367 protein-coding genes, 4 pseudogenes and 1 riboswitch are annotated in these 405,183 nt (G+C 68.0%); of the genes and pseudogenes, 194 read left to right on the top strand and 177 right to left on the bottom strand.

Going from position 1 to position 405,183, the window contains the following annotated elements:
* Positions 1-70: 70 nt before the first annotated feature.
* The 8 genes from AC3WR5_RS19030 to AC3WR5_RS18995 form a co-directional block, all read right to left on the bottom strand.
* Entirely contained in the window at positions 71-448 is a 378-nt protein-coding gene (locus AC3WR5_RS19030; protein WP_492486292.1) for a hypothetical protein, read from the bottom strand.
* Between the two features lie 202 nt (positions 449-650).
* On the bottom strand, positions 651-1,178 hold the full coding sequence (locus AC3WR5_RS19025; RefSeq protein WP_492486291.1) for a YrhB domain-containing protein: 528 nt from the start codon (positions 1,176-1,178) through the stop codon (positions 651-653).
* A gap of 68 nt (positions 1,179-1,246) precedes the next feature.
* The gene (locus tag AC3WR5_RS19020) at positions 1,247-1,693 is read right to left on the bottom strand and encodes a GNAT family N-acetyltransferase (protein ID WP_492486289.1); all 447 of its coding nucleotides are present in this window, start codon (positions 1,691-1,693) and stop codon (positions 1,247-1,249) included.
* 62 nt (positions 1,694-1,755) lie between these two features.
* Entirely contained in the window at positions 1,756-2,316 is a 561-nt protein-coding gene (locus AC3WR5_RS19015; protein WP_492486288.1) for a DUF6891 domain-containing protein, read from the bottom strand.
* A 75-nt stretch (positions 2,317-2,391) separates the two neighbouring features.
* Entirely contained in the window at positions 2,392-3,045 is a 654-nt protein-coding gene (locus AC3WR5_RS19010; RefSeq protein ID WP_492486287.1) for a site-2 protease family protein, read from the bottom strand.
* 293 nt (positions 3,046-3,338) lie between these two features.
* Complete coding sequence (locus AC3WR5_RS19005; RefSeq protein ID WP_492486286.1) at positions 3,339-3,587, bottom strand: hypothetical protein; 249 nt, start codon at positions 3,585-3,587, stop codon at positions 3,339-3,341.
* 89 nt (positions 3,588-3,676) lie between these two features.
* Positions 3,677-3,964 (bottom strand): GNAT family N-acetyltransferase, encoded by a 288-nt coding sequence (locus AC3WR5_RS19000; RefSeq protein ID WP_492486284.1) that lies wholly within the window; start codon positions 3,962-3,964, stop codon positions 3,677-3,679.
* A gap of 556 nt (positions 3,965-4,520) precedes the next feature.
* Positions 4,521-5,252 (bottom strand): helix-turn-helix domain-containing protein, encoded by a 732-nt coding sequence (locus AC3WR5_RS18995; RefSeq protein ID WP_492486282.1) that lies wholly within the window; start codon positions 5,250-5,252, stop codon positions 4,521-4,523.
* Between the two features lie 112 nt (positions 5,253-5,364).
* On the opposite strand from AC3WR5_RS18995, the gene AC3WR5_RS18990 reads away from it, so the two are divergent.
* The 7 genes from AC3WR5_RS18990 to AC3WR5_RS18960 all read left to right on the top strand — a co-directional run bounded on the left by AC3WR5_RS18990 (position 5,365) and on the right by AC3WR5_RS18960 (position 11,710).
* Complete coding sequence (locus AC3WR5_RS18990) at positions 5,365-5,859, top strand: YiaA/YiaB family inner membrane protein (RefSeq protein ID WP_492486280.1); 495 nt, start codon at positions 5,365-5,367, stop codon at positions 5,857-5,859.
* The gene (locus AC3WR5_RS18985; RefSeq protein WP_492486278.1) at positions 5,859-6,326 is read left to right on the top strand and encodes a hypothetical protein; all 468 of its coding nucleotides are present in this window, start codon (positions 5,859-5,861) and stop codon (positions 6,324-6,326) included. The genes AC3WR5_RS18990 and AC3WR5_RS18985 overlap by 1 nt, the downstream gene beginning before the upstream one ends.
* Positions 6,323-7,117 carry a DUF2145 domain-containing protein gene (locus AC3WR5_RS18980; protein ID WP_492486277.1) on the top strand — a complete coding sequence of 265 codons (795 nt, stop codon included), beginning with the start codon at positions 6,323-6,325 and terminating at the stop codon, positions 7,115-7,117. The genes AC3WR5_RS18985 and AC3WR5_RS18980 overlap by 4 nt, the downstream gene beginning before the upstream one ends.
* 61 nt (positions 7,118-7,178) lie before the next feature.
* Positions 7,179-9,101: an MFS transporter gene (locus AC3WR5_RS18975; protein WP_492486276.1), complete on the top strand. Its 1,923-nt coding sequence runs from the start codon at positions 7,179-7,181 to the stop codon at positions 9,099-9,101.
* 4 nt (positions 9,102-9,105) lie between these two features.
* Positions 9,106-9,885 carry a prolipoprotein diacylglyceryl transferase family protein gene (locus tag AC3WR5_RS18970; protein ID WP_492486275.1) on the top strand — a complete coding sequence of 260 codons (780 nt, stop codon included), beginning with the start codon at positions 9,106-9,108 and terminating at the stop codon, positions 9,883-9,885.
* Complete coding sequence (locus AC3WR5_RS18965; protein WP_492486274.1) at positions 9,882-10,235, top strand: hypothetical protein; 354 nt, start codon at positions 9,882-9,884, stop codon at positions 10,233-10,235. Before AC3WR5_RS18970 ends, AC3WR5_RS18965 begins: the two co-directional genes overlap by 4 nt.
* Positions 10,232-11,710 (top strand): radical SAM protein, encoded by a 1,479-nt coding sequence (locus AC3WR5_RS18960; RefSeq protein WP_492486272.1) that lies wholly within the window; start codon positions 10,232-10,234, stop codon positions 11,708-11,710. Before AC3WR5_RS18965 ends, AC3WR5_RS18960 begins: the two co-directional genes overlap by 4 nt.
* Here AC3WR5_RS18960 and AC3WR5_RS18955 read toward each other — a convergent pair.
* The gene (locus AC3WR5_RS18955) at positions 11,691-12,509 is read right to left on the bottom strand and encodes a DUF4397 domain-containing protein (protein WP_492486270.1); all 819 of its coding nucleotides are present in this window, start codon (positions 12,507-12,509) and stop codon (positions 11,691-11,693) included. The two genes, AC3WR5_RS18960 and AC3WR5_RS18955, sit on opposite strands and share 20 nt — an antisense overlap.
* A gap of 173 nt (positions 12,510-12,682) precedes the next feature.
* Between AC3WR5_RS18955 and argG the strand changes: the two genes are divergently transcribed.
* From argG to AC3WR5_RS18940, 3 genes are all read left to right on the top strand, one after another.
* Complete coding sequence (gene argG / locus AC3WR5_RS18950) at positions 12,683-14,026, top strand: argininosuccinate synthase (protein ID WP_492486268.1); 1,344 nt, start codon at positions 12,683-12,685, stop codon at positions 14,024-14,026.
* A gap of 161 nt (positions 14,027-14,187) precedes the next feature.
* Entirely contained in the window at positions 14,188-15,318 is a 1,131-nt protein-coding gene (locus AC3WR5_RS18945) for a sterol desaturase family protein (protein WP_492486266.1), read from the top strand.
* 141 nt (positions 15,319-15,459) lie between these two features.
* A complete protein-coding gene (locus AC3WR5_RS18940; RefSeq protein WP_141287241.1) occupies positions 15,460-16,686 on the top strand; it encodes a hypothetical protein in 1,227 nt (408 codons plus the stop codon).
* A gap of 20 nt (positions 16,687-16,706) precedes the next feature.
* On the opposite strand, the gene AC3WR5_RS18935 is transcribed toward AC3WR5_RS18940, so the two are convergent.
* The 3 genes from AC3WR5_RS18935 to tgt form a co-directional block, all read right to left on the bottom strand.
* Entirely contained in the window at positions 16,707-17,249 is a 543-nt protein-coding gene (locus AC3WR5_RS18935; RefSeq protein WP_492486264.1) for a hypothetical protein, read from the bottom strand.
* Entirely contained in the window at positions 17,249-19,417 is a 2,169-nt protein-coding gene (locus AC3WR5_RS18930) for a hypothetical protein (RefSeq protein WP_492486263.1), read from the bottom strand. Before AC3WR5_RS18930 ends, AC3WR5_RS18935 begins: the two co-directional genes overlap by 1 nt.
* 110 nt (positions 19,418-19,527) lie before the next feature.
* Entirely contained in the window at positions 19,528-20,688 is a 1,161-nt protein-coding gene (tgt, locus tag AC3WR5_RS18925) for a tRNA guanosine(34) transglycosylase Tgt (RefSeq protein ID WP_492486261.1), read from the bottom strand.
* A 72-nt stretch (positions 20,689-20,760) separates the two neighbouring features.
* On the opposite strand from tgt, the gene AC3WR5_RS18920 reads away from it, so the two are divergent.
* Positions 20,761-21,348: an IMPACT family protein gene (locus AC3WR5_RS18920; protein WP_141290658.1), complete on the top strand. Its 588-nt coding sequence runs from the start codon at positions 20,761-20,763 to the stop codon at positions 21,346-21,348.
* 283 nt (positions 21,349-21,631) lie between these two features.
* Here the strand turns inward: AC3WR5_RS18920 and AC3WR5_RS18915 are convergent, their stop codons facing one another.
* Positions 21,632-21,970 (bottom strand): NIPSNAP family protein, encoded by a 339-nt coding sequence (locus tag AC3WR5_RS18915; protein WP_492486259.1) that lies wholly within the window; start codon positions 21,968-21,970, stop codon positions 21,632-21,634.
* 99 nt (positions 21,971-22,069) lie between these two features.
* Between AC3WR5_RS18915 and AC3WR5_RS18910 the strand changes: the two genes are divergently transcribed.
* Entirely contained in the window at positions 22,070-22,756 is a 687-nt protein-coding gene (locus AC3WR5_RS18910; RefSeq protein ID WP_492486258.1) for an ArsR/SmtB family transcription factor, read from the top strand.
* 14 nt (positions 22,757-22,770) lie between these two features.
* Here the strand turns inward: AC3WR5_RS18910 and AC3WR5_RS18905 are convergent, their stop codons facing one another.
* The 3 genes from AC3WR5_RS18905 to AC3WR5_RS18895 all read right to left on the bottom strand — a co-directional run bounded on the left by AC3WR5_RS18905 (position 22,771) and on the right by AC3WR5_RS18895 (position 24,797).
* A complete protein-coding gene (locus AC3WR5_RS18905; RefSeq protein ID WP_492486257.1) occupies positions 22,771-23,241 on the bottom strand; it encodes a c-type cytochrome in 471 nt (156 codons plus the stop codon).
* A 185-nt stretch (positions 23,242-23,426) separates the two neighbouring features.
* Entirely contained in the window at positions 23,427-24,548 is a 1,122-nt protein-coding gene (gene queA, locus AC3WR5_RS18900) for a tRNA preQ1(34) S-adenosylmethionine ribosyltransferase-isomerase QueA (protein ID WP_492486312.1), read from the bottom strand.
* A 108-nt stretch (positions 24,549-24,656) separates the two neighbouring features.
* Positions 24,657-24,797 carry a hypothetical protein gene (locus AC3WR5_RS18895; RefSeq protein ID WP_343995021.1) on the bottom strand — a complete coding sequence of 47 codons (141 nt, stop codon included), beginning with the start codon at positions 24,795-24,797 and terminating at the stop codon, positions 24,657-24,659.
* 229 nt (positions 24,798-25,026) lie between these two features.
* Here AC3WR5_RS18895 and recG point away from each other — a divergent pair, with 229 nt between their 5' ends.
* From recG to AC3WR5_RS18860, 7 genes are all read left to right on the top strand, one after another.
* Complete coding sequence (recG, locus tag AC3WR5_RS18890; RefSeq protein WP_492486255.1) at positions 25,027-27,192, top strand: ATP-dependent DNA helicase RecG; 2,166 nt, start codon at positions 25,027-25,029, stop codon at positions 27,190-27,192.
* 173 nt (positions 27,193-27,365) lie between these two features.
* Positions 27,366-28,919 (top strand): M4 family metallopeptidase, encoded by a 1,554-nt coding sequence (locus AC3WR5_RS18885; RefSeq protein WP_492486253.1) that lies wholly within the window; start codon positions 27,366-27,368, stop codon positions 28,917-28,919.
* A 258-nt stretch (positions 28,920-29,177) separates the two neighbouring features.
* Positions 29,178-30,740, top strand: coding sequence for a M4 family metallopeptidase (locus tag AC3WR5_RS18880; RefSeq protein WP_492486252.1), 1,563 nt, complete (start codon positions 29,178-29,180; stop codon positions 30,738-30,740).
* 238 nt (positions 30,741-30,978) lie between these two features.
* On the top strand, positions 30,979-32,535 hold the full coding sequence (locus tag AC3WR5_RS18875; protein ID WP_492486251.1) for a M4 family metallopeptidase: 1,557 nt from the start codon (positions 30,979-30,981) through the stop codon (positions 32,533-32,535).
* Positions 32,536-32,783: 248 nt separating this feature from the next.
* Positions 32,784-34,346, top strand: a complete 1,563-nt coding sequence (locus AC3WR5_RS18870; protein WP_492486250.1) for a M4 family metallopeptidase — start codon at positions 32,784-32,786, stop codon at positions 34,344-34,346.
* Positions 34,347-34,671: 325 nt separating this feature from the next.
* Complete coding sequence (locus AC3WR5_RS18865) at positions 34,672-36,264, top strand: M4 family metallopeptidase (protein WP_141287643.1); 1,593 nt, start codon at positions 34,672-34,674, stop codon at positions 36,262-36,264.
* A gap of 162 nt (positions 36,265-36,426) precedes the next feature.
* Positions 36,427-37,350, top strand: a complete 924-nt coding sequence (locus tag AC3WR5_RS18860) for a LysR substrate-binding domain-containing protein (RefSeq protein WP_141287644.1) — start codon at positions 36,427-36,429, stop codon at positions 37,348-37,350.
* Here the strand turns inward: AC3WR5_RS18860 and AC3WR5_RS18855 are convergent.
* The 4 genes from AC3WR5_RS18855 to AC3WR5_RS18840 form a co-directional block, all read right to left on the bottom strand.
* Positions 37,340-39,436: an alpha/beta hydrolase family protein gene (locus tag AC3WR5_RS18855; RefSeq protein WP_492486249.1), complete on the bottom strand. Its 2,097-nt coding sequence runs from the start codon at positions 39,434-39,436 to the stop codon at positions 37,340-37,342. The two genes, AC3WR5_RS18860 and AC3WR5_RS18855, sit on opposite strands and share 11 nt — an antisense overlap.
* Positions 39,437-39,508: 72 nt before the next feature.
* Entirely contained in the window at positions 39,509-41,383 is a 1,875-nt protein-coding gene (locus AC3WR5_RS18850) for a hypothetical protein (RefSeq protein ID WP_492486248.1), read from the bottom strand.
* A gap of 37 nt (positions 41,384-41,420) precedes the next feature.
* Complete coding sequence (locus tag AC3WR5_RS18845; RefSeq protein WP_492486247.1) at positions 41,421-42,359, bottom strand: ABC transporter ATP-binding protein; 939 nt, start codon at positions 42,357-42,359, stop codon at positions 41,421-41,423.
* Between the two features lie 11 nt (positions 42,360-42,370).
* The gene (locus tag AC3WR5_RS18840; protein WP_492486245.1) at positions 42,371-42,781 is read right to left on the bottom strand and encodes a GntR family transcriptional regulator; all 411 of its coding nucleotides are present in this window, start codon (positions 42,779-42,781) and stop codon (positions 42,371-42,373) included.
* Positions 42,782-43,025: 244 nt separating this feature from the next.
* Between AC3WR5_RS18840 and AC3WR5_RS18835 the strand changes: the two genes are divergently transcribed.
* The 3 genes from AC3WR5_RS18835 (at position 43,026) to AC3WR5_RS18825 (ending at position 45,924) form a co-directional block, all read left to right on the top strand.
* The gene (locus AC3WR5_RS18835; protein WP_492486310.1) at positions 43,026-44,498 is read left to right on the top strand and encodes a catalase; all 1,473 of its coding nucleotides are present in this window, start codon (positions 43,026-43,028) and stop codon (positions 44,496-44,498) included.
* Positions 44,499-44,601: 103 nt separating this feature from the next.
* Complete coding sequence (locus AC3WR5_RS18830; protein WP_492486309.1) at positions 44,602-45,345, top strand: acyltransferase; 744 nt, start codon at positions 44,602-44,604, stop codon at positions 45,343-45,345.
* Between the two features lie 48 nt (positions 45,346-45,393).
* The gene (locus AC3WR5_RS18825) at positions 45,394-45,924 is read left to right on the top strand and encodes a Dps family protein (RefSeq protein ID WP_141285094.1); all 531 of its coding nucleotides are present in this window, start codon (positions 45,394-45,396) and stop codon (positions 45,922-45,924) included.
* 38 nt (positions 45,925-45,962) lie between these two features.
* Here the strand turns inward: AC3WR5_RS18825 and AC3WR5_RS18820 are convergent, their stop codons facing one another.
* Positions 45,963-46,724: a hypothetical protein gene (locus AC3WR5_RS18820; protein ID WP_141285096.1), complete on the bottom strand. Its 762-nt coding sequence runs from the start codon at positions 46,722-46,724 to the stop codon at positions 45,963-45,965.
* Positions 46,725-47,021: 297 nt separating this feature from the next.
* Between AC3WR5_RS18820 and AC3WR5_RS18815 the strand changes: the two genes are divergently transcribed.
* Positions 47,022-48,650 carry a peptide chain release factor 3 gene (locus tag AC3WR5_RS18815; RefSeq protein WP_492486243.1) on the top strand — a complete coding sequence of 543 codons (1,629 nt, stop codon included), beginning with the start codon at positions 47,022-47,024 and terminating at the stop codon, positions 48,648-48,650.
* A 211-nt stretch (positions 48,651-48,861) separates the two neighbouring features.
* Here AC3WR5_RS18815 and AC3WR5_RS18810 read toward each other — a convergent pair whose 3' ends face one another.
* The 12 genes from AC3WR5_RS18810 to AC3WR5_RS18755 all read right to left on the bottom strand — a co-directional run bounded on the left by AC3WR5_RS18810 (position 48,862) and on the right by AC3WR5_RS18755 (position 61,247).
* Positions 48,862-50,958 (bottom strand): spermidine synthase, encoded by a 2,097-nt coding sequence (locus AC3WR5_RS18810; protein WP_492486242.1) that lies wholly within the window; start codon positions 50,956-50,958, stop codon positions 48,862-48,864.
* Positions 50,958-51,308, bottom strand: coding sequence for a DUF192 domain-containing protein (locus tag AC3WR5_RS18805; protein ID WP_492486240.1), 351 nt, complete (start codon positions 51,306-51,308; stop codon positions 50,958-50,960). Before AC3WR5_RS18805 ends, AC3WR5_RS18810 begins: the two co-directional genes overlap by 1 nt.
* Before the next feature lie 38 nt (positions 51,309-51,346).
* On the bottom strand, positions 51,347-52,213 hold the full coding sequence (locus AC3WR5_RS18800; RefSeq protein WP_492486239.1) for a type II secretion system F family protein: 867 nt from the start codon (positions 52,211-52,213) through the stop codon (positions 51,347-51,349).
* Positions 52,210-53,052 carry a type II secretion system F family protein gene (locus AC3WR5_RS18795; RefSeq protein ID WP_492486237.1) on the bottom strand — a complete coding sequence of 281 codons (843 nt, stop codon included), beginning with the start codon at positions 53,050-53,052 and terminating at the stop codon, positions 52,210-52,212. The genes AC3WR5_RS18800 and AC3WR5_RS18795 overlap by 4 nt, the downstream gene beginning before the upstream one ends.
* A 37-nt stretch (positions 53,053-53,089) precedes the next feature.
* Positions 53,090-54,928, bottom strand: coding sequence for a TadA family conjugal transfer-associated ATPase (locus AC3WR5_RS18790; RefSeq protein WP_492486235.1), 1,839 nt, complete (start codon positions 54,926-54,928; stop codon positions 53,090-53,092).
* A 3-nt stretch (positions 54,929-54,931) separates the two neighbouring features.
* On the bottom strand, positions 54,932-56,437 hold the full coding sequence (locus tag AC3WR5_RS18785) for a type II and III secretion system protein family protein (protein WP_492486234.1): 1,506 nt from the start codon (positions 56,435-56,437) through the stop codon (positions 54,932-54,934).
* A 183-nt stretch (positions 56,438-56,620) separates the two neighbouring features.
* Entirely contained in the window at positions 56,621-57,553 is a 933-nt protein-coding gene (cpaB, locus tag AC3WR5_RS18780) for a Flp pilus assembly protein CpaB (protein WP_492486232.1), read from the bottom strand.
* 76 nt (positions 57,554-57,629) lie between these two features.
* The gene (locus AC3WR5_RS18775) at positions 57,630-57,824 is read right to left on the bottom strand and encodes a hypothetical protein (protein WP_492486230.1); all 195 of its coding nucleotides are present in this window, start codon (positions 57,822-57,824) and stop codon (positions 57,630-57,632) included.
* A complete protein-coding gene (locus AC3WR5_RS18770) occupies positions 57,821-58,471 on the bottom strand; it encodes a hypothetical protein (RefSeq protein ID WP_492486229.1) in 651 nt (216 codons plus the stop codon). The genes AC3WR5_RS18775 and AC3WR5_RS18770 overlap by 4 nt, the downstream gene beginning before the upstream one ends.
* A gap of 68 nt (positions 58,472-58,539) precedes the next feature.
* Positions 58,540-59,334 (bottom strand): TadE family protein, encoded by a 795-nt coding sequence (locus tag AC3WR5_RS18765; protein WP_492486228.1) that lies wholly within the window; start codon positions 59,332-59,334, stop codon positions 58,540-58,542.
* Positions 59,335-59,365: 31 nt separating this feature from the next.
* The gene (locus AC3WR5_RS18760) at positions 59,366-60,829 is read right to left on the bottom strand and encodes a pilus assembly protein TadG-related protein (RefSeq protein WP_492486226.1); all 1,464 of its coding nucleotides are present in this window, start codon (positions 60,827-60,829) and stop codon (positions 59,366-59,368) included.
* A 136-nt stretch (positions 60,830-60,965) separates the two neighbouring features.
* Positions 60,966-61,247, bottom strand: a complete 282-nt coding sequence (locus tag AC3WR5_RS18755; RefSeq protein WP_492486224.1) for a Flp family type IVb pilin — start codon at positions 61,245-61,247, stop codon at positions 60,966-60,968.
* 1,029 nt (positions 61,248-62,276) lie between these two features.
* Between AC3WR5_RS18755 and AC3WR5_RS18750 the strand changes: the two genes are divergently transcribed.
* The 5 genes from AC3WR5_RS18750 (at position 62,277) to AC3WR5_RS18730 (ending at position 65,961) form a co-directional block, all read left to right on the top strand.
* Positions 62,277-63,293 carry a nitrilase-related carbon-nitrogen hydrolase gene (locus AC3WR5_RS18750; RefSeq protein ID WP_492486223.1) on the top strand — a complete coding sequence of 339 codons (1,017 nt, stop codon included), beginning with the start codon at positions 62,277-62,279 and terminating at the stop codon, positions 63,291-63,293.
* Positions 63,290-64,018 carry a TadE/TadG family type IV pilus assembly protein gene (locus AC3WR5_RS18745; protein ID WP_492486221.1) on the top strand — a complete coding sequence of 243 codons (729 nt, stop codon included), beginning with the start codon at positions 63,290-63,292 and terminating at the stop codon, positions 64,016-64,018. Before AC3WR5_RS18750 ends, AC3WR5_RS18745 begins: the two co-directional genes overlap by 4 nt.
* Before the next feature lie 160 nt (positions 64,019-64,178).
* On the top strand, positions 64,179-64,484 hold the full coding sequence (locus tag AC3WR5_RS18740) for a hypothetical protein (protein ID WP_492486220.1): 306 nt from the start codon (positions 64,179-64,181) through the stop codon (positions 64,482-64,484).
* A gap of 245 nt (positions 64,485-64,729) precedes the next feature.
* Complete coding sequence (locus AC3WR5_RS18735) at positions 64,730-64,924, top strand: hypothetical protein (protein ID WP_492486218.1); 195 nt, start codon at positions 64,730-64,732, stop codon at positions 64,922-64,924.
* 110 nt (positions 64,925-65,034) lie between these two features.
* Positions 65,035-65,961 (top strand): hypothetical protein, encoded by a 927-nt coding sequence (locus AC3WR5_RS18730; RefSeq protein WP_492486216.1) that lies wholly within the window; start codon positions 65,035-65,037, stop codon positions 65,959-65,961.
* Between the two features lie 35 nt (positions 65,962-65,996).
* On the opposite strand, the gene AC3WR5_RS18725 is transcribed toward AC3WR5_RS18730, so the two are convergent.
* The 4 genes from AC3WR5_RS18725 to AC3WR5_RS18710 form a co-directional block, all read right to left on the bottom strand.
* A complete protein-coding gene (locus AC3WR5_RS18725; protein WP_492486214.1) occupies positions 65,997-66,845 on the bottom strand; it encodes an OmpA family protein in 849 nt (282 codons plus the stop codon).
* Between the two features lie 215 nt (positions 66,846-67,060).
* Positions 67,061-67,801, bottom strand: coding sequence for a substrate-binding periplasmic protein (locus AC3WR5_RS18720; protein WP_492486213.1), 741 nt, complete (start codon positions 67,799-67,801; stop codon positions 67,061-67,063).
* Between the two features lie 15 nt (positions 67,802-67,816).
* Positions 67,817-69,157 carry a GGDEF domain-containing protein gene (locus AC3WR5_RS18715; protein WP_492486211.1) on the bottom strand — a complete coding sequence of 447 codons (1,341 nt, stop codon included), beginning with the start codon at positions 69,155-69,157 and terminating at the stop codon, positions 67,817-67,819.
* 76 nt (positions 69,158-69,233) lie between these two features.
* Positions 69,234-70,019 carry a substrate-binding periplasmic protein gene (locus AC3WR5_RS18710; protein ID WP_492486209.1) on the bottom strand — a complete coding sequence of 262 codons (786 nt, stop codon included), beginning with the start codon at positions 70,017-70,019 and terminating at the stop codon, positions 69,234-69,236.
* Between the two features lie 137 nt (positions 70,020-70,156).
* Between AC3WR5_RS18710 and ubiA the strand changes: the two genes are divergently transcribed.
* On the top strand, positions 70,157-71,095 hold the full coding sequence (ubiA, locus tag AC3WR5_RS18705; protein ID WP_492486208.1) for a 4-hydroxybenzoate octaprenyltransferase: 939 nt from the start codon (positions 70,157-70,159) through the stop codon (positions 71,093-71,095).
* An 84-nt stretch (positions 71,096-71,179) separates the two neighbouring features.
* Here ubiA and proC read toward each other — a convergent pair whose 3' ends face one another.
* On the bottom strand, positions 71,180-72,040 hold the full coding sequence (proC, locus tag AC3WR5_RS18700) for a pyrroline-5-carboxylate reductase (RefSeq protein WP_492486206.1): 861 nt from the start codon (positions 72,038-72,040) through the stop codon (positions 71,180-71,182).
* 229 nt (positions 72,041-72,269) lie between these two features.
* Here proC and AC3WR5_RS18695 point away from each other — a divergent pair, with 229 nt between their 5' ends.
* A complete protein-coding gene (locus tag AC3WR5_RS18695; RefSeq protein WP_492486204.1) occupies positions 72,270-73,544 on the top strand; it encodes a Glu/Leu/Phe/Val family dehydrogenase in 1,275 nt (424 codons plus the stop codon).
* Positions 73,545-73,672: 128 nt separating this feature from the next.
* A complete protein-coding gene (locus AC3WR5_RS18690) occupies positions 73,673-74,644 on the top strand; it encodes a Bug family tripartite tricarboxylate transporter substrate binding protein (RefSeq protein ID WP_492486203.1) in 972 nt (323 codons plus the stop codon).
* 168 nt (positions 74,645-74,812) lie between these two features.
* Here AC3WR5_RS18690 and AC3WR5_RS18685 read toward each other — a convergent pair whose 3' ends face one another.
* A complete protein-coding gene (locus AC3WR5_RS18685; protein ID WP_231010748.1) occupies positions 74,813-75,208 on the bottom strand; it encodes an aldehyde dehydrogenase family protein in 396 nt (131 codons plus the stop codon).
* 306 nt (positions 75,209-75,514) lie between these two features.
* Positions 75,515-78,490: pseudogene (locus tag AC3WR5_RS18680) on the bottom strand (L-glutamate gamma-semialdehyde dehydrogenase); the annotation flags it as partial.
* Between the two features lie 106 nt (positions 78,491-78,596).
* Here AC3WR5_RS18680 and AC3WR5_RS18675 point away from each other — a divergent pair.
* Both AC3WR5_RS18675 and AC3WR5_RS18670 read left to right on the top strand, forming a co-directional pair.
* Complete coding sequence (locus tag AC3WR5_RS18675) at positions 78,597-79,088, top strand: Lrp/AsnC ligand binding domain-containing protein (protein ID WP_141288129.1); 492 nt, start codon at positions 78,597-78,599, stop codon at positions 79,086-79,088.
* Positions 79,089-79,274: 186 nt separating this feature from the next.
* Positions 79,275-79,550 (top strand): hypothetical protein, encoded by a 276-nt coding sequence (locus AC3WR5_RS18670; protein ID WP_492486202.1) that lies wholly within the window; start codon positions 79,275-79,277, stop codon positions 79,548-79,550.
* Positions 79,551-79,554: 4 nt separating this feature from the next.
* On the opposite strand, the gene AC3WR5_RS18665 is transcribed toward AC3WR5_RS18670, so the two are convergent.
* Entirely contained in the window at positions 79,555-80,247 is a 693-nt protein-coding gene (locus AC3WR5_RS18665; RefSeq protein WP_492486200.1) for a YggS family pyridoxal phosphate-dependent enzyme, read from the bottom strand.
* A gap of 73 nt (positions 80,248-80,320) precedes the next feature.
* On the opposite strand from AC3WR5_RS18665, the gene AC3WR5_RS18660 reads away from it, so the two are divergent.
* The 4 genes from AC3WR5_RS18660 (at position 80,321) to AC3WR5_RS18645 (ending at position 84,148) form a co-directional block, all read left to right on the top strand.
* Positions 80,321-81,364, top strand: a complete 1,044-nt coding sequence (locus tag AC3WR5_RS18660; protein ID WP_141288132.1) for a type IV pilus twitching motility protein PilT — start codon at positions 80,321-80,323, stop codon at positions 81,362-81,364.
* 57 nt (positions 81,365-81,421) lie between these two features.
* Entirely contained in the window at positions 81,422-82,027 is a 606-nt protein-coding gene (locus AC3WR5_RS18655) for a Crp/Fnr family transcriptional regulator (RefSeq protein ID WP_170200905.1), read from the top strand.
* A gap of 67 nt (positions 82,028-82,094) precedes the next feature.
* Positions 82,095-83,231 carry a PilT/PilU family type 4a pilus ATPase gene (locus AC3WR5_RS18650; RefSeq protein ID WP_141288134.1) on the top strand — a complete coding sequence of 379 codons (1,137 nt, stop codon included), beginning with the start codon at positions 82,095-82,097 and terminating at the stop codon, positions 83,229-83,231.
* A 23-nt stretch (positions 83,232-83,254) separates the two neighbouring features.
* Positions 83,255-84,148 (top strand): NAD(P)-dependent oxidoreductase, encoded by an 894-nt coding sequence (locus AC3WR5_RS18645; protein ID WP_492486198.1) that lies wholly within the window; start codon positions 83,255-83,257, stop codon positions 84,146-84,148.
* Positions 84,149-84,180: 32 nt separating this feature from the next.
* On the opposite strand, the gene AC3WR5_RS18640 is transcribed toward AC3WR5_RS18645, so the two are convergent.
* The 3 genes from AC3WR5_RS18640 to AC3WR5_RS18630 form a co-directional block, all read right to left on the bottom strand.
* The gene (locus AC3WR5_RS18640; protein ID WP_492486196.1) at positions 84,181-84,810 is read right to left on the bottom strand and encodes a BON domain-containing protein; all 630 of its coding nucleotides are present in this window, start codon (positions 84,808-84,810) and stop codon (positions 84,181-84,183) included.
* 58 nt (positions 84,811-84,868) lie between these two features.
* On the bottom strand, positions 84,869-85,468 hold the full coding sequence (locus AC3WR5_RS18635) for an SIS domain-containing protein (RefSeq protein ID WP_231010529.1): 600 nt from the start codon (positions 85,466-85,468) through the stop codon (positions 84,869-84,871).
* Between the two features lie 99 nt (positions 85,469-85,567).
* Positions 85,568-85,990: a YraN family protein gene (locus tag AC3WR5_RS18630; RefSeq protein WP_492486194.1), complete on the bottom strand. Its 423-nt coding sequence runs from the start codon at positions 85,988-85,990 to the stop codon at positions 85,568-85,570.
* Here AC3WR5_RS18630 and rsmI point away from each other — a divergent pair.
* Positions 85,989-86,954: a 16S rRNA (cytidine(1402)-2'-O)-methyltransferase gene (rsmI, locus tag AC3WR5_RS18625; RefSeq protein ID WP_492486193.1), complete on the top strand. Its 966-nt coding sequence runs from the start codon at positions 85,989-85,991 to the stop codon at positions 86,952-86,954. The two genes, AC3WR5_RS18630 and rsmI, sit on opposite strands and share 2 nt — an antisense overlap.
* A 152-nt stretch (positions 86,955-87,106) precedes the next feature.
* Here rsmI and AC3WR5_RS18620 read toward each other — a convergent pair whose 3' ends face one another.
* On the bottom strand, positions 87,107-87,484 hold the full coding sequence (locus tag AC3WR5_RS18620; protein ID WP_141287856.1) for a hypothetical protein: 378 nt from the start codon (positions 87,482-87,484) through the stop codon (positions 87,107-87,109).
* Positions 87,485-87,653: 169 nt separating this feature from the next.
* Here AC3WR5_RS18620 and tldD point away from each other — a divergent pair, with 169 nt between their 5' ends.
* A complete protein-coding gene (tldD, locus tag AC3WR5_RS18615) occupies positions 87,654-89,117 on the top strand; it encodes a metalloprotease TldD (RefSeq protein WP_492486191.1) in 1,464 nt (487 codons plus the stop codon).
* A gap of 906 nt (positions 89,118-90,023) precedes the next feature.
* On the opposite strand, the gene AC3WR5_RS18610 is transcribed toward tldD, so the two are convergent.
* Positions 90,024-90,236: a hypothetical protein gene (locus AC3WR5_RS18610; RefSeq protein ID WP_492486189.1), complete on the bottom strand. Its 213-nt coding sequence runs from the start codon at positions 90,234-90,236 to the stop codon at positions 90,024-90,026.
* 314 nt (positions 90,237-90,550) lie between these two features.
* The gene (locus AC3WR5_RS18605) at positions 90,551-91,951 is read right to left on the bottom strand and encodes a hypothetical protein (RefSeq protein ID WP_492486188.1); all 1,401 of its coding nucleotides are present in this window, start codon (positions 91,949-91,951) and stop codon (positions 90,551-90,553) included.
* 201 nt (positions 91,952-92,152) lie between these two features.
* Here AC3WR5_RS18605 and AC3WR5_RS18600 point away from each other — a divergent pair, with 201 nt between their 5' ends.
* The 3 genes from AC3WR5_RS18600 (at position 92,153) to AC3WR5_RS18590 (ending at position 95,036) form a co-directional block, all read left to right on the top strand.
* Positions 92,153-93,049: a glycosyltransferase gene (locus tag AC3WR5_RS18600; RefSeq protein ID WP_492486186.1), complete on the top strand. Its 897-nt coding sequence runs from the start codon at positions 92,153-92,155 to the stop codon at positions 93,047-93,049.
* A gap of 4 nt (positions 93,050-93,053) precedes the next feature.
* A complete protein-coding gene (locus AC3WR5_RS18595; protein WP_492486185.1) occupies positions 93,054-93,677 on the top strand; it encodes an acyltransferase in 624 nt (207 codons plus the stop codon).
* A gap of 210 nt (positions 93,678-93,887) precedes the next feature.
* The gene (locus AC3WR5_RS18590) at positions 93,888-95,036 is read left to right on the top strand and encodes a 3-deoxy-7-phosphoheptulonate synthase (RefSeq protein WP_492486184.1); all 1,149 of its coding nucleotides are present in this window, start codon (positions 93,888-93,890) and stop codon (positions 95,034-95,036) included.
* Positions 95,037-95,063: 27 nt separating this feature from the next.
* Here the strand turns inward: AC3WR5_RS18590 and AC3WR5_RS18585 are convergent, their stop codons facing one another.
* Positions 95,064-96,449, bottom strand: coding sequence for a hypothetical protein (locus AC3WR5_RS18585; RefSeq protein ID WP_231010531.1), 1,386 nt, complete (start codon positions 96,447-96,449; stop codon positions 95,064-95,066).
* A gap of 160 nt (positions 96,450-96,609) precedes the next feature.
* Positions 96,610-97,218 carry a cob(I)yrinic acid a,c-diamide adenosyltransferase gene (locus tag AC3WR5_RS18580; protein WP_231010532.1) on the bottom strand — a complete coding sequence of 203 codons (609 nt, stop codon included), beginning with the start codon at positions 97,216-97,218 and terminating at the stop codon, positions 96,610-96,612.
* 54 nt (positions 97,219-97,272) lie between these two features.
* Here AC3WR5_RS18580 and AC3WR5_RS18575 point away from each other — a divergent pair, with 54 nt between their 5' ends.
* Together AC3WR5_RS18575 and AC3WR5_RS18570 are read left to right on the top strand one after the other, a co-directional pair.
* Positions 97,273-98,055, top strand: coding sequence for an SDR family oxidoreductase (locus tag AC3WR5_RS18575; RefSeq protein WP_141286464.1), 783 nt, complete (start codon positions 97,273-97,275; stop codon positions 98,053-98,055).
* Positions 98,056-98,087: 32 nt separating this feature from the next.
* A complete protein-coding gene (locus tag AC3WR5_RS18570) occupies positions 98,088-99,500 on the top strand; it encodes an FAD-binding oxidoreductase (protein WP_492486182.1) in 1,413 nt (470 codons plus the stop codon).
* A gap of 68 nt (positions 99,501-99,568) precedes the next feature.
* Here the strand turns inward: AC3WR5_RS18570 and AC3WR5_RS18565 are convergent, their stop codons facing one another.
* From AC3WR5_RS18565 to AC3WR5_RS18540, 6 genes are all read right to left on the bottom strand, one after another.
* Complete coding sequence (locus AC3WR5_RS18565; RefSeq protein WP_492486181.1) at positions 99,569-100,540, bottom strand: hypothetical protein; 972 nt, start codon at positions 100,538-100,540, stop codon at positions 99,569-99,571.
* A gap of 143 nt (positions 100,541-100,683) precedes the next feature.
* Complete coding sequence (locus AC3WR5_RS18560) at positions 100,684-102,216, bottom strand: SpoVR family protein (RefSeq protein WP_492486307.1); 1,533 nt, start codon at positions 102,214-102,216, stop codon at positions 100,684-100,686.
* A 95-nt stretch (positions 102,217-102,311) separates the two neighbouring features.
* On the bottom strand, positions 102,312-103,595 hold the full coding sequence (locus AC3WR5_RS18555) for a YeaH/YhbH family protein (protein ID WP_141286452.1): 1,284 nt from the start codon (positions 103,593-103,595) through the stop codon (positions 102,312-102,314).
* A gap of 251 nt (positions 103,596-103,846) precedes the next feature.
* Positions 103,847-105,769: a PrkA family serine protein kinase gene (locus tag AC3WR5_RS18550; protein WP_141286450.1), complete on the bottom strand. Its 1,923-nt coding sequence runs from the start codon at positions 105,767-105,769 to the stop codon at positions 103,847-103,849.
* 573 nt (positions 105,770-106,342) lie between these two features.
* Positions 106,343-107,248, bottom strand: a complete 906-nt coding sequence (locus tag AC3WR5_RS18545) for a ParB/RepB/Spo0J family partition protein (RefSeq protein WP_141286448.1) — start codon at positions 107,246-107,248, stop codon at positions 106,343-106,345.
* 38 nt (positions 107,249-107,286) lie between these two features.
* A complete protein-coding gene (locus tag AC3WR5_RS18540) occupies positions 107,287-107,883 on the bottom strand; it encodes an RBBP9/YdeN family alpha/beta hydrolase (RefSeq protein ID WP_492486179.1) in 597 nt (198 codons plus the stop codon).
* 85 nt (positions 107,884-107,968) lie between these two features.
* Between AC3WR5_RS18540 and argC the strand changes: the two genes are divergently transcribed.
* Positions 107,969-108,913 (top strand): N-acetyl-gamma-glutamyl-phosphate reductase, encoded by a 945-nt coding sequence (argC, locus tag AC3WR5_RS18535; protein ID WP_492486177.1) that lies wholly within the window; start codon positions 107,969-107,971, stop codon positions 108,911-108,913.
* Positions 108,914-109,075: 162 nt separating this feature from the next.
* Positions 109,076-109,813: a hypothetical protein gene (locus AC3WR5_RS18530; protein WP_492486175.1), complete on the top strand. Its 738-nt coding sequence runs from the start codon at positions 109,076-109,078 to the stop codon at positions 109,811-109,813.
* A gap of 31 nt (positions 109,814-109,844) precedes the next feature.
* Here the strand turns inward: AC3WR5_RS18530 and AC3WR5_RS18525 are convergent, their stop codons facing one another.
* The 3 genes from AC3WR5_RS18525 to mnmG form a co-directional block, all read right to left on the bottom strand.
* Positions 109,845-110,636 carry a ParA family protein gene (locus AC3WR5_RS18525; protein ID WP_492486173.1) on the bottom strand — a complete coding sequence of 264 codons (792 nt, stop codon included), beginning with the start codon at positions 110,634-110,636 and terminating at the stop codon, positions 109,845-109,847.
* 330 nt (positions 110,637-110,966) lie between these two features.
* The gene (rsmG, locus tag AC3WR5_RS18520) at positions 110,967-111,629 is read right to left on the bottom strand and encodes a 16S rRNA (guanine(527)-N(7))-methyltransferase RsmG (RefSeq protein ID WP_492486172.1); all 663 of its coding nucleotides are present in this window, start codon (positions 111,627-111,629) and stop codon (positions 110,967-110,969) included.
* 43 nt (positions 111,630-111,672) lie between these two features.
* Entirely contained in the window at positions 111,673-113,634 is a 1,962-nt protein-coding gene (gene mnmG, locus AC3WR5_RS18515) for a tRNA uridine-5-carboxymethylaminomethyl(34) synthesis enzyme MnmG (RefSeq protein ID WP_492486170.1), read from the bottom strand.
* A 206-nt stretch (positions 113,635-113,840) separates the two neighbouring features.
* Here mnmG and AC3WR5_RS18510 point away from each other — a divergent pair, with 206 nt between their 5' ends.
* Positions 113,841-114,113 carry a YkgJ family cysteine cluster protein gene (locus AC3WR5_RS18510; RefSeq protein WP_141288720.1) on the top strand — a complete coding sequence of 91 codons (273 nt, stop codon included), beginning with the start codon at positions 113,841-113,843 and terminating at the stop codon, positions 114,111-114,113.
* A gap of 8 nt (positions 114,114-114,121) precedes the next feature.
* On the opposite strand, the gene AC3WR5_RS18505 is transcribed toward AC3WR5_RS18510, so the two are convergent.
* The 4 genes from AC3WR5_RS18505 to AC3WR5_RS18490 form a co-directional block, all read right to left on the bottom strand.
* On the bottom strand, positions 114,122-116,335 hold the full coding sequence (locus AC3WR5_RS18505) for a peptidase domain-containing ABC transporter (RefSeq protein ID WP_492486168.1): 2,214 nt from the start codon (positions 116,333-116,335) through the stop codon (positions 114,122-114,124).
* 3 nt (positions 116,336-116,338) lie between these two features.
* On the bottom strand, positions 116,339-117,604 hold the full coding sequence (locus tag AC3WR5_RS18500; RefSeq protein WP_492486166.1) for a beta-barrel domain-containing protein: 1,266 nt from the start codon (positions 117,602-117,604) through the stop codon (positions 116,339-116,341).
* 330 nt (positions 117,605-117,934) lie between these two features.
* Positions 117,935-118,105: a hypothetical protein gene (locus AC3WR5_RS18495; RefSeq protein WP_170200984.1), complete on the bottom strand. Its 171-nt coding sequence runs from the start codon at positions 118,103-118,105 to the stop codon at positions 117,935-117,937.
* 128 nt (positions 118,106-118,233) lie between these two features.
* A complete protein-coding gene (locus AC3WR5_RS18490) occupies positions 118,234-118,962 on the bottom strand; it encodes an autoinducer binding domain-containing protein (RefSeq protein ID WP_141289550.1) in 729 nt (242 codons plus the stop codon).
* A gap of 95 nt (positions 118,963-119,057) precedes the next feature.
* On the opposite strand from AC3WR5_RS18490, the gene AC3WR5_RS18485 reads away from it, so the two are divergent.
* Entirely contained in the window at positions 119,058-119,474 is a 417-nt protein-coding gene (locus AC3WR5_RS18485; RefSeq protein ID WP_492486164.1) for a DUF4902 domain-containing protein, read from the top strand.
* A 108-nt stretch (positions 119,475-119,582) separates the two neighbouring features.
* On the opposite strand, the gene AC3WR5_RS18480 is transcribed toward AC3WR5_RS18485, so the two are convergent.
* From AC3WR5_RS18480 to AC3WR5_RS18450, 7 genes are all read right to left on the bottom strand, one after another.
* On the bottom strand, positions 119,583-120,746 hold the full coding sequence (locus AC3WR5_RS18480; protein WP_492486162.1) for an ABC transporter permease: 1,164 nt from the start codon (positions 120,744-120,746) through the stop codon (positions 119,583-119,585).
* Positions 120,743-121,534 carry an ABC transporter ATP-binding protein gene (locus AC3WR5_RS18475; RefSeq protein WP_492486160.1) on the bottom strand — a complete coding sequence of 264 codons (792 nt, stop codon included), beginning with the start codon at positions 121,532-121,534 and terminating at the stop codon, positions 120,743-120,745. The genes AC3WR5_RS18480 and AC3WR5_RS18475 overlap by 4 nt, the downstream gene beginning before the upstream one ends.
* A complete protein-coding gene (locus AC3WR5_RS18470; protein ID WP_492486158.1) occupies positions 121,531-123,054 on the bottom strand; it encodes an alpha/beta hydrolase in 1,524 nt (507 codons plus the stop codon). Before AC3WR5_RS18470 ends, AC3WR5_RS18475 begins: the two co-directional genes overlap by 4 nt.
* 245 nt (positions 123,055-123,299) lie before the next feature.
* Positions 123,300-125,240 carry a S9 family peptidase gene (locus AC3WR5_RS18465; RefSeq protein WP_492486306.1) on the bottom strand — a complete coding sequence of 647 codons (1,941 nt, stop codon included), beginning with the start codon at positions 125,238-125,240 and terminating at the stop codon, positions 123,300-123,302.
* A 166-nt stretch (positions 125,241-125,406) separates the two neighbouring features.
* The gene (locus AC3WR5_RS18460) at positions 125,407-127,008 is read right to left on the bottom strand and encodes a thioredoxin family protein (RefSeq protein ID WP_492486156.1); all 1,602 of its coding nucleotides are present in this window, start codon (positions 127,006-127,008) and stop codon (positions 125,407-125,409) included.
* A gap of 128 nt (positions 127,009-127,136) precedes the next feature.
* Positions 127,137-127,418, bottom strand: coding sequence for a DUF427 domain-containing protein (locus tag AC3WR5_RS18455; protein WP_231010539.1), 282 nt, complete (start codon positions 127,416-127,418; stop codon positions 127,137-127,139).
* Entirely contained in the window at positions 127,415-128,473 is a 1,059-nt protein-coding gene (locus tag AC3WR5_RS18450) for a LysR family transcriptional regulator (protein ID WP_492486154.1), read from the bottom strand. Before AC3WR5_RS18450 ends, AC3WR5_RS18455 begins: the two co-directional genes overlap by 4 nt.
* 160 nt (positions 128,474-128,633) lie before the next feature.
* Between AC3WR5_RS18450 and AC3WR5_RS18445 the strand changes: the two genes are divergently transcribed.
* Both AC3WR5_RS18445 and AC3WR5_RS18440 read left to right on the top strand, forming a co-directional pair.
* Positions 128,634-129,266: an FMN-dependent NADH-azoreductase gene (locus tag AC3WR5_RS18445; protein ID WP_492486152.1), complete on the top strand. Its 633-nt coding sequence runs from the start codon at positions 128,634-128,636 to the stop codon at positions 129,264-129,266.
* Positions 129,267-129,307: 41 nt separating this feature from the next.
* The gene (locus AC3WR5_RS18440) at positions 129,308-130,201 is read left to right on the top strand and encodes a pirin family protein (RefSeq protein WP_492486150.1); all 894 of its coding nucleotides are present in this window, start codon (positions 129,308-129,310) and stop codon (positions 130,199-130,201) included.
* 83 nt (positions 130,202-130,284) lie between these two features.
* Here AC3WR5_RS18440 and AC3WR5_RS18435 read toward each other — a convergent pair whose 3' ends face one another.
* Entirely contained in the window at positions 130,285-131,583 is a 1,299-nt protein-coding gene (locus tag AC3WR5_RS18435; RefSeq protein WP_492486149.1) for a DUF4397 domain-containing protein, read from the bottom strand.
* 401 nt (positions 131,584-131,984) lie between these two features.
* On the opposite strand from AC3WR5_RS18435, the gene AC3WR5_RS18430 reads away from it, so the two are divergent.
* The gene (locus AC3WR5_RS18430) at positions 131,985-132,485 is read left to right on the top strand and encodes a MaoC family dehydratase (RefSeq protein WP_492486147.1); all 501 of its coding nucleotides are present in this window, start codon (positions 131,985-131,987) and stop codon (positions 132,483-132,485) included.
* Entirely contained in the window at positions 132,482-133,546 is a 1,065-nt protein-coding gene (locus AC3WR5_RS18425; RefSeq protein WP_492486146.1) for a cache domain-containing protein, read from the top strand. Before AC3WR5_RS18430 ends, AC3WR5_RS18425 begins: the two co-directional genes overlap by 4 nt.
* A gap of 30 nt (positions 133,547-133,576) precedes the next feature.
* Here the strand turns inward: AC3WR5_RS18425 and AC3WR5_RS18420 are convergent, their stop codons facing one another.
* From AC3WR5_RS18420 to AC3WR5_RS18375, 10 genes are all read right to left on the bottom strand, one after another.
* Entirely contained in the window at positions 133,577-135,643 is a 2,067-nt protein-coding gene (locus AC3WR5_RS18420) for a M13 family metallopeptidase (RefSeq protein WP_492486145.1), read from the bottom strand.
* Positions 135,644-135,729: 86 nt separating this feature from the next.
* Positions 135,730-137,022, bottom strand: a complete 1,293-nt coding sequence (locus AC3WR5_RS18415; RefSeq protein WP_492486144.1) for a class I SAM-dependent methyltransferase — start codon at positions 137,020-137,022, stop codon at positions 135,730-135,732.
* Between the two features lie 42 nt (positions 137,023-137,064).
* Entirely contained in the window at positions 137,065-137,454 is a 390-nt protein-coding gene (locus tag AC3WR5_RS18410; RefSeq protein WP_492486143.1) for a nuclear transport factor 2 family protein, read from the bottom strand.
* 41 nt (positions 137,455-137,495) lie between these two features.
* The gene (locus AC3WR5_RS18405; protein ID WP_492486142.1) at positions 137,496-137,921 is read right to left on the bottom strand and encodes a VOC family protein; all 426 of its coding nucleotides are present in this window, start codon (positions 137,919-137,921) and stop codon (positions 137,496-137,498) included.
* A gap of 35 nt (positions 137,922-137,956) precedes the next feature.
* Positions 137,957-138,133, bottom strand: a complete 177-nt coding sequence (locus tag AC3WR5_RS18400) for a hypothetical protein (protein WP_492486140.1) — start codon at positions 138,131-138,133, stop codon at positions 137,957-137,959.
* Complete coding sequence (locus AC3WR5_RS18395) at positions 138,130-138,633, bottom strand: cupin domain-containing protein (RefSeq protein ID WP_141285257.1); 504 nt, start codon at positions 138,631-138,633, stop codon at positions 138,130-138,132. The genes AC3WR5_RS18400 and AC3WR5_RS18395 overlap by 4 nt, the downstream gene beginning before the upstream one ends.
* A gap of 13 nt (positions 138,634-138,646) precedes the next feature.
* Positions 138,647-139,162, bottom strand: coding sequence for a hypothetical protein (locus AC3WR5_RS18390; RefSeq protein WP_231010542.1), 516 nt, complete (start codon positions 139,160-139,162; stop codon positions 138,647-138,649).
* A gap of 188 nt (positions 139,163-139,350) precedes the next feature.
* The gene (locus AC3WR5_RS18385; protein ID WP_492486138.1) at positions 139,351-139,854 is read right to left on the bottom strand and encodes a DinB family protein; all 504 of its coding nucleotides are present in this window, start codon (positions 139,852-139,854) and stop codon (positions 139,351-139,353) included.
* Positions 139,855-139,967: 113 nt separating this feature from the next.
* The gene (locus AC3WR5_RS18380) at positions 139,968-143,048 is read right to left on the bottom strand and encodes an efflux RND transporter permease subunit (RefSeq protein WP_492486136.1); all 3,081 of its coding nucleotides are present in this window, start codon (positions 143,046-143,048) and stop codon (positions 139,968-139,970) included.
* A 2-nt stretch (positions 143,049-143,050) separates the two neighbouring features.
* On the bottom strand, positions 143,051-144,262 hold the full coding sequence (locus AC3WR5_RS18375; protein WP_492486134.1) for an efflux RND transporter periplasmic adaptor subunit: 1,212 nt from the start codon (positions 144,260-144,262) through the stop codon (positions 143,051-143,053).
* A 303-nt stretch (positions 144,263-144,565) separates the two neighbouring features.
* Here AC3WR5_RS18375 and AC3WR5_RS18370 point away from each other — a divergent pair, with 303 nt between their 5' ends.
* The 4 genes from AC3WR5_RS18370 (at position 144,566) to AC3WR5_RS18355 (ending at position 148,683) form a co-directional block, all read left to right on the top strand.
* Positions 144,566-145,732 carry a patatin-like phospholipase family protein gene (locus tag AC3WR5_RS18370; RefSeq protein WP_492486132.1) on the top strand — a complete coding sequence of 389 codons (1,167 nt, stop codon included), beginning with the start codon at positions 144,566-144,568 and terminating at the stop codon, positions 145,730-145,732.
* Positions 145,733-145,811: 79 nt separating this feature from the next.
* Positions 145,812-146,567 carry a DUF3108 domain-containing protein gene (locus AC3WR5_RS18365; protein ID WP_492486131.1) on the top strand — a complete coding sequence of 252 codons (756 nt, stop codon included), beginning with the start codon at positions 145,812-145,814 and terminating at the stop codon, positions 146,565-146,567.
* 458 nt (positions 146,568-147,025) lie between these two features.
* Positions 147,026-148,024 carry a pseudouridine synthase gene (locus AC3WR5_RS18360; protein WP_492486129.1) on the top strand — a complete coding sequence of 333 codons (999 nt, stop codon included), beginning with the start codon at positions 147,026-147,028 and terminating at the stop codon, positions 148,022-148,024.
* A 188-nt stretch (positions 148,025-148,212) separates the two neighbouring features.
* Entirely contained in the window at positions 148,213-148,683 is a 471-nt protein-coding gene (locus AC3WR5_RS18355) for a hypothetical protein (RefSeq protein WP_141285269.1), read from the top strand.
* A 22-nt stretch (positions 148,684-148,705) separates the two neighbouring features.
* On the opposite strand, the gene gntR is transcribed toward AC3WR5_RS18355, so the two are convergent.
* Positions 148,706-149,734 (bottom strand): HTH-type transcriptional regulator GntR, encoded by a 1,029-nt coding sequence (gene gntR / locus AC3WR5_RS18350; protein ID WP_141285271.1) that lies wholly within the window; start codon positions 149,732-149,734, stop codon positions 148,706-148,708.
* Between the two features lie 167 nt (positions 149,735-149,901).
* Between gntR and AC3WR5_RS18345 the strand changes: the two genes are divergently transcribed.
* From AC3WR5_RS18345 to AC3WR5_RS18330, 4 genes are read left to right on the top strand one after another with little or no spacing between them, the layout of a single operon-like run.
* Positions 149,902-150,429, top strand: a complete 528-nt coding sequence (locus AC3WR5_RS18345; protein ID WP_492486127.1) for a gluconokinase — start codon at positions 149,902-149,904, stop codon at positions 150,427-150,429.
* Positions 150,426-150,950: a TRAP transporter small permease subunit gene (locus tag AC3WR5_RS18340; RefSeq protein ID WP_492486125.1), complete on the top strand. Its 525-nt coding sequence runs from the start codon at positions 150,426-150,428 to the stop codon at positions 150,948-150,950. The genes AC3WR5_RS18345 and AC3WR5_RS18340 overlap by 4 nt, the downstream gene beginning before the upstream one ends.
* Before the next feature lie 5 nt (positions 150,951-150,955).
* Entirely contained in the window at positions 150,956-152,248 is a 1,293-nt protein-coding gene (locus tag AC3WR5_RS18335; protein WP_492486123.1) for a TRAP transporter large permease, read from the top strand.
* A 22-nt stretch (positions 152,249-152,270) separates the two neighbouring features.
* Positions 152,271-153,305, top strand: a complete 1,035-nt coding sequence (locus tag AC3WR5_RS18330; RefSeq protein ID WP_492486122.1) for a TRAP transporter substrate-binding protein — start codon at positions 152,271-152,273, stop codon at positions 153,303-153,305.
* A 25-nt stretch (positions 153,306-153,330) separates the two neighbouring features.
* On the opposite strand, the gene AC3WR5_RS18325 is transcribed toward AC3WR5_RS18330, so the two are convergent.
* Together AC3WR5_RS18325 and AC3WR5_RS18320 are read right to left on the bottom strand one after the other, a co-directional pair.
* Positions 153,331-153,867 carry a GNAT family N-acetyltransferase gene (locus tag AC3WR5_RS18325; protein ID WP_492486120.1) on the bottom strand — a complete coding sequence of 179 codons (537 nt, stop codon included), beginning with the start codon at positions 153,865-153,867 and terminating at the stop codon, positions 153,331-153,333.
* 22 nt (positions 153,868-153,889) lie between these two features.
* Positions 153,890-155,698 carry an AAA family ATPase gene (locus AC3WR5_RS18320; protein WP_492486119.1) on the bottom strand — a complete coding sequence of 603 codons (1,809 nt, stop codon included), beginning with the start codon at positions 155,696-155,698 and terminating at the stop codon, positions 153,890-153,892.
* A 73-nt stretch (positions 155,699-155,771) separates the two neighbouring features.
* On the opposite strand from AC3WR5_RS18320, the gene AC3WR5_RS18315 reads away from it, so the two are divergent.
* The 6 genes from AC3WR5_RS18315 to AC3WR5_RS18290 all read left to right on the top strand — a co-directional run bounded on the left by AC3WR5_RS18315 (position 155,772) and on the right by AC3WR5_RS18290 (position 159,656).
* On the top strand, positions 155,772-156,137 hold the full coding sequence (locus AC3WR5_RS18315; protein WP_492486118.1) for a YciI family protein: 366 nt from the start codon (positions 155,772-155,774) through the stop codon (positions 156,135-156,137).
* Between the two features lie 92 nt (positions 156,138-156,229).
* Positions 156,230-156,637, top strand: coding sequence for a YciI family protein (locus AC3WR5_RS18310; RefSeq protein WP_492486116.1), 408 nt, complete (start codon positions 156,230-156,232; stop codon positions 156,635-156,637).
* Between the two features lie 29 nt (positions 156,638-156,666).
* A complete protein-coding gene (locus AC3WR5_RS18305) occupies positions 156,667-157,197 on the top strand; it encodes an SRPBCC family protein (RefSeq protein WP_492486114.1) in 531 nt (176 codons plus the stop codon).
* A gap of 148 nt (positions 157,198-157,345) precedes the next feature.
* Entirely contained in the window at positions 157,346-157,765 is a 420-nt protein-coding gene (locus AC3WR5_RS18300; RefSeq protein ID WP_492486112.1) for a VOC family protein, read from the top strand.
* 34 nt (positions 157,766-157,799) lie between these two features.
* Positions 157,800-159,104 (top strand): RNA polymerase sigma factor, encoded by a 1,305-nt coding sequence (locus AC3WR5_RS18295; RefSeq protein ID WP_492486304.1) that lies wholly within the window; start codon positions 157,800-157,802, stop codon positions 159,102-159,104.
* 123 nt (positions 159,105-159,227) lie between these two features.
* Positions 159,228-159,656, top strand: coding sequence for a DUF805 domain-containing protein (locus AC3WR5_RS18290; protein ID WP_492486110.1), 429 nt, complete (start codon positions 159,228-159,230; stop codon positions 159,654-159,656).
* Positions 159,657-159,668: 12 nt separating this feature from the next.
* On the opposite strand, the gene AC3WR5_RS18285 is transcribed toward AC3WR5_RS18290, so the two are convergent.
* Entirely contained in the window at positions 159,669-160,028 is a 360-nt protein-coding gene (locus AC3WR5_RS18285) for a hypothetical protein (RefSeq protein WP_492486108.1), read from the bottom strand.
* A 54-nt stretch (positions 160,029-160,082) separates the two neighbouring features.
* On the bottom strand, positions 160,083-160,235 hold the full coding sequence (locus tag AC3WR5_RS18280; protein WP_492486107.1) for a hypothetical protein: 153 nt from the start codon (positions 160,233-160,235) through the stop codon (positions 160,083-160,085).
* Positions 160,236-160,556: 321 nt separating this feature from the next.
* Between AC3WR5_RS18280 and AC3WR5_RS18275 the strand changes: the two genes are divergently transcribed.
* The 7 genes from AC3WR5_RS18275 to AC3WR5_RS18245 all read left to right on the top strand — a co-directional run bounded on the left by AC3WR5_RS18275 (position 160,557) and on the right by AC3WR5_RS18245 (position 165,048).
* Complete coding sequence (locus AC3WR5_RS18275) at positions 160,557-160,724, top strand: DUF1328 domain-containing protein (RefSeq protein ID WP_141288647.1); 168 nt, start codon at positions 160,557-160,559, stop codon at positions 160,722-160,724.
* 127 nt (positions 160,725-160,851) lie between these two features.
* Positions 160,852-161,190 carry a hypothetical protein gene (locus AC3WR5_RS18270; protein WP_141288648.1) on the top strand — a complete coding sequence of 113 codons (339 nt, stop codon included), beginning with the start codon at positions 160,852-160,854 and terminating at the stop codon, positions 161,188-161,190.
* Positions 161,191-161,249: 59 nt separating this feature from the next.
* Positions 161,250-161,756, top strand: coding sequence for a hypothetical protein (locus AC3WR5_RS18265; protein ID WP_231010547.1), 507 nt, complete (start codon positions 161,250-161,252; stop codon positions 161,754-161,756).
* Positions 161,753-162,322 carry a hypothetical protein gene (locus AC3WR5_RS18260; protein WP_492486105.1) on the top strand — a complete coding sequence of 190 codons (570 nt, stop codon included), beginning with the start codon at positions 161,753-161,755 and terminating at the stop codon, positions 162,320-162,322. Before AC3WR5_RS18265 ends, AC3WR5_RS18260 begins: the two co-directional genes overlap by 4 nt.
* The gene (locus tag AC3WR5_RS18255) at positions 162,319-162,948 is read left to right on the top strand and encodes a hypothetical protein (protein WP_492486103.1); all 630 of its coding nucleotides are present in this window, start codon (positions 162,319-162,321) and stop codon (positions 162,946-162,948) included. Before AC3WR5_RS18260 ends, AC3WR5_RS18255 begins: the two co-directional genes overlap by 4 nt.
* A 79-nt stretch (positions 162,949-163,027) precedes the next feature.
* Positions 163,028-164,458, top strand: coding sequence for a phospholipase D-like domain-containing protein (locus AC3WR5_RS18250; protein WP_492486101.1), 1,431 nt, complete (start codon positions 163,028-163,030; stop codon positions 164,456-164,458).
* A gap of 155 nt (positions 164,459-164,613) precedes the next feature.
* Positions 164,614-165,048 (top strand): response regulator, encoded by a 435-nt coding sequence (locus tag AC3WR5_RS18245; protein ID WP_141288755.1) that lies wholly within the window; start codon positions 164,614-164,616, stop codon positions 165,046-165,048.
* Between the two features lie 90 nt (positions 165,049-165,138).
* On the opposite strand, the gene AC3WR5_RS18240 is transcribed toward AC3WR5_RS18245, so the two are convergent.
* Positions 165,139-165,630: a GNAT family N-acetyltransferase gene (locus tag AC3WR5_RS18240; RefSeq protein WP_141288757.1), complete on the bottom strand. Its 492-nt coding sequence runs from the start codon at positions 165,628-165,630 to the stop codon at positions 165,139-165,141.
* A gap of 492 nt (positions 165,631-166,122) precedes the next feature.
* Between AC3WR5_RS18240 and AC3WR5_RS18235 the strand changes: the two genes are divergently transcribed.
* The 4 genes from AC3WR5_RS18235 (at position 166,123) to AC3WR5_RS18220 (ending at position 168,376) form a co-directional block, all read left to right on the top strand.
* Positions 166,123-166,542, top strand: coding sequence for a DUF2177 family protein (locus tag AC3WR5_RS18235; protein WP_492486098.1), 420 nt, complete (start codon positions 166,123-166,125; stop codon positions 166,540-166,542).
* Between the two features lie 287 nt (positions 166,543-166,829).
* A complete protein-coding gene (locus tag AC3WR5_RS18230; RefSeq protein WP_141288761.1) occupies positions 166,830-167,315 on the top strand; it encodes a BON domain-containing protein in 486 nt (161 codons plus the stop codon).
* A 77-nt stretch (positions 167,316-167,392) separates the two neighbouring features.
* Positions 167,393-167,989, top strand: a complete 597-nt coding sequence (locus AC3WR5_RS18225; RefSeq protein WP_141288763.1) for a ferritin-like domain-containing protein — start codon at positions 167,393-167,395, stop codon at positions 167,987-167,989.
* 72 nt (positions 167,990-168,061) lie between these two features.
* Positions 168,062-168,376: a BON domain-containing protein gene (locus AC3WR5_RS18220; RefSeq protein WP_141288764.1), complete on the top strand. Its 315-nt coding sequence runs from the start codon at positions 168,062-168,064 to the stop codon at positions 168,374-168,376.
* Between the two features lie 103 nt (positions 168,377-168,479).
* On the opposite strand, the gene AC3WR5_RS18215 is transcribed toward AC3WR5_RS18220, so the two are convergent.
* The 9 genes from AC3WR5_RS18215 to AC3WR5_RS18175 form a co-directional block, all read right to left on the bottom strand.
* Entirely contained in the window at positions 168,480-169,127 is a 648-nt protein-coding gene (locus AC3WR5_RS18215) for a glutathione S-transferase family protein (protein ID WP_492486095.1), read from the bottom strand.
* A 67-nt stretch (positions 169,128-169,194) separates the two neighbouring features.
* The gene (locus AC3WR5_RS18210; protein ID WP_492486093.1) at positions 169,195-170,607 is read right to left on the bottom strand and encodes a DHA2 family efflux MFS transporter permease subunit; all 1,413 of its coding nucleotides are present in this window, start codon (positions 170,605-170,607) and stop codon (positions 169,195-169,197) included.
* Positions 170,608-170,639: 32 nt separating this feature from the next.
* Entirely contained in the window at positions 170,640-171,359 is a 720-nt protein-coding gene (locus tag AC3WR5_RS18205) for an SDR family oxidoreductase (RefSeq protein ID WP_492486091.1), read from the bottom strand.
* Between the two features lie 85 nt (positions 171,360-171,444).
* Positions 171,445-172,023: a TetR/AcrR family transcriptional regulator gene (locus tag AC3WR5_RS18200; protein WP_492486089.1), complete on the bottom strand. Its 579-nt coding sequence runs from the start codon at positions 172,021-172,023 to the stop codon at positions 171,445-171,447.
* 97 nt (positions 172,024-172,120) lie between these two features.
* Entirely contained in the window at positions 172,121-174,448 is a 2,328-nt protein-coding gene (locus tag AC3WR5_RS18195) for a hypothetical protein (RefSeq protein ID WP_492486087.1), read from the bottom strand.
* A gap of 98 nt (positions 174,449-174,546) precedes the next feature.
* On the bottom strand, positions 174,547-175,497 hold the full coding sequence (locus AC3WR5_RS18190; protein ID WP_492486085.1) for a YihY/virulence factor BrkB family protein: 951 nt from the start codon (positions 175,495-175,497) through the stop codon (positions 174,547-174,549).
* Between the two features lie 17 nt (positions 175,498-175,514).
* Positions 175,515-175,955 carry a hypothetical protein gene (locus AC3WR5_RS18185; RefSeq protein WP_492486084.1) on the bottom strand — a complete coding sequence of 147 codons (441 nt, stop codon included), beginning with the start codon at positions 175,953-175,955 and terminating at the stop codon, positions 175,515-175,517.
* A gap of 83 nt (positions 175,956-176,038) precedes the next feature.
* Positions 176,039-176,308 carry a hypothetical protein gene (locus AC3WR5_RS18180; protein ID WP_231010557.1) on the bottom strand — a complete coding sequence of 90 codons (270 nt, stop codon included), beginning with the start codon at positions 176,306-176,308 and terminating at the stop codon, positions 176,039-176,041.
* A 54-nt stretch (positions 176,309-176,362) separates the two neighbouring features.
* Positions 176,363-176,890, bottom strand: a complete 528-nt coding sequence (locus AC3WR5_RS18175) for a pyridoxamine 5'-phosphate oxidase family protein (protein WP_492486082.1) — start codon at positions 176,888-176,890, stop codon at positions 176,363-176,365.
* A 268-nt stretch (positions 176,891-177,158) separates the two neighbouring features.
* Between AC3WR5_RS18175 and AC3WR5_RS18170 the strand changes: the two genes are divergently transcribed.
* Positions 177,159-177,584 (top strand): response regulator, encoded by a 426-nt coding sequence (locus AC3WR5_RS18170; protein WP_492486081.1) that lies wholly within the window; start codon positions 177,159-177,161, stop codon positions 177,582-177,584.
* Positions 177,585-177,604: 20 nt separating this feature from the next.
* On the opposite strand, the gene AC3WR5_RS18165 is transcribed toward AC3WR5_RS18170, so the two are convergent.
* Positions 177,605-178,237, bottom strand: a complete 633-nt coding sequence (locus AC3WR5_RS18165; protein ID WP_141291274.1) for a response regulator — start codon at positions 178,235-178,237, stop codon at positions 177,605-177,607.
* Positions 178,238-178,287: 50 nt separating this feature from the next.
* Here AC3WR5_RS18165 and AC3WR5_RS18160 point away from each other — a divergent pair, with 50 nt between their 5' ends.
* Entirely contained in the window at positions 178,288-179,637 is a 1,350-nt protein-coding gene (locus AC3WR5_RS18160; protein WP_231010559.1) for a CHASE3 domain-containing protein, read from the top strand.
* Positions 179,638-179,665: 28 nt separating this feature from the next.
* Here the strand turns inward: AC3WR5_RS18160 and AC3WR5_RS18155 are convergent, their stop codons facing one another.
* From AC3WR5_RS18155 to AC3WR5_RS18145, 3 genes are all read right to left on the bottom strand, one after another.
* Positions 179,666-181,741: a hybrid sensor histidine kinase/response regulator gene (locus tag AC3WR5_RS18155; RefSeq protein ID WP_492486302.1), complete on the bottom strand. Its 2,076-nt coding sequence runs from the start codon at positions 181,739-181,741 to the stop codon at positions 179,666-179,668.
* Between the two features lie 221 nt (positions 181,742-181,962).
* Positions 181,963-183,465, bottom strand: a complete 1,503-nt coding sequence (locus AC3WR5_RS18150) for a GGDEF domain-containing protein (RefSeq protein ID WP_492486078.1) — start codon at positions 183,463-183,465, stop codon at positions 181,963-181,965.
* A gap of 59 nt (positions 183,466-183,524) precedes the next feature.
* A complete protein-coding gene (locus AC3WR5_RS18145; RefSeq protein WP_492486076.1) occupies positions 183,525-184,181 on the bottom strand; it encodes a pyridoxamine 5'-phosphate oxidase family protein in 657 nt (218 codons plus the stop codon).
* Positions 184,182-184,291: 110 nt separating this feature from the next.
* Here AC3WR5_RS18145 and pdxR point away from each other — a divergent pair, with 110 nt between their 5' ends.
* On the top strand, positions 184,292-185,761 hold the full coding sequence (pdxR, locus tag AC3WR5_RS18140; protein WP_492486075.1) for a MocR-like pyridoxine biosynthesis transcription factor PdxR: 1,470 nt from the start codon (positions 184,292-184,294) through the stop codon (positions 185,759-185,761).
* Here the strand turns inward: pdxR and AC3WR5_RS18135 are convergent.
* A complete protein-coding gene (locus AC3WR5_RS18135; protein WP_492486074.1) occupies positions 185,753-186,421 on the bottom strand; it encodes a TetR/AcrR family transcriptional regulator in 669 nt (222 codons plus the stop codon). The two genes, pdxR and AC3WR5_RS18135, sit on opposite strands and share 9 nt — an antisense overlap.
* Positions 186,422-186,557: 136 nt before the next feature.
* Between AC3WR5_RS18135 and AC3WR5_RS18130 the strand changes: the two genes are divergently transcribed.
* The 10 genes from AC3WR5_RS18130 (at position 186,558) to AC3WR5_RS18085 (ending at position 200,313) form a co-directional block, all read left to right on the top strand.
* A complete protein-coding gene (locus AC3WR5_RS18130; protein WP_492486073.1) occupies positions 186,558-188,318 on the top strand; it encodes a PHA/PHB synthase family protein in 1,761 nt (586 codons plus the stop codon).
* A 1-nt stretch (position 188,319) separates the two neighbouring features.
* Positions 188,320-189,087, top strand: a complete 768-nt coding sequence (fabI, locus tag AC3WR5_RS18125; RefSeq protein WP_492486071.1) for an enoyl-ACP reductase FabI — start codon at positions 188,320-188,322, stop codon at positions 189,085-189,087.
* 2 nt (positions 189,088-189,089) lie between these two features.
* Positions 189,090-190,484 carry an efflux transporter outer membrane subunit gene (locus tag AC3WR5_RS18120; RefSeq protein ID WP_492486069.1) on the top strand — a complete coding sequence of 465 codons (1,395 nt, stop codon included), beginning with the start codon at positions 189,090-189,092 and terminating at the stop codon, positions 190,482-190,484.
* Positions 190,485-190,495: 11 nt separating this feature from the next.
* Positions 190,496-191,569, top strand: a complete 1,074-nt coding sequence (locus AC3WR5_RS18115) for an HlyD family secretion protein (RefSeq protein WP_492486067.1) — start codon at positions 190,496-190,498, stop codon at positions 191,567-191,569.
* 8 nt (positions 191,570-191,577) lie between these two features.
* Positions 191,578-194,331 carry a ribosome-associated ATPase/putative transporter RbbA gene (rbbA, locus tag AC3WR5_RS18110; RefSeq protein WP_492486065.1) on the top strand — a complete coding sequence of 918 codons (2,754 nt, stop codon included), beginning with the start codon at positions 191,578-191,580 and terminating at the stop codon, positions 194,329-194,331.
* Between the two features lie 2 nt (positions 194,332-194,333).
* Positions 194,334-195,467, top strand: a complete 1,134-nt coding sequence (locus tag AC3WR5_RS18105; RefSeq protein ID WP_141291114.1) for an ABC transporter permease — start codon at positions 194,334-194,336, stop codon at positions 195,465-195,467.
* 38 nt (positions 195,468-195,505) lie between these two features.
* Positions 195,506-196,930: a bifunctional enoyl-CoA hydratase/phosphate acetyltransferase gene (locus AC3WR5_RS18100; protein ID WP_492486063.1), complete on the top strand. Its 1,425-nt coding sequence runs from the start codon at positions 195,506-195,508 to the stop codon at positions 196,928-196,930.
* An 8-nt stretch (positions 196,931-196,938) separates the two neighbouring features.
* Positions 196,939-198,126, top strand: coding sequence for an acetate/propionate family kinase (locus AC3WR5_RS18095; RefSeq protein WP_492486300.1), 1,188 nt, complete (start codon positions 196,939-196,941; stop codon positions 198,124-198,126).
* Positions 198,127-198,201: 75 nt separating this feature from the next.
* Positions 198,202-199,101: a hypothetical protein gene (locus AC3WR5_RS18090; protein WP_492486061.1), complete on the top strand. Its 900-nt coding sequence runs from the start codon at positions 198,202-198,204 to the stop codon at positions 199,099-199,101.
* Between the two features lie 99 nt (positions 199,102-199,200).
* Positions 199,201-200,313 (top strand): threonine aldolase family protein, encoded by a 1,113-nt coding sequence (locus tag AC3WR5_RS18085; protein WP_492486059.1) that lies wholly within the window; start codon positions 199,201-199,203, stop codon positions 200,311-200,313.
* Positions 200,314-200,341: 28 nt separating this feature from the next.
* Here the strand turns inward: AC3WR5_RS18085 and AC3WR5_RS18080 are convergent.
* A pseudogene (locus AC3WR5_RS18080) lies at positions 200,342-201,082 on the bottom strand (YoaK family protein); the annotation flags it as partial.
* Between the two features lie 111 nt (positions 201,083-201,193).
* Complete coding sequence (locus AC3WR5_RS18075) at positions 201,194-201,337, bottom strand: hypothetical protein (RefSeq protein ID WP_170200971.1); 144 nt, start codon at positions 201,335-201,337, stop codon at positions 201,194-201,196.
* A 217-nt stretch (positions 201,338-201,554) separates the two neighbouring features.
* Here AC3WR5_RS18075 and AC3WR5_RS18070 point away from each other — a divergent pair, with 217 nt between their 5' ends.
* From AC3WR5_RS18070 to AC3WR5_RS18060, 3 genes are all read left to right on the top strand, one after another.
* Complete coding sequence (locus tag AC3WR5_RS18070) at positions 201,555-202,598, top strand: PDDEXK nuclease domain-containing protein (RefSeq protein ID WP_492486057.1); 1,044 nt, start codon at positions 201,555-201,557, stop codon at positions 202,596-202,598.
* Between the two features lie 118 nt (positions 202,599-202,716).
* Positions 202,717-204,156 (top strand): peptide MFS transporter, encoded by a 1,440-nt coding sequence (locus tag AC3WR5_RS18065; RefSeq protein ID WP_492486055.1) that lies wholly within the window; start codon positions 202,717-202,719, stop codon positions 204,154-204,156.
* Between the two features lie 187 nt (positions 204,157-204,343).
* The gene (locus AC3WR5_RS18060) at positions 204,344-206,014 is read left to right on the top strand and encodes a DNA glycosylase AlkZ-like family protein (protein WP_492486054.1); all 1,671 of its coding nucleotides are present in this window, start codon (positions 204,344-204,346) and stop codon (positions 206,012-206,014) included.
* 162 nt (positions 206,015-206,176) lie between these two features.
* On the opposite strand, the gene AC3WR5_RS18055 is transcribed toward AC3WR5_RS18060, so the two are convergent.
* Genes AC3WR5_RS18055 through AC3WR5_RS18035 form a run of 5 tightly spaced genes read right to left on the bottom strand, consistent with a single transcriptional unit; the run spans position 206,177 to position 213,608 of the window.
* Positions 206,177-207,361, bottom strand: coding sequence for a VWA domain-containing protein (locus AC3WR5_RS18055; RefSeq protein WP_492486052.1), 1,185 nt, complete (start codon positions 207,359-207,361; stop codon positions 206,177-206,179).
* Positions 207,358-209,634 (bottom strand): DUF5682 family protein, encoded by a 2,277-nt coding sequence (locus tag AC3WR5_RS18050; RefSeq protein ID WP_492486050.1) that lies wholly within the window; start codon positions 209,632-209,634, stop codon positions 207,358-207,360. The genes AC3WR5_RS18055 and AC3WR5_RS18050 overlap by 4 nt, the downstream gene beginning before the upstream one ends.
* A gap of 10 nt (positions 209,635-209,644) precedes the next feature.
* A complete protein-coding gene (locus AC3WR5_RS18045; RefSeq protein ID WP_492486048.1) occupies positions 209,645-210,736 on the bottom strand; it encodes an ATP-binding protein in 1,092 nt (363 codons plus the stop codon).
* A gap of 2 nt (positions 210,737-210,738) precedes the next feature.
* Positions 210,739-212,274, bottom strand: a complete 1,536-nt coding sequence (locus AC3WR5_RS18040; protein WP_492486046.1) for a DUF5691 domain-containing protein — start codon at positions 212,272-212,274, stop codon at positions 210,739-210,741.
* Positions 212,271-213,608 (bottom strand): SWIM zinc finger family protein, encoded by a 1,338-nt coding sequence (locus tag AC3WR5_RS18035; RefSeq protein WP_492486044.1) that lies wholly within the window; start codon positions 213,606-213,608, stop codon positions 212,271-212,273. The genes AC3WR5_RS18040 and AC3WR5_RS18035 overlap by 4 nt, the downstream gene beginning before the upstream one ends.
* A 167-nt stretch (positions 213,609-213,775) precedes the next feature.
* Between AC3WR5_RS18035 and AC3WR5_RS18030 the strand changes: the two genes are divergently transcribed.
* From AC3WR5_RS18030 to AC3WR5_RS18015, 4 genes are read left to right on the top strand one after another with little or no spacing between them, the layout of a single operon-like run.
* Positions 213,776-214,393, top strand: a complete 618-nt coding sequence (locus AC3WR5_RS18030; RefSeq protein ID WP_492486042.1) for an RNA polymerase sigma factor — start codon at positions 213,776-213,778, stop codon at positions 214,391-214,393.
* Entirely contained in the window at positions 214,390-214,995 is a 606-nt protein-coding gene (locus AC3WR5_RS18025; protein ID WP_492486040.1) for a zf-HC2 domain-containing protein, read from the top strand. Before AC3WR5_RS18030 ends, AC3WR5_RS18025 begins: the two co-directional genes overlap by 4 nt.
* A complete protein-coding gene (locus AC3WR5_RS18020; protein ID WP_492486038.1) occupies positions 214,992-216,245 on the top strand; it encodes a S8 family peptidase in 1,254 nt (417 codons plus the stop codon). Before AC3WR5_RS18025 ends, AC3WR5_RS18020 begins: the two co-directional genes overlap by 4 nt.
* Positions 216,246-216,272: 27 nt before the next feature.
* Complete coding sequence (locus AC3WR5_RS18015; protein WP_492486037.1) at positions 216,273-216,956, top strand: TorF family putative porin; 684 nt, start codon at positions 216,273-216,275, stop codon at positions 216,954-216,956.
* Between the two features lie 43 nt (positions 216,957-216,999).
* Here AC3WR5_RS18015 and AC3WR5_RS18010 read toward each other — a convergent pair whose 3' ends face one another.
* Positions 217,000-218,067, bottom strand: a complete 1,068-nt coding sequence (locus AC3WR5_RS18010) for a TIGR03118 family protein (protein ID WP_492486035.1) — start codon at positions 218,065-218,067, stop codon at positions 217,000-217,002.
* A 138-nt stretch (positions 218,068-218,205) separates the two neighbouring features.
* Here AC3WR5_RS18010 and AC3WR5_RS18005 point away from each other — a divergent pair, with 138 nt between their 5' ends.
* The 6 genes from AC3WR5_RS18005 to AC3WR5_RS17980 all read left to right on the top strand — a co-directional run bounded on the left by AC3WR5_RS18005 (position 218,206) and on the right by AC3WR5_RS17980 (position 227,458).
* Positions 218,206-220,020 (top strand): amidase, encoded by a 1,815-nt coding sequence (locus AC3WR5_RS18005; protein WP_492486034.1) that lies wholly within the window; start codon positions 218,206-218,208, stop codon positions 220,018-220,020.
* A gap of 271 nt (positions 220,021-220,291) precedes the next feature.
* On the top strand, positions 220,292-222,880 hold the full coding sequence (locus AC3WR5_RS18000) for an ATP-binding protein (RefSeq protein ID WP_492486033.1): 2,589 nt from the start codon (positions 220,292-220,294) through the stop codon (positions 222,878-222,880).
* Between the two features lie 163 nt (positions 222,881-223,043).
* Positions 223,044-223,202, top strand: a complete 159-nt coding sequence (locus AC3WR5_RS17995; protein WP_492486032.1) for a hypothetical protein — start codon at positions 223,044-223,046, stop codon at positions 223,200-223,202.
* Positions 223,203-223,265: 63 nt separating this feature from the next.
* A complete protein-coding gene (locus AC3WR5_RS17990) occupies positions 223,266-224,297 on the top strand; it encodes an ATP-binding protein (protein WP_492486030.1) in 1,032 nt (343 codons plus the stop codon).
* 233 nt (positions 224,298-224,530) lie between these two features.
* A complete protein-coding gene (locus AC3WR5_RS17985; protein ID WP_492486028.1) occupies positions 224,531-224,686 on the top strand; it encodes a hypothetical protein in 156 nt (51 codons plus the stop codon).
* Positions 224,687-224,833: 147 nt separating this feature from the next.
* Complete coding sequence (locus tag AC3WR5_RS17980; protein WP_492486026.1) at positions 224,834-227,458, top strand: ATP-binding protein; 2,625 nt, start codon at positions 224,834-224,836, stop codon at positions 227,456-227,458.
* 15 nt (positions 227,459-227,473) lie between these two features.
* On the opposite strand, the gene AC3WR5_RS17975 is transcribed toward AC3WR5_RS17980, so the two are convergent.
* Positions 227,474-228,751 (bottom strand): DUF6445 family protein, encoded by a 1,278-nt coding sequence (locus tag AC3WR5_RS17975; protein WP_492486024.1) that lies wholly within the window; start codon positions 228,749-228,751, stop codon positions 227,474-227,476.
* A gap of 181 nt (positions 228,752-228,932) precedes the next feature.
* Here AC3WR5_RS17975 and AC3WR5_RS17970 point away from each other — a divergent pair, with 181 nt between their 5' ends.
* The 4 genes from AC3WR5_RS17970 (at position 228,933) to AC3WR5_RS17955 (ending at position 232,060) form a co-directional block, all read left to right on the top strand.
* Positions 228,933-229,403 (top strand): hypothetical protein, encoded by a 471-nt coding sequence (locus tag AC3WR5_RS17970; protein ID WP_492486023.1) that lies wholly within the window; start codon positions 228,933-228,935, stop codon positions 229,401-229,403.
* Between the two features lie 4 nt (positions 229,404-229,407).
* Entirely contained in the window at positions 229,408-230,316 is a 909-nt protein-coding gene (locus AC3WR5_RS17965; RefSeq protein ID WP_492486022.1) for a DUF2145 domain-containing protein, read from the top strand.
* Positions 230,317-230,562: 246 nt separating this feature from the next.
* A complete protein-coding gene (locus tag AC3WR5_RS17960) occupies positions 230,563-230,841 on the top strand; it encodes a helix-turn-helix domain-containing protein (protein WP_141285237.1) in 279 nt (92 codons plus the stop codon).
* Positions 230,831-232,060 (top strand): type II toxin-antitoxin system HipA family toxin, encoded by a 1,230-nt coding sequence (locus AC3WR5_RS17955; protein WP_492486020.1) that lies wholly within the window; start codon positions 230,831-230,833, stop codon positions 232,058-232,060. Before AC3WR5_RS17960 ends, AC3WR5_RS17955 begins: the two co-directional genes overlap by 11 nt.
* Positions 232,061-232,066: 6 nt before the next feature.
* Here AC3WR5_RS17955 and pepF read toward each other — a convergent pair whose 3' ends face one another.
* Positions 232,067-233,989, bottom strand: coding sequence for an oligoendopeptidase F (gene pepF / locus AC3WR5_RS17950; RefSeq protein ID WP_492486019.1), 1,923 nt, complete (start codon positions 233,987-233,989; stop codon positions 232,067-232,069).
* 394 nt (positions 233,990-234,383) lie between these two features.
* On the opposite strand from pepF, the gene AC3WR5_RS17945 reads away from it, so the two are divergent.
* Entirely contained in the window at positions 234,384-234,965 is a 582-nt protein-coding gene (locus AC3WR5_RS17945) for a rhodanese-like domain-containing protein (RefSeq protein ID WP_492486018.1), read from the top strand.
* A gap of 125 nt (positions 234,966-235,090) precedes the next feature.
* Here AC3WR5_RS17945 and AC3WR5_RS17940 read toward each other — a convergent pair whose 3' ends face one another.
* The 4 genes from AC3WR5_RS17940 to AC3WR5_RS17925 all read right to left on the bottom strand — a co-directional run bounded on the left by AC3WR5_RS17940 (position 235,091) and on the right by AC3WR5_RS17925 (position 238,254).
* Complete coding sequence (locus tag AC3WR5_RS17940) at positions 235,091-235,780, bottom strand: hypothetical protein (protein WP_492486017.1); 690 nt, start codon at positions 235,778-235,780, stop codon at positions 235,091-235,093.
* 106 nt (positions 235,781-235,886) lie between these two features.
* On the bottom strand, positions 235,887-237,200 hold the full coding sequence (locus tag AC3WR5_RS17935) for a sensor histidine kinase (RefSeq protein ID WP_492486016.1): 1,314 nt from the start codon (positions 237,198-237,200) through the stop codon (positions 235,887-235,889).
* Positions 237,197-237,862, bottom strand: a complete 666-nt coding sequence (locus AC3WR5_RS17930; RefSeq protein WP_492486015.1) for a response regulator transcription factor — start codon at positions 237,860-237,862, stop codon at positions 237,197-237,199. Before AC3WR5_RS17930 ends, AC3WR5_RS17935 begins: the two co-directional genes overlap by 4 nt.
* A gap of 128 nt (positions 237,863-237,990) precedes the next feature.
* On the bottom strand, positions 237,991-238,254 hold the full coding sequence (locus tag AC3WR5_RS17925) for a type II toxin-antitoxin system prevent-host-death family antitoxin (protein WP_492486014.1): 264 nt from the start codon (positions 238,252-238,254) through the stop codon (positions 237,991-237,993).
* A 168-nt stretch (positions 238,255-238,422) separates the two neighbouring features.
* Between AC3WR5_RS17925 and hsdR the strand changes: the two genes are divergently transcribed.
* From hsdR to AC3WR5_RS17910, 3 genes are all read left to right on the top strand, one after another.
* Entirely contained in the window at positions 238,423-240,819 is a 2,397-nt protein-coding gene (gene hsdR, locus AC3WR5_RS17920) for an EcoAI/FtnUII family type I restriction enzme subunit R (RefSeq protein WP_492486013.1), read from the top strand.
* Between the two features lie 98 nt (positions 240,820-240,917).
* Positions 240,918-242,399: a type I restriction-modification system subunit M gene (locus AC3WR5_RS17915; RefSeq protein ID WP_492486012.1), complete on the top strand. Its 1,482-nt coding sequence runs from the start codon at positions 240,918-240,920 to the stop codon at positions 242,397-242,399.
* Positions 242,396-243,991: a restriction endonuclease subunit S gene (locus AC3WR5_RS17910; protein ID WP_492486011.1), complete on the top strand. Its 1,596-nt coding sequence runs from the start codon at positions 242,396-242,398 to the stop codon at positions 243,989-243,991. Before AC3WR5_RS17915 ends, AC3WR5_RS17910 begins: the two co-directional genes overlap by 4 nt.
* Positions 243,992-244,169: 178 nt before the next feature.
* Here the strand turns inward: AC3WR5_RS17910 and AC3WR5_RS17905 are convergent.
* The 5 genes and pseudogenes from AC3WR5_RS17905 to dnaA form a co-directional block, all read right to left on the bottom strand.
* Positions 244,170-244,496: pseudogene (locus tag AC3WR5_RS17905) on the bottom strand (HepT-like ribonuclease domain-containing protein).
* A 13-nt stretch (positions 244,497-244,509) separates the two neighbouring features.
* A complete protein-coding gene (locus AC3WR5_RS17900) occupies positions 244,510-244,827 on the bottom strand; it encodes a nucleotidyltransferase family protein (RefSeq protein ID WP_492486010.1) in 318 nt (105 codons plus the stop codon).
* Positions 244,828-244,858: 31 nt separating this feature from the next.
* A complete protein-coding gene (gyrB, locus tag AC3WR5_RS17895; RefSeq protein WP_492486298.1) occupies positions 244,859-247,348 on the bottom strand; it encodes a DNA topoisomerase (ATP-hydrolyzing) subunit B in 2,490 nt (829 codons plus the stop codon).
* 202 nt (positions 247,349-247,550) lie between these two features.
* Complete coding sequence (gene dnaN, locus AC3WR5_RS17890) at positions 247,551-248,666, bottom strand: DNA polymerase III subunit beta (RefSeq protein WP_492486009.1); 1,116 nt, start codon at positions 248,664-248,666, stop codon at positions 247,551-247,553.
* Positions 248,667-248,856: 190 nt separating this feature from the next.
* Entirely contained in the window at positions 248,857-250,548 is a 1,692-nt protein-coding gene (dnaA, locus tag AC3WR5_RS17885) for a chromosomal replication initiator protein DnaA (RefSeq protein ID WP_492486008.1), read from the bottom strand.
* Between the two features lie 419 nt (positions 250,549-250,967).
* On the opposite strand from dnaA, the gene rpmH reads away from it, so the two are divergent.
* The 5 genes from rpmH (at position 250,968) to mnmE (ending at position 255,403) form a co-directional block, all read left to right on the top strand.
* Positions 250,968-251,105, top strand: coding sequence for a 50S ribosomal protein L34 (gene rpmH, locus AC3WR5_RS17880; protein ID WP_141292009.1), 138 nt, complete (start codon positions 250,968-250,970; stop codon positions 251,103-251,105).
* Positions 251,106-251,115: 10 nt separating this feature from the next.
* Positions 251,116-251,688 carry a ribonuclease P protein component gene (rnpA, locus tag AC3WR5_RS17875; RefSeq protein WP_492486007.1) on the top strand — a complete coding sequence of 191 codons (573 nt, stop codon included), beginning with the start codon at positions 251,116-251,118 and terminating at the stop codon, positions 251,686-251,688.
* A gap of 104 nt (positions 251,689-251,792) precedes the next feature.
* Entirely contained in the window at positions 251,793-252,131 is a 339-nt protein-coding gene (yidD, locus tag AC3WR5_RS17870) for a membrane protein insertion efficiency factor YidD (RefSeq protein WP_492486296.1), read from the top strand.
* On the top strand, positions 252,128-253,792 hold the full coding sequence (yidC, locus tag AC3WR5_RS17865; RefSeq protein ID WP_492486006.1) for a membrane protein insertase YidC: 1,665 nt from the start codon (positions 252,128-252,130) through the stop codon (positions 253,790-253,792). Before yidD ends, yidC begins: the two co-directional genes overlap by 4 nt.
* A 225-nt stretch (positions 253,793-254,017) precedes the next feature.
* Positions 254,018-255,403, top strand: coding sequence for a tRNA uridine-5-carboxymethylaminomethyl(34) synthesis GTPase MnmE (gene mnmE, locus AC3WR5_RS17860; protein WP_492486005.1), 1,386 nt, complete (start codon positions 254,018-254,020; stop codon positions 255,401-255,403).
* A gap of 7 nt (positions 255,404-255,410) precedes the next feature.
* Here mnmE and AC3WR5_RS17855 read toward each other — a convergent pair whose 3' ends face one another.
* Positions 255,411-256,484, bottom strand: a complete 1,074-nt coding sequence (locus AC3WR5_RS17855; RefSeq protein WP_492486004.1) for a metallophosphoesterase — start codon at positions 256,482-256,484, stop codon at positions 255,411-255,413.
* 261 nt (positions 256,485-256,745) lie between these two features.
* Here AC3WR5_RS17855 and AC3WR5_RS17850 point away from each other — a divergent pair, with 261 nt between their 5' ends.
* Positions 256,746-257,210, top strand: a complete 465-nt coding sequence (locus tag AC3WR5_RS17850) for a cyclic nucleotide-binding domain-containing protein (RefSeq protein WP_141290360.1) — start codon at positions 256,746-256,748, stop codon at positions 257,208-257,210.
* 35 nt (positions 257,211-257,245) lie between these two features.
* Here AC3WR5_RS17850 and AC3WR5_RS17845 read toward each other — a convergent pair whose 3' ends face one another.
* Positions 257,246-257,812, bottom strand: coding sequence for an adenine phosphoribosyltransferase (locus tag AC3WR5_RS17845; RefSeq protein WP_492486003.1), 567 nt, complete (start codon positions 257,810-257,812; stop codon positions 257,246-257,248).
* A 48-nt stretch (positions 257,813-257,860) separates the two neighbouring features.
* Positions 257,861-259,858: a cation:proton antiporter domain-containing protein gene (locus AC3WR5_RS17840; protein ID WP_492486002.1), complete on the bottom strand. Its 1,998-nt coding sequence runs from the start codon at positions 259,856-259,858 to the stop codon at positions 257,861-257,863.
* Between the two features lie 58 nt (positions 259,859-259,916).
* Between AC3WR5_RS17840 and AC3WR5_RS17835 the strand changes: the two genes are divergently transcribed.
* The 4 genes from AC3WR5_RS17835 to AC3WR5_RS17820 are packed head-to-tail and all read left to right on the top strand — an operon-like array spanning position 259,917 to position 262,984.
* Complete coding sequence (locus AC3WR5_RS17835) at positions 259,917-260,903, top strand: KpsF/GutQ family sugar-phosphate isomerase (RefSeq protein ID WP_492486001.1); 987 nt, start codon at positions 259,917-259,919, stop codon at positions 260,901-260,903.
* 2 nt (positions 260,904-260,905) lie between these two features.
* On the top strand, positions 260,906-261,487 hold the full coding sequence (locus AC3WR5_RS17830; RefSeq protein ID WP_492486000.1) for a KdsC family phosphatase: 582 nt from the start codon (positions 260,906-260,908) through the stop codon (positions 261,485-261,487).
* Between the two features lie 10 nt (positions 261,488-261,497).
* Complete coding sequence (gene lptC, locus AC3WR5_RS17825; RefSeq protein ID WP_141291868.1) at positions 261,498-262,202, top strand: LPS export ABC transporter periplasmic protein LptC; 705 nt, start codon at positions 261,498-261,500, stop codon at positions 262,200-262,202.
* Positions 262,203-262,207: 5 nt separating this feature from the next.
* Positions 262,208-262,984 (top strand): SDR family oxidoreductase, encoded by a 777-nt coding sequence (locus AC3WR5_RS17820; protein WP_492485999.1) that lies wholly within the window; start codon positions 262,208-262,210, stop codon positions 262,982-262,984.
* Positions 262,985-263,225: 241 nt separating this feature from the next.
* Here AC3WR5_RS17820 and rbp read toward each other — a convergent pair whose 3' ends face one another.
* On the bottom strand, positions 263,226-263,702 hold the full coding sequence (gene rbp / locus AC3WR5_RS17815; RefSeq protein ID WP_231010596.1) for an RNA-binding regulator: 477 nt from the start codon (positions 263,700-263,702) through the stop codon (positions 263,226-263,228).
* A gap of 306 nt (positions 263,703-264,008) precedes the next feature.
* Here rbp and AC3WR5_RS17810 point away from each other — a divergent pair, with 306 nt between their 5' ends.
* From AC3WR5_RS17810 to AC3WR5_RS17785, 6 genes are all read left to right on the top strand, one after another.
* Positions 264,009-264,848 (top strand): helical backbone metal receptor, encoded by an 840-nt coding sequence (locus AC3WR5_RS17810; RefSeq protein ID WP_492485998.1) that lies wholly within the window; start codon positions 264,009-264,011, stop codon positions 264,846-264,848.
* A 1-nt stretch (position 264,849) separates the two neighbouring features.
* Positions 264,850-265,491, top strand: coding sequence for a MarC family protein (locus AC3WR5_RS17805; RefSeq protein WP_492485997.1), 642 nt, complete (start codon positions 264,850-264,852; stop codon positions 265,489-265,491).
* A gap of 110 nt (positions 265,492-265,601) precedes the next feature.
* Positions 265,602-266,300: a two-component system response regulator CreB gene (creB, locus tag AC3WR5_RS17800; RefSeq protein WP_492485996.1), complete on the top strand. Its 699-nt coding sequence runs from the start codon at positions 265,602-265,604 to the stop codon at positions 266,298-266,300.
* A gap of 4 nt (positions 266,301-266,304) precedes the next feature.
* Positions 266,305-267,747 carry a two-component system sensor histidine kinase CreC gene (creC, locus tag AC3WR5_RS17795; RefSeq protein ID WP_492485995.1) on the top strand — a complete coding sequence of 481 codons (1,443 nt, stop codon included), beginning with the start codon at positions 266,305-266,307 and terminating at the stop codon, positions 267,745-267,747.
* A 96-nt stretch (positions 267,748-267,843) separates the two neighbouring features.
* Positions 267,844-269,295 (top strand): cell envelope integrity protein CreD, encoded by a 1,452-nt coding sequence (gene creD, locus AC3WR5_RS17790; protein ID WP_492485994.1) that lies wholly within the window; start codon positions 267,844-267,846, stop codon positions 269,293-269,295.
* Between the two features lie 3 nt (positions 269,296-269,298).
* A complete protein-coding gene (locus AC3WR5_RS17785) occupies positions 269,299-269,640 on the top strand; it encodes a hypothetical protein (protein WP_492485993.1) in 342 nt (113 codons plus the stop codon).
* Here AC3WR5_RS17785 and AC3WR5_RS17780 read toward each other — a convergent pair.
* A complete protein-coding gene (locus AC3WR5_RS17780; protein WP_492485992.1) occupies positions 269,631-270,581 on the bottom strand; it encodes a LysR family transcriptional regulator in 951 nt (316 codons plus the stop codon). The two genes, AC3WR5_RS17785 and AC3WR5_RS17780, sit on opposite strands and share 10 nt — an antisense overlap.
* 94 nt (positions 270,582-270,675) lie before the next feature.
* Here AC3WR5_RS17780 and AC3WR5_RS17775 point away from each other — a divergent pair, with 94 nt between their 5' ends.
* The 3 genes from AC3WR5_RS17775 (at position 270,676) to AC3WR5_RS17765 (ending at position 275,351) form a co-directional block, all read left to right on the top strand.
* A complete protein-coding gene (locus AC3WR5_RS17775) occupies positions 270,676-272,385 on the top strand; it encodes a GMC family oxidoreductase (RefSeq protein WP_492485991.1) in 1,710 nt (569 codons plus the stop codon).
* Positions 272,386-272,714: 329 nt separating this feature from the next.
* Entirely contained in the window at positions 272,715-273,476 is a 762-nt protein-coding gene (locus tag AC3WR5_RS17770) for a TSUP family transporter (protein ID WP_492485990.1), read from the top strand.
* Between the two features lie 141 nt (positions 273,477-273,617).
* Positions 273,618-275,351, top strand: a complete 1,734-nt coding sequence (locus tag AC3WR5_RS17765) for an AMP-binding protein (RefSeq protein ID WP_492485989.1) — start codon at positions 273,618-273,620, stop codon at positions 275,349-275,351.
* Positions 275,352-275,381: 30 nt separating this feature from the next.
* Here AC3WR5_RS17765 and AC3WR5_RS17760 read toward each other — a convergent pair whose 3' ends face one another.
* On the bottom strand, positions 275,382-277,616 hold the full coding sequence (locus tag AC3WR5_RS17760) for a malate synthase G (RefSeq protein WP_492485988.1): 2,235 nt from the start codon (positions 277,614-277,616) through the stop codon (positions 275,382-275,384).
* A 159-nt stretch (positions 277,617-277,775) separates the two neighbouring features.
* On the opposite strand from AC3WR5_RS17760, the gene AC3WR5_RS17755 reads away from it, so the two are divergent.
* Positions 277,776-278,696, top strand: coding sequence for a LysR family transcriptional regulator (locus tag AC3WR5_RS17755; protein ID WP_492485987.1), 921 nt, complete (start codon positions 277,776-277,778; stop codon positions 278,694-278,696).
* Positions 278,697-278,751: 55 nt separating this feature from the next.
* Here AC3WR5_RS17755 and AC3WR5_RS17750 read toward each other — a convergent pair whose 3' ends face one another.
* Together AC3WR5_RS17750 and AC3WR5_RS17745 are read right to left on the bottom strand one after the other, a co-directional pair.
* A complete protein-coding gene (locus tag AC3WR5_RS17750) occupies positions 278,752-279,114 on the bottom strand; it encodes a PsiF family protein (RefSeq protein ID WP_141287393.1) in 363 nt (120 codons plus the stop codon).
* A 126-nt stretch (positions 279,115-279,240) separates the two neighbouring features.
* Entirely contained in the window at positions 279,241-280,701 is a 1,461-nt protein-coding gene (locus AC3WR5_RS17745; RefSeq protein WP_310733315.1) for a serine/threonine-protein kinase, read from the bottom strand.
* A 180-nt stretch (positions 280,702-280,881) separates the two neighbouring features.
* On the opposite strand from AC3WR5_RS17745, the gene argS reads away from it, so the two are divergent.
* The 7 genes from argS (at position 280,882) to AC3WR5_RS17710 (ending at position 288,797) form a co-directional block, all read left to right on the top strand.
* Positions 280,882-282,594, top strand: coding sequence for an arginine--tRNA ligase (argS, locus tag AC3WR5_RS17740; RefSeq protein ID WP_492485986.1), 1,713 nt, complete (start codon positions 280,882-280,884; stop codon positions 282,592-282,594).
* A gap of 31 nt (positions 282,595-282,625) precedes the next feature.
* Positions 282,626-283,363 carry an SPOR domain-containing protein gene (locus tag AC3WR5_RS17735; protein WP_492485985.1) on the top strand — a complete coding sequence of 246 codons (738 nt, stop codon included), beginning with the start codon at positions 282,626-282,628 and terminating at the stop codon, positions 283,361-283,363.
* Between the two features lie 67 nt (positions 283,364-283,430).
* Positions 283,431-284,066 carry a thiol:disulfide interchange protein DsbA/DsbL gene (locus AC3WR5_RS17730; RefSeq protein ID WP_492485984.1) on the top strand — a complete coding sequence of 212 codons (636 nt, stop codon included), beginning with the start codon at positions 283,431-283,433 and terminating at the stop codon, positions 284,064-284,066.
* Between the two features lie 153 nt (positions 284,067-284,219).
* Positions 284,220-284,828 (top strand): lipopolysaccharide transport periplasmic protein LptA, encoded by a 609-nt coding sequence (gene lptA, locus AC3WR5_RS17725; protein WP_492485983.1) that lies wholly within the window; start codon positions 284,220-284,222, stop codon positions 284,826-284,828.
* Positions 284,829-284,931: 103 nt separating this feature from the next.
* Positions 284,932-285,690, top strand: a complete 759-nt coding sequence (lptB, locus tag AC3WR5_RS17720) for an LPS export ABC transporter ATP-binding protein (protein WP_211361523.1) — start codon at positions 284,932-284,934, stop codon at positions 285,688-285,690.
* A 237-nt stretch (positions 285,691-285,927) separates the two neighbouring features.
* Positions 285,928-287,445, top strand: a complete 1,518-nt coding sequence (locus AC3WR5_RS17715) for an RNA polymerase factor sigma-54 (RefSeq protein ID WP_231010606.1) — start codon at positions 285,928-285,930, stop codon at positions 287,443-287,445.
* Positions 287,446-287,486: 41 nt separating this feature from the next.
* On the top strand, positions 287,487-288,797 hold the full coding sequence (locus AC3WR5_RS17710) for a THUMP domain-containing class I SAM-dependent RNA methyltransferase (protein WP_492485982.1): 1,311 nt from the start codon (positions 287,487-287,489) through the stop codon (positions 288,795-288,797).
* On the opposite strand, the gene AC3WR5_RS17705 is transcribed toward AC3WR5_RS17710, so the two are convergent.
* Positions 288,794-289,531, bottom strand: a complete 738-nt coding sequence (locus tag AC3WR5_RS17705) for a 16S rRNA (uracil(1498)-N(3))-methyltransferase (protein ID WP_492485981.1) — start codon at positions 289,529-289,531, stop codon at positions 288,794-288,796. The two genes, AC3WR5_RS17710 and AC3WR5_RS17705, sit on opposite strands and share 4 nt — an antisense overlap.
* Positions 289,532-289,607: 76 nt before the next feature.
* On the opposite strand from AC3WR5_RS17705, the gene AC3WR5_RS17700 reads away from it, so the two are divergent.
* Complete coding sequence (locus AC3WR5_RS17700) at positions 289,608-290,000, top strand: VOC family protein (RefSeq protein ID WP_492485980.1); 393 nt, start codon at positions 289,608-289,610, stop codon at positions 289,998-290,000.
* A gap of 169 nt (positions 290,001-290,169) precedes the next feature.
* Here the strand turns inward: AC3WR5_RS17700 and AC3WR5_RS17695 are convergent, their stop codons facing one another.
* From AC3WR5_RS17695 to AC3WR5_RS17675, 5 genes are all read right to left on the bottom strand, one after another.
* Positions 290,170-290,724: a hypothetical protein gene (locus tag AC3WR5_RS17695; protein WP_492485979.1), complete on the bottom strand. Its 555-nt coding sequence runs from the start codon at positions 290,722-290,724 to the stop codon at positions 290,170-290,172.
* Between the two features lie 61 nt (positions 290,725-290,785).
* Positions 290,786-292,477: a long-chain-fatty-acid--CoA ligase gene (locus tag AC3WR5_RS17690; RefSeq protein ID WP_141287713.1), complete on the bottom strand. Its 1,692-nt coding sequence runs from the start codon at positions 292,475-292,477 to the stop codon at positions 290,786-290,788.
* A gap of 208 nt (positions 292,478-292,685) precedes the next feature.
* The gene (locus AC3WR5_RS17685; protein WP_492485978.1) at positions 292,686-294,137 is read right to left on the bottom strand and encodes an NAD(P)(+) transhydrogenase (Re/Si-specific) subunit beta; all 1,452 of its coding nucleotides are present in this window, start codon (positions 294,135-294,137) and stop codon (positions 292,686-292,688) included.
* Positions 294,137-294,454, bottom strand: a complete 318-nt coding sequence (locus AC3WR5_RS17680; protein WP_325649461.1) for an NAD(P) transhydrogenase subunit alpha part 2 — start codon at positions 294,452-294,454, stop codon at positions 294,137-294,139. The genes AC3WR5_RS17685 and AC3WR5_RS17680 overlap by 1 nt, the downstream gene beginning before the upstream one ends.
* Before the next feature lie 22 nt (positions 294,455-294,476).
* On the bottom strand, positions 294,477-295,619 hold the full coding sequence (locus AC3WR5_RS17675) for a Re/Si-specific NAD(P)(+) transhydrogenase subunit alpha (protein WP_492485977.1): 1,143 nt from the start codon (positions 295,617-295,619) through the stop codon (positions 294,477-294,479).
* Between the two features lie 202 nt (positions 295,620-295,821).
* Here AC3WR5_RS17675 and AC3WR5_RS17670 point away from each other — a divergent pair, with 202 nt between their 5' ends.
* The 4 genes from AC3WR5_RS17670 (at position 295,822) to AC3WR5_RS17655 (ending at position 299,320) form a co-directional block, all read left to right on the top strand.
* Positions 295,822-296,322: an NUDIX hydrolase gene (locus AC3WR5_RS17670; protein WP_492485976.1), complete on the top strand. Its 501-nt coding sequence runs from the start codon at positions 295,822-295,824 to the stop codon at positions 296,320-296,322.
* A 33-nt stretch (positions 296,323-296,355) separates the two neighbouring features.
* Positions 296,356-297,468: a tRNA 2-thiouridine(34) synthase MnmA gene (mnmA, locus tag AC3WR5_RS17665; protein ID WP_492485975.1), complete on the top strand. Its 1,113-nt coding sequence runs from the start codon at positions 296,356-296,358 to the stop codon at positions 297,466-297,468.
* Positions 297,469-297,569: 101 nt separating this feature from the next.
* Positions 297,570-297,962, top strand: coding sequence for a helix-turn-helix domain-containing protein (locus tag AC3WR5_RS17660; protein WP_492485974.1), 393 nt, complete (start codon positions 297,570-297,572; stop codon positions 297,960-297,962).
* 176 nt (positions 297,963-298,138) lie between these two features.
* Positions 298,139-299,320: a type II toxin-antitoxin system HipA family toxin gene (locus tag AC3WR5_RS17655; protein WP_492485973.1), complete on the top strand. Its 1,182-nt coding sequence runs from the start codon at positions 298,139-298,141 to the stop codon at positions 299,318-299,320.
* Between the two features lie 46 nt (positions 299,321-299,366).
* On the opposite strand, the gene AC3WR5_RS17650 is transcribed toward AC3WR5_RS17655, so the two are convergent.
* Positions 299,367-299,948 carry a thioredoxin fold domain-containing protein gene (locus AC3WR5_RS17650; RefSeq protein ID WP_141287720.1) on the bottom strand — a complete coding sequence of 194 codons (582 nt, stop codon included), beginning with the start codon at positions 299,946-299,948 and terminating at the stop codon, positions 299,367-299,369.
* Between the two features lie 230 nt (positions 299,949-300,178).
* Between AC3WR5_RS17650 and AC3WR5_RS17645 the strand changes: the two genes are divergently transcribed.
* The 4 genes from AC3WR5_RS17645 to AC3WR5_RS17630 all read left to right on the top strand — a co-directional run bounded on the left by AC3WR5_RS17645 (position 300,179) and on the right by AC3WR5_RS17630 (position 304,825).
* Positions 300,179-301,522: an efflux RND transporter periplasmic adaptor subunit gene (locus tag AC3WR5_RS17645; RefSeq protein WP_492485972.1), complete on the top strand. Its 1,344-nt coding sequence runs from the start codon at positions 300,179-300,181 to the stop codon at positions 301,520-301,522.
* 3 nt (positions 301,523-301,525) lie between these two features.
* Positions 301,526-302,248: an ABC transporter ATP-binding protein gene (locus AC3WR5_RS17640; RefSeq protein WP_492485971.1), complete on the top strand. Its 723-nt coding sequence runs from the start codon at positions 301,526-301,528 to the stop codon at positions 302,246-302,248.
* Between the two features lie 137 nt (positions 302,249-302,385).
* Positions 302,386-303,543 carry an ABC transporter permease gene (locus AC3WR5_RS17635; RefSeq protein ID WP_141288235.1) on the top strand — a complete coding sequence of 386 codons (1,158 nt, stop codon included), beginning with the start codon at positions 302,386-302,388 and terminating at the stop codon, positions 303,541-303,543.
* Between the two features lie 109 nt (positions 303,544-303,652).
* Positions 303,653-304,825, top strand: coding sequence for an ABC transporter permease (locus tag AC3WR5_RS17630; RefSeq protein WP_492485970.1), 1,173 nt, complete (start codon positions 303,653-303,655; stop codon positions 304,823-304,825).
* Between the two features lie 75 nt (positions 304,826-304,900).
* Here the strand turns inward: AC3WR5_RS17630 and AC3WR5_RS17625 are convergent, their stop codons facing one another.
* On the bottom strand, positions 304,901-306,493 hold the full coding sequence (locus AC3WR5_RS17625; protein WP_492485969.1) for a beta propeller repeat protein: 1,593 nt from the start codon (positions 306,491-306,493) through the stop codon (positions 304,901-304,903).
* Between the two features lie 207 nt (positions 306,494-306,700).
* On the opposite strand from AC3WR5_RS17625, the gene AC3WR5_RS17620 reads away from it, so the two are divergent.
* The 6 genes from AC3WR5_RS17620 to AC3WR5_RS17595 all read left to right on the top strand — a co-directional run bounded on the left by AC3WR5_RS17620 (position 306,701) and on the right by AC3WR5_RS17595 (position 312,425).
* Entirely contained in the window at positions 306,701-306,955 is a 255-nt protein-coding gene (locus AC3WR5_RS17620; RefSeq protein WP_492485968.1) for a FitA-like ribbon-helix-helix domain-containing protein, read from the top strand.
* Entirely contained in the window at positions 306,952-307,371 is a 420-nt protein-coding gene (locus AC3WR5_RS17615; RefSeq protein ID WP_141288239.1) for a type II toxin-antitoxin system VapC family toxin, read from the top strand. Before AC3WR5_RS17620 ends, AC3WR5_RS17615 begins: the two co-directional genes overlap by 4 nt.
* Before the next feature lie 345 nt (positions 307,372-307,716).
* Positions 307,717-310,044: a putative bifunctional diguanylate cyclase/phosphodiesterase gene (locus AC3WR5_RS17610; RefSeq protein ID WP_492485967.1), complete on the top strand. Its 2,328-nt coding sequence runs from the start codon at positions 307,717-307,719 to the stop codon at positions 310,042-310,044.
* Between the two features lie 96 nt (positions 310,045-310,140).
* Positions 310,141-310,914: a molybdate ABC transporter substrate-binding protein gene (locus AC3WR5_RS17605; RefSeq protein WP_492485966.1), complete on the top strand. Its 774-nt coding sequence runs from the start codon at positions 310,141-310,143 to the stop codon at positions 310,912-310,914.
* Positions 310,911-311,408 carry an Rrf2 family transcriptional regulator gene (locus AC3WR5_RS17600; RefSeq protein ID WP_231010614.1) on the top strand — a complete coding sequence of 166 codons (498 nt, stop codon included), beginning with the start codon at positions 310,911-310,913 and terminating at the stop codon, positions 311,406-311,408. The genes AC3WR5_RS17605 and AC3WR5_RS17600 overlap by 4 nt, the downstream gene beginning before the upstream one ends.
* Before the next feature lie 126 nt (positions 311,409-311,534).
* Positions 311,535-312,425: an NAD(P)/FAD-dependent oxidoreductase gene (locus AC3WR5_RS17595; RefSeq protein WP_231010615.1), complete on the top strand. Its 891-nt coding sequence runs from the start codon at positions 311,535-311,537 to the stop codon at positions 312,423-312,425.
* A 4-nt stretch (positions 312,426-312,429) separates the two neighbouring features.
* On the opposite strand, the gene AC3WR5_RS17590 is transcribed toward AC3WR5_RS17595, so the two are convergent.
* Positions 312,430-313,842, bottom strand: coding sequence for an MFS transporter (locus AC3WR5_RS17590; RefSeq protein ID WP_492485965.1), 1,413 nt, complete (start codon positions 313,840-313,842; stop codon positions 312,430-312,432).
* Between the two features lie 108 nt (positions 313,843-313,950).
* On the opposite strand from AC3WR5_RS17590, the gene AC3WR5_RS17585 reads away from it, so the two are divergent.
* The gene (locus tag AC3WR5_RS17585) at positions 313,951-314,886 is read left to right on the top strand and encodes a LysR family transcriptional regulator (RefSeq protein ID WP_492485964.1); all 936 of its coding nucleotides are present in this window, start codon (positions 313,951-313,953) and stop codon (positions 314,884-314,886) included.
* 4 nt (positions 314,887-314,890) lie between these two features.
* Here the strand turns inward: AC3WR5_RS17585 and AC3WR5_RS17580 are convergent, their stop codons facing one another.
* From AC3WR5_RS17580 to AC3WR5_RS17565, 4 genes are all read right to left on the bottom strand, one after another.
* Complete coding sequence (locus AC3WR5_RS17580; RefSeq protein ID WP_492485963.1) at positions 314,891-316,225, bottom strand: PQQ-dependent sugar dehydrogenase; 1,335 nt, start codon at positions 316,223-316,225, stop codon at positions 314,891-314,893.
* A gap of 135 nt (positions 316,226-316,360) precedes the next feature.
* The gene (gene chrA, locus AC3WR5_RS17575) at positions 316,361-317,587 is read right to left on the bottom strand and encodes a chromate efflux transporter (protein WP_141289064.1); all 1,227 of its coding nucleotides are present in this window, start codon (positions 317,585-317,587) and stop codon (positions 316,361-316,363) included.
* Positions 317,588-317,600: 13 nt separating this feature from the next.
* Positions 317,601-318,611 (bottom strand): sulfotransferase family protein, encoded by a 1,011-nt coding sequence (locus AC3WR5_RS17570; RefSeq protein ID WP_492485962.1) that lies wholly within the window; start codon positions 318,609-318,611, stop codon positions 317,601-317,603.
* Between the two features lie 320 nt (positions 318,612-318,931).
* Positions 318,932-319,942 carry a sulfotransferase family protein gene (locus AC3WR5_RS17565; protein ID WP_141289060.1) on the bottom strand — a complete coding sequence of 337 codons (1,011 nt, stop codon included), beginning with the start codon at positions 319,940-319,942 and terminating at the stop codon, positions 318,932-318,934.
* A 334-nt stretch (positions 319,943-320,276) separates the two neighbouring features.
* On the opposite strand from AC3WR5_RS17565, the gene AC3WR5_RS17560 reads away from it, so the two are divergent.
* Positions 320,277-321,830 carry a methyl-accepting chemotaxis protein gene (locus AC3WR5_RS17560; RefSeq protein WP_492485961.1) on the top strand — a complete coding sequence of 518 codons (1,554 nt, stop codon included), beginning with the start codon at positions 320,277-320,279 and terminating at the stop codon, positions 321,828-321,830.
* Between the two features lie 14 nt (positions 321,831-321,844).
* Here AC3WR5_RS17560 and AC3WR5_RS17555 read toward each other — a convergent pair whose 3' ends face one another.
* From AC3WR5_RS17555 to soxR, 3 genes are all read right to left on the bottom strand, one after another.
* Positions 321,845-322,984 (bottom strand): carbohydrate-binding protein, encoded by a 1,140-nt coding sequence (locus AC3WR5_RS17555; protein ID WP_492485960.1) that lies wholly within the window; start codon positions 322,982-322,984, stop codon positions 321,845-321,847.
* Positions 322,985-323,175: 191 nt separating this feature from the next.
* Positions 323,176-325,542, bottom strand: coding sequence for a fatty acid cis/trans isomerase (locus AC3WR5_RS17550; RefSeq protein WP_492485959.1), 2,367 nt, complete (start codon positions 325,540-325,542; stop codon positions 323,176-323,178).
* A gap of 60 nt (positions 325,543-325,602) precedes the next feature.
* Positions 325,603-326,094: a redox-sensitive transcriptional activator SoxR gene (soxR, locus tag AC3WR5_RS17545; protein ID WP_492485958.1), complete on the bottom strand. Its 492-nt coding sequence runs from the start codon at positions 326,092-326,094 to the stop codon at positions 325,603-325,605.
* A 91-nt stretch (positions 326,095-326,185) separates the two neighbouring features.
* Between soxR and AC3WR5_RS17540 the strand changes: the two genes are divergently transcribed.
* Positions 326,186-327,346: a questin oxidase family protein gene (locus AC3WR5_RS17540; RefSeq protein WP_492485957.1), complete on the top strand. Its 1,161-nt coding sequence runs from the start codon at positions 326,186-326,188 to the stop codon at positions 327,344-327,346.
* Between the two features lie 18 nt (positions 327,347-327,364).
* Here the strand turns inward: AC3WR5_RS17540 and AC3WR5_RS17535 are convergent, their stop codons facing one another.
* Entirely contained in the window at positions 327,365-328,078 is a 714-nt protein-coding gene (locus AC3WR5_RS17535) for a DNA helicase (protein WP_492485956.1), read from the bottom strand.
* A gap of 194 nt (positions 328,079-328,272) precedes the next feature.
* Here AC3WR5_RS17535 and AC3WR5_RS17530 point away from each other — a divergent pair, with 194 nt between their 5' ends.
* Both AC3WR5_RS17530 and AC3WR5_RS17525 read left to right on the top strand, forming a co-directional pair.
* Positions 328,273-329,001 carry a type 1 glutamine amidotransferase gene (locus AC3WR5_RS17530; protein WP_492485955.1) on the top strand — a complete coding sequence of 243 codons (729 nt, stop codon included), beginning with the start codon at positions 328,273-328,275 and terminating at the stop codon, positions 328,999-329,001.
* A gap of 131 nt (positions 329,002-329,132) precedes the next feature.
* Positions 329,133-329,507: a PspC domain-containing protein gene (locus AC3WR5_RS17525; RefSeq protein ID WP_492485954.1), complete on the top strand. Its 375-nt coding sequence runs from the start codon at positions 329,133-329,135 to the stop codon at positions 329,505-329,507.
* A 246-nt stretch (positions 329,508-329,753) separates the two neighbouring features.
* Here the strand turns inward: AC3WR5_RS17525 and AC3WR5_RS17520 are convergent, their stop codons facing one another.
* The 9 genes and pseudogenes from AC3WR5_RS17520 to AC3WR5_RS17480 form a co-directional block, all read right to left on the bottom strand.
* On the bottom strand, positions 329,754-330,533 hold the full coding sequence (locus AC3WR5_RS17520) for an amino acid ABC transporter ATP-binding protein (RefSeq protein WP_492485953.1): 780 nt from the start codon (positions 330,531-330,533) through the stop codon (positions 329,754-329,756).
* Positions 330,517-331,170 carry an amino acid ABC transporter permease gene (locus AC3WR5_RS17515; protein ID WP_492485952.1) on the bottom strand — a complete coding sequence of 218 codons (654 nt, stop codon included), beginning with the start codon at positions 331,168-331,170 and terminating at the stop codon, positions 330,517-330,519. Before AC3WR5_RS17515 ends, AC3WR5_RS17520 begins: the two co-directional genes overlap by 17 nt.
* 16 nt (positions 331,171-331,186) lie before the next feature.
* Entirely contained in the window at positions 331,187-331,843 is a 657-nt protein-coding gene (locus tag AC3WR5_RS17510) for an amino acid ABC transporter permease (RefSeq protein ID WP_492485951.1), read from the bottom strand.
* A 54-nt stretch (positions 331,844-331,897) separates the two neighbouring features.
* Positions 331,898-332,698, bottom strand: coding sequence for a transporter substrate-binding domain-containing protein (locus AC3WR5_RS17505; RefSeq protein WP_492485950.1), 801 nt, complete (start codon positions 332,696-332,698; stop codon positions 331,898-331,900).
* Complete coding sequence (locus tag AC3WR5_RS17500; protein ID WP_231010627.1) at positions 332,695-333,480, bottom strand: GntR family transcriptional regulator; 786 nt, start codon at positions 333,478-333,480, stop codon at positions 332,695-332,697. Before AC3WR5_RS17500 ends, AC3WR5_RS17505 begins: the two co-directional genes overlap by 4 nt.
* A gap of 123 nt (positions 333,481-333,603) precedes the next feature.
* Positions 333,604-335,712 carry a hybrid sensor histidine kinase/response regulator gene (locus AC3WR5_RS17495; RefSeq protein ID WP_492485949.1) on the bottom strand — a complete coding sequence of 703 codons (2,109 nt, stop codon included), beginning with the start codon at positions 335,710-335,712 and terminating at the stop codon, positions 333,604-333,606.
* A 123-nt stretch (positions 335,713-335,835) separates the two neighbouring features.
* Positions 335,836-336,066 carry an ATP-binding protein gene (locus tag AC3WR5_RS17490; protein WP_231010639.1) on the bottom strand — a complete coding sequence of 77 codons (231 nt, stop codon included), beginning with the start codon at positions 336,064-336,066 and terminating at the stop codon, positions 335,836-335,838.
* 47 nt (positions 336,067-336,113) lie between these two features.
* A complete protein-coding gene (locus AC3WR5_RS17485; RefSeq protein WP_492485948.1) occupies positions 336,114-336,860 on the bottom strand; it encodes an MFS transporter in 747 nt (248 codons plus the stop codon).
* 205 nt (positions 336,861-337,065) lie between these two features.
* Positions 337,066-337,554: pseudogene (locus AC3WR5_RS17480) on the bottom strand (MFS transporter); the annotation flags it as partial.
* Between the two features lie 223 nt (positions 337,555-337,777).
* Between AC3WR5_RS17480 and AC3WR5_RS17475 the strand changes: the two are divergent.
* Complete coding sequence (locus AC3WR5_RS17475) at positions 337,778-338,668, top strand: LysR family transcriptional regulator (protein WP_492485947.1); 891 nt, start codon at positions 337,778-337,780, stop codon at positions 338,666-338,668.
* A 6-nt stretch (positions 338,669-338,674) separates the two neighbouring features.
* Here AC3WR5_RS17475 and AC3WR5_RS17470 read toward each other — a convergent pair whose 3' ends face one another.
* A complete protein-coding gene (locus AC3WR5_RS17470; protein ID WP_492485946.1) occupies positions 338,675-339,502 on the bottom strand; it encodes an AraC family transcriptional regulator in 828 nt (275 codons plus the stop codon).
* A gap of 78 nt (positions 339,503-339,580) precedes the next feature.
* On the opposite strand from AC3WR5_RS17470, the gene AC3WR5_RS17465 reads away from it, so the two are divergent.
* From AC3WR5_RS17465 to AC3WR5_RS17450, 4 genes are all read left to right on the top strand, one after another.
* The gene (locus AC3WR5_RS17465) at positions 339,581-340,654 is read left to right on the top strand and encodes a bile acid:sodium symporter family protein (protein WP_492485945.1); all 1,074 of its coding nucleotides are present in this window, start codon (positions 339,581-339,583) and stop codon (positions 340,652-340,654) included.
* 245 nt (positions 340,655-340,899) lie between these two features.
* Positions 340,900-341,589, top strand: a complete 690-nt coding sequence (locus AC3WR5_RS17460) for a DUF1294 domain-containing protein (protein ID WP_492485944.1) — start codon at positions 340,900-340,902, stop codon at positions 341,587-341,589.
* Positions 341,590-341,644: 55 nt separating this feature from the next.
* Entirely contained in the window at positions 341,645-342,016 is a 372-nt protein-coding gene (locus tag AC3WR5_RS17455) for a VOC family protein (RefSeq protein WP_141292074.1), read from the top strand.
* Positions 342,013-342,885, top strand: a complete 873-nt coding sequence (locus AC3WR5_RS17450; RefSeq protein WP_492485943.1) for an alpha/beta hydrolase — start codon at positions 342,013-342,015, stop codon at positions 342,883-342,885. Before AC3WR5_RS17455 ends, AC3WR5_RS17450 begins: the two co-directional genes overlap by 4 nt.
* A gap of 18 nt (positions 342,886-342,903) precedes the next feature.
* Here the strand turns inward: AC3WR5_RS17450 and AC3WR5_RS17445 are convergent, their stop codons facing one another.
* From AC3WR5_RS17445 to AC3WR5_RS17435, 3 genes are all read right to left on the bottom strand, one after another.
* Positions 342,904-343,965 carry an alpha/beta hydrolase family protein gene (locus AC3WR5_RS17445; RefSeq protein ID WP_492485942.1) on the bottom strand — a complete coding sequence of 354 codons (1,062 nt, stop codon included), beginning with the start codon at positions 343,963-343,965 and terminating at the stop codon, positions 342,904-342,906.
* A gap of 127 nt (positions 343,966-344,092) precedes the next feature.
* Positions 344,093-345,193: a helix-turn-helix domain-containing protein gene (locus tag AC3WR5_RS17440; RefSeq protein WP_492485941.1), complete on the bottom strand. Its 1,101-nt coding sequence runs from the start codon at positions 345,191-345,193 to the stop codon at positions 344,093-344,095.
* A gap of 31 nt (positions 345,194-345,224) precedes the next feature.
* Complete coding sequence (locus AC3WR5_RS17435; RefSeq protein WP_141291232.1) at positions 345,225-345,683, bottom strand: thioredoxin family protein; 459 nt, start codon at positions 345,681-345,683, stop codon at positions 345,225-345,227.
* Between the two features lie 128 nt (positions 345,684-345,811).
* On the opposite strand from AC3WR5_RS17435, the gene AC3WR5_RS17430 reads away from it, so the two are divergent.
* Entirely contained in the window at positions 345,812-346,249 is a 438-nt protein-coding gene (locus AC3WR5_RS17430; protein WP_492485940.1) for a hypothetical protein, read from the top strand.
* A gap of 25 nt (positions 346,250-346,274) precedes the next feature.
* Here AC3WR5_RS17430 and AC3WR5_RS17425 read toward each other — a convergent pair whose 3' ends face one another.
* A complete protein-coding gene (locus tag AC3WR5_RS17425; protein WP_492485939.1) occupies positions 346,275-347,738 on the bottom strand; it encodes a patatin-like phospholipase family protein in 1,464 nt (487 codons plus the stop codon).
* 11 nt (positions 347,739-347,749) lie between these two features.
* Positions 347,750-349,066: a leucine-rich repeat-containing protein kinase family protein gene (locus AC3WR5_RS17420; RefSeq protein WP_492485938.1), complete on the bottom strand. Its 1,317-nt coding sequence runs from the start codon at positions 349,064-349,066 to the stop codon at positions 347,750-347,752.
* 222 nt (positions 349,067-349,288) lie between these two features.
* Here AC3WR5_RS17420 and AC3WR5_RS17415 point away from each other — a divergent pair, with 222 nt between their 5' ends.
* The 5 genes from AC3WR5_RS17415 to AC3WR5_RS17395 all read left to right on the top strand — a co-directional run bounded on the left by AC3WR5_RS17415 (position 349,289) and on the right by AC3WR5_RS17395 (position 354,107).
* Complete coding sequence (locus tag AC3WR5_RS17415; RefSeq protein ID WP_492485937.1) at positions 349,289-351,193, top strand: TonB-dependent receptor plug domain-containing protein; 1,905 nt, start codon at positions 349,289-349,291, stop codon at positions 351,191-351,193.
* Positions 351,193-351,714, top strand: coding sequence for a YfiR family protein (locus tag AC3WR5_RS17410; protein WP_492485936.1), 522 nt, complete (start codon positions 351,193-351,195; stop codon positions 351,712-351,714). Before AC3WR5_RS17415 ends, AC3WR5_RS17410 begins: the two co-directional genes overlap by 1 nt.
* 50 nt (positions 351,715-351,764) lie before the next feature.
* Positions 351,765-353,123: a diguanylate cyclase domain-containing protein gene (locus tag AC3WR5_RS17405; RefSeq protein WP_492485935.1), complete on the top strand. Its 1,359-nt coding sequence runs from the start codon at positions 351,765-351,767 to the stop codon at positions 353,121-353,123.
* Positions 353,124-353,196: 73 nt separating this feature from the next.
* A complete protein-coding gene (locus AC3WR5_RS17400) occupies positions 353,197-353,511 on the top strand; it encodes a hypothetical protein (protein WP_492485934.1) in 315 nt (104 codons plus the stop codon).
* 5 nt (positions 353,512-353,516) lie between these two features.
* Positions 353,517-354,107: a DUF6036 family nucleotidyltransferase gene (locus tag AC3WR5_RS17395; protein WP_492485933.1), complete on the top strand. Its 591-nt coding sequence runs from the start codon at positions 353,517-353,519 to the stop codon at positions 354,105-354,107.
* A 6-nt stretch (positions 354,108-354,113) separates the two neighbouring features.
* Here AC3WR5_RS17395 and glpK read toward each other — a convergent pair whose 3' ends face one another.
* Both glpK and AC3WR5_RS17385 read right to left on the bottom strand, forming a co-directional pair.
* Positions 354,114-355,625, bottom strand: a complete 1,512-nt coding sequence (gene glpK / locus AC3WR5_RS17390) for a glycerol kinase GlpK (RefSeq protein WP_492485932.1) — start codon at positions 355,623-355,625, stop codon at positions 354,114-354,116.
* A gap of 60 nt (positions 355,626-355,685) precedes the next feature.
* Positions 355,686-356,453 (bottom strand): DeoR/GlpR family DNA-binding transcription regulator, encoded by a 768-nt coding sequence (locus tag AC3WR5_RS17385; protein WP_141289388.1) that lies wholly within the window; start codon positions 356,451-356,453, stop codon positions 355,686-355,688.
* A gap of 167 nt (positions 356,454-356,620) precedes the next feature.
* Between AC3WR5_RS17385 and glpD the strand changes: the two genes are divergently transcribed.
* The 7 genes from glpD to AC3WR5_RS17350 are packed head-to-tail and all read left to right on the top strand — an operon-like array spanning position 356,621 to position 364,166.
* On the top strand, positions 356,621-358,237 hold the full coding sequence (glpD, locus tag AC3WR5_RS17380; protein ID WP_492486294.1) for a glycerol-3-phosphate dehydrogenase: 1,617 nt from the start codon (positions 356,621-356,623) through the stop codon (positions 358,235-358,237).
* Positions 358,228-359,304 carry an ABC transporter ATP-binding protein gene (locus tag AC3WR5_RS17375; RefSeq protein ID WP_492485931.1) on the top strand — a complete coding sequence of 359 codons (1,077 nt, stop codon included), beginning with the start codon at positions 358,228-358,230 and terminating at the stop codon, positions 359,302-359,304. Before glpD ends, AC3WR5_RS17375 begins: the two co-directional genes overlap by 10 nt.
* 1 nt (position 359,305) lies before the next feature.
* Positions 359,306-360,376, top strand: a complete 1,071-nt coding sequence (locus tag AC3WR5_RS17370) for an ABC transporter ATP-binding protein (RefSeq protein ID WP_492485930.1) — start codon at positions 359,306-359,308, stop codon at positions 360,374-360,376.
* Positions 360,373-361,266: a carbohydrate ABC transporter permease gene (locus AC3WR5_RS17365; RefSeq protein ID WP_141289543.1), complete on the top strand. Its 894-nt coding sequence runs from the start codon at positions 360,373-360,375 to the stop codon at positions 361,264-361,266. The genes AC3WR5_RS17370 and AC3WR5_RS17365 overlap by 4 nt, the downstream gene beginning before the upstream one ends.
* Complete coding sequence (locus tag AC3WR5_RS17360; RefSeq protein ID WP_141289542.1) at positions 361,259-362,071, top strand: carbohydrate ABC transporter permease; 813 nt, start codon at positions 361,259-361,261, stop codon at positions 362,069-362,071. The genes AC3WR5_RS17365 and AC3WR5_RS17360 overlap by 8 nt, the downstream gene beginning before the upstream one ends.
* 1 nt (position 362,072) lies before the next feature.
* Positions 362,073-362,381, top strand: coding sequence for a DUF2160 domain-containing protein (locus AC3WR5_RS17355; RefSeq protein ID WP_492485929.1), 309 nt, complete (start codon positions 362,073-362,075; stop codon positions 362,379-362,381).
* 48 nt (positions 362,382-362,429) lie between these two features.
* Positions 362,430-364,166, top strand: coding sequence for an ABC transporter substrate-binding protein (locus AC3WR5_RS17350; RefSeq protein WP_492485928.1), 1,737 nt, complete (start codon positions 362,430-362,432; stop codon positions 364,164-364,166).
* A 78-nt stretch (positions 364,167-364,244) separates the two neighbouring features.
* On the opposite strand, the gene AC3WR5_RS17345 is transcribed toward AC3WR5_RS17350, so the two are convergent.
* Entirely contained in the window at positions 364,245-364,772 is a 528-nt protein-coding gene (locus AC3WR5_RS17345) for a hypothetical protein (protein ID WP_492485927.1), read from the bottom strand.
* A 112-nt stretch (positions 364,773-364,884) separates the two neighbouring features.
* Between AC3WR5_RS17345 and AC3WR5_RS17340 the strand changes: the two genes are divergently transcribed.
* A complete protein-coding gene (locus tag AC3WR5_RS17340; RefSeq protein ID WP_492485926.1) occupies positions 364,885-368,586 on the top strand; it encodes a CHAT domain-containing protein in 3,702 nt (1,233 codons plus the stop codon).
* Here AC3WR5_RS17340 and trhA read toward each other — a convergent pair.
* The gene (gene trhA / locus AC3WR5_RS17335; protein WP_141289685.1) at positions 368,583-369,266 is read right to left on the bottom strand and encodes a PAQR family membrane homeostasis protein TrhA; all 684 of its coding nucleotides are present in this window, start codon (positions 369,264-369,266) and stop codon (positions 368,583-368,585) included. The two genes, AC3WR5_RS17340 and trhA, sit on opposite strands and share 4 nt — an antisense overlap.
* Before the next feature lie 122 nt (positions 369,267-369,388).
* Complete coding sequence (locus AC3WR5_RS17330) at positions 369,389-370,072, bottom strand: class I SAM-dependent methyltransferase (RefSeq protein ID WP_141289684.1); 684 nt, start codon at positions 370,070-370,072, stop codon at positions 369,389-369,391.
* A gap of 154 nt (positions 370,073-370,226) precedes the next feature.
* Between AC3WR5_RS17330 and AC3WR5_RS17325 the strand changes: the two genes are divergently transcribed.
* Positions 370,227-370,721 carry a CreA family protein gene (locus tag AC3WR5_RS17325; protein WP_141289686.1) on the top strand — a complete coding sequence of 165 codons (495 nt, stop codon included), beginning with the start codon at positions 370,227-370,229 and terminating at the stop codon, positions 370,719-370,721.
* A gap of 91 nt (positions 370,722-370,812) precedes the next feature.
* On the opposite strand, the gene AC3WR5_RS17320 is transcribed toward AC3WR5_RS17325, so the two are convergent.
* Complete coding sequence (locus AC3WR5_RS17320) at positions 370,813-372,333, bottom strand: CoA-acylating methylmalonate-semialdehyde dehydrogenase (RefSeq protein WP_492485925.1); 1,521 nt, start codon at positions 372,331-372,333, stop codon at positions 370,813-370,815.
* Between the two features lie 106 nt (positions 372,334-372,439).
* On the opposite strand from AC3WR5_RS17320, the gene AC3WR5_RS17315 reads away from it, so the two are divergent.
* The gene (locus AC3WR5_RS17315; protein WP_231012891.1) at positions 372,440-373,372 is read left to right on the top strand and encodes a LysR family transcriptional regulator; all 933 of its coding nucleotides are present in this window, start codon (positions 372,440-372,442) and stop codon (positions 373,370-373,372) included.
* 639 nt (positions 373,373-374,011) lie between these two features.
* Positions 374,012-374,734: a YecA/YgfB family protein gene (locus AC3WR5_RS17310; protein ID WP_231012892.1), complete on the top strand. Its 723-nt coding sequence runs from the start codon at positions 374,012-374,014 to the stop codon at positions 374,732-374,734.
* 271 nt (positions 374,735-375,005) lie between these two features.
* Here AC3WR5_RS17310 and AC3WR5_RS17305 read toward each other — a convergent pair whose 3' ends face one another.
* Positions 375,006-376,337, bottom strand: coding sequence for an Hsp70 family protein (locus tag AC3WR5_RS17305; RefSeq protein ID WP_492485924.1), 1,332 nt, complete (start codon positions 376,335-376,337; stop codon positions 375,006-375,008).
* A gap of 47 nt (positions 376,338-376,384) precedes the next feature.
* Entirely contained in the window at positions 376,385-377,692 is a 1,308-nt protein-coding gene (locus tag AC3WR5_RS17300) for a D-amino acid dehydrogenase (RefSeq protein ID WP_492485923.1), read from the bottom strand.
* A gap of 285 nt (positions 377,693-377,977) precedes the next feature.
* Here AC3WR5_RS17300 and AC3WR5_RS17295 point away from each other — a divergent pair, with 285 nt between their 5' ends.
* A complete protein-coding gene (locus AC3WR5_RS17295; protein WP_141287987.1) occupies positions 377,978-378,187 on the top strand; it encodes a hypothetical protein in 210 nt (69 codons plus the stop codon).
* A 25-nt stretch (positions 378,188-378,212) separates the two neighbouring features.
* Here the strand turns inward: AC3WR5_RS17295 and AC3WR5_RS17290 are convergent, their stop codons facing one another.
* Entirely contained in the window at positions 378,213-379,055 is an 843-nt protein-coding gene (locus tag AC3WR5_RS17290; protein ID WP_492485922.1) for a metallophosphoesterase, read from the bottom strand.
* 41 nt (positions 379,056-379,096) lie between these two features.
* Positions 379,097-379,284, top strand: a riboswitch (yybP-ykoY riboswitch).
* Between the two features lie 24 nt (positions 379,285-379,308).
* On the opposite strand from AC3WR5_RS17290, the gene AC3WR5_RS17285 reads away from it, so the two are divergent.
* Positions 379,309-379,881 carry a TMEM165/GDT1 family protein gene (locus AC3WR5_RS17285; protein ID WP_141287989.1) on the top strand — a complete coding sequence of 191 codons (573 nt, stop codon included), beginning with the start codon at positions 379,309-379,311 and terminating at the stop codon, positions 379,879-379,881.
* A 51-nt stretch (positions 379,882-379,932) separates the two neighbouring features.
* On the opposite strand, the gene AC3WR5_RS17280 is transcribed toward AC3WR5_RS17285, so the two are convergent.
* The gene (locus AC3WR5_RS17280; protein ID WP_492485921.1) at positions 379,933-381,795 is read right to left on the bottom strand and encodes a phosphoenolpyruvate carboxykinase (GTP); all 1,863 of its coding nucleotides are present in this window, start codon (positions 381,793-381,795) and stop codon (positions 379,933-379,935) included.
* A gap of 442 nt (positions 381,796-382,237) precedes the next feature.
* Here AC3WR5_RS17280 and AC3WR5_RS17275 point away from each other — a divergent pair, with 442 nt between their 5' ends.
* The 5 genes from AC3WR5_RS17275 (at position 382,238) to AC3WR5_RS17255 (ending at position 388,514) form a co-directional block, all read left to right on the top strand.
* Positions 382,238-382,510, top strand: a complete 273-nt coding sequence (locus AC3WR5_RS17275; protein ID WP_141287991.1) for a FeoA family protein — start codon at positions 382,238-382,240, stop codon at positions 382,508-382,510.
* A complete protein-coding gene (feoB, locus tag AC3WR5_RS17270) occupies positions 382,507-384,423 on the top strand; it encodes a ferrous iron transport protein B (RefSeq protein WP_492485920.1) in 1,917 nt (638 codons plus the stop codon). Before AC3WR5_RS17275 ends, feoB begins: the two co-directional genes overlap by 4 nt.
* 4 nt (positions 384,424-384,427) lie before the next feature.
* The gene (locus tag AC3WR5_RS17265) at positions 384,428-384,676 is read left to right on the top strand and encodes a DUF6587 family protein (RefSeq protein WP_231012895.1); all 249 of its coding nucleotides are present in this window, start codon (positions 384,428-384,430) and stop codon (positions 384,674-384,676) included.
* A 111-nt stretch (positions 384,677-384,787) separates the two neighbouring features.
* Positions 384,788-385,357, top strand: a complete 570-nt coding sequence (locus tag AC3WR5_RS17260; protein ID WP_492485919.1) for an MOSC domain-containing protein — start codon at positions 384,788-384,790, stop codon at positions 385,355-385,357.
* Between the two features lie 247 nt (positions 385,358-385,604).
* A complete protein-coding gene (locus AC3WR5_RS17255; RefSeq protein ID WP_492485918.1) occupies positions 385,605-388,514 on the top strand; it encodes a ligand-binding sensor domain-containing diguanylate cyclase in 2,910 nt (969 codons plus the stop codon).
* Here the strand turns inward: AC3WR5_RS17255 and AC3WR5_RS17250 are convergent.
* Entirely contained in the window at positions 388,496-389,599 is a 1,104-nt protein-coding gene (locus tag AC3WR5_RS17250; RefSeq protein WP_492485917.1) for an alkene reductase, read from the bottom strand. The two genes, AC3WR5_RS17255 and AC3WR5_RS17250, sit on opposite strands and share 19 nt — an antisense overlap.
* 59 nt (positions 389,600-389,658) lie before the next feature.
* On the opposite strand from AC3WR5_RS17250, the gene AC3WR5_RS17245 reads away from it, so the two are divergent.
* Positions 389,659-390,546 (top strand): 23S rRNA (adenine(2030)-N(6))-methyltransferase RlmJ, encoded by an 888-nt coding sequence (locus AC3WR5_RS17245; RefSeq protein WP_141287320.1) that lies wholly within the window; start codon positions 389,659-389,661, stop codon positions 390,544-390,546.
* Between the two features lie 83 nt (positions 390,547-390,629).
* Entirely contained in the window at positions 390,630-393,131 is a 2,502-nt protein-coding gene (locus tag AC3WR5_RS17240; RefSeq protein ID WP_492485916.1) for a S9 family peptidase, read from the top strand.
* Positions 393,132-393,147: 16 nt separating this feature from the next.
* On the opposite strand, the gene AC3WR5_RS17235 is transcribed toward AC3WR5_RS17240, so the two are convergent.
* The 6 genes from AC3WR5_RS17235 to AC3WR5_RS17210 form a co-directional block, all read right to left on the bottom strand.
* Positions 393,148-393,948, bottom strand: a complete 801-nt coding sequence (locus AC3WR5_RS17235) for a hypothetical protein (RefSeq protein WP_492485915.1) — start codon at positions 393,946-393,948, stop codon at positions 393,148-393,150.
* A gap of 202 nt (positions 393,949-394,150) precedes the next feature.
* Positions 394,151-394,510 carry a hypothetical protein gene (locus tag AC3WR5_RS17230; protein WP_141287323.1) on the bottom strand — a complete coding sequence of 120 codons (360 nt, stop codon included), beginning with the start codon at positions 394,508-394,510 and terminating at the stop codon, positions 394,151-394,153.
* Between the two features lie 78 nt (positions 394,511-394,588).
* Positions 394,589-394,963 carry a hypothetical protein gene (locus AC3WR5_RS17225; RefSeq protein WP_141287324.1) on the bottom strand — a complete coding sequence of 125 codons (375 nt, stop codon included), beginning with the start codon at positions 394,961-394,963 and terminating at the stop codon, positions 394,589-394,591.
* A 2-nt stretch (positions 394,964-394,965) separates the two neighbouring features.
* Positions 394,966-395,349: a roadblock/LC7 domain-containing protein gene (locus AC3WR5_RS17220; protein WP_170200833.1), complete on the bottom strand. Its 384-nt coding sequence runs from the start codon at positions 395,347-395,349 to the stop codon at positions 394,966-394,968.
* Positions 395,346-395,891 (bottom strand): GTP-binding protein, encoded by a 546-nt coding sequence (locus AC3WR5_RS17215; protein WP_141287326.1) that lies wholly within the window; start codon positions 395,889-395,891, stop codon positions 395,346-395,348. Before AC3WR5_RS17215 ends, AC3WR5_RS17220 begins: the two co-directional genes overlap by 4 nt.
* A gap of 13 nt (positions 395,892-395,904) precedes the next feature.
* Complete coding sequence (locus AC3WR5_RS17210; protein WP_492485914.1) at positions 395,905-396,753, bottom strand: hypothetical protein; 849 nt, start codon at positions 396,751-396,753, stop codon at positions 395,905-395,907.
* 265 nt (positions 396,754-397,018) lie between these two features.
* Here AC3WR5_RS17210 and AC3WR5_RS17205 point away from each other — a divergent pair, with 265 nt between their 5' ends.
* Positions 397,019-399,073, top strand: coding sequence for a M61 family metallopeptidase (locus AC3WR5_RS17205; protein ID WP_492485913.1), 2,055 nt, complete (start codon positions 397,019-397,021; stop codon positions 399,071-399,073).
* Positions 399,074-399,077: 4 nt separating this feature from the next.
* Here AC3WR5_RS17205 and AC3WR5_RS17200 read toward each other — a convergent pair whose 3' ends face one another.
* Positions 399,078-400,259, bottom strand: coding sequence for a glycosyltransferase (locus AC3WR5_RS17200; RefSeq protein WP_492485912.1), 1,182 nt, complete (start codon positions 400,257-400,259; stop codon positions 399,078-399,080).
* Between the two features lie 85 nt (positions 400,260-400,344).
* Between AC3WR5_RS17200 and dbpA the strand changes: the two genes are divergently transcribed.
* The 4 genes from dbpA to AC3WR5_RS17180 all read left to right on the top strand — a co-directional run bounded on the left by dbpA (position 400,345) and on the right by AC3WR5_RS17180 (position 405,109).
* Positions 400,345-401,799, top strand: a complete 1,455-nt coding sequence (gene dbpA / locus AC3WR5_RS17195; RefSeq protein ID WP_492485911.1) for an ATP-dependent RNA helicase DbpA — start codon at positions 400,345-400,347, stop codon at positions 401,797-401,799.
* Positions 401,800-402,012: 213 nt separating this feature from the next.
* Positions 402,013-402,198 (top strand): hypothetical protein, encoded by a 186-nt coding sequence (locus AC3WR5_RS17190; RefSeq protein WP_492485910.1) that lies wholly within the window; start codon positions 402,013-402,015, stop codon positions 402,196-402,198.
* 108 nt (positions 402,199-402,306) lie between these two features.
* Positions 402,307-403,281, top strand: a complete 975-nt coding sequence (locus tag AC3WR5_RS17185; protein ID WP_492485909.1) for a hypothetical protein — start codon at positions 402,307-402,309, stop codon at positions 403,279-403,281.
* A gap of 16 nt (positions 403,282-403,297) precedes the next feature.
* A complete protein-coding gene (locus tag AC3WR5_RS17180; protein WP_492485908.1) occupies positions 403,298-405,109 on the top strand; it encodes a hypothetical protein in 1,812 nt (603 codons plus the stop codon).
* Positions 405,110-405,183: the final 74 nt, after the last annotated feature.

The raw sequence follows: 405,183 nt of genomic DNA, 5'->3' as shown, positions 1-405,183 counted from the left end.
CGTGACCGCTGCGGCTCAAGGAATCAAATGACTGCTGTCGCTGCGCTTGAAATGGATTTTGCAGGGCCGACTACTTACTTAAAATTGTATTGACGACGCATGGTGTTGTGGCAAAACCAGGGCATTGGTTTAGTGTACTAGAGTCCTCATAATACAAAATAATTTTACCCATCGTTGCCTTGTTTAGTAGCGCGGCGGCAATCAATTGCTTGTTGTTGTTGAGGATTGCAACAAAGCCACCTTGACACGTTGCAGATACAGCGGAAGTAACCTGAATACAGCTTGTTCCAGGATTGGTACTGTCTGCCCCTCCGTTCACTGCGACCGTTAAAATATTTGTCTCATATAAGATTTGCCCTGCAGCGAAAGACACTGACGTCTGTGCGCCTAAAATTAATGCCAACATGGAATAGGCCAACGCGAAGTTACTCTTACGAACGGACAACATTTAGTTTCCTTTGTTGATCAAAAAATTGACGAGCGGCGAATACTTAAATTCAAGCTAATAATCTGCGATTTATGCGATACTTGACATGTCCAGGTATCTGCGTTTACTTAATGAATGGCCTATAACATTATTCTCTCAATTTGTAGCAGCCTAACGTTTGACTTAAGCGGACCGCTGAAGGCGGGTCCACTTGAAGGAAGGATTAGGCGCCATACGTTACCTCAGCGACAAAGCCTGTCTTGGCGAGCGACGACACCAACTCACGTGCTGATGTGACCGTCAGGGTATTTATCAGCACCGAGTTTCCGGCCAAGCAACTTTCAACAGCTTCCTTTGCAGCGGCTAACCCAAATGATGAATGTTGACGAAGAGCTTGGATTGCCGAAACCGCTAAAGCGCCTGGCTTCCACCCGGAAAGTCGAACCTGGGCATTCGCCTGTGCACTCGCATTGCCCGATAGGCGGAAGGCTTCCATCGACTCTGCCAAGGGACGGTGATAGCTGACGAAAGATGGAGGTGCGTCGTTCCGCGGAACGAAGAGAGGCGCGTTGCCCACTAGGCTTTCGTTGATATCTCCCGTCTCGACGAAACCAACTGACTGATAGTAGTAGATCCAGCCTTCATTGAACTCTTGGACTTTCGACTCAAGAAGTACCGCGCTGGCCTCGGCAAACGGACCTTCAGAAAGAATGGCAAGAGCAATCGTCTTGGCGGACTCGGCGGTTCTCATATGGCGCCTAACGTTTGACATGAGAGGCGGCGCCCGGCTTGCCGGGTGACGTCCTCTCGATGGAAGGGTTAGAGCGATTGGCGGTAAACATCGGGTTTGAGGATTTCCATCATGAGCGACGGATTGGCCAGTGCGTTGAACTCGAACTGCTTGTACAAGCCATGTGCATCCTTGGTTGCGAGAATGAAGCGCCTAAGACCTTGCAGGTCTTTGTGCTCCGTGATGACTTGCATTAGCCACTTCGATAAGCCTTTGCCTCGATGTGCATTGAGAATGAATACGTCTGCGAGATAGGCGAAAGTGGCTTTGTCAGTGACCACACGAGCGAACCCTACCTGCTCGGCCCGGCGATACAGGCCGAAGCACAGGGAGTTCCTGATGGCGCGCTCGACTACAGAGCGCGGAATGCCGGGCGACCAGTAGCTTTGTGTGAGAAACGCATGAATGAATGTGACGTCAAGCCGCTCCGGATCAGTGGAGATTTCGTACTCGTCGTGCTGAATGTGGTCTGACATATGAAGCGCTCTAACGTTTAACTTAAGCGGCTGGCCAAAGGCCAGTCCGCTTGAAGGAAGGGTTAGGCATTTGTTCGCTTCTGCCACAAGAATCTTGGAAGGTTGATGCGTGTTTCAAGCGAACCGTTCCACTCGACTTCAAATCCCTCCCGTCGGAGGCGTTCGCAAACCATCTTGCCGACAGCGACGCTTTCGACGGGATCGTCATTCAGAGCTCCGAACGCAAGCATGATGCCTCCACCTTCCAGGGCGCGCTCAACGTCCTGGCCATGATAGAAGCAGTAGGACTTGTAGTGACCAGACGGCCCGTTTGCCGTGGCCTCACTGACCTCAGAGTAACCATCGGACATGGTGTAGCCGGCGTTGCCGAGAGCACAGATTCCTTGTTCATGTAGCTCGTAGAACGCTCGGTCGAGCCTGTCGCAGTCGGTAGTAGCCGGCCAGCCAGCCTCAGCCGACAGCTTCAGTTTAATCTCCGGGGCGATGCAGTTCCGGAGCATTTGCGCATCGCAATCGTGCTCAAGAACATCGTCGATCATGGATTCAATCTGCGCAGGCGAATAAAACCCTGACCACACCCAACGCTTGATGCAATCCAGAACGTAGTTTTCACTTTCGGTCACTGCATGCTCCTGGGGAATGCCTAACGTTCGACGTAAGGGGCGGCCCGCTTGCGGGACGTCCCCTTGGCGGAGGGGTTAGGTCTCGGTGGCATACAGACAAACTGCAAAGAGCCACGAACCCAGAACGCCCAGCCAAAGGAAGAGCAGGAGGCGTGTGGCCGCTGCTGGCCACCAGCGCGAGAGGCCTGCGCGTTTGGCGAGCAACGCAACGGTTGCTCCACCGTTGAGGGCTGGCAACGGAAAGAGATTAAGGGCTGCGAACTTGGCTGCCACAAGCGCCAATGTGCTAGTGAAGGTAGTCGAATGGAGGACGGCAGCAGCGCCATGGAGGAGCGACTGCGCTTCGCCTAAGGGCGATGCGGCCCCGGCAAGAATTTGACCAGGGAATCGCAGGAACGCCTCGAACGCGGTGGTGCCCTTGAGGCCGACCGCGAGGAGAAGAAGCGCGAAGCAGCCCGACAGAGTGACGGACAATTGTTCGATCGTCGATCGACGATCGATTGCAGTTCTCAATTCAGAGTCGGGGACTATGTCATCGACTGTGTGGAGAAACCTGACGTAGCCGCCCGTAGGAAGGGCCCCAAGGCGATAGCCATTTGCCTGAAATAGCGTGGGACCGTAACCCAGCGATACCAGCACCACCTTCACTCCGATGGCGCGAGCTGCGATCGTCATCGCAGCGATATGAACAATCACCGCCACGAGAACGGCAAGGAGTAGGTAGAGCATGGTATTTGAGAGACCTAACGTCAAATGGACAACCGCCGCCCGACGCGGCCGGTTGGTCTAAGGTCTTTGGAGGCATTGCGCATGACCGCAGTTTCGCCTCTGAAAACCATAGCTGTCATCTGCTTTCGAGGGATGGGCCGGCGCATTGGCACGCCTAAAAGTTTGCGGATGCGCTCGCCCGCTTCGGCGGCCTCCATGATTGCCTCGGGGTTCAACGTGGGGACACCTTGGCGGAATTTCGTGTCACGGCGCGTGAAGTTGGCGGTGCGGTGAGCGAGGGGTGGGCTTGCCCGTCAGGTGGGCCGGAACGGACTCGTTTTCCGGGGTCTCGACTGCGACGCCCGAAACTGCGCCGGATCGAAACTCTGACGCTGGCGCAACAGTTCGTCGCCATCGACGCGCTCGGCCAGGCTCTCGATGTCCCGGCTCGCCACGCCAGCCTGGGCGAAGTGCGTTCGCCACTCGTTCACCACCGCAATGACGGCGACCACTTCGGCGGCCGCCTCGTCCGGGCGCAGGCCAAAGGCCTCGCACTGTGACATCGCGTTGGCCAGCGTCGAGTCCCGGCCCTCGGCGCCGCAAATCTCGGTATGCGCGCGAGTTCCTAGCCGATGGATGTCACAAGCGAGCCTTAGACGAGCACGTCACGGATCGCAGCGTCTTTCCCGAACTGTGCCTTCGCGAACGGACACAGCGGGACGACCTTGATGCCGGCGCTCCGGACCCAACTGACAAGTGCATCGAGCAATTTGCGCCCAACGCCCTGACCGCTGAATGAAGGGTCGACTTCGGTGTGGTCAATGATGATCAGTGATGCGTTGGTGCGGCTGTAGGTCATCTCGGCGACGCGCTGGCCATCCTTCAGCACAAAGAAGGCACCCTTTGATTGTTCGTCTTCGTGTTCGACCAAGTGTTCCATGGCGTAGCGGTTGCAATTTGGATCTGTGGTGCTGCCTCACGAATGAAACGAGCTTTCGCGTCTCGTGCGGTTTGTCGTCAACTCATTCGGCAGGGTAAGTCCATGGTGATTTTGACCGGAGGATTTGGGTCTCACCAAGAATGTTTTTGCCATGCACGGCCTCAACGAGGCAGGCCGTCCTGAGAGTGACGCGTTGGCGGCGGGTCGAGCGGTGACGGGCGGACTTCGGCGAGCTCAGCCTGAACGGCGGCGGACATGGCCAGCAGGCTTCGACAAGCTCAGCCCGAACGGGAATATCTCAAGCTTCGTTGGCGTGTGACCGGCGGCCCTGGCTAGACGCGGGCGACAGGAAAATGAAGTCCGCCTTGCGTACTCAAACCGTTCGCCTGTCGAAGAGTCTTCCGGCCGTTGGTCCCAAGCCCTGGGTGGCGTCGCAGCAAATATGGCACTCAAGTTGCCCAGGACGCTGAAGAGTCGTCGTCCGGGGAGTTTCGGCGTGCCAATAGATTGCAACAGAACGACCTGTTTTGTACCCATCTATCAGCACAAATACAAGCTACCGCTTCATGTCCCGGAACGCCCCGAACAGCCACGCCCGCATGCCGATCAGCAGCGTCATCGGCCGCTTCTGGTCGGCCGGCAGAGCCCTGTCCGACAGGTGCTGCTGCGCGAAGTCCTGCGCCAGGCGCTGCAGCCGCTCCTGGAAGGCGATGGCGTGGCGCGGGGCCACCTGGCCGTGCACCAGCGCCAGCAGTTCGGCCTCGCCGTCGAAGCCGCCGCTGTAGAAGTCCTGCACCACGTCTTCGCGGAAGAACTGCATCACCGGGCCGTGTGGGCGCCAGCGGAAGCCTTTGGCGAGCTGCAGGCGGTAGCGGTTCAGCGGGCGCAGCGCGATGATGCCCAAGCGGTCCAGCTGCGCCAGGTGGCGAATGACCTCGGGCTCGGTGATCCGGTAATGGCCGACCATCTGCTCCAGCGACCACTGGCTCATGCAGCAGATGGCCACCAGCAGCAGCTTGCGGTCCGCCACCACGGCGCGCTCCTGCTCCAGCGTGAGCTCGCGGCGCTCGGGCTGGGCTTCGGCGACCTGGCGTGAGAGCGCGGCGAAATCGGTCTTCAGCACGCGGCAGATCTCGTCCACGCGCGACAGCGGCATCTCGCCGCGCGACAACATGCGCTTGACGCTGGACTCGGCCATCTGCAGTTCTTCGGCCAGCGCGGCGTAGGTCAGGCCAGCCGCCTTCAGCTCGTTCTTGATGACCTGGATCAGGGCCTGAGTGCTGGCCATGCGGGCTCCTGTGGAAGGGTGGCGTATCGAATTACGATACCATACGTGCCATTCAGCGCCACACGGCATAGAGCCAGGCCACTTCGTCCGCTGGCCCGCGAACATCGCGTCCATGTTCAACGCTCCCGTCACCGACATGGACCCCTCCGCCGTCTCGTCCCTCGCCGTCCGCCGCGACACCGCGGCCTGGCGGCTGCAGGTCTGGCTGTCGTTCGGCATCGCCGTTTCGCTGTGCGCCATCGGCCTGGCCTGGCTGCCGGGCGACGACATTGACCGTGCCTTCATGGTCATGGGCTATGTGTTCTGCCTGTCCAGCGCGTTCGGCCTGGCCAAGTTCGTGCGCGACAACCAGCGCCGCACGGTCGACACGCCGATGTGGCGTCTGGTGGTGTGGGGCGGCTTTTTGCTGTCGATGGGGCTGACGGGCTGGGGCCTGTGGCGAATGGGCATACAGCCGGTGTGGAAGGCCTTCCTGCTGGTGTCGTGGCTGTTCCTGATCTCCAGCGTGTTCACGCTGGCCAAGACCCTGCGCGACGCACATGACGCCGACCTGCTGGAAGCCCGCCTGGCCGGCCGCCGCGAAGCCCTGCGTGAGGAGACTCGCTGATGTGCACGACCCCTGTTCTCAAGCCGGCCACGAAGACCGTGCGCAAGACCACCCGCGGCGCCGTCTCGGTCAGCCTCGGCATGGTGCTGGTCCTGGCCAGCTGGCCGCACACGGTGCTCGCGCACCAGGGCCCATCGGAAGCCAGCGAAGCCTCGGCGCTGTCGATCGCCATCTCGGTGGCCACGCCGCTGGCGGTGCCGGCCGCCGCGCTGTCGGCCGGCGCGGTGCTGACCGTGGTCTCGGTGCAAGCCGTGGCCGCCGGCACCGTGTGGGTGCTGGCCCGTGCCTCGGACGGCGCGCGCATCAGCCTGACGATGGCCGGGGCCTCGCTGGTCGCCGCCGGCACTGCGGTCACCGTGGTCGTCACCGGCACCGGCTGGGTGCTGTCCCAGGCGGGCAAGGCGCTGTGCTTCATCCCCAACGAGATCGGCGCCTCGCTGCTCTACAACGAGCCGGTGACGCGATGAAGGCGCTCCGAGTGCTCGTGGCCGGCCTGGCGCTGGCCTTGGCCGCGAATGCACACGCCGGCCAGGCTTGCGAAGCGCCACAACCGCCCAGCGTCGACGCGGTGAACCAGGGCATGGCCATGGCCCAGCGCACCTCGCAGGCGCTGGACGCCAGCGGCGCGCAAGTCGTGCTGCTGGCGCGCGCCGGGCAGGACCTGCGGCGCTACGGGCTGCAGTGGTCGCACCTGGGCTTTGCCTACCGCAGCACCGACGCGCAAGGCCGGCCCGCGTGGCGCGTGGTGCACAAGCTCAACCGCTGCGGCACCGACCGCGCCGGCCTGTATCGCCAAGGCCTGGGCGACTTCTTCCTCGACCAGCCCTGGCGCTACGAAGCCGCCTTCGCCGTGCCCACGGCCGAAGTGCAAGCCAAACTGCGTCCCTGGCTGGACGACAACCGCCGGCTGCCGCTGATGCACACCGCTGCCTATTCGATGCTGGCCTACCCCTGGTCCGAGCGCTACCAGCAGAGCAACCAGTGGGCCCTCGAAACCCTGGCCGCTGCGCTGGACGACAGCGCCACCGACCGCCACCGCGCCCAGGCCTGGCTGCAGCTGCGCGGCTACCAGCCCACCGTGCTGAACATCGACGCCTTCACCCGCCTGGGCGCCCGCGCCACGCGCGCCAACATCGCCTTCGACGACCACCCCAACAGCAAGCGCTTCGCCGACCACATCGAAACCGTGACCGCCGACTCGATGTTCAGCTGGCTCGCCCGCAGCCAGCTCGCCGGCGCACCGCAGCTGGTGCGTTGAACCGCTACATTGCTACCCGGCACCCGCCGCGCCAAAACCAAAGCCCCCGAGGAGACCTTCGATGTCCGCACCTTCGTCCAGCGAACACCCCAGCCAGTTCGCGCTGCTGGGCCAGCGCCGGTTCGCGCCGTTTTTCTGGGTGCAGTTCCTGGGGGCGATGAACGACAACGTCTTCAAGTTCGCGTTCACGGTGCTGGTGACCTACCGACTGTCAGTCGGCTGGTTGCCGTCCGCCATGGCGGGCTTGGTGATCGGCGCGGTGTTCATCGCACCGTTCCTGCTGTTCTCGGCCACCGCCGGCCAGCTGGCCGACAAGTACGACAAGGCGCGCATGACCCGCTGGGTCAAGAACCTGGAGCTGGCGATCATGGTGCTGGCCACGATCGGGCTGGTGACGCACCAGGTGCCGCTGCTGCTCGCCTGCATCTTCCTGATGGGGCTGCACAGCACGCTGTTCGGCCCGGTGAAGTTCGCCTACCTGCCGCAGCATCTGAACGAGCGTGAGCTGACCGGTGGCAACGGCATGATCGAGATGGGGACCTTCGTGTCAATCCTGCTGGGCAACGTGGCCGGTGGCATCTTGATCGCACTGCCCGAGAGCGGCGCCATCAGCGGCGCGCAGGCCGTGGCCATCGCCTGCCTGGCGCTGGCCGCGCTGGGCCGGCTGGCGGCGCAGTTCGTGCCGGCCACGCCGGCCACCGAGCCGGGGCTGAAGGTCAACTGGAACCCCATCACCGAAACCTGGGCCAACCTGAAGCTGGCGCACGGCCACCTGGCGGTGTTCCGCTCGCTGCTGGGCATCTCGTGGCTGTGGTTCTTCGGCGCGGTGTTCCTGTCGCAGTTCCCGGTCTTCGCGAAAGACGTGCTGCATGGCGACGAGCACGTGGCCTCGCTGCTGCTGGTGGTGTTCTCGGTGGGCGTGGGCATGGGCTCGCTGCTGTGCGAGACGCTGAGCCGCGAGCATGTGGAGATCGGCCTGGTGCCGCTGGGCGCCATCGGCATGACGGTGTTCGCGGGCGACCTGTGGTGGTCCTCTTCTGCGCTGGTGGCACCGGCGCTGCAGTACGGGCTGGGCAGCTTCATTGCCGAGCCGGCGCACTGGCGCGTGCTGGCGGACCTGTTCCTGCTGTCGCTGTTCGCGGGCCTTTACAGCGTGCCGATGTATGCGCTGATCCAGCTGCGCTCGCCGGCCAGCCACCGGGCCCGCATCATCGCGGCCAACAACATCCTGAACGCCTTGTTCATGATCGCCAGCAGCCTGATCGTCGGTGCGCTGCTCGCGGCCGGGTTCACGGTGCCGCAGGTCTTCGGCCTGCTGGCGGTGGCCAACGCGGTGGTCGCGTTGTGGATCTTCCTGGTCGTGCCCGAATACCTGCTGCGCTTCATCGCCTGGGTGCTGTCGCACCTGGTCTACCGCTTCCGGCTGCAGGGCACGCGCCACATTCCGGCCAGCGGCGCCGCGGTGCTGGTCTGCAACCACGTGAGCTTCATCGACCCGGTGCTGCTGATGGCCGCCAGCCCGCGCCCGATCCGCTTCCTGATGGACCACCGCATCTTCAAGATCCCGGTGCTGGGCTGGCTGTTCAAGCTGGCCAAGGCCATCCCCATCGCCCCGCGCGCCGAGGACCCGGCCGCCTACGAGGCCGCGTTTGACGCTGCGGATGCCGTGCTGGCCGACGGCGAACTGCTGGGCATCTTCCCCGAAGGCGGCATCACCCGGGACGGCACGCTGCAGCCCTTCAAGAGTGGTCTGATGAAGATCCTGGAGCGCCGCCCGGTGCCGGTCGTGCCGATGGCGCTGACCAACCTCTGGGGCTCGTTCTTCTCACGTGCCGAGGGCGGCACCGCAATGGTCAAGCCCTTCCGCCGCGGGCTGTTCAGCCCGGTGGGGCTGGTGGCGGCACCGGCGCTGGCGCCCGAAGCGGTGACCACCGAAGGACTGCACGGCCAGGTGGGCGGCCTGCTGGCCACGACTTCTTCGTGACACCGTGATCGCGCTGGACGCCAGCACCGCGGCCTGGCTGCACGGCCTGCTGGAGTACCTGGGCATTGGCGTGGGCATGGCGCTTTACCGACGCGCTTTGCGGGCCGATGCGACAGCGCCGCCCGGCGCGGGCAGCCTGCTGGCGCCCGGCCGCTTCTCGGTGATGGTCGGCCTGCTGGCCGGCGCGGCGCTGGGCAACAAGGCGGTCTACCTGGTCGAGCGGCCGGAGGTGGCTACCGCCTGGCTGGCGGGGCAGCCGGCACCGCTGGGGCAGTCCATCGTCGGCGGACTGCTGGGCGGCTTGATCGGTGTGGAGCTGGCCAAGGCCTGGACCGGGCAGAAGGCTTCGACCGGGGACGCGATGGTCTTGCCGCTGGCTGTGGGCCTGATCATCGGCCGCGTGGGCTGCTTCCTCGCCGGGCTGCATGACGACACCTACGGCCTGCCGACTGCGCTGCCCTGGGGCCTGGACCAGGGCGATGGCGTGGCGCGGCATCCGGTGGCGTTGTACGAGATGGCGTTTGTTGCATTGCTGGCTGCTGCACTGCAGCACCGGCGCGCCTCGCTGGCGCGTGTGGCCGGCCTGCGCTTCAAGCTGTTCCTCGCGGCCTACCTGCTGTGGCGGCTGCTGGTGGACGGGCTCAAGCCGGTGCCGGTCGCTTATCCGCTGGGTTGGTCCGGCATCCAGTGGACCTGTGCGCTGGCGCTGTTGCTGTACCTGCCTTGGGTGTGGCGCGCATGGCGGCAGCCCACGGCGGCGTTGCCGAACAAGGAGTTCGCATGATCGATCTGCTGTCTTTCGTGGTGGTGCTGTTCTTCAACCCGCTGACGCTGCTCGCGGTGTTCGCCTGGGCGGTGTGGATGTTGCGTGGCACCGCGGGGCTGCCCGGCTCGCTGAGCGAGGGCCAACGCCGCGGCCGCGTGCTGGCCCTGGTGGCGCTGGTGGTGCTGGTCGCCGGCTTTGGGTTGTGTGGTGGCGCTGGCACGGTGATGGGCCTGGTCGGGCTGCGCGAAACAAGCGCGGAAGCGCGCGCCTATGCGCCGCTGTTCCTGGTACCGGGCCTGCTGGGCCTGGCCGTTGCCTCGCTGTGCCTGTGGCTGATGCGCCGCTACCGCCGGCAGGACACGCCATGACCCGCAAGACCCGCCCCTGGCTGTTCTACGACACCACGCAATCGGTCTGCACCACCTGCCTGCGCCAGGTCGAGGCCAAGATCCTGATCAAGGACGATCAGGTGTTCATGGACAAGTGGTGCCCGGTGCATGGCACCGAACGCGTACTGGTGGCCGACGATGCGGCCTACTACCGCCAGTGCCGCGAGGTCTATGTGAAGGCGCCGGAGATGCCGCAGCGCTTTGCCACCGAGATGCGCCACGGCTGCCCGTACGACTGCGGGCTGTGCCCGGACCACATGCAGCACAGCTGCCTGTCGGTGGTGGAGATCACCGACCACTGCAACCTGCGCTGCCCGACCTGCTACGCCGGCTCCGGCCCGGAGCGGCTGACGCACCGCTCGATGGCCGAAGTGAACGCGATGCTGGACGCGGTGATCGCCAGCGAAGGCGAGGCCGACGTGGTGCAGATCAGCGGCGGCGAGCCCACGCTGCACCCGCAGTTCTTCGAGGTGCTGGACGCGGCGCGGGCGCGGCCGATCCGCCACCTGATGCTCAACACCAACGGCATCCGCATCGCAGAAGAGCCGGGCTTTGCTGAGCGGCTGGCGAGCTACGCGCCGGCCTTCGAGGTCTACCTGCAGTTCGACTCGCTGCAGCGCGCGCCGCTGCTGGATCTGCGCGGCGCCGACCTGCGGCGCATCCGCACGCAGGCGCTGGCGCGGCTCAACGAAGTGGGCCTGTCCACCACGCTGGTGATGACGGTCAAGCGCGGCGTGAACGACGAGGAGATTGGCGAGGTGATCCGCTTCGCGGCGGCGCAGCCCTGCGTGCGCGGCGTGACGCTGCAGCCGGTGCAGGACGCCGGCCGGGTCGAAGGCTATGACGCGGCCCGGCACCGGCTGACGGTGAGCGAGATCCGCCGCCGCATTGCCGAGCAGTCCGGCCTGTTCACGCTGGAAGACGTGCTGCCGGTGCCGTGCAACCCGGACACGCTTGCAATGGCCTACGCTCTGCGCGCGACACCCGGCGGGGAGCTGCAGCCACTCACGCGTTTCCTGGACCCGGCCGCGCTGGTGGAGGCCGCCAGCAACACCATCGTCTTCGAGCGCGACCCGGCGCTGAAGGACCAGGTCTTCCGGCTGTTCTCGACCAACCATTCGCCGCAGTCGCAGGCCAGTTGCCTGTCGGAGCTGATGTGCTGCCTGCCGCAGATCAGCGCGCCGCAGGGGCTGGACTACCGGCACGTGTTCCGGGTGCTGATCGTGCAGTTCATGGACGCGCGCGGGCTGGACATTCGCGCGCTGAAGAAAAGCTGCATCCACATGGCGCTGCCTGACGGCCGCATGGTGCCGTTCGAGAGCCACAACCTGTTCTACCGCGAGCCGGCCCAACAGGCGATGCTGGCCACGCTGCGCGGTGAGCTGGACGTGCTGCATGCGCAGCGCCGGGATGCGCCACGCGGTGCGCTGTCCATCAAGCCAGCGAGTTGCTGAGCACGCCGGCGGCCAGCTTCTCGGGCAGCGCGGTGATGTCCGGCAGCGAGCCGCTGCTGCGCGGCACGATGGCCAGCGTGACGATGAGCTCGCTGCTGAAGGTGATGCGGGACGAAGTGTCAGAGCCGGAGTCGAACAGCACGGTGCTGTGGTCGCCGGTGGGGGTCAGGCGCACGCGGTAGGTGCCGGCCTCGACGGTGACGAAATCGCCCAGGTTGCCGATGGCGGAGATGGTCGCGGTGGGCGTCAGGTCGGCCAGGCTGCTGGTGTTGCTGATGTACAGGTCCAGCCCGTCCAGCAGCGGCGCGGCGTGCAGCAGGCGCACATTGAAGTAGCCGCTGGACGGGGCCGAGTTGGACTCCTCGATGCGCCGAAAGGCCATGCCGGCGCTCAGCGTGCCGTAGGCGATCACGGTGTTGTAGGTGTCGGCATTGAAGCTGTAGGCGGTCGACGGGCCCGTGGTGCCGCTGGTCGAAAACAGCGCGAGCGCGCGGCTGCCGCTGTCGATGCTGACGTAGTCGCTGGTCGTTCCGCCATAGGCGAGCGACGAGATCACGGTGCTGCCATCGACCTGCAGCTTGGCCGTCTCGAAGTCGATCGTGGCATTGACCAGGCGCAGCGAGGCGGTGTCGCTGTCGTCAGAACCGCCGCAGGCCTGCAGCGCCAGCAGGCTGCCACCGGTGGCCAGGCCGACGGCGGCCTGCAACAAGCGGCGACGTGCGAGGTGATGCGATTCAAGCGCCTCGGGCGCCTCAGCGGAGGAAACGAGGCTGGAACGGAGACGGGACGGCAGGCGCATGGACAACTCTTTGGGCAACAGAAGAATGGGTGGGGGCCACTGTCGCCAGGCCATGTCGCTGCCAATCGTTGCGGCTGGTGAAGTTGTGTGAAACAGGGAACTCTGGGCGGCGCGCGATGGGCGCCTTAAAATCTTGGGTTCCGCCTTTTGGTCTGCCTGGAAAGAGCCCTGCCGTGTCCGCCACCATCCTGCAAAAACTCCCCTCTGGCGAGCGCGTCGGCATCGCCTTCTCCGGTGGCCTGGACACCAGCGCCGCGGTGCACTGGATGCGCGCCAAGGGCGCCATTCCCTGCGCCTACACGGCCAACCTGGGCCAGCCCGACGAGAGCGACTACGACGAGATCCCGCGCAAGGCGCTGGCCTACGGTGCCGACATCGCCCGCCTGATCGACTGCCGCACGCAGCTGGTCAACGAAGGCATTGCGGCGATCCAGTCCGGCGCCTTCCACATCTCCACCGGCGGCGCGACCTACTTCAACACCACGCCGCTGGGCCGCGCCGTCACCGGCACGATGCTGGTGGCGGCGATGAAGGAAGACGGCGTCAACCTCTGGGGCGACGGCTCGACCTACAAGGGCAACGACATCGAGCGCTTCTACCGCTACGGCCTCCTGGTCAACCCCGCGCTGAAGATCTACAAGCCCTGGCTGGACCAGACCTTCATCGACGAACTGGGCGGCCGCAAGGAGATGAGCGAATACCTCATTGCCAACGGCTTCGACTACAAGATGAGCGTGGAGAAGGCCTACAGCACCGACTCCAACATGCTGGGCGCCACGCACGAGGCCAAGGACCTGGAGTTCCTGAGCGCCGGCATGCACATCGTCAAGCCCATCATGGGCGTGGCCTTCTGGCGCGAGGACGTGGCGGTCAAGGCCGAGCAGGTCACTGTGCGCTTCGAGGAAGGCGTGCCGGTGGCGCTCAACGGCCAGCAGTTCGCCAGCGCCGTCGCGCTGTTCGAGGAGGCCAACCGCATTGGCGGGCGCCACGGGCTGGGCATGTGCGACCAGATCGAGAACCGCATCATCGAGGCCAAGAGCCGCGGCATCTACGAAGCCCCGGGCATGGCGCTGCTGCACATCGCCTACGAGCGCCTGGTGACCGGCATCCACAACGAGGACACGATCGAGCAGTACCGCATGAACGGCCGCAAGCTCGGCCGCCTGCTGTACCAGGGCCGCTGGTTCGACCCGCAGTGCATGATGATGCGCGAGTCGGCCCAGCGCTGGGTGGCGCGCGCGGTGACCGGCGAAGTGACGCTGGAACTGCGCCGCGGCAACGACTACTCGATCATGAACACCGACAGCCCGAACCTGACCTACGCGCCCGAGCGGCTGTCGATGGAAAAGGTCGAGGACGCACCTTTCACCCCGGCCGACCGCATCGGCCAGCTGACCATGCGCAACCTGGACATCTCCGACACCCGCGCCAAGCTGGGCATCTACAGCCGCGTCGGCCTGCTGGGCACGGCCGAGAGCAGCATCGGGCTGATCAGCGCGCCGGCCAAGGGCGAGTGACACCGGCATTCACCTGGTTCAATCAAGGCCCTTCGGGGCCTTTTTTCATGGCCGCGGCCGGCACGCCTGAAAGTGGGATTGCCACCTGCCAGCGCCGCTGGCAGCATGCCGCGCTGACACGACAACACAGGCGCCGATTCGCGCCGCCAAGGGAGTTTGCATTGGAAGATCTCGACAAGCTGAACCGGCTGGCCGCCTCGCATGGCGCGCTGCAGCGCGGCACCGGCATGGTCTCGGGCGTGATTGCGCTGAGCCTGGCCATCCTGTGTTTCCTGGGCGTGTTGGCCTTCCACTTCCCGCAGTACCTGACGACGCCGCAGTTGCGCCAGTCGTACGACGTGGCGGTGATCCGGCAGATCATGCTGGGGGCGCTGGCGGTGTCGGGCGGCATTGCGCTGTTCAACATCCTGTTCGGCCGCGCACGCTGGCTGGCTTTCAGCGCGTTTGCGCTGGTCGGCCTGTGCCTGCTGCTGGGCGGGCACAAGGTGCCGGTCAACGACTTCCCCGACCACACGCCCTACATCGGGCTGGACTGGTTCATCCTGGACCTGCTGGGCTCGACGCTGATCTTCGTCTTCATCGAAAAGCTGTTTGCACTGCGGCGCGATCAGCCGGTCTTCCGCGCCGAGTGGCAGACGGACTTCCACCACTTCATCGTCAACCACCTGGTGGTCGGCTTTGTGCTGCTGGCGACCAACCTGCTGGTGCACAAGCTGTTCGGCTGGGCGGCAAAAGACGGCATCCGTGGCTGGGTCGAATCGCTGCCCTTCCCGGTGGCGCTGTTCCTGATCATCCTGGTGGCCGACCTGGTGCAGTACTGGACCCACCGCGCGTACCACGAGGTGCCACTGCTGTGGCGGCTGCATGCAGTGCACCACAGCGTGAAAAGCATGGACTGGCTGGCCGGCTCGCGCCAGCACATCCTGGAGCTGCTGATCACGCGCACGCTGGTGCTGGCGCCGATCTATGTGCTGGGTTTCAGCAAGGAAGTGATCGACGCCTACATCGTCGTGGTCGGCTTCCAGGCGGTGTTCAACCATGCCAACGTGAGCGTGCGGCTGGGGCCGCTGCGCTACCTGATCGTCACGCCGAATTTCCACCACTGGCACCACAGCCAGGACGACGAGGCGATCGACAAGAACTACGCGGCGCACTTCGCGTTCCTGGACCACATCTTCGGCACTGCCGTGAAGTCTGACCGGCCGTGGCCCGGCCAGTACGGCGTGTTGGGCGACTACGTGCCAGACGGCTTCTGGAAGCAGGTCGCCTTCCCGTTCCGCTGGAAGGGCTGAGGTGGCCCTCTACAGGTAGCGCATGCCGCGCCGGCCGGTGGCGCGCGGCGATACCACGCCGATTCCCGTCGGCGCCCGCCAGCGCCGCACCTAGATTGGCGAGGTGTTCCACTCCCGCACGCCTTGCTGGCGTGACTCCGCGTGAAGAAATCCATCCTGGCCGCCGCATTGCTCGCTGCCACCACGGCCTTTGCTGCAGCCCCATCGGCGCCGGACCTCACGACGCCCGCCGGTTTCCAGCGCAGCTGCGCCGAGATGCCTGTGAGCGCCCCCAGACCTGCCGCTGCGCGTCAGGCCCCCCAAGGGGGCCAAGAAAACTCGGGAGCGGCCCTTCGTTTCCTTGAGAGCGCCGACAGCCTGCCCAATGACGACGCCCGCCTGGCCTGGGTGATCTGCCGCGACGTGGACCAGGTGCGCGACCTGATCACCTGGGGCACGCAAGGCATGGCGATGCTGGACAAGGCGCATCCGAGCAAGGAACAGGTGGTGGCGGAGGTCACGCGCAAGGTCGACGAGCTGCGCGAGCAGCTGCGGCGCTCGCGCCTGCAACTGCAGCGGGTGCAGTTGGGCAAACGCACGTCCTTGCTGATCGCGCCTGGCCAGTGGCAACTGGACCTGAACGGCAACGGCCAGCAGGAGGCCTGGGAGACCTGGTTCTTCGCGCTGCCGCGGCCGCATGACGGCGCTTCGCAACCGCGGCTGCCGGACAACGACGAGGACCGCTACCGGCGCGAGTTCGACGCCAACGCGCTGATCCGCCTGGACCAGAGCGACGTGCTGTGGGCGCTGTCGTACCACCAGTTCCTCGAAGGCCTGCTGACAACCGTGCGCGCGTTTGACTTCGACACCGACCACGGCGAGCTGGTGCTGAGTCGCCCGGCCTTGCTGCGCAGCGCGCACGGCCTGATCGCCGCCGGCCTGGCGACCTCCGAGCAACTGCGCCGCAGCGTGCTGGCCGAGACCGACGACGAGCACGAATGGGTGGCCAACCCACGGCAGAAGAGCAGCGTGTTTCCCATCCCGATCACCGCCGCCGATTTCGAGACCTGGCGCGCGCTGCTGCAGGAACTGGACGCCGTGTGGCAGGGCCGGCACCTGCTGCCAACCACGCGCGGCGGCCGCGGCCTGCTGGCCAGCACCGCGCCGGTGTGCCCGGCGGGCCAGGGGCTGGACGTGGCACGGCTGTTCAAGTCACCGCCACCAGTGGGCACACGCGTGGGATTCGACCGGATGCCGGCGCTCAACAACCAATCCTGCCGCACTGTGGACGCCACGCACCCGCTGAGCAATCTGTCCACGCGCCTGGACCGCACGGCCAGCGAGGCCGGCGGCATGGCCGCATTGCGCTACCTCTATTGGGTCAACTGAGGCGCCCGATCAAGGCCTGCTCAGTCGCGGCTCAGCCAGCGCTTGAGCAGCCGCACCCAACGGCCCATTCGGCGCTTGACGACCCGCGCCGCGCGCCACGGGCGCGAGGCGCGCACCTGGGCCAACAGGCGCTCCTTGAACACGGTCCAGCGTGCGTAGTTGCGGGCGAACCAGCCCAGGCGCATCAGCGCCGGCTGGGTCAAGGTGAACAGGCGCGCGACGATGGCGGTGCCGGCCACCTTGGCGGCCACGATGACCAGCGTGCCCAGCAGCGCATGGCCGCGGCTGATCGCGAACAGCGCCAGCAGCTTGACCGGCAGCAGCGCCAGCGTGGGCAAGGCAAACAGCGCCAGCGCACCATACGGCGGCAACGACTCGATCCAGCGGCCGATCCAGCGAAAGCCCGGCCACTGGCCGATGCGCGCCATCGCGCGCTGCAGCGGCTCCCAGCCCCATTCCTCGAACAGGATCAGCGCCGCCAGCGGCCACTCCCACAGGCCGCGCACAAAGCGGCGCCAGAACGGCTTGCGGTGGGGTGGACGCGGCGGGGGGCTGCTTTGCATCAGCCGGAGTGTGCCTCGGCTTCGAGTGGGGCCGCCGCGGGTGCGAGGCAAGCCAGCAGTTCGGCCAGCCAGGCCTGCAGCGCGGCGCCGCGGCGCAGGCCGGTGACCGGCTCGGCACTGGCGGCCTTGTCAGCCTGCGCCTCGCGGCGGCTGGCCAGGCTGTCGGCCGGCATCAGTTGCCAGACCGGCAGGCTGCGCTGGGTGCGCAGCGCACGCACGCGCTGCAGGCGGCGCTCGCGCACCGCGTCGTTCCACGGGCGGTCGAGCAGGATGACCAGTGGGCGCTGCGGCTGCACCGCGATGCGTGGTTCGTCGGCAGGCACACCATCGGCCACCAGCAGCACCTGCGCCTCGGGCGCGTCGCGGAACTGGCGCAGCAAGGCTTCGCGTTCGTTCATCGTGCCCGCCAGCGCAAAGGCCGGCAAGCCAGCTTCGCCCATACGTTCGGCCAATTCGGGCAGCGTCTCGGCGTCTTCGGCGAACACCACCACACGGCGCACACCGTCGGCCATGGCCTGCTGCAGCAGCGCCGGCAGCGCCGCTTCGCCGGCTTCGCGGCAGGCCTGTTGTTGCGCTTGCAGTTGACGCTGCAGCGCGAGCTGATCGCTGTCGGACAGGAAACCGCTGCGCTGCCAGCGCGACAGCAACTGCAGTGCGGCGGCCTGCGCCTTGTCATGGGTCTCACGCTGCAACGCGGGCAGTGGGCACGCCAGGGTCTGCGACGCCCAGGCCGGCCATTGCTGTGCCACATCGGCAAAGCGGCGTTGCAGCAGCAGCGGTGCGAGCACCGCGTCGCCTTCGCCGTCCAGCCAGTCGGCCAGCGCGCCGCTGCGCTGGCGGTCAATGCGTCGCAGCCAGGCTTCGGCGCCAGCGCGGTCGGCCTGCAGCAGGTCGGCCGGGCAGAGCACCCAGCACCAGGTCGGTTGATCGGCCAGCACGGGCAGCGGCGCGCGCAAACCGTCGCGCTGGTCGACGATCAGCACGCTGCCGGCTTGCAGCGCGGCCAGGTCGAGTTCGTCGGTCCATGCCAGCAGGCGCGGCGGCGCGGCTTCATCCGCGGCCGGGCTCTCAAGAAATCGAAGGGCCGTTCCCGAGTTTTCTTGACCCCCTTGGGGGGCCTGGCGCGAGGCGGCAGGTCTGGGGGCGCTCAGCAAAGCCTGCCATTCGGCCAGGCGCTCGGCGGGGGCCAGCACAGTCACCGTGTCGGCGCCGAAGTGGCGGCGGACCAGTTGCCAGGCCAGCGCAGCTTCGCGCGCCGGTTCGAGTTCGGCATCGTCAGCCACCAGGCAGGTGCCGACGCAGGCGAGGAAAAACGCGCCTTCGAGCTGGGCGGGGCGAGGCGTGAGGGCCTGAGGCGACTCGGGCAGGGCCACGCCGTCCAGTCCTTGCGGGTACAGGGCTTCGAGGTGATCGATGCGGCCGTGCAGGTCGCCCTGGGCGGCAAGGTGCTGCCACACGGCGTCATCCACCACCAGCTTGTGCCCGGCGTGCCTGGCCTCGGCCACCAGGGCCGCCAGCGCGTCGGTGCTGCTCAGCGCCAGCACGCCGCCGGCCTGCTGCAGCGGGGCCACTGCGTCCAGCAGGCTGTTGGGGCAGCGGCTGCCGCTTTGCCAGCGCAAGGTGCAACGAAGGCCGTCGTCCTGCAGCGTGAGCTGGCTGTGAGCGGGGCGCGGCGGGAGGGGTGGGAGCGGCGGGGCGACGGGCGCGCTGGGCGCCTCCACCGGCACGGCTTCTTCGGCGATGGGCAACGGCACTTCGGGCTCGACAGCGGGCGCCGGCTCGACATCGACTGGCAGCGCAACGACGAGCTCGGCTTCGACTGCGACCTCCTCGACCACCGGCGAAGCCTTGGCAGGGCGCGCCGTCTTCGAAGCGGGCTTCTTGGCGCGGGCACGCGGTGCGGGCGCTGCTGCCTCGGTCTCAACGACCTCGACAACCTCCGCCACAGGCGCTGCCACCGGTTCAGCCGGCTTGGCGCGCGAGCGCTTGCGCGGCGCGGAGGCCGGCGCCTCGGCGGCCTCGACCACCGGCGCAGCGACTTCTGCCGCAGCCTTCGGCGGCTTGCGCGTGCGGGCGGGTTTGGCGGCGGGTGTCGGGGTGTCGACGATGAGGTCGGCAGCGGGTTCAGCCGGCGCGGAAGCCGCGCGGCGCTTGGCAGAGGTCGCCATGGGGCGAGTTCATCCGTGGTGAAGAAGGGGAGGTGCCCGGCCGCCAGCGACGGTGCACTGCACAAGGGCGGCGCACGGCCAGCGGTGGGCTGTGAGGAGGTCTCTGTTCGCTAGACGCCGCGTGCCCGGTCGGCCGCGAACTGGCGGCGGAATTCGGCGAAGGTGCCGGCGTCCAGGGATGCGCGCACTTCGCGCATCAGGTTCAGGTAGTAATGCAGGTTGTGAACCGTGGCCAGCATGGGCCCCAGCATTTCGCCGCAGCGGTCCAGGTGGTGCAGGTAGGCGCGGCTGAAGCCGCCGGCGCCCATCCCGGCAACATTCGCGTCGCCCGCGCAGGCATAGCAGCTGCAGCTTTCGTCGATCGGCCGGTGGTCGCTTTTGTGGCGCGCGTTGCGGATCTTCAAATCGCCGAAGCGGGTGAAGAGGTGACCGTTGCGGGCGTTGCGGGTGGGCATCACGCAGTCGAACATGTCCACGCCGCAGACCACGCCTTCGACCAGGTCTTCCGGCGTGCCCACGCCCATCAGGTAGCGCGGCTTGTGGGCCGGCAGCAAATGCGGCGTGTGCGCCATGATGCGCAGCATCTCGTCCTTGGGCTCGCCGACGCTGACACCGCCAATCGCATAGCCCGGCAGGTCCAGTTCGACCAGCGCATTCAGCGAGGCTTCACGCAGGTTTTCGAACATGCCGCCCTGCACGATGCCGAACAGCGCGTTCGGGTTCTGCAGCTTGGCAAACTCGGCCTGCGAGCGCTTGGCCCAGCGCAGGCTCAGCTCCATCGAGACCTGCGCTTCCTTCTCGGTCGTGCGGTGGCCCTTGGTTTCGTAAGGCGTGCACTCGTCGAACTGCATGACGATGTCGGAGTTCAGCACCGTCTGGATCTGCATCGAGACTTCCGGCGTGAGGAACAGCTTGTCGCCATTGACCGGTGACGCGAACTTCACGCCTTCCTCGGTGATCTTGCGCATCTCGCCGAGCGACCAGACCTGGAAGCCGCCGGAGTCGGTCAGGATCGGCTTGTGCCAGTTCTCGAAGCCATGCAGGCCGCCGAAGCTGGCCATCACGTCCAGCCCGGGCCGCATCCACAGGTGGAAGGTGTTGCCCAGGATGATCTGCGCGCCCATGTCGTGCAGCGAGCGTGGCAGCACGCCCTTGACGGTGCCGTAAGTGCCCACCGGCATGAAGATCGGCGTCTCGACCACGCCGTGGTTGAGCGTCAGCCGGCCGCGGCGGGCATGGCCGTCGGTCTTGAGCAGTTCGAACTGGAGCATCCGGGGATTGTCGCGCAGTGGGGCACCCGGTCTCGCGGGTGGGCGCTGGCCTGCTGGCGGGACAATGCACCCATGCCCTTCAGCCTGAACCAGCCGGTGCATCACGAGCTGGTGATCAAGAAAAGCCGCTTCATCGCCTGCGTGGAACCGATGGCCGACCGCGCCGCAGCGGTCGCCCGCGTGGCGGAACTGCGTGCCCAGCATCCCGGTGCCAACCACGTCTGCTGGGCCCTGATGGCCGGCGGCCAGTCAGCCGCCAATGATGATGGCGAACCCGGTGGCACCGCCGGTCGGCCGATGCTGGACGTGCTGCGCCACCAGGACCTGGAAGGCGTGATGGCCAGCGTGGTGCGCTATTTCGGCGGCGTGAAGCTGGGCGCTGGCGGCCTGGTGCGCGCCTACACCGACGCGGTGGCGCAAGCCTTGTTGGGCGCCGAGAAGACGCCGCTGCAAAAGCGCATCGAATGGCGCTGCGAGGTGCCGTACGCACTGGAGGGGCGCTTTCGGCGGGAGCTGGACCTGGCCGGTGCTTCTTTGCTCGACGCAGGGCACGGTGACGGCGTGGTGCTGCACTTCTCGGTACTGGCGTCTGCTTCGGAGGCCTTGAAGCTTCGATTGGAAGAAGCGGGTCAGGGAAAGTTGTGCTGGCTGACTGACTGACTAGGTTTCAGTGGCCAAGGCCAACGGGTGGCCGGCTCCGTTCATGTCCCCCGGCCTTCGGCCTCCTCCTTTACTTCACTGCGCCGGCCACCCGCCGTCCTTGGAACTCCACGGTCTTGGGGTTTCACGGTCGAACAGCCAAAACACCGCGCCAGATCAGGGTGGTGGGATGCTGTGCAGCGAAGTAAAGGAGGAAACTTCGGCGCAGCCGAAGTTGGGGGACATGAGCGGAACAGCGTCCCGCCGGCCTGATCCCATGCCGACCCCAGGTCGTGAACGGCCATCACGAAGTCATTTCCGCAGACCGATTCAACGTCCCCGGCACACCTTCGCAAAACGTCCGCCACTCACGCAGGATGAAGCGCCCACGCTGGGCCGACTCGAAGTTGGCGCGGCCTTCGGGGTCGGCTTTCAGGCGGGTGCGGTAGCGCTCGTAAGCGGCCAGGTCTTCGAACGAGATCAGGCCCCAGGCCTCGTGGTTGCTACCTTCGCAGGGCAGGAAGTAGCCGACCAGCTGCCCGCCGCAACGGGGAATGATGCGGCCCCAGGCCTGGGCGTAAGCGGTGAAGGCTTCGCGCTGGAACGGGTCGATTTCGTAGCGGATGAAACAGGTCACGGCCATGGAGGCTCCTCGGGGTCAATCAGACGGTGACGCCACTGTGCGTGCTTTTCAGTCGGGCACGATTCGCCTACGATCGAACCATGAGCGCAATCCATTGCCATGGCTGACGGGCCACCGATTGCCCGTGTGGCCGCCTTGATCGGCGACCCGACACGTGCCGAGATGCTGGCCACGCTGATGGCCGGGCAGGCGTTGACCGCCACCGAGCTGGCGCAGCGCGCGGGCGTTGGCAAGGCGACGGCGAGCGCGCACCTGGCGCGCTTGGTCGAAGCGCAGTTGCTGGTCGTCAGCGCGCAAGGCCGGCACCGCTATTTCCGCTTGGCCGACCCCGACGTGGCCCAGCTGCTCGAAAGCCTGATGGGCGTGGCCACGCGCAGTGGTGCGAAGCGGCTGCGGCCAGGACCGAAGGAGCCGGCGCTGCGCGAAGCGCGGGTCTGTTATGACCATCTGGCCGGCGAGCGCGGCGTGCAGCTGATGCTGGGCTTGCGCCAGCGCGGGCTGCTGCCGGAGGGGAACGGGGTGTTGCCACTAGCGCCCGGAGCGACTGCCTTGTTCGGCCGGCTCGGGCTGGCGCTTTCAGCACTTCAGGCGCAGCGCCGGCCGCTGTGCCGCAGCTGCATGGATTGGAGCGAACGGCGGCATCACCTGGGTGGCGCGCTCGGCGCGGCCGTGCTGGACCGGGTGCTGTCGCTGGGCTGGGCGCGGCGCGAGGCGAACTCGCGGGTGCTGAAGTTCACCGGGGCCGGTGAGGCGAACTGGACGGCGTGGATCCACAGCGAGGGATGAACGCCATCGCCGCGCTACGGCTCCGGCGGGGTTTCGGGCAGGGCCAGGATCCAGCGGACCAGTTGCTGCACCTCCTCGCTGGAGGCCAGCGGGCGGTTGGGCGGCATCGACAAGCCGGCCACGTCGCGCCAGTGCGGCGCCTGGGGACGCGAGCCACCTGACACGCTGGCGCTCAGGCGCTGCAAAGCCGACGGCTGGTCGCGGTAACGGTTGGCCACGTCGCGCCAGAAAGGTCCGACCGGCGGCCGGGGCGCCGGAACCGCTTCCTCTTCATCCGGCACAGGACGGTCCACCTGATGGCAGGCGGTGCAGCCGCTGCGCTCGGCGAGTCGCAGCATCGCCAGGTCGAGATTGGCCTCCGGGGCTGGTGCCGCGACAACTGGCGCGACCGCGGCAGGTTGCACCGGCCCGGCCGGTGGCAGGGTGCAGGCGGCGAGCGCCATTGCAGCAGCGGCGCAGGAGAGAACGGCAAGACGGGAAGGCATGCGGCACCTTAGGGGCTGGCCGGCCGCAGCGGCTTGCGCTGGGTCAAGCCGGCCGCAACGCCGCAGGCGACTGTGCGCACCCGCCGAACCGGGTGCCCACTCGGTCGGCGCCGGGCCGCCCCAAGGCGACCGCGCAACCCGCTCGGCGGGTGGCTTTGCGTACCCGCAAAGCCGGGTGCCCCAATCTACCGACGATCCAAAAGCATCGCGTCGCCGTAGCTGAAGAAGCGGTAGCGCGCTTCGACGGCGTGGCGGTAGAGCGCCATGATGTGTTCGTGGCCGGCAAAGGCGCTGACCAGCATCATCAGCGTGCTCTTGGGCAGGTGGAAGTTGGTGACCAGGCGGTCCACCACGCGGAACTGGAAGCCGGGCGTGATGAAGATGTCGGTGTCGCCGCTGCAGGCGTGGTCGATGCCGCGCTGGCTGCCGGTCTGCCGCGCGGCAGATTCGAGCGCGCGCAGCGTGGTGGTGCCCGCCGAAACGATGCGGCCACCAGCGGCGCGGGTGCGGGCAATCGCGTCCACCGTGGTTTGCGGCACCTCGAACCACTCGCTGTGCATCTTGTGCTCGGCCAGGTTCTCGGTGCGCACCGGCTGGAAAGTGCCGGCGCCAACGTGCAGCGTGACCTCGGTGGTCGCCACGCCGCGGGCGGCCAGCGCGGCCAGCACGGCGGCGTCGAAATGCAGCGCGGCGGTGGGTGCGGCGACGGCGCCGGGCTTGTTGGCGAACACGGTCTGGTAGCGCTCGGCATCTTCGGCTGCGTCCTCGTGCGTGATGTAGGGCGGCAGCGGCACGTGACCGTGGCGCTCCAGCAGCGCCAGCGGGTCGCCCGGCCAGCGCAGGTGGAACAACGAGCCGTCCGGCCCGCCGCGGCCCAGCACCTCGGCTTCGAAGCCCTCGCTGCGGTCGGTGCCCAGGCGCACGGTGCTGCCGGGCTTGGGTGACTTGCTGGCGCGCAGGTGGGCCAGCACTTCACCGGGGCCAGCGGCCGCGTGGTCGTAAGGCAGCACCCGCTCGACCAGCGCCTCGACGCTGCCGCCGGTGGCCTTCTCGCCATGCAGGCGGGCCTTGAGCACGCGGGTGTTGTTGAAGACCAGCAGGTCGCCCGGCGAAAGCAGCGCGGGCAGCTCGCGGAAGATGCGGTCGACCGGCGTGTCGCCGCGACCGTCGAGCAGGCGCGAGGCACTGCGCTCGGCCGCCGGATGCTGTGCCACCAGCTCGGGTGGCAGCGGGAAGTCGAAGTCGGCCAGCGTGAACTGGCGGGGCGCCGGGGCGCCGGCAAGGGAAGAGGCTTCGATCAGGGGCATGGCTTGCAGGCTTGACTGGCCTTCAAAGCTGGACATGGGCCGATTGTCCCATCCGATGCCCGGGCGGCGATGCGGAGATGTTCGCAAGGCCCGCCACGGCGTGAAGTCTCAGCGCGAAGCGCTGTTGGGGTCGGCGCTGGCAGCGACTGCCGCGGCACTGTCCGAATGGTCCCAGGACCAGGCCAGGCCCACGGCCACGCTCAGCACCAGCGCCAGGCCCAACAGCAAGCGACCTACCAAACGACCCATCACACGCAAGGCAACCATACCTGTCCAGTTTGTTCGAGCAGCGCCTGACGGCCCCCGCGATTTGCGGGCGAAACCTTGTCTTGGCGCTGGCGTAATTGTCGCTGCCGGCGGCCGCGGTTTGCAGGCGGGAACTGCAAGTGGGTGCCTCTTTTTTGTGTCAGAAAAGAGAACCCCAGGGGGAACCCGAGCCCGGACGGGCGGACCTGCGCGGGCGCGATGTCACGCGAGAATGCCGGCCATGCCGCGTTCACCAGCCGCCAGCCCTGCCACCGATGCCCCGAACGGCGCTGCCTCGGGGGACGCCAAGCCGGCCTCGAAGGCCGACCTGCGCAGCGCGCCGGCCAAGGCGCTGGACCGCATGGGGCTGGACACTCCGCTGGCGCTGGCGCTGCACCTGCCGCTGCGCTACGAGGACGAAACCAGGCTGAGCGCGATTGCCGCGCTGCAGCCGGGGCAGACAGCGCAGGTCGAGGGGCAGATCGTCGAATGCCGCGTTGACTTCCGGCCGCGGCGGCAGCTGGTGGCACGGCTGCATGACGACGCGGGCGACGAGCTGGTGCTGCGCTTCGTCAACTTCTACCCCTCGCACCAGAAGACGCTGGCGACGGGCCAGCGGGTGCGCGTGCGTGGCGAATTGCGTGGCGGCTTCTTCGGCCGCGAGATGGTGCACCCGACCTTCAAGGCGGTGGACGAACACACGCCGCTGGCGGCCGCGCTGACCCCTGTGTACCCGGCCGGCGCGCAGCTGCCGCAAGCCTACCTGCGCAAGGCGGTGGCGGCCGGTCTCTCACGCGCGCCGCTGGACGAGCTGCTGCCCGCCAGCGTGCTGCCGCCCGGCCTGCCTTCGCTGCGCGCGGCGCTACAGTTCCTGCACCACCCGCCAGACTCGGCCAGCCTGGCCACGCTGGAGGACCACAGCCACCCGGCCTGGCAGCGGCTGAAGTTCGAGGAACTGCTGGCGCAGCAGCTCTCGCAGATGCAGTCGCGCCGCGAACGCGCACGGCTGGCGGCGCCGGTGATGCAGGCGCTGCCCGGCGGCCTGCACGAGCGGCTGCTGGCGGTGTTGCCCTGGGGGCTGACCGACGCGCAGCAGCGTGTCAGCCAGGAGATTGCCGCCGACCTGGCCAAGCCGCAGCCGATGCACCGCCTGCTGCAGGGTGACGTGGGTTCGGGCAAGACAGTGGTGGCCGCACTCGCCGCCGCGGTCGCGATGGACGCTGGCTGGCAATGCGCGCTGATGGCACCCACCGAGATCCTGGCCGAGCAGCATTTCGTCAAGCTGGTGCAGTGGCTGCAGCCGCTGGGCATCACCGTCGCCTGGCTGACCGGCAGCCGCAAGGGCAAGGGCCGGCGCGAAATGCTGGAACGGGTGGCCAGCGGCGAGGCGAAGCTGATCGTCGGCACGCATGCGGTGATCCAGGACGACGTGCAGTTCGCGCGGCTGGGGCTGGCCATCGTCGACGAACAGCACCGCTTCGGCGTGGCCCAGCGGCTGGCGCTGCGGCGCAAGCTGCGCACCGAGCGCGGTCCGGGCAGCCCAGCGCTGGAGCCACACCTGCTGATGATGAGCGCCACGCCCATCCCGCGCACGCTGGCGATGACTTACTTCGCCGACCTGGAGGTCTCGACCATCGACGCGCTGCCGCCCGGCCGCACGCCCATCCTGACCAAGGTCTTCGGCGAAGGCCGGCGCGACGAGGTGATGGCGCGCATTGCCGAGGAGGTGGCGCGCGGCCGGCAGGTGTACTGGGTCTGCCCGCTGATCGAGGAATCCGAAGCCGAGGGCGACGGGCGCGGCAAGCCGCTCTCGGAACTGGCCAATGCGACCGACACGCACCAGGAACTGAGCGATGCGCTGCCAGGCGTGGCGGTCGGCCTGATCCACGGCCGGCTGGCGCCCACCGAGAAGGCCGAAGTGATGGCCCGCTTCGCCAGTGGGCAGACCGCCGTGCTGGTGGCGACCACGGTGATCGAGGTTGGCGTGGACGTGCCGAACGCCAGCCTGATGGTGATCGAGCATGCCGAGCGCTTCGGCCTGGCGCAGCTGCACCAGCTGCGTGGCCGCGTGGGTCGTGGCGAAGTGGCCAGCATCTGCGTGCTGCTGTACAGCTCGCCGCTGTCCGAGACCGGCAAGCAGCGGCTCAAGGCGATGGTGGAAACCGGGGACGGTTTCGAGATCGCGCGGCGCGACCTGGAGATCCGCGGGCCGGGCGAGTTCATGGGCGCGCGCCAATCGGGCGATGCCTTGTTGCGTTTTGCCGACTTGGCGGAGGACGCACCGCTGCTGGCAAGGGCCCGCCAGGCGGCGCCTTGGCTGCTGGATCACCACCCTGCCGCCGCCCGGGCGCAAGTGGCCCGCTGGCTGGGCAGCAAGGCCGATTTCCTGAAGGCCTGAGGGTCAACCGCTCCCCCGCAAGAGGGGTTGACCCGACCTGTCAGTTCTGACACCTCCCCCTGTTCAAGGGATGTCATCGCGCTGAAACAGAGCCCGACACTGCGTCGCGGCCCGAAGTCGACGATCCGCCGACTTCGGGCCGCAAAAAAACTACCCACAAGGAAATCGGACTCATGAAGACTTTCGCGTTCAATGCCATTGCCATGGCTGTCGTGGCCTTCTCGATGGCTGCGCCCGCCCAGGCCGCGGCCCCTGCCGCCGACCACCCCGCCGTGCAGCGTGCACTGGCCCACCTGAGCGGCACCGGCTTTGCCGCCGCACACGCCTCGGGTTCGGACAGCTACGTTGCCCGTGACCTGATCGTCGACGAAGACGGCGCCGAGCACGTGCGCTTCGACCGCAGCCACAACGGCCTGCGCGTGATCGGCGGCGACCTGGTGGTGCACGGCGGTGCCGACGGCAGCTTCCGCAGCATCAGTCAGACGCTGAGCCGCATGGTCCAGGTCGACCTGGTGCCCAAGGTCGCCAGCGAGCACGCCGGCAAGGCCGCGCTGGCGCTGTTCCCGCACCGGGACGGCGCTGTGCAAAGCAAGGAACTGGTGGTCTACGCCCGCAGCGGCAAGCCGCAACTGGCCTGGGACGTGCTCGTCAGCGGCACCCAGGCAGACGGCACGCCCAGCGAGGCGCACCTGATCCTCAGCGCGTCGAGCAAGAAGCTGCTGGACAAGTGGGACGACATCCACACCGCCGACAACGTCGGCTCCGGCAAAACGCTGTACTCGGGCAACGTCACGCTGCATGACGACCTGTCCGGCAGCACCTATACCCTGCGCGACCTGACCCGCGGCAGCCATTACGTCGTCTCGATGAACAACGGCACCCGCCGCGAGACGCTGATGACCGCCACCGACAACGTCTGGGGCAACAACGCCGAGTCCGACACGCAGACGGTGGCCGCAGACGCGGCCTACGGTCAGAACATGACCTGGGACTATTACAAGAACACCTTCGGCCGCAACGGCATTGCCAACGACGGCAAGGGCGCCTACTCGCGGGTGCACTACAGCCGCAACTACGACAATGCCTACTGGAGCGACAGCTGCTTCTGCATGACCTATGGCGACGGCAACAGCTTCACGCCGCTGGTCTCGCTGGACGTGGCCGGCCACGAGATGACGCACGGCGTGACCTCGCGCACCGCCAACCTGACCTACTCGGGTGAATCCGGCGGCCTGAACGAAGGCACGTCCGACGTGATGGGCACGATGGTCGAGTACTACGCTGCCAACAGCAACGATCCGGGCGACTACACCATCGGCGAAGAGCTGAGCAGCACCCCGCTGCGCTACATGTACCAGCCGAGCAAGGACGGCGCCTCGGCCGACTGCTGGTACTCCGGCGTGGGCAACCTGGACGTGCACTACTCGTCCGGTGTGACCAACCACTTCTACTTCCTGCTGGCCGAAGGCACGACCGCCGGTTCGCCGTCCAAGACCTGCGTCTCGGGCAACACCAGGACGGCCACCGGCACCGGTACGCTCACCGGTATCGGCCGCGACAAGGCTGCGAAGATCTGGTACCGCGCGCTGACGGTCTACATGACCGCCAGCACCAACTACGCCGGCGCCCGCACCGCGACCATCAGCGCGGCAACCGACCTGTACGGTGCAAGCTCGGCCGAAGTGGCCGCCGTCAAGGCCGCCTGGACCGCCGTCAACCGCAGCTGAGCGCCTGCGCGCAGCTGGTCATTGGCAGCGCGGCTCGCGCGCTGCCAACACTGAGCCGTCACAAGGCCAGACCCGAAAGGGCCTGGCCTTTTTCTTGCTACATATGCATTGCATATCTTCAAAGCAGAGACGGATGTCAATCCCATGAACTGTTTTGGGGCGCGTGCAAGCCTTTTCGGGGCTCACCGGCCCTCTCGTCATGCGGCGCCGCCGCACCCGGCCATCCGCCGGCTCGTCAGCAAGAAAGTCACCCACTTCATGAAGCTCGTCTCTCTTCGCCTGGTCGCTGCTGCGGCCATGGCTGTCTGCCTCGGTCAGTCCGCCTTTGCCGCCAAGCCCACGGGCGACAACCCGGCCGTGCAACGCGCGCTGGCGCACCTGGGCGGTGCCGCTTTCGCAGCCGCCCATTCGTCCGGCGCAGACGCCTTTGTCGCCCGTGACCTGATCGTCGACGCCGACGGCGCCGAGCATGTGCGCTTCGACCGCAGCCACAACGGCCTGCGTGTGATCGGTGGCGACCTGGTCGTGCACAGCGCTGGCGACGGCAGCTTCCGCGGCGTGAGCCAGATGCAGAGCCGCATGATCCAGATCGACCTGTCACCCAAGGTCGATGCCAAGCTGGCGGCCAAGGCTGCGCAAGCCGAATTCGGCGCTGGCGGCACGGTGAAGAACAAGGAACTGGTGGTCTTCGCGCGTGACGCGAAGCCGACGCTGGCCTGGGACGTGAAGGTCAGCGGCGTGCGTGCCGACGGCACCCCGAGCGAAGCCCACCTGATCATCAGCGCCACCAGCAAGAAGCTGCTGGACCGCTGGGACGACATCCACACCGCGGACGCGGTGGGCAACGGCAAGACGCTGTACTCCGGCAAGGTCAAGCTGCATGCCGACCTGAGCGGCAGCACCTACACGCTGAAGGACGCGACCCGGGGCAACCATTACGTGGTCAGCATGGGCAACGGCACCTCGACCGAGACCATCTTCACCGGCAGCGACAACGTCTGGGGCGACAGCACCGAAGCCAGCACCGAGACCGCCGCCGCCGACGCGGCCTACGGTCAGAACATGACCTGGGACTTCTACAAGACGACTTTCGGCCGCAACGGCATCGCCGACGACGGCGCCGGCGCCCGTTCGCGCGTGCACTACAGCAGCAACTACGACAACGCCTTCTGGGACGACAGCTGCTTCTGCATGACCTACGGCGACGGCAACACCTTCACGCCGCTGGTCTCGCTGGACGTGGCCGGCCACGAAATGACCCACGGCGTGACTTCGCGCACCGCCGGCCTGGTCTATTCGCGCCAGTCGGGCGGCCTGAACGAAGGCACGTCGGACATCATGGGCACGATGGTCGAGTACTACGCCAACAATGCCAATGACGTCGGCGACTACCTGATCGGCGAAGAGCTCTACCCGGCAGGCAGCGGCAAGGCCTTGCGCTACATGTACCAGCCGAGCAAGGACGGCGCCTCGGCTGACTGCTTCTACGCGACGGTCGGCCTGATCGACGTGCATTACTCGTCCGGCGTGGCCAACCACTTCTACTTCCTGCTGGCCGAAGGCACGACCGCCGGCTCGCCGTCCAAGACCTGCGTCAAGGGCGACAAGAAGGTCGCTTCCGGCAGCGCCACCTTGACCGGCATCGGCCGCGACAAGGCCTCGAAGATCTGGTACCGCGCGCTGACCGTCTACATGACCTCCAGCACCGACTACGCCGATGCGCGCGTGGCCACCGTCAGCGCCGCGACCGACCTGTATGGCGCGAACTCGGCCGAAGTGGCCGCCGTCAAGGCCGCCTGGACCGCCGTTAACCGCAGCTGAACCGACGCGCCCTGACGGGCGCCTTGTCCCCTGAAAAGGGCCGGGCTCGAAAGGGCCCGGCCCTTTTCTTGCTGTGGAGCTGCCGCCCCCGGGCAGACCCTGCCCCTTACCTGAGGGATGGTCTGTTCAGGTGCCTCCTCACACACTGTTTTTCCCTTGGGCCTACAGGCCCGTCCCAATACGCGGCACCGCCGCACCGGCCACCAGCCGGCTAGTCAGCAAGAAAGTAACTCACGTCATGAAGCTCGCCTCTCTTCGCCTGGTCGCCGCTGCCGCCATGGCCGTGTGCCTGGGCCAATCCGCCATCGCCGCCAAGCCCACCGCCGACAACCCGGCCGTGCAACGCGCACTCTCGCACCTGAGTGGCACCGGCTTCGCCGCCGCGCACTCGTCGGGCTCGGACGCCTTCGTCGCCCGTGACCTGATCGTCGACGCCGACGGCGCCGAGCATGTGCGCTTCGACCGCAGCCACAACGGCCTGCGCGTGATCGGTGGCGACCTGGTCGTGCACAGCGCCGGCGACGGCAGCTTCCGCGGCGTCAGCCAGACGCTGGCGCAAATGGTTCAGATCGACCTGTCGCCCAAGGTCGATGCCAAGCTGGCGGCCAAGGCTGCGCAAGCCGAATTCGGCGCTGGCGGCACGGTGAAGAACAAGGAACTGGTGGTCTTCGCGCGTGACACGAAGCCGACGCTGGCCTGGGACGTGAAGGTCAGCGGCGTGCGTGCCGACGGCACCCCGAGCGAAGCCCACCTGATCATCAGCGCCACCAGCAAGAAGCTGCTGGACCGCTGGGACGACATCCACACCGCCGACAACACCGGCAGCGGCAAGACCCTGTACTCGGGCAACGTGACGCTGCATGACGACCTGAGCGGCAGCACCTACACGCTGCGTGACCTGACCCGTGGCAGCCACTACGTGGTCAGCATGAACAACGGCACGTCGACCGAGACGATCTACACCGCGACCGACAACGTCTGGGGCAACAACGCCGAGTCCGACGGCCAGACCGTGGCCGCCGACGCCGCCTACGGTCAGAACATGACCTGGGATTACTACAAGACGACCTTCGGCCGCAACGGCATTGCCGACGACGGCGCCGGTGCCCGTTCGCGCGTGCACTACAGCAGCAATTACGACAACGCCTTCTGGGACGACAGCTGCTTCTGCATGACCTACGGTGACGGCAACTCCTTCACGCCACTGGTCTCGCTGGACGTGGCCGGCCACGAAATGACCCACGGTGTGACCTCGCGCACCGCCGGCCTAGTCTATTCTCGCCAGTCGGGTGGCTTGAACGAAGCGACCTCCGACATCATGGGCAGCATGGTCGAGTACTACGCCAACAACGCCAATGACGTCGGCGACTACCTGATCGGCGAAGAGCTGTACCCGGCCGGCAGCGGCCAGGCCCTGCGCTACATGTACCAGCCGAACAAGGATGGCGCGTCCTCTGACTGCTTCTACCCGGCAGTCGGTCTGATCGACGTGCACTACTCGTCCGGTGTGGCCAACCACTTCTTCTTCCTGCTGGCTGAAGGCACCACCGCCGGCGTGCCGTCCAAGACCTGCGTTTCGGGCAACAAGAAGACCGCCACCGGCACCGGCACGCTGACCGGCATCGGCCGCGACAAGGCCGCCAAGATCTGGTACCGCGCGCTGACCGTGTACATGACCTCGACCACCAACTTCGCCGGTGCTCGCGCTGCCACCATCAGCGCCGCGACCGACCTGTACGGCGCGACCGAAATCGCCGCCGTCAAGGCCGCCTGGACCGCCGTCAACCGCAACTGATCCCCTGGGATTGCAAGCGCAGGCCTGGTGGCCTGCGCTTCATCGCCGCCCGGTTGGGGCGCTGCGAACTGCAGCGCCCCAACCGGGCGGCTTCTTTTTGTGCATTCGTTCCGCCCGTGCACCAGGCCAACCCCGCGTTCGTGGGATACACCAAAGCGGTGCATCTGCTGACACTGAGTTCATGGGGGCCCTGTCTGGGCCTTTTTTGCGGCCCGAATTCCGCGTCGGAACAGAAAGCAGTTTGTTTCATGAAGTCTCACTCTCTTCGCCTGGTGGCTGCGGCCGCACTCGCCGTTTGCCTGGGTCAAGCTGCCCTGGCTGCCCAACCGGCTGCGGACCATGCCGCCGTGCAGCGTGCGCTGGCCCACCTGGGCGGTGCCACGAGCCTGGCCGCCAGCCAGGACGAATTTGTCGCGCGTGACCTGATCGTCGACGCCGATGGCACCGAGCACGTGCGCTTCGACCGCAAGTTCCGCGGCCTGCGCGTGATCGGTGGCGACCTGGTGGTGCACAGCGATGCCCAAGGCGCGCTGCGCGGCATGAGCCAGCCGCTGGCCGGCGCGCTGCACCTGGACACCACGCCAACGCTGGCCGGCAATGCCGCCAGCGAGTTCGCCAAGGGCCGCTTCGAGCACAAGAACGGCGCCGTCGCCAGCAAGCAGCTGGTGGTTTTCGCCCGCAACGGCAAGCCGCAACTGGCCTGGGAAGTGCTGGTCACCGGCAACCGCGCCGACGCAACCCCCAGCCGCACGCACCTGATCGTCAGCGCCCATGGCAAGCAGTTGCTGGACCAGTGGGACGAGATCGAAACCGCCGACGCCACCGTCACCGGCAAGACCTTGTTCAGCGGCAGCGTGCCGCTGCACGCCGACAAGAACGCCCGCGGCGTCTACACGCTGACCGACGCGACCCGCGGTGGCCACAGCACCGTCTCGATGGGCAACGGCAAGCGCAAGGAAACGGCCGTCAAGAGCAGCACCGCCACCTTTGGCGACGGCACCTTGGCCAATGCCGCCACCGCTGCGGCCGATGCCGCCTACGGTCAGAACATGACCTGGGACTATTACAAGGCCACCTTCGGCCGCAATGGCATTGCCGACGACGGCGCCGGCGCGCGTTCGCGGGTTCACTACAGCAAGAACTACGTCAACGCCTTCTGGAGCGATGACTGCTTCTGCATGACCTATGGCGACGGCGACGGTGGCAAGAGCTACTACCCGCTGACCGCGCTGGACGTGGCCGGCCACGAGATGACGCACGGCGTGACCTCGCGCACCGCCGGCCTGATCTACTCCGGCGAATCCGGCGGCCTGAACGAAGGCACCTCGGACATCTTCGGCACGATGGTGGAGTTCTTCGCCAACAACCCGAACGACACGCCGGACTACACCATCGGCGAAGAAATCTTCGTCAAGGGCGGCGTGATCCGCTACATGGACAAGCCGAGCAAGGATGGCGCCTCGGCCGACTGCTGGTACAGCGGCGTCGGCACCCTGGACGTGCACTATTCGTCCGGCGTGGCCAACCACTTCTTCTACCTGCTGGCCGAAGGCACCAGCGCCGGCTCGCCGTCGCCGACCTGCAAGTCGACCGACACGCGAGTTGCCAGCGGCACGGGCAGCCTGACCGGCATCGGCCGCGACAAGGCCGCCAAGATCTGGTACCGCGCGCTGACCGTCTACATGACCTCCAGCACCGACTACGCTGCGGCCCGTGTTGCGTCCATCAGCGCCGCAACCGACCTGTACGGCGCGAGCTCGGCCGAAGTGACCGCAGTGAAGGCCGCCTGGGCGGCCGTCAACCGCTCGTGATGAATTGATTTGCCGGCGTGTGCGGCGGCCCAAGGTCGCCGTGTGCCCCGTGAATCTGAACAAAACCTGACAGCCGCCGCTGGCCCTTCGCCACGGCGGCTTTTCTTTGTCACACCCCACGTTTGAAGATATTCTCAAAATACTATTAACACTACATTCACAACCACGGCACATTGATCTGTCTGGTTTGCTCTGTGCCGCTGTGTGCCGCTGCACGCCGGGCTTTTCGAGGTCCGCAGTGTCCGGCAATGCCTTTGTGCCCATGGTCCCCGGCCGGGGAAGTTGCCCACACTGCAGCGCCGGCCTCCTCTGGAAAGCTTGTTCGATGAAACCCACCGCCCCTTCCAGCGCCATCCTGCGCGCCACCGTCGCTGGCGTCGCCGCGCTGCTGTCCGCCCAGATGGCCCAGGCCGCAATGCCGCAGCCTGACCACCCCGCCGTGCAGCGCGCGCTGGCCCATCTGAACGGCAGCGCCTTTGCTGCCGTGCGCGCCACCGGCAACGACGACTACCAGGCCACCGACCTGATCGTCGACGCCGACGGCAGCGAGCACGTGCGCTTCAAGCGCGCCTTCCGCCACCTCTCGGTCATTGGCGGCGACCTGGTCGTGCACAGCGGCCCCGGCGGCGAGTTCAGCGGCCTGTCGCAGGCGCCGCAGCGCCGGCTGGACCTGGCGGTCGAGCCCACCCTGTCCGGCACCGCGGCCGAAGCCCTGGCGCTGAAAACCTCGGGCGTGGCAGACAGCGCTGTCCGCTCGCGCCAGCTGGTGGTCTATGCCCGCAATGGCCAGCCCAAGCTGGCCTGGGACGTGACGGTGCTGGGTCATGACGAAGCCGGCGGCCCGGCCCGCATGCGGGTGATCATCGATGCGCACCAGGCGAGCCTGCTGGAACGCTGGAACGAGATCCACAGCGCCGACGACAAGGGCACCGGCAAGGCCTTGTACTACGGCACCGTGCCGCTGCACGACACGGTCAACAAGAAGGGCACCAAGTACACGCTGCAGGACAACACCCGCGGCAACCACTACATGGTGGACATGAATGGCACGCAGGACACCGAGACGGTGTTCACGGCCACCGACAACGTCTGGGGCGACAGCACCAAGACCGACCGCCAGACCGTGGCCGCCGATGCCGCCTACGGCCAGAACATGACCTGGGACTTCTACAAGAAGGTCATGGGCCGCAACGGCATTGCCGACGACGGCAACGGCGCCCACTCGCGCGTGCACTTCGGCACGCGCGTGGACAACGCCTACTGGGACGACGAGTGCTTCTGCATGATGTACGGCGACGGCTTCATCCAGTTCAAGCCGCTGGTGGCCCTGGACGTGGCCGGCCATGAGATGACGCACGGCGTGACCTCGCGCACCGCGGACCTGATCTACGGCGACGAATCCGGCGGCCTGAACGAGAGCAGCTCGGACATCCTGGGCACCATGGTCGAGTTCTACGCGAACAATGCCGGCGACCCGGGCGACTACACGCTGGGCGAGATGATCATGAAGAAGCCCGGCACGGTGCTGCGCTACCTCTACCAGCCGAGCAAGGACAACATTTCCGCCGACTGCTGGTACCAGGGCGTGGGTAACCTGAACCCGCACTACTCGTCCGGCGTCAGCAACCACTTCTTCTTCCTGCTGGCCGAAGGCACGGCATCGGCCACCTTCCCGGCTTCCAAGACCTGCACCACCGGTGACACGGTGAAGGCCACCGGCAACGGCAGCCTGACCGGCATCGGCCGCGACAAGGCCGCCAAGATCTGGTACCGCGCGCTGACCGTCTACATGGTCTCGACCGAAACCCATGCCATGGCCCGCGCCGACACCATCAAGGCCGCCGAGGACCTGTACGGCGCCGGCTCGCCCGAGTCGCTGGCCGTTGCCGCCGCCTGGACGGCCGTGAACCGTCCCTGAACGACGAGGCGCTTCGCACCGCTTGAGTCCGTTGGCGCGTGGTCGGGGCAGACCTCTTCGGAGGCCTGCCCGCGCGCCAGCCTTGTGCCGCCGAGGCCAGCCTGGCCCGGCGGCTTTTTTGCGTGCGCGTGGCAACAGCGCATTCCTCGTCACAATCCGGGCATGACCCTGACCGAGCTGCGCTACATCGTCGCCGTTGCCCGCGAGCGCCATTTCGGCCGCGCCGCAGAGGCCTGCCATGTCTCGCAACCCACGCTGTCGGTGGCGATCAAGAAGCTCGAAGAAGAGCTGGACGTGAAGATCTTCGAGCGCGGCAGCAGCGAGGTCAGCCTGACGCCACTGGGCGAATCCATCGTGCGCCAGGCGCAGAGCGTGATCGAGCAGGCGCAAGGCATCCGCGAGATCGCCAAGCGCGGCAAGGACCCGCTGGCCGGCCCGCTGCGCCTGGGCATCATCTACACCATCGGGCCCTACCTGCTGCCCGAGCTGGTGCGCAACGCGATCGAGCAGACGCCGCAGATGCCGCTGATGCTGCAGGAGAACTTCACCGTCAAGCTGCTGGACATGCTGCGCACCGGCGAGCTCGATTGCGCAGTGATGGCCGAGCCCTTCCCCGACACTGGCCTGGCCGTGGCCCCGCTGTACGACGAGCCTTTTGTCGTCGCGGTGCCGGCCAACCATGCACTGGCCCAGCGCGAGCACATCAGCCCCGAGGAGCTCAAGCGCGAGACCATGCTGCTGCTGGGCACCGGCCACTGCTTTCGCGACCATGTGCTGGAGGTCTGCCCGGAATACGCCCGCTTCTCCAGCGACACCGAGGGCATCAAGAAAAGCTTCGAAGGCTCATCGCTGGAAACCATCAAGCACATGGTCGCCTCGGGCATGGGTGTGACGGTGGTGCCCGGCCTGTCCGTGCCCAAGGAGCCCACCGCGCACCTGGCGTACGTGCCCTTCACCGAACCGGTGCCGACGCGCCGGGTGGTGCTGGCCTGGCGCCGCAGCTTCACGCGCTACGAGGCCATTGCCGCGCTGCGCAATGCCGTCTATGCCTGTGAACTGCCGGGCGTGACACGGCTCACGGCCTGAGCCTGGGCATCTCCGCGCCCAGCCGTGTGTTGCGCGCCAGGTAGGCCTGCAGCACCGCATCCGGCGGTGCGGGCTGCGGGCCACCCAGGCTTTGCTGCAGCTGGCGCTCCATCAGGTACAGAGCGGCCTCGCGGCCCAGCGGGTCGTCATTGCGGTGGCCGGCCTGCGGGTCGACCAGCAGCGTGACCGGCTTGTCCAGCGCCTTCAGGCGCGCCGCATAGTCGATGACACCGCTCAGGTCCACGCGCCGGTCTTCGCCACCGGCGATCAGCAGCACGGGGCGGCGCAAGCTCGCGGCCTGCGCCAGCGGCGACTGCGCGCCGAGCCTGGCCATCGCCGCAGCGTCGCGCGGGTCCAGCTGCAGCAGCGAAAGCCAGTGCTCGAACGGCATGTAGCCGGAGACCACATCGGCCTCGGCGCTGCGGGCGATCGAACGCAATGCCCAGCTGAAATCCGGCGGCGGCACCGAGGCCACGCCGACCTTGAAGAGATCCGGCGAGAAAGTGACGCCGGCCAGCGCCGCGTAGCCGCCAAACGACGCGCCGAGGATGCCGACGCGCTGCGCGTCGCCCACGCCCTGCGCCAGCAGCCAGCGCACGCCGTCGCCAATGTCCTGCAGCACGCGGCCGGTGCCGCCGTAGTCGCCGCGCGCCGCCAGCACATGGTCGCGCCCCAGTCCGGTGGAACCGCGGTAGTTGGGCTCGAAGACGGCATAGCCGCGGTTAGCGAGAAATTGGGCGGTGGCGCTGTAGTCCGCACTGGCATGGCTCCAGGGGCCGCCGTGCACCAGCGCGAGCAAGGGCAGCTTCGCTGCATCGGCACCGGACGGCAGGCTGAGGAAGCCGCGCACCGTCAGGCCGTCACTGGCGCGGTAGCGGATCGACAGGCGGTGCGCGAGCGCGACTTCGGGCACAGCGGTGGCCGGCATGCCGCTGCGCCGGCTGATGGGCGGAAGATCCAGCACCTGCCTGAGCCGGCCGCTGGTGGGGTCGTAGCACTGCCAGCGCGGCACCTGCAAGCTGTCGCCACGTTCGCTGACCAGCCAGCGCGCGCCGGGGCCACGGCCCACCTGCACACGCAGCACGCGGCCCGGCAGGGCGCGTCGCAGCGCGGCGGCGTGGCGCTGCATCTCGGCGCCCAGCCCGCTCAGCAGCGGCGCCGTGCTGCGGTGGTCGGCGAACACCGGCTGGGCAGACAGCGGGTCCAGCGCCAGCTCATCGATGTCGGCCTCGCCGCGAGGGTCTTGGTAGATCGGGTGCAGGCGTCCTGCCGCGTCCAGCCGCTGCAGCCCGCGCAGCGAACCTGGCAGGTCGCTGCGCAGCAGCAGGTCGCCCGCGTCGGTGGTGCGCGGCAGCAGGCCGCAGCGATGCAGTTCGGCGCAGCGCAGCGTTTCGATCAGCGCGCCGCTTCGGTCCACACGGTGGATCACCGAGGCGTCGCCCTCGATGCGCTGCAGCCAGGCGAGCCGGCCGTCCGGCGCCAGCGCAAAGCCAACCAGGCGCTGCGCGTCCTGCCTCAGCACCTCGCGCTGGCCATGCATGTCCGCGCGCACCAGCTGCCAGCTGACAGGCTCGGTGCTGGCCTGCACCACCAGCAGCACGGCCGCTGGCCGCGTCGGGTCCACCGCGGCCCAGCGCTGTTGCAGGCGCCCGCCCAGCGGGCTCACCAGGCCCGAGCCGGGCTGGCCCGCCATGGCCTGCGCAAAAAGCTGTGTCGGCGAGGCCAGCAGCAGCCAGCGGCCGTCCTGCGACCAGCCGAGTTCACTCGCCTCGGTGCGCTGCAGCCAGCGCCGGGGCGCGCCGCCATCGACCGGCTGGGACCACAGCTCGCGCTGGCCGGGCACCAGCTCGCGCAGGTAGGCGATGGTGCGGCCGTCCGGCGACAGCGCGGCTTCGCTGATGGCGGGTTGCAGCAGGAAGTCGGCCCGCGCATGCAGCGGCGCAGCGGGGCGTGCGCGCTCGGCGGCAATGGCGGTGCGCAAGGGCGCATCGGTGCCGGCATGCGCCAGCGTGACCAGCACGAGGCTGGCCGCAGCCAGGCCCAGAACACGGGCCAGCGCCACGCGCCAGAGGCAGATCGAAGACATGCGCATCTCCCTCGGCCCGCCGATGGCAGCCGATGTAAGCGAATCGGAAAGAGGCCTGGGCCTGGCGGAAAATCAGGCGACGAGGGCGCGCGGCGGCGCAGGCCGTGGCGTGGGCTCGGGCGCGGCATCAACGCCCTCTTCCGGCGGCACCAGCAGCCACAGGCTGACCAGCGCCGGCCAGCCGATCAGCACGCCAGCGGCGACCCAGGTGGCACGGGCCGGCCAGCGCAGCGGCAGTTGCCGCACGCGCCACGCAGCGACCAGCGCTGCCAGCAGGCTCATGGCTGCGGCCAGCAGCTTGATGTCGCGCGGCACCGGCGCGGGATGGGTGGCGCGCAAGGCATCGGGCGGCGCCAGCAGCGCGCGGGCCCGGTCAAGCGCCTCCGACATCACCGGCGAGCTCCACCAGGCGCGGTAGCGGAAAAAGGCCGGGTAGTCGAAGCCCACTGCGCGGCGCGCCACTTCCTGCACCTGGCCGGCATCGTCGGTGCGCAGCAACACCTGGTACGGCGGCACGCCTCGCGGGTCATGCGCAAAGCGGGTGAAGCTGTAGGAGAACAGGTGGCCATCGACCAGCTCAATCAGCGTCAGGTCGCTCAGGTCGCCGAAGCGGCCGGGGCCGGGCAGTGGCACACGCTGGCGCGGCTGCAGCAGGCCCTGGCCGGGGTTTCGCAGCAGCCGGCCGTCGATGATGTAGGCCGCCTTGTCGCTCAGCGCGCCCAGGTGGGCGCCGAGCATCGAGACGCCCAGCAGCAGCTCGCCGGCCGGCAGCTGCAGGCGCGGCATCACGCGGCCGGCCAGGCTGTCGTACTGGTAGAGCGTGTTGCCGCCCGCCAGCAGCTCGTCGCCCTGCGCCAGGAAAGGCTGGCGGCCGATGGGCAGCACCGGCACCGGGAAGGCGGCGTTTGCCGCGCCTACGCCCAACGTGCCCGCCGCGCGGCCATCGACCAGGCTGAGGCCTTGCAGGCGCATGCTGTCGTGGCTGAAGGTCCAGCGCACGCGGCGCTGCGTGTCGTCGAACGCCATCGGTTTCACGTTCGTCAGCTCGCCGGTGTGCGGCAGCAGGCGCAGCTGCTGCGCGATGCCCATGGGCTCGGACAGGGCCACCTGCTCACGCAGGCGCTGCGCATCGGGCGAGGCACTGGCGGCCAGGCCGGCGAGCAGGCGCGCGCGGTCGTCCATGCGCTCCAGCTCGTTGTGGCCACCGGGCGCGGGCACGGCCCGGTTGTTCGGATGCGAGCCCTGCATGATCCACAGCATCTCCACGCCAAACCACAGCAGCAGCAGCACCAGGTACACGCCCATCTGCAGCGGCAGTGCGGTCAGCAGCACGGCGCCCCAGCGGCGCGGCGGCGCACCCAGGTCCGGCTGGAAGGCCAGCATCACCAGCGCCAGCAGCCACAGCAGCGCCACCATCTGCAAGGCCAGTGCGGCCAGGCCGATGGCATTCATCGCCGGCAGCCAGGCGAGGAAGACCAGGCCGGCCGCGGCATGGCGACGGTTCGCCAGCATCGCGTAAGCACCGGCGAGGTAACCGCAGCCGGCGATCTGCAGGCCAGCCAGCGCCAGCAGCAGGTGGCGCGCATCGACCACGCGCGCCGTCATGCCCGCCTGCCAGCCGGCGACGACCAGCACGGGCAGCGCCGCCGCGAAGGCCAGCAGCACGGCACCGGCGGCCAGCAGCGCGGCCGCCGTGCGCGCGGGCGCCAGCGGCCGGTGCAGCAGGTTCAGCCAGGTGCCGGGGCGGCGGTACACGCCCATCTGGTACAGGCCCAGCAGGCCCCCGACCGCGCCGTAGGCGATGCCGAAGGCCAGGTGCACCAGCCAGGGTTGCTGCCCCAGGTCGACCACGCGGGTCAGGAAGCCCAGCACCAGCAGGTGCAGGCCGGCAATGCCGATCGCCCAGCCGCGAAAACGCAGCAGCTCGGCCTTGAACAGGTCCCACATGATCTGTGTCCTCGAAATGCGCTGAAGGGGGCGGCGCTCAGGCTGCGATGGGCGCAGCATGGTGCTGCGCGAGGAAGCTGTTGACGGCCCGATCCAGGCTCACCGGCATGCTTTGCACGCTGCGCGCGCCGCTGGCGCGCAGGAAGCGGCCGAAGCTGTCGTCCTGGTCCAGCACCAGGTAGTGGTGCAGGCCGTCGAGCTGCTGCTGCTCCAGCAGGCCGGGCACCTGGGCCGGGTCGGGCGCCTTGAACGGGATGTCGGCCACCCAGTGGGTGACACGGGCGCGGAAGTCGTCCGGCGCGGACATGTGCTTGAGCCGGCCGCGCTCCAGGATGATGAGGTTGTCGGCCACACGCTCGATCTCTTCCATCTGGTGCGAGCAGTAGATGACGGTGCAGGCGCCACGCCCGTCGGTGGCCGCGTTCGAATACAGCAGCGATTCGAGGAAGGCGCGCTTGGCCACCACGTCCAGGCCCAGTGTGGGTTCATCCAGCACCAGCAACTCGGGCGTCTGCGCCAGGGCGAGCGCGAGGTTGAAGCCGGCACGCTCGCCGCGCGAGAGCTGGCCCACCTTCTGAGCCGGCTGCACATGGTAGTGGCCGATCACCTCGTCGAACACCGGCTGGCGCCAGCCGGGGTACTGGTGGCGCTGCATCGTGGTGACGGCCGCCACCGTCATCCAGCCGGGCAGCGTGTGCTCCTCATTGACAAAGCCGATGCGGGCGCGGTCCTGCGGGCGCAGCCGGGCACTGTCTCTGCCGAGGATGGTGGCGCTGCCGGCGCTGAGCGGCAGGAAGCCCAGCAGCACGCGGAACAGCGTGGACTTGCCGGCGCCGTTCGCGCCGACGATGGCATGCACGCCGCCGCGTGGAATCTGCAGGTCCAGGTGATCGAGCGCGAGCTTGCGGCCGTAGCGCTTGCACAGGCCGGCGGTGTGGATCACCGGCGCCTCAGGCGTGAACAGGCTGTCGTTCATGGCGGTGGACCTCAGGCCAGTTTCTTCGGCGCGAGCACGCGCAGCGCGTCGTCCAGCCGGGCCAGCGCATGCTGCGGCGGGTAGTCCAGCGCGGCCACTTCATGCACGAAGCGCTGGATGGCGTCGTCCAGCCGACGCTCGCGTTCGCCCTCGCTCAGGCGCTGGCGCGGCGTGGCCACGTACAGGCCCAGGCCCTGGCGCGCGTCCAGCCAGCCTTCGGCCGTGAGCTCGGCATAGGCCTTGGCGACGGTGTTGGGGTTGACGGTGAGCTGCTGGGCCAGGCCACGCACGCTGGGCAGCTGCGCGCCGGCGAGCAGCTCGCCAGTGGCGATCTTCAGGCGCACCGCATCGACGATTTGCTTGACGATGGGGCGGGCGTCGCCGGTGGCGATCTGGATCATCAAGGGCTGGGGGCGGCTCATGCGGTCTCCAAAGACAAGGCTCAACTGTACTACTTGAATTAGTACAGTGCAAACACTTGGCTGCCGGCCACTGCCAAAAGGCCCACCCCCTGCCCCCGCTTCAGGCCATCTCCGACATGGCTCTATTGGGTTGGACGAATTCATAGCTCATTCCTAAGATCAACGCTTCCTGACCCACCTTCCGGAAGCCGCCATGAGCCAATCGTCCGATCCGAAATCCTCCCTCGCCGCCGGCTGCCCGGTGATGCATGGCACCACGCTGACGACCAGCGCTGGCGCGCCGGTGGCCGACAACCAGAACAGCCTGTCCGCCGGCCCGCGAGGCCCGCTGCTGATGCAGGACCTGCACCTGCTGGAGAAGCTGGCGCACCAGAACCGCGAGCGCATTCCCGAGCGCGTGGTGCATGCCAAGGGCTGGGGCGCGTTCGGCAGCTTTGTCGTCACGCATGACATCAGCCGCTACACGCGCGCCAAGCTGTTCGGCACGGTCGGCAAGAAGACCGACGTGCTGACGCGCTTCTCCACCGTGGCCGGCGAGCTCGGCGCGGCCGACGCCGAGCGCGACGTGCGCGGCTTCTCGGTCAAGTTCTACACCGAGGAAGGCAACTGGGACCTGGTAGGCAACAACACGCCGGTCTTCTTCATCCGCGACCCGCTGAAGTTCCCCGACTTCATCCACACCCAGAAGCGCCATCCGCGCACGCATTTACGCAGCAACACCGCCGCATGGGACTTCTGGAGCCTGTCGCCCGAGAGCCTGCACCAAGTCACCATCCTGATGAGCGACCGCGGCATCCCGGTGAGCCCTCGCTTCATGGACGGCTTCGGCTCGCACACCTACAGCTTCATCAGTGCCACCGGCGAGCGCCACTGGGTCAAGTTCCACTTCAAGAACCAGCAAGGCCACCGCACGCTGACGAATGCCGAAGCGGCGCAGGTCATCGGCCAGAGCCGCGAGAGCTACCAGGAAGACCTGTACGGCGCGATCGCCCAGGGCGAGTTCCCGCAGTGGACGCTGTTCATCCAGGTCATGAGCGAGCAGCAAGCCGGGCAGACGAGCTACAACCCCTTCGACCTGACCAAGGTCTGGCCACATGCCGAGTTCCCGCTGATCGAGGTCGGCACGCTGACGCTGAACCGCAACCCGCAGCACTACTTCACGCAGATCGAGCAGGCCGCGTTTTCGCCCAGCAACGTGGTGCCCGGCATCGGCCACAGTCCCGACAAGGTGTTACAGGCCCGCATCTTCAGCTACGCCGACGCGCACCGCTACCGCCTGGGCACCCACTACGAAGCCCTGCCGGTCAATGCGCCCAAGTGCCCGGTGCACCACTACCACCAGGACGGCTCGATGAACTTCTTTGCCCACGACGGAGAACACGGCTCCGGCAGCGAAGACGCGTATTACGAGCCCAACTCCTTCGGCGGCGCCCAGCAGACGCCCGCCTACCGCGAGCCGCCGCTGCCGCTCAGCGGCGATGCCGACCACTACAACCACCGCGAAGGCAACGACGACTACGCCCAGCCCGGCGCGCTCTACCGGCTGTTCGACGAAGGTCAGCGGCGCCGCCTGGCCGAGAACATTGCCGCGGCGATGAGCGGCGTGCCGGCCTTCATCATCGATCGCCAGCTGACCCATTTCGACTTGGCCGACCCGGAGTACGGGCTGCGTGTGCGAGGGGCGCTGCGCGAGCGGGGCATTGCTTTCGGCGCCTGAGCCTTCGCAAGCGTTGACGACGCGGGTTGCCAAACCAGCAAGCGCTCGGGTAGCCTCGGCCGTCTGGCGGCAACTTGCCGGCAACAAAGGACGGTTCATCTTGGTGGAGTACAAGCTGGCGGCGACCCCGCCCTGGGTCAAGCGCAAGGGCGAGTTTGCCGACAGCTGCGTGCTGCAACTTGCGCCGGAGACCGCCGCGGCCGGCGAGCGCGGCAAATTCCACCTGACCCTCGTGCACAAGGGCGGCAAGCGTGCGCTGCACGGCATCAAGATCCGGCTGGCGGCCCAGTCGGGCCACATCTCGATCTCGCTGGGCGGCGACCGCCACACCGTCGATTTCGCCGAGGCCACGACCGGCCACTACGACCTGCGCATGTGGCGCAGCTCCAGCATCACCATCGGCCGCGAAACCAGCTCCAACGGTGCCCGCATCATCTGCGACCATGCCGACGTGTTGGTCGGCGAGGACTGCATGTTTTCCGACGATATCCTCGTCCAGGCCGCGGACCAGCACCCGCTGATCGACCTGAAGACCGGCGAGATCCTGAACAACGAGCGCCGCCGCACCGTGCTCGCCGAGCATGTGTGGATCGGCCGCGGCGCGACGCTGATGCCGGACGTCAGCATTGGCCGCGGCGCGATCGTCGGCACGGGCGCACTGGTGACACGCGACGTGCCGGCCACCTCGGTTGCCGTTGGCGTGCCGGCCCGGGTGCTGCGCAGCGACACGACCTGGAGCCGCCAGTTCGGCCACATGGACCGCCATGCCCAGGCACTGCTGCGCGAGCACGGCATCGGCGATGACGCCGCGGCAGGTGCCGACGCCAACGAAGCTTCCGACGACTGAACATCAGCCGCCGATCACCCCCAACCATTGTCCGATCAAGGAGTTCCCATGGCCAAGACAAAGACCAAGACCAGCACTGACGTGCTCGCCACCAACACCAGCGCGCCGCCGATCAACATCGGCATCAGCGACAAGGACCGCGCCGCGATTGCCGGCGGCCTGGGCAAGCTGCTGGCAGACACCTACACGCTCTACCTGACCACGCACAACTTCCACTGGAACGTGACCGGGCCCATGTTCAACACGCTGCACACCATGTTCATGACGCAGTACACAGAGCTGTGGAATGCGGTCGACCCGGTCGCCGAGCGCATGCGCTCGCTGGGCCACGCCGCCCCCGGCAGCTACGCCCAGTTCAGCGAGCTCAGCTCCATCCCGGACGTGCCGACCACGCCGCCCAAGGCGCTGGAAATGGTGCGCATCCTGGTCCAGGGCCACGAAGCCGTGGCCCGCACCGCCCGCAGCATCTTCCCGTTGGCCGACAAGGCCGGCGACGAACCCACCGCCGACCTGCTGACCCAGCGCCTGACGGTGCATGAGCAATCCGCCTGGATGCTGCGCTCGTTGCTGGAAGAGTGAATCAGCCGCCCGCGTGCCAATCGCGGGCTTTTTTCCGATCAACGCGCAGGTTTGCAGAACCAGCGCGCCTCACCCTCGGCAAACGCGAAGCTGGCCACGCCGCCCCCGCCTTCGCCAAATGCGCGTTCGATGTGCAGGTTGGCGCCGTCGGCCCACTCGATGTCGCCATTGAGCGTGCCATCGGCAAAGCGGCTGCCGATGCCGGCTTCCGCCAACTTCGCGCCTCCCTTGAGCGCCAGCGCCTTGCCGTTGAGGGTCACGGTGCTGGCACTCACCGAGTAGCTGGCCTGCCGGGACTCACCTCCCTCCCGTTTGCCGCCGCGCTTGCGCCCGAGGTTCTTGCAGTCACCCGTGATGGTCTGGCCGCCGGTGTCGTACACCGCCGCCAGGAAGTCGATCAGCGGCTCGGTCGCGCTCAGCAGGCGGGAGCCGCGCATGTCGGCGTCGGCGCACATCTGGCCCTCCGACACGTTCCCGCCGTCCTCGGTCCGGCCAATGTCCACAAAGGTCTCGCCACCTGGCTTGTCGTTGGTCATGCCCACCCGGCGACCGCCAACAGAGAGCTCGTAGCCAAAGCCAGCTGATGCAAAGTGGCGGCTCAGCGCGAACTGCGCCGCCGGATCGAACATGGAAAGGCTGAGCGAACCGATCGAGATCACGCCGGCGGGCGAGACCGTCACGCTGCCGGGACGATTGCCCTTGCCCTGCCGATCAGGAATCTCGCCGCAAGCCTTGGCGTTGTAATGGCCCGCCAGCAGGCTGGCGAAACCGCGCTGCAAGGCCGGAACGTCATTGATCAAGGGCCCGGCTTGGGCCGGCGCAGCAATTGCGGCGAAAATCAATGCACAAGCGCCGCCAAGCGTGGCGCGCGAGAAGCCCTGGTTCTTCATTTCTGCTCAATCCTCCAATGTGACGGATCCCTTTGAACGCGCGGGCTGGCCGGTCGACGACCGATAATCCCCCAGTCCACACACGTCGTTGCAACAGCGTTCGCCGTGAGGCGGGCCTGTTGCATCCCATTGCGCCGGTGGCAGCCAGCTGCTTGCTCACCGGCACCAGGGCCCTGGGGGCCCACTGACGGCCGAGGGCCGCATCCTATGACCTCTGAACTCGCCCAACAGGTGCGGCAACGCCGCACCTTCGCCATCATTTCCCACCCTGACGCGGGCAAGACCACGCTGACGGAAAAGCTGCTGCTGTTCTCCGGCGCAATCCAGATCGCCGGCTCGGTGAAGGCCCGCAAGGCCTCGCGCCATGCCACGTCCGACTGGATGGAGATCGAAAAGCAGCGCGGCATCTCGGTGGCCTCGTCGGTCATGCAGATGGAATACCGCGACTGCACCATCAACCTGCTGGACACCCCCGGCCACCAGGACTTCTCGGAAGACACCTACCGCGTGCTGACCGCCGTGGACGCGGCGCTGATGGTGATCGACGCGGCCAACGGCGTCGAGCCGCAGACCCGCCGCCTGCTGCAGGTCTGCCGGGCCCGCCACACGCCCATCCTGACCTTCGTCAACAAGATGGACCGCGAGGTGCAGGACCCGCTGGCGCTGATGGACGAGATCGAGCGCGAGCTGGGCATGACGGTCGTGCCCTTCACCTGGCCGGTCGGCATGGGCAAGTTCTTCCACGGCGTGATGGACCTGCGCAAGCAGCAGATGCGCGTCTTCAGCCCTGGCGAAGACCGCGTGGCCGGCACCGAGGAGGTGCTGGAAGGGCTGGACAACCCGGCCTATGCCGATCGCTTCGGCATGCAGTACGAGCAGGCCCAGGGCGAGATCGAGCTGGTGCGCGAAGCCGCACCCGAGTTCGTGCTGGAAGACTTCCTGGCCGGCAAGCAGACGCCGATGTTCTTCGGCTCGGCCGTCAACAACTTCGGCGTGCAGGAGGTGCTGGACGCGCTGGTCGGCCTGGCCCCGTCGCCCGGCCCGCGCCCGGCGATCCAGCGCACGGTGCACCCGGAAGAGCCCAAGTTCACCGGCGTAGTCTTCAAGATCCAGGCCAACATGGACCCGTCCCACCGCGACCGCATCGCCTTCCTGCGCGTGGCCTCCGGCCGCTTCGAGCGCGGCATGCGGCTGAAGGTGGTGCGCTCGGGCAAGGAACTGCGGCCCAACACCGTGGTCACCTTCATGAGCCAGAAGCGCGAGCTGCTGGACGAGGCCTTCGCCGGCGACATCATCGGCATCCCGAACCACGGCGTGCTGCAGCTGGGCGACACGCTGACCGAAGGCGAAAGCCTGCAGTTCACCGGCCTGCCCTTCTTCGCACCCGAGCTGTTCCGCTCGGTCGAAGTGGCCGACCCGCTGAAAACCAAGCAGCTGCGCGCCGGCCTGACCCAGCTCGGTGAAGAAGGGGCGATCCAGGTCTTCCGCCCGATGCTCGGCTCGGTGCTGCTGCTGGGCGCCGTGGGCCAGCTGCAGTTCGAAGTCGTGGCGCACCGGCTGGAACACGAATACGGCGTCAAGGCCCGCATCATGCCGGCGCGCTACAACGTGGCCCGCTGGATCACCTGCGAAGAAGCCGACGGCGGCGAGAAGGAACTCAAGCGCTTCGTCGACGGCAACAGCCACCGCCTGGCACTCGACGCCGTCGACGCGCCGACGCTGCTGCTCGAATACGCTGGAGAGTTGCGCGCCATCCAGGAGAACTGGCCGAAGATCAAGTTCCACGCGCTGCGCGAACATGCCGGGCTGGTGTTTCAGCAGCGCATGGGGGATTGAGGCGGGAGAGGGGACGGACCATCTCAGCCACAGCTCGCCGAAGCCGGGCCTGCTGCAGGATTGGGTCCCGCGCGGTGGCGCCCGGCGTGCGCGGTCGTTCCTGTCGCCAACCGACCCAGGGGTCTGCCACACAGCGTCTTTGGTGGAAAGGTGGTGCCAGGCGCACACGCCAGATGCAGGGGTGCGCCAACGCGGCTGTGCAGCGTAGCCCTCATTTCAGGACCTCGACCAGGTTGTTGTGCGCATCGGTCCAGACCGGCAAGGGCTGCCGGGACGGGATTGCCACCAGGCGCTGGCGCAGCGCCGGCAGCGCGAGGAATCCCTTGTCGGTCGTTGCCATCACCCAGGTCGAGGGAAATTCGGGTGCATCTGCCTGGCCATCCACGCGCACGGCCTGCATCCCGGCATCTTCTGCCAGCTGGCGGACCAGCGGCGCCAGCTCCAGGTACAGGTTGGACACATGGAATGCAATGATGCCGTCTGGCGCGAGATGCTGGCGGTAAATGGCCAAAGCCTCGCGGGTCAGCAGATGCACGGGGATGGCGTCGCCCGAAAACGCATCCACCACCAGCACGTCGAAGCGGCCAGGCTGGCCCTTGGCCAGTTCGGACGCCATCATCAGGCGCGCATCCCCGAGCACCACTTCGTGACTCGCACCTGAATCTTTCAGGTAGCTGAAATCGCGATCCGCGATCTGCACGCTGTGCGGATTGATCTCGTAAAAGCGGAATGCGTCGCCGGCACGTCCCCAGGCTGCCATGGTGCCAACCCCCAGGCCGATCACCCCCACCCTGCGGCCCGCGCGACCCGCGGTGTAGTCCATCGGATAGGCCACGCCGCTGTGACTGCCGTAGTAGGTGGTCGGTATGCGCTGGCTCGCCGCCGAACGCAACTGGGTGCCGTGCACGATGCTGCCGTTGAACAGCACCCGCGCGACCCCACCGGCGCCGTCACCGAACTCGGTGACCCGGGAGGACGCATAGAAGTTGCGCTGCATGGAAACATTGCCTTCGACCTGCCGCTGATGGAAAACCCAACCCATCAGCCCCGTCAGCGCACAGCTTGCCAGCGCCAGCAGCAGCACCGGCCAGGCTGCCGGGCGCGCGGTGAGGTAATGCCGCAGCAGCCACAACATCACCAGGCTGGTGGCCAGCAGCATCAGCGGCAGCTCGTAGTAGTTGTTCAGCAGCCATGGCGCCAGCGCGGACACCGCCAGGCCGCCCAGCGCGCCCCCCAGGCTGAGGAACAGATAGAAGCGCGTCAGGTGGCGTGGTTCAGGGCGGCGCTGGCTCAGCTCGCCATGGAAGAACATGCAGCAGACGAAACATCCCACCGCATACAGCGACAAAGCCGCTGATACCGACACGTCTCGCATCGGCACATTGACCACCCAGGCCATGGCGGCCAGCAGGAGGATCAAGGGGGCCGTGAAGATCGAGCGCCGGTACCAGCTCCGTCCCTCGAAGCACAGGATGAAGGTCAGCAGATACAGCGACAGCGGCAGCAACCACAGCAAGGGCACCGGCGCAATGTTCTGGGTCAGGTGGTGTGTGACGGCCAGCAGCAGCGCTGAGCCCATGCCGGACAGCAGCAACCAAAGCGCCTGGTCGGCCCGCGTGGGCGCTCTCGCGGCCGGCGCCTGCGTGCGTTCGGCCTCGACCGGCGCGGCGAGTTCGGGTGCAGACGGCGATCTCAGCGAGGTCCAGGCACAGGCAGCACACAGGATGGTGAACAGGCCAAAACCCCAGCTCCAGCCGCGGGACTGCAGCCCGATCTCAGCCACGGGTTCGATCGCAAAAGGGTAAGCCAGCAGGCCGACAAGCGATGCCAGGTTGGACAGCGCAAAGAGCCGATAGACCTTCTGCCCGGGAAACAGGCGGCTGTACCAGGCCTGCAGCAGTGGGCTGGTCGTGGCCAGGCAGAAATAAGGCAGGCCGACGGAGACCAGCAGCACCAGCAGCACTTGGCCGATCGGTGCGCTCTGGGGGTCTGGCCGCAGCATTTGCCCCGGCACGATCGGCAGGGTCATTGCGGCCAGCACGAGTAGCGCCACGTGCAGCCAGGCATGTGTGCGGGGCCGCAACCGCCGCGTGGCAAGGTCGGTGTAGACATAGCCCGCGAGCAGCACCAACTGGAAGAACATCAGCGCCGTGGTCCAGACGGCCGAGCTGCCGCCAAACCACGGCATGATCTGCTTGGCAATGATGGGCTGGACCAGGAACAGCAGGAAGGCCGAAAGGAAGATGCAGGTGACAAACAAGGCCTGCAAGGGCGCGGACGGCGCCACCCCGTGTGAAGCGCTGGCCATCAAGCCAGCAGGTCCAGCGCCATGCCTGGCTTCAGGCCAAGGCGACGCGCCAGACCGGCTCGCAATTCCAGGGTCGAGGCTGCGGCACCGCAGCGTGCAAAGCGCCAGGGCTTGAGCTTTGGCACGATCTTCAGCACCACGCCGTCCTCCCGCAAGAAGAGCACGTCGATGGCATAGCGCATGCCGATCGTGTGCACGCCATTGCAAGGCCGAAGCCACAAGCCGCACGGATGCTGCAGCTCTTTGGTCGCCAGCAGGCCGATGGCACGCTGCCACCAGGTGCTGGCGTTGCGGATCACACGCTGGGTGGGCACCCCGTCGATGTTCAGGGTCAGCAGTGCAGCGGGCATGGCGGTGGTGGTCTCAAGGCAAAAAGGAGAGCCCGGGTTTACATGCCCGAGGACAGGAACTTCATGACGATTGGGAAGCCCAGCACGATGAAGGTGCAGGGGAAGATGAACATGATCAACGGCCCCAGCATCTTCACGGGCGCTTCCATGGCCAGCTTTTCGGCGCGCTGGAACCGCTCAGTGCGGCGCTGGTCGCTTTGCGCGCGCAGGATGGGCGCGAGGCTGGAGCCCATCAGCTCGCCCTGGACCAGCGCACTGACCAGGCTCGACATGGGCGCGTAGTCCAGCCGATCGGCCATGTCGCGAAGCGCATCCACGCGCGGTTTGCCGGCACGCACGTCGCGCAAGACACGGTTGATCTCCACCATCAACGGGCCAGGCTTGCACTTGTCGACCGCCTTCTGCAGCGCGCCGGTGAGGTTCAGCCCGGATTCGATCGACAAGGTGACGATGTCCAGGAAAAACGGCAGCGCCTTCAGGATGGCCAGGTTGCGCTTTTTGGTGTGGTCGCTCAGCCAGATATTGGGATACATGAACCCTAGCAGGCCGCCCATCAACACGCCAGCCAGCAGCATGCCTTCACCGGCGAGTACGGCGCCCACGCCGGCGCCGCATACGGCGGCCACCAATTTGCCGCCGAAAAACTGCAGCGGCGTCAAAGCGTATTCTTGGCCCGCACGCCGCAGCTTTGCAAGGTAACCCTGCTGCCGCTCGTTGCTCAGCGCAAAGCTGAAGGTGTTTGCCAGGATGTTGACCAACGGCCAGAACAGGCGAAAGCCCGAAGGCGGTCGGTCGCGGTAGGTCGCATCGGCACCACCGAGTTCGACCACCAATCGCCAGCAGGCAAAGACCGCCAGCAGCAGCGCTGCGCCCACCATCAATCCAACCAGCGCGGTGTTGCTCATACGTCGATGGTCACAATCTTCTTGATGAAAAAGCCGCCCAGCAGCAGCAGCACAAACACGGCCGCCATGACGGCCCAGCCGTAGTAGGTGTTGAACAAGGGCATCATTGCCTCAGGGTCCATCACGTACAGCACACCTGCGAGGAAAATCGGCAGCAGGCCAACGATGATGCCCTGCAGCTTTCCCTGCGAGGTGAGCGACCTGATCTTGCCCTCCATCACGGCCTTGGCACGCAACGTCGAAGACAAGCGGTCAAGGATCTCGGAAAGGTTGCCGCCGACCTCCTTGGCAATGGTCAGCGCAGAGACAAACAAGTCAATGTCCTCGATTTTCAGGCGCTGGCCCATGCCGCGCAGCGAGTCCTCCAGCGCCAGCCCCAGGCGCTGCTCACGCAGCAGCAGCGAGAACTCCTGAGACAGCGGCGCGGGGTTCTCCTGCACCACCATGTCCAGCGCGCCCTGCAGACTCGCGCCCGCGCGCAGCGAGCCGGCCATCATGGTCAAGCCGTCCGGCAGTTGCAGCACCAGCTTGCGCGCTCGCCGGTTGCGCATGACCACCCAGGCGACGCGAGGAAAAACCGCGCCGGCAATCCCCGCCAGCGCCGCCAGCACCGGGGCACCCGTCACCAGCCACACCAGCATCGGCAGCAGCAGGAACATGGCCACGTTGATGCGGAACAGCGCGCGTGGATCGATGAACAGGAACATGTCCTGCAGCGACAGACGCGCACTCTCGGTGAAGCGCTCCCGCCAGCCTTCGAAGGCAATGCGGGTGGTCCAGGCCAGCGCCAGCACGGCACCGAAAATCATCAGCGCGATCAGCGTCAGCTCGACGGCCATGCCCTGCTCCGGATCGGTTGGTGGTTGGCGTGCCGCATCAGCTGCGGGCCCGCATGCGGGCGTCCGCGTCCGGCGCTTCCGGCACCATGCCATCGCGGAAGATGCCGATGTCCAGCGGGATGCCGATGCGGGTCAGCTCTTCGTAGAACTCCGGCACGAAGCCGCGACCCGTGAAATAGCCTTGCGTCTTGCGCTGCTCGTTGAGCCCGGTCTGCACAAAGGAAAACACCTCCGCAAGCTGGATCTTGCCGCTCTCGACACCGGTCACCTCGACGATGTTGGTGACCTTGCGGGTGCCGCAGGCAAACCGGGTTTGCTGCACGATGATGTCAATCGCAGAGGCAACCTGCTCGCGGATCGCAGTGACTGGCAGGTCCATGCCTGCCATCAGCACCATCACCTCCAGGCGGGCAAGCATGTCGCGCGGGCTGTTGGCGTGCGCGGTTGTCAGCGAACCGTCGTGGCCAGTGTTCATGGCCTGCAGCATGTCCAGCGCCTCGCCGCCCCGGCATTCGCCGATCACGACACGATCGGGCCGCATGCGCAGCGAGTTCTTCACCAGCTCCCGAATCGAGATCTGGCCCTTGCCTTCGATATTCGCGGGACGCGCTTCGAGGGTGACCAGATTGGAGTGGTGCAACTGCAGCTCGGCCGCATCCTCGATCGTCACGATGCGCTCGTCGGCCGGAATGAAGTTGGACAGGATGTTCAGCAAGGTCGTCTTGCCTGAACCGGTGCCGCCAGAGATCAACATGTTCTTGCGCTGCTCCACGCACACCCGCAGGAATTCGATCATCGCCGGGCTGGCCGAGCCGAATTTCAGCAGGTCGTCCGAGCCCAGCTTGCGCTTGGAGAACTTGCGGATGGTGATCGACGGCCCCTTGAGCGCCAGCGGCGGAATCACTGCATTGACCCGAGAGCCGTCCTTGAGCCGCGCATCCACCATCGGTGAACTTTCGTCGATGCGGCGGCCAATCGGCGCCACGATGCGCTCGATGATGCCTTGCACCGCGCGGTCGCTGGTGAAGGCGACCGGCCAGCGCTGCAGCTGCCCGGCCCGTTCCACGAACACCTCGTCGGCACGGTTGACCATGATTTCCGTGATGCTGGGGTCGGCCAGCATCGGCTCCAACGGACCCAGGCCGATCGCCTCGTCCCGCACCTCCTCCAGCAGCTTGACCCGGTCTACGTGCGGCGGCAGATCGCTGGACATGCGGGCGATCAGGTCGCGGATTAGCTTTTCCGTCAGCTCGCGCAGTTCGTCGTCGGCCATGCGGTGCGCATCGGTGCGGCGCATGTCGAACGCCTCCAGCAGCTTCTCGTGCAGGATGCTGCGGAAGCGGAAGGTGTCGTCCACCGGCACGTCGGCCGTGGGCAGCACGTCGGGTTTGGGCGGCCTGGCCGCGGGAACCTGGGACACCGGTGGCACACGGGCCGGCGCCCCGGCCTCACGCGGCTTGGCGGCGCTGATCGCTGCCGCCGCCTGCGCCGCCGCTTCGGCGGCCTTGCTGGTAGTCGCGGAGCTGGCCGCGTCCGTGCCCGTGCCCGTCGCGGCTCCGGCGAAGTCGGCAGCGCTGCCATCGCGCGGGCGCCAGGAAACCTTCAGCGCATGCGAGCCGATGCGCACTTCGTCTTCGGCTTCCAGCGGCCTTGCCTGATCGACTTTCTGCTCGTTGACCAGGGTGCCGAACGTGGATTCCAGATCGCGCACGAAGACCCGGTCGTTGGAGACGAACACCTCGGCATGTCTGCGGCTGACGCGCCAGCCCGGCAGCGTCAGCTCACAGTCAAGGTCCTTGCCGATCACGCAGCGCTGACCCAGGATCCGCACAGGCCCGGCGCCTGTGGGGGCGCCTTTCACTTCAATCGTCAGCATGGCTCATGGCTCCAGGTCATAGCTGCCCTTGACGGCAGAAGGATTGACGCGCCCGTCGGTGCGTTCGTGGGTCTGCGCTGCGCGATCCGCCGCCTGGTCGACGTTCTGCCTGTTGACCGCGCTCTCCGGCGTGATGACCCGCGGCGTGGCGATGACAAACAGCTCTGTCTGCTCCGTGGTGTGCTCCTTGGAGCCAAACAGGTAGCCGATCAGCGGGAGGCGGCCCAGGCCAGGAATCGCATCGTTGGCACGCTCGGCCTTCTGGCGCAGCAGCCCCGCGATCACAAACGGCTCGCCCTGCTTCAAGGCAACCCGCGTGTCGGTGCGGTTGGTGGTGAAGGCGATGAAACCCGCGTTGGAGTTGCGCGTGTCGGGTTCGCTCACCTCCACCATCAGCTGCGAATCGATGTTGCCCTCGGCATCGGCCAGGGGCTTGAACTCGATGCGCACCCCGTATTCCTTGTACTCGACCGAAACCGCGCCGAATCCGGTGGACACCGGGATGGGGATCTCGCCACCCGCCAGGAAGGTGGCCTCGCCGCCGCTACGGCAGCTCAAGCGGGGCTCGGCCAGCGTCCAGGCGTCTCCCGACTGTTCCAGGAAGTTGAGCGCCGACGTGATCTGCGTGGCCAGGCCAAAGTAGGTCAAGGCCGGGTTGGAGGTCGTGACCGTAGGGAAGCCGGAGGTGGTCGGCGGCCGCCAGGGCGTGTTGGCATAGCCGAGGATGTTGGTCGCGAAAGTGGGACCGGTCGCCGGGCTGCTCCACTTGATGCCCAGTTGGTCCAGCGAGCGGCGTTTGACTTCCATGACCCGCAGATCGATGTAGACCATGCGCTCAAGCATCAGCGGGTCGGCATCGGCCGGCTTGTCATGCACCAGGTTGAGCACCTGCGGGAAACTCTCCGCCAGCTTCTTCAAGCGCGTTGCGGCCTCCTGGTTGGGATAGCGCCCGTCCATCACGATGCGGTCACCGACCTGCCGCGCACTGATGCCAGGCACCTCCTGCATCACCGCGCGCAAATCCTCCAGCACCCGGTCCGGCCGAGCCTCCAGCACCTTCAGGTCGTAGCTCAGCTGCCGGCCAGACTTCAGCCATACGTGCATGGTGGTTTCGCCGGTGGCTTCCGCCAGAAGCACGATCTGCCGGTCGTCCACCACCGTGGCCTTGACCAGGGCGCCGTTGCCGATGGCAATGCGGGCCACACCTTGCAGCCCGATGGTGGTGACCTCCCCGACGATCAGTTGCCTCCGCGGGCCGCTCTCGATGACGAGGTTGGCGTTGCCCTTCACGGCCAGCGCGCCGGCAGGCACGACGCGGGTTTCGATCATGGCGCCGCTGACTGGTGAGGTGGTGGCCCCTTCGGCCAGCCCGCGTCGCCTTGCCAAGGCCGCAGCTGCAGCGGGCGACACGGTCGGCGACGGGCTGCTGGCCGCCAGGGCCGGTGCAACCGCTGCCGGAGCGGCGCCACCGCGCACGGCTGGCGGAGCATTTTCAGCAGCCGAACTCATCGCAACAGGCAAGGCAGCCAGCCAGGCGGCAGCAAGACGGGCGACCAGAGGCCGGACGGATCCTGGAGAGGGGACAACGGCAAACGACAAGGTGAGATCCTCAGAACAACCAGTGGGGGCGAAAAACGCTTGCGCGCGGGCGGCCTTGCGCCACATGCGAGGCATTGCCCGCAGCGGCGACAGTCATGGCTTGGCGGGCACGGCGCTCGCCGCGCTCGCCGCCTTCGCAGCAGAAGCCTTGGATGGCTCGGCGCGGTCGGCCAGTTTGGCAAGGCTGCCGAACAAGGCCGCCATCTGAGCTTGCTGCACGTCGGCGCGTCCGCCACCGGAACCCCCGACGATGTACTCGATCATCGGCCCGCTCTGCGCGCCGTGCACGTTGCCCAGCAGGTTGGCCGCTGTCAGCATGCGGGTGCCGTTCGGGCTCTCGTCATCGGGATGTCGCAGCACGGCAGTCAGCTGTCCGGCGCTCTTGGCCACGATGATGCGGTCGGCATCCAGCGGGCTGACCTCCAGCGTGATGGTGGTGAAAGGCCGATCCTTGCCGGTGAGCTCGTCGCGCTTGGTCACGCTCTGGTCCGTGGCCAGCACCGTCACGCCGGACAGCAGTGGCATCGTGACTTCGGTTTCATTGGCCCGCGAGGTGTAGATCAGATCGATGCGGTCGCCAGGGCGCAGCATGCCGGAGATGGAGTTCACCGAGTCCACCTCGAATGTCAGCGCACGCTTGCCCTTGGACAACCGGGCCGAAAAAACCGTGCCACCGTTGCCTTCCGAGTAGGCCGGCAACAGCACTTCGCCTCGCTGCAACGGCACCGACAGACGTTGACTTTCCATCTCGGCAAAGTTGTCTGGCGTGACCGCCGCAGCGTGCACATATTCGCGCGGCACTTCCCGGACTGCCACCACCGCAGAGCTGATGGTGTCTCCGGCCTGCAGGTCCTGGCTGGCCACCACCACCTTGACCATTTCCTGGCCCCGCTTGGCCTCGGCCTCCAGCTCCGCGAGCTTGCGCTGGATCAGGGTGTTGCTCAGGTACACGGCACCGATGCCGAGCAGCAACGCCGCGCCCAGCAGCAGCCAGTTGGTGTTGACCTTGATTTTGGGGAGAGCCATCGGAGTACCACGGGTAAAACAAAGACATCATCCGGCCAGCGCTGGATCACAGCCGGGCCGGACATCGCAACGCCCCTCAGGGCAGGGAAAGGAAATAGGTCAGGCTCTTAAAGAAGGTTCGGAACATGTCCGCCATGAATTGGGCGCTGGTCTTGCCCTTCACCTCGATGAAGAACATGCCGAGTACCATGGCCGTGGCCACCACCAGGTACTCGACCATCGACTGGCCTCGCTGCAAGCGGCGCTGCCAAGTCTGTTGAGCCGCCTTCATCGCCCCCTCCCGCTGGCCGCACTGCGATTGGCCAAGATGGCCACCTTGCCGCTGCCAGGCAACTCGGTGATGGTCACATCCATGGTCTGCTCGCCGTTGTCGAAGAATGCCATCCAGCCGCGCTGGCCGGCACTCGCAGGCAACTCTGTCTCGCGTGTCAGCGCATAGCCCCGGCGCTGCCATTCCTGGCGCCAACGCTGCACGTTGACACCATAGCTGGAGCGGCTCATCGAACTCATCAGCAGGCTTTGCCGCGGGCCATCCTGGCTCTCGGTCACCTGCATTACCTGGGTGTCGTTGAACCTCGGCCAGTCCTTGGGCACATAGTCCGACTTCAGATCCTTCAGGTTGGCCGCACTCAACAGCCCCTCTGTGCGTCCTCCATCGATCTTGCGTGCCTGCACACTCAGCTGGTAAGGCCCCTGCAGCACATTCACGCTGCGCCACTCATTCAGTGAGACAGCCTGCGGCGCGGGGGTGCCAGCCTTACTCCAGCGGCGTTGGTAGTGCGCCAGTACCTCGTCTACCGTCAGCTCGGACTCGAATCTCATGATGCGGCTGGGCATGCCATTGACCCGCATCTGCTGCGCCACCCACTCGCTGGCGGCGCGTGGAGGCGCCTCCAGCGCCGGCCACTCGTCAGCCAACGCCGCCGACGCGGCCAGACAGAGACCGACCGGTCCGATCAGGCGAAGGACCCGCCTCGCCACCAGCGTCACATGCAGCTCCCGGTGCTCGAATAGCCTTTGAGTCGATGGGCGGGGAGCTCGTCAGGCTTCACGCAACCGAGCTCGAAGTCATGCCCGCTGCCTTCGAAGAACCAGGTACCAAAGCTCAGGATCGGGTTCAGGAATTCCAGTGCAGAAGTCACCAATGTCTTCTGCACGTTGTCCACCGTGTCGGCATTGCCCCCGCTCGTCCAGCGATTGCCCACCGCCGCAGTGGCTGCCGCAAGCCGAAGCTGGGCCGGGTTCTTGTTGAGCTGGTCCATCTTGTTGACAAGAGGCACCTCCACCATGGCCGTACGCGGACCTGTGAAGGTTTGCTTGGTGGTGGTCTTGGCCAGCGGGCTGATCAACGCGCCGCCGCGCATGGCCTGCTCGCCGGAAAATGTGACGCTCACCTTGTCGGCTCCGGCCAACAGCTTGTTGTAGCGATCGTCGTGCCAAAGCGCCGGGGTGCCCTGACCCTTCTTCAGCTTGGACACGCTGTCGTCCGACTGCAGCTTGCCGTTGTTCAAGGTCTTGCCGGCCACGAAGAACCGGACCTTGGTTTGGTCGATGATCTTGGCGTCGCTCAGGCGAGCCTGCTGAGGTTCGATTGCGCGTTGCATCGCCGCATAGCGGCTGGCCTGAATGGCGGTCTGCTGCACATCGGCGTACTTGCCTGCATAGGTGACCGCGAAGAACAGCGGCACCAGCACCGCCAGCGACACCAGGAACTCGGTCATCGATTGGCCGCGTTGCGCGCTACGCGGCCAATCCCGCAGCGATACGGTCGCGTTCAGCATTGATTGCCTCCTTGAATCCCCGTCATGGTGATCACTGACCGCCGGGCGTGACCTTGGACAGCACAGCAGCGCTGGCCGGATTCATGCCCAGTGCGCTCATGTAGGCCGTCTTCTCGGTCGCCGACACGTCGGCCAGCCGCACCTGCCAGTACGGGCTGAACAGCGAACCGTACTCCTTGGCGCCGTCGTGCCGAAACAAGGCATTGGCGGTGTTGTCGCCGATGCCGGACTGCGGCCGCTCAAAAAACACCCTCGCCTTGCCGATGGCCGACAGTTGGTTGCCCAGCAGTTTCTCGTCCATTTCCGGTGAGCCTGCCATCGAGCTGGTGGCAACGCCGACCTTTAACGTCTTGGTGGTGAGCGAAGCATTCTGATCGCGCTTGACGGCAACCAAATAGTCGACGCCCAGCGTTTCGCGATGAGCGACCTGCTTGTCGGCGATGTCGTAAACGCTGGGCACACCGCTCCAGCCGCCGTGCCGAGCGCTGTCGTTGCGAGCATTGCTTTGCGCCCCCCGGCCTGGCGACCAGGTGGCGCCTTTGCTGGTGTTATTCGCCAGATCGGCCCGTCCCCAGCCAATGGACTGGTAGCACTTCTTCCAGCTCTTGCAGAAGCCGTACTCCCAGAATTCATGGGTATCTTCGGATTCCCATCGATCAAAGCCCTTCAACTGGGTGTCCCCCAGCTTCTCGAAGCCAATCAGGCCCAAGCTGAAGTCGTTCCACCAGGTGCCAGGACGAGGGCCGCCGGTGAACTGGTCACGCGACGCCATCAGCACGGTCTTGGCATCGGTGCGGTCATTGCCGCCGTAGCGCTTGGTGAAGGCTTTCCACGTGGCCCAGTTCTTAGCCGTGGTCATGGTCTTCACCGTTCCTCGCTCGTCGACCTGCATCCCCAGGTCCTGGTGCGAACCGAACTGTGCTTTGTTCAGGGTCACGACATCCGCCGCTGCCTGATCCGCCATGATGCTGGTGCTCAAGGCCATCGCACCATGAAGCCCGCCGTAGGTGGTCTTCATGAGCTCCAGCAACTTCACCTGGACTGGGATGAACTTGTTCAATACCTTCTCAGCCATCTCGGCGGCTTCTGAAAAGGCTGTCAGCACCCGGCTGATATAGGGACCTGCGTAGGGAATCCAGCGCAGGTAGTCCTCCATATTGTCCGCATCCGTCTTCAGGTACTGAAACCAGCCTTCCATCGCGACGGTCTGCACCATGAACACCTCGTTGGCGATCATGGCGCGGTTGTTGTAGGCCATCAGGTTCAAGGCACGTGCCTCGACCGTGGCACCGGCCAACGCAGCTGCATCGGCCGCGTTGATCACCTTCTGCTTCTGAGAGGTGATCTGACCAACGTTATATACCCCATAGAGTACAGCAGCGCTCGCCGCCAGCGTGCCCAGCAGCCAAACAATGGCCTGCCCACGCTGCCTTCGCCCAGGCTTGGCCGGAGCCATCGTGGCCCTCGCGCGCAAGAGGTGACGTCGAGTGTTCATCAATGCTGCTCCGGGCAACAGTCAGTTGTTCGCCGTGTCACGGCACGGCGAACCGAAAAAGGGAAGGAGAGCGGCACAGCCCTCCTGAAGGCGATCATGCAAGGCCGGCCTCCTGCGGAAGGCCGGCCTGCGCCGATCACTTCTTGCCGGTATCCTTCGTGAAGGTGCTCAGGTTGCCGGTCTTGTTGGCCAGGGTCGAGGCATTGGTGGCCGAGGTACCCGCGTTCGTCACCGAGTTGTTGGCGGTGTTGGTGTCGCCAGCCAGAGCGGCAGCCATGCCGGCGGTCTGGTTGCGGACGGTCTTGCCGAACATGTTGTAGACGCCGATCGCGGCCACGGCGATCAGGGCGACGATGATGATGTATTCGGTCATGCCTTGGCCGCGCACGTGGCGCAGGGATGCGTTAAGACGCTTCATGGTGGATTCCTCGCTAGCTGATGAAGAGCGACCTGGCGGTTGCCCGGTCAAGAGAGGAGGCTTCTGCCTGCAGCGCTGCGAGCCCTGCCGATAAATGCCTCTTTTTCAAGATACGGCGAGACGGTCGCTTACACCCCAATACCCTTACCCCCAAGGCTAGGGGGAAAGTGTGTGATTCAGTAAAAGTGGCTACATCGTCCGAGTTAGGGATTCATGCGCCGCTGCTCGGGCCCATAGAGTGCTGGCGATCACATCACCGGCCAGGATATTTGTCACCTGATTGACACATGGCTCATGTCATGAGCTTGGCCAAGATTCGCCATAGCCGATGCATGACGCCATCATCGCTTGGCCCCGTCCCTAATCGAAAGCTGGATGGCTCTCTCGCTCGTCATGTCGGCGCCTGCCGCTGCACATCCGCTGTCCCGCCTGATCCCCTGGGCAGGCGCCGTTGCGTCTGGCACAGCCATGGGCATGGGCCTGCAGATGCCTCATGGTTGGCTTTGGACGTTTGCGGGTCTGATCGGCTTGCAGGTTGCCCTGGCGGGCAAGCCTCGCGGGGCAACTCACGATCGCTCGCCTCTGTGGCACGACGCGGGCATGATCGGCCTGGCGGTAGCGGCAACGACCTGCGTCGGCATGGGCTGGGTGGTGCTGGCGGTGAGGGACACCGAGTCGCAATGGCTTTGGCGCGGGCTCACGTTGTTGATTGTCACGGGCTGGCATATCTTTCTCACCCTCGTTGGATGGCTGCCCCTTCGACTGGCCTTGCAGATTCGCGGCTGGCTGCCGGTGGAGGCCAACGCCCTGGCGCTGGGTGTGGCCCTGTGCGGGGCCGACGCCCTTAAACAGATAGGCTGGCAAGGCCATGGCTATGCCTTGATTGCCAACAGCTTGGTGGACCTGCCTGGCGCAGCTTCGTGGCTGCCATGGACAGGCAGTCAGGGCCTGGCAACGTGGATCTGCGCAGTCATCGCTGGCGGGACCTTGCTGGCCCTTCGGACCGGCCGAAGGGCATGCGCAGGCGCAGTGACGACCAAGACCCTTCAATGGCCGCCCGCCATCGGCCTGTGTGCCTCGCTACTGTTGTACGCCAGCCTGGCCTTGGGGGTCGTCAGCCGCGGGCTGCCAGCGGCTGGCGACGCATTGGAGATCGTGGTGGTGCATCCTCCGACCAACCCGATAGAAGGCTGGGATGCACAGCGCCGGGATGCAGGGCTGGCCCTGGTGCGGCAGGCCTTGCAAGCCACGCCGCCCGGAGGGTTGCTGGTGACCACCGAAGACTTTTTCGGTGAGCCGCCCCCCGTCGATCCACAAGGCGACTGGGCCGACTTGCTCGCGCTGCGCGACGCGCGGGAAGCTCACCTGCTGATCGGCATGCCCTTGTGGGCCATGCAAGGTGGCGAAGCCGCGGTCATGAATGCCGTGTGGCAGCTTTCTCCTGGGCGCAATGATGTATTCGCCAAGCAGCGCTTGGTGCCTGGCGCAGAGTACCTGCCGTGGTCTGATGCGCTGGCATTGGTCTACCGCCACGTGTTCCCAACGGCAGGCAAAAGGACACAGCCGGCACCGTCTTCGCTGGCACGGCAGCTCCAGGTGTCCGGCAGCGCAGTCGCGCTGGCGCTGTGCCACGAAGTGAGCTTCGCGCTCACGATGGCGCAGCGCGCGGACGGTGCGCAGTGGCTGTTGAATGTGGCCGACGACAGCTGGCTGGACAGTGGTCCCTATCGTCACCAGGCCCAGAACATTGCCAGGCTCAGGGCGATGGAACTTGGCAAGCCGCTGCTGCGAGTGGTCAATGGTTCGCGCAGCGTGCTGGTGTCTCCCGATGGGAGCGTGTCGAGCGGTGTCAGCGAGCCGGGAGCGGCGTATGCGCGCTTTCAGTTGGGTCCCGTCGAAGGCAGCACCTTCTACCAACGCTGGGCTGGGGCCTGGGCTTGGGCGCCGTTCGCGCTGGCAGCTGCCCTGCTGAGCTGGCGTGCCAGCCCGTCTCCTCGCACCGCACCAGTTGCACGAGCCACCACCGACCAGGAGCCGAGCCCATGAGCCCGCAATACCGCCGCCATCCCGCCCGCCTGCGCGTACGCGGCGTCAGCATGGTGGAATTCACGATCGTGTTCCCGATCGCGGTCTTGTTCGTGATGGGGCTGATCCAGACCGGCTTCATCTACATGGCCAAGAACACGGTGAACCATGCGACGTTCCTGGCGGCGCGCGCCGGTTCGATGCACAACGCCAGCGAGAAGGTCATGACCAATGAACTGGTGCGCGCACTGACTCCCTTTTATCAGGACAGCACCAATGCCAATGACATGACGCGCATTGGCAAGGCCTACATGCTGGCCGTCGCGGAGCAGAAGGTCGCGCCGTGGGGCGTGAAGCTGGAACGCCTGAGCCCTGACGCCAACACCTTCAAGGACTTCGGGGTGAAGGACCCGGTGTCCAAGGTGACCTACATCCCCAACGACAACCTGGAGTGGCGCAGCCTGGGCGTGGGTGGCAGCTCGAAGGTCAACATCCGCGACGCCAACCTGCTGAAGATCCGGGTGGTCTATGGCTACGAGCTGAAGATCCCGCTGATGGCCGGCGTGGTGAAACGCATCATGTGCAGCGGCAGCTCGGCGATCAAGGCCTTCGGCGATGTGAGTGTGATCGACTCGGCGTATGCCTTGAGCAAGCCCGAACTGTGCCTGCGTTATTACATGAACGGCCGCATTCCGATCGAGAGTTTCGCGATCGTGGAGATGCAGTCGCGAGCCGAGAAATCGTGAGCGCCTGTAGCGCGCACTCGACCTGTTTCCCTTTCCCGTGAACCGAGGTTTTACCGTGAAGTCCGTTTTCAGAACCGCTCTGCCACGCCCTTTGTCTCTGAGCTGCTTCGTCGCCGCACTGACCTCCGCAGGCTGCGGTGGCGGCGGAAACGAGCTTGGCATGTCCGAAGAGCAGCTGATTGCCTCGCCCGCCGGGGTGGAAATCGAAGGCCCTCCCGGCGCTTGTTCCGTCGGCCAGGGGCCGACGATCTTTCTGTACGGCGGCCAGCCGCCCTACAAACTGAAGAACTCTGTGCCTTTGGGTGTGTCCCTGGACACTACCGTCGTCACAGGTAGCGGCCGCGGCTTCACCGTCACCTTCATCAACGGTGCCTGTTTCACCAATGCGCCCATCGTTGTGGAGGACGACATGGGGCGCATCCTCAACGTGCCGCTGACCAACACGCCCGGCCCCAAAGTGGACTGAACAGGGCCATGCGCCGCCACTCAAGTGCGCATGTGCTGCGCCTCCTACCGACGACAATCTGCCTGGCTTGGCTGCTGCTGCTCTTGCCTGCGGCAAGCCGGGCCGGTGCGGGCGTTCCGTCCATCTGCCACAGTGACAAGGTGGAGTTCATCATCGGCGGAACGGCGCAGATGGTTTGTTCGGACACAGCACGCCCTCGGGCCACGGGCGCTCGCGCCGTGGCAAGTGGCGGCATCGGAACGCGCATGACCATCTCCGCGGCCGACCAGCAGCAGCGCGACCAAGACCGCCGGGCCATCCTGGAGCAAGAGCTGCAGCAGGAACAACAGCAGCTTGCGGCCCAACTGCGAGCCGGCAGCGGTGCCGACAGCGCAGCGCTCAGTCGCACCCGCAGCAACGTGCTGGCACTGCAGCGTGAGCTCGGCCGCGGGGCGCCTTGACGGACTGGCTCACTGAGGTGAGCCCCCAAGCGCCTCGACATGCGGGTGCCGTGCCCGGCTCGCCGCTGCATGGGCACCACTTGTTGTGGCTCTATCTGCCGGCAGCACCAATGCTGCTGTGGCTGGTGTGGTGCCTGATGCAACCCGGTGCGCCGGGTGATGCCGACGCCGTCAACCGACCGCCGGTGCTTTATGCACTTGTTTTCGGCGTTCCGCATGTGGTGGCCAGCTTCTTTGCCTTTGGCAATCGCCGGTTGGCCCAAGCCTGCTGGCGTCCGTTGGCCCTTGGTTTTTTCAGTGCGGCCACCGTTGTGGCGCTGATGTCCCTGTGGTTGGACGACCAACTGCAATTCGGATTGATGATTGTGCTGACGCTGCTGCATGTGGTGGGCCAGCAAACCGGGTTGGCGATCGGCCAGGCCGGCCTCGCCCGAGCCGGAGGCCGACGCTGGCTCAGGGCCGCCGCAGCGCTGTGGAAGGTCTTGCTGGGGCTATTGGCCTGCGCCACTGCGCTGGCCGTGGGTGGGGAGAGCCTGTCTGGTCCGGTGATTCCAGCAGCGCCAGCATTGCAGGTCGCCGGCTGGGCCTTGTGCGCGAGCACCCCGCTGGCCGGCGCGCTGGGCTGGGCGGCAAGGCGCCAGGGCGGCGATGTGCGAGCGATGCTCGCGATGCAGGCCACCGTGACGGTGGCTTACGGGCTTGTGATGGCGGGCCAGGCTTGGCTGGGCGTGCTGCTGCTGCGCTGGACCCACGACGGCACCGCTTTCGTGCTGTACGGCGCGTTGGCAGTCGCCGAGGACCGGCGATGCCCTTCGGCCAACCCGCTGTGGGCATGGCTCCATCGCTGCGGCTGGCGGGCGTCCACTCGCGCGGCCCTCATCCTGACATGCATCTGGCCGCTCGCCATCGCGCTGACTCTGGTGCTGTTGCTGCTGCCACCGTGGTTGGGCACCACGCTGGTCCTCGCCCATTATTTTGCCGAGCCGGCCCTGTGGCGAAAAGGATCGGCGCTGCGCCAAGCGTTGCCGCTGCGCTGACCGCGTTGCGCAAGGACTTGGCAATTGAGCGGCCTTCAGCGCTGTTTGACCAGTTCCACACGCCGGTTCTTCGCCCTGCCCTCTTCGGTGCGGTTGTCGGCCACCGGCACTTCTTGGCCATGGCCCACAGCTTTCAGCCGGCCGGCAGCAATGCCTTGGGCGACTACGGCCTTCAACACAGCGTCGGCTCGGGCCTGAGACAACTTCTTGTTGTCGGCAGCCTGCCCGACATTGTCGGTGTGGCCCTCAATCGAAAGCTTCAGCGCAGGGTCAGCCTTGAGCAGCTTGACGATCTCGGTCACCGCTGCTGAACCATCGGCCTTCAGTTCAGCCTTGTTGGTGTCGAACTGGATGTACAGCGTGGCAAACCCGCCAGCCTTGATCTGCTCGGCCATCTGGCCGGCGCTCAGTGCGGATGCGTCCGCACTGACGCCCTGCTGCAAGCCCTTGGGCTCCACGATGGTCAGCGCGTAGCTGTAGCCGGTGTTTTGCAGGTCCAGCGCGAACCAGGTGGTAGCACCGGTCTTCGTGACCTTGAACAGGAATCGCCCGCCCTGCGCCACGTCCTCATTAGAGACAGTGTTCACGGCCTCACCGCCCAACCCCTTGATTGCATTCAGGTAGTTGCGATAGATGGCCAGCGGTGAGGTCCGCTCTTTGTCATCCATATACTCGATTTCAGTGACCTTGCCTTCCACGGTGGTCTTGCCGTTTGGCAGATTGGACTTGCCCCGCACGATGTGACCCAGATCGCTGGCGCTGAAGGTGCGCGAGCCAAAATCCTCCTCCTGCTTGTCGTTGACCACATAACCTGGCATGCGCGAGAGCAGCGGATGGTCGGTTGGCGCGGCAGCATGCGCAGCCGCGGCGGGCAGCAGCGCCAATGACACGCAGGGCAACGAACACCAAAGCATGGCGGCCAGAGGCGCCGTGCCACACCAGGCAGCGAGTCGGGGCAGACGAGCGACCGAATTCATCAAGCTGGAACTCCGTTTCAACGAAGCGGCCAGCTTACGCGGCTTGGCATGACAACCTTGCGCGGAGCGCCGCGCAAAGTGCGTGGTTTTGTAAACAGGCCATGCTGGCCAGTTGGCCGCAATCAGTGCCTGGTGTTCATCAAGCGCCCCACCGTCCCATCCGCCTTCAGCTTGTCAAACGCCGCCTTGGTGCGCGCCACGGTCTCGTCCGGCGTGGCCTTGCTGTAGGCCATGTAGATGCCGGTGGTCAGCGCGTCCAGCGTCAGCACTTTTTCGAGTTTTGCAAAGGGAATGCCAGCTTCGGTGCAGAAGGCCTGCGCGTCGCTTTCGGGCAGGGGCACGAGCTCGACCTGGCCGCTGAGCAGCTTGCGAAAGTTGTCGACGTTCTGGGATGAGGTGATCAGGCGCTCGAAGCCCTGGTCCTTCAGGTACTGCTGGCGCAGGTCGTCGCGCATCACGCCGATGCTGTAGCGCCTGGCGTCTTCGAGCTTGCGCACGGCAATGTCCTGGCGCTCACGCAGCTTGTAGAGGTGGTACTCGAGGCGCATGAATTCGCCGGCCCACTTGAACTGGGTCTCGCGGGCCGGCGTTCGCGCGATCAGGTAGATCAGCACGTTGGGCTCCTGCAGCGCCATGTCGTAGGCGCGGGCCCAGGGGTAGATGCCGATGCGGTGGTCGGTCAGGCCGGCGTTCTGCAGGCTGGCTTCGACGATCTCGCTGGCCGGGCCGGCGACCTTGCCGTCCTTCTGCACCACGTAGGACGAGGCTTCGGCAACAACCTTCAAGGTCTGGGCATGCAGGCTCGTGACGAGCAGCGAAGCGGCCAGCGCCAGCAGGCGAAACAGCGGGATGGAATGCTTCATCGAAAGCTCCTGGGACTAGTTCGAGACGCGGTTGCGGCCCCGGTTCTTGGCGCGGTAGAGGGCTTCATCGGCACGCTGCATCAGCTCATCGAAGCGGTGCATGGTCTCTTCGTCGAACTGCGCGACGCCAATGCTCAGCGTGACGTGCAGCGCCACCAGCGAACCGGTGTGCGGCAGGCCCATCTGCAGCAGCCGTGCGCGCAGCCGCTCGGCCGCGGCAACCGCCTGCTCGGCATCGAGCGCCGGCAGCAGCACGGCAAATTCCTCGCCACCGATGCGGGCGCAGAAGTCGCCCGAGCGGGTGAAGGTCTGCTTCAGCGCATCGGCCACGGCCTGCAGGCACTGGTCGCCGTGCGCGTGGCCGTAGGTGTCGTTGTAGCGCTTGAAGTAGTCGACGTCGCAGACCAGCAGCGACAGCGGCAACTGCTGGCGCCGCGCACGGCGCAGCTCGGTTTCCTTGACCTCGTCGAAGTGGCGGCGGTTGGCCAGGTCGGTCAGCGGGTCGGCGCGTGACAGCCGCTCCAGCCGGGTGTTGACCGCGCGCAGCTCGGTGGTCTTGGCGTCCACCAGGTCGGCCAGGCGGTCCCGGTGCGCGGCCAGTTCGCGTTCGTCGCGGTGCTGGCGCGCCAGGTAGTCCGACAGGTTGCCCTGCAGGTGGTTGACACCGGCTTCGAGCAGGGTGAGCTCGTCGCGATGGGCGGCAGCGCGCTGCAGTTGCAGCCGCCGGCCCAGGGTCTCGGGCGTCAACGTGGCCAGGTGGCGGGCGATGCGCCGCACGTGCACCGTGACCGAACGATGGAACAGCCACATGATGAGGCCTGCCAGCAGCACCGACTGCAGCACCTGCGTCAGCACGATCTCCAGCAACTCGCCGCGCAACCGCAGCCACAGCAGGCGCTCGTCGCCCTGCAGCGTGAAGTCGCCGATCACCTCGACCGCGCCCGGATACGGGCTGTAGCTCAGCTCTCGCTGCAGTGTCGGGGCGCTGCCGCCCTCGGGCGCGCCGGGCTTGCGCTGCTGCAGCACCTCCGGCGAGCGGCCGGACTGGCGCAGCCTCAGCTCGATGCGGCCGACCGACTGCACCTGCGCCATGCTCGCCATGTGGGCCAGCAAGTCCTCGCGGTCCATCTCCCAGATGGCCTTGGCCAGCGCGCGCTGGAACACGTCGCCAATCAAGGCCAGCTCGGTGTTCATCGTCGCCACATTGGCCTGCCAGGCCAGCCAGGTGCGTGCAGCCACGCTGAGCCCGGTGAACAAGAGGCTGAACACCAGCGTGGCCAGCACCAGTTTGCGGCCCAGCGAATGGCCGAGCACGGTGTCGGACGGATGGTCGGGCGCAGCGGACTGAGCATCCACCGCTGGCTCGCCCGCGGGCACCACAGGCTCAGCCGATGATGCTGGGCTCACGCCGTGATCGGCCGCGGCGCGGGCCTCACAGCCAGCGCTTCTGGATGCGCTCATAGCTGCCGTTTTTCTTGATCGTCTCCAGGCCCTTGCGGAAGCGCTCGACCACCGCGTCCGGCGTGCCCAGGCTGAACGCCATGTTCAGGCCTTCTTCGCTGCCCACATCGGGCAGGTGCAGCGCACGCACCAGCAGCTTGGCGGGATCGTCGCCAGTGCGGCGCACCAGGTACAGCGCGTTCAGCTCGTTGGAGATCCACAGGTCGACCCGGCCCTGCTTGAGCTTTTCGTAGTTCAGTTCGTACTTGCTGCTGGACTGCAGGTTCTGCCCCAGCAACAGGCCTTTGCTCGCCAGGTACTGCTCGCCGGCGTCTTCATGCACGGTGGCGATCTGGTACTTGCGCGCATCCTCCAGCCGCGTGAGCTTGACGGGCCGGGCGGCCAGCGCAAACAGGTACCAGCGCGTGGGCGCGACCACGCCCACCCACTTGAACAGCTTCTCGCGCTGCGCCGTGCGAGAGATCGAATAGATCAACACGTTCGGTTCGTTCAGCGCGGTGTTGTAGGCCCGCGCCCACGGCATCACCTGGATCGCCGTCGGCTGGCCAAGCGTTTCCAGCACCGCCCGCACGATCTCCGTGCTCAGGCCGGTGACCTTGTCGTCCTGCGTCATGTTGTAGGGCGGCAGCTCCTCGGTGAGGATGCGCAGTTCGGCCGGCGCCGCAGCAAGGCTCAGCCCCGGGCAGGCCAGCGCACCCATCGCGCCCAACAGGCAGGTGACGGCGTCTCGGCGGTTGGGCGGCGCAGCAGCTGGCATGGCAGGCGTAGGAGCGGACAACGGGGGCAGCAGGAGGCGGCGGCGGAAAGTTCCGCCATCGTCTGTGCTATCGGCTGGAACACCAAGGACTTGAGCCAGCTGAGGCTGGCCAGACCGAAGCGGATAATCCCACGCCGATGAACGCCTCTTCAGCCCCCGCCACGCCCAAGCCAGACGCACCACCGCCGCGCAGCCGTTTGTCGCTCTACCTGGACCTGATCCGCTGGAACCGGCCTGCCGGCTGGTTGCTGCTTTTGTGGCCTACGCTGGCCGCGCTGTGGATGGCGGCGGACGGTTTCCCGGGCTGGCATTTGCTGACGGTCTTCACGCTGGGCACGGTGCTGATGCGCAGCGCCGGCTGTTGCGTCAACGACGTGGCAGATGCCGAGTTCGACAAGCATGTGAAGCGAACCGCACAGCGGCCAGTGACCAGCGGCGCGGTGAGCAAGCAGGAGGCGCTGGCTGTGGGCGCGGTGCTGGCACTGCTCGCCTTCGGGCTGGTGCTGACGACCAATCCGCCGACGATCTGGCTGTCCGTCGTGGCGCTGGCGGTCACGCTGCTGTACCCGTATGCGAAGCGCGTGGTGTCGATGCCGCAGGCCGTCCTTGGCGTGGCCTTCAGCTTCGGCATTCCGATGGCCTTCAGTGCAGTGCAAGGTGGGCAGGACTGGGCACTGGCGGCCATTCCGGCGGCCGTGCCGGCATTGGCCTGGTGGCTGCTGGTGGGCAACCTGTTCTGGGTGCTGGCCTACGACACCGAATACGCGATGGTCGACCGCGACGACGACCTGAAGATCGGCATCAAGACATCGGCCATCACGCTGGGCCGCTTCGACGTGGCCGGCGTGATGCTGTTCTACGGCACCTATCTGATCAGCTGGGGCGCGCTGGGCCACGGGCTGGGCCTGCTGAAGACCTACCTGATCGGCATCGCCGCCGCGGCGCTGCAGGTCGGCTGGCACTTCACGATGATCCGCCACCGCTCGCGCGATGGCTGCTTCCGCGCGTTCCGGCTCAACCACTGGGTGGGATTTGCGGTGTTCGCCGGGACTGTGATCTCGTACTTGCCAAGCTGACGCGGGTCGAGCGCCGGGCCGCCCCAAGCCGGCCCGCATCCCCTCGGGGGGCCGCTTGGCGTGCCCGCCAAGCGAGAGGCGCCATCAAGCCCCAAACTCGTCGCCCAGTTCCTTGGCCCGGTTCTTCGCGGCCAGCATCGCGAACATGAAATGCTGCTTCACGCCATGCGCTTCCAGCACGTTGAGCGCGGCGAAGGTGGTGCCGCCCTTGGACGTGACGCGCTCGCGCAGCACTTCGGGCGAGTCGCTGGATTGGCGGGCCAGCTCGGTTGCGCCGGCGAAGGTGGCCAGCGCCAGCTCGCGGCCGGCTTCGGCGCTCAGGCCCATCTGTTCGGCAGCCTGGACCATGGCTTCGATGAAGTAGAAGACATAGGCCGGGCCGGAGCCTGACAGCGCGGTCACCACGTCCAGCTGCTCCTCGCGTTCGACCCACAGGCTGCGGCCGGTGGGCGCCAACAGCTGCTCGATCTGCAGCCGCTCGTCCAGCGTGACCTGGGCCATGGCGAACAGCCCGGCAATGCCTTGGCCGATCAACGCTGGCGTGTTGGGCATGCTGCGCACCACGCGTTCGCTGCCGGTGGCGCGGGCAATCGCCTGCACGCGGATGCCGGCCATCACCGACAGGTGCAGCGCCTGGCCGACATGGCCGGCGCAGGGCGCCGCGGCGTCGGCAAACAGCTGCGGCTTGACGGCCCACACCACCAGCCCAGCCTGCGCCAGCGCCGGGCCAGCCATCGGCAGCACCCGCACGCCGAACTGGGCAATCAACCGGTCCGCCTGCTCGGCCGAAGGCTCGACCACGGTGATGGATTCGGCCGCATGGCCGGATTTCAGCAGCCCGCCGATCAACGCACTGGCCATGTTGCCCCCGCCGATGAAGGCGACGCGGGAAAGGGCTGGCGCGGTGGCCGGCGACGGGGCGTGAAAGGGCGTGGCAGTGCTCATGCCGGCGAGTGTAGAGAAATGCCGTGTTCAGCGGCCGGACCGTCCCCTGTAGAGGGCATTCCGCCGATACAGATGCAGGCCAACCCGGGGACTTCATGCAAAACTTGCATAGCCCTCGGTGACAAATTCGGCGGCTCCGGGCCTAGAGTGCGGCCAGCGTCACGGCGGCCCCCATGAGACGGCCTGCCGCAGGCGCGCACACCCGAGAATTCCCTGGAGATTTCGCGTCATGTCTTCGCCGCTTTCCTTTGTTCACCCCACGCCGGACAGCCCCTGGGGCACCTACCTGTCGCAGGTCGACCGCGTCGTCCCCTATCTGGGCAACCTGGCCCGCTGGGCCGAGACGCTCAAGCGCCCCAAGCGCACGCTGATCGTCGACGTGCCCATCGAGCTGGACAACGGCACCGTGGCGCACTTCGAGGGCTACCGGGTGCAGCACAACCTGTCGCGCGGCCCGGGCAAGGGCGGCGTGCGCTACCACCCGGACGTCACGCTGGAAGAAGTGATGGCGCTGTCGGCCTGGATGACCGTCAAGACCGCTGCGGTGAACCTGCCGTTCGGCGGCGCCAAGGGCGGCATCCGCGTCGATCCGAAGCAGCTGTCGATCAAGGAACTGGAGCGCATGACGCGCCGCTACACCAGCGAGATCGGCCTGATCATCGGCCCGCAGAAGGACATCCCGGCGCCGGACGTGAACACCAACGGCCAGATCATGGCCTGGATGATGGACACGTACTCGATGAACACCGGCTCCACCGCCACCGGCGTGGTCACCGGCAAGCCGTTGCACCTGGGCGGCTCGGCCGGCCGCATCAAGGCCACCGGCCGCGGCGTGTTCGTCACCGGCCGTGAAGCGGCCCGCCGCATCGGCATGGACCTGAACGGCGCACGTGTCGCGGTGCAGGGCTTCGGCAACGTGGGTGGCTCGGCGGCCGAGCTGTTCGCGCAGGCGGGTGGCAAGATCGTCGCCGCGCAGGACCACACCGGCACCATCTACAACGCCAACGGCTTCGACCTCGGCGACCTGATCCCGCACGTCACCCACACCGGCGGCGTGGCCGGCTTCAAGGGCGCCGACGTGATGAAGTCCGAGGAGTTCTGGGACGTCGATTGCGACATCCTGATCCCGGCCGCGCTCGAAGGCCAGATCACCGAGGACCGCGCCCGCCGCATCAAGGCCAGGCTGGTGCTCGAAGGCGCCAACGGTCCGACGGTGCCCAAGGCCGACGACATGCTGTTCGAGCGCAACATCCTGGTCGTGCCCGACGTGATCTGCAACGCCGGTGGCGTGACCGTCTCGTACTTCGAATGGGTGCAGGACTTCTCCAGCTTCTTCTGGAGCGAGGACGAGATCAACGTGCGCCTGGACAAGATCATGGTCGACGCGCTGAAGAAGATCTGGGACACCGCCGACCGCCACAAGATCACGCTGCGCACGGCGACCTTCGCTGTGGCCTGCGAGCGCATCCTGATCGCCCGCGAGGAGCGTGGCCTGTACCCGTAAACCGACGGACATGCCCCTGAGTGGGGCTGCTTCGCCTCACGCGCACGACATGGCCACCTCCCGAGGTGGCCTTTTTCATGGCCGGCCATTGACGACAATGGACACCCGTTGACTGCCACCTGCCTGCCATGCGCCGCCGCCTCGCCTTGCTGCTCCTGCCTGTTGTCGCCTTGCTGAGCAGCGCCACCGCCTGGGCGCAGGCCTGGCCCGCGCGAGCGGTGCACATCGTCGTGCCGGCACCTGCCGGCAGCTCGGTGGACGTGACAGCGCGGCTGTTGGCCGACAAGCTGAAGGATCGCTGGGGCCAGCCGGTGGTGGTGGACAACAAGCCAGGCGCCGGCGGCATGCTGGGCGTGGACGCGGCCGCCAAGGCCGCGCCGGACGGCTACACGATCGCGGTCGGCTTCAACGGCCCGGTCGCCTTTGCGCCCTTCATGTACCGCAAGCTGCCGTACGACCCGGCCAAGGATTTGGTCCCGGTGGTGATGACCACGCTGCAGCCCAATGTGCTGGCGGTCAGCGCTTCGCTGCCGGTGAAAAACGTCAAGGACTTCATCGCGCTGGGCAAGGCCAAGGCCGGCAAGATGAACTACGCCTCGGTCGGACTGGGCAGTTCCTCGCACCTGACGATGGAACTGCTGCTGGCCGAGGCCGGCTTCGAGGCCACGCACGTGCCGTACAACGGCTCGCCACCGGCCGCGATGTCGGTCGCCAGCGGCGAGACCGATGCGGTATTTGCCGCGGCACCCGCGCTGCTGCCGCTGGCCAGGACCGGCAAGCTGCGGCTGATCGCCGTCAGCGGCCGGCAGCGGCTGGCCTCGATGAAGGATTTGCCGACGCTGGTCGAAAGCGGGTTGCCGAATGTCGAATCGATGATCTGGAACGGCCTGTTCGTCGCCGCGCGCACGCCGGACGCTGTCGTGCAAAAGCTCAATGCCGACGTCAACGCCGTGCTGCAGGACCCGGCCGTGATCGCCAGCTTCGAGGTCCAGGGCCTGCTGCCCGGCAGTGGCTCGGTGGCCGATTTCCGCCAGACGGTGGCCAGCGACACGCAGCGCTGGGGCGCGATCATCCGCAAGATCGGCTTGCAGCTGGATTGAGGGCCCTTTGCCTCCAGCGTAGTTCAAATAAATGGGGTCAGAGTCAATTTATCTGAGCACAGCCGCAGCGCTGCTGTGAGGTACCTTAAGATAAATTGACTCTGACCCCATTTATTTGTGCGCCGACCGTCCCCGGCTTTCACCACGCGGGTCGGTCCGGCCTGCGTGTCAAAGGCCTGCGAGCAAAGCCGCATTCCCACCCGCTGCAGCGGTATTGACCGTCAGCGTCTGCTCCGCACAGAAGCGGTACAGCTGACGCGGACTGGTGGCTTCGGTGAGGGACAGCAGCGGCAGGATCGCGCCGGGCTGCGCGGCGAGCTGGTGCGCCAGGCGTGGCAACACCGCAGCAGACGTGGCGCAGACGCCCGCTACACGCGCGTCTGCCACCAGCGCGGTACCCAGCGAGTCGAAACTGCCGGGCAGCGGCTGCAGCACGGCCGCCGGCAGGCCGGCCTGGCGCAGCGCTTGCAGCCAAGGCTTGGCGGCGTCGATGGCCGTCTCGCTGCCGGCCCAGGCGACCGTGTTGCCCGTGACCAGCGCGGCGCCGACTGCGGCGGCCAACACGTCCTGCGCTGCGTCTTCGCCGACAAACGCGAACAGGCCGCGACCGTGCAGGCGAAGCTCGTTTCGCTCGCCGGTCGGGCCGGGCAGTTCGAGCTTTGCCAGCGTGGTTTCGGCCGCCGTAGCCAGCGCGCGCCACCGGGTGGCGATGGCCGGGCGGCTGGCGGCAAGGGCATCGGCCGCGCGACGCAGCAGCGCACTGCGCTGGTCCAGCGGCGTGGCACGCCACGCGGGCAGCGCCTGCAGCGGCGGGTTCAGTGCAGCGTGGGCGGTGGTGGCGACCAGTGACAGGCCGGGTGTCACGACGGGCGCTGGCGCGAGGCTGGGCACCGCGCCGGGTTCGGCCGCGAAGCGCAGCAGGTAGTGCGGGCCGCCGGCCTTGGGGCCGGTGCCGCTCATGCCTTCGCCACCAAAGGGCTGCACGCCGACGACCGCGCCGATCATGTTGCGGTTGACGTAGACATTGCCGATCTGCGCGAGCGCCGCCAAGCGCTCGGCGCGGCTGTCGATGCGGGTCTGGATGCCGAAGGTCAGGCCGTAGCCGAGGGCGTTGATCTCGCGCACCAGGGCTTCGGGTTCGCCGCGCCAGCGCACCACGTGCAGCACCGGGCCGAAGATCTCGCTCTGCAGCGCACTCACGGCCGGCAGCTCGAAGGCCACCGGCGGCACTAGGCGCGGGAAGGCGGCGGCATCCACCACTGTTTCGCCGAGCAGTTTGGCCTCGCGCTTCAGGCGCTGGACCTGGGCCGAGATGCCGCCGAAGGCTTCGTCGTCGATCACCGGGCCAACGTCGGTGCGCAACTCGGCCGGGTCACCCACGCGCAACTCGGCCATCGCGCCGCGGATCATCTCGATCACGCCATCGGCAATCGCTTCGTGCACGCACAACAGGCGCAGCGCCGAGCAGCGCTGGCCGGCGGAGCGGAAGGCGCTTTGCACGACCGCGTCGACCACCTGCTCGGGCAGCGCGGTCGAGTCGACCACCATCGCGTTCAAGCCGCCGGTTTCGGCAATCAGCGGCACGGGCGCACCGTCCGTCATCGCCGATTTTTCGGCGAGACTGCGCTGGATGATGCGGGCGACCTGCGTGGAGCCGGTGAAGCACACGCCTGCGGTGCGCGCATCGGCCACCAGGCCCGCGCCCACGGTTTCGCCCGGGCCGTGCAGCAGCGCCAGCGCGTCGGCCGGCACGCCGGCTTCGTGCAGCAGTGCGACCATGGCCGCGGCAATCGCCGGTGTCTGCTCGGCCGGCTTGGCGGCCACGGTGTTGCCTGCCACCAGCGCGGCGACGACCTGGCCGGCGAAGATCGCCAGCGGGAAATTCCACGGGCTGATGCAGACGAACACGCCGCGGCCCTGCATCGGCGTGGGGCCAGCCAGCGCGGCCTCGGCCTGGTCGGCGTAGTAGCGGCAGAAGTCCACCGCCTCGCGCACCTCGGCCACGCAGTCGCCCAGGGTCTTGTGGGCTTCCTTGACCAGCAGGCCGCAGTAGCTGGCCAGGCGTGCGTCCAGCAGGTCCCCGGCGCGGCGCACGATGGCGGCGCGCTCGGCCACGGGGCGGGCGGACCAGGCGGCAAAGCCGGTGGCCAGGCGGGTCATCGCGGCGTCGATGTCGGCGGCACCGGCTTCGGGCACGGCGGGCACGACGGTCGACGCGATCGCTTCGCTGAGCGGGGCGCGCTGGGGCAGGCTGGTGATGTCGGCGCCGGTCGAGTTGCGGCGGGTCGCGCCGTAGAGGTCCGCCGGCAGCGGCAGGCCTTCGGCAACGCCGGCTTCCGGCGCGGCGGGATGGGCCAGTTGCAGCGGCGAGGCCAGCAGTTCGGCGGGCGAGACCTCGGCGTCGGCCAGCAAATGCACGAATGACGAGTTGGCGCCGTTTTCCAGCAGACGGCGCACGAGATAGGCCAGCAGGTCGCGGTGTTCACCCACCGGCGCGTAGACGCGGCAGGCGGCCTTGGCATCTTTCAGCACCTCGCGGTAGATGCCGTCGCCCATGCCGTGCAGACGCTGCATCTCGTAGTCGGCGCCGGGCTGGGCACCGGCGTCGATGGCCATCTGCTGGATCGCGGCAATGGTGCCGGCGTTGTGCGTGGCGAACTGGGGGTAGATGACTTCGCGATGCCCCAGCAGCGCCTGGGCACAGGCGAGGTAGGACACATCGGTGTGCGGCTTGCGGGTGTAGACAGGATAGGCTGGTAGTCCCATTTCCTGCGCGCGCTTGACCTCGCCGTCCCAGTACGCGCCCTTGACCAGGCGCACCATGAAACGCAGCCCATGCGCGCGCGCGATGCGGGCCACCTCATCGACCACCGCCAGCGCGCGCGTCTGATAGGCCTGCACCGCGAGGCCGAAGCCACGCCACTGCGGGTAATGCAGCGCGATGCGTTCGGCCAGCGCGTCCAGCAATTCCAGCGACAGCTCCAGCCGGTCGACCTCCTCGGCGTCGATGGTCAGGTTCAGCTGGGCCGGCGCGGCGCGCTCGACCAGCGCCCAGACGCGCGGCAGCAGCTCGGCGAACACGCGCTCGCGCTGCGCGTCTTCATAGCGCGAGAACAGCGCCGAGAGCTTGATCGAGATGCCGTCGCTGCTCTCCGGGCCGCGGCCGCCGGCGGTGGCGGCGATCGCGGCTATCGCCTTCAGGTAGGCCGCCTGGTAGCGCTCGGCGTCGTGTTCGGTGCGGGCACCTTCACCCAGCATGTCGTACGAAAAACGCAGCATCGGTTGCGCCTTGCGCTGGCTGGCGGCCTCGGCCATGGCTTCCTGGATGTGGCGGCCCAGCACGAACTGGCGGCCCAGCAGCTGGATGGCGCGCACGGTCGCGGCGACGACAGTGCGCGCGCCCAGGCGCTTGATCAGCCCGCTGTCCTGCTCGGCCTCGGGCAGGAATTTCTTCGACAGCGCGATGGCGCTGGCCGACAGGTTGGCCAGCAGGCCGCCGCTGCTGTCACTGCTGTCGAAGTCGGCTCGACCGAGCTGGTCGGCGGTCAGCGCAATCGCGGTTTCCACGTCCGGCACACGCAGCAGCGCTTCGGCCAGCCGCATCAGCGCCAGGCCTTCGGCGCTGGAGATCGGGTATTCCTTCAGAAGCGACTCCATGGCCCAGAAAGGCGCCGGCTTGTCGCGCACAGCCAACACCCAGGGCGTGGCGCGTGCGGTCACCGCACCCCAATCCAACCCCGCATCGACTCGCGCACGCGCTGCGGCCAGCACCTGCGCCTCGGGCTGGTACGGAAATGGCAAGCGCTGGCGCTGGGCCGGCAAGGGGAACGGCGTGGGGGTGTGCATGGCAGTGAAAGGCAGTAGAAAACCTGACTGGATAGATGCGCAGCTTATGCGGACAATTCCCGGTAAAGATTCGGAGTTTTGACCGTATGACGGAGTTTTCTCAAGAATGAAGCCCACCCTCGAACCGATCGATCTCGAGCGAGGGCTGGACAAGATCGATTTGCGCATCTTGCGCGTGCTGCAGAAAGATGGGCGCATCAGCAACCTGAAACTCGCCGAAGAGGTGCATCTGTCGCCCACGGCCGTGCTGGAGAGGGTCAAGCGGCTGACGCGCGAGAACTTCATCCTGGGCTACGAGGCGCGGCTGAACCCGGTCAAGCTGGGCGCCGGGCTGATGGTCTTCGTCGAGGTGCTGCTGGACCGCACGGTGCACGACGTGATGGACAGCTTCCGCGCCGCGGTGCAGGTGCGGCCCGAGATCCTCGAATGCCACCTGGTGGCGGGCGGCTTCGACTACCTGCTGAAGACGCGGGTGTCGGACATGGCGGCCTACCGCTCGTTTGTCGGCGACGTGATCTGGTCGCTGCCGGGGGTGCGCGAGACGCGCACTTATGCGGTCATGGAAGAAGTGAAAAATACCACTTCGCTGAGCTTCTGACCGGATTTCTGGCGGCAATGCAGGCATCCACCCACCAGACCGCCTGAAAACACCCCCTTTCGAGGGGACCTCGGAAAACCTTCTCCCCCCCACCAGGGCGATTGAGCGCGAGAGCTGCATGCCGGACGATGCCGTCCCATGCAGTACCCGCCATCACCACCCAACGAAAGCCAGGAGGAGGATCCCATGTTCAGCGCCCTCAACACGCCGCGCGCAGCAGTTCAACGCTTGTCGCCGCTGCTGCCCATGCTGAGGGTGCCGCCCCTGGGGCCCGTGCGCCAACCGGCCAGCGTGCCACCGCCGGCGGGCCTGAAGCTGCCGGCGGAAGATCCGTTGCGCGGCGGCTGGCACGACTCCAGCCTCGATCTGCAGCGCGGGCTGCTGGTGCAGGACCTGTACGTCGAAGCGCCAAACACCGACTGGCTGGCGCTGTTCGACGAAGACGACCTGCCCAAGCGCTGATCACTCACGCGCGTGCGCCGAAGATCGCGGTGCCGATGCGCACCAGCGTGGCGCCTTCGAGCACCGCCGCTTCCAGGTCAGCGCTCATGCCCATGGACAGCGTGTCCAGCCCGGCCAGCCCCTGGGTCCGCAGCGCAGCCAAGGCCTGGGCCAGCGCGCGGTGCGGCAGCCGCTGGGCCGCAAGGTCTGCAGCAGGCTCGGGAATCGCCATCAGGCCGCGCAGCCGCAGCCGCGGCAAGGCGGCCACCTGCGGCGCCAGCACCGTCAACTCGTCCAGCGCGATGCCGCTCTTGCTGGCCTCGCCGCTGATGTTGACCTGCAGGCAGACGTTCAGCGGCGGCAGCTGCGCCGGCCGCTGGGCCGACAGGCGCTCGGCGATCTTCAGCCGGTCCACCGTGTGCACCCAGTCGAACTGCTCGGCCACCACACGCGTCTTGTTGGACTGCAGCGGGCCGATCAGGTGCCATTGCAGCTCGCCGCGCAGGTCGGCCAGCGCGGCGATCTTGTCCAGCGCCTCCTGCACGTAGTTTTCGCCGAATTCGCGTGCACCGGCCGCGTGGGCCGCGCGCACCGCTTCGGCGGCGCAAGTCTTGCTCACCGCCAGCAAACGGACATCGTTCACGTCGCGCCCTGCGGCAGCGGCGGCCTGGGCCAGGCGGCCCCGGACTTGTAGTATGTTCTCAGCGATACTGGCCATGGTCGTTCCAGGATAAACCAGGCCGGTCCCAGCCCACCGCAACCGGCATTCCAAGGCTGCACGCCACACACCCATGGACATCACCCAACTGCTGGCTTTTTCTGTCAAGAACAAGGCCTCCGACCTGCACCTGTCCGCCGGCCTGCCGCCGATGATCCGGGTGCACGGCGACGTGCGGCGCATCAATGTGGAGCCGCTGGGCCACAAGCAGGTCCACGCCATGGTGTACGACATCATGAACGACACCCAGCGCAAGCAGTACGAAGACACGCTGGAGTGCGACTTCAGCTTCGAGGTGCAAGGGCTGGCGCGCTTCCGGGTCAACGCCTTCCACCAGAACCGCGGCTCCAGCGCGGTGTTCCGGACCATTCCGTCGAAGATCCTGACGCTGCAGCAGTTGAACTGCCCGCCGATCTTCGCCGAGCTGGCGCTCAAGCCGCGTGGCCTGGTGCTGGTGACCGGGCCGACCGGCTCGGGCAAGTCGACCACGCTGGCGGCCATCATCGACCACCTCAACGAGAGCCACTACGGCCACATCCTGACGCTGGAAGACCCGATCGAATTCGTGCACGAATCGAAGAAGTGCCTGATCAACCAGCGCGAGGTCGGCCCGCACACGCTGAGCTTCTCGAACGCGCTGCGCGCCGCGCTGCGCGAAGACCCGGACGCGATCCTGGTGGGCGAATTGCGCGACCTGGAAACCATCCGCCTGGCGCTGACGGCCGCTGAAACCGGCCACTTGGTGTTCGGCACGCTGCACACCTCCAGCGCTGCCAAGACCATCGACCGGGTGGTCGACGTGTTCCCGGCGGCCGAGAAGGACATGGTGCGGGCGATGCTGTCGGAATCCGTGGTCGCGATCATTGCGCAGACGCTGTGCAAGACCAAGGACGGCCAGGGCCGCGTGGCGGCGCACGAGATCATGCTGGGCACCTCGGCCATCCGCAACCTGATCCGCGAGAACAAGATCGCGCAGATGTATTCGTCGATCCAGACCGGCAACAACGTTGGCATGCAGACGCTGGACCAATGCCTGGCCGACCTGGTACGACGCAACCTGGTGTCTGGCAGCGAGGCCCGCGTGAAGGCCAAGTTCCCCGAGAACTTCCCCGGCTGAGCCGGGAAAGCGGCGGCAGTGAAGCGGCTTCTTGCCTTTTTCCGTGCGCGCCAGCCCGTGGCTGCGCCGAGGGAGGACGACTCCGGCTTCTACGCCACGCAGTTTGTCGACCGCCACCAGGACACGCAGCTGTTCGTGCCCTGGACGCTGCGCGCCCCTGACCTGAACGCCAAGCCCTACGACGGCTCGCTGGGCGTGCTGTCGCTGGTCAAGCTGCTGGGCCAGGACCGTGCGCTGGCGCTGCTGGGCGCCGAGCAGCTGGCGGTGCTGGGCGGCTACTTCGAATACGTGCAGCTGGACAGCGGCAAGCAGATCATCGGCCAGGACGAGCAGGGCGACTTCCTCGTCGTGGTGCTGCAAGGCGTGGTGGCCGAGGACCGCATGCAGCCCTCCGGCGCACGCGCACGCATCGGCGAGTCGCGTGCAGGCGACCTGCTGGGCGAGATGTCGATGCTGGACGGCGGCACGCGTTTTTGCGCCTGCACCGCCTTGACGCCGGTGACACTGGCTGTGCTGGCCAGCCAGGCGCTGGAGCGCATGATGATAGAAGAGCCGCGGCTGGCCGCCTCGCTGCTGGCCTGGATTGCCAAGCGGCTGTCGCTGCGGCTGCGCCAGGTCAGCGCGCGGCTGTCGGTGCAGCTGACACGCAGCACCCATGATTGACGCGCATCGCCTTCACGCGGACTGAAGCGCACTCGACTTTTCCTCTTGCCTCGAAAGACCCCGCCCCATGGAACGCGATCAGGCCTCGAAATTCGTCAGCGACCTGCTGCGCCTGCTGGTCACCCGCAATGGCTCGGACTTGTTCCTGACCGCCGACTTCCCGCCGGCGATCAAGGTCGACGGCAAGGTCACCAAGGTCTCGCCGCAACCGCTGACCGGCTCGCACACGCTGGCGCTGGCGCGCGCCATCATGAACGACAAGCAGGCGGCGGACTTCGAGCGCGACAAGGAGTGCAACTTCGCGATCTCGCCGCAAGGCATTGGCCGATTCCGGGTCAACACCTTCCTGCAGCAAGGCCATGTGGGCATGGTGCTGCGGACGATTCCGGCGCATTTGCCGACCATCGACGAGCTGAGCCTGCCGCGGGTGCTGAAGGAAGTTTCGATGACCAAGCGCGGGCTGGTCATCATGGTCGGCGCCACCGGCTCGGGCAAGAGCACCTCGCTGGCGGCGATGGTGGACTGGCGCAATGAAAATGCCTACGACCACATCATCACCATCGAAGACCCGGTCGAGTTCGTGCACCCGCACAAGAACTGCATCATCACGCAGCGCGAGGTCGGCATCGACACCAACGACTGGGAAGTCGCGCTGAAGAACTGCCTGCGCCAGGCGCCGGACGTGATCCTGATGGGCGAAATCCGCGACCGCAAGACCATGGAGCTGGCGGTCGCCTTCTCCGAAACCGGCCACCTGTGCATGGCCACGCTGCACGCCAACAGCGCCAACCAGGCGCTGGACCGCATCATCAACTTCTTCCCCGAAGAGCGGCGCGACCAGTTGCTGATGGACCTGTCGCTGAACCTGAAGGCCATGGTCTCGCAGCGGCTGATCCCGCGCCAGGAAGGCAAGGGCCGGGTCGCCGCGGTCGAGATCATGCTGAACACGCCGCTGATGGCCGACCTGATCTTCAAGGGCCAGGTGGGCGAGCTGAAGGAGCTGATGAAGCGCTCGCGCGAGCTGGGCATGCAGACCTTCGACCAGGCGCTGTTCGACCTGTACGAGGCCCACGCGGTGAACTACGAAGACGCGCTGCGCAACGCCGACTCGGTCAACGACCTGCGGCTGAACATCAAGCTCAACAGCAGCCGCGCACGGGTCAGTGACCTGTCTGCCGGCACCGAACATTTGACGATTGTTTGATCCCGTCTTTCTTTGATTCGCCCATGACCAAGACCTACGAAGCCACCCCGTCGCAAACCGTCGCCTTCATCGGCCTGGGCGTGATGGGCCACCCGATGGCCGGCCACCTGCAGCGCGCCGGCCACCAGGTCACGGTCTACAACCGCAGTGCCGCCAAGGCGGCTGCATGGGTGGCGGAATACGGCGGTCGCAGCGCGCCGACGCCACGCGAGGCCGCCGTTGGCGCGAAGTTCGTGTTCTGCTGCGTGGGCAATGACGACGACCTGCGCTCGGTCACGCTGGGCGCGCACGGCGCATTCGCCGGCATGGCCGAAGGCGCGGTGTTCGTGGATCACACGACCGCCTCGGCCGAGGTGGCGCGCGAGCTGCACCGAGCGGCGCGCGGGCTGGGCCTGCAGTTTGTCGACGCGCCGGTCTCTGGCGGCCAGGCGGGCGCGGTCAATGGCATGCTGACGGTGATGTGCGGAGGCGATGCCGGGCCGTTCGATGCGATGCAGCCGGTCGCAATGGCCTACTCGCGCGCGGTGACCCGTGTTGGCGAAGTCGGTGCCGGTCAGCTGGCCAAGATGGTCAACCAGATCTGCATCGCCGGCGTGGTGCAAGGCTTGTCCGAGGCGATTGCCTTCGGCCAGCAGGCCGGGTTGGACATGAAGCAGGTGCTGGACGTGATCGGCAAGGGTGCGGCGCAGAGCTGGCAGATGGACAACCGCGGCAAGACCATGGTCGACGGCCAGTTCGAGTTCGGCTTTGCGGTCGACTGGATGCGCAAGGACCTGGGCCTGGTGCTGGACGAAGCCCGGCGCAACGGCGCCAAGCTGCCGGTGACGGCGCTGGTGGACCAGTTCTATGCCGACGTGCAGGCGCTGGGTGGCAACCGCTGGGACACTTCCAGCCTAATCCGCCGGCTGCGCGGCTGAGCGATTCCCAGCCGCTGCAGCGGCGGCAGCACTCAGCGCGCCTGCAGCGCTTTGCGTTCTTCTTCGGTGATGGTCTCGGTGACCTTCACGACTTTTTGCACGCCATTGATCGCGCGCGCCAGGTTGGCCGCGCGGTCGCTTTCCTCGGTGGTGACGCGGCCCATCAGGTAGACGATGCCGCGCTCGGTGACGACCTTGAAGGCATTCGCCTGCACGTCGCCCGCGTCGACGAAGGTCGCCTTGACCTTGCTGGTGACAATCAAGTCGTTCGAGCGCGAGGTCAGCGAGCTGCTGCCCATCACCGCGGTCTCGTTCGTCACCGAGCGCACGTTCTCGATGCCGGCCACCGCCTGCTCCAGCGCAGCACGATCGGCCTCGTTCGGCACTTCGCCGGTCAACAGCACCCAGCGGTTGTAGCTGACCACACCCACGTGGCCGCGGTCGCCCAGCACCGCGCTGACCTTGCGCGCGGCCTTGGACTCGATGGCGGCGTCTTCCACTTGCGCGCCGGAGGTGCGGCGGTCGGTGTACAGCAGCACGCCGCCAGCGGCGCCGCCCAGCATCAGCGGCACGCAGGCGCTGAGGCCGGTACCGGCCAGCGTGGTGGCGGCCAGCAGCGTGGCAAGGGAAGCGAGGCGGCGAGGAGTGAAAACAGCAGGCATGTGAACTCGGTTTCTGACAGGCCGAAGCAGGCCCGGGATCAGGCGACGGGGGCGCGGCTCAGGCCGGCCCGTCCTCGCCCAGCAGTTGGATGTCGATCGCGTCGCACAGTGCGTGCAGCGCCATCAGGTGCAGTTCGCGCACCCGCGGCGCGCGAGGGCTGGCCACCGGAATCCAGACGTCGGTCTCGGCCAGCCGGTCCGGCCAGGGGCCAGGGTCGCCGCCGGTCAGCAGCAGCACGCTCATGTCCTTGTCATGCGCGGCCTGCACGGCTGCGTGCAGGGCAGGGTCGGTGGACAGCAGGCCGGCGAACACCACCAGCAGGTCGCCGGGTTGGCCCAAGGCACTGATCTGCGTGGCCAGCAGCAGCTCCGGCGCCGGACCGGCCTGGCCGCCCAGCGGCCTGGCCAGCGCCGGGCCCAGGGCCACGGCCGCCAGCGAGGGCCGCTCGCGCTCGAAGCGCAGCATCAGCGCGGCGCACAGCCACTGGGCCAGGTCGGCGTCGGCCCCTTGGCCGCAGGCCAGCAGCTTGCCGCCAGCGGTGAGGCAGCCGACTGCAGCTTGCGCAGCCTCCGAAATGGGGCGGGAGAGGGCTTCGGCAACCTGGTTGAGCAGGTCGGCGGTCTCGAAGAAATGGTGCTGGATGCGAGCTTCAAGCATGGGCGCCGATGATAAGCCGCGGCTGTGACGCAATCCGGGCTACCGCTTGGGTGCTGGCCGGCGCCAGGAGTTCCGTGCGGATGACGGCGAGCTGGCGATTCACGCGGCGTCGAAGGCGGCTTTCAGCCACTCGATGCGGCCATCGTCGATCGCCACCACATCGAAACGGCACGGTGGCAGCGTGGCGAACTGCATCAGGTAGGCGCGCGCGGCATAGATGAGCTTTTGCTGCTTGGTGCGCGTGACGCTGGCCGCCGCGCCGCCATGCGCACTGCCGCGGCGCGCCCGCACCTCGACGAAGACCAGCGTGCCGTCGCGGTCGCGCAGGATCAGGTCGATCTCGCCAGCCCGGCGCGACGGGCCACGGGCCAGCCGATAATTGCGCTCGACCAGCTTCAGGCCATGGCGCTGCAAATGCGCCAGGGCCTGGTCCTCGGCTTGCACGCCGGCGGGCACTTCGCCCTCGGTGCCCGCGGCCGCGGCTGCAGGCACCGCCACCGCAGCGCGTTTCCAGAGACCCATGTCCGCCCCCTCCTCTTCCGCCCATTTGCTGCAAGCCGCAGCCGCCGCCGCCGGCAGCCAGAGCTTTCCGGCCAGCACGCTGTACGTGGTGGCCACGCCCATTGGCAACCTGGCCGACTTCAGCCTGCGCGCGGTACACACGCTGGCGCTGGCAGACGCCGTGGCCTGCGAGGATACGCGGGTCAGCGGCGGGCTGTTGCGCCACCTCGGGCTGGACAAGCCGCTGATCGCGCTGCATGAGCACAACGAACAGAGCGCCGCGGCCAAGGTCCTGGAACGGCTGGCGCGCGGCGAGCGGGTGGCCTATGTCAGCGACGCCGGCACGCCAGCCGTGTCCGACCCTGGCGCGGTGCTGGTGGCGCAGGCGCAGGCCGCCGGCTACCGCGTGATGCCGCTGCCGGGCGCCAGCAGCGTGGTGACCGCCTTGAGCGCCGCCGGTTGCCTGGCGGGTCACAGCGGCGCAGTGGGATTTCACTTCACCGGCTTCCTGCCGGCCAAGGGCGGCGAGCGCCAGGTGGCGCTGGAAGCGCTGCTGCAGCAAACAGGCGCGACGGTGCTGTTCGAAGCACCGCACCGCATCGAAAACCTGGTGGCGGCGCTGGCTGAGCGCTGCGCGGAGCGCAAGGTCACCTTGTGCCGCGAGCTGACCAAGCAGTTCGAGCAGGTTCACAGCGCACCCGCAGCCGCGTTGCCGGCCTGGCTCGCGGCGGACGCGCAGCGCCTCAAGGGCGAGTTTGCGTTGGTGCTGCATCCGTTGCCGCCGGCCGTGCAGCAAGACGGCGACGATGGCCTGCCCAGCGATGCCAAGCGCCAACTGAAGGTGCTGCTGAGAGAGTTGCCACTGAAACAGGCAGTGGCGCTGGCCGCCGAGCTGAGCGGTGCGCCACGCAATGCGCTCTACACGCTGGCGCTGCAGCTTCGCAGCGCCGGTGGCGATGAAGAAGCCGCGTCCGGGCAAGACTGAAAACCTGTCGTCGGAAAAAGAAAGCCCGCCGGGGCACAAGGCCAGGGCGGGCTGCAGCGTGATCAACCGGGGGCTCCAGGCCTGACCTGCGGGCCGCGCGCTGGGGCTCAGTCAGCGCGCGCCGGCAGGTGACCTGCACACACCTTGGACGATCACTGTTGCGGGGTGGTCGTCGGCGCAGTGGTCTGGCCGTCATGCGCCTGACGGGCAATGTGGCGGTTGGTGCGGCGCTCGGCCGAACGCACGCGGCTGCGCTCCTTGGCGGTCACCGTGCCATCGGCAGCAGCCTTGTCTTGCAGGTTGCTGATGTGCGTTTCCTGCTTGTCCAGGCGGTTGGTTTCGGCAGCATTCAGGCCACCGCTGGCGGCGGCTTTGTCGATGCGCTGTTGTTGGCGGTCCTGCTTTTGCGCAATGTGCGGCGTGCTGGCGCCGCGCTCGACCGGGGTCGCGGTTTGCGCGGAGGCCGCCACGCTGGCCAGGGACAGGATGCTGGCCAGGGCCAGTGCAGAGGTGGTTTGCAGCTTGAACATGGGATCGCTCCTTCGATTTGGGTGAGACAAACAGGCCGGCGCCGGTGGGTGGGGTTGCTTGTGTCGCCGGATGTGAAGCACAACGCATCCCATGCTGCGTGAGATGACATCGAATGGTCAATGCATGTAACGCCCCACAGGCTGCAGGCGCACTCCTACAATCAAAAACATGATCTCGCGCGAACCCACCCTCGAACGGCTTGCCGTGGCCCAAAGCCTGCTGCTGGACCCTTACCAGCTGACGGAAGCCAGCCTGTCCCGCGCCCTGGCCACCATCGGTGAACACCGGGTGGACGACGCGGATCTCTATTTCCAGTACACCCGCCACGAAGGCTGGAGCCTGGAAGAAGGCATCGTCAAGAGCGGCAGCTTCTCGATCGACCAGGGCGTGGGCGTGCGCGCCATCGCCGGCGAGAAAACTGCGTTCGCCTATTCGGACGACATTTCCGAGGCCGCGCTGCTGGATGCCGCGCGCACCGTGCGCAGCATCGCTGCAGCCGGCCAGAGCCGCCGCGTCAAGCTGGACCGCAAGCCGCAAATCGCAAAGAGCCGTTTGCTCTACGCGCCGCTGGACCCGATCGCCACGCTGGACAGCACGCAGAAGGTCGCGCTGCTGGAGCGCGTCGAGAAGATGGCCCGCGCCCGCGACCCGCGCGTGGTACAGGTCATGGCCGGCCTGGCCGCTGAATACGACGTGGTGATGGTGGCACGCGCCGACGGCACCCGCGCCGCCGACGTGCGCCCGCTGGTGCGCCTGTCGGTCACCGTCATTGCCGAGCAGAACGGCCGCCGCGAAGTCGGCTCCGGCGGCGGCGGCGGCCGCTTCGGCCTGGGCTACTTTCAGGAATCCCAGCTCAACGAATACGTGGACCAGGCCGTCAACGCGGCACTGACCAACCTGGACTCCCGCCCCGCACCGGCCGGCATGATGACCGTCGTGCTGGGGTCCGGCTGGCCCGGCGTGATGCTGCACGAAGCCGTTGGCCACGGACTGGAAGGTGACTTCAACCGCAAGGGCGCGTCCACCTTCTCCGGCCGCATCGGCGAACGCGTCGCCTCCAAGGGCGTCACCGTACTGGACGACGGCACGCTGACCGACCGCCGCGGCTCGCTGAACGTCGACGACGAAGGCAACCCGACCCAGCGCAACGTGCTGATCGAAGACGGCATCCTGCGCGGCTACATCCAGGACAGCATGAACGCCAGGCTGTCCGGTGTGAAGCCCACCGGCAACGGCCGCCGTGAAAGCTACGCCCACGTGCCGATGCCGCGCATGACCAACACCTACATGCTGGCGGGCGACAAGCCCAAGGAAGAGATCATCGCCAGCATCAAGCGCGGCCTCTACGCCACCAACTTCGGCGGCGGCCAAGTCGACATCACCAGCGGCAAGTTCGTCTTCTCCGCCTCTGAAGCCTTCTGGGTCGAAAACGGCAAGATCCTCTACCCCGTCAAGGGTGCCACCCTGATCGGCAACGGCCCCGACGCCATGACCCGAATCAGCATGATCGGCAACGACCTCGAACTCGACACCGGCGTCGGCACCTGCGGCAAGGAGGGCCAGAGCGTGCCTGTGGGCGTGGGGCAGCCGACCTTGCGGATCGATGGGTTGACGGTGGGTGGGACGGCTTGAGTTTCGCGGACCCCGATACTCTGATCGGATGGATCGGAACTGTGGTTATTTCGATGGGCCTGCGTAGATTTCGCTGAAGCCCCCCCGATCCAGGTCGTGCGCTTCTCAAACTCGCTGTTGTGCACTTCCTGACCAAAAGTCGTCGAAACCAAGGTCCATTTTTCTGAGTTGTTCCAGTCGGGCCCCCAGCGAGTTTGCATCTGGACATCGGTGACGGCAGCGGGCGCCAAATCGCCCAACTTGTGCCCTGTGATCAGGCGCAATGCGGTAAGAAACTCGTCGAAACTGGTGCGAATGTCGAACGGCAGTTCCTTGAAGGGTTGGTGCTGGGACGCGCTACCTTCTGATCTGTAGAGTTGCTGCGCATGTGCAGTTTCTTTCACACCCATGCCTGCTGACGGAATTTGGCCCGCAGTGATGGGCAGGGCGCCCTGGTCGGTATCAAACCAAATGTGTGCGCTTGTCGAAGGCGAGTAGCGCTCCCAGTCGGTGATGCCAGCCTGAGCAGCCGCCATGTTGAACACATACTGCAAGTGGCACATCGCGCCATCACGGCCCAACTTGGCTTGGCAGCTGGTGTTCATCACGGTGAACATCATGTGCTGCTTCACTTGAGACACCGCTCGCTCGGCAGGACGTCCGACCTCCATCGAACCCACGCTTTGCTTGGCAAACACACGCGCGTCGACCGTCGCGCCCGATGTGCTGCGCCAAGGTCTGATCGCAGTTGGAGAGTTCCATGCTTGGCGAAACGCGACGTATGTTGCAATGCCATTGGCGTTGTAGCCTTGCCATCCGTGCCAGCCTGGCCGGTGGGTAACAGAAATGGACGCTTGCCAAAATTGTCCGGGCCTGTGGTGGTGTAGAGCCCCACGCCCCCACCGGCATCACTTGGGTTGAAAAGACTCAATTCGGCCCGGTCTGCTTGGCCGCCCCGGCAACTTCGCCTCCAGCGACATTCGAACCGGCCGTCCAGCGACTGCTGCTGTCGGTGGCATTCGTGGCGATGCCTGTCCTACCAGCCGCAAGGGAAAAGTCGGCGTCAGATCCTCCGGTCACCGGTCCGTCAGAAATCTTGCGGGTGCAGTCCGTGGATCGACCGAACAGAGCGATCTTCATGCCCGGCGTCATTGCCCGCTGAGGGCCGGTCATGTTCCACGCCGCCTCGACGCCTCCCCCAGTCTGGGCCTTCACCACAGAGGTATCCGACCATGAACGATCCACCTTGACGTGTAGAGCGTGTGTGGCAGTGGGCAGCGATCAATGGCCACCGCGTCATCCTGTGGGTTGGGTGTACCTTCCTGAGAACAAAGAGGAACGCTTTCAGTTCCGTCTTCTGCCCAGGCCCAGGCAACCGCCCAGCCTAACGACAAACGCGAATGCGGGATGCTCGCTTGCGCACCCCGCATGGCCGTCCATCAATCAATCAGCCGTCATTGCGCAGGGCCGACATAGAGCGTATTGAAGCCGCCACCAATGTGGGAGTGTCGCGTTGCCGCCGTGTCGTTGTAAATCTCATGCCCGAACGTCGACGAGACCAGAGTCCAGTAGGCCGGGTTGTTCCATTGCACAGACCACAAGGTGCTCATCTGTTCATCCGTGACCTGGGCGGCTGGAATGTTCAACCGTGCAGCGGCGATGATGCGAGCAGCGTTCAACAATTCGTTGAAGCTGATTCGCAGATCAAAGGGCTGATTGGAAAAAACGCCATGTTGGGTGGCCGCACCGGCAGAACGATAGAGCGCAAGACCCGTGTCCCGATCTGCCACGGCCCCCCCCTTGCTCGGCACCATGCCCGCCACGATCGGCAGTCCAGATTGCGCGGCGTCAAACCAAATCCACCCTTCCCCAGAAGGCGAACGCGACTCCCAGTCGGTGACGCCTGTGCGCACGGCCGCCGTGTTGAACAGATATTGGATCTGGCAGGGGCGCTGCACACCCTTTTGGCACTCGGTATTGATCAGCGACACCATCACTTGTTGTTTGACCTGGACCGTCGGGCCATTGTTGGCGCCAACATCCGCCGACCCCATGGTCTGCACCGACAAAACGCGGGCCTCTGCAGGCTGGCTGGCCACGTTCCCCCACGGGCGAATGGCTGCGGTCGAGTTCCATGCCTGCCGGAAAGCAATGAAATTTGCCAGGCCGTTGGCGTTGTAGCCGTCCCCGTCAATGCCAGACGACGAGGTTGCCTGAAGAAAGGATTGCTGACCATTGCTGCCAGGGCCCACCTGGGTGTATATGCCCATCCCGCCATTGCTTGCACTGGGATTCAGGAATGCCCAATTCGGACCTGTCAGGCTTTGTGCGGCAGCATTGCAGGCCGTCGTCGCGCCGGATGGCGTCCATCGCGAAAGCGTCTCGGCAGGTCCTGCTTCGATGCCAGTCAAGGCGCGGGCGGCGGCAAATTCGGTGTCCCCTCCTTGGGCAACTGGTCCATTGGCTGCCTTGGCATCACACTCTTCGGACACGCCGAAGAACGCGACTTTCATGCCCGGCACCATTGCGAGCTGTGGATCCCGGATGTTCCAGCCTGCGACGGTGGCGCCGCCGAACAAGCTGCGCTGCTGGTCGGCGGTTGCCATGGAATCGTTCACCAGGACACGCAACGCAGCCGTACCCGCTGGCAAAGCATCGATGGCAACGGGGGACCCGCCGCTGTCCTGTGGCGTCTCGCTCCCAGAGCCGGAACTGCCTGACGGCACGGATCCACCAGAGCTGCCGCCACCACCACCGCACGCTGCAAGTGCCGCGCTGGCTGCCACAGCCAGCAGCCAGCGGGTTGCTGCGCCAGACACATTGGATTGGTTGAACTCTGCCTTGTGCGTGCCCATGCCCGCGCTCCTCGTAACGCGCGGTCGCCGGGACGGCTTCCGCATGAGGAGTACTTCGGCCTGCGGGGCGTGGCACTTGTGCGGGAACAAAGCGAGAGATCGTGGCCACCTCCGGCTAAAGCTCGGCACGTGGTGGCCGAGAGGGACGCTTACACTGGCGCGGCCCGCCAGTTGCCTGGCACTTTGGCGAACGAGGGATGAATGGAAGCTTTGTTGACACTCGACGCCAGCTGCAAATTCTTGAGCGAGCGGCGAGAAATACTGACCCAGAATTCAGTGAGCGAAATCCCCGCGCGCGTGATGCAGTTCTGGGACAAGAATCCCCCAGACCAGATCCAGACGCTGCTGGAAAGAAATCAATTCCTTTGCCAGCGGGCCGGCATTGAATACATCATTTTCAATGAAAACACCGCTCGAGAATATTTGCTGTCCAACTGCGATAGCGAGACTTCCTCAGCCTATGACATTGCCGTTCATCCGGCAATGAAATGCGATGTTTTCAGGCTAGCGTTTCTGTACTGCACCGGTGGACACTACATCGATGCTGACATCGTTTTCCGCCCCAACCTCCCGGACTTGATTGCAATGAAAGGCGATCTGCTGGTTTATCAATGGGATTCAAACAATCTCTCAAACCTTTGCAACTGGCTGATTGGATCCCGTTCTCGCAATGCCGCCATGGGCGAGGCCATGCTGCGCACCGCGAGAAATGTCATCTCGGCCTGCGAGCGGGATCCGCAAGCCGCGCTGCGCAATATACTGGGAGTCTCTGGCCCGGGCATATTCACCCGCGCAATTGCAACTTCACTTGCTGCAAGGCCTGAAGTTGCAACCAACTCGAACATTCAGACAGTTTCCACAGCGCATCGATTCATCCAACTGGGCCCGGCCTATCTGAAGAGCAGCCTTTCTTATAAAACAGATGCCAGGCACTGGTTGGCGGCAGGTGAAAAATTGCCACCAGTGATTTCTGAAGCCGTGGTGGAGGCAGGCGAACCTCCCGCTCGATCCATCGAACCGCAAGGTGCTGGCGACCCGCCATCCACAGGCTGGTTTTCTCGGGTCATTCAACAAATTTCACGTGGCAGGAGGCATTAGGACAATGAACGTGATTGACCATGGGCAAGGTAACTCAATCAAAATTTCACCGGACCTCCAAGGAAAGTTATCTGTCGAAGTGCATGGCGATGGCAACGTATTGACGATAGGCTCGAGTTGTCGCATGCCAAGTTTTAAAATTGACATCAGAGCGAACAACAGTTCAATCTCAATTGACGATCAATGTGTTTTGATAGGCGAGGTCGCCATTCGCAGCGCAAACGCGCATCTGCAAATCGGTGCAAAAACCACCACGATGGGCGTCAAAATCACCATGCATGAAGCCGGCACGATTCGCATCGGCAAGGACTGCATGTTTGCTGGTGACGTTCGGATGGACACGAGCGACATGCACAGCATTCTGGATGCCGCCACTGGCGATCGCCTCAACCCACCGGGTGACATATCGATCGCAGATCATGTGTGGCTGGGATATGGCGTCTATGTGATGAAAGGCGTCCAGATTGGCGCCAACAGCGTAGTCGGAACGGGTGCGATCGTCACATCCGACTTGGGCGAACACACCCTGTCGGCGGGAGTGCCTGCCAGGGTCATCAAGCAAGGCATCACCTGGGATCGACGTCGACTGCCAATGAAGAACCCATCACTGGCGGGAACCAAGTTTTGATGGCGTCTGGATCGCTCGTGCTAGGATGGAGATGTGATGCGTACCCCGCGATTCTTTGCCTACTTTTGGTTCTCGCCCCGTTTGGCGGCTGGAGAGGCAATCGCGCGCGACTGAAGCATCAAGCGAACATCCCCAGAAAACCGCCGGCCCCACCGGCGGTTTTTTTTCGCCGGTGCCCAAGGGCCACCACTGTCCCCAGGAGAAGCCCAGATGAATGCCAAGGCGACCGCGCCCCAGCCCCTTTCCGCCCCGTCGAGCAGTGAAGCCCGCAGCGGGCTGGTGCTGAGCGAGCGCACCAGTGAGACCGACGATCAGCGCATCCAGGAGGTGACGCCCTTGCCGCCACCTGAGCACCTGATCCGCTTCTTCCCCATTGCTGGCACGCCGACCGAGCGGCTGATCCAGTCGACCCGGCAGGCGGTGCGGCGCATCATGAAGGGTCAGGACGACCGGCTGCTGGTGGTGATCGGGCCCTGCTCGATCCATGACCCGGCTGCCGCGCTCGAGTACGCGCGCAAGCTGCAGCCGCTGCGCCAGCAGTACACCGATACGCTCGAGGTCGTGATGCGGGTCTACTTCGAAAAGCCGCGTACCACCGTTGGCTGGAAGGGGCTGATCAACGACCCCTACCTGGACGAGAGCTACCGCATCGACGAAGGGCTGCGCATGGCGCGCCAGTTGCTGGTCGAGATCAACCGGCTGGGCATGCCGGCAGGCAGCGAGTTCCTTGACACGATCAGCCCGCAGTACATCGGCGACCTGATCTCGTGGGGCGCCATCGGCGCGCGCACGACCGAAAGCCAGGTGCACCGCGAGCTGGCCTCGGGCCTGTCCGCACCGATCGGCTTCAAGAACGGCACCGACGGCAACATCAAGATCGCAACCGATGCGATCCAGGCCGCCGCCCGGCCTCACCATTTTCTGTCGGTGCACAAGAACGGCCAGGTCGCGATTGTCGAGACCAAGGGCAACCAGGATTGCCACGTCATCCTGCGCGGCGGCAAGGCGCCGAACTATGACGCGCAAAGCGTGATGTCGGCCTGCAGCGAGCTGGAAGCGGCCAAGCTGACGCCTTCGCTGATGGTGGACTGCAGCCACGCGAATTCGAGCAAGCAGTACCAGCGCCAGCTGGACGTGGCACGCGACATCGGCGCGCAGCTGAGCGCCGGCAGCCGGCAGATCTTCGGTGTGATGGTCGAGAGCCACCTGGTGGCCGGCGCGCAGAAGTTCACGCCGGGCAAGGACGACGCGGGCCAGCTCTGCTACGGCCAAAGCATCACGGACGCCTGTCTTGGCTGGGACGACTCGGCCGAGGTGCTGCGTGTGCTCAGCGAAGCGGTGAAGGCACGCCGGGGCTGAGGCGGCGCATTAAAAAGAGGAATCTCTTCATCGAAGCGCCTGCGAGCCGGCATACAGGTCCAGCACGCCGCCGGCGATCTCGACCCGGCCGGCATCGTCCGGGTTGTAGACCTCCTGGCCGACTTCGGCCGACTGCAGCACCCAGGCGTCGCGTGCGTCCCAGCGGTTGCCCCATCGCTGGCTCATCTGTTCGCTGCTGAGCTGGCTGGGCGCCACGCCCAGCTGCTGCGCAGCGACCATGCGGGCGGCGTTGAGCAGCTGGTCCAGGCTGACGGTCGCGTCAAAGGTGCGAGGCGCGAAGGTGCCATGCTGGGTGGCCGAGCCCTGCGAGGTGAACAGGGCCAGGCCACTGTGTGGCTCGCGCGTGGTTTCGCCGGGCGCACCCAGCCCGCCGCGCACCACCGCCGCGCCACCGCGCGCCGGTTCCAACGTGACGTGGCCGTTCAGCTCGAAGGCATCCTGGGCGGTGCTGCCGTTGACTTCCGAGCGTGCGAGCACGGTGTCGAGTTCGTACTGCAGCTGGCAGGCGGCGGGCCGCTTGTCCTTGACGCAATCGGCATTGACGAAGGTCGCGCGCAGCAACTGGCGGACCTGCACCGTGGCTTGCGTGCCACGGCGCAGCGTCAGCGAGGCGACCTGCTGGCGGGTGCGCAGGCGTGCGGCGGCGCCGGTGGCAGACCAGGGCAGCGTGCCGCCGGCCTGGCGCTGCGGTGGCCGGAAAGTCATCGCGCTGCCGGCGGTACCGGCGTTGGCACCCGAGCCGTCCTCGCCATTGGCGTCCAAGGGACGCAGCGCAGCGCGCTTGCCATCGGCCTGGAAGCCGGTGGTCGTGACCATGCCGATGCCGCCGATGCCCTCTTGGGTGTCGACGTAGATGGCGGTCGCGCCGGACTCGCTGGCCTTCTCGGCGCCACAGTCGTGGTTCGCAGGCTCGGAGCTCCAGCGGGTGGCGGCGGGCGTGCGCTGCGACGGCAGGCCGGTCAGCCTGGAGAGGGTTTGCAGCTTGGCGTCGCTCGGCGCGGCGACACCTGCGGCCCCGCCTTCGGTGCCGCCACAGGCCATCGGCCGGCCCCACAGCAGCACGCCCACCTCGCTGGCGGACGGATCAGCGGCAGCGCGCCGTTGCGCCTTGCCAGCGCTGGCGACGACATGCGCGCTGGCTCTTTCCAGCTGGCGCAGTGTCGCCACATCCGACGGGCGGAAATACACCGCATCCGGGCTGACCTGGACCGCCGGGCCAACGCTGACGCCGCTGTCCGGCAATGCGGTGCGCCAATCCAGCGCACTGCCACGCGCCACCTCGCTACCGCCACCACCACAGGCGCTGAGCATCGCCACTGCGGCGGCTGTCCACATGCCTGCAGCGCCCGTTCGCCAGCCGCCCTGCCCTTGCCGGGCCTTGTCCTTTGCCATCGCCATCCCTTTTGTTCACAAGGAACGGCAAAGCCAGATGCCCGCTCCAGTCCGGGACTTCGGACAAGAGGGGGACCGGATTAACGCCTGCGGTCCACACAGGTCGGTCAAACGTGAAAGTCAGCACACGCTCTCAGTTGTGTGCGAAGGATTTGGCAGATCAGCCGGTGGGCGCGTCGTCTTCCGGCAACGCATCGGCCTGCTGGCGCGCCAGGCGCTCGCTGCGCCAATAGACGTCGTCACCGCCAAGGCCGTCGAGGTTGGCACGGTTCAGCACACGGGCCAGCACGAACATCAGGTCAGACAGGCGGTTCAGGTACTGGCGCGGCGCGTCGTTGACGGCCTCGTGGGCGGTCAGCGCCACCACCGCGCGCTCGGCGCGGCGCGCGATGGTGCGTGCCACATGGGCCAGCGCCGCGCTGCGGGTGCCCGCGGGCAGGATGAACTCGGCCAGCCTCGGCAGGGCCGCGTTGTAGTGCGCCAGGGCGGCGTCCAGCCCGGCCAGCGCCTCGGCTTTCAGCAAGGTGTAGCCGGGAATGGACAGCTCGCCGCCGAGGTTGAACAGCTCGTGCTGGACGACGACCAGCAGCTCGCGCACGTCGTCCGGCAGCGGTTCGGCCAGCAGCACGCCGATCTGCGAGTTGAGCTCGTCCACGTCGCCCATGGCGGCAATGCGCAGGTGGTGCTTGGGCACGCGCTGGCCGTCGCCCAGCCCGGTGGTGCCGTCGTCGCCAGTGCGGGTGGCGATTTGTGAGAGTCGATTGGCCATGCGGCGATGTTAAGCGGCGCCGCCTTCACAAGCGTTTTGGGCTAGATTGCCAGCATGCCCAGTTCGCTTGCGCCCTCGCCCGCTTCCATCCCACCTCCTGTTTTGCTGGTCACCGGCGGTGGCCGTGGCATCGGTGCTGCGGTGGCCCTCGCCGCTGCTGCAGCCGGCCATGCCGTGGCGGTGAACTATCACCGTGACGAGGACTCGGCGCAAAAGGTGGTCGAGCGCATCGCGGCAGCGGGCGGCAAGGCCATCGCGCTGCAGGCGGACGTGTCGCAGGAAGAGCAGGTGCTGCGCATGTTCGCGGCGGTGGATGAAACCCTGGGCCGGCTGAACGGCCTCGTCAACAACGCCGGCATGCTGGCGCCGCAGATGCGTGTGGAACACATGACGGCGGCGCGGCTGCAGCAGGTGCTGGCGACCAATGTGATCGGCAGTTTCCTTTGCGCGCGCGAAGCGGTGCGCCGCATGGCGCGCAGCCACGGCGGCGCGGGCGGCGCCATCGTCAACCTGTCCTCGATGGCGGCCAAACTGGGCGCGCCCGGTGAATACGTGGACTACGCGGCATCAAAGGGCGCGGTCGAAGCGTTGACCATCGGCCTGGCCAAGGAAATCGCGGCCGAGGGCATTCGCGTCAATGGCGTGCGCCCGGGGTTGATCCACACCGACATCCACGCCAGCGGCGGTGAGCCCGGCCGCGTGCAGCGGCTGGAAGCCAGCGTGCCGATGGGCCGAGGCGGACAGCCCGAAGAGGTCGCGGCCGCGGTGCTGTGGCTGCTGTCTGACGCAGCCTCGTATTGCACCGGCACCTTCATTGATGTGTCTGGCGGTCGCTGAAGACCGCGACCGGACCGCACAGGAATCACGACATGAACGCCCCTCAACTGATGCCAAACCAGGTTGCTCGACCGGTGCCGGCCGAGCTGCTGTCGCAATTGCGCGCACATTTCGGCGAGCGCTGCAGCACCGCATTGGCGGTCCGCGAACAGCACGGCCGCGACGAGTCGCCGTTCGACGTGCTGCCGCCCGAGGCCGTGCTGTTCTGCGAAAGCACTTCGGACGTGGCGCTGGCCGTGCGCCTGGCGGCCGCGCACCGTGTACCGGTGATCGCCTACGGCGCCGGATCGTCTCTGGAGGGCCACCTGCTGGCCGTGCAAGGCGGCATCAGCCTGGACCTGTCGCGCATGAACCAGGTGCTGCGCGTGCACGCCGAAGACTTGACGGCCACCGTGCAGCCCGGCGTGCTGCGCAGCCAGCTGAACCACGAGATCAAGGACCAGGGGCTGTTCTTCCCGATCGACCCGGGCGCGGACGCTTCCATCGGCGGCATGAGTGCGACGCGCGCGTCCGGTACCAACGCTGTGCGCTATGGCACGATGCGCGAGAACGTGCTGGCGCTCGAGGTGGTGACCGCCAGCGGCGAGGTCATCCGCACCGGCACTCGCGCGCGCAAGAGCAGCGCCGGCTACGACCTGACGCGGCTGATGGTCGGCAGCGAAGGCACGCTGGGCATCATCACCGAGGTCACGCTGAAGCTGCATCCGCTGCCCGAATGCGTGGCCGCGGCCATCTGCTTCTTTGAGGACGTGGGCGCGGCCGTCAACACCACCATCCAGCTGATCCAGCTCGGCGTGCCAATCGCCCGTTGCGAACTGCTCGACACGCACGCAGTGCGGGCGGTCAACCACAACGACCATCTCGGCCTGAAGGAAGCGCCGATGCTGCTGATGGAGTTCCACGGCAGCGACGCGAGTGTCAAGGAACAGGCCGCCACGGTGCAGGAACTGGCGCGCGACTGGGGTGGTCAGGACTTCCAGTGGGCGACCACGCCGGAAGAGCGCACCCGGCTCTGGACTGCGCGTCATCACGCCTACCTGTCAGCGCTGCAGATGAAACCCGGTTGCCGCGCTGTCACAACAGACACCTGCGTCCCGATCTCGCGCCTGGCGGAGATGGTGACCAGTGCACTCGCCGAAGCTGAAGCCGCCGGCCTGCCGCATTTCGTCGTCGGCCACGTCGGCGACGGCAACTTCCACATCGCCTACCTGATCGACCCGGCGCTGCCGGCCGAGCGCGAGCTGGCCGAAGACCTGAATCGCCGCGTCGTCGAACGTGCCATCGCCGCGCAAGGCACCTGCACAGGCGAGCACGGCATCGGCCTGCACAAGCAGGGCTTCCTGATCGACGAGACCGGCGAAGGCGCCGTGGCAATGATGCGCGCGGTCAAGCAGGCGCTGGACCCGCACAACATCCTGAATCCGGGGAAGATCTTTCAGCTGTGAATTCAGGCGCCTGAATTGAGAAGGGCCGGCGTGTGCCGGCCCCAATGGTCACATCAACGTGCAGACAATCAAGGCACCAGCGTGATCGTAGTCGACGGGAACATGGTGCTGAAGTCGGTGTCGCCACCGTCCTCGATGCTGGTCATCGTACGGCTGTTACCAGCGAAGTCGGTTACGCTGAGCGTCGTCAGCTTGTAGTCGCCCGTCGGTTGATAGTAGTAATAAGGCGTAGTGGCCATGCGAATCTCGGCCTTGCCGAGGCCGCGTGCGGATTCGGCGTTGGTGAAGCTAAGGCAATCGTAGGCGCTGGGTGAGCAGAAGGTGGCACTGGCCATGCGGACACCGGACACCTTGTCTTCGGCCGTGTCTTGCACAGTGACACTGAATCCAGCCATGGCTTGGTTGTAGTACGAGCCCTTCTGCAGGGCCGACAAGCTCACAGTAGGCGTGAGCACTTTGCCGGAGACCACCGTTGGAGCCTGCGTGTCACCAGAAGCACCAACGACGGTGAAGCTGGTCGATCCACCAAACTGAGCCAGCGCTGCAGCATCGTAGACCCTCCCGTTTCCCGCCGCGTCAGAGACCTGAAGGGAGGTGATCGACCAAATGCCGGTGCTCAGGTTGGACGCATCGATGGCAAGCTTGCCCTTGATGGTCTTGTCGGGATATCCCACCGCAAAAGTGGCGAAGTTCGAGCTGTAGTTGGTCGCGTTCTGCACAGACAGGGTGACTTGGCTGACGCCGGCAAAATCATCGCTGGCCGTGAAATTGACCAACAATTGTGCCGCTCCCTTGCTGGAATCCAGATCGGTCTTGCCGGTCGAGAAAGCCGTCAGCGTGGGGGCAACGTTGTCCACCTTGATATAGCTGGCCTGCACAGCGCGCGAAGGTGACTGAAGATGCAGGCGTTCAACGCGCTTGTCCAGGAATGCCCGCGCCTGCGGGGTCAGGTCGAAGTTGCCGGAGAAGTCTGAAGCCTGGGCCACAGAAGCAAGGGCGGTGCAAGCCGCCGCCAATACCTGGCGAGAATCGAATTTCATGACGGTGGAAATGGAGTGTTATCTGCGGCGGGCGTCTTTGCCCTCCGCAAATCGCCCCGCGCGCGCACGTTAATCCAACCCGTCATGCAGGTCATCCCCACATTCGGGGGTGTTCGTACGTTCCTTGAAGATGAATCCCCGGCTCAAGGCGCCGGCACGTTCCAGCGCCGAGTCACGTCTCCTGCGCCATTCACGCTTTCCAGGTGCACGCCAAAGCCCCAGAGGCGGGCAACGTGCTTGAGCACTTCGTTGGCGCCGTCGTCCAGCGGTCTGTCGTTGTGCTGGGTGTGGCGCAGCGTGAGCGAACGGTCGCCGCGCAGGTTGACGTTCCAGACCTGGATGTTGGGTTCGCGGGTGCCCAGGTCGTACTGGCGTGACAGCGCTTCGCGCACACGGCGGTAGCCTGTGTCGTCATGGATGGCGCTGACCTCCAGCTCGCTCTGCTTCTCGTCGTCGCTGATGGCGAACAGGCGGAAGTCGCGGATCAGCTTGGGGCTGAGGTACTGGCCAATGAAGCTCTCGTCCTTGTAGTTGCGCATGGCCTGGTCCAGCACCGGCAGCCAGGGCTTGCCGGCAATGTCCGGGAACCACTGCTGGTCTTCCTCGGTGGGCTTGTCGCAGATGCGCTTGATGTCGGTGTACATCGCAAAGCCCAGCGCATACGGGTTCAGGCCGGAGTAGCCGCGGTCGCCCACGCGCGGCTGGTAGACCACGTTGGTGTGCGACTTCAGCCACTCGATCATCACGCCGTCGGTCAGGAAACCGTCGTCGTACATGGTGTTGAGCAGCTTGTGGTGCCAGAAAGTGGCCCAGCCTTCGTTCATGACCTGGGTCTGTCGCTGCGGGTAGAAATACTGCGCGACCTTGCGCACAATGCGCACGACCTCACGCTGCCAGGGCTCCAGCAGCGGCGCATTCTTCTCGATGAAATACAGCAGGTTCTCTTCCGGGTCGACCGGGAAGCGCTTGGCCTGCTTTTCCTCTTCGGCCACTTCGGCCTTGCGCGGCAGCGTGCGCCAGATGTCGTTGACCTGCTGCTGCGCGTGGTGCTCGCGGTCCTTGCGCATGGCCAGCTCTTCGGCGAGCGACTTCTTGCTGGGCCGGCGGTAGCGGTCCACGCCGTGGTTCTGCAGCGCATGGCAGGAGTCGAGGAACAGCTCGACCGTCTCCACGCCGTGGCGCTCTTCGCACTCGGCAACGTAGTTCTTCGCATAGACCAGGTAGTCGATGATGGACGCGGCGTCGGTCCACATGCGGAACAGGTAGTTGCCCTTAAAGAAGCTGTTGTGGCCATACGCAGCGTGGGCGATCACCAGCGCCTGCATCGCCATCGTGTTTTCCTCCATCAGGTAGCTGATGCAGGGGTTGGAGTTGATGACGATCTCGTAGGCCAGGCCCATGTGGCCACGGCGGTAGTTCTTCTCGGTGGAGATGAACTCCTTGCCGTAGCTCCAATGCCGATAGTTCACCGGCATGCCCACACTGGCGTAGGCATCCATCATCTGCTCGGCGGTGATGATCTCGAGCTGGTTCGGATAGGTGTCCAGGCCGAAGCGCCTGGCGGTCGACCGGATCACGTCGTGGTACTGCTCGATCAGCTCGAACGACCAGTCACTGGGATCTGACAAGGGCCGCTCGGGCCGCTGGGGTGAAGGCAAGGGGGACTCCAAGGACATGCGAGGCTTGCGACGGTCACCGTCGGTAGGGATCTTGGCCGGTTTGTCGGCGAAACGGCGGTCCTGGGAGAACTCGCGTTGCGTGGTGGCAGTGTTCATGCAGTCGCCCCTTCCTTCTTGAAGAGATCACGGAAGACTGGGTAGATCTGCGAGGCTTCTACAGCCTTGCGCATCGCAAAGTTCTTGTGGGACGCCGTGAGGCGGTTGTACTCCTCCCACAGGTTTTGTTCTTCTTCCGCGACCTGCACGTACGCGTAATAGCGGCAGGCCGGCAGCAGCTTTTCGGTCAGCAACTCTCGGCAGCGGCCGGAGTCGTGGTGCCAGTTGTCACCGTCACTGGCCTGGGCACCATAGATGTTCCATTCGGTCGGGTTGTAGCGTTGCGCAATGATCTGGCTCATCAGCTCCAGTGCGCTGGACACCACCGTGCCGCCGGTCTCGCGCGCGTGGAAAAAGTCGTCTTCACTGACCTCTTGTGCCTGCGTGTGGTGGCGGATGAAGACCAGGTCGATCTTCTCGTAGTGCTTGGTCAGGAACAGGTACAGCAGGATGAAGAAGCGCTTGGACAGCTCCTTGCGCTGCTCGTCCATCGAGCCGGAAACGTCCATCAGGCAGAACATCACCGCCTTGCTGGTGGGCACCGGTGTGCGCACGCGGCTGCGGAACTTCAGGTCGATCGGGTCCAGGAAAGGGATCATGCCCAGCCGGGCCTTGAGCGCGGCAATGCGTTCCTCGGTTTCGCGCAGCTCCTTCTGGATGACCTCGTCATCGCTCGGGTTGCGCTTCAGGAAGGCGACCCGCTCTTCAAGCCGATGCAGTTCGCGGCGCGACTCGCCGCCCAGGGCAATGCGGCGGCCCAAGGCGCCACGCATCGAGCGCACCACGTGCAGGTTGTTCGGCGTGCCATCGCTGGAATAGCCTGCGCGGTGCGACTTCCATTCAGGCACCTCTGCGAGCTGGGTTCGGATCAGGTGCGGAAGCGCCAGGTCTTCGAAAAAGACCTGCATGAACTCCTCGCGTGACAGCGAGAACACGAAATCATCGTCGCCCTCACCAGAGTCGCTGGCTTGACCCTTGCCACTGCCCTTGCCGCCACCGCCCTTGGGGCGCTCGATGCGGTCGCCAGTGACGTACTCCTGGTTGCCAGGGTGCACCATTTCGCGCTGGCCACCCTGGCCATGGTGGAACATCGGCTCGGTCAGGTCCTTCTTCGGGATGCGCACCTCTTCACCGCGCTCCAGGTCGCGAATGCCGCGCCCGTCGACCGCGCGACGCACCGCGTCGCGGATCTGGTCCTTGTGGCGCCGCAAGAATCGCTCGCGGTTGCCAATCGACTTGTTCTTGCCCGCCAGCCGCCGGTCAATGATCTGCTGGAGCATGAGGGCCTTTCCTGGATTGCCTGATTCGCTCAGGTCAGTTCAAAAACGCAGTGACAACAAACCATGCCCGTGGCCGGAGGAGACGCGGGCCGAGCGCCGGGCCGCGCTCAAGAAGCCGACGGGCCGCCCCTAGGCTTCTTGCCCCCCCCGGGGGGCCTGCCGCAACGCGGCAGATCTGGGGGCTTCATTCCACCGGGCCCGCGGCCCCCTCGGGGGGCGGGCAGGCGTACCCGCCTGCCCGGGGGCCCCATCTAGCTCGACTTGCGTACGCGCAGGTACCACTCGCAGAGCAAGCGCACCTGCTTGGGCGTGTAGCCCTTGCGCACCATGCGCTCAACGAAGTCCTCGTGCTTCTTGGCCTCGTCGGCGCTGGCCTTGGCGTTGAAGCTGATGACAGGCAGCAGTTCCTCGGTGTTCGAGAACATCTTCTTCTCGATCACCGAACGCAGCTTCTCATAGCTGGTCCACAGCGGGTTCTTGCCGGCGTTGTTGGCGCGGGCGCGCAGCACGAAGTTGACGATCTCGTTGCGGAAATCCTTCGGGTTGGCAATGCCGGCCGGCTTCTCGATCTTCTCCAGTTCGCCGTTCAACGAGGCGCGGTCGAAGACCTCGCCGGTGTCGGTGTCGCGGAACTCCTGGTCCTGGATCCAGTAGTCAGCGTAGGTGACGTAGCGGTCGAAGATGTTCTGGCCGTACTCGCTGTAGCTCTCCAGGTAGGCCGTCTGGATTTCCTTGCCGATGAACTCGGCATAGCGCGGCGACAGCTGCTCCTTAATGAAGGCGGTGTACTTCTGCTCGAGATCGGCCGGGAACTGCTCGCGCTCGATCTGCTGCTCCAGCACATACATCAGATGCACCGGGTTGGCCGCGACCTCCTGCGAGTCGAAATTGAAGACCTTGGAGATGATCTTGTAGGCAAAGCGGGTCGAGATGCCGCTCATGCCTTCGTCCACGCCTGCGTAGTCGCGGTACTCCTGGTAGCTCTTGGCGCGCGGGTCGGTGTCCTTCAGGTTCTCGCCGTCATAGATCTGCATCTTCGAGAACAGCGACGAGTTCTCCGGCTCCTTCAGCCGCGTGAGGATGGCGAACTGGCTCATCATCTTCAAGGTGCCGGGCGCGCAGGTGGCGCCAGCCAGCGAAGAGCCCTTGAGCAGCTTCTCGTAGATCTTCACTTCCTCGGACACGCGCAGGCAGTAAGGCACCTTGACGATGTAGATCCGGTCCAGGAAAGCTTCGTTGTTCTTGTTGTTGCGGAAGGCCTTCCACTCGCTTTCATTCGAGTGGGCCAGCACCACGCCGTCGAACGGAATGGCGCCAAAGCCTTCGGTGCCCTTGAAGTTGCCTTCCTGCGTGGCGGTCAGCAGCGGGTGCAGCACCTTGATGGGCGCCTTGAACATTTCGACGAATTCCAGCAGGCCCTGGTTGGCCAGGCACAGGCCGCCGGAGTAGCTGTAGGCGTCCGGATCGTCCTGCGCGTAGCTTTCGAGCTTGCGGATGTCGACCTTGCCCACCAGCGAAGAGATGTCCTGGTTGTTCTCGTCCCCTGGCTCGGTCTTCGCAATGCCGACCTGCTTGAGGATGCTGGGGTGGCGCTTGATGACCTTGAACTGCCGGATGTCGCCGCCGTATTCCTCCAACCGCTTGACGGCCCACGGACTCATCACGCGGTTCAGGTAGCGGCGGGGAATGCCGTATTCGCTCTCGAGAATCGGGCCGTCCTCGATCAGGTCGAACAAGCCCAACGGCGACTCGTTGACCGGTGAGCCCTTGATTGCATAAAAAGGCACCTCTTGCATCAGTGCCTTCAGGCGCTCGGCGATGGAGCTCTTGCCGCCGCCGACGGGGCCGAGCAAATAGAGGATCTGCTTCTTTTCTTCCAGGCCTTGAGCGGCATGTCGGAAATACGACACGACCTGCTCGATCGCGTCTTCCATGCCGTAGAACTCGGCGAAGGCAGGATAGATCTTGATGACCTTGTTCGCGAACAGCCGCGACAGGCGCTGGTCGTTTCGCGTGTCGACCATCTGCGGCTCACCAATCGCCTTGAGCATGCGCTCGGCGGCGGTGGCGTAGGCCAGAGGATTGCGTTTGCACTCGTTGAGATAGTCCTCGAGGGATATCTCCTCTTCACGGGTACGTTCGAACCGGGCTGCGAAGCTGCTGATCACGTCCATGGGACCTCCTGTGCAGGGAAGGCGCTGCCGGTTGCAAGACCGATCAGCGGCTGGAAAGTTTTGATGAAGTCCCGGCTTGACTGAGCCCGGGCGCCATCAGAGCGTTCCGATCAGAGACGTGTGATTCGTGTGCTTTGCGAGGCTTTAGATTGCGACTGAAGTGAGTGTGTCAAACGCGTGAAAAGACGGTGCTTTCAAGGGCTTTCCACCATCACTGCCTGATCGCCACAACTTGCATAAGGTGTGCCAGACAAGCAGCTTGGCGCGGTCTGAACCTGCTGGACGCGGCGCCTTTGTGTCATCGTTGTGAAACCATCTTCGCGCCGTTTGCGGCAAGGTGCAAGAGGGTGAGGACAGGGAGCGCCTTGGCAACACAGGTCGAAGGCCATGACGTGACAAACGCCACAACCCGTGCAGCGGACGACAGGGCTGCCACCAATACGGCGACCCATACGGCGCTTCGTATGCCGACAGGGGCCCCGCGCACGGCGCGGGGCCGAGTTGGTGCACCGGGCCCGCCCCAGGGCAGGGGGTCCCCTGCCAAACGCCCGGAAATGCCCCGGGCGCCGCGGCTCAGCGCTCGGTCACACCCAGCTTGTCGAGCAGGCCGGCCAGTTCGTCCAGCGAGCCGAAACGGATCACGACCTCGCCCTGCTCGCCGCGGCGCGTCTTGCGCTGCACGCGGATCTCGACATCGGCCGTCAGCTTGTCGGCCAGCTGTTCTTCCAGGCGCACGATGTCGCGCGACTTTTCGCCGGCCACCCGCAGCAGCGGCGTCTGCCGGCCCGGGTTCAGCGCCTTGGTGGCCAGCTTCTCGGCCTCGCGAACCGAGAGTTTCTTGGCAACAATCTCGTTGGCCGTGAGGATTTGCTGGGCTGCCGGCAGCGGCAGCAGGGCCCGTGCATGGCCCATGTCCACGTCACCCGCCATCAGCATCTTCTGCACCGGCTCGCTGAGCTGCAAAAGGCGCAGCAGGTTGCTGGCGGCGCTGCGCGAGCGGCCCACGCTTTGCGCCGCCTGCTCGTGCGTCAGGCCGAATTCATCGACCAGTCGTTTCAGCCCTTGTGCTTCTTCCAGCGGGTTCAGGTCCTCACGCTGGATGTTCTCGATCAGCGCCATCACCGCGGCGGCTTCGTCCGGCACCGGCTTGACCAGCACCGGCACCTCGGTCAGCCCGGCAAACTGCGCGGCCCGGAAGCGGCGCTCGCCGGCAATGATCTCGTAATGGCCCGGCGTGTCCAGCGGACGCACCAGGATGGGCTGCATGATGCCCTGGCTCTTGATGCTCTCGGCCAACTCGTAGAGCGAGCCTTCGTCCATGCGCGTGCGCGGCTGGTACTTGCCAGCCTGGAGCTGGGCGATCTTCAACACCGAGGGGTGACCGTCACGCGCCGCGGCCGCGGCAGGGGCGTCGCTGACCTTGGGGCCCAGCAAGGCCTCCAGCCCCATCCCGAGGCCCTTGGGTTTTTTTGTTGCCATGCGGCGATTGTCGGCGATGGCCGGGATTCAGCCCGGGCTCATGACACTTTGTCTTCGCCGCCGTGATCTTCCCCCGCGTCATCCGGGTCCGCCATCAGCTGCTGCAGCACCGCCCTGCCCTCCGGCCAGTCACCCAGGCCGGAGTCGCCGTTCAGGTGACCGAGCGGCCCGAGCGCCAGGCAGGCCACGCCCCAGTCGGCAGCCATCTGCATGGCCCGCGGCAGGCTGCAGAACGGGTCGTCACTGCTGACCAGGGCCACGGCCGGGAACGGCAGCGGCTTGCGCACGATGGGCTGCCAGTTGTGCAGCTGCGGTGGCATGTCCTCCCGCTCGGTGTCCGGCGGCGCGACCAGCAGTGCGGCACCGACCCGCGCGGTGTGCTTGGAATGCGCAGCCCATGCGGCCACCAGCTGGCAGCCCAGGCTGTGCGCGACCAGCACCGCCGGCCGTGCGTCGGCCAGCAGCACCTCGTCCAGCCGCGCCATCCAGTCGCCCCGGCGCGGCCAGTCCCAGTCGGCCTGCAGCACCCGCTCGTCGCCGTAGAGGGCTTCCCAGCGGCTCTGCCAATGGGCGGGGCCGGAGTTCTGCCAGCCCGGCAGCAGCAGCACCCTGGGCTCGGTCAAAAGCTTGGTCATGCAAATCGCCGGGTCAATGCCGTATGCTGTGAAGTTGACCTTGATTCTGGCGCAAGCCATTCCAAGACGACCGAATGAGGATCGCATGAGCTACAAAGTCTTTGTCGACGGCCAGGAAGGCACCACCGGTCTACGCATCCATGAATACCTGGCGCGCCGGCCGGACATCGAAGTCCTGCGCATTGACGCCGAGAAGCGCAAGGACAACGCCGAGCGCGCCCGGCTGCTGAATGCCGCCGACGTGGCCTTCCTCTGCCTGCCGGACGCGGCCTCGCGCGAAGCCGTCTCGCTGGTCGACAACCCCAACACCTGCCTGATCGACGCCAGCACCGCGCACCGCACGGTGCCCGGCTGGACCTTCGGCATGCCCGAACTGGCGCCGGGCCAGCGCGACGCGATCCGCGCCAGCAAGCGCATTGCCAATCCCGGCTGCCACGCCAGCGCCTTCATCCTGGCGCTGCGGCCACTGGTGGACGCTGGCCTCGTGCCGGCGGATGCCGCCGTGTCAGCGACCTCGCTGACCGGCTACTCCGGCGGCGGCAAGAAGATGATCGAGCAATACCAGGAAGGCGGTGACGTCCGTCTGGACGCGCCGCGCCCTTATGCGCTGGGCCTGGCCCACAAGCACCTGCCCGAAATGGCCGCGCACACGGGGCTGCAGCAACCGCCGGTGTTCCTGCCGGTGGTCGCCAACTTCTACAAAGGCCTGGCCGTCAGCGTGCCGCTGCACCTCTCGCAACTCAAGCCCGGCACCGACGCCGCCACACTGCAGCATGCGCTGGCCGAACGTTATGCCGGCGAAGCCTTCATCCGCGTGATGCCGCTGGGCGGCGACCCGGCCACGGTCGAAGAAGGCTTCTTCGACGTACAGGCCTGCAACGACACCAATCGGGTCGACATCTTCGTGTTCGCCAATGCCCACCAGGCCCTGCTGCTGACCCGCTTGGATAACCTGGGCAAGGGCGCCAGCGGCGCCGCGGTGCAGGCCATGAACGTGCACCTGGGGGTCGAGGAGTCGCTGGGGCTGTGACCCCCTAAGCTGCAGTTCATCACCCCACGGGGGGACAGACGCAGACAACCGACTGGGGCATGCTCAGCATGGGCAGTTGTCCTACGCTGTATTTGCTTGCAATTGCCCATACTCGGTTCCATCCGTCACCGTGGGGGGCACATGCCCCGGGAGGCATGTTTGTTGTTGGTCACTTCTCGTTTCCGGCCCGCTCAGCGCGGTGCCGATTCATTGCTGCCGCCATCGGTGCAGCGTTCCAGCCTTCGCGCCGCCTCGAGCGGCGTGCCGTGGCACTTGCTGGCATGCGCGGCAGCGCTGGCCGCAGGCTTGCCGGCCGCGGCGTCCGCTGCTGAACCGCGTGCCGGCGACGGCACCTGGTCCATCGGCCTGTACGGCGGCAAGCTGATCAAGGACAACCTGCTGGACATCATCCCGCATGCCTTCGAAGGCAAGATCACCGGCCAGAACACCGTCATCGAGGGCGTGCTGGTGCGGCGCAGCCTGCAGGACTTCGGCTGGATGAAAAGCTGGAGCGACTGGGGCGGCATCCCGGTGTTCAACGGCCTTGAATTCGGCGCCTTCCACCATCACGGCGGGCTGGACACCGACGAGCTGATCGCCGCCTGGCGCGTCGGTGCCACCGGCGCCAGCTTCGGCGGGCTGAACATCGACCTGGCCGGCAGCTTTGGCGTTTCACACGCTTTTGGCGGCGAGCCCTACGACAACCCGGACCACCACAAGAGCAGCGACAACTACGCGACGCTGTTCTACATGGCGCCCGAAGTGGTGCTGCACCACGACGCCCTGCCCGGCTGGCAACTGGGCTTTCGCATCCACCATCGCTCCGGCATCTATGGTCTGGTCGCGCCGTCCAAGGTGGGCTCGAACCATGTCGGCATGTACCTGATGCGGGACTTCTGAGCCAGGCCTGCCCGGCGGGACAACCAGGGGATCACGCCATCAGGCGCCGATCGCCCTTCCCGCCAACCCGCTCCACCATCTCCGCGGCGAACTGCACAAAGGCCAGCGCGCCACGCGAGGCGGGGTCGAACACCACGCCCGGCAAGCCGTAGCTGGGTGCTTCGGCCAGGCGGACGTTGCGAGGGATCACGCTGTCGAACACCTTGTCGCCGAAGTGCGTCTTCAGCTGCTCGCTGACCTGGGTTTGCAGCGTGATGCGCGGATCGAACATCACCCGCAGCAAGCCGATCAGTTCCAGGTCGCGGTTCAGGTTGGCATGCACCTGCTTGATGGTATTGACCAGGTCCGTCAGCCCCTCCAGCGCAAAGTATTCGCACTGCATCGGCACAATCACGCCGTGTGCGCTGCACAGGCCGTTGAGGGTCAGCAGACTTAGCGACGGCGGGCAGTCGATGAGCACGAAGTCGTAGTCCGCAGCCGCGGCCTTCAGCGCGCCCCGCAGGCGCTCGTTGCGCCGCTCCAGCGCCACCAGCTCGACCTCGGCCCCGGCCAGTTCGCGGTTGGCGCCCAGCACGTCATAACCGGCCCTCTCGGCCCGGACCTTGGCCTCGGCAACGGTGGCCGTCTCCAGCAACACGTCATAGACATTGGTCTCCAGCGTGCGCTTGTCCACGCCCGAACCCATGGTCGCATTGCCTTGCGGATCGAGGTCCACCAGCAGCACGCGCTGGCCCACCTTGGCCAGGCCGGCGGCAAGGTTCACGCAGGTGGTCGTCTTGCCGACGCCGCCTTTTTGGTTGGCAATGCAGAAGATGCGGAACATGGACAGACAGTTGGCAACCGGGCCGGGCAACCCGGCGAAGCGGGCATTGTCACCTGCGCAGACCAGCTCCCGGTGGGCGAGGCTGTGGCTGCGCGCGAAACGCCACAGGCCCGCTGCGTTTTGCCATCGAACTGCGCAGCGCGCCTTGCAGCTCGCAGCCCCACGCCTGTGGACAGACTTGTGGAAATGTCTTGTACAGCCGGTGGGTGAACTGGGGGCTGTAAGTTGAAAAAGTACCGAATTCGTGTGGACAAGCCTGTGGGCAGGAAGCCGACAAGGCTGGGATGGACCTGGGGATGACCTGGGGACCCAGCTACGGGCAGACGCAGATCAGCGCGGCACCAGCCAGACCAGGCAGCGCTCGGCCGCCAGGCCCGGCACCTGCAGGGGCTGCACGCGCCGGATCGCCACGTCCGCCGGCACCTCGGCCTGCTCGGCATCCTGCAGCTTGGCCTTCATCGCCACCCATTGGCCGCCGGGCGCCAGGCGCGCCCGGCTCAGCGTCACGAAGTCCACCAACGAGGCAAACGCGCGCGAGGTGATCAGCTCAAACGGCGGCTCGGTCATCGCCTCCACGCGCTGGTGCGTGGCATTGAGATTGGCCAGCCCCAGCTCCGCGCCCACTTGCCGGATGAAGCCGGCCTTCTTGGCAACGGTGTCCACGCAGGTGACCGACCAGGTCGGCCGGCAGATCGCCAGCACCACGCCGGGCAGCCCTGCCCCGCTGCCCACGTCCAGCAGCCGCCATGGCGCTGCATCGGCCAGTCGCTGCCCGGCGGCTGCATCCAGTGGACCCACCAGCGCCAGGCAGTCCAGCAGATGCTGGCTGAGCATTTCCCGCGGATCGCGGATGGCCGTCAGGTTGTAGACCTTGTTCCAGCGCGAGATCAGGTCCAGGTAGGCCAGCAACTGGATCGGTGCCTGTGGCGGCAGCGTCAGGTGCAGCGCCTGCAGGCCGGCGTCCAGTGCGGACGAAAGAGGATGGGAGCTCATGCAGCGAAGGCAACTTTTCGATGTGAAAACATGGCGCGAGATTTCAAGCTGCTGCCTGCGCGTCGTCCGGCAAGGCAAAACTGCTCAGGCGCTTCTTCTTCAAGTGGACCAGCAGCAGCGAGATGGCCGCAGGCGTCACGCCCGAGATGCGCGCCGCCTGGCCCAGGGTCTCGGGCCGATGGCGGCTGAGCTTCTGGCGCACCTCGTAGCTCAGCGCAGTGACCTGGCCATAGTCCAGCTCAACCGGCAGCCTCAGCGTTTCGTAAGCCTGGGCGCGGCCAACTTCCTCGACCTGCTTGTCAATGTAGCCGGCGTACTTGGTGGCAATCTCGATTTGCTCGATCACCGCATCCGCCAGTTCGGCGCCCAATTCGGCTCGCAAGGTTTCACGTGAAACACCTGCCTCGGGTCGCGCCGTCGCTGCAATGCTGGCGACGGTGTCGTAGTTCACACCCGGCCGGCGCAACAAGTCGGTCAGGCTGTATTCATGTTCGAGCGCCTTGCCGAGCACAACTTCGGCATCGGCCGCCGGGAAGTTGCGTGGATGCACCCAGGTCGACTTGAGCCGCTCTGTTTCACGTGAAACAGCGTCGCGCTTGCGGTTGAACTGACCCCAGCGGGCATCGTCCACCAGCCCGATCTCGCGGCCCAGTTCGGTCAGGCGCGCATCGGCGTTGTCTTCCCGCAGCTGCAGCCGGAACTCAGCGCGGCTGGTGAACATGCGGTACGGCTCTGTCACGCCCTTGGTGATCAGGTCGTCAGCCAGCACGCCCAGGTAAGCCTGGTCGCGCCGCAGTGTCACCGGCGCCTTGCCCTGCACCTGCAGTGCGGCCTGCATGCCCGCGTACAAGCCTTGCGCCGCCGCCTCTTCGTAGCCCGTCGTGCCGTTGATCTGGCCGGCGAAGAACAGGCCGTTGACCTGCTTGGTCTCGAAGGTGGTGCGCAGCTCGCGCGGGTCGAAGTAGTCGTATTCAATCGCGTAGCCCGGCCGCAGGATGTGGGCGTTTTCAAGGCCAAGCATCGAGCGCACGGCCGCCAGTTGCACGTCGAACGGCAGCGAGGTGGACACACCGTTCGGGTAGAACTCATGCGTGGTCAGACCTTCCGGTTCCAGGAAGATCTGGTGCGCGTCCTTGTCGGCAAAGCGGTTGACCTTGTCTTCGATGCTGGGGCAATAGCGCGGCCCCACGCCTTCGATCACCCCAGTGAACATGGGGCTGCGGTCGAAGCCGCTGCGAATGATCTCGTGCGTGCGTGCGTTGGTGTGCGTGACCCAGCACGGCACCTGGCGCGGGTGCATGCGGGTGCTGCCCATGAAGCTGAACACCGGCACCGGGTCCAGGTCACCGGGCTGTTCGGCCAGCTTGGAGAAGTCGATGCTGCGCCCGTCCAGCCGCGGCGGCGTGCCAGTCTTCAGCCGGCCCTGAGGCAGCTTCAGTTCCTTCAAACGGGCCGACAGGCTGATCGCCGGCGGGTCGCCCGCCCGGCCGCCAGCGTGGTTCTGCAGACCCACGTGAATCTTGCCGTCCAGGAAGGTGCCGGCGGTGAGCACCACCGCCCTGCCCCGGAAGCGAATGCCGACCTGCGTCACCGCCCCGACCACGCGGTCGCCTTCCAGCATCAGGTCATCCACCGCCTGCTGGAACAGCGTCAGCCTGGGCTGGTTTTCCAGCTTGTGGCGGATCGCCGCCTTGTACAGCAACCGGTCCGCCTGGGCGCGGGTCGCGCGCACGGCCGGGCCCTTGCTGCCGTTCAGGATCCGGAACTGAATGCCGGCTTCATCGGTGGCCAGCGCCATCGCGCCGCCCAGCGCATCCACTTCCTTGACGAGGTGGCCTTTGCCGATGCCGCCGATCGACGGGTTGCAGCTCATCTGCCCCAGCGTCTCGATGTTGTGCGTCAGCAGCAGCGTGTCGCAACCCATTCGGGCAGCCGCCAGCGCGGCTTCGGTGCCGGCGTGGCCGCCACCGACGACGATGACATCAAACTCTTTGGGATACAGCACGGCGTGCTCCTGGAAAGCGCAGGCGGCGTGGGCGCAAGCCCGGCGACGCTGGTTGCGCAAATGGTGCGCAAGTTGGACAGGCCGACGGTTCGGCCAACCTTTGATTTTAGGGAATGCCGGCACATCCGTCACGCTGGCAGGGTCGCCGCCGAAGCCGCCAAAGCCGCACGTGGCAGCGCCCTGGTTTCACGTGAAACAATGCCGCGATGGAGTGCCGCCCCCATTGCGCAGCCTGCTGCATCGCCCCGTCCATCTCCAGCGCCATCCCCGGCATGCCGCAAGGCAAACCGGCAGGAGAGCGCTGCGTACAGTTGGACGACCAGGGCCGCTGCCAACTGTTTGGTGACCCCCGCCGGCCTTCAGTCTGCGGCTCGCTGCAACCGTCGCCCGACATGTGCGGCGAGCACCGTGAACACGCGATGCTGTGGATCGGACAGCTGGAGCGGCTCACACGCCCGGCTCACACCCCCTCGGGCTGAAGCCGAACTCAGGCCTCCTGGCCGCCGCCCACGCCGCCCACCGTGCGCAGCGTCTGCACCACCCTGCCCGCCTGCAACACGATCACCCGCTGCGCGCTGGCAATCGTCTCGGGCCGGTGGGCCACGATGATGCGCGTCAGCTGCAGCTGCTGCACTGCGCGGTTGACCAGACGCTCTCGGTCAACGTCCAGTGCGCTGGTGGCCTCGTCCAGCAGCAGGATGCGCGGGCGCTTGTACAGCGCGCGGGCCAGCAGCACACGCTGCTTCTGCCCGCCCGAGAGCGTCGTGCCCATGTCGCCGACCAGCGTGGCGTAGCCCATGGGCATCGCCGCGATGTCTTCGTGCACCGAGGCCAGCCTGGCGCATTCGACGACCCACAGCGGGTCGGCATCCGGCGCGAAAAATGCAATGTTGTCGGCAATCGAGCCGGCGAACAGCGGCTCGTCCTGCATCACGGTCCCGATCAGCGAGCGCCAGCGCTGGCGGCCTATGCGCGCCATCGGCAGGCCATTGATCAGCACCTCGCCGGCCTGCGCCTCGTGAATGCCCAGCAACAGCTTCAGCAACGTCGTTTTGCCACAGCCGGACGGTCCGACGATGGCCACCGACTCGCCGGCCGCGATCTCGAAGCTCAGGCCACTCAGCACCTCGGGCTCGGTGTCTGCATAACGGAAATGCAGGCCCTGCACCGTGAGCCGGCCGGTGATGGTCGGCAGGTTGCCTCGCTGGCCAGGCAAGGCCGCTTCCGGAGGGGTGAGCACGATGTCGGCCAGGCGCTCGCCCTGCAGCCGCAGCAGCCGCAGCTCACCCGCCTTGTCGACCAGTGCGCTGGCGCGGGTCGCAAACTGCTCCTGGTAGGCCAGGAACGCGAACAGCATGCCGGCGCTGAACTGCTGGTCCAGCACCGCCAGTGCCCCCAGCCAGATCACGGCCACGCGCTCCAGCCCGAAGATCAGCCGCTGGCCCACCGACATCACCAGCTCGTGCCGGCGCAGCGCCAGCGCGGCATTCATCGAATCGACCACCAGGTTCATGAAGCGCGACTGGCGGCCCGCCTCGCCGTTGAACAACTTGATCGCGCCGACGCCGCGCAGCGACTCCAGGAAGTGGCTGGCCTTCTTCGCCTCGTGCACCAGCGCCTCCTCAGAAGCCTCGCGCATCGCGCCGTCCAGGCTCCAGCGCAGCAGCGTGTACAGCAGCACCGCGCCAATCGCCACGGCCGCCAGCAATGGGCTGTAGAGCCCCATCAACGCCAGCGTCAACAGCACCATCAGCCCGTCGATCAGGGCCTCGGCGAACTTGGTGCTCAAAGTGTCCTGGATCTGCTGCACCGCGCTGAAGCGGGACCAGATGTCGCCGGTATGGCGGCGCTCGAACCAGTCCATTGGCAAACGCAGCAGGTGGGCAAACACATTGCCCAGCCACTGGAACTTCAGCATCGCGGAGAGATGCAGCACCGCCCACGAGCGCGCTGCCGCCGTCAGCACCTGCAGCAGCACCAGGCCGGCAAAGCCCATGCCCAGCGTGGTCAGAAGGTCGCGCTCGCCACTGACCAGCACGCCGTCCACCACCCACTGCAGGAAAAACGGTGTCAGCAGCAGCCACAGCTCCAGCGCCACCGCCAGTAGCAGCACCTGGCCCAATGCGCGCTTGAGCCCGCTGACGCGGCCCAGCAGCTGGCGCCAGCGCAGTGGCCGCCGCGCCTCGCCCACGTGAAACCCGGCCCCTGGCGTGAACTCCAGCGCCACGCCGCTGAAATGCGGCGACAGCGCTGGAAGGCGCATGCGGCGCACGCCGCGCGCGGGGTCGTGCACCGTCGCCACGCCGCGCTTGAACTCGGCCAGCACCACGAAGTGGTTCAGGTCCCAATGCAGGATGCAAGGCAGCGCCAGCTGGCCAAACTGCTCGGGCTCGGCGCGCAGCGCGCGCGGGGTCAGGCCCATCGCCGCACCTATGTCGGCCACGTCGGCCGCGGTCGCACCTTTCATCGAGATCTGGAAGCGCTCGCGCAGGCTGGGCAGGTCGGTGTGCATGCCGTGCGCGCCGGCAATCATCGCCAGACAGGCCAGGCCACACTCGGCGGCTTCGGTCTGCAGGATCAGCGGCACCTTGGGCCGCAACCAGCCAAAGCGCAGGCGGGGTTCGGCGGGTTGCGCCGCCTCTGCCGCCAAGCTGCTGTCGTCGACCGGCCCATCCTCGGCGCCCGTGCCCTGCCCTCGCATGCCTCAAATCCTCTTGCGCCAGCCCAGCAAGGGCTCGAACAACCACTCCGCCAGCCGGCGCCGCTCCAGCAGCACGTCGGCCTCCAGCTGCATGCCCGGCAGCAGCGGGCGCGCCTGGCCGTCGGCGCTCATGGACTGCATGGCCAGTGCCACGGTGATGCGGTACATCGGCTCACTGCCCGCGCCCTGCTTGACCGTCAATGGCACGCTGGCCAGCTCCCCCGCCTGCACCGGTGCCAGTGCCACCTGGATGACGTCCCCGTTCAGCCAGCCATAACGCTGGTACGGATAGGCCTGCAGCCGCAGCTGCACCGTCTGGCCAACCGCCACGAAACCCAGCGCGCTGGACGGGGCATACAGCTGGGCCTGCAGCTTGGCGCCGGCTGGCAACAGCGTGGCCAACGCAGCATCTGCATTCACAGGTTGGCCAGCACTCACATTCACGCTGCTCAGCGTGCCGTCAGATGGCGCACGCAGCAGCAGCGTGCGTTGGGTCGCCGCCTCGTTCGCCCGGGCGGCCGTCTCGGCAATCTCGTCGCGTTGGCGCAGCAGGTCGCTGACCTGCTGCGCCGACTGCAGCGGCAACTCACGCTGCTCCGCCTGCAACTGGGTCAGCTCGCGCGCCAGCGTCTGGCGCTGGCGTTGCAACGCAGCGGCCTCGGCGCGCAGGCCCAGCACGTCCTCGGCCCTCGCCTGCACCTGCGCCGAAGACACGAACTGCGATTTCTCCAGCGCCTCCAGCCGGGCCTGGGCCTTTTCCGCCAGCGCCAGCCGTTGCGCCTGCAGCTTGGCCTGATCGTCGAGTTGCGCCAGCTCTCGCTGCAAGCCTTCGGCCCGATCGGCCTGGCCATGCGCCTGCTCGCCCTGCAAGCGGCTTGCACGCTGCGCAGCTTCTTCCAGGCTGCGAATGCGGGCATCGAAGGTCTGCTGCAACTGGGCCTGGGAGCTTTCATTCAGGCGCGCACCGTCCACCCTCAGAGTGAACAGCAGGTCACCAGCATGCACCTGCTGGCCTTCGGCCACCGACACCTGCTGCACCGTGGCCGCCAGCGGCGGCACGATGCGCACCAGGCCCTGGTCGGGCATCAGCACGCCGCTCAAATGCGCCCGCCGACTGGCCTGGCCCAGCACCAGGAAGGCGCCCACCAGCAGCAAGCTGAGCAGCACGCCTGTCGTGATCCAGCGCAAGCCCAGCGGCCGCGACAACTGGATCGCGCCCAGCCATTCCTGCTGACGGTGCTGCACCGCCTCTGGCCTGAACAAGCTCATGGCAGCCCAGCCCCGGGCCATGCTGGGTTGGCAATGCGCATCGGCAGATAAGGCCTGGGGCTGCTCATGGCCACATGATAGGAGGCCGACCCCCTCGGTTGATGGCGATGGGCCACCCGCAGTGCACGCGACGGGCCCCAAAAAAGCAAAGGGCGACCGGACACGAAGTCCGGTCGCCCATGCAGTTTTCGCTTCTTATATTCCCAAGACGTCCGTCCTGGCCTTCCCTTTTTTCCTTCTGGAGACCGAGTGACAGCGAGAAAAATGGCCTGCGCTTACCGCAGGCAGCAACCGGATGCTTTGCCCGGTCGCGAGTGAATCAGTGGGGGCTTACCAGGTGCCCTTGGGCAGGTCGCCACCGTCGGTGCCACCGGACACGGCGCGCAAGGCCTGCCGATCCAGCGTGCGCAGCGGTGCAGCAGCTTGCGGGGCGCGCCGGGCGACGGCACCACGCGAGGCACCGAAGGCTTGGCGGACGAAAGATTTCAGGGCTTGCTTCATGGGGTCACTCCGGTGGGGTTGCGCGCATCGATTGCGCATGGCCTCATTGAAGCAAGTCTCGCCATTTGCCGACACTGTCAACTCTGACAGGGTCCCCGCGTCCGGCCCGCGTGCTGGCGGGCGGCTCACTAGTGGATCAAACCCAGGCGCAAGGCCTTCAGTACCGCCTGGTGCTTGTTGATCGAGCCAAGCTTGTGCATCGCGTTCTGCAAATGCAGCACCGCGGTGCGTTCGCTGATGCCGAGGATGGAACCGACTTCCCAGGCGGTCTTGCCTTCCATGGTCCAGCGCAGGGCTTCCAGCTCGCGCGGCGTCAGCTTGGGCCGCTCGAGCTGGCGCCCGGGCGGCACGAACAAGCGCATCGCGGCATCCTGCGCGTGCACCGCAAACAACTGCAGATCGGCCACGATGCGGCTCAGCGAACCCGGCTCGGTTGGCAAGGCCTCGTCGCGATCCACGCCCAGCGTGAAGTGACGGCCGTCAGGGAAATGCATGGCCAGCGCAACGCCGGTGCGGTAGCCGAAAGCAGCTTGCTCTTCCCAGAGCTCGCCGGCATCTTGGCTGACGTAGGTGTCCTGGTTCCAGATGATCGGCAGCGTGCCACGCCTGCAGTGCTGCATGACCGGGTCGCGCCGGCCATCGGTGTTGTTGGTGAACACGTCGCGGAAAGCCTGCGGCGTGTTGTCGACGGTGATGAACTCGGACTGCGTCAACGACAGGTCGATCACCGTCATCGCCGACACATAGGTGAAGCCGAGCTCGTTGGCAAAACGCACGATCTCACTGCGGAAATCGTCCCGCGATTGAGCCTGCATCACCGACAGGAAACTGCCGCCCAGCATGGGGGAACTGGTCATGCCAACGCCCCCATCGCGGCGCCAGGGCTTGTTGTCCAAGCCCTGACAGGTCTTACATCTAGCAAGCGCAAGACGTGCACTCCAGACTACCGGTCATGCTCTCGCCACAGAACGCTCCAACGCCCCACAGCCAGCGCAGCACCATGCCACCCCCCTGGTCCATCTATTTGTGGCCCACGGTATTTTGTCAGGCAAACACGCAACGCAGGCTGCAATTCGTGCACTTAGGTACACGCATCACACGCGGTGGCCCTCATGGCGAACGCCTTGCGGGTCAGACCATGTGGTGCGAGCGTACCCGAAAGCGAGAGGCCGGGTTGCTGTGGGACTGGGCAGAAATCCAGCACGGGGTCGTCGCGATGGTCGACCCGATGGGCGTGTTGACCAATCTGCGCCTGGTCAGCGATGCCGGTGACGTGCTGAGCGCGCCGGAATCGGCGCTGCACCTGAGCCAGCTGGTTCGGCAATTGCCGTGGCAGGACGAGGTCTGGCGCGCCGTCTGCCAGGCTTGAATGGGGCACCCGGCTCCGCGAGTACGCGAAGCCACCCGCCAAGCGGGTTGCGCAGGCCGCTTGGGGCGGCCCGGCGCGGCCTGCGCTGGGCGGTGATCCAGCCTCGCTTCAGCGCACCGCAGCGCGCTTGAACTGCCGAGCCACGAAGGCCAGGCACAGCACGGTCAGTCCCGCGCAGGCCAGCAGCGGCTCGGCCCACTCGATGGGCGTGATGGCCTCGCCGCGCAGCACGCGGTTCATCAGCGTGGACTGCGCGAGTGCCGGCAGCCACAGGTGCCAGGGCTTTTCGCCGTCCTGGTTGATCATGTTCATCATCGGCAGCAGCGAGACCACCAACACGATCACCGTGGCGCTGGCCTGCGCCTCCTTGAAGGTCTTGCAGCGGATCGCGATCGCCATCAGCAGCGCCGACAAGGCACCGGCCAACGGCGCCAGCAGCGCCAGGAAGGCCAGCGCCTCGGGCAAGCCGTACTGGAAGGTCGCCGCCAGCGTCTCGCTGCGCAACAACCATTGCCCCGGCAGGAAGCTGAAGCTCGACAGCAACGCGATCAGCATCGCCACTGCGGCCACCGCGCCCCACTTGCCCAGCACCAGCGCGCCGCGGCTGGCCGGGTTCATCAGCAAGGGCTCCAGCGAGCCCCGCTCACGCTCGCCGGCCGTGCTGTCCAGCGCCGCATTCAGCGCACCGTAGAGCACGGCCATCAGCACGAAAAACGGCAGCATCGCGGTCAATCGCGCCGCGCGTGCGGCCGGATTGGCCAGGTCGCGTTGCTCCACCTGCGTGGCCTGCAGCAAGCCCATCGAAACGCCGCGCAGCGACAGCCGCAGCGCCGCCTGCTCGCGGTTGAAGCCCTGCAGCAGGTTCATGATGCGGTTCACGCTGCCTTCGGCGCGCTGGTTGGCGCTGGAGCTCACCAGCTCGACCAGCGGCATCTCGCCCTTGGCCAGGTCCGCCTCGAAGTCCTTCGGTATCACCACCACCGGGTCGCCCAGCTTGCTGGTGTCCAGTTGCCGTTCGTAGTCGGCCGGCGCTTCACTCACCGTGTAGGTCTGGCGCAGCAGGTAGTTGTGCAGCGTCGGCGCATTCGCCAGCCCGGCCACCACCACCTCGCGCGCCTCGGCCCGCTTTTCGATGCTGGAGACCAGCGTGGAGATCAGCACCAGCACCAGCGGCCCCATCGCGACCGAGCTGAGCAGCACGGTCAACAGCGTGCGCCGGTCGCGCAGCGCATCGACCAGCTCCTTCCAGAACACACTCCACGCGGCATTCATGACAAGCCCCTGCTCGCGGCCAGCGCCTGGCTGGTCCGCTCTTCTTCACTGAACGCCAGGCTCACGAAGGCCTCCTCGAAGTCCTTTTCGCCGGTGCGCGCCAGCAGCGCCGGCACGGTGCCCTCGGCCACCGTGCGGCCGTGGGCGATCACCACCACCTCGTCGCACAAGCGCTCGACCTCCTGCATGATGTGCGTGGAGAAGACGATGCACTTGCCCTCGTCGTCGCGCAGCCGGCGCAGCGCCTCGCGCAGGCTGCGCGTGGCCAGCACGTCCAGCCCGTTGGTCGGCTCGTCGAGGATGATGTTGGGCGGGTTGTGCACCAGCGCGCGGGCGAGTGCCGTCTTCATGCGCTCGCCCTGGCTGAAGCCGTCGGTGCGGCGCTCCAGCAGCGGCGCCATGTCCAGCACCTTGGCCAGCGTGTCGGCCCGCGCGCTGGCGGCAGCGCGGCTCATGCCATGCAGCCTGCCGTAGTAGACGATGTTCTCGCGCGCCGTGAGCCGCGGGTACAGCCCGCGCGCGTCGCTCAGCACGCCCAGCCGGGCCAGCGCCTGCATCGGCTGCTGCGCCACGTCGATGCCGTCGACCGTGATGCGCCCGGTGTCCGGTGGCAGCAGCGCCGCGACCATGCGCAGCGTGGTCGTCTTGCCAGCGCCGTTGGGCCCCAGCAGCCCGGTGATGCGGCCGTCCCGCGCCTGCCAGCTCACGCCGTCCACCGCCAGCACCGTGCGCGCCTGCCTGCCTCGGCCCTGCTGGAAGCGCTTGGCCAAATCCTGTACCTCAATCATGACGCGGCTCCTGAGGCGGCGAGGGAAGTTGCCGGTGCCTGCTGCAGCGGCAGCAAGGCGGGCGGGCGCGGCAGCAGCTTGGTGCAACCGGCATCCTTGGGCGCGTCGGCCAGCGCCTTGGCTGCGTCGTCCTGGTTGATGAAGCGGTACACCACGTCGCGCATGCAGCCCTGGGCCATCACGCCGTGGCCGCTGTTGGGCACCACCACGTGCACCGCCTGCGGGCCCAGCGCCTTGGCGACACGCGCCGCATGCCGCGGCGGCGTCACCGGGTCGAACGCGCCCGACAGCAGCAGCACAGGCGCCGTGGACGGGTGAATCTCGTAGAAGGCCGGCGGCAGCTCGCCGCGTGGCCAGTCGGTGCAGGCGCGCTGGTACATGCGCGCCTGGCCGTCGCCAAAGTCGGCGCCGGGCTTGTCGGTGCCCAACGGCATGCGCGGCACGTCCTCGGCGCAGACGACAGAGAAATGCATGCCGCTCGCGATGCCCAGACCGCGGCCACCGCCTGCGGCCCCCAGGCCCAGGCCAACCAGCCCGGCAAAGCGCCCTTCGCTCGCCTCCTGCACCGCCAGCGGCAGGCCGGCGGCCAGCCAGGGCGCGTACAGCGGCAAGCGCACCACGCCGGTCAGCATGTCGCGCGTCAAGGTGACCTTCTCCTCGCGGCCGGTCATCGGCTGCGGCAGCGTCACCTCGCGCGGCAGGCTGGCCAGAATCTGTTGCCACTGGCTGCGCAGCGCGGGGTATTGGGCGTGACAGGCGGCGTTGCGCTCGCAGTCGCCGAACAAGGCGTCGAGCGCGGCCTGCGCGTCGGTCGAGAAAGACAGCGGCAGCACCATGTCCGGCGGCGCCACGCCGTCCAACACCAGGCGGCGCACCTGCTGCGGGAACTGACGCAGGTAGTCCAGGCCGGCGCGGGTGCCGTAGGAGCCACCCATCAGGTTGATCTGGCCGTAGCCCAGCGCCTTGCGCACGGCTTCGAGGTCGGCCATCGCGATCGGGGTAGTGAACTGGCGCAGGTCACCGTAAGGCAGCTTCTGCAGCCGCTCGCGGCAGCGCACCAGCAGCGCGGCTTCCTGGGCCGGATCGGCGCTGTCGCGCAGCGAGCGCGTCGGTGCCTGGTCGTCGCAGCGCAGCGGTGCGCTGTCGCCGGTGCCGCGCTGGTCGACCAGCACGATGTCGCGCCGGTTCAGCAAACGGGCCGTGATGCGCTGCACCGTGCCAGCCAGCTCGATGGCGCTCTGGCCGGGGCCACCGGCCAGGAAAAACACCGGGTCGGGTTTCGGGTTGCGCGCCACCGCCGGCAGCACGGCGACATGCAGGTCGATCTGCACGCCGTCAGGCTTGCTCGGGTCCAGCGGCCGCTTCAGCACGCCGCAGCGCGCACCGACCTCCACGCCCTTGAGCCGGCAAGGCTGCAAGGTCAGGCCCGGCAGCGTGGCCGCGCCCGCAGCTTCAGCTGGTGCCGGCAAACAGGCGAGCAAAGGCACGGCCAAGGCCAGCGCGGTGGCGCTGTTGCACAACAGGCGAACTGCCGACCTGGGATCTGGCGAAGGCCGGCGCCCGCGGCTTCGCGGGGCGGGCCAGAGGGGAAGGATGAATTGCATGCGGCGCATTCTCGCCAGCGCTCGCAGTCGCCAGGCACCGCCCCCCATGAATGGCGGATCGGCCGACACGAGCGGTGGCCTTTCGCGCACGAACTGCGGCCGCAGGGTGTCAAAACAAGGAGGGGCCCGCAGGCCCTCTCGTGGGATCGAACGCCGAAAGCTCAGGGTTTGAGGTGCTGGCCGAAGAAGCTTTCCATCGCGCCGTAGAACTCGAACTGGTTCTCCTCGTTGTGGAAGCCGTGGCCCTCGTTGTCTTTCACCAGGTACTGCACCGTGACACCCCGCTTCTTCAGCGCCTCCACCACCTGGTCGCTCTCGGCCTTGTTGACACGTGGATCCTTGGCGCCCTGGGCGATCAGCAGCGGGGTCTGGATGCGATCCACGTGCAGCGCGGGCGAGGTGGCGGCCAGGCGGGCGTTGTCCTTCGGATCATCCGGGTTGCCGACCATCGCGTACATCTGCTGGCGGAACGGCTCCCAGTACGGCGGGATCGTCTTCATGAAGGTGAACAAGTTGGACACGCCGACGTAATCCACCGCGGCCGCATAGAGCTTGGGCGTGAAGGTCACGCCGGCCAGCGTGGCATAACCGCCGTAGCTGCCGCCGTACAGGCCAATGCGCTTCGGATCGGCAATGCCCTGGCCGACCAGCCAGGCCACGCCGTCGCTGATGTCGTCCTGCATCGACAGGCCCCACTGGCCGAAGCTGGCTTCCCAGAACTTGCGGCCGAAGCCGGTGGAGCCGCGGAAGTTCATCTGCAGCACGCAGTAGCCTCGGTTGGCGAGGAACTGCACCTCCGGGTTGAAGCCCCACTGGTCGCGCGCCCACGGGCCGCCGTGCGGGTTGATCACGCAGGCCAGGTTCTTCGGCGCGCGGCCGACCGGCAGCGTCAGGTAGGCGGGGATCTCCAGCCCGTCGCGGGCGCGGTAGCGCACCGGCTGCATCGTCGCCATCTGCGCCTCGGGCAGCCTGGGGTTGATGTCGGCCAGCTTGCTCAAGGTGTCGGCCTTGGCGTCGTACAGGTAGCGCGTGCCAGGCGTGCGGTCGCTGGCGGCGGCGACCACGAACTTGTCCTCGGCCCGCGTGCTGGCCTGCAGCATCAGCTCGTAACCCGGCAGCTTCTGCGCCAGCCTAGCGTAGAGCTGCGTGGTCGCCGCGTCGAAGCTGTGGCGGCCCTGCTTGTCCTCGGTGAACTCGGCCACCGTCAGCACCTTGCGCAGCCGCGAGTAGCTGGCGCCGGAGAGGTCCACCGTCGGGTGTTCGTAGACCACCTGCTCCAGGTCGGGCTTGCCGGGGTCCAGCTTGACCAGCGCCTTGCGGTCCCGCCCGCGGTTGGACAGCAGGTACAGGCCCTGGTTGTCGAAGTCGAAGAACTGCGGGCTGACCTCGGTGCGGAAATCGGTCGCGATGATGGCCTTGAACTCGTCGGCCTCGGTGGCGCGGTACAGCAGCTGGTTGTTGACGCCGTCCGACGCCACCGCCACGCGCAGCTTGCCGGCATGGTCCGGCAGCCAGGCGACGATGTTGCCGGGATTGCGTGCCACCAGCGTCTCGGCGCCGGTCTTCACGTTGACGCGGTAGACGTCCATCGCCTGCTTGTCGCGCCTGTTGTGCTGCAGGAGGATGTTGTCCGGGTCTTCGTCCAGCGTGTCGATGATCTCGGCCCGCGCACCTTCGTACGGGCTCAGGTCGCGCACCTGGCCGCTCACGGCGTCCACCGCCACGACGTGGAAGTTCTCGTCGCCGCCAAAGTCCTTCTGGAACAGCAGCGTGCCGTCGCCTTTCCAGAAGTAGTTGGCGATGTCGCGTGCGCTTTCGCGCGTCAGCTGGCGCGGCTGGCCGGTCGGCTTGCTGCCGTCCAGGGTCTGCACGAACAGGTTGCGGCGCGGCGTGGGGCCGCCATCGCCCACGGCAGGCTGCATCCAGGACAGCCAGCGCCCGCCATCGCTGATGCGGAAGAAGCCTTGTGGCGGGCTGGCGAAGAAGTCGCGCAGCGGGAATTGCGGCGCTGGCGTGGCGGCAGGCGCCTCTGCAGCCCAGGTCTGAAGCGACGCGGTGGCCAGCAGGCCGGTCAGCAGCGCCGGGGCCAGCAGGGGCAGCATGGTCTTGGCATCAAATGGCATGAGCAATGACTCCCGAAATTTCTGGAATCCTGATGCTCGCTCGCCACGGCCACTGCGGGTAGCCGGCTGCGACCGGCGCGCGTTTACGCCGCATGAAGCGCAGGCCGGCAGGATGAGCGGCGCAGGCCGCCCATCGTCCTCGCGCTCAGGCGCGGGTCTTGATCAGACCTTCGCAGGTCGTCTTCTGGCCATCGGCCGCCGGCAGCTTGCCGCAGACCGGTGCCAGCTGTGCGCGCAGCCGGTCCAGCGTGGCCTGATGCGCGCCCTTGGCGTTCCACTTGCCGAGTTCCACACCGACCTTCTGCAGCGAACGGGCGCTGCGCTCGTAGAACGCACCCTCCTGGCCGGCAGCTTCGGTGAACAGCTGGGCCGCGACCTTCTCGATCTTGGCCGAGTCCTGCGGCGCCATGTCGACCAGCGCCGTCAGGTAGCTGGAGCCCCATTGCAGCCGCGTGGCCGGGCCTTCGCTGGTGTTGAAGGCCTTTTCGTACCAGCCCAGTGCCTCGGCCTTCTTGCCCTGCTTCTTGGCATTGCCGCCCAGGTGGCTCATCAGGTAGTACGGCGAGTGGCTCTTGCTCAGGTTGCTCTTCAGCAGCGCATCGCTTTCGGTCCACAGGCCGGCTTCACCCAGCGCGTAGGCCGCCGAGCTGATGACCGCCTGGCGCTCGTAGCCATCGGTGATCTCCTTGTCCATGGCCGCGGCCATGTCACGCACTTCCTTCAACAGCGGCGCCGGCAGCTTGGGGCGCAGCGCTTCCTTGGGCTGGTCCAGCCGGGCCACGCCGACGCGGGCGATCAGCGCCGAGACGCGGTCGCTGCGCGACAGGCTGGCGTCGGCCTGCAGGCGCTGCAGCGCGCTGTCCATCGCGCCGGCCAGGGCCGTGCGGTCCGGTCCGGCGGCCGGCGCCAGCGCGTTGACCACGTCGGGTGCCGCATTGACCAGCACGTCCATCAGCGTGCGGCTGGCCACCGGGTCAGCCAGCAGTTTCTTGACGCGTTCGCGCGTCGCAGCGTCCGGCTTGATGCCCTTGCCTTCGTCGCTCTCGGCCAGGGCCTTCAGCAGCAAGCGCGTGCTGGCTTCGGCCTCGCTGGCGGGTGCGGCCGCAGACAGCTGGGCCAGCAGGCCCGGGCGGTCGTTGGGCGAAACCAGCTGGGTTTCGTCGGTGTCCCAGGAGTAGAAAGACAGCATGCGCCATTCGTTGGCGCTGACGGGCTTGCCGGCGCGGGCTTCGTCCAGCACGGTCTTGATCGGCCGGCCGCCGGCCAGGCCCATCTGCAGCACGTTCATGACCTGCGGCGCGTCGACCTCGCCGGGCAGGCGAGTGATTTCCTGGCCGTCCGGGCTGAACAGGATCATGGTCGGGTAACCGCGCACCTTGAAGCGGGCGCCCAGCTTCTGCGCGCCGGGCAGGTCACCGTCGATGTGCACCGCGACAAAGCTCTTCGAGCGCTCAGCGAAGTCCTGGCGGTTGAACAGCGTGGCCTTGAGCTGGTTGCACGGCGGGCACCACTTGGCGCCCCAGTACACCAGCACCGGCTTCTTCTCGGCCTTGCCTTGCGCGAAGGCCTTGTCCACGTCGGCATCCGCGCCGGCAGGCAGCCAGGCCACGTTGCTAGACGGCGGGCTGTAGGCCGCCTGGGCGGCCGGCAGGCCGGCGGTCACCAGCAGCGCGGCGGTGGCCATCGCGGCGCACAGCGCGCGGGTGCGGAAAACAAAAGCGGGGGAAGACAAAGGCCGGTTCAGCACGTCGGGCTCCGAGAAAGCTGCCGTCGGTGCCGGGCCGGCTCGTGGCCGGCAAGGCGCTTGGCGGCCAGCCGTTGAAGGGTGGGGAAAATCCAGCCGCCGATTGTGCGCCAAGCTGCTTCAGTCCGTCTTCAGTCCGTGACCTGCACGCCCTTCCAGAACGCGACCCTGCCCTTGATCTCGGCCGCCGCCTCGCTGGGCTCGGGATAGAACCACACGGCATCCGGGTTCATCTCGCCGTTGACGAACAGGCTGAGGTAATGCGCCTGGCCTTTCCAGACGCAGCTGGTGCGGTGGTTGCTGAAGGTCGTGAACTCGCGCTTGAGCGAAGTTTCCGGGAAGTAGTGGTTGCCTTCGAGGGTGACGATGTCGTCGCTCTCGGCGATCACGGTGTGGTTCCAGATGGCTTTCATGGGGTCTGCTCCAGTTGAGGGGCCGCTGCCATCGCAGTGGCGGCGGCCGGGGGTGGCAAGGGTTCAGCGACGGGCCGCAGCGCCGGCAACGCGTGCCGCAGGCTGGCCGCCGCCTCGTGTTCGCGGCAAGGCGCCAGCGCGTTGACCAGCGTGTCGATGAAGGCCCGCGTCTTGGCAGGCATCAGGCGGCGCTCGGGGAACACCGCCCAGGCCGGCACCGGCGGCAGCGTCCAGCCCGGCAGGACCTGGACCAGCGTGCCGTTGCGCAGGTAAGGGTAGGCGAAAAAGTCGGCCACCGCCGTCACACCCAGGCCGGCCGCGGCCAGTTGCAGCAGCATGGCCGGTGAATTGGCCAGCGTGCGGCGGGTCGGCATCCCCGTCCACACCTCCAACCCGCCCTGCGCATCGCGCCAGCTCAGCGACCACGGCGGCGGCTCGCCAGCGCGAGCGCCCAGCACCAATGCATGCAGTGCACAGCGCTCGCCCACCAACTCGGAAGGATGCGTCAGCTGCGCATGCGCCTTGGCCCAGGCCGGCGACGCGTACAGCGCACCATGGAAGGTCACCAGCCGGCGCGCGCCCAGGTGGGCATCGTCCGCCAGCTCGCCCATGCGCACGGCGAGGTCCACGTTCTCGGCCATCAGGTCGACCTTGCGCGGCGACAGGTCCAGCTCCAGCGTGACCTTGGGGTGGCGCAGCGCGAAATCGGCGATCGCGTCACCCAGCACCAGCATCGCCACGTCGCCCGGCAGCGAAACCCTCAGCACGCCGCTGGGCTCGGCCTGGCGGTGCTGGGCCAGCGCCAGCGTGCTGTCGACCTCGGCCACGACCTGGCGCGCGTGCTCCAGCACCGCGGCGCCGAACTCGGTCACCGTCAACCGGCGCGTGGTGCGCAGCATCAGCCGCTCGCCGAGCAGGCTTTCCAGCGCAGAGAGCCGGCGCGAGACGGTGGACTTCGGCAGGTTCAGCCGATCAGCCGCCTTGCTGAAGCTGCCGGCGTCCGCCACGTGGGCAAACAAGGCCAGGTCACTCGGGTCCACGGTGGGGGTGCTCATCGCAAAAGCTCCAGAAAGCATGGGCTGCCAGGGCTTGATTGTTCCACCAACAGAACAAAGAAAGCCAGTAAACCGGCTTTATCGCCAAAGCGCCGATCAATACAGTTCATCCCATCGACTCTCTCTCCTGCCCTGCCACCCCACTCACCGGAGCCACACCATGAACAGCCTGCAAATCAACTCCAGCGCCCGTGCCTTCGAAAACGGCACCGGCTCGCATTCCACCCGCCTGGCCAACGAGCTCAGCGCCGCACTGCTGACACAAGCCCCGCAGGCCAAGCTGGTCGTGCGCGATCTGGCCCGAGAGCCGCACCCGGTGCTGGACGAAACCGCGCTGGGCGCGCTGTTCACGCCAGCCGAGGCCCGCAACGAAGCGCAGAACGCCCGCGTGGCGCTGGACGACGCGCTGATCGCGCAGCTGCAAGCCGCCGACGTCGTCGTGCTGGGCGTGCCGATGTACAACTTCGGCATCAGCAGCCAGCTGAAGAACTGGATCGACGCGATTGCCCGCGCCAAGGTCACCTTCGAATACACCGCCAACGGCCCGCGCGGCCTGCTGACCGGCAAGACCGTCTATGCCGTGCTGACCCGTGGCGGCATCTACCGCGACCAGCCGCATGACAGCCAGGTGCCCTACCTGCGCGCCGTGCTGGGCTTCCTGGGCATGACCGACGTGCGCTTTGTCTACGCCGAAGGCCTGGCCATGGGCCCGGACGCCGAAGCCGCCGCGCTGGCCAACGCCCGCGCCGAGATCGCCGCTCACGTCGACCAGGACAAGACCGTCACGGCCTGATCGGCCACCGCAGGTCCCACATCACTTTCAAGGAGCTGTCCATGAACACCCCCGTCCTCTCCCCTGCCACCGCCCCGGCTGGCGCTGCGCTGAAGCTGCCGCGCCGCGTCGAACGGCTGGTGGCCGGCCAGGCCACCAGCGATGGCGCCGGCGTCAAGCTGACGCGGGTGCTGACGCAGGACCTGCAGTACCGGCTGGACCCGTTCCTGATGCTGGACGCCTTCGGCTCGGACAGCGCCGACGACTACATCGCCGGTTTTCCGGACCACCCGCACCGCGGCTTCGAAACCGTCACCTACATGATTGCCGGCCGCATGCGCCACCGCGACTCGGTCGGCCATGAAGGCCTGCTGCAGAACGGCGGCGTGCAGTGGATGACCGCCGGCCGCGGCCTGGTGCACAGCGAGCTGCCGGAGCAGGAGTCCGGCCGCATGGAAGGCTTCCAGCTGTGGCTCAACCTGTCCGCCAAGGACAAGATGGTGCCGGCCTGGTACCGCGACATCCCGAGCAGCGAGATCCCGGAGTTCAAGTCCGAAGGCGTGACGGTGCGCGTGATCGCCGGCGAAGCGGCCGGCGTGAAGGGTGCCATCCAGCGCCAGCACACCGAGCCGCTGTACCTGGACATCCACCTCGCCCCGGGCGCCAGCTTCGCGCAGGCCCTGCCGCCGGAATTTCACGCCTTCAGCTATGTGTACCGCGGCGAAGCGCAGATCGGCGACAAGCCGGTGCCGGTGCAGCGCATGGCCATCCTGGCGCAGGACCCGGGCAGCGACGGCGTTGCGGTTCGCAACGCCGGCAGCGAAGAACTGCGCCTGCTGCTGATCGCCGGCCGCCCGCTGCGCGAGCCCATCGCCCAATACGGCCCGTTCGTGATGAACACCAACGAGCAGGTGTTCCAGGCTGTGGAGGACTTCCGGGCGGGGCGGCTGGGCTAAGCACCCTTCGCGCTGGAATGCAAAAGGCCACCCAGGGGTGGCCTTCTTGTCACTGGATCAAAAGGGGCTGCTGCCCCTAGCGATCAACGTTCCTGCAGGAACAGGCCTTGCGGCGTGCCGTCCAGCTTGTCCAGGATGAACATCGTGTAGACCGACTTGGCCGTCAGCGACAGCGCGTCACTGCCCGACTTTTCATAGACGGTCGAGCCGTCCGAGTTGGACGAGACGACCACGTCGGCAGCGGTGCTGGACGTGCGACTCACGTACGACGAACCGGTGCCATACGTCAGGTTGCTGACCACCGGCGACAGGGTGACCGTCAGGTTCAGGCTGCCAGCAGCCAGCGTGTTCGACACGTGCACCATGCGGATCTTGTACTTCGTCGTCGTGGTCGGCAGGCGGTTGTCGTCAGCCAGCGCCGTCACCGTGGCGGCGGCCGCACTCGCACCAGTCACCAGCAGCGTGGTGTCGGAGCCCGCACCCACCGTCAGCGTCAGTGGCGACAGCGTGGTGCTGCCTGCCGAAGCGTTGACCGTGACGCTGCCGGCATCGACCAGCACATACGGGTTCTGGATGCCAGGCGAAGGCAGTCCTGCAACCAGCGTGGTGTCACCCACGCCGGCTGTCACCTTGGCACCGCCGGCCACCGCTGCCACCACGCGCATGCGCGCCTTGGTCGTGAACTGCTGGGTCACGTCGCCGCCTTGTTGCAGCGTCATGCCGTTGACCAGCAGGCCGCCGCTGGTGGGCGTCAGGATCAGCGTCATCACACCTTTGCTGGGCAGCACGACATTCGAGACATCCAGGCGCACGTCGTCGGTGTCGCCAGCTGCGGTCACGCGCAGGCGGTAGGTGCCCGAGGTGACGGTGCTGAACGAAGAGCGGGTGCCCCCATCCACCGCCGCACGGACTGCGGTCGACGAGGCCAGTTCATCGTCCTCGGCCGTCAGGTAGACGTCCAAGCTGCCCGCGTCGCTCGACGTGTTCAGCACGCTGTACTTGGTCTTGCCGCTGTCGGCCTCGTCTTCGTCTTCGGTGATGGCCGCCGACTTCAACGCACCGTCCCAGCCGTAGGCCACGATGGAGTACTTGTCTGAACCCGAGAAAGTGCGGGTCTGGGTCAACAGTTCGGTGGCCGAGCCGGAGACGGTCAGGGCCGTCGTGACATCGCCGCTGTCCACATCATGGAAGCTGCTGGCGGTGCCGAAGCCCACGCCAGACACCTTCAACGAGTCCTCGACATACAGGTCCAGCGAGCTGTAGCCCGGGCTGGCATTGATCAGGCGTGCGGAGGTACTGCCGCCGCTGTCGCTGCTTCCGCAAGCGGTCAGCAGGCTCAACGGCAGCACGGCCAGCAGGCCAAGCAGGGTTCTCTTCTTCATGCGAACGGTCCAGTCTCTTGCAGACAAAAATTGGGGGACGTGAAAGGAATTGTGAAGCGGGCTTCGTTGCTGGCCTGTTGCCAGGCACCGAACACTTTCGTCCAACCTGCGTCAGGCCACGGCAGCAAGCCGCCGCAACCCCCAGCCTGGCCACCGCGCGGTTGGCCTGCACCCAAGGCACATCACCCCCACGCCGCGGCCCGGCACACGAGCCCAGGACGCGGATCATAGTCGCAAGTTCGACGCTTGCCCGGCGGCAGCCCTGCACCGCGCTGGGATGCACGACAGGCTGGCAGCCCGCCAAGGCTGCAATCGCCTTGCATTTCTGGCTATGCTGCGCCTTTCGTCTCACGTCTCGCGCCTGGCTGTTGGCCAGGCTGCCTGCCCGCCCCCAGCGACCGATGTTCCCACCCGCTGCTCCGCCGCCTTCCGAAACCCCCAGCGCCGACGCCTCGACGCTGTACTGGGACGACTTCCACCCCGGTGACCGCCACGCCTACGGCCCGATGACGGTCACCCGCGAGGCCATCATCGATTTCGCCAGCCAGTGGGACCCACAGCCCTTCCACCTGGACGACGCTGCCGCCGAAGCCTCGCTGTTCGGCCGTCTGGCCGCCAGCGGCTGGCACACCGCGGCGATGTCGATGCGCATGGTGTGCGACACGCTGCTGCTGCGCGCCACCAGCCTGGGCAGCCCCGGCGTGGAACAGCTGCGCTGGCACCAGCCGGTCTACGTGGGCGATGTGTTGCGCGGCCACTTCGTGGTGCTGGACCGCCGGCGCAGCGCCAGCCGGCCCGGTGTGGGTTTGATGAAGTCGCGCTGGGAAACCGTGCAGCAGGACGGGGCGCTGGTGCTCACGCTGGAAAGCTGGGCCATGTTCCGCTGCCGGCCCGCCGCATGACGCGCCGCCCCCGCACCAGCACTGCCGTCGCCTGGGGCTTTGGCCTGCTGCTCGTGCTGGCCTGGGCCGCCGGCCTGCTGCTGCTGGCGCACCAGCGCGACCAGGCCCTGCAGGCCGAACAGCAGCACAACGCCCAACTGGCCGCACAGCTGCAGGCCCGTACCGGCCAGGTCATCGCCGGCGCGGACCAGGCGCTGCGACAGATCCGTGACGCGCTGAGAGCCGGCACGCCGCCGGACCTGGTGCGGCTCGCCGCCGCCAGCGGCCTGGGCAAGGCACTGGTGCAGCTTTCGCTGGTCGGGCCGGACGGCCACTTCGTCGGCAGCAGCCTGGATCCGGGCGGCCAGCAGACCGGCCCGATCGACCTCAACGAACGCGAGCACATCCAGGCTGTGCTGCATCCACCCGCAGGCGGCAATGCCGATGCGATCTTCATCGGCAAGCCGGTGCTGGGCAAGGTCTCGCAGCGCTGGACCATCCAGCTCTCGCGCCGCCTGGTCGCAGAAGACGGCCGCGCGCTGGGCGTGGGCGTGGCCTCGCTGGACCCGACCCACTTCGAGTCGCTTTATCGCACGGTGCCGCTGGGTCAGCTTGGCAGCGTGGCGCTGGTCGGGCCGGACTTGCGCGTCCGGGCCCGCGTGCTCGGCGGTGTCAGCCAGGGCATGGGCAGTGACCTGCCGGCCAACCACCCGCTGGTCACCGCAGGCTGGCCGCCCAGCGGCAGCGGCGTGGAAGCCCACGAAGGTGCGGACGACGCAACGGATGCCCACATCGTCGCCTTCGCGCAGGTGGGCAGCTACCCGCTGCACGTGGTCGTCTCCACCGCCTCGACTGAAGCCTTTGCCGAGTGGCACAGCCTGCGCAACCTGCTGCTGCTGGGCGGCACACTGGGCACGCTGATGCTGCTGCTCGCCGCCAGCATCACGACGCGCCGGCTGCGCGAGCGCGAACAGGTCAACGACGAAGACGCCGGGGTGGCCTACCCGGTGACCGAGGTTGCCACCGAAATCAACACCGAGCCGACGCCGGGCGACGCCGAAGTGCCTTCGGCGAAAGACTGAAAGCCAGGGCTTGCGCCCCGGCCTGCCATCTCACCAGATGCGGATGCGCTGGTCCACCGGCTTGAACATCCTGTCGCCCGGCTTGGTGCCGAAGGCCGAGTGGAAGCCGTCGTGGTTGGCCACGGTGCCGTTGGCGCGGAATTCGTCCGGCGAGTGCGGGTCGGCCGTCAAGAGGCGCAGCGCCAGTTCCTCGCGGCGCTGCGCGCGCCAGGCGTGGGCAAAGGCATAAAAGAAGCGCTGCTCGCCGGTCAGACCGGCGATCACCGGTGCCGGCTGGCCGTTCAGCGAGGTCTTCCAGGCCTTGAAGGCGATCTGCAGGCCCGAGAGGTCGGCAATGTTCTCGCCCAGCGTCAGCTGGCCATTGACCTTGTGGCCCGGCAGGCCCTCGTAGCCGCTGTACTGCGCCACCAGCCTGGCGCCCAGCGCGGCAAAGGCCTTGCTGTCTGCCGGTGTCCACCAGTTGCGCAGCCGGCCGTCGCCGTCGTACTGCGCGCCCTGGTCGTCGAAGCCGTGGCTGATCTCGTGGCCGATGATGGCGCCGATCGCGCCGTAGTTGGCTGCGTCGTCGGCGGCCATGTCGAAGAACGGCGGCTCCAGGATCGCAGCTGGGAAGACGATCTCGTTCAGGCTGGGGTTGTAGTAAGCGTTGACGGTCTGCGGCGTCAGGCCCCACTCGCCCCGGTCCACCGGCTGGCCCAGCTTGGCAGCCACGCGCTCATGCTCGAAGCGGCCCGCGCGCAGCGAATTGCCCAGTGCGTCGCCATCCTTCACTTCGAGCTTGGCGTAGTCGCGCCAGCGGTCCGGGTAGCCGATCTTGGTCGTGTACTTGCTGAGTTTCTCGCGCGCCTTCTGGCGCGTGGTCGGGCTCATCCACTGCAGCCCGTCGATGGAACGGCCGAACTCCGCCAGCAGGTTGTTGACCAGTTGCTGCATGCGGGCCTTGTGATCGGCCGGGAAAAAGTGCGCCACGTAGACCTGGCCCACGGCTTCGCCGAGCGCGCCGTCCAGCGCGTCGGTCGCCTGCTGCCAGCGCGGCGGCTCGCTCTGGCGGCCCTGCAGCGCCTTGTAGCGGAAGTCGAAACGCGCCTCGCGCCAGGGCTGGCTCAGCAGGTTGCCCTGGCTGTCCATCAGCCTGGCCTGCAGGTAAAGCTTCCAGGTCGCCACCGGCACGTCGTGCACCGCCTTGGCCAAGTCGCGCGCATAGCTGGGCTGCGACACGTTCAGCCGCATCAGGCCAGGCATCGCTGCGGCCTTGAAGTAGCCAGCCCAGTCCAGCCCCGGCGCGCTCTTGGCCAGCGCGGCCAGCGTCATCGGGTTCCAGGTCTTTTGCGGGTCGCGGTTGGCCACCTCGGTCCATTGCGCCTTGGCCAGCCGGGTTTCCAGGCCCATCACCAGCGCCGCATTGCGCGAGGCCTGGGTTTCATTCGTGCCAGCCAGCGTGAACAGCTTGACCAGGTAGGCCATGTAGGCACCGCGCGCCTTCAGCATGCGCGGGTCGCTGGCGATGTAGTACTCGCGGTTGGGCAAGCCCAGGCCGGACTGCCAGGCCAGCGCCAGGTTCACGTCGGGCGCCTGCTGGTCCGGCTGCACGTCCAGCGCCAGCGGCAGCGTGGTCAGGCCGTGCAGGCTGCCCATCAACACCGCCACATCGCCGCCGCTGCGCGCCGCGGCAATCTTGTCCAGCCAGGGCTGCAGCGGCGCGAGGCCGGCCTTGTCCATCGCCGCAGTGTCGAGGAAGCCGCGGTAGTAGTCGCCGATCTTCTGCTCGACGCTGCCGGCCGGGTGACTGCCCTTGGCCAGTTCCTCCACCACCTCGCGCACCCGCGCATCGGCCCGGTCACCCACGATGTCGAAGTTGCCGTAGGTGGACTTGTCGGCGGGGATCTGCGTGGTCTTCAGCCATTCGCCGTTGGCGGCGCGGAACAGGTCGTCCTGCACGCGCACCGACAGGTCTTCGCCACTGCGGTCGAAGCCCGGTGCAGAAGCCGAAACCGCGGGCGGCGCGGCAGTCTGAGCAGCGGTCTGGGCGATGGCCGTCAGGCCCGAGAAAGACAGCGTGGCCGCGGCGGCCAGCGCAAGTGCGGAGTACTTCAGCAAGATCGTGATTCCTGAACGGGATGGGTTCGTCGGACGGCCCCCGGGCGGGGTATCCCGGCGCCGGGCCGCAGGCTATCACGCGCGGGTCAGCCCGCTGTAAACGGCTCCGGCGGTGCCTCTGCCGTTGTCGCCAGCATGGTCTCCAGGCAATGCTCGCGCACGCCATAAAAGGCCTTCAGCTCGGCCACCTGCTGGCGCGCGGCAGCGCGCCGTGCGTCTTCGGCCGGGCCGCTGTCCTGGCGCCGTGCGGCCAGGATCATCTTGTTCTTGCTGGTGTGCTCCAGCGCCACGAACTCGAACACCTGCGCGTCATAGCCTTCGGCTTCCAACAGCAGTGCGCGCAGGCTGTCGGTCACCATCTCGGCCTGCTGGCCCAGGTGGATGCCGTGCTGCAGCATGGGCCTGAGCAACGGCGGCAGCGTCATCTGCGGACGGATCTGCTTGTGGCAGCAGGGCGAGCTGAGGATCAGCGCGGCGCCGGCGCGGATGCCGGTGTGCAGCGCGAAGTCGGTCGCGGTGTCGCAGGCATGCAGCGCGATCATCACGTCCAGTTGCTCGGGCACGTGGCTGCGCACGTCGCCGCAGAGAAACTGCAGGCCGTGCATCTCGCGGCGCCATGCCGCGGCGTTGCACAGGTCCACCATGTCCGGCCGCAACTCCACGCCAGTCACCTCGGCCTGCAGCCCGCGGCCATGGGCCAGGTGCTGGTGCGTCGCGAAGGTCAGGTAGCCCTTGCCGGCACCGAAGTCCACCACACGGATGCGGCCCGGCTGGTGCAGCGCCACGCCGTCCAGCGCATGGTCCAGCACCTCGACGAACTTGTTGATCTGTTTCCACTTGCGCGCCATTGCCGGCACCAGCCGGGCCTGCGCATCGGTCACGCCCAGGTCCTGCAGAAAGGGCAGGTCCAGCGCCAGGTAGCGCTGCTTCTCGCGCGCATGGCCGGTCGCCTCGGCGGCTTCGGTGGGCGCGGCCGAGGCTCGGCGCGTCAAGCCCATCTTGCCGCGCTTGCTGACCATCAGCTGCCACTCATCGGTGGTCGTGAACAGCAGCGCGTGGAAGAAGCGGTTGCCCAGCAGTTCGTCGACCTGCTTCAGGCCTTCGGCGACGGTCGGGTTCTTGGTGATGTCCTTGGTCTGGTGGTGCCACAGCAGGCTCAGGCAGGCCTCGCCGCGCAGCGCCAGCGGGCGGGCGGTGACGCGCTGCAGGTCGCCCGCGTTGCGTGGCTTGCTCAGCACCAGCTTGGTCAGTGTCTGCTGCGACAGGCTGTCGGCCAGCAGTTGCAGGAAGCGCTCGCGCCGGGCGAGGTCGGCCAGCGCCGCAGGTTCGTCGCGCAATGTCTCGGCGGCGGTTTCAGCGGCTTCGGGAATCGGATTCATCCCTGGATTGTCCGCCGGCTGCCGAAATCCGGGCGGGCGGGGTCAATACCGTGTCACGTGCACCGATGCGCGCGGCGGCGGCTCGTAGGGCTCCGGCCAGTGGTCGGTCACGCGGGTGATCCTGCCGTCCTGCACCTCGAAAAAGGTGATGCCGGTCATCTGCGCAGCCTGCGGGTTGTCGCGCTCGGTGAGGAAGTTCAGCACCGTGACGGCCTGGCCTTCGTCGGCAATGACCTGCTGCACGTCCGCCCGCCAGTCGCCCGGCCAGGTGCGGAAGAAATCCAGGTAGCCAGCCGCGCCGCGCACCTGCTCGCGCGTCTGCGGCACCTGGTAGACGAGGTCGTCGGCCAGCAGTTCGGCAAACGCGGTCCAGTCGCGGTCGTTGGCAGCTTGCCAGTGGCGCAGCACCAGCGCCTTGCAGCTCGAAGTCAATGCGGTCTCCTGTGAGCGTGAGGATGAAGCGAGCGCGACATTCAGGGCACCACTGCGCTAACCACCACGGAAGGCGCCGAACGCACATTGGGCCCGTGGAACACCGCCTCGATGTTGTTGCCGTCCGGGTCCAGCACAAAGGCCGCGTAGTAGCCCGGGTGGTAATGGCGCTCGCCCGGGCCGCCGTGGTCGGTGCCGCCAGCGGCCAGCGCCGCCTGGTGAAAGGCTTGCACCATCGCCGGGTCCGCGGCCTGGAAGGCCAGGTGGACGTGCGAGACAGGGCCGCCGGGGTCGCGCTGGTCCACCCACAGCTCGTCCAACGCAAAGTGCGTGGGGTCTTCCCGCATCGCCTCGGCCCGGCCCAGCGCCGTGAACACCGCGCGGTAGAAGCGCTTGCTGGCGTCCAGGTCGGCCACGCGCAGGTGCAGATGGTCAATCAATCGGCCCACGTGGAATTGCTGCGGCATGGCGGTCTCCTTGGCTGGCATGCAGGGCTGAAAGTTCAGTTTGACCCTGGATCGGCCGGCAGTTCCTCAAGGCCCTGGCCCCAACTCACCCGATGGCTGAAAAACGCATTCGACTCGGGCTCGCGGTCCACCGGCGTGGTGAACAGCGCACGGGCAATGTGCAGCTCACCTGGGTAGGCCGGCGACATGAAAAACAGCGGCAGGCCGCTCATTCCTGCGTGGCCGGCCGGTCCGGCAGACCGTCGTGCGGGCCCAGTTCGCGCTGCGGCACGTCGCTCCACCAGGCCTCGGGCTTCAGGTCCACCTTGCGGGTGGGGTTGAGCGGATAGTGGATGCGGCTGCCCGGCCGCTGCGTCTCGCCGCCCACCAGCAGCAGCGCTTCCTTGTCACCGTTGTTGAGGAAGCAGTGGCTGATGCCGGTGCCGACGGGAAACGCCGCCAGGTCGCCGGCCACCATGCGGTGCAGGTGCCCGTCGATCCAGGCGTCCACCTCGCCCGAGATCACATAGACGAACTCCTCCTCGTTTTCTTCCGCGTGCGGCCACGAAGAGCGCGTGCCCGGCGGCAAACGCTGCAGGTTCACGCCAACGCGCTGCAGCCCGGCGGCTTTGCCCAGGCTGCGCACGGGGCCCAGGGCCTCGGTGCTCTGCGGGTAGACGTGGGTGTACTCAGCAATGTCGGCAGCTGAGACGATGAAGGCGGGTCGTTCCATGCAGCATCTCCGTTCAGCCGGCGACGATTGCCGGTGCGCAGGCCCTGGCCGCCATCAAGCCTTTCAGGAAAGCCCGGCGCACGGTGCCGGCGGCAATCGCCGCCTCGACCTGTTTCGAGTAGCGCTCGGCGCCCGAGAGCTTGCGCACCCAGCCGCGAAAGGGCACCAGGCCTTCGGTGGTGCTGCGCAGGGCGCCGAAAGCGGCGCCCTTGACCTCGTCGGTGCCGCGTGCAACCAGGCCAGTGTCGGCCACGCTGGGGGGCGCATCCAGGTCCGGGCCCAGCACATCGTCCAGTTCCTTCACCTCGAATGCCAGCGAGCCGCAGCTGTGGCCGGGCGGCACGAGGTAGGGCTGCTTCTGAACCGCCAGCAGCTTGGGCGGGATGTCGGCTTGCACCAGATTCAGGTCATTCAGCGGCGCGGTCACCGCGTCGGTGGTGCGCGTCGAATCGGTGCTGGCGCAGCCGGCCAGCAGCGCGTTGGCCAGCATCAGTGCGGCGCATGCGGCGCGGGTTTTCTGGGGGTTCAAGTCCTGGCCCTCCCTGGGCGAAAGCAAAGTGCCTGCCTGCGGGTTTGCTGGCATGGCCTTCACTTCGGGTTGGATTCTGACAGCGCAGTTTCAGCGTCCAATTGGGTGCAAACCAGGGCTGGTGGTCCGGCCTCGTACGCCGATTGCAACGTTCAGACGGCCACGCGCATCGCGGGCTCGCCTTTGGCCTATGCCTGCCTGCGGGACGGCTCGCGGACGTGGAGAAACTTGGTCAGCAGGTCCCGCGGCGGTGAGACCGAAATCGACTTGAGCACCTGGCCCACGTTGCCGCGGTGGTAGGAACCGTGCGTGATGACGTGCAGCAGTATCTCTTCGCGGGTCATCGTGCCGGTGTCGCCATCCGTGAACCGGAACGAGATGCGCTCGGCAAGCGGTTCGGCCGAAATGGCAGCCACGTAATGCTCGAACCAGGCATCCGTCTCGGCAACGGCAAACTGAAGCTCGCCGAGTTCAGGCGTGGCTTCGGTGTTGGTCGCCGTGAAGCCGTGCGACTCGCCCAGCAGGTGGGCGCGGAAGATCTGGTCCACCACGTGGATGTGGTTCAGCGTGCGAGTGGCCGTGTGCAAGGCCTCGGCATGCTGCGCAGTGTCGACCGTCGACAGCAGGTTGAACAACTCGTTGTTCGCCCAGGACTTCTGCGCGAACAGGGACTGGAGAGCTGCGTTGGGCATGGTGCGGCGCAAAGCGGTGCTGGCGGGAAATCGATCATATATGCCGTGTCTGCGACCTGGGCGCACGGCGCGTCGACAACATGCAGCGGCGGTCAGGCCGGCAAGGTCATGGCTCAGACCAGCGAGTTCTCCACCTTCACCTCGGTCGTGATCGGGCCCTTGCCGGCCCAGCGGTCCAGCGCCAGGTAGATCACCGGTGTGATGTAGAGCGTCACCGCCTGGCTGAGGATCAGGCCGCCGACCACCGCCAGGCCCAGCGGCTGGCGCAGCTCGGCACCAGCGCCCCAGCCCAGCGCGATGGGCAGCGCGCCCATGATGGCGGCCAGCGTGGTCATCATGATGGGCCGCAGCCGCAGGTGCGCGGCCTGGCGGATGGCCTCGGGCGGCGTCAAGCCCTGGTGGCGCTGCGCGTCGAGCGCGAAGTCGATCATCATGATCGCGTTCTTCTTGACGATGCCGATCAGCATCAGGATGCCGATGGTGGCGATCAGCGTCAGGTCCTGGCCGAAGAACTGCAGCGTGAGCAGCGCGCCGATGGCGGCCGACGGCAGGCCGGCAAGGATGGTCAGCGGGTGGATGTAGCTCTCGTACAGCACGCCCAGCAGCACGTAGATCACCAGCAGCGCGGCAATGATCAGGATGGCCTGGCCACCCTGCGAGCTCTGGAACACCGCGGCGTCGCCGCCGTAGGTGCCGATCAGCGTCGGCGGCAGGTGCAGCTCCTGCGTGACCTGGGTGATGCGCTTGGTCGCATCCCCCAGCGGCATGCCGGGCGCCAGGTTGAACGAGATCGTCACCGCCTGCAGCTGGCCCTGGTGGTTCACGGCCGTGGGTCCCAGGTCTCGCTTGACGGTGGCCACGGCCGACAGCGGCACCAAGCCACCGGCCTTGCTGCGCAGCCGGATCTTGTCGAACGCATCCTCGAAACGCCGGTCGTGTTCCTCGGCTTCCATGATCACGTAGAAGCTGTTGGACGGGCCATACATGGTCGAGACCTGGCGCTCGCCAAAAGCGCTGTAGAGCGCGCTGCGCACATCGGCGATCTGCACGCCCAGCAGGTTGGCCTTGTCGCGGTCGATGTCCAGCGAAGCCTGCAGGCCGCGGTTCTGCGCATCGGAGGTCACGTCACGGAAGCCTTCCTCGTTGCGCAGGCTGGCCTCCAGCTTGCCGGCCCATTCGGTCAACGCGTCGGCACTGACGCTTTGCAGCGTGTACTGGTAACGCGCCTTGCTCTGCCTGCCACCCAGCTGCAGGTTCTGCACCGGCCGCATGAAGACCTGGATGCCGGCCACGCCGCGCAGCTTCTTGCGCAGGCCTTCGACCACCTGGCCCATCGCAGGGCGCTCGTTGCGCGGCTTCAGGTTGATGAACATGCGGCCCGAGTTGCCGCCGCTGAGGAAGGACGAGACGGTGGCGACGGAAGGGTCGGCCCGGAAGATCGCCACCGCCTGCAGCTGCAAGGCCTTCATCGCCTCGAAGGAAATGTCTTCCGAAGCTTCGGTGCTGACCTGCATCTGGCCAATGTCTTCCTCGGGGAAAAAGCCTTTGGGCATGACCGCGAACATGTACAGCGTCAGCAGCAGCGAACCGAGCGCCACGCCGCCCATCAGCCAGCTGTGGCCCAGTGCCCAGTCCAGCGTACGGGCGTAGAAGTTCTGCAGCGCGGTGAAGCCGCGCTCGAAGGTGCGGCCCAGCGCGCCTTCCTCGTGATGCTCCTCGTGCTTCAGGTAACGGCTGCACAGCATCGGCACCAGCGTCAGCGAGACACCCGCCGAGACCAGGATGGACAGCCCGACCACGACCGCGAATTCGTGGAACAACAGGCCGATCACGCCCGGCATGAAGAAGATGGGGATCAGCACCGCGACCAGCGACACCGAGATCGACAGGATGGTGAAGCTCATCTCGCGCGCACCGCGAATCGCCGCGTCAAACGGCGCCATGCCGTCTTCGACGTGGCGCACGATGTTCTCCAGCATCACGATCGCATCGTCCACCACCAGGCCCACGGCCAGCGTGATGCCCAGCAGCGAGATGTTGTCCAGGCTGTAGCCCAGCGCCTGCAGCAGGCCCACCGCGCCCACCAGCGAGACCGGCAGCGACAGGGCCGGAATGACGGTGGCTGAGAGCCGGCGCAGGAACAGGAAGATCACCAGCACCACCAGCACCACGGTGAGCGCCAGCGTCAGGAACACGTCGTGCAGGGCCTCGCGCACCGAGCGGGAGCGGTCGTTGACCGGCGTCATCTTCACCGAGGCCGGCAGCTGCTGCTCGAAGCGCGGCAGCATCGCCCGCACACGGTCCACCACCTCCACGGTATTGGCATCCGGCTGGCGTTGCACGGCCAGCGTGATGGACGGCTCGCCATTCAGCTCGGCATAGGTCTTCACCGTTTCGAAACTGTCCTCGACCCGCGCCACGTCGCTCAGCCGCACCGGCAGGCTGGACTTGGTCGCGACGATCACGTTGCGCCAGGCCGCGGCGTTCATCAGCTGCTTGTTGGCCTGCACCGTCAGCGTCTGGCGCGGGCCTTCCAGCGTGCCGACCGGCGTGTTGGCGTTGGCTGAAGCCAGCGCGGTGCGCAACTCTTCCAGCGTCAGGTCACGCTCGGCCAGCTTGTCCAGGTCCACCTCCAGGCGCACGGCGTAGCGCCGCTGGCCGAAGATCGAGACCTGGGCCACGCCTTCGATGGTCGACAGGCTGGGCGAGATCAGGTTCTCGGCGTAGTCGTTCAGGTCGCTCAGTGAGATCGACGGCGAGGTCAGCGCCACCAGCAGCACCGGCGCATCCGCCGGGTTCACCTTGCGGTAGCTGGGCGGCGTGGTCATCTCGGTCGGCAGGCTGCGCTGCGCACGGAACAGCGCGGCCTGCACGTCCAGCGCGGCCGCATCGATCGGCCGCGAGGCGTCGAATTCCAGTGTCAGCGAGGTGCTGCCCAGCGAACTGGACGAACTGATCACCGACAGGCCGGCAATCGTCGAAAACTGCTTTTCCAGCGGCAGCGCGACCGAGCTGGCCATGGTCTCGGGCGCAGCGCCCGGCAGCGAAGCACTGACATTGATCACCGGCGTGTCGTAGCTGGGCAGCGCCGCGACAGGGATCTTGTTCAGCGCGATCACACCGCCCAGCACCACGGCCAGGTTCAGCAGCACCGCCATCACCGGGCGGCGGATGAAAGTCTCGGCGAAGGTCATGTTCAGGCGCCGGAAGCGGGGGCTGACAAGGGAGCAGCACCGGAAGCCGCGTCAGACGCAGCCCCCGCCTTGGCCGGCGCAGACACCTTCACCGGCGTGCCAGGCCGCAGGTTCTGCTTGCCTTCCATCACCACCTTCTCGCCGGGCTTGATGCCTTCGACCACCGCGAACTCGCCGCTGGCGTAGCGCAGCTTCAGGTCGCGCAGCTGGGCCTTGCCTTCGGGATCGACCACATAGGCCCTGCGGTCCGCGCCACTGAGGATCAGCGCAGACTGCGGCACCACCGTCACGCCCTTCAGCGTGGCCAGCGTCAGCTGCACCGACACATACTGGCCGGGCCAGAGCAGCTGCCTGGCGTTCGCCACCTCGGCCTTCAGCTTGATCGTGCCGCTGGTCGGGTCCACCGTGTTGTCGATGAAGGCCACCTTGCCGTCGATCAGCTCGCGCTGCGCGGTCACGGTTGCCGGCCGGGCCACCTTCAGCGAGGCGCCAATCACGCCGGCACTGCCTTCGGCCAGCAGCGCCGGCAACTGGGCCTCGGGCACCGTGAAGCTCACGCCAATCGGGTCCAGCTGGCTGATGGTGACCAGTGCATCGCCGGTCGGCGACACCAGGCTGCCCGGGTGCACCGCAATCGCGCCGGTGCGGCCGGCCATCGGCGCGCGCAGGCTGCCGTAGCCGGCGCTGACCTGGGCGCCGCGCACGGCGGCTTCGTCGGACGCCAGCAGCGCCTTCTGCGCGTCGTACTGGGACTGCAGCGTATCCAGCGCGCCTTGCGAGATGAAGTTCTGCGCCTTCAGTTCCTGGTTGCGCTTGAGCTGCCGTGCCAGGTCGGCCAGCGTCGCCCGGTCGTGCAGCACGGTGGCCTGGGCCTTGTCGACATTGGCCTGGTCGCTGCGGTCGTCGAAGGTGAACAGCAGGTCGCCCTGCTTGACGAACTGGCCTTCCTTGATCGCCACGCGGCTGACCGTGCTCGAGAGCTGCGGCCGGACTTCCACCGTGGTCAGCGGCACCACGGTGCCCGAAGCATCGAGCGTGACAGGCATGTCGCGCTGCTGCGCGGTGAACACCGTGACCGCCTGAGGCGCCGGGCCGCGGCTGGCCTGCGCTTCCGCGGCCTTGGCAGCGGCCGCCGAATGGGACCGCCACCAGAAAAAACCGCCGGCTCCCACCGCCACGGCCACCAGCCACCAGACCACGCTTGCTTTTTTCATGCTGCCTGCTTCAAAAACACATCAGGCCGGCCTCCTTGTGAGGAGCCGGCCTTGATCGAGAACTGCTTCAAAACCCAGGGAAGGAGCCAAAACCGGCCCGCCAGTTCCGCGCCACTGCCGCTGCGCCTCACGCAGGCGATCTGCTTTACAAAACTTGACCGCGCAGGCTGGGGTCCAACACCGGGGTCTGCATCTTACAAACTTGGATGACAAACAATCGGTGCCGATCCAATTTTGCAGTGGCGAGGTCTTGCCGCCATACTGGCCCGCAACCTCCTTGCCTGCTTGCCAAAGCACCTTCGCATGAGCTTGCCTGAACCGGTCCGCCCCCTCGCCGCCCTGGGCGACATGTCTGCCGAGCCTGCTGCGCCCGCGCGGAAATCGCCGCCAAAGCCACGCGCCAGCCACCGCAAGGCCCCACCCGGCCAGACCGCCCGCAAGATCGACCTGGCGCTGCAAGGCGGCGGTTCCCACGGCGCCTTCACCTGGGGCGTGCTGGACGCCCTGCTGGAAGACGGCCGCCTGGTGCCGGACGGCATCTCCGGCACCAGCGCCGGTGCCATGAATGCCGCCGTGCTGGCCACCGGCTACGCCCATGGCGGCGCCAACGGCGCGCGCGAAGCCTTGCGAAGCTTCTGGCAGGCCGTCAGCGGCAACCCGGGTTGCATGGGCGCCAGCACGCTGCCCGGCAGCTTCCAGTGGCCAGCGTGGATGTTCAACCCGGCGCAGTGGCCAGGCTTTGCCGGCGCCCAGGCCTTTTTGCACCTGTGGAGCCCCGCCCAGCTGAACCCGTTAGGGCTGGACCCGCTGCGCGACATCGTCGCCCGCCATGTGGACTTCCCCGCCATCCAGCGCGGCCCGGTGCGGGTCTACATCACCGCCACTTCGGTGCGCACCGGCCAGCCGCGCATCTTCAAGGGGGACGAACTGAGCATCGAGGCCTTGATGGCCTCGGCCTGCCTGCCGCAGACCAGCCGCACCGTGCTGGTCGATGGCGAGCCCTACTGGGATGGCGGCTTTGCCGGCAACCCCAGCCTGTGGCCGCTGATCTACGGCACCGTCACCAGCGACCTGCTGCTGGTGCAGATCAACCCGCTGGTGCGCGAAGGCATTCCCGGCACCGCGCTGGAGATCCAGGACCGGCTCAACGAGATCACCTTCAACGCCAGCCTGGTCGCCGAAATGCGCGCCATCGCCTTCGTGCAGCGCCTGGTCGACGAACGCCGGGTGGACCTGGGCCGCTACAAGGCCTTGCGGCTGCACCGAGTGTCCGACGAAGCAGGCCTCGCCCAGTTCGGCGCGTCCAGCAAGCTCAACAGCGACCCGCGGCTGTTGAACCTGCTGTGCGAACTGGGCCGCAAGGCCGCCACCGGCTGGCTGGAAAACCACCTGCAGGACATCGGCAAGCGCAGCTCGCTGGACCCGCACACCGCCTACCTGGACAAGCGCAACACCCGCGAACCGGGCTGAGCCCCGGAACACGGCAGCCCGGCCGGCGGTCAACAAGCCGGCGCGCACTGCCGTTGTGCTCGGAACGATTGGAGACCTCGTGTCACTGCTTCTGCCCTCTTCTGCTTTTTCTTCCCGGCCCACCGCGTCCCGCCGCCAGGTGCTGGGCTGGCTGGCCGCGCTGGCCGGCACAGCCGGCAGCCTGCCCAGCATGGCCGCCACAGGCTCGTCCAGCCCTTCCTCACTGCCGCAAAGCGCCGACCTGCTCTACCAGGTGAGCTGGGGCCCGCTGACGCTGGACGCCGAACAGCACTGGCGGCTGGACGGCAAGCGCTACACGCTGAGCACCGAGCTGAAGCTGCCGCTGGCCTTCAAGAACCGCCGCTATGTCAGCCACGGCACCGTCGGCGAAGCCGGGCTGGTGCCGGAACTGTACGAAGACCTGGAGGTCGGCGACCCCAAGCCGCGCAACGTCGCCCAGTTCGACCGGGCCGCCGGCCTGCTGCACTACGGCCGGCTCGACAAGCTCAAGACCGCAGCGCTGGAGCCCGGCATGCAGGACATGAACGTGCTGTCCTTCCAGCTGGCCTTCCTGGGCCTGCAGGCGGTTGGCAAGCCCATGCCCGTCACCAACGGCAAAAGTGTCGTCCAGCACCGTTTCAGCCAGGCTGTGGCCACTCCGGTGCAGGTCAATGGCAAGTCGGTCGAGACGGTGCGGCTTCAAAGCACTGCGGTGGACGGCGACATCGAGGTCTGGCTGGCGCCCAGCCTGGGCAACCTGCCGGTGACCGTGGTGCGTGGCCAGGACGGCAAGTCGCTGCGCTTTGTTGCCAGCTCGATCAGCTTCAAACCCTGAGCTGAAAGCCACCGGCTTTTTCATCCCAAGCGCATTCAGCCCGGCTTGACCGGGCACCAGCCGCCGGATCTTCGGATTCAGGCGGCTTTTTTTCGTCTTGAGCGAGCGTACCGGGTGGTCTGATGCCTCAAGGCCTTCTCCAAGCGGCTGTTCGGAACCCAGGGAGGGGGCCGGCCCGTGGAAAAAGGGAGGGGCCTGTTATTCCTCTTGTCTTTCAATCTTTAAATCTGGAAGTCATAGTAGAGGGCGACTGTTTCTGTGGACAAGCCTGTTTTTCCTTTTTTAATCAATGGCTTGCAAAGGCCATAACCCTGTGTGGGGGACCCGGTATTGGCCAATGGCTCCTCTACAACAAGATGGGTCTTGCGCCCTGGTCGGTGGATAACCGGGTGCTTGTTCAAAACTTGTCCACACACCTGTGCCTTGACGGACCACGTTAGTTCGGACAATGGCATGACATGACCCGCCCAAAGCCCTCCTGGCGACCCTTGCCGCGTGCCGGTGTGCCGGCCAGTTGCGTGGCCCTGCCGCATGGCGGCCGCTGGCCCAGCCTGCTGGCTTTCCTGGCCGAGCGCCTGCCGGTGCTCAGCGAAGCCGACTGGGCGCGCCGCATGGACCAGGGCCTGGTGCTGGATGGCCAGGGCCAGCCGCTTGCGCCAGCGGCACCGTACACACCGTCCCGCCACGGCCCGGCGGCGCTGGTCTGGTACTGGCGCGAGGTGGCAGACGAGGTCGAGATCCCGTTCGAAGCCGAGCTGCTGTACCGCGACCAGCACCTGGTGGTGGTCGACAAGCCGCACTTCCTGCCGATGTCACCGGTCGGCCGCTACGCCAGACACACCTTGCTGGCCCGGCTGCAGCAGTCGCTGGGGCTGGACAGCCTCACGCCCATCCACCGGCTGGACCGCGAGACGGCAGGCGTGGTGGTCTTTTGCATCGAGCCGGCCACGCGCGCCGCCTACCAGGCGCTGTTTCGCGAGCGCGCGGTCCACAAGGTCTACGAGGCGGTCGCGCCAGCGTCAGAGAGCTTGCGTTTTCCGTTGCAGCGCCGCAGCCGCATCGCCCCGGCCGCGCACCACATGCTGATGCAGGAAACCGGGGGCGAGCCCAATGCCGAGACGTGCATCGAATGCCTGGGCAGCCTGGCGGGCGATGCCGCGTTGGCCCACTACCGTTTGCGGCCGCTCACCGGCCGCACCCACCAGCTGCGAGTGCACATGAACGCGCTCGGCCTGCCGCTGTTGCATGACACGCTTTACCCGGTGCTGCATGCCGAACCAGCCCCCGGCGAGGCGCCGGACTTCAGCCGGCCTTTGCAATTGCTGGCCCGCGAGCTGGCTTTTGTCGACCCGGTGACCGGCCTGTCGCACCACTTTTCCAGCACCAGGACGCTGGCTGCGGTGGCAGGGCCTGCGGCGCAGCGGAACTGGGCGCAAGCCCCTGGGTCTGCTGTTTAAGCACCTTGCCGGTGCAAAAAGCCGGATTTCATTGATCAAACGTCGTGATTTGTCATGTCGTCTCCACAGTAGCCCCACTGACAAACTAGGGCTTGCGGAACAAAATCACATTCCCGATAGGTGCTGGCTCAAGCTTGTTGTCTCTTGTGCCGAACAACTTCTAGGGACCACCGGGGAAGGAGACATCCATGAGCATGCCCGACAACTCGACCTGGCCCACCACTGCGCTCGCCGTTGCCCAACCGGTGCGCTGGCGCGCCTTGGCCATGAAGCTGTGTGACCACGCGCCGGTCTCGGCGCGGCGCCGTGCCGCTTTTGACCCCGCGTTTGACCCGGTGGCGCCGCAGTGGGCTTACTTCCTGTGGGCCGACCCTGTGGGTGACCTGCACGATCTCGCGCCGACCGAATGGGGTGTCGTTTCCGCCGGCTCGCCCATTGCCGAAATCCGCGCGTTGATCGGTGACCAGACGCCGCTGCACTTTGTCAGCCCCGGCCGGGCCCAGATCAGCACCTTGCTGCGCATGCTGCACGACATTGGCGACGTGCCGGCCTGCCTGCAACCGGTGCTGGAACGCCGCATTGCCGCCGCGCTCGCGGCCGAACAACCGCCGCGCCACATCGACGCTGCGTTTCACCGCTTCCTGCGCAAGCTGACCTGAACGCTGAACGCGTGCGTCAGCTTCAGGTGCTGGACCGCGGCACCAGCGTGAAACCCAGGTCGATGGCCGGCCGCGCCACCGGCTGGCCGCGCATCAAGGCCAGCAGCATGGCCGCTGCCGCCTCGCCGATCTCGCCGCGTGGCGTGCGCACGCTGGTCAAGGGAGGCAGCATCTGGTCGCTGCCGGTCAGGTCGTTGAAACCGGCCACGGCCACCTGCTCCGGCACTTTCACACCCAGCCGCAAGGCCGCCAGCAAGGCGCCCTGGGCCAGGTCGTCGTTGCAGAAGAAGATCGCATCGACCGCCGGCCGCTGGCCAATGATCTGCTCGAACATGCGCCCGCCCAAAGCAATGGACGACGGCGCCGGGTTCAGCCATTCCAGCGTGGGTTCGTAAAGCCCGGCCTCGGTCAGGGCGTCGCGCCAGCCGGCCAGGCGCTGCAGCGTGCGCGCGTCCAGCTGGGCCGCGGCAAAGGCAATGCGGCGCCGGCCGCGGCCCAGCAAATGCCGGGTCATCGCCATGCCGGCCGCATGCTGTGAAAAGCCCACGCAATGCAGCCCTGGGGCCTGCGCAGTCTCCATCAGGTGCACACATGGCACGCCACTGCTGGCGATCAGGGCGCGTGTGCCGGCCCGGCGCTCCAGCCCGGTCACCAACACGCCGGCTGGGCGGTGCAGCAACTGCTCGCGCAGCAGCTGCTCCTCTTCGGCCTCGTCGTAGTGCGTCACGCCGATCAGCACCTGGTAGCCGGCCGGGCGCAGCGTGCGCTGCACGGCCTCCAGCAGGTCGACGAACAAGGCGTTGCTCAGCAGCGGGATCAGCACCGCCACATGCGTGCTGTGGCGCGAGGCCAGCGCGCGGGCAGCCGGGTCCGGCATGTAGCCCAGCTTGTCGGCCGCTTCGCGCACCCTGGCCACCAGCTCGGGGTCGACCGCGCGTTCCCCGCGCAAGGCCCGCGAAACGGTGATCGGGCTGACACCGGCGGCCAGCGCCACGTCGTTCAGCGTGACACGGCCGGTGGCGCGGCGACGTTTGGCAGCAGGCAGGTTCATGAAGAGTGGGCAGACCGTGGGCAAAAGGGAGAAGTCACTGACGGTACCGCGCCACGGGAAAACACGGAGGCGAGACGCGGTGCCGCAGTTTTAGGATAGCGCTGTCCATCAGCAAGCAGCAATCTACATTTTCCCAGGCGAATGCCTTCACCTTCCTCCTCATTCCAATGGACAGCGCTATCTCTTCAACAAGCCTGCCCAGCGTGGTCGTGATGGGCGTCGCCGGCTGCGGCAAGTCCAGCGTCGGTGCTGCGCTGGCGCAGGCCGAAGGACTGCCGCTGATCGAGGGCGACGATTTCCACGGCGAGGCCAACCGGGCCAAGATGGCACAAGGCATTGCCTTGACCGATGCCGATCGCCAGGGCTGGCTGGACCGGCTGGCCGCGCTGTTGCAACAACATCCGCAAGGCGTGGTGCTGACCTGTTCGGCGTTGAAAATGGCCTACCGCGAGCGCTTGCGCGCAGCCTGCCCGGGTCTGGCCTTCCTGTATCTGCAGATTGACCGCGACGCTGCGCTGGCCCGTGTCGCCAACCGCAGCGCGCATTTCTTCTCGGCCAGCCTGGTCGACAGCCAGTTCGCCACGCTGGAACCCCCGGTCGGCGAGCCGCGTGTGCTGACCTTGGACGCCACCGCGAAGCTGGCCGAGCTTCAGCAGCAGGCCAGTGCGTGGCTGCATGCCGGAATCACTGAATGAACACTTCTTCTTCTTCGCCGCCCGTTTCATCGCCTCCCACCTCCGCGTTCCAGCGCCTGCTGCAGGGCGCGATGGCTGCCTGCCTGGCCGTGATGGCGCTGTCGGTCTTTGTCAACGTGGTGCTGCGCTATGGCTTTGGCAACGGCATTGCCGCCAGCGAAGAGCTGTCGCGCCTGCTGTTCGTCTGGCTGGTCTTCATCGGTGCCACGGCCGCCTACCCGCGCGGCGAGCACATGGCCTTCACCAGCCTGCTGGGCTTGCTGCAACAGCGGCCGCGCGCACTGGCGCTGATGGCCGCGCTGATACGGCTGCTGGTCGTCTTCGCCTGCGTGCTGCTGGGCTGGGGCGCGTGGCAGCAGGTCAGCGTCGGCTGGGCCAGCCGCTCGGTCGTGCTGGGCTACCCGAATGCCTTGCTGCCGCTGCCGGCCCTGCTGTGCGCACTGGCCATTGGCGTGATGGCGCTGGCCGAGCTGCTGCGCAATGCGCCGCTGGCGCTGGGCCATGACGCGGAAGTGGAGTGAGCACCATGACACCTGAAGTCCAGGCCCTGGCCGTCTTCTGCGGCGGCATGCTGCTGCTGATGGGCATCGGCATGAACATGGCGCTGGCGCTGGTGCTCACCGGTGCCGGCATGGCCTGGGTGCTGGGCTTCTGGGACACCCAGTTGCTGGCCCAGAACCTGGTCGCGGGCGTGGACAGCTTCCCGCTGCTGGCGGTGCCGTTTTTCATCCTCGCGGGCGAACTGATGAACAGCGGCGGCATCAGCCGGCGCATCATCGACATGGCGCAGGCCTGGGTCGGTCACATCCGCGGCGGGCTGGGTTTTGTCGCCATCGGCGCCGCGGTGCTGATGGCCAGCATGAGCGGCTCGGCGCTGGCCGACACTGCCGCGCTGGCCACCATCCTGCTGCCGATGATGCGCGAGCGCGGCTACCCGCTGCCCGTCTCGGCCGGGCTGATCGCCTCGGGCGGCATCATCGCGCCCATCATCCCGCCGTCCATGCCTTTCGTGATCTACGGCGTGACGACCAACACCTCGATCTCGGCGCTGTTCGTCTCCGGCATCGTGCCTGGGCTGGTGATGGGCACCGGGCTGATCCTGGCATGGAAATGGGTGCTGCGCCGCACGCCGCTGCCGGCCGACCCTGCCCTGCCGATGGCCGAGCGTGTCAAGGCCACGGTGCGGGCCTTCTGGGCCATGCTGATGCCGGTCATCATCATCGGCGGCATGAAGAGCGGTGTCTTCACGCCGACCGAAGCGGCCGTGGTCGCCGCCTTCTACGCGCTGGTGGTCGCCTTCCTCGTGCACCGCGAGATGAAGCTGGCCGAGCTGTACGGGGTGCTGGTTCGGGCCGCGCGCACCACTGCCATCGTGATGTTCCTGTGCGCCGGTGCGCAGGTAGCCAGCTACATGATCACGCTGGCCGACCTGCCCAGCGTGCTCACGGCCAGCCTGGGCACGCTGGTCGACAGCCCGCGCCTGCTGATGGCGGTGATGATGGTCGCGCTGGTCGTCATCGGCACCGCGCTGGACCTGACGCCCACCATCCTGATCTTCGCGCCGGTGATGCTGCCCATTGCCGTCAAGGCCGGCATCGATCCGGTGTATTTCGGGCTGATGTTCGTGCTCAACGGCGCCATCGGGCTGATCACGCCGCCGGTCGGCACGGTGTTGAACGTGGTGGCCGGCGTCGGCCGGCTGTCGCTGCACCAGGTCATCAAGGGCGTGAACCCGTTCCTGTTCACCTACCTGGTGATTCTGACGCTGTTCGTCGTTTTCCCGCAGCTGGTCATCGCGCCGATGCATTGGCTGCGCTGACCTTCCTTCTGGAGAAATTCGCATGCATGCAGTTCGCTGTTCTGTTCGCCGCTCGGTGCTCGCCGCCGGCATCGCCGCCAGCTTGGGTCTGGCTTCGTTCGCCGCGATGGCGCAAGACGTCAAGCCGCGGCTGATCCGCTTCGGCTACGGGCTCAACGAGCAGAGCAACCAGGGCCGGGCAGCCAAGTTTTTTGCCGAACAGGTCGACAAGGCCTCCGGCGGCAAGCTCAAGGTGCGCGCCATCGGCGCTGCCGCGCTGGGGCCTGACACGCAGATGCAGCAGGCGCTGATCGGCGGCGCGCAGGAAATGATGGTCGGCTCCACCGCCACGCTGGTGGGCACGGCCAAGGAAATGGCGCTGTGGGACACGCCCTTCCTGTTCAACGACGCGAAGGAGGCCGACGCGGTGCTGGACGGCCCGGTCGGCAAGCAGGTGATGGACAAGCTGGCCGACAAGGGCCTGGTCGGCCTGGCCTACTGGGAAAACGGCTTCCGCAACTTGACCAACAGCAAGCGCCCGGTGCAGAAGCTCGAAGACCTGGACGGCATCAAGCTGCGCGTGATGCAGAACAACGTCTACCTCGACAGCTTCAAGCTGCTGGGTGCCAATGCCGTGCCGCTGCCGTTCTCCGAGCTGTTCGGCGCGCTGGAAACCAAGGCCGTGGACGGGCAGGAGAATCCGTTCAACACCATCCTGTCGAGCAAGTTCTTCGAGGTGCAGAAGTACCTCAGCATCACCAACCACGTCTACAGCCCGTGGATCGTCACCGTCAGCCGCAAGTGGTGGGACACGCTGTCGCCGGCCGAGCAGAAGATCCTGCGCGATGCGGCCATCGCCAGCCGCGACTTCGAGCGCCAGGACACCCGCGCCGAGGCCAGCCGTGCATTGAGTGACCTGAAAGCCAAGGGCATGGCGATCAACGAGTTGAGTGCCACCGAAGCTGCCCGCATGCGCGACAAGCTCACGCGGGTGAACGCCGGCATTGCCACCACCGTCGGCATGGAACTCTGGCAGCAGACCCAGGCCGAGCTGGGCAAGCTGCGCGCGAAGAAGTAAGGGAAGTAAGGGGGGCAGGACCCGCTCAGGCCAGCGACTCGAACAGGCGCAGCGGCGGTGCGTCGGGCGGATCGTTCGGCAGCCGCACGTTGCCGATCTCTTGCATGCCGATGTGCGCCAGCACCCGAGCCGAGGCCAGGTTCTCCGGCGAGGTGATGGCCAGGATGCGTGGCATCTTCAGCACCTGGTGGCCGTGCACCAGGCAGGCCGCGGCGGCTTCGCGCGCAAAGCCCTGGCCCTCTTGTTCCGGCAGCAGCGCGTAGCCCAGGTCCGGCACCGGCAGGCCTTCGCGGTGGATCAGGCCGCACAGTCCCACCGGCGCGCCATCGTCCAGCCGCTCCACGGCCCAGAAGCCGTGGCCGGTCTCGGCGTAGTGGTTCAGCAGCCGGCAGGCCATCCAGTCACGCGCCTGGGCAATGTCCCGCACCCCCCGGTCACCGATGTAGCGCAGCCAGCCTGGGCTGTTCAACAAGGCAACCACCAGGCCGGCATCGACGGGGGTGAACTGGCGCAGGCGCAGGCGGCGGGTGCGCAGGATTTCGATCGGTTCGGCAGCTTGCATGCAGGGCGGGAGAAAGTGCGGCTCAGCGTGCGGCGACGCTGGCGGAAGCGGGCGTGGCCGCGGGTGTGGCGGTGGGTGCGGCCAGCGCCGCGGGCGGGCGGAAAGGCAGCCGCGGTTCGGCAATGCCGCTGGCCCGGTTCAGCAGCATCAGCGTCATCGGGCCGACCTGGCCGTCCGGCTTGATGCCTTGTACCTTCTGGAAGGCCGACACGCGGTTGCGCAGCATCTCGCCGTCACTGAAATGCGGTGGGCCGCCGTCCACCTGGGCCAGCTGCTGGGCCAGCCAGTCGGCCTGCGGGCCGTCGGTGCCCATGGGCTGGCCGGCGTCGTAGCTGGGCGGGGCGCGCCAGAAGGTCGCGAAGTCGCCGCGCCACAGCCAGGCCAGCCGGGCCAGCGGCACGCGCAGCGGCCTGGCGCCGGGTGTGGCGGCCTGCAGCGTGGCGGCGTCGTCGTCCAGCGCGCTGAGCAGCACGTGGGCGTTGCGGCCGCGCTCATCGGTGAGCGTCAGCAGGCCGGGGCGGGCCAGCTGGCGGATCGGCGCCAAGCCGCGGCGCGCGTTGTAGCAAACCAGGCCACGCGCGCGCGCCGCGCTGCAGGCCTCGCCGCTGGCCAGCGTCACGCCCCACCAGCTGGCCAGCTGGCGCAGGGCCTGGTCGTCGCTGACATCGCCGGCCGCCAGCAGGCGCTCCAGTGCCTCGGCGTCGTCTGTCATGACGGGCGTGGCTGGCGCGATGGGCGCAGGCGCACTGGCTGCATTCAGCGCGGCCAACGCGGTAGCGCCCATGTCCAGCACGGCCGAAGCGCGGGGCGAGATCGTCTGCGCAACGCTGGCCACCGCCGGTGGTGCTGCGCTCGCAGCCGGGGCGCTGGCGGCAGCGACCGCCTCGGCCAGCGCGCTGGCCTTGGGCAGGCTGCCCGGCAGCCGTGGCACCACCCACAGCGAACCGGCCAGCACCGCGCCGGCCGCCGCACCGCCGGCCAGCCAGGCCGGCCAGTTCAGGCGCGACAGCGGCACGGTGCCCTGCAGGTTCTGGCCAAACACGTCGGCCGCGGCCCGGTCCACCAGCGCGCGGTCGACCCGCTTCTCTCCGGCCTGGAAGGCCAGCAGCAGCGCCCGGTCGCACAGCACGTTGATGCGCCGCGGCGTGCCGCGGCACAGCCGGTGCAGCCGGCGGATCGCGTCGTCCTCGAACAGGCCAGGCCCCTGGTAACCGGCCACTTCGAGCCGGTGCGCCAGGTAGCGCCGCACCTCGTCCAGCGAAAGCGCCGGCAGGTGGAAACGCGCCACCACGCGCTGCGAGACCGATTCCATCTCGGTCATCGCCAGCATGTTGCGCAGTTCGGGCTGGCCGATCAGCAGCACCTGCACCAGCTTGCTCTCGTTGGTCACCAGGTTGGTCAGGAGGCGCAGCTGTTCCAGCACGTCGAACGACAGCGCCTGCGCCTCGTCCACCGCGATCAGCGTGCGCCGGCCGCTGGCGTGGGCCAGCAGCAGGTGGCCGTGCAGCGCGTCGATCAGGTCGGCCTGGTCGTCGGCCAGCTCGATGCGCAACTCCTCGCACAGCCGCCGCAGCAGCGCCGTCACACCGAGCTTGGGATTGGCCACGTAGGCCACGTCCACATGCCCGGGCAGCTGCTCCAGGAAGGCGCGCCAGACGGTGGTCTTGCCGGCGCCGATCTCGCCGGTCAGCAAGACAAAGCCGCCGGCCCGGCGCAGCCCGTACATCAGGTAGCCCAGCGCTTCGCGGTGCTTGTCGCTGAGGTAGAGGAAACGCGGGTCCGGCGCCACCGAAAACGGCTCGCGGGCCAGGCCGAAATACGACTCGTACATGGGCTAGCAGCATAACGGCGCGGCTGGCTAAGATCCGCGCATTGCCATCTTCTGGCCCCACAGGACTTGCCCGATGCCTTACATGCTGCTGATCAACGAACCCACGGGCCAGCGCGAGGCGCGCGGCCGCGCCGAAGGCGAAAAGGTCTACGCCCGCATGCTGGACTTTGCCGCCACGCTGCAGGCGCGCGGCGTGCTGCAGGCCGCCCAGTCGCTGGCCGGGCTGGAGCAGGCGACGAAAGTCCAGGTGCGCGACGGCCAGCCGCGCTGGGTCGACGGGCCGTTTGCCGAGGTCAAGGAAATGGTCGGCGGCTATTTCCTGGTCGACGTGCCCACGCGCGAGGAAGCGCTGGCGATTGCCGCCGCCTGCCCGGCCGCGGAATGGGCGACCATCGAAGTGCGCAACCTTGGCCCGTGTTTCCACGACCTGCCCGCCTGAACCAGATTTTTAGGTATTAACCCTCGGCCCCTGTCGATCCGGCCCGGTCTGCCTCGTCGTCAAGACATGAGCGCAGACACAAGGAGAGCCCGATGCGATTCATGATCATCGTCAAGGCCACCGCCGAGACCGAAGCCGAGGCGCCGATGGGCGACGCGGCGCTGATGGCCGAGATGAGTGCCTACCACCAGCAGCTGAGCCAGGCCGGCGCGCTGCTGGATGCCAACGGCCTGAAGCCCAGCCGCGAAGGCTGGCGCATCCGCCACGGCAGCGACGCGGCCGGCAAACCCACGCGCCAGGTGACCGACGGCCCGTTTGCCGAGACCAAGGAACTGATCGCCGGCTACACGCTGATCCAGGTCCGCTCGCGCGAAGAGGCGATGGAGTGGGCCCGCCGTTTCCCGGCGCCGATGGGCGCGGGCCGGCCGGCCGAGATCGAGGTGCGCTTGCTGTACGAGCCGCATGAGCTGGACGATTTCCCCCGTGCCGTGGCCGACTGAACTGCATCCCAACCCCCAGGAACCCTCCCATGTTGAAAGCCCTGAGCTACGGCGGCCTCGCGCTGCTGGCCGTGATTGTGCTGGTGCTGATCGCCGCGACCTTCCGGCCCGACACCTTCCGCGTCGAGCGCCACATCACCATCGCCGCATCACCCGAAAAGCTGTACCCCTTTGTCAGCGACATGCACCAGTTCAACCGCTGGAACCCCTACCTGCGCAAGGACCCGGCGTCCAAGCAGCGCTACGGCGAGATCACTGCCGGCCCCGGCGGTTTCTACGCCTGGGAGAGCGAGTCGCTGGGCGTGGGCAGCATGCGCATCGAGCAGGTGCAGCCGCCGCGCGAGGTGCACATGGCGCTGGAATTCGTCAAGCCCTTCGAGGCCCACAACCAGGCCGACTTCACGCTCACACCCCAAGGCCAGCAGACCGTGGTCACCTGGGCCATGCACGGTCCGGCCAACTACATGAGCAAGCTGATGGACCTCCTGACCCTGATGGACCGCATGGTCGGCCGCGACTTCGAGGACGGCCTTCAAAACCTCAAGGCCCTGGCTGAATGAAGCACCCGGTAGGCCGGGTACGGCCCACCACCCGCCGGGCGGGTGCCTGGCCACCTTGGGGCGGCCCGGCGGCGGCCAGGCGTACCGCGTCCACCGGCCCTGCGCCAGCGACCCTTCCTCTTCTTCCGTGATCAATTCTGGAGTCCTCATGCACAAGCAAATCTTCGTCAACCTGCCCACCCGCAACCTGCCTGCGGCCCGCGCCTTCTTCGAGGCCATGGGGTATTCGTTCAACCCGCAGTTCAGCAACGACGCCGGCGCCTGCCTGGTGCTGGGTGACAACCTGTTCGCGATGATCCTGAGCGAGCCGTTTTTCCAGGGCTTCGCGCGCAAGCCGATTGCCGATGCACGGGAGGTTACCGAGGTGCTGGTCTGCCTGTCCTGCGAAAGCCGGGCCGAGGTCGATGAACTGGTCGCCAAGGCGGTGGCGGCCGGCGGCAGCGCCCCGCGCCCGCCGGTGGACCACGGCTTCATGTACGGCCATGGTTTCGAGGACCTGGATGGCCACGTCTGGGAACTGGCCTACATGGATGCTTCCGCCGCCGGCAATCCCACAAAGGACGCCTGACGTGACGAAGGCGTCGGCTGCGCAAGATGACGCGATCGACCGCACCCAGCGCACCATCGCCGCCGTCTGGCGCATCGAGTCGGCGCGCATCGTCGCCAGCGTTGCGCGCATGGTGCGCGACGTCGGCCGCGCGGAAGAACTGGCGCAGGACGCACTGGTCACCGCGCTGGAGCACTGGCCCAGGGAAGGCCTTCCCGACAACCCCGGCGCCTGGCTGATGACGGTGGCCAAGCGCCGCGCGCTCGACGCGATCCGCCAGCACGCGATGCAGCAACGCCACCACGAAGTCATCGGCGAAGAGCAGGAGGCGCTGGGCACCGGCGTCGTGCCGGACTTCACCGACGCGCTGGACGCCGCGCGCCAGGACGTGATCGGTGACGACCTGCTGCGACTGATCTTCACCGCCTGCCACCCGGTGCTTTCGCCCGAGGCCCGCGTCGCGCTGACGCTGCGCCTGCTGGGCGGCCTCAGCACCGGCGAGATCGCCCGCGCCTTCCTGCAGAGCGAGGCCACGGTCGCCCAGCGCATCGTGCGCGCCAAGCGCACGCTCAGCGCCGCCCAGGTGCCCTTCGAGCTGCCGCGACCCGAGGCGCTGGGCGAGCGCCTGGCCACCGTGCTGGCCGTCGTCTACCTGATCTTCAACGAAGGCTACGCGGCCACCAGCGGCGGCGACTGGATGCGCCCCGCGCTGTGCGACGAGGCGCTGCGCCTGGGCCGCATGCTGGCCGGCCTTGCGTCCGATGAACCGGAAGTCCACGGCCTGGTCGCGCTGATGGAGCTGCAAGCCTCGCGCACGCCGGCGCGCACCGACGACCAGGGCCGCCCCGTGCTGTTGCTGGTGCAGGACCGCGGCCGCTGGGACCATTTGCTGATCCGCCGCGGCCTGGCCGCCCTCGAACGCGCAGAAGCCTTGAGCGCGGGCGCACAAGGCCTGGGCCCCTACGCGCTGCAAGCCGCCATCGCCGCCTGCCACGCCCGCGCGTTGATGGCAGACGCCACCGACTGGCCGCAGATCGCCGCCCTCTACGACGCGCTGGCGCAGGTCGCGCCGTCGCCGGTCGTCGAGCTCAACCGCGCCGTCGCCATCGGCATGGCCTTCGGCCCCGCGGCCGGCCTGGCCCTGGTCGACACGCTGGCCCAGGACCCCGCCCTCACCCGCTACCACTGGCTGGCCAGCGTGCGCGGCGACCTGCTGGCCAAGCTCGGCCGCCACACCGAAGCCGAGCAGGCCTTCACCGAGGCCGCAGCGCTGACGCAGAACGAGCGGGAACGGGCGCTGCTGCGGGAGCGGGCACAGGAAAGCCAGGCGGCTGGCACGCAGCGGGCGCCTCACGCCTGAACCGGTGGGCAGTGGCCGCTGGCAGTCCCTAGCTTGCAGCCCTGCCGGCTGGCCCATTCCCTCGGATACTTGCCGCGCGGCGATTTGAGCGCCGCGCAAAGCATCCACCGAGGGAGTACCACCATGACCGAAGCCGTCAACCCGTTCCAGCCGCCCAACGCCGAGCTGATCCTGCCCGCCAGTGGCGAAAAGCCCGACCTGAAGACCCTGTACTTCAGCTTCCAGGGGCGCATCTCGCGCAAAGTCTTCTGGCTTTACGGCGTGCTGTTCTTCTTCCTGGCGATGCTGGTGCTCGGCGGCCTGGTCGGTGCCGTCGCCCTGGTGTCTGAAACACTGAGCTGGATCCTTGCCGTGCCTCTCTACATCGCCGGGACCTGGATCGGCCTGGCGATGCAGGTCAAGCGCTGGCATGACCGCGACAAGTCCGGCTGGTGGATCCTGATCGGCCTCATCCCGGTCATCGGCAGCATCTGGGCCTTCATCGAAACCGGCTGCCTGCGCGGCACCGTCGGCCCGAACCGTTTCGGCGACGATCTGACAGACCAATACTGAAGTTGCCGATCCTCACCAAAACCGCCACCAGGGTTTGGCAGCGGCCGTCGGTACGGCGGTCGCGGGCGGCGGCGCTTCGCCCGCGCCCAACAGGTGCGCGCGGGCCAGGCCCATGCATTCCTCGTCCAGCGCCAGACCTGACGCCGAGCCGATCACCACGCTGGCCAGGCTGCAACGCGGACAACACGCCGTCGTGCCCTCGTCCCACCAGCGCACGATCTCGGCCGGCGCAAACATCGCCCCGCAGCCAATGCACCCGCAGACCTCGCTGCCCAGGACCTCATCCCGGTTGTCGCTGGCCGCCATCTGGTAGGCGTACGGGTCGGTGCCGGGGTCCCAGCTGCGGCCGCTGGGAAGCCTCACTTCGGTCATGTGAGGCTCAAGCGCTGGGGCGCAGACGGCTCACCGCCGGCACCAGCGGCTTGATCATGAATTGCGCCCGGGCCTCGAAGCCCAGTGGACGTCGGCCAGCGCTGCCCGCCACTGGCGCGCCAGCGTGTCGAGATCGATCTGGTCCGGGCTGGTGAAGATGATGCCGCGCCGCGCCGCGTGGTGGTTGAGGTAGACCTCCTGCTCCATCGCGCACAGCGCACGGGCGGCGAGGCGGGCAGGTTGAGCGGCGGCGAGGGCATGCAGCCAGTTTAGGCGGCGGCGTTGACGGGCGTCACGGCAACCCCCATCAGGCGCTGGACAAGCGAACGGACAAGCGCTGCAATGCAACATCGGGCTCTGGCGAGGCGCCGTGAGGGGCTTGTTGTGGGCTTGGTCCTACAGGCCCATGCAATGCCCACCGACGGCGGCTCGCGCCAACAGCCCACGCCCTGCAGCAGAGGGGGCTTTTAACCTTCGTCCATCGCCTTCCATCCACCGCGGCCGGCAACGGTCTCACAGGAGAAACTCATGCTGCATTACGCCGTTGTCTTTTTCATCATTGCGCTGATTGCAGCGCTTTTCGGCTTCGGCGGCATTGCCGCTGGAGCAGCAGGCATCGCGAAGATCCTGTTTTTCGTGTTCCTGGTGCTGGCCGTGGCCGGCCTGATCGTGAACCTGCTGCGCGGACGCGGTTGACGGCAGTCGCCTGAATGGCCTGGCGTGCTACATGCATGCCATGGCTTTTTTCTGGGCGTCTGCCGCCACCCTTTTCCGCTTTCTGACCTTGTTCCCCCGCTGTTTCAATCCACCCTAGGAGATCCCCATGAGCACCACTCCCAACACCACCCCCACTTCTTCTTCCACCATTTCCGGCGCCGCCAGCGCAGCTGCCGACAAGGCCGCCTCCGTTGTGCAGCCGGTGGCTGAAGCCGTGGCCAAGGAAGCCGCCCGCTTCGGCGAAATGGCCGAAAGCTGGTGGACCCGCAATGCGCAGATGGCCAAGAGCGCCGCCGTGCATGTGAAGGACGAAGCCGCTGCGCTGAACGACCGCACCCAGCGCTATGTGCGCGACGAGCCGGTCAAGTCGATGCTGGTGGCAGCCGCCGTCGGCGCCGCGCTGACCGGCCTGATCGTGCTGCTGGCCAAGCAGCGCGACCGCTGATCGTCCTGCGCCTGCCGCCCCGTTTCGCCCCACCTCTTGCCGCCCTCCCGGAGATCCGCATGCTGCCGCCTCTTGTCTCCCGACTGGTCTCCGACCCGTCGCTGGCGATCGAGCATGCGCGGCGCTATGCGGCGCTGACCGAGGCCGAGCTGGCCTATGCCGGCCAGTACTGGCAGCGCCGGGCGGTGGCAGCGGTGGCGGCGGCGGTGCTGCTGGGCGTTGGCCTGATGCTGGGCGGCGTGGCGCTGCTGGTGGCCCAAGGCCCTGGCGCGCAAGCCGGCTGGCAGGCCAGCTGGTTGTTCTGGGCGGTGCCGCTGGTGCCGCTTGCGCTGGGCGTGCTGGCTGCCTTCATCGCCGCCGGCAGCGTCCAGCCCACCCCTTTTGCCACGCTGCGCGCGCAGCTGGCGCAGGACGCAGCGCTGCTGCTGCCGGCCACCGCGCAAACCGCGGCCCAGGCCATGGCCAACAGCGCGGTCGCCCAATCGCCTGAGCCTGTCGGCGAACCGGCGTTCAGCCCCCCGTCTTCTGCTTCGTCAGCGCCGGCCCGGGAGGCCGAACCATCATGAGCACGTTGCCACCGGATGCAGAGGCAGCGATGGCGCTTGCTGCGGAAAGCGCGCCCAAGGGCAGTGCCGCTGCGGTCAGCCTCGCGGCGTCCCGACTGGTGATGCACCGCAGCCAGATCCTGGACGGCATGGCGGCCGAGCAAGGCCCTGCGCAGGCCGGCTCGCGTCGCCGCGGCCCATCCTGGGGCCGCTGGCTGGGCCGCTTCAGCTTCCTGGCGCCCCTGCTGGGCCTGAGCAGGCTCAGCGGCCTGCTGGAGGCCGAGCAGCTGCTGCAAGGCCAGCTCAGGCCGCTGGCCCTGCGTCACCCGAAAACCCTGCTGCTGGCCTCTGCGGCGACCGGCAGCTTCGTCTACCTGCTGCTGCCCCGCGTCTGGCGCTTCCTGCTCTGGCCCACGCTGCTGGCCGAAGGCCAGATGCTGGCCCAGCGCACCGTTCGTGATGTGTTGATGGGCGCGGTCGCCAGTGCGACCCAAGCCGTCAGCCCAGGCCCCGCCTCATCCGATGCCACTGAATTTCCATCCCCCACCGAAACCCCTCTAAATCCGACTCCTGGGAGCACCTCATGATCAGCGTCAGCGTGTCAGCCGGCAGTTTGCCTGGCGTGTGTGGCTGCGGCTTGGCCGCGGTGATCGCGCTGTGCAGCGCCGCACCGGCGCTTGCGCAGGACGGACCGGCAGGCGATGCCGAGCCGGTGGCCGCCGTGAAGCAGCTGCCAGCCAGCGTGCCGGCGAGTGCCCTGGCTTCCGGCGAGGTGTCGACCGCCACGCCCATCACCGGCCAGCCGACGCCGCTGCCCGCCTACGACGGCTACTCGTCGGCCGCCGCCGCCGAGATGGCCGCGCGCTACCGTGCCCCCAGCCTGGGCGGTGGCCGCACGCTCAACACCTCGCAGCGCTCCACGCTGTCGCTCTGGCGGGACACCGGCGCGCCGACCCGCTCCATCTGGCGCGTGGGCCTGGCGCCCAGCCTGCCGGCGCCGCAGATGGTGGGCGGCCCGCCGCCGGCCTCGCCGCATGTCGAGCTGGCCTTCACCGCGCGCGTCGAGCGTTTCGACCGCGGCTTCAAGCCCCGCTCCGACGCCGATGCCTGGAAGGAACTCGGCACCTTCCGCATGCAGCTGGGCGGTACCAACGAAATGGCACTCAAGCCGCGCCGCGGCGGCCTGTCGCTGAGCTGGCAGTCCAAGTTCTAAATCCGCAAGTTCCGACGCCGGACGCCCCGGCGCCTTCGCCGCAGCCCGCGCTGCGCGCTTCATCCAAAGCAGTACCTCTATGGCTACGCCTGCAATGAGCCGGCGCGGTGCGCTGTGCGCGCTCGCGCTGAGCTGGGTCTGTTTGAGCAATGTGTCCTGCAGCGCCACGCTGCCGCCCAGAGAGGCGGTTGCCATGCCGGTGGCGGCCAGCGTGGGCGCGCTGGGCCGTGACCTGAAGGTGGCCGACTCCAAGGGCGAGGTGTCTGACGCCGCCACCCGCAACATCGTCGCCGGCGTGGCCGCCGAGGGCCACGCCAAGCTGGCGCTGCACCACCTGCAGGTGATGGCCGACGGCATGCCCGACGTGCCGCTGTACCGCGGCAACACCGCCAGGCTGCTGATCGACGGGCCCCAGGCCCTGGGCGCGATGCGCGCGGCCATTGCCGGCGCGACCCGGCGCGTGCTGCTGGAAAGCTACATCTTCGAGGACGAAGGCCTGGCCCGCCAGATGGCCGACCTGCTGCGCAGCAAGGCCGCGCAAGGCGTGCAGATCGCGGTGATCTACGACAGCGTCGGCTCGCTGGGCTCGGAGAAAACCTTCTTCGAGGAACTGCGCGCCGGCGGCGTGGCCGTCTGCGGCTACAACCCGGTCAGCCCGTTCGAGCGCGCCGGCTTCTGGAACATCACCCAGCGCGATCACCGCAAACTGCTGGTGGTCGATGACCGCATCGGCTACACCGGCGGCATCAACATCAGCCAGGTCTATGCCTCCGGCTCCTTCAGCCTGCGCCGCCGCGCGCCGCAGGTTGACCCGCTGAAGAACGGCTGGCGCGACACCCAGATCGAGGTCCAGGGCCCCATCGTGCCGGCGCTGGCCGAATCCTTCGAGCACCAGTGGAACGGCCAGGGCTGCGAGGGCAAGCTGCCGCCGCCGCCCACCACGCCCACGCCGGTGCAGGGTGAGCGCGTGCTGCAGCTGCTGCTCAGCCAGCCCGGCCAGAAGGCCAACCCGATCTACCGCTCGGTGCTGCGCGCGATCGACGCGGCCCAGCAGAGCGTGCACCTGACCATGGCCTACTTCGCGCCCGGCGAGGACATGCTCAAGGCCTTGTGCGACGCCTCGCGGCGTGGCGTGCAGGTCGTGCTGGTGCTGCCGTCGAAAAGCGACTTCGGCCTGATGCTGGCCGCTGGCCGCGGCTACTACCAGCAGCTGCTGGAAGCCGGCGTGCAGGTGCACGAGCTGCAGGACGCGATGCTGCACGCCAAGACCGCGGTGGTCGATGGCGTGTGGTCCACCGTCGGCTCCAGCAACCTGGACTGGCGCAGCTTTGCCGACAACGCCGAGATCAACCTGGTCGTCGTCGGCGACGACTTTGCGCAGGTGCTGGAGGCCCAGTTCCAGCGCGACCTGCAGGCCTCGGCCGCCATCACGCCTGCTGCCTGGGCCCAGCGTGGTCTGGGCGCCAGGCTCAAGGAGTGGACGGGCCGCCTGTTCGAGCGCTGGCTCTGATCTGAGGCAGACGCGAAGCAGACCGGCGAGCCGCGCCAAGGGCATGTTCTCGGGCGCCCATTCAGCCGGCCGTCCTACAGGCCGCGGCGCCGGTGCTGCCTAAACTGGAATCCCGCAACGCAGCAAAACCGTGCGCTGCCGTTCAGGTGCAAGACATGCCGGTACTCAAGACCTTTCTTGTCGAAGACAGCCCCGTGATCCGCGAGAACCTTGCGGCCGCCCTCGAGGAGATGGTGCCGCTGCAGGTCGTGGGCCATGCCGAAGACGAGCCCGGCGCGCTGCAGTGGCTGCAAAACCCGCCGGCCCCTTGCGACATCATCATCCTGGACCTGTTCCTGCGCCAGGGCTCCGGCCTGAACGTGCTGCGCCGGCTCAGCGATGCGAGGCAAAGGCAGGACGGCGCGCGCAAGCGGCCGGCGCCGCGCTGCGTCGTGCTGACCAACTACGCCACCGACGAAATGCGCCGCCAGTGCCTGCAGCTCGGCGCCAGCCGGGTGTTCGACAAGTCCGGCGAGATAGAAGACCTGATCGACTACTGCCTCGCGCTGGCCGACGAAGCCGGCCCACGCGAAGGCCGGCTCGACGCCTGAGCACCAGGCTCTCAAGAAAACGAAGGGCCGCTCCCGAGTTTTCTTGACCCCCTCGGGGGGCCTGACGCGAAGCGGCAGGTCTGGGGGCGCTCACGACGCCGCGCCGCTGGCCGACACGTCGTGCACGCGCAGCCATTTCTCCAGCCGCACGCCGTCCACCTGGCCGTTGTACATGGCCTTGCTGATCATGCGCTCGTGGTAACCGAGCTCGTTGTAGAAGATCCTGGCGGCGAGGTTTTCGCGCCGCGCTTCAACCCGGATGCGCTCGGCCCCGGCCACCCGGGCCGCAGCCTCCAGCCAGTCCAGCAGCGCCTTGCCCAGGCCCTGCCGCTGGCGTGCCGGTTGCACCGCGAACAGCACCAAGTGCGCATCGTCATCGTGGTACGCCATGATGCCGAAACCCACAGGCGCGCCGCGCGGTCCCGTCACCGCCACGTTGATGTGCGGCGCCAGAATGGCCTGCGCCACGCGCTGCCCGTCCCAGCCCCAGGGCAGGCCATGCTCGATCAGATGGCGTGACATCAGGGCAATGGCCGCGGCATCCGCGGCAACGGCCAGGCGAATGGCATTGGAAGTGATCATCGGCGCCCATCTTCCCCCAGCGGCAGGCGCTTGCCTGGGGCAAGGCAAGAAAACCTTGCCGAGGCTTTGTCCTACAGCCCGTCCCGGGAGGCGACTACACCGCGGGCGGTTTGCGCTGCCTACAGTAGCGTCCATGGTCAGCAGCACTGCAGCAGTCCAGCCAAGCTGCTGACCGACCCCGAACAAGGCACCCGACAAACAGCGTGCAGGCCGAGGTGAATCGGCAGACCACCAGTGTGGCTCTGTCCAGCTTGCCGGTAGACGATGGCTCCGAACAATGGCCATAACCCAGCCATCGTTTACCGGCACCTTCACTAAAGCCTGCACCCTTTTTGTCGTCGCCTTCCGCCGGCCTGTTTCTTGCGGCGCACAGGGGCCCCGTGGCGCGTCTTTGCACGCCTGCCGCCCGCCCCTCTTTTCCGCCCCAAGCCGCGCCATGCCTGCCTTGCCCCGCCCCGCCGTCCAGCCCTCTGCTGCCCTGCGGGGCGCGCCATGAGGCCGGTGGGCCTGGGCGGCTGGTTCACCGCCTACCTGGGCGCGCTGCTGGCCATCGGCCTGCTGGACGCCGCCTGGCTGCTGGGCATTGCCCGGGGCTTCTACCAGCGCGAGATCGGCGAGTTGATGCGCCCGGCGCCCTCGCTGCTGCCCACTGCCCTGTTCTACTTCGGCTACCCCGCCGGCCTGCTCGCGCTGGCCTGGGGCCCGCAGGTCGACAGCGCCTTCACTGCGCTGTGGCGCGGCGCGTTGGTCGGGCTGGTGGCCTACGGCACCTACGACCTCACCAACTGGGCCACCTTGCGCGGCTGGAGCGTGCAGCTGAGCCTGGTGGACGGCGTGTGGGGCATGTGCGTCTCCGCCGCCGGCATGCTGACCGCCTGGTGGGCCGTTCTGCGCTTTGGCAACCACAGCTGAACCACGGCGGGGCGGCCGGTGATGCCGCGTCAACCCTCGCGTTGGTTCGCACGGCGGTGTGGCGCCGTCTCGCACTGACCCGCCGCGGCGCGAGCTTGCGCAAGCCTGGTTTCGCAGGCGGCCTTGCGTGGCGAGCCGAGCCCCTTGGGGCAATTGCCGGTCCTGCCGCTGACACCGATGTCGGTGCTCTCCGACACGCGGAAGAGTCCACAGCCGACCACGCAGAGGACGGGGTTTGTCTATCGTTGCATCAACGCCGGACATCGGCACCTCATCAGGAGCCCCGCATGACCACTGACCACTTTCCCCCCCTCGGCCGAATGACCGCATTGACCGCCATCGTGGCGGCTGCAGTCCTCGGCGCTTGCGACCGCAGCGAAGATTCCCGCACCGCAGGCCAGCGCCTGGATGCGGCCGTCGCCAAGGTCGAGCAGAAGAGCGATGAAGCCCAGGCCAAGATGCGCCAGGACACGGCCGAGTTCAAGGCCGACGCCAAGCAGGCGGGTGCCGAACTGAAGGCCGATGCCAAGCAGGCCGGCGCCGAAGCCAAGGGCGCCGTGGGCGACGCGACCATCACCGCGTCCATCAATGCCGAGCTGGCCAAGGACAAGGAGCTGAGTGCGCTGCGCATCAACGTCGACACGGTCAACGGCCGCGTGGCACTGCACGGCACCGCGCCGACCGACAGCGCCCGCGAACGCGCCACCCGGCTGGCGATGGGCGTGGACGGCGTGCAGAGCGTCGACAACCAGCTGGCCGTCAAGAACGGCTGAGTGTCAGTCTGCCGCTGACCTTCGCATCGCCTCGCATTTCCATCAGCCATCCCAACGCGTCCCGCAGGAGAGCCAACATGTCCACCCCCTTCCCCACCGCCGCAGCCAAGCAGGCCGCCAAGTCTGGCCAACCCGGCCAGGCCGCCGCCGAACATGGCCGGCTGCAGCTCGACGAAGCGGGGCTGAAGGCTGCCAAGCGCGACATCACGGATGGCGCCGTCACGCCAGCCTACGGGCCTTGGCGTGACGACGTGGTCAAGCTGCTGAACGACGCGCTAGCGACCGAGCTGGTCTGCGTGCTGCGCTACCGCCGCCACCACTTCACCGCGGTGGGCGTGGCCTCGCCGGCCATCGCCGACGAATTCCTGGTGCATGCCAACGAAGAGCTGGGCCATGCCGACCGGCTGGCCCGCCGCATCGTCGAGCTGGGTGGTGAGCCGGACCTGAATCCCGCGCATTTGCTGCAGTCCAGCCATGCCGACTATGACGAGTCCAAGGACCTGCAATCGATGATTCGCGCCAACCTGGTGGCCGAGCGTGTGGCGGTGGAAAGCTACCGCCAGATGATCGAGCTGATCGGCCCCAAGGACCCCACCACCCGCCGCCTGCTCGAAGACGTGCTTGCCGATGAAGAAAAGCACGCCGACGAACTCAGCGACTGGCTGGAGCGCTGAAGGCCTCGGCCTGCGCTTCGCTTCCCGCTTATTTTTTCCCGTTCACAACTCACAACCCCACTGGAGATCCCCATGAATGCACGTTTCATCCTTGCCGCTGTCATCTCGGCCACCGCTGTCCTCGCCACCACCGGCTGCGCGGTCACGCGCGAGCAGGAATCGGTGGGTGCCTACATCGACGACTCGGCGCTGACCGCCCGCGTCAAGTCCGCCTTTGCCAGCGACCCTACCGTCAGCGCGATGTCGATCAGCGTTGAAACCATGAAGGGCGTGGTGCAACTGTCCGGCTTCGCCAAGAGCACGGCCGAGCGCTCGCAGGCCGACGCCATCGCGCGCGGCACCGGCGGCGTGAAGGCCGTGCGCAACGACATCGTCGTTCGCCCTTGAGCTTCCGACAGGCCCTGACCGGGCCCGTCGACGACTGAGTTTTTCCTGAGCCCTGACCTTCTGCCCGACCCGGGTCTCCCGGCTCGGGCATTTTTTCGTCTGCTCATGCCTCGTCGAAACGCTCGCGCCACAGCGCCTGCAGGCGCGGGTGCGCGTCCACGCGGGCCATTGCTTGCGCCATGCGTGGGGCGGCTTCGCAGAAGCGTTCGCGCCATGGGCCGAAGCGGGAGACCACCGCGACATAGAGGTCCAGCACGGTGAGCGTGTCGCCCAGCAGGTACTGGCCGGGGGCGAGCTGGCTGTCCATGTGCTGCCAGCAGAAGGCGATGCGCTCATGCACGGCGTTGACGACCTGTTCACGGGCGCTGGCCGGTGCGCCAATGCGCTGCACATCGGGCTTGATCCAGTGCAGCGCGTAGATGGCGGATGAGACGTAGAGCATCCAGCGCAGGAACTGGGGGCGCAGCGGGTCGGCAGGCGTCGGGGCCAGGCCGGCGGCAGGGTGCAGGTCTGCCAGGTAGATCAGGATCGCGGCGCTTTCGGTCATGACCTGGCCGCCGGGCAATACCAGCGTAGGAATCTGCCGCATGGCGTTGACGGGCGCCACGCGCTCGCGCGCTTCGGGCTCGGCCCAGGTGGCACCTTCGATGAGCTGGTAAGGCAGCGTCAGCAAGGTCAGCGCCGCTTCGACGGCGACCGCGCCAGAGGCCTTGGCGCCATAGAGGGTGAAGGTGGGTGCGTCAAGGGCCACGGCGGCTTCCGGCAATGAGACCGGCGCATTCTGCGACCGGGCCTGCCGGCCGTCCACACTGCGCTGCCTAGGTCTTCGCGGCAGCGGCCACCGGCCGGGTGCGCACGCCCAGGCACAACGCGGCCGTCAGCAGCGCCAGGCCGATGTGCAGTGCGTAGACCGCATCGAAGTCGTGCCGCTGCAGCGCGCCGTGGCCCAGCAGCAGCACGGTGATGGCCACGCCGATCACAGCGCCGATCTGGCGCACCGCCTGGTTGACCGCGCTGCCCACCGCGTAGTGCGCCGCCGGCAGCTTGCTGACCGCGGCACCCGACAGCGAAGGCATCACCAGCCCGACGCCGGCCCCGCTGAGGAACAGGCCGGGCAGCCAGTGCGTCAGGTACGCCGGTTCCAGCCCGGGCACCCGCATGAACCACAGCCCGGCCGCCGCATACAGCAACGCACCGCCGACCAGGAAGGGCCGGTGGCCGTAGCGGCCGGCGAGGCGGCCGGTGAGGATGGCCACCGGCATCACCGTCAATGGGCCCGGCACGATGGCCAGGCCGGCGAGCGCCTGGCTGTAGTGCCAGACCTCGCTCATGTAGAAGAAAAACGCGAAGAACATCATCGCAAACGCAATGCCGAAGCTCAGCGTGGCCAGGTTCACCAGGCTGTAGGTGCGGTGGCGGAACAGTCCCAGGTCCACCAGCGGTTCGCGCACATGGCGCGCCCAGATCACAAACGCCACCAGCGCGATCAAGCCGGTGGCGGCCACCGCGCCAAGCTGGCTGCGCGACCAGCTCGGCGCGTCCGCCTGGACGATGGCCAGGGCCAGCGCGCCGACAGCCGTGACCAGCAGCGCCATGCCCACCGCGTCGATCTTGCGGCGGGTGCTGGCGCGCGGCGTTTCAGCCAGCAGCGCAGCACCGCGCCACAGCGAGATCGCGCCAATCGGCAGGTTGATGAAAAACGCCCACGGCCAACCCACGCTCTGCACCACCAGCGAACCCAGGCTGGGCCCGACGGCCGCCGCGAAGCCGCCCACCGCGCCCCACAGGCTCACCGTCAGCGCCCGCCGCTCCTGAGGGAAGGCGGCCAGCACGATGGACAGCGAAGCCGGCGTCAGCAGCGCCGCGCCCACCGCCTGCAGCACCCGCGCTGCGATCAGCCAGCCCACGCTGCCGGCCAGCCCGCAGGCGGCAGAGGCGGCAATGAACAGCGTGACGCCGAACAGGAACACGCGCTTGCGGCCATGTGTGTCGGCCAGCCCTCCTGCCGGGATCAGCATTGCCGCATAGACCACGGTATAGGCATTCAGCACCCACGACATCTCGGCCGCCGTTGCGCCCGGGAAACCGCTGCGCAGCGCGCCGAACGCGGCGTACAGCAGCGTGCTGTCCAGCGAGACCAGGAAGGCCGCGACGCTGGCCACCCAGAACACCGGCCAGGAGGACGCCGCGCGGGCGGTGGGCAGAGGCGCGGTGGCGGTGGCGAGGGTCATGGCGGGCTTCCCGGTGGACGTGTGTTTCAGGCTCAGGCGGCTTGCGGCAGGTAGCTCGGCCGGGCGGCGACCAGGCCCAGCTTGGTGAGCTGGGTACGCTCGTCGGCCAGCACTTCATCGAGGCCGGCTTCCAGGCCGTCGAGTGCGCGGGCGACGATCAGCTCGGGGCTGGTCTTCGGGCCGTCCACCGCACGCACCAGGTCGGTGTCGACGAAGGCCATGTGCAGGCCCAGCACCTGGGTGCGCTGCGCAGCCAGTTCGTGGCGCAGCGCGTTGGTCAGGGACCAGGCGGCGGACTTGCTCGCGGCATAGCCGGCCAGCTCGCCACCGTTGATCCACGAGACGATGGACAGCACGTTCAGCAGTGCGCCGCCGCCCTCCCCGCCACCATTCGCGGCCAGCACCGGCGCGAAGGCCTTGCTCATGCGCAACATGCCGAAGAAGTTGACCTCCAGCATCTGCCGCGCGACCTCCTCACTGTCGGCGGCCAGGAAGCCGCCGAACTGACCGACGCCGGCGTTGTTGACCAGCAGGTTCACGTCGCCGGCGCGGGCCACCGCGGCGGCCACCTGGTCAGGTTTGGTGACATCCAGCTGGATCGCTTCGACGCCCGGCAGCGCCGGCACGCTGGCCGGGTCGCGCGCGGCGGCGTAGACCTTGCGCGCGCCGCGCGCCAGCAAGGCCTTGGTGAAGGCCAGGCCGATGCCGCGATTGGCGCCGGTGACGAGGGCGATGGTGTTGTCGATCTTCATGATGAGGAACTCCTGAGGCAGGGATGAAAATATGACACTCGTCATATTGCTGGGCAAAAAAAGGGGCACGACGGCCGGCGCAGGTTCAGCCGTCGTGCTGAAGCAGCAAGGCCTTTCGGGTGGTGGCCAGCAGGCTGCGGCCCTCGTCGTTGTCGCCCAGCGCGCGGGCCAGCTGCAGCGTGCCCACCAGCGTGGCGGCGATGACGCTGGCGCCGGCTTGCGAGGCGGCGGGCAAGGTGTTGCGTATGCCTGCGATCAGCCGCTGCACGCGCAGCGCCGAAGCTTCGCGCACCGGCGCGGACTGGCGCGGCATGTCGCAGCCCAGCGCCGCCACCGGGCAGCCGGCGTCCAGCGACTTCAGCAGGTTGTCCGCCAGGTAGCTCTCGACCAGCGAGCGAAAGGCGCTGTGGCCCTTCCCTGCATGCCGCTCGGCGGCCTTGCCGAGGTTTTCCACGCTCTCGCGCCCGGCACGTTCCAGTGCGGCCACCAGCAAGGCGTCGCGCGAGTCGAAGTGGGCGTAGAAGCCGCCGTGGGTCAGGCCGGCTTCCTTCATGACCTCGGCCACGCCGACGCCGGCATAGCCGCGCAGGCGGATGGCCCGCGCTGCGGCTGCGACGATGCGATCGTGGCTTTCGGCCTTGCGGCTCTGGGGCGTGCGACTCATGAGGGGATTCAGAAAAATATGACGAGCATCATATTTAACCTGCGAACCCCCGTCAAGCGGGATGGCAGCCGGCGCCGTGAAGGGCCGGCTGCGTGGCTCAGCGCTTGCCGGTGATGCGCTCGGCCACGTTGCGGCAGGCCAGGTCGGCCTCCTGCGCGGCCTTCTCGTCACCGGTGTCGATCAGCGGGATGATCGCGGCCAGCGGGTTCACGAAGGCCAGCAGCACGCTGGGCACGATTTTCTCGAGCAGCGGGCCCTTCTCGATCGAGAAGCCCGGCGAGGCCAGCGTGCCGGTCAGGCGCACGGGGCTGCGCAGGCTGATGGGCGTGCCGTCCTTGGGCGAGACCAGCGCGCGCAGGCCCAGCTGTTCGGTCTTCAGCGACAGCTCGCCGTCCACCCACAGCGTCGAGTCATGCGTGTCGATCACCAGCGGCATGGGCTTGACCACGCCGTTGTTGAAGGCCAGCGAGCCGGCGCCGCAGCGCACCTGCAGCGGCTCGTCACCCGAGATCAGCCGGCCCAGCGACTGCGCAAGGTCCAGCCCCGCGGCTTCGACCAGCAGATGCGAAACGGTGCCGCGGGTCCACAGCACCTGGGCCTGGCCGGTGGCGCTGCCGAGGATCTGTGCGGTCGAGCGGCCGGTCCCGTCCAGCTTGATGCGGCCGGCCAGGCGGCCGCTGGCATAGGGTGCGGCCGGGCCCTTGGTGCCGGCCTTGACCGGCTCGCCGCCCTTGATGGCGCGCAGCACCTTGTCCTTGGTCGTGGGATCCTCGCCTGGCTTGGCGGTGGTGCTGGAACCGGGTGTCGGAACGACCTGCTCGATGGCGATGCCGGTCCAGCGCAGGTCGGTCGACCAGTGCGCGTCGCTGACGGCTTCGGGCCGCGCGGCCTGCATGCCCAGCGGGTCGGACGCGGTGGGCGCGCGCAGGGGGGCGGCCGCCAGCGCCTGCGCGGCCTCGCCCATCACCGCGCTGGCATCGGCGGCGGCTTCGGACGCCGCAGCCTCGCGCGCCGCGGCGAGCGTGGACGGATCGGCCTTGCGGGGCGCGCTGCCGGGCTTGTCGCTCACCGCCAGGCCGATGCGGCCGCGGATCTGGCCGTCGCCCAGCTGTGCCTTGTCGATGTCCAGCTGCAGGTTGCCGTTGTCCAGCGTGAGCTTGGCGTTCAGCGGCGTGATGCTGGTGCTGCCGTCCTTGTTCAGCGGCATGCGCAGGATGTGCAGGTCCACCGAGGCGTCCATCGCCTTCAGCGACGGCAGGTCGAATTCGCGCTGCGGCAGCACCTTGTCGTCGGCCTGGCGGCGCGCGGTGGCGGCATCGTTCGGCGCGCCGACTGCCGGGGCCAGGTCCGAGGGCCACAGCACACCGGCGTTCAGCGCGCCGGTCAGCACATTGCGCTTGCCGCTGGTGTCGAACAGGAAGTCGCCGGACATCTGGCTGCGGCCCACGCGCGCCGCAGCCACGTGGGTGCGGAAACGCGGGCCCTCGCGGACCAGGTCGCCGTGCATCGTGAAGTCCTCGGTGGTCGGCAGCGTCAGCCCCAGCGGCTGGCCCACGGCGGCCAGCGATGGGCCGGAGAGCTGGTACTTGCCGCGCAGGTTGCGCGCGCCCAGCATGTCCGACACGCTGCCGTCGAAGTCCAGCTTGACCTGGCCGGTGGACAGCTTGAAGACGACCGCGACCGGCGGCGCCTGCCCGCCTTCGGTGAGCATGGGCAGCGGCGATTCGGAGCTGAGCCGCGCATGCAGCTCGGCCTTGCGGTAGTGGCCATCGGCCTGGGCCCGCAGCCCGCCGGTGCCGTTTTGCTCGCCGGCCGTCAAGGCGCCGCTGAAGGTCGCGTCGGCCATCAGGAAGGCGTCCTTGTACTGGCCGGAGAAGCTGTCGACCAGCAGTTCGTCCATCACCAGCCGGGAGGGTTTGTTCGGCGTGGCGGCCGGTTCCTTGGCGGCCAGCGGGCCCAGCGCCCAGTTGGCCTCGCCGTCGGCGCGGCGCGCCAGGTTGGCGCTCAGCGTGTGGGCCGTCAGCGAGCGCACGCGCAGCCCCTGTCCGCGGCCGGCGGCAAACAGGTCGCGGTAGCGCAGCTGCAGCTTCAGGTCCTGCACGTCCAGCATCGCCGGGCTGCCGGTCCAGTCGGCATCGGCCACGCGCATGTGGTCCACGTCCAGCTTCACGCCGCCCAGCAGGTGCAGGCTGGACTTGCCTTCCAGCGTGACAGGGCGCTGCAGCGCATTTTCGACGCGGCCGCGCAGCGGCTCGATCAGGAAGGGCCAGCCGGCCCATTCGCAAATGGCCACGCCGGCCACCAGGGCCAGCAGCACGCCGCCGGCCACCAGCGGGCCACGACGGCGGGGGCGCCCGGCCTTGTCAGGCGCAGCGGCTGGCGACGGGCCGGCGCTGGCCGACAAGGGGTGCAACAGGGATGGCATGTCTTGCACTGTGGCCGCGTCGGCCTCCCGGCTGTTTCAGACCAGCGCTTCAAGCCCTGTAGGACGATGGCCCGTGTGGCCGGGCCAATCGCAAGCGTTCAGGCGCGCAGCCGGTGCTTGTGCTGCACCGGCTGCGGCCCGGCGGCGACGGGCGAAGCGGCGCGCCGCAAGCCTTGCCGTTGCTGTGCATGGATCCAGGTGAATTCGGCGCCGAGCAGGAAGATCTGCGCCGAGTAATAGACCCAGATCAACACCACCACAAACGAGCCGGCCGCGCCGAAGCCCGAGGCCACGCTGCTGGTGCCGATGTACCAGCCGATCAAGCCCTTGCCGATGGTGAACAGCAGCGCGGTGAACAGCGCGCCGGTGCCAACGTCGGCCCAGCGCACCTTGGCACTCGGCAGGATCTTGTAGATCAGCGCGAAGACCACCGCCATCAGCCCGACCGACAGCAGCTGGTTCACCGCCTCGACCAGCAGCGCCCATTCGCCGAACCAGCGCGACCACCAGCGCATCGTGGCCGCGATGCCGGCCGAAAGCACCAGCGACACTGCCAGCAGGAAGCCCAGGCAGAGGATCAGCCCCAGGCCAAGCAGGCGCGCGCGCACCAGCGACCATGGGCCCGAGCTGGGTGGCGTGGGCACGCACCAGATCTGGTCCAGCGAGCGCTGCAGTTCGGCCAGCACGCTGGTGGCGCCGATCAGGGTCAGCACAATGCCCAACGCCGTGGCGCCCAGGCTTTCGTGGGGTTGGTTGACGCTTTCCAGCAGCGCCTGGATCGCGGCCGCGCCGGTGGGGCCCATCAGCCCGCGCAGCTGCTCGAAGATCTCGCCGCGCGCGGCGTCGGGCCCGAAGACCAGGCCGGCCACGCCAATCACGATCAACAGCAGTGGCGCGGCGGAAAACAGCGTGTAGTACGCCAGTTCCGCGCCACGGCTGCTGCCGTCATCGTCGATGAAGGCCTGCAGCGTGCCCTTGAGCAGGTGCCACACGCCGCCGTCACCCGGCGGTGCCGGGCAAGGGCGGGAGGGCGGGGGCGGCGGGCTCATCGGTGAGCCTGCGTCGCTCAGCGCGGGGCCGGGGCCGGAGCGGGCGGCGGCAGCTGCCCGGGGGCACGCACCACCAGCTCGCGCATCACGCCGCCCTGCTGCACGCTGCCGGTCGTCGCGCCCTCGCCTTCGATGCGGCGCAGGCAGGCTTCGCGCTGGTCATTGGGCAGTGGCGCGCAGCGCGCCACTGCGTTGGTGTGCAGCTGCTCGGGGCTGGGGCTGGTCAGCTGGCCGCGGCGCGCTGCGTCCTGCGCGGCGCCGGCTTCGCGCAGGCAGGCTGCGCGGTCGGTGTCGGGCTTGGTCGCGCAGGCCTGGCGCTCGGCCTGGTAGCTCGACACCGTGGGCGTGGCCGCATGGCCGGCGGCGGCCAGCGCCAGGCTGGCAACGGCCAGCAGCGCGGCACGTGCGCCACGGTGCATGGGCTGCGGGGTGGAGGATGGGGCAATCAAACGGGTCATGGCAGTCTCCTGGGCCGGCTGGCAAGCAGGGCGGCCTTCTGTTGATGAACAAGAAAATCGGCGCGGGCGGCGCGGCTCTGTGCTCAGAGCGCGGCCGCTGGCGTGCCTTGGGCGGGACTGGAAGGGCCGCGCGGTGCATTGGCCTGGGCCTGGGCGCTCTGGGTCGGCACCGGCAGCGCGGGTGTCACCACCGCACCGCCTTCGTCCTCCCAGCGCGCCACGTCCTGCTTTTGCGCGGCCTTGTGGGCCAGGTGCTTGCGTTCGTCGGCGCGCTGCACCGCGCGCTCGACCACCCGGCGGACAAACTCGGTGGTCAGCGCAGTCAACACGATCAGGGACAGTTTCTTCAGCATGGTGTTCACTCCTGGCGGGCAAAGAATGCGGGTTGGACGGGGGGCGCTCACGGCTCAGTCACGCCGCAGGATCACGGCGTGGCGCTTGAGCGGATCGGGTGAGGGCGGGGTCAGGCCGGCTGCCGCGGCCAGCAGGCGGGCGTATTGGCCCAGGCGGGTGCCGTCCTGGGCCCACAGTTCGGCGCGCTGCGGCCGCACGCACAGCAGGCGCAGCGCGGGGTCGGCCGGGCCGCCGTGGAAATAGGCCTGGTCCATCGGCGCCCACATGTCGCGCGCCAGCGCCTCGTCGCGCAGCACCACGCCGCCGCCTTCGACGCTCACGTAGCGCTGGGCGCCGGGGTCGGCATAGGTCAGCAGCAGGCGATGCTCACCCGGCAGTGCGCGCACCAGCTCGCTGGCGGCGGGGGCGAAGAACCACAACCTGTCCTCGTCGTCCAGGCGCTGGGTGAGCATCGGGCGCGGCACCACGCGGGCACCGGGGATCGAGACCATCGCGAAGCGGATGTCGAAGGCCATGTCCAGCGCCTGTCGCAGCGCCTGCGTGCTGCGGTCGGGATCGGGCGCGTTGGAATGGGAGGTCATGCAAGCTTCCTGGCGGGCCGCTCAAAGGCGGCATGTCGGGGCGGCGTGCAGGACGATCAGATGACGATGGAAGATGCGCGCCGATGAGCCCTGATGGTGGGCCGTGAGCGGGTTCGCGGGGGTCGGTGTGGGCCGCGAGCCCCTGTGGGATCAGGCCGACGCAGCCGGCAAAATAAGACTCTTCCTACAAGTCCAGTCAGACCCCACCTCTACACTCGGTCCTTTACTGCGTGCTCGTCGCCGACGACAGCGTCGGGCGCATCCGCTGATGCCCAAACTCAAGATCTTTGTCGTCGAGGACAGCCCCATCATTCGCGGCAACCTGGTTGCCGCGCTGGAGGAAATGGCGCCGGTGACGGTCGTGGGTGCGGCGGAAGATGCGCAATCGGCCACGCAGTGGCTGGTGCGGGAGGTGCACGATTGCGATCTGGTGATCGTCGACATCTTCCTGAAAAAGGGCTCAGGGATGGATGTGCTGCGGGCGCTGAAGGAAGACGAGCACCTGGCGGCGCGCGTGGTGCTGACGAATTTCGCCACGCCCAGCGTGCGCAGCCAATGCGCCTCGCTGGGCGCAGACCGGGTGTTCGACAAGTCCAGCGAGATCGAACTGCTGATCGACTACTGCATCGAACTCGCCGGCCAGGGTGCCGGGGGCGATCCAACCGGCGGCCAGAGCGCCGCGGGCTTGCAATGAGGTTGTCGCGGGCGGCGACCTTATTGAATGAGGCCGTTTTTCAGTGCGTAGTAGGTCAGCTCGCTGTTGGTCGACAGCGAAAGCTTTTCCATGACCCGCGCGCGGTAGGTGCTGACGGTCTTGACGCTGAGGAACATGCTGTCGGCAATGTGGCTCACCGTCTCGCCTTTGGCCAGACGCAGGAAGACCTGCAGCTCGCGCTCGCTGAGCGCTTCGTGCGGCAGCCGGTCGAGGTTGCCGGTGATGTTGTCGGCCAGCATCTCGGCCACGCTGGGCGTGATGTAGCGCCGGCCACGCGAGACGGTGCGGATCGCGGTGGCGATCTCCTCCGGGTCGCATTCCTTGTTCAGGTAGCCGCTGGCGCCCTGGCGCAGCAGCGTGGTGGCGTAGTGGGCTTCGGGGAAGCCGCTGAGGATCAGCACCGGCAGCTCGGGGCGGCGGGCCTTGATGGCGACCAGCGCATCGACGCCGCTCTGGTCGGGCATCGAGATGTCCATCAGCAGCACGTCGACCTCGTCGCCGCGGGCGATCTCCAGCGCTTCCTTGCCGTTGACCGCCTCGGCCGTCACGCGGAAGTCCACTTGCTCGGTGAGGAACTGGCGCAGCCCCGCCCGAACAATGGCGTGATCGTCAACGATGCCAATGCGAATCATGTTTTTCTCCGGCGGGCCAAGATACCCAGCTTGCAGTGTAAGGGGTTGCGATGCGCAGCGTGACAAGGGGATTGACCAGCATCCCGTTCGCCAGCTTGATCGGCCCGCTCGCGGTGGCCCTGGCGCTGCTGGTGCTGCTGGTCAACGAGATGGGCGTGCACAGCGTGGCCTCGTACAACGCCGAGCGCGAGAAGGCGCTGGAGACGCGCAATGTGGTGGGCCGGCTGCGCCGCCTGCTGCTGGTCGTCGAGTCCTCGCAGCGCGGCTACCTGCTGACCGGCCGCACCGCCTACCGCCAGCCGTATGACAGCACGCTGGACGACCTGAACGGCGCCATCACCGACGTGCGCACGCTGGCCGACAAGCGCCCGGCGCAGCGCGACACGCTGCTGAAGGTGGCCGACGTGGCCGCGCGCAAGGTCTCAGAGACGCAGGAAGTCGTGCGGCTGTTCGACACCGGCGACCGCAGCAATGCGATGGCCTTGTTCATGACCGACATCGGCCGCGACTACATGGAGCAGGTCACGCGCCAGGCCGACGAGATCAACCTCACCGAGGCCCAGGCCTTCGACGCCGCCGGCCGCCAGCGCGACCGCATGCAGGTCTGGGCCAGGCTGGGCCTGGCGGCGATGGTGGCGCTGTGCCTGGCCGCGGTGTTCGCGATGCAGCGGCTCTCGCGCGACCGCGAGCGCGAGCGGGTGCAGCACCTGCTCGCGCTGCAGGCCGAGCGCGACAAGCTGGAAACCGAGGTCGACCGCCGCACCCACGAGCTGGTGGACCTGGCCAAGCACCTGCAAAGCGTGCGCGAGGACGAGCGCCACCGCCTGGCCCGCGAGCTGCACGACGAACTCGGCGGGCTGCTGACGGCCGCCAAGCTGGACGTGGCCCGCATGCGCAAGCGCCTGGTCGAGGCCAAGCCCGAGGTCAACGAGCGCATCGTGCACCTGGCCAAGACGCTGGACGAAGGCATTGCGCTGAAGCGCCGCATCATCGAGGACCTGCACCCTTCGTCGCTGAACAACCTCGGGCTGCAGCGCACGCTGGAGATCCTGTGCGTGGAGTTCGCCCAGCGCAGCGAGATCGCGGTGCACACCGAGATCGACGATGTGCAGATGGAATCCGACCGCGCGCTGGCCATCTACCGGCTGGTGCAGGAGGCGCTGACCAACATCGCCAAGTACGCCTCGGCGCACAACGTGCACGTCACGCTGCGCCGTGAGGGCGAACGGGTGCGGGTGCAGGTGAAGGATGACGGGCTGGGCTTCGACCCGGCCCACATCCGCCAGGGCGCCCACGGCCTGGCCGGCATGCGGTTCCGGGTGCGCTCGTGCCAGGGCGACCTGACACTGCATTCCAGCCCCGGCGAGGGCACCACGGTGCAGGCGACGATGCCGGTGTGAACCGGTGCCGCGGCCGCGCTGGCCGTGCTCAGCGGTGTGGCGCCGCCTGGTCGTCGAGGTAGCGGGTCAGCGCCTGCATGACACGCGCATGCTGCAGCGCCAGCGTGGCCTGCAAGGCCGCCCAGCGGGTCGCCTCGCCGGCATTCAGCGCCTGCTCCAGCGCCCGTGCGGTCTGCGACAGGCCTTCGGCGCCGATGGTGCCGGCGGTCGAGACCAGGTCATGGGCCAGGGCGGCGGCCTCGCGCCAGGCTTCCCGCGCCAGTGCCGCCGCCAACTGCGCCGGCTGTTCGGCATGCACGCTGACGAAGCGCTGCACCACCTTGCGGTACAGGTCGCGCTGGCTCAGGCAGCGCTGCAGGCCGAGTGCAAAAGACACGGCCTCTTCGGTGTTGTCGCCGTCCGCAGGCAGGGTTGCGCCGCTGGCGCGCGGGCTGGCTGCGGCCTGGCCGAGCAGGGCCGGCGGCGGGCGCGCGGCGGGCGCACTCGCCACGACCGGCCGTGGCGCCAGCCAGCGCACCAGCACCTGGAACAGCTGCGCCGGGTCGAAGGGCTTGGTCACGTAGTCGTTCATGCCCACGGCCAGGCTCTTGTGGCGGTCCGAAGGCAGGGCGTGCGCGGTCATCGCGATGATGGGCAGCGCCTGGTGCCGGGCCTCGCGGCGGATCAGCGCGGTGGCCTGGTAGCCATCCATCACCGGCATCTGCACGTCCATCAGCACCAGGTCGAAATGATGGTCGCGCAGGCAGGCCAGCGCCTCCTTGCCGTCGCGCGCGAGCTGCACCTCCATGCCGGCGTATTCCCGCAGCAGGTCGCCCGCGACGATCTGGTTGGACTCGTTGTCCTCGACCAGCAGCACCCGCTTGCCGCGCAGCATCGCCGGCACCGCCGCCGGGTCGGCCGACTGGCTGGCCGCGGTGGCCTCGCGCTGCTGCACCAGCACGCTGGCATGCTCGGCCGTGCCCACCTGCAGCCGCGCATCGAAACTGAATTCGCTGCCTTCGCCGGGCTTGCTCTGCACGCCGATCTTGCCGCCCATCAGCGCCACCAGCTGCTTGCAGATCGCCAGCCCGAGGCCGGTCCCGCCGTGCTGGCGCGTGCTCGATGGGTCCAGCTGGTCGAAGGGCTGGAACAGCCGCTCGGCCTGCGCCGGCTGGATGCCGACCCCCGTATCGTGCACCGCGAAGACCAGCGTGCAGTTCGGCACTTCGCCGCTGCTGTCCTGCTGCGTGCAGCGCACGGCAACCCGGACCTCGCCGCGGGCGGTGAACTTGACCGCGTTGGCGCAGAGGTTGACCAGCACCTGCTCCAGCCGCAGCGCATCGCCCACCAGCACCGGTGGCAGGTCTTCGGGCACGTCCATCTTCAGCGTCAGGCCCTTGTCCTGCGCGCTGGCACCGATGGCGGCCTGCAGCTTGTCCAGCACCTGCACCAGCAGGAAGGGCCGGTGCTCCAGCACCAGCTTGCCGGCCTCGATCTTCGAGAAGTCCAGGATGTCGTTGATGATCAGCAGCAGCGTGTCGGCCGCGGCCCGGGCCCGGTTCAGGTAGCCGCGCTGGCGCGAGTCCAGCCGGCTGCGCAGCGCCAGGTTGATCAGGCCCTGCATTGCATTCATCGGCGTGCGGATCTCGTGGCTCATGTTGGCCAGGAACTCGCTCTTGGCGCGCGATGCCACCTGGGCCTGCTCACGTGCCTCGGCCAGCGCCTTCTGGGCTTCCTGCCATTGCGCCTGGCGCTGCTGCAGCTGTTGGGTCAGCTCGGCCAGGCGGGCCTCGCTGGCGCGGGCCTGGGCCATGGCCTGCTCGGCCACGCTGCGTTGCTGCGAGAGTTGCCAGCTCAGCTGGCGCTGGGCGCGCAGCAGCCGGCTGCCCAGTGTGGCAATGCCCAGTACCGTCACCGGCATCCAGCAGGCGGCGGCCAGCAGCCCGGGTGGCGAGCCGGCCAACCCGAAGACCATGGCCAGCTGCACCAGGGCCCAGAGCCCGAACCCGGCCGCGACGTAGGCCGCCTCGCGCATTTGCGAGCGGCGCGCCAGGGACAGGAACAGCAGTGCCAGCGTCGCCTGAAAGAAGACGCCCGCGACTGCCAGAAATTCGCTGGGATTCATGGTGGCCACGGCCTGCTGCTTGTCCAGGAGCTGGGGTTGAATTCAGACTAGCACCAAGCTTCGCGCGGCGCCATGCGGGCATTGCCGTGTCTGCGCTGCAGCTTGCACGAACGGTCACAAAACCGCACGCACTGGCAGTCTGCAGCAGTCCTGTGACAGCGCTTGTTCAGCGGCTGTTCAGGTGCCTGAAAACCCCTGAGACCTCGTTGGCGCCGATGGGATCAGGCGGCCGGGCCGCCCTTCATCGCGTGATGCTGTACGCGGTTGCGGCCGGCGCGCTTGGCCTGGAACAGCGCCTGGTCGGCCGCGCGGATCAGCCGGGCGCTGTCGCTGGCCGCATGCAGCGGCGCGCAGGCCAGACCGATGCTGATGGTCACCACCTGCTGCGGGCTGGCCGGGTGCGGCAGCTGCAGTGCCTGCACCGCCGCGCGCAGCCGCTCGGCGACCACCGGGGCGCCGTCGGCGTCCACCTCCTGCAGCAGCGCGATGAATTCCTCGCCGCCGTAGCGCGCCAGGATGTCGCCCGGCCGCACCAAGGCGCTCTGCAGTGCCTGCGCGACCTGGCGCAGGCATTCGTCACCACGCGCGTGGCCAAGCTCGTCGTTGAGCAGCTTGAAGTGGTCGATGTCCATCATCAGCACCGCCACCGACGGGGTGCCGCGCTGCTCGCGCCACCAGGCGCCGGCCAGCGCATGGTCAAGGAAGCGGCGGTTGCCCACGCCCGTCAGCGCGTCGGTCCAGGCCAGCGATCGCAGCGCGGTGTGCTCGCGCTGCAAGGCTTCGCCGCGGGCGATCTGGCTGACCTGCAAAACGACACTGCGCAGCGCATAGCCCAGCACTGCGCTGACCACGCCTGCCGTGCCCCAGGCGTAGTCCACGCGGATCAGGAACAGCGAGACCACCAGCAGCGCGCCCGGCACCACCAGCGGCCCGGCCGCGTGCACGCTGCGCACCAGCACCGCCGGAGGCCGCGGCAGCGCCAGCTCGGCCTGCGGTGGCCGCAATGCCAGCGAGGCCAGCAGCGCAAATGCAACCGTGACCACTGCGCCGTATTCCGGCCCATAGGCCGGATCGCCGGCAATGAAGTGGTTGTTCCAGCCGGCCACGCCCATGTAGAGCAGCGCGTGCACCAGCAGCACGCCAAACAGCGTGCGCTCGTCGGCTTCCTCGGCCGCGCTCCAGCGCACCAGCGCGCCCAGCACGATGAACAGGTTCTGCGCGTCGAACAGCCACATCATCGTGTGCACGCCGGGCTGGTCCTGCGCGCCGTGCACCGTCAGCACATGCCAGGTGATCAGGAAGTAGCCGAAGCCCAGCGCCAGCGCCAGCAGCGCGTCGATGCCTCGCACCCATTTTTGGCCAGCGGGTTGCCAGCTGCTGGCCAGCAGAAAGGTCAGCGGCACGGCAGCCAGGTGGAAGGCCAGCATCGCGCCGCGGTACATCTCGTTGGCCAGGCCCAGCACCCATTCGTGCCAGAGGTTGCCGAAGCCGCCAACCGTCCAGACCAGCAGGCTGGCCGTCACCAGCCACCAGCCGGTGCGCGCCGCGGCCTGCGGTTCCCGCCAGCCGCGCCAGGCGGTGGCCAGCCCCGTCAGCAGGGGCGCCACCACCATCGCCAGATAGGCCACGCCGCCCGCAGCCTCGGGCCAGGCGAGCGGGAGGCCGATTTGCAGCAGCAGGAAGCCCAGCGGCAGCGAGATACAAGGAGTTACAACATGGCGCACGGCGCGATTTTGGCCCAAGCCGCGGCCGGCCTTGCGCGCTGCAGCATCAAAGGCAATCTTTACCCGGGCAAGGGCGAGCGGCCATGCCAGCCGGTGACATACGCAGGCGCCGGCACCGTGCTGTACGGCGCCGCCACGGGGGCCTGCGGCTGCAGCAGCAGCGGCAGCACGCCGGCCCAGACCGGCAGGTCCAGGTCCTCGGCATCGTCCTGCGGGCCGCCGGTGCGCACCTTCGCAGCGGCCTCGTTCAGCGGCAGGGCCAGCAGCGTGGTCGCGGCAAATTCCTTGTCGTTGCCAGGGCGCGCATCGTGCTCGCGGCCCGGTGCGATCTTGTGCATGAACACGTCCATCAGCCGGCGCTTCTCGGCTTCGCCTGCCACCGCCTCGAAGCTGCCGTAGATCACGGCCGAGCGGTAGTTCATCGAATGGTTGAAGGCCGACTTGGCCAGCACCAGCCCGTCCATCAGCGTGATGGCCACGCTGACCTGCCGGCCACTGCCCAGCAGCTTGACCAGCCGGCCGCCGTTGGAGCCATGCACATACAGCCGCTCGCCATCGCGCCAGCAGGCGGTGGGAATGCAGTGGCTGCTGCTGCCGTCATGGAAGGCGATGTGGCAGAGGTAGCTGGCGTCGACGATGGCATGCAGCGTGGCCGCATCGTAGCGGGCCAGCTCGGCCAGGCGTTTGACACGGGTGCGGGCACTGGGCGGGGACATGGGGCAACTCCTGGGATGGGAAAACGGCGAAGCGGCGCAGCATAGGCAACAATTGGCCCCTCACCTAGAGCCATTGCCGGCAAGTTTTTAGAGCCAGTTTCCGCAGCACCATGGACTACGCCCTGCTGCTGCGCAGCGTCGATCAAGCCTACCCGACCCTCGGCTCGCGCCAGGCCAGGTTGCACCAGGGCCTGCGTCTGGCCATCCTGGACGGCCAGCTTGCTGCAGGCGCCGCGCTGCCTCCCAGCCGCCAGCTCGCGGCCGACCTCGGCGTGGCCCGCAACATGGTGCTGTACGCCTACGAGCAACTGGCCGCCGAAGCGCTGGTGCGAACCGAAGGCCGGCGCACACGCGTGGCGCCGCTGCCGGTGCAGCCGCGGGCCGAGGAAACACTCGCGCTGCCGTTGTCCCGCCGCGCGCTGTCGCTGAGCGAGCCGCTGGACGGGGTGGACGGTTCGCACTTCGTCACCCCCGGCCCGGACCGTGCCTTCGTGCCCGGCCTGCCGGACCTGCCCTCGTTCCCGCTGGCACTGTGGCGCCGCCTGCTGGACCGAGCCTGGCGCGACGCCAGCCCGCCCGACCTGGGCTACGCCGGCGTGCAGGGCGACGCCTCGCTGCGTGACGCGCTGGCCCAGCACCTGCGCGCCAACCGCGGCTTGCGCTGCAGCGCCGCGCAGCTGTTCATCACCGACGGCACCCAGCAAAGCCTGCAGCTCTGCGCCAGCGTGCTGGCCGATGCCGGCGACACCGCCTGGCTGGAAGACCCCGGCTACGGCGGTGCGCTCACGGCCTGCCAGTCCGCGCTGCTGAAGGTGGTCGGCAAGCCGGTCGACGGCGAAGGCCTGCGCCTCACCGACGCCGACTGGCGCCATCCGCCGAAGCTGGTCTACGTTACGCCCTCGCACCAATACCCGCTGGGCTCGGTGCTCAGCCTGCCGCGCCGGCTCGCGCTGATCGCCAATGCCCGGCGCCATGGCAGCTGGATCCTGGAAGACGACTACGACAGCGAGTTCCGCCACACCGAGGCGCCGCTGCACGCGCTGCAAGGCCTGGAGCCGGCCGCGCCGGTGTTTTACCTCGGCACCTTAAGCAAGACGCTGTTGCCGGCGCTGCGCACCGGCTACATCGTCGTGCCGGCCGGCATGGTGGCGCCGTTTGCCGAGGCCATGAGCCGGCTGCAGCCGCGCGGCCGCATGCCCGAGCAGCGCGCGCTGGCCGCCCTGCTTCACAGCGGCGCCTACCTGGCCCACCTGCGCCGCATGCGCCGCCTCTACCGCGAGCGCCGCGAGGCGCTGCTGGCCGCGCTGCAGCAGGAATTCGGCGAGAGCGTCGTGCCGGTCGGCCACGGCGCGGGCCTGCACCTGTGCATCACGCTGCCGCAGGGCGTGGTCGACGTGCAGGCCAGCGCACGTGCCGCTGTCCTTGGCGTGGTGGCTCGGCCCCTGAGCCAGCACCAGGTCCCCGGCTGCCCGCACGGGCCGCTGAACGGCCTGGTGCTCGGCTACGGCCATGTCAGGGCGCAGGCCATGGACCGCCAGGTCCGGCTGCTGGCACGGGCCGTGCGCGAAACCTCAGGCTGATGCGGGCGCCAGCCACTCGCACAGCATGTTCACGTGGGCGCTGCGCATGCGCTCGGCGTCTGCCGCATCGTGCTCGCCGAAAATCAGCTGCGTCAGCATCAGCAACACGGCGGGCGCGAGGATCAGCCGCGGTTCGCGTACCAGCACTTCGGTCCGCACGCCGGACGGTGCACCGCTGTGCGCCGCCGCCTCGGCCAGGATCGCACTGAGCGACTGCCAATGGGGCTCCAGCACCTGGGAGCGCCAGCGCGCTACCAATTCGGGCACGCGCCGGCCTTCGGCGATCAGCAGGCGCAGCATCGCCGTGGTGCCGGGATCGCCCATGCGCTGGTACATGCGGCCGACCAACCACTCTACCAGTGGCCGCAGCGCGGTGGGCGGCGGCTGCTCTGCTGAGCCCGGATCGGGGACTTGCAGGTGGCGGCCGATCAGTGCTTCGAACAGCTCGTCCTTGCCCTTGAAGTGGCCGTAGAGCCCGCCCTTGGACAGCCCGCACAGCGCGGCGATGTCGTCCATGCGCGTGGCCGCGAAACCGCGCTCGGCAAAGGCCAGCAGCGCCGCATCGAGGATCTGCTGCACCCGCACCTCGGGCGGCTCGCGGCGCCGCTGGGGCGCGGGGGCAGGCGCCACGCAGGCCTGCAAGGGAATGGGGGCTGGCATGCGCATGTCTCCTGGTGTTGTGTCCTGCCACGGCATTGGAGACTGACCAGTCGGTCACTTGCTTGATCTGCCTCAAGAGGGGTGGGGCCGCGGCTTCCTACATTGGCGCCATCCCGGTCCCCCGCAGGACATCGCCATGCCGACGCCCGCTCTCCTCACCCGCCCCGAACTCCCCAGCCTTGCCGAGCGCATCGACCCGCTGGTGCACGCCGCGCTGGCCCGTGGCAGCGCTTCGCTGTCGCTGGCCTCGCCGCTGCTGGCCTGGCTGGACTGGTCGCTGCACCTGGCCGCCTCGCCCGGCAAGCGTGCCGACCTGGGCAGCCTGGCCTGGCAGCAGGCCCAGCAATGGACCCACTACGCGCTGGCCTGTGGCGCTGCCGCCGGCCGCGCGCCGGCCGAGGGCTGCTGCGTGGCTCCGCCGGCGCACGACCGCCGCTTCGAGGCCCCCGAGTGGCAGCGCTGGCCGTTCAACCTGCTGCACCAGTCCTTCCTGCTGACCGAGCAGTGGTGGGCCGCGGCCACGCAAGGCGTGTGGGGCGTGGAAAAGCACCACCAGGACCTGGTGGCCTTTGGCGCGCGCCAGCTGCTGGACCTGGCCTCGCCCGGCAACCAGTTGCTCACCAACCCGGTGGTGCTCGAGCGCACCCAGGCCCAGCTGGGCGCCAACCTCGCACGCGGTTTCCTCAACGCCGTGGAGGACCTGCAGCGCGAGGCGGTGCACGCGCCGCCGGCCGGCACCGAACCCTTCCAGGTCGGCCGCAACCTGGCCGTCACCCCCGGCAAGGTGGTGCTGAAGACCGCGCTGATGGAGCTGATCCAGTACGCCCCCAGCACGCCCACGGTGCATCCGGAGCCGGTGCTGATCGTGCCGGCCTGGATCATGAAGTACTACATCCTGGACCTGTCGCCGCACAACTCGCTGATCAAGTTCCTGGTCGACCAGGGCCACACGGTGTTCTGCATCTCGTGGAAGAACCCGCAGGCCGAGGACCGCGAACTCGGCATGGACGACTACCTCTCGCTGGGCGTAGCCGCCGCGCTGGCCGCCGTGCGGGACATCGTGCCCAAGCAGCCGGTGCATGCCGTGGGCTACTGCCTGGGCGGCACGCTGCTGAGCATGGCCGCCGCCGCACTCGCGCGCACCGAGCCGGAGGCGCTGGCTTCGATGACGCTGTTCGCCGCCCAGACCGATTTCCACGAACCCGGCGAGCTGGGCCTGTTCATCGACGAGAACCAGGTCAGCCTGCTGGAAGCGCAGATGGCGCGCACCGGCTACCTCAAGGCCAGCCAGATGGCTGGCGCCTTCCAGATGCTGCGCTCCAACGACCTGCTGTGGTCGCGCATGGTCAACGAATACCTGCTGGGCCAGCGCGCACCGATGAACGACCTGATGGCCTGGAACGCCGACGCCACCCGCATGCCGGCCCGCATGCATTCGCAGTACCTGCGCCAGCTGTTCCTGAAGAACGACCTGGCCGAAGGCCGCTTCATGGTCGACGGCCACCCCGTCTCGCTGGCCGACCTGCGGCTGCCGGTGTTCATGGTGGGCACGCTGACCGACCACGTCGCACCGTGGCGCTCGGTCTACAAGCTGCACCACCTGTGCCCGGCCGAGATCACTTTCGCGCTGACCAGCGGCGGCCACAACGCGGGCATCGTCAACCCACCCGGTGCCGGCCATCGCCACCATCAGTTGCTGACCCGTCCTGCCGAAGGCCCGAGCTTGACGGCGGACGACTGGCTGGCGGCGGCGCCGCAGCACGAAGGCTCGTGGTGGCCGGCCTGGCAGGCTTGGCTGGCGGCGCATTCCGGCGCCCCGGTCAAGCCGCCGCACATGGGTGGCCGCCACAAGGGCGCGCTGGCCGATGCGCCCGGCAGCTACGTGATGGTGCGCTGACATGGTCATCGACCTGAGCGGCAAGAAAGGCCTGGTGGTGGGCATCGCCAACGCACAGAGCATTGCCTGGGGCTGCGCGCAGGCCTTCCAGGCGGCCGGCGCCGAACTGGCGCTGACCTGGCTCAACGACAAGGCCCGTCCGCACGTCGAACCGCTGGCCCAGGCGCTGAACGCGGCGCTGATGTTGCCGCTGGACGTGCAGCAGCCCGGCCAGCTGGAAGCGGTGTTCGAGGCCATCACCCAGCGCTGGGGCAGGCTCGACTTCGTGCTGCACTCCATCGCCTTCGCGCCCGGTGCGGATCTGCACGGCCGAGTGGTCGACAGTTCTCCCGAGGGCTTTGCGCAGGCCATGGACGTCTCCTGCCACTCGCTGCTGCGCATGGCCCGGCTCGCCGAGCCGCTGATGGCGGACGGCGGTTGTTTGCTGACCATGAGCTACCAGGGTGCCGACGAGGTGATTGCCAACTACGGCGTGATGGGGCCGGTCAAGGCCGCGCTGGAAGCCAGCGTGCGCTACCTTGCCACCGAGCTCGGGCAGCGCGGCATTCGCGTGAACGCGGTGTCGCCTGGCCCGCTGGCCACACGCGCCGCCTCCGGCATCGCCCATTTCGATGCACTGCTGCAGGACAGCGCCGCCCGCGCCCCGCTGCGCCGGCTGGTCACGCAGCAGGAGATCGGCGAGCTCTGCAGTTTTTTGGTCAGCGACCTGGCGCGCGCCATCACCGGCGACACGCTCTACATCGACGCCGGCATGCACATCCTGGGCTAGCCATGCATTTATCTCGACGCTTCCTTGCTTTCGTTTGGTCTGGCGGCCTGCTGCTGGCTGGCTGCGCCTCGCTGGCGCCGCCGTACACCCGGCCAGAGCCGCCGGTCCCGGCGCAGTTCGAGCTGGGCGCGCCGCCGCTGGCGCGCCAGGCTGCCTCGCTGCCCTGGCAGGACTATTTCGCCGACGCCCGCCTGCAGGCCCTGATCGCGCAGGCGCTGGACCACAACCGCGACCTGCGCCAGGCTGCGGCCCGCGTGGCGCAGGCCCGCGCCGCGCTGGGCATCCAGCAGGCCGAGGCCCTGCCCACGCTGGCCGCCCAGGCCGGCGGCCAGCGCCAGCGGGTGCCGGGCGACCTGAACCTCACCGGTCGGCCGGTGGTGGGCAATGACTTCCAGGTCGGCCTGGGCCTGGCCAGCTGGGAGCTGGACTTCTGGGGCCGGGTGCGCAGCCTCGAAGGCGCGGCGCGAGAAAGCTTCCTGGCCAGCGAAGCGGCGCAGGCCGCCGCCCGTCTCAGCCTCATCACCCAGGTGGCCCAGGCCGACCTGGCGCTGCGCGAGTTGGACGAGCGCCTGGCGCTGGCCAATCTCACCGTCAGCAGCCGCAGCGAAAGCTTGCGCATCTTCACCCGCAGGGTGGAGGTGGGCGCCACCTCGCGGCTGGCGCTGACCCAGGTGCAGACGCTGCTGACCCAGGCCCAGGCGCTGAGCGCCCAGCTCGACCTCGCGCGGGCCAACCAGGCCCATGCGCTGATGCTGCTGGTCGGCGGCCCGCTGGACAGCCGCACCGTGCCGCTGCTGGCCGCCACCCGGCTGGCCGAGCTGCAGCCGGGGCTGCCCGCTGAGCTGCTGGACCACAGGCCGGACCTGCTGGCCGCCGAGCACCAGCTCAAGGCGGCCAATGCCAACATCGGCGCCGCCCGCGCCGCCTTTTTCCCCCGCATTGCGCTGACCGGCCAGGCCGGTACCGCCAGCGCCGAGTTGAACGGGCTGTTTGCCACCGGCAGCGCGGCCTGGAGCTTTGCCCCGCAGATCACGCTGCCGCTGTTCGACGGCGGCCGCCGCGAGGCCAACCTGGCCGGCGCCCAGGCGCGCCGGGATGAAGCGCTGGCCCGTTACGAAGCCACCGTGCAGGGCGCCTTCCGCGATGTCAACGACGCGCTGGCCGCACGCCAGGGCCTGGCCCGCCAGCTGGCGATCGCCCAGCAGGCGCTGGCGGCCCAGCGCGAACGCGCCCGCCTGTCCACGCTGCGCTACGACGCCGGCTCCGCCGCCTTCCTCGAAGTGCTGGACGCCCAGCGCGACCTGCTGGCCGCCGAGCAGCAGCAGGTGCAGGCCCAGCGCGCGCTGCTGAGCAGCCAGGTCAGCCTCTATGCCGCGCTCGGCGGCGACGCACTTTGACGAACACCACCATGCCCATCACCAAACAACACCTGATCCTGGGCGCCGGCCTGCTGGCCGTGGCCGCCGGCGCCGGGGCCTATGCCTGGAGCGCGCTGCGCCCGCACGGGCCTGGCGAAGGCTTTGTCAGTGGCAACGGCCGCATCGAGGCGACCGAGGTCGACGTGGCCACCAAGCTGGGTGGCCGGGTGCAGGACATCCTGGTCGACGAAGGCGACTTCGTCAGCGCCGGCCAGCCGCTGGCCCACATGCAGGTGCAGACGCTGGAAGCCCAGCGCGACGAGGGCCGCGCGCGGCGCGAGCAGGCCGTCAGCGGCGTGGCCAGCGCCCAGGCCCAGGTGACGGTGCGCGAGAGCGATGTGCAGACCGCGCTGGCCCAGGTTGCGCAGCGCGAGAGCGAGCTGGACGCCGCCCGCCGCCGCCAGGCCCGCTCCGAGACCTTGACCAAGGAAGGCGCGTCGTCCGACCAGGAGCTGGACGACGACCGCGCCCGCGTGCGCAGCGCCCAGGCTGGGTTGAATGCCGCGCAGGCCCAGGTCGCCGCGGCCCGGGCCGGCGTGGTCGCCGCGCGCACCCAGGTCAGCAGCGCCCAGGCCGCGCAGCTTGCCGCAGACGCCACGCTGGCCCGCATCCAGGCCGACATCGACGACAGCGCCCTCACCGCGCCGCGCGCCGGCCGGGTGCAGTACCGCATCGCCCAGGCCGGCGAGGTGCTGGGCGGCGGCGGCAAGCTGCTGAACCTGGTGGACCTGTCGGACGTCTACATGACCTTCTTCGTGCCCGAACAGGTGGCCGGCCGGCTGGCGCTGGGCAGCGAGGTGCACATCGTGCTGGACGCCGCGCCGCAGTACGTGATCCCGGCCAAGGTGGCCTTTGTCGCCAGCACCGCGCAGTTCACGCCCAAGACGGTGGAGACGGCCAGCGAGCGGCAGAAGCTGATGTTCCGCGTCAAGGCGCAGATCGGCCGCGAGCTGTTGCAGAAGCACCTGAAGCAGGTCAAGACCGGCCTGCCCGGCGTGGCCTGGCTCAAGCTGGACCCGCAGGCCGCCTGGCCCGCCGAGCTGGCGGTGCAGGTGCCTCGGTGAGCCCTCCAGTGAGTCCTGCCGCGGCACCGGTCGCGAGCTTCAGCGGCGTGACCCTGCGCCACGGCAAGACCGTGGCGCTGGACGACGTGACGCTGGCGCTGCCGGCCGGCTGCATGGTCGGCCTGATCGGACCGGACGGCGTGGGCAAGTCCAGCCTGCTGTCGCTGCTGGCTGGTGCGCGCGCGGTGCAGGCCGGCACGGTGCTGGCGCTGGGCGGCGACATGGCCAGCCGCGCCCACCGCGAGGCCGTCTGCCCGCGCATTGCCTACATGCCGCAAGGCCTGGGCAAGAACCTCTACCCCACGCTGTCGGTCGAGGAGAACCTGCAGTTCTTCGGCCGCCTGTTCGGCCACCGCAGCGCCGAGCGGCGCAGCCGCATCGACACGCTGACCGCCAGCACCGGCCTGCGGCCCTTTCTGCAGCGCCCCGCGGGCAAGCTCTCGGGCGGCATGAAGCAGAAGCTGGGCCTGTGCTGCGCGCTGATCCACGACCCGGACCTGCTGATCCTCGACGAACCCACCACCGGCGTGGACCCGCTCTCCCGGGCCCAGTTCTGGGAGCTGATCGGCCGCATCCGGGCCGAGCGGCCCGGCATGAGCGTGGTGGTCGCCACCGCCTACATGGAAGAGGCCGAGCGCTTCGACTGGCTGGTGGCGATGGACGCCGGCCGCGTGCTGGCCACCGGCAGCCCGGCCGAGCTGCGCCAGCGCAGCGGCTGCGCCAGCCTGGAGGCCGCCTTCATCGCGCTCTTGCCAGAGGAACGGCGGCGCGGCCACCACGAAGTCGTGGTGCCACCGCTGCAGGCCGACGAGGGGGGCGCAGAGGCCATTGCCATCGAGGCGCGCGGACTGACGATGCGCTTTGGCGATTTCGTCGCCGTTGACCATGTGGACTTCCGCATCCGCCGCGGCGAGATCTTCGGCTTCCTCGGCTCGAACGGCTGCGGCAAGTCCACCACCATGAAGATGCTGACTGGCCTGCTGCCGGCCAGCGAGGGCGAGGCCCGGCTGTTCGGCCAGCCGATTGCCAGCGGCGACATCGCCACCCGCGCCCGCGTGGGCTACATGTCGCAAGCCTTCTCGCTGTACGGCGAACTCAGCGTGCAGCAGAACCTGGTGCTGCACGCGCAGCTGTTCAAGGTGGCGCCGGAACAGGTGGCCGCGCGGGTGGACGAGATGGCCACGCGCTTTGGCCTGCAGGACGTGCTGGGCAGCCTGCCCGAAAGCCTGCCGCTGGGCATGCGCCAGCGCCTGTCGCTGGCGGTGGCCATGGTGCACAAGCCCGAGCTGCTGATCCTCGACGAGCCCACCTCCGGCGTGGACCCGGTGGCGCGCGACCTGTTCTGGGAGCTGATGATCGAGCTGGCCCGCCGCGATGGCGTGACCATCTTCATCTCCACCCACTTCATGAACGAGGCCGAGCGCTGCGACCGCATCTCGCTGATGCACGCCGGCCGGGTGCTGGTGACCGACGCGCCGCAGGCCCTGGTGGCCAAGCGTGGCGCCGCCAGCCTGGAGGCCGCCTTCATCAGTTACCTGAAAGAGGCCGCGGGGCCGGAGGCTGCCACGCTCGCGCCTGCCGAAGCGCCGGCCGCCGATGCCGCAGTGCGGGCCGCCGCCGCGCCGGCCGCGCGCCGCGGCTTCAGCCTGGCCCGCCTGCTCAGCTACAGCCAGCGCGAGGCGCTGGAGCTGCGGCGCGACCCGGTGCGCGCCACGCTGGCGCTGCTGGGCACGGCCATCCTGATGTTCATCATCGGCTACGGCATCAGCCTGGACGTGGAGAACCTCAGCTACGCGGTGTTGGACCAGGACCAGACGGGCCTGAGCCAGAGCTACGCGCTGAACCTTTCGGGCTCGCGCTACTTCATCGAACATGCGCCCATCGCCGACCACGCCGAGCTGGACCGCCGCATGCGCAGCGGCGAGCTGGCGCTGGCCATCGAGATCCCGCCGGGCTTCGCGCGCGACGTGGCGCGCGGCAAGGTGGCCACCATCGGCGCCTGGGCCGACGGCGCGATGCCCACGCGCGCCGAGACCGTGCGCGGCTATGTGCAGGCCATGCACGCCATGTGGCTGGCCGACATGGCGCAGCACCGCCTGGGCGTGACGCTGGCCGCGCCCAGCGCGCTGGAGGTGCGCTACCGCTACAACCCCGATGTGAAGAGCCTGCCGGCCATGGTGCCTGCCGTCATCCCGCTGCTGCTGATGATGATCCCGGCGATGCTGGCGGCCCTGTCGGTGGTGCGCGAGAAGGAGCTGGGTTCCATCCTGAACCTTTATGTCACGCCGGTCACCCGCACAGAGTTCCTGCTCGGCAAGCAGCTGCCCTATGTGCTGCTGGCGATGTTCAATTTCCTGCTGATGTCGGCGCTGGCCGTCAGCGTGTTCGGCGTGCCCATCAAGGGCAGCTTTGCCACCCTGAGCCTGGCGGCGCTGATCTTCGTCGTGGCTTCGACCGGCTTCGGCCTGCTGGCTTCCACCTTCACCAAGAGCCAGATCGCCGCGATCTTCGTGACCATGATCGGCACCATGATCCCCTGCGTGCAGTTCGCCGGCCTGCTGAACCCGGTGTCGTCGCTGGAAGGCATGGGCGCCTTCATCGGCCGCATCTATCCCGCCTCGCACTTCCTCACCATCAGCCGCGGCGTGTTCAGCAAGGCGCTGGACGTGAGCGGCCTGGCACCGTCGTTCTGGCCGCTGCTGGCCTCGGTGCCGGTGATCCTGGGGCTGGCCATCGTGTTGCTGAAGAAGCAGGAAAGCTGAGCATGGCCAAGACCGCTTCCGTCGCGAACATCTACCGCCTGGGCGTCAAGGAGCTGTGGAGCCTGGTGCGCGACCCGATGATGCTGGTGCTCATCGCCTACACCTTCACGCTGTCCATCTACGTGGCCGCCACCGCAATGCCCGAGAGCCTGCACAACGCGGCCATCGCCATCGTCGACGAGGACGCCTCGCCGCTGTCCGCGCGCATCGTCTCCGGCTTCTACCCACCGCACTTCAAGGCGCCCGAGCTGGTCAGCCGCCAGGCCATGGACGCCGGCATGGACGACGGCCGCTTCACCTTTGTGCTGGACATCCCGGCCGGCTTCCAGCGTGACGTGCTGGCCGGCCGCGCGCCCACCGCCCAGCTCAACGTGGACGCCACCCGCATGAGCCAGGCCTTCACCGGCAGCGGCTACATCCAGCAGATCGCCAGCGACGAGGTGGGGGACTACCTGCGCCGCGCCCAGCCTGCCGCCGCGATGCCGGTGGCGCTGGACCTGCGCATGCGCTTCAACCCCAACCTGGAGCAGGCCTGGTTCGGCTCGCTGATGGAGATCATCAACAACGTGACCATGCTGTCCATCATCCTGACCGGCGCCGCGCTGATCCGCGAGCGCGAGCACGGCACCATCGAGCACTTGCTGGTGATGCCCGTCACGCCCACCGAGATCATGCTGGCCAAGGTCTGGGCCATGGGCCTGGTGGTGGCACTGGCGGCGCTCGCGGCGCTGGTCTTCGTGGTGCAGGGCGCACTGCAGGTGCCGGTTGCGGGCTCAGTGGCGCTGTTCATGGCGGTGGCCGTGCTGCACCTGTTTGCGACCACCTCGCTGGGCATCTTCATGGCCACGCTGGCGCGCAGCATGCCGCAGTTCGGCATGCTGCTGGTGCTGGTGCTGATCCCGCTGCAGCTGCTCTCGGGCGGCGCCACGCCGCGCGAAAGCATGCCGCACCTGGTGCAGGACGTGATGCTGGCCGCACCGACCACCCACTTCGTGATCGCCGCGCAAGGCATCCTGTACCGTGGTGCCGGCCTGTCTGTCGTGTGGCCGCAGATGCTGGCGATTGCCGGCATTGGTGCGGCGCTGTTCAGTGTGTCGCTGGCGCGCTTTCGGCGCACCATCGGCCAGATGGCTTGATGGCCTGACCCCTCTTGGTCTTGGAGGAAATACCCAACATGCCTGCTCCCGTGATGCCTGCCGGCGAAGTCGGCCTGGTGCGCAACCGCCTGTTCAGCGAGATCGCCATCGGCGACCATGCCGAGATCGAGCGCCGCCTCACTGCGGAAGACATCCAGCTCTTCGCGGTGCTCTCTGGCGACGTCAACCCCGCGCACCTGGACGCCGACTACGCCGCTGCCACCCGCTTCCACGGCGTCATCGCCCACGGCATGCTGGGCGGCGCGCTGATCTCGGCCGTGCTCGGCACCCGATTGCCCGGCCCCGGCACCATCTACCTGGGCCAGACGCTGAAGTTCCTGGCCCCCGTGCGCATTGGCGACCTGCTGCGCATCTCCGTCACCGTCAGCACCCGCGACGAAGCCCATCACCGGCTCACGCTGGCCTGCGCCTGCGTGAACCAGGACGGCGTGACGGTGATCAGTGGCGAGGCCCAGGTCATCGCACCCACCGAGCGGGTCGAGCGCGCCCGCACCACCTTGCCCGAGGTGCGGCTGGAGACGCACAGCGACGGCCCGCAGCGCCTGATGGACCACGCCCGCACGCTGGGCGCCATCCGCGTCGCGGTGGCGCATCCCTGCGACGCGACCAGCCTCTCGGCCGCGCTGGATGCGCGGGCTGCCGGCCTGATCACGCCGGTGCTGGTGGCGCCACGCGCCCGCCTGGAGGCACTGGCCGCCGAGCTCGGGCTGGACCTGGCCGGCATTGCCATCGAAGACGTGCCGCACAGCCACGCCGCGGCGGAGCGCGCGGTGCAGCTGGCCGCCAGCGGCCTGGTCGAAGCCCTGATGAAAGGCAGCCTGCACACCGACGAGCTGATGGCCGCGGTCGTCAACGGCGCCACCGGCCTGCGCACCGCGCGCCGCATCAGCCACTGCTTCCTGATGCAGACGCCGGCCTACCCGCGGCCTTTCATCATCACCGACGCGGCGATCAACATCGCGCCCACGCTGGAAGAGAAGGCCGACATCATCCGCAACGCCATCGACCTGGCGCATGCCATCGGCGTGGCCTCGCCGCGCGTGGCCATCCTGGCCGCGGTCGAAACCGTCAACCCGCACATGCCGGCCACGCTGGACGCGGCCGCACTGTGCAAGATGGCCGACCGCGGACAGATCAGCGGCGGTCTGCTGGACGGCCCGCTGGCCTTCGACAACGCCGTCTCGGTCGCAGCGGCCACCATCAAGGGCATCCGCTCCGAGGTCGCAGGCCGGGCCGACGTGCTGGTCGTACCGGACCTGGAGAGCGGCAACATGCTGGCCAAGCAGCTGGAATACCTGGGCGGCGCGCACAGCGCCGGCATCGTCATGGGCGCGCGCGTGCCCATCGTGCTGACCAGCCGCGCCGACAGCCGCGAAGCCCGCATCGCCTCCTGCGCGCTGGCCGTGCTGCTGGCCCACGGCTACCGGGCCACGCCGCCGTGAAGACCGAGATGTATCTGGTGCTGAACTGCGGTTCGTCGAGCATCAAATTTGCGCTATTCCAGGGTGACGAGAAACCCCTGCCGCGCGAGCCCGAATGGGGCGGCAAGGTCGAAGGCATCACCAGCGCGAAGCCGCGCCTGTCCAGCGCTGCAGCCGGCCAGCCCGCGGTGGCCGAAAAGGTGGCGCTGGGGGCTGAAGCGCCCTACCACGATGCACTGGCCATCATCGAGGCGCGGGTGCTCACGCAACTCGCTGGCCGGCCGCTGTCCGCCGTGGCCCACCGCGTGGTGCATGGCGGCGCCAAGTATTCGGCCCCGGTGCGGGTGGACGCGCACGTGCTGGCCGACCTGAAGGGCTACATCCCGCTGGCCCCGCTGCACCAGCCGTTTGCGCTGGAGGCCATCGAGGTGCTGCTTCAGACGCGGCCCGGCCTGCCGCAGGTCGCCTGCTTCGACACCGCCTTCCACCACACGCTGGCCCAAGTCGAGCAGATGCTGCCGCTGCCCTACGCCGCCTGGGAACGCGGCCTGCGCCGCTACGGCTTCCACGGCCTGTCCTACGAATACCTCGGCATTGCGCTGGCCGAGCGCCATGGCGAGGCCGCGCGCGGCCGCACCCTCGTGGCCCACCTGGGCAGCGGCGCCAGCCTGTGCGCCATGCAGGGCCTGCAAAGCGTCGCCACCACCATGGGCTTCTCGGCGCTGGACGGCCTGATGATGGGCACCCGCTGCGGTTCGCTGGACCCAGGCGCCGTGCTCTACCTGATGGAGATCGAAAAACTCAGCCTGCAACAGGTTGGCCACCTGCTGTACCACGAGTCCGGCCTGCTGGGCATCTCCGGCATTTCGGCTGACCCGCGCGAGCTGCTGCCGCTGGAAGCCGGCTCGCCGCGCGTGCAGGCCGCGCTGGCGCTCTACGTGCGCCGCATCTTGCGCGAGATCGGCGCGCTGGTGGCCGTGCTCGGCGGCCTGGACCTGCTGGTCTTCAGCGCCGGCATCGGCGAACACAACGCCGAGATCCGCGCCCGCGTCTGCGCCGGCCTGGGCTACCTCGGCCTGGCACTGGATCCTGCGGCCAATGCCGTCCACGCCCCGCTGATCTCCACCCCCGAGAGCCGCGTGCGGGTCGCGGTCGAGCCCACCAACGAGGAATGGATCGCCGCGCGCCATGCGCAGGCGCTGCTGGCCGGCGGCTGAGGGCGAGCGCCCCGGCCTCCACCCTTCCCCCGGATGCGGGATGGCGGCGGCCACTTCGCTGCCGACAATGCCGGCATGGCACTGACCGACGAACAGCGACAGGCAATCCGCGAGGAAGAGCAGTTCAGGCTGCAGCTTCGCCAGGAACTGGCTGTCAGCTCGCCACGCTCGGCGCCCGGCCCGCTGGAGCGGCTGGCCGCCTTCTTCGACACCAAGGCCGGCTTCTGGCTGCTCACCACCGTGCTGGCCAGCGTCACCGCCACCGGCTTTGGCACCCTGCAGCGCTACCTGGACCGCAACGAGATCCGAGAGCGCGAGGTGGCCGAAGCGACCCGCCGCGATACCGAAACCCTGCTCAAGCTGGGCCCCATGCTCACCTCGGACAAGCGCAGCCAGGTCGACATGGCCATCGTGCTGCTGGATGGCCTGACGGCCCGCAAGGGCGTTGACGACGTGGTGGCCGGCCAGGTGCGCCGCCTGTTCCAGGCCACGCTGACCGCAGGCCTGAAGTCCGACGCAACCGACCCTGAGAAAACCCAGGCCCAGGCCATCATCGCTTTTGCCGACAGCGCCCGCACCGCGGCCATCCAGCGCCCCGGCGCCGCTGCCTCCGAGCCCGCCACCACGCAAGCCAGTGTCAGCGCGGCGATCGACCAGCTCACGTTGCCGGTGCGGGTCTACCTGCAGATCGGCAGCGACGACGACCGGCCGCGTGCCACCGCCGCCCTCGAAGCGCTGCGCCAGGCCGGGCTGATCGCGCCGGGGGTCGAGCGGGTGCCGCCCAGCAGCGCACCGCGCAGCAACGAGCTGCGCTACTGCGGCGACAAGATCGACCCCGGCGCGCTGCAGCGGGTTCGCGAAGCCGTGGCCGCCGCCGTCTCGCCGCCGCCCACCGAGAAAGTGCTGCAGCCTTCGCAGTGCGGCAAGGTGCGCGCCAACCACTTCGAGGTCTGGTACGCCCGCGCTGCATCCTGAGGGTCCGAGCTGCCGTCAGGCGCTGGCAAAGCGCTGGCTCGTCGCGCGCAGGGAGTCCTGCCCTTCCCCAAGGCCTGGCATTTGGGCTCCAATCGGCACATGCCTCTGCTCACCCCCGCTGAACGCCGCGCCCTGCGCCGGCAATGCCCGCACATCGTCACCGGCTTCACGACGCTGACGCCCGCCGAGGAGTTTGCCGCGATGGCGGCCTGGTGCGAGGCGCGGCAGGCCGAGCACGACATGTATGGCGAGGGTGCGCTGGTCGAGGATTTCGAGGCCAGGGTGGCGGGCTTGCTGGGCAAGCCGGCGGCGGTGTTCATGCCCAGCGGGGTGATGGCGCAGCTGGCGGCGGTGCGCATCTGGACCGAGCAGGCGCGGCTACCGCGTTTTGGCCTGCATGCCACTTCGCACCTGGCGCAGCACGAGGAGCAGGCCTTCGAGGCCTTGTTGCGATGCCATGGCGTGGTGCTGGGCCATGCGCTGCGGCCGCTGGTGGCGGGTGACCTGGCGGCTTGCAGGCAGCCGCTGGCCTGCCTGCTGGTGGAACTGCCCATCCGCGAGGCCGGGGGCCAGTTGCCGGGCTGGGACGAGCTGACCGAACTGTCTGCTGCGGCGCGCGAAAGAGGCATCGCGCTGCACATGGATGGCGCGCGGCTGTGGGAGAGCGTGGCTTTCTATGGTCGGTCGCATGCCGAGGTGGCGGCGTTGTTCGACTCGGTCTACGTGTCCGTCTACAAAGGCATTGGCGGCGTGGCCGGCGCGGTGCTGGCCGGCAGCGAGGACTTTGTCGCCCAGGCCCGGCTGTGGCGGCGCCGCTTTGGCGGCACGCCGCATCACCTGAGCCCGATGGTGGTGTCCGCCGCGATGCGCTTCGACGAACGCCTGGCGTTGATGCCCGCGCTCTACGCCCGCACCGTGGCCTTCGCCGAAATGCTGAACGCCGTGCCCGGCCTGCGCGTGAACCCGGGCGTGCCGCACACCAACATGTTCCACCTCTATGTGGACGCGCCGATGGACGCGCTGATGGCCGCCCGCGACGCGCTGGGCGCAGAGACCGGCCACTGGCTGCTGGACCACATCCGCGCGGCCGAGGTGCCTGGCTGGAGCCTCAGCGAGCTGTACCTGGGCGACCGGCTGCTGTCGCTGGACGACGCGGTGCTGGCGCCGCTGTATGCGCGGCTGCTGTCAGACGCGCGGCAGGTGCCGCGCTGAGCGCCCCGGCATCGGTTCAGGAAGGGGCCCGCCAGCGCTCGCGCAGGTCGTCCAGCGCGGGCACGCAGGCCATCACCACCAGCACCAGCGCGAGCGGCACGGTGCACAGGTAGCCAAAGCCCTTGAAGCCCCAGGCGCCCAGCAGACCGCCGAGGAAGAAGCTGGCGGCCAGCGCGAGCAGCATGCGCAGCCGCTCGCTGTTGGCCCGCACCGGCGGCGCGCTGCTGCGGCTGTCGTTCCAGTAGACCAGCTTGCCCAGCTCGATGCCGATGTCGGTGATGGTGCCGGTGATGTGGGTGGTGCGGATTTCCGAATGCGTGATCTTGGACATCACCGCGTTCTGCAGGCCCATGATGAAACACAGCAGCATCACCGTGCCCGGCACGAACAGGCCGCGCAGCCCTTCGAGCTGCGCGCCGGCCAGGCCAAAGCACAGCAGCAGCCCGGCCTCCAGCAGCAGCGGCCAGGCATATTCGGCGAACAGCTGGCGCCGCCGCGCATGGTTGACCAGCACCGCCGAGGCCATCGCACCCAGCACGAAGCTGACCAGCCCGCCCAGGCCCGACAGCACCACGTCGCTGACGCCCAGCACCAGGTTGTCGGCCATGGCCGAGACGATGCCCGTCATGTGCGAGGTGTACTGGTGCACCGCCAGAAAGCCGCCGGCATTGGTCGCTCCGGCCACGAAGGCGAGCGTGTAGCCCAGGTGGCGGTTGGCCTGCGCAGTGCGCGTGCGGCCGGTCAGGCGTCTGGCGTAGTTCAGCGGCATGAGAGAGGGCTCCGTGCAGGCCGGCTCGTGCGGCCTGTACCGAGTGTGCCCTCAAACGAACCGCTGCCATGCCCCTTCCCGCGGGGCTGGCTGCTCAGCCGGTCAGGTCGATCAGCGCTTGCGGCCGGGTGCCGGCGCGGCCAGGCTGGCCATCGCCGGCTTGGAGGACGAGGTGGCGACGACCACCGCCTCGGGCTTTGGCGCCTGCTTGGGCTTCTTCGCTTCCTTGTTGCCTTGCTTGTGTGACTTGGTCATGGTTTTCCTTGGGGTGGTGCCGGCGCGAGCGCGGGTGCAGGGGGCTCCGCTCGCCTTGGCGATGAACCACCATGAGGCCGCGCGTGCCGGCCGTCTGTGTGGCAGCGCACATGCCGCGCGGTGCATGGGCTCAGGGCCCAGGCGGCGGCGATGCCTGGGCTTCGCCTACCATTCGTTGCATCGAGCGAATCACACTGGAACCCGAGGGGTCGAGCGCATGAGCACAAGTGATCAGTCAAGTGAAGGCGGCGTTGGCCCGATCTACGACGAAGCAGGCTTCGATGCGGTGGTGAACCTGATTGCCGCGGCCCGCCAGCGCGCGGTGCAGGCCGTCAACACGCAGCTGATCGACTTGTACTGGCAGGTGGGCGGCGTGATCAGCCGCAAGATTGCTGCGGCCGAGTGGGGCGAAGGCGTGGTGAGCGAACTCGCGCGCCACATTGCCCGCAGCCAGCCGGGACTGCGCGGTTTCACCCGGCCAAACCTGTACCGCATGCGGCAGTTCTACGAGGCCTACCAGGGCGATGAAATCGTCTCGCCGCTGGTGAGACAACTGCCCTGGACGCACAACCTCATCATCCTGAGCCAGAGCAATCGTCCGGAAGAGCGCGAGTTCTATCTCCAGATGGCTGTTCGTGAGCAGTGGAGCAAGCGTGAGCTGGAGCGCCAGTTCAAGTCCGCACTGTTCGAGCGCAGCGTGTTGCAGCCAACCCATGTTTCTGCCGCGCTGAAACAGATGCAGCCCGGGGCCGCAGCCGTCTTCAAGGACAGCTACGTCGTTGAGTTCCTCGACCTGCCCGAAAGCCACAGCGAAGCCGATCTGCATGCGGGTCTGCTGGCCCAGCTGAAGAAGTTCCTGGTCGAGCTTGGGCGGGACTTCTGCTTCATCGGTTCCGAGGTGCCGCTGCAGGTGGGCCGGCGCGACTTTGCGCTAGACCTGCTGTTCTTCCACCGGGGCTTGAATTGCCTGGTGGCGATCGAATTGAAGGTGGGCCGCTTCGAGCCCGAATACGTGGGCAAGCTGGCGTTCTACCTGGAAGCGCTGGACCGCGACCTGAAGAAGCCGCACGAGAACCCTGCCATCGGCGTGCTGCTTTGCGCCAGCAAGGACGACGAGGTCGTGGAGTACGCCCTCAGCCGCACAGCCTCGCCCGCGCTGATTGCCGAGTACCGCGCACAGCTGCCCGACAAGGCGCTGCTGCAGGCCAAGCTGCATGAGTTCTACCAGCTGAACCTGGCGAAGCAGGCGCCGGACGAATGAACTTGCCGAGGCCCCGACGCCTCGCCGCAGTGGGATAGGCCCCCCCCGGGCCAATGCCCTGGCGCGGTCCCTGCTTTTGGGCAACAGTCGCGGCGACGCCGCTCCACTTCTGCTGTTTGTGACCACTCTTGCGCCCTCCGCCGCCGATCCGGCCGCGACGAATCCCTCCGACCCGCGCAGCCGCGCGAACCGCGCCTTCTTCGGCCACCCGGCTGGCCTGGGCTGGCTGGCCTTTTGCGAGCTGTGGGAGCGTTTCTCCTATTACGGCATGCAGGCGCTGCTGGTGATCTACCTCAGCAACTACCTGTTCCTGCCCGAGCACATCGGCCAGGTGGCAGGCATCGATGCACTGCGCGCTGCCATCGAGAGCGTGACCGGGCCGCGCAGCACGCAGCAGCTGGCCTCGGTGGTGTTCGGCCTGTACGCCGGGCTGGTCTACCTGACGCCGATCTTCGGCGGGCTGGTGGCCGACCGCTGGCTGGGCCGCACCCGCACCATCGTCATCGGCGCCACGCTGATGGCGCTGGGCCATTTCCTGATGGCCTTCGAGGCCAGCTTCCTGCTGGCGCTGGCCTGCCTGCTGCTGGGCGTGGGTTGCTTCAAGGGCAATATCGCGGCGCAGGTGGGCTCGCTCTACGCGCCCGGCGACCAGCGCCGCGCCAGCGCGTTCCAGATCTTCATGCTGGCGGTGCAGATCGCGGTGATCCTGGCGCCGCTGGTCTGCGGCACGCTGGGCGAGAAGGTGGCCTGGCACTGGGGCTTTGGGGCCGCCGGCGTGGGCATGGTGATCGGCCTGTTCGTCTACCTGGCTGGCCGGCGCTGGCTGCCGCCGGAGGACTTGCGCGGGGGCGCGAAGGCCGCGGCTGCCGCACCGCGCACCCGCATGGCCGCGGCCGAGAAGGCCAGGCTGGTGCTGCTGGTCGCGATGATCCCGGTGCTGATGCTGTCCATCGTCGGCAACCAGCAATACAACAACGCCTTCCCGCTGTGGTCCCAGGCGCACATGGACCTGCTGCTGTTCGGCTGGCAGATCCCGGTCACCTGGCTGCAGGCGGTGGACGCCATCATCAGCACCGCAACGATGGTGCTGTCCATCGCTTTCTGGCGCTGGTGGGCCACGCACCGCACCGAGCCGGACGAGCTGGTCAAGATGGCGCTGGGCTCGCTGCTGGCGGCCGGCGGGCCTGCGCTGATCGCCGTGGCGGCCATGTTGATCGAAGGCACCGGCGAGAAGGTCAGCCTGGTCTGGACGCTGGGCTACACCTTCGTCAACGACCTGGGCTTCGCCAACATCCTGCCGGTCGGCCTGGCGCTGTATTCGCGCACCGCACCGCGCCGCTTCGAGGGCCTGATGATCGGCGTGTACTACCTGCACCTGTTCCTGGGCAACACCTTCGTCGGCTGGCTGGCCGGGCTGCTGGAAGTCATGCCCGGGCGGGACTTCTGGGCCCTGCACGCCGCGCTGGTGGCCTCGGCCGGCGTGCTGCTGCTGGCATTGCGCTTCTTCTTCGGCAAGCTGTTGTTGCCCGAGGAAGACGCAGCTGCCTCCAAGGCCTGAGCGGCACTCAACTGTTGCCAGCGGGTGCCGTCATCACCCGCACCGCATCGCCCACCCGCAGCTCGCCGCCGCGCAGCACGCGGGGGGTGATGGCGGGGGATCCTGATCGGGCGGTACACGCTTGTGCCTGCGCCAAAGCGAGCGATGATTCGGCGTCAACACCGTGTTGATTCCTGCCTGTTTCGTCATGAGCTTGCCACCGTTGCCTCCCCGCGAGACCTTGACCATTGAATTCAAGAGCGACCGCGCGCGCTTGTCGGACAAAGACCTCGTTGAAGCCATCGTCTGCATGGCCAATTCGGAAGGTGGCCAGCTGTGGCTGGGCGTCGAGGACGATGGGACGCCCACCGGCGTGCACCTTGAGCACTCGAGCGCCGCCAATCTCGCCGGGATGGTGGCATCCCGCACGTCACCTTCATTGGCCGTGGAAGTCGAACATGTGCGCCTGGGTGAAATCGCCACGCTGTGCATCGGGGTGCCAAAAGCACAAGGCGAAGTCTCGACCACGGCCGGCGTCTATCTGCGCCGACGCCTGAAGGCCGATGGGCAACCGGAATGCGTGGCCATGCTGCCGCACGACCGATCCAGCCGAGCCAGCAGCTTCGGACTGATGGATGCATCAGCGCAAGTCGTCAGCGGGGCGACGTTGGCGGACCTCGACCCCTTGGAGCGAGAGCGGCTGCGGCAGAGCGTGCAACGGTATGGCGGTGATCGCGTGCTGCTGGAGCTCGATGACGAAGCGCTGGACGGTGCGCTGGGGCTGACGCGGCGCATGCCGGGCGGCGAGCGAGCGCCCACGCTGACGGGGCTGCTGTTGGTCGGGCGGGAACTGGCGCTGCGCGAGTTCGTGCCGACGCACGAGTTTGCCTTCCAGGTGCTCGCGCGCGAAGCCGTCGGGTTCAACGAGTTCCAGCGCTTTCCGCTGCTGAAAGCCTTGGACTGGCTGGAGACCAATTTCCGGCCTTACAACCCTGAGCTGGAAATCCAGATGCGCCTGTTCCGCGTGCCCGTGCCGCGGGTTGATCTGGGGGCGTTCCGAGAAGCCGTCGCCAACGCACTGGTGCACCGTGACTATCACCGGTTGGGCGCGGTCCATGTCCGCATGGACGACCAGGGTCTGACCATCAGCAACCCGGGCGGCTTGGTCGATGGCGTGACCTTGGCCAACTTGCTGACCACCGAGCCACGGCCTCGCAATCGGGCGCTGGCCGATGCGATGAAACGCATTGGCGTCGTCGAGCGCTCCGGGCGAGGCGTGGACAAGATCTACCGAGGCATGCTCCGGTTCGGCCGACCGGAGCCGGACTACCGCCGCACCGATGCCAACAACGTGGTGCTGCAACTGGCCACGGTGGATGCAGATCAGGCGTTCCTGAAATTGGTCGTGGACCAGGAAGACAAGCAGGGCAGTGAATTGCCCATCGACAGCTTGATCGCGCTAGCCGCCCTGCGTGACCTCAAACGACTGAGCACCGAAGAACTGGCACGGCACATCCAGCGCGATCCTTCGCAGGCAAAACGCACCCTGGAAGGGCTGGTCGAGGCTGGCTTGGCGCAGGCGCATGGCCAAGCGCGTGGACGGACTTATACGTTGGCTCTGGGGGTCTATCAGGCCGATGGCAAGCAAGCTGACTACATCCGGCAATTGGGCTTTAGTCACCTGCAACAGGAGCAGATGGTGCTGAGCTACGCCCAGGAACATGGTGCGGTGCGTCGCAGCGACGTGGCGGAGTTGTGTCGGCTGTCGCCTCAACAGGCCAAGGATCTTTTGAAAAGGCTGCGCGACGACGGCCGGCTGGTACTTCGAGGTGAACGCCGAGGCGCCTATTACGTCCCTGCAAATCCGCTGCAGAAGTGAAGTGGTTAGTCAGGGCGCCCTGACCAAGTCCATGGGGTTTTTTTGGCTTGGGTGGGGTTTTATGGGGGGTTATGGTTTTCAAATTCCATATGACTCCCAGTCAAATCAATGACTTAGCCAAATCCTCTGTGGCACATATGGCGCGCCGAGCTGCGGTATGGGTCACCTCTTAGCACTCGTCACCAAGCCCTGCCCCGCAGCCCAGGCCGACACGTCATCCCGCCGAATCGCTGCGGCCATCAGCCCCGGAAACGCGTCCGGCGTGCAGGCGAATGAAGGCACGCCGAGGGCGGCAAGTTTGGCGGCCAGGGCGTGGTCGTAGGCGGGGGCGCCTTCGTCGCTGAGGGCCAGCAGGGTGATGAACTGCACGCCGCTTTCGACCAGTTCCATCGCGCGGCGCAGCAGGCCGGATTCGACGCCGCCTTCATAGAGGTCGGAGATCAGCACCAGGATGGTGTTGCGCGGTTCGCGGATGACGGACTGGCAGTAGCCGACCGCGCCGTTGATGTCGGTGCCGCCGCCCAGCTGCACGCCGAACAGCAGCTCCACCGGGTCGTCCAGCTGCTCGCTCATGTCGACGACCTTGGTGTCGAACACCACCAGCTTGGTGGCGACTGCGGGCAGCGTGGCCATCACCGCGCCGAAGATGCTGGCGTAGACGACGGAGTTGGCCATCGAGCCGCTCTGGTCGATGCACAGCACCACCTCGCGCTGCGGCTTGCGCGCCTTGCGGCCGTAGCCCAGCAGGGTCTCGGGCACGACGGTGCGGTAGTCCGGCTGCCAGTGCTTCAGGTTGGCCTTGATGGTGCGGTGCCAGTCTATCTCGGCATGGCGCGGGCGGCGGTTGCGCTGGCTGCGGTCCAGCGCGCCGGTGATGGCCGAGCGCAGCGGCTCTTCCAGGCGCTTCATCAGTTCGTCCACCACCGCACGCACCACCAGCCGCGCGGTTTCCTTGGTGCCAGCCGGGATCACGCTGGAAAGCGCCATCAGGCTGGCGACCAGGTGCACATCGGGCTGCACGCTGCGCAGCATCTCGGGCTGCAGCAGCATGTCACGCATGTTCAGGCGTTCCAGCGCGTCGTGCTGCATCACCTGCACGACCGAGCTGGGGAAGTATTTGCGGATGTCGCCCAGCCAGCGCGCGACGCTGGGCGCCGAGCCGCCGCGCCCGCCGCGCCGGCCCTGGCTCTGCAGGCCGCCGGGGCCTTGCGGCTCGTACAGCGCAGCCAGCGCCTGGTCCATCTCGGCGACCGGGCCTTGCAGCGCGCCGCAGCTGGCCTCGGCCTCGCTGCCCAGCACCAGGCGCCAGCGCTGGCGGCGCGCTTCGCGTTCGTCCAGGGTCGTCATGCGCTCACTCCCAACAGCTGACGTAGCAAAGGCAAGGGCAGCACCGCGCGCGCCTCGTCCCAGGTGGCCTCGGCCATCACGGCCGTCGTCACCGTCGCGCCCTGGCTCGCGCGCTGGCCCAGGTCGCGCCGCTCGGCGGCTTCGAACAGCGAGAAGGTGCGGCGCACCAGCGGCAGCACGCGCACGAAGTGTTCTTCGCCGAGGCTGGCCAGCCAGTCGTCCACCAGCTGCCAGACGGCCGCGTCGTGCAGCAGCACCACCGCGTTGCGGTTCAGGAAACCGTCCAGCCACGCCGCGGCCTTGGCTGGCTCGGCCCCGGCCGAGAGCTGCAGCGACAGCGCCTGTGTCGCCTGCGGCGTGTCCCAGCGCCCGGCGTCCAGCAGCAAGCGGGTGGCCACGCCTTGCAGCAAGGCATGGGCGCCGTGCTGCGCCGCCAACTGCTGCAGCGCCTGCTGCCAGGCCTCGGTCTGCGCCTCGCTTTGGCGCAGGCCCACGGCGGCATGGCCGGCGAGCAGTTGGTCGCGCAGCGTGTCGGCTGCGGCGTCGTCCAGCGCGGAGCCGGCCAGCGGCAGGCTGATGGCGGCGCGCAGGATCAGCCCGTCCAGCACCTGCGCGACCAGCGTCGCGTCGGTCTGCCGTACATTGCCGTAGCGGAACACATTGGCCAGCGCGGGCAGCGCGGCCAGCAGCTGCTGCGCGTCGCCGGTGAGTGCGGCGCGGTCTTGCAGCGCCTGGGTGGCGGCGGCCACCGCGTCGTCCAGGTCGGCCAGCAGCACGGCGTCCACCAGCCTGGCCAGTTCGGCCAGGCTTTGCACCTCGGCGCAGCGCTCGGCCACGCGCGCGGTGGCGGCCTGCGGCAGCGTCTGGCCCCAGCGGCTGGCCTCGATCAGGCGCAGCGCAAATTCGGGCTGCCATTGCAGCGTCCAGATTTCGTGGAAGGTGCCGCGCGCCGAGCGGCCAATCCTGGCCAGCGTGCCCCACGGAATGTCCAGCAGGTTCAGGCGGTGCAGCAGGTGGCTGCGCGCCAGGTCATTGGGCTGGCGCAGGTCCAGGTCCAGCGTCTTCTGCGTGGCCTCGGGCTTCAGGCGCAAGCTTTTCTGCTGCTGTTCCAGGTCGCGCTGCAGCGGCACCGTGGGCACGTCCGGCGGCACGCTGCCGAAACGGTCGCCCACCACCAGTGCGTCGTCGATGAAGCGCAGCACCGTGTCGTCGCCCATGGTCAGCACGGTGCGCGTGGCCTCGTGCAACTCATCCAGCCCTGGCGCGGGACGGTCGCGCAGCGCGGCCAAGGTGTCGGCTAGGCGCGTCGCCTCGATCAGGTGGGCGGATGAGCAGTCCAGGTCGCGCTCGCGCATCAGCCGCGCCACGCGGGCTAGCCAGCCCACGGCGCGCGGCTGGGTGCTGTCATGGCTGCGCCAGAGGTGCTCGTACCAGCCGGGCGACGCGATGCCGGCGCCATAGCCGCTGGCGCGCGCGAGGTGGCGGTAGGTCCAGGGCACCCAGGTGGTGTTGACCTTCAGCTTGGGCAAGCCTTTGAGCAGCGCCGCGTCGGCCTTGGCCGTGACCTCGGCCTGCAGCCCGCCCAGGTGCCAGGCGCCGCAGACCACCGCGATGCGCTCGAAGCCTTCCTTCTGCGCCGTGCGGATGCACTGGCGCATGTGCGCCTCGCGCAAGGCTTCGCGGCGCGCGTCGGCTTCGCTACGGTGGCGCTCAGGCGTCTCGGCGCGCAGCGTGGTCATGGCTTCGCTGATGGCCGCGAACAGCTGCTCGCCGTCGCCACGTTCCTCGACCATGTGGTTCCACCAGCTTTCGCCGTCCGCATAACCTGCCGCGTGCGCCAGCCAGGTCAGTGGATCACCCGGCTCCGGCGCATCGCCTGATTCAGGTGTCTCAATGTCCACGGTGGGTTCGGTCGTATCCTGCTCAGCCGCTTCTTGTTCGGCTTTTTCCAGCGCCAGCCCGTGCACCAGCGGCAGGTCAATGAAGCGCGCCGGCACCCCGGCCGTGAGCGCCCAGTGCAGCGCCTGCCACTCGGGCGAAAACTCGGCGAATGGGTGGTAGACGGCCAGGCGCGGCGTGTCCGGGCAGTAGCTCAGCAGCGCCACGGGCGGCTGCATGCCCTCGGCCAGGACTGCTGCCAGGACAGGTTGGGCTTCCGGCGGGCCTTCGACCAGCACGCAGTCCGGCTGCAGCGCCTCGAACGCGCGCAGCAAACTGCGGGCGCTGCCCGGCCCGTGGTGGCGAATGCCGAAGTAGTGCGGGCTCGCGCTCATTGGCTTGGATTCAGGAAACGTCCCGGAACGCGCGGTACAGGTCCTTCCAGTCCGCCCGTTCCTTCATCACCGTCTCCAGGTACTCGTTCCACACCACGCTGTCCTGCACCGGGTCTTTCACCACCGCGCCGATCAGGCCGGCGGCCATGTCGTGCGGCCGCAGCACGCCGTCGCCGAAATGGCCGGCCAGCGCCAGGCCGCTGTTGATCACCGAGATCGCCTCGGCGGTGGACAGCGTGGACGTGGGCGACTTGATCTGCGTCTTGCCGTCCTCGGTCTTGCCATTGCGCAGCTCGCGGAAGATCTGCACGATGCGGCGCACTTCCTTCAGCGCCGGCGGCTCGGCCGGCAGCTGCAGCGCGCGGCCCATCTCGGCCACGCGCTTGACGACGATGGCCACCTCGTCTTCCTCGCTGGCCGGCACCGGCAGCACGACGGTGTTGAAGCGCCGCTTCAGCGCCGCCGAGAGTTCGTTCACGCCCTTGTCGCGGTTGTTCGCGGTGGCGATCACGCTGAAGCCGCGCACCGCCTGCACTTCGCTGCCCAGCTCGGGGATGGGCAGCGTCTTTTCCGACAGCACGGTGATCAGGCTGTCCTGCACGTCGGCCGGAATGCGGGTGAGCTCTTCGACGCGGGCGATCTTGCCTAGGCGCATGGCCTGCATCATCGGGCTGGGCACCAGCGCTTTTTCCGACGGGCCGTTGGCCAGCAGTTGCGCGTAGTTCCAGCCGTAGCGCAGCTGCTCCTCGCTGGTGCCGGCGGTGCCCTGGATCAGCAGCGTGGAGTCGCCGCTGATGGCCGCGGCCAGGTGCTCCGAGACCCAGGACTTGGCGGTGCCCGGCACGCCGTAGAGCAGCAACGCGCGGTCGGTGGCCAGCGTGGCCACGGCAATCTCCATCAGCCGCGGGCTGCCGATGTACTTGGGGCTGACGGCAAAGCCGTTGTCCAGCGTGCCGCCCATCAGGTAGCGCACGACGGCCCAGGGCGACAGCGCCCAGTTCTCGGGCCGGGCGCGGTCGTCGGCCTTGGCCAGCTCGGCCAGCTCTTCGGCGAACTGCTGTTCGGCGTGCTGGCGCATCACCTGTGCGGTCGTGGCGGTCATGTTCAGGTCCGGGTCAAGGAATGGAAGGCCTGGCGCGCGGCGATGACTTGCATCATGGTCTGCAGCGCCTGGAGGATCGACGGTGTCTCGTCGGGCTGGCGCGGCAGGTTCGCCAGCGCGGGCAAGGCTTCAAGGTGCAGCGCGCAGCACAGCTCGGGCAGCAGGGCGCGCAGCGCGTAGTCGTCACGCAGCGCCTGGCCTTGCAGGCGCGGCAGCAGCGCAGCGACGAGGGCGGCGGACAGCGTGGGCGAAAGCGACTGGCCCGGCGGGTTCGCCGCCAGCACCTGTTGCACGACCGTCAACAAGCCGCCCAGTTCATTGGCCTGCAGGCGCCTGAGCCAATGGCGCTCGCGTGCGGCCAGCGGCAGCAGGGCCAGCACGCTGGCCGGGTCGTCGCGCAGCGAGACGGCTGGCCAGCGGTCCAGCAAGGCTTCGCACCAGGCGGCTTCGGGCGCGGCGAACAGCACGTCGCGCCAGCCGCGCAGCAGCGCTTCGGCCCAGTCGGTGCCGCCGGCCCAAGCCAGCAGCTCGGCGGCGTCCAGGCCGGTGTGCGTGGTCCACCACGTGAGCGGCACCTGGCGCACCAGTTGGTACAGCCACCAGGCGCGCTCGCCCAGCGTCTCGTTTTTCGGCTGTGGCGTGTCGAGGTTGTCGGCCTTCGCGTCGGCCGGCAGTTCGGTCGGCGCGTCGATGGTCCATCGCTTGCTCAGCAGCACAGGTTCATGCTTCAGCAGCACGGCCATTCGCGCGGCGGCACGGGTGGGATGGGCGGCAGCAGGAAGACGCAGCAGCAGCGCGAGCGCGGCCTGGCGCACCTCTCGGCTGCGGTCGGCGCGCAGGCTGTCCAGCAGCGGCTCGTCGTCGGCGTCGAGACCATCGGCGAGCACCGTCAGCAGATCGGCGCGCTCCTGGGCCGGCAACTCGGTCAGCGCGGCTTGCAGTCGTTCGCGTGCCGCGGCGGGATCGGCCATGCGTTCCTGGCGCAGGAAGGCGCGGCGCTGCTCGATGCTGCCTTCCTGCCAGCGCGCCTCGTCTGCCGCCTCGGCGCTGACGCCGCCCACATGCCGCCATTCCTCGTTCTGCGCCGCCAGCCACAGCCCGCGTTCGCCCAGCACCGGCAGCAGCAGCGGCCGCAGCGCCAGCGAGCGCCGGCCCAGCGTGAGCGCCTGCGGCAACAGGCCGGTCGGCAGCCGCAACCCCGCCTGTGCCAGCGCGGCGAAGGCCTGTTGCTGCAGCGAGGCCGGGCCTTCCTGCAGCGTCCAGACCAGCGCGCTTTGCACAGGGCCGGGTGGCAGCGTGGGCAATTGGTCTTCTGGTGCCGAGGCCGGCAGCGGCTGGGTCCGTGTCGCACCTTGTGCGCCCGCCAGGCTGCAGACCGCAAGCACCGCGGCCGCACGCAGCAGGTCGGTCGCGGGCTGGCCTGAGGTGGCCGATTCGGCTACCAGCGCGCCGACCTCGCCGGGCCACGTTGGCAAAGGCGGCGCCTGCCGGTCCGTGCCGACCATGGCCTGCGGCAGCAAGGGCGTCCAGACACTCATGCCGCACCCCGCTGCCAGCACGGCGCCGCAGCGCCTTCGGTCCAGGCCGTGAGCGGCGCCAGCAGGTGGCCGTCCCATTCGCCCATCAGCTGCAGCGGCCGGCCGCCGCTGGCTGCGAGCAGCAGCCAGGCATCGGCCGCGCCGAGCTGCAGCGGCAATGCGCGACCATCGCCTACCGCCAGCCACTGCTCGCCCTGGCGCAGCAGCACCGCACTCGGCAGCACCAGTGGCTGCAGGCCGACCCACGGGCAGGCCGAGATGCGCTGGGCGATGCGCTGCCACTCGTCGGCCAGCGTCACCTGCGGCCAGACCGGCGCAGCGGCGGCAGTGGGCGCCTCGGCGCTCAGCGCGCGCAGCCCGCTGGCGCCGGGGAAGAAGCGCAGCGTCGCTTGCATGCTGCAGCCGCCCAGCCAGGCCTGCTCGAAGCCTCGTCCGCCAAACGCGTGGTCCAGCAGCCAGGCGCGCCGGCCGCTTTGTTGGCCGTGCAGCCAGACGCGGCGCTCGCTGAGCTTGTCTTCGCGTTCTTCGATCACCATGCCCAGCACCGTCCAGCGGTCGCTCACCGCTTCGCCTTGCGCCAGCACCTCGGCCTTGTCCTGCGGCCAGCCAATGGCGCTGCGCAGGTCGGCCTGCACGGGTTCGGGCAAGATCTCCCGGCGCTGCAGCGCTTCGCAGAGCAGCTGCAGCAGACCGAAACGCTGCAGCGTGCGCTCGGGCCAGTCGGCGCCATCGCGCACGCCGGCCGCGGCCTCCCGCACCCGCAAGCCCAGGCCGGGCGCCTGCGCGTCCACCATGCGCGCGGCCATGGTCTGCCAGCCGCGCAGGCGTTCGTCGTTCAGCGCGCCCAGGCCGGCGGCCAGCTGGTCGGCCAGCCAGCGCTGCAGCTCCTGGCCGGCCGCGGTGATGCGCTGCCAGCGCTGGTCTTCGCGCCTGGCGGCGGCTTGCGGGTCGGCCGGCGCAGCGGTGGCCGCCTTCTCCTGCTGGCGCTCTTCCTTCTTCTGCGCCTTCTCGCCGCGCGAGGCCAGCCATTCGCTGACCCAGGTGGGTGGCTCGGTGGCCGTGAAGCGCGAAGCGTCCTGCGCGCGCAGCAGCAGCAGCGCCAGGCCGTGCTTGCAGGGGAACTTGCGGCTGGGGCAGCTGCAGCGAAAAGCCGGGCCGCTGAGGTCCACCTGGGTCTGGTACGGCTTGCTGCCGCTGCCCTGGCACTCGCCCCAGGCCGCGGCGTCGTTGGCGCCCAGCAGCGGCCACTTGGCCGGCAGCACCAGGCCACGCGCGGCCTTGGCCGAAGCGTCATCTGGCGCCAATGCCAGCACCCCTTCCGTGCTCAGCTGCATGCCAGCCGCTCTCCCTCAGGTATGTTCTTGGGCGGCGAGTCTATGCGAGGCCCGTGGCCGTCCGGCCGCGCCGCGCCGGGCCTGTCCATCCCCTGAAACATCGCCGCACGGTTTGAACCTTTGGCCATTGGCCCGGGATACACCGGGAACCAAAAGGAAACCCGACCTTGAGCCTGCTCGACAGCGTGGCCCGGCAAGCGCGCAGCCTGCTGGGTGGCAACACCTCTCCCGACAGCCTGGAAGCGCGCGAGCGCCGGCTGGTGGCGCGCATCGCGGCCGGGGAGCAGCGTGCGCTGGAAGACCTGTACCGCGCCTATCACCCACGGCTGCAGCGCTTCCTGGGCCGCATGACGCACCAGCCTGGGCTGGTGGACGAGGCGCTGAACGACACCTTCCTGGTGGTGTGGCACCGGGCGGACAGCTACAACGGGCTCAGCAAGGTCTCGACCTGGATCTTCGGCATTGCCTACCGCAAGGGGCTCAAGGCGCTGCAGCGCTTCGACGAGCTGCAGCCGGACGACGCGCAGGACACGCGGGTCGAGCCGGGCGACGGGCCGGAGCAGCAGCTCGCCTCGTCGCAGTTGCAGCGCGACCTGCAGCGCGCGCTGGCCGAGCTGTCGCCCGAGCACCGCGCGGTGGTGGACCTGACGTATTTCCACGGCCTGGGCTACCGCGAGATCGCAGACATCGCGGATTGCCCGGTTGACACGGTGAAGACCCGCATGTTCTATGCACGCAGACGGCTGCGTGCGCTGTTGCCTGGTGGCAAGGAGGATTGGCTGTGAAGGTGGTACCCCTGGATCCCGGCGGCCATGCCGACGTGCTGGTGCTGCTGCCGTGGTACCTCGGCGGCAGCCTGGACGCGGTTGAGCGTGCGCAGATCGACGCGCACCTGGCCGGCTGCGCACGCTGCCGCGCCGCGCTGGCCGAGGAGCGGCAGCTTGCCGCGCTGCAGGCCGGAGCCGGCGCGCCGACCGGCAACGTCAACCAGGGTCTGGCGGCACTGCGCCAGCAGCTCGCCGCAAACCCGCCGCGTCGGCCGCAAGCCACTCGCGGGCGTTGGGCGGCCTGGGGTTCGCTAGCGGCGGTGCTGGCCGGCGTGGCCGTGCTGCCGGTGCTGTGGCAGCACGAGACCGAGCCGAGCTACCGCGGCCTGGGCAGCGCCGGTGTGGCGGCCAACGCGGTCGTGAAGTTCCGGGCCGACACCACCGAGGCGCAGATCCGCGCCGCCTTGAGCGACAGCGGCGCGAAGCTGGTCGGCGGGCCGACCGCGACGCAGCTCTACCTGCTGGCGCTGCCGGTGGCCGATGCCGACGCGCTGGCCCGGCTGCGCCAGCTGCCCGGCGTGACACTGGCCGAATCGCTGGATGCCGGCGGTGCGCCATGAACACCGCCCGGCTGCTGACGCTGCTGGCCGGCCTGCTGATGTGCCTGCTGGCACTGGCTCGGGACGAGCCCGCCGCAGAGGGCGACGAGGCCGCGCCGCAGGTGCTGGTGATGCTGCAACAGCCGCCGCCGCACTACCGGCCCGATGGGGCCTATGCCGGCGGCTACAGCGGCGGCAATGGCAGCCTGGCGCGGCACCGGCTGGCAGACGAACTGGCACATGCGCACGGCCTGCGGGTCCTCACCCAATGGCCGATGCCGGCCGTGGGGCTGGACTGCTTCGTGCTCGCCGTGCCGGCCCCGGCCACGCCTGAGCAGGTGGCCGACGAACTCTCGCGTGACACCCGCGTGGCCTGGGCCCAGCCCATGCACCTCTACCGCGGCCAGCAGGGCACCGCCAGCCTCGCGCCGCACGCCGCGTTGCAACACGATGATCCGCTCTACACCGCGCAGCCCGCCGCCGCGGCCTGGCGCCTGGCCGAGCTGCACGAGCTGGCGACCGGGCGGCAGGTGCGCGTGGCGGTGGTGGACAGCGCGGTCGACACCACGCACCCGGACTTGGTGGGCCAGGTGGTGCAGAGCGAGAACTTCGTCGACGGCCATGCCGCGACCGCCGAGCGCCACGGCACCGCGGTGGCCGGCATCATCGCGGCGCTGGCGGACAACCACCTGGGCATGGCCGGCGTTGCGCCGCAGGCTCAGCTCTTGAGCTTGCGTGCCTGCTGGCAGGCACGCGACGGCGCCACGTTGTGCAACAGCCTGGGGCTGGCGCGGGCGCTGTACGCCGCGCTGGGCCAGAAGGTGGCGGTGATCAACATGAGCCTGGGTGGTCCGCCGGACCGGCTGCTGGCGCTGCTGCTGGACACGGCGCTGCAGCAAGGCATTGCCGTGGTCGCCGCCATCGATCCGGCCCTGCCCGGCGGCGGTTTTCCGGCCTCGCATGCCGGCGTGTTGGCAGTGGCGGATTTGCCGACCGCGGGCGCGCTGAGCGCGCCGGGCCGCGACGTGATGGTGCCGCTGCCTGGCGCGCGCTGGGCGCTGGCCTCGGGCAGCTCGTATGCGTCGGCCCATGTGGCCGGGCTGGTCGCGCTGCTGCGGGAACTGAAGGCCAGTGGCCCTGTGCCGGGGCTGGTGCGAGACGCCGCAGGCGGCATCGACACCTGCGCCACGCTGCTGCACGCGGCCGGTCCGCGGCGCTGTGCCTGCGCACTGCCGCTTGGCGCGACGGCGGTCACCGCCTTGCAACGCTGAAGCGTGCGGGCCGGATTCCCAGCCGCCTTGCTGCGCGCCCTGGTCGGCGCAGCGGCGCTGTGGCTGTGTGCCGCTGCGAGCGCGCAGCAGCTGGGCGGCAGCATCGAGCTGATGTCGGACTATCGCTTTCGCGGCGTCTCGCTGAGCCGCGAGCGGCCGGGGGCGCGGCTCTCGCTGTCGCTGGACGACGCCAGCGGCGCCTATGCCGGCCTCAGCCTGACCAGCATCGAGCTGCAGCCGGGGCAGCGCCAGGCCGGGCTGCAGGGCTACGCAGGTTTCAGCCATGCGCTGAACGACGCGCTGCGCTGGGAAGCCGGTGGCAGCTACAGCCGGGCCGTGCTGGCCTCTCCCGGCGCAGACCGCTACAACTACGGCGAAGCCTTTGCCGGCCTGCTGGCGCCGTCCTGGAGCCTGCGGCTGTATTTCTCACCGGACTACTTCGGCTGGCGCGAGCGCACGCTGTATGCCGAGCTGGACGCGCACACGCCGCTGTCGCCATCGCTGGAACTGGTTGGCCACCTTGGCGCGCTCCAGCAACTTGGCCGCGATGACGCACGTCGCCTGGACGGCCGGCTCGGCGTCGTGTTGCACACCGAGACAGGCCTGGCCTGGCAACTGGCCTGGCTGGCGACCGGGAAAGGCGGACCTTTCCCGGCGCCATACGACCAGCGCCGCAGCATGCTGTGGCTGGGCGCGTCGTACGCCTTTTGAAGGGAAGTTGCCCCCGGCCGCCCCAAGCCAATTTGCTCCCCGACTATTTCACCGTGATGGCGCCGTACACACCATCCGCCTCATCGTTCGGGCCAGCCGAGAAGAACAGCGTGTTGGTCGGCTGGCTTTGCAGGCCGTTGCCGAACTGGATGCCCCACAGGCCGGGGATCTTCAGCGGCTGGCCGCTGGAGGCGCTGAGCTGGCCCACGAAGGCGCCTGTGGCGATGTCGTAGGCGGAGATCGTGCCGTCGCCGAAGTTGGCCACCAGCAGGCGGTTGCTCAGCTCGCCGAAGTTGGCCGGTGCCATGGCCATGCCCCAGGGCGCGTTCAGGCCTTCCTTGGCCACCAGGTGGCGCAGCAGCTTGCCGTCGGTGTTGAAGACGTTGACAAAGCCCTTGCCTTTGCCGGCCACGTCGTCCTCGGCGTCGGCATCCTGGCGGGCGTAGCTGACGTAGAGGTTGCCATTGATGTTCTGGATGCCAAACGGCGCGTAGTGCTTGGGCAGCGCCGGGTCGACAAAGCCCCCGCTGGTCGTGACCGGCGCGAAGGCCTTGTCGTAGACGTCGACGCGGTTGTTGTGGAAGTCGGTGGCGTAGAGCTGGTTGGCGGTGCCGGTGGCGGCCTGGGCAATGCCCTTGTAGATCGCGCCGGGCTTGGTGACGGCGATCAGCGCGTGGGCCTGGTCGACATTGGGCGCCCAGCCGGTGATCGCGCCGTCTTCGCTGGCGAAAAGGAAGCGGCTGGCGCCACTCAGCGTGCCGTTGCCGACGATGAAGTCGCTGGAGCCGTTGTAGATGATGCCGGTGGGCGAGCCGACGCCGCTGCCGCTGGCCGCCGGCACGCTGACCACCAGGCTTTGCGGCACGCCGTTGCCGTCGTACAGCGTGGAGCTGCCGTCATGGTTGTTGGCCACCCAGACGTAGCCGAACGGATTGAAGGCCACGCCCCAGGTGTTCTTCAGGTGCGCGTCGGTTTGCGGGGTGGACACGGCCCCGTCGGACACCAGCTTGTGCACCGCGTAGCCGGCGGCCTGAGCGGTGCCGGCAAACGCGCAGGCGCACAGCGCGGCGGCTGCGATCATCGCGACGGGGCGCAGTGAGGGCAAGGACATGGCTCATCTCCTGATGTGTGTGAGGAGCCGGTGAATGCCTTGCTGCGCGGCAATGGTTCAAAGGCCGCGCCACATTTCTTTGTCGCCGGAGGTTGCCGCCACCGTATGATTTTTGGCTTCATCACCTGCAGGATCCCGATGAGCTCACGCCGCAACTTCCTGATCCAGGCGCCTGCCGGCGTGCTGGGCGCCGCCGCCGCAGTTGGCGCGCAAGCTGCCGAGCCGGCGCCCGCCGAGGCAGCGCCGCCGGGCGCGCCGCCAGCTTTCGGCACCGCGCCGCCGGTCGGGCCCGAGGTCTCGGCAACGACCTTCGCAGAAGCCGAGAAGCTGATGCGCGTGAGCCTCAGCGCAGCCGAGCGCGAGATGGCCGCACGCAGCTGGCGCAGCACCATGCCGACCATGATGGAGCGCCGCGCCGGCCCGAACACGCTGGCCATCCCCGACAGCGTGGCGCCCGCCTCGCGCTGGCACCCGGCCCACATCCGCGCGGGTGCACAGCCTGCGGGCCCCGCGCACGACCGTTTCGTGCGTTCGAAGGCCGGCGCGGTGCCGCTGCCGGCCCGTGATGCCGACATCGCGTTCGCGCCGGTCAGCCAGCTCTCGCGCTGGGTCGAGCACAAGCAGCTCAGCTCGGAGCGGCTGACGCGCATCTACCTGGCCCGCATCCAGCGGCTGGACCCGAAGCTGCGCGCCGTCATCACCTTGACCGCCGAGCACGCGCTGGCCCAGGCCAAGGCGGCGGACCGCGAGATCGCCGCCGGCCACTACCGCGGCCCGCTGCACGGCATCCCGTTTGGTGTGAAGGACCTGCTGGACACCGCCGGCATTGCCACCACCTGGGGCGCGGAGCCCTTCAAGGACCGCGTGCCCGCGCAGGACTCGGCCGTCGTGCGCCACCTCTACGCGGCCGGCGCGGTGCTGCTGGCCAAGCTCAGCCTGGGCGCGCTGGCGCTGAACGACATCTGGTTCGGCGGCCAGACCATGAACCCGTGGCTGCTGGAGGAAGGCGCTTCCGGCTCCAGCGCCGGCCCGGGCTCGGCGATGGCCGCCGGCCTGGTGGCCTTTGCCATCGGCAGCGAAACAGGGGGCAGCATCGTCAGCCCCAGCATGCGCTGCGGCGTGACGGGGCTGCGACCGACCTATGGCCGCGTGCCGCGCAGCGGCGCGATGACGCTGTGCTGGTCGCTGGACAAGTTGGGCCCGATGACGCGCACAGTGGAGGACGCGATGCTGGTGCTGCAGACCATCTCGGCGCCGGACCCGGGCGACGTGGCCAGCGTGCCGGTGAAGCTGGACTTTTCGGCCGCCGCGCCGGTCAAGGGCCTGAAGGTCGGCTACATCGCCAAGTGGATGGACGAGCCGCCGGCCATCGACGTGGACCGCAAGGCGCTTGCCACGCTGCAGTCGCTGGGCCTGCAGGCCGTGCCGGTCACGCTGCCGGACTGGCCGTATGCGGCGCTGAACACCATCCTGTTCGCCGAAGGCGCCGCGGCCTTCGAGGAACTGGTGCTGAGCCACCGCATTGACCAGCTCAAGGTGCAGCTGCCGGATGCCTGGCCCAACATCTTCCGCCAGTCGCGCTTCCTCTCCGCGGTGGACTTCGTGCAGGCCGACCGGCTGCGCCGCATGGTGGCGCAGGAAATGGCGCGGCTGTTCGCCGAGGTGGACCTGCTGCTGGTGCCTTCGCTGCGCGAGGAGATGCTGACCATCTCCAACCACACCGGCCATCCGTCGCTGACGCTGCGCACCGGCTTCACCGAGGTCAGCGAAGCCCGCAGCGACTGGGCGCCGGACCCGGCGCACCCGCTGCCGAAGTTCAACCCGCCGCGCCGCGTGCCGCACGGCGTCACCTTGATCGGCCGGCTGTTCGAGGAAGGCCGGCTGGCCGAGGTGGGCATGGCGCTGGAGCAGGCGGCGGGGGTGGCCGCGCAACGGCCGGCGGGTTTCGAGTGAGCCTCCGTGGGCTGGGCTGGGTTGGGGGCGGGCTGCGGCCAGCCCGCCCCCGAGGGGGATGAGAAAACTTGGGGCGGCCCGGCGTTTTCTCATGAGGAACTGGGACGCAGGGTCAAGCCGGCGCTTCGCCAGCGTGTAAAACCGGCCGCCGGGCTGCATTTGTCATCGCGATTGCAGAGGCGCGGCTGCCGGCCAGCCGGCACAATTCGGCGAGCCGCCAGCGCGGGGTGCACCGACCCTTCGGATGAGCGCCACGCCCACCTTCCCGCCCATGTCCGCCCTGCCTGCTTCCCCCACCGCATCGCTGAGCTTCACCCGTTTCGAGATCCGGCCCGCTGAGCGCCTGTTGCTGAAGGACGGCCAGCCGGCCGAGCTGGGCGCACGCGCCTTCGACCTGCTGCTGGCGCTGGCCGAGCGGCGCGAACGCGTGGTCAGCAAGCACGAGCTGCTGGAACTGGTGTGGCCCGGGCTGGTGGTCGAAGAGAACAACATCGCGGTGCAGGTCAATGCGCTGCGCAAGCTGCTGGGCAGCGACGTGGTGGCCACCATCCCGGGCCGTGGCTACCGCTTCACTGCGGCGCCGCTGGGCGAATCCGCCGCCCCCTCGCGGCCTGCCGAGGCTGTCACAGCGGAGGTCGGGCCATGCGTCCCCGCGCTTGCCCGCCTGCCCACCAACCTGCCGCGTGTACTGCAGGCCTTGCGTGGCCGCACCGAGGACCTGGCCGCCCTGGGCGCGCTGCTGGACCAGCACGAGCTGGTCAGCGTCATCGGCGCCGGCGGCATGGGCAAGACGCTGCTGGCCCAGCACCTGCTGGCCGGCCGGCGCGAGGCCTATGCGCATGGCGTGTGCTGGGTCGAGCTGGCCACCTTGACGGACGGCAACGCGCTGCCGGGCGCCATCGCCCACGCCGCCGGCCTGCGCCTGGGTGCAGGCCAGCCGCAGGCCGCGCTGGCGGCCAGCCTGGCGCCGCTGCAACTGCTGATTGCACTGGACAACGCCGAGCACCTGCTGGACGAGGTGGCCCGGGTCTGCCAGGCGCTGGCGGACGCGGCCCCCGGGCTCAAGTTGCTGGTCACCAGCCAGGCGCCGCTGAAGCTGCCGCTGGAGCGGGTCTACCGCATCGGCCCGCTGGCCGTGCCGCAAGGCCCGCTGCCGGCGGCCCAGGCGCTGGAGTTCAGCGCTGTGGCGCTGTTCGCCGAGCGTGCTGCCACGGCGGATGCGCGCTTCCAGCTGAACGATGCCAACGCCGCGGCGGTGATCGAGCTCTGCCGCGCGCTGGACGGCCAGGCGCTGGCCATCGAGCTGGCCGCCGCGCGCGCGTCCACGCTGGGCGTGCAGCGCCTGGCCAGCGCCATGCAGGACCGGCTGCGCCTGCTCACCGGCGGCCGCAACCGCGCCGCGCCGCCGCGCCAGCAGACCCTGCAGGCCGCGCTGGCCTGGAGCCACGGCCTGCTGGCGCCGCGTGAGCAGACGGTGTTCCGCCGCCTGGCGGTGTTCCACGGCAGCTTCTCGCTGGAGCTGGCGCAGCAGGTGGTGGCGGAAGGTGCGGATCTGGACGAATGGGACGTGGTCGAGGCGCTGGGCGAGCTGGTCGAACGCTCGCTGGTGGCCGTCATCGAAGACGAGCACGACAACGGCCAGGGCCTGCCGCGCTACCGCCTGCTGGATTCGCCGCAGGTCTACGCCCGCGAGTTGTTGCAGGCCGCCGGCGAGCTCGAGGCGCTGCGCCAGCGCCATGCCTTCGCGCTGGCCGCGCGCTTTGCGCTGGAATGGGACCGCGCGTTCAGCGGCGAGCTGGGCCTGCAGGCCTGGGCGCGCCAGCTGCTGCAGGACAGCGGCAATGCGCAGGACGCCCTGGCCTGGCTGCTGCAGGCCGGCGACGCGGAGCGCGCGTTGCAGGTCGGCATCAGCTGGCTGTTGGCCCTGCCCAACATGCGCCATGCCGAGCGGCAGGCGCTGGCGGCCAGCTGCGAGACGCTGCTGCCGCAGATCGACGACCTGGCGCTGCAGGTGCGGGGCTGGTTCACCTTGTCGCGGGCCGCCGGCCTGCTGAGCAGCCGCGACGTGCTGGCGAAGTCCGGGCAGGCCCTGGCGCTGGCGCGCCGCCTGGCCGCCGAGATGGGTAGCGAAGCCACCCGCTGGTTGCTGTATGCCGCGCTGGGTAACCTGCTGGTGCGACGGATGATGGCCGACGACGAAGCGGGCACCGTGACGCCCGAGCTGCTGGCCGAGCTGCGCACGCTGGAAGACCCCCGCTGGCCGGCCGCGCGGCGCATCTTCCAGGGCGTTCCGCGCGACCTCATGCCGCAGCGCCTGGCGTTCAGGGCCGTGCTGCGGCAGCAGTGGCGGCTGCAGGACGAGGCCGGGGCCGACACCTTGCTGCTGCGCTCCAACCTGGTCGACGCCGAACTGCTGGCCGGTGACACCGAAGCGGCGCTGCAGCTGGGCGAAGCCTTGCTGGCCGACGTGCAAGGTTCGCGCGACGACTACCTGCTGATGGCCGTGCGCATGAACCATGCGGTGGCGCTGCTGCGCTCGGGCCGGCTGGCCGAGGCGCGGGAGTTGCTGGCGCTGGGCTGGCCCTCCGCGTTGCGCCTGACGTGGTACCCCTCCTATGCCGATCATCTTGCGCTGCTGCTGGCGCTGGAAGGCCGCTTCGAGCCGGCGGCGCAGCTGGTGGGCTATGCCGACGCAGCCGTGAGCCGCGAGGACCAGTTCCGCCAGGGCAACGAGAGCGATGCCGTCGAACGCGCGATGGCACTGGCGTTGGCCGCGCTGGGTGAAGCGCAGTGCCAGCGCCTGCGCGACGAGGGCCGCAGCCTGGGCGACGAACAGGCCGCGGCGCTGGCAGGCATCTGAGAGCCGCCACGGCGCGCGTTTAAGAAGGCTTAAGGCCAGGCTTCAGGCCGCTGAAGGACGGCGGGGGCCCCGGCGGGCGACAGTCGAGTCCATGCTGAAACGCGTCGAGATCGACGGGTTTCACCGGACCGACTCACCCACCCAACCGCCCCTGGAGCCCGCCATGAACGCCAACCGCAACACCACCCGCCTGTTCTCCGCCGTCGCTTCGCTGGCCATGACCTTCACGCTGCTCAGCAGCATGTTGGGCCTGGCGTCGCACGAGCAGGCGGCCTCGGCCGGCCTGCTGGCCCAGGCGCCCGCCGCGGCCCGGCTCGCCTGAGCCGCTCCGTCGTGGAAGTTCCTGCCGAGGCCGGCGGCTGTTGCCGCTGGCGGCCCGCGGTGCATGGCTGACAGCCCCGCGGCCCTGTGCCTGCCACAGGCGCTGAAGCCGCCGCGGGGGCCGCTGCATGGCCGCAGCGAGGACCTGGCCGCGCTGGCCGCGCTGCTGGACCAGCACGCGCTGGTCAGCGTGGTGGCCGCCGGCGGCATGGGCAAGACACGGCTTGCCCGGCATTTGCTCGCCAGGCTCGCGCCGCGCCATGCCGATGGTGCGTGCTGGATCGCGCTGGCCGCGCAGGGCGACGTGGTGCAGGCCATCGCCGGCGCGGTCGGCCTGCCGTTGTCAGCGGGCGACCCGCTGGCGCAGCTCTGCGCCGCGCTGGCCCCGCTGTCGCTGCTGATCGCGCTGGACGCAGCCGAGCACCGGCTGGAGGCCACCGCGCGTACCTGCCAAGCGCTGTTGGCCGCGGCGCCGGGGCTGCGCATCGTCGTCACCAGCCAGGCGCCGCTGATGCTGCCGCTGGAGCGCCTTTACCGCCTGGGCCCGCTGGCGGCGCCGCAAGGGCCGTTGCCGGCGGCGCGCGCGCAGGGTTTTGCCGCGGTGGCGCTGTTTGCCGAGCGCGCCGCGCAGGCCGACCCTCGCTTCAGCCTGACCGACGCCAACGCCGCGGACGTGATCGCTTTGTGCCGCGCGCTGGACGGCCAGGTGCTGGCGCTGGAACTGGCCGCCGCCTGCCTGCCGGAGCACGGTGTGGCCGAGCTGGCCGCCTCGCTGCAGCAGCGGCTGCGCCTGCTGATCGCCACGCGCAACCGCATCGCGCCCGCGGCGCGCCAGCAGACGCTGCGCGCGATCTTCGACATTGGCCATGCATTGCTGGCGCCGCAGCAGGCCGCGGTGTTGCGCCGCCTGGCCGGGTTGACGGGCCACTTTGACCTCACGCATGTAGCGCTGGCAGCCGTGCCGAACCTGCCCGCAGTGCTGGCCGCGCTGGCCCGCCGGGCGATGCTGACGCTGGACAGCGCGCCTGGCGAGCCGCTGCAGTACCGGCTGCCCGATGCGCTGCACAGCATCGCGCTGGCGCTGCAACCCGCTTGAGAAAACGAAGGGCCGCTCCCGAGTTTTCTCAAGCCCCTCGGGGGGCCTGACGCACAGCGGCAGGTCTTGGGGGCGCCCTTTAACGCGCCGCTTCAAAACGCTTAAGCGCCTGTTTCAGCGCGCTTCAGGCCGCTGAAGGACGCAGACCGGCCCCGGCGGCGACAGTGAGGCCATGTTGAAAGCAGCCGCGAAACGGTTGCCACCCGCCACCCCACAGTTCCGAGGAATCCACCATGAACACCCAAGCCACCACCCGCCTGTTCTCCGCCGCTGCTTCGCTGGCCGTCACCTTCGTGCTGCTGACCAGCATGCTGGGCATTGCCGGCCACGAGCAGGCTGCTGCGCAAGGCCTGCTGTCCGCTGCGGCGCCAGTGGCCCACCTTGGCTGAGCCGCGCCTGCCCGCGGTGTGTGAATCTGCCCACTGCCGTGCACCGTCCCTGGCTTTGACGAAGCCGCCTGCGTGCCGGACCGGCAGAATGCCGCACGCCGTCGGTGAGGGACACCCTGTCTCTCGGATGTGCTGGTCGCTGTGACGATGTCGCCTACGCCCCCTGATTCTTTGCCGCCAGGCGCGCCGCTGCGCTTTGCCAGCTTCGAGATTCGCCCGGCCGAGCGCCAGTTGCTGAAGGCCGGCCGGCCGGCCGAGTTGGGCACGCGGGCCTTCGACCTGCTGCTGGCGCTGGCCGAGCGGCGCGAACGCGTGGTCAGCAAGCACGAGCTGCTGGAACTGGTGTGGCCCGGGCTGGTGGTCGAAGAGAACAACATCGCGGTGCAGGTCAATGCGCTGCGCAAGCTGCTGGGCAGCGACGTGGTGGCCACGATCCCCGGCCGCGGCTACCGCTTCACCGCGCCAGCCGACGCACCTGCGGCCACAGCCGCCGCACCCGCGCCGGTGGCAGCGCCGCAGCCCGCCGAGGCCCAGCCCAAGGCACTGCCGACCAACCTGCCGCGCGTGCTGCAAACCCTGCGTGGCCGCACCGAAGACCTGGCCGCACTCGGCGCAATGCTGGACCAGCACGAGCTGGTCAGCATCGTCGGCGCCGGCGGCATGGGCAAGACGCTGCTGGCCCAGCACCTGCTGGCGCGCCACAGCGAGGCCTATGCGCATGGCGTCTGCTGGGTCGAGCTGGCCACGCTGGACGACGGTGCGGCGCTGCCCGGTGCCATCGCCCACGCCGCCGGCCTGCAGCCTGGCCCTGGCGAGCCGCTGGCCGCGCTGGCCGCCGCGCTGGCGCCGCTGTCGTTGTTGATCGCGCTGGACAACGCCGAGCACCTGCTGGAAGCCGTGGCCGAGGTCTGCGCGGCGCTGGTCCACGCAGCACCTGGCCTGAAGCTGGTGGTGACCAGCCAGGCGCCGCTGAAGCTGCCGCTGGAGCGCGTCTACCGCATTGGCCCGCTGGCGGTGCCGCAAGGGCCGCTGCCAGCCGCGCAGGCGCTGGGCTTCAGCGCGGTGGCGCTGTTCGCCGAACGCGCGGCGAATGCCGACGCCCGCTTCACGCTGACCGACGCCAACGCCGCCGACGTGATCGACATCTGCCGCGCACTGGACGGGCAGGCGCTGGCCATCGAGCTGGCTGCCGCGCGTGCACCCACGCTCAGCGTGCAGCGCCTGGCCAGCGCCATGAAGGACCGGCTGCGCCTGCTCACCGCCAGCCGCAACCGCAGCGCCCCGCCGCGCCAGCAGACGCTGCGCGCCGCGCTGGCCTGGAGCCACGGCCTGCTGGCCCAGCGCGAGGCCGTGGTGTTTCGCCGCCTGGCGGTCTTCAACGGCAGCTTCTCGCTGGAGCTGGCGCAGGCCGTGGTGGCCGAGGCCGGCGCGGAAGCCGAGGCCGCGGGTCTCGATGAATGGGGCGTGGTGGACGCCTTGAGCGAGCTGGTGGACCGCTCGCTGGTGGCGCTGGCCGAAGCCCAGCACGACATGTCCGACCTGCCGCGCTACCGGCTGCTGGATTCGCCGCGCGCCTATGCGCAGGAGCAGCTGCAGGCTTCAGGCGAGGCCGCGGCGATGAAGCAGCACCATGCCGAGGCGGTGGCTGCGCATTTCGAGGCCGAATGGACGCGCAGCCACAGCGGCGAGCTGGGCCTGCAGGCCTGGGAGCGCCAGCTGCTGCAGGACGCTGGCAACGCGCACGATGCGCTGGCCTGGCTGGACGCCGCCGGCGACGCACGCCGCGCCTTGCAGATCGCCAGCACCTGGCTGCTGACGATGTCGGTGGTGATGGAGGCGGAGCGGCTGGCGTTGGTCACGCGCTGTCATGGCTGGCTGGCCCGGCTGGGCGACGACGAGGCATTGGCGCTGCAGGCCCGCTGCCGGCTGATGATCGGCCGCCGCGGTGCCAACGACCTGGCAGAGGCCGAGCTGGCGCTGGCCACCGCGCGGCGGGCCCATGCGCAGCAACCCGACCGCTGGCTGCTGTACGCCACCTTGTCGCATTACGTGCTGCGCCGCGCGCTGATCCTGTCGGCCGAGGCCGTGGTGCCGGAAATGCTGGCCGAGCTGGCCGCACTGGAAGACCCGGCCTGGCCGCCGCACCGCCGGCTCTGGCGCACCGAGCCCTTGGGCCTGCTGGGCCTGGTGCAGGGCGGTGCAGCGGCGGCGCAAGGCCTGCGCCTGCTGCGCGAGCACCTGGTGCTGGTGCAGGCGGCTGGTGGCAACGCGACGATGGTGCTGTTCAACCTGGTCGATGGCGAAATGGCCAACGGCGACGCCGAAGCGGCGGTGCGCACCGGCCAAGGTTTGCTGGACAGCCTGGAAGGCCAGCGTGACGCGCACCGCTTCAAGATGATGGTGCAGATGAACCTGGCTGCCGCGCTGCTGCGACTGGACCGGCGTGCTGAGGCGCGCGCGCTGCTGCACAGCGGCTGGCCGGTGGCGCTGCGCTTCGAGTGGTATCCCTCGTATGCGGACCACCTCTCGCTGCTGCTGGCGATGGAAGGCCAGCACGCGCTGGCGGCCCGCATGCTGGGCTATGCGGACGCGGCAGTGACCCGCGAATCGCAGATCCGCCATGTCAGCGAGATCGACTCGGTGAGCCAGGCCACGGCGCTGGCCAGCGCGGCGCTGGGCGAAGCGGTGTTCCAGCAGCTGCGCAAGGAAGGCCAGGCGCTGGCCGACGAGCAGGTCGCGGCGCTGGCCTTCAGCGCCTCGCCTGGCACCTGAACAAGCCACCTGAATTCAGCGCTGCCCTTCGAAGTGGAACAGCTGGACCAGCCGGCCATTCGCCAGTGAGTCCCCGAACAGGCCGCTGATCGCGTGGAAGAAGTCGCTGCGAAAGACGATCAGGCGGTTGAAGCGCATCGGAATCTCGAACAGCCACTCCCAGATCGCGTCGCGCTGGCGTTCCCAGTCGGCGAAGGACTGCTTGCGGTTGGGCGGCAGGTGGCGCTTCTGGAAGTCCAGGAACGAGCCGTAGCCGCCGGCTTTCAGCGTGGCGGCGTCCGGCCGGCCGACCCAGCCGGTGGCGCGGTGGAGGTAGAAGCTGGTGCCGCCCTGGCAGTGCTCGGGCAGGCTGAGGTAGAGCACGCCGCCGTAGATGTGCGGCTGCGTCGGGCTGTCGACATGCACGTCGGCGCGTGCGGCGTCCGAGGCCAGGCTGGCGCGCAAGGCGCCGGTGTCCGGCGAGTCCCATTTCAGCGGCTGGCCCAGCCAGTCGGCAATGCGCTGCATTGCGTCCATGCAGGGCTGCGGCGGGGTCTGAACGCCGGGGAAGTTTGCGCCTTGCTGGTAGCTTGCGGCTTGTTCGCACAGCGCCAGCGCCTGGGCGCGGAAGGCCAGCGGGTCGGGCAGGAAATCGTCGATGACCAGCAGGTCGCGTTCGGTGGCGGCTTGTTCGAGCGCGGCCAGGTCCAGCCCGGGCGAGGCGCGCAGCAGGCCGGCGGCGGACGGGCGTGGCGTGGCGGCGTTGGGTTGCACAAAGCCCAGCGTGAGTCGCTGGCGCGCGGTGTCTGAAAGTGCGTAGGCGCTTTCGGCGCTGGCCAGTGCTTCGTTTGCCGCCCAGCGCTGGTACTGCAGACGGGCCAGTGCTTCGTGCCATTCGGCGCGGGCCGGGCCGGTGTTGATCGCCTGTTGGTAGCTGGCTTCGGCTTCGGCGACTTGGCCCAGCGCCTGCTGCATGCCGGCGAGTTCGGCGCGGGCTTCGGCGTCTTCCGGGCGCAGCGTGCAGGCTTGCGCAAGCTCAGCCGCGGCGTCGGCCAGCTGACCCTGGCGGGCCAGCGCGGAGGCCAGGTTGACGCGGTAGTCGGCGGCGTCCGGGCGCTTGGCGATGGCGTCGCGCAGGAAGGCAACGCCGATGTCGGCCATGCCCAGGCCCAGGTAGCAGACGCCGGCGAGGTGCAGCGCTTCGGCATGCGCCGGCTCGGCGGCCAGGATGGCCTGGTAGCGCGAAAACGCGTCCTTCAGCCGGCCCTGCGCATGCAGCTCGCGGCCCTGGGCCAGCAGGCGTTCAACGTCCACCGCGGGGCGGGCTGGGGCGACACGGCCGGGGGGGCGCGGGGGGCGGAAGGGCAGCATGGCGGCGGAACCGGGTGGCGAAGACGGGACGCGTGATTGTCACGGACGGTCACCAGCGCGTGCTGTGCGTGGTCAAGCGTTCACTGGAACCGCTATGCTTGCGGCCTTCTTCCCGGAGAGCCGAATGACGATGTTTGCCCGAACCCTTGCCGCGCTGTCGGCCGCCACCCTGGTCGCCACCTTGGCCGCATTGGTGCCAGCGCACGCGGGCAGCTTCACGTCTTCCGCGTCGTCGGCGGCGTCCGACTCGGTGGGCAGCGTGTCCGACTCTTTCCGCGGTTCGAGCAACTCCTCGTCCAACGACCGCCAGGCCGCCAACGGCCACTACGAGATCCAGCAGGTGCTGGCGGTGGCCGGCCAGCCGGGCCGCGTGCAGCTGGCGCTGAAGTCGCTGGACCGTGACGGCGAGACGCTGACGCTGGAGCTGCCGCAGTTGACGCTGGCGCGCGCCCAGCTCGGCTCGGGCGACGTCATCACCGCCACGCCGCGGCCCTACGGCACGCAGTTCGCGGTGGCTGCCAGCAACGAAGCGTTTTTCCTGGTCGTCGAAGACGCCTGGCTGAACGAGCTGCCGAGCCGCCCGGTCACGCTTTGACGCCTTGACGCGCGGTTCCTGGCGCGCACTGCCTGGCGCGTGCCTGATCCTGCTGGCGGGCACGGCCAGCGCCAGTTCGCTGCAGTTCTGCGACCTGCCGGCCGACCTGAACGGCGCGCAGCAGGACCGCATGTTCCGCTTCGCCGCGGTGGTGCGGCAGGTGTTGCAGCAGTCCGGCAGCAGCGCGGCCATCATCGCCCGCTCCGGCCAGAACCTGGAGCGCTTCGGCCAGCGCTATTCGCACACCGGCGTGGCGCTGGCCGACAGCGCCAACGGCCCGTGGTCCGTGCGCCAGCTGTACTACGCCTGCGACGAGAAGATGCCGCGCCTGTTCGACCAGGGCGTGGCCGGCTTCATCTCCGGCACCGACAAGCCCGATGAAGGCTATGTCTCGCTGCTGCTGCCCACGCCCGAACAGGCCGAAGTGCTTGCGCGCCTGGCGCTGAGCAACGCCGAGGCCTTGCGCCTGCTGGGCGCCGACTACAGCGCCAACGCCTTCCCCTTCAGCACCCGCTACCAGAACTGCAACCAGTGGGTGGCCGAGCTGCTGGCCGCCGCCTGGGGCCCGGTCGCACTGCAGCCCGAGCAGCCGCGCGAACGTGCCCAGGCCTGGCTGTCCGGCCACGGCTACACGCCCACGCTGATGGACGCCAGCGCGCCCTGGCTGGCGCTGGTCAAACCCTTCATTCCGTTTGTGCACGACGACGACCATCCGACCGAAGAAGCGGAGAGCCGCATCTACCGCGTCAGCATGCCGGCTTCCATCGAAGGCCTGGTGCGCGACAACGCGCCGCAGGTCCAGCGCGTGGAGCTGTGTCATGCCGGCACGCGCGTGGTGGTGCACCGCGGCTGGTCGCCGCTGGGCGCGGCCTGTGAACCCGGTGAGGGCGACGAGGTGCTGGCGCTGGACTAAGCCAGGACTTTGACGGGCTTGGGTTGCGCAGTCCCGACCGTGGTTCAAATAAATGGGGTCAGAGTCAATTTATCCAGGAGATGACGGCCGCGCCACCCAAGGGTCGTAAGGATAAATTGACTCTGACCCCATTTATTTGCGCTGCGACGGTTGCGGCGCAGGATTCGGGCGACGAGGCGCGGGATTGAGGAGTGCAGTGTCAGTCATGGCGTGCACACTCAGTCATTTCGTGCCAATATGCCAGCCATGACTGACACGATTCGCCTGCCGGACGAACTGGGCCGCCTGCTCAAGGCCCGGCGCGAGGCTGCCGGCCTGAGCAAGAAGGATCTGGCCCAACGCGCTGGCAAGGTGCGCGAGGTGATCTATCGGCTGGAAGACGGCGAGGACGTCACCGTGTCTTCGCTGCTGGCCGTGCTCTCTGCGCTGGGGCTGGCGTTGCGCGTCGAGAAGGTGGGCATGCCGTCGGCCCAGGAGGTGGCGGCGCGCTTCAACGACGACGAGGACAGCAGCGATGCTGCCTGAAAAGGTCCGGGAGCTGGCGGTGGCCATCAATGGCACGGCCGCTGGCCAATTGATCAAGCGCTCGGTCTACGAATACCGCTACCTGGACCCGCGGCCGGACCAACCCGTCGTGGCGCTGCTGATGCCCGCCAGCGAGCAAGCCACCTGGCAGGATGGCGACCTGTTCGCGGTGATGGACCAGAACCTGCCCGAGGGCGATCTGTTCATGCGGCTGCGGGCCTTGTTCCCGAAGCAGCCGATGACGCCGATGCATTTGCTGGCGCTGGTCGGTGCCAACGGCATTGGCCGCCTGGGTTTCACCTTGCCCGACGCCGAACCCGCGCCACCGGCGCCGGCCATGGACCGTGCCACGCTGCTGAAGACGGCTTACACGCCCGAGGTGTTCGACGAGCTGGTGCGCGCCTACCTCAGCACCGGCGCCGGCATTGCCGGCATGCAGCCCAAGATCATGGTGCCCGAGCGGCCCACGGTGCCGGTACCGTCCTTGATCGTCAAGGCGGCCAGTCCTGCCTACCCAGGCCTCGCTGCCAACGAATACCTGTGTCTCAAGGCCGCGCAGCGGGCGGGCATTGCCACCCCCACTTTCGAGCTGTCGGACGATGGCCAGATGCTGGTGCTGGACCGTTTCGACCTCGTGGCCCAGCCCGACGGGCGCATCGAGCGTCTGGGTTTCGAGGACATCGCCGCATTGGCCGGGCTGCGGGTGCGTGACGTGCTGTCGGACCGCAAGTACCAGGGCAGCTACCAGCGCGTGGCCGAGCTGCTGAAGCAGTTGCAGCTGCCACGCGATAGCTTGCACCGCTTCTTCGAGCAGGTCGCCTTCACGGTGATGGTGCGCAATGGCGACGGGCACCTGAAGAACTTCGGCGTGCTCTACCGCTCGACGCGAGAGGCCTGGCTGGCGCCGATGTTCGACGTGGTGACCACCGCCATCTACCGCTACACCCGCTACGAGGGCGGCCCCGAGCTGGAGGACCGCACGCTGGCACTGAAGCTGTTCGCAGGCCGGCACCGCGGCAAGGCCTATCCGACGACCGAAGAGCTGATCCAGTTCGGCCGCAAGGTCTGCGAGGTGAGCCAACCGGCGCAGGTGCTGCAGCGCATTGCTGCCGCAATGGCCGAGGTGCTGGCCGAAGCCCGCGGCGACACGCGGGTGCCGCCGGGGCTGCTGGGCGAGATGGCCGTCGCCTGGGAAGACGGCATGGCCTACGCGCGCTGACCCCGCTCAGCGCGGAATCTTCGCCGCTTCCACTTCCATCTGCGAGACCAGTGCGTCCAGCTGGTCCACCACGGCCTGCACCGTGGCGCGCTGGGTCAGGTCCACGCCGGCCTGCTTGAGTTCGGCCATCGGGTGGTCGCTGCCGCCCGCCTTGAGCATGTTCAGGTAGCGGGCGGTGGCGGCCTTCCTGGCTTCTTCGCTGCCGGTCGTCATGCCCTTGAACAGCTGGGCCGAGGAGGCGAAGCAGGTGGCGTACTGGTAGACGTAGTAGGGCGTGTGGAAGAAGTGCGGGATGCGGGCCCAGGTCCACTGGTAGAAGTCGTCCACCGTCACGGCGTCGCCGTAGTAGGTCTTCAGCAGGCCGGCGTAGAGCTTGTTCAGCACCTCGGTGGTGACCGGCTCGCCCTTCTCGACCAACTGGTGCGCCTGCAGCTCGAAGTCGGCGAACAGCACCTGGGTGTAGAAGGTGCCGATGATGCTGTCCACCGCGTGCTGCAGCAGCAGGAAGCGCTCCTTGGGGTCGGTGGTCTTCTTCAGCAGGGTTTCGAGCAGGAAGCGCTCGTTGGTGGTGGATGCCACCTCGGCGACGAAGATGGTGTATTCGGCGGTGCTGTAAGGCTGGGTCTCGTAGGCCAGCACGGTGTGCATCGCGTGGCCGCCCTCGTGGGCCAGCACGAAGGCCGCGTCCATGGTGTCGTTGTAGTTCAGCAGCTGGAACGGGCCCACGCCGTACACGCCGGCGCTGTAGGCACCGCTGCGCTTGCCGTCGTTTTCATAGACGTCGATGCGGCCACCGGTCATGAACTTCTTGTAGCGCTGCACATAGTCCTCGCCCAGCGGCGCGACCGACTCCAGCACCAGGCCCAGCGCCTTCTTGTATGGATAGCTCTCGCTGCTGGCGAACAGCGGGCGCGAGCTGTCGTACAGGTGGTATTCGCCCAGGCCCATCAGCTGCTTGCGCAGCCTGGCGTAGCGCTGCAGCGGCGCGGTGCCGGCGCGGGTGGTTGCCACCAGCGTCTCGACCACGCTGCGCGGCACGTTGTTGTCGCTCAGGGCAGCGTCCAGCGTGGTGGGGAACTTGCGCGCCTGGGCGTTGAACCAGTCGCGCTGCAGGATGCCGGCGTAGATCGCGGCATAGGTGTTGGCTTGGGCGCCATAGGTGCCCACGTGGGCCGCGGCGGCCTTGGCGCGGTCGGCCTGGTTGGCGTTTTTCGACAGCAGGCCCTGGTAGTTGCCCGGGCTCAGCAGCACGCTCTGGCCGTCGCTGGTGGTGATGGTCGGGAACTTGATGTCGGACGTGCTCAGCTCGTCATAGGCGTTCATGCTGGCGCGGCCGACTGGGCCGGCCAGCGAGAGCAGCTGCTCGCCCTTGGCGTCCAGCACATGCGCCTGCTTGCGGAAGCTGTCGGTGATGCCGAAGGCATAGGGCTTGAGCGCCGGCGTGGCGGCCAGCCAGGCCTTCACCTTGGCCTGTGGCAGCGTCAGCAGTTCCGGCTGGAACCAGGCCGAAGCCGCGTCGAACCTGGCGAACACCGCCAGCGCGCGCTGGAAGCGGCCGGCCACTTCCTGGTCCCGCCCGTCGGCATCCTTCTGCAACTGCGGGTAGGCGTACAGCTTGGTCTGCAGCTTGCCGATCTCGTCCATCGTCTGGTAGGCCTTGAGCAAGGCGGCCGGGCCCTTTTTCAGGCTGCCCTGCAGCTTGCCGAAGTCCGCCATCAAGGCTTCCATGCGCTGCATGTCGGCGTCCCATGCGGCCCAGTTGGCGTAGATGGCCGTGAAATCCCAGCGGTATTCGGCAGGAATCTCGCCACGCACCCGAGTGGCGGGCTTGTCGCCTTCGGCGGCGAGGCCGGGGAAGGCGGCGGCGGACAGGGCCAGGACGGCAGCGGTGGCGCACAGGGTGCGCAGCAGAGGGGGACGACGGGGCATGAAGTGGCGGCGTCCCTCGTGAGGACGCGCGGCTGGGAAATGAAGGCGGCAGTCTCGCCGGGCGCGGAGGCCGGCGTCAAGCAAGGGCCGCTGTGTCAGGCAGATGAGGTGAGCCGCCAAGGCGCTCCGGACTTGCCCCAGCTGTTGCGACCGGCCCACTGTCACACCGGGGCGCTCGCTCACCTTGGGCCCCGGGCGCTATCGTCGCTGCACATCTTGTTGGCGCCCAGCAGTATGGGCGGAGAGGCTCGTCGGGACCTCTTTCGGGCGGCGTTCACGCGAGGCCCGGCGACGCGGATGGCTCTCTCACCTGCGGCCAGGCGCCAAGGCGCTCGGCGCCGCGAACATCAACCAAGAGGATGCTTCGATCCGTCGGAGCGTGGGAAGAAAGCACATGAAGAAAGCGATCCTTTGCCTGGCCGCGGCCCTGTCCGTGGCCTCCGCCTTTGCGGGCGGCTACCAGCCGGTGGACGTCAGCAAGCTGCCCGAAGCCAAGCAGAGCAAGCTCGGCCTCTACCTCTCCGCGCCCGAGGCCTACAAGATGAAGACCGAGGGCGGCGCGCACGTGCTGTTCATCGACATCCGCACCAAGGGCGAGTTCCAGTTCCTCGGCACCCCGTTGGTCACCGACCAGAACATTCCCTACATGGAGCTGGACGACCCGGTCAGCTGGGACAAGAAGAACAACCGCTACGCGATGTCGCCCAACTCCGACTTCGTCAGCGCCGTGGCCGCGCTCGCCGCCCGCATGAACGACAGCAAGACCGACGCCGTCATCCTCATCTGCCGCTCCGGCGACCGCTCCTCCCGCGCCGCCAACCTGCTGCAGGAGGCGGGCTACACCAAGGTGTATTCGGTGGTGGACGGCTTTGAGGGCGACATGGGGCCGACTGGCCGGCGGGATGTGAACGGCTGGAAGAACGCGGATCTGCCGTGGTCGTACAAGGTCACCGAAGGGCAGGCGTACACGCGCTGAGCTGCCGGTAACTCCGGCCGGCCGCCCAGGGGGCCGTGGCGCAAGCGTTGCAGCGGCTCGAAGGCATGACGCAGTCGCAGAGGCACTGCGCGAACGCCTCGATGCGAGGCAGGCGCAGCTTGGGTTCAGAGCGCGCATTGGCCGTTGCCACCGTCACGAATGTAGTAGTCGGTGGACAGGCTGCCGTTGGCCGCAGAGATGACGTTAACGCCCGCTCTGAGGAAAACCGGCGTGTGGGGCCTCTGGGCGCTCAGCTGCGTCAGCGGGATGTTGTTGACCGACACGTTGAGCAGGTAGCCGCCGTTGTCGAACAAGTTCACGTACGGCTGCAGCTGGCCGGTGCCAGGATTCTGAGCACACCCTGGCGTCACGGTCGCGTACGACTTGCCGCTGGCGGCGTATTCGAGCGTGCCGTCAGCGCTGAAGGTGTTGTCCGAGGTGTCTGGCAGGCTGCACTGCCCCGGGGTCACCGCGAAGGCATACGTGTCCGCCAGCCTCTTGTTGAGTGCGACGACGACGGTGTTGTTGCCATCGGCGAGCCAGACGTCGGCAACGGGGTCGGTGGCCACCACCGTCTTGACCCGGGTCCCGTTGAGCGCCACGGTGGCGCTCGCGCTGGCTTTGGGGTTGTAAAGGCCGGCCTGCACCATCGGCACCGTCACGCCGGTGTCCGGGTGGGCGCTGCACTGGACCGCGCTGGAGGTGAATGTCTTGCCGCTCTTGCCGACTTGAATGGAGGCGGCGAAGGCCGATGTGGCCGTCCCGGCCGCGATGAACGCGGCCACGGCGGTGAGCAGGAGCTGTCTGGATTGCATGTGCGATGCCTCGTGTTGAATGCCCGGGCGTCCGCAGAAGGGGACGTCATGCCGCGTTTGTAGAGGGCAAGGCTAAGTTCAAGCTGAACGGGCGGCGCCGGCTTCGTCAACGGGGCAGCCGGACCTCCACCTCCAGCCCGCCCAGCGATGCCGAGGGGCGAAACAGCAGGCCGCCACCGGCCGCATCGGCAATGTCTCGCACGATGGCCAGGCCGATGCCGTGGCCCGGCCGGGTTTCGTCGGCGCGCAGGCCGCGTGCCCCCAGCGTGTCGAGCAGGTCCGGTGCGCAACCCGGGCCGTCGTCGGCAACGACGATGCGCAGCCCATCGCCTTCCTCGATCTCGATGCGCACCCGTGATGCGGCCCACTTGCAGGCGTTGTCCGCGAGGTTGCCGATCACCTCGAGCAGGTCCTCGCGATCGAAGGGCAGCACCCGCTCGGGGGCCTGCCAGCGGATGTCGAGCGTCTTGCCGTGGTGGATGCGCGCCAGCATCTGCACGAGGGCCGGCAGTTCGGCGCGGGCATCGAAGCCCGGGCCTGAGCGCCGGTCGCCGGCGATGCGTGCGCGCGTCAGCTCGCGCTCGATGCGTACGCGGATGGCCTCGATCTGCTCGTGCAGCGCCTGCCGCAGATCGGGGTGCGCATCGAACAGCGGATCCTCCGTCAGCCTCAGCAGCCCGGCCAGCGGCGTTTTCACGGCGTGCGAGAGGTTGCCGATGGCGGTGCGCGATTCGTGCAGGCGTCGCTCGACGAAGCCCATGAGCCGATCAATTTCCTCCAGCAGCGGCCGGATCTCCTCGGGCGCATCCGTGGTGTCAACCGGCGCGATGCCCTTCGGCAGCCGGAGGATGGCGTCGCGCGCCTGTTCCACGGAGTGCAGCGCGCGCCGGATCTCCAGGCGCTGGATGGCCGCCGATGCCAACAGGATGGCAACCGACGCGGCGAGGAACAGCAGGCGAAACGCCAGCAGCTGCGCCTGCAGCGCGCTGAGGTCCTCGCCCACGGCCATGTCGATCACCGCATCGCCCAGCTGCAGGCGGCGCACCAGCACCAGCAGCGGCTGCCCGAACGGCCCTTCCACACGCGTGACCGATTCGCTCGCGGCGGCCGGCAAGGCGAAGGGCCGCGCGTCGCCGAAGGACGGCGAAACGAGCGCCGTGCGTGCGGAGCGCAGCACGAAGTAGTGGCCGGAGCCCGGGCGCCCGTAGATCTGGCCGACCCGCGAGAAGTCCACGCTGACGCCCCGGTCCGGACGGACGGTGATCGCCGACGCCAGCGAATCGGCGTCGTGTTGCAGCCGGGTGGCCATTTCGCTCTCGTCGACATGGACGATCATCCGGTCGGCGATGAGCCACTGGCTGAGCAAACCAATGACCAGCACGATCACGACCCGGTGCAGCCGCCGGCGCAGCGAGGTCATGGCGTTCCGTCGAACACGTAGCCCTGGCCGCGCCGCGTGCGGATCAGGTCCTTGCCGATCTTGCGGCGCAGCCGGTTGATGTAGACCTCAATGACGTTGCTGTCGGGGTCCATGTCGCGCTCGTAGACGTGGTCGCCTAGCGTCGACTTGGACACCACCTGGCCGCTGTGGACCATCAGGTAGCGCAGCAACCGGAACTCCAGCGCCGTCAGCGGCTCGGTCCGCACGCCATCGACGATCGCCGCCTGGTGTTCCTGGTCGAGCTCCACGCCCTCCCGGCTCAGCCGAGGGGGATGCCCGGCACCGCCGCGCCTGAGCAGCGCCTGCAGGCGAGCAAGCAGCTCCTCGAGATGAAAAGGCTTGCCGAGGTAGTCGTCCGCCCCGGCCTTGAGTCCGGCCACGCGCTCGTGCCATTGGTCGCGCGCGGTCAGCACAATGACCGGCATGAGGTGCCCAGCGCTGCGCCAGCGCCGCAGCACCTCCAGCCCGGGCAGTCGTGGCAAGCCGAGATCGAGCACCACCGCGTCGTACGTCTCGCTGGCGCCGAGGAACTCGCCGTCCACGCCGTCAGCCGCGACGTCAACGGCGAAGCCGCTGCGCTCCAGATCGCGCTTGAGCGTGTCGCGCAGCAGCGCGTCATCCTCGACCACCAGCACGCGCACGGATCCTCCTTGCGCCAGCGCGCCAATTGCGGCACACCCGCTGGCGGCAGTGGACACCCTGCGGGGCAACCAGGGCTTGCTGGCGATCAAGCATTCATCATGAGCACTCCCAGGCATGCCGCTTCACATCAGGCCCGAGGAGTTCGAGAAGACGCGCGAGCGGCCGGTGCTACCTTGCCTGTCGCCACGTCCTGCTTGCCCAGGGCGAGGATATCCAGCCGCGCCAAGGTCTCCTGGGTCTCCTCGAACGGGGCGACATCCTGCAGCATGCCCGTGGCCTCACCGTTTTGCGTGATGACCAAGGGTTCTCGCTGCTCCGCCGGTCGCGCCAACACTTCGGCGGCATTGGCCTTGAGGTCGCCGATGGGCTTGGCTTGAGATGAGCAGCGCATGGCGGTGCTCCCTGAAATTCCGGCAGGACCAAATGGGGTCTTGATGGTTCTATTGCGAAATGGGTTGAGCGACACATTGCGCCATCGCGGCCTTCGCCTCACCAAAGGAACCGATGGGCCCTGCAACTGGATGTAAATGCATTCAGAATGCATCCAGGGGGACGAAGGGTGGACAAGAAATCGTTATCCGAACGGGACATCTGCACCAAGTTCATTGCGCCTGCCATTGCGCAGGCCGGGTGGGACATTCAGCGGCAGGTGCGTGAGGAGGTCACCTTCACCAAGGGCCGTGTCATCGTGCGTGGCAAGCTGCACACACGGGGCCAGGCCCGGCGGGCCGACTTCGTGCTGTACCACCAGGCCAACCTGCCCATCGCCGTCATCGAGGCCAAGGACAACACCCACGGCCCGGGCGAAGGCATGCAGCAGGCACTGGACTATGCCGAGTCACTGGACTTGCCCTTTGCGTTCACCAGCAACGGCGATGGCTTTGTTTTCCATGACCGAAGCGGCACGAGTTCACAGGTTGAAACCCACCTGACGCTGGACCAGTTCCCCAGCCCGGCAGAACTTTGGCAACGCTTTTGCGCCTGGCGCGGGCTGGACGCCACCTCGGCGCCCAAGGCCCAGGTGCCTTACTACGACGATGGCAGCGGCCGTGCGCCGCGCTACTACCAGGTCAACGCCATCAACCGCACGGTAGAAGCCGTGGCGCGCGGGCAGGACCGCGTGCTGCTGGTGATGGCCACCGGCACCGGCAAGACCTACACCGCATTCCAGATCATCTGGCGGCTTTGGAAGAGTCGGCAGGCCAAGCGCATCCTGTTCCTGGCCGACCGCAACATCCTGGTCGACCAGACCAAGAACAACGACTTCAAACCCTTTGGCGCGGCGATGACCAAGATCACCGGCCGCAAGATCGACACCAGCTACGAGATCTATCTTTCGCTTTACCAGGCCGTCACTGGCGCCGAGGAAGACAGGAACATCTACAAGCAGTTCTCGCCCGAGTTCTTCGACCTGATCGTGGTGGACGAATGCCACCGCGGCAGCGCGGCTGACGACTCGGCCTGGCGCGACATCCTGAGCTACTTCAGCAGCGCGACCCAGGTGGGCCTGACCGCCACGCCCAAGGAAACCAAGGACGTTTCCAGCACTTTCTACTTTGGCGAGCCGGTCTACACCTACAGCCTGCGCCAGGGCATTGAAGACGGCTTCCTGGCGCCGTACAAGGTGGTGCGCATCGATTTCGACCGTGACCTGCAAGGCTGGCGCCCGCCCAAGGGCATGCTGGACAAGCACGGCCAGCCCATCGAAGACCGCATCTACAACCTCAAGGACATGGACCGTGGGCTGGTGCTGGAGATGCGCACCCAGGCCGTGGCCGCCAAGGTGACCGAGTTCCTGAAGGCCAGCGATCCGTTCCAGAAGACCATCATCTTCTGCGACGACATCGACCACGCCGAGCGCATGCGCCAGGCGCTGGTGAACCTGAACCCCGAGCGGGTGCGCGAGAGCCGCAAGTACGTGATGCGCATCACCGGTGACGACCCCGAAGGCAAGGCCGAGCTGGACAACTTCATCGACCCCGAGAGCCGCTACCCCGTCATCGCCACCACCAGCAAGCTGATGACCACCGGCGTGGACGCGCAGACCTGCAAGCTCATCGTGCTGGACCAGCACATCCGGTCCATGACCGAGTTCAAGCAGATCATCGGCCGCGGCACCCGCATCAACGAGGACTTCGGCAAGTTCTGGTTCACGATCATGGACTTCAAGAAGGCCACCGAACTGTTTGCCGACCCCGCCTTTGATGGCGACCCGGTGCAGATCTACGAGCCCAAGGCAGACGAAACACCGGTGCCGACCGATGAGTTGACCGATGGCCCTGGCGGCGAAGGCGTGCCCGGCGGGCAGGGGGACGGCGGCGGCGGCGGTGATGGTGACGCGGGCGGTGACGGCGGCGGTGGTGGTGAAGGCCGCAAGCGCTACGTCATCGGCGGCGATGTGAACGTGCACATCGTGGCTGAGCGGGTGCAGTACTACGGTGCAGACGGCAAGCTCATCACCGAATCGCTGCGCGACTACACCCGCGGCTGCGTGAACAAGCAGTTCGCCACCATGGATGCCTTCCTGCGCCGCTGGAACAGCGCCGAGCAGAAGAGGGCGGTGATCGACGAGCTGGCCGCGCAAGGCGTGCTGTGGGAGGCACTGCAGGAAGAGGTGGAGGCCAAGCTTGGCAAGCCGCTGGACGCCTTCGACCTGATCTGCCACGTTGCCTTTGACCAGCCGCCGCTGTCCCGCCGCGAGCGCGCCGAGAACGTCAAGAAGCGCAACTACTTCGCCAAGTACCAGGGCGCCGCGCGCCAGGTGCTGGAAGCCCTGCTCGACAAATATGCCGACACCGGCATCGAGCCCATCGAAGACCTGAAAATCCTGCGTTTGCCGCCGTTCAGCCAGATGGGCGCGCCGATGGAGCTGGTGCAGGCCTTTGGCAGCAAGGCCGGCTACACGCAGGCCGTCGCCGAGCTGGAAGCGCAGCTGTACGAGCTGCGCAAAGCCTGAAGCGTTCCGCTGGTTAGCATGGCGCCGCCACGCTGCGGCGCGGCACGGGCATTGCCGCCCGCTTCTTGAAATCCGACCCCGATCCCCACCCCGATCCCATGTCCATCAGCAGTTCGATCAAATCCATCCAAGACATCATGCGCAAGGACGTGGGCGTCGACGGTGACGCCCAGCGCATTGGCCAGCTCGTCTGGATGCTGTTCCTGAAAATCCTGGATGACCGGGAGCAGGAATGGGAGCTGATGAGCGACAGCTACAGCTCGCCCTTGCCCGAGGCCTACCGCTGGCGCAACTGGGCGGCCAACCCTGAAGGCATGACCGGCGAGGAGCTGAAGAGCTTCATCGACAACGAGCTGTTCCCCGGTCTGCAGAACCTGACTGACCCGGTGAAAGGCCACAGCCAGACGCCGGTGGCCTATGTCGTGCGCAACGTCTTCGAGGACGCCTACAACTACATGAAGAGCGGGCAGCTGATCCGCCAGGTGCTCAACAAGATCCAGGAGGCGGTGGACTTCAACAAGGCCCAGGAGCGCCACGCCTTCGGCGACATGTACGAGCAGCTGCTGCGCGACCTGCAGACGGCCGGCAACGCTGGCGAGTTCTACACGCCACGGCCAGTCACCGAGTTCATGGTGCGCATGGTGGATCCGAAGCTGGGCGAGAAGGTGATGGACCCGGCCTGCGGCACCGGCGGCTTCCTCACCTGCACGATCGAGCACAAGCGCAGCCGCTACGTGAAGACGCCCGAGGACGAACGCGTGCTGCAGGCCAGCATCAGCGGCGTGGAGAAAAAGCCGCTGCCGCACTTGCTGGCCACCACCAACATGATCCTGCACGGCATCGAGGTGCCCAGCAACATCCGGCATGACAACACACTGGCCAAGCCGCTGATCAGCTGGGGCCCGAAGGACCGGGTGGACTGCATCGTCGCCAACCCGCCGTTTGGCGGCATGGAAGAAGACGGCATCGAAACCAACTTCCCGGCCACCTGGCGCACGCGCGAAACGGCGGATCTGTTCCTGGTGCTGATCATGCATTTGCTCAAGGACGGCGGGCGCGCGGCGGTGGTGCTGCCCGATGGTTTCCTGTTCGGCGAAGGCATCAAGAGCCGCATCAAGGAAAAGCTGCTGACCGAGTGCGACCTGCACACCATCGTGCGGCTGCCCAACGGCGTGTTCAACCCCTACACCGGCATCAAGACCAACCTGCTGTTCTTCACCAAGGGCAGGCCGACGAAGGACGTGTGGTTCTACGAACACCCCTACCCGCCTGGCGTGAAGAACTACAGCAAGACGCGGCCAATGCGCGTGGAAGAGTTCGCCGCCGAGGAAGCCTGGTGGGGCAGCGAGGCCGATGGCTTTGCCGCGCGGCAGGGCAATGAACTCGCCTGGAAAGTAAGCGCGGCCGACATCACCGCCCGCGGCTGGAACCTGGACATCAAGAACCCGCACCAGGGCGAGCAGGTGAACCACGACCCCGAAGTGCTGCTGGCGGAATATGCGCAGATGCAGGCGGAGATTGCCGGGCTGCGGGAGCAGTTGAAGGCGGTGCTGGCCGAGGCGCTGGAGCGGGGCGAATGACGGCGTTGCTGACAGAGAGCTTTGCACTGCTGGCCGATGCGCCATCGGGCATTGCGCGATTGCGCGGCCTGATCATCGAACTTGCCGTGGGTGGCCGACTGGTGCCGCAAGACCCTGAGGATGAGCCCGCATCACAGCTCGGGGCCCGACTGACCGCGGCTAAGGTGGAGACCACTGCCGGCGGCACGCGAAAGCAAAGAGCACTGGAACCAACAGTCGCGACAGACCCCCCGTTCGAAATCCCGTCGTCCTGGACATGGCAGGCGCTGGACGCGCTGCTGCACATCACCGGTGGCGTGACGCTAGGCCGTAAGCTGGGGGCACGCAAGTTGGTCGCCTTGCCCTATTTGCGAGTGGCGAATGTCCAGCGCGGGTTCCTGTCTCTGGAAGATGTCAAGCGCATTGAGATACCGGAAGACGAAGCACCGAAGTACGAGCTACAGGCAGGCGACCTGCTCATCACTGAAGGTGGTGACTGGGACAAGGTCGGGCGCACGGCGATCTGGAAGGGGCAGATCGCGCATTGCTTGCATCAGAATCACGTATTCCGCGCTCGGCCTTGCAGTTACGAATTCGAACCAAGATGGGCCGAGTTGTACCTGAACAGTGTCCCAGCTCGAACCTACTTCGCAGGTTCGTCCAAGCAAACCACGAACCTCGCGTCGATCAACATGACCCAGCTGAGGTCATGCGCGTTCCCCCTGCCGCCGCTCGCCGAACAACACCGCATCGTCGCCAAGGTCGATGAACTGATGGCCCTGTGCGACCGGCTGGAGGCGCGGCAGCAAGACGCCGAGGCCGCGCACGCTCGGCTGGTGCAGGTGCTGCTTGACAGTCTGACCCAGGCTCGGGATGCGGATGAGTTTCAGGCGTGTTGGCAGCGGTTGGCGGGGCAGTTTGATGCGGTGTTCACGTCGGACTTCAGTATCGAGAGCTTGAAGCAAGCGCTGCGCAGGTTGGGATTTCGTGGCGTGCTGACGCAGCAGCCGGCTGGCAACTGGAACAAGGTTCGTCTCGGCGACGCCGTGAAATTCCTGAATGGCTATGCCTTCAAGAGCGAGTGGTTTGTTCCTAGTGGCGTTCGGCTCGTGCGCAATGTGAACATTGGCCATGGATCCGTCGACTGGCAAGAATGTGCTTGCATTGAAGGGGATCGACTTGACGAGTTTGCGAACTTCACGCTGGCGGCTGGCGACGTGCTGCTGTCACTGGACCGTCCCATCATTTCAACGGGCCTCAAGGTTGCGGTAGTAAGGGAGCAAGACCTTCCTTGCCTGCTGTTGCAACGAGTTGCGAAGCTCGCGCCTATGCCCGATTTGGTTCGACCCGAGTACTTGCTGCATTGGCTGCGTTCACCGCTGTTTGTTGAGGTGATCGATCCTGGCCGTAGCAATGGCGTGCCGCACATCTCGACCAAACAGGTGGCTGGCATGACGTTGCCGTTGCCTAGCTTGGCGGATCAGGATCGCGTCGTTGCCAAATTGGACGAACTCCTCGCCCTCTGCGACCAGCTCAAAGCCCGCATCGCTGCCGCCCGCGCCAAGCATGCGCAGTTGGCCGAGGCGCTGGTGGCGCAGGCTGTGGCGGGCTGATCGTCTGACGAACCGATGCCCGCACAGCGCATCTACATCAGCGACACCAACATCTGGATCGACTTCGGTCATGCTGGATTGCTGGATGCGCTGTTTGCGCTGCCCTTCACCTTCGTCAGCACCGATTTCGTGGTCCATGCGCTGAGTCACCCCGTGCCGGCTGGCTTGAGTCTCGCTGCTACGGGTTTGCCGCCGGCCGCTGCATCGCCCGCAGCCGCACCGCCAAGGTTGGCAGATGGGCCGAAACCACATCCCAGACCAGCCGGTTGTCCACGGAGGCGTAGCCGTGGATCAAGACGTTGCGCGGGCCAATTGCTGCCAGAAGTTCGGGCAGTTGTTCAGCGGTGGCCGGTTCCAGCTCTCACAAGTGGTTCAAGGCCTCGCCGACGATTTCAAGCTGGCGCTCGACGGCGGAACGAAGCAATTCGTCCTGCATATAGCTTTCGAAGTCACGCCCGTTGGCGAAGCGCATGGCGCGTTCGGCCGCCTGGAGCGCATCCCACAAGTACGTGCGGGCGTCACTCGCCATACAGGGGCAGTCGCTCCGAATCGACCTGCTGGCGCAGGTAAGGATTGGCGATGGACTCGTTGGTGAGCAGGTCCACCGGTCGGGCGAACAGAATTTCCAGATCCTGTTTCAGACCGAAGAAGGACGCCGCATAGCCGCCGGGCGGAAAGTCGTCAGGCCACTCGACGAGGAAATCCAGGTCGCTGCGTTCGGGCTGGAAGTCCGCTCGCGTGGCAGAGCCGAACAGTTCCAGCTTGCGAGCGCGATGACGTTCGCAAAGCGCGGCGACTTCGCCGCGGCGTTCCTGGATGAAGCGTGGGATGCCCATGCCGGGATTCAAGCCGCAGCGGCGGCTGCCGTCAAGCGTCGATGTTCGCCGCCCTCAGCGCATTCGTCTCAATGAAATCCCGCCGCGGCTCGACTTCGTCGCCCATCAGCATCGTGAACACCTTGTCGGCTTCGATGGCGTCTTCGATCTGGACGCGCAGCAGGCGGCGGACGGTTGGGTCCATCGTGGTTTCCCAGAGCTGGCTGGGGTTCATTTCGCCCAGGCCCTTGTAGCGCTGGCGGCCAACGGCGCTTTCGGCTTGCGTCATCAGCCAGGCCATGGCCTGGCGGAAATCGCCGGCCTTGGTTTCCTTCTGGCGTTCGCCTTCGCCGCGCTTGACGAGCGCGTCTGCGGTGAGCAGGCCCTTGAAGGTGCGGCCTGCGGTGGCCAGGGCTTCGTAGTCGGCGCCGTGCACGAAGTCCGGGCTGATGATGCTGGACTTGATGTTGCCGTGGTGGCGGCGGCTGATGCGCAGCAGGTGCTTGTCGCTGCGTTCGTCGAAGACGGCTTCGACTTCGGCGTCGTGCAGCGCGGCCTTGAGCGCCATCGCGCTGGTCTCGGCGGCTTCGAGGTTGTCCAGGTCCAGTACCAGGCCGTCGGAGATGGCGCGCAGGGCTTCGACGTCCATCCAGGCGGACAGGCGGTTGATCACGTTGGTGGCGGTGACGTACTGGTTGGCCAGGTCGTTCAGCTGCTCGCCGTTGATAGCGGGCTGGCCGTTGGCGGGGTCGACCGCAGCGCCGTCCAGCGCGACCTTGAGCAGGTAGGCGTCCAGCTCGTGGGCGTCCTTCAGGTACTGCTCGTGCTTGCCTTGCTTGACCTTGTAGAGCGGCGGCTGGGCGATGTAGATGTGGCCGCGCTCGACCAGCTCGGGCATCTGGCGGTAGAAGAAGGTCAGCAGCAGCGTGCGGATGTGGGCGCCGTCCACGTCCGCGTCGGTCATGATGATGATGCGGTGGTAGCGCAGCTTGTCGGGGTTGAAGTCGTCCCCGCCCATGCCCTTGCCGATGCCGGTGCCGAGTGCGGTGATCAGCGTCAGGATTTCCTGGCTGGACAGCAGCTTCTCGTAGCGGGCCTTCTCGACGTTCAGGATCTTGCCGCGCAGCGGCAGGATGGCCTGGAACTTCCGGTCGCGGCCCTGCTTGGCGGAGCCGCCGGCGGAGTCGCCCTCGACGATGTAGATCTCGCACATCGCCGGGTCTTTTTCCTGGCAGTCGGCCAGCTTGCCGGGCAGGCCCATGCCGTCCAGCACGCCCTTGCGGCGGGTCATTTCGCGGGCCTTGCGGGCGGCTTCGCGGGCGCGCGCGGCGTCCACGATCTTGCCGCAGATGGTCTTGGCGTCGTTCGGGTTCTCGAGCAGCCAGTCGGTCAAGAGGCGGCTGACGATGTCTTCCACCGGCGCGCGCACTTCGCTGGAGACCAGCTTGTCCTTGGTCTGGCTGGAGAACTTGGGCTCGGGCACCTTGACCGAGACCACGCAGGCCAGGCCTTCGCGCATGTCGTCACCGCTGACTTCGACCTTGGCCTTCTTGGCCAGCTCGTTGTCGACGATGTACTTGTTCAGCACGCGCGTCATTGCGGCGCGCAGGCCGGTCAGGTGGGTGCCGCCGTCGCGCTGCGGGATGTTGTTGGTGAAGCAGAGCACGTTCTCGCTGAACGAGTCGTTCCACTGCATGGCCACTTCCACGCCGACGTTGGTGCCCTGGTCGCTGGTCTTGTCACCCACCGCGTGGAAGATGTTCGGATGCAGGGTCTTCTTGCCCTTGTTGACGAACTCGACGAAGCCCTTGACGCCGCCGGCGTAGGCGAAGTTGTCTTCCTTGTTGTTGCGCTCGTCGACCAGGCGGATCTTCACGCCGTTGTTCAGGAACGAGAGCTCGCGCAGGCGCTTGGCCAGGATCTCGTAGTGGAACTCGTTGTTCTGCTGGAAGATCTCGGTGTCCGGCAGAAAGTGCACCTCGGTGCCGCGCTTCTCGGTGTCGCCGGTGATGCGCATCGGGCTGGTCGCCATGCCATCGCGCATCTCGATCAGTGGATCCTGCGGCACGCCCTGCTTGAACTCGATGAAGTGCATCTTGCCGTCACGGCGCACGGTCAGGCGCAGCCACTTGGACAGGCCGTTGACGCAGGACACCCCAACGCCGTGCAGGCCGCCGGAGACCTTGTACGAGTTCTGGTTGAACTTGCCGCCGGCGTGCAGCTCGGTCAGCGCAATCTCGGCGGCCGAGCGCTTGGGCTCGTGCTTGTCGTCCATCTTGACGCCGGTCGGGATGCCGCGGCCGTTGTCGACCACGGAGATCGAGTTGTCGGTGTGGATGGTGACGACGATGTCGTCGCAGTAGCCGGCCAGCGCTTCGTCGATGGAGTTGTCCACCACCTCGAACACCAGGTGGTGCAGGCCGGTGCCGTCGGAGGTGTCGCCGATGTACATGCCGGGGCGCTTGCGCACGGCTTCCAGGCCTTCGAGGATCTGGATCGAATCGGAGCCATAGCCACCCGAATCCATCGCGCCGGTGGCCATGGCCTGGCCTTCGGCCGACGGCACGATGCCCTGCCTCACGCCGTCGTCGGCGGGCTTGTCCTGGGGGGCTTTTTTCGGGTCGCTCATGGCATTTTTCTCTACGCGGAGGGCTGCCAGGCTAGGTGCCTGCGACCCCCTCAGAAACAGGTTGCGGGCCGAAGGGCCCGCGGGTGTCGAATCGGTTCGGCGCCGTGCGGCGGCCTCAGATCCTCATCGGCATCACGACGTACTTGAAGCCTTCCTGCTCAGGCACGGTGATCAGTGCTGCGGAGCTGCCGTCATGCATCTCCAGCCGAACCATCTCCTGGCCCATGTTGGACAGCGCGTCCATCAGGTAGGTGACGTTGAAGCCGACCTCGATGGTCGGGCCGTCGTAGTCGATCTCCAGCTCTTCCTTGGCCTCTTCCTGCTCGGCATTGCTGGAGGCGATCTTCAGCGCACCGGGCTCGATGTTCAGGCGCACGCCCTTGAACTTCTCGCTGGTCAGGATGGCGGCGCGCTGCAGGCTGGACAACAGCGGCTGGCGACCCAGCGTGATGATGTTCTTGTGGTTCTTCGGGATCACGCGGTTGTAGTCCGGGTACTTGCCCTCGACCAGCTTGGTGACGAACTCCATGCCCGAGAACGAGAACTTGGCCTGGTTGCCGGCAAAGCGCATCTCGATCGAGGCGTCACTGTCCTTGTCGTCCTTCAGCAGGCGCATCAGCTCCAGCACCGTCTTGCGCGGCAGGATGACCTCCTGCTTGGGCAGGTCGACTTCCAGCTGCGCGGCGGCCAGCGCCAGGCGGCTGCCGTCGGTGGCCACCAGGGTCAAGGCCTTGCCTTCGGCAACGAACAGGATGCCGTTCAGGTAGTAGCGGATGTCATGCACCGCCATCGCGAAGTGCACCTGGTCGATCAGGCCCTTGAGCACCTTCTGCGGCACGCTGAAGGCCGGGCCGAAGTCGGCTGCCTCGTTGACCAGCGGGAAATCTTCGGCCGGCAGGCTTTGCAGCGTGAAGCGGCTTTTGCCGCCCTGCAGCGTGAGCTTGCTGCCGCTGGCGCTCAGCGAGACGATCTGGTCGCCGGGCATGGAGCGCAGGATGTCGATCAGCTTGCGCGCGCCGACGGTGGTGCTGAAATTGCCAGCGTCGCCGCCCAGCGTGGCCGTGGTGCGCACCTGGATCTCCAGGTCGCTGGTGGTCAGCTCGATCTGATCCCCGGTCTTGCGCACCAGCACGTTGGCCAGGATGGGCAAGGTGTGCCGCCGCTCGACGATGCCGGCCACCGCCTGCAATGCGCCCAGCAGTTGTTGTTGTGCGGCTTTCAGAACAATCATTGGATCCCCGTGTGAACGCGCTGACCGCGCATTTTCGCTTGTTTTTTCAACGATTTAGCCGGACAGCTACTGAGACGCTTCATAACACCGCCACACAGGCCCCATGAGGCCGGCGCCGGGCCGTCCCAAGGTGGCCGAGCCAGCCGCCCGGCGGGTGGGCTTGCGTGTTTCGCAAGACCGGGTGCCCCATTCATCCCTTGAGGGTTTGCTCCAGCACGTGCAGCTGCTGGTTCAATTCGGTGTTCTTCTGGCGTTCGCCGCCGATCTTGCGCACCGCGTGCAGCACGGTGGTGTGGTCGCGGCCGCCGAAGAGCTCGCCAATCTCGGGCAGGCTCTTCTGGGTCAGTTCCTTGGCCAGGTACATCGCGATCTGGCGCGGCCGGGCGATGCTGGCCGGGCGCTTCTTCGAGTACATGTCGGCGATCTTGATCTTGTAGAAGTCGGCAACCGTCTTCTGGATGTTCTCCACCGAGATCTGCCGGTTCTGGATCGACAGCAGGTCCTTCAGCGCCTCGCGCGCCAGGTGGATGGTGATGTCCTTGTGCGAGAACTTGGCATAGGCCAGCACCTTGCGCAGCGCGCCTTCGAGCTCGCGCACATTGGCCCGCACGTTCTTGGCAACGAAAAATGCCACGTCTTCCGGCATCGGCGCGCCTTCCTGGCGCGACTTGGCCAGCAGGATGGCCACGCGCATTTCCAGCTCCGGCGGCTCGATGGCCACGGTCAGCCCGGAGTCGAAGCGGCTGGTCAGGCGCTCGTCGATGTCCACCAGTCCCTTGGGATAGGTGTCGCTGGTCATGATGATGTGCGCGCGCTTGGCCAGCAGCGCCTCGAAGGCGTTGAAGAACTCCTCCTGGGTGCGCTCCTTGCCGGCGAAGAACTGCACATCGTCGATCAGCAGCAGGTCCAGCTGGTGGTACTTGGCCTTCAGGTCGTCGAAGGTCTTGCGCTGGTAGTTCTTCACCACGTCGGAGATGAACTGCTCGGCGTGCAGGTACAAAACGCGCGCATTCGGGTTGTCGCGCAGCAACGCGTTGCCCACCGAGTGCACCAGGTGGGTCTTGCCCAGGCCCACGCCACCGTAGATGAACAACGGGTTGTACATCGCGCCCGGCGCGCCGGCCACGTGCAGTGCGGCGGTCCGAGCCATCTGGTTGGCCCGGCCGGCGACCAGCGTGTCGAAAGTCAGCACCGGGTTCAGCCGGCTGCGGCTGGCGGCCGGCGGCGGCTGCAGCGTGCCAGGGCGCGGCGGCAGCGGTGCGGCGCCGCTGGTGTCGCCGGACATGCGCAGGGCGGCGGTGCTGCCATTGGTCAGGCCGGGCTGGCCTTGTTGCCCGACCTGCCCGGCCTGCATCTGCGCCTGCTGATCGGACTCCGCGTTGGCCTGGGCCTGGGCCAACGCAGCCTGGGCCAGGCGCACGGCGGCTGCGGCATCGCTGACGGCATGGCTGTGGAAGCTGTGGCTGGCACTGGCCGAGCTGCCTGAAGCGAAGGTGGCGCCTGTCGCAACCGAGGCCGCCACAGGCGCACCGCCGCCGCCAATCAGCGCGCGGTGCAACACCTCGGCGGCGCTGTGCGGTCGGCTGGGCAGTGGGCGGGGAATGGTGCCGGCGGGTGCGGCTTCGCGCGGCGCGAGCGAAAGCTCCAGCCGCACCGGCTTGCCGGCCAGCTCGCTCAGAACGCTCTCGATCCGGGCGCTGTATTGCGAGCGGATCCAGTCCAGCTTGAAGCGGTTCGGGACACGCAGCGAAGCCACAGCCCCCGCTTCGCCGGCATCGCTGATGTCGGCGGGCGGCAAAGGCCGGATCCAGGTGGAAAACTGTTGTTCGGGCAGTTCGATCGCGAGTCGGTCGCAACCGCGCTGCCAGAGGTCAATGCTCATGTGGACAAGTTCTTATCGAGCGGCTGGATTCTACGCATTCCCTGCCAGTCGCCAAGCGCGGTTATCCACAGTTTTTCGCGCCAGGTCAATCCCCGTCGATGCGCGGCCAGGGTGGTCGCGCTGGCGGGGCTTGGCGCCAGCCTGTTTGACGGCCGGCCCAGCTTTTGATTTAATGCTAGGTTTCCCGAACGACAGGACTGCGCTTGCAGGGCTGCTTGCTGGGTGGGGAGCGTGGGTGAGGAGCGGGGCTTTTTGGAGCGCCGATTTTCCACCGCGTCCACCGCGAGCCAGCTTGCATGAGCCGCTGAAAGTGTCGGGGGGTGTGTCTGATGTGTAGGCTTGTTGCCTGCAGCTCGGGCCACCCGGCAGCGCCAGACAGTCCGCCCCTCCGACCGCCTTCCAACCTAGGTAGAACACCCATGAAGCGCACTTATCAGCCTTCCAAGGTCCGCCGTGCCCGCACGCACGGTTTCCTCGTCCGCATGAAGACCCGTGGCGGTCGCGCCGTGGTCAACGCGCGCCGCGCCAAGGGCCGCAAGAAGCTGTCGCAGGTCTAAGCCGCGCGCCATGATCGGCCGCATCTTGCGCTCGGCCGATTTTCAGCGTGTGCTGGCTGCGCCGCAGCGTTCGCGAAGTGCTCACTTCGCCGTTCACTACGTCGCCAGCGGGCCTTCAACCGCGCGACGGCCGGCCGGAAAAGCTGCGCCGCTCGCTTGCGAACCGGTTGTCCCGCAGTTGTCACCAGAGTTATCCACAGGCGGGCCGCCCGAAAGCCAGTTGCTTGTGGATGAGTCCTCGCCAGCTGCGGCTGACCCGCTTCCCGAGGGCCATTGGCTGGGCTTGGTCGTGCCCAAGCGGCATGCCAAGCGGGCGGTGACACGCAACCTGATCAAGCGCCAGCTGCGCGCAGCCATGCTGCATCACATGGCCAGCCTGCCGGCCGGCCTGTGGGTGGTGCGTTTGCGCGCGCCGTTTGATCGGCACCAGTTCCTCAGCCCGGCTTCAGAGAACCTGCGCGAGTGCGCACACGACGAAATCGCCGTGTTGCTGACCCGCGCAGCGCGCTCGCCGCTGCCGGCCACGCCGCGCCCGCCTTCGCAGCCGGGCGCGCGGGGCCGTGGCCGCGCTGCGGCCGGCTGAGCGGCCCGCGCATGGCCAGCGGCGAACCCGGGCTTGTTTTGTCGCGACCGGACACCATCTGTGCGGCCGTGACCCAGCCTGTTGCCGATGCCGCACCGCCTTCGCTGTCCCCTGTTCGGGGCTGGCGGGCTTGGCCGCGCCGTGTGCTGGCCGGGCCCGTGCACGCCTATCGCTTGCTGCTGAGCCCCTGGCTGGGCAGCAGCTGCCGCTTCGAGCCGACCTGCTCGCGCTACGCGCTGGACGCGTTGGCGCAACACGGCGCCGCAGCCGGCAGCTACCTGACCGCCGCGCGCCTGTTGCGCTGCCATCCGGCCTGTGCCGGTGGCTGCGACCCGGTGCCCGTTGAGCGGCCGCGCCTGTTCCGCCATCTGTTCGCCGAGGCCAGCGGGCCTGGCGCCTATCCTTCTCCTGTCGCAAAGACATCTTCCGGGCCTTCCTCATGACCGATATGCGCCGAACCCTTTTGTGGGTGGTGTTCACGATGTCGCTCGTCCTGCTTTGGGACGGGTGGAACAAGCACAACGGCCATCCCACGCTGTTCGGCGCCCCGGTGGCCGAGTCCGGTGCGGCGGCCTCGGCTGCTGGCGCGGCGACTTCCGCTGCAGGCGTGCCTGCGGTGGCTGGCACGGCTGGCGTGCCCGGCACGACCAGCCCGGCCGCACCGGCGGTCAGCGAGCAGTTCACCGTCAAGACCGACGTGCTGAACGTGACGCTGGACACCCGCGGTGGCGACATCGTGCGGGTCGAGCTGCCGAAGTACAAGGACGATGCCGATCCGACCAAGCCGGTCGCGGTGCTGGACAGCGCCGGCCACCATTACCTGGCCCAGACCGGCGTGATCGGCCCGAACGGCGCGCAATTGCCGACGCACCTGACGCTGATGAGCGTGGCGCCGGGCGAGCGCACGCTGAAGGACGGGCAGGACAGCCTGTCGGTGCGCTTCGAGTCGCCTGATGTGGGCGGCCTGAAGCTGGTCAAGACCTACACCTTCCGCCGTGGCGAATACACGATGGGCGTGAAGCACGAGCTGGTCAATGTCGGCAGCACCCCGCTGCAGCCGCAGCTCTACCTGCAGCTGCAGCGCGACAGCGTGGCGCCCGCAGGTGGCTCGTCCTTCTACAGCACCTTCACCGGCCCGGCCGTCTACACCGCCGAGAAGAAGTTCCAGAAGATCGACTTCAAGTCGCTGGACAAGCACGAGGCTGGCGATTCGCCGCTGCACATCCAGCACGCTGACGACGGCTGGGTCGGCATGGTGCAGCATTATTTCGCCAGCGCCTGGCTGGTGAAGGACGGCAGCCCGCGTGACTTCCGCAGCGCCAAGCTGCCGAACGGCCTGTACACGGTGTCGATGCTGCAGCCGGTGGGCGAGCTGGCACCTGGCGCCACCAAGACCAGCGACGCCACGCTGTTTGTCGGCCCGCAGGAAGAAAACAAGCTCGAAGCGCTCGCGCCCGGCCTGGAACTGGTCAAGGACTATGGCTGGCTGACGGTGCTGTCCAAGCCGCTGTTCTGGGTGCTGGTCAACCTGCACAAGATGATCGGCAACTGGGGCTGGTCCATCATCGGCCTGGTGGTGCTGCTGAAGATCGCCTTCTTCTGGCTGAATGCCAAGGCCTATGCCTCGATGGCCAAGATGAAGGCCGTCAACCCGCGGATCCAGGAAATGCGCGAGCGCATGAAGGACAAGCCGCAGGAAATGCAGCAGGAGATGATGCGCATCTACCGCGAGGAGAAGATCAACCCGCTGGGCGGCTGCCTGCCGATCTTCATCCAGATGCCGTTCTTCATCGCGCTGTACTGGGTGCTGCTGTCGTCGGTGGAAATGCGCGGCGCGCCGTGGCTGGGCTGGATCCATGACTTGTCGGCCAAGGATCCGTTCTACATCCTGCCGCTGCTGATGACCGCGTCCAGCCTGCTGCAGGTGGCGCTGAACCCGGCGCCGGCCGATCCGATGCAGGCCAAGATGATGTGGATCATGCCGCTGGCCTTCAGCTTCATGTTCTTCTTCTTCCCGGCCGGACTGGTGCTGTACTGGGTGACGAACAACCTGCTGTCGATTGCCCAGCAGTACGTGATCAACAAGCGGCTGGGTGTCGCCTGACGGCCATTCCCTGAGCCCTTGCACGACGCCCCGGCGAGCCTCTGGCTGCCGGGGCGTCGTGGTTTTCACTGATCGAAATCCGCTTGCGGCGTGCCGATATGCCAGTTGCGGGGCGGGTTTGCGGCTTGCTGCAACCTGGGACCGACCGAGGCGCCGTTTGCGCGTCCCGGCCGGTCCCCTCCGCGCCAACCCTTGCCGCCTGCGGGCATCGCCGACAATCCGGCCATGTCATCGCTAGGCCGCCATCACGACCCCATCGTCGCCATTGCCACCGCGCCCGGCCGCGGCGCGGTGGGCATCGTGCGCGCGTCGGGCAAGCAGCTGCAGCCATTGGTTGACGCGCTGATCGGCGCGCCGCTGAAGCCACGCCAGGCGCATTACGGCCCGTTCCGGGACGCCACCGGCCAGCCCATCGATCACGGCCTGGCGCTGTTTTTCCCCGCGCCGAACAGCTACACCGGCGAAGCCGTGCTGGAGCTGCAGGCGCATGGCGGCCCGGTGGTGCTGCAACTGCTGCTGGCGCGCTGCCTGGAGGCCGGCGCCGGCATCGGCCTGCGCCTGGCCGAGCCGGGTGAATTCACCGAACGTGCCTTCCTGAACGACAAGCTGGATCTGGCGCAAGCCGAGGCCGTGGCCGACCTGATCGACGCCAGCACCGAGGCGGCGGCGCGCTCGGCCAGCCGCTCGCTGGGCGGCGCGTTTTCGGCCGAGGTCGAGCAGCTGGCCGAGCGCATCGTCAACCTGCGCATGCTGGTCGAGGCGACGCTGGACTTCCCGGAAGAAGAAATCGATTTCCTGGAGAAGGCCGACGCCCGCGGCAAGCTGGCCGCGATCCGCGCCGCGGTGGACGCCGTGACGGCCCGCGCGCGCCAGGGCGCGCTGCTGCGCGAAGGCCTGCGCGTGGTGCTGGCCGGTCAGCCCAACGTCGGAAAAAGCTCGCTGCTGAATGCGCTGGCCGGCGCCGAGCTGGCCATCGTGACGCCGATTGCCGGCACCACGCGCGACCGTGTCAGCGAGACCATCCAGATCGAAGGCGTGCCGCTGCACATCACCGACACGGCCGGCCTGCGGGACGACGCCGAAGCGGGCGACGAGGTCGAGCGCATCGGCATGGCGCGCAGCTGGGAATCCATCCACAGCGCGGACGCCATCGTTTTCCTGCACGACCTGACCCGGCTGGCCGATGCCGACTACCAGGCGGCCGACGCCCGCATCGCGCAACGCCTCGCGACGGCCGACCCGGCGCGCCTGCTGCAGGTGTTCAACAAGGCCGACACAGGCGTGGCAGCCGGCAGCGACGGCCGCCTGCTGATCTCTGCCCGCACCGGCGCCGGCCTGGAGGCGCTGCGCCAGGAGCTTCTGAAACGCGCCGGCTGGCAAGCCGCACCGGAAGGCGTGTTCATCGCCCGCAGCCGCCATGTGCAGGCACTCAGGCAGACGGCCGAGCACCTGGCCGGGGCGGCCGCGCATGCCAGCCAGGCCGATCAGGCCTTGGACCTGTTCGCCGAAGAGTTGCGGCTGGCCCACCTGGCGCTGCAAAGCATCACCGGCCGCTTCAGTGCAGACGATTTGCTAGGCGAGATCTTCAGCCGCTTCTGCATCGGCAAGTAGGCCAGATTCAGCTCGGCGTTGGCTTGCCGAAGCCGCTGGTCGGCAGCTCGCCACCGTGGTCGAACACCAGCGTGCGCTCGGGCCAGCGCAGTGCCGTCAGCGGCGTGGTGTGGCCGACAGCCTGGCCGTGGCGGCGTTCGTGGAAGCGGCCGCCGGCCGAGAAGTCGACGCAGAACACATTGCCTTTCGCGCCGTGCCAGGCATGGGGTGCGATGCCGGCGAACAGCTGCGGCTCGGCCTTGGCGTGGGGCGACGAAGCCGGGGTTTGCACCCGGCGCCAGAAGTGCCCGAAGACGACGGGCACCGGCTCCTGGTAGTGGTCCCACCAGGCCACGCGTTCGACGAAACGCCACTGCCCACCGGCGAAGAAGGTGGCCTTGCCGGGCTGCTCCAGGCCCGAGGTCAGCACCCGCAGCGGGTTGCCCATCTGCCGGCCCACTTCGTAACCCGCCACACCCGGCAGCAGCGGCACGCTGCTGCGCGGGTTGACCAGCGCCGCGGCCCAACTGCTGCGTTCGGCTTGGCTGGCTGCAAACTGTCCACTGTCGGCCAGCTGGCGCTCGGTGGTGGCTTCCCAGTGGTCGAACAACTCGTGCAGCGGCGGCGCAGGCGTGGGCAGCTGGCGCAGCGCCTGGATGGAGGGCGCGTGCCAGGCTGCGTGCACCACGCGCAGGTCCGGCCGCTCCAGTGCAAACGGCTGCCGCATCAGAAAGCGCAGCAGCGCCTGGCGCTGGTCGCCGGGCAGGCGCATGTAGGGCTCGTACTTGCGGTCGCGGTCCGAGTCCTGGCCCCAGAACCAGTCGTTGCCGTCCTTGCGCTCGCCGCGCAGCAGGTTCAGCTCGTGATTGCCCAGCACCAGCTGGCCGTGGCCCGCTTCGATGATGCCGCGCACCCGTGCGAAGACCCGTGGCGTGTCCGGCCCGCGGTCGCAGAGGTCGCCAACGAACACCAGCCGCCTCCCTTGCGCGTGCCGGCCCAGGGTGTCGTAACCCAGCCGCGCCAGCAACTGGTCCAGCGCGTCGGCTTCACCGTGCACGTCGCCAATGATGTCCAGCGGGCCCTGGGCCAGTGCTTGCAGCATGACGGTTCGTCGGCTCCTGGGTAAGGCGGCGCAAGAGGCGCGCTGCGGCCATGCAGAACTGCGAAAATCGTGCCCGCAAGTTAGGTCATTTTGCCGCCACGTTCCGTGCCTGCTGAGGACGAACGGCGCCAGCGCGGCGATGAATGCCCAGTTTGGGGGATTGTTACAGCCATCGCCCCGATCCAATAATCCGGCATTGCCAATCAATGGGTTGCTGCGCTTGGGCGCGGGCCCGTGGCAAGCAGTTCCAGGAGAAGAACAATGTCGAGCGTGCTGGTCCAGGCCATTCAGTCCTTGAATGCAGACGATGCATTCAGGCCGCGCTTTGACGACAAGCAGTGGGCGCTGTTCGAGAGTTACCTGCAGCAGCACAAGCTGCGCGCCGGTGACCTGTTGATCCGCCACCGCGACATGGACCGCAACATGTACCTGCTGGAAAGCGGCACGCTGCAGGTCTACGTGCCCGACGCCGGCCCCGCCCGCCGTGCCGTCGCGATCCTGCGCTCCGGTGCGGTGGTCGGCGAGCCCAGCATGTTCGGCGAAACCCCGCGCATGGCCCAGGTCGAGGCCATGTCGCCTGCGGTGGTGTGGGTGTTGACCCGCCCGCGCTTCGAAGAGCTGCTGACCCGCCAAGGCGACATGGGCATCGAGCTGCTGCGCTCCATCGGCGCGGTGATGTCCGAACGCATGCGTGCCAACCTGGACCGTGGGCTGCCGCTCGCCTGAGTGGTTTGCCGTACCCGGCGAACCGGGTGCCCCATTCAAGGGCCTGAAAAATCGACGAGGGTGAACAGCGGCAGGCCAGCCTCGCGCAGCTTGTCAGACCCACCCAGCTCCGGCAGGTCGACGATGGCCGCACCTTCGATCACCGTTGCGCCCAGTCGCTCCAGCAGCCGCTTGCCGGCCATCATCGTGCCGCCGGTGGCGATCAGGTCGTCGATCAGCAGCACGCGGTCGCCAGGCTTGACGGCATCGGTGTGCACCTCGACCGTCGCGCTGCCGTATTCCAGCTCGTAGGTCTCCTCGACCGTGGTGAAAGGCAGCTTGCCCTTCTTGCGGATCGGCACGAAGCCGACGTTCAGCTCGTAGGCCAGCACCGAACCGATGATGAAGCCGCGCGCATCCAGCCCGGCGATGACGTCCGGCCGGGTGTCGAAATAGCGGTGCACGAACTGGTCGATCAGCACCCGGAAGACCCGCGGGTTCTGTAGCAGCGGCGTGATGTCGCGGAACTGCACGCCCGGCACCGGCCAGTCCGGCACGGTGCGGATGTGCTCGCGGATGTAGTCGCTCGGGCGGTCGGTGAGCAGGGCGGGGGCGATGGTCATGAGGCGGTTCGGGCTGCTTGCGCGGCCCGAGATTTTGCGCTCAACCCATCAGCCTTCCAGCAGCTTGGCCTCTGCCAGCGCCAGCGCCTCGCTCAGGCCGGACAGCACCAGCGTGTCGCCCGGCGCCAGTAGCAACGTGTCGGCTGGCGCCATCACGTGGCCGTTGGCCCGCCGCACCGAGACCACCTGCACCTCCAGCTCGGCCAGCGCCTGCGCGTGCAGCGTCTGGCCGACACAGGCCGCACCGGCGGGCAGGCTGACCGAGCGCAGCCGCGCGGCCTGGTTCTCCGGCCCGGCGTTGTCGTCGGCGCCGTGGAAGTAGCCGCGCAGCAGGCTGTAGCGCGCGTCCCGTGCGTCCCGCGCCAGGCGGATCACGCGGCGCATCGGCACGCCCACCAGCACCAGCGCATGGCTGGCCAGCATCAGTGAACCTTCCACCGCCTCGGGCACGACCTCGGTCGCACCGGCAGCGCGCAGCTTTTCCAGGTCCGTGTCATCGATGGTGCGCACGACCACCGGCACCTGCGGTGCATGCCGGCCCACCAGGCCCAGGATCTTCAATGCCGACGGCGTGTCCGGGTAGCTGATGACCACCGCCGCCGCGCGCGACAGGCCGGCCGCCATCAGGCTTTGCAAGCGCGCAGCGTCGCCAAAGACCACGCTCTGCCCGGCCGCAGCCGCCTGGCGCACGCGGTCGGGGTCCAGGTCCAGCGCCATGTACGGGATCTCTTCCTGCTCCAGCAGGCGCGAGAGGTTCTGCCCGCTGCGGCCAAAGCCGCAGATGATCACGTGCTGCTCGTTTCGGATCGCCTTCTTGGCGATGGTCGTCAGCTGCACCGACTGCATCAGCCAGTCGCTGGCCGCCAGCCGCATCACGATGCGGTTGCTGTACATCACGATGAAGGGCGTGGCCAGCATCGACAGCACCATCGAGGCCAGCACCGGGCTGATCCAGCGCGGATTGATCAGGTGCTGCTCGGCGCCCAGGCTCAGCAGCACAAAGCCGAACTCGCCGGCCTGCGCCAGGTACAGCCCGGTGCGGATGGCCACGCCAGGCGCTGCGCGAAACGCCCAGGCCAGGCCCGCCACCAGCGCGGCCTTGGCGATCACCGGCATCATCGTCAGCAGCAGCACCAGGAACCATTCGTCCCACACCGGCCGCCAGTCCAGCTTCATGCCGATGGTGATGAAGAACAGGCCCAGCAGCACGTCGTGGAAGGGCCGGATGTCGGTCTCGACCTGGTGCTTGTATTCGGTCTCCGCCACCAGCATGCCGGCGACAAACGCGCCCAGCGCCAGCGACAGCCCGGCGTGTTCGGTCATCCAGGCCAGGCCCAGCGTGACCAGCAGCAGGTTCAGCACGAACAGCTCTTCACTCTTCTGCCGCGCCACCAGCGTCAGCCACCAGCGCATGAAGCGTTGGCCGCCGACCAGCAGCACCGTCAGCAGTGCAATCGCCTTCAGCAGTGCAATGCCCAGCGCCATGGCCATCTCGCCGCCCGGCGAGCCCAGCGCCGGGATCAGCACCAGCAGCGGCACGACGGCCAGGTCCTGGAACAGCAGCACGCCCATCACGCGCCGGCCGTGTTCGCTTTCCAGCTCCAGCCGCTCGGCCAGCAGTTTCACGACAATGGCGGTCGACGACATCGCCATCGCACCGCCCAGTGCAATGGCGCCGGCCCAACCCAGCTCCCAGCCCATGCGGGTGAACGAGAACAGCCAGGCCAGCACCAGGTTGCCGGCCACCGCGCCGAGGATGGTCAGCATCACCTGGCTGAGGCCGAGTCCGAAGACCAGCGTGCGCATGCTGCGCAGCTTGGGCAGGTTGAATTCCAGCCCGATCACGAACATCAGGAACACCACGCCGAACTCGGCCAGGTACTTCACAGCGGCCGAATCCTTGGCCAGCGACAGGGCATTCGGCCCGATCAGCACGCCCACCGCCAGGTAGCCCAACATGGGTGGCAGCTTGACCAGCCGGCAGGCGACCACGCCGACCACCGCGGCCAGGAGATAAAGCAGAACCAGCTCGAGGGTGGATGCCATGCAGCGGGGGGACCGTTCGTCGACCTAAAATCGCCCCATTCTGAACCAGACCACCGCTTTGAACCCCACCTCACCCTTCGATGCCGAGCGCGCGCTCTCCCTGGCCCGCGAGACCCTGACGATCGAGGCCGACGCCTTGCTGGCGCTGCGCGGGCAGATTGATGGCGCCTTCGTGCAGGCCATGCGGGCCATGCTGGACACCCGCCACCGGGTGATCGTGATGGGCATGGGCAAGAGCGGGCACGTGGGCCGCAAGATCGCCGCCACGCTGGCGTCTACCGGCACGCCGGCGTTTTTCGTGCACCCGGGCGAAGCCAGCCATGGCGACCTGGGCATGGTCACGCCGGGCGACGTGGTGATCGCGATCTCCAATTCCGGCGAGAGCGACGAGCTCAACGCCATCCTGCCGCCGATGCGCCGGCTCGGCATTACGCTGGTCGCGATGACAGGCCGGACGGACTCTTCGCTGGCCCGGCATGCCGATTTCGTGCTGAACACGGCCGTGCAGAAGGAAGCCTGCCCGCTGAACCTCGCGCCCACCGCCAGCACCATCGCGCAGATGGCGATGGGCGATGCGCTGGCCGTGGCGCTGCTGGACGCACGCGGCTTCCGCGAACACGACTTCGCCCGCTCGCACCCGGGCGGCGCGCTGGGCCGCAAGCTGCTGATGCACGTGCGCGACCTGATGCGCGGCGGCGAGCAGGTACCGCGCGTGCCGGCCGATGCCAGCTTCAGCGCGACCATGCGCGAGATGACCAGCAAGGGACTGGGCGCGACCGCGGTGGTCGACGGCGACAAGGTGCTGGGCATCTTCACCGACGGCGACCTGCGCCGCATGATCGAGACCGGGGCCGACCTGCGCGCAATGAAGGCGCACCAGGTCATGCACCCGCATCCCAAGCTGGTCCGCGACGACGCCCTGGCGGTCGAAGCGGCCGACCTGATGGAGCAGCACCGCATCACCAGCGTGCTGGTCGTGGACGCCGCCGGCCACTTGGTCGGCGCGCTGAACACCAACGACCTGCTGCGCGCGAAGGTGATCTGACGATGGCGATGCCTGCTGCCGCGCTGTCCTTCCCGCCCGAACTGCTGCTGCGCGCCCAGGGCAGCGGCCTGGGCCTGAAGGCCGCGATCTTCGACGTCGATGGCTGCCTGACCGATGGCCGCATCTACATCGGCGAAAGCGGCGAACAGTTCAAGGCCTTCTCCACGCTGGATGGCCAGGGCCTGAAACTGCTGGTGCAAGGCGGCATCACGCCGCTGGTCATCACCGGGCGAGATTCCCCGGCCGTGCGCCGCCGCGTGGCCGACCTGGGCCTGCAGCATGCGATCTACGGCGTGCACGACAAACTCGCCGCTGCCGGCCCGCTGCTGGCCTCGCTGGGCCTGGACTGGGCCGACGTGGCTGCGATGGGCGACGACTGGCCGGACCTGCCGCTGATGCAGCGTGCCGCCTTCGCCTGCGCGCCGGCCAACGCCCACGCCGAGGCCAAGGCGCTGGCCCAGCACGTCACCGCCGCCGCCGGCGGCCACGGCGCCGCGCGCGAATTCTGCGACCTGATGCTGATGGCCAATGGCCGCTACGCCAGCCTGCTGCACGGGCACCTGACGACGCTGGACGGCGCCTGAGCCCGCGCGCATGAGTCCACAGCTGCATTTGCCTGACCTGCCCGAGGTGCCCGTGGCATTGGGGCACGAGAAAACGCCGCCGCCCGACCAGGCGAGCGCCGCCGACATCCGCGCCAGCTGGCGCCAGCGCATTGGCAGCCTGCTGGGCACCGCCATTCCGTTGCTGATCATGACCTTGCTGGCCCTGGGCTCCTGGTGGCTGGTGAAGAATTCGCCGCAGCCGCCAAGCGAGCGGCTGCGCTCGGCCCCGGCCCATGTGCCGGACTACCGGCTGGAGCGCTTCACGCTGCAGCGCTACGACCCCAGCGGCCGGCTCAAGGTGCAGATCCAGGGCGAACACCTGCGCCACTTTCCCGACACCGACGAGGTCGAGATCGACACGGTGCACGTCGAAGGCTACGACCCTGACGGCCGGGTGACCCGTGCCACCGCGCGCGAGGCGATTGCCGCCGGCGACGGCTCGGTCGTGCAGCTGATTGGGGGCGCGCACGTCATCAGCACCGGCAACACCGGCGAAACCGTCGACTTCGTCGGCGAGCACCTGCTGGCCGATTTCAGGGCCCACGTGGTGCGCTCCGAGCGGCCGGTGCAGGTGCGCCAGGGCCGCAGCGAATTCACCGCCGATGCGATGGTCTACGACGAAGCCAGCAGCATCTTGACGCTGACCGGCCCGGCCCGCGCGGTGATGACGCCGGACCGGAGCGGCAAACGGTGAGCGCCGTGAAACCGCTGGTTTTCATCACCGGTGCCTCCAGCGGCATTGGCCAGGCGCTGGCCCTGCGTTATCACGCGGCTGGCTGGCGCGTGGCGCTGGTAGCGCGCCGGGCCGAGGTGCTGCAGGCCTGGGCGGTGCAGCAAGGCTGGGCGGCAGGGGACTTTCACGTCTACGCGGCCGACGTGCAGCAGGTCGACAGCATTGTCGCCGCCGGCCAGCGCTGCATGGCCGAAGCTGGTTTGCCGGATGTGGTGATTGCCAACGCCGGCATCAGCGTCGGCATGGACAGCACGGTGCGCGAGGACCTGGCGGTGATGCAGGAGACCTTCGCGACCAACAACGTGGGCCTGGCGGCCACCTTTCATCCCTTCCTCGCGGCCATGCAGGCCCAGCGCCGCGGCACGCTGGTCGGCATTGCCAGCGTCACGGCGATCCGGGGTTTGCCTGGGCATGGGGCCTATTGCGCCAGCAAAGCCGCAGTGGTGGCTTATTGCGAGAGTTTGCGCGGGGAATGCCGGCCTTACGGCGTGCGCGTCGTGACGCTGTTGCCAGGCTATATCCAAACTCCGCTGACGGCGTCGAATACCTATCCGATGCCGTTTCTGCTGACACCCGAGACATTTGCCGACAGGGCTTTCCGGGCCATTGCGGCGGGCACCAGCTACCGCGTGATCCCCTGGCAAATGGGGGTGGTGGCCAAGCTGCTGCGGCTGCTGCCCAACCCGGTGTTCGACCGTTTGTTGGCAGGCCGCGGCCGCAAGAAGCGGCGCGGCGACAGCTGAGCCGGGCGCTGGTTAGCGTCGGTGGGCCCCGCGCTTGGCGCTTGCGGGTGGCGTGGGCGCTTGGCGTCATTGTTCAGACGTTCGCAAGGACGCCACCGTGCGCCGCCCGAGCGCTTTTGCCGCGAGGACGAAAAAAAACGCAGCGGTGAACGCTGCGTTTTTCTTGGTGCGCGAAGCTCGCGCAACTTTGGTTTCAAACCCGCCGGCTCAAATCACCGGCAGGGTTTGGCTGAGCTTTGGCTCAGTAGCCGCCGCGGCCACCGCCGCCGCCACCACCACTGCGGCCACCGCCGCCGTAGGGGCTGCGACCACCACCGCCGCCACCACCGCCGTAGCCGCCACCACCACCGCCGCCACCGCCGTAGGGGCTGCGGCCACCGCCGCCACCACCTGCGCCGCCGCCGTAGCCGCCGCCACCGCTGCGGCTACCACCGCCGCCGCCACCACCACCGAAGCCACCCGGACGCTCTTCACGCGGACGTGCTTCGTTCACGACGATGGCGCGGCCTTCCAGAGGCTGGCCGTTCATGCCGTTCACAGCGGCTTGGGCTTCGGCATCCGAGCCCATTTCCACGAAGCCGAAGCCCTTGGAACGGCCGGTTTCGCGGTCCATCATGACCTTGGCGGACGTGACGGTACCAAATTCACCAAACGCTTGTTGCAGAGAGTCGTCGCGCACGCTGTAAGCGAGGTTGCCGACATAAAGCTTGTTTCCCATGGGGAACGCTCCTATCAATCACAAAAAGACCATGTGGAGCTTCAACCCAGCGTGAACCATCAAGCGAAGGTGCCGCGTCCATACACAGCAAACACGAGGCAGCAAAAGCAAGCTGCCCCAGCCCATTATGAGACTATTTTTGCGTTCGCGGCAAAAGCTTGCTTGTCAATTTGTCGTTTTTCTGCGCTGCATCTGCAGCCAGACCAGGGAACCACCAATTGATGCCGGCTGCACAGGCCTTGATGGCCGATGTAGCGGGTTGCCAAGCATGCGAGACTCGGCCGGTGTTTTCCATGGATCGCGGCCATGCCTGACGAATTGCAGCCTGCCAGCGCTTGCCGCATTGCCTGCCTGGTGCCCAGCCTGACGCTGCTGCTGGTGCGCTTGGGCCTGGGGCCCTGGCTGGTCGCGAGAACTGGATTCTGCATCCATCCGGCCCAAGCCGTGCGGGAAGTTTCGAAAGTCGGTGGTACCAAGGACGTGAACATGGCCAAGCTGCAGCGGCTCGCACCGACCCACGTGCTGGTCAATGTCGACGAAAACCGGCTCGACACCGTCCAGGCGCTGCGCGAATGGCGCACTGCAAATGGTGCGCCGCTGCAGCTCATCGTCACGCATCCCTGCGGCCCGGGCGATCATCCCGCCCTGCTGGACCAGCTGGCCGCCGCGTTTGGCGAGCTGCCCGGCGTGGCGCAGGCGCTGGCCGCCGAGCGGGCTGCTTTTGCTGCGGCCTGGCAGGCCAGCCTGGCACCGCCTGTGGCACGCGAGGAGATCCTTTGCCTGGTCTGGCGCGCGCCGTGGATGTCGGTGGCACGCGACACTTACATCAGCCGCCTGCTGGCGCACGCCGGTTTGATGACGCTGCCGGACACACAAGGCGGTGCCAGCGGCGCCGCACGCTACCCCGTGCTGCGCGGCGACGAGCCGTGGCTGGCCGATGTGCGCTGGGTGCTTCTGCCGAGTGAGCCCTACCGCTTCGAAGAGGCCGACGTGCAGGCCGTGCAACAACTCTGCCCGCGCGCCGAATGCCTGGCGGTGGACGGCGAGGCGCTGTCCTGGCATGGCGGCATGGCGATCGAAGGCTTGCAACTGGTGCGGCAACTGGCCGGTCGCATCCTGAACCGACTGGCCCTGGAAAACACCTGAGATGGACCTGCTCAAACCGCTGATCGCGCTGCTGGCGATCGTCAACCCGATCGGCGTCGTGCCGTTTTTCATCCACTTCACCCAGGGCATGACCCCCGAGGAGCGGCGCAGGACGCTGCGCACCACCTCGCTGACCGGCTTCCTGGTGGTTTCCATCAGCAGCCTGGCCGGGCTGAAGATCATCGAGTTCTTCGGCATCTCGGTGCCCTCGTTCCAGGTGGGCGGTGGCGTGCTGCTGCTGATCTCCTCGATCAACATGCTCAATGCCCAGCCCGGCGACACCCGGCCCAGGGACGTGCAGGAAGGCCGCGCCAAGGCCGAAGCAGGCGCGTCCATCGCCGTCGTGCCGCTGGGCGTGCCGCTGCTGACCGGCCCGGCGACGATCTCGACCATGGTGATCTATGCCGAGAAGACCCGCACCTTCTGGGAGCACGCGGTGCTGGTGGGCTACGGCGTGGTGGTCGGCGTGGCGACCTTCCTGGTCTTCTCGGCCGCAGGCCGCATCGCCCGCGTGCTCGGCCAGACCGGCATCGACGTGATGACCCGGCTGATGGGCCTGATCCTCGCGGCGATGGCGGTGGAACTGCTGGCCGACGGGCTGTTGAAGCTGTTCCCGGTGCTGGGTGCGACCAGTTTCAGCTGACCTCAATCCATGACCACACCTTCAAAGCGGGCCGAGCGCCGGGCCGCTCCCAAGCCGGCCCGCGTTCCCTCGGGGGACCGGCCGACGTACACGTCGGACGAGGGGCTGTCATGATCTTGTTGCTGGAGGATGACCCGGCAATTGCCGCCACTGTCGTCTTTGCGCTGCAACGCGAAGGCTTCGAGGTGCAGCACCACCTGCTGCTCGGCGAAGCGCGCCAGGCTGCGGTGCGCCAGCCACCGCAGGCCGCGGTGCTGGACCTGGGCCTGCCCGACGGCCACGGCATGGACCTCTGCCGCGCCTGGCGCCAGGGCCAGGACGCCGCGCTGCGCGTGTTGCCTGTGCTGATGCTGACCGCTCGCGCAGAGGAGATGGACCGCGTGCTGGCGCTGGAGACCGGTGCCGACGACTACCTCACCAAGCCGTTCAGCCCGCGCGAGCTGGTCGCACGGCTGCGCGCGCTGCTGCGCCGCGCCAGTTTCGCGGCACCGGCGCCGCAGGCTGGCGGCCTGTTCGAGCTGGACGAAGCTGGCCAGCGCGTGCGCTACGCCGGCCAGCCCTTGCCGTTGACGCGCCTGGAATACCGGCTGCTGGTTGCGCTGCTGCAGGCGCCCGGCCGCATCCTGTCGCGTGAATGGCTGCTGGACGCCGCCTGGGGCCAGCAGAGCGAGGCCACCGACCGCACCGTGGACACCCACGTCAAGACCCTGCGCGCCAAGCTGCGCGACTGCCGGCCGGACCTGGAGCCCATCACCACGCACCGTGGCCTGGGCTATGCGCTGGAGCTGCCGCCACCTGCGGCGCGCTGAGCCCATGCGCCTCGGCCTGCGCCTGCTCGGTGGCTTCCTGCTGATCAGTGGCCTGGCCGCATTTTTCGTGCTGCGCGTCTTCCTGGCCGAGATCAAGCCCAGCGTGCGCGAGGTGATGGAAGACATCCTGGTCGACAGCGCGAACCTGCTGGCCGAGTCCGCGGCCGACGACCTGGCCGTGCTGCCGCCCGGCGGCACGCTGGCGGGCAGCGCCTTTGCGCGCCAGGTGCAGGCCTATGCCAGCCGGCCGGTGGACGCGAAGATCTGGGGCCTGGACAAGCGCAGCCTGGACTTCCGCGTCTACGTGACCGACGCCGCCGGCCGTGTGGTGTTCGACTCCGCGCCCACGCCGGCCACCGGCGCCGATTACTCGCGCTGGCGCGACGTCTCGCGCACGCTGCGCGGCGAATACGGTGCACGCGCCACGCGCGAAGTGCAGGCCGACGACCGCACCTCCGTGATGTACGTGGCCGCACCCGTCCAGCGCGGTGGCAAGCTGCTGGGCGTGCTGACGGTCGGCAAGCCCATGGCCACGGTGCAGCCCTTCATCGACCGCGCCGAGCAAAAGATCTTCTGGGCCGGCGTGTGGCTGCTTGGCTTGTCGCTGGCCATCGGTCTGCTGGTCACATGGTGGGCGGTGCATTCGGTGCGGCGGCTGCGCGGCTATGCGCTGTCGGTCGGCACGCACGACACGGCCACCGCGCCGCGCCCACCGGACCTGCCGGGCGAGCTCGGCGAGCTGGCCCAAGCCATGGACCGCATGCGCCTGCGGCTGGAAGGCCGCGAGCAGCTGGCGCACGACGTGCGCGCGCTGACGCACGAGCTGAAAAGCCCGCTGACGGCGATCCAGGGCGCTGCCGAGCTGCTGGGCGACGAGTTGCCCGCGCCGGACCGCCAACGCTTTGCACTGCAGATCGACGACCAGGTCGACCGGCTGCGAGACCTTGTGGACAGCGCGCTGGAACTCTCCAAGCTCGAAAGCCGGCAGGCGCCGGCGCGCCGCGAGGCCGTGGACCTGGTCGCACTCAGCGAACAGGTGCTGGCCCAGCACCAGGCCAGCCTGAGCCAGGCCGGCTTGCAGGTTCAATGGCTGAGCCAGGAGCGAGTGACTTTGCAGGGCGACGCCGAGGCGCTGTCGCTGGCGCTGTCCAACCTCGTGGCCAACGCCTGCCGACACGGCGCCGCGGGTGGTCTGCTGGAACTGAGCGTGCGGCGCGAAGGCCGCGAGCTGCTATGGACATTGCGCGACCACGGCCCCGGTGCGCCGGCCTACGCGCTGCCGCAGCTGGGCCAACGCTTCTTCGCCACTGTCAGCCCGCGCGACGGCCGCAAGGGCAGCGGGCTGGGTCTGGCCATCGTCGGCCAGGTCATGGCCTTGCACGGCGGCAGCTGGCAGGCCGAGAACTGCCAGCCGGGCTTGCGCGTCACGCTGCGCTTTCCTTTGTAGCCCCACTTCACCTTCGCTTCACACAGCCCTCGCTGGCTTCACCGGCCTGCGGGAAGCTGCCGCCCATCGCATTCAAACGAACGAGAGGGCAGGCAGATGAAATACCAATTGCTGGGCAAGGGGCTGGCCGTGGGCGGCTTTGCCGTGATGTTGTCGCTGGTGCTCACGCGCATCAGCTTCCTGGTCGACGAACGCGCCGCGCGCCAGCAGGACGCCGTGCGCAGCGTGCAGCAGTCCCAGGCCGGGGCGCAGACGCTGGTCGGCCCGCTGCTGCAGCGCGCCTGCAGCGAAGAGTGGGACAGCGAGGTCGGCGAGGGCAAGGAGCGCAAGCGCGTCGTCGAGCGGCGCGACTTCACGCTGCAGGCCGCGCCCGCCGAGCTGACGGTCGACAGCACTCTGCGCAGCGAGCCGCGCTACCGCGGCCTGTTCAAGGTCAACGGCTATGCCGGCCACTTCAAGCTGGACGCTTCCTGGGCGTCGGCAGATGCGATGAAGCCGCGCGCCGAACACGCGGACGGACGGCTGCAGTGCCGGCCCTCGGTGCTGTGGCTGGGCCTGAGCGACGTGCGCGGCGTGCGCGAGGCCAGCGCCACCGTGGCCGGTAAGACGCGGGCGGTCAAGCCGGGCACGCCAAGTGGCGAGCTGGCCCAGGGCTTCCATGTCGAGCTGCCCGAGGGTTGGCCAACCGCGGCGGACAGCGCCGCGCTGGCCGTACACGTCGAGCTGGAACTGGTGGGCACCGCGCGCCTGGCGCTAGTGCCGGTCGGTGAGGCCACGCGCTGGGTCACGAAGTCCGACTGGCCGCACCCGTCGTTCGGCGGGCGCTTCCTGCCGACCGCGCGCGACATCACCGACCAGGGTTTCGATGCGACCTGGCAGGTCTCGGCACTCGCCTCGGCCGCGCCGCGGCAGGTGCTGTCCGGTGCGAAGCTGTGTGAACCTGCCGCGGCTTTGGCCGAGCCGGGCGATGAAACGGCCTATCCCACCGCGGTTGCCGCCGCCGCGTCCGACTGCCTGGACACGCTGGCCGTCTCGTTCATCGACCCGGTCAACCCGTATGTGCTGAGCGACCGGGCGACCAAATACGGCCTGCTGTTCGTCGGTCTGACCTTCATTGCGGTGGCGCTGGTCGAGGTGCTGGGCCGCGGCCGGGTGCGGCGCGTGCACCCGATCCAGTACGCGCTGGTCGGCCTGGCGCTGACGCTGTTCTTCCTGCTGCTGCTCAGCCTGTCCGAGCACCTGGCGTTTGGCATTGCCTACGGCATTGCGAGCGCGGCCTGCGTTTCGCTGCTGGGCGTGTACACCGCGCACATGCTGGGCCGCCGGCGCGATGGCATCACCTTCGGTGGCGCGATGGCGCTGCTCTACGGGCTGATGTACGTGCTGCTGCAGCGCGAGCAGACCGCGCTGGTCATCGGCTCGGTGGGCCTGTTTGCCGCAGTGGCGGCGGTGATGTGGCTGACCCGTGGTGTCGACTGGTACCGGATGTTCGACGAGGCCCTGGCGACTGCGCCGACCCAAGCCGTGCCTCGTGCCGCTGCGGAGTGAGTCATGCCAGGCGTGTTCTTCGACATGTTCTTTGCGCTGCTGGCGGTCTGCCTGATTGCCTGCCCGCTGATGATGACCTTGGCCCTGGCGGGCTTGTGCCTGCGCATGACCCGCGACTGGGCCGCGCGGGTGCTGTACCGCGGTGCCTGGGGCACGATGCTGTGGGTGCTGGCGGCGCGTTGTGTCGCCGCGGCGTGGCCGGAGTGGCGGGTTGGCAGCTGGTGGGTGGCGCTGCCGGCGGGCATGGTCGGCTTCGGTGCCTGGTCGCTTGCCGGCAGCCTGCTGGACCTGCTGCGTCGCGAATGGCGCGAGCAGCACCGGCTGTCGGTCGAAGTTCAGTCCTGAACCGCTTCACTGGCCGCGGCGCCCGGCTGCCAGATGCGCGCGGCGACCTCGAACAGCAATGCGATGGCCGCTGCGCGCTCGGCTGGCAGTTCCGGGTTCGCGGCCGGCGGCCGGGCGATCAGCGTCAGTGAGGTGTCCAGCGCATGTGAGCGCGAGACAGCCAGGCCGGCCTGGTCTGCCTCGCGCAGCGCCACCGCCTCGCGCGCCAGGCTGAGGCCGAAACCGGCCTTCACCAGGTCCACCATCGATGCTTCCTGGTCAACGCGGGCGACGCTGCGTGGCCGCTGCTGCAGGCGCTTGAACAGCGGCTGCAGCAGCCGGTGGTGCACAGAGTCTCGTGGCGTGTGGATCCACGGCAGCTCGGCCAGGGCCTCCCAGCTGCGGCCCTGCAGCCGCGCTTGCCAGCCGCGCGGCGCGATCACCACGTAGCGCACCGGGGCCAGCGGCAGCACCTGTAGCCGCCTGCCGTCCGGCTCGCCGAGGCAGAACGCCAGATCCAGCCGGCCGGCCAGCACCTCGGCCATCACGCTGCCGGAAATGCCGTGGCGCAGTTCCGGATGCAACTGCGGCCCGCGCTGGCGCACCGCACGCAGGAATTCTCCCAGGCGGATGGCGGCGGGATCAAGGATGGTGCCCAGCGTGATGGGCACGTTGGCTGGCATGGCGGCTTCGGTGCCGCGCCCGCCTTCGGCCAGCCGTGTGAGCCGTTGCACCGCGTCCACTGCGTCGCGCGCCGCCGGCAGCAACTGCTCGCCTTGGGCTGTCAACGCCAGGCCGCGGCCGGTGCGACGCAGTAGCGTCAGGCCGAGGCGCTGCTGCAGGCCGGCCAGCTGCATCGAGACGGCGGTTGGGCTGCAGGCCAGGGTGTCGGCGGCACGGGCCAGCGTGCCGTGCGTGGCCACGGCGACCAGCGCCTGCAATTGCCGCAGGTCAGGGCGCATGTGAGTTCAAGTGGATTGGAATCAGAGCGGGTTCACGAGTGTGCCCGCCGCCGAACGCGGGGTCTACAGTCGGCGCAGGAGACAGATCACATTCATGAGCGAAGCGACTTACGACGTCATCGTGCTGGGCGCCGGCACCGCCGGCTGCCTGCTGGCCAACCGGCTCTCGGCCGACCCCGATTGCCGGGTCTTGCTGATCGAGGCTGGTGGGCATGACGACTACCTGTGGATCCACATTCCCGTGGGCTACCTGTACTGCATCGGCAACCCGCGCACCGACTGGCTGTACCAGACCGACGCCGACCCCGGCCTGAACGGCCGCCAGCTGCGCTACCCGCGTGGCAAGGTGCTGGGCGGCTGCTCCAGCATCAACGGCATGATCTACATGCGCGGCCAGGCGCGGGACTACGATGGCTGGGCCGAACTGACCGGCGACCCAGCCTGGCGCTGGGACGAATGCCTGCCGCACTTCCTGCGCCATGAGGACCACTGGCGCGGCGAGGTGCCCGGCCTGCATGCCGCGCCTGGTTTCGACCCGCGCGGCCAGCGCAGCGGCGGCGAGTGGCGGGTCGAGAAGCAGCGCCTGTCCTGGGAGATCCTGGACGCATTTGCCAAGGCTGCCGAAGAGGCCGGCATTCCGGCCACGACGGACTTCAACCGCGGCGACAACGAAGGCGTGGGCTATTTCGAGGTCAACCAGCGCAGCGGCATCCGCTGGAATGCGGCCAAGGCCTTTTTGCGGCCGGTGGTGGGCCGGCCCAACCTGCAGGTGTGGACCGGCGCCACGGTGCAGCGCCTGCTGTTCACGCATGACGCGGACGGCGCCTTGCGCGCCAGCGGCGTCGAGATCCTGCCGGTGAATGGCGGCGCGCCGGTGCAGGCGCACTGCCGCGGCGAGGTCGTGCTGGCCTGTGGCGCGGTGGGCTCGCCAGCGGTGCTGCAGCGTTCGGGGCTGGGGCCGGCGGATTTGCTGCAGCGCCTGGGCATCGAGGTGCGCCAGCCGCTGGCGGGTGTGGGCGCCAACCTGCAGGACCATTTGCAGATCCGCGCCGTCTTCGGCGTGAACGGCGTTCGCACGCTCAACACCATGGCCAGTTCGCACTGGGGCAAGGCGCGCATCGGGCTGGAATACCTGCTGCGCCGCAGTGGGCCGATGAGCATGGCGCCGTCGCAGCTCGGCGCCTTCACCCGCTCGGACCCGGGCAAGCGCTGGGCCAACCTGGAGTACCACGTGCAGCCGCTGTCGCTGGACGCCTTCGGCGAGCCGCTGCACCGCCACAACGCCTTCACAGCCAGCGTCTGCAACTTGAACCCGGCCTCGCGCGGGCGGGTGCAGATCACCTCCAGGGACCCGGCTGCTGCGCCGTCCATCCTGGCCAACTACCTGTCGGCCGAAGAGGACAGGCGCGTGGCGGCCGATTCGCTGCGCGTGACCCGTCGCATCGTGCAGATGCCGGCGCTGGCGCGTTACCAGCCGAAGGAGCTCAAGCCCGGCCTGCAGTTCCAGACCGACGATGAGCTGGCCCGGCTGGCGGGCGACATCGGCACGACGATCTTCCATCCGGTCGGCACCTGCCAGATGGGCCGCGCCGACGATTCCGCTGCGGTACTGGACAGCCGGCTGCGCGTGCGCGGCGTGCGCGGGCTGCGCGTGGCAGATGCCAGTGTGATGCCGCGCATCACCAGCGGCAACACCAATTCGCCAACGCTGATGATTGCCGAACGTGCGGCGGCCTGGATCATTGCCGAGCGGCAGGCTGCGCAACGCGAAGGTGCACCGGTGGCCCATGCATCAGTTGTCTGATGACGGAAAGGGTAGGTAAAGATCCGTATTTTGACCGGGAAAGCCCTGATGCGAAAAACGTGCTTGCTCCATTACAGTGCAGGCACTTTCAGCGCAATGCCCTTCTGTGGTGCGCTGCTGAAGGGGGTCCCGAGGAGACAAACCGGGCCAATAACCAGAACTCATGCCGCCCGCAAGGCCTGTAGATCGCGAGATCGGTACAGGCCGAGCAGAAATGAAAATGTGAAAATGCAAGGGCGCCAACGCTAGTTGGCGCCCTTGCGCCATTCTGGGGCCAGGTTTTGCAGCGCTGTTGCGGCGCCCGGGCACTTTCCAATTTTTACCGACCGATGCTGGACCTGCTGGTGGTTGCGGCCGCCTCCGGGCTGGCTGGTTTTGTCGATGCAATCGTCGGTGGCGGCGGCCTGGTACTGGTCCCCGCGCTGTTTGCCACCTACCCCGGCGCGCCACCTGCCTCGCTGATGGGCACGAACAAGGGTGGCGCGATCTGGGGCACCGCGTGGGCGGCGCGGCAGTTCGCGCGCCGCGTCAGCCTGAACTGGCGCGGCTTGATGCCGGCCGTGGCCATGGCGCTGCTGGGCAGCTGGGCGGGCGCCTGGACGCTCACCCAGGTCAGTGCCGACGGCCTGCGCAAGGCCTTGCCGCTGGTGCTGCTGGCCATCCTGGTCTACACGCTGGCCCGCAAGGACCTTGGCCGCGAACACGCGCCGCGCCTCGCGGCCACCCGTGAAAGCCTGGCAGCCGGCGTGATCGGCCTGTGCATCGGCTTCTACGACGGCTTCTTCGGCCCCGGTACCGGCAGCTTTTTCGTCTTCCTGTTCGTGCGCATCCTGGGCTACGACTTCCTGCACGCTTCCGCCGCGGCCAAGCTCCTGAACACGGCGACCAACGGCGCCGCGCTGCTGCTGTTCGCCTGGAAGGGCCATGTCTGGTGGCAGGTGGCTGCGGTGCTGGCGGTCACCAACGTGGCCGGCAGCTTGCTGGGCACCCGCATGGCGCTGCGCCACGGCGCCGGCTTCGTGCGAGGCGTGTTCATCCTGGTGGTCAGCGCGCTGATCCTGAAGACCGGCTACGACGCTTTCCTTCGGTGAATGGTCCGCGGCACAAGCCTGCCGCGCTGTCCGCAACGGTGTCTTCCCTGAGCGCCGCCGCAAACGCGGGTTCCCGCGGATGGCGGTCGTTTGCCTGGCGCTTAGCCTGCGGTGACGTTTGTTCATCCACAGGGCCGGCCCATGAATGCACCCCTCGCTCCCGAATCGGTGATGTCCGTGCACACCCAGTTCGTCGAGGCCCCGCCCGAGGCGCTGGCACTGCAGCGGCTGTACCACTGGGAACGCACGCAGCCGCAGCGCGTGGCCTTCGTGCAACCCATCGGCAATGGCGAGGTGCGCGAGTTCACCTGGGCCGAGGTGCTTCAGCAGACCCGGCGCATCGCCACCCACCTGCAGCAGCGAGGTTTCGAGCCTGGCTCGAAGATCGCCATCCTGGCCAAGAACTGCGCCTGGTGGCTGATGGCCGACTACGCGATCTGGATGGCCGGCCACGTCTCGGTGCCGCTCTACCCCACGCTGGCGGCCGACACCATAGGCCAGGTCCTGAGCCACAGCGAGGCCAGGCTGCTGTTCATCGGCAAGCTGGACAACTTCGACGCGATGGCGCCCGGCATTCCCGCCGGCCTGCCCTGCGTGAGCATGCCGCTGGCACCCGAACGCGCACGCGGTGAACGCTGGGACGCGCTGCTGGCGGCTTGCGCGCCGCTGGCCGGCGAGCCACTGCGAGAGCCGGGCGAGCTCTGCACGCTGATGTACACCTCCGGCACCACCGGCGCGCCCAAGGGCGTGATGCACAGCTTCGGCAACTTCGCCTGGGCCATCAGTTCCGGCCTGCGCCGCCTGGAGATCGACCACCGCGCCCGCATGCTGAGTTACCTGCCGCTGTCGCACGTGGCCGAGCGCACGCTGCTGGAACATGGCCAACTGGCCACCGGCATGCGCGTCTATTTCGCCGAACGCCTGGAAACCTTCACCGCCGACCTGCAGCGCGCCCGGCCCACCTGCTTCTTCTCGGTGCCGCGGCTGTGGGTCAAGTTCCAGCAAGGCGTCTTGGCGCGCATGCCGCAGGCCAAGCTGGACCGCTTGCTGCGCATCCCGCTGGTCGGCCAGCTGGTGCGCAAGAAAGTGCTGGCCGCGCTGGGGCTGGACAAGTGCCGCGTGGCCGCCGGTGGCGCCGCGCCCATGCCACCCGAGCTGCTGCGCTGGTACGAGCGCCTGGGCCTGTCCATCGTCGAGGTCTACGGCATGACGGAGAACTGCGGCGTCAGCCACGCCACGGTGGTCGGCCTGCCGCAGCCGGGCACGGTGGGCATTCCGTATGAAGGCGTCGAAAGCCGGCTGGACCCGCTGGACGGCGAGATCCAGATGCGCAGCCCGGCCGTCATGCAGGGCTACTTCAAGGAACCCGAGCTGACCCGCGAGGCCTTCACCGAAGATGGCTGGCTGCACACCGGGGACAAGGGCCAGTACGACGAGCAGGGCAACCTGCGCATCACCGGCCGCGTGAAGGACTTGTTCAAGACCAGCAAGGGCAAGTACGTTGCGCCCGCGCCCATCGAGGACAAGCTGGTGATGCACCCGGCGGTAGAGGCCTGTTGCGTCAGCGGCGCCAGCCTGGGCCAGCCGCTGGCGCTGCTGATGCTCAATGCCGACGCGGTCGCCAAATGTGCCGACACCGCCTTGCGCATGGAACTCGCCGCCTCACTCGCCGAACATCTGCAAGCCATCAACCAGCGCCTGGACCCGCACGAACAACTCGCCTGCCTGGTCATCGTCACCGAAGCCTGGACGGTGGACAACGGCCTCATCACCCCCACCTTCAAGATCAAGCGCAACCGCGTCGAGACGCTGTATGCGCACCACTACGAAAGCTGGACCGCGCGCGGTCAGGCGGTGGTCTGGGCGCAGGACTGAAAATTTTCCCAGCGACTGCGCCGAGGTCGTTCAGGCCCCAGCCTTTACTTTCAGCCGCCATGCGTGCAGCAGCGGCTCGGTATAGCCGCTCGGCTGCTCCTTGCCCTTGAACACCAGGTCCAGCGCCGCCTGGTAGGCCGCGCCGGTGGGGTTTTTGGCCAGGCTTTGGTAGAGCGGGTCGCTGGCGTTTTGCTGGTCCACCACCTGGGCCATGCGGGCGAAGGTGTCGCGCACCTGGGCTTCGCCGACCACGCCGTGTTGCAGCCAGTTGGCAATGTGCTGGCTGGAGATGCGCAGCGTGGCGCGGTCCTCCATCAGGCCGATGTTGTGGATGTCGGGCACCTTGGAGCAGCCCACGCCCTGGTCCACCCAGCGCACCACGTAACCCAGGATGCCCTGCGCGTTGTTGTCCAGCTCCTGCTGGCGCTCGACCTCGCTCCAGTTGGCATCCTTGGCCACCGGCACGGTCAGCAGGTTCGCCAGGATGGCTTCGCGCTCGCCGTTGCTGTCCATGGCCAGCGCCTGCTGCTCCAGCTCCTTTTGGACCTGGGCCACGCTGACCTGGTGGTAGTGCAGCGCGTGCAGCGTGGCGGCGGTGGGGCTGGGCACCCAGGCGGTGTTGGCGCCGGCCTTGGGGTGGCCGATCTTCTGCTTGAGCATCTCGGCCATCAGGTCCGGCATGGCCCACATGCCCTTGCCGATCTGAGCCCGGCCGCGCAGGCCGCATTGCAGGCCGACCAGCACGTTGCTCTTCTCATAGGCCTGGATCCAGGCGCTGGTCTTCATGTCGCCCTTGCGCAGCATGGGGCCGGCGTACATGGCGGTGTGCATCTCGTCGCCGGTGCGGTCCAGGAAGCCGGTGTTGATGAAGGCGACGCGGCTGCCGGCCGCGGCAATGCAGGCCTTCAGGTTCACGCTGGTGCGGCGCTCTTCGTCCATGATGCCCAGCTTCACGGTGCTGGGCGCCAGGCCCAGCAGCTGCTCGACGCGGCCGAACAGCTCGGCAGCAAACGCCACCTCGGCTGGACCGTGCATCTTGGGCTTGACGATGTAGACCGAGCCCTGGCGCGAGTTGGTGATGGCCGAGGTACCTCCGGTGCCGTTTGCCGATCCTTCGCCATGGCGCTTTCGCAGGTCGTGCAGCGCGATGGTGGTGGTCACCACCGCGTCCATGATGCCCTCAGGCACCTCTTTGCCGTCGCCCCACAGGATGGCCGGATTGGTCATCAGGTGGCCGACATTGCGCACGAACATCAGCGAGCGGCCGTGCAGCACGACCTGGCCCTGGCCGCTGGGGGCCGTGTAGACGCGGTCGGCGTTCAGGCGGCGGGTGAAGGTCTTGCCGCCCTTGCTGACTTCCTCGGTGAGCGTGCCCAGCTGGATGCCCAGCCAGTTGCGGTAGGCCAGCACCTTGTCCTCGGCGTCTACCGCGGCGACCGAGTCTTCCAGGTCCAGGATGGTGGACAGCGCGGATTCGACGATCAGGTCGCTGACGCCTGCCGCGTCGGTCTTGCCGATGGCCGTCGTCGGGTCGATCTGCAGGTCCAGGTGCAGGCCGTTGTGCACCAGCAGGACCGAAGACGGCGCGGCCGCGTCGCCCTGGTAGCCGGCGAGCTGCTTCGGGTCGGCCAGTCCGGTCAGCGTGCCGCCCTTCAGGTGCACCACCAGCTGGCCGGCTTCGATCGCGTACTTCGTCGCGTCCACATGGCTGGCCGAGACCAGCGGCGCGGCTTGGTCCAGCACCTGGCGGGCGTAGGCGATGACCTTGGCGCCGCGCACTGGGTTGTAGCCCTTGCCCTTCTCCGCGCCGTCGGCCTCGGGGATCACGTCAGTGCCATAGAGCGCGTCGTACAGGCTGCCCCACCGCGCGTTCGCGGCGTTCAGCGCATAGCGAGCGTTCAGGATGGGCACGACCAGCTGCGGCCCGGCTTGCGTGGCCAGCTCGGCGTCCACGTTGGCGGTTGTCGCCTTGACGTCCGCCGGCACCGGCACGGTGTAGCCGATCCTGGCCAGGAAGGCTTGGTAGGCCGGCATGTCGGTGATGGGGCCGGGATGGGCCTTGTGCCAGCCGTCCATCTCGGTCTGGATGCGGTCCCGCTCGGCCAGCAGCGCGGCGTTCTTGGGCGCCAGGTCGTGCACGATGGCGTCGAAGCCGGCCCAGAAGGTGGCCGCCGAGACACCGGTGTTGGGCAGCACCTGTTCATTGATGAACTGGTGCAGCACCGGGGCGATCTGCAGGCGGTGTTCGGTGATGCGGGTGCTCATGGGGATGTCCTTTGCAGGGCTGGAGTCAGGAAGCGTCAATGAGTCTGGATGCGGGCGGGCCGCCATGCCGGGGAATTTATTTGATACTCTGACAAAGATTAAGTCCCGAGTCTGCGATTGATTTGTGACTTTAAGTTTGGAATCGCGCCGGGAGCACGCATGGACCGCCTGAAGCAGATGGAAACCTTCGTGGCGGTGGCCACCCGGGGCAGCCTGACGGCCGCTGCCCAGGCCGAAGGTGTGGCACCGGCGCTGATCGGCCGGCGCATGGATGCGCTGGAGGCGCGGTTGGGCGTCAAGCTGCTGCAGCGCACGACGCGCCGCATCAGTCTGACGCACGAAGGCAGCGCTTTCCTCGAAGATTGCCAGCGCTTGCTGGCCGAGGTCAACAACGCCGAGGCCAGCGTGTCGGCCGGTGGGGTCAGGGCCAGCGGGCATTTGCGCATCACCGCACCGGCGGGATTCGGCCGCCGGCACGTCGCGCCAATGGTGCCCAGCTTTCTGGCCCAGCACCCGGAGGTCAGCCTGTCGCTGAACCTGTCGGACCGGCTGGTCGACATCGTCAACGAAGGCGTGGACTGCGCGGTGCGCGTGGGCGACCTGCCCGATTCCAGCCTGATCAGCGTGCGCCTGGCCGACAACCGTCGCCAGTGCGTGGCCACACCCGCCTACCTGGCCCGTGCCGGCACACCCAGGCACCCTTCCGAGCTGAACCGCTTCGCCTGCCTCACGCTCAGCTCAGAAGCCAGCCAGAGCCGCGGCTGGGCGTTTCGGGTCGACGGGCAGGTCACTTACCTGCGCCCGGCCGGCCGGCTGGACTGCAGCGACGGCCAGGTGCTGCACGAATGGTGCAAGCGCGACCTGGGCATCGCCTGGCGCAGCACCTGGGAGGTCCGGGCCGATCTCGAAGCCGGGCGGCTGGCCAGCCTGCTGGATGAATTCGCCGCGCCGCCCAACGGCATCTACGCCGTCTTCCCCAGCGCCCGGCTGCTGCCGCTGCGCGTGCGCTTGTGGATCGATTTCCTCAAGCAGACCTATGGCGACGCCGCCTACTGGCGCGGCAACGCGGTCCAGACGTGACAACGGCGCCGGCTGCGGGTGGCAGCGGGCGCCGTCCAATGGCGAGCCTGGCGGTTTACTTCGCGCTCAGGCAGTCCTTCATGAAGGCCTTGCGGGCATCGCCGGTGAGGGCCTTGGTCTTCGCGTCGGCATTGCAGGTCTTCATCTTCGACTGCTGCGCCGTGGCGCTCGCCGCCGCTTCCGGCGCCGCCGCCGCGCCCGCCGCGCTCAGGCACTGCTTCATGAAGTCCTTGCGCGCATCGCCGGTCAGCGCCTTGGTCTTCGCATCGGCATTGCAGGTCTTCATCTTGTTCTGCTGGGCCGCAGCAGAAGCGGAGGGCGCCGGTGCAGCGGCCGACGCAGCGGGCGCGGCAGGCGTTGCGGCAGCGGCAAGACCGACCAGGCTGGTCAAAGACAGGGCAAGGATGAGCTTCTTCATGGCGTGGGTCCTTTGTGAATCGATGGGGCGACGTGCCCGAACAGCCAGGGCCTCCTCGCCCTGACGTCGCGATTCAACGCCAACTCTGCGCGGCGGTGCACAGCGGCCGGAAAAATATTCGTCAACTCAGAGGATGCGCCGCGGATGGTCCAGTGCCTCGTGCGCGGCGTGCAGCCGCCGCACCAGCACGCGGATGAAGCCACGGTCGAAGCGGTGGCGGGTGGGCGGGCTGAGCTGGTCCAGCGATTCGGGCGTGAACGAGACGGTGGTGCAGGCCTGGGTGGTGACGATGTCGGCACTGCGCTGGCGCAGCTCGGAGCTGGGGGCGAGGTAGGCCATTTCGCCGACAGAGGTGCCGGGGCCCAGTGTGGCGACGACCTGGCTGTTGCGGCGTATCTCGACTTCGCCCTGCGCAATGATGTGGAAGCGGCGGCCTTCCTGGCCGGCGCGGCCGATGTGGTGGCCCAGCGGGAAGCGCTGCCAGCGGGCCCGGTGCACGACTTCCCACAGCTCGGCGTCGCCAAAGTCGGTGAAGAAATCCAGCGTGCGCAGCAGGTTGAAGCGTTCGGAATCAAGCACACGCTGCAGGGGGCCGCGCGGCACTTCGTTGTGGGTGATCAGGCCGGACAGCGCCTCGGCGAATGCTTCCCAGGTGGCGGGGCGGTCCGCGGGCTTTTTCTGCAGCGCGCCACGGATCACCTGGTCCAACGCTTCGGTCACGCCGTCGCGGCAGCCCATCAGCGAAGGCGGCTCGGCCTTCCAGATCTGTTGCAGCAGCGCGCCCTGGTGCTCGGCCTCGAATGGCGGGCGGCCGGCTACCAGGTGATAGAGCAGTGCGGCCAGCGAATACATGTCGGCGCGGCAGTCCAGCTCGGCGCCGTCCAGCTGTTCGGGCGACATGTAGGCCAGCGAGCCGACACGGTGCACCTGCGTCTCGTCGGCCGTCATGTTCAGCGCGCTGCCGAAGTCGGTGACCTTCAGGTCGATGATGTCGTTGCCGTCCACCACCACCAGGATGTTGGCCGGCTTCACGTCGCGGTGGATCACGCCCTGGCGGTAGACGTAGTTCAGCGCCATCGCGCACTTGAAGCCGACTTCCACCACCTGCTCCAGCGACAGCAGGCGCTCGGGCGAGCAGAAGTGCTTCAGCGTCAGGCCGGGCACGTAGTCCATCACCAGGTAGGGCGCGACCGGATCGTCGACCGCGTCGAGGATGCGCACCACGTTCGGATGGTTCAGCCTGCCCACCAGCGCGGCCTCGGCGGCGAAGAAGCGCTCTGAGAAGCGCCGCTCCAGCGCGGTCGCCTGAGGGCCGGGGCGCACGCGCTTGACGGCCACCTCGCGCTTGTGGAACAGGTCCTGCGCGAGAAAGACTTCGCTGGTCGCACCAGTGCCCAGCCTGGCCAGCACCGGGTACTTGCCGATGGCCTCGGGCAGGTCGCGGGGCGGCATCGCCAGCGTGATGTCGGGCTGCGAAGGCGAGGACGAGGTGCTCGCCGAGCCGCCGCCACGCGCGCTGGTCCGGGACGAGGTGCGGGTGGCCGAGGTCGACGAAGCGCGTGGCGAGGATCGCGAAGAGGTGCTCAAGACGGGCAGGCGAGAAAGGGTGGGGGGGGCGGCCTTGGCGCACAGCACCACCCGAGCCTGCACTGTGCACCTTCGCGCCAACGCCAATCCGTCGATCAGCCCGCTGCCAGCCGGGCTTTTCGCTGCCGCCCCGGGGGCCGGTGCCGGGCGCGGCAGGCCCCGAACCGTAGAATCCCGCCCATGATCCAAGCCAAGGCAGAGCTCCAGTCCGCGCTGGCCGCTGCGGTCGCGCAACTGGCGCCCGACACCGCCCTCGTCCCCCAATTCGAATCGCCCAAGCAGGCCGCCCATGGCGACCTGGCGATCACCGCCGCAATGCAGCTGGCCAAGCCGATGCGCGCCAACCCGCGCGCCGTGGCCGAACAGCTGATTGCGCTGCTGAACCAGCAGCCGGCCTTCCAGCGCTGGGTCAGCGCACTGGAAATCGCCGGCCCCGGCTTCATCAACCTGCGCCTGGCGCCGGCTGCCAAGCAGGCCGTGGTGGCCGAGGTGCTGGCCGCGGGTGGCCAGTTCGGTGACCGCGCCGCCACCGGCAAGCACGTGATGGTGGAGTTCGTCTCCGCCAACCCGACCGGCCCGCTGCACGTGGGCCATGCCCGCCAAGCCGCGCTCGGTGACGCGCTGTGCTCGCTGTTCAAGACCCAGGGCCACGACGTGACCCGGGAGTTCTACTACAACGATGCCGGCGTGCAGATCGCCACCCTGGCCCATTCCACGCAACTGCGCCTGAAGGGCTTCAAGCCGGGTGACGACTGCTGGCCGACCGACCCGGACAACCCGGAGAGCAAGAAGTTCTACAACGGCGACTACATCCAGGACATTGCCGACGCCTTCCTTCGCAAGGAGACCGTCAAGGCCGACGACCGCGAGTTCACAGCGTCAGGCGACACCGACGACCTGGACAGCATCCGCCAGTTCGCCGTGGCCTATCTGCGCCACGAGCAGGACCTGGACCTGCAGGCCTTTGGCCTCAAGTTCGACAACTACTTCCTCGAGAGCAGCGTCTACGCCGGCGGCCAGCTCGACGCTGCCGTGCAGCGCATGGTGGCCAGCGGCAAGACCTACGAGAAGGACGGCGCGCTGTGGTTCAAGTCCACCGACTACGGGGACGACCAGGACCGCGTGATGCGCAAGTCCGGCGGCGGCTTCACCTATTTCGTGCCTGACGTGGCCTATCACGTCAACAAGTTCGAGCGCGGCTACACGCAGTGCATCAACATCCAGGGCACCGACCACCACGGCACCATCGCCCGCGTGCGCGGCGGCCTGCAGGCGCAGAACCTGGGCATCCCGCAGGGCTTCCCGGACTACGTGCTGCACAAGATGGTCACGGTGATGAAGGGTGGCGAGGAGGTCAAGATCAGCAAACGCGCCGGCTCCTACGTGACGTTGCGCGACCTGATCGACTGGACCAGCCGTGACGCGGTGCGCTTCTTCCTGATCAGCCGCAAGGCGGACACCGAGTTCACCTTCGACGTCGACCTTGCGCTCAAGCAGAACGACGAGAACCCGGTGTTCTACGTGCAGTACGCCCATGCCCGCATCAGCAAGGTGCTGCGCGACTGGGTGGGCGAGCACGGCGGCGACCTGGCCGCGCTGCCGCAGGCCGACCTGTCGCTGCTGACGGCGCCCTCGGAAGCCTCGCTGATGCTGAAGCTCGCCGAATACCCCCAGATGCTGACCGGCGCCGCGGCGGACCTGGCGCCGCACGACGTGGCCTTCTACCTGCGCGACCTGGCCTCGGCCTTCCACAGCTACTATGCGGCCGAGCGATTTTTCGTCGACGGGAATGCGGCGCTGACCCAGGCCCGGCTGGCGCTGCTGGCCGCGACCCGCCAGGTGCTGCGCAATGCGCTGGCCTTGCTCGGCGTGAGCGCGCCGGAGTCGATGTGACATGGACGTTGCGCGAGCAGCAGGAGTTGGCATGAATCGAGTTGGCGGCGTCCGTCGGGCGCAGCGCGGTGGCTTTTTGCTGGGCCTGATCATCGGCCTGCTGGTGGGCCTGGCGGTGGCGCTGGGCGTGGCGCTCTACATCGCCAAGGTGCCGGTGCCCTTTGTCGACAAGGTCGGCCACCGCAGCGCCGAGCAGGACGCGGCCGAAAACGAAAAGCTCAAGAGCTGGGACCCGAATGCCGGCCTGGTCGGCAAGCAGGTGCCGCGCCCGGCGATGGCGCCTTCGGCCGCTGCTGCGGGCAATGCCGACAACGGCAGCGATCCCGCCGCGCCCGCCTTGCGCCCGGCCACGCCAGCGCAGTTGCCAGCCGTGGCGGCCTCACGCCCGCAGGCAGTCACCGGCACCGCCCCGACACCCGGGGCCACCACGCCAGCGCCCGCCGCAGCCACCAAACCGGCGCGTGACCCGGCCGCCATCCTGGCTGGCGAGCCCTCGCCGGCCCCGGCGGCCACCGGGCCGGAGGCCTTCACCTACTTCGTGCAGGCCGGCGCCTTCTCCAGCGCCAACGACGCTGAGCAGCAGCGCGCCAAGCTGGCGATCCAGGGCCTGGTCGCCAAGGTCAGCGAGCGCGAGCAGTCCGGCCGCACGGTGTATCGCGTGCGCCTGGGCCCGTATGCCAACCGCGACGAGGCCGAGCGCGTTCAGGAGCGGCTGACGGCCGTCGGCGCCGAATCGGCGCTGGTGCGTGTGGAGCGCAGCAAGCAGTGAGGCTGCTGGCTGTGGTCGCGTTAAACCCTTCCCCTTTTTCATCTTCTCCTCTGCGAGGACTGTTGGCATGAGCTTGAATCGGCGAGATTTTTCGGTGGCGGTCGCTGGCCTGGCCACGCTGGGTGCTGCCCATGCACAGGGCGCCCCGGTCGAAGGCAAGGACTACCAGAAGCTGTCGCCGCCGGTGCCGGTGGCGAGTTCCGGCAAGGTCGAGGTGGTGGAGTTCTTCTGGTACGGCTGCCCGCACTGCAATGCGCTGGAGCCTTACCTCAACCAGTGGCTGGCCAAGCTGCCGCCGGACGTCTCGTTCCATCGCATCCATGTCGGCTTCACGCCGGTCCATGCGTATCACCTGAAACTCTTCTACGCGCTGGAAGCCATGGGCGTGGAGGAGCAGTACCACAGCAAGGTGTTCGCGGCGATGCACGTCGCCCACCAGCGCCTGGGCCAGGACAGCGAGATCCTGACCTGGGCCAGCAGCGTCGGCCTGGATGGCGCCAAGCTGGTGTCCTTCATGAACTCGTTTTCGGTGGCCGGCAAGCTGCCGCAGGCCAAACAACTGACTGCCGCCTATCATGTGGAAGGCGTGCCGACCTTCGGCGTGCAGGGCCGCTACATCACCTCGCCAGCGATGGTGGGCAGCGAGACCGGCGTGTTCAACGTGCTGAACTCACTGATCGCAACGGCCCGCAAACAAGGCTGAGGCAGGCCCCGGGGCGCGCCGCGTCCATGCGCGTAGCGCGGCCGGCGCGGGGTTGCAAGCCGGGTGCGCAAGTCCGCACGAAATGATGGGATGAAGCCAGTTTCGGCGCGCAACTGAGGCATAGAATGGCCTGCAAGTTTCATGCCGAAATCCATGCCAGTTCGCATTTCGCCATCCCCTGTTCACCTGTTCCGCCGTCTGCTGCCCACATTGGCGCTGGCCGCTGGCATGCTTCCCTGGCAAGCCGCGCAGGCTGAGAAGGCCGACCGCAACAAGCCCATGGTGGTCGAGAGTGACGGCAAGCAGGCCGCTTCGGTGGACCTGGCAAAGAAGCTCACCGTCATTGTCGGCAACGTCACCATCACCCAGGGCACGCTGCTGATCAAGGCCGAACGGGTCGAGGTGCGCGAGCCGCAGCCCGGCATCTTCACCGCGATGGCCTTTGCCCCGGCGGGTGGCGCGGCCAGCTTCCGCCAGAAGCGCGATGTGGCGGACCAGTACGTTGAAGGCCAGGCCGAGCGCATCGAATACGACGGTGTGGCCGAGAAAGTGCACTTCATTGGCAATGCCCAGCTGCGCAGCCTGCGCGGCGCTGAAGTGGCCGACCGCGCCAACGCCTCCACCATCGTCTACGACCAGCGCGCCGACACTGTGGTGCTGGCCGGCGGCGGCACCGCCACGCCTGGCCTGGAGCAAGGCCGCGTGCGCATGATCTTCACGCCGCAGCCGGCTTCGGCGCCGGCCAGCGGGGCTGCGCCATGAGCCCGCTGTGCCGTCCCAAGGTCGAAACCGGAGCATGCAGTGCGGAGGCAGTCCAGTGAGCGAGATCGCCACCCCTGAGACGACCACGCCGCCAGCGCCACCTCTGACGCCGCCCGTCGCCGCCTGCCGCCTGGTTGCCTCCGGCCTGCGCAAGACCTACGGCGCGCGCACCGTCGTGAAAAACGTGCACCTGTCGGTCGCGGCTGGCGAAGTCGTCGGCCTGCTGGGCCCCAATGGCGCTGGCAAGACCACGACCTTCTACATGGTGGTCGGCCTGGTGCGCTGCGACGCAGGCCGCATCCTGATCGACGACGTGCCGATCGAGCGCCTGCCCATCCACCACCGCGCGCGGCTGGGCCTGTCCTACCTGCCGCAGGAAGCCTCGATCTTCCGCAAGCTGACGGTGGACGAGAACATCCGCGCGGTGCTGGAGTTGCAGGTCGATGCCAAGGGCAAGGCGCTGAAGGCCGATGTGATCCAGCAGCAGCTCGACACCTTGCTGGCCGACCTGAGCCTGACCAGCCTGCGCGAATCGCCGGCCCCGGCGCTGTCCGGCGGCGAGCGGCGGCGCGTGGAGATTGCCCGTGCGCTGGCCACCCAGCCACGCTTCATCCTGTTGGACGAGCCGTTTGCCGGCGTCGACCCGATCGCGGTGATCGAGATCCAGCGCATCATCAGTTTCCTGAAGGCGCGTGGCATTGGGGTGTTGATCACCGACCACAACGTGCGCGAGACGCTGGGCATCTGCGACCGCGCCTACATCATCAGCCAGGGTGACGTGCTTGCCGAAGGCACGCCCGCCCAGATCATCGAGAACCCGGACGTGCGCCGGGTCTACCTCGGCGAACACTTCCGGATGTGAGATGTCGGCCCCCCGGTTCACCTTCGGTGCCCCGGCCCCCCGAGGGGGCCGCGAGGCCGCTTGGGAGCGGCCCGGCACGGCCTCGCGTTGTGTGTCGGCCCCCCGGTTCACCTTCGGTTCCCCGGCCTCCCGAGGGGGCCGCGGGGCCGCTTGGGAGCGGCCCGGCACGGCCTCGCCGGAATTCAGCTCTTTGTTCACCCGCCGTGCCCTGCGTGCGCTTCCCGAGGTTGTTGTCAGATGAAGCCCACCCTACAGGTCCGCCTGTCGCAGCACCTGGCGCTCACGCCGCAGCTGCAGCAGTCCATTCGCCTGTTGCAGCTCTCCACGCTGGAGCTGCACCAGGAAGTCGAGCAGATGCTCGAACAGAACCCTTTCCTCGAACCCGAGGAAGACGCCAACCCGTTTGAATTCGGCCCGGCCGAGCGCGCCACCAGCTCGCAGAAGGAAGAGAGCGACTCGGCTGGTGCCACCGTGGGCGAAGGCGGCGACGAGCCCGCGGCGATGGACGGCGCTGCCGACTTCGGCACCACCGAGCGCGACGACTGGGAAAACGGCACCGAGCGCGATGACTTCGACGGCATCCGCGAGACGCCCTCGGCCGGCACCTCCGGCAGCGGCGGCGACGAAGACTTCGAGCCGCAGGAGCGTGGCGGCAGCGGCCCGTCGCTGCAGGACCATTTGCGCGTTCAGCTCTCGGGCATGCGCCTGTCGCCGACCGACGCTGCCGCGGTGATGGTGCTGATCGAGTCGCTGGACGAAGACGGCTACCTCGACGGCACGCTGGAAGACATCGCCGAACGCCTGGCCGATTCGCTGGAGATGGGCGATGAGGAACAGCGCGAGAACCTGCTGGACCAGCTGCGCTGCGGCCTGCACTGGCTGCAGAGCATGGAGCCCACGGGCGTGGGCGCGCGCAACCTGTCCGAATGCCTGGCGCTGCAGCTGCGCCACCGCCCGGCCTGCGCCGCGCGGGACTGCGCGCTGGCCATCTGCCGGGACCAGCTGGAGCTGCTGGCCCGGCGCGACATGAAGAAGCTGGCCGCCGCGACCGGGTTCGACGAAGCCACGGTCAAGCTGGCGCAAGGCCTGATCGTCGCCTGCGAGCCCAAGCCCGGCCGGCCGTTTGCCAAGGCCGAGGCGCTGATCGTGATCCCGGACGTCATCGTCGTGAAGTCCGGCCGCAACTGGAAGGCCTCGCTGAACCCGGACGTGATGCCCAAGCTGCGCGTGTCCGACCTCTACGCCCAGGCCATCCGCGGCCAGCGTGGCGGTGGCAACCTGTCGGCCCGGCTGCAGGAAGCGCGCTGGTTCATCCGCAACATCCAGCAGCGCTTCGACACCATCCTGCGTGTCAGCCAGGCCATCGTCGAGCGGCAGAAGAACTTCTTCACCCATGGCGAGATCGCGATGAAGCCGCTGGTGCTGCGCGAGATCGCCGACGAACTCGGCCTGCACGAGTCCACCATCTCGCGCGTGACCACCGCCAAGTACATGTCCACGCCCTCGGGCACCTTCGAGCTGAAGTACTTCTTCGGCTCGTCGCTGAACACCGATGCGGGCGGCAATGCCTCCAGCACGGCGGTGCGCGCGCTGATCAAGCAGTTCGTCGCCGCCGAAAGCACCGTCAAGCCCTTGTCGGACAGCCAGATTGCCGACATGCTGGAAGAGCAGGGCATCCAGGTTGCGCGGCGTACCGTCGCCAAGTACCGCGAAGCGCTGAAGATCGCACCCGCCAACCTGCGCAAGGCGCTATGAATTCGAATCCACCTTCCGCGGCATCTGGCGCTCCCCGCCGCGTGCCGCGCGCTGGCGCTGGCGCGCCGCGTCCGGCCGCACCCACGCTGGCCCAGCTGTTCCTGCCCTGCTCCGCCGGCACCGAGCCCTGGCTGGTCGAAGAGTGCCAACGGCTGCTGCCGGCCGGCACCGTGGTCGAAGCCGGCCGCGGTGGTGTCTATGTGGACGGCGGGCCCGAGCACGCGATGCGGCTCAACATCGGCAGCCGGCTCGCGCAGCGCGTGCTGTGGCAGGTGGCCGCCGGCCCCTATCGGGACGAGCACGACCTCTACGACCTGGCGCGCAGCGTGCGGTGGGATGCCTGGATCACGCCGCGCGAAACCCTGCGGGTGGACGCCTCGGCCTGGCGCTCACCGCTGCAAAGCCTGAATTTCGCGTCGCTGCGCATCAAGGACGCCGTCTGCGACCAGCTGCGCGAGCTGACCGGCGAGCGCCCGAGTGTCGACACCCGCTTTCCGGACCTCGCGCTGGTGCTGCACGTCGGCCCCGAGCAGGCCAGCTTGAGCGTGGACCTTTCGGGCGAAGCGCTGTTCAAGCGCGGCTGGCGCGAAGCCAAGGGCGAAGCGCCGCTGAAGGAAACGCTGGCCGCGTCCATGTTGGCCGCTGCCGGCTGGCAGGGCCGCGAAGAAGACGGTGGCCTGCTGGACCCGTGCTGCGGCGCTGGCACCATCGCCATCGAAGCCGCGCAGATTGCCTGCGGCATCGCGCCCGGCATGCTGCGCCGCTTCGCGTTCGAGAAGCTGCTGCCGTTCCGCGAGCACCTGAACACGCTGCGCCACCTGCGCGAAGAAGCCCAGTCCCTGGTGCACGCGCCGAGCGTGCCGATCTGGACCGGCGACGTTTCCTTCCGCATGACCGACTTCGCCACCCGCAATGCCGAGCGCGCCGGCGTGGCCCACGCGATCGAATTCAAGACGGCCGACGCACTGCAGCGCCCGGCCCCGGCCGACCACGGCACGCTGCTGATGAACCCGCCCTACGGCGAGCGCATCGCACCCAAGGGCGCAGGCCAGCGCCACGTCTACCAAGCCGGCCCGAACAGTCGCGCCGAGCCGGAGACGATCCAGGGCGAAGCCTTCGAAGGCGCGGCCGACGCCAGCGACTTCTACCGCCGCCTGGCCGCCCACTGGAAAGGCCACTACAGCGGCTGGACCGCCTGGGTGCTCACGCCCGAAGCCAAGCTGCCCAGCCTGCTGCGCCTGAAGGAAAGCCGCCGCGTGCCGATGTGGAATGGCCCGATCGAGTGCCGCATGTTCCGCTTCGACATGGTGGCCGGCTCGGCGCGGCAGGACGCGCCGCCGCCAGAGGCTTAAAGCCCCAGCAAGCTCAGCGCCGCCAGCGGCGCTGTGTCTGCCCGCAGCACGCGGGCGCCCAGGCTTTGCGTGATGAATCCTCGTGTGCGGGCCAGAGCTTCCTCGCGCTCGTCCAGTCCGCCTTCGGGGCCGCTGAGCAGGCAGAGCGACTGGATGGCCGTTGCGGTTTCGGCCAGCATGCGTGGCGTGCGGGCGTCTTCGGCAAAGCTCAGCAGCAGGCGTTGTGAATCGTCTGCCAAGGTGGCGGGCAGGGTGCCCAGCCAGTTGTCCAGCGTACGGATGGGTTCGACCTGCGGCACGACGGTGCGGCCGCTTTGTTCGGCTGCCGCCACCGCCACGCCTTGCCAGTGCGCGCGGCGCTTGTCGGCCCGTTCGCCGCTGAGCTTGAGCACCGAGCGGGCGCATTGCAGCGGCTGGATCGCCGCCGCGCCCAGTTCGGTGGCTTTTTCGATCAGCGCGTCCATGCGCTCGTTGGCCGGCATGCCGATGGCCAGCGTCACGCGGCGCGCCAATTCGCGCTGCGCCGGGTCGTGCGCACCCACGCGCAGGTCCACGTCGTGCCGGCCCATGCGCGTGACTTCGGCGGCCCATTCGCCGCCCTGGCCGTTGAAGACGACCAGCGGGTCACCCGGCTGCAGCCGCAGCACCTGCACGTGGCGCGAAGCTTCGGGTGGCAAGGTCAGCTCGGCACTTTCGGCGAGCGGGGCATCGAGGTAGAGACGGAGAACGGCCATGCCGCCAGTGTGCCGCAGCGGCGCAGCGTTTCACCTCGTGTAGGCTTGGCCTGCTCACGGCGCTCAAGGAAACCGCATGTCCCTCATGACAAAGCCAGGTGCTGTCATCTTTGCCAAGCAGCTCGAACGCATGGCGAGCTTCTATTCGGAGGTCCTGCTGTTGCCGGTCACGCATGCAGAAGGCGACCACGTGGTGCTGGAATCCGATGTGTTCCAGCTGGTGATGCACGCGATCCCCAGGCAGATTGCCGACACCATTGCCATCAGCGATCCGCCCGCCATTCGGGAAGAGACGCCGATCAAGCTGTTCTTCCCGGTGGCCAGCCTGGCGGATGCGCGGGCCAGGGCCGCCTTGCGAGGCGGGCAGCTGAACCCGAGCAGCCATGAGTGGACAGCGCGCGGCTTTCGGGCCTGCGACGGCCACGACCCCGAGGGCAATGTGCTGCAGCTGCGCGAGCCGGCGCCTTGACCGGCGCGGCTCAGTGCCCGAAGTACGCCGGCCGGTCCACGCGCTGGCAGTGCGCGCGGGGGACACGCTGCTGAACACCGGCGGGGCGACCAGCAGGCCAGCGGCCTGACGCCGTTTTCGTCCCAGCCGCGACAGCAATCTGCTTTGGTGCTCGCCTGAGCCGCCCGGTTCAGGCGCTGCGCAAGGCGCCGTAGAAGCGCTTGACGGCCGCCATGCCGTGGTCGTCGCGCAACTGTTCGGCAAAGCGCAGCGCCAGGGTTTGCAGCTCCGGCAGCCCGCTGCACTTTTCGACTTCCAGCACGAAGCGGTAGCCGCGCATCAGGCCCAGCTGGGTCTTGCCCTGCGAAGTCAGCACGTCATAGAGACCGGTGTAGGTGGCATCCCGGATGGCTTGCTGCACACGGGCCCAGAAGGCGCTGGCGTTGTCGTCATCAGCGGCCGCTTCGGCAACCGCTGCCGGCCCGGGGGCTGCAGCGCCAGCCTTGGCGGGCGGCGGCGCCACCGCGGCTGCACCGCCGGTCTGGCCCGCCAAAGCAATGAAGCCTGCGGCCAGCAGCTGCGCCAGGTCGGCTTCGCTCACGCCGTTGACGGCCTGCAGCCAGTAGCTGTCAGGCTTGCTGTCGTTGATCACCAGCAGCAGGTTGCGCACCGGCCGGCTGAGGCTGGCCGCCTTGGTCTGGATCTCTGCCAGGCCGGCAGGGGTCTTCACATAGTGAATGCTCATCACGGGACCTGCTGCGGGCCCCTGGCCCGCCCAACGACGTTATGGACAGCCTTGCCCGTCTTCAGCGGGCTGTGGCTGGCGTGGGCTTGTCGCGCAATTCGCGGCGCAGCACCTTGCCTACCGGAGTCTTCGGCAGGTCTGTGCGGAATTCAATCACACGTGGCCGTTTGTAACCGGTCAAATTCGCTTCGCACCAGTGGCGCACGTCGGCTTCGGTCAATGCCGGGTCTTTTTTCACGATCACGACCTTCACCGCCTCGCCGGCTTTTTCGTCCGCCACGCCCACCGCCGCGCATTCCAGCACGCCAGCCATCTGGGTGATCACGTCTTCGATCTCGTTCGGGTACACGTTGAAACCCGAAACCAGGATCATGTCCTTCTTGCGGTCGACGATGCGGAAGTAGCCGCGCTCGTCCATCACGCCCACGTCGCCGGTGCGGAAGAAGCCGTCGGCCGTCATGACCTTGGCGGTTTCGTCCGGCCGCTGCCAGTAGCCGGCCATCACCTGCGGGCCACGGATGGCGATCTCGCCGGCCTGGCCATTCGGCACAGTGTTGCCGTCATCGTCCAGCAGCGCCAGCTCGGTGTTGGGCACCGGCAGGCCGATGGTGCCGGTGTAGGCCGCCACGTCCACCGGGTTGCACGAGGCCACCGGCGAGGTTTCCGAAAGGCCGTAGCCCTCGCAGATCGGGCAGCCGGTCTTCTCCAGCCACAGCCGCGCCGTTGCCTGCTGTACCGCCATGCCGCCGCCCACCGAGATCTTCAGGTGGCTCCAGTCCACCTTGTCGAAGTCCGGGTGGTTGGCCAGCGCGTTGAAGAGGGTGTTGACCGCCGGGAAGCTATGGAAACGCTCGTTCGACAGCTCCTTGAGCACGCTGGGCAGGTCGCGCGGGTTGGCCAGCAGGATGCCGCAGCCGCCCATGCGCAGGCCCAGCATCATGTTCGTGTTGAAGCCGAAGATGTGATAGAGCGGCAGCGCGCAGATGGTGACCAGCTGCTCGCCGGCCGGCACCTTGCCGAGCGCCGGCTGGTACCAGGCTTCGGACTGCAGCACGTTGGCCACCAGGTTGCGGTGCAGCAGCACCGCGCCCTTGCTCACGCCGGTGGTGCCACCGGTGTACTGCAGCACCGCGATGTCGTCCGGCCCGACGGCGGGCGCGGTGAAGGTCTTGTTGCGGCCGGCGGCAATCGCGTCATTGAAGCGCAGTGCCTTGGGCAGCTCGAACGGCGGCACCAGCTTCTTGGCCTTGCGCACCACGTAGTTGACGATGGCGCCCTTCAGGAAGCCCAGCGTGTCGCCCATCGCGGCCAGGATCACGTGCTGGATCGGCGCGGCGGCCTGCACCGCCTGGTAGGTGTGGGCGAAGTTCTCCAGGATGATCAGGCCCTTGGCGCCCGAGTCCTTCAGCTGGTGCTCCAGCTCGCGTGGCGTGTAGAGCGGGTTGACGTTGACCACCACCATGCCGGCCCGCAGGATGCCGGCCACTGCGACCGGGTACTGCGGCACGTTGGGCATCATCACCGCGATGCGGTCGCCACGCTGCAGGCCGCTGGCCTGCAGGTAGGCCGCGAAGGCACGCGAAAGCTCGTCGATCTGGGAGAAGCTGTAGCTCTTGCCCATGAACTTGTAGGCGGGCAAGCGGCTGTATTTCTGGAAGCTCTCTTCCAGCAGCGCCACCAGCGAAGGATAGACATCCGTCTTGACCTCGGCCGGCACGCCTGCGGGATATTGCTTCAACCAGACTTTTTCCATCCAGAACTCCATGTCCAACCCCCTATTTTGTCCTGCGCCGCTGCGCTGCAGCATCGGTGGATTCGATAGCGCAGGAGAACACGCGGGCCGGGGCTTGCCCGCGGGTCTTGGCAAATGCCTGTCCTGGGCCTGCAAGTGCTGTGCGCACTGCGCGGCCCGGTCAGCAAAAAGCCGGGCAATGCCCGGCCGTTGAGGTGAGCGGCCGGGTCTACTCGATGGCCTTCACCATGTCTTCGACGACCTTCTTCGCATCGCCGAACACCATCATCGTCTTGTCCATGTAGAACAGCTCATTGTCCAGCCCGGCGTAGCCGGCCGCCATCGAGCGCTTGTTGACGATGATGGTCTTGGCCTTGTAGGCCTCCAGGATGGGCATGCCGTAGATCGGCGAGCCCTTGGTCAGCGCCGCAGGGTTCACCACGTCGTTGGCGCCCAGGATGATGGCCACGTCGGCTTGGCCGAACTCGCCGTTGATGTCTTCCATCTCGAAGACCTGGTCGTAGGGCACCTCGGCCTCGGCCAGCAGCACGTTCATGTGGCCCGGCATGCGCCCGGCAACAGGGTGGATGGCGTACTTCACCGTGATGCCCTTCTCGGTCAGCTTCGCGGCCAGTTCCTTCACCGCATGCTGCGCGCGCGCCACCGCCAGGCCGTAGCCCGGCACGATGACCACCGTCTCGGCATTGCCCAGTACGAAGGCCGCGTCGTCGGCGCTGCCGCTCTTCACGCTGCGCTGCACGGCGCTGCCGGCTGCGGCCGCAGTGGCGTCGCCCCCGAAGCCGCCCAGGATCACGTTGAAGAACGAGCGGTTCATCGCCTTGCACATGATGTAGCTCAGGATCGCGCCCGAGCTGCCCACCAGCGAGCCGGCAATGATCAGCATGCTGTTGTCCAGCGAGAAGCCGATGCCGGCCGCCGCCCAGCCCGAGTAGCTGTTGAGCATCGAGACGACCACCGGCATGTCGGCGCCGCCGATCGGGATGATGATCAGCACGCCCATCGCGAAGCCCAGCGCGCAGATCAGCGCGAAGTCCAGCGTGCTCTGCGAGTGCCAGAAGCCGAACATGAAGAACAGCGAGGCCAGGCCCAGCGCCAGGTTCAGCCAGTGCTGGCCAGCAAAGGTCACCGGCGCGCCCTGGAACAGGCGGAACTTGTACTTGCCGCTGAGCTTGCCGAACGCGATCACCGAGCCGGAGAAGGTCACCGCGCCGATGAAGGCGCCCAGCGCCAGCTCGATGCGGTTGCCGCCAGGGATCGGCGGCACGGTGCCGTCGGCCGCCTTCGCGACGATGCGGAAGGCATACGGCTCGGCGACGACGGTGGCTGCGATGAACACTGCCGCCAGGCCGATCATGCTGTGCATGAAGGCCACCAGCTCCGGCATCTTGGTCATCTCGACCCGCTTGGCCATGATGGACCCGGCGCTGCCGCCGACCACCAGGCCCAGCAGCACCCAGCCCAGGCCGGCCGTGGCCGACAGCCCGGCATCGCCCGCCAGCTTGAAGATCAGCGCCGCCGTGGTCAGCACCGCGATCGTCATGCCGGTCATGCCGAACAGGTTGCCGCGGATCGACGTGGTGGGATGGCTCAGGCCCTTCAAGGCCTGGATGAAGCAGACGCTCGCAATGAGGTACAGCAATGTCACCAAGTTCATGCTCATCACGCACCCTCCTTCGCCGGCGTCTTGCGCTCTTTCTTCTTGAACATCTCCAGCATGCGCCGCGTGACCAGGAAGCCGCCGAAGACGTTGACCGCTGCCAGCGTCACCGCCAGCACGCCCATGGCCTTGCCGGCCGGCGTTTCAGTGAGGGCCGCTGCCAGCATCGCGCCGACGATGACGATGGCCGAGATCGCGTTGGTCACCGCCATCAGCGGCGTGTGCAGCGCAGGGGTCACGGTCCAGACCACGTGGTAGCCGACATAGATGGCCAGCACGAAGATGATCAGGTTGGTGAGGGTGGGGGAAATGACGTCCATGGGTGTTCTCCTCGCAGGCCGCTCAGGCTTTTTTGACTTCGCCGTTCTGGGTCATCAGGCACGCGGCCACGATGTCGTCGTCCAGCGGCACCTGGAAGCCCGCTTCCTTGGTCAGCACCAGCTTCAGGAAGTCCAGCACGTTGCGGGCGTACAGCGCGCTCGCATCGGCCGCCACCAGCGCCGGCAGGTTGGTCTCGCCGATGAGGGTCACGCCGTGTTTCATCACGGTCTTGCCGGCTTCGGTCAGCGGGCAGTTGCCGCCCGCTTCACCATTCGGGCCGTTGGGGCCCTTGCCGGCTGCGATGTCGACGATCACCGAGCCCGGCTTCATCGCCTTGACCATCTCCTCGGTGATCAGCACCGGCGCGGCGCGGCCGGGGATCAGCGCGGTCGAGATCACCACATCGGCCGCGGCCACGCGCTTGGCCACTTCGACCTGCTGGCGCGCGAGCCACGAAGGCGGCATCGGCCTGGCATAACCGCCCACGCCGACCGCGGCTTCCTTCTCCTCGGCCGTCTCGTAGGCCACGTCGATGAACTTGGCGCCCAGCGACTCGACCTGCTCCTTCACCGAAGGCCGCACGTCCGAAGCCTCGATCACCGCGCCTAGCCGCTTGGCCGTGGCAATCGCCTGCAGCCCGGCCACGCCCACGCCCAGGATCACGACACGCGCGGCCTTCACGGTGCCGGCTGCCGTCATCAGCATCGGGAAGAAGCGTTGGTACTGGTTGGCGGCCATCATCACGGCCTTGTAGCCGGCGATGTTGGCCTGCGAGGACAGCACGTCCATGCTTTGCGCACGTGTCGTGCGCGGCGCGGCTTCCAGCGCGAAGCTGGTCACGCCCGCGGCGGCGATCTGCGCCAGGCCGGCCTTGTCGAAGGGGTTCAGCATGCCAACCAGTGCGGCGCCGGGCTTCATCAGCCCCAGTTCTTCCTGCGAGGGCCGCTGCACCTTGAGCACCAGCTCGGCACCAAAGGCGGCATTGCGGTCGACGATGGTGGCGCCGGCCGCCTCGTAGGCTGTGTCCGTCACGCTGGCCGCCAGGCCCGCGCCGGACTGCACGTTCACCGCATGGCCCTGGGCCACGAACTTCTTCGTCGTCTCGGGCGTCACGGCGACGCGCGTCTCCCCCGCTGCTGTCTCAAGCGGTACACCAATCAGCATGGATCTCTCCTCTCCAACGCCTGGAATCTGTGCAGCGGCCGAAGTGGGTTCCTTGCCTGCCTGCTGCTTGCTCTGACATTCAGCTTACAGGAGATAAGGAGAGGCGCCGGCATGCGAAAGACGTGGGTGTCGCGCGCTCGCCGCGAGGCCCCCTAGAACCCGTTGCCGCACGTGTCGCGGAGCCGCCGGATACCATCGCGCAATGCCTGAAGACCGCTGGAAACCAAGCGTCACCGTGGCCGCCATCATCGAGCGTGAAGGCCGCTACCTGCTGGTCGAGGAACACACCTCGCAAGGCCTGCAACTGAACAACCCCGCCGGCCACCTGGAGCCCGGCGAATCGCTGCCCGAAGCGGTCGCCCGCGAAGCCCTGGAAGAGACCGCCTGCCCCTTCGTGCCAGAGGCATTGGTGGGCGTCTACCTGGCCCGTCTGGTGCATGCGCGCACCGGCGAAGACATCCACTACCTGCGCTTCGCTTTTTGCGGCGCGGTGGGCGAGCCCGAGCCTGGCCGCGCGCTGGACGTACCGGTCGTGCGCACCCTCTGGTTGACGCTAGAAGAGGTGCGCGAAAGCGCCACCCGCCACCGCAGCCCGCTGGTGCTGCAGTGCATCGAAGAACATGCCGCTGGCCGGCGCTTTTCGATGGACACGCTGGTCACCGATGAAAGCGTGCGGCGGCTGGGGCCATTGCTGCACAAATAAGCACGACCGTTCGATCTTTTTACAATGCGAAATATGACGCCACAACGTGTGGTCGTCGGCCTGTCCGGCGGCGTCGATTCCGCGGTCTCCGCCTGGCTCCTGAAACAGCAGGGCCACGAGGTCGTCGGCATCTTCATGAAAAACTGGGAAGACGATGACGACAGCGAATACTGTTCGTCCAACATCGACTTCGTCGACGCCGCCGCCGTGGCCGACGTGCTCGGCATCGAGATCGAGCATGTCAACTTCGCCGCCGACTACAAGGACCGCGTCTTCGCCGAATTCCTGCGCGAATACCAGGCCGGCCGCACGCCCAACCCGGACGTGCTCTGCAACGCCGAGATCAAGTTCAAGGCCTTCCTGGACCACGCGATGCGGCTCGGGGCGGAAAAGATTGCGACGGGGCACTACGCCCGTGTGCGTGACCTGAACGGTCAGCATCAACTCCTGAAAGGCCTGGACCCGCTGAAGGACCAGAGCTACTTCCTGCACCGCCTGAACCAGGCCCAGCTCGCCAAGACGCTGTTCCCGGTCGGCGAGCTGCCCAAGACCGAGGTGCGCCGCCTGGCCGAGGAAATCGGCCTGCCCAACGCGAAGAAGAAGGACTCCACCGGCATCTGCTTCATCGGCGAACGCCCGTTCCGCGAGTTCCTGAACCGCTACCTCAGCCATGCCCCCGGCCCCATCCTGGACGACCGCGGCCGCCAGCTCGGCGAACACGTGGGCCTGAGCTTCTACACGCTGGGCCAGCGCCAGGGCCTGGGCATTGGCGGGGTCAAGGATGGAAGGAGGCCCGCCACCAGCGAGCACCTGCCCTGGTACGTCGCCCGCAAGGACCTCGAGCGCAACACGCTCTACGTCGTGCAAGGCCACGAACACCCCTGGCTGCAGTACCGCAGCCTGGTGGCCGCCGATACCAGCTGGGTCGCCGGCGCTGCGCCCACCGCCGGCCAGCTAGGCGCCAAGGCCCGCTACCGCCAGGCCGATGCCGCCTGCACCCTGGCCGAAGGCGCCGGCACCGGTTTCGCGCTGAACTTCACCGATCCCCAATGGGCCGTCACCCCGGGCCAGTCCGCCGTGCTGTACGACGGCGAGGTTTGCCTGGGGGGCGGGGTGATTGCGAGTGCGGAGTTGATGGCGGGCTGATCCGGTTTGGGGCGTAGCTTGACGAATGCTCGTTAAATCGAGCATTAATGACGTGCGGCTCGATTTAACGAGCAATCTGGTGGAAAAGTCGCCAGCTCGCTATGATGTTCGTCAAATCGAGGATTGATCTCTTAATGCTCGATTTAACGAGCATGAAAGTCGCCCAATCCACTGTTTTATCCGAAAGCCAGTTGGCCCAAAGTGCCGAACTCGGGCAGCGTTTGGCCCGGCTGCGGCTGGCACGTAAGGTCAAGCAGACCGACGCCGCATTGCGCGCTGGTTTGTCTCGCAACACCGTCTACCGGCTCGAAAAAGGCGATCCAGGCCTGGCCATTGGCCAGGTGCTTCGTTACCTGGAAGCCATTGCCCCCGGCAGCACGCTGGCCGATCTGATGACCGAGGCCGATCCCGCGCTGGCTGCGCTGCAGGTGCGCGAACGCTCCAGGCGCGTGCGCGGCCTGAGCGCTGCCGAACTGGAAGCGCTGAACTTCTGAACTCTCAGACGATGGCCGCCCGCGAATCCAGACTCACGGCCTTCATGCACCTGGATACCGCTTGGGCGCCGTGCGGTCAACTGCTGTTGACCGAGGAGGGCGACCGTCTGCTTGCGTCCCGCTTTGCTTACGGCTTGAACTACCTCAGACGCAACGATGCCCAGGAAGTTGACCCCGTGAGCCTCGGCATCTCGGACCGGGCGGCGGTGCAGGGCAAGCAGTTGTTGCCGGTCCGGAACCTGCCATTTTTCGGCGGCATCCGGGATGCGGCACCCGACGCATGGGGCCGGCGCGTGATCGAGGCCAAGCTCAAGGTGCCGGCCAACAGCCTGCCCGAGTCGCAGTACCTGCTGCATGCTGGCAGCGAGCGGGTCGGTGCGCTGGACATTCGCAGTGGCCTCGACCAGGGCCCGGCCGCAGGGGTTGGCGGATGGCACACGCTGGCGCACTTGCTGGAGGCGGCTGATCGCATCGAGGAAGGGCAGCCCGTGCCCGCAAACTTGGAAGCCATCTTCATGGCCGGTACAGCGCTCGGCGGCGCGCGGCCCAAGGCTTCCGTGCGAGACGAAGCGGGTGTGCTCTGGCTGGCCAAATTCGCCAGCACGCACGACAGCTTCGACGTGCCCGGCATCGAATGCGCCGCCCTGCAATTGGCAGGTGTCGCAGGGCTGAATGTGCCCCCGGTGCGGACGCTGATGCTGGGCCAGCGCCGCGTCATGCTGATCCGTCGCTTCGACCGCTTCTGGGCCGCGCCGGGTACTGCCGTGGATGCCAAAGACGACCTCCTGGCAACGACTCCCGGCGAAGACCGAGCCGAACATCGCATGGCCTTCGTCAGCGGGCTCACCATGCTGGCCTGCGACGAAACAGAGTCACGCACCAAGGCCTATGCCGACCTGGCCGAGGCGGTGCGGCGCCACTGCCACCCCAGCGTGATTCGCCAGGACAACGAAGAACTGTTCAAGCGCATGGTCTACAACATCCTCGTCAGCAACGACGACGATCATCTGCGCAACCATGGCTTTGTCTGGGACGCACGGCTGCCGGGCTGGCGGCTCAGTCCGCTGTACGACGTGCTGCCACGCGCCAGCCTCTCGACCGAGCGCTTCCTGCACCTCGGCGTTGGCCCGCAAGGCCGCCTTGCCACGCTGGACAACGCGCTCGCTTCGCATCCCAGGTTCACGCTGTCACAGGCCCGGGCAAGTGAATTGATGGCCCAGGTGTGGCGCGCAACCCGCGAGTGGCGCGTCGCCTTCGAGTCCTCGGGCGTCTCGGACCTGGAGCAGAACAAGATCGCCCCGGCCTTTCGCCACATCGACGACGTCTCCGCGCCAGGCTTGCGCAAGCTGCTGCCTTGACCCACGAAACGCGGGCCGATTTCAGCAAGCGTCAGCCCTTGCCGCTTTACAGCCCCACCATGCCTGCCAGCTGTGCCGTCTCCAGCGCCCCCGTCTGGCTGCCGTATTCGCCCGTCTTGCTGTTGCGGAAGACGATCAGCGGGACACTGTCCACGCCCATTTGATCGAACAAGGCCATGTTGGCCTTGACCTTGGCGAGCACGGCGTCGCCTGCGTTGGGGTTCACTTCGATGCCGCCCTGGCGCGCCATCAGCCGGGTTTCGTTCAGCTCCATCGCGGCGACCGGGTCGGTGGCGGCGAGGATGGTGGCGCCCTGGGTGAGCGACTGCGGGCGCAGGTAGGGCACCGGCACCCAGACCATCTTCAGCTTGCCGTGCAGCGGCTTGGACTGTTCCCACAGGTGGCCGCAGTGCGGGCAGGTGGTGTCGAAGTAGACGTAGACGGTGTTGGCCGCCATCACCGGGCCGACGGTGAAGCCCTGGGCCTTGGCCGACAGCTCGTAGGCCTGCTGCGGGTTGAGCTTGGTGGCCGAAGGCGCTGCGGCCTGGGCCGGCTTCTCGCTACAGGCGGCCAGGCCGGCGGCCAGCAGCATGCTCGAGGTCTTGAGGGCGAAGTGTCGACGGTTCACTGCGATGTCCTTGGGAAAACGGATGGAAATGGCGCGCTGCCGCGGCTGTGACTGCCGCTGCTAGATTTGGTTTCAACGATTATCCGCAGGCTTTGGCCGACCCGCCGCCGGGCGGCTGCCTCGGGCCGACGAACGGCGCGCATGACGGCGGCGTGACTTTCGCGCTCCCGCTCCCATGGCATGCTCGCAGTTCCGCCTTCGTGGCTGACGCAGCGCATGCTGCCCGTTCCATGGCCGATGCTCAAGCCCCGCTGACGAACGACCCCACGGCTGCCAACACGCCGACATCCGCGCCCGCCGCGGCACGGCTTGCCGGGCTGAAGATCCAGCGTGGCGGCCCGCAAGGCGGCCGTCGCAGGCGGCGGCGCTGGCCCGCAGCGGTGGCGGTGATCGTTGCGGCCGGCGTGTTCTGGCTGGTGCTGGTGCCGCGCCGGGCCGAAGTGCAGGTCACGCCGGTGCAGACGGCCTATGCCTCGCAGCAATACCAGCAGCTGGCCGCCTCCGGCTACGTGGTGGCGCAGCGCAGGGCCGCGGTCGCCTCCAAGGCCACGGGCCGGCTGATGGAGCTGACGGTGCGCGAAGGCAGCGTGCTGAAGAAGGGCGACCTGATCGCCAGGGTCGACGCCAGCGACGTGGCGGCCAACCTCGTCGTCAGCCAGGCCGGTGCGCGCCAAGCCGAGGCCGCACACAAGCAGGCCGAGGCCGCGCTCACGCTGGCCCAGGTCCAGCAGGCCAATGCCGACGATGACCTGAGGCGCGTGCAGGGCCTGGCCGCGCAGAGCTTCGTCTCGGCCCAGGCGGTGGACGCTTCGCTGACCAAATCCCGCGCCGCCCAGGCCAACACCGCCGCCGCCCGCGCCGCGGTGGAAACCGCCCGCGCCGCCATTGGCCAGGCCCGCGCGCAAGTCCAGGTGCAGCAGGTCAACCGCGACTCCACCGACATCCGCGCCCCGTTCGACGGCGTGGTGCTGGTCAAGAACGCCAACGTCGGCGACCTGATCACGCCCTTCTCCAATGCCTCCGGCACCTCGGCCGCGGTGGTCACCATGGCCGACATGGGCACGCTGGAGGTCGAGGCCGATGTGTCCGAATCCAGCGTCGCCAAGGTCAAGCCGGAACAGCCGGTCGAGATCACGCTGGACGCCATTCCCGACACCCGCTTCCGCGGCAGCGTCGCCCGCATCGTGCCCACGGTGGACCGTGCCAAGGCCACGGTGATGACCAAGATCCGCTTCGAGCAGCTGGACCCGCGCGTGCTGCCCGAGATGAGCGCCAAGGTCACCTTCCTGTCGCAGGCCGTCAGCGCCGAGCAGCAAAAGCCGCTGCAGGCGGTCAACCCCAAGGCCATTGCCGAGCGCAACGGCAAGCAGGTCGTCTTCCGCATTGGCGAGGGCGACCAGGTCGAGGCCGTGCCCGTCACACCCGGCCGCCAGCTCGGCGAGCTGCGCGAGGTGGGCGGCAGTGGCGGCGCCAGCGGCTTGAAAACCGGCGACAAGCTGGTGCTCTCGCCGCCCGAGAAGCTGCAGGCCGGCCAGAAGGTCAAGCTGGTCACCGCGGCGCCGGGCGCGAAATAAGCCATGAGCGATCCGTCACCAGACAACGCAGGCCATGCCGCCGCGCCGCTGATCCGCATCCGCTCGCTGTCCAAGGCCTACCGGCGCGCCGGCCAGGCCATTCCGGTGCTGCTGGACATCCACCTGGACGTGATGGCCGGCGAATTCGTCGCGCTGATGGGCCCTTCGGGCTCGGGCAAGAGCACCTTGCTGAACCTGATCGCCGGCATCGACCAGCCCAGCAGCGGCACCATCGAAATTGGTGGCGTGGACATCGCCACCCTCAGCGAGGGCGAGCTGGCCGACTGGCGCGCCGCCAACGTCGGCTTCATCTTCCAGTTCTACAACCTGCTGCCGGTGCTCACCGCGTTCGAGAACGTCGAGCTGCCGCTGCTGCTCACCTCGCTCTCGGCCCGCGAGCGCGGCGAGCGGGTGGACGCGGTGCTGGACATGGTCGGCCTGACCGACCGCGCCGACCACTACCCCAACGAACTCTCCGGCGGCCAGCAGCAGCGCGTGGCGATTGCCCGCGCGCTGGTGACCGACCCGGCGCTGATCGTCGCCGACGAACCCACCGGTGACCTGGACCGCACGACAGGCGGCGAAGTGCTGGCGCTGATGGACGCGCTGGTGCGCGACCTCGGCAAGACCATCGTGATGGTCACGCACGACCCGAAGGCCGCCGCGCGTGCGCAGCGCATGGTGCACCTTGAAAAGGGTGTGCTGGTCGATGAGGTGACTGAATGACCCACCCCCGAGCGCCTGCGGCGCTCCCCCTCAAGGGGGCGCAACCAGCGGCCCGGCAAAGCCGGATCCGCGGCTGCCGCTGGGTTGAGTCTTCGCATCGCCTGCCGGGCGTCGGCATGCCGCGTGGGACGCATTGAATGTTCTTGCTCAAGCTCCTGTTGCGCAACGCCTTCCGCCACAAGCTGCGAACGGCGCTGACCATCGTCGGCCTGGTCGTCGCCGTCAGCGCGTTCGGCCTGCTGCGCACGCTGATCGGCGCCTGGTATGCCGGCGTGGAGGCCAGCTCCAGCACGCGGCTGGTCTCGCGCAGCGCCATCTCGCTGACCTTCTCGCTGCCCATCAGCTACGCCCAGCGCATGAAGGCCATTGACGGCGTGACGACCATCAGCTGGGCCAACTGGTTCGGCGGCATCTACCAGAGCGAGCGCAACTTCTTCCCGCAGTTCGCGGTGCATGCCGAAACCTACCTGAAGCTCTACCCCGAATACGTGCTCAAGGAAGAAGAGAAGATCGCCTTCCTGAAGGACAGGCAGGGCGCCATCGTCGGCCGCAAGCTGGCCGAGACCTACGGCTGGAAGATCGGCGACCAGATTCCCCTGCGCGGCACCATCTACCCCGGCACCTGGACCTTCACGCTGCGCGGCATCTGGGACGGCGCCGAGAAGAAGACCGACGAAGGCCAGATGCTGTTCCACTACGAGACCATCAACGAGTTCATCCGCAAGCGCGCGCCGCTGCGGGCTGACAACACAGGCGCCTTCATCCTCGGCATCGACCAGCCGCAGAACGCCGCGCTCATCGCCCGCGCGGTCGACGCCGAGTTCAAGAACTCGCTGGCCGAAACCCTCACCGAAACCGAAGCCGCCTTCCAGCTCAGCTTCGTCTCGATGAGCGAAACCATCCTCGCCGCGATCCAGGCCGTCAGCTACATCATCGTCGTCATCATCATGGCGGTGATGGCCAACACCATGACCATGACCGCCCGCGAGCGCCTGGCCGAATACGCCACGCTCAAGGCCCTGGGCTTCTCGCCCGGTTTTGTCGTCAAGCTGCTGTTCGGCGAAAGCCTGGTCATCTGCCTGATCGGCGGCCTGCTGGGCGTGCTCGTCACCTTCCCCGCGGTGCATGCCATTGCCAAGGTGCTCGGCTCCTTCCTGCCCGCCTTCGAGATCACCGCGCTGACCATGGGCCAGCAAATGCTCGCCGCACTGATCGTCGGCGTGGTCGCCGCCGCCTGGCCCGCCTGGCGCATGAGCCGGATCGACATCGTGCAGGGCCTGCGCCATGTGGGGTGACGGCACACCCGGCCGCGGCGTACCGCGTCCACCCTCCGAGAGGGTGCTCAGGCCGCTTGGGAGCGGCCCGGCGCCGGCCTGAGCCCGCCGCCTCCACGGTCGCGATCAAATGAAACAGATACCTCTGAGCTACATTGCCCGGAACCTGTGGGTGCGGCGCGTGACCACGCTGCTCACTGCCGGCGGCATGGCGCTGGTCGTCTACACCTTCGCCACCGTGCTGATGATGAGCGAAGGCATCCGCGCCACGCTGGTCGCCACCGGCCGGCCGGACAACGTCATTGCGCTGCGCCGCGGCGCCGGTGCCGAGATCAACAGCGGCGTGGACCGGGCCCAGGCCAACCTGCTGGCCACGCTGCCGGACCTGGCCATCGGCCTGGACGGCCTGCCCATGATCAGCAAGGAAATGGTGGTGCTCAACTCGCTGCCCAAGCGCGGCAGCGGCACGCCCAGCAACGTCAGCATGCGCGGCACCGGGCCCACTGGCCTCGCGCTGCGCCCGCAGGTCAAGCTGACGGCCGGCCGCTTCTTCCGTCCCGGCACGGCGGAGATCGTCGTCGGCAAGGCCGTCGCCACGGGCTTCGAAGGCACGCAGCTCGGCCAGCGCCTGCGCTTTGGTGGGCGCGACTGGGAGATCGTCGGCGTGATGGACGGCGCCCACACCGCCTTCGACAGCGAGATCTGGGGCGATGCCGAACTGATGATGCAGGCCTTCCGCCGCAACGCCTTCTCCATCGTGCTGTTCCGCCTGTCAGACCCGGCCGGCGGCCTGGCCCATGTGCAGTCCCAGCTCACTGGCGACCCCCGTGTCACCGTCGAGCTCAAGCCAGAGATCCGCTTCTACGAGGAGCAGAGCGAAGCCCTGGTCAAGTTCATCACCATCCTCGGCACGGCGCTGTCCATCATCTTCAGCATCGGCGCCATCGTCGGCGCCATGATCACCATGTTCGCTGCCGTCGCCCAGCGCACCGGCGAGATCGGCACCCTGCGCGCACTCGGTTTCCGCCGCGGTGCCGTGCTCATCGCCTTCCTGGCCGAGAGCCTGCTGCTCAGCCTGGTCGGCGGCCTCCTCGGCTTGGCCGGCGCCAGCCTGATGCAAACCGTCAACATCAGCACCACGAACTTCCAGACCTTCGCCGAGTTGGCTTTCACCTTCCGCCTCACCCCCGGCATCGCCATCCAGACGCTGGTCTTCGCTCTCTTCATGGGCTTCATCGGCGGCTTCATTCCGGCTTGGCGGGCAGCGCGGCTGAAGATTGTGGATTGCCTGCGGGCAGCTTGATGGAAATCGCCTTAGCCGCCCGTACATGCACCGGCAAACCCGTTTCGACGTTCATTCAGCTGTGTCGCCGCCAGGTCATTGTGGTCGCGGCCACTCCACTTGCCATGTGTTTCCTTCGTCGTTGGTGGATTGAAGTCGAGAGCCTGTATACACAAAGACCCTGCCTGCCGAAAAATTGATGCTCAGTGGCAAGGTGACTTCAAAAGGCTTGCCAGTCTTGATCCAGGACTTGCCGCCATCGGTAGTGCGTGAGAGCGCCATGGCGACGGAACTCCAACCTGTGCTCACGTTTTCGATGCTGTAGCCGGACTGCGCATCCACAAACCTCGTGACGGCGCCTGCAGAATGTTCGCCGCGTCGCCAAGATTTACCGTTGTCATTGGAGAAGTCTGCATAGACGCTCAGGCCATTCATTCGCTCTCGGACCAACATGTTCCCGGATGTGCGGTAGATTGCCCGCCCCCAGAAATCAAGTTCCTCTTTGCGGATTGCCAGCGTTGCCGGGTCGATGACATACAAATCCGCGGTGCGCGAGATGCCTGCGTGGTTGACCCACGCAAGCAGCGCATTTCCGTCGAAAAAGAACGCTGGCGCTGTGTCCCCACCCACGGGGGCTGGCGTTGCCGAAACTGCCCGCGCGGTGCGCAGCTGCGAAGCTTCATCGGTGAGCAGGATCTGTTGCTCGGCCGCGGCGGCAAAGACCACTGGCGACACGCCGCCGCGAAACTTCTGAGCCAGCACTGCCAAGCCATGCTCTCCAACAGGCTCTACGGCTGTGATTTGGGCTCCGCTTGGCAACGCGTCCGGTGTCCAATGCCCCTCCTTGTCTCGGATGTAGTACCTCGCGCTGTCTGTCGCTGCGAACAAGCGGCCATCCGACAGCAGGCGAACGGCCGTGATGTTGTCCGCGCTACCGGTGGACGAGGTGGTCCAGCGACCGTCTTGGCCTCGTTCGTGCACCAAGCCCAATGGCGTCCCCAGGAAGACCCGCCCGTCTTGCGGGAAGTCCAACGCAATTCGGGTGCTCTTTGTGCGCACCAGCGATTCCGCAGACTTGCGTTCGGCTTCGCTGGAGGCACGGTCCCAACTGCGGCTCGGCATGGCGTTCAAACGCCGCTGAGAGTCGGAATCGAGGTCGGCAATGGTCGTGGCGAGCGCAGTTTGATCTGCGATCACGGCGTTGACTGGCTTGTCGCCAGAAGACGAGAGGATCACGCCAAGATTGGTGAGCTCTCCTGCGCCAACCGTGAAAGTATCTGCTTCGCTGCCTTGCCGATCGTCAGACGACATGGCATTGATGACAGCGCCGGCCAGCCAGCCGAAGTTGGTGACGTTGGCACCATCCGCAGCCAAGCCATCGAACTTGTATGTGCCCGCGGGTATTGCGCCGGTGAAGATCGAGTATTGGGTGCCTGACGAGGCTTGATCGACAAGGGTCAGAGCTTTGCCCGTGGTGATGTTTTTGATTCGCATCACCGTCCACTTTGCGTTTGTGAAACTGACACGTTGCAAATTCGTGATCTTCACCAATACGATGCCGTGGCCGCTTGCCACTTCGGTTGGAAGCTTGGCTGCGGTAATTGGCGGCGGCGGCGTGGCGCAGCCGGCAGCAACCAGACTGACCAACAATGGAATCGCGGCTCGGCGGGCAAATGAAAGAACGGACATGGGCGTCTGAGAAGTTTGATTTCACCCAAAGTTGGGCGCAGGAACCATAACAGTTCTTTACAAAGTGTCCCGGCGATTGAAAAACAAGCGGGCGGATGTGGACCTTCAAATGTGTCAGCCGCAGCGAGGTCTCGGCTTGAGGGGAGGCGGATGTGCATGCATTTTGATAGGATGCATGCGTCCCCTTGCTCTCCTGAAAGGTCTTTTATGGCGATGCTGACCGTCCGCAACATCTCCGACGAACTGCATCGCGCGCTGCGCGCGCGCGCCTCTCTGCACGGCAACAGCATGGAAGCCGAGGTGCGCGAGATCCTGGAGTCCGCCGTCAGCCCGGAAGGCCGGGTCAAGTTGGGCTCCCTGCTCGTTGACATTGGTCGGCAGGCGAAGCTGACCGACGAAGAATTTGCAGTCTTCGATCAGGTGCGCAACAAGGCGCCGGCCAATCCGCCGAGCTTCGAATGATCCTGCTGGACACCAACGTGGTGTCGGAGCCCATGCGCCCGGCACCCGAGGCCCGCGTGATCGAGTGGATCAACGCCCAGTCGCTGGACACCCTGTTTCTGTCCGCCATCACGGTCGCCGAGTTGCGCGCCGGGTTGGCGCTCCTGCCCGCAGGCAAGCGCCGCACCGGCCTGCAGGGAAACCTGGAGACACGAGTGTTGCCGCTCTTCGCTGGCCGCGTGCTGCCCTTCGATCTGGCTTGCACCCAGGCCTACGCGGCGCTGATGGCCAAGGCGCGCGCGGCGGGGCTGGCCATTGCCAGCGCAGACGGGTACATCGCAGCCATCGCCGCGGCCAACAACTTGGCGGTCGCCACCCGTGACACCCGTCCCTTCGAGGCAGCGGGCGTGGCGGTCATTAACCCTTGGACTGCTTGAAGGCCGGACCATGATGAGCGTGGGCTGGATCGACGACCTCGATTTCGATGCGCCGGCCCAGCGGCAAGGTGGCAGGCCGGCCCCTTTCTACGAGCCGGCAATGGGTTCAAGGGTTCGTCGTCGATCCAGCGCTGGTAGATATCTTCAGTAACGGCGTCTCACCCGGCATGCCCGCGCTGGATTCGAATCAACCTGGTGGATCCTGGCGGGCGGCGTCCCCTCGAAAGGGGTCAACCCCGGGGTCTCATCCCACGATGTCGTGATGGAATTGGCTGAGCGACCTGACCGGGGTGCTGGTGGCATCCGCAGCCTGCCGCGTTGCACCCACACTCCGGCACCCGTGCCATGACCAGCCCCCGCCCCTTCACCCCCCGCAGCGTGCGCGACGGCATGGCCGCGCTGTATGGCGCCGCTGGCGCCGAAGCGGCGCGCCTGCGCGGTGCGCAGCTCAATGCGGTGGTGCGGCTCACGCCGTTCACGATGGTGGCCAACGTGGGCAGTGCGTCGGTGGTGCTGTGGGTCTTCCGTGGCGCCATCCCGCCTGGCATGTGGCTGTGGTGGCTGGTCATCCTGGCAATGTCGGGGCTGGCCACCTTCCGGTGGTGGCGCATGCGGGGCCAGGTGCTGGAACGGGCGTCGCGGCGGGCGCTGCACCATGCCACCCTGCAGGCGGCCTTGCTGTCGGGCGCCTGGGCGTTCATGCTGATCTGGTTCCCATCCGCCAGCACGGCGCAGCAGCTCGCGCTGGCCACGCTGGTCACCGGCATGCTGGGCGCCGGCACCTTCGTGCTGGCCAGCCTGCCCTGGGCCTGCATGGCCTACGCCGCGATCTACATGTTCGCCTCGACCTCGGCCCTGTGGCTGGCGGGTGATCCGCTGTATGCCGGCGTGGCGGTGCTGCTGATGCTGTACACGCCGACCGTGGTGCTGGGCGCGCTGTTCAGCTGGCACAAGGGCACGGCACAGTTCCATGCCGAGGCCCAGGCAGTGCAGCGCGAGCGGCTGCTGGCGGTGTTGCTGCAGGACTTCGAGCAGCATGCCGGCGAGGCCCTGTGGGAGTTCGGGCGCGATGGCTGCATCAGCCATCCGTCGTCGCGCCTGGCAGAACTGCTGGAGACGGCCGAGACCGAGTTCCGTGCGCAGCCGCTGGTCAGCCTGATCGCCCGGCGCAGCCCGGCAGCAGCCGTGGCGCTCCAGCGGGCCCTCGACGCCGGCCGGCCGTTTCGCGACCTGCAGCTCACGCTCGACTGTCCCAGCGGGCCGCGCCACCTCAGGCTCAACGGCAAGTGCCTGCTGGACGAAGAAGGCCGGCTGCAGGGCTGGCGCGGTGTGATGGCCGACGCCACCGACTCGGTGGAGGGCGAGCGCCGCCTGCGCGAGCTGGCCAGCACCGACTCGCTGACCGGCCTGGCCAACCGGCTCACGCTGCGCCAGGCCTTGTCCGAGCAGTTGCGCGAGGGCCGCCGCGGCGCCTTGCTGAGCATTGACCTGGACCGCTTCAAGGCCGTCAACGACAGCCTGGGCCACAGCGCGGGTGACGAATTGCTGAAGCTGGTGGCCGAGCGGCTGCGCGCCTGCCTGCGCCCCGGCGACCTGATCGCCCGGCTGGGCGGCGACGAATTCGCGGTGCTGATGGGCCACGCCGAACCGGGCCCGGATGCGGGCGCCCTGGCCGAGCGGCTGATCAAGGCGCTGGCCAGGCCCTTCGACCTGCAGGAGCGGCACCAGCAGGTGGGCGCGAGCGTGGGCGTGGCGCTGCTGGATGGCTCGGTGGCCGGCGTGGACGAACTGCTGGTGCAGGCCGACACGGCGCTCTACGACGCCAAGGCCGCCGGCCGCGGCCGCCACACCGTCTATTCCGACGCGCTGGGCGAGCGCAGCCGGCGCCGCCTGGCCATCGAACACGGGCTGCGCCATGCCATTGCCCAGGGCGAGCTGGCGCTGCACTGGCAGCCCAAGGTGCACATCCGGGACTGGCAGATCGTCGGCGCCGAAGCCCTGATGCGCTGGCAGCATCCGACGCTGGGCCCGATCTCGCCGCTGGAGTTCATTCCGGTGGCCGAGCAATGTGGGCTGATCGGCGCGCTGGGCCAGTGGGGCCTGCGCGAGGCCTGCCGGGCCGCGGCCGGGCCGCTGGCGGGGCTGCGGGTGTCGGTCAATGTCTCGGCGCTGCAGCTCAAGGAAGAGCGCTTCGTGGACTGTGTGCGCGAGGTGTTGGCAAGCTGCGCGCTGCCGGCCACCATGCTGGAGCTGGAGATCACCGAATCGGTGTTCATCGACAACGCCCAGGGCGCGCTGAGCCAGCTGCACGCGCTGCATGCGCTGGGGGTGCAGATCGCGCTGGACGACTTCGGCACCGGCTACTCCTCGCTGGCCTATCTGCGCCGCTTCCCGTTCGACACGCTGAAGATCGACCGCGCCTTTGTCAACGAGGTGCTGCTGCGCGAGGACGCCCGCATCATCGTGCGCACCATCGCCCAGATGGCCACCGCGCTGGGCATGAGCACCGTCTGCGAAGGCGTCGAATCGGCCCAGCAACTGGCTGCGGTGAGCCAGGCCGGCTGCGAGCAGATCCAGGGCTACCTGGTCTCCAAGCCCCGCACGCTGGCCGAGTTCGTGCAGCTGCGCCAGGACTGGCACCGCCTGCCGCCAATCACTGCACAGCTGCACTGAGCCGCCGGGTTCGGGCAAACGCAGCGCACGGGCCGGCGGCCTGCCTACACTGCTGGCCACCGCCTGCTAGAAGGCGATGACCCCACAGGAGCCTGAATGAACCCGCGTGCCGTGATCGCCTTCCTTGTTGCCGCGGCGGCCTGTGCCTCCGCAGCCCATGCGGCAGAGCTGAAGATCCTGTCGGCCGGCGCCTTCAAGCCCGTGCTGCTGGCGCTGAAGCCGGGCTTCGAACAGCAGACCGGCCACACGCTGAAGATCGAGAACGACACCGCGGGCGCGCTGCAGAAGCGGGTGTTGGCGGGCGAGGCGTTTGACCTGCTGTTCTCCAGCCCGGCGTCGATGCAGCCGCTGCAGGCAGCCGGCAAACTCGCCAGCGAACAGCCCACGCCGGTCGCGCGCGTGGCCATTGGCGTGGCGGTGCCACGCGGCGCGCCGCTGCCGGACATCGGCACGGTCGAGGCCTTCCGCCAGCTGCTGCTGTCGGCCCGGCACGTGGCCTACATCGACCCGGCTTCGGGCGGCTCCAGCGGCATCTACCTGGACCAGCTGTTCCAGCGGCTGGCCGTGGCACCGCAGGTGCGGGCCAAGGCGGTGCTGGTCAATGGCGGGCTGGTGGCGGCCAAGCTGGTGGACGGCTCGGCCGATGTGGCGATCCACCAGATCAGCGAGATCCTGGCGGTGCCCGAAGCAGTGCTGGTCGGCCCGCTGCCGGCCGAGATCCAGAACTACACGGTGTATGCCGCGGCACTGCCGCCGGCCGCTGCGGCCAGCGCTGCGCACAGCGAGGCCGTCAGGGCCTTGCTCGCGGCGCTGCAGTCGCCCGGCACGGATGCGATCCTCGCGGCCAAAGGCATGGAGCGCGCGCCTTGAGGACCGACAGCCGCCTGTCGCGCATGCTGCACGTGCTGCTGCACATGGCGCGGGACGACCAGCCGATGACCTCGGAGCGCATCGCGCAGATGCTGGGCACCAACGCGGCTGTCGTGCGGCGCACACTGGCCGGCCTGCGCCAGGCCGGTTTCGTCCGCTCGGAGAAGGGCCACCAGGGCGGCTGGATGCTGGCGGCGAACCTGAAGGACATCACGCTGCTGGACGTGCACAACGCGGTGGGTGGCCCCAGGCTGTTCGCCATCGGCGCGGACCACGCCAACCCCAGTTGCGCGGTGGAGCGGGTGGTCAATGGCGCGGTGGCCGGCGCGCTGCAGCAGGCGGAGGCGCTGCTCGTCGAGCGCCTGGGCGCGGTGACGCTGGCCGACCTGGCCGGCGAGTTCGACACGCTGTGCCGCGGCCAACCCGCGCCGCACGGCGAGCACGCGGCCAAGGCCACGCCCGCAGCGCCGGCCCGCGCCCGCCGCAAGGCCTGAGACGGTGTGAGCGGCCGGGCCGCCGCCCCGGTCTTCTTTCCGCCAAGCCCTCACGCATCACTTGCTGCGCATCATCAAGTAACATTAAAAGTATCGTGACTTGGCCTCATGGCCCGGAAGGCGCACATGGACTGCGACGTGATCATCATTGGCGGCAGCTATGCCGGCCTGTCTGCCGGGCTGCCACTGGCCCGCGCGCGGCGCTCGGTGCTGGTGGTCGACGCCGGCGAGCGTCGCAACCGCTTTGCACCGCACGCGCACGGCTTCCTGACGCAGGACGGCGTGCCGCCGGCGGACATCGCCGCCGAAGGCCGCGCGCAGCTGATGGACTACACCACGGTGGACTGGCTCAACACCGAGGTGAGCGCGGTGCGCACCCTGCCCGAAGGCTTCGAGGTGGCGCTGCGCCACGGCGCCCCGCGCCGCGCGCGCCGGCTGATCCTCGCGGCGGGCGTGCGCGACGAACTGCCAGCTTTGCCCGGTCTCGCCGAGCGCTGGGGCCTGCAGGTCTTCCACTGCCCGTATTGCCACGGCTACGAGCTGCACGAGGGGGCGGTGGGCGTGCTGGCCGTCTCCGAGCTGTCGCTGCACCAGGCGCTGATGCTGCCGGATTGGGGCGCCACCTGCCTGTTCCTGAACGACAGCTTCGAGCCCACGGCCGAGCAGCTGGCACAGCTGCAGGCGCGCCGCGTGGACCTGGTGCGCGGGCCGGTGGCCCGCCTGGCCGGCGAGCGGCTGACGGTGGTGATGCGGGACGGCCGCAGCTTCGCGCTGGACGGCCTGTTCATTGCCACGCGCACGCACCCTTCGCCGCTGGCCGCGCAGCTCGGCTGTGAGATGGCCGAAGGCCCGATGGGCCGCTTCGTGAAGACCGACGAGATGAAGGCCACTTCGGTGCCCGGCGTGTTCGCCTGCGGCGACCTCGCGCGGCCCACCGGTTCGCTGCCGCTGGCCGTGGGCGACGGCGCGATGGCCGGCGTGGCGGCGCACCGCTCGCTGATGTTCGGGCTGGGCTGACGGATCAGGCGCTGGCCTGCCTGCGCAGCGACAGCGCCAGCCCTGCGGCCACCAGCCCGGCGGCGACCGCGAACGTGACCCGCATGCCATGCGCCACGGCGTCGGGCGTGGCCGTGCCCAGGTCCTCCGCGCCCGCGGCCCACGCGAACACCGCGCCCATCAGAGAAGCGCCGGTGATCAGGCCCAGGTTGCGCGCCAGGTTCAGCAGGCCGGAAATCACGCCGCGCTGGTCGGCGGCGACCTGGGCCATGACGGCGGTGTTGTTGGCGGCCTGGAACAGCGCGTAGCCGACGGTGAGCAAGGCCAGCGGCGCGACGTAGCCGGCCACGCCGAAGGCAGCCGGCGCCAGGCACAGCGCGAGGCAGCCGGCCACCATCGCAGCCAGGCCGACACTGCACATGCGCGCAGCGCCGAAGCGGTCCACGCTGCGGCCGGCCGGCACGCCGGTGAAAGCGGAGACGACCGGGCCGGCTGCCAGCACCAGGCCGACCAGGGCGGCGCCCAGGTGCATGCTGCGGGTCAGGTAGAACGGGCCGACGACAAAGGTCGTCATCATCACGGTCGACACCAGCGCACTCATCGCCAGGCTGGCACGCAGCGCCGGCTCGCGGAACTTCGCGAGGCGGATCAGCGGCGACGCGGCACGGCGCTCGGCCGCGACGAACAGTGCAGCGCCGAGTGCAGCGGCCAGCAGCAGCGCCAGGTTCAGCGCGCCGAAATGGCCGCGGCCCAGCGTCATCGCCAGCGCATAGGCGGCCAATGTGAGTGCCAGCAGCAGCGTGCCAGCGTGGTCAAAACCCGGGCGGTTCGTGGCCGGCCGGTCCGCCGGCAGGTGGCGCTGCACCAGCCACAGCGCCAGTGCGCCCAGCGGCAGGTTGACGAAGAAGATGGCCTGCCAACCGAAGTGTGCGATCAGCACGCCGCCCAGCGACGGGCCCAGCGCGGTGCCCACGGCGGACATCGTGCCCAGCAGCCCCATCGCCGCGCCGGTGCGCGACTTGGGCACGGCTTCGCCGACGAGGGCCATCGTCAGCGCCAGCATCACCGCCGCACCCAGCCCTTGCGCGGCGCGCGCGGCCAGCAGCTGCCCCAGGCCTTGCGCCAGGCCGCACAGGCCCGAGGCCACGGTAAACAGCGCGATGCCGGCCATCAGCAGCCGGCGCCGGCCCAGCAGGTCGCCCAGCCGGCCCACGCTGACCAGCAGCGTGGTGCTGGCCAGCAGGTAGGCCAGCACGACCCACTGCACCTGCTGGAACGCCGCGTGGAAGGCCTCGGCGAGCGTGGGCAGCGCGACGCTGGCGATGCTGGTGCCCAGCGAGGGCAGCAGCATGCCCAGCGCGAGGCTGGCCAGCACCCAGCGCAGGGAAGCGGGCAGCGCAGCTTGAGGGGTTGCGACGGTGGGGGTGGACAGGTTCATCGGCATGTCCTGAAGATAGGCCGGTCGCTGGCATGGCGGAAGGCGCAGCAGTTGCACTTCATTGATGCACGACGCGCCCTATCATGGCTGGCACGCTGCGAACCTCCCATGGCCCGACCCGACCTGAACCTGCTCGTCACGCTGGACGTGCTGCTCACCGAAGGCAGCGTGGCCGCCGCCGCGCGCCGGCTGCGGCTCAGTCCTTCGGCAATGAGCCGGGCGCTGGCGCGGCTGCGCGAAGCCACCGGCGACCCGCTGCTGGTGCGCGCCGGGCGGGGGCTGGTGGCCTCGCCGCGGGCGCTCGAGCTGCGCGAGCAGCTGGGCCCGCTGGTGCAGGCGGCCGAGGCCGCGCTGCGGCCGCAGAAGCCGCTGCAACTGGACCAACTGCAGAAGACCTTCACGCTGCGCAGCCGCGAGGGCTTTGTCGAGGGCTTCGGCCCTGCGCTGCTGGCCCGCATCGCCCGCGAGGCGCCCGGCGTGCACCTGCATTTCCTGCCCAAGCCGGACAAGGACAGCGCGCCGCTGCGCGACGGCAGTGTGGACCTGGAGGCTGGCGTGGTGGGCGACAGCACCGGCCCGGAGGTGCGTGCGCAGGCGCTGTTCCGGGACCGCTTCGTTGGCGTGGTGCGCGCCGGACATGCGCTGGCCCAAGGTGGCGAGGTCACGCTGGCGCGTTACCTGGCTTGCCGGCACATCGAGGTCGCTCGCCGCGCCGGCCCGGTCGGCCGGCATGGGCCGGTGGACGAGGCACTGGCCGCGTCAGGCCAGGCGCGCGACATCGCCACCACGGTGGCCGGCTTCTCAGCCGCGCTGGCGCTGGCCCAGGCCACCGAGCTGGTGGCCAGCGTGCCCGAGCGCCACGCCGCAGGGCTGCACGGCGGCATGCACCGCTTCGCGCTGCCGTTCACCGTGCCGCCGCTGACGGTCTCGCTGCTCTGGCATCCGCGCCTGGAGGCCGACCCGGCACAGCGGTGGCTGCGCGGCTGCGTGCGGGAAGTGGTGGCCGAGGTGCTGGGCGGCGACCCGCTCAGCTTTCCCGGTTGAACCTTCAGCGCGCTGCGCTGGTCCGCCAGATCACGTTGCCCACGTCGTCGGCCACCAGCAGCGCACCCTTGCTGTCGATGGCCACGCCCACCGGCCGGCCGTGCGCGTCGCCCTGGTCGTCGACGAAGCGGGTCAGCACATCGATGGGCTGGCCCGAAGGCTTGCCATCCGTGAACGGCACGAACACCACCTTGTAGCCCACCGGCGGCTTGCGGTTCCACGAGCCGTGTTCGCCAATGAACATGCCGCCGGCAAACGGCGCCGGCAGCGCAGTCTTGTCGGCCGCGGCCAGGCCCAGCGCGGCGACGTGCGCGCCCAGCGCGTAGTCCGGTGGGATGGCCTTGGCGACCAGCGCCGGGTTCTGCGGCTTGGCGCGCTCGTCCACGTGCTGGCCGTAGTAGCTGAAGGGCCAGCCGTAGAAGGCGCCCTGCTTGACGGAGGTCAGGTAGTCGGGCACCAGGTCGTTGCCGAGCTCGTCGCGCTCATTGGCCACGGTCCACAGCACCTTGCCCTGCCAGGCCATGCCGTTGGGGTTGCGCAGGCCGGTGGCGAACAGGCGCTTGCTGCCGCTGGCGCGGTCCACTTCCCAGATCGCCGCGCGGCCCTCTTCGGCGGCCAGGCCGTTCTCGGCCACGTTGCTGTTCGAGCCCACGGTCGCGTAGAGCTTGGTGCCATCTGCCGAGGCGATGATGTTCTTGGTCCAGTGGTGGTTGATCGTGCCGGCGGGCAGGTCGGTCAGCTTCTGGCCTTTTTCGCTGATGCCGGTGGCCCCTGGCGTGTACGGGAAACGCACGATGGCATCGGTGTCGGCGATGTAGAGCTCGTTGCCCACCAGCGCCATGCCAAACGGCGAATTCAGGCCCTGCAGGAACACCGTCCTGGTCTCGGCCACGCCGTCGCCATCGGCGTCGCGCAGCAGCGTGATGCGGTTGGGCGACTGCACGCCGGCGCCGGCCTTGGCCTGCACCTTTTTCTGCACCGCGCCCCGGATGCCCTTGCCGTCGTCCGGCTTGGGTGGCGCGTTGGTCTCGGCCACCAGCACGTCGCCGTTGGGCAGCACGTACAGCCAGCGCGGATGGTCCAGCCCGGTGGCGTAGGCGTTCACCGCCAGGCCGGCGGCGGCCGTGGGCTTTTCGCCTGCGGCCCAGCCCTTGGCCGGCGCGATCTGCATGGTCGGCAGCAGGCTTTTGTCGACCGGCTTGATGACCGGATTCGGGCCAACCGTGTCCGCCGGCGAAGGCACCGGGCCGCGGCCCGCTTCGACGATGCCGGCGCAGGCGGCAACGCCTGCCAGCGAAGCCGCGAGGGCCGAGAGTTTGAGGAGTGTGGAACGGAGCATGGGTGGTGCGTCGCATCGGGTGCGGCAAAGCCGCGATCCCCAATGCTTGCCCCCGGCCCGCGCCGTGGCTGTCAGCCGGCCGACCCATCCCGTGTGGGACTGGGCCTGCACAGCTTCTCAGCTCACAACCTCAGGTCACAACAACAGCCACGCCAGCAGCACGCCCACCGGCAGCGTCAGGTAGGGCGGCTGCTTCAGCCGCCAGACCAGCAGCCAGGCCACCGCCACCATCAGCCCGCCCTGCCACGACAGGCCGTGCCCCGGCAGCTTCAGCAGCAGCGAGATTGCGCCGCCGGCGATCAGGCCGACCACCGCGCTGCGCACACCCAGCATGGCGTGCTGGAAGCGGCGCGAGCCTTTGAGCTGCTCGGTCATGCTGTTCACGCCCACGGAAATCACCGCGGTGGGCAGGTAGATGCCCAGCGTGGCGATCAGCGCGCCACCCAGGCCGGCCACCTGCATGCCGGTGAAGGTGGCGATGCTGAGGATGGGGCCCGGCGTGACCTGGCTGGCCGCGAGGCCGGCGCTGAAGCTGGCATGGTCCAGCCAGCCCAGGTGGTCCACGATCAGGCCTTCGAGCATCGGCACCATGACCAGCCCGCCGCCGAAGAGCGTGGTACTCAGCCCGCCAAAGACCAGGCCGACCTTGGCCAGCAGCACCTCGGGCAGCAGCGCCGGCACCACCTGGAACAGCGCCAGGCCCGCAGGGGCGATGCACAAGGCCAGTGCCAGAGGATGCAGGCGGCGCTGCGCGGCCTCGGGTGCCACCACCTTGGGCGCAGGCCAGGTGAACAGCGCCACCAGCGCCGCCATGGCCAGCACGTAGATGGCCGCGCCCCAGTACGGCACCGCCAGCAGCAACACGCCGCAGACAACCGCCAGCCCCCGCTCCTTCAGGCCTGGCGTGGCCTTCTTGGCCTGGTTGAAGGCGGCCTGCCCCAGGATCATGGCCAGCGGTGGCAGCACGCCCGCCATCAGCGCGCGCTGCAGGTCGGGATGCTGCGCCAGCAGCGCGTAGCCGCCCCACAGCATCAACGTGATCACGAAGCCCGGCAGCACGATGCCGGCCAGCGCCGCGGCAAAGCCGCCCCAGCCGGCCAGTCGGTAGCCCATCACCGCCAGCGCGTTGACGGCCTGGGGGCCCGGTAGCATCACGACCAGGGCGATCAGGTCACCGAAGTCCTGCTCGGACAGCCATTGGCGCTGCTTGACGAAGCGTGTCTGCGCCTGCGCCAGCAGCGCCATGAAGCCGCCCCAGGCGGTCAGCCCCAGCACCACGCAGTCGGCGAAGAGCAGGGCCTTGCGGGGGCCCGGCAATGCTTCATCGGGAGGCGAGGGCGGGGTCAACGTGGTGGTGTTCATGGCGGCGCCTCGTTCAGGCCGCCACGCCACGGGCGCGGATGGCGGCCAGCAGGTCTTCCTGCGGCTTGCGGGCAGCGGCGTCTTCGGGGGAGAGTTCCTCCCGCACCGCGGACTTGCGGCGGCGGTTTTCTGCACCCAGGGCCATCATCATGGCCTCATCGTAGCTGCGCGGCAGTTCCTGCGTGCCGACCAGTTCCAGCTCGTAGTCCAGCGCCACCAGTGCGTCGCCGGCCACCGACTCGAAGTCGATGATCTCGTCGCGGGTCAGGCCTTTGAGCCACTTCTTGCTGTTGCCGGCCATCACCGGTTGCTTCACGTTGGCCCACATCTGGCCCGAGGCTGCGGTCTTGCTGGCTTCTTCGGACTGGTGGAAGTCCAGCATCGCCGGATGGAAGTCGATGCCCAGCCAGCGACACAGCAGCTGCAGCGTGGACTCCGAGTTGCGGGTCAGTTCCTCGTAGGACAGCGCCAGGTACTGGGTGGCCGGCACGCGGCGGCCGCATTCCAGCGCCAGCATCTGCTCGCGCTGCCACTGCTGGGCCACGTGGAAGGCGGTCTTCTCGCCGACCACCGCCTTCAGGAAGGACAGGCAGACATCGCGTCCGTCGCGGTACAGGTACAGGTAGCGGGCTTCGCTGCCGAAGTAGCGCTCGATCTCGGGCAGGAAGTGCACGTTGGCCAGCGACTTGCACATCCAGTGCGGCTTGCCGTTGGCCTCGGCCATGCAGTCCATCACCGCGCCGAAGATGGCCACCAGGCTGTTCTCCCTGCAGCGAGCGCGGATCTCGGCGCGGTCGAACGCCACGCCCCAGGGCACTGGGTTACGCTCGATCATCGTCACGGCGTCGTCGATCAGCTGCTCGAAGTTCGCCTCGTCCCGCAGATCGCCGTAGGCCGGCAGCAGCGGGGTGAAGCGCTCAAGCAGGTGAGGCGGGTGCGGCGCCGCAATGGACTCGGCCTGGTTGACCATCAGGCGCAGAAGGTTGGAACCCGAACGCTGGGTTCCGATCATGAAGACTTTCACTGGAAACACTCCTTGAGTGGGGCCATCGAAGGCCTCTTCTTGTGGGGCTGGGGGGGGTGGATGGCAAGCAGGTGCTGATTTCTGCCCTATGCGGAAGAAACCTTCCTTAAGAGGCATCCAAGCACTGTTTGCGCATAAGAAGTGTCCGAAACTGCACCCTGAATCAATTCGATGAACTGCCCGCGGAAAGCCCCCGCTTTTCCGCGGATTGCGACTCTTGACAGGAGGGCGTGCCGCGTGCTCGAGTCGGCCGCCCTTCTGGGTGACTTTCTGCGCGACCTTCCGTGTGACCTTCCGCTTGAGGCTGCCCAGCCCGGCCGTCAGGCCGCGACCTTGCGGGCGCGGATGGCGGCCAGCAGGTCTTCCTGGGGCTTGCGGGCGGCCGCGTCTTCCGGCGACAGCTCTTCCTTGACGGCGGCCTTGCGGCGGCGGTTTTCGGCGTCCAGCGCGTCCAGCGCCGAGGCGTCGTAGCTGCGCACCGGTTCTTGCTTGCCGGCCACTTCGAGGTCGTAGCCCAGCTCGGTCAGCGAGCGGCCGGCGACCGACTCGAAGTCGATGATCTCGTCGCGCGACATGCTCTTGAGCCACTTCTTGGTATTGCTGGCCATCACCGGCTTGCGCACGTTGGCCCACATCTGGCCGGAGGCGGCCGTCTTGCTGGCTTCTTCGGACTGGTGGAAGTCCAGCATGCCGGGGTGGAACTCGATGCCCAGCCAGCGGCACAGCAGCTTCAACGTCGATTCCGAGTTGCTGGTCAGCTCTTCATATGAAAGCGCCAAATACTGCGAGGCCGGCACGCGGCGGCCACATTCCAGTGCCAGCTGCTGCTCCAGGTCCCACTGCCTGGCGACGTGGAAGGCGGTCTTCTCGCCGACCACAGCCTTCAGGAACGACAGGCACACATCGCGCCCGTCGCGGTACAGGTAGAGGTAACGGGCTTCGGCGCCGAAGTAGCGCTCGATCTCGGGCAGGAAGTGCACATTGGCCAGCGACTTGCACATCCAGTGCGGCTTGCCATTGGCCTCGGCCATGCGGTCCATCACCGCGCCGAAGATGGCGACCAGGCTGTTGTCGCGGCAGCGCGCGCGGATCTCGGTGCGGTCGAAGCTCACGCCCCAGGGCACCGGGTTGCGCTCGACCATGGTCACTGCATCGTCCACCAGGCGCGCGAAATTGGCCTCGTCGCGCAGGTCGCCGTAGGCCGGCAGCAGCGGCGTGAAACGCTCCATGAAATGCGGCGGGTGCGGGGCGGCGATCGAGGGCGCCTGGTTGACCATCAGGCGCAGCAGGTTGGAACCCGAACGCTGGGTGCCAATCATGAAAATCTTCATCGAGAAACTCCTTTGGGGGACGGTCCGTACCGTGTGTTCGGTATGCAGTGGGGGTGAGACGGTGCCGGGGCGATGACAGCCGGCGGCGTGAGGACTCCCCCGCTATCGGCCGCGCCAACGGCCCGTTGAGCGCAGGGGCGGCTGATGCGCGTGAAAAAACGCAAACGCTGCGGTGTGGCGTGAAGGACCGCCCCAGCTCTGCGGCGTGGCGGTCATGAAGGGTCGGAATCCCGACACATTCGCCAAATGCGGGCTTCACATCCGCCGCGCGGGACCGAAGACCCGGACAAGGCGCCGCATCAGGGGGCGCAAACGTTCTTCACCACCGCCCGCCATGAACCGCACCACTCTTGCTACCCGGCTCTATGCCGCCTTCGGCCTGCTGGCCGCGCTCCTCCTGCTGTGCGCCGGGCTGTCCTGGCGGCTGGCGTCCACCGCGTCGACCGCGCTGGCGGTCGAGCAGGAAGCCACGCTGGGCACCACGGCCATTGCCGACGCGCAGGCCGCCATCTGGGCCATGCGTCATGGCGTGGCGTACTACATGTCGCCCATCGACGCCGAGACCCGCGCCAAGGTGGCTGCGGTCAGTCCCAAGCTGCGCACTGATTTCGAGCAGGCGATGGACGCGTTTGCCAGCAAGCCGCACAGCCCCGCGGTGCAGGCCAAGGTCAGCGAGCTGCGCGAGGCCTTCCCGCGTTATGCCGAGGCCCGCGTGGACCTGTTCAAGCTGCTGGAAGCTGACAAGATCGACGAGGCCACCGAGCTGCGCAAGACCCGCGCAAACCCGGCCGGCACGGCGGTCACCAAGGCCTTTGCCGAATTGATCGACCTGCAGCGCGAGGAGGTGAAAGACCGCAGCGGCGAAGGCGCAGGTGCGCTGGCCGCCGCGCGCACGCTGGCGCTGGCGCTTTGCGCGGCCGGCCTGGTGGCGGCGGTCATCGCCTCGTGGTGGGTGGTGCGCAGCACCATGCGCCAGCTGGGCGGCGACCCGGGCGACGTGACGCGCATCGTGCGCCGCATTGCCGACGGTGACCTGGACTCGCCAATGCCCGCCAATGTGCAGGCCGACAGCCTGCTGGGCGCGATGGGCGACATGCAGACGCGCCTGCGCCAGCTGGTCGGCCAAATCGAGCAGGCCAGCTCGTCCATCGCCACCGGCTCATCCGAGATTGCCAGCGGCAATGCGGACCTCAGCCAGCGCACCGAAGCCCAGGCCGGCCATGTGCAGCAGACGGCCAGCGCCATGTCGCAGCTGACCACCTCGGTGCAGACCAATGCCGACGCCGCGCGCCAGGCCACCGAGCTGGCCGGCGATGCCCGCGCCGTGGCAGAGCGCGGCGGCACCGCGGTCAACCAGGTCGTTGCGACCATGGGCGAGATCAGCAGCGCCAGCAAGCGCATTGCCGACATCACCGGCGTGATCGACGGCATTGCCTTCCAGACCAACATCCTGGCGCTGAACGCAGCCGTCGAAGCAGCGCGGGCCGGCGAGCAAGGCCGCGGCTTTGCGGTCGTCGCCACCGAGGTGCGCAGCCTGGCGCAGCGCAGCGCGGCGGCGGCCAAGGAGATCAAGAGCCTGATCGGCGCCAGCGTCGAACGCGTCGAGGCCGGCTCGGCCCAGGTCGACGCGGCCGGCCGGACGATGCAGGAAATCGTCACCCGCATTCAGCGCGTCAACGACCTGGCTTCGGAGATCAGCCACGCCACGTCCGAACAGCGCCACGACATTGAACGGGTCAGCAGCGCCATGATCCAGATCGACCAGACGACGCAGCAGAACAGCGCGCTGGTCGAGCAGTCCGCCGCGGCGGCCGAGAGCCTGAGGTCCCAGACCGAATCATTGGTCGGCGCACTGGCTGGGTTCAAGAGGCAGCCAGCGCTGGCCTGAGGCTCACTTGCCGGTCACTGCACGATCTTCAGCCAGTTCAGGTTGAAGCCACCGGCCAGCGCCTTCACGGCGATCTGCTGCTGGCCCGCAGGCAGCTGCACCTGATGCTGCACCGTGGTCCAGCTCTGCCAGCCGCCGGTGGCCGGCACCGCCACGCTGCCATAGACCGGCGCGCCGCCGGCCTTCTCCAGCTGGATCACGCCGCCGCCGCCGGGGCTGGCCACGCGGTACTGCAGCGTGTAGGTCCCGGCGCTGGGCACATTGACGTTCCAGACCATCCAGTCGTTGGCATCGATCCAGCCCACGTTCTGGCCGCCTTCCGAGCAGGCTTCGGTCTGCACCCCCGCCATGTTGGCGAAGTTCTCGGCTTCGACCTGCTGGCTGAAGCCGCCGGCCCCGGCCTGGTAGACGCGCACATAGTCCACGTACATCCTGGCCGGCATCGCGCCCTCGTCGATGTTGAAGCCCGGCCAGTTGCCGCCCACAGCGAGGTTCAGCAGCAGGAAGAAATCCTTCTGGAATTCCTCGGTGCCGTTCACCCCGTTGGTGATGTCGATCACGTGGTACTGCGTGCCGTCGACGAACCACTTGATGGTCTTCGCGTCCCACTCCACTGCGTAGACGTGATACCCCGTCACGTTCGCGCCGGTGTGGCCGCCGTACTGCGCGTGCCCGCCGCTCAGGTCCTGCCAGTGCACCGTGCCGTAGACGTCCGACTCGGCGTTGACGTGCTCCATGATGTCGATCTCGCCCGAGGCCGGCCAACCCACCGTGTTGATGTTGCTGCCCAGCGCCCAGAAGGCCGGCCACATGCCCAGCGACGAAGGCGCCTTGATGCGCGCCTCGATGCGCCCGAACTTGAAGCTCTTCTTGCCCTGCGTCTTCATGCGCGCCGAGGTGTAGCGGTAACCGCCGTAGTCCTCGCGCTTGGCGGTGATGACCAAATTGCCGTTCTCGATCGTGGCGTTTTCCTTGCGGTAGTACTCCAGCTCGTTGTTGCCCCAGCCCCCGCCACCGGTCTCGAACACCCAGTCCGGCCCGATGCTGCCGTTGAACTCGTCCTGCCATACCAGTTGCCAGTTCTGCGCCCAGGCCGCCTGGCCCAGCAACAGCCCCAACGCCAAACCCGCGACGCCTCGAAAGCTTTTGTTCATGTCTCGCCCCTCTGGTTTCAGCCCGCCGAAAAGCGGCCCGGCCCTGGGGACGTGAGCGGTGTCGCCCCGCCACCAGCAGCTGCCGGCGATGCTATGCACTCAGGCGCCGTCAAGGGTTGATTCAGGATGCAAGAGCTGTCAGCTGGTCTGCAAAAGGTATTCAATTGGTTTTATTGGGCTGCTACCGGTGTTCACCAGGTCCCCAGCCGGTTGTAGTCCAGCATGCCGGCACCCAGCGGGTCGTCGTGGGCGTAGCGGCGGTGCAGGGTGTCGCTGAAGGCCCAGAAGTCGGGGTGGGTGCGGCGCACGGCCCAGCGGCGGGCGAGGCTGTCGAAGTCGGCCTTGGCGCGCAGTTGCTGCAGCGCGGTGGTCAGCGCGGGCAGGTCCGCGGCCTTCACGCGCAGCAAGACGTTGGGGTAGCTGCCGATCACGCCGGGGGCCAGGGTCAGCGTGTTCTCGGCCGGCAGCAGTTCCTTCTGCTCGCCCAGCAGGTGCGAGACGCTGGCGTGCGCGGTGTTGCGCAGCAGGGTCCAGGTGCTGGCGCTGCCATCGGGCTGGTCGATCTGCAGCAGCGTCATCTCGGGCAGCCATTGCAGTGACGCGCCTTGCAGCGTGGCCAGCGCCTGCAGCGGGGCGTGCAGCGTGGCGGGGCTGTGGCGGGTCCAGTCGAAGCGGTGGTCCAGCACCGGTGCGAGGCGTTTTTTCAGCAGGTCGTAGAGCTCCTGCTGCGGGTTGGCGCTGGTGTAGTGGATGCCGCTTTCGAGCGGCAGCGTGGTGCCGGGCCCGCCGTAGACCTGCTCGCGCCCGCCTTCGCCCACGCCGCGGTACCAGTGGTTGCGCGTGGGGATGCGCTGGGCCTGGGGCAGCAGCGCGAGGAAGTTGAACTCGCCCTCGGCGCGCAGGTAGTCCATGTAGAGCCGCGAGTTCAGCTGGTGGCCCAGGTTGCCGTAAACGTCGTAGTTGGCCACCAGCAGGTAGTGGATGCGCTCCAGCAGCGGGTAGCCGATGACCCAGGCGGTCTTGGGCGATTCGCCGACGAAACCCTTGACCACGCTGGCGCTGTCGAAGTGGCGGAAGACGGTCAGCGCGGCGTTGTCGTTGTGGCCCTCACCGTCCCAGATCAGCCGCTCAGTGAGGTTCTCGGGCTTTTGCAGGGCCTCGGTGTATTGCGCGGTGCGGGCCTTCAGGTAGCCGCTTTCCAGCCGGCCATAGGCCAGCCAGGCGACCAGCACATCGGTGTTGCTGCGGCCGGTGGGCAGGCTCATCAGTTTGACCTCCTGCTGCAGCAGCTTGGCCATCGCGTTGTCGTAGGCCTCGGACGGCGCCAGGAAGCTGACCCAGAACTGGTCCTCGATCACGTCCAGCGCGATCTGGCCGCGGCACACCGGGCCCTTGATGAAGCCCATGATCGTGAACTCGGCCTCGTCCAGCATGAAGCGGTAGCGCGCGCCCACCGGCAGCGCGGCGAAGGTGGCAAACGGGTTGGCCGCGGTGTCGGCGCTGTAGCCCGGCAACCGGTCCACCGTGTAGGGGGCGTCCAGGAACAGCGCGCGCCAGCGGGCCATGCGTTGCGCGTCCAGCCGGTACGGCATGTGGGTCTTCGCGACGATGGTCTCGCGCTCCAGGTCCAGCCGGTAGTAGACGCGCCCGACAGCCGGGTCGTCCACCGGCCGCGCCGTGGGGATCACCTTCAACGGTTGGCCCGGCGGCGTGGCCGAGCGCACCAGCTTGAAGAAGCGCTGCGGCGCTGCGCCATCGCCGTCGAAATACAGGTGGGCCAGGAACAGGTGCTCGTAGGCATAACGCGCGAAAAGCTGGGTCTTCAGCGCGTCGCCGTTGAAGAACTGCTCCCAGCGGGCGACCTGCTGCTGCGTGGCCGCGGGCAGCGGCGCCGGCGCTTCGGCTGGCGCGCCCTGTTCGATCCAGCGGGTCAGCACCCGGTGCTCGGCCGGCGGTAGGCCGGGCAGGCCATACGGCATGCCGCCTTGCGGCAGGCTGCGTTCGTAGCCGTCCATCTCGGAGCCGGCGGGGCACATTGCGGCCCGGTCGGCCGACACGTCCAGCGCCGCCTGCTGGGCGGTTTCATCGGCTGATTCGGCCGGCCACGGGTGCTGCTGCTTGAGCATCAGCATGCGGTGCACCAGGCCCACGCTGCGATTGGCCTCGGGCGTGCGGTCCTGCTCGTTGAGCACCGGGAAAAAGCCGCGCGTGCGCCACTCGGAGCTGAGCTGCGCGTCCACGTACAGGCGCGAAGGTGGCGCGGCGAGCAGCCGGGTCGCGTCGTACACCGGCGTCTTGTTCGCGCCGCGCGCCATGCCCTCCCAGCTCGTCGTCTTCAGCTGGCAAGGTGCGTCGTAGCAGGCATGGCAGACCACGCAGCGCCGGTCCAGGATGGGCTGGATGGTCTGCGAATAGGACTCGCCGGCGGGCGGCGGCGCCGGATGGTCGAAGCGGGTCGGGTCGGCGGGTCCGAAGCGCGGGTCCAGTGCCGGGGCGACCAGGGTGGCGCAGGCGGCGAGCAGGCTGATGGCGACCAGCAGGAAGACAAAACGGCGCATCGGGACCACAAGGCAAGGAGAAGGACGACGGGCCGCATCGTACAAAGCCCGGCGGCGGCTTCAGCGCCTGGGGTTGCGGGCTGGCGGCGGCCTGTCGCCAAGCAAATAGCGCGCCCCCTGGCCCTTGGCCGCAGCCTGGTCGCCTTGGTTGTACAGCCCGCAGGTCTTCAGCGACAGGCAGCCGCAGCCGATGCAGGAGGTGAGCTGGTCGCGCAGCCGGGTCATTTCGGCAATGCGCGCGTCCAGCAGCGTGCGCCAGTCGCGGCTGAGCTTTTCCCAGTCGGCCTTGGTGGGCGTGCGGTGCTCGGGCAGCGTGGCCAGCGCGGCGCGGATCTGCTCCAGCGTCAGGCCGATGCTTTGCGCCGCGCGGATGAAGGCAATGCGGCGCAGCTCGCTGCGCGGGTAACGCCGGTGGCCGGCGGCGCTGCGCTGGCTGCGCATCAAGCCCTCGGCCTCGTAGAAGCGCACCGCGCTGGGAGCGACGCCGGCGCGTTGCGCCAGCTCGCCAATGGTCAGCGGCGAACTGGCGCTGAGGCGAATCGATTCGGACATGCACGTCATCCTCCGGATCAAAAAAGCTGTTGACTTCAAGTTCACTTTAATTCCGAGCATGGCGACCATCGCATCAACAGGACGCCTCGCCATGCCGCTGCTCTCCTTCGCCGACCTGCCCGCCCGCCAAGCCCTGGCCACGCCCGCGCCTGTTCGCCGCCAGCGCCGCCCAGCCTTGCGCGAGCTGCTGGACCAAAGCCTGGCGTTGCCGCCCGAAACCCGCAACGAGCTGAGCAGCCACATGCCGATGGCGCTGCATGCGCTCAGCGAGCTTGGCGCCAGCGACGCGCGCCTGCACGCCTTCTACGCGCACTACCTGCGTCGCTTCGAAGGTGCGCCGCCCGCACAGGCCTGGGCGCCCGCACCAGCGGACTGGCCCGTCAGGCTGGGCGACTTCAGCGCCTTCGCCGGCCTGCGCACCGCGTTCACCGAGGCGCTGGCCGAGCAGGGGCGGGACGCGGTACTGAAGGCCGTGCTGCCGCGGCTGTGGCCTGGCGTTGCGGCGGCGGCCTTCCATGGGCCCATCCGCGTGGCGCACGCGGTCGAAGCTGCGCACGAAGGCGAGCTGGCCGCGGCGCTGGCGTATTGGGCCGCGCGCTGGCAGCCGCTGGCGCCGCCGGAGCCAGCGCCGCTGCACCTGCCGCTGCGCGACTGGTCGCGCCAACTGGCCGAGTCCGCGGCCGACTGGCGCAGCAGCGCGCCGCTGATCTCGCTGCGCATGGGCGCGGCCAGCGCCACGCCCACCTACCGCCGCCTGGCCGGCGCATTGGCACCGGCCGGTTCATTGACGGCGCGCTGGCAGCAGCTGGTGACGCTGGCGCTGAACACCTATGCCGACAGCGGCAACTTCACCGTGCTGCACATGGTCACCGGGCTGCGCGCGGTGCATGTGCTGTCGCCCTGGCTGGCGGGCGCGGCCTCCGGGCGCCCCCACGGCCGGGCGATGCCCAGCCCGCCCCCCGAGGGGGTCAAGGAAACTTGGGACGGCCCTGCGTTGCCTTGCGACGAAGCGGTGCTGGACCGCGCCTTCACCGCCGCCTGGATGGCCGCGCGCCTGCCGGCGATGGACCCGCTGGGCTCGCGCAGCGTCCCCCGGCCGGCGGCCGAGTGGCCGGCACTGGTCGCGGCGGCCATCGCGTCGGACGACGACCATGTGATCAAGCTGGTGCATGCCTGCGTGCGCCTGTCGCCGCTGGTGGGCGACGACCGGCTGTGCCGCGAGGCGGCCACGCGGGCGACGCGTGCGGCCTGACCCGGGTTCAACTGCCGCTCAACTTCCCATCAGCAGTTGCATCTTGCCGTTGTGCAGGAAGCAGGCCTTGCTGAACAGCGACAGGTCCACCGGGTTGGGCAGGCGCACGTCGTCCAGGTCCGGGCAAGGCCGGCCGGCGGCTTCGTAGTCGCGGCGGATCTGCGACAGGCAAACGACGATGGCCTGGCGCGCCTGCGCAAAGGCCTTCAGCGTGCGCACCTGCTGGTCCAGCGGCGGATGCTCGCGCGGCTGGTCCAGCAACTGCAGGTAGTCGATCACCGCCAGCGTGCGCGGTGGTGCGTCGGCCAGGCGCGTGGCGATGTGCCCGGCCGAAATCCGCTCGGACAGGTCGAGCACGAAGCGCGCGCCGAAGTCGGCCAGGTCATGGCCCAGTTGGCCGAAGCAGCGGGCCACGTCTGCCGCGGTGAATTCCATGGTGAACAGCGCCGCGTGTTGCCGCTGCTGCATGGCCTCTATCGCCAGGCCGATGGCCAGCAGCGTCTTGCCCTGGCCGGGGCGGGAGCCGACCAGCACCAGGTCGCCGGGCTGCAGCTGCGCGAACAGCGCGGCACCGGGCGACTCGGGTTGCCAGCGCGCCGCCAGGTGGCTCCAGGCCTTGAAACCTTCGCGCGCCGCGATGCGGTCCAGCGCGGCATGCAGGCGGATGTTTTCCTGGCGAGACAAGGCCTTGGCCTGCTGCTTCAGGACATGGATGGGGGCTGAGAGCTTCATGAGGGATCACCTTCGATGGGCGGCCGTCTTCGCGTCCCTCCTTGCGCGACCGGCCGGATCAAAGGCCATGGGTGTGCGCCAGCCCTGCATGTGAAATGCTGCCCCGTCTGGAGGGTGGGAGGCACGGGCGGTGTGCCTGGGGCGGGATGGTAGCGCGCGTAGCATCGGGCCCCCGAATTGCTACCGCAGTCCCCATGTCGTCGCCGTCCCGCCCTCGCCTGCTCATCGTGCAACCCATGGCCGACGACGGACCTGCCTACCTCGCCCATTGGCTGCAGCAGGCTGGCCTGTCGTTTGACCTGGCCAGCGTGGCTGCGGGCGACGAAGTGCCGGCCTCGGCCGAACCGTATGACGCGATCGCGATGCTGGGCGGCGCGATGAGCGTCAACGATGACATGCCATTCCTCGCGCGCGCCGAAGCGCTGCTGCGCGACGCCGTGGCGCGCGGCCGGCCGGTGCTGGGCCATTGCCTGGGCGGCCAGATGCTGGCCAAGGCGCTGGGTGCGCCAACGACCGACAACCCGGTGCCCGAGTTCGGCTGGACGCACATCACGCCAACCGGGACGCCGCTGGCTCAGGGCTGGTTCGGCCGCAGCACGCCGCTGCCGGTCTACCAGTGGCACTTCCAGACCTTTGCCCTGCCCGCAGGCGCCACGCTGCTGGCCGGCAATGCCGCCTGCCCGCACCAGGCCTTCGGCTTCGGCCCCCACCTGGGCATGCAGTTCCACATCGAGGTGGACGCCGAGAAGCTGAACCGCTGGTGCAGCGAAGCGCCGAAAGATGGCGACCCGCTGCGGCAGCACGCGACGGTGCAGGGCGAAGCGGCGATGCGGGTCGACACCACGCGCTTCCTGGCCGACAGCCAGGCTACCGCCGCGCACCTCTATGCACGCTGGCTGGCGCTGGCGGGTCTGTCGAGCTGAGCCCGGCGCCGCTTCGTCGCGCGCACCGGCCAGTCCGTCGGACCCTGCCGCCATCGGTCACATCCGGCAGACACCGGTAGCGCCGAAGCCTAAGCTTCAGTCATTCCCTCTCCACGGCCCAGGAGGCTGACATGACTGAAAGCGAACAACTGAACCAGCTTGGCGAACTGCACCGCAGCGGGGTGCTGAGCGACGAGGAATTTGCCCGCGCCAAGGCCCGTGTGCTGGCCGGCAACGCGCAGCACACGCCCAGTGGCTCGCCCATCGTCGACGCGGTCAACGGCCTGCGCCGCAGCCGCGATGACCGCTGGGTTGGTGGCGTCTGCGGTGGCCTGGCGATGTCCACCGGCCTGGCCGCCTGGGCCTGGCGCCTGCTGTTCGTGCTGCTGTTCGTCTGCGGCGGCACCGGCCTGCTGGTCTACCTGCTGATGTGGTGGCTGGTGCCGCTGGCGCCGTCCATGTACATGAGCTCAGGCAGCGGCGGCAAGTTCACGATGCGGAGTTGAGTGGGCGGGGAAAAAGAGGTTTCTCTTTTCCCATTCGCCCTGAGCACCCCCAACCCGTTCGCCCTGAGCCTGTCGAAGGGCCTGCGCGGCGCCAGGTTGGATGCCAATCAAAGAAGGCTTCGACAGGCTCAGCCCGAACGGGGAGAGGTGTCGTGTTTTCCGTTCACCCTGAGCTTGTCGAAGGGCCAGGGCTTCGACAAGCTCAGCCCGAACGGTGTAGATGCTCAGCCCGAACGGCAAATCGGTTCAATCGTGCAACGAAGACAGGAACTGCTGCAGTTCCGGCGTCTTCGGGCTGCCGAACAGCTCCGCCGGCGGGCCCATCTCGTGCACCCGGCCCTGGTGCATGAAGATCACGCGGTCGCTGACCTTGCGGGCGAAGCTCATTTCGTGCGTGACCATCAAGAGCGTCATGCCCTCGTCGGCCAGGCTCTCCACCACGCGCAGCACCTCGCCCACCAGTTCCGGGTCCAGCGCCGAGGTGATCTCGTCGCACAGCAGCACGGCCGGCTCCATCGCCAGCGCGCGGGCAATCGCCACGCGCTGTTGCTGGCCACCTGAGAGCTGCTCGGGCATCGCGTCGAACTTCTCGGCCAGGCCGACGCGGGTCAGCAGCTTCTTCGCCTGCGCCTCGGCGTCCGCGCCGCTGCGCTTTTTCACCAGCGTGGGCGCCAGCATCACGTTGCGGCCCACGCTGAGGTGCGGGAACAGGTTGAAGCCCTGGAAGATCATGCCCACGCGCTGGCGCAGCGCGCGCATGGCCATCGCGCTTTCGTGCAGCAGCGGCTTGCCGTCCACCGTCAGCGAGCCGTCCTGGAATTCCTCCAGGCCATTGATGCACCTCAAGAGCGTGCTCTTGCCCGAGCCGCTCTTGCCGATGATGCAGACCACCTCGCCGCGCAGCACGTCCAGGTCGATGCCCTTGAGCACCTCGTTCGTGCCGAAGGACTTGCGCAGCGCGGTGATGCGCACCACGGGCGCGCCCACGGCGGTCGTGGTTTCGGTTGGCTCAAGCACGGCTGACATTCGTCTTCCTTTCGAGGTTTTTCGCGAACAGGCTGATCGGGAAGCACAGCGCGAAATAGAACAGCGCCACGCAGGCAAACACGGTGAACGGGCGGAAGGTGACGTTGGCGATCATCGAGCCGGCCTTGGTCAGTTCCACGAAGCCGATCACCGAGGCCAGCGCCGTGCCCTTGATGACCTGCACCAGGAAACCGACGGTGGGCGCGGTGGCGATCTTCACGGCCTGCGGCAGGATCACGTGGCGCATCTGCTCGCCAAACGACAAGGCCAGGCTGGTCGACGCTTCCCACTGGCCCTTGGGAATGGACGCTACGCAGCCGCGCCAGATCTCCGTCAGGTAGGCGCTGGTGTAGAGCGTGAGCGCCAAGGCCGCAGCGGTCCAGGGCGACACGTCCAGCCCCAGCAGCCCGAGGCCGAAGTAGCCGAGGAAGAGCTGCATCAGCAGCGGCGTGCCCTGGAAGACCTGCACATAGCCGCCGATGCAGCGCTGCGCGACCTTGCCGCCGCGCAGCCGCAGCGCCAGCAGCGCCGCGCCGACCACGCTGCCGCCGACAAACGCGATCAGCGACAGCACCACGGTCCAGCGCACCGCCAGCAGCAGGTTGCGCACGATGTCCCAGGAAGTGAATTCGGTCATGGTGATGTCCTCGGTTTCACTTGCCGAACAGGAAGCGAGGACCTGCCCAGTTGAACAGCCGCCGCGCCAGGATGGCCAGCGCCAGGTAGGCCAGCGTGGCGATGATGTAGGCCTCGAAGGCGCGGAAGTTGCGACTCTGGATCAGGTTGGCCGCGTAGCTCAGCTCCTCGACCGAGATCTGCCCGCAGACGGCCGAGCCCAGCATCACGATGATGATCTGGCTCACCATCGCCGGCCAGACCTTCTTCAGCGCCGGCGGCAGCACCACGCGCCAGAAGACCTGGGCGGGGCTGAGCGCCAGGCTCACCGCAGCCTCCATCTGCCCGCGCGGCGTGGCCTGCAGCCCGGCGCGGATGATCTCGGTCGCATAGGCGCCCAGGTTCAGCACCATTGCGATCAGCGAGGCGGTGATGGGCGTCAGCATCACCCCCGCGGCCGGCAGGCCGAAGAAGATGAAGAACAGCTGCACGATGAAGGGCGTGTTGCGGATCAGCTCCACGTACACGCCCACGGCCCAGCGCAGCGGCGCCGGCCCCCAGGCGCGGGCCCACGCGCCGCCAATGCCCACCGCCATGCCGACGACGGTGGCGATGACGGTGAGGCCCAGCGTCCAGGCCAGGCCCTTGAGCAGCAGCGGCCATTCGGCCAGCACGGCCCAGAAGTCGAAGGTCATGCGAAAACTCCGGTGAAGGAACGCAGGGCCGGAAGGTGAGAAAGAAGTGCCTGTTTACAGAGGCAAGTCACCCGCGGTCTTGCCCAGCCACTTCTTGGACATGGCGTCCAGCGTGCCGTCCTTCTTCGCGGCGGCGATGATCTCGTTGACCTTGGCCTTCAGTGCGTCTTCACCCTTGGCGATGCCGACGAAGCACGGGCTGTCCTTGAGCAGCAGCTTGAACTCGGCGCCGGCCTGCGGGTTGCGGCGGATCATCTCGGCGGCCACGGCGCCGCTCATTGCGATGGTCTGCGTCTGGCCGGCGATGAAGGCGGCCATGGTGGCGTTGTTGTCCTCGAAGCGGCGGAAGTCCACGTTGGACGGCGCGACCTTGTTCAGCTCCTGGTCCTCCATCGCGCCGCGGGTCACGGCCACGGTCTTGCCCGAGAGGTCGGCGAAGGAGGTGAGCTTGAGCTTCTTCGGTGCAAACACGCCCTGGAAGAACGGCGCGTAGGCGGCGGTGAAGTCGATCACCTTCTCGCGCTCGGCGTTCTTGCCCAGCGTGGAGATCACCAGGTCGGCCTTCTTGGTCTGCAGGTAGGGGATGCGGTTGGCGCTGGTCACCGGCACCAGCTCGACCTTCACGCCCAGCTTGGTGGCGATCAGCCGTGCCATGTCCACGTCCAGGCCCTGCGGCGCCATGTCGGGGCCGACAAAGCCGTAGGGCGGGTAGTCGGTCGGGATCGCGACCTTCAGCGTCTTGGACTTCTGGATGTTCTCCAGCGCGCTCTGGGCCTGGGCGGCACCGGCGGCGGCCAGCAGGGTGGCGGCCGTCAGGGCGGTGGTGAACAGGCGTTTGGACAGCGAATGAGTCATAACAGGGCTCCGAGGTAAGGGGAGGGATCGTCGGTGGGGGTGTCGGTTGATGCGTTCGCTGCGGGCTTGGCCTTGCGACGGCGCGGGGCCGGGGCGGGCTGGGTCTGCTGCAGTGGGGCCAGGGCCTGGCGCAGCTGGGCCAGCGGGTCGTGTTCGTCGTCGCTGGCGCGCAAGGCGTCCTGCACGGTGCCGATGTGCGCGGCCATCAGGGTTTCGGCCTCGGCGGCGTCGCCGCGCGCCAGCGCCTCGACGATGCGCACATGGTCCTCGCAGGACTCGGCCGCGTCGTGCTGCGACTGGTAGAGCATCGCGATCAGCGTGGTGCGGGCGGTGAAGTCGCGCAGCGTGTCGGCCAGCAGCGAGTTGCCCAGGCATTCGGCCAGGCAGACGTGGAAGTCGCCCAGCAGGAAGCTGCGCGCACCGACGTCGTCGCCCTTCAGCGCGGCCTTCTCGCGCTGCACGTGGGCGCGCAGCTTGCGCAGCGCCGCGGCGTCCATGCGGCCGGTGCTGCTGCGGATCAGGCCGACCTCGATCACCCGCCGCGCCTCGAAGGCCTCACGTGCCTCGTCCTGCGAAGGCTCGATGACGTACCAGCCGCGCCGCGCGCTGACCGTCACGATGCCGCGTGCGGCCAGCCGCGTCAGCGCCTCGCGCACCACGGTGCGGCTGCAGTCGAACAGCAGGGCCAGCTGCTGCTCGCCCAGCCGCGAGCCGGGCGCCAGCTTCTGGGCCATCACCGCTTCGACGATGCGTGCACTGATTTCGGACGGGGAGATGGCCATGCCAGCCTTGTATGCACACCCCGTGCCAACTTGTATGCAAGCTTTGCGCACGGGTTTGGTGTGGCCGGCGCCACCTCGGCGTGCGCAGGCCCGGCGACGGTGCGCTGCGGCGGGCCGGGCGGATCAGGCAGCGCTGGGGGCAGTGCGCAGCGGGCGCAGCAGCCGAAGCACGTCGGCGGTGAAGCGCAGGAAGTCCAGCGGCTTGGTCCAGTAGTCCGTTGCGCCGCCCGCCAGCGCCGCGGCCACTTCGTCGGGCATGGCGCTGGCGGACAGCGCCACCACCGGCAGCTGGCAGGTCTCGGCGCTGCTGCGCAGCGTGTGCAGCAGTGCCAGGCCGTCCATGTCGGGCAGGTGCATGTCCAGCAGCACCAGGTCCGGCTGCAGCGTGCGTGCCATGGCCAGGCCGCTGGCACCGTCTTCGGCCTGCACCAGCCGCACCTGGGGCCAGCGGGCCAGCATCTGCTCGACGAGCTGGCCGTTGACCGGGTTGTCCTCGATGTAAAGCACCACGCCGGCTGGCTGGTGGGCGCTTGCGGGCTGCTCCGCAACCGCGTCTTCGACGCGGCCAGGCTCGGCTTCGGGGCCGGCGGCGGCGGCAGGCCGCCAGGGCAGCGTCAGGCAGGCGCGGGTGCCCACGCCGGCCTCGCTGTCCAGCGACAGCTGCCCCTGCATCAGCTGCACGAGCTGGCGCGTCAGGGCCAGGCCGATGCCGGCGCCTTCGATGCCGCCGCGCTCGCGGCCCAGGCGATTGAAAGGCTCGTAGAGGTGGGCCAGCTGGTCGCGCGTCATGCCCAGCCCGGTGTCGATGACCTCGACGATCACCTGGCCGTCCTCGGCCCTTGCGCTGAGCTGCACCGTGCCGGCGGGGCGGTTGTACTTGAAGGCATTGGACAGCAGGTTGATCAGCACCTGGCGCAGCCGGATCGGGTCGGCCTGCACCCACAGCGGGGCCTGGTCCTTGTACGGCGTGGCGATGCTCACGGCCAGCGTGCCGGCCTGCGGCGAGGTCATGCGCAGGGCGTCGTCGAGCAAGGGCTGCAGCGCCGTCGGCCGGGCGTCCACGCGCAAGTGGCCGGTCTCGATGCGGGAGACGTCCAGCACGTCGTTGATCAGCGCCAGCAAGTGCCAGCCGGCGTCACAGATGTGGGACACCTGCGTTTGCTGGCGCGGCGAGAGCTGCTCGGGCGCGTCGGCCTGCAGCAGCTGGGCGAAGCCGAGCACCGCGTGCAGCGGCGTGCGCAGCTCGTGGCTCATGCGCGAGAGGAATTCGGTCTTGGCGCGGCTGGCGGCCCTGGCCTGGTCGAGTGCGTCGCGTGCCTGCTCGGCCTCGCGCAGGGCGCTCAGGTCCAGGCTCATCGTGATGTGGCAGGGCTCGCCCATGAACTCGATGGCCTCGGCATTGATCAGTTCCGGCAGCACCGTTCCGGCGCGGTCCAGCGAGGTGGTGATCAGGTTGCGCACACGGCCCTGCTGGCGCATCTCTTCGTAGAAGCGCGCGCGGCCCTCGGCCACCACGCCAATGCCGAGCGAGGAAAAGGTGCGCCCCATCAGCTCTTCGCGCGTCACACCGTAGCGCTGGAAACAAGCCTCGTTGGCGTCCATCACCCGCCGGTCGATCATCGAGAGGATGGCGCCCGGCAGCGGTGCCAGGTGGAACAGCCGGCTGAAACGCTCGAAGCCTTCCTCGGCCTGGCGCAGCGCCGCCACCAGCGCGGCTTCGCGGTCGATGTGCTCCAGCGCAAACGCCACGCCGCCGACCATCTCGGTCAGCAGCTGCATCAAGGCCTCGGTGAAAAAACCGGTCTCGTCGGCCGACAGCATCAGCACGCCAATCACCTTGCCGCCGCGCTGAACCGGCACCCAGGCCATCGCCCGCACGCCATGGCGCAGTGCCAGCTCGCGCCATGCGGCGGCACGCGGGTCGTTGGCATAGTCATGGCTGACCAGCGGCAGGCCGTCGCGCATGGCCGCAACCGTGTACGACTGTTGCGCCGCCGGGGTGCTCATGTCCCAGGGCTGCGGCACATCGGCCAGGAATTCGTCGGCCGGGCCGGCCGAGGCGGCACGCACGGCATGGTGGCCTTCGCGCAGGTACAGGCAGGCCATCTGCGCATGGCCGGTGTCCACGCAGGCACGGCACATCTCGGTGAACAGCGTCTGCGCATCCCGCTCGCGCACCATCAGCTGGCTGATGCGAGACAGCGCAAGGTAGAAGCGGTACAGGCGTTCCATGCAGGCTCGAAGAGGCCCGGCCAAGGCTCGTGCCGGGCCGGGGCCGGGGCCGCGGCGCTGTGCCATCTTGCCCCAGCGGCGGGTGGGCCGCAATGCGGAAAGAGCGCCCCCCAGCCGTGCCGGTCAGCCCTTGGCGCTGGCCATGCGGATCGCATCAAACGGACAGCGCCGCTGGCAGATTGCGCAGCCGGTGCAGCCGGCTGCGTCGTGCAGCACCGCATGCTTCGGGCCGAAGCCGCGTGGGTCGGGTGTGTCCAGCCACAGCACCTTGGGCGGGCAGGCGGCAATGCAGCGGCCGCAGCCGGTGCAGGCGGTGGGGTCGATGGCGGGCAGGGGCGGGGCTGGGCGTGGCATGGGCGGCGGCATGGCCTCTTGCGTGGCCTCTTTGTACCGCGTTCGGCTCAGGGCAGTGAGGCGGGCCCGCGCAGCGGGCGGGCCTGGTCTGCGCGGCAGCCATGCCGCAGCGAGAGGAAGACGACCGCTGCCGTCAGCAGCGTGATGCTTGAGAGCCCCAGCAGCAGCCAGAAAAAGGCCTGCTCGTAGGCCCGGGCCAGCGCCTGGGCGGACAGGCCCGGCGCGAGCGCGGCGGCGGCCTGCAGCCGACCCCCGGCGAGCTGCTGGGCGACCGCAGCCATGGGTTCGCCTGCCGGCAACTGCATGCGGACCAGCCCGGCCAGCGCCGTGCCCACCAGCGCCAGCGCCACGCCTTCGCCGGCCACCCGCGTGGTGCTGAAGATGCCGGCCGCCATGCCGGCCCGCTCGCGCGGCACCACGCTGAGGGCCAGCCCGTCCATCAGGCCCCAGGGCAGGCTGATGCCGGTGCCGATCAACGCCATCGCGACCAGGGCCTGTGCGCCTGTCACATGCGCCAGCCAGAACAGCCCGCCGGCCGTGCCGAGCAGGCCGGCGCCGCACAGCGTGGCCGGCGCGAACCACCGCGTTAGGAGCCCGGCGGCGACGGGCAGCACCATCAGCGGAGCCGACAGCACGGCCATGCGCCAGCCGGCTACGGCGGGCGAGGTGCCTTCGATGCCGGCAAAGCGCGCCGGCAACAGCACCAGCAGCACCACGTAGGCATAGGCCGGCGCGGCGGCCAGGCACTGCACGCCGATGAAACGCCGGTAGCGCAGCAGCGACAGGTCCAGCATCGGCTGCGGGGCGCGGGGCGCGGAGCTCGGTGCGCACGAACGCGGCGAACAGCAGCGCCGCAGTGAGCAGCCCGAGGGCGACCGGCGCATTGGCCCAGCCCCGTGCGGCGGCCTGCAGCACGGCGCAGGTCAGCGCCGTGAGCGCCAGTGTGAAGCTGGTGGCACCGCGCCAGTCGAAGGCACCGGCCTGCGGCGTGCGCGACTCGCGCAAGGTGCCGGCACCCAGCCCGGCGGCCAGCGCGGCCATCGCGATCACCAGCGCGAAAATGGCACGCCAGCCGAAGGCCGTAGCCAGTTGGCCTGCCGCCACCGGGCCCAGCACCAGGCCCAGGCCGAAGCTGGTGCCCAGCCAGCTGAAGGCGCGGGTGTGCGCAGGCCCGTCGAAGGCCTGTGCCAGCAGCGCGGCGCCGCCAGCGAAGATCGCCGCGCTGGCCAGCCCCTGCAGCGCGCGCAGCAGATCGAAGCACCACAGCGACGGCGCTGCGGCCAGCGCAGCCGAACTGCCGACGAACAGTGCCAGCCCGGCGCGGAAGACCCGCCGCCGGCCGAGCCGGTCGGCCAGCGCACCGGCCGCCATCAGGCTGCTGCCGAAGGCCAGCATGAAGGCATTCGTGACCCAGGCCAGTGCGATGGGGCTGGCGGCAAAGCTGTCGGCAATGTCGCCAAGCGCCACGGCCGGGCCGGTGAACGTCATCGGCATGGCCGCGCAGGCCAGGCACACGGCGACCAGCGTGCGGGCCTGGCGGCGGGGCTCGGCGCGGGCGTCGGGATGAGCGGCGGTGCAAGCATGGGAGGGCGACATGGGAATGGGGTGAAACGAAGTTCAGGCTGGTTTCACGATAGAACTTCACGCCCAGCCGATAAACAGGCCGAAAATCCATTCATTCAGGAAAAATTGGCCGCAATCGGCTGCCCGCATGGACAAACTCACCGGCCTGATCGCCTTCGTCCGCACCGCCGATCTCGGCAGCTTCGTTGCCGCCGGCAGGGCGCTGGAGGTGTCCGCCTCGGCGGTCGGCAAGGCGGTGGTCCGGCTGGAGCAGGAGCTGGGCGTCCGGCTCCTGCAGCGCAGCACCCGTCGCGTGTCGCTGACCGAGGAGGGTCGGCTGTTCCACGAGCGCTGCCGCCGCATCCTGGACGACCTGGAAGACGCGCAGGCCATGCTGTCGGCCGCCATGCAGAAGCCGCGGGGCCGCCTGCGCGTCAGCGCACCGGTGGTCACCTACCACTTGCTGCTGCCCTTGTTGCCCGAGTTCCTGGCGCAGCATCCGGCGGTGGAGCTGGAGGTGGACTTCAACGACCGCTTGGTGGACCTGATCGATGACGGCGTGGACGTGGCGTTGCGCAGCGGCGTGCTGCCCGATTCGCGGCTGGTCAGCCGGCCGTTGCGGCCCTACCGCCCGCTGCTGTGCGCATCGCCGGCCTACCTGGCACAGCGCGGCATGCCAGGCAGCGTGCAGGCGCTGGCCGAGCACGACGGCATCCGTTTTCGCGAGCCGAACGCCGGCAAGCTGCAGGAGTGGACGCTGGGGGATGGCACGGCGGACGCTGGCGTGCATCTGCGCCGCACCCTGGTGTTCAACAACATGGAAGCGGTGCGCGGCGCGGCGCTGGGCGGCCTGGGCATTGGCCACATGCCGGACTTCCTGGTCCGCGAGCCGCTGGCGCGTGGCGCGCTGCTCACCGTGCTTGAACACGAGACGCCACCCGGCGGTCGCTTCCATGCCGTGTGGCCCAGCAGCCGCCACCTGTCGCCCAAGGTCCGTGCCTTCGTGGATTTCCTGGGTCAGCGGCTGGCGGGCGACTGAGCCGCTTCAGCGGGCCGCGAACATCTGCGCCGGCGTCACGCCGAATTCGGCGCTGAAGGCGGTGATGAAGGCCGAGGCCGAGGCGTAGCCGCTGTCCAGCGCCACGCCGGCCACCTTGTCGCCTGCGGCCAGCGGCGAGAGCGACAGCAGCAGGCGCAGCCGGCGGCGCCAGGCGCCGGGCGCAAGCCCGGTCTGCTGCTGGAACAGCCGCACCAGCGAGCGCTCGCTGATGCCGATCTCCTGCGCCCATCCGGCCCAGGTGCGCAGGTCGGCCGGCTGGGCCTGCAGCGCGGCGCACAGGCGCAAGAGGCGCTTGTCGGTCGGCAGCGGCAAGGCCATCACCGCCGGGCGGGCCTGGGCCAGCTGGTCCAGCAGCACCTGCACCAGCCGGCCCGCGGCGCCGGCTTCGTCGTACAGCTCGGGCAGCGCGCAGACCGCCAGGATCAGCTCGCGCAGCAGCGGGTCGATCTCCAGCACGCTGCAGTCGCCAGGCATCCAGCCTTGCGGGCTGGCGACGTACAGGCTGCGCATCTCGGCCGGGCCGGTGTTGACGACGGTGTGCGGCAGGCCGGCCGGCACCCACACCGCGCGCTCCGGCGGCGCGATGAAGTGGCCCGCCGCGGTGTGCACCTGCAGCACGCCCTGGCTGGCATATGAAAGCTGGCCCCAGGGGTGGCTGTGCTCGGCCGACCAGGCGCCGGCCGGCAGCGTCTCGACACGCGCCAGCACCGCGCGCGGCAGCCTGGGCAGGCGCGGCACGCTGCGCTCGGCCTGCGGGCGGCCGGTGGGCAGTGTGGCGGAGAAAGAGGGGGCAGTTTGGCGGTTCGGCGGCATGGCTTGGCGGAGGAGCGGCAGTTGCCCGCGCCTTTGGCGCTTAGCCTAACCGGTCTCGCAGACCGACTGTTCCACCGCATGACCGCTTCCCGCCCGCTTCCCCGCCGCCCTCGTTTCGCCGCCCAGCGCGGCAAGGTCGATGGCTTCATGCTCGGCATGCTGGCCGCCGTGCTGCTGGCTTCGGCCTGGCCGGACCTGGGCCGCAGCGGCGGGCTCGTGCATGCCGATCAACTGGGCAACATCGGCATCTTCGTGATCTTCTTCCTGCACGGCACCGGCCTGTCCAGCGAGAGCCTGCTGCATGGCGCCTCGCGCTGGCGGCTGCACCTGCTGGTGCAGCTCTGCACCTTTGCGCTGTTCCCGCTGTGGTGGCTGCTGCTGAAGACGCTGCTGGGCAGCATGGTGCCGCCCGAACTGGTGCTGGGCTTTTTCTACCTTGCGGTGCTGCCGTCCACCGTGTCCTCGTCGGTGGCGATGACCGCGCTGGCGCGGGGCAACGTCGCCGCGGCGGTGCTGAACGCCAGCCTGTCCACCTTGATCGGCGCGGTGCTCACGCCGCTGCTGGCCAGCCTGGTGTTCACCGGTGCCAACGGGCAGAGCATGGAGGTGGGCCACACGATGCTGAAGATCGCCCAGATGCTGCTGCTGCCGTTTGCGCTGGGCCAGATCGCGCGGCTGTTCGCCGCGGCCTTCTTCAAGAAGATCAAACCCATCACCACGCTGGTGGACCGCGGCGTGATCCTGCTCTTGGTCTGGTGCTCGTTCAGCGACTCGGTCGCCGATGGCCTGTGGCGCAACCACGGCTGGGGCCTGCTGGCGATGACGCTGGCCGGCGCTGCGCTGTTCCTGTTCCCCATGCTGTGGTTCACCCGGCGCGTGGCCCGGGCCATGGGCTTTCCGGTGGCCGACGAGATCGTCGCCGTCTTCTGCGGCTCGAAGAAGACGCTGGCTTCGGGCGTGCCCATGGCCCGGCTGCTGTTCGCCGGCAGCCCCACGCTGGGCATTGTCGTGCTGCCCATCATGGCCTACCACCAGCTGCAGCTCTTCGTCTGCTCGTGGCTGGCCCGGCGTTATGCGGCGCGGCCGCAGCCCAGCGAACTGCCCAGCGAGCTGGCCGCCGAGACCCGGCCCGGGGCGGCGCAGCCGGGCTGACCCGGCCCGGTGCCGCCACCGCCTCGCCGGGGAGGCGGCCAAACTCGGCGCTGCCGGGTGCGACATCCTCAAGCTTGAGGAGATGCGATGCGCTTCGCAGCAACAATCGGCCCGCAATCGCCTTGCAGGCCAGCGCGCCGCTGGCAGGATGGCGATGGGCGAGGCAACTCGCGGCCCCCGGTGGCCCGCAGCAGCTTGCTGCGCCCAGGCCAGTTTGTGCGGTTGTTGTTTGTCCGGAAGGTGCCGTGTCGCAGTTGGGTCACATCGAGCACTGGGAAACCGAGGGCGGCTACGGCTTCGTCCTGGCCGAGCAGACGCGCTATTTCTTCCACATCACCGACTTCGAGCCGGCCACGCCCGGTGCGGTGCCGGCCATCGGCCAGGCGGTGTGTTTCGAGCTCTCACACGACAGCGGCCCCGGACGGCGCGCAGTGCTGGTGCGGCCGGTGGCCGGTGCCACGTGGCGCTCGCCCTCGCGCCGTCCGCGCTGGGGTGACGCGCCGCCCACCGCTGCCGACGAAGTCAGCCGCGCCTGGTCCAACGCGCCGCCCGCCGGCCGCCGCGTCAGGCCGCATGCAGGGCGCGCCGCGCCGGCCAGCATGCTGCTGCTGGCGTTCACCGTGGTCTGGCTGCTGCTGCTGGCCCGCGGCATTTCCCAGGGCCGGCTGCCCGGCGCCACCTGGCCGGCGCTGGCCGCGCTGAACCTGCTGACCTTCCTGGTCTACGCCTGGGACAAGCAGGCCGCGCGCAAGGGCCGCTGGCGCATCCCGGAGAAGCTGCTGCACACGCTGGCCTTGCTGGGCGGCTGGCCTGCCGGCTGGGCGGCCCGCCTGCTGCTGCACCACAAGACGCTGAAGCCCGGTTTCCGCGAAGCCTACTGGGGCACGGTGCTGCTGCATTGCGGCACGGTTGCCGTGATGGTCTTGCACGGCTGAAGCGCCGCTGCGACCATCGGGCTGCCCCGGCGTTCGGTGGCGAAGGAGTGTTGCGATGCAGCTCGGTGCGTTTTCGATCAGCCTGGCCGTCAAGGACCTGGTGGCCTCGCGGGCCTTTTACGAAGCCCTGGGCTTTCGCGAGTTCGGCGGCAACGCCGGCCAGGGCTGGCTGATCCTGAAGAACGGCGAGCACCTCGTCGGCCTGTTCCAGGGCATGTTCGAGAAGAACATGCTGACTTTCAACCCCGGCTGGGACCAGCACGCCAAGCCGCTGGCCGAGTTCACAGATGTGCGCGAACTGCAGCGCCAGCTGAAGGCCCAAGGCATCACGCTGGCCACCGAGGCCGACGAAACCACCGTCGGCCCGGCCAGCTTTGTCGCCATCGACCCGGACGGCAATCCGGTGCTGGTGGACCAGCACCGATGAAACTGCGCCGCCTGATCCTCAGCCTGGCGACCAGCGTGGTGCTGGTGACGCTGACCTGCCTGGGCGCCGGCGAGGCCTTGAGCCGTCCCGCTTCGCGACTGATCGGCGAGGCACCACCGGACCTGCAGGCGCGGGCTGTGACCTTGCCGCTGGCCGGTGGTGGGCAGGTGGTGGGCTGGGCGGTGCAGGGGCAGCCCGGACACGGGACGCTGCTGCTGCTGCACGGCGTGCGTTCGGACCGGCGGCAGATGATGGAGCGGGCGCGGCTGTTGCGCCGCGAAGGCTATTCGACGCTGCTGATCGACCTGCCGGCGCATGGCGAGAGCAGCGGTGAGCGCATCTCGTTTGGCCTGCGTGAGGCCGAAGGCGTGAAAGCCGCGCTGGCCTGGTTGCGGCGCGCGCGGCCGGGCGAGCCGGTGGGCGTGATCGGTGTGTCATTGGGCGCGGCCTCGCTGGTGCTGGCCCATGCCGAGCCCGCGCCCGACGCGGTGGTGCTGGAGTCCATGTACCCGACGATTGCCGATGCGGTGACCGACCGGCTGGCGCGCCAGCTCGGCGCCACCTCGGCCCAGGCGTTGGCGCCGATGCTGCTGTGGCAGTTGCCGCTGCGGCTGGGCATCAGCGCCGACGAGCTGCGCCCGGTCGAGGCCATTCGTTCGCTGCACTCGCCGGTGTTGATCGCCGCGGGCACGCAGGACCTGCACACCACGCTGGCCGAGAGCCGCCGCATCTTCGACGCCGCGCCCGAACCGAAGCGCTTCTGGCCGGTCGAAGGCGCAGCGCATGTGGACCTCTACGTCCACGCGCCCAAGGCCTACGAGGCCCAGCTGCTGCCCTTCCTGGCGCAGTACATGGCGCCGCGCAGCTGAACCCAGGCTTGTCCGCTGTCATTTCAGCAACCATTGCTGGAACCAGCCGACGATCTGCTGGTCGACCGCGCGCATCTGCCCGCGGTCGAAGCCCGGCGGGTCGTTCAGGAGCGAGCCTTCCAGGCCGGTGAGCCCAGGCGGCAATGGCGAGAGCAGCGAGCCGTGGCCGGCGCCGGGCGGGTTGGCCAGGTGCACGCAGGCACCGGCACAGGCCTGCAGCACGCGGTCGCTGTGGAAGCGCGGATGCAGCCATTGGTCGCCCGGCGCGGTGACCAGCGCCAGCGGCACCACCGGGTGCACCAGCGTGGCCATGTCGAAATCTGCCGCAGCCGGCACGCCTGCGACGATGGCGGCGATGCGCGGATCGGTGTGGCCGTACCAGGCGGTGTCGCTGCCGAAGTACCGGCGCAGCACGGCCTGGGCCACCCAGCGCTTCAGGCCGTCCAGCCAGTTGCCCTGCAGCGTGGTGATCAGGCCGACGCAGGACTGGAAGTCCTGGTCCAGGTGGGCGGCGCACTGGCGCTGGAACTCGGCCGGTGACCAGCGGCCGCCGGCCAGCGTGAGCGCGGTGTGGCCGCCGGCGGACATGCCATAGACGCCGACCCGGTCCAGCTGCAGCAGCGGCCCGAAGCGCGCATCGGCGGCCACCGCGTCGATCGCGCGGGACACTTCTTCCGGCCGCCGCTTCCAGCTCTCGGGCCCGGCGTCGCTGGTGTCGCCGTAGTGGTCGCCCCGGTGTTCGGGCAGGGCCACGACGAAGCCCGCCTGCACCAGCGCCCGCGCAAGGTCCGAATGCACCACCGGCGAGCCGCCGGAGCCGTGCGAGATCACCACCAGCCGGCCGTTGCCGGGCTGCGGCGGCGCGTCCGGCGCCAGCGCCAGCGTGAACGCGCCCAGCTGGAGCGGCCGCTCCGGCGCGGCACTCGGGTAGTAGAGCGTGACCGGCCCGTCTTCTCCTCGCGGCGGCAACTCAGTCATGCCGACGGCCGCGTGGGCCCCGCAGGCGGCCAGCAGGCCGAACACCAGGGCACCGGCGGCCTTGTGCCAGCCGGACTTTTTCTTCGCAAGGTCAATGTGCATCGTGAACCCTTTTCGGCGGCCCCCAGGCCACCAGGGCTTGCACGATGCGGTGTTCGGTTGCGGGCGTCTCGCCGCGAGTTGGAATGCCCATCCGGCGGCAGCTTTCGGCTGGCCGGAAGCTGCGATTTCAGGTTTCGGCCAGTCGCTGGCGGCGGAATTCGCTGGGCGTGAGGCCTTGTGCCGCCTTGAAGGCCCGATTGAACGGGCCGATGGACTGGAAACCCGCGGCCATTGCGATGTGCAGCACCGACTGCTCGCGGCAGGCCGGGTCGGCCAGCGCCTGGCTGGCCGCCTGCAACCGCCAGCTGTTGACGAAGGCCGTGAAGTGCCTGTGGCCGAGCTGGCCGTGGATGGCGCGGCGCAACCGGTATTCGGGCACCGCCAGGCGTGCGGCCAGCGCCGCGATGGTCAGGCCTTCGTCGAGGTAGAGCGCCTCGTCGCGCATCAGTTGTTGCAGCCGCTCGGCCAGTTGCAGGTCGGCTGCGTCGGCTTGCGGGGAAGGCTCGGCGGCCAGCGGCGCATCAACCGGCGCCGCCGCGGGTGCTTCGGCCACCACCGGGAGCGCTGCGGCCAGGCCAGCACCGCCGCGCAGCATCAGGCCGATCAGCAGCGCCAGGCCCGCGAGGTCGACCAGCGCCGCGGCAGTCGAGAGCCGGCCGCCGTCGCCAGCCAGCCGCAGCGCCAGCTGGGCGGCGGTGTACAGCACGCCGCCGGCCACCACCAGCAGGCGCAGGCGCCGGCGCGGCTCGACCAGGTCGCCCCGCCAGTGGGCCAGCGTGGCCTGCAGCGCTGCCAGTGCAAAACCCAGCGGCATCAGGCGCAGGACGACATGGGCCACCTGCTCTGTGGCGCTGGCACCCGGCCGGGCCAGCCAGCTGCAGTTCAGCGCCGCGAGCAGCACGACGGCCAGCCAGGCCAGCAGGTGCCGCGGCCCGAGTCGCGCGTCATCATCGAACAGCGCCTGCGCAAAGGCCCAGAACAGCACGCTGTTGGCCGTGGCCACCGCGATGCAGGGCACTTGCCACAGCAGCGGCACCCTGGCCTCGAAGCTGGGCGCGGAGCTGACGAGCTGCACCACCAGCCCAGCCGCGAGCCAGCCGCCGGTGGTGGCCAGCGCACTGCCGCGGCGGGCTCGCCACAGGCGGCCGGCCAGCACGGCCAGCAGCGCGATCAAGCCGCCGCGCCAGGCGGCGTCCAGCAAGGCGGCGAGCAGGTCGGCGTCGGACATCAAAGGAAGTGCAGCCCGGCCCGGGAGGCGTTCACTGGTGTTTGGCGTGGGCCGAGAAGAAGTCGTAGATGCCGGTTTCGCTCATGTGACGCGCATCGGCCAGTTCGCCGCCGCGGGTGGCGTAGATCAGCTGGTTGTCCGGCGACAGCACCACCGCGGCCGGGATGCCCTTCTTGATCGGGTTGCCGTAGCTGTTGGCCAGGTCCAGGTTGCGGTTGAAGTTGCCCACGTCCACCTTCACCACCTTGAAGGACTTGGCCATCAGCTCGGCGTTCTTGCCGCTCTTCAGCGCCGCGTCCAGCGCCCGGCAGTCTTCGCACCAGTTGGCGCCAAAGATCACCAGCACCGGCAGCTTGGACTGCCCCGCCTGCGCCAGCGCGTCGCGCAGCTCGGCCTTGGCGTCGGCGGTTTCGTTGTAGGGCAGCGTTGCGGCCAGTGCCGCGGTGGTGGCCAGGGTGGCCAGCAGGGCCAGAAGGGGTCGCCTGAGCATCGGGATCTCCAAAGCGTGAAGGAACAGGGCCGCGCTGGATGGGCGCGGTGGCATCGGCAGGAATGTACCGAAACCCCGGCGCCCCGAAAGCACCTCAAAATCCGGTCCTTCCCATCTGCTGCCTTTCCATGCTCACCGACCTCATCGCCGCCAAACCCCAGGAAGCCGAAGCCATCCTGAACACCCAGGGCCACGCCAACGTCTGGCCGACGCTGGAAAGCCACAGCTTGGACAGCCTCAAGCTCGCCACGCTGGCGTTCATCCTGCAGGGCAAGCCGATGGACGCGCAGGCCGTGGTCGCGTTTTCCGAATCCTTCCAGCGCCTCGTGGACGGTGGCGAAGACGGCCCCTGGATCGATTTGGTCCCGGAAACCCTGGTGGACGACCTGGCCCATCTCAGCGACGAGCAGGTCGACACGGTGGCCCTCGCCTGGGCCCGGACGGAGCAAGCGGAGCTGGATCGCTGGGACACGCAGGATGTGACCGTTTACCTGCGGGAACTCTCGGCGTTCGCCGCCTCGGCCCACGCCCAGCATCAGTCGCTGCTGCTCTGGGCCTGCCTTTGAGGTTGGGGGCGCTGCGCCTGACCCGCTACCGCCGGGCCTCGCTACCGACGTCCTTCAGCAGGCGCTGCAATTCAGGCGACTGCCGGAACAGCGTGTGACCCGCATCCAGCACCTGGTCCACCGCGGCGGGTGGCAGGCTCAGCGCGGTGGGCAGGGTGCGCAGGCTCAGCGAGTTGGACAGGCCGGCCAGTGGTGAGCTGCCGACGGATTCGCCGCTGGCGGCTTCCAGGGCTTCGAGGCTGACTTCGATCAGGTAGGTCTTCAGCGGTGGCGGCGCGTTCGGGTCGGCGTTCGGGCCGGCAGCTTCCTGGGGCCAGCGGGCGACGGCTTCGCGCAGCAGTTCCAGTGAGTCGTTGGAGTGGCGGCCGAGCGGGATGTCGGCCACGGCCTGGGTGACGCGCAGCACCGATGGCACGAGCTCGGACTGATCGGCCTCCAGGCCGGCGTGGCCTTCGGCATTGACGACGATGCAGACCAGCCAGCGCACGCCGAGGATGCCGGCCTGCGCCATCACGGCGCGCAGCCCGCCGGCAGCCATCGTGGCTTCCAGCATGGCGCGGATCGCGAGGTTGTCGGCCAGGCCGCCGTCCAGCAGGTGGATGTAAGGCCTGGCCTTGCCGTCCTGGTAGCTGGTGGACTGCTGGTAATACTGGGCGCGGCGGCGTTCGCCGAACAGGCCGTAGAGGTCCAGCTGCGGCGGCTGCGGGCAGTGGCCGGCGTAGTTGCGCAGCGTGATGGGCGACAGCGCGATCGGCACTGCCGACGACGCGGCGACCGCGGTGGCAAGCTTCACGCTGCCCAGGTCCGAGCACATCAGGTCGAACTGCTCCTGTTTGAATTCGAAGCGTGCGCCCAGCGACATGTCGGTCGCATTCAGCGTGATCCAGGGTCGCTGCCTGCGGGCCAGCACGTCGGCATAGGTGGCGCCGTGGAAGACCTCGCGGTCCATGAACTCGGCGAACAGGTCGCCGCGGCCGTAGGTGGGCGAGAACAGCCAGCCCCATTGCGCGGGGGCCAGCAGTTCGTGCACGAAGTCGCCCTGCAGGTCGCGCCGCAGCACCTGCTGCTCGAAGGCCGGGAACATCGCGTCGCCATGCTGGGCCAGGTAGGCGGCCGGCCAACTGCCGCCGGAGACGGCGCTGATGACGTCCAGCTCGTCGAACAGGCTGCGCGGGCCGCGGCCATCGCCGAGGTCGATGGGCACCTGGCGCATCGCGTCCAGCACCGCGTAGGCCAGCGTGGCCGCGCGGGCGCCGCCACCGGAAAAGGATGCGACGACCAGCAGCTCGTTGCTGTTGCGCCCGCTGGCCGGCACGTTGCTGAGCCGGTAGCCGCCTTCGGCAGTCTCGGCCGCGGCCTTGGCCGGCAGCGGCTGGTTGTAGACCGGCCGGGTGGCCGAACAGCCGGCCAGCCCCGCCGTGCCGAGGACCAGCGCCAGCGCAAGGCAGCGGCGGCGAACGAACCGGGCGGTGGCGAACAAGGCGGGCATCAGCGCCAAGCCTAGCCGACCGCGCGGTCGCCCGCCATCACCCGGATGGCCTGCAGCATCGTCGGCCGTTCTCGGGGCGACAGCGCCAGGCAGGCATCGCGCAGCGCGGGCAGCGGCGAGCTGGCGGGCAGCGCCGAAGTGAGCGCCAGCAGTTCGTCCAGCAACACGCCGAAGGCCCGCACTTCGAGCGACTGCAGCGCGGCGGCCAGCGCCGGCTCGTCGGCCGGCAGGCGGGTTGCGGCACCGAAGTCGCCCAGGCGCACGCTGCCGCCCTGGCCGGGCAGCCAGTGCAGGTTGTGCGCATACAGGTCGCCGTGCAGCAGGCCACGCGCATGCAGCTGGCCGACCGCCCGGGCCACGCCCAGCGCCAGCGCATGCGTGTCGGCCGCGGTCAGCTGCAGGCCGGGCGGGTAGACGTCCCGCGTGCAGCTGGCCAGGCTGGGCGGGCCGGCCAGCACCTGGTGACCCGCTGCGAGCAGCGGCATCAGCAGGCCGTGCGTGCCCAGCGGGTGGCCTTGCAGCCGCGCCAGCACGCCGACCAGGTTCGCATGGTCGCCGGCTGCCAGCGTGGCTGCCATCTCGTGTTCGGGCAGGCCGTCGCTGGTGACTTCGCCCTTGAACAGCTTCAGCGCCACGTCGACCGGCTGGCCCTGGGCAGGCGACCAGCGGGCACGGTGGATCAGGCCCGAAGCGCCTTCGCCCAGCAGTTCGCCGACCGCAAGCTCGGCCCATTCGGCCACCGGCAGCGGTGCTGGCGCAGCCTGTTGCCAACCCAGGTCGTGACCCGCCAGCGCCAGCCAGCTCAGGCGTGGCAGCTCGGTCAGCCACGCGGGCAGCGCCTGCAGCGGGTTGGCGGCCAGGCGCAGCAGTTCCAGTGTCGCGTGGCCGGCAAAACTGTCTGGCAGGCGGCTCAGCCGGTTGCCGGCCAGCATCAGCTTCTGCAGCGGGCGGCGGCCGAGCTCGTCGGGCAACTCGGCGAGTGCGTTGTCGGTCAGCGTGAGCCAGCGCAGCCGCGGCGGCAGCGCTTGCGCCGGCAGCTCGGCAATGCGGTTGGCCTTGAAGCCGACCTGCAGCAGGCCCTCGCAGCGGCCCACGGCTTCGGGCACGCGGGTGAAGCGGTTGCCCGAGGCGAACAGCACCTGCAGCCGGTGCAGGCGGTGCAGGTCGGGTGGCAGGTCGCTGAGCTGGTTGTCGCTGAGGTCCAGCACCTCCAGCGTGTCGGCCAGGTCGAACAGCTCGCGCGGAAACTCGGTCAGCCCGCCGCGCAGGTTGACCCGGCGCTGGCCGGCCAGCGCGCCGCTGCGCAGGAAGTCGAGGGTGTGGTGCATGGGGGCAGGCAAACAAGCAAGACAGGCGAGGCAAAGCGTGCCTCGGCGTCCCAAAGCGTGAATTTGGCAGGAACCTGAGGGATTGTCCCAGCGCAGGCCGGCCCGCCGCGGTGCCCGGCTCAAGAAGTGCCGCCGCGGGACGAAATGAAGCTGTGCCCCGCTTGGTTGCCCGAACCTGGGGATTGGCCCCTGCCTGCCTGCCTGCCTGCCCGCGTGCTGTCCATGTTGTTTCGAAAATCCTGTCGGTGCGCCTGGGGCGCAGGTCTGCTGAGCCTGGCGCTGCTGGGCGCAGCCCGCGCCGATGACCTGACCGAGCTGCCGCTGGAGCAGCTGATGAACACCGAGGTGCTGAGCGCCGCGCGCTTCGCCCGCCAGGTGACCGACGCGGCCTCCGCCGTCTCGCTGCTGACGGCGCAGGACATCCAGGCGCTGGGCCTGCGCACGCTGGGCGAGGTGCTGGACCAGATGCGCGGCCTGCAGGTGAGCGCCGACACCAGCTACCTCTACCTGGGCGCCCGCGGCTTCGGTGGCCCCGGTGCCTACGCCGGCCGGGTGCTGATGCTGGTCGACGGCGTGCCGGCCAGCGACAACCTGTTCGACCAGATCTTCCTCGGCCATGACGCGCTGATCGACGTGGCGATGATCGACCGCATCGAATACGCGCCTGGCGCCGGCTCCGCCATGTACGGCAACAACGCCTTCCTGGGCGTGATCAACATCGTGACCCGCCGCGGCCGCGACCTGAACGGCCTGGAAGCGGCCGTGTCGGGCGGCCGCAATGGCGACGGCAAGCTGCGCCTGAGCTGGGGCCAGCGGGCCGACAACGGCGCCGAATGGCTGGCCTCGCTGACGCTGCATGCCAACGATGGCACGCCCAGCTCCGACCTGGGCAAGATGCCTTACCAGGAAGGCGATGCCGAAGCCTGGCAGCTGCTGCTCAAGGGCCAGTGGCAGGCGTTCAGCCTGCAGCTGCTGAGCTCGGCCCGCACCGTGCGCTCGCAATACCCCAGCGTGCCGGCCACCACCAGCCAGCAGGACGGCGGCCATGTGGTCTCGCTGGGCCACGACCACAGCTTCGACGACGGCGCGCTGGCCGGCTGGCGCAGCTCCGTGCGGGCGCAGCTGGGTGGTCAGCGCTACAACTACGACGTGGACCTGCAGGGCTACCACGGCAGCATCCGTGCCGAAGGCGCTTGGTGGAGCCTGGACACCCAGGCCAGCTACGAGGGCTGGCAGCGCCAGCGGGTGGTGCTGGGCCTGCGCCTGCGCGAGGACCCGAAACTGCACTACGACCAGGTCGACTCCGGCTACCCGGACGAGAACCTGGCCATGCACCGGCGCAGCCTGGGACTTTCGGTGGAAGACGAGCTGCGCCTGAGCGAGCAGCTCGTTGCCACGCTGGGCCTGCGCGCCGACCGCCGCACCAACGTCGACTGGACCTACAGCCCACGCGCCGCGATGGTCTGGACGCCGCTGCCGGATTGGCAGTTCAAGGGCTCGCTGGGCCGCGCCACGCGTTTTGCCTCGGCCGCGGAGGAGTCCTTCGGCCTGTCGCCGCAGGACCATGGCGAGCACGTGCTGCACCGCGAACTGGCCACCGAGTACCGGCACGACACGCTGCGCTGGCTGGCCACGGTGTACGACTACCGCGTCAGCGAAATGATCTGGCCCGACCAGGACATCACGGCGCTGCGCGGCCACGGCCTGGAGCTGGAGGCCGAGTGGCAATGGCAGGGCCTGCGCCTGCGCGCCAGCCAGGCCTTCCAGCGCAGCCACAACAACCTCGGCAACGAACTGGCCTATTCGCCGCATCACATCAGCAAGCTGCAGCTGTCCGTGCCGCTGGATGGCGAGCGCTGGCGCCTGAGCGCTGCCGTGCGCCGCACCAGCAGCTACCTGCCCACGTGGGACGGCTACACGCCCAAGGACCTGGTGCCGGTGCCGTCCAGCACCCGCATTGACCTGACGCTGCAGGCGCTCAAGCTGATCGGCCCGCTGGACCTGACCATCGGCCTGCGCAATGCCGGCAACACGCCCGAGCACGGGCTGGACCCGTACATGGGCACTCCAGCCGAAATGGGCCGCAAGGTGCGCTACGGCTGGATCGAACTGCGGGGGCATTTCTGATGCGAACCCTGCTGCGCCATGGCCTGGCGGCACTGCTGTTCGCCAGCACCGCCGCATACGCCCAGGTCGACGAGCGCGCGATGAAGGCGGCCTACCTCTACAACTTCATCCAGTTCGCCCAGTGGCCGGTGCCGCCGGACGAGCCCTTTCGCCTGTGCGTGCTGGGCCGCACGCCGATGGACGAGCCGCTGGCCAGGCTGGAAGGCAAGCGCGTGCTCAATGACGTGCACATCAAGGTCGTGCACGTGAGCCTGCAGGACCCGCTGGCGCCCTGCCACGCCCTCTACCTCGACGACAGCCAGCGCAAGCTGGCGCCTGAGCTGCTGGCCAGGCTGGACAGCGCGCCCATCCTCACCATCACCGACGGCGACGGCCTGGCCGACCAGGGCCTGATGATCGAGATCCAGAAGCGCGACCTGAAGCTGGGCTTCGAAGTGAACCTGGCGATGGCCAGGAAGGTCCGCATCAGCTTCAACGCCCGCATGCTGAAGATGGCCAACTATGTGGCGGGCGCCAAGTGAAAAACCTGCGCCCGCGCCGCAGCCCCGTCGCCCCGCAGGATGCGGCGCCCATGGACCTGGCCGCCGCCCTGCTGCCACCTGCGCCGGACGCCGCGCATCCCCCCATCCGCCGGCTGATCGCCACCTTCGGCCTGTGGCTGACCGGCGCACTGCTGGCCGGCTTCACGCTGGTGATGACGCTGCACGAGCTCAACAACCGCCACCACGAATTGAAGGACAGCCTGCGCACGGTGGCCGGCATCATCGCCACCAACAGCGAAGCCGCCGTGATGTTCGCCAGCGACCGCGAGGCCAACGACATCCTGGCCTCGCTGCGTGCTTCGCCCGACGTGCTGCAGGCCCGGCTCTTCACGCCCGACGGCCTGACCCTGGGCGCCTACAACCGCGACACGCCCGAGCAGCGCCCCGACACCTGCCACACGCTGCAGCCCGACGGCCAGGGCTGGCTCACGCGCTGGTGCGGCGTGGCGTTCTACCTGCCGGTGCAGCGCCACGGCGAGCGGGTCGGCACGCTGGCGCTGGAAGCCGAGCTGCGGCCGATGTACCTGGCCCTGGCGCGCAGTGTGGGCTTCAGCATGCTGGTGGCGCTGCTGGCCTTCGGCCTGTCGGTGCTGCTGTGGCGCCGCGTGGCGGCGCGCATCGCAGACCCGTTGGCCGAGCTGGTGGACGCGGCATTGCACGTCTGGCGCCATGAGGACTTCGAGCGCCGCGCCAGTGCGGCCGGCGCTGCCGAGGTGGTGGCCCTGTCCAGCGCCTTCAACCGCATGATGGAGCAGCTGCAGCAGCGCGACGTGCGCCTGCACCACGAGCTCGGCCAGCGCCGCCAGGCCGAGGCCAGGCTCAACGACCTGGCCTACTTCGACAACGTGACCGGGCTGCACAACCGCCACTACTTCATGGAGCGCATCAGCCAGGCCCTGGCCCGCGCCGGGACACAGGACAGCGGCAGCGCGCTGATCTACATCGACCTGGACGGTTTCAAGCGCGTCAACGACACCCTTGGCCATGACCAGGGCGACGCGCTGCTGCGCATGGTCGGCGAGCGGCTGCGGCAGACGCTGCGCGGCAGCGACGTGATCTGCCGCCTGGGCGGTGACGAGTTCGCGGTGATCCTGGAGCAGACCGGCAGCCGCGCGCAGCTGGAAGCCGTCGCCGGCCTGCTGGTCGACGTGCTCTCGCAGCCCTATGCGCTGGCCGGCGGCGTGGACCATGTCTCGGCCAGCCTCGGCGTGTGCACCTTTCCTGAACAAGCCAGCGAACGCGAGCCGCTGCTGCGCCGCGCCGACCAGGCCATGTACCAGGCCAAGCAAGCCGGCAAACGGCGCTACCACTTCTACAGCGCCGACGATGCGCGCGGCGCCGCTGAACGCGAGCGCCACCGCAACGAACCGCCGGTCACGAGCTGGTGAGGCGGGCGCCTCGCGGCGCAGGCGAGTCGCAAGGCAGGCCGCAGATGACGGCTGCCGTGTAGAGTACGACCACATGGACCCGCTGCTGCATCCACCGCCATCCGCCCGCGAAGCCGAGGCCGTGATGCTGGACCGCTGCGCCGCGGCTGCGCAGGACGGGAATCTGCTCGCGCGGGACCAGCGCGAGGCCAACGTGTTCCGCCTGGCGGCGATGGTGTTGCAGTCGCGGCAGGCACAGGCGGCACAGTCCCTGCGCAAGGTCAGCGAGCATTACTTCGCTTCGCATCCGGATGAGCTGCTGCCGGCAGAGCAAGTGCTGCGGCGTGCCTGGGTGCACAGCTTGCCTCGCCTCCGGGACATGCTGACCCAGCGCCTGCTGCGCGCCTGACCGCGATGTCTGTCGCCCCGCGCTTTCGCACCGGCACTGCCCTGGCGCAGGGCCTGCGGGAATTGCTGGCGCGACTGGAGACCGAGTTGGCACTGGACCGGCCGCTGAACGTCTACCTGGCAGGTGGCATGGCGGTGCACCTCTACACCGCCAGCCGCGTGACCACCGATGTGGATGCCGAATTCGGCGCCCGGGTGCAGTTGCCGCGCGACCTGGTCGTGGAGAAAACGCTGGAAGACGGCTCGACCCAGGTCATCTACCTGGACACGAACTACAACTCGACCTTTGCGCTGATGCACGAGGACTATCTGCACGATGCCGTGCCGGTCCCGCTGGGCCTGGCGCAGATCCGGCTGTTCGTGCTGTGCCCGGTGGATCTCGCGGTGAGCAAGATTGCCAGGCTGGCCGACAACGATCGCGAGGACATCCAGTCGCTGGTACGGGAAGGTTTGACAACGGCCGATGCGATCGAGGCCCGGGCACTCGACGCCATCGGCGGCTACGTCGGCTCGACGCAGATGCTGCGGCTCAACATCCGCGACGCGGTGGCACTGGCCAGGCAGGCGCAAGCCAATGGCGGAGCGCCATCGGCCTGAGGCACCTCAGCCGGCAACCGCCTGCCTGACCGCTCGCTCCCAGCGCATCATCAGCTCCTCCGCCCGCTCGCGCGGCAGCGTGGGGTGGAAGACGCGTTCGGCTTTCCATTGGCTGGACAGTTCGTCCAGCGTGCGCCAGACGCCGCTGGACAGGCCGGCGAGGTAGGCGGCGCCGAGGGCTGTCGTCTCGATGACTTTCGGGCGCAGCACCGGGATGCCGAGCAGGTCGGCCTGGAACTGCATCAAGAGGTCGTTCACGCAGGCGCCGCCGTCCACGCGCAGCTCGGTGACCGGGTGGCCGCCGGCAGCCACCGCGTCGCGGCTCATGGCCTGCAGCAGCGCGGCGCTCTGGAAGGCGATGCTCTCCAATGCGGCGCGGGCAATATGGGCCACCGTGCTGCCGCGCGTGAGGCCGACGATGGCGCCGCGGGCCTCGGCGTTCCAGTAAGGCGCGCCCAGGCCGGTGAAGGCGGGCACGAACATCACGCCGCCGGCGTCCGGCACGCTTTCGGCGAGGCCTTGCACCTCGGAGCTGGCTGAGATGGCCTGGAGGCCGTCGCGCAGCCATTGCACCACCGCGCCACCGATGAACACGCTGCCTTCGAGCGCGAACTCGGGCACCCACGCCGCTGAAGCGTCGACACGCGCTTGCGCGGCCGAGGTGGTGATCAGGCCGTTGCCGCTCACCTGGAAGCGCTCGCCGGTGTGCATCAGCATGAAGCAGCCGGTGCCGTAGGTGTTCTTGGCCATGCCGGCCTTGAAGCAGGCCTGGCCAAAGAGGGCACTTTGCTGGTCACCGGCCATGCCACCGACCGGCAGCGAGGCGCCGAGCAGCGCCGCGTCCGTCTCGCCGAACAAGTGGCTGCTGGGGTGGACTTCGGGCAGCAGGCTGGCGGGGATCTTCAGCAGGTCCAGCAGGCTTTCGTCCCAGCGGTTCTCGCGCACGTTGAACAGCATGGTGCGGGCGGCATTGCTCACATCGGTCGCGTGCACACGGCCACCGGTGAGCTGCCACAGCAGCCAGCTGTCCACGGTGCCGAAGGCCAGCTCGCCGCGCTCGGCGGCGGCGCGTGCGCCGGCCACGTTGTCCAGGATCCAGCGGATCTTGGTGCCGGAGAAGTACGCGTCGATGATCAGCCCTGTCGCCGCCTGCACGGCCTGCGCATGGCCTTGCTCGCGCAGCTCGGCGCACAGCGGCTCGGCGCGGCGGTCCTGCCAGACGATGGCGTTGTAGACGGGCTGGCCGGTGCGGCGGTTCCAGACCAGCGTGGTCTCGCGCTGGTTGGTGATGCCGATGGCCTTCATGTCGGCCGCCTGCAGCCGTGCCTTGGCCAGCGCCTCGCGCGCGGTGGCCAGCTGGCTCTGCCAGAGCTCCAGCGGGTCGTGCTCGACCCAGCCGGGCTGCGGGAAGTGCTGCGTGAACTCGCGCTGCGCCTGCGCGACGATGCGGCCGCTGTCGTCGAAGACGATGCTGCGCGAACTTGAGGTACCTTGATCCAGGGCGAGGATGAAACTCATTTTTCTTGTCTCCTTTGACGACGGCTTGAGTCCGTCGTCACTTCGCATTGCACGCCAACCTTAACCCGGCGCCACTTCGCATTGCACGCCGGCCTCGGCCAGCAGCGCGGGGAAGGGCGCGGGCGGCTCGGCGTCGGTGAACAGCCGGTCGAGCTGGGCGAAGCGCGCCAGTTCGACCATGGCCGGGCGGTTGAACTTGCTGTGGTCGGCCGCCATCCAGACCTCGCGCGACTGCTCCATGATGACCCGCGAGACCTTGACCTCGCGGTAGTCGAAGTCGCGCAGCGAGCCATCCGGCTCGATGCCCGAGATGCCGATCAACCCGATGTCCACGCGGAACTGGCGGATGAAGTCCAGCGTGGCTTCGCCGACGATGCCGCGGTCGCGGTGCCGCACCAGCCCGCCCGCGACGATGACCTCGCAGTCCGGGTTGTCGGCCAGGATGCTTGCCACGTTCAGGTTGTTGGTGATGACGCGCAAGCCCTGGTGCTTGAGCAGCGCACGGGCCACGGCCTCGGTCGTGGTGCCGAGGTTGATCAGCAGCGAGCAGCCGTTGGGCACCTGGGCCGCGATGGCGCGGGCAATGCGCTGCTTGCCGTCCGCATGCAGGGCCTCGCGCTGGCGGTAGGCGATGTTCTCGGTGGTGGAGCCGGGCAGGCGCACGCCGCCATGGAAGCGCGCCAGCAACCCGGCCTCGGCCAGCAGCTTCACGTCCCTCCGCACGGTCTGCAACGTCACGCCAAAGCGCTCGGCCAGCGCCTCGACCGACACGCTGCCGCGCGCCTTCACCTCGGACAGCAGCTCGGATTGGCGGGGGTTGGGCGTCATGCGGAAGATTGTCGGCGGCGGCGTGGCGCCTGAAGCAGGCGTTCGGGGCGCAGCGTAATCGAACCCAAACGAAAACAAACCAACGAAACCTCTCTTGCAAACGAACATCGAATTCGGGTAAAACGAAAAAGGACGAACAAAACGAACCGAGGAGACAAAGCTTGCCCATTGCCCCGCCCGCATCGCCAGGCCACAGCGCCAGCACTTCGCAGAGCTGCGACGTGCTGGTCGTTGGCGGCGGCATCAATGGCTGCGGCATTGCACGCGATCTGGCCGGCCGCGGCTGGCGGGTGCTGCTGGCCGAGCAGGACGACCTGGCCGCGCACACTTCGTCGGCCTCGACCAAGCTGATCCACGGCGGGCTGCGCTACCTCGAATACCGCGAATTCGCGCTGGTGAGGAAGGCGCTGCAGGAGCGCGAGGTGCTGCTGAAAAGCGCGCCGCACATCATGTGGCCGCTGCGCTTCGTGATGCCGCACGACCCCAAGGCCAACTTCCTGCGCCCGGTGTGGATGATCCGCCTGGGCCTGTTCCTCTACGACCACCTGGCCAAGCGCGAAGTGCTGCCCGGCTCGCGCGGTGTGGACCTGCGCCAGCACCCGACCGGCGCGCCGCTGCAGCCCGGCTTCACGCGTGGCTTCATCTATTCCGACGGCTGGGTGGACGATGCGCGCCTGGTGGTGCTCAACGCGCTGGACGCGCAGGCCCGCGGCGCGCAAGTCCTCACCCGCACCCGCGTCGTTGCAGCGAAGCGCAGCGCCGATGGCTGGCTTGCCACGCTGCGCGGCCCCGATGGCAGCGAACGCCAAGTGCAGGCCCGCGCGCTGGTCAACGCCGCCGGCCCCTGGGCCGAACGCTTCCTGCGCGACACCGCCACGCCCGCCGCCGGCGAGGCGCTGGCGACCAAGCACCTGCGGCTGGTCAAGGGCAGCCACATCGTCGTGCCGCGCTGCTTCGAGCACGACCATGCCTACATCTTCCAGAACCCCGACAAGCGCATCATCTTCGCCATCCCCTACGAGCGCGACTTCACGCTGATCGGCACCACCGACCAGGAACTGCACGGCGATCCGCGCGGCGCGAAGATCGCCCCTGACGAGATCGCCTACCTGTGCGAGCAGGCCAGCCGCTACTTCACGCGGCCGGTGCGGCCCGAGGAAGTGGTGTGGACCTACTCCGGCGTGCGGCCGCTGCTGGACGATGCGGCGGGCGATCCGTCTGCCGTCACGCGCGATTACCTGCTGGAAACGCAGACCGGCGCGGCGCCGCTGCTTTCAGTCTGGGGCGGCAAGATCACCACCTTCCGCAAGCTTGCCGAAGAGGCGGCGGACGAGGTCGGCGACATGCTGGGCGAGCGCCGCAAGCCGTGGACCGAAGGTGCCTTTTTGCCCGGCGGCGACCTGCGCGAATGGATAGGCCCACCGCAGCGGCCGGACACCGATTTCGAGCGCCTGGTGCAGACCATCGGCCAGCGCCACCCGTGGTTGCCACGTGAGCTGACGCGCCGGCTGGCGCGCGCCTACGGCAGCCGCATCGGCCTGCTGCTGGGCAAGGCCGAGTCGTTGGCGGACCTGGGCGCCGAAGTGGCGCCTGGCCTGCACGAGGCCGAGCTGCGCTACCTGGCCGAACACGAATGGGCCTGCAGCGGTGAAGACGTGCTGTGGCGGCGCAGCAAGCTGGGCCTGCACCTGAACGATGACGCACGCCAACGCGTGCTGGACTGGATGACGAAGTACATGAACGAACAGCCGCAAGCCAGCAGCGCGGGGGTCACATGCAGCTGACGCTGGACAAGATCAGCCAGCGGGTCGGCCCGCAGACCTGGCTTTACGAAATGAGCATCGCGCCCAAGCCCGGCGCGGTCACCGTGCTGCTGGGCGCGACGCAAGCCGGCAAGACTACGCTGATGCGGCTGATGGCCGGGCTGGACAAGCCCACCACCGGCCGCGTGCGGGTGGACGGCGCCGACGTGACCGGCAAACCGGTGCGCGAGCGCGACGTGGCCATGGTCTACCAGCAGTTCATCAACTACCCTTCGATGACGGTCTACGACAACATCGCCTCGCCGCTGAAATTGAGCGGCAAGCCCAAGGCCGAGATCGACCGCCGGGTGCGCGAGCTGGCCGCCAAGCTGCACATCGAGGTCTTCCTGGACCGCCTGCCCGCCGCGCTTTCCGGCGGCCAGCAGCAGCGCGTGGCACTGGCCCGCGCACTGGCCAAGAACGCCCCGCTGATGCTGCTGGACGAACCGCTGGTGAACCTGGACTACAAGCTGCGCGAAGAGCTGCGCGAGGAGCTGACGCAGCTGTTCGCCGCGGGCGATTCGACCGTGGTCTACGCCACCACCGAGCCGGCCGAAGCGCTGCTGCTGGGGGGCTACACCGCGGTGATGGATGCCGGCGAACTGCTGCAATACGGCCCCACCGCCGAGGTCTTCCACCGCCCGGCTTCGCTGCGCGTGGCACGGGCCTTCTCGGACCCGCCGATGAACCTGCTGGACGCTGTGCCGGCCGAAGGTGGCGTGCGCGTGGGCGGCAAGGAAGTCTGGCCGCTGACCTTGCCCGCAGGCACTTCGAGCAGCTTCACGCTGGGCCTGCGTGCCAGCGCGGTGCGCGTCACCGCACGCCCCGGCGACCTTGCGTTGCCGGGCCGTGTCGAACTCGCCGAGCTGTCCGGCTCGGACACCTTTGTGCACGTGCACACCGCCGTGGGCGAGCTGGTCGCGCAGCTGACCGGCGTGCACGACTTCGAGCTGGGTGCCAACGTGACGCTGCACCTCTCGCCAGCACAGCTCTACTGGTTCGGTGCCGATGGCGCGCTGCTGCAGGCCCCCGCGGCCCGGGGGATCTGACATGGCCAAGATCGAACTCGACCTGGCGCACGCCTACCGGCCCAACCCCAAGCAGGACAGCGACTATGCGCTGCTGCCGCTGAAGATGCGGTTCGACGACGGCGGCGCCTATGCGCTGCTGGGCCCTTCGGGCTGCGGCAAGACGACGATGCTCAACATCATGTCCGGCCTGCTGGTGCCTTCGCAGGGCACGGTGAAGTTCGACGGGCAAGACATGACGCGCGCGACGCCGCAGCAGCGCAACATCGCCCAGGTCTTCCAGTTCCCGGTGATCTACGACACGATGACCGTGGCCGAGAACCTGGCCTTCCCGCTGAAGAACCGCAAGGTGCCGGCGGCGCAGATCCAGCAGCGTGTCGGCCAGATCGCCGAGATGCTGGAGATGAGCCACCAGCTGAACATGCGCGCGGCTGGCCTGAGCGCCGACCAAAAGCAGAAGATTTCGCTGGGCCGCGGCCTGGTGCGGCCGGACGTGGCGGCGGTGCTGTTCGACGAGCCGCTGACCGTGATCGACCCGCACCTGAAATGGCAGCTGCGCCGCAAGCTCAAGCAGATCCACCACGAGCTGAAACTCACGCTGATCTATGTCACGCACGACCAGGTCGAGGCGCTGACCTTTGCGGACCAGGTGGTCGTGATGTCGCGCGGCATGGTGATGCAGCAGGGCACGCCCGAGGCCTTGTTCGAGCGGCCGGCGCACACCTTCGTGGGCCACTTCATCGGCTCGCCGGGCATGAACTTCCTGGCCGTCGAATCGCAAGGTGCGCAGCTGCAGATTGCCGGCCAGTCGCTGGCAGCGCCGCGGCCCTTGCCGGCTGGCGCGCTGAAGCTTGGCATCCGGCCGGAGTACCTGGGGCTGGACGTGGTGGGTGCACCGGGCACGCTGCCCGCCAAGGTCAAACAGGTACAGGATATCGGGACGTATGTGCTGGTGACGATTGAAGCGGCCGGCCAGTCGCTGAAGGCGCGGCTGTCACCCGACGCCGTGCGGCCCGAGGTCGGCAACGCGCTGGGCATCCAAGTGGTGGGCGCACATACCTGCTTCTATCAAAACGAGGAGTTGGTGGCATGAGCGCGACCACAAAACCGGTGAACCAGAAAGCCTGGTTCCTGATCCTGCCGGTCTTCATCTGCGTGGCCTTCTCGGCCATCCTGCCGCTGATGACGGTGGTGAACTACTCGGTGCAGGACATCATCTCGCCCGAGCGGCGGGTGTTCGTCGGCACCGAATGGTTTGCCTCGGTGATGCGGGACGAGGACCTGCACGCCGCGCTGTGGAACCAGCTGCGCTTTTCGCTGGCCGTGCTGGCGGTGGAGCTGCCGCTGGGCATTGGCCTGGCGCTGGCGATGCCGGCGCAGGGCTGGAAGTCCTCGGCCACGCTGGTCATCGTCGCGTTGTCGCTGCTGATCCCTTGGAACGTCGTCGGCACCATCTGGCAGATCTTCGGCCGCGCCGACATCGGGCTGATGGGCTACGGCCTGGCGCAACTGGGCATCGACTACAACTACACCGGCAACGCCACGCACGCCTGGCTCACGGTGCTGTTGATGGACGTGTGGCACTGGACGCCGCTGGTCGCGCTGCTGGCCTTCGCTGGCCTGCGCAGCATCCCGGATGCGTATTACCAGGCCGCGCGCATCGACGGCGCGAGCAAGCTGGCGGTGTTCCGCTACATCCAGCTGCCGAAGATGCGCGGCGTTTTGATGATCGCGGTGCTGCTGCGTTTCATGGACAGCTTCATGATCTACACCGAGCCCTTTGTGCTCACCGGCGGCGGCCCTGGCAATGCCACCACCTTCCTCAGCCAGTACCTGACGCAGAAGGCGGTCGGCCAGTTCGACCTGGGCCCGGCGGCAGCCTTCTCGCTGATCTATTTCCTGATCATCCTGCTGTTCTGCTTCGTGCTCTACAACTGGATGCAGCGCGTGGGCCAGGCGCAAGAGGAGACCGGCCATGAATGAATCTCGCTTTCAAAAGCGCACGCTGCTGCTGATCGCCTACCTGGTGTTTGCGCTGCTGCCCATCTACTGGATGGTCAACATGAGCTTCAAGACCAACCAGGAAATCCTGGCCAGCTTCAGCCTGTGGCCGCAGCACTTCACCTGGGACAACTACAAGCTGATCCTGACCGACGAGAGCTGGTACTCGGGCTACGTGAACAGCATGATTTACGTGGCGATGAACACCGCCATTTCGCTGACGGTGGCGCTGCCCGCCGCCTACGCCTTCAGCCGCTACAGCTTCCTGGGCGACAAGCATGTGTTCTTCTGGCTGCTGACCAACCGCATGACGCCGCCTGCGGTGTTCCTGCTGCCGTTCTTCCAGCTCTACACCACCGTGGGCCTGATGGACACGCACATCGCCGTGGCGCTGGCCCACCTGCTGTTCAACGTGCCGCTGGCGGTGTGGATCCTGGAAGGTTTCATGTCGGGCATCCCGCGCGAGATCGACGAGACCGCCTACATCGACGGCTACAGCTTCCCGCGCTTTTTCCTGACCATCTTCCTGCCGCTGATCAAGGCGGGGGTGGGCGTGGCCGCCTTCTTCTGCTTCATGTTCTCGTGGGTGGAACTGCTGCTGGCGCGCACGCTGACCAGCGTCAACGCCAAGCCCATCGTGGCGACGATGACGCGCACCGTGAGCGCCAGCGGCATGGACTGGGCGACGCTGGCCGCCGCCGGTGTGTTGACCATCGTGCCGGGCGCGATCGTGATCTGGTTCGTGCGCCACTACATCGCCAAGGGCTTTGCCATGGGGAGAGTCTGAAATGCTGGATTGGATGGTTTGGACGACACCGGTTGCGGTGTTTTTCTGCTGCATCGCGCTGATGCTGGTCGGCATGACGCTGTGGGAGATCAAGTCGCCCACCGTGATGCGAAAGGGCTTCCTGCCGATTGCCACCACGCGAGGCGACCGGCTGTTCATCGGGCTGCTGACGGCGGCCTACATCAACCTGGCGTTCGTGGGCAGCGCAGGCTGGTTGGCAGAGGTGCTGAAGCTCGACAGCGAGCCCAGCGTGTGGATCAGTCTTGTGCTGTCGATGGGCGCGCTCGCGCTGATCATGCGGCGCGGCTGAAGAGTTTCGTGTGTGAGTGACCCGTTCTACAAGAGGAGACAAATGATGATGAGCAAGTTGCGCATTTCGACCCTGGCGCTCGCTGCGCTGGCTGCCCTGGGCAGCCATGGCGCCTGGGCAGGCGAGGCCGAGGCGAAGAAGTGGATTGACGGCGAATTCCAGCCGTCCACGCTGAACAAGGACCAGCAGCTGGCCGAGATGAAGTGGTTCATCGAGGCGGCAGCCAAACTCAAGGCCAAGGGCGTCAAGGAAGTCTCGGTGGTCTCGGAGACGCTGACCACGCACGAGTACGAATCCAAGACCCTGGCCAAGGCCTTCGAGGAAATCACCGGCATCAAGGTCAAGCACGACATCATCCAGGAGGGTGACGTCGTCGAGAAGCTGCAGACCTCGATGCAATCGGGCAAGTCCATCTACGACGGCTGGATCTCGGACAGCGACCTGATCGGCACCCACTACCGCTACGGCAAGATCATGGCGCTGTCGGACTACATGACCGGCGCCGGCAAGGAATTCACCAACCCCGGGCTGGACCTGAAGGACTTCATCGGCACCAGCTTCACCACCGCACCCGACGGCAAGCTCTACCAACTGCCCGACCAGCAGTTCGCCAACCTGTACTGGTTCCGCGCCGACCTGTTCGCGCGCGAAGACCTGAAGACCAAGTTCAAGGCCAAGTACGGCTACGACCTGGGCGTGCCGCTGAACTGGTCGGCCTACGAAGACATCGCCGCCTTCTTCAGCGAAGACGTGAAGACCATCGACGGCAAGCCCATCTACGGCCACATGGACTACGGCAAGAAGGACCCGAGCCTGGGCTGGCGCTTCACCGACGCCTGGCTGTCCATGGCCGGCACGGCCGACATCGGCATCCCGAACGGGCTGCCGGTCGACGAATGGGGCATCCGCGTGGCGGCCGACAAGTGCACCCCCGTGGGCGCCTCGGTCGAACGCGGTGGCGCCACCAACTCGCCCGCTGCCGTCTACGCGCTGACCAAGTACATCGACTGGATGAAGAAATACGCGCCCAAGGAAGCCATGGGCATGACCTTCGGCGAAGCCGGCCCGGTGCCGGCGCAGGGCCAGATCGCGCAGCAGATCTTCTGGTACACCGCCTTCACCGCGGACATGACCAAGAAGGGCCTGCCGGTCGTCAACGACGACGGCTCGCCGAAGTGGCGCATGGCCCCGGGCCCGAACGGCCCGTACTGGAAGCAGGGCATGCAGAACGGCTACCAGGACGTGGGCAGCTGGACCTTCTTCAAGGACGGCGACCCGAACCGCACCGCGGCGGCCTGGCTGTACGCGCAGTTCATCACCGCCAAGACCACCTCGCTGAAGAAGTCCATCACCGGCCTGACCTTCATCCGCGACTCAGACATCCGCTCGGACTACTTCACCAAGAACGCGGCCAAGTACGGTGGCCTGATCGAGTTCTACCGCAGCCCAGCGCGTGTGGCCTGGACGCCCACCGGCACCAACGTGCCCGACTACCCGAAGCTGGCCCAGCTGTGGTGGAAGAACGTGGCCCAGGCGGTCACGGGAGAGAAGACCCCGCAAGGCGCGATGGACAACCTGGCCAAGGAAATGGACGACGTGATGGCCCGACTGGAGCGCGCTGGCATGGCCCACTGCGCGCCCAAGCTGAACCCCAAGGGCGATCCGGCCAAGTACCTCAGCGACAAGGGGGCACCGTGGGCCAAGCTGGCCAACGAGAAGCCCAAGGGTGAAACCATTGCCTACGACACGCTGTTGAATGCGTGGAAGGCCGGCAAGGTGCGCTGAGCAAGCGCTTCACTCACTGTCTGTCCTTTGCAGCGGCCTTCGGGCCGCTTTTTTGTGCGCAGAACTCGATGCCTTGCGTCAGTCCCGCCAGGCCCGCTCGACCAACTCGGCCGTGTCCATCGGCTTGCCAGCCTTGGCTGTGGCGGCTTTCCATTCGGGCGGTGACGGCGCCATGCGCTGGGGTGGGATGCCTTCGGCAAAGCCCAGCTTGATGGCGAAGACCAATGGGCCGCCCTGGACTTCGAGTGGCGGGACCTTGCGGATGTCGGCGACCAGCGCGGCGGCGACTCCGGGCGGCAACGCGGGCTCGAAATCCAGCCAGGCGTTGCTGCGCTTGCCGGGGCGCACGGCGACGACTATGAAGCCGCCGGCCGAGGGCAGGGAGTCGTTGGCCGCGGCGACGTTGCGGATGGCCGCCTGCACCGCGGCGGAATAGGCGGACAAGGCCTGCACGCTGGGCATGCGGCCCTGCAGTTCGTCCTCGGACTGCATCATCACCAGGTTGAAGACCTTCACCGGTGCCGCACTGGCAAGCGATGTGAAGAGGACGAGCAGGCCCGCGGCGGCCAACCGCTGGGGGACGCTCGCGCCAAAGCGGCTTTGCATGCGCTGATACTCCGTGTGCTGGGTGAAACCCGCGCAGCGTAACTGGGCTGGCCCCCGCTTCGCAAGCGCGCCGTGTCGCCCCCTTGTGCCACTTGCAGACCGCTCATCGCCAATGCCCATCCGCCGCCCGCCTTCCCCCTCACTCAACCCGCCCGCGCTGAGGCTGCAACTGCCAGGTCATGCCGCGCCGGCCCGCTCGCTGCCGGTGCAGCGGGTGGCAGTGCAAAGCGCCAGGCGCGTCGAACTGGATGGTGGCGCCGCGCGACGCGGCGGTGGCGCTGACGTGGTGGTCGGTGCGGCGCCGGACGAACTGCTGCGGCTGACGTTGGAAGACGGGCTGGTGCTGTGGTCGCGGGTGGACGATTTCCTGCAGGAACACGGCCAGGCGCCAAGCACGCGGGGCAAGGCAGCGGGCACCTGGACCGTGCCGCAGCGCTTGGTGCCCCAACAGCTCAGTGCAGGCCCCAAGCGCGGCGCTGTGGGAGTCGCACTGCAGGCGCTGGAGCTGTTCGGCGTGGACGTGGCCGGCCACACCGCGGCGGCGCTGGGCGCGAAGCTGGAAGCACGGCAACTGGGCGGCCGGGCGCCGGGCCTGTACCGCGTGACGCTGGACGATGGGCCGCCGGTGCTGCAGTCGATGGCAACGGGTGAGCTGCCCGCCGATGCGCCGCTGCTGGTCTTCCTGCACGGCACGATGTCCAGCTTCGCCGGCAGCTTTGGCGACCTGTGGCGCGACGATGCGCAGGCCCAAGCCGCGCGTGCCATGCTGCATCAAAGCTACGGCGGGCAGGTCTTCGCCTTCGAGCATCGCAGCCTGACCGAAAGCCCGGTGGCCAATGCGCTGGCGCTGGCCAGGGCACTGCCGGCGGGCGCCAGGCTGCACCTGGTGTCTCACTCGCGCGGCGGGTTGGTGGGCGAGCTGCTGTGCCTGGCGCAGCGCACGCCCGCAAGCACCGTTGCGATCCTGAAGGCCGGCCTGTTTGACGGCATGCCCAAGGACCAGGCGGACCTGGCCGAGCTGCTGCAGGTGCTGGATGCCAAGCGCCTGAGCGTTGCGCGTTTCGTGCGCGTGGCCTGCCCGGCCCGCGGCACCACGCTGGCCTCCGGCCGGCTGGACCGCTGGCTGTCGGTGCTGGGCATGCTGGCAGGCGATGGCTGGCTGGGCGACGCGACCGACTTCCTGCTGAAGGTCGTCAAGGAACGCACCGACCCGCGCACGCTGCCAGGGCTGGAAGCGATGATGCCCGGCTCGGCGCTGACCCGGCTGCTGCGCCTGCCGGGGCTGCAGACCGCGGCCGACCTGAGCGCGATCACCGGTGACCTGGCACCCGAAGGCCACTGGGGCAAGCTGAAGCTGCTAGCGGTGGACTGGTTCTACGTCGCCGACAACGACCTGGTGGTCAACACCGGCTCGATGGCCGGCGGGCTGGCTCGGCCGGTGGGCGGCGCGCGTTTCCGCTTCGCGCAAGGGCCGGCGGTCCACCATTTCAGTTACTTCAATCAAGCCGAATCGGTCCGCTGGTTGCTCGACGGGCTGACCCGGGCCGACGATGGGGACGGCGGCTTCCTGCCGCTGGACGACGCGCAGCAGACAGAGCCCAAGGCGCGCGCGGCGATGGCAGAAGCCGCCGCGGCAAACCTGCATCCGGAACCGGAGCTCGCCGGCACCGCCGCACCGCTGCAGGTCAGCGTGCTGCACGGCAACCTGCGCTACGTGCCGCACGCGCTGCTGATCGGCCATTACGCAGCCAGCCGGCTGACCGGCACCGAGGCGGCGGTGGACCGGCTGATCGGTGGCGCGATGCAGCAGTCGCTCTCGGCCGGGCTGTACCCCGAGGCGCCGGGCACGCAGCAGCTGTTCAGGCATGCGGGCGGTGACACGGCGCTGCTGCCGCTGGTGATCGTGGCCGGGCTGGGCGAAGAAGGCCAGCTGCGGCTGCCGGAGCTGGTGCACACCGTGCAGCAGGCGGTGATCGGCTTTGTGCAGCAGCAGCACGGCGCTGGCGGGGCCCAAGGCCTGACGCTGGCCGCCACGCTGCTGGGCAGCGGCGGCGTGGGCATGACGGCCGGCAGCGCGGCGCAGGCCATTGTGATGGGCGTGCGCGAGGCCGGGCAGCGGCTGCGCCAGAGCGGCTGGGCAGGCGTGGCGCAGCTGCAGCTGGTGGAGCTGTACCTGGACCGCGCGACCGAGGCCTGGCAGGGCCTGTCCATCCTCTGCGGCAGTCGGCCAGGCGAGATGGCGCTGGTGCCCGAGGTGCTGAGCGGCACCGGCGGCATGCGCCGGCCGGCTGAATCCGGCTACCGCGGCACCGGCTACGACTGTTTTTCAGCGCTGACCGTGCCGGACCGCGGCGACGAGCCCGGAGGCGAGACAGGGGCCGATGCGCATGTGCCCTCGGCGGAGGGCGCGCCGCGGGCCAGCGCCATCGCCTACACGCTGGACACCCACCGTGCGCGCTACGAGGTGCGCGCGCTGCGCACCCAGCCGCGGCTGCTGCGTTCGCTGGTGCAGGCGGCTTCGACCCAGGCGCGGCACGACCCGGCGCTCGGCCGCGCGCTGTTCAAGCTGCTGATTCCGGCCGAGATCGAGGCCTACCTGGGCGGCAGCGACAGCGGGCCGGCGGCCAACGAACTGGTGATCCAGCTCGATCCCGGCACCGCCGGCATTCCGTGGGAGCTGCTGGATGCTTCCGCCGAAGACGGCGAGACCCGCCACCGGCCGTGGGCGCTGCGCACGCGGCTGTTGCGCCGGCTGGCACTGGCGACCGGCAGCCCGACCGCGCCGGCCATGCCGCACGACGCGCGGGCCGACGATGCGGTGCTGGTGATCGGCGAGCCGCAGGTGGACCTGAGCCGCTACGGCGCACTGCCGGGCGCGCGCGCCGAGGCGCGGGCGGTGCTCAAGGCCTTGCAGCCCGGTGCCGCGCAGGTGCTGGCCTGCGTGCCCGAGGGCGACGGCCCCAGCCCGTCGGCGCACGAGGTGATCACGACGCTGCTGGCGCGCGACTACCGGCTGCTGCATGTGGCCGGCCATGGCGAGCCCGGGGCCGATGGCGGCGTGGTGCTGTCAGACGGCAATGTGCTCGGGCCGCGCGAGGTTGCCGCGATGCGGCGCGTGCCTGAGCTGGTCTTCCTGAACTGCTGCCACCTGGCGCAGCAGCCGGCCGGCGCGCTGCTCGCCAGCACCGCGCTGGACTGGCCGCGCTGGGCGGCGGGGTTGGCCGGCACGCTGGTCGGCATGGGCGTGCGCTGCGTGGTCGCGGCCGGCTGGGCGGTGGACGACGCGCCGGCCGCGCTGTTTGCCGAGACCTTCTATGCCAGCCTGCTGCGCGGCCACCGCTTCATTGACGCGGTGGGCGAGGCGCGGGAGGCCGCATGGGCGCAGCATCCGCAGAGCAACACCTGGGCCGCCTACCAGTGCTACGGCGACCCGGACTGGCGCTGGCGGACGGCGGTGGGCGACGCGCAGTCCGCACCCGCGGCGCAGCAGCGCTTCGAGGGCATTGTCTCGGCGCCTGCACTGGCGCTGCAGTTGGAGAACCTGCTGCTGGGCCTGCGGCACAGCGGGCTGCCGCGGGTTCAAGCCAGGGCGCAGATCACGGAACTGGTGGCGCGTTTTGGTGCACGCTGGGGCGGCTGCGGCGCGGTGGCCGAGGCCTTTGGCCTGGCACTGGCCGAGTGTGAAGACTGGCCGGCGGCCGCGGAATGGCTGCAGCGCGCGGTGGCTGCGGAAGATGCCAGCGCCAGCATGGCGACGCCGGCACACCTGGCGCGGGTCAGGAAGAAACTGCGCGGGAAGCGCCCAGCCGCTTAGGCCAGCGGCGCGGCGATGGCCGGGCCGTGGGAATGCCACAGTGCGGCGAAGAAATGGCAGGTGCTGCCGCCCAGCACGAACAGGTGCCAGACGAAGTGGGCGTAGCGCACCTTGTTGTCCAGCATGAAGACCAGCGCGCCCAGCGTGTAGCTGAGGCCGCCGGCCACCAGCCAGCCCAGCCCGGCTGGCGCCATGCGCTCGACCATGGGCACGACGGCGATCAGCGCCATCCAGCCCATGGCGATGTAAAGCCCGGTGGACAGCCACGGGTGCTGCAGCCGGTTCAGCAATTTGACGACGATGCCGACCAGCGCCGCGCCCCAGACCAGGCCGAACAGCGTCCAGCCCCAGCCGCCGCGCAGCACGCCCAGCGCAAACGGCGTGTAGCTGCCGGCGATGAACAGGTAGATGGCGGCATGGTCCAGCCGGTTCATCCAGACCTTGGCGCGGCCCAGCGGCAGCGCGTGGTAGATGGTCGAGACCATGTACAGCACCATCATCGTGATGGCGAAGACGCAGGCAGCGACGACGCTCAGCGTGCCACCCTGCTTCAGGGCCTGCATCACCAGGATGGGCAGCGAGGCCACGGCAAGCAGGAAGCCCAGGCCATGGCTGATGGCGTTGGCAATTTCCTCGCCCAGGGTCTGCGGGCGGTCTTCGGCGAAGCTGGCGCGGGTCATGGCCTATTGTGCAGGTGCAGCAAATTCCGTGGAAACCCTCATTGGCGGGGTGGGAACGCAATGTGTCGCCAGATGTGCAGCCGGCGGGCAGCTTGTTGCGCCAGATCAACGCCTGGCCGGGTTCAGGACGGCACTTGCCCCTGGGCCATGAACACGGTGCCGAACCAGCAGGGCTGGACCTGCAGGCCGGGCAGCGCGTCGGCCAGCAGTTGCCACGGTGCGTGCAGGCGGGCCAGCGTGGTCGTGGAGTACAGCGCAGCGCCCAGCACCCAGGCATTGCAGCCCCAGGCCCACCACGGCGCCCACTGCAGGCCGCAGGCGACCACCCTGGCGCCGGGCTTCAGGTGGGCCAGCACATGGGCCAGCGCCTCGGGCTGCTGCAGCACGTCGTGGGTGAAATGGAAGAGCGCGGCGTCGGCCAGCGGCGCCAGTGCCAGCGGCGCCTGGGCCGCTTCGCTTTCCAGCAGCGCCACCTGACGCAACTGCAGCGCGTCAACCCGCTGGCGGGCCAGGGCCATCATCTGCGGGCAGGGTTCGACGCCCAGCACCTTGCCGCGCGGACCCACCGCCTGGGCCAGCAAGGGCAGGCTGAGCCCCGTGCCGCAGCCCAGGTCCAGCACTGTCTCCCCAGGCTGCAGCGCCAGCGCCGAGACGGCTTGCCGGCGCAGGGGTTCGAAGACGGACAGCTCGACGTCATAGTGCGCGGCGCGGCGCTGGTAAAGCGCCTGGGCTGCCGCCAGGTCGGGTGCCGCAGCCCCCGGGGAGCCGGCAGGCGGGGCCTGGGACGGGTGAAGTGTGGGCGTCATGCGCAATCCTCCTTGAGGCTGGAGCATCAGGGCCCATGTCCGGCTTGTCCAGCGGAACTCTTGTCCAACGCGGCATCGGCCTGCTGGCGCTGCGACGGACAATGTCCCGGCCAATCGGCCGCCACATGAGGGGAATGAGCAGATGACGGAAACAATGCAGCGCCGCCGGACCCGTCCGGGCTGGCGGCTGGTCGCGGGGCTGGGCTTGCTGGCCGTGGCGGCCTGTGGTGCCAGCGCCGAGCCGGTCGGCGAGGTCGACACGGTGTTCAAGTGGATCGGCCCGGACCACAAGATCGTGGTGGACGCTTACGACGACCCGCTGGTGGCCGGCGTGACCTGCTATGTCTCGCGCGCCAAGACCGGCGGCATCAAGGGCGCACTGGGCTTGGCGGAGGACAAGTCCGAAGCGTCCATCGCCTGCCGGCAGGTCGGCCCGGTGTCGTTTGCCAAGCCGCTGCGCCAGCAGGACGAGGTGTTCAGCGAACGCATCTCGCTGGTCTTCAAGCGGCTGCGCGTGGTGCGCATGGTGGACGCCAAGCGCAACACGCTGGTCTACATGACCTACTCGGACCGGGTGATCGAAGGCTCGCCGCAGAACAGCGTGACCGCCGTGCCGGTGGACCGGGCCACGCCGATTCCGCTGCGCTGATTGGACAGACTCAAGGCAACGCAGGGCCGCCCCAAGCTGCCTTGATCCCCCCGGGGGCGGACCGGGCGCAGCCCGGGCCTTGGGGCGCCATTTACTTCGCGGTCGGCATCACGAACTCGGCGCCCTTGGCGATGCTGGCCGGCCAGCGCTGCATCACGCTTTTCTGCTTGGTGTAGAAGCGCACGCCTTCTTCGCCATAGGCGTGCGTGTCGCCGAACAGGCTCTTCTTCCAGCCGCCGAAGCCGTGCCAGGCCATCGGCACCGGGATGGGCACGTTGATGCCGACCATGCCGACCTGCACGCGGCGGCTGAACTCGCGCGCCACGTTGCCGTCGCTGGTGAAGCAGGCCACGCCGTTGCCGAACTCATGCGCATTGACCAGCGCCAGCGCCTCGGCGAAGTCCTTCACGCGCACGCAGGCCAGCACCGGGCCGAAGATCTCTTCCTTGTAGATGCGCATCTCGGGCGTGACGTGGTCGAACAGCGTGCCGCCGGTGAAGAACCCGTTCTCCAGGCCGGCCACGCTGTGGCCACGGCCGTCCACCACCAGCGTCGCGCCTTCCTCGACGCCCACGCCGATGTAGCCCTCGATGCGGTCGCGCGCCTCGCGGGTCACGATGGGGCCCATCTCGGCGTCCAGCGCCATGCCGTTCTTGATCTTCAGCGTGCGTGCGCGTTCGGCCAGCTTGGGCACGAGCTTGTCGGCCACATCACCCACCAGCACCGCGACCGAGATCGCCATGCAGCGCTCGCCGGCCGAGCCGTAGCCGGCGCCAACCAGCGCGTCCACCGCCTGCTCCACGTTCGCGTCCGGCATCACCACCATGTGGTTCTTCGCGCCGCCCAGCGCCTGCACGCGCTTGCCGTGGTGCGCGCCGGTCTCGTAGATGTACTGGGCAATGGGGGTGGAGCCGACGAAGCTGATGGCCCTCACGTCCGGGTGCTTGAGCAGCGTGTCGACCGCCAGCTTGTCGCCCTGCACGACGTTGAAGACACCGTCCGGCAGGCCGGCTTGCTTCAGCAGCTCGGCCATGAACAGGCTGGCCGACGGGTCGCGTTCGCTGGGCTTCAGGATGAAGGTGTTGCCGCAAGCCAGTGCCACAGGGAACATCCACATCGGGACCATGCACGGGAAGTTGAACGGCGTGATGCCGGCCACCACGCCCAGCGGCTGGCGCAGCGTCCAGTTGTCGATGCCGGTGGAGACCTGGTCGGTGAAGTCGCTCTTGAGCAGCTGCGGTGCACCGCAGGCGAATTCGAGGATGTCGATGCCGCGGCTGACCTCGCCCTGCGCGTCGGTGAAGACCTTGCCGTGTTCGGCGGTGATCATCGCGGCCAGCGTGTCGCGGTGCTGGTTCATCAGCGCGAGGAACTGGTTCAGCACCCGCGCCCGGCGGATCGGCGGCGTGTCGGCCCAGGCGGGGAAGGCAGCTTGCGCGGCAGCGACCGCAGCATTCACGTCGGCCTCGGCTGCCAGCTGCACCTGGCGCGCCACCGCGCCGGTGGCCGGGTTGTAGACCGCCTGGCTGCGGCCGCTGCTTGCCGGCACGCGCTGGCCGGCAATGAAATGGCCGACATCGGCGGTGTGAGTGAAGGCTTCAGGGGCGCCCATGGCGGTCTCCAGTGGTTCGGCGGAAGCTTTGAGTCTAGGCAGCGCCCGCCTTGCTGCCAATGCCAAAAACCTGGATTCATTGTTCAGTTTGGCGAACAATCCCGCGATGAGCTCGAACAACAGCATGCCGCCCTGGGGCCACCTGCACGCCCTCACCACGCTGGCCGAAGCCGGCAGCTACACCGCCGCCGCACGCCGCCTGGGCCTGAGCAAGGCGGCGATGAGCCAGCGCATCAGCGAGCTGGAAAGCGCTGCTGGTGTGCCGCTGGTGCGACGAACCACCCGCAGCGTGCGGCTCACGGAAGCCGGGCAGCTGCTGGCCGAGCGCACCCGGCCCGCGTTCGAAACCCTGCAGGACGCTTTCAGCGGCGTGCGCGACCTGGCTGGTGCACCTCGCGGGCTGCTGCGGGTGACGGCGCCCGTCGCACTGGCGCGCCAGCAACTGGTGCCGCGGCTGCCGGCCTTTCTGGCGCAGTACCCGGAAGTGCGGCTGGAGCTGGAGCTGTCCGACCGGCTCAGCGCGCTGGCGCAGGACGGCTTCGACCTGGCGCTGCGCCACACCAGCTCACCGCCGGAAACGCATGTCGCCTGGCAGTTGTGCGAGACCCATTCGGTGCTGGTGGCCAGCCCGGACTACCTGGCGCGCCACCCGGCGCCAGCGCACCCGCAGGCGTTGGCCCTGCATCAATGCCTGTTCTACCCGCGGGCGGGTGACGCGCCGGGCTGGAGCTTCGAGCCGCGCGGTGGCGGTGAGCGCCTCAGCGTCGGTGTGGCCGGGCGATTGGCGGCCAACAACAGCGAAGCCTTGCGCGACGCCGCGCTGGGGGGGCTGGGCATCACCTTGCTGCCTGACTTCAGCGCGCAGGCCGCGCTGCGCGACGGCAGCCTGCGGCAACTGCTGCCGGACTGGCGCCCGGTGGGCAGCTTCGGTACGCACTTGTGGGCCATCCGGCCCCGCACGGCCCAGGTGCCGCGCACGGTTCAGGCACTGGTGAGCTTTTTGCTTGTAGGTTTCAACTCAGGCTTCCAGTTGCCATGAAGCAGCAACAAAAGCCTGCTCGAATGCCGCCGGGCACGGTGTACCCAGGCCGCCGGCCAAAAAAAAACGACCCAGCCCTTGCGAGCTGAGTCGGATAAGTCCTCCAAGAGGACGTCGTTGGGACCGTTGGCGGCAATGCGCTTGCCAGGGCGCCAGGTGCAAAAAGCAACCGACAACTGGGCGAAAGCATTGCCAGATGGGGTGAGCCGCGAGCGCGTGCCTGCAACCTGATTCACCGTCCGAGCCGTGGCATCAGAATGCGCCGACTTGAACACAAGCTGATGCCGTTACCTTCTCAACACGCCCCGAAATCGACCGAATAAGCGATGACGGGAGGGTCGCTTCAAGTTTTGCTGTGGCGCGACCGTGAACAAGGACAGAACATCTGGTGAACGCATCGGCTTGTCGAAACAAGGCAATGCACGGATAGGTTTGCAAGCGCTCTTCGCTGCTCATTCCATCGACCGTGAAGTGGAATGTACGGCGATGCTTAGGCCCGTGACATCCCCCTGACGGGGGATTGGGTAAAAGGTCACACATGAGGGACAAGCGGTTTGCGCCGGCGCCACACTCCTGGCGCATGGCGCTTGCATTTGGGGCGGGCGATGCCCCGGTCCGGCGCGCGAGGGACAATTGAGCATGGCCACCTCTTCCGCAGCCCCTTCCCCGCAATCCCTTGCCCCGCTGAACGATGCCGACATGGAACGGCTGGAGCAGCTGCTCGACACCGTGCCGGCGCCGCTGGAGCCGCTGGACCTGATGATGCTGGACGGTTACCTCTGTGGCGTGCTGCTGCAGCCGGCACAGGTCCCTGAGGCGCGCTGGTTCCCGCATGTGATCGATGCCGACGGCCGCGCCGCACCGGCCAGCTTTCCAAGCGCGCCCTTGCAAGCCTTGGTGCGCCGCCGCCATGCCGAGCTGAACCGCGCCATCCACGGCCGCCAATGGTTCGACCCCTGGGTCTTCGAGCTGGACGACGAGGACGATCCGCTGCAAACCGTGATGCCCTGGGTCGCTGGCTTTGCGCTGGCGATGGAGTGTTTCCCGCAGCTGATGCGCAATGACGCGCGCGAGGTGCTGGAGCCGCTGGCCGTGCTCTATCGCGTGTTCGATCCCGAGGACCTGGAAGACGCGGACGACCTGCTGGAAATGATAGAGATGATCGAGCCGCCGGCCGACCTGTCCGACGCCGTCGAAGGCCTGGTCACCAGTACCTTGCTGCTGGCCGACGTCAGCCGCCCGCAATCGGGCCGACCGGCCGGGGCCGCCGCCAAGGCGCGCAAGCCGGCTTCACAGCGCGGTGCAGCTGCCCGCCCCGCGGGACGGGCTGCGCCTGCCAAGAAGACCGGCCCGAAGCACTGACCGGCTCGTGCGCCCGCAGGCCAGCGCCGGCCGCCCCAAGCGGCCTGCGCCACCCGCCCGGCGGGTGGTTCGCGGTACGCCCGCGAACCGGGTGCACCAGCCCGCAGCCGGCGCCGAGCCGCCTCAAGGTGGCTGCGCAACCCGCCCGGCGGGTGGCTCCGCGTACCCGCGGGACCGGGTGCCCCACGCAGCCGGCGCCGGGCCGCCCCAAGGCGGCTGCGCAACCCGCTTGGCGGGTGGTCCCGCGTACCCGCGGGACCGGGTGCCCCATCTATCTGAACACACGCTGGGCGTGCAGGCCCAGGCCTTGTGCCACGCTGGCCAAGCGGTCGCCGCGCACGGTGCGGGCATTGGCAAATGGCGCGGCAATGCGCGTGGCCAGTGGTGCCAGGCCGGTCGAGCCGCCGGTCAGGTAGACCGCCTCGATGCGTTCGGGCGTGACGCCGGCCAGCCGCACCGTTTCGACGCCCGCCTTGACGATGCGCGCCAGGTCCGCTTCCAGCGCCGCCATGGCCTGCGCTTCGCCCAGCGTGGTGCTCAAACGGGGCTCCACGGCGTCCAGGTCGATGTGGGCCGGGCGGCCTTCGGCCACCGCGATCTTCGCGCCTTCGGCCTCGCCCATCAGCGCATGGCCCAGGCGCTCGTCGACCACGGCCATCAGCCGCGTGTGCAGCTGCGGGTCGGCATAAAAAGTCTTCATACGCCGCAGCTCCATGACCCGCTGCGGCGTGTAGACGGTGTTGATCAGATGCCAGGTGGCGAGGTCGAAATAGACCTTGCTGGGCACCTCGCGGGCTGACGGCGGCGGGCCCAGCGCCTTGAAGCCGGCCAGCGGCAGGATGGCGCTGAGCTCGACCTGGCGGTCGAAGTCGGTGCCGGCGACGTGCACGCCGTGGCTGGCCAGGATGTCGCCAGCACGCTCGATCTGCGTGGCGCGCTGCGGGCCGACGCGCACGACCGAAAAGTCCGAGGTGCCGCCGCCGATGTCGGCCACCAGCACCAATTGCTCGTGGTCGGTGGTCGATTCATAGTCCAGTGCCGCGGCAATCGGCTCGAACTGGAAGCTGATCTCGTCGAAGCCGACCAGGCGCGCGGCGGCTTCCAGTGCGGCCTGCGCTTGCGCGTCGCGCACCGGGTCGTCGTCGACAAAAAACACCGGCCGGCCCAGCACCGCGCGCCGCAGCGGCCCGCCGGCTTCGGCCTCGGCGAGCGACTTCAGGTGCTTCAGGTAGCCGGCGATCACGTCCAGGAAACGAACCGAACGGCCGGCGCCGACATCGGTGCCCTGCTCGATCAGCGGCGAGCCGAGCACGCTTTTCATCGAGCGCATCAGCCGGCCTTCGACGCCGTCCACATAGGCGGCCAGCGCGGCGCGACCGTAGAGGCGGCGCGGGTCGGCATGCGGCGGCTGGCCTTCCATCGTGTAGAAGACGGAGGTCGGCATGGTGCGCTGGCCGGGCTCGACCTCGACCAGGCGCACGCCGCCAGCGTCAGGCAATGCGATGGCCGAGTTCGAGGTGCCGAAGTCGATGGCGCAGAAGGCGGCGGTTTGAGCGGCGGGCTGGCGCGCCGAGCTGGGGTGTGAGGAAGCGGCGTCTGGCATGGGGGCGGGATTGTGTCACGCCCGCCCGTCACGCTGCAGACGGCGCTTCAGGCGACCTGGACCATGGGCTGGCGCGCGAGCGCTGTCTCGCCGCAGAAGCCGAACTGCAGCTGCGGCTGGCGGCCACACATCAGCTCGGCCAGCGCCCGGCCGGAGCCGGCGCCGTGGGTCCAGCCCAGCGTGCCGTGGCCGGCGTTGAGCCACAGGTTGCCGATCTTGCTGCGGCCGATGTAGGGGATGTTGGTGGGCGTGCTGGGGCGCAGGCCGGTCCAGAAGTTCGGCTCGGAGGTATCGGCCACGCCCGGGAACAGCTCTTCGTAGCGCTGCACCAGCGAGGCGCAGCGCACCTTGGCGGTGTTGGTGTCCAGCCGGGTGTCGTAGCCGGCCATCTCGGCCGTGCCGGCGATGCGGATGCTGTCGCCCAGGCGCGAGATCGCGATCTTGCGGCCATCGTCCAGCAGGCTCACGGTGCTGGCGGCTTCGGGGCGCTTGAGCTTCATCGTCGCCGAATAGCCCTTGGCCGGGTAGATGTCCAGGTCCACGCCGATGGGGCGCAGCATGGGCGCGGTGTACGAACCCATCGCGGCCACCAGTTGGTCAACCACCAGCGTGCGAGCCTGGCCGGTGAGCTGGTCCTTGATGCGCACGCCGCTGATGCTGTCGCCGCTGCGCTCGAAGCCCAGCACGTCGTGTTGCCAGAGGAACTTCACGCCGCGCTCGGCGCAGCGGCGGGCGAGTTCCTGCGTGAAGACACGGGCGTCGCCGGATTCATCGCTGGCGGTGTAGGTGCCGCCGTGGATCTGGCTGCCAAAGGCCGCCAGCGCCGGCTCGACCTTCAGCACTTCCTCGCGGCTCAGCACGCGGCGGTCCACGCCGTATTCGCGCATCAGGCCGGCCGCCTGCGCGCCGGCCTCGAAGTCGGCCTGCGACGAGAAGAAATGCATGATGCCGCGCTCAAGGCGGTTGTAGGCAATGCCCGTTTCGTTGACCAGGGCCTTCAGCGATTCATGGCTGTAGGCGCCCAGCGCAACCAGTTGCTGCACGTTGCGTGCAAATGCGGCATCGGTGCACTGGGTCAGGAACTTGGCGCCCCAGCGCCACTGGTACGGATCCATGCGCGGGCGGAACAGCAGCGGCGCATCGTCGCGCAGCAGCCATTTGGCGACCTTCAGCGGCGCGCCAGCGTTGGCCCAGGGTTCGCAGAAGCAGACGGAGATCTGCGCGCCATTGGCGAAGCTGGTTTCCAGCGCCGCGTCGGGCTGGCGGTCCACCACCGTGACTTCATGGCCTTCGGCTGCCAGGTACCAGGCGGTGCTGATGCCGATGATGCCGGCGCCGAGAACAATGACCTTCATGCCGCAGCCTCGCAAAAGATGCGGGCCGCGTCCTGCGGCCCATGGGGCGAATTGTCAACGGCGGCGCCCAAATCGAAAAGGTGGATTACTGAAATTCGACATTCATAAGAATAATGAATGTCCCAACCCGGTGCACGGGCGCCGTCCTCTGCAGAAGGTGCAAAGCGTGTGCCGAGGCGAGCCAAGATAAAGCCCTGAATAGCGTGTGGTTCTTGGCGTCATTCAACTTATCTCGAGGTGTGACGCGGCCGAAACTTTCCTTAACACTTTTGAGGAGAGGTCCACATGAATTCCCGGCCCAACAGCTTGCTTCGCCGCTTGATCGGCCTGCCTGCAGGTTCCGCCAGCCACCAACAAGACCCGGCCGACATGGGCACGGCCATTGGCATGGAATACACGCTGGACCAGCCACCGCTGCCGCATCACACCGAGCCTGGTGGCGCCCGTGGACAAACACCGTCCCGCGGCTGGTTTGCCCGCCGCCACAACAACTGAGCGCGCGGAGCGCCCACATCGGGACTCAGTCAGGCAGCTCGATCAGCAGCCCGGGCCGGTAAGCCGCCTGCTCGCCCTTGTTGGCATAGCCCAGCGGGTTGGCGACGACACGGCAGACCCAGGGCAGCCCTTCGGTGCTGCTGCCTTGCACCGTGTAGTCGTTGAAACAATGCAGGTGACCATGCATCCAGACCTGGGCCTGGGGCAGCAGGTCGTCCATCGCATTGCAGAACCCTGCGGTGCCGGGGTTCACGCCATAGCGCGGGTCCGCACTGCGCAGCGATGGCGCGAAATGCGTCACCACCACCGTGTTGCCGTCGAACGGCTGGGCCAGTTGCTCGCGCAACCAGGCCTGGCTGGCGAGTGACAGCGCGCGCACGGCTTCGGCCAGCATTGGCTGGCCATCCTGCAGGCTGGTGTTCTTGCGCAGGTAGAAATTCGCCGCGCGGAAAGCTTTTTCGCGCAGCCGCAATTGTTCGGTGACGCTGGCGTCGGCCGGCGCGAGCGCATCGAAGTCGCTCCACAAGGTGCTGCCGATGAAGCGCACGCGCCCTCGCACCAGCACCTCGCCTTCCAGCCAGCCGATGCCCAGCTGCTCGCACAGGCTGCGCAGCCTGTCGTAGGTCGCCCGGTATTCGAGGTGGTCGAACTCGTGGTTGCCCGGCAGGAACATCACCTCGGGCCAAGCCGCGCCGGCGCCCTTGGGCGAGAAGCGCGCGAGGCCGAAATCGTCGCCCTTCAGACGCGAGCCGGCCTGGTAGGAGCCGATGTCGCCGGCCAGCACCAGCAGGTCGGCGCCGGGCAGCGGCACGGGCACAAAACCTGGATCACGCTCCAGGTGCAGGTCGGACATCAGTTGGATCTTCATGGCGGGTGCAGTCTATCCAGGCTCGCTGGCTATACTGGCGGCTACTCGTCATTGGGGAGTAGCCGCCCTGTACCCACAGGGGTCCGCGTCAACACACTTGGCCCTCACGGCCATGGCGCGCACAGCAACCACCAAGCGCCGCTGGTCCTCAGCGCCGCTGGGCCTGGCAAGACCTTTGACTGCATCGCCTCCGGTTGGGCCGGGGTTGCGCGTGCAGTCCTGGTTTCTTGGTACCGGCCCCGGAGTTGTTCAGATGGAAGCTTTCCTCGTGTCCACCGGCGTCGTCGCGCTGGGTGAAATGGGCGACAAGACGCAGTTGCTGGCCGTTTTGCTGGCCGCGCGGTTCCGCAAGCCCTGGCCCATCATTGCCGGCGTGCTGGTCGCCACGCTGATCAACCATGCCTTTGCCGGCGCCATCGGTGGCGCAGTCGCTGCGTTGCTGGGGCCGGACCTGTTGCGCTGGGTGATTGGCGGCTCCTTCCTGGCCATGGCCGCCTGGATGATGGTGCCGGACAAGCTGGACGACGCCCCAGCGGGCAACAGCAGCCGCTTTGGCGTGTTCGGCACCACGGTGATCGCGTTTTTCATTGCCGAGATGGGCGACAAGACGCAGATCGCCACGGTGGCGTTGGCCGCCCGCTATGCCGACCTGTTCGCGGTGGTCGCAGGCACCACGCTGGGCATGATGCTGGCCAATGTGCCCGCGGTCTTCCTGGGCGACCAGATCGCCCGCAAGGTCTCGATGACGCTGGTGCACGGCATTGCCGCCGCGGTGTTCGCGGTGCTGGGCCTGCTGACGCTGTTCAACGTCGGCCACCTGTTCTGAGCATCAAAAAAGCGCCCCGCGGGGCGCTGCTGGTGGTGAGCTGACTGCGCCTCAAGCGCCCAGCGCCTTCTCCAGCTTGGCCTTGGTGGCGCTCAGTTTGGCCGGCAGGTGGTAGGCCAGCTGACTGAAAAGCTCGTCATGCAGCTTCAGCTCGGCGGTCCAGGCGGCCGGGTCGGCGCTGATGATGCTGGTGAACTGTTCGCGGCTGAAGTCCAGGCCTTCCCAGCTCAGGTCTTCGTAGCGCGGGCTCAGGCCGAAGAAATGTTCGGTCGCCTGCGCCTGGCCTTCCAGGCGCTCGACCATCCACTTCAGCACGCGCATGTTGTCGCCGTAGCCCGGCCAGACGAACTTGCCATCCGCGCCCTTGCGGAACCAGTTGACGCAGAAGATCGCCGGCAGCGTCGCACCTTCGGCCTGCAGCTTGGCGCCCAGGTCCAGCCAGTGCTGGAAGTAGTCGCTCATGTTGTAGCCGGTGAACGGCAGCATCGCGAACGGGTCGCGCCGCACCACGCCTTGCTGGCCGGCTGCTGCGGCGGTGGTTTCCGAGCCCATGGTCGCGGCCATGTAGACACCTTCGGTCCAGTCGCGTGCCTCGGTCACCAAGGGCACGGTGGTGGAGCGACGGCCGCCGAAGATGAACGCGTCGATGGCCACGCCGGCGGCGTCGTCCCAGGCCGGGTCCAGCGCCGGGTTGTTGGTGGCGGGAACGGTGAAGCGGGCGTTCGGGTGCGCGGCCTTGGCGCCCGTTTCCTTGCCAATCTGCGGCGTCCAGTCCTTGCCCTGCCAGTCGATGGCGTGCGCGGGCGCCGGGCCCATGCCTTCCCACCAGACGTCGCCGTCGTCGGTCAGCGCCACGTTCGTGAAGATCACGTCGCGGTCCAGGCTGTGCATGCAGTTCGGGTTGGTTTCGAAATTGGTGCCCGGGGCCACGCCGAAGTAGCCGGCCTCGGGGTTGATCGCGTAGAGCTTGCCGTCGGCGCGCGGCTTGATCCAGGCGATGTCGTCGCCGATGGTGGTGACCTTCCAGTCGCCCAGCGCGGCCGGCGGGATCAGCATCGCGAGGTTGGTCTTGCCGCAGGCGCTGGGGAAGGCAGCGGCCACGTGGTACTTCTTGCCGGCCGGACTCGTGACACCCAGGATCAGCATGTGCTCGGCCAGCCAGCCTTCGTCACGGCCCATGGTCGAGGCGATGCGCAGCGCGAAGCACTTCTTGCCCAGCAGCGCGTTGCCGCCGTAGCCGGAGCCGTAGGACCAGATCTCGCGCGTCTCGGGATAGTGCACGATGTACTTGGTCTTGTTGCAGGGCCATGAGACGTCCGCCTCGCCGGCCTGCAGTGGCGCACCCACGGTGTGCACGCAGGGCACGAAGTCGCCTTCCACGCCCAGCAGCTCGACCGCTGCGCGGCCCATGCGGGTCATCACGCGCATGTTGACCGCCACGTACGGCGAGTCCGACAGTTCGACGCCGATGTGGGCGATCGGCGAGCCCAGCGGGCCCATCGAAAACGGCACGACATACATCGTGCGGCCCTTCATGCTGCCCTTGAACAGCGGCTGCTCACCGGTCTGCAGCAGCGCGCGCATCTCGGCGGGCGCCATCCAGTTGTTGGTCGGGCCGGCGTCTTCCTTGCGCTGGGCGCAGATGAAGGTGCGGTCTTCGACCCGCGCCACATCGGAAGGATCGGAGCAGGCCAGGTAGCTGCCGGGGCGCTTGACGGGGTTCAGCTGCTTGAAGGTGCCGGCAGCCACCAGTAGCTGGCAGAGGCGGTCGTACTCCTGCTGGGAGCCATCACACCAGTAGATGTCGCTGGGCTCGGTGAGCGCGGCGACCTCGGCCACCCAGGCCAGCAGGCGGGCGTTCTTCACATAGGCGGGCGCGTTCAAACGCACACCTTCCTCGACGGGGCGGTTCATGGCAAGGCTCCAATCATCAAAGTCAAAAGACGGGATTGGGCGAACCTCGCCGATGTCACCGGAGCGGCGGCCAAACGGCCTGCCGGCACATGCGGGGCTCGCCCAATGCCGCGAGCGAGCGGGTGCCTGACGGCGGCGACAGTGCTGCAGCGGTTACATCGCAATTCCAGAAATGTCGCCCAGCCGCAGCCTGGTCCCATGGGTAGGCATCCGTCGCTTCAATGTAACTTCGAGGTAATCGTGCGCCAAGCGTGACCGATCCGTCATGCAAATCCGGCATGGACTGATGCCTGAGGCCGCAGCGGGATGGGCGACGGGGAAAAGCCGAGCAAAACCCGTGGATGCAGCGCCGGGAGTGCAAATGAGACATACTCTCATTTGTATGCGAAGCCGCGCCGGCATCCCGCCGCACGCTCACCCGCCGATCCTTCCCATCTGCTCCATGCTGTTGTCCGAACTCCCCACCGGTGCGCTCGCGCACGTGGCGCAGCTGCAAACGCGCAGCGCTGATCTCGATGAAGCCGCGCTGCAGCGTCTGGCCGAACTGGGCTTCCTGCCGGGCGAGCCGGTGCAAGTGGTGCAGCGTGGGCCGGGTGGGCGCGAGCCGCTGGCGGTGATGGTCGGCGATGCGCTGTTCGCGCTGCGGCTGGCCGAAGCCGTCTGCATCGAGGTGGCCCTGGATGGCGCGGCAAAGCTGGCCGAGGGGCAGGCATGAGCGCGGCAAACGCAGCGACCTTGGGCGAGCTCGGTGACCGCGCACCCAGCGTCGCGCTGGTCGGCAACCCGAACTGCGGCAAGACCGCGCTGTTCAACCTGCTGACCGGCGCGCGCCAGAAGGTCGCCAACTACGCCGGCGTCACCGTCGAGCGCAAGGTCGGCACGGCCCGCCTGGCCAGCGGCCGCACGGTCTCGGTGATCGACCTGCCGGGCGTCTACAGCCTGCGGCCAGTCACGCTGGACGAGCAGGTCACGCTGGAGGTCATCGAAGGCCGGCGTGCCGGGGAAGACGTGCCGGACCTGATCGTCGCGGTGGTCGACGCGACCAACCTGCGCATGAACCTGCGCCTGGTGCTGGAGCTGCGCGAGCTGGGCCGGCCGATGGTCGTGGCGCTGAACATGGCAGACGTGGCCCGCGCGCGCGGCCTGGCGATCGACAGCAAGATCCTCGCGGCCGAACTTGGCTGCCCGGTGGTCGAGACCGTGGCCGTGAAAAACGACGGCCACACCGGACTTCTGCAGCAGCTCGGCGAGGCCATCGGCCGCCTGCCAGCCGCTCCGGCCGCCGTCACCGAACACGGCCATGCCGCGCGGCCGGCGGTCGGTCTGAACGAAGTCATCGTGCTGCAGCGCGAGGTCACCCGCATCCTGGCACTGGCCGCCCCACAACCCATGCGCAAGCCGCGGCTGGACGCCCGGCTGGACGCGCTGGTGATGCATCCGTGGATCGGCCCGCTGATCCTTGCCGCGCTGCTGTTCATCATCTTCCAGGCCGTGTTCTCGTGGGCCAACTGGCCGATGGACCTGATCAAGGACAGCATGGCTGCATTGGGCGAGTGGACCAGCGCCCACATGCCCGATGGCCCGCTGCGCAGCCTGCTGGTCGACGGCGTGATCGCCGGCGTCGGCGGCGTGATCGTCTTCCTGCCGCAGATCCTGATCCTGTTCTTCTTCATCCTGATCCTGGAAGACTCCGGCTACCTGCCGCGCGCCGCCTTCCTGCTCGACAAGTTGATGGGCAAGGTTGGGCTGTCGGGCCGCGCCTTCATCCCACTGCTGTCCAGCTTCGCCTGCGCCATCCCGGGCGTGATGGCCACGCGCACCATCGCCAACTGGCGCGACCGGCTGGCCACCATCATGGTCGCGCCGCTGATGACCTGCTCGGCGCGGCTGCCGGTCTACGCGCTGCTGATCGGCGCCTTCGTGCCGGACCGCGCCGTCGGCCCGTTCAACCTGCGCGGCCTGACGCTGTTTGCGCTGTACCTGGCCGGCGTGCTGTCGGCCTGCGCGGTGGCCTGGGTCTTCAAGCGCGTGTGGCACAAGAGCCGCTACCAGCCGCTGATGCTGGAACTGCCGCCGTACCGCGTGCCCAGCCTGCGCAGCCTGGCAATGGGCCTGTGGGAGCGCGCACACATCTTCATGCGCCGTGTCGGCACCATCATCTTCTCGCTGACGGTGCTGCTGTGGTTCCTCTCCAGCTACCCGGCCGCACCGGATGGCGCCACCGGCGCGCCCATCCAGTACAGCTTCGCCGGCCAACTCGGCAAGCTGCTGGAACACGTGTTCGCGCCCATCGGCTTCAACTGGCAGATCTCGATCGCGCTGGTGCCCGGCATGGCGGCGCGCGAGGTCGTGGTCGGTGCGCTCGGTACGGTGTATTCGCTGTCCGCGGCAGACGACCAGGTTGCCGAAAGCCTGGCCCCTGTCATCGCGCAAGGCTGGTCGCTGGCCACCGCCTACGCGCTGCTGGCCTGGTTCATCTTCGCGCCGCAGTGCATTTCCACGCTGGCCGCCGTGCGGCGCGAGACCAACAGCTGGCGCTATCCGTTCTGGATGGCGACCTACCTGTTCGCGCTGGCCTACGCGGCAGCGTTCGTGACCTATCACGTGACCCTTTGGCTGGGAGGCTGACGCCATGCTGATGCAGAACCTGATCGTCCTTTCACTGGTGGCCGGCAGCCTGGCCTATGCGCTGTGGACGCTGATGCCCGCCGCGCTGCGCCAGGGCCTGGCGCGCAAGCTGCTGCCGCTGGCGCCGAACCAGGCCTGGCTGCAAAAGGCGGCGCGGCAGGCCGGCGGCTGTGGCGGCGGGGACGGCGGCTGCAGTGCCTGCGGCGACGGCGGCACACCCAAGGTCCAGACCATCAAGATCCACCGCAGGTAAATGGGCACCCGCCCCCGCGAGTACGCGGGGTCACCCGCCGGGCGGGTAGGCGGGGCCGCTTGGGGCGGCCCGGCGCTGGCCCCGCTCCCCATCCCCGGCGAAAATGGCGCCATGAAGATCCTCAGCGTCAACGTGGCCCGCGCCCAGCGGGTGCAGATCAACGGCCGCGAGGTCATGACCGCCATTGGCAAGCGCCCTTGCAGCGGCCCTGTGATGATCCATCCGCTGGGGCTCGAAGGCGATGAGCAGGCGGACCCCACGGTGCACGGCGGCATTCAAAAGGCCGTCTACGCCTACCCCAGCGAACACCTGCCGTTCTGGCGCACCGTGCGCGCCCAGGCCCGCGCCGGCGCCTGGGACGAAGACGTGCCGCCCGGCCTCGTCGGCGAGAACCTCACGCTGCAAGGCGTGACGGAACGTGAGCTGTGGATTGGCGACCGCCTGTGCCTGCCCAGCGGCGCGGTGCTGGTCGTCAGCGAACCCCGCCAACCCTGCTTCAAGTTCAATGCCGCGATGGGCTTCAACCAGGCCTCGAAGCTGATGGTGCAGTCCGGCTACTGCGGCAGCTACCTGGCGGTGCTGGTGCCGGGCGAGGTGCAGGCGGGCGATGAGTTCACGCTGGAACCCGGCGCCCGCGAGCTCAGTCTGACCGAGTGGTTCCGCGCCAAGATGGCCCGCTGACCCGTTGGGGCCCCTTGCCAGTGCCCAATGCCCGGGTGAATGGCGGGTCGCAGGCCCGCTTCTTCGCGCTTGTTGCCGTGATGCGCGGCGCTACGCTCCCGGTGGGATGACACGATCTTCCATGAGGGGCAGCAGGCCCGGCCACAGTCTGAAATTGTTGAGCGCACTGACCCGCTGGCCGCTGGCGTGGCGGTGCCTGTGCGCAGTGCTCGCCAGTTGGCTGGCGGGGATGGCAGGGCCCGCAGCCATGGCGCAGGCCCTGCCGCTGCAGTACATGCAGTCGGCGTCCGGCCTGGACAATCTCGTGATCACCGCCCTGGCACAAGACGGCAAAGGCCGACTCTGGATCGGCACCGAGAACGGTCTGTACCTGCATGACGGTTCGCGCATTGCGCGCGCCGACCCTGAAGCGCTGCCACTGGCAGATCGGCAGATCACAAAGCTCATGCCGGCAACCAGGGGCGGGCTCTGGGTGGGCACCGCGGAGGCCCTGTGGCTGCGCCAGGACGGACGGTTCACCGAGGTCACGGATCAGGGCCGACCGCTGCCAGTCGGCCTGGGGCAGACATTGGCGCTCACCGCCACGGGCGACCTGCTGGTGCTCTCCAGGGGGCGGGTCAAGCTGGTGCGGGCTGCAATGGTCGCCAGCGCAGCCACCACGCCAGCGCCCGTGAGTCTTCAAGCCGAACCTGCGCTGCCATCCGAGGTGGAAGCCGAGCTGACGAACCTGGGGCTGCAGTCCATCCTGATGGGCCGCGAAGGCACCTTGTGGATGGGTTGTGGCGAGGCCCTGTGCCAATGGCAGCAGGGCCGGCTGGCGCAATGGAAGGCGAAGCAGGGTCTGCCGCCGACGCTCTGGTCCAGCCTGCTGCAGGCGCGCGACGGCAGCATCTGGGCACGCTCGCGCGCCCGCATCATGCGGCTGCCGCCGGGCGGGCAGCATTTCGAAGCCCTCACGCCTGCGGAACTGAGCCTGGGCACCGTGCATCCGCAAATGCCCATGGCGGAAGACGGCCTTGGCCGCATCCTGACCTTGGAAGACGGCGGCCTGCTGCGCTGGGATGGCAGCCGCTGGGAGCGCTTTGGCCGCAGCAACGGCCTGGAAGTCGCCGGCGGCGTGCACGCCCTCCTGGTCGACCGCGACCGTGAGGTCTGGCTCGGCACGGCCGGTCGCGGCCTGGCGCGCTGGTCAGGCTACGACCACTGGTCGAACTGGACCATGAGCCAGGGCCTGCCAGACGCAGAAGTCTGGCGCTTCATGCGCGACAGCAGCGGCCGCTTCTGGTTGGGCACAGGCTCAGGCCTTGCACAGACCTCAGGGGGCGCAGGGACCGGGGACCGTCTGCAGATGCATCCGATCGCCGGCACCGCCCACCAGGTTGGCAGCGTGGTGGAAGACGATCAGCACCAGCTGTGGATGGCGACCTTCAAGGGCGAGGTGCTGCGGCGCGACGAACGCAGCGGCCAATGGCGCCGCGTCGTGGCGGGCCTGCCGGTGATCTACCAGTTGCTGCCCCGCCCGGATGGCACGCTGTGGGCGGCCACCCATGGCGGCCTGTACGAGATTCGGCGCGACCGCGCAGGCCGGGCGGTGGCCCAGCGGATCGAGGCTGAACGCTCAGTGCTGGGGGGAGATGCCGCCATTTCCAACATGTGTCACGACGACACGGGCCGCCTCTGGCTGGCGACCAGCGCAGGCCTGTTGCTGCAACTGCCCGGCCAAGGCTTCACAAGGCCCCGGGTGCACGGCCTGCCCAGCGAAGCCGCGGCTGTCTGGCCCCTGGCCTGCGGAAGGCACCAGCGCGTGTACTTCGCCACCCGTGACGGCGGCCTGTGGCGCATGGCGCCGGATGCCACAGGCGACTGGTACGCGGAGCGCGTGCGTGCCCAGGCGCTGGGCAGGCGCAACATCCAGAGCCTGCTGGAGGATCGCCGTGGCTGGTTGTGGGTGGCCACCGATGGGGGCTTGCTGGTTACCGACGGCGAACGCTGGCGCCGCTTCGATCCATCCGAGGGGCTGGTCTGGGGGGATTGCAACCAGAACGCACTCCATGAAGACCAGGACGGTGACATCTGGGTGGGCACCAGCCAGGGTGCCAGCAGGATTTCGCAACCCGAGGAGTTGCTGGCTCCGGCCAATCTGGCGCTTCACATCGCCAGCGTCCGGCGCGCCCAGGAAACGCCAGACCCTGCCCTGCCCTGGCAGGCGAACTGGTCGGAGCTGCCACTGGCGATCCACTGGCGGGTGCCCGTCTTTGCCAACCGGGAAGGCTTGCGCGTGTGGTACCGGTTGCGTGGGCAAAGCGACGAGTGGGCAGTCACCTCGAACCAGGAGGTGAGCTTTGCGGCCCTGCCCGAAGGCGAATACAGCTTCGAGGCCTGGGCAGAAAACCTGGACCTGGGCCAGCGCTCGGCCACGGTCAGCTTTTCATTTCAGATCCTGCCACCCTGGTGGCGCAGCCAGTGGGCTCGCCTGGGCTATGCGGCTTTGATGGCATGCCTGGTCATTGCGGCGCACCGATGGCGCGTGCGCCGCCTGATGCACCGGCAGACCGAGCTGGAGCGGCTGGTGCGTGAACGAACGCAGGCGCTGGAGGCCTCCCATGAGCAGATGCGGCAACTGGCACTCACCGACGGACTGACCGGCGCGCTCAACCGGCGAGCCATCATGGCCACGGCCGAGCGGGAACTGGCCAGGGCCAGGCGAAGCGGGCCGCCGGTGATGCTGGTGCTGCTTGACATCGACCACTTCAAGCGCGTGAACGACCGCCATGGCCACCCGGCAGGCGATGCCGTGCTGCAAGCCGTCGTGACCTGCCTGCAGGCCGACATCCGGGAGTACGACGCCCTGGGCCGCTACGGCGGCGAAGAGTTCCTGCTGGTGCTGCCCGGCCTGTCCTGTGCCACTGCGGCCGGCCGGCAGCGCGTCGAGCACCTGTGCTGCCTGATGGCGCAGCACCCGTTCGCGCTGGAGGACGGCACGCAACTGACCGTGACTTGCAGCATGGGCGCGGTCGACAGCACGCAGGCAGAGGGCTCTGCCGAGCTCAAGCCTTTGATCGACCTGGCCGACCAAGCCCTCTACCGTGCCAAGCAGCAAGGGCGCAATCGCGTGGTGTTCGTGAGCGCCGCGGAAGCTCAGCCCAGGCTCGGATAGTCCGTGTAGCCCTCCGGCCCGCTGCCGCCATAAAGGCGCTTCATGTCCGGCACGGCCAGTTCGGCGCCCTTTTCGAGGCGGTACGTCAGGTCCGGGTTGGCGATGGCGGGTTTGCCGAAGGCGACCAGGTCGGCCTTGCCGGTTTCGATGGCATCCATGGCCATTGCGCGGTCGTAGCCGTTGTTGACCATCCAGGCGCCGGGGAAGAGTTTCTTCAGCGCCGGGAAGTCGAAGGTGATGCCCTGGTCGCTCAGGTCGCGTGGACCGCCGGTGGCGCCTTCGACCACGTGCACGTAGGCCAGGCCGAGCCTGGCCAGGCCCTTGACGACGTATTCGAACAGCGCCTGCGGATTGCTGTCCTGGCCGATGTCGTTGGCCGGGGTGATGGGCGACAGGCGAATGCCGGTGCGGCCAGCGCCGATTTCTTCGACGATGACGGTGGCCACTTCCAGCGTCAGCCGGGCGCGGTTTTCCATCGAGCCGCCGTAGGCATCGGTCCGGTCGTTGCAGCTGTCGCGCAGGAACTGTTCGAGCAGGTAGCCGTTGGCGGCGTGGATCTCGACGCCATCGAAGCCGGCCTCGATCGCGTTGCGAGCGGCCTTGCGGTAGTCCTCGATCGTCTCGGCGATCTCGGGCAGCGTCAGCGCACGCGGGGCGGACACCGGTGCGAAACCTTCGGCAATGTAGGTCTTGGTGTTGGCCGCCTTCTCGGTCGACGAGACCGGCTGCGCGCCCTCGGGCAGCAGCGAGCTGTGCGAGATGCGGCCCACGTGCCAGAGCTGGATCACGATCTTGCCGCCTTCGGCGTGCACCGCGTCCGTCACCTTCTTCCAGCCTGCCACCTGCTCGGGGCTGTAGATGCCCGGTGTGTCCAGGTAGCCCTGGCCCATTGGGCTGATCTGGCTGGCCTCGGTGATGATCAGGCCCATGCCGGTGGCCGGCTTGGCGCGCTGGCGGTAGTACTCGACCATCAGGTCATTGGGCACGCGGCCGGCGCTGGCGCGGTTGCGGGTCAGCGGCGCCATCACGACGCGGTTTTCAAGTGCGATCTGGCCGACTTGAAGAGGGGAGAAGAGGTTGCTCATGCCGCAAGCCTAGTCGGCCCGGTACAGTCCGGTGTTGACCTGAGAGAAAGACCCCCGAGATGCTGGCCTATCGACACGCCTTCCATGCAGGCAACCACGCCGATGTGCTAAAGCACCTGGTGCTGGTCCAGGTGTTGCGCTACATGGCGGAAAAGGACAAGCCTTACCGCTACGTCGACACCCACGCCGGCGCCGGCGGCTACCTGCTCAAAGGCCAGCAGGCGCAGAAGACGGCAGAGTACCGCGAGGGCATCAACCGCCTGTGGAGCCGGCCCGACCTGCCGCCGCTGGTGGCCGACTACGTGCGGCTGGTGCAGGAGTTCAACCTGCAGCCCGGCGAGGATGGCGTGCAGCCGGTGCTGGAAAAAGGCATGACGCCGCCGCTGGCGCTCTACCCCGGCTCGCCGTCCATCGCCCGCCAGCTGCTGCGCCGCACCGACCAGATGCGCATGTTCGAGCTGCACCCGACCGACGCGCGCACGCTGGCCGCCCACTTCGGCGGCAACAAGCATGTGCAGATCTTCAACGAGGACGGTTTTGCCGGCCTCAAGGGCCAGGTGCCGCCGAACCCGCGCCGCGGCCTGGTGCTGATGGACCCTTCCTACGAGCTGGTGGGCGACTACGGCAAGGTCATTGCCGCGCTGCGCGAGGCGGTGGTGCGCTTTGCCGAAGGCGTCTACATGGTCTGGTATCCGCAGGTCAGCCGGGTCGAATCGGCGCAGCTGCCCAAGCGGCTGATGGCGCTGTCGCCCAAGGGCTGGCTGCATGTGCGGCTGACCGTGAGCCAGCCCGGCGAGCGCGGCTTCGGCCTGACCGGCTCGGGCATGTTCATCATCAACCCGCCGTGGACGCTGCACGCGCAGCTCAAGGAAGTGATGCCTTTCCTGGTCGAGACGCTGGCGCAGTTCGACGGCGCGAGCTACGTGATCGAAGAACAGCCGGCGTGAGCGCCAAGCCCAAGAATCCCCTGTGGCCACGTTCAACCGACGTGGCCACTTTTCCATCCGCATCCCACAAGGAGCTTGTGTCCGTGTCTGTTTCGCTTGCCCGTCTCCTGGCGGCCGCACTGAGCGTGGCCGTGCTGCCCGCCGCGCTGGCTGCATCCGCTGCGCCCTCCGGCTACAGCCAGCCGCCGAAGAACATCCTCGACGTGCTGCACGCCCCGTCGCCGCCGGTGCCCTTCGTGAGCCCGACGCGCCAGGCCATGTTGCTGGTCTCGTGGACCGAGTACCCGGCAATGTCGCGCGTGGCCACGCCCTTCCTGAAGCTGGCCGGCGCGCGGGTCGAGATCGCCAACCACAGCAAGCACGACACCCCCGGCGGCTACGGCATCGCGCCCTGCGCGCAGGCCATCAGCCTCGTCCGCCTGCCTGACGGCGCGAGTACGCCGCTCGCCCTGCCGGCCGGCGCTTGCCCGGGTGAGCCGGTGTGGGCGGCCGACGGCCAGCACTTCGCGTTTGCCAACACCACGCATGACGCGGTGGAGCTGTGGATCGGCAATGCCGCCACCGGCGCGCTGCGCCGCATGCCGGGCGTGCGCCTGAACCCGATGCTGGACAACGGCCTGCAGTGGCTGCCGGACCAGAAGACGTTGCTGGTACTGACCGTGCCGGCCGGCCTGGGCGCGCCGCCGCCCGAACCCGTGGTGCCCAGCGGCCCGAGCATCCAGCAGACCACCGGCGCACAGGGCGAGAGCAGCACCTACGAAAACCGCGACACGCTGAACAGCCCGCACGACGAGGACTTGTTCGACTACTACGCCAGCTCGCAGGTCACGCTGGTCAACACCGCCAGCGGCAGCGTCGTGCCGGTCGGCAAGCCGGCCAACCACGAATCGCTGGACGCTGCGCCCGACGGCCGGCATGTGCTGGTGACGCGCATCCACAAGCCGTATTCCTATGTCACGACCCACGAGCGCTTCCCGCGCGAGGTCGAGGTCTGGGACATCGCCAACCCGGCCAAGGTCGGCATCGCCAAGATCGCCTCCATCCCGCTGACCGACCGGGTGCCGGTGGCCGGCGTGCCAGTCGGCCCGCGCGAGTTCTCGTGGCGCCAGACCGAGCCGGCCACGCTGGTCTGGGCCGAGGCGCTGGACGGCGGCGACTGGAAGGTCGACGCGCCGCAGCGCGACAAGGTGATGCTGCTGAAAGCGCCGTTCACCGCCGCGCCGACCGAGGTCGTGCGGCTGGCGCAGCGCTACGTGGGCGTGCTGTGGGGCGAAAGGGCCGACACCGCGGTGATCGACGAATTCGACGAGAACCGCCACTGGCGGCGCGGCCTGCGGGTCGACTTCGACCAGGCCAAGCCTGAGGCCAAGGTGGTGTGGGACCTCTCCAGCGACGAGAAATACGCCAACCCCGGCCGCCCGGTGTTCCGCCGGCTGGCCAATGGTGCGCTGGTGATGCGCCAGGACGGCGATGCGATCTTCCTGTCCGGCCTGGGCTCGTCACCCGACGGCGACCGGCCCTTCCTCGACAGGCTGGACCTGAACACGCTGCAGAGCCAGCGCCTGTTTCGCAGTGACAAGACCGCCTTCGAGCGCTTCCTGGCTTTCACCGGCCCGGACAACACGCGCTTCCTGACCTGGCACCAGACGCCGGCCAGCCCGCCCAACGCCTTGCTGCGCACGCTGGGCGCGACTGTGGACGCGGCCACGGGCGAAGCGAAGTTCGCCACCAGCGCCGCCGCCATCACCCACCTGCCGGACCCGACGCCCGAGGTGCGGGCAATCCAGAAGCGGCTCGTGAAGTACAAGCGCGCCGACGGGCTGGACCTGTCGTTCACGCTCTACACGCCGCCCGGCTACGTCGAAGGCACGCGCGTGCCGACCATCCTCTACGCCTACCCGCTGGACTATGCCGACCCGGCCAAGGCTGGCCAGGTGACAGGCTCGCAGGCCACCTTCACGCGGCTGCGCCAGTACCGGCTGCTGCTGCTGGCCGGCTACGCGATCATCGACAACGCCTCGTTCCCCATCGTCGGCGACCCCAAGCGCGCGTACGACAGCTACATGGACCAGCTGGTGGCCGATGCCAAGGCCGCGGTCGACGAAGCCGTGCGCCTGGGCGTGGCCGACCCCGAACGCGTGGGCGTGACCGGCCACAGCCACGGCGCGCTGATGACGGTGAACCTGCTGGCGCACTCGGACCTGTTCCGCGCCGGCGTGGCCACCAGCGGCTCGTACAACAAGACCCTGACGCCGTTCGGCTTCCAGAGCGAACGCCGCTCGGTGTGGGACGCGCCGGACGTGTACATGAAGGTCTCGCCGTTCTTCTATGCCGACAAGCTCAAGACCCCGGTGCTGATCGTGCACGGCGCGGACGATGCCAACCCCGGCACCACACCGCTGCAGGCCAGCAAGCTCTACGAGGCCTTGCGCGGCAACGGCGGCACCGCCAGGCTGGTGATGCTGCCGCACGAGCCGCACTGGTACGCGGCAATGGAGTCGAACGAGCAGCTGATCGCCGAAATGGTCAGCTGGTTCGACCAGTACGTGAAGAACGCGCCGCCACACAAGCTGGCGGCGAAGTGAAGGACTGAAGGCCGGGTCAGTTGAGGCGCAGCATCGAGCGCAGCTGGCCCACCAGCCCGGGCGCAGCGGGCGCGCTGGCCGGCCGCGCAGGCGTTTCCTCGTCGAAACCGGACGGCAACTCGGATGGCAGCTCGGACGGCAGTTCCGACGGGAACTGCGTGTCCAGGATGCCTTCGGAGGCCATGTCCTCCAGGAAGGCCGAGCACTCGTCTTCGGCCACATTGCTCAGGCGGGACAGCTCGAACACGCTGAGGCTGCGCGTCGTCAGCAGGCTGGCCAACCGGGGCAGGTAGCGGTGCGTGGCCAGGCTGGTGGCGCTGGGCCAGCGGTTGAGCCGGAAGATCACCGCGGCATCGGTCGGATCCGATGCCAAGGACCGCATCGCAGCGGTGGCAGGCAAGGGCCTGGGTTCTGGCTGCGGCTCGTGCCGCGGCAACGGTTGGGTCAGGCTGGCATCGGCGATCAAATGGCCCGGGTCGGCCACCACGTCGGCGAAACCGGCCTCTTCCTGCCGCTCGATGCCCACCAGCAGCGCCAGCACCTGGTCCAGCTGCAGCGGGCGGGCCAGCGCATAGCGGCTGCCGGCCGGCACGCCGGCCTGCATCTCGCCCAGCCAGACGATGGTGACCGGCATGGCCAGCACCGGCAGCGGCTCGCCCAGCGGCTGCAGCAACAGGTCGGCCTCGCCCAGCGTGCCGAGCGACCATGCGTCGCGTGTGCTGTGCAGCGAGAAACTCAGGAAGATCTGCAGGGCCGAGAGGTCCACCTCGGTCAATCCGTGGCAGGCCACGACCCTGGTTCGGCGATTCGCGTTCATGCGCCCTCTTGTTGGGGGACGCTCACGCCGCACGGGGCCTTGCCCCCTGCCCGGCTGGGCGTCAATTTGCAGATGATGATGGCAGACAGCATGCAAACGCCGCGTCCCATGGATGTGTCAGTTGTCATCAATGGAAAGGGTAAAACATGCCACGGGCGCGGCGGGTGTGACGTATTCACGTAAGCCAGCACCCGCGGCCGGGTCAGAACACCAGGTTCTTGTCCACGTCCTGCAGCTTGCGGCGGGCCAGCGCCAGGTTGGAGCGCGCCTTGTCCAGCACGAAGTAGATGAACACGCCTTCCTTGCGGGCCGAGGGGCGGATCAGGTGGTACTGCTTGCCCAGCGTGATCAGGATGTCCTCGATCACGTCGTTCAGGCCCAGCTGTCGCATGGCCTTCATCTTCGCGCGCACCACCTCGGTATTGGCCGCCGCGGCGATTTCCAGGTCCAGGCCGCTGCCGGCCGAGCCCAGCATCATGCCGCTGTCGGTGTCGACGACGGCCGCGCACAGCGCGCCGTCGACGGCGAGGAGTTCATCCAGGGATTGTTTGATCGAGGCCATGGCAGTACTACCTTTCGGAGGTGAAAAATGCCCTCGGCACCCGCCGCTGGCACAGGGAAGAACCGACGCGCTGCCGCGTCAGATCAGGTCTTCGATCTCGAGCGCGAGCTTGCGCACGCGCCGCTGCCAGCCGCGCCAGTCCACCGCCTGGTGCTCGGCGCGGCAGACCATCAGCAGCTCGGTTTCATGCCGGCAGGGCAGCACCGCGAGCACGCCATGCTGGTGGTACATCACCGCCGCGCCCAGCTCGCCCAGCACCTCGAAGTGCCCACGCTGGCGGCCATAGAGCCGCCAGTAGTCGATGGCGGCCTCCCACAGGGTTTCGTCACCCGCGGACTCGGGGCCGCAGCGGTGCCAGACCAGGCCGCTGGTGGCATCGACCAGCGCACAGGCGACCACGCCTTCGGTGCTGTCCAGCATGCGCTGCAGGTGTTCGGCAATCCGGTGGGGCATCTTCAGAGTTCCAGCTCGCGGGCGGCCGCGTTGACCACGTGCATCGCCATGCCCAGCAAGGCCTGGCGCGTGGTCATGACATTGATGACCACGGCCGTGCCGCGGTACTGCGCGGAGCGCACCAGCAAAAAGCCGCGGCTGGCGTCCACGACCACGCACTGCGGCTCGCCCAGGTCCGAGGTCTGGCTGACCACCTGGCTGATGGCGGCGATGGCGCTGGTCATCGCAGCAAGCTGCGGCGTGTCGCGCGGCTCGCCTGCGCTGGCCAGCGCAAAGCCGTCGGCCGTGGCCAGCAGCACCGCGCGGGCGCCGTCGATGCGGGCCAGCAACTCGTCGGCCACCGTCTGGGCGCGCAGGCGCAGGGTCTCGTCCACTTCGGGGTTCATGATTGCGTGTCCTGCCATTGGCGGGCTTCCAGCTGCGCCAGCGCGGTGTCGACGAGCAGCAGCACGTCTTCGCGCTGCCGCACGTCCACCGCCAGCAGCGGAAAGACCCAGCCCAGTTGTTCGAGTTCATCGGCCAGCGCGTCCAGCGAGGGCTCGGGATGGGTGTCCAGCCGGCCCACGCCGATCACGCAAGGCGTGTCGCGCAGCAGTTCGCCAAAAGCCTGCAGGTACAGCCGCAGGTCGGCCCGCGGGTCGGCGCGCGAGTTGTCCAGCAGCAGCACCAGGCCCATCGCGTTGCGCGCCAGGATGCGCCACATGAAGGCAAAGCGCTCCTGCCCCGGCGTGCCGAACAGGCGCACCCGTTCGTCGCCAGCCAGCTTCACCTCGCCGTAGTCCATGCCCACGGTGGTGTGCGTCTTGGCCAGGCTGGCGTCGGAGTTGCGCACGTCGGTGACGATGGGCGGGATGTCGCTCAAGGCGGCGATGGCGGTGGTCTTGCCGGCGCCGGGCGGGCCGGTGAAGACGAGCTTGGGTTCTGTCATCTGGTGGCCTTGTTCACGACAGGCCCAGGCGGCTGCGCAGCCGCTGCATCAGTCCGCCCAGCGCGGTTTCGCGAGGGGCAGCCTGGGGTGGGCGTTCGGGCACGGTGTCGGCGCCGAAGTCGGATGGCGGCAAGGTCGAAGGCGGCAAGGTGGACGCATGCGTGGCAGGTGGTGGCGCCGGCGGCAGCACCAGCCCCGGGCTGCCAATGCGGTGCTCCAGGATGCCTTGCGCGGCCATGTCGTCCAGGAAGGCCTGGCACTCCTGGGCACTCACGTTGCTCAGCGCCGCCAGCTCCAGCACGCTGAGGTGGCGTGCCGACAGGAAACTGGCCAGGCGCGGCAGGTAGCGGTGGCGTGCCAGGCTGCGCGCGCTGGGCCAGCGCTTGAGGCGGAAGCGGGCACGCGGGTCGCGCGCTTGGCGCGGCGTGGGCACGGTCGGAGCCGCCGGTTTGGCCATGGGCGCCGACGCCGCGGTGGCCGGCAAGGCGGCAGGAGGAGGCGGCGCCGTCTTGCCGGCAACAGGTGCAGCGGGTGGGTCCGCACGTTCCACCTGCCGCAGCACCTCGATGAAGGCTTCCAGCTGCAGCGGTTGTGCCAGCCGTTTCACGGGCTCGAACTCGGCCGGCATCGTGCGCACATGCTCGGGCACGGGGCCGACCCACACGCCAATGGCAGCAACTGCCTCGGTTGGCACCGGCTCGCCCGCCGGCACGAACACCAGCTCTGCCGCAGGCAACTCGCCCAGCTGCCAGCTGTCGCGGGTCTGCTGGCTGGCGAAGTCCAGGAACAGGCGGATGGTCGAAGCATCGATGCTTCTCAACCCGTGGCTGGCCACGTGCCTTGTACGACGGGGGGGCGACATTGCCAGGGGTTCCTGTCCGCGCGCTGCCCTGGAGCCGGCGGCGGCAGTCTTCTCGAAGTGGAGCGGTGGATGATAGGCAGCGGCCTTCGTTGGGCGCTGCCTGTGGTTCGACCACGATGCCCAATACCGTGATTGAGTTGACGTTGTCGTGGCCCGAACGAAACGTGAACGGATTGTGTATTCCCGTGCTGCGCAACGCGCAGTAGGCAGCCCCTGCGGCATAGGGCTTGACGGATCGCTCCGCCGCAGCGTGGATACTTCGACGATGCAGCTACCGAAGACCTTGTCCGCAGACATGCGGGCCGCGCGGGCACCCATTCGCGGGTGGCTCGTGACCGGCCTGTGCCTGGGCGCCATCAGTGCCTTGATGACCTCGCCGGCCATGGGGGCCCCGCCACCGCCACCGCCCTCGCTTCCAGCCACCGCGCTTGCGCCAGCTGCGCCAGACGCCCAGACCTGGCCCGGCACCATCGCGCTGGAGGTGGACGCCACCGACCTTGCGCACCGCCTGCTGAAGGTGAGCCAGCGCCTGCCCATCGCGCCCGCCGCCCAAGGCGGCCCGCTGACGCTCTACTACGCCCGCTTCCTGCCCGGCGCGCATGGGCCTTATGGCGACGTGGCCCGCCTGGCCGGCCTCACGGTGCTGGCCGGCGACCGGCGCCTGCCCTGGCAGCGCGACGTGACCGACCCGTTTGCCTTCCACCTGAACGTGCCGGCGGGCGTCAGCGAGTTGCAGCTGGCGTTCCAGTACACCGCGCCGGTCAAGCACGGCGGCGACCGCATCAGCATCACCCGCGAGATGCTGGGCGTGGAATGGGAAACCGTGCTGCTGTACCCGGCCGGGCCGGCGGCTGCGGCCATCCGCGTCAAGCCGCGGCTGCGCCTGCCGGTGGGCTGGCAGCCGGCCACCGCGCTGCGCTCGCCCGCCGGCCAGCCCGCACGTGCTGGTGAGGACGGCTGGGTGGACTACGCCGAGGTTGGCCTGGAAACCCTGGTCGATTCACCGCTGTTCGCCGGCCGCTACACCAAACGAATCGAGCTGGACCCGCCCGGCACGCCGCACGCCGTGGTGCTGAACCTGCTGGCCGACGAGCCCGGCCAGCTCGTCGCCACGCCGGCGCAGATCGCCGCCCACAAGGCCCTGGTGCAGCAGGCCGACAAGCTGTTCGGCCACCGCCCGTACCGGCAATACGACTTCCTGCTGGCGCTGTCCGACGAGTTCGGCGGCATCGGCCTGGAGCACCACGAGTCCAGCGAAAACGGCCTGGAGGCCGACTACTTCAGCGACTGGGACAAGGCCATCCGCGGCCGCGAGCTGCTGCCGCACGAATACGTGCACGCCTGGAACGGCAAGTTCCGCCGCCCGGCCGACCTCTGGACGCCGCACTACAACACCCCCATGCGCAACTCGCTGCTGTGGGTCTACGAAGGGCTCACGCAGTACTGGGGCCACGTGCTGGCCGCGCGCAGCGGGCTGTCCACGCCCGAGCAGGCGCGCGACCGGCTGGCTGCGGTTGCGGCCGACGCGCAGGCCCGCAGCGGCCGGGTCTGGCGCAACCTGCAGGACACCACCAACGAAGCCACGCTGGGCCCCGGCCACACGGCCGAATGGGAAGACTGGCAGCGCAGCAGCGACTACTACGACGAAGGCCTGCTGCTGTGGCTGGACGCCGACACGCTGATCCGCGAGAAAAGCGGCGGCAAGAAGTCGCTGGACGACTTCGCGCGCAGCTTCTTCGGCCGCACACCGCAGCAGCGCGCAGATGGCTCGATCCAGCCGCTGACCTACACCTTCGACGAGCTGGTCACGGCACTGAACGCCTTGCAACCGCACGACTGGGCCGGTTTCTGGCGCGAGCGCCTGAACCGCACCGGCACCGTCGCCCCGCTGGACGGCGTGAGCCATGCCGGCTGGCAGCTGCGCTGGCGCACCGAAGAAAGCCGGTTCTCGGCCCAGGAACGTGGCTGGAGCGGCCCTGAAGGCGACGAGCGCCCGCAGGACATGGCCTATTCACTCGGCCTGCGCGTGACCAGCGACGGCAAGCTGGACCAGGTCTACTGGGACAGCCCGGCCTTCCAGGCGGGACTTGCCGCGGGCATGCAGGTGCTGGCCGTCAACGAACGCAGCTACCGGCCCGACCGGCTGACGGCCGCCGTCACCGCCAACATCGACGGCAAGGCGCCGATCCAGCTGCTGGTCAAGGACGGCGACCATTTCTTCAGCGCCCGCATCGACTGGCGCGGCGGCCTGCGCTACCCGTCGCTGGAGCGTGTCAGCGCCACGCCGGACCGGCTGGATGCGATTTACAAGGCGAAGTAGGTCTTCAGTCCACTGCCAGCGCCGGCTCGACGGCGGCCGCCGTCGAAATGCCGGCCAGCTCGCGCAGCAGCGCCGCCACTTCGAACACCGCCCGGTTGCGCACCTGCAGCACCCGTGAGCGGCGCTGCGGCAGCTGGTCCAGCAAACGCGCCACACCTTCGGGCACGGCCTTGACCGAGTCCACCACTTCGCCCAGGCCTTCGTTGCGCACCCAGTGCGCGTTGTAGCGCTCCTGCGGCATGGTCCAGCGGTTTTCGAAGGTGACCACCGGCAGGCCCATCTGCACCGCCTCGCTGAGGCTGCCGGGGCCGGGCTTGCCGATGAAAAAGTCGGCCAGCTGCATCAGCCCGGCCATGTCGGGCACAAAGCCCAGCACCGCGTGCGGACCACCGGGCGCGGCCGTGGCCAGCGCGCGCAGCCGCGTCGCCAGCCGGGCGTTGTGGCCGCAGACCAGCACCAGCTGCACCTCGGGCAGGCCACGCGCAATGCGCAGCATCTGCATCGAGCCCTGGCCGCCGAACATCACCAGGCCGATGGGCCGGCCGGACTGCAGGCCCAGCGCCTGCTGGCGCTCGGCGCGCTCGTCCGCAGCCAGCGGTGCCAGCCCATGAAACGCAGGCCGCAACACCATGCCCGAAACCCGCTTCACCTGCGCCGGCGCGTGGCCGGCGGCCAGCGCCTGCGCCGCCGCGCGAGGCGTGCCACACACCAGCACCTGCGCCGGCTGGCCGGGCTCGATCCAGAAGTGCGGCGGGTGGTCCGCCAGGTCCGTCATCACCGTCGCGCAGCGCCTGCCGGGCGAGGCCATCACCGACTCGTACAGCGCCCGGTTGAAGTTCGGGATCAGCGAGACCACCAGGTCCGGCGCGGTCGCGTCCCAGTGCGCGCGCAGCGTGCGCAGCAGCCATGGATGGGCCATGCGGATCATGCCCTGCAGCAGCTTCAGCTCCTGCGCCAGCCCCATGGTCCAGCCGCGCGCCAGGCGCAGGTTGTACAGGTCTTCCGGCGCCAGCCCGGTGGCACGCTTGAAGCGCTGCGGCGGGTCCAGCAGCTCGATCAGGTTGACCAGCCGGACCTCGCAGGGCGGCTGCTCCGGCGCCTGCAGCACCTGCTGCAAAGCCATGGCTGCCGCCCGGTGCCCGCCCCCGGCGTTGAAGTAGACCAACGCAATCGTCTTGATGCTCATGCAGGCCGGCAGCTTGCAGCCCACGCGTGACAGGCTTGTGAACCGCGGGTGCGCGCGTCCCGGCCAGCGCGGCGGACAATGCGCCATGTCTGCCGCTTCTTCCGCCCCCGTCTTCCCGGCCCCCGTGGCCGCCTTCGATCAACTGCCGCTGCCCGAAGCCCTGAAGGCCGGCGTGGCCGCGCTGGGCTTCACGCAGATGACGCCGGTGCAGGCCGCCAGCCTGCCCGCCGCGCTGGCCGGCGAGGATCTGATCGTGCAGGCGCCCACCGGCAGCGGCAAGACGGCGGCCTTCGGGCTGGCGCTGCTGGCCGCACTGGACAGCAGCCTCTGGCAGGTCCAGGCGCTGGTGCTGTGCCCCACGCGCGAGCTGGCCGACCAGGTCGCAGAAGAGCTGCGCCGGCTGGCACGCGCCGCCGGCAACGTGAAGATCCTCAGCCTGTGCGGCGGCACGCCGATGCGCCCGCAGCGCGAAAGCCTGGCGCATGGCGCGCACGTCGTCGTCGGCACGCCGGGCCGGCTGATGGACCTGCTGGACGTGGGCGCTCTGCAGCTCGGCGGCCTGCAGACGCTGGTTTTCGACGAAGCCGACCGCATGCTGGACATGGGCTTCATCGACGACATGGTCACTGTCGCCAGCCAGTGCCCGGCCGAGCGGCAAACCTTGCTGTTCTCCGCCACCTACCCCGAAGGCATTGCCAAGCTGGCCTCGCGTTTCTTGCGCAAGCCACGCCAGCTGACCGTCAGCGCGCCCACCGCCAAGACCGGTGGCCCCGCCACCGCACCCGCCGGCCAGATCCGTCAACTCGCGTTCGAAGTGGCCGACAGCGACCGGCTGCACGTCGTCGGCCAACTGCTGCGCCACTACCGGCCGGCCAGCACCATCGCCTTCTGCAACACCAAGCAGCAGTGCCGCGACCTGGTCGACGTGCTGGTGGCCGAAGGCTTCGTCGCGCTGGCGCTGCATGGTGACCTGGACCAGCGCGAGCGCGACCAGGTGCTGATCCGCTTCTCGCAGCGCAGCGTCTCGGTGCTGGTGGCCACCGACGTGGCCGCGCGCGGGCTGGACATCGAGCAGCTCGAAGCGGTGATCAATGTCGACGTCACGCAGGACATCGAGCAGCACGTGCACCGCATCGGCCGCACCGGCCGCGCCGGGCACGACGGCCTGGCGCTGAGCCTGGTCAGCATGGACGAGATGGGCCGCATCGGCCGCATCGAGCTGGCCCAGGGCAAGCCCTTCGACTGGGAAAAACTCAGTGCACTGAAAGACGCCCCCGGCGGTCCGCTGCGCCCGGCCATGGCCACGCTGCAGATCCTCGGCGGCAAGAAGGAAAAGATCCGCCCCGGCGACGTGCTGGGCGCGCTGACCGGCGACGCCGGCTTCGCCGGCAGCCAGATCGGCAAGATCAAGGTCGGCGACTTCCACACCTACGTGGCCGTCGAAGCCAGCATCGCCGACCAGGTCGTCGCCAAACTCTCCAGCGGCACCCTCAAAGGCCGCAAGGCCAAGCTCAGGAGGCTGGACGAGGTGATTCGCTGAGACGGTGGGTTCGTCCCATCACGCAGATTGCCTCCGCAACTCGTGGGCAGCCACCCGTTTCGGCCCTCGCCGAATGCCGTGCGCAATCCGAGAGCGTCCCCGCGCGCCACGTGCGCAAGGTTGCCACCCAGGCACATCCCACGTGGTTTGGACCGGTGTTTGAAGGCATGACATGAACCGCCAGCACCACCGCGCTCCTGCAGTAGCAGGAACTTGGCAATCGCCCAGCCCTGGTTCTCCTCGCTGATCGGCCCGCTCGCCGGCACGCGCACGTCGTCGAAGAACACCTGGTTCAGCTCCTGGTCGCCTGAGATGCTGATGATGGGCCGCACCGTGATGCCCGGCCGCTTCAGGTCCAGGCACAGGAAGCTGGGCGATGTTGTTGGAGTCATCGACTGATTGGACGAATATGGTGGCTCTGATCGCTGTTCGTCATATCCTAAATTTGTGGGGCGTTTTGGGCCTCAGGTCAGTCATCCAAGAGCCACATTCCAGTAAGCTGTAGCAATGAACCAAATCGAAGCAGAGAAGGAAATTCGCGGTCGTATCGAGGTTTCACCTCAACGGGTTGTAATAGCGAAGGCCATCATCCTGGAGGCCGCGAAAACCAAAACACGAACATCAGATTTGATCGACGCTGTTTTGCTTGCTAACGAGGCGCCACTTCCTAAGCAGGTCGTCTTGCACCCATCTGTCGACTCAATGGCGGGCATTGTTGCGACAGCAAAGGCGCTGAGTTGGGAGGCGTCCGCAAGGGAGGCCATTTGGTCTCTGATTCACTCAGGGCTGCTGTTTTCGTTGAGTCAAACTATCTCCGGTGATGCGATATCGATCGACTGGACGACTGTAGTTCCTGGCGGTGGCGGAGAATCATCGGGATGGCGCTTCGAAGAGACTAAATTGCCTATTCCTTCGGAGGTTCGACTTGCGCTTTCTAAAATCCGTGCGGGAAATCAATTCCTTAGCGAGCCTGATCTCTATCTACACTCGTTTGGCGTGACAAACATGCATTCGGACGTTGGTCAAGCCTTCACGGAGTCTGTGAAATGCTTTAGAGCGGAGCTGTTTACAGCTGCCTTCACGATGCTAGGAAAAGCTTCTGAAGGCGCTTGGCTTGAACTTGGCATGGCATTAATAAATCGAACGCCGCCAATTCAGGCTAAACGCATTGCGAAGCAACAGGCAACCTTGGAGGACTCTAACGCCGGTCCAATGAAGAAGGTAGAGGCTGTGATCACTATTTATGAGCACCACGACCTTTTTGGTGATGTTGTTGAAGCCAGTCGAATTCGCCCGCAGCGTCTAAAGGAAGTGGCCGTATGGAGTGATGCTGTTCGGGATTCGCGCAACACTATTCACTTCGGGGTGGATGCTGCAATTCCCAATACCTATGAGAAGCTTGCGGCGCTACTTATAGGTGCCGTGCCAAATATAAGAACCCTCTATGGAATTAAGGCGATCACGGAAATGATGCCAAAATAGCCTAAGGCGCTTGCGGATGGGCATGCATCCCAAGATGCTCAACGCGAATGACTTATTGAGCCACTTTGGATGCTGCAACGTCGGGGAAGAGCACGTGCTTCAAATTGCTACCGGTAAGTTATTCCATGGAAATATTCTTTTGGAGAATAGGCTCCGGGGGGTTCTATATTCCAATCTCTCACATTTACCAAAAGGAGGTCTTTCTACTAAAGCCGCCAAGGTGATTGCTGCAGATACTTTGGGACAAGCGCCAAGTCTCATCTTCGAGATGATTGAGAGAATCGAGGGGGACGAAGTTGCTCCGGGTGTAATTGTGTCCTATGGAGTAGATCGATATCAGGCCCAATTCGGGGCGCTAATGTCATTTTTCCTTGGCCTTACATGTGGTGCTGATCGAGATTTGGTACTGCGTCTCACCGGTGGGCGAAGCGGACTCGGCGTTCGTACTGCTCCAAACGCATTGCTTCGCCGTGTGTTTGATACTGAGGTATCAATTAACACACAGCAGGCCAATGATTTCTCCGATTTTATAGACGTGCTTTTGGCGCTTGAGCGGAAGTCCTTCCTGGGTGCCGTTAGAGCCATACAGACTTTTGTGACAGGTTTTCATCGCTTAGGCGACGATTTGGAGACTGCGTATACGTTGATGGTCGCCTCTCTTGAAGCACTCGCTATGGAATTCGATGGCCATGAGACAAGATGGGAAGATGTCGAGGATCGAAAACGACTGCCGGTGGAGGCGGCGTTGGAAAACGCCGCTCCGGAGATCATTGAAGGCGTAAAGGCGGCGATTGTCACTAGCGAGCATGTGCTTCTTAGAAGGCGATTTAAGGAATTCACGTTAGCGCATTTGCCGCCTGACTATTTCTTGGGAGGCGCGTTAGGGCAGGTTTCGCCATTGGGTCGACTGGACCTATCGGATGCGCTGGATTTCGCCTACGAGACACGCTCGAAGTACGTGCATGAGTTGCGCCAACTTCCGCACGAAATAGCCGACTCCCAAGGGTACGCCGAGCGCGTAACTACGGTAGATCGTCGAACCGCGATGACCTTCCAAGGGCTATATCGTGTGGCTCGTTCCGTGATTCTTGAATTCATTCGGCGGCAGCCGACCAAAGACAAGGAGCCATATCAATACATTCGTGAAACCGGGAGCGTGAGCCAAGTGCGGCTTGCTGCAAGCGCTTGGATGTGCCCTGCTGCAATAAGTCAGGACGGTGGAAGGCGCTGGTTTGAAGGGTTTGCTGAGACATTTTGCGACATGTTTACTACTGCGGGTCCACTAACGATGCCGGACCTGAAGGCCGCATTGGATAAGATCGCACCGTCTCTACCGAGCTTGGATGCGCACAATCGTCGAGCATATGTCGCTCTCGTCGCCGCCGTTAGCGTAACACTGCCTAAGATATTTCACGCATCCGATCAAGAAGATATTTTGAGGAAGTGGCATCATTTGCTGGACCCACCCAGTCCGGAATCCCTATTGGTTCACATGCTGTTCGGAATCCTCCCTACGTGGCCGATTGAAAGACACAAGGCGGCGCTCATTCAGCATTTGCGGCGCCGTTCGAAGCCGAGTGGTTTCGAGTTTCCCAGGCGTTTCGATGCGATGCTGATGATTCATCTTGCAGAGAGATATCGGCAGGAATGTCAATGGGAGCAGGCATTCGCCACGCTTGTCGAAGCGTGCGAGAATTTCCCGGAGTTTGAGGAGTTGCGGAATTTAGCGCTTCGCGCCAACTCAAGTACTGACCTGAGAGTTGGTGGAATTTTGCTTTCATCGCGAGGTACGGCCCCGAGTTCTTCGAATAGCTTGCTGGCAAACTAAGTAGTCGGCCCTGCAAAATCCATTTCAAGCGCAGCGACAGCAGTCATTTGATTCCTTGAGCCGCAGCGGTCACG

Source organism: Ideonella sp. FW305-24, from assembly GCF_058788035.1.
The sequence above is the reverse complement of the archived record's forward strand: the minus strand, read 5'-3'. Positions and strand labels throughout refer to the sequence as shown.

Coding starts and splice junctions, on each gene's coding strand:
- AC3WR5_RS19030 (WP_492486292.1), bottom strand. CDS start 448: ATGTTGTCCGTTCGTAAGAGTAACTTCGCGTTGGCCTATTCCATGTTG.
- AC3WR5_RS19025 (WP_492486291.1), bottom strand. CDS start 1,178: ATGAGAACCGCCGAGTCCGCCAAGACGATTGCTCTTGCCATTCTTTCT.
- AC3WR5_RS19020 (WP_492486289.1), bottom strand. CDS start 1,693: ATGTCAGACCACATTCAGCACGACGAGTACGAAATCTCCACTGATCCG.
- AC3WR5_RS19010 (WP_492486287.1), bottom strand. CDS start 3,045: ATGCTCTACCTACTCCTTGCCGTTCTCGTGGCGGTGATTGTTCATATC.
- AC3WR5_RS19005 (WP_492486286.1), bottom strand. CDS start 3,587: ATGTCACAGTGCGAGGCCTTTGGCCTGCGCCCGGACGAGGCGGCCGCC.
- AC3WR5_RS19000 (WP_492486284.1), bottom strand. CDS start 3,964: ATGGAACACTTGGTCGAACACGAAGACGAACAATCAAAGGGTGCCTTC.
- AC3WR5_RS18995 (WP_492486282.1), bottom strand. CDS start 5,252: ATGGCCAGCACTCAGGCCCTGATCCAGGTCATCAAGAACGAGCTGAAG.
- AC3WR5_RS18990 (WP_492486280.1), top strand. CDS start 5,365: ATGTTCAACGCTCCCGTCACCGACATGGACCCCTCCGCCGTCTCGTCC.
- AC3WR5_RS18985 (WP_492486278.1), top strand. CDS start 5,859: ATGTGCACGACCCCTGTTCTCAAGCCGGCCACGAAGACCGTGCGCAAG.
- AC3WR5_RS18980 (WP_492486277.1), top strand. CDS start 6,323: ATGAAGGCGCTCCGAGTGCTCGTGGCCGGCCTGGCGCTGGCCTTGGCC.
- AC3WR5_RS18975 (WP_492486276.1), top strand. CDS start 7,179: ATGTCCGCACCTTCGTCCAGCGAACACCCCAGCCAGTTCGCGCTGCTG.
- AC3WR5_RS18965 (WP_492486274.1), top strand. CDS start 9,882: ATGATCGATCTGCTGTCTTTCGTGGTGGTGCTGTTCTTCAACCCGCTG.
- AC3WR5_RS18960 (WP_492486272.1), top strand. CDS start 10,232: ATGACCCGCAAGACCCGCCCCTGGCTGTTCTACGACACCACGCAATCG.
- AC3WR5_RS18955 (WP_492486270.1), bottom strand. CDS start 12,509: ATGCGCCTGCCGTCCCGTCTCCGTTCCAGCCTCGTTTCCTCCGCTGAG.
- AC3WR5_RS18935 (WP_492486264.1), bottom strand. CDS start 17,249: ATGCAAAGCAGCCCCCCGCCGCGTCCACCCCACCGCAAGCCGTTCTGG.
- AC3WR5_RS18930 (WP_492486263.1), bottom strand. CDS start 19,417: ATGGCGACCTCTGCCAAGCGCCGCGCGGCTTCCGCGCCGGCTGAACCC.
- tgt (WP_492486261.1), bottom strand. CDS start 20,688: ATGCTCCAGTTCGAACTGCTCAAGACCGACGGCCATGCCCGCCGCGGC.
- AC3WR5_RS18920 (WP_141290658.1), top strand. CDS start 20,761: ATGCCCTTCAGCCTGAACCAGCCGGTGCATCACGAGCTGGTGATCAAG.
- AC3WR5_RS18915 (WP_492486259.1), bottom strand. CDS start 21,970: ATGGCCGTGACCTGTTTCATCCGCTACGAAATCGACCCGTTCCAGCGC.
- AC3WR5_RS18910 (WP_492486258.1), top strand. CDS start 22,070: ATGGCTGACGGGCCACCGATTGCCCGTGTGGCCGCCTTGATCGGCGAC.
- AC3WR5_RS18905 (WP_492486257.1), bottom strand. CDS start 23,241: ATGCCTTCCCGTCTTGCCGTTCTCTCCTGCGCCGCTGCTGCAATGGCG.
- queA (WP_492486312.1), bottom strand. CDS start 24,548: ATGCCCCTGATCGAAGCCTCTTCCCTTGCCGGCGCCCCGGCGCCCCGC.
- AC3WR5_RS18895 (WP_343995021.1), bottom strand. CDS start 24,797: ATGGGTCGTTTGGTAGGTCGCTTGCTGTTGGGCCTGGCGCTGGTGCTG.
- recG (WP_492486255.1), top strand. CDS start 25,027: ATGCCGGCCATGCCGCGTTCACCAGCCGCCAGCCCTGCCACCGATGCC.
- AC3WR5_RS18885 (WP_492486253.1), top strand. CDS start 27,366: ATGAAGACTTTCGCGTTCAATGCCATTGCCATGGCTGTCGTGGCCTTC.
- AC3WR5_RS18880 (WP_492486252.1), top strand. CDS start 29,178: ATGAAGCTCGTCTCTCTTCGCCTGGTCGCTGCTGCGGCCATGGCTGTC.
- AC3WR5_RS18875 (WP_492486251.1), top strand. CDS start 30,979: ATGAAGCTCGCCTCTCTTCGCCTGGTCGCCGCTGCCGCCATGGCCGTG.
- AC3WR5_RS18870 (WP_492486250.1), top strand. CDS start 32,784: ATGAAGTCTCACTCTCTTCGCCTGGTGGCTGCGGCCGCACTCGCCGTT.
- AC3WR5_RS18865 (WP_141287643.1), top strand. CDS start 34,672: ATGAAACCCACCGCCCCTTCCAGCGCCATCCTGCGCGCCACCGTCGCT.
- AC3WR5_RS18860 (WP_141287644.1), top strand. CDS start 36,427: ATGACCCTGACCGAGCTGCGCTACATCGTCGCCGTTGCCCGCGAGCGC.
- AC3WR5_RS18855 (WP_492486249.1), bottom strand. CDS start 39,436: ATGTCTTCGATCTGCCTCTGGCGCGTGGCGCTGGCCCGTGTTCTGGGC.
- AC3WR5_RS18850 (WP_492486248.1), bottom strand. CDS start 41,383: ATGTGGGACCTGTTCAAGGCCGAGCTGCTGCGTTTTCGCGGCTGGGCG.
- AC3WR5_RS18845 (WP_492486247.1), bottom strand. CDS start 42,359: ATGAACGACAGCCTGTTCACGCCTGAGGCGCCGGTGATCCACACCGCC.
- AC3WR5_RS18840 (WP_492486245.1), bottom strand. CDS start 42,781: ATGAGCCGCCCCCAGCCCTTGATGATCCAGATCGCCACCGGCGACGCC.
- AC3WR5_RS18835 (WP_492486310.1), top strand. CDS start 43,026: ATGCATGGCACCACGCTGACGACCAGCGCTGGCGCGCCGGTGGCCGAC.
- AC3WR5_RS18825 (WP_141285094.1), top strand. CDS start 45,394: ATGGCCAAGACAAAGACCAAGACCAGCACTGACGTGCTCGCCACCAAC.
- AC3WR5_RS18815 (WP_492486243.1), top strand. CDS start 47,022: ATGACCTCTGAACTCGCCCAACAGGTGCGGCAACGCCGCACCTTCGCC.
- AC3WR5_RS18810 (WP_492486242.1), bottom strand. CDS start 50,958: ATGGCCAGCGCTTCACACGGGGTGGCGCCGTCCGCGCCCTTGCAGGCC.
- AC3WR5_RS18805 (WP_492486240.1), bottom strand. CDS start 51,308: ATGCCCGCTGCACTGCTGACCCTGAACATCGACGGGGTGCCCACCCAG.
- AC3WR5_RS18800 (WP_492486239.1), bottom strand. CDS start 52,213: ATGAGCAACACCGCGCTGGTTGGATTGATGGTGGGCGCAGCGCTGCTG.
- AC3WR5_RS18795 (WP_492486237.1), bottom strand. CDS start 53,052: ATGGCCGTCGAGCTGACGCTGATCGCGCTGATGATTTTCGGTGCCGTG.
- AC3WR5_RS18790 (WP_492486235.1), bottom strand. CDS start 54,928: ATGCTGACGATTGAAGTGAAAGGCGCCCCCACAGGCGCCGGGCCTGTG.
- AC3WR5_RS18785 (WP_492486234.1), bottom strand. CDS start 56,437: ATGAGTTCGGCTGCTGAAAATGCTCCGCCAGCCGTGCGCGGTGGCGCC.
- cpaB (WP_492486232.1), bottom strand. CDS start 57,553: ATGGCTCTCCCCAAAATCAAGGTCAACACCAACTGGCTGCTGCTGGGC.
- AC3WR5_RS18775 (WP_492486230.1), bottom strand. CDS start 57,824: ATGAAGGCGGCTCAACAGACTTGGCAGCGCCGCTTGCAGCGAGGCCAG.
- AC3WR5_RS18765 (WP_492486228.1), bottom strand. CDS start 59,334: ATGCTGAACGCGACCGTATCGCTGCGGGATTGGCCGCGTAGCGCGCAA.
- AC3WR5_RS18760 (WP_492486226.1), bottom strand. CDS start 60,829: ATGAACACTCGACGTCACCTCTTGCGCGCGAGGGCCACGATGGCTCCG.
- AC3WR5_RS18755 (WP_492486224.1), bottom strand. CDS start 61,247: ATGAAGCGTCTTAACGCATCCCTGCGCCACGTGCGCGGCCAAGGCATG.
- AC3WR5_RS18745 (WP_492486221.1), top strand. CDS start 63,290: ATGAGCCCGCAATACCGCCGCCATCCCGCCCGCCTGCGCGTACGCGGC.
- AC3WR5_RS18740 (WP_492486220.1), top strand. CDS start 64,179: ATGTCCGAAGAGCAGCTGATTGCCTCGCCCGCCGGGGTGGAAATCGAA.
- AC3WR5_RS18735 (WP_492486218.1), top strand. CDS start 64,730: ATGACCATCTCCGCGGCCGACCAGCAGCAGCGCGACCAAGACCGCCGG.
- AC3WR5_RS18730 (WP_492486216.1), top strand. CDS start 65,035: ATGCTGCTGTGGCTGGTGTGGTGCCTGATGCAACCCGGTGCGCCGGGT.
- AC3WR5_RS18720 (WP_492486213.1), bottom strand. CDS start 67,801: ATGAAGCATTCCATCCCGCTGTTTCGCCTGCTGGCGCTGGCCGCTTCG.
- AC3WR5_RS18710 (WP_492486209.1), bottom strand. CDS start 70,019: ATGCCAGCTGCTGCGCCGCCCAACCGCCGAGACGCCGTCACCTGCCTG.
- ubiA (WP_492486208.1), top strand. CDS start 70,157: ATGAACGCCTCTTCAGCCCCCGCCACGCCCAAGCCAGACGCACCACCG.
- proC (WP_492486206.1), bottom strand. CDS start 72,040: ATGAGCACTGCCACGCCCTTTCACGCCCCGTCGCCGGCCACCGCGCCA.
- AC3WR5_RS18695 (WP_492486204.1), top strand. CDS start 72,270: ATGTCTTCGCCGCTTTCCTTTGTTCACCCCACGCCGGACAGCCCCTGG.
- AC3WR5_RS18690 (WP_492486203.1), top strand. CDS start 73,673: ATGCGCCGCCGCCTCGCCTTGCTGCTCCTGCCTGTTGTCGCCTTGCTG.
- AC3WR5_RS18675 (WP_141288129.1), top strand. CDS start 78,597: ATGAAGCCCACCCTCGAACCGATCGATCTCGAGCGAGGGCTGGACAAG.
- AC3WR5_RS18670 (WP_492486202.1), top strand. CDS start 79,275: ATGTTCAGCGCCCTCAACACGCCGCGCGCAGCAGTTCAACGCTTGTCG.
- AC3WR5_RS18665 (WP_492486200.1), bottom strand. CDS start 80,247: ATGGCCAGTATCGCTGAGAACATACTACAAGTCCGGGGCCGCCTGGCC.
- AC3WR5_RS18660 (WP_141288132.1), top strand. CDS start 80,321: ATGGACATCACCCAACTGCTGGCTTTTTCTGTCAAGAACAAGGCCTCC.
- AC3WR5_RS18650 (WP_141288134.1), top strand. CDS start 82,095: ATGGAACGCGATCAGGCCTCGAAATTCGTCAGCGACCTGCTGCGCCTG.
- AC3WR5_RS18645 (WP_492486198.1), top strand. CDS start 83,255: ATGACCAAGACCTACGAAGCCACCCCGTCGCAAACCGTCGCCTTCATC.
- AC3WR5_RS18640 (WP_492486196.1), bottom strand. CDS start 84,810: ATGCCTGCTGTTTTCACTCCTCGCCGCCTCGCTTCCCTTGCCACGCTG.
- AC3WR5_RS18635 (WP_231010529.1), bottom strand. CDS start 85,468: ATGCTTGAAGCTCGCATCCAGCACCATTTCTTCGAGACCGCCGACCTG.
- rsmI (WP_492486193.1), top strand. CDS start 85,989: ATGTCCGCCCCCTCCTCTTCCGCCCATTTGCTGCAAGCCGCAGCCGCC.
- AC3WR5_RS18630 (WP_492486194.1), bottom strand. CDS start 85,990: ATGGGTCTCTGGAAACGCGCTGCGGTGGCGGTGCCTGCAGCCGCGGCC.
- AC3WR5_RS18620 (WP_141287856.1), bottom strand. CDS start 87,484: ATGTTCAAGCTGCAAACCACCTCTGCACTGGCCCTGGCCAGCATCCTG.
- tldD (WP_492486191.1), top strand. CDS start 87,654: ATGATCTCGCGCGAACCCACCCTCGAACGGCTTGCCGTGGCCCAAAGC.
- AC3WR5_RS18610 (WP_492486189.1), bottom strand. CDS start 90,236: ATGAAGATCGCTCTGTTCGGTCGATCCACGGACTGCACCCGCAAGATT.
- AC3WR5_RS18605 (WP_492486188.1), bottom strand. CDS start 91,951: ATGGGCACGCACAAGGCAGAGTTCAACCAATCCAATGTGTCTGGCGCA.
- AC3WR5_RS18600 (WP_492486186.1), top strand. CDS start 92,153: ATGGAAGCTTTGTTGACACTCGACGCCAGCTGCAAATTCTTGAGCGAG.
- AC3WR5_RS18595 (WP_492486185.1), top strand. CDS start 93,054: ATGAACGTGATTGACCATGGGCAAGGTAACTCAATCAAAATTTCACCG.
- AC3WR5_RS18590 (WP_492486184.1), top strand. CDS start 93,888: ATGAATGCCAAGGCGACCGCGCCCCAGCCCCTTTCCGCCCCGTCGAGC.
- AC3WR5_RS18585 (WP_231010531.1), bottom strand. CDS start 96,449: ATGGCAAAGGACAAGGCCCGGCAAGGGCAGGGCGGCTGGCGAACGGGC.
- AC3WR5_RS18580 (WP_231010532.1), bottom strand. CDS start 97,218: ATGGCCAATCGACTCTCACAAATCGCCACCCGCACTGGCGACGACGGC.
- AC3WR5_RS18575 (WP_141286464.1), top strand. CDS start 97,273: ATGCCCAGTTCGCTTGCGCCCTCGCCCGCTTCCATCCCACCTCCTGTT.
- AC3WR5_RS18570 (WP_492486182.1), top strand. CDS start 98,088: ATGAACGCCCCTCAACTGATGCCAAACCAGGTTGCTCGACCGGTGCCG.
- AC3WR5_RS18565 (WP_492486181.1), bottom strand. CDS start 100,540: ATGAAATTCGATTCTCGCCAGGTATTGGCGGCGGCTTGCACCGCCCTT.
- AC3WR5_RS18560 (WP_492486307.1), bottom strand. CDS start 102,216: ATGTCCTTGGAGTCCCCCTTGCCTTCACCCCAGCGGCCCGAGCGGCCC.
- AC3WR5_RS18555 (WP_141286452.1), bottom strand. CDS start 103,595: ATGCTCCAGCAGATCATTGACCGGCGGCTGGCGGGCAAGAACAAGTCG.
- AC3WR5_RS18550 (WP_141286450.1), bottom strand. CDS start 105,769: ATGGACGTGATCAGCAGCTTCGCAGCCCGGTTCGAACGTACCCGTGAA.
- AC3WR5_RS18545 (WP_141286448.1), bottom strand. CDS start 107,248: ATGGCAACAAAAAAACCCAAGGGCCTCGGGATGGGGCTGGAGGCCTTG.
- AC3WR5_RS18540 (WP_492486179.1), bottom strand. CDS start 107,883: ATGACCAAGCTTTTGACCGAGCCCAGGGTGCTGCTGCTGCCGGGCTGG.
- argC (WP_492486177.1), top strand. CDS start 107,969: ATGAGCTACAAAGTCTTTGTCGACGGCCAGGAAGGCACCACCGGTCTA.
- AC3WR5_RS18525 (WP_492486173.1), bottom strand. CDS start 110,636: ATGTTCCGCATCTTCTGCATTGCCAACCAAAAAGGCGGCGTCGGCAAG.
- rsmG (WP_492486172.1), bottom strand. CDS start 111,629: ATGAGCTCCCATCCTCTTTCGTCCGCACTGGACGCCGGCCTGCAGGCG.
- AC3WR5_RS18510 (WP_141288720.1), top strand. CDS start 113,841: ATGGAGTGCCGCCCCCATTGCGCAGCCTGCTGCATCGCCCCGTCCATC.
- AC3WR5_RS18505 (WP_492486168.1), bottom strand. CDS start 116,335: ATGCGAGGGCAGGGCACGGGCGCCGAGGATGGGCCGGTCGACGACAGC.
- AC3WR5_RS18500 (WP_492486166.1), bottom strand. CDS start 117,604: ATGAGCTTGTTCAGGCCAGAGGCGGTGCAGCACCGTCAGCAGGAATGG.
- AC3WR5_RS18495 (WP_170200984.1), bottom strand. CDS start 118,105: ATGAAGCAAGCCCTGAAATCTTTCGTCCGCCAAGCCTTCGGTGCCTCG.
- AC3WR5_RS18490 (WP_141289550.1), bottom strand. CDS start 118,962: ATGACCAGTTCCCCCATGCTGGGCGGCAGTTTCCTGTCGGTGATGCAG.
- AC3WR5_RS18485 (WP_492486164.1), top strand. CDS start 119,058: ATGCTCTCGCCACAGAACGCTCCAACGCCCCACAGCCAGCGCAGCACC.
- AC3WR5_RS18480 (WP_492486162.1), bottom strand. CDS start 120,746: ATGAATGCCGCGTGGAGTGTGTTCTGGAAGGAGCTGGTCGATGCGCTG.
- AC3WR5_RS18475 (WP_492486160.1), bottom strand. CDS start 121,534: ATGATTGAGGTACAGGATTTGGCCAAGCGCTTCCAGCAGGGCCGAGGC.
- AC3WR5_RS18465 (WP_492486306.1), bottom strand. CDS start 125,240: ATGCTGCCCCTGCTGGCCCCGGCGCTGCTGACCGGCCTGCTGGCCACC.
- AC3WR5_RS18455 (WP_231010539.1), bottom strand. CDS start 127,418: ATGAAAGCCATCTGGAACCACACCGTGATCGCCGAGAGCGACGACATC.
- AC3WR5_RS18450 (WP_492486154.1), bottom strand. CDS start 128,473: ATGAGCACCCCCACCGTGGACCCGAGTGACCTGGCCTTGTTTGCCCAC.
- AC3WR5_RS18445 (WP_492486152.1), top strand. CDS start 128,634: ATGAACAGCCTGCAAATCAACTCCAGCGCCCGTGCCTTCGAAAACGGC.
- AC3WR5_RS18440 (WP_492486150.1), top strand. CDS start 129,308: ATGAACACCCCCGTCCTCTCCCCTGCCACCGCCCCGGCTGGCGCTGCG.
- AC3WR5_RS18435 (WP_492486149.1), bottom strand. CDS start 131,583: ATGAAGAAGAGAACCCTGCTTGGCCTGCTGGCCGTGCTGCCGTTGAGC.
- AC3WR5_RS18430 (WP_492486147.1), top strand. CDS start 131,985: ATGTTCCCACCCGCTGCTCCGCCGCCTTCCGAAACCCCCAGCGCCGAC.
- AC3WR5_RS18425 (WP_492486146.1), top strand. CDS start 132,482: ATGACGCGCCGCCCCCGCACCAGCACTGCCGTCGCCTGGGGCTTTGGC.
- AC3WR5_RS18415 (WP_492486144.1), bottom strand. CDS start 137,022: ATGAATCCGATTCCCGAAGCCGCTGAAACCGCCGCCGAGACATTGCGC.
- AC3WR5_RS18405 (WP_492486142.1), bottom strand. CDS start 137,921: ATGCCGCAGCAATTCCACGTGGGCCGATTGATTGACCATCTGCACCTG.
- AC3WR5_RS18400 (WP_492486140.1), bottom strand. CDS start 138,133: ATGAGCGGCCTGCCGCTGTTTTTCATGTCGCCGGCCTACCCAGGTGAG.
- AC3WR5_RS18395 (WP_141285257.1), bottom strand. CDS start 138,633: ATGGAACGACCCGCCTTCATCGTCTCAGCTGCCGACATTGCTGAGTAC.
- AC3WR5_RS18385 (WP_492486138.1), bottom strand. CDS start 139,854: ATGCCCAACGCAGCTCTCCAGTCCCTGTTCGCGCAGAAGTCCTGGGCG.
- AC3WR5_RS18380 (WP_492486136.1), bottom strand. CDS start 143,048: ATGACCTTCGCCGAGACTTTCATCCGCCGCCCGGTGATGGCGGTGCTG.
- AC3WR5_RS18375 (WP_492486134.1), bottom strand. CDS start 144,262: ATGAAAAAAGCAAGCGTGGTCTGGTGGCTGGTGGCCGTGGCGGTGGGA.
- AC3WR5_RS18370 (WP_492486132.1), top strand. CDS start 144,566: ATGAGCTTGCCTGAACCGGTCCGCCCCCTCGCCGCCCTGGGCGACATG.
- AC3WR5_RS18360 (WP_492486129.1), top strand. CDS start 147,026: ATGACCCGCCCAAAGCCCTCCTGGCGACCCTTGCCGCGTGCCGGTGTG.
- AC3WR5_RS18355 (WP_141285269.1), top strand. CDS start 148,213: ATGAGCATGCCCGACAACTCGACCTGGCCCACCACTGCGCTCGCCGTT.
- gntR (WP_141285271.1), bottom strand. CDS start 149,734: ATGAACCTGCCTGCTGCCAAACGTCGCCGCGCCACCGGCCGTGTCACG.
- AC3WR5_RS18345 (WP_492486127.1), top strand. CDS start 149,902: ATGGACAGCGCTATCTCTTCAACAAGCCTGCCCAGCGTGGTCGTGATG.
- AC3WR5_RS18340 (WP_492486125.1), top strand. CDS start 150,426: ATGAACACTTCTTCTTCTTCGCCGCCCGTTTCATCGCCTCCCACCTCC.
- AC3WR5_RS18335 (WP_492486123.1), top strand. CDS start 150,956: ATGACACCTGAAGTCCAGGCCCTGGCCGTCTTCTGCGGCGGCATGCTG.
- AC3WR5_RS18330 (WP_492486122.1), top strand. CDS start 152,271: ATGCATGCAGTTCGCTGTTCTGTTCGCCGCTCGGTGCTCGCCGCCGGC.
- AC3WR5_RS18325 (WP_492486120.1), bottom strand. CDS start 153,867: ATGCAAGCTGCCGAACCGATCGAAATCCTGCGCACCCGCCGCCTGCGC.
- AC3WR5_RS18320 (WP_492486119.1), bottom strand. CDS start 155,698: ATGTACGAGTCGTATTTCGGCCTGGCCCGCGAGCCGTTTTCGGTGGCG.
- AC3WR5_RS18315 (WP_492486118.1), top strand. CDS start 155,772: ATGCCTTACATGCTGCTGATCAACGAACCCACGGGCCAGCGCGAGGCG.
- AC3WR5_RS18310 (WP_492486116.1), top strand. CDS start 156,230: ATGCGATTCATGATCATCGTCAAGGCCACCGCCGAGACCGAAGCCGAG.
- AC3WR5_RS18305 (WP_492486114.1), top strand. CDS start 156,667: ATGTTGAAAGCCCTGAGCTACGGCGGCCTCGCGCTGCTGGCCGTGATT.
- AC3WR5_RS18300 (WP_492486112.1), top strand. CDS start 157,346: ATGCACAAGCAAATCTTCGTCAACCTGCCCACCCGCAACCTGCCTGCG.
- AC3WR5_RS18290 (WP_492486110.1), top strand. CDS start 159,228: ATGACCGAAGCCGTCAACCCGTTCCAGCCGCCCAACGCCGAGCTGATC.
- AC3WR5_RS18285 (WP_492486108.1), bottom strand. CDS start 160,028: ATGACCGAAGTGAGGCTTCCCAGCGGCCGCAGCTGGGACCCCGGCACC.
- AC3WR5_RS18280 (WP_492486107.1), bottom strand. CDS start 160,235: ATGGAGCAGGAGGTCTACCTCAACCACCACGCGGCGCGGCGCGGCATC.
- AC3WR5_RS18275 (WP_141288647.1), top strand. CDS start 160,557: ATGCTGCATTACGCCGTTGTCTTTTTCATCATTGCGCTGATTGCAGCG.
- AC3WR5_RS18270 (WP_141288648.1), top strand. CDS start 160,852: ATGAGCACCACTCCCAACACCACCCCCACTTCTTCTTCCACCATTTCC.
- AC3WR5_RS18265 (WP_231010547.1), top strand. CDS start 161,250: ATGCTGCCGCCTCTTGTCTCCCGACTGGTCTCCGACCCGTCGCTGGCG.
- AC3WR5_RS18260 (WP_492486105.1), top strand. CDS start 161,753: ATGAGCACGTTGCCACCGGATGCAGAGGCAGCGATGGCGCTTGCTGCG.
- AC3WR5_RS18255 (WP_492486103.1), top strand. CDS start 162,319: ATGATCAGCGTCAGCGTGTCAGCCGGCAGTTTGCCTGGCGTGTGTGGC.
- AC3WR5_RS18250 (WP_492486101.1), top strand. CDS start 163,028: ATGGCTACGCCTGCAATGAGCCGGCGCGGTGCGCTGTGCGCGCTCGCG.
- AC3WR5_RS18245 (WP_141288755.1), top strand. CDS start 164,614: ATGCCGGTACTCAAGACCTTTCTTGTCGAAGACAGCCCCGTGATCCGC.
- AC3WR5_RS18240 (WP_141288757.1), bottom strand. CDS start 165,630: ATGATCACTTCCAATGCCATTCGCCTGGCCGTTGCCGCGGATGCCGCG.
- AC3WR5_RS18235 (WP_492486098.1), top strand. CDS start 166,123: ATGAGGCCGGTGGGCCTGGGCGGCTGGTTCACCGCCTACCTGGGCGCG.
- AC3WR5_RS18230 (WP_141288761.1), top strand. CDS start 166,830: ATGACCACTGACCACTTTCCCCCCCTCGGCCGAATGACCGCATTGACC.
- AC3WR5_RS18225 (WP_141288763.1), top strand. CDS start 167,393: ATGTCCACCCCCTTCCCCACCGCCGCAGCCAAGCAGGCCGCCAAGTCT.
- AC3WR5_RS18220 (WP_141288764.1), top strand. CDS start 168,062: ATGAATGCACGTTTCATCCTTGCCGCTGTCATCTCGGCCACCGCTGTC.
- AC3WR5_RS18210 (WP_492486093.1), bottom strand. CDS start 170,607: ATGACCCTCGCCACCGCCACCGCGCCTCTGCCCACCGCCCGCGCGGCG.
- AC3WR5_RS18205 (WP_492486091.1), bottom strand. CDS start 171,359: ATGAAGATCGACAACACCATCGCCCTCGTCACCGGCGCCAATCGCGGC.
- AC3WR5_RS18200 (WP_492486089.1), bottom strand. CDS start 172,023: ATGAGTCGCACGCCCCAGAGCCGCAAGGCCGAAAGCCACGATCGCATC.
- AC3WR5_RS18195 (WP_492486087.1), bottom strand. CDS start 174,448: ATGCCATCCCTGTTGCACCCCTTGTCGGCCAGCGCCGGCCCGTCGCCA.
- AC3WR5_RS18190 (WP_492486085.1), bottom strand. CDS start 175,497: ATGAGCCCGCCGCCCCCGCCCTCCCGCCCTTGCCCGGCACCGCCGGGT.
- AC3WR5_RS18185 (WP_492486084.1), bottom strand. CDS start 175,955: ATGACCCGTTTGATTGCCCCATCCTCCACCCCGCAGCCCATGCACCGT.
- AC3WR5_RS18180 (WP_231010557.1), bottom strand. CDS start 176,308: ATGCTGAAGAAACTGTCCCTGATCGTGTTGACTGCGCTGACCACCGAG.
- AC3WR5_RS18175 (WP_492486082.1), bottom strand. CDS start 176,890: ATGACCTCCCATTCCAACGCGCCCGATCCCGACCGCAGCACGCAGGCG.
- AC3WR5_RS18170 (WP_492486081.1), top strand. CDS start 177,159: ATGCCCAAACTCAAGATCTTTGTCGTCGAGGACAGCCCCATCATTCGC.
- AC3WR5_RS18165 (WP_141291274.1), bottom strand. CDS start 178,237: ATGATTCGCATTGGCATCGTTGACGATCACGCCATTGTTCGGGCGGGG.
- AC3WR5_RS18160 (WP_231010559.1), top strand. CDS start 178,288: ATGCGCAGCGTGACAAGGGGATTGACCAGCATCCCGTTCGCCAGCTTG.
- AC3WR5_RS18155 (WP_492486302.1), bottom strand. CDS start 181,741: ATGAATCCCAGCGAATTTCTGGCAGTCGCGGGCGTCTTCTTTCAGGCG.
- AC3WR5_RS18145 (WP_492486076.1), bottom strand. CDS start 184,181: ATGTCCCCGCCCAGTGCCCGCACCCGTGTCAAACGCCTGGCCGAGCTG.
- pdxR (WP_492486075.1), top strand. CDS start 184,292: ATGGACTACGCCCTGCTGCTGCGCAGCGTCGATCAAGCCTACCCGACC.
- AC3WR5_RS18135 (WP_492486074.1), bottom strand. CDS start 186,421: ATGCCAGCCCCCATTCCCTTGCAGGCCTGCGTGGCGCCTGCCCCCGCG.
- AC3WR5_RS18130 (WP_492486073.1), top strand. CDS start 186,558: ATGCCGACGCCCGCTCTCCTCACCCGCCCCGAACTCCCCAGCCTTGCC.
- fabI (WP_492486071.1), top strand. CDS start 188,320: ATGGTCATCGACCTGAGCGGCAAGAAAGGCCTGGTGGTGGGCATCGCC.
- AC3WR5_RS18120 (WP_492486069.1), top strand. CDS start 189,090: ATGCATTTATCTCGACGCTTCCTTGCTTTCGTTTGGTCTGGCGGCCTG.
- AC3WR5_RS18115 (WP_492486067.1), top strand. CDS start 190,496: ATGCCCATCACCAAACAACACCTGATCCTGGGCGCCGGCCTGCTGGCC.
- AC3WR5_RS18105 (WP_141291114.1), top strand. CDS start 194,334: ATGGCCAAGACCGCTTCCGTCGCGAACATCTACCGCCTGGGCGTCAAG.
- AC3WR5_RS18100 (WP_492486063.1), top strand. CDS start 195,506: ATGCCTGCTCCCGTGATGCCTGCCGGCGAAGTCGGCCTGGTGCGCAAC.
- AC3WR5_RS18095 (WP_492486300.1), top strand. CDS start 196,939: ATGTATCTGGTGCTGAACTGCGGTTCGTCGAGCATCAAATTTGCGCTA.
- AC3WR5_RS18090 (WP_492486061.1), top strand. CDS start 198,202: ATGGCACTGACCGACGAACAGCGACAGGCAATCCGCGAGGAAGAGCAG.
- AC3WR5_RS18085 (WP_492486059.1), top strand. CDS start 199,201: ATGCCTCTGCTCACCCCCGCTGAACGCCGCGCCCTGCGCCGGCAATGC.
- AC3WR5_RS18075 (WP_170200971.1), bottom strand. CDS start 201,337: ATGACCAAGTCACACAAGCAAGGCAACAAGGAAGCGAAGAAGCCCAAG.
- AC3WR5_RS18070 (WP_492486057.1), top strand. CDS start 201,555: ATGAGCACAAGTGATCAGTCAAGTGAAGGCGGCGTTGGCCCGATCTAC.
- AC3WR5_RS18060 (WP_492486054.1), top strand. CDS start 204,344: ATGAGCTTGCCACCGTTGCCTCCCCGCGAGACCTTGACCATTGAATTC.
- AC3WR5_RS18055 (WP_492486052.1), bottom strand. CDS start 207,361: ATGACGACCCTGGACGAACGCGAAGCGCGCCGCCAGCGCTGGCGCCTG.
- AC3WR5_RS18050 (WP_492486050.1), bottom strand. CDS start 209,634: ATGAGCGCGAGCCCGCACTACTTCGGCATTCGCCACCACGGGCCGGGC.
- AC3WR5_RS18045 (WP_492486048.1), bottom strand. CDS start 210,736: ATGACCGCCACGACCGCACAGGTGATGCGCCAGCACGCCGAACAGCAG.
- AC3WR5_RS18040 (WP_492486046.1), bottom strand. CDS start 212,274: ATGAGTGTCTGGACGCCCTTGCTGCCGCAGGCCATGGTCGGCACGGAC.
- AC3WR5_RS18035 (WP_492486044.1), bottom strand. CDS start 213,608: ATGCAGCTGAGCACGGAAGGGGTGCTGGCATTGGCGCCAGATGACGCT.
- AC3WR5_RS18020 (WP_492486038.1), top strand. CDS start 214,992: ATGAACACCGCCCGGCTGCTGACGCTGCTGGCCGGCCTGCTGATGTGC.
- AC3WR5_RS18010 (WP_492486035.1), bottom strand. CDS start 218,067: ATGTCCTTGCCCTCACTGCGCCCCGTCGCGATGATCGCAGCCGCCGCG.
- AC3WR5_RS18005 (WP_492486034.1), top strand. CDS start 218,206: ATGAGCTCACGCCGCAACTTCCTGATCCAGGCGCCTGCCGGCGTGCTG.
- AC3WR5_RS18000 (WP_492486033.1), top strand. CDS start 220,292: ATGTCCGCCCTGCCTGCTTCCCCCACCGCATCGCTGAGCTTCACCCGT.
- AC3WR5_RS17995 (WP_492486032.1), top strand. CDS start 223,044: ATGAACGCCAACCGCAACACCACCCGCCTGTTCTCCGCCGTCGCTTCG.
- AC3WR5_RS17990 (WP_492486030.1), top strand. CDS start 223,266: ATGGCTGACAGCCCCGCGGCCCTGTGCCTGCCACAGGCGCTGAAGCCG.
- AC3WR5_RS17985 (WP_492486028.1), top strand. CDS start 224,531: ATGAACACCCAAGCCACCACCCGCCTGTTCTCCGCCGCTGCTTCGCTG.
- AC3WR5_RS17980 (WP_492486026.1), top strand. CDS start 224,834: ATGTCGCCTACGCCCCCTGATTCTTTGCCGCCAGGCGCGCCGCTGCGC.
- AC3WR5_RS17970 (WP_492486023.1), top strand. CDS start 228,933: ATGACGATGTTTGCCCGAACCCTTGCCGCGCTGTCGGCCGCCACCCTG.
- AC3WR5_RS17960 (WP_141285237.1), top strand. CDS start 230,563: ATGACTGACACGATTCGCCTGCCGGACGAACTGGGCCGCCTGCTCAAG.
- AC3WR5_RS17955 (WP_492486020.1), top strand. CDS start 230,831: ATGCTGCCTGAAAAGGTCCGGGAGCTGGCGGTGGCCATCAATGGCACG.
- pepF (WP_492486019.1), bottom strand. CDS start 233,989: ATGCCCCGTCGTCCCCCTCTGCTGCGCACCCTGTGCGCCACCGCTGCC.
- AC3WR5_RS17945 (WP_492486018.1), top strand. CDS start 234,384: ATGAAGAAAGCGATCCTTTGCCTGGCCGCGGCCCTGTCCGTGGCCTCC.
- AC3WR5_RS17940 (WP_492486017.1), bottom strand. CDS start 235,780: ATGCAATCCAGACAGCTCCTGCTCACCGCCGTGGCCGCGTTCATCGCG.
- AC3WR5_RS17935 (WP_492486016.1), bottom strand. CDS start 237,200: ATGACCTCGCTGCGCCGGCGGCTGCACCGGGTCGTGATCGTGCTGGTC.
- AC3WR5_RS17925 (WP_492486014.1), bottom strand. CDS start 238,254: ATGCGCTGCTCATCTCAAGCCAAGCCCATCGGCGACCTCAAGGCCAAT.
- AC3WR5_RS17915 (WP_492486012.1), top strand. CDS start 240,918: ATGTCCATCAGCAGTTCGATCAAATCCATCCAAGACATCATGCGCAAG.
- AC3WR5_RS17910 (WP_492486011.1), top strand. CDS start 242,396: ATGACGGCGTTGCTGACAGAGAGCTTTGCACTGCTGGCCGATGCGCCA.
- AC3WR5_RS17900 (WP_492486010.1), bottom strand. CDS start 244,827: ATGGGCATCCCACGCTTCATCCAGGAACGCCGCGGCGAAGTCGCCGCG.
- gyrB (WP_492486298.1), bottom strand. CDS start 247,348: ATGGCCACCGGCGCGATGGATTCGGGTGGCTATGGCTCCGATTCGATC.
- dnaN (WP_492486009.1), bottom strand. CDS start 248,666: ATGATTGTTCTGAAAGCCGCACAACAACAACTGCTGGGCGCATTGCAG.
- dnaA (WP_492486008.1), bottom strand. CDS start 250,548: ATGAGCATTGACCTCTGGCAGCGCGGTTGCGACCGACTCGCGATCGAA.
- rpmH (WP_141292009.1), top strand. CDS start 250,968: ATGAAGCGCACTTATCAGCCTTCCAAGGTCCGCCGTGCCCGCACGCAC.
- rnpA (WP_492486007.1), top strand. CDS start 251,116: ATGATCGGCCGCATCTTGCGCTCGGCCGATTTTCAGCGTGTGCTGGCT.
- yidC (WP_492486006.1), top strand. CDS start 252,128: ATGACCGATATGCGCCGAACCCTTTTGTGGGTGGTGTTCACGATGTCG.
- mnmE (WP_492486005.1), top strand. CDS start 254,018: ATGTCATCGCTAGGCCGCCATCACGACCCCATCGTCGCCATTGCCACC.
- AC3WR5_RS17855 (WP_492486004.1), bottom strand. CDS start 256,484: ATGCTGCAAGCACTGGCCCAGGGCCCGCTGGACATCATTGGCGACGTG.
- AC3WR5_RS17850 (WP_141290360.1), top strand. CDS start 256,746: ATGTCGAGCGTGCTGGTCCAGGCCATTCAGTCCTTGAATGCAGACGAT.
- AC3WR5_RS17845 (WP_492486003.1), bottom strand. CDS start 257,812: ATGACCATCGCCCCCGCCCTGCTCACCGACCGCCCGAGCGACTACATC.
- AC3WR5_RS17840 (WP_492486002.1), bottom strand. CDS start 259,858: ATGGCATCCACCCTCGAGCTGGTTCTGCTTTATCTCCTGGCCGCGGTG.
- AC3WR5_RS17830 (WP_492486000.1), top strand. CDS start 260,906: ATGGCGATGCCTGCTGCCGCGCTGTCCTTCCCGCCCGAACTGCTGCTG.
- lptC (WP_141291868.1), top strand. CDS start 261,498: ATGAGTCCACAGCTGCATTTGCCTGACCTGCCCGAGGTGCCCGTGGCA.
- rbp (WP_231010596.1), bottom strand. CDS start 263,702: ATGGGAAACAAGCTTTATGTCGGCAACCTCGCTTACAGCGTGCGCGAC.
- AC3WR5_RS17810 (WP_492485998.1), top strand. CDS start 264,009: ATGCCTGACGAATTGCAGCCTGCCAGCGCTTGCCGCATTGCCTGCCTG.
- AC3WR5_RS17805 (WP_492485997.1), top strand. CDS start 264,850: ATGGACCTGCTCAAACCGCTGATCGCGCTGCTGGCGATCGTCAACCCG.
- creB (WP_492485996.1), top strand. CDS start 265,602: ATGATCTTGTTGCTGGAGGATGACCCGGCAATTGCCGCCACTGTCGTC.
- creC (WP_492485995.1), top strand. CDS start 266,305: ATGCGCCTCGGCCTGCGCCTGCTCGGTGGCTTCCTGCTGATCAGTGGC.
- creD (WP_492485994.1), top strand. CDS start 267,844: ATGAAATACCAATTGCTGGGCAAGGGGCTGGCCGTGGGCGGCTTTGCC.
- AC3WR5_RS17785 (WP_492485993.1), top strand. CDS start 269,299: ATGCCAGGCGTGTTCTTCGACATGTTCTTTGCGCTGCTGGCGGTCTGC.
- AC3WR5_RS17780 (WP_492485992.1), bottom strand. CDS start 270,581: ATGCGCCCTGACCTGCGGCAATTGCAGGCGCTGGTCGCCGTGGCCACG.
- AC3WR5_RS17775 (WP_492485991.1), top strand. CDS start 270,676: ATGAGCGAAGCGACTTACGACGTCATCGTGCTGGGCGCCGGCACCGCC.
- AC3WR5_RS17770 (WP_492485990.1), top strand. CDS start 272,715: ATGCTGGACCTGCTGGTGGTTGCGGCCGCCTCCGGGCTGGCTGGTTTT.
- AC3WR5_RS17765 (WP_492485989.1), top strand. CDS start 273,618: ATGAATGCACCCCTCGCTCCCGAATCGGTGATGTCCGTGCACACCCAG.
- AC3WR5_RS17760 (WP_492485988.1), bottom strand. CDS start 277,616: ATGAGCACCCGCATCACCGAACACCGCCTGCAGATCGCCCCGGTGCTG.
- AC3WR5_RS17755 (WP_492485987.1), top strand. CDS start 277,776: ATGGACCGCCTGAAGCAGATGGAAACCTTCGTGGCGGTGGCCACCCGG.
- AC3WR5_RS17750 (WP_141287393.1), bottom strand. CDS start 279,114: ATGAAGAAGCTCATCCTTGCCCTGTCTTTGACCAGCCTGGTCGGTCTT.
- argS (WP_492485986.1), top strand. CDS start 280,882: ATGATCCAAGCCAAGGCAGAGCTCCAGTCCGCGCTGGCCGCTGCGGTC.
- AC3WR5_RS17735 (WP_492485985.1), top strand. CDS start 282,626: ATGAATCGAGTTGGCGGCGTCCGTCGGGCGCAGCGCGGTGGCTTTTTG.
- AC3WR5_RS17730 (WP_492485984.1), top strand. CDS start 283,431: ATGAGCTTGAATCGGCGAGATTTTTCGGTGGCGGTCGCTGGCCTGGCC.
- lptA (WP_492485983.1), top strand. CDS start 284,220: ATGCCAGTTCGCATTTCGCCATCCCCTGTTCACCTGTTCCGCCGTCTG.
- AC3WR5_RS17715 (WP_231010606.1), top strand. CDS start 285,928: ATGAAGCCCACCCTACAGGTCCGCCTGTCGCAGCACCTGGCGCTCACG.
- AC3WR5_RS17705 (WP_492485981.1), bottom strand. CDS start 289,531: ATGGCCGTTCTCCGTCTCTACCTCGATGCCCCGCTCGCCGAAAGTGCC.
- AC3WR5_RS17700 (WP_492485980.1), top strand. CDS start 289,608: ATGTCCCTCATGACAAAGCCAGGTGCTGTCATCTTTGCCAAGCAGCTC.
- AC3WR5_RS17695 (WP_492485979.1), bottom strand. CDS start 290,724: ATGAGCATTCACTATGTGAAGACCCCTGCCGGCCTGGCAGAGATCCAG.
- AC3WR5_RS17690 (WP_141287713.1), bottom strand. CDS start 292,477: ATGGAAAAAGTCTGGTTGAAGCAATATCCCGCAGGCGTGCCGGCCGAG.
- AC3WR5_RS17685 (WP_492485978.1), bottom strand. CDS start 294,137: ATGAGCATGAACTTGGTGACATTGCTGTACCTCATTGCGAGCGTCTGC.
- AC3WR5_RS17680 (WP_325649461.1), bottom strand. CDS start 294,454: ATGGACGTCATTTCCCCCACCCTCACCAACCTGATCATCTTCGTGCTG.
- AC3WR5_RS17675 (WP_492485977.1), bottom strand. CDS start 295,619: ATGCTGATTGGTGTACCGCTTGAGACAGCAGCGGGGGAGACGCGCGTC.
- AC3WR5_RS17670 (WP_492485976.1), top strand. CDS start 295,822: ATGCCTGAAGACCGCTGGAAACCAAGCGTCACCGTGGCCGCCATCATC.
- mnmA (WP_492485975.1), top strand. CDS start 296,356: ATGACGCCACAACGTGTGGTCGTCGGCCTGTCCGGCGGCGTCGATTCC.
- AC3WR5_RS17660 (WP_492485974.1), top strand. CDS start 297,570: ATGATGTTCGTCAAATCGAGGATTGATCTCTTAATGCTCGATTTAACG.
- AC3WR5_RS17645 (WP_492485972.1), top strand. CDS start 300,179: ATGGCCGATGCTCAAGCCCCGCTGACGAACGACCCCACGGCTGCCAAC.
- AC3WR5_RS17640 (WP_492485971.1), top strand. CDS start 301,526: ATGAGCGATCCGTCACCAGACAACGCAGGCCATGCCGCCGCGCCGCTG.
- AC3WR5_RS17635 (WP_141288235.1), top strand. CDS start 302,386: ATGTTCTTGCTCAAGCTCCTGTTGCGCAACGCCTTCCGCCACAAGCTG.
- AC3WR5_RS17630 (WP_492485970.1), top strand. CDS start 303,653: ATGAAACAGATACCTCTGAGCTACATTGCCCGGAACCTGTGGGTGCGG.
- AC3WR5_RS17625 (WP_492485969.1), bottom strand. CDS start 306,493: ATGTCCGTTCTTTCATTTGCCCGCCGAGCCGCGATTCCATTGTTGGTC.
- AC3WR5_RS17620 (WP_492485968.1), top strand. CDS start 306,701: ATGGCGATGCTGACCGTCCGCAACATCTCCGACGAACTGCATCGCGCG.
- AC3WR5_RS17615 (WP_141288239.1), top strand. CDS start 306,952: ATGATCCTGCTGGACACCAACGTGGTGTCGGAGCCCATGCGCCCGGCA.
- AC3WR5_RS17610 (WP_492485967.1), top strand. CDS start 307,717: ATGACCAGCCCCCGCCCCTTCACCCCCCGCAGCGTGCGCGACGGCATG.
- AC3WR5_RS17605 (WP_492485966.1), top strand. CDS start 310,141: ATGAACCCGCGTGCCGTGATCGCCTTCCTTGTTGCCGCGGCGGCCTGT.
- AC3WR5_RS17595 (WP_231010615.1), top strand. CDS start 311,535: ATGGACTGCGACGTGATCATCATTGGCGGCAGCTATGCCGGCCTGTCT.
- AC3WR5_RS17590 (WP_492485965.1), bottom strand. CDS start 313,842: ATGAACCTGTCCACCCCCACCGTCGCAACCCCTCAAGCTGCGCTGCCC.
- AC3WR5_RS17585 (WP_492485964.1), top strand. CDS start 313,951: ATGGCCCGACCCGACCTGAACCTGCTCGTCACGCTGGACGTGCTGCTC.
- AC3WR5_RS17580 (WP_492485963.1), bottom strand. CDS start 316,225: ATGCTCCGTTCCACACTCCTCAAACTCTCGGCCCTCGCGGCTTCGCTG.
- chrA (WP_141289064.1), bottom strand. CDS start 317,587: ATGAACACCACCACGTTGACCCCGCCCTCGCCTCCCGATGAAGCATTG.
- AC3WR5_RS17565 (WP_141289060.1), bottom strand. CDS start 319,942: ATGAAGATTTTCATGATTGGCACCCAGCGTTCGGGTTCCAACCTGCTG.
- AC3WR5_RS17560 (WP_492485961.1), top strand. CDS start 320,277: ATGAACCGCACCACTCTTGCTACCCGGCTCTATGCCGCCTTCGGCCTG.
- AC3WR5_RS17555 (WP_492485960.1), bottom strand. CDS start 322,984: ATGAACAAAAGCTTTCGAGGCGTCGCGGGTTTGGCGTTGGGGCTGTTG.
- AC3WR5_RS17550 (WP_492485959.1), bottom strand. CDS start 325,542: ATGCGCCGTTTTGTCTTCCTGCTGGTCGCCATCAGCCTGCTCGCCGCC.
- soxR (WP_492485958.1), bottom strand. CDS start 326,094: ATGTCCGAATCGATTCGCCTCAGCGCCAGTTCGCCGCTGACCATTGGC.
- AC3WR5_RS17540 (WP_492485957.1), top strand. CDS start 326,186: ATGCCGCTGCTCTCCTTCGCCGACCTGCCCGCCCGCCAAGCCCTGGCC.
- AC3WR5_RS17535 (WP_492485956.1), bottom strand. CDS start 328,078: ATGAAGCTCTCAGCCCCCATCCATGTCCTGAAGCAGCAGGCCAAGGCC.
- AC3WR5_RS17530 (WP_492485955.1), top strand. CDS start 328,273: ATGTCGTCGCCGTCCCGCCCTCGCCTGCTCATCGTGCAACCCATGGCC.
- AC3WR5_RS17525 (WP_492485954.1), top strand. CDS start 329,133: ATGACTGAAAGCGAACAACTGAACCAGCTTGGCGAACTGCACCGCAGC.
- AC3WR5_RS17520 (WP_492485953.1), bottom strand. CDS start 330,533: ATGTCAGCCGTGCTTGAGCCAACCGAAACCACGACCGCCGTGGGCGCG.
- AC3WR5_RS17515 (WP_492485952.1), bottom strand. CDS start 331,170: ATGACCGAATTCACTTCCTGGGACATCGTGCGCAACCTGCTGCTGGCG.
- AC3WR5_RS17510 (WP_492485951.1), bottom strand. CDS start 331,843: ATGACCTTCGACTTCTGGGCCGTGCTGGCCGAATGGCCGCTGCTGCTC.
- AC3WR5_RS17505 (WP_492485950.1), bottom strand. CDS start 332,698: ATGACTCATTCGCTGTCCAAACGCCTGTTCACCACCGCCCTGACGGCC.
- AC3WR5_RS17500 (WP_231010627.1), bottom strand. CDS start 333,480: ATGGCCATCTCCCCGTCCGAAATCAGTGCACGCATCGTCGAAGCGGTG.
- AC3WR5_RS17495 (WP_492485949.1), bottom strand. CDS start 335,712: ATGGAACGCCTGTACCGCTTCTACCTTGCGCTGTCTCGCATCAGCCAG.
- AC3WR5_RS17490 (WP_231010639.1), bottom strand. CDS start 336,066: ATGCCACGCCCAGCCCCGCCCCTGCCCGCCATCGACCCCACCGCCTGC.
- AC3WR5_RS17485 (WP_492485948.1), bottom strand. CDS start 336,860: ATGCTGGACCTGTCGCTGCTGCGCTACCGGCGTTTCATCGGCGTGCAG.
- AC3WR5_RS17475 (WP_492485947.1), top strand. CDS start 337,778: ATGGACAAACTCACCGGCCTGATCGCCTTCGTCCGCACCGCCGATCTC.
- AC3WR5_RS17470 (WP_492485946.1), bottom strand. CDS start 339,502: ATGCCGCCGAACCGCCAAACTGCCCCCTCTTTCTCCGCCACACTGCCC.
- AC3WR5_RS17465 (WP_492485945.1), top strand. CDS start 339,581: ATGACCGCTTCCCGCCCGCTTCCCCGCCGCCCTCGTTTCGCCGCCCAG.
- AC3WR5_RS17455 (WP_141292074.1), top strand. CDS start 341,645: ATGCAGCTCGGTGCGTTTTCGATCAGCCTGGCCGTCAAGGACCTGGTG.
- AC3WR5_RS17450 (WP_492485943.1), top strand. CDS start 342,013: ATGAAACTGCGCCGCCTGATCCTCAGCCTGGCGACCAGCGTGGTGCTG.
- AC3WR5_RS17445 (WP_492485942.1), bottom strand. CDS start 343,965: ATGCACATTGACCTTGCGAAGAAAAAGTCCGGCTGGCACAAGGCCGCC.
- AC3WR5_RS17440 (WP_492485941.1), bottom strand. CDS start 345,193: ATGTCCGACGCCGACCTGCTCGCCGCCTTGCTGGACGCCGCCTGGCGC.
- AC3WR5_RS17435 (WP_141291232.1), bottom strand. CDS start 345,683: ATGCTCAGGCGACCCCTTCTGGCCCTGCTGGCCACCCTGGCCACCACC.
- AC3WR5_RS17430 (WP_492485940.1), top strand. CDS start 345,812: ATGCTCACCGACCTCATCGCCGCCAAACCCCAGGAAGCCGAAGCCATC.
- AC3WR5_RS17425 (WP_492485939.1), bottom strand. CDS start 347,738: ATGCCCGCCTTGTTCGCCACCGCCCGGTTCGTTCGCCGCCGCTGCCTT.
- AC3WR5_RS17420 (WP_492485938.1), bottom strand. CDS start 349,066: ATGCACCACACCCTCGACTTCCTGCGCAGCGGCGCGCTGGCCGGCCAG.
- AC3WR5_RS17415 (WP_492485937.1), top strand. CDS start 349,289: ATGTTGTTTCGAAAATCCTGTCGGTGCGCCTGGGGCGCAGGTCTGCTG.
- AC3WR5_RS17410 (WP_492485936.1), top strand. CDS start 351,193: ATGCGAACCCTGCTGCGCCATGGCCTGGCGGCACTGCTGTTCGCCAGC.
- AC3WR5_RS17405 (WP_492485935.1), top strand. CDS start 351,765: ATGGACCTGGCCGCCGCCCTGCTGCCACCTGCGCCGGACGCCGCGCAT.
- AC3WR5_RS17400 (WP_492485934.1), top strand. CDS start 353,197: ATGGACCCGCTGCTGCATCCACCGCCATCCGCCCGCGAAGCCGAGGCC.
- AC3WR5_RS17395 (WP_492485933.1), top strand. CDS start 353,517: ATGTCTGTCGCCCCGCGCTTTCGCACCGGCACTGCCCTGGCGCAGGGC.
- glpK (WP_492485932.1), bottom strand. CDS start 355,625: ATGAGTTTCATCCTCGCCCTGGATCAAGGTACCTCAAGTTCGCGCAGC.
- AC3WR5_RS17385 (WP_141289388.1), bottom strand. CDS start 356,453: ATGACGCCCAACCCCCGCCAATCCGAGCTGCTGTCCGAGGTGAAGGCG.
- AC3WR5_RS17375 (WP_492485931.1), top strand. CDS start 358,228: ATGCAGCTGACGCTGGACAAGATCAGCCAGCGGGTCGGCCCGCAGACC.
- AC3WR5_RS17370 (WP_492485930.1), top strand. CDS start 359,306: ATGGCCAAGATCGAACTCGACCTGGCGCACGCCTACCGGCCCAACCCC.
- AC3WR5_RS17365 (WP_141289543.1), top strand. CDS start 360,373: ATGAGCGCGACCACAAAACCGGTGAACCAGAAAGCCTGGTTCCTGATC.
- AC3WR5_RS17360 (WP_141289542.1), top strand. CDS start 361,259: ATGAATGAATCTCGCTTTCAAAAGCGCACGCTGCTGCTGATCGCCTAC.
- AC3WR5_RS17355 (WP_492485929.1), top strand. CDS start 362,073: ATGCTGGATTGGATGGTTTGGACGACACCGGTTGCGGTGTTTTTCTGC.
- AC3WR5_RS17350 (WP_492485928.1), top strand. CDS start 362,430: ATGAGCAAGTTGCGCATTTCGACCCTGGCGCTCGCTGCGCTGGCTGCC.
- AC3WR5_RS17345 (WP_492485927.1), bottom strand. CDS start 364,772: ATGCAAAGCCGCTTTGGCGCGAGCGTCCCCCAGCGGTTGGCCGCCGCG.
- AC3WR5_RS17340 (WP_492485926.1), top strand. CDS start 364,885: ATGCCCATCCGCCGCCCGCCTTCCCCCTCACTCAACCCGCCCGCGCTG.
- trhA (WP_141289685.1), bottom strand. CDS start 369,266: ATGACCCGCGCCAGCTTCGCCGAAGACCGCCCGCAGACCCTGGGCGAG.
- AC3WR5_RS17330 (WP_141289684.1), bottom strand. CDS start 370,072: ATGACGCCCACACTTCACCCGTCCCAGGCCCCGCCTGCCGGCTCCCCG.
- AC3WR5_RS17325 (WP_141289686.1), top strand. CDS start 370,227: ATGCAGCGCCGCCGGACCCGTCCGGGCTGGCGGCTGGTCGCGGGGCTG.
- AC3WR5_RS17320 (WP_492485925.1), bottom strand. CDS start 372,333: ATGGGCGCCCCTGAAGCCTTCACTCACACCGCCGATGTCGGCCATTTC.
- AC3WR5_RS17315 (WP_231012891.1), top strand. CDS start 372,440: ATGAGCTCGAACAACAGCATGCCGCCCTGGGGCCACCTGCACGCCCTC.
- AC3WR5_RS17310 (WP_231012892.1), top strand. CDS start 374,012: ATGGCCACCTCTTCCGCAGCCCCTTCCCCGCAATCCCTTGCCCCGCTG.
- AC3WR5_RS17305 (WP_492485924.1), bottom strand. CDS start 376,337: ATGCCAGACGCCGCTTCCTCACACCCCAGCTCGGCGCGCCAGCCCGCC.
- AC3WR5_RS17300 (WP_492485923.1), bottom strand. CDS start 377,692: ATGAAGGTCATTGTTCTCGGCGCCGGCATCATCGGCATCAGCACCGCC.
- AC3WR5_RS17295 (WP_141287987.1), top strand. CDS start 377,978: ATGAATTCCCGGCCCAACAGCTTGCTTCGCCGCTTGATCGGCCTGCCT.
- AC3WR5_RS17290 (WP_492485922.1), bottom strand. CDS start 379,055: ATGAAGATCCAACTGATGTCCGACCTGCACCTGGAGCGTGATCCAGGT.
- AC3WR5_RS17285 (WP_141287989.1), top strand. CDS start 379,309: ATGGAAGCTTTCCTCGTGTCCACCGGCGTCGTCGCGCTGGGTGAAATG.
- AC3WR5_RS17280 (WP_492485921.1), bottom strand. CDS start 381,795: ATGAACCGCCCCGTCGAGGAAGGTGTGCGTTTGAACGCGCCCGCCTAT.
- AC3WR5_RS17275 (WP_141287991.1), top strand. CDS start 382,238: ATGCTGTTGTCCGAACTCCCCACCGGTGCGCTCGCGCACGTGGCGCAG.
- feoB (WP_492485920.1), top strand. CDS start 382,507: ATGAGCGCGGCAAACGCAGCGACCTTGGGCGAGCTCGGTGACCGCGCA.
- AC3WR5_RS17265 (WP_231012895.1), top strand. CDS start 384,428: ATGCTGATGCAGAACCTGATCGTCCTTTCACTGGTGGCCGGCAGCCTG.
- AC3WR5_RS17260 (WP_492485919.1), top strand. CDS start 384,788: ATGAAGATCCTCAGCGTCAACGTGGCCCGCGCCCAGCGGGTGCAGATC.
- AC3WR5_RS17255 (WP_492485918.1), top strand. CDS start 385,605: ATGGCGCAGGCCCTGCCGCTGCAGTACATGCAGTCGGCGTCCGGCCTG.
- AC3WR5_RS17250 (WP_492485917.1), bottom strand. CDS start 389,599: ATGAGCAACCTCTTCTCCCCTCTTCAAGTCGGCCAGATCGCACTTGAA.
- AC3WR5_RS17245 (WP_141287320.1), top strand. CDS start 389,659: ATGCTGGCCTATCGACACGCCTTCCATGCAGGCAACCACGCCGATGTG.
- AC3WR5_RS17235 (WP_492485915.1), bottom strand. CDS start 393,948: ATGAACGCGAATCGCCGAACCAGGGTCGTGGCCTGCCACGGATTGACC.
- AC3WR5_RS17230 (WP_141287323.1), bottom strand. CDS start 394,510: ATGGCCTCGATCAAACAATCCCTGGATGAACTCCTCGCCGTCGACGGC.
- AC3WR5_RS17225 (WP_141287324.1), bottom strand. CDS start 394,963: ATGCCCCACCGGATTGCCGAACACCTGCAGCGCATGCTGGACAGCACC.
- AC3WR5_RS17220 (WP_170200833.1), bottom strand. CDS start 395,349: ATGAACCCCGAAGTGGACGAGACCCTGCGCCTGCGCGCCCAGACGGTG.
- AC3WR5_RS17215 (WP_141287326.1), bottom strand. CDS start 395,891: ATGACAGAACCCAAGCTCGTCTTCACCGGCCCGCCCGGCGCCGGCAAG.
- AC3WR5_RS17210 (WP_492485914.1), bottom strand. CDS start 396,753: ATGTCGCCCCCCCGTCGTACAAGGCACGTGGCCAGCCACGGGTTGAGA.
- AC3WR5_RS17205 (WP_492485913.1), top strand. CDS start 397,019: ATGCAGCTACCGAAGACCTTGTCCGCAGACATGCGGGCCGCGCGGGCA.
- AC3WR5_RS17200 (WP_492485912.1), bottom strand. CDS start 400,259: ATGAGCATCAAGACGATTGCGTTGGTCTACTTCAACGCCGGGGGCGGG.
- dbpA (WP_492485911.1), top strand. CDS start 400,345: ATGTCTGCCGCTTCTTCCGCCCCCGTCTTCCCGGCCCCCGTGGCCGCC.
- AC3WR5_RS17185 (WP_492485909.1), top strand. CDS start 402,307: ATGAACCAAATCGAAGCAGAGAAGGAAATTCGCGGTCGTATCGAGGTT.
- AC3WR5_RS17180 (WP_492485908.1), top strand. CDS start 403,298: ATGGGCATGCATCCCAAGATGCTCAACGCGAATGACTTATTGAGCCAC.